This is a genomic window from Nocardiopsis coralli (genome assembly GCF_014892575.1).
GTDB lineage: Bacteria > Actinomycetota > Actinomycetes > Streptosporangiales > Streptosporangiaceae > Nocardiopsis > Nocardiopsis coralli.
On record NZ_JADBGI010000001.1, the window covers coordinates 55,799 to 436,447 of the forward strand.

Consider the following 380,649-nt stretch of genomic DNA (forward strand, 5'->3'; position numbering starts at 1 on the left):
AGGCTGGAAGCAGCTCATGGCCGGGCTGAACCTCGAGCGCATGATGCTCGCCGCGCTCATGCTGGGCACGGCCCGCCGAGCCTTCGACGACACCGTGGACTACGTGCGCCAACGTGAGCAGTTCGGCCGTCCGATCGGTTCCTTCCAAGCGCTCAAGCACCGCATCGCGGACATGGCCACGGAGCTCGAGTGCGCCCGCTTGCTGCTGGACGACGTCGCCGAGACCATCGACGCCGAACCGGGCCGGGTGTTCCCCCGCGAGGCGTCCATGGCCAAGCTCAAGTGCACCGAACTGGCCAAGCACGTCACGCTCGAGGGCATGCAGATGCTGGGCGGCTACGGGTACGCGACGGAGTACGGGATGGAGTCCCTGCTCCGCTCGACGGTGGTTTCCACGGTCTACGGCGGCACGAGCGAGATCCAGCGGGACATCATCGGCAAGACGTACGGGCTGTGAGGCAGGGATGCTGACCACACGGTTCTGCGAGACCTTCGGGGTCGAACACCCGATCGCCCAGGGCGGCATGCAGTGGGTAGGGCGCGCGGAGCTCGTCTCCGCGGTGGCGGAGGCGGGCGCCCTCGGGTTCCTGACCGCCCTGACCCAGCCGACGCCCGAGGCCCTGGCGGCGGAGATCCAGCGGTGCCGGGAGATGACCGACAAGCCCTTCGGCGTCAACCTCACGATCCTGCCGTCCATCGATCCTCCCCCTTACGACGAGTACCGGCGCGCGATCGTCGAGAGCGGCGTCGGCATCGTGGAGACGGCCGGTTTCAACCCTGCCGAGCACATGCCGGAGTTCCGCGCCGCCGGCGTCAAGGTGCTCCACAAGTGCACCAGTGTCCGGCACGCCATGAAGGCCGAGCAGATCGGCGTCGACGGGGTGAGCATCGACGGTTTCGAATGCGCCGGCCACCCGGGCGAGGACGACGTGCCCGGGCTGGTCCTGGTGCCGGCCGCGGCCCGGAGGCTGTCGATCCCGATGATCGCCTCCGGCGGGTTCGTGGACGGGCGCGGTCTGACGGCCGCACTCGCCCTGGGGGCCGATGGCGTGAACATGGGAACCCGGTTCCTGTGCACCGCCGAGTCGCCCGTGCACGAGAAGGTCAAGGAACAGATCGTGGCCGGGACCGAGCTGGACACCGAGCTGATCTTCCGTCCGCTGCGCAACACCGCGCGGGTCGCGAGCAATGCGGTGAGCAGGAAGGTCGTCGAGATCCTCGACGGAGGAGGCGCCTTCCCCGATGTACGGGACCTGGTCTCCGGCGCCAGGGGCCGCAAGGTGTTCGAGGACGGCGATCTCGACGCCGGCATCTGGAGCGCAGGACTGGCCCAAGGGCTCATCGACGACGTCCCCACGGTCAGGGAAGCGGTCGACCGTATCGTCGCCGAGGCCGAGGAACTGATCGCGCGGCGGCTGCCCGGCATGTACTCGGAGACGGGCGCCGGCGTCTCCCGTGAGGGGGCAGGACAGGCGGTGTGAGCGGACCGGCGCACCGAGAGTGCCCGGCACCTGGAACTGGTGCCGGGCACACGACTGTGTGCACGGCGGAGGGACGTTCGACGGCTCTCCGGTGTTCTGCCGGGCCCGGCCGACCTGAGGGGACACCTGTGCCGACCGGCCGGACCCGCAGTGCCCCACCCGCTCCGGTTCTGAGCGGGTGGGGCGTGGTGCGACCGACGGGAGGGGTCCCTGGGAAACAGGGGAAGGACATCGGCCGCACCGGATCAGGGGGCCTGTCGCGGGGGTGGCGGTGTGGCTCAGTACAGCGAAGCGATCAGGTCCGCGTAACGCTCCTCGACGACCCTGCGCTTCAGACTGAGTTTGGGCGTCAACTCGCCGGTCTCAGCCGTCCACGGGCCGGCCAGCACACGATGGGCCTTCACCTGCTCCGCGCGGGCAAGGTCTCCGTTCGCCCGTGCGACGGCCCCGTCGAGTTCCTCGAGCACGTCGGGGTGGAGCGAGAGCTCGTCCAGGTCCTGGGCGGCGATCCCCTTCGCCCGTGCCCACGCCGGGGCGGCGTCCTCGTCGAGCACGAGCAGTGCGGTGATGTAGGGGCGGGCGTCACCGATCGCGACCGCTTGGGCGATGAGGGGGTGGGAGCGGAGGGCGGACTCGATCTTGGTGGGGGCGACGTTCTTGCCTCCCGACGTGATGATGATTTCCTTCTTACGATCGGTGATGGAGACCAGGCCCCGTGCGTCCACCCTGCCGATGTCGCCGGTCGGGAACCAGCCGCCCTCGTCCGTCGCGGGCACGATCCGGCCCTCGCCGTCCATGTATCCGGGGAAGACCACGGGGCCGCGCACGAGGAGTTCGCCGTCGGGGGCCGTGGTGACCTCCATACCGGGCCCGGGGCCTCCGACCGCGCCGAGTTCGAACGCTTCCGGGGTACTCACCGTTGCGGCCCCGGTGGTCTCGCTCAGGCCCCAGACCTCGTAGACGGTCAGCCCGAGGCCGGCGAGGAATTCGAGGACCGATGCGGGGATGGGCGCCGCGCCGCTGAAGGCCCGGTGGCACTCGTCGAGGCCGATCGCGCCCCGGATGGGCCGAAGCACCTCCCGGTCCAGGAGCTCGTTCTGTTCGGCCAGCTCATCGGGGATCTCTCGGCCCTCGGAGCGCAGCCGGAAGAGGTGCAGGGCGCTCTCGCGGGCGCGGTCCACGGCCGCGGCGGCTTCGGCCGGCAGCTGGTCCAGTTTCGCCCCCAAGCCGGCGGCCAGTTTCTCCCACACCCGGGGAACCCCGAAGAAGCCGTTGGGCCGCACCGACCGGAGAGCCGGGAGCAGCTGTGTCTGATCGGCGCAGATCGTCACGTGCCCTGCGTTGCAGATCGGCATGTAGATGCCGAGCACACGTTCGGCGACGTGCGCCAACGGGAGGTAGGCCAACGACCGGGGATGGTCGGGCACGCTGACCAGCTGGTCCTGCATGACGGACTCGTAGATCACGTTGCGGTGGGACAGCACCACGCCCTTGGGATCGCCGGTGGTGCCCGAGGTGTAGACGAGGGTGAGCGGCCGGTCGGCGGTGACGGCGTCGACCTGTGCCTCGAAGTCCGCACCGCCCGCTTCGGCCACGCTGTCGCCGCGCAGCCCTGCGTAGCTGACGAAACGCCGGTTCTCGGGACGGACCAGGGTGTGGTCGAGCACGACGACGGCTCGCAGGTGCGGCATCTCGTCCAGGACGGGCTGCCAGCGCCGCAGCTGTTCCCGGCCTTCGAGGACGACCACGGTGGCACCGCTGTGGTGCGCGATGTAGCGGATCTGTTCGGTGCTCAGTGTCTCGTACGTGGTGCACGGGAGCGCACCGAGGTGAATGGCGGCCAGGTCGACGACCCAGTGTTCGGGTCGCGCGGACATCGCGATCAGGAGCCGCTCGTGCTGTCGCAGGCCGGCCAGGAACAGACCCCGGGTGAGTGCCGCGACCTCGTTGCGCAGGCGGGACCAGGTCCAGGTCGTCGCGTCCGGCCCGGGGCCGCTGGTGAGGGCCGGGTGGTCGGGGAATCGCTGGGCGTTGCGGCGCAGCAGGAGGGGGATCGTCTGCCCCTCGGCGGCTCGGCGGACCTGTCTGGCGGTGGTCACGGCACGTTCCCTTCGTCGTGGGCCGCAAGGGCATGTGTGAATGGCACCACAGTGCAGTCCTGTTGCCTTACTGTCAATAGCCCTTCGTGAAAGTTCGCGAGGGCTCGAGATCACAGCTGAGATGAGCACATGATTGCTATTGACATTAGGACAACAAGAGCGAACATGGGTGGGGCCGGATGCGCGCCGGTGCCCCGATGGAGGGCGCTCGGGCCGACGAACCCGGCCACCGGAGGAAAGGACGCCCCCTCGTGACGACCGAGGCATTCATCTACGACGCGATCCGCACCCCGAGAGGCCGGGGGAAGAAAGGGTCGCTACACCAGGTCAAACCCGTCTCCCTCGTGACCGGACTGATCGAACAGCTCCGGCAGCGCAACCCGTCACTGGACGCCGAGCGGATCGACGACATCGTGCTCGGCGTGGTCTCGCCCGTGGGCGACCAGGGCATGGACCTCGCCAAGACCGCCGCGCTGGCCTCCGGCCTGCCCGACCACGTTGCCGGGGTGCAGGTCAACCGGTTCTGCGCCTCCGGGCTCGAGGCCGTGAACACGGCCGCCCAGAAGGTGCGTTCCGGTTGGGAGCAGCTGGTGCTCGCCGGCGGGGTGGAATCCATGTCGAGGGTCCCGATGGGCAGTGACGGCGGACCGATGAGCGACGACCCCGCGACCAACTACGACACGTACTTCGTCCCCCAGGGGATCGGGGCCGACCTGATCGCCACCATCGAGGGTTTCTCCCGCGAGGACGTGGACGCCTACGCGGCGGCCTCGCAGGAGCGGGCGGCGCGCGCATGGTCGGGCGGCTACTTCGAGAAGTCCGTGGTCCCGGTCCGCGACCGCAACGGTGTCCTCCTGCTCTCCCAGGACGAGCACATGCGGCCCGGCACCACAGTGGAGAGGCTCGGCTCGCTGAAACCCTCGTTCTCAGGCATCGGCGACATGGGCGGCTTCGACGCCGTGGCGCTGCAGAAGTACCACTGGGTCGAGCGCATCGACCACGTGCACACACCGGGCAACTCGTCGGGGATCGTGGACGGCGCCGCGCTGACCGTGATCGGATCCGAACAGGTGGGGGCGGATCTCGGTCTGCAACCCCGGGCTCGGATCGTGAGCAGTGTGGTCAGCGGTGCGGACCCGACGATCATGCTCACCGGCCCCGCCCCGGCCACCCGCAAGGCCCTCGACGTCGCCGGGCTGACCCTGGACGACATCGACCTGTTCGAGATCAACGAAGCCTTCGCGGCCGTGGTGCTCAAGTACAGCAGGGAACTGGATATCCCCCGGGAGAAGGTCAACGTCAACGGTGGTGCCATCGCCATGGGGCACCCGCTCGGCGCGACCGGGGCCATGCTCGTCGGAACCGCGGTGGACGAACTCGAACGCCGGTCCGCGCGCCGGGCCGTCATCAGCCTGTGTGTGGGCGGCGGCATGGGCATCGCCACGGTCATCGAACGCGTCTGACCCCCTCACCTGCCTCCACGAGTCGGAAGGAACACCACGGACGATGACCGACACGAACATGTTCGCCTGGGACCAGGGCGCCGACGGCGTCGTCGTCCTGACGATGGACGACCCGGACCATCCGGTCAACACCATGAACAGCACCTACGTCAGCTCGATGGCCGCCACCGTCGACCGGTTGGAGCGGGACAGGGAGACGATCACCGGTGTCGTCCTCACCTCGGCCAAGAAGAGTTTCTTCGCCGGCGGCGACGTCGACTCCATGAGCCGGGCCGGGCCGGAGGACGCCGAAGAACTCACCGAGCTGTGCGCCGCGATGAAGGCCCAGTTGCGCCGGTTGGAGACGCTCGGGCGTCCCGTGGCCGCGGCCATCAACGGCACGGCCCTGGGCGGCGGGTTCGAGGTCGCACTCGCCTGCCATCACCGCATCGCGCTCGACACCGGCGACAGCCGGATCGGATTGCCCGAGGCGACCCTGGGCCTGCTGCCGGGCATCGGAGGGGTCAGCCGGACCATCCGGCTCCTGGGGCTGGAGAGGGGACTGACCGACGTCCTCCTCCGAGGGCAGCGGTACCGGCCTGCCGAGGCGCTGGCCAAGGGCCTGGTGCACGGACTCGCCGAGACACCGCAGGAACTGATCGCCCAGGCGCGCGCATGGGTCCTCGCCAACCCGGGGTCGGCGCAGCCCTGGGACCGCGAGGGCTACCGGATGCCCGGCGGCGCACCGACCCGCCCCGAGGTCAGAGCCACGCTGCCCGCCTATCCCTCGAACCTGCGCAAGCAGCTCAAGGGCGCGAACATGCCCGCGCCCCGCAACATCCTCGCCGCAGCCGTCGAAGGCGCCCAGCTGGACTTCGAGACCGCCCAGAGGGTCGAGACGGGCTACCTGGTGGAGCTCATGGCCGGTCAGGTCTCGAAGAACATGATGCAGGCGTTCTTCTACGACATGCAGCACATCAACGGCGGAGGCAACCGCCCGCAGGGCCACGAGCAGTACCGGCCGCACACGGTCGGCGTGCTCGGTGCCGGCATGATGGGGGCCGGGATCGCCTACTCGTGTGCCCGCGCCGGGCTGCGGGTCGTGCTCAAGGATGTCGACCGACAGGCCGCGGAACAGGGCAAGCGGTACTCCCAGGAGCTCGTCGCCACGAAGGTCTCCCGAGGTCGGATGACTCAGGAGCAGGGCGCCGAACTCCTCGCACGCATCCTCCCGACCACCGAGGCCGCCGAGCTGAGCGGCTGTGACCTGGTGATCGAAGCGGTCTTCGAGGACCCGGGCCTGAAGCAGAAGGTGTTCGCCGAGGTCGAGTCGGTCGTCGCGCCGGACGCCGTCCTGGCGTCGAACACCTCGACCTTGCCGATCACCGGTCTGGCCGAAGACCTGAGGCGACCGGAGGACTTCATCGGGCTGCACTTCTTCTCCCCCGTGGACAAGATGCCGCTGCTCGAGATCATCACCGGGGAGCGCACCAGCGAGGCCACGCTGGCCAAGGCCGTCGACGTCGCCCGGCGCATCGGAAAGACACCCATCGTGGTCAACGACGGTCGCGGTTTCTTCACCAGCCGTGTGATCAGCAAGTTCGTCGACGAAGCGGTCGCGATGCTCGGCGAAGGGCTGGATCCCGCCTCCATCGAGCAGGCGGGCGCGCAGGCCGGCTACCCCGCCCCGCCCCTGCAACTCATGGACGAGCTGACCCTGACCCTGCCCAGGAAGATCCGGGAGGAGACCAAGGCCGCGGTCCTGGCCGAGGGCGGACCGTGGCGGGCGCACGGGGCCGAGGCGGTCGTGGACCGGATGATCGACGAGTTCTCCCGGGGCGGGCGCTCGGCCGGGGCGGGCTTCTACGACTACAGCGACGGCCGCCGTGTCGGCCTGTGGCCCGGCCTGCGCGAACACTTCACCGTCCGGGGGCAGAGCATCCCGTTCGCGGACATGAAGGAACGGATGCTGTTCGCCGAGGCCATCGACACGGTCCGCTGCCTGGACGAAGGGGTGCTGCGGTCGGTTCCCGACGCCAACATCGGTTCGCTGCTGGGTATCGGTTTTCCGCCGTGGACCGGGGGCGCGCTGCAGTACATCAACGGCTACCCGGGAGGGCTCCGCGGCTTCGCCGACCGGGCGGAGCAGCTCGCCGCCTCCTACGGGGAGAGGTTCGAAGCGCCCGCTTCCCTGTTGGCCAAGGCCGACGAGGGCGAGCGCTACGAGTGAGCCGGCGCCGCAGGCCCACGGGGCGGCCGACATCGTGTGCACGGGTCGGCCGCCCCACTCGTCCGGCGAGTTCCGTCAGGGGCGGTTCCGGGGTCAACGCCCCCTCTGCCCCGCGGGCTCGAGCATGGGCACCAGGAACTGCTCGGCCACCGCACGGAGCTCCGCCTCGTCGTCCAGGTCGACCAAGTGGCTGGGGATGATCAGGAATGAGGCGGACACACGGACCATCAGTTCGGCCACGCGCTCGACCTCCACCTCCCGTGAAATCGTGTTTGCTTGCTGCTCGAGGCGCAGTTGCCCGGCCACGAAGGCTCGAACGGTCGCCAGGGTGCGCCCGTTGTCGCTGATCATGGACGGTGCCACCGCATCGGGTTCGGCCTCCAGGAGACCGCCGATCAGTGGGTGGCCCCGGATGGCCCTGAGCGAACTCACGAACCCGCGCACCACCCGTTCGGAGACCGTCTGCGCCTCTTGGATGTCCACGAGGAACCGGTCGAAGTAACGGCGGAATTCACGTCGCACCACGCTTTCGACCAGGACGTCCTTGGTGGCGAAGCGCCGGTACACGGTGATTCTCGAGACGCCGGCCCGGCGGCCCACGTCCTCCATGGTGGAACGGCGGATACCCATCCGGCAGAACTGTTCGTGGGCCGCGTCGAGGACACGTTCGGTGGTCGCGTCGTCGTCCTCGGCGCGGCCGACAGCCTCGGCGTACGCGCGTTCCAGGATCGATTCCGATTCTGAGGGCGCCATGAGAGCAGAGAATACAGGTTCCACAGTCACCGTTCCTTGTCAGGAGCTGTCGTCGGGCCCGGGTTGCACGCCCGACGGCACGGACGACCCGGCGGCCGTTGCGATCTCGGACCTTCCGGGTCAGTGGGCGGCACCGGCAGGATGGCGGCCCCGCACGGGGTTGTGTGAATTTCTTCAATCACGGGTCTGGCGTTCCGCATTCTCCTGTGTTTCGCTGATGAAACACAGAATCAGGTTGTGTATCACAATATCACCAGCCTGGATCTCGAGAGAGGAGTCCGAGCATGGCCCATTTCAGTAGGCGTCAGGCTCTGATAGCCGGTGGCGCGTTCGGCGCGCTCGTGGCAGCAGCACCCGCCCAGGCACGCTCGCTCGTCGGATGGAACTGGTCCCCCGGCGACTCGGTGGCCGGCACCGGGGCCGGCCTCGACCCGCACGAGGTGTGGGACGCGGCGGCAGATCCGCTCCTGAAGTCCCTCCTGGACCGCGGTGCCGTCCCCGGGGTCAACGACCTGCTGTGGGACTGGGAGACCAACGAACAGCCCCTCCCCGACGGGCTCCCCTCGGACCTGCGCGACTTCATGGAGGACGCGCGCCGGCTCCCGTCGTGGGCGGACCACGACAAGCTCGAGCTCGCTGCCGAGTTCAACAAGAGCCACGGCATCTACCTCAACCTGGCCAACGGCCCGGGCGGGGGCATGCTCGCCGCCGCGATCCCCCAGGAAGCCCGTGCCGTCTATTACTCCAACGGCGGCGCGGACATGGAGTCCCGGGTGGCCAAGACGAGCATCTTCGGGTTCTCCGTCGGCTCGCTCGACGCGTTCCGGCCCGAGGGCACATGCGTGGTCGAGTGCTTGAAGACCCGTCTGGTGCACGCCGCCGTGCGGCACCTGCTGCCGCAGTCCGAGCACTGGCGCGAGTCGGCGGACGAGGACATCCCGATCAACCAGGAAGACATGCTGGTCACCTGGCACACCCTGCCGACCTTCGCGATGCGCAGCATGGAGGACTGGGAGGTCCCTGTCACCGATGACGAGGCCGAGGCCTACCTTCACGTGTGGCAGGTGACCGCGGCCATGATCGGGATCTCCGAGGAATACATCCCGGCCACGTGGCAGGCGGCCTACGAGCAGTCGGACGAAATCATGGCCCGGAACATGGGGCCCACCGACGAGGGCATCTGGATCGCCGACACCCTGCTCTCCCAGCTCTCCAACCGGTTCCACGAGGCCACCCGCCCGATGGTCAACTCCCTGGCCCGGTTCCTGATCGGGGACGAGACCGCCGACTGGATCGAGATCCCGCGCGAGGAGCGGTGGGACGACCTGGTGCCCCGGGCGTGGTCGTCCCTCGTCCAGTTCCGCAACGGCGTGATCGGCCTTCCGGCGGTGCCCCAGCTCGCGTGGACCATCGACGAACTCCTGCGCCAGTACGTCCTGCACGACCTCACTGGCGGGGAGGAGACCAAGATCGAGATCCCCACCTCGAACCGCCCCGACTACTGACCCCGGGCACCCGAACAACGCTGCCGCATGCAGTACCCCCTACCCCCTCATACCCCCTCATCCCCCGGGCTCCGGTGATCCGGCCGGCCCGGTGAAGGAGACACAGATGAAGGACGTCAGCAGACGAACCATCCTCGCCTCGGGCGGAGCGCTCGGCGCGTTCGCCATGATGTCACCTGCCTACGCGCGCGCCATGACCGACTGGAACTGGCCGGCGAGCCGATCCGTCGCCGGTGCCGGTACCGGGATCGACCCGTTGCAGGTGTGGGACCCCAAAGCCGACCCGGTGGTGGCCTCACTCCTCGAGGACGGGGTGGTCCCCGAGGTCAACGAACTGCTGCGCGAGTGGACCCGCAACGACCAGCCCCTGCCCGACGGCCTGCCCTCGGAGCTCAAGGACTTCATGGAAGAGGCCCGGCAGCTTCCCTCCTGGGCCGACGAGGACAAACTGGCCGCTGCCGTGGACTTCAACGAGAAGCGCGGTCTCTACACCGGCGTCCTGTACGGGATGGCCAGCGGGATGATGGCCACCGTGATCCCGCAGGAGGCCCTGGCGGTCTACTACTCCAAGGGGGGCTCGGACATGAAGCCCCGCATCTCCAAAACCGCCAAGCTCGGCTACGACATCGGCACCACGAACGCCTACCAACCGGACGGCGAGATGATCGTGACCGCGGTCAAGACCCGGCTCGTGCATGCTGCGGTCCGCCATCTGCTGCCCCAGTCCCAGCACTGGTCCGAGGTCGCCCCGGAGGAGATCCCCATCAGCCAGGCCGATGTCATGGTCACGTGGCACAGCCTGGCCACGACCGTGATGCAGAAGATCAGGGAGTGGGAGATCCCGGTCGAGGACGCGGAGTCCGAAGGCTACCTGCACGTGTGGCAGGTGACCGCGAGCATGCTCGGGGTCGACGACGAGTACATCCCGGCGTCGTGGGACGCCGCGGACGAACAGGCCGAACAGGTCCTCGACCCGATCCTCGCCCCGACTCGTGAAGGCGTCGCCCTGGCCGAGCTCCTCCTGCAGTTGCCCGAGGAGGTCGACCGGGGGATCCTCAGCAGGCCGCTCATCGGTGCATTCACCCGGTACGTCCTCGGTGACCAGATCGCCGAGTGGCTGGAGATCCCCGAGGAGCCCTTCTGGGACAGTGCGCTCAACACCTTCTGGGAACCGTTCATCGCCGTACGCGAGGGTGTGCTCGACAGGTTCCCCGGAAGCAGCACGCTCTACTGGCAGTTCGACGAACTCCTGCGCCAGGCGATGCTGCTCTTCCTCTCCGAGGCGGAGCCGATCAGCATCGAGATCCCCACGCACAACAACCCGGACTACTGATCCGGCACCCGGTCCGGACCGGACCTCCCAGGACCGGCCGCTGATGGCCGTGCACGCTCCCTTCGATCGCACCCCAAGGTGTCCCGTGGATCTGCGCCACGTCCGAGCGGAGGCACACCCGGTGATCGGGACCGCACGGCGACAGGAGCGGCCGAGGTCCGCGGCGCGGTCGTTCCGTGCCGCGGGCCGGCCGTCCTCGCCGACGTCGCACCGTCGAACGTGCGGCGCCGGCGAGGGCACCCACCTGGTCACGGCCGCAATGGCCGACGACACACCGCAGCAGGGCCGCACAACAGCGGCGAACGGACCGAGGGATGACGGGAACGATTCGATGAGCACCGACGGAGAAGCCCCTGTGTCCGAACCCGGCGGACACGTCGTCGGACGACGGAGATTCTTCGGGTACGTGCTGGCCGGGGCCACCTTGGTCACCGCGGCAGGCCCGATTCCGGCCACAGCTGCCTGGGCGGAGGAGGCCCAGAACGAGTCCCTGTCCGGGTCGGTCGATCTCAACGACGTGATGACGCTGGCTGCGAGACCGACCTCGAACCTGATCAAGGTCGAGGTGCACGAGGACAGCACGGTCTCCTTCGCCCTTCCGCGCGCCGAGACCGGCCAGGGCATCACCACCTCGACCGCGATGCTGATCGCCGAGGAGCTGGACGTGCCGGTGTCCCAGGTGCGGGTCACCTTGGCCGACGCCAGACCGGAACTGGTGTTCAATCAGCTCACCGGGGCCTCGAACACGACCATCTCGACCTACACCCCGGTCCGGACCGCCGCCGCGATCGCGCGCCGGCGCTTGTTGGAAGCGGCAGCGGACGAGTTCGGGGCCGACCTCGACGACCTCGTCCTGCGGGAAGGGGTGATCAGCGACGGCTCCGGGCACAGCGCACAGATCGGCTCCCTCGTCGAGAAAGCCGCGAGCGAGAATACCGAAGAGGTCAGCGTGGACCTCAAGACGAGCGAGGACTTCAGCGTCATCGGGGAACCCCAGAACCGCATCGACGCGGTCGAAGCGGTGACGGGGCGCAAGAAGTTCACCCTGGACCTCGATGTGGACGATGCACTACCGACCATGGTGTGCCGTGCCCCGACGATCAACGGCACGCCCGAGTCGGTCGTCAACACCGACGAGGTCCTGCAGATGCCCGGTGTCACCGACGTCGCCACCATCTCGACCGGGGTGGCCGTGAGGGCCGAGACCTTCGGGCAGTGCATCGACGCCGTGCGCGCCCTCGAGGTGTCCTGGGAGCCGGGAAGCGTCGACGGGCTCTCCGACGAGGACGTGCTCCAGGAGCTGCAGGAGGCCGAGCTTCCGATGGTGCCCGCTCCGCCGGGCAGTTCGACCGTGGACGAGACCTTCACCTTCTACTTCCGCAACAACAGCGCCTTGGAACCCAACTGCGCGATCGCCGACGTGCGCTCCGACAGCGCGGAGATCTGGTCGGGGCTGAAAGCACCGATCGTCGCCCGCGGCGCGATCGCCGAGAAGATCGGCCTCAGGCCCAGCGCCGTCACCGTGCACGTGCCCGAGAGCGGCGGTTCCTTCGGGCGCAAGCTGTTCTTCGACGCCGCTGTCGAGGCCGCCGAGGCGTCCAAGGAGATCGGCAAGCCCGTCAAGCTCATGTGGCACCGCGCCGACGACACCCGGCAGGGCCGCACCCAGCCCATGGCCACGTCCCGAGTGCGTATCTCCCACGACGGTGACCGGGTCCTGCGCTACGACCAGCGGCACACGAGTGTCGCCACCGATCTGAGCCACGGGTTCGGCGACGTCGTCACCGCCATGGCGGCGGAGATTCCGGGCCTCGACGGCACGTTCGCCCAGGTGTTCTTCCAACTATCCCAAGCCAGGTCGTACGACTTCGGCCACGAGAGCCGGCTGCTCAACGAGGTGAACCGGGGCTTCAATACCGGCAGCATGCGCAACGTCTACTCACCGAACGTGGTCTGTGCCCGGGAGCTCATGGTCGACCGCCTCGCGCAGGAGTTGGACCGCGACCCTTACGAGTTCCGGCGTGAACTCCTGACCGACGAACGGGCCCGGGCCGCGCTGGACAGGGTCGCCGAGGTCGGCGAGTGGGGACGGGAGATGCCCTCCGACACCGCCCAGGGCATCGCCTTCATGCACGAGTACAAATCGGAGTGCGCGGTCCTGGCCGAGATCGACTGCCGCCAGGAGACCATCGACCGGGAGGTTCGCGACGGTGTGACCGGCCCCCGCGTGACCAAGGTGGTCCTGGCCGTCGACGTGGGTCTGGCGGTCAACCCCCGCGGTTTGGAGGCCCAGATGCAGGGCTGCGTCATGGACGGCATCGCACTCGCGATGACGTCCAGCCTGCATCTGGAGGACGGGCACTTCCTCGAGGCCAGCTGGGACAACTACTTCTACACACGCCAGTGGAACACCCCGCCGGAGATCGAGGTCGTCATCATGCCGGCGAGTGGGGAACCGGGAGGCGCCGGAGAGTTGGGCGTTGCTCCGGTGAAGGCCGCTGTGGCGTGCGCGTACGGCCGCGCGGTCGGGGCCATGCCCACGAGCTTTCCCATCAACCACGGGGACCTGTCCTTCGAGCCGAGACCGAACGTTCCCCCCGTCCCCGAGCCGCCCTCCGACGGCTTGGACAACGCCGAGTGAAGCGAGGAGCCCCCATGCCCGAGCACACGTTCCGACTCAACGGCGAGCAGGTCACCGTCGACGTCGCCGACGACGTCCGGCTGCTGTGGGTCCTGCGCGACGTCCTTGGTGTGACCGGCCCGAAGTACGGTTGCGGCATCAGCGTCTGCCAGGCCTGTGTGAGCCATGTCAACGGCAAGGCGGTCACGCCGTGCACCGTTCCGGTCGGGGATCTCGACGCATCCGACGAGGTCACCACCATCGAAGGGTTGCCCGACACGGTGGGCGAAGAACTGCACCCGATGCAGGAGGCCTGGCTGGAACAGGACGTCTCCCAATGCGGCTACTGCCAACCCGGACAGATCATGGCCGCCGTGGCGCTGGTGCGGCGTTCCGCAGAAGAAGGGCGCGACATCACCGACGACGACCTGGACGGGATCCGCAACATCTGCCGCTGCGGTACCTACCTGCGGATCCGCGAGGCGATCAGGGCCGGGGCCGCCCACATGTGAGCGGAGCGGCCGCCCCACCTGGAGGCCGGGCTGCCGACGACCCCGCGGAGGTGACGGTCCTGAGGAGTGTCACCTCCGCTACGACACCGAGCCGGGTTCGCCCTGCGGCTCCTGGCGGAGGGGGCCGCGCGGTCACGGACCTCCGGTGACGGCGCCTTCCGGAACCATGTCCGATGCACCCGTCGAGACCGGTGCCGACCAGAGCCCCGTGACGGCATCGGTCAGCCCGGCCGCGGCCCGATGCCAGGAACCCCGGGACGTGGGCCGCCCGTTCGCCAGGGCGTCCTCACGTTCGGCGATCATGTGGATCATCAGCTGGCGGGTCATGTCCTGACGCTCGAGGCGGATCTCCTCCGGTAGGTCGGGCAGGCAGCGGTGCACCTCTTCGACGGCGCGCGTCAGCGACGGTGAGTTCAGCGATTCCCGGGCCACTGCCTCGCGGTGCGAAGGGTCGCTCATCACCTGCGCGCTGAACCGTGCGAACCAACTGGGCACACCCAGGTCGGCCAGGTGCAGGGCGAAGGGCTCGACCATGCAGGCCACCCAGTCCCTGGTCGCGGTGGAGCCCTCGGCCTGCTCGACCATTCGGAGGCGGATGCTCTCGATCTGTTCCGTGTGCGCGCGCACGATCGCGCGGATCAGCCCGGACCTGGAACCGAAGTGGTAGCTGACCGCGGTGTTGTTGCCCTGCCCCGCGGCCAGTCCGATCTGGCGGTTGGAGACGTTGGCGACCCCGTGTTCGGCGAACAGCTGCTCTGCTGCGGCCAGGATGCTCTGCTGTGTCGCAACAGCGCGGTCCGACCTCGTCCCCCTGCCACTCATGGCTTCCACCTTATCGGCCCGGCTTCCGGCCCGGGGCCTGCGATCGCCTACCAGGTCACGGGCAGCTCGTGGATGCCGTAGATGACCGCGTCGTGCTTGAAGGGAACCTGTTCCACGTCGATGGCGGAGCGCAGGGTGGGGATGCGGCGGAACAGGGTCGGGTAGATGACCTGGAGTTCCATCCGGGCCAAGGGCTGACCGACGCAGTGGTGGGTCCCGGCGCCGAAGGCCAGGTGCGGCCGGGCGTTGCGTGTGATGTCGAAGGTGTCGGGGTCGGGGAACGCCCGGGGGTCGCGGTTGGCGAGCTCGCTGAGCAGGATGACGCCTTCGCCCGCCCGGATGGTCCGGCCCGCGATCTCGATGTCCTCCAGCGCTGTCCGGCGCCGCCCCAGGTGCACGATCGACAGGTACCGGAGCAGCTCCTCGACGGCGCCGGCGACCACCTCCGGGTCCTGGGTGTCGCGCACGGTGGCGAGCTGTCGGGGGTGCTCCAGCAGGAGGAGCGTGCCCAGGGAGATCATGTTGGCCGTGGTCTCGTGCCCGCCCAGGAGCAGGAGCACCCCCATCGCGGTCGCATCTCCGCGGGTGATCTCTCCGTTCTCCACGCGCTCACCGAGCGTGGAGAGCAGGTCGTCGCCGGGCTCGGCGATCTTCTTGCCGAGCAGGGTGTCGAGGTACTCGGTGAGGGCAGCGTGCGCCTTGCCCCGGGCTTCGGCGCCGGCGGTCGCGGAGACGATCGCCTTGCTGTTGGTCTGGAAGAACTGGTGGTCCTCGTAGGGCACCCCGAGCATTTCGGAGATGACCAGTGAGGGGATGGGCAGTGCCAGGGCTTCGACGAGGTCCGCGGGTCGGGGGCCCTCCAGCATGGCGTCGATGAAGTCGTCCGTCATCCTCTGCACGACGGGACGCAGCGCCTCGATCCGTTTGACGGTGAAGGCCCCGCTGACCATGCGGCGCAGGCGTGCGTGTTCAGGGTCGTCCATGCCGACGAAGCTCATCCCGCCTCCCCCCTTGCGCACCTTCCGGGGGTCGACGGGGCTGGGGAAACCCGGGTGGGAGAAGTCGGCGCTGAGGCGACGGTCGGCGAGCAGGGTCCTCTGTTCCGCGTGGCTGGTCACCACCCACGGGGTGCTGTCGCCCCAGGACCGGACCCTGGTGAGGGGGCCGAGTCCGGAGAGCGCCTGCATGTCGGGCGAGACCCCGAAGGGGCAGGCGGCCGAGCGGGGGTCGGGGAATTCGGGGGTGGCGGCGGAGGCGGTGGCCCCGCTCCCCGCCTCCTGGTCGACGTCGGTCCTCATGGCACCTGTCCCCCTTCTGTACGGCTCGCCGGGACAGGCCGTGCCCCGCAGGGGCAGTGAATACCCTGTGAGCGAATTAAGTCAAGCGCATGACTTAGTTTCGCGGCATCGCTGCCACTGCGGACCCGTGACCTTCCGACGGCGGCCGAGGAACGGGCCCGGCCCCTGGTCAGGGCTGGTGCAAGGCCTGGCGAACGTGCCCGGCCAGGAGCGAGTACACGTGCGCGGTGACGTCCGGGCTGCGGTCCATGATGTCGTAGCCGTGGTCCACACCGGGCACGTCATGGTGTTCGCGCAACACCCCGGCCCCCTCGAGAGCGCGGGCGTAACGCACGGCCTCGTCGCGCAGCGCGTCGAACTCGGCCGTGACCACGACCGCCGGAGCCAGCCCGCCGAGGTTCTCGGAGTTGGGTCCCCACGCCGGGGAGACCAGCGGGTTCTTGCGTGTGGCGGCGTCCGGGGCGTAACTGAGGCCGAACACCCGATTCATCCAGGGCGGCGGCACCTTGCTGTGCTCCCCGCCCGGCTTCCGACCCATGGGCGTGACCATGTCGAGCACCGGATAGTGCAGGACCTGCAAGGCCAGTGCGGGACCGCCCTCGTCCCGGGACATGCGGGCGACCGCGGCGCTCAACGAACCGCCCGCGCTCTGCCCGCCGATGCTCAGACGGGACCCGTCCCATTCCCGGGCCGGATCGGCCGCCCACGCGGCGACGTCGTGGACCTGCTCCAGCGACACGGGGAACGGGTACTGCGGGGCGGTGTCGTAGTCGACGTTGAGCACGACCACGTCGGCGTGGGTCATCAGGTACCGGCACCAGGCGTCGTCCTGTCGCGGGTGGCGGATCACGAAACCGCCACCGTGCACGTTGACGTGCACCGGTGTGGACGCGGTCGCGCCGGACGGCCGGTAGACGGTGACGCGCACGGGGCCGTGGCGGGTGGGCACGGTGACGTCGTGGACGTCGGCGGGCAGGTCCGAGAACGTGCGCTTGGACGCGGGCGCGTGGCGGCTGAGCGAGCTCATCACGCGGCCGGTGGCCCGAGCGGCGATCTTGTACAGGTTGGGCATGGGACCATTGTGGAACCACGTCCGGGCGGGCATCCAGCGGGTTCGACGCCGGGCCGAAGCGCCTCGGTACGACCGGGGTGCAGATCCGCCGTTCTCCACCCAGTAGGGCGCGCGTTCGTCGGCCTTGACCTCCATGACCGCGTACGTCGGGTTGATGATGCAGCGGCTCTGGGATTCCACGCGCAGGTCGAAATCGCGGTCGCGACCGCGCACGCGGCACGCCTGCCCGGTGAGAGACACACCGCAGGCCGCGTCCGACGTGGGGCATGCTTCCCCCATCTCGCGTGGCCCTGCCGCCCGCCCGGCCCTGGCCGCCCGTGCACGGGCGGCGGCGCTCGCGCGCGCGTCGAGCGCAGCCCGCCGGCGCCGCGTACGACCGACCCTGGTCGAGCACATGTTTGGCGCCGGCGCCACGAGGCTAGTGGGACCCCACATGCGCTCTCGGCGGCCCGCACGGGGGCGGGTGCCGCCGAGAACCCTGCCGGTCGGCCCGGGTGGCTCGTGCTCCATCCGTGGGCCGACCGCGCCCGGAGGTACCGATGGGCGAACAACGGCGCAGCCGCAACCCTTTCAACGGACTCGTGGACGTGATCAGTGAAATGAACCGGATGGCCGACCGATCCCACGGAGTGGACACCAGACATCAGGAGAAGGCGCATACACACGCCAACGCCTGGACCCCGGCCGTGGACATCGCCGCCGTGGGCGATCAACTGGTGATCTGTGCGGACCTGGCCGGGGTGAAGGAGGACGACCTCGACATCACCTACAGCCCTCCGGAGCTGACCATCGCTGGGCAGCGGCGCACAGACCTCGGTCAGAACCAGCAGGCGGTCCACCACACCCGGGAGCTGAGTCGGGGCCGATTCCGCCGCACCTTCACCCTGCCCCAGGGGATCAGCCGCGAGGACGTGGACCTGACCCTGGCCGAAGGGCTCCTGACCATCACGGTGAACGGCTACGGCCAAGCAGGCGACCGGCGTCGGCTCGCCGTCAACAGTCGGCGACCGCGCACCTGAGACACACCACTCACGAGCCGCAGGCGTCCGCGTCCTGCCCGCAGAGTGTCGGCCCTGTCCATCCGTGCAGCAGCCAGGGCCATGCCGCAGGAGGCCCGGACCACAACGACCGACCTCGAAAGAGAGGAACAAGTGCAGTACCACGAGTTCATCGCCCAGGTCAGCCAAGACCCGTCCATCACCGACAACGAGCACGCCGAGGCAGCCATCACCGCGACTCTGCAGGTCCTGGGCCGGCGCCTGGCCGGCGGGGAGCCGTCGGACCTGGCTGCTCAGCTGCCGGTCGGCTTCAAAGACCTGTTGGCGGAGCACACCGGTGCGGCCGAGGCCTTCGACGTGGATGAGTTCCTGCGCCGTATCGCCCAGCGCGAGGGCCGTGGCTGCGGCCCCGAACAGGCACGCGAGCACGCCAGGGCCGTAATGGGCACGATCGCAGGTTCCATCAGCGCCGGCGAGGTCAACAACCTTCGCTCGCAACTGCCGGCCGGATACGCGTTTCTGCTGGACTGAAGGCTCACGGCAGGGCCCGGGAGAGGGAACCACACGAAGGGCGGTGGGGCACGGGCAGACCTGTTCCGGGCACCCTCAGGAGGCCCCGGGCCTGCGGTACGGGGCACGTCGGCGTCGGCACCCGTGGCCGCCGGTGTCCCGATGCGTGCACTTGTGTGAGGTCAGGGACGATAGTCCCACCCTCGCAGGGGACTTCGCCCCCTCTTGGCCACAGGGGGTGATGACCCCTTACACTCAGCGATCAAACATGCTGGAATCCTGCTGTGCCCACCGGTAGCGACCCGAGGCACAGCGGACCGCCCCCGTGTACAGGGGGAGGCCATGGACGGTCCGCACGGGGCCGGCGCCCGCTTCGTGCTTGGTGGGGCGTCGGCCCCTTTCCCCGAACGGGGGTCGGTGCCCGTGCCACTGACGCCGACGCCGAAACCGACCCTCTCAGGACCGATCGCCGCTGCCGGTGCGCGACGCACGCACCCCCGGCGCCCTCGACACGCTCGGCCCCGGCCGACCATTCGCGGGCAGGCGCGCTCGCGCCCGCGTCGAGGTCGCGTTCGGGTATCCCCTCTACTTCATGCTCCGCCGCCGCTTCCGGGTCGATACGCCGTCAGCGCTCATGCTCGAGGTCGCGGTACTCGTCCCCGCCAGTGCGGTGTTCGTACTGCGCCCGGAGCCGTTCTGGGCCTTCCTCGACCATCCCGAGAACTGGCTCGGGGCGGGGCTGCTCGGCTTGCTGACAGCGGCCGGTTTCACCGCTCACACCATCGCGCAGCGCTCCTTGCCTATGAGCCTGTTCGGCCTACTGGCCCACCTGGAACCGATCTTGCTGGTCGTGGCCTCGGTTCTGGTCCTCGGAGAATCCCTGGGCCCGGACGATGCCCTCACCTACGGCGCGATCGCGCCGGCGATCATGGTGCTCGTGTTCGAGGGCCTACGCACGCACCGTGTTTCGCGGCTGAAGCCTTCCGGACCACCCGCGGGAGTGTGACGCCGCCGGCGGTCACCCCACCTGGGCCGCAGAAAAGGGCCCACCGGACGGTGGACCCTTCGATGACCTGCTGTTTCTGTGTCGGGACGGCGGGATTTGAACCCACGACCCCTTGACCCCCAGGCAAGGTGAGCCCGGCCGGGAGAGGTCGAGAAGGGTCACTCAGGAACATGAACACCCTGGCCAGAGCACATCGTCTGGCCAGCAGAGGACGGGAACGGTCGTAGAGGGGCGCCCGCGGGCGCCCCTCTTTCAACCCCACCTCTACCCCACCAGGCTGGCCCCTCCAGATCCGAGCAGCAGAGCCCTCGACCGATGCAGGGACCCGCGTTCCGAACCTCGCCTGAACCGCAGCTGTCCCCAGGCACGGACCCTCCGGATGGGCCGCAGCGATGCGCAAAGTCGCGGCCGATCGAGGAGACAGCCACGAAATACCTCTTGGCAAGAACCATCGCACATGGAATCTGCGTACGCATATGCGGGGCCTTGCGTGAGCAACAAACACACGTTCATACGCACTTGTGCAAGGTGCTCATGTACTGCCAATCAAAGATGACTTCATGACTCTTCACCTTTCCAAGAAAGGGGTTGAGTCGAGATGAACACCCCGATCACCGTTGCCCGCAGTGCCTTCGAGACTCTGACGACGCATCACGGCCCGACCGTGTTGGAGATATCGGCGCTGGATGGCAGGCGAAACATCGGTCTGAATTGGCTGGCACAACGGATCCCGCACCTGGAGCAGGGCCTCTCCGACAAAGTGTGGCAGGCGGTGATCGAACGCGTGCGAAGCGAGGAACCGGATTGGGTGACGGTGGGAGTAGGTCTGGCCTCGAAACCACTGTGGTCTGTGGTCAACAGGGTCGGCCGCGGGCGCCCCTTCAGTGAGCGCCGCGAGGAGTTGGAAGCCGAGCTTGTAGCATCCTGGATCACCCAGCTCCATGAGGTGGACACGAGCAGTACAAACCTGTTGGATCACATGTGGGCAGACGCTTTTAAAGCTGGACAGCGGTGGCGCTACCGTACAGGGCGTGACTTTTATCAGCTCACCGGGATCACGAGCGGCGCAGCTCACGCACCTGTAGGCGGGAGCCCAGAGATCGCCCTTGCCGAAGCAGTGGAGGCGACTTCGATGACTTCTACCGACGCCGAGCTGATTTCGGCCACACGAATCGGAGGGCGTTCCCTTCGAGAGACCGCGCGACAACTTCAGCTGCCTTACAGCACAGCCAAACGCCGGCGGCGGAAGGCCGAGAACACCATCTCCGAACTGCTGACACAGGAGACCCGCAGCTGACCCTCAGCCTCGAGCAGCAGGCCACGACCGCCTTTTCGGTCAAGGCTCGGACGTGGCCATGCCCGCAGTCAGGCGGTCACGGCGGGCCACCTCACTGCTCGGCGCGGTAGGAGCGCGTTCCACGGCAGGCACGCGGCAGGCACCCCGGCACCGGTCCTTCCTGTTCCGGGGAGATGTCGGCACCGCCCAAGGGGCGGCACGAATGGTGGAGGTAACCGGTATCAGCGAGTGGCATGCCGGTCGCTGCCGTCTCGGTGGTGTGGTGCCGCACCGCCGTATCGAGGGCAACGGCTTCGCGCCAGGCGTCGGGGTCGGTTTCGCGCAGTTCGGCCCAGTCGGCGTCGGAGCGCTCCGGACAGCCCAAGCACGCCAAGCCTCGGGTGCCGATGCCGTGGTGGTGGTTGAACCACACGCAGTCCCGGTCGCGCCAGCCCAGGTCGAAGAGCGGGTAGTTCAGACGCAACAAGCGGGGCCACGCGTGTTGCGGGGGCACGCGTGATGCGTACTCGGCGCCCAGACCCAGGACCACGTCCACCCGCCCGTGCTCCTGCTGGTCGACCCATGTGCGCAGGTGGTCGGTCAGAGCCAACAACTGGGTGCCGGAGCAGGCGTTGGGCAGGCGTCCCGTGGTGCCGTAGCGGTCGAGGGTGAAGAGCGGCAGCGGACTCGGGCTCTGGCTCCAGGCGCGTTCGGCGATGTCGGTGGCGTCGGCTCGGATGAGTTCGGCGCCGGCCTGCTGGCACAGCGTGTGGACGTGCTTGAGGTAGCGCTCGGTCGAGGCGGGGTAGAGGCCGGTGTCGGCGTAGAGGACGTGGTCAATCGGGTCCAGTACGTGGTGGGCGGCCAGCAGGAGCACGGTGGTGGCTCCGGGGCTGCCGTCCAGGAGCAGGACGCGTTCCGTTCGGTGTGTGGGCATGGGTGTGGTCGTCGATCTCGGTCATCGAACGCCTCACCCCTCCAGGGGAACGGGAAGGCGTTTTGCGCTCACCCCGGATTGGATGCGTACGCACAACCCGAGTGCGTACGCCAGACGGTCTCCCGGCGATTCGCGAGGCCGCCGGCGTGCGTGCGTTCCCGGTACGCACCGGGTGCGCAGGCGATCAGCGTGCTCATGTTCTGCGCAGGGCGTGTGTCGTGCTGGGAGCTCCCCGATGCGTAAGGGAGCGATCATGACGACTGCACCGTTCGACTGGAATGCCCCGTTCGCCTCCATCGACTACGCCTTTGAGCTGCTCATGAGCGGCCCCGGCCAGCCGGTCCTGACCTCGGCCGGGGGCGAGCTCACGGCCGGGCAGGTGGTGAGGGCCTTGCGCCGGTCTTCTCCCGAGACCACTGATGCTGTGTGGCGGTGCGTGCTGATGCAGGTGCGTTCGGGCCATGCGGCATGGACGGTGGTGGCCGCTGTCGCGATGGCGCCGCGGATGATCGCGGCCAGCCGCCGATACGCGCAGATGCCCGGGCACGAGAGCGCCGACATCGACGCCGAACTGCTCGCATGCCTGCTCGAGCAGTTCCACACCCTCGACACAGGCCAAGAGCACATCGGTCAGCGGTTGTGGCAAGCGCTGGCCAACACTGCATGCCGCCATGCCTACCGCAGGCGTGCCGAGGTGGACCAGGTGGCCCGGGCACTGCCGGATCCAGCGTCCTGCCCTACGGGCCGGGGCCCGGTCACGGTGCTGGCCGAGGCGGTGGCCGTCGGCCTGGTCACCGAGGAGCAGTCGGAGCTGGTCGCCCGCACCCGGTTGGAAGGCACGAGCCTCAAGCGCGTGGCCAACCAGATGGGACTGTCCTACATGACCGCTCGGCGGCGCCGGGTCGCTGCGGAGGACGCCCTGGCCGGGGCCCTGGTCACGGCCGAGTTCGAGACCGGGTGAGCGCAAAACGGCATCTCGTTCCCCTGGAGGGGTGAGGAGAGAACTCTCCTCACCCGGTGGAACCACGCAGGGGCCGGGGCGGGGTGGTCATCGAATGCCGCCCCGTTCCCACCCTGATCGGAAGGAGGAGTCGGCACCCCGTCCCGGCCCGTCTCGGGTGGTTCTCCACTGGGTTGTCACGACGTATTCGAGGTGACGCTCATGTCGGTACGCACGCAGGAAACCCATCCGCTTCTTCGTGTCCTGGTGGTACTGGCTATTGCCTACGCCGCCCTGGTCACGTCGGCGGAGCTGTGGCCGGCGCTGGCGTCCGAGGCCGAGGAGCCGGGTGTGGACGATCTGGACCAGGTCATCACCAACATCCGCAACTGGCTCGTGGGGTTGTTGGTCGCGCTGGCGACGCTGTTCTTGACGATCGGCGGGGTGCGCTACCTGCTGGCCGGTGGGGACCCCGGCGAGGTCGGAAAAGCCAAGGACACGCTCAAGTACGCCGCCATGGGCTATGGGATCGCGATCCTCGCCCCGATCCTAGTGGAGATTCTGCGCGGCTTCCTGGGGATGGAGTGAGCCCGGCGCTGCGCAGGCTCCTCATGGGCGCCGGGATAGCGGCAACAGCGCTTGCAGGTCCGGTTGCCGCGCTCGAGAGCGGCACCGGCACCGCCGTTGCCGCGGCCAAGGCGGCACCCATGGCGGCACCGGCCGATGCTCCCCGGCACCTGCCAGCCGAACCCACGTCCGAGGACGAGGAGTACACCCCCAACCCGGGGCCCGGCCCCGCCGTGCCCCCCGACGACGAAGACCAAGAAGAAGAGCCCTCTCCCGAACCCTCCCCCGAGCCAGAACCAGAGCCAGAGCCCGAGGAGGAGACGCCCCCTCAACCCGGGCCCGGACCCGATGACCCTCCCGAGGACGAAGACGAACAGGAGCCTTCTCCCGAACTGCCATCCGAAACCGGGGGCGAGGGCGGCTACGACTGCGCTCCGATGGACGTACCGTGCATGATCTTCAGCTGGTTCAACCAGGTCATCACGGACTTTCTCAACAACGGGCTCATGGTCTCGGGCATGAGCATGATGCTGACCACCCCGTCCTCCACCGGAATCCAGTCGGTGTGGGAAACCTCCGCCGGCATCGTCAACACCAGTTTCGTGCTGATCGTGACCGTGGCCGGGGTGCTGGTGATGGGCCACCAGACGGTGCAGACCTCGAGCGGCATCAAGGAAATCCTGCCGCGGCTCGTGCTGGCGTTCATCGCTGTCAACGCCTCGTGGTTCATCTGCCAGCAGCTCGGACAGCTCGGAAACTCCATCAGCATGGCGATCCTGGGCAACTCCGCTGACGGCGAGAGTGTCACCTTGGCCATGGCCCGGTTCCTGGACAGTCCTTTCCAGGAAGGGTTCATCACGATCGCGTTCATGCTGATGTCCACGCTGGCGGGCGTGATCTTCGTGTTCAGCGTGGTCATCCGGCTCATGCTCTGGGTGCTGCTCACCGCAGCCGCGCCCTTGGCGCTGGCCGCCCACGCGCTGCCCCAGACCGAGGGACTGGCCCGGCTGTGGTGGCGTGCGATCGGAGCCCTGCTGATCATGCAGGTCGGCCAAGCGCTGGTGATGCGCATCGTGATGACGCTCTTCCTGCAACGCGAAGGCCTCAACAGCTTCGATCCCGACGGTTCGGGGGGCGCCGGGATCGAGCTGATGGTGCTGTTCGCCAGCCTCTACGTGTTGATCCGGGTGCCGGCCTGGGCCGGTAAGCAGATCTTCAACCCGTCAGCCTCGCCGCTGGTCAAGGTCGCCAAGATCGCCACCAGCCTCCTGCTCTTCAAAGGGATGGGGCTCGGCAAGGCCGCAGCCGGAGCAAAGGCCGGCAAGGCGATGTCGGGCGCCAAGTCCGGCGCCGCGGGGCAACGGGCCGCTGCCACCCGCCCACCATCAGGGGCGGCACCGAGCACGCCGAAAACGCCGCGCTGGCACCAATCGGCACTGCCCGGCATGCGCCCGGGGTCATCGGCAGGCTCGGGGCGGGCCACGGACTCGCAGCAGCCCGTGCCCGGGATCGATTCGCAGATCGACCCGGAGAAGCAGCAGCGTGTGCGCGAGCGCCGCCGCTGGGTGCAACCCACGCTGCCCTCCGGTGAGCCGGCCCGGCCGCCGCACCACCGCCAAGAGGCCCTACCCGGGATGGAGAGCACCCCCCGCGGGCACCAGGACCCTCTCCCAGGGATGTCGCGTCCCTCTCAGGCACGCCGGGAAGCCCTGTTCGAGCCCACCCCGCGCATGCGCCACGCGCCCGAACAACGCCGCAGCGGCTTCCAGCAGCGCCAGCAACAGGCCGAACGCCGTCGTCGTGCGGCGCGCCAGGCCGCCGCACAACAACACGCACGCGGCCGCCGCCGGACCCCGCCGCGCCACCGAGGCGGCAACGAAGGAGGAGGGTTCTAGATGTCGCGCATACGCATGCCGGCCGATGTGGAACGCGAGGACCAAGTGCTCGCAGGCCTGACGGTGCGCCAACTGCTGATCATCGGCGTGCCGGGCCTGGCGATCTGGGCGGGGATCAGCGCCCTGAGCGGCACGGTGCCCATGCCGGTCTTGATCGTGGCCGGGGTTCCTCTGATCGGGGCCGCAGTCGCTGCAGCCCTGGTGCGCCGGGACGGGCTGAGCCTGGACCAGCTCGTGTGGGCTGCGGTGGGGTTCGTACGCGCACCGAAGCGCCGCGCCACCCACACCTCGCAACCGGCTCCCCTTCCGTCATGGGTCAACGCCCACACCCCACCCCTGCCCGCCCCGCTCCAACTTCCGCTGGAGCGAATCGGCGATGACGGCACCCTCGACCTCGGCGAATACGGCACCGCCGTGGTCCTGGACTGCTCAACAGTCAACTTCTCCCTGCGCACCGAGACCGAGCAGGACGCGCTCGTGGGCGGGTTCGGGTCCTTCCTGAACTCCTTGAGCCCCACGAACCCGGTCCAGATCCTGGTGCGGGCCGAATCGGTCCGGCTGGACCCGGTCATTGCCGCGGTCGATGCCGCCGCCCCCACGTTGCCGCACCCGGCCTTGCAGAATGCCGCGACCGCGCACGCGGACTTCCTGTCCGACCTGGCTCGCACTCGCGATCTGCTCTACCGGCAGGTGCTGCTCGTGCTGCGCCAGCCCGCGGCACACGGGCGCAGCGGAGCGGCAACCGTGCGCCGCCGTGCCGAGGACGCGGCACGCGCACTAGCGGCCGCCGGCAGCAGCGCCCACGTCCTGGACGGTCCGGCCGTTGCCGCGGTACTGGCCTCGGCTGCTGCCCCGACCGGGCGCCCACCACCGCCGGAAGGACTGGCCCCACCCGAGGCCGTCATTACCGCACCACCACCCCAGGGAGAGGAGGAGCATGTTCACGCGTAAAAAGAAGACCACCAACAGGGCCGAGGGTGAGCCCGCACAGGCACCGGTGGAGACCGACGTTCAGGTCGGAGCGCACCAGATCCGCATCGGCGACAGCTACGCCGCCACCTTGGTGATCGTGGGCTATCCCGCCGAGGTGGGCTTGGGGTGGTTGGAGCCGCTGCTGGCCTACCCCGGCCGTGTCGATGTGAGCCTGCACGTTGAACCTGTCGCACCGAAAACGGCCTCGGACAAGCTACGGCGGCAGATGGCCAAGTTCGAAGCCTCCTCGCGCAAGGGCGCCGAACAAGGACGCCTCGAGGATTTCGAGACCGAGGCCGCAACCGAGGACGCCCGCGAGATGGCCGCCGCCCTGGCCCGCGGCGAATCCAAGCTCTACCGGGTGGGTCTGTACCTGACCGTGCACGCGGCCAGCCAGGAGGAGCTGGTCGAGGAGGTCGACCATGTGCAGTCGCTGACCTCCTCGATGCTCATCGAAGCCCGCCCGGCCTCCTACCGCCAGCTCCACGGGTGGGTGAGCTGCCTGCCCCTGGGCGTGGACCTGCTCGGCCAGCGCCGCAGCATGGACACCCCCGCCGTCTCCTCCGGCTACCCCTTCGCCTCCCCCGACCTGGCGGTGGAGACCTCTCCGACCGCCGTGCTCTACGGACTCAACTCCGATTCCTCCGGGGTGGTGCTGTGGGACCGCTGGAGCCTGGACTCCTACAACTCGGTGATCCTGGCCCGGTCCGGCGCCGGGAAATCATACTTCTGCAAGCTCGACCTGCTACGCAGCATGTACGCGGGCATCACCGCTGCGGTGATCGACCCCGAGGACGAGTACGCGCGCCTGACCCAGGCCGTGGGCGGCACCCTCATCCAACTCGGCGCACCCGGGGTCCATCTCAACCCCCTTGACCTGGCCCTGGACGCCTCCGCTTCGCGCGACGCGCTCTCCCGACGTGCCCTGTTCCTGCACACCCTGCTGGGGGTCATGCTCGGCGGCCCCCTCGCCCCGCGCCAGCGTGCCGCCCTGGACCGGGCCGTGATCACCACCTACCGGGCTGCGGGCATCACCGCCGATGAGCGCACCTGGAACCGGCCCGCGCCACTGCTGGCCGACCTGGCCACCGCCCTGAGCGAGCAGGACGACGAACACGGAAAGGAAATGGCCGTCCAACTGGAGCCGTTCACCACCGGCACCTACAACGAACTGTTCCGCGCCCCCACCACCAGCCGTCCCACCGGACACCTGGTCAGCTGGTCGCTCCGGTCCCTGCCGGACGAGCTCAGAGCCGTGGGCACGCTCCTGGCGCTGGACTCCATCTGGCGAGGCGTCACCGACGCCGCCCCCGACCACCCCCGCATGGTGCTCATCGACGAGGCCTGGCTCCTCATGGCCCAGAGCGAGGGAGCCAAGTTCCTGTTCCGGATGGCCAAAGCCGCCAGGAAGAGATGGGCCGGGCTGACCATCGCCACTCAGGACGCCGGCGACGTGCTCGACTCCGACCTGGGACAGGCCGTGGTCGCCAACAGCGCCACCCAGGTACTCATGCGCCAGTCACCGCAGGCCATCGACCGCATCGCCGAGGCCTTCTCCCTGTCGGAGGGGGAGAAGCAGCGGCTGCTGTCCGCATCCCCCGGGGACGCGCTGCTGTGCAGCGGCGACATGCGCGTGGCTTTCCGTGCGCTGGCCAGCGAGGCCGAACACCAACTGGTCACGACCAACCCCGCCGAATTCACCCAGGCGCCCCCGGGCAATCACGCGCCCGCACCCGAGCTGCACCTGGACAACGCCGCCGAGGAGGACTTCCTGTGACCGAGCGGCTCACCCGCCTCGACGAGATCCCCACCGCCCTCGCCGACCTGCTCCTCGCCTTCCTGCTCGCCCACGGCATCATCCTCGCCGTCGCTGTCCCGCTGGCCGTGGTCGCCCTGGTGGGACTGCGCCATCTCGTGAGTTGGGCGCGCCAGGCCAAGTGGCGGCGCCACGCCCGCCTGGTGGAGATCCTGCCCCCGCCCCACAGCGACCTCTCCGGAGCCGAGGACCTGTGGCGCCAGATGCTGGGCACCCTGCGCCCCTGGTGGAAACGGGCCCTGTTGGGCCAGCCGCACCTGGTGTGGGAGTACGCCATGAGCGTGCACGGGCTGCGCATCCGCATCTGGGTGCCCGCCCCACTGCCACCCGGCATGGTCGAACGCGCCGTCACCTCCGCCTGGCCGGGAGCCTCCGTGACCACCCGCCCCGTACCGGACCGGCCTGCCGATGTGCGCGCCCACGCCGGCTCGGTGCGGCTGGCCCGGCCCGACCACTACCCGATCGAAACGAAATTCGAAGAGGACCCCCTGAGGGCGCTGATCGGAGCAGCCGGTGACCTCGTCGGCGACGACGAGGTGTTGGTCCAGGTGGGCGTGCGGCCCATCACCGGTCGGCGGCTACGCCGCGCCAACCAAGCCGCGCGCTCGCTGCGCTACGACTACTCCCCCACCAGCAACACGTTCGATGCCCTCACCCCCGGCAGCCACCGCTCCGCCCACCTGATGGCACTGCGGCCCGAGGCCGGGCGCGAGATCCAAGCGATCCTGAACAAGAGCACGCAGCCGCGGTTGGAAACGCAGGTGCGCTACCTCGTCTCTTCCCCCGGCGGCGAGGGGGTGGACCGTCAACGACGTCGGGGGCGCGCCCACGCCCTGGCTGCCGCCTACGCAGTTTTCAGCGGCCACAACTACTACCAACGCCACCGGGTCTGGGCCTGGCCCCAGTGGCGCTTTCATGCGCGCACCATGGGTTCCGGTGACCTGCTCACCGCACGCGAACTCGCCGCCATCGCCCACCTTCCACTCGATGACACGGTGCCCGGCCTGCAGCGCGCCCCCGCACGTCCTGTGCCTCCGCCGCCCCAGGTCTCGGTCGATGCTCCCGAGTCTCGGCTGTTGGGGACCGCCGAGCACAGTGAACGGCGCACCGTGGCCCAACGCACCGCCGACGCGCGCCAACACACCCACATCATCGGCGGCACCGGCGTCGGCAAGTCCACGCTCCTGTTCGGGATGGCCTTGGACGACATCACCAAGGGCCACGGCTGCGTCATCATCGAACCCAAAGGCGAATCGGACCTTCTGCTGTCCCGTATCCCTGAGTCGGCGATGGACCGTGTCATCCTCATCGACCCCGACGACCACGCCGCACCCCCGAGCTTGAACGTACTGGGTGGCCGTGATCCCGTCCGGGTGGCCGACATGGTCACCGGAATCTTCGCCCGGATCTACCGCGAGTCCTGGGGGCCGCGCACCGATGACATTCTCCGCTCGTGCTGCCTGACGCTGGCGTCCACCCCGCAGGCGAGCCTGGCGAACGTGCCCCGGTTGTTGGAGAACGCCAGTTTTCGCCGCCGCACGACCGCCCACCTTGATGAGGGCTCGCCCTTGAGCGGGTTCTGGCGCTGGTACGACGGACTCTCCGACCAAGCGAAATCGCACGCCACAGCACCCCTTCTCAACAAGCTCCGGGCTGTGCTGCTCCGAGATTTCGCCCGCGACCTGCTAGCCGCACGCCCCCGTCAGGCCCTGGACCTGCCTGCCCTGCTCGACCGCGACGCGGTAGTCATCGCCCGACTGCCCAAGGGTGTTGTCGGCGAAGACACGGCCTCACTGCTGGGATCCCTGGTGTTGGCCCAGACCTGGGACGCCGTTCTCGCCCGGGCACACCAGCGCGAAACCCACCGCCGCGACCTGGGGATCTTCCTCGACGAGGCTCAGAATTTCTTGACGCTGCCGTTCGGGCTCGGGGACATGTTGGCCGAAGCCCGCGCCTACCGTGCCGGCCTGGTGATCGCCCACCAGGACCTCGCCCAACTCCCCCGCGACCTGCGCGAAGCCACCAGCGCCAACGCCCGCAGCAAGATCTACTTCGACGTCTCCCCGGAGGATGCGCGGGACCTGGTGCGCCACGTCCAGCCCGAGATCAGCGAGCACGACCTCTCCCACCTGGCCCAGTTCCAGGCAGCCTCTCGACTGGTGACCAACGGAGCCCTGTCCCCGGCTTTCACCCTGCGCACCAGGCCCCTGCCGCCCCCGGTCCAAGGGCGGGCCACGGCCGTGCGCAAGGCCGCCCGCGCCAACCAGACCCGCTCTCAGTGATCCGCTCTCATCTGGAGGTTCATTCGTGTCTGTCGTCCTGCGTCCCGACCACCATGCCCCCGTCCGCCCGCGCAGCTCCGCCGAAACCATTAAAGCGCTCGCCCGCAGGCTCACCGACCGCGACCGGCGCATGATGCGTCTGGTCTGGCGACACCGTGTGTTGACCACTGATCAGCTCACGACCCTGGGCTGGAACAGCTACAACACCGCGAAACAGAGGTTGGCCACCCTGCACCGGCTGCGGGCCCTGGACAGGATCCGCCCCTGGAACCCCTACGGTGGCTCCCCCTGGCACTACGTGCTCGACACCCCTGGTGCGGAGATCCTGGCCGCCGACGAAGGTATGACGCTGGCCGAGTTCGGCTACCGGCGCGACCGCATCCTGGCCGGCGCAACCAGTTCTCAGCTCTCCCACACGCTGGGCACCAACCAAGTCTTCGTGGACCTGTACGCCCGCACCCGTGAGGAGGCCCGTGGCGCCCACCTGACCTGGTGGACCGGGCGCGAGTGCGCCCAGGAATGGGGCGACATCGTGCGCCCCGACGGTGCCGGCACCTGGACCGTCAGCAACCGTTCCACGCGCTTCTTCGTGGAGTATGACAACGGCACCGAACGCCTCCGCCGTCTACGCGAGAAGGTCGACGCGTACCACGAACTGGCCCTGACCGCGCAGGTTCAAGGGGTGGTGCTGTTCTGCCTGCCTTCGCACAAGCGTGAGGCCCACCTGCGTCGCACGCTGGGATCGGCCACGCCGGTGCCCGTGGCCACAGCGGTCCACGGCGACCACCCGGCAGGCCAGGTGTGGACACGCTTGGACGATGCGCACCTGCGGCCCCGTCACCTGTTCGAGCTGGGTGAACAGGAGGAGGTCCACCAGCCGAGCCTGTTCGGGTGGGAGGACGCCTGTGGCTAGCCTCGGCTGCGGGCTCGCCTTGGGAGCCGGCGTCGTGGTCGTGCCCGCGGTGCTGGTCTCGGTGGCCGTCGTCTCCATCAACTCGTCCGGCACGACCGACGCCCCCGACCAGGTCGAGGGAATCGACGACACCTTGTTGGACGCTTACAGGCACGGACCCCAGATTCTGGAAGGTGAGGAGTACAGCCAGTGCACCGGGATGCGCTGGTCGATCCTCGCCGGCATCGGCGCCGTGGAGTCCGACCACGGCGCCACCGTCGAGATCTCCCCGGACGGCTCCACAAATCCCCCGTTCGTCGGCCCCCGCCTCGACGGTAGTGGGGTCGGCGGCAACATCACCCCTCACTACGACACCGACGATGGCGAGTGGGACGGCGACGACGAATATGACGCAGCGGTCGGGGTGACCCAGCACGTGCCCGCCAACTGGGACCGATACGGCGTCGACGCCACCGGCAGCGGCGAAGCGGACCCGCACAACGTCTACGACAGCGTCGCCTCGACCGCGGTAGAACTGTGCCAGAGCGCCCAGGGCGAAGACGTCGATTTCGACGACCGCGTCGACCTCGAAGCGGCACTGTTCCGGTACAACCCAGCTGACTGGTACGTGGACGATGTCATGTCCGAGATCGACAGCTACGAGGCCCTGGCCCTGGCCGAGGGTTCAGAGGAGGGCGGCAGTGAGGCCGGGCAGCGGGCTGTGGAGTGGGCTCTGGACCAGCTCGGCGTGCCCTACGTCTGGGGCGGTAACGGGCCCCAGGATGGCGGATTCGACTGCTCAGGTCTCACTCAACAAGCGTGGTCAGCGGCGGGGGTCGACATCCCCCGGGTGACCACCGACCAACTCGCCGAGGGCGACCCGGTCGGGATGGACGAGCTCGAGCCCGGCGACCTCTTGTTCTACAACAGGGGACCTGATCCCCAACCCGGTCACGTGACCATGTACGCCGGAGACGGCGAAATGATCAACGCCCCTGCCACCGGCAAAGTCGTACGTCTGGACCCCATCGACATGGAGTACTACGCCGAGGCTTTCGCAGGAGCGGTCCGCCCCGTGCATTAGGGAGTTGGGGAACGGGTCACCGTTGCCGGACCCCTTTTCGACATGCGTGTGGACCCCGAACTGCTGGAGGACCTCGACACGGCCCGGGCCGAGGAAAAGGGGATCCGGCACCAGAAGGAAAAACTGCCTAGCGCCTCCCCCCTGCGGGTCCGGTGCGGGTTCAGGGCGCCAAGCAGGCCCGTGTGACACGAACATACAACTCACGCGGCCCGACGACGTCGGGCCGCGTGAGCGCGTGCATGATGAGCCCGTTCGCGCAGTCAGCCGGGGATGGTGGACAGGAAGGCCCGGACCTCGTCGACGAACCTGTCGTGCGCCTCCAACTGGGCCCAGTGCCCGCAATCCGGGACCATGACCAGCCGGGCGTTCGGCATCAGCTCCGCCGCCTGCCGCGACCCCTCGGGCGGCACCATCGGGTCCAGTGCACCGTGGAAGAAGAGTGCGGGAGCCGTGATGTCCGCGACCACGGGCAGCAGGTTGTTGCGCATCTCGTGAGGACCGAGGGTGGCCTGGTTGTAGCGCTGGTAACCGCGTGAGGCGCCGGGGCGGCGCGCCTCACGGCGAAACTCCGCCACGACCTCGGGAGGCATCGTCGACACGTCGTGCACGACCGCGCGCAACGCCGCCCCGACGAACCGGTTGGCCAGAGCCGCGGCGGGAAAGAGGAGCGCGTCGGGCAACCGCGCGGACCACCACGCCGCCTTGTGAGTGAACCGGTTCCCGACCCGCTTCATCAGCCCGCCGGGGGCGATCAGTACCAGCCCTTCGATCAGGTCGGGGTGGCGCAACGCCAAATTCAACACCACGTCACCGCCCATGGACACACCCGCGACCACGGCCCGCTCCACCCCGAGCTCGGCCATGACACGGGCGAGAAAATCGGCCTGGGCCGCTGGGCCGCCCAGCGGATCGATCCCCACCGTGCCCCCGAAGCCGGGCAGTTCGGGCGCGATCACGCGGTGGTCGGAGCCGAACGACGCGAACATCCGGTACCAGGAGATCGCGGCGTTGTCGTTACCGCCGCCGTGCACCAACAGGAACGGCGGAGCATCGGCCGGGCCGCCGAGGAGAACACGCACCCGGCCTCCGGCCAGGTCCAGGTACTCGACGCGGGAGTCGGGAGGCAGGAAGGTCATGACCGGTTCCAGAGTTCTTCGAGGTTGTCGGCGAGGCGCCCGAAGCAGACCTTGCCGGGTGTGGTGTCGGTGACGTCCTCGTCAGCTGCGCGCGCGACCAGCTCACCCATTCCCAGGATGAGCGCGTCGAGATCCTCGTGCGGGGCGGTCTGGGCCAAGCCCACGTTCCAGACTGCCAGGTTGGCGGCCAGGGCCTCGGGTGCCAGGTCGCCCCGGACCATGCCCGCGTCCCGCATCCGCTGTACGAAGTCCACGCTGACCGGAAGCCGGGCCCGGTACAGGGCCCCGTGGTCGCTGGGGCGCCGCCCCGCCCGGACGTCACCCCTATACAGCGCACGTAGGAGCGGCCGAGTGTGCAGGGCGGTGAGGGAGTGGACGAAGAGGCGGGACAGTAGACCGCCGCGCGGGTCGGCGGCCACCTCGGCCCGGGTGGTGGCCAGGGCCAGCCGCAACTCGCGCCCGATCACGGCACGGGACAGCGCTTCCTTGCTGTCGAAGCGTAGGTAGAGGACACCTTTGGCGACCCCCGCGCGTGCCGACACGTCGTCCATGGTCGTGCGTTTCGATCCGTGCTCCGCGAGGGCTTCGGCGGCCGCGTCGAGGATGACCTCGGTGTCCACGCTGGGGCGGGCCATGTTCTGTCCTTAATGACTAGATTTGTTTATTTAGTCATTATAAGTCAAGGGGTCGACCGGTCAAGGGTTGGAGGGTGCGCCTTCACGAGCGCGGGCAGCGCGTACGCACGAGGGCCATCAACAAGTTCAAGGAATGGAGGGGGCTGGCCACCCGGTACGACAAGACACCCGAGAGCTATCTCGCGGGCCCCACCTGCGCGGGGCGCTGCTGTGGTTGCGCAGCCAACCCGCCACATCATGATCACCGGCCGCTGGGCCGGCCCCGAGAATCTCCGCATCGAACGGTGGCAGCACGATCGGGGCACGGGCTCCGCTGACCGCCGGGGTCCGGGCTTCACCGATGCTGACTCCGTCGAGGACCGGGAAATCATGGACGACGCCGGCCGGTTCCTGTGTTCACGGGCTGGGTGCGCAACCCCCTACACGTGTGCAAGGTCCGTGTCCTTAGTGATCGACGTTGCCCAGAGGGTCGCGGGCGGGAGGCGGTGCACTACCGTGGGTCCTGGTCGCTCTCTTTGCTGGTTACTTAGGTGCGACCAGGGGGTGGCCGGACCGAGTCCGACCACCCCTTTTCGTGTGTCCGCCGGCAGGGCGGAGAGGACTGCAACGGCACTTACAGGGTCAGGTCGGGAACATTCACGGCGCGCGCCCGGTGCTGCACCTGTACCCAGTCCGGCTCCGGCCGGTCCCAGTCCACAAGCGCCACGAGGCGGTGAACGAGCGCTCGCCCGGCCTCGGCGTTGGGGTGCCAGGACGTGGCCACGAACATCCCCGTCACCGTGAGTACGTAGGCCCACTCGATGAAGACCGGGCCACAGCCCTCCGGGCCCCCAGGGCACGCGCAGGTGAGAGCGTGCGCGCTTTCCTTTCGCGCGCCATGGCAGTAGCAGAGGGGGTAGGCGTCGTGCTCGGGGTCGCCCAGGCCCCGGAATCCGGCGTGCTCGAAGTCTTCTCGCTCGAACGGACGCGGCGTGTAGGGGCGCACGAGGTTAGACCACCCGGCGGGGTGCTCGTGGACGAGTACCTGCGCCATGAGGGTCGCGTCACGGTCGAAGGTGTCATGGTAGAGCCGGAACAGCTCCTGGCCCAGACCCATGGGGTAGGAGTCGAAGTGGTGGTAGCGCCCCCACCAGCCCTTGCGGTGGGGGTTGGGGACAGCGATGGCTCCGCGTGTGCTCACCCGTCTCACGCCCCTTTCAGTTGCTCGACCAGGTGCGCGGCGTCGTAGAGCTGGGTGGCCACCTCCCGAGCACGTTCCGCTGGTAGAGGGATGAGGTGGGCCAGTGGCTGTCCTGGTGGGCAGAGCCAGACCATGACCTGGGTGGCGTCGGGTTGCAGGCAAGCGCCCACAGCGCCGGCGCTGGATAGCCTCGACATGACCGTGCCTCCTGTTGATCGATCTCATCGGTTGGGACTGCAGTGGTGCGGTGAGGGGGCCGGCCTGTTGCCTCAGGTCGGCCCCGACCCTTGCCAGGGGGTCAACGACCCCCGTGGCGCTGGTGCAGTGGTGCTCATTCCGGGGTGTGGGCGGTGCGCAAGAACTCCACCCAGCCCCCGTGATCGCCCATCCACAGCTGTGCGCGCACGGTCTGCTCGGGCAGGTCCAAGTGCGGAGCAGCCGTGAACGCGGGCTCATAGTCGGGCGGGACGGAGCCTTGGAGGGTGAACGTCAGTCGCCCGGGCAGGTCGACGTGGTTGACGTAGCGCACGTAGTAGGCGTTCCTACGCTCCGCGCTGGCCAGCTCACGGCTGATCTCGTATTCGTCGACCAGCGCCTCCAGCACGCATTCCCTTTTCATAGGTGCGCCGTCCTGGTTGCGGCACCAGGTGATGAAGGTGTCCGCGGCGGTCCGTGCCTTGTCATCGTCGGAGTGCAAACGCGTGGGGCCGCCGCGCCCTTCGTTGGCGATCACGCCGAGCTTGTTGCTGTTGTTGCACAGCACAGCCGACCAGGCCACGCCGCTACCGACGTCGACCGCCTTGAAGCTCTGGACACGGATGCGGCCTGTGGGAACCTGGATTCCGGTGTGGGGCAGGGTGATCACGGTGCTTCTCCTTCGTGCGAGGGTGAGCCCTCTAGTGAGGGGCTCGGGGTCTAGTTGTCGCTGCACCAGACGGCGACGTTGCCCGCGGCCAATTCCCAGCCGGCGAAGAACGCACGATCGGTCGCCATCGCCGTTTCCAAGCGTTCGGCGACCGCATCGGTGACCTCGTCAGCCGAGTCGGCCACGGTGAGCAGCTGGACCAGAGCGCCGGTCTCGTAGGGGTTCACGTCGCAGCTGATGACCGTCACCCGTGGGTGCCCGGTAAGCGTGGTCAGAGCTGCAGTGAAGTGCGTGTAGACGGTGAACTGCTCGTCATTGGTCAGGGGCATGTCCGCACCCGCGGGGAGTGCGAACACGTCCACGGTCAACAGCGCCACGGTTCCTCCGTTCTCGTGGCGGAGACAGCGCGTGTGCGCCCGGTGTGCGGTGGTCAGGCCGCGGCCTGCTCGGCGTGCTCGATCAGGTGGGCGGTGATCTGGTCCGCCACGGCCATGACCCGGGCCGCTGCGGCGTGGGCCACGTCGCTGTCATCGGCCCACCCAGCGACGTAGGGCACGGAGTAGTCCAAGGTCTCCAGCCCCATCACGGAACCGACCACGCACGCCACAGACTCGGCTTCGACCTCCGCGCGTTGACGGCTGAGTCCCTCCCGGGTGGAGTGTTCGCACAGGATGTGGGCGAGTTCGTGGGTCAACGTCTTGACCGCTTGGGCAGGGTCGACGTCGCCACGCACGCGCACGGTGCGGGTCGGGTAATGGACGTAGCCGTACGCCTCACCGCAGTCACCGTGTTCCACGGTGTAGCCGCGGGTGGTGACCATCGCGGCGACCTGATCCCACAGCTGGTCGGGAGCCAACCCCCGGAGCTCTTGGGGCACCACGCCGTCCGGTTCAGGCGCGGGGCCACCCTCGGTTTGGGAGACGTCGAACACCGTGGTCACGGTGAACCCACGCACTTCGTAGCGCCGGCATCCGTCTTCCCTCTCCGGTTCGGATTCCTCGTCTTCGGCGCGGTAGCGCATCGGCGCGAGAATGCGGATCCCGCGTTCTCCCTTGCACACAGGGCGGCCGGCGTTGAGCCAGGCGCCGAACGCGCGCACGTCGCGCGCATTCGGGCACTGTTGGAGGATCCGCATCACGTTGTTGGCTGAGTAGTGGCGCAGCCACGCCCGTGAGCTGATCAGCGCGCGCCAACCCTCGCTGGTGGTCAGCTTCTCCACGGCGCTGTTCAGGTGCTCGTGGGCCTGTTCGAGGCGTGCGCGGCGCTGCTGTGGTGTGAGCGTGGACTTGCGAGGGGACATGGGTGTACCTCCCGTCGTCTCCTGTGCGGGCTCAACCGTGGTCAGTAGGCACACGTGTGGCCGGGTCGGTGAGCAGGGTTGAGCCTGAGCGGCGTGCCCGGGTTGTTGGGCGCCCCTGACGCGTTGTGTGGTGGGTCCGGTCGCTGTGCAGTGCGCAGCGACCAGACCGGCCGACTAGGTCGAGATCCGTTGCGGCATGACCAGGTGACGGAACTCGGCGTGATCACTCAGACCGTCAGGGGTGTCGGTGATCAGCACGGGCTTGTCGTAGGCGCGGATGTGCAGGGTGAGGGTGTCGCCGCGAAAGCTTTCGACCGCGTCGGTGAAGAACTTCGGGTTCACTGCGATGGTGACCGCGCCGGGGCCAGTGACGGTGGCGGGCATCTCGCGTGTGCGTACCTGGTGTGCCTCACACCCCAGGTGGGGGGCGACGCTGACCGTGTTGGTATCCACGGCCAGGGTGACCGGGTGTGCCTTGTGCCCCTTGGCGGACAGCACCGCAGCCGCGCGCTGAATCTGCGTGAGCAGTTCAGCCCGGTCCACGGTGACCGTGGTTGGCGCCTCGGTGGGCAAGTGGTCGCTGTACTTGACGAACTCACCACCGTTGTGCAGGCGCGTGATGATCGTGACCGGGCCGCTTTCCAACGAGACCAGGTCCCCGGCCTTACCCGACCCGTATCCGACTCGCACGTGCGTGCCGCGCAGTTGGGGCAGGAGCGTGCCCAGGCTCGCGCCGTCGATCAGCGCGCCACTCTCCGGGGCCGTGTCGGTGTGGATCTTCCCCGGAACGTGCCCGACGGCCAACCGATAGCGGTCGGTGGCCGCAAACTTCAACCCGCCCTGGGTGATGTCGATCTTCATGCCGGTGAGCATGGGAAGCGTGTCATCGCCGCTCGCGGCGCGCAGCACGCGCCTGGTTTCGTGGGCGAACTGTGCCCCGTCGATGCTGGCGAAGGCCGGTGGTGTCGCGGGCAGACTCGGGTAGTCGTCCACGGGAAACAGCTCCATGGGGATGGTGCTGCCGGCCAGTTCGACCGCGGCGTACTGGTCATCCTCGTTGCGCACGGTCACCGGCAAACCGTCTGCCGCACGCTTTCCCAGACCCTTGACCAGTGCCTTGAGGAGTTTGGACAGTTCGCTGTGTGAGACCAGCACGCGCCCGGGTGAGTCGACCGCGTCGGGGATGCGGACGGTGACGCTGGTGGCGTAGTCGTAGCCGCTCACCCAGAGGTCGGGGCCGTTGCTCTCCAACAGCACACCCGCCATGCAGGGCACCGCGGGTCGCTTCGGGACCGCCGCGCCCACGGTGGACAGCGCCTCCACCAGTTCGGCGCGCGTGAGGGTGAACGCGGCCATGGCCGCTGTGGGGTGGTCGGTAGTGTTGTGTGTCCTTTCCAGAACCTCAGTCATGGTTCCCCCTAAGGAAACTGAGAGCGCGTTTCGAGCCGAGGGTTCCTGACCCCGGTGGCAGGCCACAGACTGCTTTTGCTGCGACCCACCAGCGCGGCCAGACCTAGAACGGATCCGTGCGCATTCCGCCGCGCGGACCGACCGTGATGCGCCATTCCGGTTCCGGAGCGACGTCGCCCCACCCCTTGAGGTCGTTGGGAACGACGCGATACAGGTCGATGTATGCGTCATCACTCGCGGGAAGGATTTCGTTTCTCCCTTCCCTCACGTGGGTTGCCACCATGCCGTCATGGCAGACCGGATAGGACGAATCACAGCGCCCGGACCCGTTGACGCGTTCACTCAGCTTGTGCGCTGCTTCGGCGCGTGAGGCGAACGCTTCGGCCTCGCTTGCGACGTCGCCGAAAGAACAGGCCGGACCGTCGTGGAAAAATCCGACGTAGAGAACTCGCATGAGGGTTTCCCCTTTCACGTTGACTACTTCGAGACCGAGAGTGGGCAGCACGCACAGCGCAGTCGTGCGCACTGCCGGACATTCGGCCTAGAGCCAAACGCGACAGAGTTCCTGATGCCTGGTGGTAGTCACCGAATAGCCAACGTCGGGAATGATCGGCTCTCCGTTGACACTGACCCATGCAATAGGGGTGTTGTAGGAGTAGACGACGTAGGAGATACCGGGGTTTTCCCGGTCCGACTGGTAGGCGTCGACCCATTCCTTGGGCAAGCGACCAGTGCGATTGGGGGTGTAGTCGTAGGCGGCCATGGCGCCGTGGGATTGGAATGCTTTCCGCACCGTCAGCAGACCGAAGGGGCCGGCCACGTCGTGTCGAATCGACACGGTAGACATATCATCAACTCCCTTTGCTGGTTATCTACCATAATACCCAATCCGGCGCCACAGATAAACCATTCAAGGGGAGTTATTGGGAGTTTTTCGAGCACGTACAACGTCGCAACGAGGAGAGAAATATCAGCACAAACCAGGAGGCTGGATAAGCTTAGAATAACCACTGCACAAGCAGAGACATTGCACGTCAGCTTAAATATTATAGCTGACCCTGACTTCTGCAGCTGGGGTCATCATTTCAAGCATTCACCCTGCTGGCCACACAGGAAAATTCTCCCGCTGCCTGACCCGAACAATTTGTTAGAAGTGCTTCCAGCACTAGTACGGTGGAACGCCGACTACCTCCGCAACTCTATGGCCAGGGGTTTTATATTCACCAGGGGTCGCCGGCCAGCGTGGCGGGGCGCGTGACTAGGGGTGGGGCTAGGTTAACGGCAAGGGTGGAGAGAGAACTAAAATTCCTCTAGTAAAGATAATCCTGGTGGCGTCAACCCCGCTCCATGAACCTTCTTACCGCCCGCCCAAATATGCACCGGTCACTCCCAAGCAAAAGTCGAAACCCGCACCAACAAGCAGCGGAGCCCGCTAGAAGATCAGGGACTCTCACATCTCTGTTTTCCAAGGGACTCCGTTGCGCCAGTCTGCCACGCCCTCTCCTGCCTCTGCCGGCCTTGTCGGCAAGATCGCCGCTCTGGAGGACCCCCGCTCGCCGCGGGGCCGCCGCCGGTACGAACGCTCTGTGCCGGGCGCTCAGTTCAGCTCTCCGTCGCGGTGGCATCCCACGCCTCCCGCAACTGCCCCTCCCCGGGGAGGCGATCCGGGTCGACATGGACCTCCTCCGCGGTTCCTGTGGCAGTGGAGCTGACCGTCACCTCTCGCACGTCCTTGTACGACCCGGACTCGGGTGTGGTCTTGAGCGTGATCTGGCCGGTGTCGGGCCACGGGATGGAACGTGCCACGTCGATGGCGTCCGCCAGATCGGAGCCCTCGGACAAGGAGTGGCCGATAGGCATCTCCACCCAGACCCGCACATCGGGACCCTGGCTTCGGTCATCACGCGTCCAGCGCACGACGTACCGTTCCGCCCGGGCCTGCGCGATCGAGGGCGCCAGGTCCTCGAGGTCAGAACGCGTTCCCCAAAAGAGAACACCCTCGTCGACCCGGACCCTCGCCTCCTGTGGCAGACCGGCCGACTGCAGAGCCTCTGCGAGGCCGGGCAGCTGCGACGGATCCGCGGCTCGACCTGCGGCTGCCGACACGTCGATTTGGGTGAGACCGTGGTCGAGGCTCTGTACCGCCCAGCCGTCGTCCTCGATGTCGCCCGCCATCTCCAAGGCGGCGCCGGGGTCCGCGTCACCGACGAAGAGTCTGCGTTGATCGGAGGTCTCGAGCGTGACACGCGGTGATTCAGGGTCCAGGATGCGTGCTGCGGACTGCGAATCCTGGGCGAGCGGACCGAGATCGAGGAACGGGATGGTCGTCCGGATTTCCAGAGAGGTTTCCTCGAGAAGGACAGAGGTGATATCCGGGCCCCACTCGCCCAATGACTCCAGGACCTCTCGATGGTTCGTCTGCAGCCGGTGGATGGAGATCACGTTCCAGCCGTCCTCACCTTCAACCTCCACGTCCTCGACACGGAGATTCTCCTCCTCAATCAGTGTCAGCCAATCGAGGATGCTCACCAAAGGTGGTTCGGTCGCGTCAACGAAGACGATGCTCTGATCGTCGAGTATGGCCCGGCCGTCCAGCAGCGTGCTGAGCGCGACGAGGGCTTGCGCGACATCGCCGGTCTCGGCCCTGTGACGAGAGCCCACCTTCACCTCTGCAGTCCCCAGAGAGACTCGGGCGGCGGGCATCACCTCGTCGTCGATTACCTCCTCGGTCGCCTCAAGGATCGTCTCGATCTCGGCCTCTCCCGTTGACGAAGCGATCTCCACCCGGAGCACTTCTTCGGATGCGGACCTCTCCGGCTCGGCGGACTCCACGCCGGTCAGGTCGCCGATGTCGCGGGCGATGCGGAAACCGCCGGATCGCGTCCACAGTCCCAGTCCGACGGCCAGGGCCAAAACAAGAGCGACGCAGATCCCGATGGTCCAACGTCGTCTTCGTGGGTGGTGCTTCGCGGTGTCTGTCGTCATTCCTGCTCCGGTTCTCCCAGGACTGCCGGCCAGGTAAGTCCGCCCCGGTCCTCGTACCAGTTCACCGCGGCGGAGCTTCGTTTCAGGCGGAGGAGCGAAGGGGCTGTGACGTCTGCGAAGGTGTGGACGGTTCGGTAGTCACCTCGAACAGCCTATCCATCGATCCTTCGAAGGCATCGAAGGTGGCTCTGACCAGGTATTGGTGAATCATCGGCGGATCGACGTGCTCCATCATGTGCGGGATGTGAGCTTTGGTGCGGACGCTTCCCGGGTGCGGACCGGGCACGGACCTCAGAACATGGCGATGCTGCGCAACCTCGCAATCCCGCTCCTGGCGGGGTTGGGTTGCGCGAGCATTCCCCAGGCCGTGCGTTGGGTGTCCTACGAGGCCTTCACTCGCCCACTCGGACTCCTCCAACTCCCCTGAACAGGGAGAACGCATCCCTCAGCCGACTTTGCAACAGCCCCGCGACTCCGCTTCCCGGGGTTCAGTTCCCTGAGCGGGCGTGTCCGGTCTGTAGTCGACTCAGAGCGTGCTTGGCCTTTTCAGAATGGGGGTCGGCGTCCAGCGCCTGATGCAGTAGGCCGGCCGCCTGGTCCGGCTCAGCATGCCTGGCGCAGGTGGTGATGGTGTCGACGACTTGGGAGCGCAGGTGGGCGCGGGCTTCTTCGGCCCAAAGGTAGTCGGCGTCGGCGACCAGGCCTGGCCCTGCCATAGAGGCGGCGGTCGAGGCCAGGGTGGCGTCGCGCTGTTGGGCGGCTTCGCTCAGGAGGTCGCGCACGCGCCACAGGTCGCAGGTGACCAGGTCGGGGTTGAGGCGGTAGCGGTCTTCGTCATGGACGATGACGAGCGTGGCGTGTTCTTCGAGGTGCTCTCGGCAGGCGGAGCGCGCGGCGCTGACGGCGTCGTGGAAGCGGCGCACAGCGCGATGGGGTGCGGTCTCGGGCCACATGTGCTCGATGGCGGCTTCCAGGCGTGTGCCGTCGGGGTGGTGGACGGCGAGGTAGGCGAGGACTTCGTAGGCGGCCCGGCGGCCGGGTTTGACCTGGTGTCCGCATGCGGCGAGGGTGATCCGCTCGCCGAGCACCGTCAGAGCTACAGCGCCCGCCGGTGGGTCCCCGTTCCCGCTCGATGGGGCAGGCGTCGAGCTCGGACCGTCGCCGGACGTGCCAGGACGGTCGGCGTCAGCGTCCCCGGCGGGTGTGTCCTCTCCCTCTGCTTCGCTCGGGCCCTCGTCCTTGGCCGGGTCGGGCTCAGCTGTCTCTGGCGGGCGGGTTTGAGTGTTCAGGGCCTCGTGCAGGGGCTGGGCGAGGGTGGGGTGCCAGGTGTGTCCGCTGACGTCTTGCAGGGGCGTCTCGGCGTAGGTGATGGTGCCGGCCTCGTCGAGGGTCAGGGTGGGGCCGTCGGTGTCGGGCCAGGGGCCGAGCAGGACCGCGTGCAGTGGGGCGTGGGGGGTGTGGGCGAGCAGGGTGGTGATCTCGGCGGCCACGTCGGGCTCGGCGGGGGCCAGGACGACGAACTGGGGGCCGGCGGCAAGGGCGGTCTCGTCGTCTTCACCGGCGTCGTCGGCGATGCGGTGGCGGGCCAGGAGCTGCATCTGCAGCAGGGTCAGGGCGTCCTCGGTGGTGTCGGTAACCATGACGGGGCTGTGTTCGGCCACGTTGGGCAGGCGCCAGGGCGTGTGCAGGAGTTCGGCCAGAGTGCTGCGGGGCACGACCACGGTCAGGGCGGAATCGCTCTCGTCCAGGGCGCGGGTGAGCAGGGTGCGTGCGGCACCGTGCGCTCCGGGTCCGGTAATGCCCAGGCCGGGAACCTGGGCCAGATCGATCAGGGCCAGGTCCTGGCCGGTAGGAGCGGCCGGCGGAGTGCCATCACCGCGGCTGGAATCGATCCCGGCACCGTGCTGGTGGTGTTCCTCGCTCTCGGCGGCGCCGACCTCCGCGTCGTCCCGGCCGTCGTCCGTCTCAGCCGCTGTGGTCTCTTCATCGGTGGTGAGGGTTGCGTCGCGTCGGCGTTCGAGGCCCATACCGGCCAGGGTTCCGGCGCCGGCAGCGGTCATGGCCACGATCAGGCCGCCGGGCAGTGACAGCCCCACGGCGGAGCCCTGCTGCTGTTCGGCCTCTTCGTCTTGGCCGGGTTCCTCTTCATGAACGGGTGGGGTTTCGGGCTCGGGTTCGGGCGGCGCGATCAGCACGTCGTAGGAGATCTCGACCCGGCGCTGCTCGGCATCGTCAGCTTCCTCCAGCAGCGAGCGGTCACCCTCGGCTTGGGTTTCGATGACCACGTCCTGGTCCAGGTGCTCACGCAGTGCGTGCGCAACCGCCTCCGCGCGGTGTTGCGAGAGCTCGAGGTTGTAGTCGGCGTCCCCGGCCGAGTCGGTGTGACCGGTGACCACCACCGGCAGTTCGGGCGCGCCGTGCTTGCCGATGAGCTCAGCCGTGGCGGCCACGTCCTCCGTCATGCCGTCGGTCAGTTCTGCTGAGTCGTAGCCGAAGTCGTCCACCGTGCGGTTGCGCTCAACCACGTTCCCCTGCTCTTCGGGGACCTCTTCGGCATCGGGGGCCTCGACCTCGGTGCTCTCGGGTGCGGCGGGCGCGGTCGCAGCCGGTGCAGGGGCGGCGTGGGCGAGCGCGGGTGCGGTGATCGTGCCCAGGGTGGTGGCGGCCAGCAGTTGCAGCGGGCGCAGACCGCGCAGGTACACCGGGCGCCGGCGCAGGTGGGCGGCGATCTCGAGTCCCAGGACGGCGAGGTAGAGGCCCCAGATGCCCCACAGGGCCACGATGAGCGCTGCGGTGCCGAGCCCGTTGGGCAGGCGCAGGCTGGACAGGTGGACCTGCCAGGACAGGGCCGACAGGTCCGGGGCGGGCCAGGTCAGGGTGGTGGCCAGAACAGGGAGGGCGAGCAGGAGCAGGGCGCTGGTGGCCAGGGCGGCGGCGCGGCGGGTGCGGTGGGAACTCACGAGGGTGACCTCACGGGGCGTCGGTGGTGAGGGGTGTGGCGCTGGCGGTGCCGGAGGCGGTGCGCTCGGGCAGCGGCAGCAGGGCGAAGGAGGCGGTGGTGTGGGCGGTGACGGTGACGGCTTCGCCCTGGACCGTGGCGGTGCCGTCCATCCCGGCCCCGTCCAGGTGGTCTTCGGCGGCTGCAGCGGCCTGCTCCGGTTGAAGGGTCACGGTTCCGTCGGCTCGGTAGAGGGCCAGGTCGATCTGCTGGGCGCCGACCCGGGCGGCTTCTTGGGCGGTGTGCAGGGCCGAGGAACGTTGGGCCAGGGCGGAGCCGACGTCGAAGACGAACGCGGCCAGGAGCAGGAGGGCGCCGGCCATGACGACGGAGAAGGCGGTGGCCTGGCCCTCATCGCCGAACTTGCTGGGCTTCATGGGGTGCTCCGGTAGGTGTCGACCACCGAGGTCGCATCGCCCTCGACCGTGGTGGTGCCGGGAAGGCCCAGGCCGGTCAGTTGCGACAGGTCGGCGGTGCAGCTCACGGTTGCGGTGACCGTGGCTCCGGGGGCCAGCCCGGCGGTGTCCAGCGCGAGGTCGTAGTCGGCGCAGGCCACGTCGTGCGTACGCAGAGCCTCCTCTACCGCGGTCTCGGCTGCGGTGTGCGCGGCGGCGGGGGTGCGCTCCAGGGTCGCGGCCCGTGCGGCGGCATGAGCAGCGGTGTCCGAGCCCATGCGCGCGGCCACGACGTGGTGAGCGAGCAGGGCCAGCAGGGCGAGCAGGACCAGTGCGGGCACCATGATCGCGAACTCGGCCGTAGCCGAGCCCCCATCGTCGCCGGGGCGCCGGTGTGCGGCGCGTGGGTTCATGGCTCCTCCGTTGCGCGTTCGACGGGCCCGGTGACCTGGGAGGAGACGGGCCAGTCCAGGCCGGGCAGCACGGTGGGCACCGTTGCGCTCACCTCGACGCGGGCCTGGGCGTCGGTGCGCTCGACGCTGATGGTGAGCTCCTGCAGCAGCTCCCCCTGGAGCTGGCCGGCCACCTCCTGGGCACGTGCGTGGCCCTGTTCTTCGGTGCCCTCGAGCACGCGGGTCTGGGCGTGGCCGTGGTCGGCGATGGTCTGGGTGAGGTGATCGGCGTGGGCCCACAGCCCCACCTGCACCAGCAGCGCCAACAGAAGCAGCATCACGGGGGTGGCCACGACCAGTTCGGTGCTGCCGGCGTCGCCCTCTACTCGCCGGTGGGAGCGCATGGTCAGCCCAGGGTGATGGAGCCGGCCCAGTCCAGGACCGTCTCCGAGATCAACGCCAGGGCGCCCAGGGCGAGCACCACGAGGGTGGCGGTCACGGCGACGGCCTCGGTGGAGTACCCGTCATCGGACGATCTGCGTCGGGGGTGCTGACCTCTCGAGTGCATCGTGGCTCCTTTCGCGGAGGGGGTTCACACGCTGGTCAGAATGAGGCTCACGGCCGGGTAGCCGATCAGGAGCAGGAACCCGGCGAACATCAAGACCACGGGCAACGACATGCGTTCGGTGGCCGCATGGGCCTCGGCCTCCAGATCGGCCAGGTGCTGGCCACGCAAGGTTGAGGCTTTGGCGGCCAGGCTGGCGCGCACCCGGGCCCCGTCGGCCCCGGCCAGGCGCAGGCTCGCGGCCAGGTCGGTGGCGGCCGGCACCTGGTAGCGCTCCCCCAGTTCCTGCAGGGCGCTCCAGGTGGGTTCACGGCGCAGGGTGGCGGTGTGCAGGCTGGTGCGCAGGGCGCGCATGGCCCAGGTGTCGGTGGTCCGGGTGGCCTCGTGCAGGGCCCCTTGGACCCCGGCGCCGCCGGCCAGGGAGATGACGACCAGATCGCACACCGCGGCGATGGTGTGGCGCATCTGTTCGCTGCGTTCGCGGGCCTGGTCGCGGGCTTCCAGGTCAGGGCCCATCCACAGTAGGAGCGCGAACACGAACCAGGCGCCCAGGGCCCAGGTGGGCCTCAGCGACAGTCCGGACACGGTCAGCATCGCCCCGGCCGCGGGCGGCACCACAAGTGCGAGGCCGAGCATGGCGGCCTTCTGGGCAAGGTAGTCCTCGACCGGCTTCTCGCACGCGCTCAGATGCTGACGGGTGCGGCGGGTGGGCAGGCCGAGCCCGGCCAGGACCGGAACGCCGGGCCTGCCCAGCATGCGCGACCATCCACCACTCGGTGCGGTTGGGGCGTCATCGATTGGGAGCGGTGGCGCGGGATCGCTGAGTCGCTCGGCGAGGGAGGGCTGCGTCAAGCGCGGCCACAGCGCCGCGACCAGGCCGCCGGCCACCAGCAATCCGCCCAGGGCGGCAACGGCGAGGGGGATGCTCATTAGAGGACCATCCTTAGTGCAGCCCTTTTGGGTAGGGTTGTGACCTCTCGGTCCCGGTGGGTGCATGGCCAGTAGTGCGAGCTGTTCAACGGCCAGCATGAGTTCCGCCAGCCCCGCCGGGCCGAGGCCGTCTGATCGGCTTCAGGGACACGCCCCGCAGAGGGCCGATTAATGAGCTCCCGGCAGACGACCTCACCACCGGGCAGGTGCTCCACCAGCAACTCTGGAGTACGACGCACGTGTTCATCGGATGGGACTGGGCCACCGAAACCCATGACGTGACCGTCATGGACCACACCGGCCAACGCATCGACCGGTGGGAGTTCTCCCACACCGAAGAAGGCATCGCCACGACCCTGGCCCGGCTGCGCAGCCACGGCCCCCCGGCCGAGATGCCAGTGGCGATCGAGACCACCCGCGGCCTGTCCGTGGACCGCCTGCTGGCCGCCGGACACCCCGTGGTGCCCGTGCACCCCAACGCCTTCCACGCCATGCGAGCACGCTGGGGCGCTTCCAAGGCCAAGACCGACGCCGGCGACAGCTTCAAACTCGCCGACTACCTGCGCACCGACGGCCACATGCTGCCCCGCCTGGAGCCCACCGAGCAGGCCACCCTGGACCTGCAAGCCCTCACACGTACCCGCGCTGACCACGTCGAGGCAAAGGTCGCCGCCGTCAACCAACTCGCCGCCCTGCTGGACGAGCACTGGCCCGGCGGCAAAGCGGTCTTCGCCAACCTGGACAGCGACATCGCGCTGTCCTTCCTTGGACGCCACCCCACCCCGTCCTCGGCCGCCAAACTCACCGCCGGACGCCTTCAGGCCTGGTGCAAGCGACGCGGCTACTCCGGCAGGAAGCCTGGCACCGTTCTCATCGAACGGTTGCGAGCCGCCCCGACAGCGGCCTCCCGCCCCAGCGAGACCATCGTTGAGCAGCTGGTCCTGATCCAGGTCCAGCTGGTCCAGGGCCTGCGGGAAACCATCCGTGAGCTGGACAAGGCCGTCGCCGAAGCGGTCGCCGCCCACCCCTACGCGCCGTTGTTCGCACCCATGCCGCGCATCGGCACGATCAACCTCGGCCAGATCATCGGCGAGGTCGGCCCGCTCCTGGAGCGTGCACGAACGTGCGAGCAGCTCATCGCGGAGACGGGCGTGGTCCCGGTCACCCGAGCTTCGGGCAAGTCGCGGGCGGTGGCCTTCCGGTTCGCGACCAACCGGCGGGCACGCTTGGCCCTGACCCAGTTCGCCGACCACAGCCGACACGGCAGCGCATGGGCCGCCAAGATCTACAACGACGCCCGTGCCCGCCAGAAGCGGCATCCGCACGCTACCCGGATCTTGGCCCGGTCCTGGTTGCGGGTGGTGTGGGCCTGTTGGCGTGATGGCACCGTCTACGCCCCTGCCGCTCACCAGGCCAACGGCAAGATCGTTACCACCTCGGAGGTGCCTTTGGCGGCATAGGGGTTGACTCAGGAAACTCATGCAGGCACCTCCCCACCGGTGCGGGTACGCGTGCGGGCCAGGGCGCGAGGGCCCAGATCGGTTCGCGCCAGCCGGGACAGCCACACCAGCCCCACCGCCCACAGCACGCCGATCACCGCCAGGACCACCTGTCCGAACACGGTGTCGAAGGGGTCCAGGTAGTCGGCGTTGACGACCGTCAGGCCCACGGCCAGTGCCAGGGTGGTGCCGGCGATGATGCGGGCCGAGGTGCGCACCCGGGCGCGGGTGGCGGCCACGCGCACGAGCATGGCGGCCTGGTCGCGGGCTGATCGGGCCAAGCTCGACAATAGGGCGCCCAGGTCGGCGGCTTGGCGGGTGGCGGCGGTGGACAGGGCCGCGGTGACCAGGTCCGCGGTGGGCACGTCCACCTGTTCGGCGAACTCGGCCAGCGCCTGCTCGGGCGGGGTGCCCTGTTGCAGAGCGTCCGCCAGGCGGGACACATCGGCGCGGATCAGGGGCGGGGCGGTGGGCACGGTGGACACAATGGCCTGGTGCAGCCCGGCTGCGCCTTCCATGAGGTCGCGCAGCTGCTCGGTCCAGGCGGCCACGGCCTCGACCCGGGCGACCTGCGCGGCATGAGCCCGGTCCGGACCCAGCAGAGCGGGCAGCCACCACACCCCGGCTCCGGCGAGCACCCCGCCCACGGGCCACCCGGTCAGAACCCAGCAGAGCAGCCCCGCGGCCACCGCACCGAGAAGGTGGGGCGCGCTCGTCCGGTGCAGGTGCAGCCGCCCGGACAGGGAACGGGTGCGGTTTCGAGCGCGTTCGGCCCCCACCAGCAGAGCCAGGGCCAGCCCAGCGCCCGCGCTCAGGCCGCCCAACCCGCCCAGGAGGAGAACAGGGGTGGTCATGGCCGGTGTCCGTTCCACGCCACCTCACCCATGAGCAGGGCCGGGTCGAAACCGTGCTCTTGGAGCGCGTGGGCGGTGTGTGGGCTGGGCGGGGCGCCGCCAGACCCGTCGTTGCGGTAGATCTCGTTGGAGAGCACCTGCGACCCATCAGAGCCCACGACTTCGCGCACGCTGGTCACCCGGCGCTGGCCCTGTGGGGTGGCGTCCAGGTGCACGACCAGGTGCACGGCCGAACCCACCAGAAGAGAGGTGGCCTCGAGCGGCAGGCGCTCGGAGCTCAAAGCGGCGTAGGCACCGAACTTCGCGAACGCGCCTTGCGAGCTCGCGGCGTGCAGGGTGGTCAGGCTCCCGTCGTTGCCCTGGCTCATCGCGGTGAGCAGCGGCACCGTCTCGGACCCGCGGGTTTCACCGACGATGACCCGGTCCGGGGACATACGCAGCGCCGCCCGCACCAGGTCCGCCACGGTGACCTCACCCTTTCCTTCGGTGTTGGCCGGGCGGGCGTGCAAGGCCACCGCATCCGGGTGGGCTTGCACGTCGCGTTCTAGGGCGAGCTCGGGCACGTCCTCGATGGTCACCACCCGCTCCTGCGCAGGGATCTCGGCGGCCAGGGCGCGCAGCAGGGTGGTCTTGCCGGCGCCGGTGCCGCCGGAGATGACCAGGTTGCGCCGGGCCCGCACCGCCGCCGAGAGCAGTTTCTCCACCACCGGCTCCAGGGTGCCCAGACGGCGCAGCTCGCCCAGGCCGGTGGTGCGGTAGCGGTGGCGGCGGATAGAGACCGCCGGCTGGTGGGACACATCCAGCACCGCATTCAGGCGGGACCCGTCGGACAGGGGCATGTCCAGGATCGGGGCAGCCGCGTCGAAGCGCCGCTCCCCCGCCGGGGAACCCGCGGCAATGCGGCGAACGAGGGAGGCGAGTTCGTCGGGGGTGTCCACGATCGGGTCCAGCTGGGCACGGGTGCCGTCGGCGTAGCGCACCCACACGTCGGTTCCGGTCAAGTTGATGTTCTCGATCTCGGGGTCCTGGAGGAGCTCTTCCAGCGGTCCCAGCCCGCAGACCCGGGCCACCACGCGGCGCTGGATGGCCTGCTCGGAATCCGCATCCAGCACCCCGTGGCCCTGCGACAGGGCCCGCCCGGCCCGCTCATCCAGTACCACGCGGGCCAAACGGCGGGCGCGGAAGCGCTCCTGATCCGGGGTGCTGTCGCTGTCGGCCTCACTCTCCAGGCGCCGGGTGACCTGGGCGGCAACCTCGCGCACCGTTTCCTCGAACTGCTCCTGGTTGGTCACCGCACCTCCTCGACCTGGCCGGTCTCTGCTGGTTGCGTACGCGAGTGCAGGGTCGCGGCCAAGCTGCGCGCGGCCCGGATGAGGGGGCGGCGGTGGATGCGGGCAGCATCGCCCTGGCCCGTCAGGAACCGGGCTGCCTTGTCATCCCGGGGCAGGCGCGCCCACACCGGCAACCCCACGACCTCGCTGATTTCAGCTTCACTGCCACGGCCGCCAACCACGGCCAACCCCACATGAGGGCCCGCGCGGAACATCCAGCCGGCGCTCTCCTTGACCCGCTTGAGCTGGGCGATGTCACCGGAGCAGACCAGGACTGCGAGGTCGGACGCTGCCAGGAGGCCGGCTGACGGTCCCTGCGGCCTTACCCGGCCCAGATCCACGATGCTCGTCCCCTCGCGCAGCGCCTTCGGGTTCTGCGACAGCAGCTCCAAGGCCGCGCTCGTGCGGTCAGCAGAAGACGGGGCCACGCACACACGTGCTCCGCCGGGCAGGACCTGGGTGGCACTGGTCAGGTCGGGGCGGTCGTGGTCCTGGCCGCTGCGGCTGGAGGCGGCCAGATCGACCACTCCGGGCCAGGGCGGCAGATGCCACCAGGGGGCCACGTCCCCGCCCGAGGCGTCCGCCTCCACAATCGGCACCGGCGCAGGGTCAGGCCACACACCGGCCAACGCCAACGACAAGGTGGTCACACCGGGGGCTCCGGACAGGGAGAACACCGCGATCATCACGGGGCCTCACCCGCCTGCGCGGTGTGCACCAGCGACACCTCGTCCTCGGCAGCCGCGCGGGCCACCTGGGCGGCGTAGGTCGACTCCACCACGAGGTCGACGGAAACCCCGCCCGCGGCTGCTTCGTCGGTGAGCCCCTCCAGGGCCTGGACACGGGCGGGGATGGACTGGTCGGAGCCCTCACCGGTCAGCACAACGGTCACTTCCGCACCCGGCCGGAGAGAGGAGGGCGCTCGGCCCGGTTCGAGTTGGAGGCCGACCGTTGCCTCGTCGGATCCGAGCTGCTCGCCCTCGCCTCCCAGCACCTCTGCGGAGAGCAGGCCTCCTTCGGTGACCGGGCTGGTGACCGTCGTCCCGACCGCCTGCTCCGGTTCACCGAGGGTCGGCAGGCCTTCGAGCCCGGCCGCCTCGACCACCTGCACATCCTCGGCCCCCACTTGGTGGCCGGCAGGCAGATCGGCAGCGGCCACCAGGACGGGAGTGCGCTGGTCCACCTGCTCCAGTGCCACGACCGACAGGGCCGCCCCGGCCGCCATGAGCGCTGCGGCCAGAAGCATCGCGCGCCACCGGCGCGACCGCGCCTTCAGCCTGAGCGGGTGGGCCTTCTCATCGGGGGCCTCGGTACGCTCCTGTGTCGCTGTCATCTCGCGCACCTCATCCTGTTCACGTGACCACCCCGGAGGACTCGATGACCTCGACCTGCTGGGAGGTCTCGGTGGTCAGCGACCGCAGGCTGCCTCCCTCGCCGTCGTCGCTCTCCCACGAGGTCTCCCACCTGACCTGAGCGCTGACCTGCACCTGGCCGGTCGAGGTGTAGGTGTGGCCGCAGTCGGGCGAGGACTCTTCCGGATCATGCGTGGACGCATCGAAGGGGGTTCCGGGGCCTTCGCAGTCCACCGTGGTGCCATCGCCCATCTGCCAGGAGACCGACGAGGGGGCAGCAGTGACGCTGACCTCTCCCCCGGGCACACTCGCACTCGCGCTCTGCTGGGCCCACTGGTCGCCGTCGATCCACATCCACACCGGAACGTGCACCAGCACCGGCCCATCAGGACTGGGCGACATCGCAAGCTCCGGTTCCTCCAGCTCGAGGGAGGCGCGGGCCTCGTGGGCGACTTCGACCAGGTCGACCCCATCGTCCTCGTCCTCATCGCCGCCGACATAGGCCGTGCACCGCATCGAAGACGCGTCCCCCTCACAAGGGGGCGGCTCGTCGGAGGAGGCTTCGCCGCCGCCCTCACCCGAGTCCCCACCGGGATCCGGCGCTTCGCCCGGAAGCTCCTCGGTCGACTCGGCCTCCGCATCGCACCCGGCGCCACCACCCGCACCGCACTCCACATGACCGAAGAAGTCTTCAGCCGAGGCAGGCGTCGCCATAAAGAGAGACATGACCGTGGCAAGAGCGGCAGTGAACCCCCTCAGCATGAGCCCTGCTCCCAAATGCGCAGCTCTGAAACCCGCCATGCAAGACCATCGTCTGTGACGGTGGCATCGATTTGCCGCGTGCCCGCGGACGCGTCATCCGAGGGTGAGCTTTCGCTCCCAGTCCACTCCGCCCCGTCAGCACAGTCGATCAACTCGACTGTTTCCGGATTCTCCTGAGGTTCCCGCTCGACAACTTCGGGATTCAGGTCTGGCTCGCCCTCGAACGCACCGTCGTCCTCTGCACTCTCTAAACCGTGGCGCATCAACGCGAGGGCATCCCCGGAAGCGTAGTTCTCCAGCTCATCCGGGTCCGGGTTGCCGTCATGAGAGGCCTCGACGACGATCTCCCACATGCCTTCGTACGCCTCGAGCGCAGACTGCTCGGCAGCTTCCTCCGGGGAAGGGGGTTCAGAGGGCTCCTCAGGGGCGGGAGCTGGTTCTTCCTCCGCGGTGCAAGCCGTGCCCGCGGCCATCATGGCCAGCAGAAGCACCCCTGCCGCACCTAGCCTCATCAGTCCTCCGCAGTATCCGGGGTAACCCTCACGCGGAGTGCCGAGGCTAGTACTGACAGCCCTTCAAACCAATATTACGCAAGCCGGAACTCAATCCCGATAGGTATCCCTCACCCACAGGTAAGGGCCTGCTCTGAGAGCAGGCCCGTTCGTTTCGGGTCCGGGACATGCACGTGCGCCGATCTACTCCAGGGCGGGGCAGCCAGGCATCCCATGAACACCACAGCGCGAGCACATCAGCTAAGAGGTCATCTCATTTGGATTCTCTGTAGCCTGGGCCCATGTCGATGGTCGAGCGGCTGGTGCCGGACGGGTTGTGGGAGCTGTTCCAGAAGGTGGTGCCCCAGGCGCCCACCAGACCCCAGGGCGGGGGCCGGCGCAGATACGGCGACCGTGAGGTGCTGGCCGCGATCATCTTCGTGGCCACCACCGGCTGCACCTGGGCCCAGCTCCCACCGGCCTTCGGCCCTTCCGGGCCCACCGCCCACCGCCGTTTCACCGAGTGGAGCCGGGCCCGCGTGTGGGCCAAGCTGCACCGTCTGGTGCTGGACGAACTCGGCTCCCGCGGCGAGCTGGACTGGTCGCGGTGCGCGATCGACTCGGTCAACATGCGCGCCCTCAAAGGGGGGACCTGACCGGCCCGAATCCTGTCGACCGGGGCAAGAAGCGGGCGAAGATCCACCTGATCACCGATCGTGGCGGATTGCCGCTTTCCATGGCCGTCTCGGGTGCGAACCTGCACGACAGCCAGGCCCTGCAACCCTTGGTACGAGGGATAGCGCCGGTGCGTTCGCCTCGCGGGCCCAGGCGGCGCAAACCGGCCAAGCTCCACGGCGACAAGGGATACGACTACGACCACCTGCGCCGATGGCTCCAAAGGCGCGGGGTCGTCCATCGTCTGGCCCGCAAGGGGGTGGATTCTTCGCAGCGGTTGGGCCGGCATCGGTGGCAGGTCGAGCGCACCATGGCCTGGTTGGCCGGATGCCGCCGCCTGCACCGCCGCTACGAACGCACAGGCGCGCACTTCCTGGCTTTCGTCGGTATCGCTTGCACCCTGATTTGCTACCGCAGACTCGCCAAATGAGATGGTCTCTAAGGCGCTACCGGGGACGCAGGTGTTCTCGGCCTATGGCAGGAGCGCGTCGAACCACGTTCCGCTATTCCCCCGTTCCGGCCACACGCACACCCCAGGCGGCCGGCTGGCTAATATCGCCCTATGCCCACACCCCTTCCTAAGGGACCACGCCGACGATGGACTTGGTCTCCAGGTACTCGCTGATGCCGAACTCGGCCCACTCGCGGCCGTTGCCGGACTGCTTGTAGCCGCCCCAGGCGGTGTTGAAGTCGAAGGCGGCGTCGTTGATGAGTACGTAGCCGGTGCGCATCTGCTCGGCGACCGCGCGGGCCCCCTCCGGATCGGCGCTGGTGATGTACCCGCACAGGCCGAACGGGGAATCGTTGGCGATGCGCAGCGCCTCGTCGACGGTGTCGTAGGCGATGACGGACAGCACGGGGCCGAAGATCTCTTCGCGGGCGATGGTCATGTCGTTGGTGACGTCGGCGAAGACGGTGGGCTTGACGAAGTGACCGCCCGCGAGCTCGTCTGGGAGGGCGGGCTTGCCCGGGCCGCCGGTGACCAACCGGGTTCCGGCGTCGATGCCTTGGCCGATGTAGTCCTGGACGGTGTCCCACTGCTCGGCCGACACGACCGGCCCCAGGAACGTCTCCTCGGCGCGCGGGTCGCCAACCTTGAGTTCGTTGACGCGCGCGGTCAGCAGGCTGAGGAACTCCTCCAGCCGCTCGCGCGGCACCAAAGTGCGCGACGATGCGCCGCAGATCTGTCCGCTGTTGCCGATGCCGTAGAACACGGCCGTCTCGACCGCCATGTTCAGATCGGCGTCGGGCAGCACGATCTGGGCCGATTTGCCACCGAGCTCGGTCACGAGCCGCTTGGCAGTAGGGGCTGCGGCACCAGCCACCCCTTCGGCGACCGGGCCGGAGCCGGTGAAGGAGACCATGTCGACCTCCGGGTGAGAGTTGAGCACGTCACCGAGGTCCGACCCGCGGCCCAAGACGACGTTGACCACGCCTGCTGGCACTCCGGCGGTGTCGAGGATCTCGGCCAGCAGGAGCGCCGTGCGCGCGCTCAGCTGAGCCGGCTTGAGGACCACGGTGCAGCCCGCCGCGATCGCCGACGCCACCTTCCCGGCCGGCTGGAGGGCTGGGAAGTTCCACGGGGTGATCAGCGTGCACACGCCGATCGACTCGCGCCGCACCCAGGTGCTGCCCCGCCGGGCAACGAACTCGATCCGCCCCAGGGCCTCCGCGGCGTGCTGAAACTGCGGCTGGGCCGCCTGCACGTGCAGCGTGCGCGATATCTGGATCGGGGAGCCGAGGTCGGCGGTGACGGCTTCGGCCATGTCCTCGGCGCGGCGGGCGTACTCGGCCCCGATCGCCTCCAGTAACTCGCCCCGTTCAGCGACCGAAGTGGTGCTGAATGCCGGGAAGGCCCCGCGCGCGGCGCGGATGGCCCGTTCGGCGTCCGCCACGCCGCCGAGGGTAACGCGGCCACTCGGCCTGCCGGTGGCGGGGTCGATCAGGTCTTGGACGGTGCCGTCGACCGGTTCGGTCCACTGACCGTCGATGTAGAGATGCTGCGCCTCGAACATGGCGGGCTCCTGTCCTAAAAGTTGCGTCTGGCGCGATCGAGCAAAGGGGTGTGCGGGGAAGGGCGCGAGGGGAAGGGAATCTCGCGCTGGCCACGCTGTCCCGGCCCGCCGACGTCGGCGGGCCGGGACAGCCGCGCTTGATCCCCGGTAGTCAGGCGTTCTGCGGAGTGAACACGCCGCGGAAGCGCATCCTGCCCGTGGAGAGCCGGTCGAAGGCCTCGTTGGCCTGGTCGAGAGTGAAGGTCTCGGTGATCGGCTTGACCTTGCCCTTGCCGGCAAAGTCCAAGACCTCGCTCAGGTAGTGCTGGCCTCCGTGAGTGGACCCGATAACCTGCTGGCGCATCATGTGGAACGGCACGCCCTCCGACGAGATCTCGAACGGCTGGGTGAAGTCCAGCCCGCTCAGGACGACCCGCCCGCTTGGCCGCAGACCAGCCATCGCCTCTTCAGCGGCGTCGAAGGCATTGGTGGTGACCAACAGGACGTCCGTCCCGCCCAGGTCGGCCAGCTCCCGGCCGCTCGAGAGCACGTGATCGGCCCCCAGCTCATTGGCCAGGTTGTGCTTGTCGGGCGAATGCGTGATCGCGATGGTCTCGAAGCCTGATGCCTTGGCCAGCTGAATGGCGACGTGTCCCAGTCCGCCGATGCCGATGACGGCGATCCGCTCGCCCGGCTGCAGGTTGGCGTCGCGAATGCCGCTCCACGTGGTGTAGCCGGCGCACATCATCGGGGCCGCGTCGACGTAGTCGAGCTCATCGGGCAGCAGCACCGTGCCCTCAGCGGCGACCGCGATGTACTCCGCGTGACCGCCCTGTGCGGCGAAGCCGGTGGTGCGCGCGCTGGGACAGTTCATCGCGGTCTGGCCGGTCAGTGGCAGGTATTGGCGGCAGTAGTCACAGCGACCACAGGCCTGCTGCACCCAGGTGGTGCCGACCCGGTCACCGACCTCGCGGCCGTGCACGCCGGCCCCAACCTCGACGATCTCGCCGACGACCTCGTGGCCCGGGGTCTGGGGGTAGATATCCCCGCCAGCGCCCTGGGTGGCCCACACGTCCGTGTAGCACATCCCCGATGCGTGGACTTTGACCAGCACCTGCCCCGGCTCGGCCGTGGGTGTTGGGACCTCCTGGACCTGCCAGGGCTCGTTCGCTCCCGTCATCACGATTGCCTTCATGGCGCACCCCCTGTCTCGGGCCCGGCGTGCCGAACCAAAGATTGTAACTATCTGGTTCGTTACACAGTAGGTCGCAGTACATCGTCCGTCAAGAACTGGATGGTTACTTACCTTCGATACATTTGAGGCATGCCACCCGACGCGAGCGCCACCAAGGCCCGCATCCTCGACGCAGCCTTGTTCGAATTCGCCCAGTACGGCCTCGCCGGCGCGCGGGTCGACCGGATCGCCGACTCGGCGTCGGCGAACAAGCGCTCTATCTACTCCCACTTCGGCAACAAGGAGGAACTCTTCGACATCGTCGTCGCCTACGCCCTCCGAGATCTGGTCGCCGCCGTCCCCTTCACCGCCGATGACCTCGGCGACTACGCGGGACGCATGTTCGACTACCTCCTCGAGCATCCGCAGACGCTGCGTCTGACGGTCTGGGCACAGCTCGAGCGATCCGACGTGGGGAGCGAGGAGATCGAGGAGTACCGCCCCAAGGTCGCCGCGATCGCCGCGGCGCAGGAGGCCGGGGTGATCGGCAACACCTGCGACGCCGCCGACATGCTGGCGTTCACCGTCTCGACCGCGACGTCGTGGGCGAACGCCTCGCCGGCCCTCCGGGGCCTCGCGGCCGAGCCCGACGGCTCAGCTGCACGGATCGCCAGCCACCGGTCCGCGCTCGTCGCCGCAGTGCGCGCCATCGCGGGTTGAGTTGCACAGTCCGGGCCTCGAGCGCTACCAACGAGCATTCGTTTCGGGATAGGACAGCGCCGCCGAGAGCCGCGGCGACGAAAGGAACCGTTGCGCCGCGCAATGCCGTGTGACCCTTCGACGCCTAATAAGGCCCCGTTCCAGGAGCCAACGATTCAAGGAGTTCATCACCGACCTGCGTGGGCAACTGGCGGGGCGGCTTCACGCCATATCCTGGGGGAACCATTCTCGTTGGCGGGCTCGCCACATGCGTGGCGCTGTGGCCTTTGGCAGTGACAGTCTGGCACCTGCTCGAGCTCACTTCCGGCCAGGTCGGGCGCGTAGCCTTAGCGGAATGGGTGCTGGGCTGTTGGCCGCGGGGATCGTCGGAGTGCATTGGACGCGCGCCTCTCCGGTGAGACTGTTCTGGCTGATCCTGGCCGCCTGGACCGTCGCCGCGAGCGCAATCGCGGCCATGACCGGGCTGGCCTGGCTGGTGCTGGATACCCCCAGTGGCAACCGCCCGAAGAACTGACTCCCAGGAACCTGGACGCGATCGCCACCCGGGCCTTCGCGATCGTGACCGGCCTGGGCGGTGTGGCTCTGCTGGTGATCTCCTACCGACGCCAGCGCACCACCGAGTACGGCGAAGAACGCGAAGCAAGCAAGCTTCACCGACACCTCCGACAGCGCTAGCGAAAAACTCGGCAGCGCCGCCGTACGCCTCGCCGGGGTGCACGCCCTGGCACGCTTGGCTGACGAAGCCCCCAAAGACCGGGACGACCTGGTCCAGATGGTCATCGACGTGCTGTGCGCCTACCTGCGCGTGCCCTACACACCCGCACCCGGACCGCTGCCGGACCACGCCACAGCCGAGCAGGCCCAATCCCACGACGAGCGCGATCTGGACTTCGCCGCTCTGCGGGAGGTTCGTCACACCATCATCCGCATCATCGGCAACCGCCTACGCGAGGAGCCTCGTTGGCGCGGAAAGAACTACGACTTCACTGGCACCGTCTTCGATGGCGGTGACTTCTCGAGGGCTCACTTCACCGGTGGGACGGTCTCCTTCCTCGGCGCCCACTTCACCGACGGGGCCGACACCGGCGGAAAGGTGTCCTTCTCCGACGCCCTCTTCACCGGCGCGGAGGTGTCCTTCTCCAACGCCCACTTCACCGTCGGGTCCATGCCCTTCCTCCGCGGGCTCGTGAACTTCTCGTCGGCTTCAGGCACGTGCCCCTCGGGGCTGCTGCAAGCGGCAAAAGAGGGAGATTTCAGCGCAGTTGTCTTGCCTAAGCAGTGGCAGCCAACTGCCGATGAAGGTGATGGGCAGGAGAGGGGCCAGCCACCTGCTAATGAAGAGCCTGGCCACTGACCCCGCTCCCCGCTGTCATCTTCACGCCCGTCAGCATAATCCCGGGATAGGGACAAAACCCACGGTCCGTGTTCCCCTGAGTCCGGAGCGGAGCACGGACCGCTTTGGTCCATGCTAGGCCGCCCCTTCAGCCCTTCCAGTCCAGGACCCTGGTCACTACGTATGCACTCAAGGAAGCGAACGTAGCTCCGCACCTCCGGCGCTCCAGCTCCACCTGCGCGGCCGCCAGGAGAGCGGCCTGGTACCGGGCCAACGACTCGGTACCGGCAGAAAAGCCCGTGCGGACGAGGCGAACGTGCAAGCACTCCCCACCCGCCTGTGCTGAGTGTTCCAGCCCGACGACGAAGGTGTTCGCACGCCGACGCTGGGCGAGAGCCGGCGGGAGCGCGTACGTGTAACGGCAGAGCGACGAAGCTCCTCCCCGGCCGTCGGATCGCGCTTCGAGCGTCACGTGGCCCCAGTCCTCATCGGCCACGGTCACCGTCGCTCTCCTGGAGTGGACCCACCGATCGAAGCTCTCGCGGTCATCAACCGTGCAGATCTCGGCCATGGCCATCACTCCCTTCCCTTCAGCTCAAGGACCGGGCGTTTCGGCGATCGCTGAACGAAGGGCCGCACACGTCGCGACCGAGTGCGCTGCGCTAGGTTGGACACTGTCAACAGCTCCTTCTGTTGGCCGTGCCCCGGGCGGCCCAAACCGCCGCGGGGCTCACGTGTGGCCAGAATGAGCGCGGTTACAGCGCAAGCACAGGGAATGTGGCATTGGGAAGTAGAACGAATAGACCTATGGCTCTCTGAAATAATCTGTGTTTCCCTGAAGGCATGACTGACCGCCTGCCAGAGATGAACGCTCGTTTCGGTCGGGAGCTCAGCCGCCAGCGCAGGGTGAGCGGCTACACCCAGGCTCGATTGGCCAAGCAGGTCGGCGTGAGCCAGGGGCACATCGGCAATATCGAACGGGGCGAGCGCACACCCGATCTGCGGCTAATCTCAGACCTGGACAGGAACCTCTCCGCCAACGGCCGTCTCAGCACGTTCTGGGCCCAACTCAGCGGTGATGGGGAGCCGGTGTGGCTCGGAGATCTCGGCGAGATGGAGCGTCAAGCCGCCTCAATCATGGAGGTCAAGACGGACCTGTTCCCCTCACTTCTCCAGGTCGAGAGCTACGCCTTGGCCGCGGTGAGAACCTTCTCCCCTTGGGTAACGCCGGACGAAGCGGAGTCGAGCGTGCAGGCCCGCATGGCTCGAGCACGTCACTTCGCTGCATCCAGTTCGATGTACCGAGCGGTGCTCGATGCAACGGCTTTGACCCGTCGCCCTGGCAACGACCCTGCTCTGATGACGGAGCAGCTCACTCACGTGGTGCAGATGATCGAAACCGGACGGGTATCACTCCAGGTCGTCACCCAAGGCTGGCATGCCGGACTCGTCGGATCCTTCAAGCTGATAGCTTCCGCATCGGCCTCGGAGGTGGTCTACGTGGAGTCGGCCTATGCGGGTCGTATGGTGGACGACCCACAGGCGGTGCACCGCTTCCGAGTCCTGTTCAGTGACGTGCAGGCCGTAGCGCTCTCCCCACAAGAGTCGCTGCGGGTCCTGCAAGAGGAGTTGGCGAGGGTGAATCACCATGATTGACACGGAGTGGGGCAAGTCCTCATACAGCGGTGGCGCCCATCAGGACTGCGTGGAGTGCCGAAGAGACGGCGGCATCGTCCAGGTACGTGACACTCAGAACCATGCCCCGGAACTCCTGGCCTTCCCCTCCGAGGAGTGGGCAGCTTTCATTACGGGCGTCGCCAGAGACCACGAGCCGGAGTAGTTCGAGCGCCTCCGTTCTCGGGGGTCGTCGGGGACTCCACCTGTTCGTCGAGAAGAACACCACGTAGCGTGCTTGCGTGTCTGACCTGAACGAAGCCCACGCCCTCGAACTCGCCGCAACCTTCGCTTCTTCTCGAGCGCAATCACCTCATCAAGCACGCGTCCTGGGCCCTGTCGGCGAGAACGCCACGGTGCACTTGCCCGAGGAGGGGGTGGTCCTGCGCATCAGCGACGGCTCACAGCAACGCGCTCAACACGAGCTGGACATTTCTCACTGGTTGGCCGCCAATGGTGTCAACGTGGTCCGGGCGCACTCTTCGCGCCCGGAGATCGTGCAAGGCCGCGCCATCACTGTGTGGGGGTACTTGTCCGACCTGGAACCTGGTTCGCCGGCCGCGATCGGAGCGGCTCTGCGTTCCTTGCACCAAGTGCCCGAGCCTGTGGTACCGGCGTTACCGAAGCTGCGTCCGCTCTCCGGAGTGGAGAGCTACCTTTCCCAGTCGGCACTGCACCAAGAGGAGCAGGACTACTTGCTCGGACAGGTGCAGCAGGTGCTTCGGCGGATAGGAGAGGTGAGCCCCGCCCTTCCACCGGGCCCGGTCCATGGCGACGCGCATCGGAAGAACATTCAGCAGTCGAGCGACCGACCCCCGGTGTTGTTGGACCTCGAGCGCGTGAGCGTCGGGCCGCGCGAGTGGGACGTGATCGTGCCGGCGGTCTATTGGCGGGTCGGGTGGTACAGCGACGACGAGTACAAGCAGTTCGTGCAGGCGTACGGGTGGGACATCCGGGAGTGGTCCGGTTTCGAGGTACTCGCGACTGCGCGAGAGCTGCGGATGATCTGCTGGCTCAGCTCTCGTACGGGGCGGGAGCCTCACCTTCTGACCGAAGCACGACGGAGGATCTCCTCCCTGGAGGATCCATCAGCACGCCATGCGTGGTCTCCGGGGGGTTGATCATGCCTGGGCCACAGGTGCCTCGGAGAGGAATTCGTCGAACTCGCGGACATGGCGCGACGAAGCGTAGGGGGCCAGGTCCGACCGGAGCCGGGTGATGTATGCGCGTACACGTGCGGACCGTAGATGCCCAGCATCGGTGATGGCCGCACGAGCCAGCGCGCATGCAGCTTCCGGGTCTGGACAGGCCATACGAAGATGTGCACTCGCACTGACGAGCGCAGCAAAGGTACGGCTTCGGCGGAGAGATTCCGGTGCCAGCTTCACGGAAAGTTGAGCATGATCGATTGCCGTGGCGCCGTAGCCCAGGTCGTGGAAGCAGTGTGCGAACTCGTCGGCAACCTCTGAACCATCGAAGTAGCCCATCCAACTCGGATCCTCGGGGCCGATGTGGTGGAAGGCCTGCTCCATCTCGTGTAGCGCGCGAGTAGCGCCCGAGGCATCACCGAGTGTCGCCCGTCCGCGTGCCTCCATCGCCGCGAGCATGGCACGGACGGCCGGGGTTGCGCTGTCGGCCGTCCCGGCCTGAGCAGTGCGAGCCAGGTCAACGGCGCTGTGAGCCTCGCCGAGGAGATTCGCCTGGTGGCTCAGGAGCGCCAGTGCCTTGGCTCCCATCGCACGATCGCCTGCCGCGTGGGCCAGCGCCATCGACTGCATGAAGTAGTGGCGCGCCAATGCGTGGAGCCCTGCGTCGTAACCCGTGGCTCCCACCTTCGCGGTCAAGCGGGCGCTAGCGGCGTAGAGCCGTCGGCCCGTATCCGGTGCATAGTTACCGCGGAGCAGAGGACCGACTTCGCTGTGTAGGTATTGCACGGCCGCGGTGCGGGCATGCCCGCCACCGAATTCGTGGTCCAAGGCCGTGAACATGTCACAGGTGCGCTCGATTGCGTCCACATGGGCGTGGCTCACTTCCCGCCCGTCCGCTGCGCGCGCTTCGGGAATGGGGCTCGGTCGGTCGATGAGCCAGCGCAAGGAGGCGGTAGTCAGCTGCTCTGATGACAAGGGTGACAGGTTCGTGTGTGACGAGCCGCCGAGGTCGCGTCGCCACAGGATTTGCGCGTGACGAACCGCCTCAACGGGAGTACCGGGAAATTCGTCGTGGTCGATTACTGTCGGAGAACATCTTTGCGGTTCGCGTTGACCGACTCGGGCGCCGAGGCCCGACAGTGCCGCGTCGATGCGACCCTGGTGTTGGTAGCGGGTATGCCCTGAGAGCAGCTTGCTGACGGTGCCTTGCGTCATTCCGGCCATATGCGCGAGCGCGGTCTGGGGCAGGCTCGTGTGCTTGCGCAGCGCCCTGAGGAGCTCGCCCACGTCGCGGTCGACAACGGCCCTCCGCACTTCGGGCATACCCCAGACGTGCTCGGGGACGCAGGCACAATGAACGCGCGTGCCGGTTCGAGGAAGCCCGCAGTGGCCACATAGATCAGTGCTCATGAGGAGGCCCTTGTCCCCTGCTGCTGGGAGCGAAGAGCGGCGAGCGCGGGGATGGCCTGGATCTTCTCCTCAGGCATGGTGGACCAGTGGATACTCGAGGGCCGACGCCGCGGCGGACAAGTGATCGTGCGGGTGGGGGTGATGATCAGGTCCACGGACACGTCATGACCGCTTTCCGGGATGGGTTCGTCCAGGACCTGGAGGTCGTGGACCGTGGTCACGATGAGGGTGTCGTCGGTGACCAGCCCGGCGTGGGCGAGCAGCGCCATCTCGATGTCGGAGTAACCGGCGCCCTTTCCGATGCGCACGCCGTCAGTGCTCGCTGCGACGCTGCCGCACAGGATGACATCGACCGACCGCATCAGCTCAGGGCGGGTGCGGGGTGCGTGCTCGGCCGCGCCGCGCCCGGTGACCGCTTCATCCGGGCTCACTCCGCCCAGGTCCGCGGGGTCGACCAGGTAGAAGGGGTCGTGCCCGGCGATCTTGGGCACGGCCATGTACAGCAGACGGCCCTCGTTGACCGCGGATGTGCGCACTTCGTGCTGGGCCTTGTCGGGGTTGGCCTTGACCACCCCGGCGCCTCGCCACCTCGGGTGTTCCGAGAGGCGGGAGGCTGCTTCGCCGGCTCCGGTGAAGTTCGGGATCTTCCCGGTCACCGGACCCGTCCGCCCGATGCCTGCCTCGTCGAGACGTTCCCACACCCGGCGGCGCAGCGCGTTCTTCTCGTCGATGATGTCGGTGTTCATGGCCTCATCCAGTGAGTAGGTCGATGACGCGGTCCTGGAGGTCGTCGACTGCGGGCTCGCAGCGGTAGGGGCGCAGCTCGCGCATGGCGGCGGCGATAAGAGTAGTGGCCCCTCCGGCGCGCGTGGCGCGAACGGTGTCCATCGCCTGGTGCAGGGCGTTCACGGCACCGTCGAGCTCGCGTTGGCGGGCGTGAGTGAGCGCGAGGTTGGCGCACACCAGTCCCTGCGATTTGGGGCGGTCGGCGAGCAGGGGCACGGCCTCTTCGAGCAGGTGTTGAGCGCGTTGGTACCGGCCGAGGGCGAGGTGGGCTGATCCGGCGATGCGGTCGCGGCGCCCGATCCAGGACTGGGCGTCCAGGTCGGGGTCCTGGTGAGCGAGGTTGTCAGCTTCCGCCAGGTGGCGGTCGGTGTCGTAGGGCGCGTCGAGCCGGGCGTGGGCTTCGGCCACGTGCAGGGCCGCCACGGCGCGGGTGGGAGCATCGCGGGCTGCGGACATGGCATGGCGTGCGGCGACCAGTGCCTGGTGTGGGTCGGGTCGGGGCCCGTAGAGGGGGATGAATGCCTTGCGCAGGAGCGCGTCAGCCTGAACTTCGTGGTCGCCCACGGCCTGGGCGAGTGTGGCGGCCTCGTCGAGGTAGGTGATCGCGCCGGAGCCGTCCCTACGTTGGGAGGCATCCCAGATGAGCTGTCCCATCAGGCGCGCCGAGTGTGCACGCACCCCGATCACGGCCGGGTCCGGCCCATCGGGTTCGAGGAGGCGGCCATGGATCTGCCCGGCGCGGGCCAGCAGCACGGTGGAGGAGTGGCGGGCGTATCCCGAGTCGAGCAAGGCCAGGTCGGAGGCGCATTGCTCCAGGTCGAGGGTCGTGGAGGGGGTGTTCGTCGGGGCTTGCCCGTCGGCGCCGAGTCCGGCCAGGGCCGCGTCGATCCGTTCACGGCCCCGGAGAGGCTGGGACCCGGTGAGCAGCTTGGAGACCTTCGACTGCGACAGGCCGCTCATGCACGCCAAGGCCATCTGCGACAAGGGTGTGTGTTCACGGAGAACACCGAGCAGGCGGCCGACGTCTTGGGAATCCACCGCGGCTCGGGTCTCGGCCAGGGCCCACACGCGCTCAGGCACGCAGGCACAACGCGTCCTCGTGCCGGTCCGGGGCCGGCCGCAGTTGCCGCACCGGGGCCGGACGCTCACCGGAGGCACCCGGAATCAGCGCAGCAACAGCGAGAACGGGTGGGGCGGACAGTGACGTGGGGGGTCATATGGCCACCGTAGCGCGACGTGATCGCCGTACACCATTTCACCCAGGAAATCTATTCCTGCAGGAATGAATGTTATTCCGTCAGGAATAGAAACCGCCCCTACCGGGCGGCCAGGGTTGGAGCTATGAGTTCGCAGACCCCCCATGCGGGCAGAGCCGACGCGCTCCACACACAGGTGCAGGATTTCGCCCACGAGCACGCAGCTGAGGTCGTCGTGGTCTCCTTCGACGGCCGGCTGGTCTCGCTCGGAGGCGCGCTCGACGAGGAGACCGCTGAACGGTTCGCCGGCACGGCCTACGGCATTGCCGTGACCGCGCGATGGGCGGACCACGAGCTGGAGCGGCGGGGCGTCGACACGATCGTCGTGCGTTTCGGTGACGGGTTCTGGGTGGTCTCACCGGTGCACGGTGCGGGCTGGCTCGCCGTGGGCGCGCACAAGAAGCAGAACGCGGGCCAGCTCTCCTACCGGACGGCCCGGCTCGCTGATCGGGTCCACCCTCTTCTGCCCGAGCACGGCGAGCTCCTGGAACTGCCCAGCCCACTCTCGGGAGCCGTGAAGTGACCCGTCCTCACCCATACAGGCCTGCTCGCGACCTCGCACCGGTGTTGAGCGACCACACGCTCGTTCGCGCCACCGGGACCGTTCCGGCACCGACCTGTCCTGTGGCCGCGCACTCACGCGAGGTCTGGCTTGAGATCTCGGTCTCCACTCGGGGTTCACTCACTCTGCTGGAGATCGCCGTTCGCCTGGGCCTGACGCGTGGTGCCGCCAGGGTGGCGGTGAATGCACTACTGCAGGCTGGCGCGGCTCGCATCAGTCGGGGTCTGGGCGCCGGGACCGCCGAGCGCATCCGCGACCAGTTCGCCCCGACCCCCTACGACCCGGCGCTGACCTCGGTCAAGATCCTCGTGCTGGGTCAGCATCGGGAACGGCGCACATTCGTCGAGACCTTGAACCCGGCGAGCCTGGTGACGGTGCGTGAGCAGGTCCTTCCGCACACCCCTGGGCAGGTCGAGCTGTCCATGGCCACGCTCCCGCTGCCTCAGACCGAGCTATGCCTGTTGAGTGTTTCCGTGCCTGAACGTTGGCAGTTGCTCTGGGACGAGGCAGCACGCGAGGCCATCGCAGCCCTGGTCGTCACCACCCCCGGCGCCTGGGGCCAGGAGACTCCGCGCCTGAGGTTCGCCCGGTCCCACTGCCTGCCGGTGCAGGTGGTCGTGGACCACCGGAATGGCCCCGGCCCCGACCTGGACGCCCTGACCGGCCAACTCGGCCTGCCCCAGGAACAGGTCACTTTGTGCGACGTGCACCACCGCGCCGCCGTGTTCGGCGCGGTGCGCGACGTCGTCCACCAGTCCTGCCGCACCCCCGCCCCTTCTTCCCCTGTCGTGCCCGCGGAGATGCCATGACCAAGATCCTCATCGTGGGAGCCAGCCCCGCCGGGCTCCTACTCGCCCACGGCCTGCTCGACCATTCCTACGACGTCACCCTGATCAACGCCGCCAGCAGCCACGACATCCGTTACAGTCACCGTCCGGCGATCACGCACTTCACCCTGCCCACGGCTCTGGCGCACGAGCAGGTGAGCGGCCTTGCCATGTGGGAGCACCTGGCCCCACGCATCAGCGGGGCGCGAGTGCACCTGCACCCGCCGGGCGCATCGGCGATGACGGTGGAATCGGCCTTTGCGACCTACGGGGTATCCGTGGACCGGCGGGTCAAGAGCGCCGACTGGCTGGAGTTCGCCGAGGACCGCGGCGCGAAAGTGGTGATCAGCGGGATCACCATCAGTGACCTCGAGTTCTTCTGGCGCATGTACGACCTGGTCATCTTGGCCACCGGCCACGGGGAACTCAGCGCGCTCTTCGCCCCCGCTTCCAACGCTCCTGTGCCCGCCCGCCGTGCCGTGGCCCAGGCCATCCTGACGGGGGTGGCCGAGACCGAGGCCGCCGACCGGCACGTGGTCGGCCCGCCACCTGGGGCGCCCCCGGGCTACCTGCCTGAGCCGGTGGTCAGCGACCACGCGGAGGTGGCCTCTTCCCCCGAAATCCGGGCGATCCTCTCGCCCGTCCTGGTCGACTCGGGCCCGCAACACGTGCTTCAGCTCATGGGCTCGTCCGGCGGGCCGATGGATGCCTGGCCCGAGCGCCCCGGCCGGGACGACATCTGGCGCCGGATGGCCGAACTGACCCGCCAGCACGCGCCCGCGCTCTTCGAGCGGATCGAAGACGCCGGCCCCGTTCCCGAGCAGCAGGACGTAAGCCTGCACTCCTACGCCCCGCACGTACGCAACCCCGTCGGGCACCTGCCCTCAGGCGGACTCGTGCTGGGGATGGCCGAGGCCGTGATCGCCACCGACGACCCGGTGGCAGCCCAGGCACAGAACATGGCGATCGCCAGCGCCTCCCACTACCTCTCCCGCATCCTCGCCCACACGGGCGCGTTCAGCCCGGCGTGGATGACCGAGACATTCGAGGGCCTGTGGCAAGGCACCCCCTGCCCTGAGTTCCCCTTCGCCGGCATGGGACGAGCCATTACCGGCCTCAGCGAGGTCCTCGACCTCATCTGGGCACCAGAGGCCCCGCCCCACCTGGCCGAGGTCCTGGGCGCGGCTACCCACGACCAGAGGGTGGCCGACCGGTTCGTCGGCGGTCTCGACGATCCCCGCAGCTACGCCTGGCTCCAGGATCCCCACACCGCCAAGGACTACCTCTCCTCCCTCACCCGCCCCTGACCTGCCCCCACCCCCTTGGAGCATGGCCATGTCACAATGCCCCACCACACCCTCGTCGATGGCACGTTGGTGGAACCGGCGCGCGATCCGCGACTGGTACGACCCACTCGTCGTGCACGGCACCTACAAGCTGCTGTGGCGGTGCCACGTCCGCCACGTCACCGGCCTGTACCTCAACGCCATCTGCGACAACGACACCGTGTTGGAGATCGGCCCCGCCAACGGCGCCCACCTGGACCGCGCCGACCGACAGGGGCTGAATCTCCACCTGCTCGACGTCTTCCCCGGATCGCTCCGCGCCGCCTCCGAGCGCTTGGAACGCTACGCCCCCGTCCCCCATCTGGCCGATGCGCTTGAGCCGTTCCCGCTGGCCGAGGACTCGGTGGATGCGGTGGTGATGTCGATGGTGCTGCACTGCCTGCCCGGGCGCAGCATTGCCGACAAGGAGCCAGTGTTCGATCACATCGCCGACGTACTCCGCCCCGGCGGGACGTTCGCGGGCGCCACGGTCCTGGCCGAGGGGATCCCGCACACCCGCCGCAGCCGCATCGGCCTCAACGTTCTGAACAAGATCGGCTTGTTCTCCTGCTACCAGGACTCCCTGACCGACCTGCAGCACGCGCTCGCTCGATTCGACCGGGTGAAAATCTCCCGGGTCGGGTCGGTGGCCCTGTGGCAGGGGGTAGGCCGATGACAAGCCGCCCCTCCCCCAGCTCGGTGGCCCTGACCGGCATCGGGGCCCGCCTACCCGCAGGTGCCGACCGGCAGGACCTGCGTGGTCCGACCGCAGTGTGGGAGGCGCTCCGGAACGGTGTCCCGGCCACGAGCCGCTACCCCGAGGCCCGCTGGAAGAGCATGGTCGGGCGCCTGCACTCCCAGGACCGCGCCGAAGAGCCCTGGCCGGTCGCCCACTTGGATCTGCCCGAACACGGCAGCCTCGATATGGGCGCGTTCGGTCTGCCCGCTGGAGAGGGCGCCCACCTCTCGCCCACCCAGGGCCTCATCCTGCAGGTAGTGGTCGAGGCCGTCGCCGATGCCGGTCTGGCCCCGTCGGCGTTGGCCGGGCCGGAAACCGGGTTGTACGTGGGCACGGCCTCGCCCGACGAAGCGCTCCACACCTTCACCGACCATGCCCAACCGCGGCTGGTGGACATCGCCGCCGGCGGGGCAGGCATGCTCGCCACCCCCGTCAGCCGCGCGTTCGACACTCAGGGGCCGTTGACCTCTTTCGACACGAGCTGTTCCGCCTCGGCGTATGCGCTGGACGCTGCGCGGCGCGACATCCGGTCAGGCCGGGTGGAGGCGGCGATCGTCATCGGCGCCAACACCGCTGCCAACCCCGTCATCACCCGCGCGTTCGTCGAGGGCGGGGTCTTGGCCGGGGACGGTCTGTGCCGCCCGTTCGACGTTGACGCCCACGGGTACGTGCGTGGCGAAGCGGTCGTAGCGGTTGTGCTGCGCCGTTTCGAGAGCGCCCGGGCCGGGGCCGACCGCGTCTACGCCCTCATCGAACACACCGCTGTCGGCGCCGATGGGCGTTCGGCGGGCACGGGCATGCCGCGCTCCAGCGCCCAAGCGGCCCTGCTGGAACGCGCCTACGCTGAGGCACGCGTTCCCCTGAGCTCGGTGGGTTACGTGCTCGCGCACGGCACCGGAACCACCGCCGGCGACCGGGCCGAGACCCAAGCACTGGCCAAGGCCTTCGGCCGCAGCACAGAGCAACCCTTGGCTGTGGGATCGGTCAAAGGGCTGTGGGGACACTCGGAGGCCGCTTCCGGGCTCACGAGCGTCATCGCCGCCGCCTTGAGCCTGCACCACGCGACGGTGCCCCGGACCACGGGGCACACGCGCGCTCCGGGTCGGGTGGAACAGCAAGGGCTGCGCGTTCCCACACGCGCCGGGGCCCTACCCGGTTCCCACGTCGGGGTGTCCTCCTTCGGCTTCAGCGGCGCCCTCGCACACGCGATCCTGCGACGCGCTCCGAAGAGGAAGCGCTTTTCCACGGGTCAGCAGAGCCCTGCTTCCTCCGGTGCTGCCGTGGTAGCGCTGGCCGAGCACACCCCCGAACGGCTGCATGCTCTGGCCGGCATCTGGGCCCGGGCCGTGGAGCGCGACCAGCCCTGCCCGGGCCAGGTGGCCGACCACGCCGCCCGGCGCCGCGACCACCCCACGAGAGCCCGCGCAGCCATCACCGCCACCACCACACCCGAGATCACCAGCGCCCTGCAGGCGCTGGCCGAAAGGCGCCCACACCCGAACCTGTCAGGCCCAGTCGAACCTAGTCATCAGCCCCGGGTGGTGTGGGTCTTCGGCGGCCACGGCACCGCCTTCCCCGAGATGGGCCGCGACCTCTACCTCACCGACGGTCTGTTTGCCCACTTCGTCGACCAGGCCCGCGCCGCGCTGGAGGTGCACGGCCCGGACCTGTGGCACCCGGTCAAACAACCCGCGGTCGGGTTGGCAGCCACCCATCAGGCCACGTGGGTGATGCAGACCGCGATGGCCCGCACGCTCCAGGAGCGGTGGGGCCTGTACCCGGACGCGGTGGTTGGCCACTCGCTCGGCGAAACCGCCGCAGCCCACACCGCAGGCATCCTCTCCCTGACGGAGGCCGCGCGTCTGGTCAGCACCCGATCCCGCCTGCTGCACCAGGTCGCGCACCGGGGCGGCATGGTCGCCGCCCGCGTTCACGCCCACACGGCCCGAGACCTGGCCCGACGCCACCGCGTGGAGGTCGCCTGCCACAACGGGCCCACCCACTACGTGTTCGCCGGCTCCCACGACGACCTGGTCGGACTGGTAGAAGAGCTGGACCACCTCGCCGCAGCACCCAAGCGGCTCCCCGGCGCTCCCCCGGCGCACAGCCGCCTCGTCGCCCCGCTCATGCAGGACCTGACGTATGAACTCCGAGGACGGATCCGCCCCGGAGCCGGCCACATCGACTTCGTCTCGACCGTCGAGGCAGAGCGGCTTCAAGGCTCGGCCCTGACCGCGCAGTACTGGGGCCGGCAGCTACGCCGCCCGGTGCGGCTCGAACAAGCCCTCCTGTCCGCAGCACGCAGTAGTCCGACCCTGGTGGTGGAGGTTTCACCACGCCCGGTCCTCGGCCCGGCCATGACGGACACGCGAGCCCGCCACCACCTCGAGATGAGGGTGACCGCGGCCTCGGACCCGGCCAACGAGGTAGGCGGTCTGGCGGGAGCGGCAGCCAGCGCCTACATCCGCGGCCTGCCCGTGCAGTGGCCCTCCCAGCCGCACCCACCCTTGGACCTGCCGCTCGCGCGGTGGACCGAGGCCCCCGTGGCCGCGAGCTGGTTCGAGCGCCTCCAGACCATGGAGGGCTCGGATCAGGATCAAGCGGTGCTCGACGTGGTGCATGAGCACGTGGCCGACCTGGCCGCCGTCGATGTGGGCCAGCACGACCGGGAGCGTCCTCTGCCGGAGCTGGGGCTCAACTCGCTGCACCTTCTCCAGTTGCGCGCGCGTCTACTCGGTTCCCTGCCCGGCAACCCCCAGGAGCTGCCCGAGCACGAACCGACCATCCGCTCCATCGCCACAGCACTGCTCACCCTGGTGGTGGCACCTCTTTGACCACAGACCGGGCGCCGCTTCCCCTCGTTCCAGCGGCGCCCTGCCGGTCGGCGGATCGCTTGGGGAAGCAGCACGCCGCCGACCGGCCCTTTCTCTCCACCACGACCTCGGACGATGACCATGGCCTCTCACCTCGCAACCCGAGCCACCCTGCTGACCGTGCGCCAACCCAGTGGAATGAGCTTCGACGACGTACTCACCCACACCGGAATCTCCTCCCGGACCCTGACTAGCCTGGTGGAACACGACCGGATCCGCCGCTCCCGGGACCAGCCCGCGTTGTTCTCTACACCGAGCGTGCTGGAACACATGTTCGCAGGCCCTCCGCGCACGGTCTTCGACCTGCTTAACGAGGCAGCACGGAACGGTCAGCACCTGATCGGCAAGGATGCGGCCCGAGCCCACGAACACGCCTGTAGCCGAGCGCACCTGGACGGCATGCCCACACGGATCGTGCGCCGCACCAGCGCTCCCCCTGAGCCGAACACCGCGTGGGGCTGCTGGTACCGGGGCGACCGGGCAGGAGCCGGGGAGCACCTGACGGTCCAGCAAGGCATCTGGGCCCGGCGCGAGAAAACGGCGGCTCTCAGCCCGCCCCGGTGGCGCCGCACCCACGTGCTCTGGATCAGCCCGGCGCCCCTGTCGCCGTGGGGCCGTTACCTGGCCGAAGAGATGGAGAGCCGTGTCAGGGCCGGTCAACGCGTCAAGGCGGTGCCGACCGACACGGTGCGGCCTCTGGAAACCACCTGCTCCCTGCCGGAGGTGGACGTCTACGCCTCGGGCACGATCCTGATCCGCCAATTCACCGGTGTCGGGGCAGATGCCGGCCTCATCTACCTCTACGACCAGCGCTTGGCTCGTGCCCTCATCCGTGTGGTCCGCGCCCTCATGGGCAGCGGCGAACCGCTGCGCACCTTCATACCGCGCGCGCTGCGCGGTACTCCCCACCGGCTGCCCTCGACCCATATGGGCAACGGCATGCCACCCAAGGACCAGTTCGGCCATACCGATCCACGACTCGGGAGGAACCACTGATGGCCACCGACCTGTCATCGCACGTCCTCGATCCCCAACAGTGGGGGATGAAGGCGGCCCGATTGAGCGAAGTGGCGCTCCTCGGCCTGCCGGTGCCCCCAGGGCTGTGCCTGAACCCCACCGACCTCACCTCGTCCCCAGACGAACCCGCCCGAGCACTCAACACGTGGATCGAGCTCTACCGCCCCCAGCGAGTCGTAGTGCGCACCAGCGCGGGCGAAGACCTGCTCCATACAGCACATGCCGGCCGCACCGTCTCGCTTCTCAACTGTCCGGCCGACCCCGCTGCTCTGCTCCAGGCCATCACGCATGAGCTGTTGCCACTCGGCCCCGAAGCCCCTGTCGAGGACGGCAGCATCCTGGTTCAACAGCAGGTGGAAGCCCCGCTGTACGGGGTGGCCTTCTACGGTGCGAGGCATCTGTCAGTCGAGGCCTCCTCCGCCCCTGACGGGATCACCTCCGGCACCAGACCGACTGTGCGTGCTGGAGCGACCGACCGCCACATCACGGCGCGTTGGGAGCAGGACATGCTGCCGAACCTGGCGCTGGTACGCAGGCTCGGATCCCTGTGTTCACAGTTGAGCGAGCACTTCGGCTTCGAGGTGGATGTGGAGTGGGCATGGACCGGGGCGACCGTGGTCGTGCTTCAGGTCCGGCCGGTCACGCGTCCCCTCGCGGGGTGGGCAGCATGAGCGCTCAGGGCAAGAGCGAGGCTGTCGCGACACTCCGGCGCCACGGGCTGCTCCGAGTGCCCGTCCACGTTTTCGACGAAGCGCGCAGAGTCTCCGCCGGGGAACTGGAGCAGCTCTTCGGTGAAGCCACGCGGCTGGTCGCCCGCGGGGCTTCTACCTACGAAGAGCGCAACCTGCCCCGCCTGATCGGAGCCACACCCGGCGAGGTCCATGCATGGGCTCGTCGGCTACCCGCGCACCTGTCCTTGGTGATCCAGCCCTACGAACACGTGTCGTGCTCCGTGGAGCTGGCCGTATACACCGACAGGACGGTCGCCGAGCTCGTTCCCGGAATCTGGGAGTTGGACAACCGGCTCACCCCCCTGGTCCTGCATCTCTACCCCGAGCGCTCCGCAATCGATGCGCCGGAGAGCGGGCTGCAGCCGGCTCGCTTCCACTCCCCCGCCATCGGCCACTACGAGCAGTCGACACGTGTGGACGACTGGCAGCTGGCCACCGTGGCCCAATGGATCCGCGAGCACAGAAGTGCACTCGATGCGCTCTGCCAACAGCACGGTGGGCCGTTCGGTATGAAGCTGCAGTACTCCTCCCGGTACGGCCTCAGCCCGCAGAACCTGCGCAGCACTGTTCCTGCACTCTCGGCGTGGGACGCACCCACCGAGGCACCACCCTTGAACACCATCGTTTCCACCGCGGTCGACATCCCACCCGGGCCGCTCTTGCTGGACGTCTCCGTCGCCCGCGAAGAACACCAACACCTGTCCGAGTTCGTCGAGCGCCTGACTCGGTCCGGCACCCGGGAGGTCTACTTGGCTTCGGGGCTGCTGTCCCACTTGGCCATCAACCTTCGCGAGGCCGGGCTGACGGTGCGAGGTGCCCATGGGTGAGTTCTGGACCCTGGAAGGCATCGACGGCGCGGGCAAGAGCCACCTGCTCACCCAGTTGGCCGACCGGCACCCGAACGCAACCCTCGTGCGCAAGGACGCCCGCCCCCCGAGTAGTTCTCCGTGGGCGGAGGAACGCCTGACGACGATGCACCATCTCACCTGGAGCTACGACCACGCCGAACCCGTGTGGACCTATCCGAGCCGGTACTGGGTACACACCTTGGCCGCTTGGTACGAGCTCTTCCACGTCACGCATGTCGCCCCCGCGGTCACCCAGGGCCGGACGGTGGTCGTCGATGGTTGGCACTTCAAGCACCTGGCCCGTATGACGCTCTCCGGCGACGCGGCCCTGATCTCCTTGGCCGAGCGGGTCTTCTCCGCCCTCCCCCAGCCGGACCGGGTGATCTGGCTCCCCACGTCCACAGCGGTCGCCGCGCAGCGCAGAAGCGGCAACGCGAAACCCTCCGAACACGGGGCCTTCCTAACGAACCAGGCCACCACCAGCCCAGGGTCGTTCGCCGATTACCAGAGCCGCACGGCCCGACTCATGGCCGACCTGCTGCACGAGCACAGAGCCCCCGTGCGCACCCTCGCGGCCGACGACCCCACCGCAGAACTGGTGGACCTGCTCTCCGAGGAGCCCAGACCATGACCATCACCGCGCGCCGAGCCGTCGCACCGTCCGAACACACCATGGGTGAGCGGTTGGCCGACTACGTGCTGCCCAAGATTCCCACCGAACGCCTCACCGCCGCTCACGGCAGGGCGTGGGTCTACCCGAACCGCGGCTTGTCGTTCCTGCAGGGCGGAGAAAAACGCCAGGGCAAACGGTTCAACTGGCGCCGCCCCTACTTCACCCAGGTGGGCGAGGTCCTGCACTGCGTCGCCCCGCCCGGCCACGACTACATCCACCACTACGCCGAACTACTGCGCAGCGCCTGCCTGCTGTCCGGGCTCCCCGAGGAGCGCGTGGACCTCGAGCTGCCGGCCGAAGGCCACGGACGCGCGTTCGTCGACCACTGGCTCCCCGCGGAACTGCCCACCGCCGATCTGGTCGTCCTGGGGTATGTCGAAGCCCTGTGGAAGAACCAGGGTGAGTGGACCCACCGCCCCGGCTTCGGGTGGCGCGCTGTCCGTGTCGGCGGGGCGACGGTGCTCATGCTGGGCTGCGAATTCAGCTTCTGGGGCGACCTGGCCGGCGACCTCGTCTCGGTCCTGGCCCAACGCACACGCACCTCCGGTGTGCTCTACGTCGGCAAACTCGGTGGCCTGCACCCCGACATGGTGCCCAACACGCTCGTGGTCACCGGAACCACGACACGCCTGCGCGACCGACCTCTGGCGTGGAACAGCTTCCTCGACCTCACGTCGGCGCCGCCCAGTGTGCGCCCGGGTGTCCGCCACGCCACTCTCTCCAGCGTCATGGACGAAACCCGCACCTGGCTGGACACCCACCGCCTCGACACCGACGTCGTCGACCCCGAGATCGGACACATGGCCCAGGCCGCCACCGAGGCCGGGATCGGCTTCTCCTACCTGCACATCGTCACCGACAACCTCAACGGCACCCACGCCCACGGCCTCTACGCCGAACGCAGCACACCCGTGGCCACCCGGCGCCAACGGTGCCTGCACGACATCGAAACCGTCCTGAACCGGAGCCTGACATGAACCTCGACGCCCCCGTGACCCTGCTCGGCCTGGACTGGAGCGAGCCCGACGTCCCGCGACTGCGCATCACCGGCCCCGGAGAAGAAGCAGGCAGCCGGCTCGTGCCCCTGCTGGGCGAGCACACCTTCCAGGTCGAGGACGAACGGAAGCACTGCGTCGGGTGGTTCGACCTGACCGGGCCGCAGGCGACCCACCGCGTGTGCGAGCGGGCCCAGACCCTCGAGCGCGGCCGCCAGTGCAGTCGTTGCCAGTACTCCGAGGGTTTCCTCGCCGCGCACCAGGCCCACTCTGACCCGGCTGCCCTGCCCGAGAACATCCGTGAGTACCTGCAGCAGCCGCACTGGCTCTACCTGGACATCTTTGCCGACGGAACCGCCAAGGTCGGTACCGCGGCCGAGTCACGCAGGCGCAGCCGCCTGGCCGAACAGGGCCCGGCCGCGGCCCTCTACGTCGCACGTACCGACGACGGCATCGCCGTGCGAGCACTGGAGACGGCCGTCTCCGAACGTTTCCACCTCACCCAACAGGTGCGTTCCACGCGCAAGGTCCGAGGCCTACAGAACAAGATCGACCCGACCGCCCTCACCGAGGAACTGGGCGCGCTCTCGGCCCAGGTGACCTCCTACCTCGCCGACATCACCGCCGACCGAAGCGCAGCGCAGGTGTTCTCCGATCCCGAAGCCTGGGTTCGCCCCGCGTGCGCGGGCACCGTACTGGAGGCCGCCCCCGTGCTCGCCTACCCGGACCAGCTGACCACGGGCAGCCACCGGATCCACATCCACGGCGCCAGCGGCCCCGTGGCCCTGCTCAGCACCGACCCCACCCCCGGCGCCGCCCGCTACTGCGCCGACCTGAGCACCTTGGTCGGGCGGCGCCTGCACCCCGCATCCGAGACGGCACCGACCGTGTCCCCGACGCTTTTCTGAACGGAGAAAGGCCGATGAGCACCACCTTCGACGACATCTGCACCTTCTGCCACGAGCTCAACGGACAGGCCAGTTCCAACCTCTTCTTCGACCTCGGTCTGGCTCGTTCACGGTCGGACTACATCCTTCACGAGAGCAACCATTTCGTCGTTATGCCCTGTATCGGAGCGTTGACGGACTGGTACCTGCTGATCGTGTCCAAACGCCACACCCTGTCGGTCGGATGGCTCGACGAGGCCGAACGGGCCGACCTGCGCTCCCTCATCAACGAGGTCACCGAGCTCGTGCGCCGGCGTACGGGCCTGCGAAGCCTCGTCTTCGAACACGGCAGCCTGGACTTCCGCAACAAGGGCGGAGCCTGCTACGACCACACGCACGTCCACGTCGTAGCCACCGACCGCGACCACCAAGCCTTCCTCGATCAGATCCCCCCACCCGTTGCAATGCACGAGTGTCCGGACTGGGTAGCCTCAGCACACCAGCTGGTCCAGGAGCACCAGCGTTCCTACCTGGCACTGGGCACACCCCGCCAGGACTGGATCGGCCAAGCTACCGGCGCACCGTCCCAGTTCTTCCGACGGTGCCTGACCACGTGGATAGGCACCGAGAAGAGCGCCTGGGACTGGCTCGTCTTCCCCCAAGCAGAACGGGTCCAACGCATGATCACCGACTTCGCCAGGGCGTGATCCACTCCGGGCAAGCAGGTGGGTACCCCGCTCGTTTCAACACGTGAGGTACCCACCTGCGCGCCGGTGCTGACACGGCCTCGTCACACGAGCGATGAGGGCCTCACTGAGGCACCCTGCTGTACCAGGCCAGCGCGTTGCTATCCCTCGCAGAGGCGATGAGGACACGCGAGGAGGCCACGGTCAGTCCGACCTCCTCGGGTCGTTACCCATCACAGGGGTGATGAGGCCAAGTGCACGGTCATGCCGTACTGGCAGGCGCACGCGCTGCTACCCCCCCGTAGGGGGCGATGAGGCCCCAGCGACGAGCGGTTCTCCACCCCGGAGATGCTGTTGCTACCCCTCGAAGGGGCGATGCGCTTCTAATGTGCAGTTTCGCACTTGGCCGACTCATGAACGTGAACCGGGCCACGGTCTCGTGCTGGACACAGGTCTTGGACCTGTGCTCCGCGCTGACCCTGCACGAGCAGATCACCGACCCCGACGCCGGCAAGGTCAGAGCCCGCCCTGGCCCACTTGCGTGTTTCCACCCGGCCGAAGCACCCAGCGAGGCGGTCGAACAGTTCGTCCAACCCTGCGCGCCACGCTGAAACGTCGTGTGTTGAGACATCATCCACCACGACCACAGACTAGTACACAACGAATTACGAATCTCGTGCTAGCTCCGGCGGGTGTGGGCCAGCAACAGACGGTCGAGGCCGAAGGCGGCACACGCACTGTGCGCGTATTCTCCGTTCGGCCTTCGGATTCCGAAGGCCGAACCAAAATGCACTTCATGGTGGTTGAAGGACGCCACTGCCTGGCTGTACCCCGGGTGAACCTCGGCCAGGAGTTCCCATTTGAGCTTCTTGTCCGTCTGCTCGTTGGTCAGCAGCCGCCCCGGACGACCGAAGAAGGGGTCGGAGGCGACTTGCGACCCAGTGTCGATACCAAACCCGCCAAGGAACTCCTGGGACTCCCACAACAGCGAATCCCTCCAGGAACGACACTCCTCCTCCCCACCGACCATGACAATCTCGTACATGCGGAAACTACGCAGCCGCCCCGGTTCCACTTCGCCCTCGTTGCGAAAGCAGTAACCGTCCACTGTGTGGAAAACGGATTCGTCCACCATGGAGTCGGCGATGCGGGGATAGACGTGGTGACAGGCGGCTGAGGTTAGCATCAGCCCATGTTCGGCCCTGTCCGACGGTGTGGCGACCCCGCCGACCAGGTGGGGGAAGAGTTTTGGATACCCGGTGTGGTCAAGGACCGATTCGGGGATCAGCGGTGGGACGTTCAGGCGGGTGGGACCGAACCGGGAGGCGATCCGTTCCAGACCGGCGACGATCTTCTCTAGGACGTCCAACTGCTCACCGTCATAGACACGCACACCAGACTTCTCATAAGCGGAATGACGCATACTGTTCCTGCCCTTCGTTGGTATGGGTGGTCGGGCTCCATCGCTCAGGGATTCCTGACGGCCGCGTCCAGGTCGAGGAGAACATCGTCGGGAAACGCCTCCACGAGCGTGATCGACGGGACGCGGCCCATCGAGAGGAAAGACGTTCTCGACGTCCACGCACTTCCCTCCCCCTCCAACGGGGTTCCCGTCCGGACGCCAGAGAGCTGGCGGAAAATGCCGACGCGGTGCTTGTTCAGCAGTACGCCCAAAGGTGTACGTGAAGAGAGGAGTTCCTCGCCCACAGCCGCCGGAACCGCGTCGAGACAGATAACGGACCGAGCGCGCACGTACGTACGGGCGCTGTGCTCCCCCGCCAGATCCACGTCACGCACAAGAACCGGTCCCTCCGTCCGCGAGAGAGGCCCCCGAGGCGCGTCCTCCCCCGGCACCACTTGCTGCGCCAGTCGACCGACGACGATCCGCTCTCCGACGAAGTGTTGGAGCAGCAGTGTCAGCGTGCCGTCGTTCAGCAGGACAGCACGCCCCACGGGGCCGAATCTGACAACTTGGGGGTGGTGAAGAAAACCGTTCTCATTCTCTGTTTGCATCGGAAAGGATCTTTCCTGTCACTGATCGCGGAATCTCGGGCACCAAGTCGATTCGACGTGGAACCTGGTGCGCGGTCAGGTGCTCTCGGCACCAGCCCACCAGTTCTCCGACAGGTACCGGACTCCTCAGCACGACACGGGCCACGGGCACCTGTCCGTAGGCGTCGTGCTCCTCCGGGAGTACCTGGACCTCCTCGACGGCCGGATGGCTTCCGAGGACGGACTCGACCTCGGTCGGGCTCACCTTCTCCCCACCGACGTTGATGACACTCGACCGACGACCGACTATGCGCAGACCCGGGCTTGTGGACCGTACGAGGTCACCGGTGCGGTACCAGCCTTCGTCCAGGTCCAGGGGTCGAAACCCGTCCGGCCCGAGTCGGCCTGTGGCGAGCGAATCCGTTCCCAGAAGGAGTTCCTCGCCTTCGGCCACCCGTTCCAGGCGGGTCCGCACGCCGGGCAGCGGTTGTCCCACGAGCGCGGTGTCCACCAGGGCTGGAGCCAGGGTCACAGCCCCAGCCTCCGATGAGCCGTAGCAGTTGAGAAGGGTGAAGGAGGCTCTCTTTCGCAGAGTATCCGCCGTGCCTTCGGACAGCGGGGCTCCGGCCGACACCGCGCGCTGCAGGGTGGGCAGGGAGAGGCCCGGGGCCGCAGCGAGCAACCGGTAGTGAGCCGGCAGGGCGATCAGGGTACGGGCTCGGTGCGCGCCCACCTCGCGCGCCAGTTGCGACGGCACGGAGCGTACGGGGATGTGGCGAGTCGGGGTACCGGTCACCAGCGCCGCCACGAGGCCGTAGTTGAAGCCGTACACGTGGAAGAGGGGCGCGCAGACGGCGACCGGATTCTCCGCTCCGTAGCTCAGGAACTCCGCGACACGCCGACCGTCGGCGAGTACGGCCCCTATGCTCCTAACGACGCCGGTGGGGGCGCCGACTGACCCTGAGGTGTAGAAGACGTGTGCGCGTTCCGGAAGGTTGGGTGGTGCTCCTCCCCCGGCTACGGGGACGTGCCGCAGGGAGAGGTCTTCGAAGACGTCCTGGACCTTCGCTTCGGATGACGGTACGTCCGTGATGATCTCCCCGGTGGCCGGGTGCGTCGTCTCCGGATCCTCATGGATGACGGGTGTCCCCACCAGGTCGCATGCGAGAAGCACGACGGCTGTGGCCACGGGGTGGTGAACACGTAGGTTCACCACCCCGTCCGGAAGCCTGCGGGCATACCGCTCGGCAGCGCCGAGAAGGTCCTGGAACGTCCATGTGCCACCACGTGCGGTGATAGCGGTGGAACGACGGTCGCCCACACTGCTCACTGCGTCGAACAGAACGGCCTGGGTCATAGTGCCCTCTCTGAGACGATCGGAAGTTCTCCGAGTGACGCTGCCCGGACAACCCCGGGTCCTGGCACCAGAGCCGTGTCTCCCACGACGTAGGTCCTGACTCTGGCCTCTGATCCCTGCTCGGCGTCTGCGTGGCCATCACCGACATAGACCGCGCGCTCACGGTCAGCGCCTAGAACCTGGATCGTCGCCAGGAGTCCGCTCGGGTCGGGTTTGGGCAACTCGACGTCTTCCCTCGACGTGATGAGCGGGACGTCCAGCCCCACCGCATCCAGGAGCAATTGTGCTTCGACCCGTGACCTGCCCGTGCAGACCCCCAGGACGACACCGGCCCCCTTCAGAGCCAGTACCAGATCGAGGGCGCCAGGCATGGCGCGCACCGTCCACAGCAAACGGGTGAAGGAGGCTCGATAGGCTGCGAACCCTAGGGACGATAGGTCGTCCCCCACCAACGTGGCAAGGGTGTCCAGGTCAGTCGACCTTTGACAGTCCGCACAACGCTCAATACTGGGTACAGGCAATCCGACGGTATGCGCGGCGTAGCGCAGACTCGCCAGGTGGGCTCTTCCCGAGTCGACAAGGGTGCCGTCGAGGTCGAAGACGACCGCTGACGGTTGCATGCTCATGGGGTGACCAGCCCCACCTTTGCCGCCGCCGGGGTATCGGCGCACACCGCGAGGACCGCGTTGATCATCCCCAGAGCGACCGCAGCACCCGAGGCCATGCCTAACCGCATTCCCAGATCGAGTAGGGGCCGGAGCTCGAGCTCGTCCAGCACGAACTGGTGGCCCGGCTCCGCCGAGCGGTGGGCGGCGACCAGGTAGCCTGCCACAGCGGGGCACAGACGGGTGGCGAGCACAGCGGCAACCCCGGTGATGAAGCCGTCCAGCACGATGATGCGTCCAGCTCGGGCAGCGCCGAGGATCACTCCGATATTGCCGCAGATTTCGAAGCCGCCGAGCGCTGCGAGCAGGCGGAGCGGATCGTCCGGATAGTTCACTGTCCTCTGCAGCGCGACCTCGACCAGGCGCGACTTGCGCTCCACCGTCGCGGGACTGGCTCCGACTCCGGAGCCGACGACCGAGGTGCCGGACAGTCCAAGCAGTCGGGCCGTCAGCGCGGCGGCCGACGTGGTGTTGCCTACCCCGATCTCTCCTACCCCCACCGCCGAGCAGTCCTGGAGGAGCCGTTCCTCCGCGAAGGCGACCCCGTTGAGGATGGAGGCACGAGCCTGCTCCACAGACATCGCATCCCGTCTGGACAGATCCTCCGTCCCGTTGGCCACTTTGTACTCGCGGGTTCTTACCGTGTCCGCCAGTCCGAAGTCCGCCGCCTCCACCCGGGCCGGTACGTGGGCGGCCAAATGATTGATAGGAGCGTCACCAGAGGTGATGAGGGAGAACACCGAGGACGTCGTGCCGTACGAAAAACGAGAGATCTCGTTTCGGGCCACGCCGTGGTCCGCGGCAGTCACACTGAGCACCGCTGGCAGGGGTCCGGTATCCGCGTCGTTCAGGACCACGGCCACCTGCTCGGCGAGGGTGTCCAGGGCACCAAGGCTGCGCGGCGGCCGTGCCCGGGTCAGCTGACGCATCTGCCAAAGACGTGATGTGTGCCCTGGCTGAGGAGGAATCCGCGAACAAAGGTCGGCGATGGCGTCAGACACGTCCGGCCACTCCCGTCATGGCCTCGAGCAGAGCGGACAGGTTTTCGGCGAAGCGTTCGGCCGTGAAGTGCTCCCGTACCCGTGTTCTGGCCGCCTCGCCTCGAGCCCTCGCGGTCCGCCGATCAGTGAGGGCCAGTTCGATCCTTGCGCGGAGGTCCTCCGGGTCGATGGTGCGATCTCCGAGCGGTCCGGAGACCGGAACTCGGAAACCGTATTCGTCGGTTGGAACCAACTCGTTGATCGAGTCCACGGAGGACACGACCACGGGTCTGGCGAACGCCATCATTTCCGCGCATACGTAGCAGAACGACTCCCACAGGCTGGGGACCACGGCGACGTCGGCCGCCGCCATCCAGGCCAACGCGTCCCGGCGGGCGACGTCCCCGACGAAGGTGACCCTGCCCCGAACACCGAGACCGAGGGCCGACCGCCGCAATCTCTCCTCCTGAGGACCTACCCCCACAAGCACCAAGTGAGAGGGGGTGGCGGTCTCGGACAGCGCCCGAAGGAGCAGGGAAAACCCCTTGACCGGTACGAGACGTCCGCAGGCCACGATGAGCGCCTTCTGCCGAGCGTCAGAGGGCAAGGAGGATCGTACGTCCCCGGGCCGAGCACTTCCGGAGATCTCGTCGATCTCCTCGAAGTCCACGCCCAGGTGCACAACGCTGCAGGGCCGGTCGAGGTCCGGGTAGTGTCCCTCAACGGCCTTTCGCAAGGCGTTGCTGATAAACACCGTGTGGTCGCTTCCGCGGATCGCCTTCTCCTCCAGGGCGAGCAGGTGAGATGCTCGGGCCGAGACTCCGTTGGTGACCTGGTGCGCACCGTCGTCGTAGGGCGTGATACCGCGAAAGTCTTGAAGGAGGATATTGAGGAGCGGAACGGCGTAGCGCCGCGCCATCGCTGCTGCCTCCGGATAGCAGAACAGGTCCGGGAAGACCACGACGTCGGGAGGACCGTACTCCCTCACCGCCTCCTCTGCAGCGGTGAACAGACCACGGTGAGTCTTCATACTCTCGTCTCGCAGACCGGTGTGCTCGTCGTACACCCTCGGCACACCCGACCGGTACACCTTGACCGCACCGTCGTGCTCTCGCACGGAGGCGAGGGCTCCAGCACCAGTGGAAGCGACGGAGACCCGCCATCCCTTGCGGGTCAGCCCTCTCGCCACATCACGCGCGACTGTGCTCGTCCCTCCGACAGAGACGGGTGGATACTCGCGGGAGAAGACCACGGCGTGTGAACCGTTCATGAGTGTGCTCCGATCGTGCTCTGTGCCAGGAATTCCTCGACCTGTCGGGACGTGGCCATTTCAGGAGCGCTCCCGGAAAAGACATCGCGATGCCAGGAGACGATGGACACGGCCATCTCCTCCACATCGAAACGATGTCGCCACTCCAGCGCACGCCGGGCCGTGGAACCGTCCAAGCGGAGTACCCTCTCCTCACCTGAAATGGCCTCCTGCCCCACCGGAGCCAAAGGTGTTCCCCCGCCGGCTCGCCAAGCGGAGGCGAGGGCCTCGGCCATACGTCCCACCGGAGCGCCGCCATCGGGAGGAGCGAAGTTCAGCGACCGCCCACTCGGCACCCGCCCGTCGGCCAGACGTGTGAGGAGCCGCAGCAGTCCTTCACACACGTCCAGGACGTGTTGCCAAGGACGGACGGCGGATGGGTCGCGCAGACGCGGATGTTCACCGGCGCTCAGAGCAGCGACGTAATCCGTCACCAGGCGACGGGATCCGTGGTCCCCTCCTCCCACGACGTTGCCGAAACGGACTGAGGCGACACGGGTGCCTTCCCCTGAATTCGGGAAATAGCGTCCATAGGCCTCGAAGACCTGCTCCGCCACCGCCTTCGACACGCTGTAGGGGCACCCCCCTCCTAACTCGTCCCCCTCCTTGTAGGGCCGCTCGCCACCGTAGTTCCGGTAACACTTGTCCGACGTCACCAGAACCAGGACCAACGGCGGGTATCGGCGCGCGGCGTCGAGCACATTGATAGTTCCGCCGACGTTGCTCTCCAGGGTCCCTCTGGGGTCACTGATGCCTACGTGGACGAGGGGCTGGGCGGCCAGGTGTAGTACCGCGTCGAACCTGCGGGCTCCCATCGCCTGCTCCACAGCCTGGTAGTCGCGCACGTCTCCTACGATCTGTGACACTCCGAAGCTTCCGAGCCACCGGCCCCGTTCACGGGTCGGTTCGTCCTCATTAAGGGAGAAGCCGGTGACTTCGGCGCCCAGCCGGGTCAGGAGCACGCACACCCAGGAGCCGACGAACCCGCTGTGGCCGGTCACGAGTACCGACCGGCCGCGCCAGTGACCGCTCAGGCTGCCATCAACCACGGGTACCCCTTCCTAGAGATGAACTCCTCCGCCTCCGAGAAGTCCTTGTACGTGTCGAAAGGCAGCCAGAGGCCGTCGTGCTCGACCGCGCTGACCTCACCCGCCGAAGCCAGCAACACGATGGTGTCCCGCTCGAGGTCGTCCCTGGTTCCCACCCTGTCAAGGAAGTCAGGTGCACAGACAAAGTAGCCGGCGGAGACGTGCCCCGGCAGGAGCGGCTTCTCCTCGAAACGGGTCACAGCGCCACGAGGACCGATGGTGAGCTGCCCGAAGCGGGAATGCACCCGTGTGGCCGCGAGGGTGACCATCGCGTCTGATGACAGGTGGGTTCGCAGAAGACGGTCGAGGTCGAGATCGCTGAGCACGTCGGCGTACCCAAGGAGGAAGTGCCGGTCTCCGATGTGGGGGCGGGCCTCCAGGAGTCGGACGGATTTGGGCGCATCGGCCTCGCTCTCCACGAACACCAAGCGGGGAGACTTCTCTCGTGTCGCGTCGGCTACGACCGGCACGGCGAACGCGTCGAGGACGACTTTCTTGATCTCGTCCGCCCCGTAGCCCAGGCACAGAATGAACTCCTCCACGCCAAAGGTGCGGTAGTAGTCGATGATGTGGAGTAGGAGTGCCCGGCCGTCCGGTAGCGGGCGGAGGGGCTTGGGTCGCTCCTCGCTCTCCGAGCGCAGCCTTAGTCCCAGTCCTCCGCACAGGAGGACCACCGGAGGTCGCTGCCTCATGCGGGATCTCCCTTGCTCACGATGACGTCACCGAGCACCAACAAGTCCATACGGGTATTGAGGAAGCAGCGCACCGCATCGGCAGGGGTCTCGACGATCGGCTCGTCCCGGTCGTTGAACGAAGTGTTGAGCAGGACCGGTACCCCTGTCAGATCGCGGAACGCGGAGAGGAGCTCGCACAGGCGGGGGTTAAGCGACCAGGAAGCGGTCTGGAGCCGCGCGGTTCCGTCCACGTGTGTGACGGCCGGTATGACCGAACGCTTGTCCTCGAGCACCTGGGGAACCATCAGCATGTAGTACGCGTTGACGTCGGAGTCGAAGTACTCGGTCTGGTGTTTCTCCAGGACTACCGGCGCGAAGGGACGGAATGCCTCACGGTGCTTGACCTTCGCGTTAATAAGGTCTTTCATCCCGGCATGGCGGGGATCGCCGAGGATGCTGCGGTTGCCCAGTGCCCGTGGCCCAGACTCGGACCGACCCTGGAACCAGCCAACCACGGCGCCACCGGCGATCTCCCCAGCGACCCGCTGGTACACGTCATCGGGGCGGACGCTTCTCAGGGGGGCAGGGGCCTCATGGATCGCCCTGTCGATCTCCTCGTCCGAGTACTCGCAGCCGAGGTAGGGGGAGAACGGACGGTCGGCAGGAATCCATTTTCGATCGCCCAGGGCGTGATAGCCGTGCAGGGCCGCGCCGAGGCCCGTACCAGCGTCACCGGCTGCGGGAACGACGTGCACCCGCTTGAACGGTGTCCGCTGCAGGATCTTGAAGTTCGCGACACTGTTCAAGGCCACTCCGCCGGCCAGGCAGAGGTCGTCTGAACCGGTCCGTGCGTGCAGCCAGTCGGCGAGTTGCACGAGGATGTGCTCAACGTGGTGCTGGACAGCGTGGGCGAAGTCCGCCCGCACCTGATCTCGTTCCGAGGGTCCTGCGGCATGGCCCAGTTCCTTGCTGACCAGTTCGCGCAGGCGGATCTGCTGCTCTGTGGACTGCTGGAATCCCCCTTCTGTGACCCGGTAGAGGCCTTCGAACGCCGTGATGTACCGGGGGCTGCCGTACGGGGCCAGCCCCATTGTCTTTCCCGGTTCACCCATGCCGCCCGGGCCGATGAAGCCGATCAACTTGGACACGGTCTCGTACATCCAACCGACCGAGTCCTCATAGGGGTCATCCGAACGGTTCTCCCTACGGGTGATTCTCCCGTGCCTACCACCGATGTATTCCAGCCCGTCCGGTCCCCCTGTGTAATGGGAGACCGTCTCCCCGTACAGGAGCCCGTCCTTCTCGATCGTGCTCCCGACCCCGTCGACGACCATGACTGACGCCTGTTCGAACGGTGATGTGTAGAAGGTGCTGGCAGCGTGCGCCAGGTGGTGTCCCATCCATTCGACCCTGTCGCGATAGCGCAGGGTGTAGACGGGGTTGATGAAGTCGTTGGCCACGACGACGTCGACGTCGTCGATGGTGATTCCCGCGTCGGAGAGGACATAGTCCGCCGCGGCACACTGCTGAAGCCGGGGCCCCAGCCCAAAGGCAATCTTCACCCTGCTCAGACGCTCCTCTTCGACGGAGGAGACGACTTGTCCGTCCTCCACCAGGCAGGCACTGAAGTCGTGGTGGGAGCCGCCCAATCCGAGTACACGCATGTGTCCGTCCCTTCGGTGGGCTGCTTTATCCACGGTGGTCGAGAACGTAGTCGACCATCTTCTTGACGGAGCTGAACCTCTCCACCGTCAGTTCCTCGTCGGGGATCGTGATGTTGAACTCCGATTCCAGCCACACCAAGCTCTCCAGGATGCCCAGGGAATCGAAGCCCGCGAACTCACGCAGGTCCTTGTCCTCGGACACCTCCTGGTCGCGCAGTTCGGGGATGGTCGTGGCGAGGTGCTTCGACACCGACTCGGAGATCTGCTTGCGGTCGTTCATTGCGTACCCTTCGTGAGCTGTTCGCGGGGGGTTCCGTCCGCTGAGAGGACGGGGTCGAGGTATTCGTGGTAGAGGGAGGAGGCACGGCCGGACGGGAGGAGGCCCATCCAGGGTTTGGCCGGGGAGGCGTAGTGGAGGACACGCGCGCCGACCTCCGCGTCGAGCAGCCGTCCCATGGGCATGAGGTCCTCCGCGGTGTACCTGACCCAGGGGGTCCGGTTGAGAGCGGAGAAGGGGAAAGCGTTCCACTCGGCGGGAAAGCGCTCCCAACGGTCGTCAGCTGCCCAGTTCAAGGCGTCCTGGTCCCAGAGCCGAATGTGCTGGGGGTATTCTTCGACAAAAACGAACCCCCGCTCGAAGAAGCCTTCTTCGCGGCTGCGGTCCAGGTCGATAAGCATGAGACCGGAATTGAAGTACTCGCGGTCACCAGGGATGCCCAGCTCTACCCAGCCCGGCATCGCCTTGCCGAATCGGTAAGCCGGATTGACGGGATCACGTACGGCGCCGATGCACGATCCACGCAGATCGGTGTCCAGGACCTCCCGGAGGTCACCCAGCACCAGGAGGTCGGAGTCGAGGTAGAGCACACGTCCCACCTCAGGCAGGACCCGGGGTAGCAGCATGCGCAGATAATTCGCGTGCGCGCCACCGAAGGCGACGGGGTACTCCATGACCGGCAGGTGGACGTGATGGAACCGAACGCAGATCCCCAACCTGGCAGCGTGGCCGGTCAGGCGACGCAGGGACGCCCCTGATAGTCCGGTGTGCAGGACCCTAACATCAAGCGCGGGGACCAGGTCGGGGGCGCAGTCCCGGAGAGACTGCCACGCCACCGTCAGCGGGAGGCAGTAGTTCTCGTCGACGGCGAAGGCGACAGTCGTGGTCGATGGGCGTGCGAAGGAGTTCATGGAGGCCCCACCCCCTTCTCATTCATGGCTGACCGTGTGCTCATGCCTTGAGCACCGGTCCCTGCGCTCTGTCTTGGCCTTCCTCACGGCGCACAGAAACCGCCCACCTGACGATGCGCTCCAAGCCGTCCTCCAACATCACCTCCGGTTCCCATCCCAGCTGCCGCCGGGCGCGGGTGATGTCGGGGACCCGTCGGCTCGGGTCATTGACCGAGCGGTCGATGAAGTCGACCGGAGAGTCGGACCCGCACACGTCGCGCACGCGCCGAGCAAGGTCAAGGACGGTGATCTCCTCTGGGTTCCCGAGGTTGACCGGACCAGTACCGCCACGGTGAAGCATGCGCGCGATCCCCTCCACCAGATCGTCCACGTAGCACAGAGATCTGGTCTGGGTTCCATCGCCGGCCACGGTGAGCGGAGCGCGCTCCAAGCTCTGCCTGACGAAGGTCGGTACGGCTCGGCCGTCGTAGGGGCGCATACGCGGCCCGTAGGTGTTGAAGATGCGAACGATGGATGTCGCGACGCCGCGTTCTCGACGGTAGGCCATGGTCAGTGCTTCGGAGAATCGTTTCGCCTCGTCATAGACGGATCGCGGGCCAGTCGGACTGACATGCCCCACGTATCCCTCGTGCTGCGGGTGCACCTGCGGATCCCCGTACACCTCGCTGGTGGAGGCGAGCAAGAAGCGGGCTCCCGTCCTGTACGCCAGATCGAGCGCGTTGCGGGTGCCGACGGAACCTACCTCCAAGGTCTGCAGAGGAAGACGCAGGTAGTCGACAGGGCTGGCCGGTGAGGCCAGGTGAAGGATCGCGTCTACCTCGCCGGAGACCTGCAGGACCCGCACCATGTCGTGTTCGAGAAAGTGGAACTTCGGTTCGTTCTCCAGGCACTCGAGGTTCTCCCGGTCTCCGGTACTCAGGTTGTCCGCGCAGAGCACCTCGTATCCGTCGGCAACCAGTCGTTCGCACAGGTGCGACCCGATGAACCCAGCTCCACCGGTAACGATCACGCGCGAGCCGCTCATTCGACCCCCATGAGAGCGGAGGATCGTTCGGCCGATGTCAGGCGGGCGACCACCGGAGCGAACACCTCGGCCTGGTTCGCTGGAATGACCCAATAGGTGATCCCGAACCGTTCCCGACGTTCGAGAAGGGTGTCGCAGATCTGTTCCACGGAACCGACAACGGCCAGCGGGGATTCCAGGGCCTCCTCGGGCGGGAGGCCGAACATAGGTGACAGGACCCTTCGTGCATACCGGTCGCGCTGTTCGGTGACCGCAGCTGCGAAGGCCAGGCACTGGAGTTCCGGTGGTGAAACGCAGGCAGCTGTGAGTTCTCGGATTAGTCGTACACGTTCGTCGAAGCGATCCGCTGTCGCCGAGGCTCCGAAGCGCGTGTCCTTGCCCCCGGAGGACAGGACCGCCCCGATGTTGATGATCGAGGCGTGGCGCGCCGCCACCCCGAGTACGCGTTCCCCGCCGCCACCGATGGTCAGGGGCGCTTTGTCCTGGACAGGCTGCGGCCTTCCGACTGCTCCGTCGATTTGCAGGTGACGTCCGCGGAGACTCGCCGCAGACTCCTCCCACAGCCGAGTGAAGACCTCGGCGCTCTCCTCGAGCAAGTCGATGCGTTCACGGGGCGGTGCCATCTTCACACCCGCGCGAAGGTAGTCCTGGACGTACCAGCCCGCTCCTAGGCCAACCTCCGTCCTACCGCCGGACACAATATCCAGCGTCGCCATCTCTTTGTAGAGGAGGGGTACTGACCTCAGCCCGGCCGCGAGCATCAGGGTGCCCAGACGCAGGTGCGAGGTGTGCTCCGCGGCGACAGCCAGAGAGACCAGTGGTCCCCAGTCCTTGTCCTGATGGTCGGGGAAGAGCAGCGAGGAATAACCGAGCGACTCGACCAGCCGCGCCGTGCGGCGCCAACCCTGGGCGTCGACCGCGCCAGCTGCGAGAACGCCAAAGCGGAAGGGGCGCGGCCCGGGTGGAACATTTGGCATGGTGTGGTCCTTCAGAAAGAAGTGAGGGGGTCTGGAGTCATGACTGTTCGGTCAACCTCGAGTAGGCGCTCGGGTGCCTGGTGCCCGGCCCCCAGATCTGAGCGGACCGGTACTTCCGTAGCAGCCGCAGGTCCAGGTCGGCCAGGACCAGGCCCGGCCGGTGATCGGCCTCCACTAGACGATGGTCACGCGGCCTACCGTCGCGGAACGCCATTCCGTCGAAAACGCAGGACCGGCCGTTCATCCGTGGAGCCGGGTAGTTCGCCATGGCGTGGACGGCCATGTTCTCGAATGCCCTCGCCCGGTACTGGCCCACGCGGTCGTCACAGAGCAGGCATGCGTTGGGGGTCACGACCAGCTCGGCTCCTCCGAGTGCAAGGCTCCTGGCCGACTCGGGGAACTCCCTGTCGAAGCAGATCATCATGCCCACGTCGACATGCTCTGTGCCGGTGTCCAGGCGCACCACGTCGAATTCCTCACCAGCCGTAAGCCCGGCTTCCCAGGTGAAATCGCAGGTGTGCACCTTGTTGTAGGTGAGCAGGTCGCGACCCCGGCGATCGATGAGGGTGGCCGCGTTGCCCAGGCCGTTCACGCCATCCCGGAGATACGTGACCACGACGGCCATGTCGTTCTCACGCGCGGCCCCGCGGAACGCCTCCAACCACTGCGAGCCGGGGCCGATCGCAAGGTTCTCCCAAACGAAGCGCGCGTCCGGGGCCCGAGGCGGCGTCCCGTAGCCGGTACTCCACATCTCGGGGAAGACCAGCAGGTCCGCGCCCTCCGCCGCGGCCTCACGGCAGATGTCCAAGCCTCGGTGAAGATTGCTGTCAGGGTCGTTCACGACTGCGCGATACTGCGCCAGAGCGATCCTCATATGTGCTCGCCACGGCGGGGGTCCGGAACAACGGAGGAGAGTCCGGGCGGGTTCGGGACGCGAACGCGCCGTCCGGTCCGGGCGGAATCGATGGCCGCGTGCACCATGGCGAGGGTGCCGAGGTTGTTCGAGCACTCCCCCCAGGGCGTTCTACCCGTGCGAAGGGCGCGGATGAAATCCGCGAGAACCCCCCTAATACCGTCCCCGGACCGGCTCGGTTCCGGGAGCACGACGTGCTCGGGTGCGGACGGGGAGAGCCGTACCGGTGGTCCCTCCCCGTCCCACAGGGCACTACCGTGCGCTCCGCTGACACGCCACTCGCCGTCCCACGAAGTCATGTCACCGGGAGCGGACCAACTCCCGTTGTAGACGAACCGGCCACCACCGTCCATCTCGAACACACAGGTAGCCGACCCTCCGGAGGAATACCGACTCCATGACGGACCGTACTCCTCGCAGTACACATGGGTGGCCTGCTTCCCCGTAAGGTAACGCACGGCGTCGACCGTGTGGACCATCATGTCCACGAGCAGCGGGTGGGCCATCTCCGTTCGGAACCCGTCGAAGGCCTCGTCTCGCAGGAAGTTCACCACAATGACGGCCGGAGGTCCGATGGCACGGACATGAGCGCGCAGTGAGGACAGGTGGGGCTCGTAGGTACGACTCTGCGCCACCATGAACAGTTGACGGGCGTCACGGGCGAGCACAACCAGCTCCTCGGCTTCCTCCAGGGAGGCGGCCATCGGCTTCTCGCCCAGTACCGGAAGGCCAGCCCCCAGGGCTCGGGCGGTGACAGGGAAATGGGCATCCGGGGGGGTCACATTGACCACCCCGTCGACGCGGCCGATCTGCGGGGTTCGCAGTAGTGCGTCCAGGGACTCAGCCACAGGAACCTCGCCGGCCCGAGTTCGGATCACCGACCACCGCGCCCTCTTGACCTCGGTGTCAACCACCCCCGCCAGCTCGGTCTCGTCCGAGGCCAGTACGGCTCGCATCCATTCGAGACCCATGGCCCCGGATCCGACGACCACCATACGAAGGACGGGCCCTTCAACGGTCCGGAACTCGGTCTCCACGCTACCTCTTTCCACTGGGCCAGCTCCACGCCCGCCATTCGATGGAGGCGGACGACAGGCACCGGAACACAACTGACCAATCGGTTACTGATGAACACCCCATCGAAGATTCCGAGGCCAGCGAATACGTCTTCATCATCGAAAAAATAGCGAACAACTTATCTGCGGCCATGAGGGCGAAACAACAGGCCCCATGGCCCATAGCAGAAGGAAGTATTCAATGATTCAGCAAAGAGTGTCAAGACCCTACAAGTCACCTTAAGTCGCGGGGACGGGTGCAACCTGGAAAGCAAATCCTGAACCATCCACCAGACCCCGACACGGGGAAGACTACAGCTTACGAACACAAAAAGAGCCACGCAAGCCGGACAGTCGGATGCACAGAACTCGGAGAACTACCTGTTCAGGCATCCGAGAGCTGCGGATCGCCGACTCGGACGTGGCCACAAGCGGCCATCGGGTTTCCCCCAGCCCGCCCTGGGGCAAGCGCGCGACATCCTCGAAAACCTGTTGTTGCTTCGGTTCGATAGACAGATTCCCGCTTTCGGGTATTTTGTCATCGAACGAGGAGATTGCAGTGCCCAAGACCCGCCCCGCGGGTCGGGCCAGACGGCCGGAGATGGTGTGGATGAGGTCGTTCAGCCGGTGGGGCCGGCGCTGGGCCGCTACGCTGATGTCAGCGGCCACCGCCGGGGTTTTCGTTGTCTTCCCAACCATCGATGATCACGCGGTGGCCGTCTGTGTGTCCGGCGAATGCGCAGATCAAGGGCTGTCGTGCTGCCATCTCCGGCAAACGGTTCCAGGTCAGGGCAACCGGATCTACAACTGGAGCACAAGGAGCCACGGGTCGACCAAGGAGTTGTGGACACACCGGATGGCACTCACGGAGACAAACCCCAACAAGAGTCATAACAGCCATGTGAAAACTGTGAAACTCCTGATGGGGCACTCCCAGAGCAACTAGATCCACCACATGGACTTGACACTAAACCGGATCCTGAGCTAGGTTCCAGATCGCTGATTCATTGCGGCGTGGGCATGTTCCGCCTGCTTTCTTTTAAGGGTTCCGACAGTCACATGAAGAAATCCATTTCTCAGAGAAGACCCGCCGCAAGAAAGGCTGGTGCCTAAGGTGCAGTTGCCCGAGTCCAGAGAGGAACGCCCTGGGAAGAGCAACCCGATGACCTTACTCAGAGCACGGAGGGAATGGGTTTTCTTCGCCACCCTGTGGCGGTCCCATCCAGGGCTGACAGCCGTGTGGTGGGCACTGACCCTGTTCCGGGGAATTCTTCCCGCGGGTTTCGTCGTGGCGATCGGAGCGCTCGTCGGAGCCGTCGTCGACGGTGCTCCGCTGACGGCACCGCTGCTCCTGATCGGTGTCGTCTTCGCCCTCATGCAGCTCCTGGCGCCCCTGCACAACCAGATTGGCTCAATGCTGGGCGAGCACGTCTCTAACCGGCTGCACGATCGCCTGCTCGTCGCCGCGGGCACCCCCGAGGGCATCACGCACCTGGAGAACCGCGCGCACATGGACGAGATGACCGCGGCGCGGGACTTCGACCTCGGGATGATCGGCCCTCCCCTGCACCTGTCCATGAGCATCATCGCGGGCGGCCTGGTGACGGCGATCTCGGGCCTGGCACAGGCCGCGGTCCTGGCCGCCTACGCCTGGTGGGCGCCGCTCCTGGTGGGCGGCGCCTGGCTCTCCACCCACTGGCTGCTCCGTGAGAGCTCCCAGTGGGACCGCAACACAGGGGAGGTCCTGGACGCCCAGCGCCGTGCCGAGTACTCCTACCGGCTGGCGGTCGACTCCCCCGCCGCCAAGGAGATCCGGCTCTTCGGCCTGGCGAGCTGGGTGACCGACCGTTTCGCCGCGGACCGTCGGGCCCTCGTCGAACTGCGCTGGCACGCTACCCGGCTGCGGCAGAAGCCGATGCGCTGGGCAGTGGCGGTCCTGACGACCTCGGGAGGACTGCTCTTCTGGTCCCTGGGACGGGATGCAGCCACGGGCGCCGTCGACCTGGGCCAGGTGAGTACCTTCGCCTACGCGGCGGTGGGAGCCAGCGCGCTGGCCTTCGGCGGCCTGAACTGGGCCCTGTCCCTGGCCTCCGACGGGGTCGCGTCGGTGCTGCGCGTGGAGGCGACGATGGCCTCCAGCGGCGCGGCCCGCAGCGTGGTCTCCGGACGCACAACGGCCGAGGGAATGCCCGCGGCCGAAATCAGATTCCGTGACGTCACCTTCACCTATCCCAGCATGTCGAGGCCGGTCCTGGACGGGCTCGACCTCACCGTCCCCGCCGGGAGCTCGCTGGCCGTGGTCGGGGGCAACGGCGCCGGGAAGTCGACCCTGGTCAAGCTCCTGTGCCGCCTCTACGACCCGGTCTCGGGGAGGATCGAGGTCGACGGCACGGACCTGCGAGAACTGGACCTGGAATCCTGGCGCCGCCGGACCAGCGCGATCTTCCAGGACTTCATCCGCTACGAGCTCTCCCTCAAGGACAACGTCGCACCACTGGACGCCACCGACGAAGAAGTCCGCCAGGCCTTGGACACCGCGGGCGCCGCCGACCTGCGCGACCTCGACCGGATCCTCTCCCCTGGCTACGAGAACGGCACCGACCTGTCCGGCGGGCAGTGGCAGCGTGTCGCCCTGGCTCGAGTCCTGCACGCCGTGAACCGAGGAGCCGGAGTGGTCGTCCTGGACGAGCCCACCGCCCAGCTGGACGTACGCGGCGAGGCCGAGGTCTTCGACCGCGTGCTGGAGGCCACCCGGGGGTGCACGACCGTCCTCATCTCCCACCGCTTCTCCACGGTCCGCCGCGCCGACCGGATCTGCGTCATCGATCAGGGCAGGGTCGTGGAACTCGGGAGCCACGACGAACTCATGGCCCTCGGAGGCACCTACAAACGCCTCTTCGAACTCCAGGCCACCCGGTTCAACGAAGAACGGAACGGAGCCGACCGTGCCAGCTGAGGACCACCCACTCCCCTCTTCCTGGCGGGGCATGGTCCGCACACTGCGCCTGGGCTGGACCGCCTCTCCTAGGCTCATCGCCGTCGCGTTCGCCACGACGGTCGGCGCCGCCCTGCCCGACGCCCTGATCGCCGTCGTCCTGGCGCTACTCGCGGACGCGGTCCTCTCCGGAAACCAGGCCGGCGTGGTCACCGCAGCTATACTCCTGGGCGCGCTGGCGGTCACCAGCTGGCTGCTGCGCCTGCTGAGCGAGCGGGCCAACCGGCGCTTCGCCGACCGCGCCGCGGTGTTCATGGAAGCGCACGTGGTCCAGCTCCAGAGCGGCATCCCCTCCCTGGAGCACCACGAACGCCCCTCCTACGTCAACCGTGTCCAGCTCGTGCGCGATCACGCGGACACCCTGAGTGAGGTCTACCAGTACCTGTTCCAGGCGGTCGGCGCCGTCCTGCGCCTGATCCTGACCATCTCCCTGCTGATGACCGTCCACCCCCTGCTGGGACTGCTCGGGCTGTTCGCCGTGCCCATCGCCCTGGTCTCCCACTGGCGCGGAGGGGCCGAACACACACTGGAGGAGAGACTCGGACACCACGCACGCCTGGCACGGCACTTTTTCCTGCTGGGGACGGACGCCTCCCCCGGACGTGAACTGCGTGTCGCCCGCGGCAGGGACCGGGTCCGCCAGGGACGCCAGCAGGCATGGGCCGCACGCCACCGTGCCATGTCCCGGGCCCGCTGGACGACCACCGCGTGGCAATCGATCGCGCTCGCCGTCTTCAGCAGCGCGTTCGTCGGCTCCGTCGCCGCGGTGGCGCTGAACGGCGGCTCTGCCGCACAGGTCGTGCTCCTGCTCACCGCCGGAAGCCGCCTGGCCCAGTACCTCAGCGAGACACTCGGCCAGGTCCACTTCCTGCGCACCATCTGGTTGGAGGGAGGCTGCCGCCTGTTGTGGCTGGAGGAGTTGTCCTCCATGGCAGCCAAGCAGAGCCCGGCCCCCCCGCCTGAGGAGATGCGCTCCGGCATCACCCTGGACAGGGTCTCCTTCACCTACCCCGGGACGGACCGGAAGGTGCTGGACGACGTGACGCTCCGCCTGCCCGCGGGAGCCGTGGTGGCCATGGTCGGTGAGAACGGAGCGGGCAAGTCCACGCTGGTCAAGCTCCTGGCGAAGATGTACGAACCCGACACCGGGCGGATCCTGGTCGACGATGCCGCCCTCGCCGACATGCCGGCCGACGCCTGGCGCGAAAGACTCTCGGGCGCCTTCCAGGACTTCGCCCGCTTCGAATACCCGCTGCGGCTGTCCATCGGACTGGGCGACCTGGCCAGGGCCGAGGACGCCGGTGCGGTCGAGCGGGCGGTTGAACGGGCCGACGCACGCGCGCTGGTGGACCGGCTCGACCAGGGGCTGGACACCCAGCTCGGCAACACCTGGGCCGAGGGAGCCGAACTCTCCGAAGGACAGTGGCAGAAGGTCGCCCTCGCCCGCGGTTACATGCGCGACCAGCCCTTGATCCTGCTTCTGGACGAGCCCGCCTCCGCTCTGGACGCCGAGACAGAGCACCTGTTGTTCGAACAGTACGCCGAGCGCTCCAGAGCCCTCAGAAACCGGGGCCGCGTCACGCTCCTGGTCTCGCACCGCTTCTCCACCGTGCGCATGGCCGACCTGATCATCGTCCTGGACGGGACCCGGGTCCGTGAACAGGGCAGCCACGAGGAACTCCTCGCGCTGGGCGGCCGCTACGCCGAACTGTACGAGATCCAGGCCCGCGCCTACCGAACCGTGAGGTGATCACTCTGTCTCCCTCGTCCCCCCTGTGGGAACTCCTGGGAAGGCCCAGCGGCTTCGGGGCTCCCGAGCGCACTGCCACACATGCCCAGGGGACTCGTGTCCTCTTCGCCGACGGTCACTGGCGCTTGTGCGCGACCAGCGGGTTGTGGAACGCCAACCTGGGTTACGGAAATCGACGCATCGCCGATGCGGTGGGGAAGGCCCTGATCGACCACTCCTACCTGAGCCTCTTCCGAAGCGCTCACACTCCCGCGATCAACGCGGCCCGGGCACTCCTCGGAGTCTGTGGGGAGGAGCACTACGCACAGGTCCTCTTCACCACGTCGGGCGGTTCCGCCAATGACGCGGCCATGAAGTTGGCCAGGCAGTACTGGGCCCTCCAACGACAGTTCCGCCGCCGAGTCGTCGTGGGACTCCACGGCAGCTACCACGGTCTCACCTACGGCAGCCACGGCCTGACCGGAGAATCGCTCGCCCAGAGCTACTACAGCGTGGACCAGCGTTGGATTCGTCACGTCGGCCACCAGGACGCGGGACAACTGACCGAACTGTTGGCCACCGAGGGTGAATCGGTGGCGGCGATCGTCGTCGAACCGGTCCTGGGCACAGGTGCGTACCCGTTGTCCCAGCAGATGGTCGCGGACCTGCTGCGCTTGCGACGCGAACACGGTTTCCTCCTCGTGGCCGATGAGGTCGCCACCGGGTTCGGTCGGACCGGCCCCTACTTCGCCAGTCAGGAGTGGCCCGAGTCCCCCGACATCCTTTTGGCCTCCAAGGGGTTGACCAACGGTACGTGCGCGGCGGCGGCGGTCGTGGTCTCGGCAGGGGTCCAATCGGTGTTCGCACGGGCCGACGCCCAGTTGGTGCACGCGGAGACACAGGCGGGTTCCCCCTCTACGTGCGCGGCGATCGTGACGTCGATCGAGGAGGTGCAACGACTCGACGCGCTCCAGAACGGGAAACGAGTGTCTGCGGGGCTGGACTCGGTCCTCGGCTCCATCACCAACCACCCCCTCGTGCGTTCCAGCGGAGGCACAGGATGCTTCCGGTCTATCAGGCTGCACACGTCGGACGAGGTTACTCCGACCGCCGTCGTGGACAGTATCCGCAGGGCTGGCGCCCTCGTCAGCCCCGGCCCCGGCTGCGTCCAACTGGCTCCCGCCCTCGTTTACGGACCAGATGATCTGGAGGAACTGGAGCGCGCCCTATGGGACGGACTGAACAGAACCGCGGAAGAATCCTCCTGACGGGAAGTGGTCCTTACGATGACCGAGAATGCGTACGCCCCGCGTTTTCCCGAGGTACGGGAGAACCCCTACGACCCACCCAGCTCCTACCGTCTGGGACGGGGCGGCCCGTACCGGACTGCGCTCTCCTACGGAGGCCATGCCTGGATGGTGACGGACCTCGAGACGGCCAGGGCAGTCCTGGCGGACGTGCGCTTCAGCTCCGACTCGACCAACCCCGACTACCCCAACCTCCCTCTTTCATCCAAGCACCGTGTACCAGGGCACTTCCTGTCCATGGACCCACCCGATCACACCGCCATGCGCAGGATGGTCACGTCCGACTTCAGCGCGACTCGCGTCCGACGGCTGCGGCCCAAGGTGGACACCGTCGTCTCGGACCTCATCAACACCCTGGTCGGAGGTGGGGCATCGTCCGGCGACCTGACGGCCACGGTCGCCGTACCACTCCCCGGAGCAGGAACAGCGGAGATGTTCGGGGTACCGGAAGATCAGAGGTCCGTCTTCATGGACTGCGCTCGCAGGCTCCAGATCCAGGACGCGACGACGGCGCGTCGAGTTGCGATCAGCGGACGGACGAACCGCCTGCTTACGAAGATGATCGAGGCGAAAGCGGACGCACCTGGCAACGACATCCTCTCCCGACTCGCCAGACTCCGTGCGGGCGGCGCCCTGACGACGGAGCAGGCGGTCGGCATCGCCAACCTCATCCTCGTGGCCGGGTTGGAAACGGTGGCCGGGTTGTTCTCCCTGACGATGCTCTCCCTCCTCCGGGACGAGAGTCAGCGCCGTCTGATCAGTGAATCCCCCCGGCGGTGGGCCGGCCCGGCTGTTAACGAGTCACTGCGCTACTGGACTGTGATCGAACAAGGCGTGGCCCGAGTGTGTACGGACGAGGTGGAGATCGGAGGGCAACTGATCCGCAAAGGCGATGCAGTCATCGTCCACCTGCCCACGGTCAACCGTGACCCGTCCGTCTTCCCCTGCCCCGACGAGTTCGACATGACGAGGAACCCACAGGGACACCTGGCTTTCGGTCACGGCGTACACCACTGCCTTGGGAGTTCCGTGGCGCAGCTACAAACGGAACTGGCCGTCACCGCCCTCTTCGAGCGACTCCCCCAACTCCGCCTCATCCAACCGGAGGGCCCCTTCGAGTTCTTGGACGACATGTTGGTCTACGGCCTGCGAGAGCTACAGGTCACATGGTCCTGACATTCCTCTACCGGGGTTCAGGCCGTAGGTGGTCATCCCTCACAACACACAAGGATCGCGTATGAACAGCGCACAGATTCCGGTCATCGACTTGGGGCACTAAGAGGGCGGAGGGCCCGGCAGAGCGGAGGCGGCCGACGAGATCCGCGCTGCTTGCGAAGACATCGGGTTCTTCACCGCCAGGGCACGGCGGTCCCACGTCCTCCGGGAGAGGTTCACCCGCTAGTGCGAGACGCGAGCAACTGATGCGGACAACGGCGAGAGACGGATGATCACGAGAACAGCACAGATGTACGAGGACCTGGCGGACGACTTCGACCAGGCCGTTCCCTTCTACGCCTCCTTCGGGCGCGCCATGGTGAATGCAATCGACCCGAGAAGCGATTCCGCTCTCCTCGACCTCGCCGCGGGACGAGGAGCCGTGTCCCGTCCGGCTCTGGAACGCGGGTGCTCGGTGACGGCCGTGGACGCGGCTCCGTCGATGGTCGCCCACCTCCGACGGGATCTTCCCGAAGTACGTGCTCACGTCATGGACGTGCACGAACTCGCATTCGGTGACGCGTCGTTCGACGTCGTCACAGCGGGGTTCGCCCTCGACCTCCTCGACTCCCCGATCACGGTGTTGAGGGAGGCACACCGAGTACTCAGGGCAGGTGGTCTGGTGGCCTTCACACTCCCCGGGGGCAGCCATGACTCCGGCGACCTGTCGTTCTGCAACCGTCTGTACGCGAAGTACTCCGGTTACCTACCGGCCTTCGAACAGCCCCTCGTGCACACCTTAGACGCCGCCTCCGACCTCCGAAGCGCCGGCTTCACCGAGGTCTCCGTCGAGGAGATCACGGTCGAGGTCAAGATACCCGACTCCGAGTCAGCGTGGGCCTTCCTTACCAAGAACGGGACCGGAGAACTGATCCTGTCCCTTCCCCCCGCCCAGCGCGACGAGTTCCGAAAGAAAGTGGACGATGCCTTCGCCCGTCTCGATCGGACGGCCGTGCTGAAAAGGACCGTCCGCCTGTGGAGTGGACGCAGGTGACCGCGGTGTCTACCGCGGTGTCTGGGGACAGGGACAGGAGGGGTCGGCAGTGGAGCACGTGACGAAAAATCCGACAGCCTTGAACGCGGTGGTCGATCGCGTCCGCCGGGTACCGGACCGCTACCGGGAGTTCAGGGTGTCACCCGAGCGGGCCGAGTGGTCGCATCGGCTGGGCCGGAAACTCCTCGACGAACTGACCGATGCCGGTCTCCCCTATCGTGGCTCGTCCCGCGACCGCCGCTACGACGACCGCGATCTGAGCAACATCTCGCTAGACCTGCGTCTGTCCTCCGCGCGATACCTAGCGATGCGGGGATGGGCGGGATCATTGAAGTCGCCGCCGTCTGATGACGACCTCCACGAGGTGGAGATCACCGGCCGCCCCCCGGAAACAGCCCCGGATTCCCCTCGGTTCTCCCCCTCGGAACTGTTGAGGAGCCTTCCCACTTTCTCGGAAGTCGGCAACGGCCGGTATCGCCTGCGGCTCGCCCCAGACCGTAGGGAAAGCCCGTTATGCGACGCGGTCGGCGAACTCTTCGCCCCGGTTGCGGACCTCTGGTTCCACGTGCTTCCGGACAAGCTCCGAGAGGACCTGGGCTTCCTGCGTGAGACGGGCCTGGCGGACTGCAACCTCGCCGCCAAGTTCGTCGTGGAAAGGGCCGAAGCGCACGGGATGAGGGCCAGGCGGGCTTTCGGGTTCTTCCTAGCCGTCCCGTACTCCATCGACCACGTATGGACGGAAGTTCACGTCGACGACGCCTGGTACAGCTTCGACCCCCATCTTCTCAACACCCTGGTCGAGCTGGGTCTGCTCAGCGGACGGGAATGGCCGATGCGGCGGTCGATCGGGCAGAGCACTCGCAGCCTCGCCTTCGCGGAGGACCCTCTGGTGACAGTGGCGGGGGCCGGTGTCGAGCTATCCATGCCAACCCGCGTGGTGTCCGCTCACGAGATCACGCCCCCTCCCCGACGCCAGGACGGAGCCACGGATCCGACGCCTCGGGCATCCGATGCTCCGTCCGACGATTCGCTCCCCAAGACAGTCGACGAAGGTATCGAACACCAACTCCAGCTTGTGGCGTCCACATATTTGCGGACCCTTCCACACGATGTGGACCTGAACGCCGACCTCATGGAGATCGGCTTTGACTCCATCGCCCTGATCAATCTCATCAGGGACATCGACGAACGCTTCGGGGTCAAGATGGATCCAGACATCGTGCTCGACGGCCCCACTCTCAAGTCCATAAGGGACCACTTGCTCACGATCAGTCAGGAGGATGCGTAATCATGTCGAGCCATGGATCGACGGACTGGGTTAAAGCCCTCGAACACGTGTCCCCGACCCCGGACGGGCATCAGAAGTGGGTCGACGCTGGTTACGCGCGCGAAATCCTGCGCTGCTCGAATGAGGAGATCACACGGCTTCGCTCCTCGGGTATCCAAACCCGGGGAGACGCGTTCGACCTGTCCGACCTGTGGAATGTAGGCCTTTATTCAGGCACCGGGGCGAGCCGACCAGAGTTGGAGATGACATTCTTCGGCCTGGTTGTGTCCCCGCGGCGGGACTGGATCATCGAAACTGAGTACTCGATCGCTCTGGAAGCTGCTTGCCCTCACGGGAATGAGTGCGTCGGCGGTCGTTGGGAACCACCCCAGCTAATGAGGGCCCAATGGCACGATAATGAGACTGCAGCCGGATGGGTAAAGTGGACGGGTGAGATCACGATCTCCGGCCACCCGGACACCGTTCGCGACCCGCAGGCAAAAAAGATCTGGGATACATTCGTCACCGACCACTCGTTCCACTACCCCTTCATGCGTGGGGAACAGACTCCGGCACTCACACGGAGTAGGAGAGTAGGAAATTGCGTCTCCCTGTCAGCGGCACTCCACGAAGAACTGACCGGTCATGGACTCTCATCCAGGATCCGGGACGGCTTCCTGTTCTCAGGACGGAAAGCACGGATACACAGGTGGGTGGAATTCAAGGAGGACGACCGAGACTGGAAGCCGCTGGACCCCTCGATGGCCATCCTCGCCTCCCGGTTCTTCACCCCGGAGTACGCGCGATTCTGCGAAGGATCCTCGCTAAACCTCCTGGCCAGGGTCGCACCCGGAGACACATTCCATGTGCACCATTGGTGCACGGAGGATCGAATAGACCTCGTGCCCACGGTCACAATTCGCAAGAACTAGAAAGCTGAGCATTGAAGCGCCTCTTGGCGGCGCCAGGGCCGTATCGATCATGGCTCAACACCTATCTCCCGAGAATATCACGAGGCGCCATCGGACACCCCGCGGGCGAAGACACCACTTGAAGTTTTATTCCGTAGCGCTTATTCTTGCCCTTTTCGATGTGCGCGACGCAGGCACTGTTTGAGGCAATGTCGCTTAGCTTAAGTTGATCTTGGTTGGTCGGATACTGGACCGGTAGGTTTCCGCTCATGACCTCAACCTCTCCGGCTGCACCCAGGTGGCCGATACCGGTGCTGCGGTGTTGTGGCGGGTCAAGGACAGCCTGGAGTTGCCGGTGGGTGAGTTCTTGCCCGATGGGTCCTACACCTGGTTGGTGCTGGCTCCCCGTCTTGGCAAGCCCCGGCGTGCCCGGTTGGTCCAGGCCCTGCGTGATGGTGATTCCATCCACGCGGACCAGGCCCGTCGGGTGCGGGTGGTGGAGTATCAGGTCCCTGGTTCGGCAGGTAAAGGTGGGGAGGGATCTGCTTGGTCACCACGCTGGGCGATGACCGGGTGATGCCGGCCGGGAGGTTGGCGCAGGCCTATCAGCAGCGGTGGGGGAGCGAGGTGGCCAACGCCGAGCTGAAGAGTTCGCTTCGTGGTCCCGGTCGGGTGTTGCGTTCACGCAGCCCGGAGATGGTCCGCCAGGAGAGCTATGGGTATCTGCTCACCTATCGTGCGTTGTGCGTGTTGATCTGTAGCACGGCGACCGAGGCCGATATCGACCCGGATCGGGTCAATATCACACCCACGGTGCGTATGCTTTGCCGTCGGATTGGTGGTCCGGCGATTTTCCCCTGAACAGCCCGATGGTTTCGGGTCGGGTATATCGGGAGATCACGACTAAGAGGAACCTGATTCCGCGGCGTGGATATCGGAGCTATCCCCGGGTGGTCAAGCGAGCCCGCTATAATGGTTACCGGGCCAAAGATGCCTCTGAGTCGAGGTTGGGCGTCCTGACGTTACGAAGGTGTGGCTGGTCAACCATTCCGAACCTGGGGTGGCTGCGTGATGATCAACTTACGCTAAGCGTCATTGCTGTTCGAGGGTGGGACCTGCTCGGCGAGGAGCTCCGTGATATCGCGCACATATCGCCAAACGGTCGTGGTGCCGACACAAAAACCAGCTGCGAGCTGGTGCAACGCTTCGCTCTTGGACAGGTGAACCAGCACGAGAAAAGCCGGGGGCGGGGGCCTTGGTCCTGCGCCACCGGAAACCGGTGTTGTTGCAATGAGCGCGGATGGCTCTGGCCACCAGGTTCAACATACGAGATGATAAGGGCAGCGCGGCGGGGTAGATCTACATCAAGGATCTGGTTTTCGGGTGTTTCTTAGTCGAAAACGGTTGAAAACATTGACTCCGATGCCGACCATCTGCTATCGTATTCTAAGTAATCAGCGTCCGCTGATACAAAACCACAGAGGAATGCGAGAATACCATGACTGGCATCTTTTAATATATAGCACTGGGCGCCGGAAATTCCCGGCGCCCAGGTTCTATTTTGGGAGTAAATTTGAGACATTCACACCCACTCACACTAAGTCAGCTTTCATTCTACTATGAATATTTTTTTGTTCCCCCTGAAAAGAAGTGGCAGGCAAATCTCTTCGATATATGGAAGATTCCTTCTGGCAAATCACTAAAAGAGGTTTCGAATGCCTTGCGCGAGCTTATTGACAAACACGACACATTTCGAACAGTCTTCGATTTCTCAGATCCTACGAACCCGGCGCAGATTTTAGAGAGAAATACTGGAGGGGTTTTTCGAGTACTAGATTCATCCACTAACAACATCAGTGATGATATTTTCTTCACAGTGAGCAGATTTGCACGAGAGCCGTTTAACATAGAGGCTCAGCAGCCATGGAGAATCTGTGTCATTAAATCGGATGGCAGCCCTTCCCATGTTGTCGTTGCAATGCACCACATAGCTGTCGATGCATTTTCTTGGAATCTCCTTTTTCAAGATTTTTTAGATATTATAGAAGGCAAAAAATCTTCGATATATAAGTCTCCTGTCGAACTTGCAGAGGAACAACATTCACAGTCCTGGGAGAATAGACTTGGCAAGTCTCGGCGTTACATCGAGCGCGCCCTGTCCGCTAATCACCAGAAAGATATTTCCCCTGTGATTGGGGAGTCTCGCCATACAGTTCTCACATCACTGAAGTCCCACCGGGCCGCCAGGGCCATCCGCGAAATCTCAAATTCAGAGAATACTTCTGAATCAAGTATTATTTCTGCATTCTACTCAAGGTGCATATCAAATTTCTTCGCTCAGGAAAATATTCTCCTCAGGTCGGCTTCTTCTAATAGATTCAGCGATGAGGCCCGTTCCGTAATAGGAATAATGAACCAGTGGGTGCCAATCCCCCTGGAGCCGCAAGGGGAGAACTGCACAAGCTTTCTGAGAACAATTAATGCCCGATCTATTCGAGCATACCAAAATGGGATTTTTGACCCGATGCATTTTAGGGGTAAATCGGGAAATCCTTCTCTCCTGTACTCCAATCTTGGATACTTCTTTAACTATTTAAACTCGGGCGCCCCCAAATTAGGAAATGAAATTGAAGACTGGATCGATCCACTAGTCGAAAGCTATATTCCCACCAACACTTCTGGGGCTCCCTTCTACCTGGTTGCCGGAAGTGGGGATTACCTGAATCTGATCCTAAGATCCAAGCTAGAAAGTTTCTCTAGTAGCGATGCGCATTATTTTTTGAAGTCAATGGAAAGAGATATCATAGAATACACTTAAGAGCTCGACTCATTTGGTGAATCTACGGAAGACAGGTCAGCGTGCAGGCGATGTCTGCGAACGCGGAGAAGACGAGTGGATTTGCGCTCGTAGCGGTTGTGGAGTCCGTGATATTCGGCTGGCCAAGACATGGTGCGCTCCACCTGCCATCGGTAACGGCCCAACCGTTGGGAGGCCTCTAGGGCCAGGCGGTGGGCAATTCCCCGCGTTCGCCGAGCCATCGGCGCAGGTGGTTGTAGTCGCCTAGCCTTTGTCTCCGTGGAGCTTGCCTGGGTTGCTGCTCCTGCAGCATCATCTGGATCTGATCGGCAGTATCGCGCGAATCAGCAGTTGCAAAGCTTGGCTGTCGTGCAGATTCGCACCCGAGATCGCGATGGAGATCATAAGTCCGGTCCGATCGATGATCAGGTGGAACTTGGACTCTTTCTTGCCCCGATCGACAGGATTTGGAGCCGTCAGGCCCCCTGCGAGTGCACGTATGTTGACCGACTCGATCGCATACCGCGATCAGTCCAGTTCACCACGGGAGCCGAGTACGTCCAGGACCAGGTGGTGCAGCTACGCCTGCACGCGGGTTCGGTTCTACTCGGTGAAACGTCGGTGCTTGCTGGGGCCAGGGGGCCGACCACCGGTGAGAGATCGGCCCACGTGTAGCCGATGCTGACCACGAAGATGGAAGATGATTGCGGCCAACACCTCACGATCCCCGTGTCCGCGCCGCCCAACAGCTTCAGGCGAGGTAGGCGCTTCGGGGCCCCACCCGTTGGAACAGCTCCCACAGGCCGTACAGCACCAACCGCTCAACCATCGACAATGGGACAGGTTACCGAGAATCCAAATGAGATTAGCTCTCAGGGAATGCGAGGGATCACCATGCTAACCTTCGCTATTTCTAGGACAGCAGCCTCTGATGAGTGGGCAGATCCGACACTGAGGACAAAGAAGCGGGATCGTTTCGTGGATACTGCGTCACAACAGGCACTCTAGAGCATAGTCGCCCGGGCGCGGGAAGCGGCAACAAGCCTGGATGAGAACTACGTAGTGGAGGAGGCGGGTTGGTGCGAATTCCCCTTGCGCTAGAGAAACTCCCCTATAACAGTTACGTCGGCCTGAGCGTGGTCGGCTTCGAACATCCCCGCACGTTGTTCGCGCTGGCCAAGTGGTTACGACAGGCTGAAAGCTACACACATGAGAGTGAAACCCCAATAGAGACATCCAACGGAATACCTTAGCACGAAGAGAATGGAGCGAGGATGCCCAATCCCTGGGATGAGACGTTTGAGAATCTGATACGTAAGGCGCTGAGAACTCATCCAGCAAACGCGGAGATCAACGAAAGTCTAGACCTGTTCTCCGCAGGTCTAGACTCTATGGCACAGATCGAACTCATGCTCGCCGTGGAGGAGCACTATGACATCATAATCCCCGACGAGATGCTGGTGAAAGAGACATTCTCTACGCCCGCCCAATTGTGGAAGGTCACTAAATCCGCCCCGAGAAACACCTCATGAGGTACCAGAAATTACGAGAGAGGATTCGAGTTCGCTCATATAAATCGAATGAATCAAAAGCCTCGAAAAAGTTTTGTCTGACCCGGATTGCAGAGGTTTTGCAAGGTCGCCTGATGTCTGCTTCAGTGCGGAATTCGAGGTTGCGGTAGGAGCCGTCCTTGCGGGCGGCCCCCGCGCAGATATCAGCATGCGGAACTACCGCACTGAGCTCCTACCTCGAATAAGAGCGTCGAACCGAAACTCGGGAAAAAGATGAATAACGCGAGCAGGCGTCAACCACCGATACACGAGACGGCTCATCCGCACCCAATTGAGATTGAATCACCCTGGGTTTTTTGGAGGCTTTGGCATGTACCGGTTTTGGTGGAGCCGTGTTTCCGGATTCTCAGCGCGTGTTTGTGAGGTGCCTTGCTGATTCCGGACAGGTGTTGGACCGCTTCTTTCATGCGGCCAGCCGCATCTCCTGATGCGCCGCGTAGATTTCCGCTGGCGTGTTGTACCCGAGCGCGGAGTGAAGACGCCTGCGATTATACCAAAGTTCAATGTAACGAGTGATGTCGCGCCGCGCCCGCTTCCGGGTGGCATACACCACCCTGCTCACCCGTTCGTTCTTCAGTGTCCCGAAAAATGATTCGGCCATGGCGTTGTCAAAGCAGATTCCGGTGCGGCCGACCGATCTTTGGATCCCCTGCCCGGCAAGGAAGTCACCGAAGCTCTTCGAAGTGTAATTACTGCCGCGGTCGGAGTGGAAGATCGCCCCATCGGATACCTTGCCGTTCCGCTGCGCGTTCTGCAGGGCCTGGATGATGAGCGGCGTCCGGTAGTGGTCGTCCATAGCGTACCCGACGACTTCCTTCGTGCAGCAATCAAGAACGGTCGCCAGATAAAGCCACCCTTCCCACGTGGGAATGTAGGTGATGTCGCCGACGAGCTTGTGGCCGGGGCGGGCAGCGGTGAAGTCGCGCTGGACCAGGTCTGGGATCTCGGTGCTCCCGACCGGGTCGGTCAAAGAAACCCGCACCGGACGCGGCTGGCAGCCCTCCAGGCCCATCTCGCCCATGAGCAGGCGCACCAGCTCGGGGCCGGCCTGCACGTCCCACCGCTGCAGCTGGGCGTGCACACGCCGGTACCCATAGATTCCATCGGAGTCGTCGAAAGCCTTCTGAACGAGGAGCTTGAGGTGCTCTCGACGCTTGGCAGTCGCCGATTCCGGGCGGCTTCTCCACTCGTAAAAACCCGAACGGGAGACGTGGAGCATGGCACACATGAATGTAACGGGGTAGGCGTACTCCACCTCACCGGTTCTCTGAGTCTCCATGAACTCGTACTTGGAGACTACCGGTGATCCTTCGCGAAGTACGCTGCGGCTTTTTCAGGAAAGAGTTCTCTCGTTCCAGTTCGGCATTGCGCCGTTCAAGCTCACGCAGGCGCGCCCGGTCACTCGCATCGAGGTCGGTCGTTTCGCTGCTGTGTTCGTCTTTGTAGCGTCGGACCCAGTTCCGGAGCGTCTCGTTGCTGATTCCAAGCTCTCTCGCTACTTGAACGATCGGCCGTTGCGTTTCGATCACCAGGCGTGCCGCTTCCTCACGGAACTCCGGTGAGTAGTTGCTCTTCCTGCCCACGTTTCCCCTCGTTTCCTTACGAGACCATCGTATTGGGTCCCTGTCCGGAAACCTCGGGGCACCTCACCCAACTGTCAGCGGCTGACCAGGCTGAACAGCGCTAGCGCCACGGCCCCAGGACCCCGGTCACCGCCGCTACAGCGATCCGCAACGGAATCCATACTGTGTGCAAGCGTGCGATCAGCAGGAGACCGATGACCGCCACCGACGCGATCCGGCTGGCAACCAGGGACCACATTCCGGCTGTCGCATCGTTCTGGGCCGCACCTCCCTCGAACTTTACGTAGGTGTCCGATGCGGGCACCTCGAGCAGTCTGGCCACCTTCCTCCTCCAAGGCGAGCCTTCCAGGAATTCAACCTCGGCGATCAGCACGTGCTCGAGTTCTGCCCGCAACGCCACCAGGGCATCGACCACGAGAAGTGCACCTAAGTGCTTCATTTCGGGCGAGTCATTGCACACCCTACGAAACTCCGCATATACACCAATCCACTAATAAGCCTCCCAACCTCACCCCCAGGTCGGCACGCTCCCCTTCACAAGCTCTACGTGCTAACTTTCTCTTGCATAAAGCTCTGTCGTGGTCACTAAATGGAGTGAGACGGAGGTCTCGTTGTGCTGTCCACCGAAGAACGCCTGTGCCGTAGAGACAAGGTTGTCACTGCCGCGATCCGCGCCGGGTACGCCTGGGCCGCATTCGACGCGGAAAAAGATGCCTGGCAGGAACTCGCGCGCATGGCAGGTGTGGTGATGAACGCCTGCGGCCCAGCCCAGGGGCCCCGTACCTCCAGCACGCTGATCTCATCCCTGTCCCGCCCTCTGCGCCAGATGGCACCCGGCCTCTTCGAAGACGACCCCGTCGGCGATCTGACGGTGTGTAGTCCCGACACGAGCGACGATGGCGTCCAACTCAGCGATGACGTCTTCGAGTACGGATGCGAGCACATCGTCGACCTTCTGGAGGGCGAGGCCGGCTACCGGCACAACGGCTGGATGCCCTCGTGGGCCTGGATGCGTGCCGAAATGGTGGAGAACCGAGCATTCCAGACCCTTGACCAAGGCACCACCGACCAGGAGTACACAGCCCACCGCCGCTTTGTCATCGAGAACCCCGCCGGCGTTCGTCAGCGCCTGGCTGCGGATTTCTCCGATGTGCGGGGCGACAAGCGTCAGGTGCGTTACGGCCTGATTCCACCGGAGCGCACGTTTGAAGGGGCATTCTGGTGGCCGTGCCCGGTGTGCCGGTGGCCCATGCGTGTCCAGGACACGGAGGTTCACTGTCAGTACGCGCCACACAACGCGTTCTACTACATCCGCGCCGCACGTCAGCGCGGAACACCCATGCTGCAGCCCCGTGATGGCGCCGTCCCTCGCCAACCAAAAACCCAGCGCTTTCGATCGGAGGGGCCCGACCAAACGGTGTGCGTCGAGGAAGGGGTATGGCGCTACATCGTGGTGCCCGGCATCAGCGAGGTCCGACTCTTCGATCGGCTGGCACGGCTGGACTCCCGTGGAGTTGAAGTCGACCTGTGGCCGAGTAAGGACACCTACGACCTCACCGTGCGTATCCCGGCCCTGGGGTGGATGAAGCATCTGGACCTCAAGGACGTCACTCACGCGAAACATCTGGCCGAGCGCATCGCAGCGAAGCCTCCCGCAGCACCGACCCTCGTGATCCCGGACCACCGCGGGGAAGCTCAGCGTCGCAAACTCGACGATCTGTTGAACCCAAGACACCGCTACGAGGTGATCATGGCTGACGATGTCCTCAAGGAGGTCCGGCGCCGATTGCGGAAGGTGAAGAACGCATGAGCGTCGATGGTTTCGAAGAAAACTCCGGTGACCACCGCATCGTGCCCCGCGTATTGGCCAGCGCTTGCGCCCTGGCGGAGGCACACTTCCCGCCCCCAACGGTCGCGAAAGCGCACTTTCTGGTCAGCGGTGAGCTCCATGCCTGGGACCGGTACCACCGGCTGCCGGAAGAAGACCTCCGTCGCCTGGGTCGGCTGCTGCGTCATCGTGACAACCCCTTGGGTCACGAGAAGACAGTCGAGGACGAGCTGGAGCGTTTCATCAACGGGGACGGCAGCCTGTGCCAATACGCTCTCGACGACCAAGGCCGTCTGCTTCCTCTGCACGGGATGGACCCCCGAGCGTGTGCGGACGAACTGCTCGACGAGATTGACCGAATCCGGGCGGGCTCGGCGAGCCTGCGCCCGGTTGCGGGGCCCGGGCACTACGTCTCCACCGTGCGAGTGCCCCAGGCTGGAGATCAGGTGCCACCCGTGGTCACAGCACATTTGTCGCTGGAGGAACACCACACCGCAGACGCGATCGCCCCGCCCCGCGTGGTCACGACCCCCGCGACCGAAGTCGAGATCAAACTCCGCGAGATCGAGGAACTGGCAGCGGACCATGACAGAGCCTCCGGTGGCGGACACCGGGTCTCGACGCTGTCCGAACTGTTCCAGGGCCTTCGTGGAAGGAAAGCGACAAGTCCCGTCGACGTACTGCAGGTGCGGTCGGGTGAGGTGTCTGTGTTCAACGCTCCTACCGGTTCCGGGAAGAGCGTGATGATGCGTGTACTCGGGTCCTGGGCGGTCCGAGAAGACATTCCTGTGGCTCTCATTGCTCCTCGCAACAGCAACGTGGTCAAGCTGGCGCACGAAATCGAACAGGACCTGCACGGCCAGGGCATAAACCCTGATGGCCTCGTTGTCCCACTCATGTCGCCCAATTCACAGATGCGTGAACTCCAACGCATCATGGAGGAAGAGCCCGACAGGGATCTGAGGCTGTGGGCCCAGGAAAAGTTCGGCTACGGCTGTGCGCTCCCCTCAGCGACTTCGACCGAACACGAGGTCGACACGTGGGACATGGGCCAGGAGCCGTGCACGAGCCTCGCTCCGGCTGAATCGATGCACGGGGCCGCGCGCCGTCGCAAGAACCCGCCTCCCGCGCAGGTCTGCCCGTTCCAGGTCACGTGCGGCAAGTTCGAACAGCAGCGTCAAGCCTGCACGGCGAAGGTCATCGTGACCACGCACGCCAACTTCTATCGAGGGCGCATACACATCCCCGTTCAGGTGGACGATCAGCCCGTCACGGACACGTTGGCCGTCGAAGAACTCGTGATGCGCCGTTGCCCGTTGACCGTCGTCGACGAGATCGACGACTTCCAGTCCCATGTGCTGGGCAGTGAGGGACGAGGTCTGACGCTGGCATGGGGAAATCACCGCGAAGACCGTCCCCTTCTGGCAGCGGACACCGAGCACATCGATGCCTTTGGCCGCCTGCCTGGCCGGCTCTCCCAAGGGCTGCGCAACACGATCTCCAGCACTCGATGGCTTTCGGAGACCTACATCACCGCGCTCGCCGACGGCACTCTCGGTCCTAGTGAACGGCGCAAGAATCGCCGCAAGAACCGGCCCACCGAGAAGCGTTGGATCATGCCTCAACGGTGGGACACCTGGCTCGCCACACAACTACACGCATACATGGCCGATGATCCTGCGCTCCTAGTCACGAGCGAGCAGGACAGCGACGCGTATTCGCCGCATCGCACGTTGTTCCGTGATCTCGTTGACGAGCGGAAGGCTCTCGACGGCCTGCCCGAGCACCTTCGTTCGTTGGGTCATCTGTTGCGGCAGGTCGTCCACCCGCGGCAACCATCCGGTGACACCCACATGATCCGCCGAGGGATCGATGAGCTCCTGAATCCGTGGGTGACCGAGCAGCGACTCCGAGCTGAAGTCACTGACCGATTGTTGCGGCGCGCCTTCCTCGGCCCCCTGCAGCGGACGATGTACCAGTTTGTGCACAGCGCTCCAGCTTTCGCCCGAGCCGGCATGGAATCGGTTCGACTAATCGCCGATGTTCTGGGCCCTTACAGTGCCTGGCGCGCCATCCCGCATGGACCGCTCGGCCGTTTGATGTTCGCCTTCACTGAAGACATCCACCACAGCAGGACCGGAGACACCAAACTCAGCGTGGCCGCGTTCGGGGGCGACCCCCACAACTACGTGACCACCCTGGGAAGTGTCACCGCCTATGCGCGTTGCGGGCGAAGTCGAGCGGTGTTGGGGCTCTCAGCAACCGCTTACGCTCCGGGAGCACATCGCCACCACGTTCACGTCGAGCCCACCTGGTGGGTTCCGGACCAGAGCCCGGGCACCGTGGACGTCGAAAATGTGCCCGTCCCTGGACCCGACGGGGAGATGTCCCGCGTCTCTGGCAAGTCCGGCAAGGCGCGGATCGAAGCGACGCTCTCCATGGGAGAGCGTCTGTGGCCGCTCCTGCGCAATGAATTGGACGTCCTCGAGCAGTCGGGAACCTGGGGCACTCAAGACCGGCTCCTGCTTGCCTCCACCTCCTACGACAGCTGCCGCCATCTGGCTGAAGGACTGGTGCGGGGAGGTGCCAAACCCGGATCTTTGGCCGTGGCCATCCGTCCGGCTGAGTACGCAGCCACATACGGAGACTCCACCTCGAGCCCGGAGTGGGCCGTCCAAGAACTTCCCGGGGACCGCTTGGAGGACTTCCCGAACCTGCCGGGCGCGAAAATCCTCATCGCCCCGCTGGGACGGGCCGAGCGCGGACTCAACATCCTGGCCCCGAACACAGGCGTCTCAGCGATCGGCTCCATTTGGGTTGCCATCCGGCCGATTCCGTTGGTCGACGACCCGGATGAACTGCTTGCCTTTCTCGGATCCCACTGCCTGGCGGACGCACGCACCAGCCCTACCCCCTGGTTGGAGTTGGAGAGACGCAAGAATGTCGCTGGTCACTACTTCGAAGAACTGGTCACCAATGAACGCTATTTCCGCTCCTTGCCCGATGTGACCAAGAGAGCCATCGCCGCTGAACTCGTCATTTCGCTCATCCAGCTGGTCGGCCGAGCCCGACGCGGGGGCACCCCTGGACGCATCAAGCTCGTGGACCACGCATTCGTCAATGCCAACGGCAGATCAGACTTGCCGTCCCTGATCCGAGACCTGCGTACCGAATGGGCGAGAAGCGGCGCCCTGCACCTCATGCAGAATCTCTACGGAACTACACTCGACGCTTTCTTCTCTTTCGCCGATAACCACTGAAAGACCTGCCCATGCTCACGACACTGGCATATCTTTTCCCCCACAGCGGCTTGGGATCTGTAACCGCCTACCCCCTCAGTCGGGAGTTCTCCGCCGCGTGGCAGCGACTCCCCGGATACCAAGACACGGAGAACGGGTCGAAGAAACGCTTCAAGCGACCTCCCTACGCCGGCCTGGCCTCTGCACTGAGCGCGGTCACCGGCCAACCCGTAGTATTGATGCCCGACACTTACCACAACGTCGACATAGACGACATCACTCCGATGGTTGCGATCACCACCGATCCCATCGATCCTCGACTCTTGACCAGCGCCGTGCGCACGTGGGAGCGCTTGGTACGGAAAGGCGACGACACGAACACTCTGGCCCCACTCTTGAACGAGGCCGACATCGAGCGCTACGAACTCGCCTCGTTCGTTCGCGGGTCGAAAGAGGGCAAGCCCATTGCTCCCGGTTGGTTCTACCGCGTCGCCACGTGGTCTTTCGCCCAGCGTCTCGCACGAAAACCCCTGACACTCAGCAGCGGCGGAAAGTCGGTCAACCTCGCCTGGCGTATGGACACCCAAGGCAGCCTGTGGTCATGGGACCTGCCCATCCGCAACGAGACCCTGCGCCCCAAGCGCGTGGGGTACGCGATGCACAAGTTGGACTTTCGCATCATCACACTGCCCGGGGAATCGCAGTTCGCCATCCACGTCATCCCGACGTTCACACGGCTCGCTACACACTGGGCAAAGACCCGTACTGTGCTGCTCGACCGTGGCAAACAGGCTCTGCTCCGTCTCCCTGTCGGGCACCGCCCCCTGGACACGCCGGACGAGGACGGGAGTACGTGGCGCGCCTACCCACGCAACTTCACCGCCGAGATCGTCCAAGAGTGCGGGCTCGAACTGATCAACCTCCCCAGCAACTCGGATCTCCGGATGCTGGGAGGAACCGGCCGGGTCCTCCTGCCAGGCCCACAGGAATATCCGATCGGCAAGGGCGTCGGGACACGTTTCGTCACTGCTCTGTCCGACCACATCATGGACACCGTCAAACGTCCCCGCATCTCTCCTGTGGAGTACACGCCCGATTCCAAAAAGAAACTGACTCGCCCTGTCACCGGACAGCTGCAAACAAAGGACCTGGAATACGCTATCCACGCTACCGGGCACGACAGGCTCCGCATCCTTGTTCTCTACAGCGAGGGTTCTACTCGTAAACGAATAATTGCTGCTCTCGCCCGATACACATCGTCCCCACGCCGGCCCGTGGAATGCACCGATCGTACTGACTACCGGCTCCACGGAAACCTCTACGTCCACTTCCGCCGCGTGCCAGCGATCGACTCACCGAAATCCATCGCGTGGAACGAAGAACTGGCCCCGCTCCGCACGTTGTTCCGCGACGACATGCTCACCGGGGCACTGGTCGAGACCGTGTGGATCCCCAAGCCCACCAAGAAACAGCGTGAGGGAAAAACCGCTCCCCACGACCACAAACGCGAGCTGAGGCGCTACCTCTACAACGAAGGGATCGTCTCCCAGTTCCTCAACCGAAAGAACCCACCAGATTCCAAGAAAACCCCTCACACAGAAGCGAGCGATTCCACCACAGACCTTCCCGGCGAGGACAAGGAGATCCAGGAGGAGAAAGACCATCCTGCCATCAACGCCTCGCGTGACTTGTTCTTTCGACTCGGCGCCATCGACCACCGGCTTCCTGCCGCCACACCGGTGAAGGAAGGCGCGATCCTCGTGGGCATCCATCTACGGCAGCAGCGCAAGAGCACGCGGAGCCCTCGAGGCGCAGCTCAGACACAGATGGTCGAAGTCCTAACCGCCGTACACACCAGCACGGACCCGGAGTCTCCGTGGAGAACGACCACCTACTCCCCTGCGACCAACGACTGGCTCCCCCAAGCCGAGGCCGAGGCTGCCTTCGGCCGGGGAACCATCGGCCTAGAGGGCCACGCACGGCACGACGAAGGCGCCCGGAAGGTACGCGATCACGTAGAGGCAGCTCTACGCGCTCTGCCAACGGCTCGCCCCTTGATCATCTTCGTTGACGCCGAAGCATGCCGCACCATCTGGCCCGGTTTGCAACACCAGGCTCTCGGCCAAGGTGCGCTCCCTGGAGACTCGCTGCGACGGAACAACCGGTCGATCGCGGTGGTCTCGGTGAACACTTCGTACGGCGAAGTTCCCACCCCTGTCGAGAACACAGCTCGCAACCGAGCGAAGCTCAAGAGGCCGGCCAAGCCCCAGGACTACCTCTATCGCCGAACCTCCAGCACAGGGGTCACCACCTGGTACATCGCGCAAGCCTCACGGACCTACGACGGATTCGGAGGCGAGGGCCGCGCAGGAGGGCTCCATACTCGTGCCACTCTGCCCGAGTCGGACCGACGTCTACACCTGAAGAAGGACTGGCACAGCTTCACCGCTGTGCAGTTCCTGGTCGCAGCCTGCGGGGGCCGCCCTGAGGAGGAACTCGCGACCCTCACCGCACAGTTGTGTCACCAGTCCGCGGCTTGGGACTGGCGTACCCGTCACCCGTACCCGCTCCATGTCGCCGCTGCGGTGGACCGGGCCCACCCCGAGTATCGAGGTCCATCTCTCGACGAAATCAAGTCCGACGAAAAGAGCGCCCCGTAAAGGCAGCAAGGAACACACTGACCTACGGATCTGCAAAATGGCGGAGTGCGCTCACACAACCCTGCATTTCCTCACCGAATCCGAACCGTCGAACGTGACGGTTTCCGCCCTCGCCACAAGCCGCAAGCGCACATTCCACCGATCAGCCTACGCGCGAGAGCCACCCGAGAGCGATTGCTGTAAGGCACTCCCGGAGGACCTCGGGCGCCTCAGGCATCTCCGCCCGGGTAAGGGGCGAGGCTTGTAGTAGCCTCGCCCCACAGATCCGCTACAACCGCACAACGCAGATGGAAGCAGAACCCGCCAGGGCGAATGCGAAGGCGATGATGACGAGGCGGCGTGTCTTTCCGTCGTCCTCGATGGCTTTCTCTACGAGACCAATGATCTTACATGCAATGAGGACGATATAGACACTCATAAGTAGAGCTCCTTGGACACCAGTACCAAGGGCTCCTGCTCAGAGCCATTCAGCGCGAGGAGTGATCGGCCGCTCACGCCCAACCGGCGGCAACCCGTCTATTGCAGCTCAAGGTATGCACTCAGGTAAGCTATGTCAAGGCCTTTGTACCGCTGGGCCTTGGAGAGGCCCTGCACGGCATCGGCCAACTTGTTGACACGCTTCTCAGTGAATTGTTCGTCCCGGCCACAGCGGGGGCACCGGATTCGCAGCTTCCTGCGCCCCTCCCCTCCCTCGAAGAACACGGTCGCACGCTCCGTTGTCGTCCAATGATCCCCGGTACGACGCTGATTCCTCCCATATTGGTGCACGGATCGGCGCCGACTTTCTGGCATCGTCGGCTTGAGCACACGATCAGTGCCTGGAGCCAGGTTGCGGTAACGCTCCTCCATCTCACGAAACTGTTCATCAGTTGGGGAGTTCCTCTTGTCGATGAGCATCGCGACCTCTATGGAGGGGTGTGGTTTGTTCTTACCACCTCCGCAGTTGAGTCGGAGGTAGTTCGCGTTGTGGTGAATCTGCCGTCGCCTACTCATGATTGCCTCTCAAAGTTCTCTCACTCGGAGCCGGAAGCGACCCCTACCGATAGAACCTGACAGGTGTGACATTTTCGCGCTGGAACGCCCGGAAGCTCTGTCTCTCCGCTGACCCTGTCGAACCGATCGACGGGTACGGAGCCGCTCACACGCGACCTCCCCTTGGGCGACGAAGCAGCGAAGCCCTTACGGGCTGCTGGCGCCCAACAGCCCGTCGGTGGCCTGGAGCGCGAGGTAAGTGTCCTCTCCTGCTGCTTCGAGGAGGTCTTCCTCGCCCGTCGCGACTCGGGGATCCGCCCCGAGCAGCTCGCGCCAGGAACGGTTCCGGGCCGAGTCATAGGCTTGACATGCTTCCTCTCGCAGGCGGCCCACGCTCTCCTGCCGCATGATCTGGACTCGTCGCTCCCAGGCTGCGAGCTCAGCTCGAAGATCCTCGGAGTCGCGTTCCTCGGGCACCCTGTCGGGTAGTCCGTCAGGACCAAAACGCAGAGGTTCCAGGATCCCGCCCACAGTGTCACGGATGACCCCGGCCAGCTCGCTGTGCATCTTCGCGCACGCGCCGAACAAGGCACGGGAGAGACCGCCCCCGAACACCGCTCCCGGACACGGCAGCGGTCAACATGTCCTCCGCGTCCTCCCGTGCGGAAAGGTCCCCAGTGGTCTGCGGGGGTTGGCCCCTGACCCGGGAACGCAGCTCCCGGGTGGCGGGGTCCTGCTCGAGAAGGGTCAAGCCACTGCGTCGATCTGCCGCCGCGAGGGCTCTATGCCGTGCAACGGGAACCACCGAGAGCTGCTCCTGGCCGACGCTGATGAGGTGGAAGTAGACCAGCATCCAGGAACGTGTCAGCTCTCCCACAGCGCGCGCGGCGGCCGCGCCCCCGTCATCATTCGGGCTCACCGGGGGCGACGCAAGGTACTGCGGCCATTCCTCGGGCCCACCGGCACCGACGTTGTCGAGCGTGACGAAGACTTCCTCCTCGACACTGCTGCCGCACAACATCAGGCGGTGGGGCACCTCCTGGACAAGCGCGCCGCCAGCCAGAAGCTGGTCCCGGCCCCGGCGCAGCTGCGGGAGCCCGATGCTGCGCGCCCCCTTGGCCTCGACGAGCCAGAGGCGTTTCTCGTCGGGGTGGAAGCCATGAAGGTCGGGCCTGGACCCGGCCGAGCTCCATCCGGCCGACCCCGCAGGTTCGGCGGACTCCCCGTGGGTGGTCATGCCCAGCCCCATCAGGCTTCGGCAACCCCACTCGGCCATGGTCATGCCCAACCGGTAAGCGAAAGCGCCCTGAGCGCTGGGCTCTGCACCTTGTGTGTAGGCCAGACTCGGAACCAGGCGTGGCCTGGTGCCTCCGTCGGCCTGCTGGAACTCCTCGCGACTCAGGTAGGCCGTCAGTGGGGTGGTCCGGGCCAGCAGTTCGTGGACCGCCCGTTCCGGATGGTGCACGAGCCAGGGGATCAAGTCTCGTCCCACGGTGACCGCTGACTCGAGAATCTCCCGCCACGTCGTGTCGACCATGTACTCGCCGGCGCCAGGGACACCGCCGGGCGTGGGCCATGCCTCGGTGGACTTGCGCCAGCGCAGGTACTGCCGCCGGGCGGGCGCGTGCCGTACGACCACAGGGATTCGGAGAACATCCCGGGGCGTGAGGATCGGACCATCGGTGTGTTCGGGGGAAACCATGAGGAACATGGTCTCACCTGGGAGTACGTTCACCTCGTGGGGTCAGCGTATCCCCGGTCAGTTCGACGAGCGCTCCGTTCCCTCGTCCTCTTCTGCAGTCTGCTCATAGCTTGCGAACGCAGTGCGCACGCGCTGCGCGGCAGTGCGAAACACACGCGTGAGCAACTCATACGCACCGACCAGCGCGAAGGTGAGCCAGACATGGAAATGCGCGACCACACCGCTGCGGACACTGCGCCTTTGGCCGCCACAGATACGGCTGAACCGATGATCGACAGCATCCGAGGCAACAGTCCTCCCTTGGCGCGGCCGCGGCGAGTATCGATCGGGACGCACCCCTACGAATCGCTTGCCACCGTCTGAGCCAAATCCGCCTTCCTGATCGCAACCAGTAGACGAGGGCGCAATCGCGAGGAGGGAGCGAATCTTGGACGAGAAGGTCGCCTACTCGGTCGACGAGGCAGCACAGGCACTCAGCCTCGGCCGCACCACCGTCAAGCAGCTCATCGCCACCGGAGACCTGCCCTCCGTGCGGGTGGGTCGCCGCAGGCTCATCCCCCGCTCCGCCCTGGAAACCTACGTCCACCGGCTTCTCCAGGACCAGGAGCCCGCCTAGGCTGTACGGGACCGTTCCCGGGAAAGACGAGGAGTGGTGCCCCGAACCCCACGCAAACCCACCAGAGCCGCGCTGTCCGACCGGTCCGACGTCTCGGTCTACTTCGACCGGGTCAAGAAGCTCTGGCGTGCGGAGATCCGCATGCGCCAGGACCCGCACACGGGGCGTTGGCAGGTCAAGAAGGTAAGCAGCAAGAACAAGAACACCTTCTACGCCAAGCTGTCCACGATCCTCGAGGAACTGGATCAGGGGGTCGACTCCCCCGCCTACTACACCGTCGCCGACTGCGTGGCGGAGTTCCTGCGGGACCAGCTCTCGGACGTGGGCGCCAACACCCGAGACAACTACACACGGGTGATCAACACCCACATCACCCCCTACCTCGGTCGGCACCGGTTGGCCGAGCTGCGGGTGGCCGATGTGCTCGCCTGGCTACGCGGCCGCAAACCGCACTTGTCCTCGCGAACGCTGCGGTTGGTGCTCAGCCTGCTGGAACGAGCCATCCGCTACGCACAAGTGCAAGAGATGGTCTCGCGCAATGTCGCCGAGCTCGCTCGCCTCGATCAAAGGGGCCGGCTCCGGGGCGACCAGCCAGGTCGGCCCTCCAAGTCCATGACCTTGGACCAGGCCGTGGCGGTACTCAAAGCCGCGCAGGGCACACGGTGGTACGCCTACTTGGTGCTCGCCATCGTCACCGGCACCCGCACCGAGGAGATGCGGGCTTTGACGTGGGAGCAGATCACCACCGACGGCGAGGTTCCCACGATCCATGTGTGGGCCTCGGTTCGCGAAGATGGCGACACCAAGACCCGTAGGTCCAGGCGGTCGTTGGAACTGCCCGATCTGGCTCTCAAAGCCGTCAATGCCCATCGGGCCATGCAGGCGCACGAACGCCTGGTCGCTGGCGAATTGTGGCAAGACAACAACCTCGTGTTCTGCACACGCAAGGGCACACCGTTGGACCGGCACAACGTCCTACGGGAGCTGCGCACCATCATGAGAAAGGCGGGATTGAACGACAAGGAATGGACCGCGCGAGAACTGCGGCACACTTTTGTGTCCCTGCTGTCCGACCACGACGTGAGCATCGAGGAGATCTCACTGCTGGTCGGCCACAACGGGACCGACACCACCGAGCGCGTCTACCGACGGCAGCTCCGGCCGGTGCGCCGCTCCGCAGCGACAGCGATGAACGAGATCCTGCACGACCTGGGCTGAGCACCCACTGGCCCCGGTTCTACCCCACTTTTACCCCACCTGGGCAGCAAAAAAGGGCCCACCGGATGATGGACCCTTCGATGACCTGCTGCTTCTGTGTCGGGACGGCGGGATTTGAACCCACGACCCCTTGACCCCCAGTCAAGTGCGCTACCAAACTGCGCCACGTCCCGTGTGCCGAGCGCGCCCCTGGCGTCGCCGACGCAGGAGACCTTACCGCATTCCGGCGCCGGACCGGGCATCGGGACGTGCGCGCTCCAGCTCGGCGAGGGCCCGGCGGGCGATGGTGCGCCCGGCCCGGTTCGCGCCGATGGTGCTGGCCTGGGGCCCGTAGCCGGCGAGGAACAGGCGGGTTTCGCGCACCGCACGCCCGTCCTGCACCTGCAGCCCACCGCCGGGCTCGCGCAGCCGCAGCGGCGCCAGGTGGGTGAGTTCGGCGCGGAACCCGGTGGCCCAGATAATGGCGTCCACGGGTTCGAAAGTGCCGTCGTCCCAGCTCACGCCGTCGGGCTGGACGGAACTGAACATGGGGCGCGACACCAGCAGGCCCCGGTCGCGCGCGGCCAGGTTCTCCGGGGTGGCGGGCAGCCCGGTGCCGGCGACGATGCTGGGGAGGCGCTCTCCGGCGCGTGCGGCCTCGTCGGCCTGCCGTACCGCCCGGCGTCCGGCGTCGGGCACGTCCGCGAAGGTGACGGGCCGCCGTGTGACCCACAGGGTGTCGGAGGCCACGCCCTCGAGCTCGCGCAGGAACCCGACGGCCGAGGTGCCGCCGCCCACGACGAGCACCCTGCGGCCGGCGAAGTCCTCGGCGGCCCGGTACTCGGGTGTGGAGATCTGGACCCCGGCGAAGTCGGCGGCGCCGGGAACGTGCGGGCGGAAGGGGCGCGCCCACGTCCCGGTGGCGTTGACGAGCACGGTGGTGCGCACGGTCCCGCGGTCGGTCTCCACCTCGAAGGGGTCGCCGCCCCCGCCGGAGACCCGGTGGACGTGCACGGGACGCTGCACCTCCAGCTCGAAGTGGCGCTCGTAGCGGTCGTAGTACTCGCGCACGACGTCGCGGGCGGGGCGCGCGGGGTCGGCGGTGGCGAAGCTGACGCCGAGTTCGTCCATGCCTGGCAGGTCGTGGACCTTGTGGGCGCGGTCCAGGCGCAGCGCTTCCCAGCGGAACTGCCAGGCCCCGCCGGTGTCGGGCCCGCGGTCGAGCACGAGCAGGTCGGCTCCGGGGACGAGCCCGAGGCGGCGCAGGTGCCAGGCGGCCGAGAGCCCGGCCTGGCCGGCCCCGACGACGGTGACGCCGACGGACTCGGGCAGCCTCGCCCCGGTCGCGGCAGTGGTCATGGGCCCTCCCTCGTGTCGCCGGCTGCGCTCCCCCGGTGACAACAACGCGGGGCCCGCGCTTTTTCCGTGGGTCACTGCGTGGTGCGTCTCGCCCGTGTGCCGCGCCAGGGCCCGGCGACAGGGGGGCTCCGGGGAGGGGCAGGCCCCGGAGTCCGGGAACGGGTCAGACGCCCGGGACGAAGAGGTCGGGCCGGTGGCGCCGCACCTCGTTGAGCAGGGGGTTGCTCCCGTCGGCGGGTCCGGCCGCGGGGAAGGAGATCGCGACGAGCTCGGCCCCGGTCCCCGGGTGGCGCGGCTGCCCGGAGAGGGCGGCGCCCGCCCCGCCGACCTGGGCCGGCACGATGCGTTCACCCCACCCGATGATCCCGTGGGACTGCACGTTCTGGACCCGGACGTCGAACGGGCCCATCTCGACGCTGCGCGCCGACAGGGTGTTGTCGACGGTCGGTCCCACCTGGGTCAGGTCCTGCCAGCGCAGCCGCACCTGGAACCCCAGGTGGTCCCGGAGCTCCACGCCCACCGGGGAGACGATGACGTGGGTGCGGGTGACCATGCGGTGCACCTTGGCCAGGGGCACACACGCCAGCCCCGCGGTGGCCAGGAGCCCGACGAGGGTCCCGCCGATCATGCCGGTCCCTTCGGCGGCGCTCTCGAAGGGGATCGAGCCGAGGATCAGCGCGAGCACGAAGAAGCCCACGAGAGCAGGGGCGAAGGCGAGGGTGCGCCGCAGGTACATGCCGGCGCTCGCGTCGGGGGCCAGCCACCGGGTGCCGGGTTCGCCGGGCAGCGGCCATCCCGGGGCGCGTGTCCAGCCGTGGTCCAGGCCCGGGACGGCGACGTGGTCCCGGGGTTGCGGAGGTCCGTGGTGCGCAGGCGGTCGGTGTGCCTGGTGCGGCGGCCACTGCTGGGGTGGCCCCGGGTACGGCGGCCCCTGGTGGGGCGGGTGCGGGTGGTGGTGCCCGCCGGGTTGCTGCGGCTGGTGAGGTCCGCCCGGTTGCTGCGGCCACGTCATCGGCGCGCTCCGGTCGCCGCGGGCTCTCGGGTGATCGCGGACATCGTGTCCCCCTGTGGTGTCGGTGGTGGTCCGGGACGGCGCCCGGGGACGTGGCTCAGGGGGATGGCGGCCGCCCCGCACACATCGGTGCGGGCGGCACGCGGGACCACGTCGGAGGGCGGGGGCGGGGCCTTCGGGGGCGGCCGTCACGGCGTTCATCATCGCACCGGGCGCCGCACCGGTGATCGCCCGGGGCGCGGACCGGCCGGGCTCGGCACCGGGTTCCGCCCACGCAGAAAGGGAGCGGCTGTCACAATGTGGGTCATGTCCAACCACACTCCCCCGCCGGCACCCCCTGCCCCCGGTCCCCAGCAGCCTCCCCCGCCCGCGCAGCCCTCGCAGAAGCGCCGCCTGCGCCCCGGTTACCTCGCAGCGCTCGCCTCCCTGGCCGTTGCCCTGGTGATGGTCGTGGTCGTTGCGGCCGTCGGCACCCGCATCGGCCACCCCGAACCGGACTTCGCCGTCGACGTCACCGGCGGAGGCCTCATCGAGGTGGAGGTCGAGGAGGGCGATCCGCTCGGCGAGATGGTCCTGATCACCGCCGACCACGACGGAACCTGCATCCAGGGCGCACCGGAGTCGGGCCTGGAGACCGGCCGGTTCATCGGTGGAGGGCTCGACGTCTACGGGCCCGACGAGATGGTTGCCCGGTCCGTGTTCCTTCTCGACGAGCCCGGCACCCACGTCTTCGAGTGCGGCGAGGAGGTCGAGGGCGGCCTCGCCCCGGCGGCCACGACCGTCGACGCGGCCGAGACCCGGCAGCAGATCTGGGCCGTGACCGCGCTCGGCGTGCCCACCGTGGCCGTCCTGCTCGCCGCGGGCCTGGCGCTGGGCACGTTCCTGCGCAGCCGCAAGGAGAACGCACCCGGCCCGCCCCCGCCCGGAAAGCCCCGCCCCTGACCGCACGCTCACCGCTCCCCCGGGCCCGGCCGCACGGCCGGGCCCTTCTCATGCAAGAGGCCCCGACCACACCCCGTCCCCGACCGGGCAAGAACGGTCAAGCGCCGGGACCGCCCCGCGCCACATACTGGTGCCATGAGCGAGGCGGACAGCGGACGCGATCGGCTCCGCGAACTCCTGGACGCGGTCCTGGACGACGACAACGCCACCCTGGCCGACATGGCCGACCGGGCCTTCAGCTCACCGTTCCACTTCACCCGCACCCTGTCTCGGCAGGCGGGGGAGTCGCCGGTGGCGCTGCGCCGCAGGGTGCTGTTGGAACGCGCGGCGTGGCAGATCGCCCGCGGCACGAGCGTCACCGACGCGGCCTTCGGCGCGGGTTACGGGTCGTTGGAGGGGTTCACCCGGGCCTTCACCCGCACGTTCGGCCGCCCGCCGAGCGCGACGGGCCCTGGCAGCGCCACGTGGGTGCCGGCACCCAACGGGATCCACTTCCACCCGCCGGTCAATCTGTGGGTGGAGCAGAACCCGAGGAGGGACACGGGCATGGACGTGACCGCGCTCCAGGTGCACCACGACGTGGACGACGCCGCGGCGCTGATCGAGCGGGCCTTGGAGCTCCCGGACGAGCTGTACCGCCGCGAGTGGTTCCCCGGCCTGACCGTCCTGGAGTGGGACGGACCGGAGGGGTCTATCGCGGCGTGCCTGCACCGCCTCGTCATGGCCAAGGAGTGCTGGCTGGCCTCCATCGAGGGCGCCGAACTGCCGCCCCCGGGCGGTGACGGCCCCGAGGAGCTGCGGGAACGCCACACCCGGGCCGCCCGGCGCTGGGTGGCGACCGCCGCCGACATCGAACGCCGTGGTGCCTGGGGCGACCGGATCGTCGACGCGATCTGCGACCCGCCGGAGAGCTTCCTGCTGGGCGGGATCGTCGCGCACGTGCTCACCTACTCCGCGCACCGCCGCCTCCTGGTGCGGCACATGCTGCGTGCGTGCGGGGTGGGGGCCGACCACGGCGATCCGCTCGAGTGGCTGCAGGTCCGCAACGAAGGTAACGAACGAGGAGAGACATGAGCACCGTGTACATGACGGCCACGAGCGTGGACGGTTTCATCGCCGACGAGAACCTGTCCCTGGACTGGCTGTTCTCGGTCGACGGCGGCGAGGCGATGAAGGAGACGGAGGAGTTCATCAACTCGGCCGGGGCGATCCTGATGGGCGCGACCACCTACGAGTGGGTCATGCGCAACGAGAAGCCGGAGAAATGGCCCTACGCCGCCCCCACGTGGGTGCTCACCCACCGGGAGCTGCCGCACGTCGAGGGGGACGTGCGCTTCGCCTCGGCCGACACCGACGACGAGCTCCGCGAGCTGCACCGGACCCTGGTGGAGACCGCCCACGGGCGCGACGTGTGGCTGGTCGGCGGGGGACAGATCGCCGCGGACCTGGCCCGCCTGGGCCTGCTGGACGTCGTGGAGGTCTCCCTGGCCCCGGTCATGCTGGGCGGCGGCGCTCCCCTGCTCGCGGGGCGGGTGGACCTGCGTCCGGTGAAGATCGCCCGCGCGGGTGACTTCGCCTGGCTGCGCTACGAGGTGATCAAGGGCTGAGCCCGCCCGGGGGCCCGTCCCCGCATGCGCGCCCGCCCGCGTCCTCCCGTTCGCCCGCGCGCAGGCGGGCGTCGGCCTCGGCGAGCTCGTCCTCGGTGAAGACGGCGATCCCGTGCTCGGTGAGCAGGTGCGCGGTGACGCCGCTGCCGGGGACCTTGGTGCCGCTGAACGTGCCGTCGTAGATCTGCCGGAGCCCGCACGAGGGGCTGGACTCCTTGAGCACGGCCACCTCCGCCCCCGTGGAGCGCGCGGTGGCCAGGGCGGCACGGGCCCCGTCGACGAAGTGCCCGGTGACGTCGCGGCCGTCGGGGGTGAGGATGCGGGCGCGTCCGGCCAGGACGTCGGCGGCTCCGGCCCCGGGTTCGATCTCGGCGGGCGGACGGGGCACGGGCAGTCCGCCGGCGATCTCCGGGCAGTGCCGGACGATGCGGCCCTCGGCTCGCCACCGCTCGACCGTGTCGTCGGAGACCTCCTTGGCGCGCCCGTCGAAGCGCACCCTGCTGCCGAGCAGGCAGGCGCTGACTAGGACCTTGCGCACGCCGCCCCCTTTCCTCGACACCGGCTTCCTCCACGTTAGCGGGCCTCCCCCGGCAGCGAACCACGGAAGATCGTCACTAAAAGCGCATGTTCGACCCCTCTGAGTAATACTGGGGTGGTTCCACTGAGGGGGAGACGTGAGCGAGAAAGATCCCGGGACGGCCCCGTCCCTGAAGACCAGCCACCGGACGACCCGCAAGGCCGTCACGGCGGCCGCGATCGGCAACGCCACCGAGTGGTACGACTTCGGTGTCTACAGTTACCTCGCGGTCACCATCGGCCTGGTGTTCTACCCGTCGCAGTCCGGCGGCGTGCAACTCATCGCGACGTTCACCACGTTCGCCGCGGCCTTCCTCGTCCGTCCGCTGGGCGGCATGTTCTTCGGGCCGCTCGGCGACCGGATCGGCCGCAAGCAGGTCCTGGCCACCACCATGCTCCTCATGGCGGTGAGCACCTTCTCCATCGGGCTCATCCCGTCAGCGGAGGCCATCGGGATCGCCGCGCCGATCCTGCTGCTGTTCGCCCGCATGCTGCAGGGGTTCTCGACCGGTGGCGAGTACGGCGGTGCGACCACGTTCATCGCCGAGTACGCACCCGACAAACGCCGCGGGTTCCTGGCCTCCTGGCTGGAGTTCGGAACAGTGTCCGGTTACGTCGGCGGCGCCTCGGTCGTCACGGGGATGACGCTGCTCATCGGCAGCGACGCGATGCTCGACTGGGGATGGCGCATCCCGTTCCTGCTCGCCCTGCCGCTGGGCGCCATCGGTCTGTACCTGCGGCTCAAGCTCGACGAGACCCCGGTCTTCCAGGACAACACCGAAGGCTTCGCCAAGGACACGTCGGGGCAGAGGCGCAAGGGGCAGTTCCGCGCCACGATCCTCGACCAGTGGCACCCGATCCTGCTGTGCATCGGCCTGGTCCTGGCCTTCAACGTCAACAACTACATGGTCACGGCCTACATGCCGACCTACCTGGACGCCGAGCTGGGGTACTCCGAGACCACGGGCCTGGTCCTGACGCTGGGGGCCATGGTCCTGATGCTGGTGAGCGTGACCTTCTTCGGCCGGCTCAGCGACCGGGTGGGACGCCGCCCCGTCCTGGCCTCGGGGAGCCTGTTCGCGATCGTGCTGGCCCTGCCTGCGTTCTGGCTCATGCAACAGGGCAACACCACGGCGGTCGCCTTCGGTGTGGTGCTGCTGGCGATCACCCTGGTGCACTTCTCCGGCACCGTCCCGTCGACACTGCCGGCGTTCTTCCCGACCGCGGTGCGCTACGGCGCGCTGGCGATCAGCTTCAACATCTCCGTGGCGCTGTTCGGCGGGACCACCCCGCTGGTCGCCGAGTCGCTGATCCAGGCCACCCAGAACCTGTACGCCCCGGCGCTGCTCATCATGGTGGCCGGTGTGGTGGGGCTGGTCGTGGTCTGGCAGATGCGGGAGAGCGCGGGTGAACCGCTGCCCGGCGCGAGCCCGATGCCCACACCCGACCGCAACGAGGGGCGCGGCCTGCCGTACCCGCGCAGAACCGGTGAGAGCGGGGACCACGTTCCGCCGAGCAACGTGCGCCGCCTGCCCTCCGACTGACCCCACCCACGCACAAGGGGCGCCCCGGAAACGGATCCCGGGGCGCCCCTCACGTGTGTGCCGGCACCGGCTCAGCGGCGCCCACCCCGCGGCTTGCGGTCGTTGCGCTGGCTGCCCTTGGAGGCGCGCAGCTGCGTACCCGAGGCGTTCTTCTTCTCGCGGATCCGCATGCTGATGTGCACCGGGGAGCCCTCGAACCCGAAGTCCTCACGCAGCCGGCGCTCGATGAAGCGCCGGTAGTTGTCCTCCAGGAACCCGGTCGTGAACAGGATGAAGTGCGGCGGGCGCGCACCGGCCTGCGTCGCGAACAGGATCTTGGGCTGCTTGCCGCCGCGCACCGGCGGGGGCGTGGCCGCGACCAGCTCCTTGATCCAGTTGTTGAGCTGCCCGGTGGAGATGCGCTGGTTCCAACCGGCCAGGCTGGTCTCGATCGCCGGGACCAGCTTCTCCATGTGGCGCCCGGTGAGCGCGGACACGTTCACCCGCGGGGCCCAGGAAACACGGGAGAGCTGGCGGTCGATCTCCTTCTCCAGGTAGTAACGGCGCTCGTCGTCGAGCACGTCCCACTTGTTGAAGGCCAGCACCAGGCCGCGCCCGGCCTCCACGACCTGCTCGACCACGCGGATGTCCTGCTCGGCCAGCGGCTCGCTGACGTCCATGAGCACGACCGCGACCTCGGCGCGCTCCAGCGCCTGGCCGGTGCGCATCGTCGCGTAGTAGTCGGCGCCCTGCAGGGCCCGGTAGCGGCGGCGGATACCGGCGGTGTCGATGAACTTCCAGGTCTTCCCGCCCAGGTCGATGAGCTCGTCCACGGAGTCGCGGGTGGTGCCGGCCACCGAGTCCACGACGACGCGGTCCTCCTCGGCGACCCGGTTGAGCAGGCTGGACTTGCCCACGTTGGGGCGGCCGACCAGCGCGATGCGGGGCGGCCCCGCCTCCTCGTCCTGGTCGATGACGGGCTCGGGCTTCTCGGGGAAGGCCTCAACGACGGCGTCGAGCAGGTCGCCCGTGCCGCGGCCGTGCAGGGCGCTGATGGTGTAGGGCTCGCCCACACCCAGGTTCCACAGCTCGAGGGCGTCGGACTCCTGCATCTGCCCGTCGACCTTGTTCGCGGCCAGGACGACCGGCTTGTTGGTCTTGCGCAGCACACGGGTGACGGCGGCGTCGGCGTCGGTGATGCCCACGGTCGCGTCGACGACGAACAGGACCACGTCGGCGGTCTGGGCGGCGTACTCGGCCTGGCGGGCGACCATGGCGGCCAGCCCGCTGACACTGGTCTCCCACCCGCCGGTGTCGACGAGGGTGAAGGGGATGTCCTGCCACTCCGCGTCGTAGGCGACCCGGTCGCGGGTCACGCCGGGCACGTCCTCGACCACGGCCTCACGGCGGCGGATGATGCGGTTGACCAGGCTGGACTTGCCCACGTTGGGGCGGCCGACCACGGCGACGACGGGGACCGGGGTCTCCTCCTCGCCCTCTGGTGCGTCGACCACGTCGGTCACGTCGAACTCACTCATGTACTGCTCCCGGTACTCGGTCCCCACGCGCCCAGGATGCGTGCCGCGAGGACAATGGAAAACTGCGCGTGCCCGGAGGAAGGCTCCGGGCACGATCGTGCGGGGCGCCCGAACAGACGCCCCGCGGCCACGGGGAACAACCCCGTCAGGTGCTGTTGTGTTCCCCGCACGGATGCGGGGTCGCCGACCGGGTGATCGGTCGGCGGTGGTGCTACTCGGCGGTGACGGCGGCGCGCGCCTCGTCAGCCAGCCCGACGACCAGCGCGATGACCTGGTCCAGGTCCAGGCCGGTGGTGTCGAGCTCGGTGGCGTCGGCGGTCTGCGTCAGCGGCGAGTCCTTGCGGCTGGAGTCCAGCGCGTCGCGGCGGGCCAGGTCGGCCTGGGTGCCGGCCACGTCGGAGGTGCGCACCTCCTTGCTGCGGCGCGAGGCGCGAGCCTCGGCCGAAGCGGTCAGGAACAGCTTCACCGGGGCGTCGGGGGCGACCACGGTCGTGATGTCGCGGCCCTCCACGACGATGCCCTCGCTCTCGGCGCGGGCGGCGGCGATGATCTCGCGCTGGGTGCGCACCAGGCGCTCGCGGGCCTCGGGCACGGCCGAGACGGCGCTGACGTTGCCGGTGACGTCCTTGCCGCGGATCTCGGCGGCCACGTCGCGGCCGTCCACGGCGACGGAGGGTGCACCCGGGTCGGTGCCCATGGTCAGCTCGGGGCGGTCGACGACCGCGGCCACGGCGGCGGCGTCGGCCACGTCCACGCCCTGGTCCAGCATCCACCAGGTCAGGGCCCGGTACATCGCCCCGGTGTCCAGGTACCGCAGGTCGCGCGCCTTGGCCACACCGCGGGAGGTGCTCGACTTGCCCGACCCGGAGGGACCGTCGATCGCGATGACGATGCCCTCGGTGTTGCCCTGCGCGTTCACTGCTGTCGACTCCCGGTCGCCGGAGGTGTAAAACGGATCCGCCACAGCGTACCCCCGACCCGGCGGCACTCCGGACGTTCCGGTCACCGCCCCGGGTGCACCGACCACCCGGCCGCCGACAGGGCCCGCACGAGGGTGTCCTCGGCCTCGGGGAGCACCGACAGCGACACCGTGCCCATGGGGAGCCCGGGGGTGTGCTCGATACGCACGTCCTCGATGTTGACGCCGGCCTCGCCCGCCGCGACGAAGAGACGGCCCAGCACGCCCGGCTCGTCGGAGACGACCACGGGCAGGACCGCCCAGGCCGGACGCCGGACCGCGCCGTGCTTGCCGGGCAGGCGCCCCTGTCCGGTGCGGCCGCGTTCGAGCACGTCGCGCACGGGCGCCAGATCCGCGTCGGGCCCCTGTGCCTGTTCGAGGGAGTGTGCGGTGGCGGTGAGGTCCTCGGCGATCCCGCGCAGCACGCCCGCCACGGGTGCGGCGTTGTGGCTCAGGATCGCGGTCCACATGCCGGGGTCGCCGCCGGCCACCCGGGTGACGTCGCGCACGCCCTGCCCGGCCAGCGCCAGCGCGGACGCGTCGCCCTCCAACAACCGTGCGGCCATGGCGGAGGCGGCCATGTGCGGGGCGTGGGAGACCAGGGCCACGGCACGGTCGTGCGCGGCAGGGTCGAGCACCAGCGGGTCGGCCCCGCACAGGCGCGAGACCTGCGAGACGGCGGCCACGGCGCCCGCGTCGGCCTTGCCGGTGGGGCACAGCGCCCAGGAGCGGCCCAGGAAGAGGTCGGAGCGGGCCGCGCCGGGACCGCTCTTCTCCCGGCCTCCCATGGGGTGGCCGGGCACGAACGTGGCCAGGTCGCAGCCCAGCCGCTCGGCACCGGCGACCACGCTGGACTTGACGCTGGCGGCGTCGGTGTAGACCTGCGCCAGCCCCCGGTCCTGGGCCTTCTTCAGTACCTCGGGCACGACCTCCGGGGGCGCGGCCACAACGGCCACGTCCGCCGGAACCGCGGGGGTGTTCTCCTCCAGGGGGCGCCCCGCGCCCAGGTCGGCGGCCATGCGCAGGGAGGCCGGGTCGGGGTCGGACAGGGCCACGTCCACCCCGCGCGAACGCAGGGCCAGCGCGATCGACGTGCCGATGAGGCCCGTCCCGAGCACCACGACACGTTCCACGTCCGGCCGTCCCCCGTGGTCTGTGGTCACCGTCTCCTCCAGTGCTGCACGTTCTGCCCGGCCCGCCCCGGGTGTCCTCCCAGCTTAGGGCCCCGCTCGGGGGCTACTGAGCGATGTCCAGGCGCAGGGCCTGGGCTCCGCGCAGGTACACGTGCTGGACCTCGGACCGGGGCAGGTCGGTGTCCACGTGCGCCATGAGCCGCACCACACGGGGCAGGGCGTGCGGCACGTCGATCTCGGTGGCGCACATGAGCGGCACGTCGGAGAAACCCACCTTGCGCGCGGCCAGAGCAGGGAACTCGCTGTTGATGTCGGGGGTGGCGGTGAACAGCACGCTGATCACGTCGTCGGTGGTCAGCCCGTTGCGCCGCATCACCTCCGCGACGAGCTCGGCCGTGGCCTCCAACACCTGCTCGCGTTCGTCCGCGTCGACCTGAACCGCACCCCGGATGGCACGTACCGCCACGTTCGATCCCGCCTTTTGTGTCGCTGTGGATGAGGGTCCGCCGCCCGGAACGAGCAACGGCGGCCACGGCCGGAGGGAACCGGGCCGTGACCGCCGTCAACTGTATCTACAGGCCCGCGGCCCGGTAGAGCTCGCTCACCTCTCGTGAGGTCAGCGCGCGCATCGTGCCCAGTTTGAGGGCGTTGAGGTCGATCGGACCGACCTGGGTGCGCGCCAGGTCCGAGACCGGGTGGCCGACCTCCTCCATGAGGCGGCGCACGATGTGCTTGCGCCCCTCGTGCAGGCGGATCTCCACCATGGACTTGGGTTCGGCGTCGTCGACCACGCGGAAGGAGTCGACCTCCACGGGCCCGTCGTCGAGCTCCACGCCCTTGCGGACGCGCTTGGCCACGCGGTGGGGCACCGGGCCGGGCACCTTCGCGATGTAGGTCTTGACGACCTTGTACCGCGGGTGGGTGAGCCGGTTGGCGAGGTCCCCGTCGTTGGTCAGCAGGATCAGACCCTCGGTCTCGGTGTCCAGCCGGCCCACGTGGAAGATGCGCTCGGAGGTCTGACCGGTGTAGTCGGCCAGGGTCGGGCGCCCCTGCGGGTCCCACATGGTGCTGACCACGCCCCGCGGCTTGTTGAGGGCGAAGTACAGCTTGTCGGGCGCGGTGACCACACGCATGTCGTCCACACGGATCTCGGACTTCTCCGGGTCCACGCGGGCGCCGAAGCGCCGGACGACCTCGCCGTCGACGCTGACGCGTCCTGCGGCGATCATGTCCTCGCTGGCGCGGCGGCTGGCCACACCGGCGGCGGCGAGGGCCTTCTGGAGCCGGATGCCGCCGGGGACGTCGCTGTAGGTGTCGCGGTCCTTGTCGCGGCGGTCCTCGTCACTGGGGTCGTAGTCCTTGCGCAGGGCACGCAGGCGCTCCTGCGCGGCGCGGGACAGCTGGGCCTCGTTGCGGACCCGGTCGCCCTGGTTCGAGCGCTGCTTGGGGCCGCCCGCGGGCTGGTTGCGGCGGTCGGGACCCTTGTGCGGGGGACGGCTGCCACGACGGTCGTCACGGTTGCCCCGGCGGTCGTCGCGGCCGCGGAAGTCACGGTCGCCACCCCGGCGGTCGCGGTCGCCGCGGTGTCCGCGGTCGTCCCGGTTACCGCCCCGGTCGCGGTCGTCACGGCGGCGGTCGCCGCCCCGGTCGTCCCGGTTCCCGCCTCGGCGGTCCCGGTCGTCGCGCCGGTCACCGCGGAAGTCCCGGTCGTCCCGGTTGCCACGGCGGTCGTCGCGCCGGTCACCCCGGTCGCGCCCGCGGAAGTCCCGGTCGTCCCGGTCGCGGTGGTCCCGCCGTCCGTCGCGGCCCCCGCCACGGCGGTCGTCCCGGCCGCCCCGGGGATCGCGGTCGTCACGGCGCCGGTCGTCCCGGCCGCCGCGGAAGTCTCTGTCGTCACGGCCGCGGAAGTCGCGCCCCCGGCCGTGGTTGCGGCCCTTGGGGCCGCGGTCGTCTCTGTGGTCGCCGCGCTCACCGCGCGGGGCGTTGTCAGTAGTCACCGGTGTCGTCTAGACCTTCGATGTCGTCGGGGAGGAACGGGGCGAGGTCGGGCAGCTCGTCGAGGCCGCGCAGTCCAAGCCGTTCCAGGAAGTAGGTCGTGGTCCGATACAGCAGGGCGCCGGACTCTGGATCGTGTCCGGTTTCCTCGATCAGTCCCCTCAGTACGAGGGTACGCATCACGCCGTCGCAGTTGACACCGCGCACGGCAGAGACCCTGCCGCGTGAGACCGGTTGGCGGTAGGCCACCACGGCCAACGTCTCCAGTGCGGCCTGTGTCAGCCGCACCTCCTGGCCTTCCTTGAGGAAGTGCTCCACGACGTCGGCGCACTCGGGCCGGGTGTAGAAACGCCACCCGTCGGCCACCGCTCGCAGGTCGAAACCACGGCCCTGCTCGGTGTATTCCCGCGACAGCGACTCCAGTGCGCGGGTCACCTCGTCGACGGGTGCGTCGACGCCCTTGGCGAGGTCGTACTCGGAGACGGGCTGGTCGACCACCATGAGCACCGCCTCCAGGTCGCGGTACAGATCGGGGCGCCCGGAGAGATCTCCCACATCGGCTCCGGCGGTGTGCTCGGCGGTCATGCGGACTCCCCCGTCTGCTCGGTCCCGGTCTCGTCGTACTCGCTGTCGACCACGACCTCGCCCTCTCCCCCGGTCCAGGTGACGGAGAGCTCCCCGAGCGGGTCGGGCTGGTCGAAGGCCACGTTGGCGGCCCGGTACAGCTCCAGCAGGGACAGGAACCGGGCGACGACCTCGAAGGTACCGTCGCACTCGACCGTCAGTTCCGCGAACGTGAGGGTGCCGTGCTCGCGCAGGGCGGCCACGACCATCTCCCCCTGTTCTTTGACCGAGGTCTTGGTCTGGTGGATGTGCGTGACCGGGACGCTCGGTGGTTCCTCGGGGGTGAAGACCTTGCCGGCCAGCGCCGCGAACTCCTGCGGGCCGAGCTTGAACAGCACCTCGGGGCGCAGCGCCGCGAACTGCTCCTCCAGCGGCACCGCACGCGCGTATCGGCGGCCCTGGGCGGCCATCCGGTCGCGCATCAGCGCGGCGACCTCCTTGTAGGCGCGGTACTGCAGCAGGCGCGCGAACAGCAGGTCGCGGGCCTCCAGCAGCGCCAGGTCGGCCTCGTCCTCGACGTCGCCGCGCGGCAGCAGCCGGGCCGCCTTGAGGTCGAGCAGGGTCGCCGCGACCAGCAGGAAGTTGCTGGCCTGGTCGAGGTCCCAGCCCTCCTCGTGCGCGCGGATGTGCGCGATGAACTCGTCGGTGACCTTCGACAGCGACACCTCGGTGATGTCCAGCTTGTGCTTGGAGATCAGCCCGAGGAGCAGGTCGAAGGGGCCCTCGAAGTTGTCCAGGTGCACCTGGAAGGCGTTCTCGTCGACCTCCTCGGCCGCGTACTCCTCAACCGCCATACCGGCCACCCGACCGCCCCCGCGTCTCGTCACTCATACGAACAAGGGTGCCACCCGCCTGAAGCGGCGGACGGCACCCTCCTGGATTCGTCGTTCGGCACCTGCCCCTCCCCTCCCCCGGCGGCGGGGCGGGCGCCCTTATTCTTCGGTCAACCGACGCACCAGCTTGCTGGAGGCACCGTTCTCCTCGAAATCGGCGAGCAGGACGGCGACCGCCTCGCGCACGAGCCGGCCCCGGTCGGCGCTGAGCCCGTGCTCGGCCCGCAGGGACAGTCGTGTCTGTTCCAGGGCCAACAGCTCCGGGCTGGAGATGTAGACGGTGATCTTCTCGTCATGGCGCTGCCGCCCGCTGGGCTTGGGCGCGCGGGAGATCTCCGCGGCCTTGCCCTTTCCCCGTCGCGGGGCGGGCGGTGTGCCGCTGTCGTCCCCGTTGCGCTGCCTGGGTGCTTCGTACTGGCTGTCGGTCTCCGTGTCCGGCGTGTCCTCGGAACCTGCGGAGCGGAAGAACATCTCGTCCGCGCCGGGAAGGTTCACGCGCCGTGACCGCTGAGAGGCCACCTAGCCAGCACCTCCTTGGCCAGGTCCCGATAGGCGTTGGCCCCGGCCGAGGACGAGTCGAACCTGGTGATGGGTTCGCCCGCCACGGTGGCGTCCGGAAAGCGCACGGTCCGGTTGATGACCGTGCCGTAGACCTTGTCGCCGAACCCGTCGATGATCGTCGACAACACCTCACGGGCGTGCAGCGTGCGCGGGTCGTACATGGTGCCCAGGAACCCGTCGATGACCAGTTCCTCGTTGAGGCGTTCCTGCACCTTCTGGATGGTGTCCATGAGCAGCGCCACCCCGCGCAGCGCGAAGAACTCGCACTCCAGCGGGACCACGACGCCGTCGGCCGCGGTGAGCGCGTTGACGGTGAGCAGGCCGAGCGAGGGCTGGCAGTCGATGAGCACGACGTCGTAGTCGTCGATCACCGGGCGCAGGGCGCGGGCGAGCATCTGCTCGCGCGCGACCTCGCCGACCAGCTGGACCTCGGCGGCCGACAGGTCGATGTTGCTCGGGATGAGGTCCAGGCCCTCGACGTCGGTCTTGAGCAGGACGTCCTCGACCGACACGTCGCGCTGCATGAGCAGGTTGTAGACGGTGAGGTCGAGTTCGCGCGGGTCCAGTCGGCCGAGCCCGACCGAGAGCGCGCCCTGCGGGTCGAAGTCGACCAGCAGCACACGTCTGCCGTACTCGGCGATGGCCGCCCCGAGGTTGATGGTGGTGGTGGTCTTACCGACCCCACCCTTTTGGTTACACAGTGCTACAATCCGTGCCGGACCGTGCTCATGGACCGGCGCCGGCTCCGGAAAGTCCTGTGCTTCAGGTCTTGCGGTGTGCAGATCGGCCCCCGTGTCGCGTGTCGTTCCCCAGGGGTTGGTCACCGGGTCGGCGAGCTCCCCCTCGCCGACGGGTGCGGTGTTCGCATCCACGTCGTTCTCCGCCCAGTTCACAACCCTTGACCTCCCCCACGGACCGCCCGGGCCGCAGAGTGCTCCTCTGGGCCGGGGCCGCCGTCGGAAACTCAATATGTCGACAGCAAGGTACCTCTGTGCCGCGACTCTAGAACGACGACACGACGCACTTCAACATGATCCTGTGAGGATCCCCGCCACGGCCGGACCGCCCTGGAGGCCGTCCGTACCGTCATTTCTCGTAGGGAAAGAGTACACACTGGGCGCGGGTGCCTCACCCGGTTCTCCGGCCCCGACCCCTCTCACCGAGCAGCCGTGTACCGGGCCCTGGGGTGGCTGACCGCATACACCTCGCGGAGGTGATCGACGGTGACCAGGGTGTACACCTGTGTGGTCGTCACCGAACTGTGTCCCAGGAGCTCCTGGACGACGCGGATGTCGGCTCCCCCGTCGAGCAGATGTGTGGCGAAGGAGTGCCGCAGCGTGTGCGGGGAGACCCCCTCGACACCGGCGCGTCCGGCCACCGCCCCCAGCACGCCCCAGCCGCCCTGGCGGGTCAGGCGCCCGCCCCGGGCGTTGAGGAACAGCGCGGGTCCGCCCTTGCCGGACCGCCCCAGCGACGGGCGCACCCGCACCAGGTAGGCCTGCAGGGCCCGGCTCGCGTAGGACCCCAGCGGCACCAGGCGCTCGTGCCCGCCCTTGCCGCGGAACCGCACCAGCCCGACCCCGCCGTCACCGGACTCCACCGCCTCGGCGACGTCGTCCACGTCCAGCCCGACCGTCTCGGAGATGCGCGCACCCGTGCCGTAGAGCACCTCCAGCAGCGCCCGGTCGCGCAGGGCGAGCAGATCGGCCCGCGCATCGGAGGCGGGCGCGGCCGCCGGGCCCGCGGCCTCCAGGATGCGTTCGACCGCCTCCAACGGCACCGCCTTGGGCAGGCGCATCGGCGGCACGGGCGGTGCGACCTCCGCGGCCGCATCGGTGGCGCACCACCCCTCGCGCAGGGCGAAGGCGTGCAGGCCCCGCACGGCGGCCAGGGCCCGACCGGCCGAGGCCGCGCCCAGCGCGCGGTGCTCCTCATCGCCCTCGCGCAGCGCCGTGAGGAAGGCCCGCACCTGCGCGGGCCCCACCCCCGCCGGACCCGTGACGCCGTCGTCGGCGAGGAAGGCGTCGTAGCGGCGCAGGTCGCGCCGGTAGGCCAGCAGGGTGTTGTCGGCCAGCGCACGTTCGGCGGCCAGGTGGTCCAGGTAGGCGCCGCACAGCCGGGCCAGGGGTCCCCCGTCGGAGCCGCTCACCGCTCGGACACGTCCGGCAGGTCCGCGAAACCGTTGCGGGCCGCGGTGTGCGCGGCCAGGATCCCGAACATGGTGATCCCGTTGCGCACCTGCCCGCCCATCACCAGGCCGACCGCCTCCTCCAGGGGGACCCAGGCGGCCACGAGGTCGGCCTCCTCGTGCCGGCGCACGAACCCGTTCTCCTCCTCAGGCACCACCGACAACCCGCGTGCCAGGAACAGGTGCACGACCTCGTCGGACACACCGGGGCTGGCCAGCATCGACGGGAGCTCGTTCCAGGTGCGGGCGCGCAGCCCGGCCTCTTCCACGAGCTCGCGGCGGGCCGTGGCCACCGGCGGCTCGCCCTCCACGTCCAGCATCCCCGCGGGCAGCTCCCACAGCTTGTGCCGGACCGCGTGCCGGTACTGGCGCTGCAGCAGGACCCGCCCCTGCTCGTCCAGGGCCACCACCGTGGCGGCCCCGGGGTGGCGAAGGTAGTCGCGTGCGGCCGCGACGGTGCCCCCGTCGGGGCCGTCGGGCATCTCCACCCGGTCGGTGGTCAGGGTGAACACCGGGCCGCTGTAGCGCTCCTGCGAGCTCTCCACCGGCCACGACGCGGGGACGTCCGCGACCTGCGCGGACGTCCCCGGATCCTGCTGCCCGGTCGGGTGGGTGTCAGTGCCCATGTGTGCCTCTCATCGACGACCGCCCCCACCCGACCGACGGGCTCAGCCCTCCTTGTGCCGCAGGGCCGCGCTGATCAGACCCTTGAACACCGGGTTGGCCTTGGTCGGACGGGAGCGCAGCTCCGGGTGCGCCTGGGTGGCCACGAAGAACGGGTGCGCCTCCCGGGGCAGCTCCACATACTCCACCAGCTTGCCATCGGGCGAGAGCCCGGAGAACACCATCCCGGCGTCCTCGAGCTTGCCGCGGTAGGCGTTGTTGACCTCGAACCGGTGGCGGTGGCGCTCGGAGGCCTGCGCCTCGTTGTCGTAGAGCTCGCGCACCAGTGTGCCCTCGCCCAGGGACGCCGGGTACATGCCCAGGCGCATGGTGCCGCCCATGTCGCGCTCACCGGCCACGACGTCGGTCTGGTCGGCCATGGTCGCGATGACCGGCTCGGAGGCCTTGTCGTCGAACTCGATGCTGTTGGCGCCCTCCAGGCCGAGCACGTTGCGCGCGTACTCGATGACCATCGCCTGCAGGCCCAGGCAGATGCCCAGCAGCGGGATCCCGTTCTCGCGCGCGTAGCGGATCGCGCCGAGCTTGCCCTCGATGCCGCGCACGCCGAACCCGCCGGGGATCAGCACACCGTCGGCGCCGTCGAGCTCCGCGGCCGCACCGGAAGGGCTGGCGCAGTTGTCGCTGGCCACCCACCGGAGGTTGACGTGGGTGTTGGTGGCGAACCCGCCGGCGCGCAGGGCCTCACTGACCGACAGGTAGGCGTCGGGCAGGTCGATGTACTTGCCGACCAGCGCGATGGTGACCTCGTGGTCGGGCTGGTGGACGCGGCGCAGCAGCTCGTCCCACTCGGTCCAGTCGACGTCGCGGAACGGCATGCCCAGGCGGCGCACGACGTAGGCGTCCAGGCCCTCGCGGTGCAGGACCTTGGGGATGTCGTAGATCGAGGGGGCGTCGGGGGTGGAGACCACACCGGCCTCGTCCACGTCGCACATGAGGCTGATCTTGGACTTCAGGCTCTGGGTGATGGGCCGGTCCGAGCGGCACACGATCGCGTCGGGCTGGATACCGATGCTGCGCAGCTGCGCGACCGAGTGCTGGGTCGGCTTGGTCTTCATCTCGCCGGAGGGGCCCAGGAACGGGATGAGCGAGACGTGGAGGAAGAAGCAGTTGTCCCGGCCGATCTCGTGCCGGATCTGCCGGACGGCCTCGAGGAAGGGCTGCGACTCGATGTCGCCGACGGTGCCGCCGATCTCGGTGATGACGATGTCGGCGTCACCGGAGTCCATGGCGTAGATGCTGGCCTTGATCTCGTTGGTGATGTGCGGGATGACCTGCACGGTGTCACCGAGGTAGGCGCCCTGGCGCTCCTTGGCGATGACGCTGGAGTAGATCTGCCCGGTCGTCACGTTGGCCGAGGCGGACAGCTCGGTGTCCAGGAACCGCTCGTAGTGGCCGACGTCCAGGTCGGTCTCGGCCCCGTCGTCGGTGACGAAGACCTCTCCGTGCTGGAAGGGGTTCATCGTCCCGGGGTCGACGTTGAGGTAGGGGTCGAGCTTCTGCATGGTGACCCGCAGCCCACGCGACTTGAGGAGCCGCCCCAAGCTGGAGGCGGTCAGACCCTTGCCCAGACTGGAGGCGACGCCGCCAGTAACGAAAATGTGCTTGGTACTCGCGGCGGATGCCAAAGTGTTGCTCCCGTGGGTTGAGTGGCTACGGCGGGCTCGGGTCGCACTGAGCGGCCGTGCGGTGGTCCGGTTCCGAGCTGCTGGACTGCGCTCGGGCCGCCGGACTCCACGGGGCACCAGGATAACAGGCCCCGATCGGTCCACACGCGGCAACGTCGGATCCCGACCGGCTGTTCCCACCCCTCGACCTGCCGAATCGCCGCACTCAGGGGCCGCCGGGCCCGATGTCGGGTGGGCCACAAACCTTTCCCCGGGCCGGCGAACGCACGCTCAGGACGGGAAGGCGCCCGCCCGGCCCAGATAGGCCGGCGGGGTCTTGTCGAGCCGCTCGCCCATCCACTCGGCCACCCCGATCGCACCCGACAGGCTCACCCCGGTGCGCAGCCCGCTGCGGTGCAGCATGTACAGCAGGTCCTCGGTGCCGATGTTGCCGGTGGCCGCGGGCGCGAAGGGGCAGCCGCCGAAACCGCCGAGGCTGGAGTCCAGCACCCGCACACCAGCGTCCACCGCCGCCAGGGCGTTCGCGTAACCGGTGTTGCGGGTGTTGTGGAAGTGGCAGCGCAGGGTGCGCCCGCCGGCGACCCGCGCCGTACGCTCCAGCAGGTCGGTGACCTGGCGCGGCACCCCCACCCCGATGGTGTCGGCCAGCGCGATCTCCACCGCCGAGGTCCCGGCTATGCGGCGCACCACCTCCACCACCTGCTCGGCGGGCACCTCCCCGTCGAAGGGGCAGCCGAACGCGGTCGAGACGGTCACGCTCAGCGGGATACCGGTGCCCTCCAGCGCACGGTCGATGCCCTCCAGGGTCTCCAGCATCGCCTCGACGGTCGTGCCCTGGTTGCGCACGCTGAACCCGTCGGTGGCCGGAACGGCGACGTTGACCTCGCCGACCCCCGCTTCCACGGCCCGGTCCAGACCCTTGCGGTTGAGCACCAGCCCGATCGACGCGGCCCGGGCCGGACCCGACAGGGACGCCATGATCTCCTCGGCCCCCGCCATCTGCGGGACCCGCTTCGGGTTGACGAAACTCACGGCCTCGATGCGTTCCACCCCGGCCGCAACGGCCCGCTCCACCAGTTCCACACGTTCGTGCACCGGTAGCGTGCGGTCCTCGTTCTGGAGCCCGTCGCGCGGGCCCACCTCGACGATCTGCACCCGCTCGCCGCCCTCGGGGCCACGGTCCGTCGCGGTCATCGCACCTCACCTCTCCTGCCGCTCGCTCGGCCGCGGCCAGCGTAGCGACCGGCACGTGAGGCGGGCCACACCGGGGCCGCGGCGGGGCGGCGGTGGCTCAGCGCAGCGCCAGGGCGGGACGGACCTCCCACGTCGTCCACACCGGCCGGTACCCCATCCGATGCCAGAACGGGCCCGAGAGCGGGTTCATCGCCGCGTAGTTCAGCACCGACACCGACACCCCGTAGGAATCCAACGCCTGGTGCGCCTGCCCCACCAGAGCGGTACCGATCCCGCTGCCGCGCTCGTCGGCGGCCACCACCCCGTACCCGATGTGCGCGATCGGACGGGCACGCACCAACGACTTAGCCCACCGGGAACGCTCCGGCGGCGACACCCAGATCAACCCCACCGCACGGCCCCGGCGCTCGGCCAACCAGATCCACGACCGCGACCGGTTCAGCGCCCGCGCCGCCACCCGGCGGGTCTGCTCGGCGGTGTCGGGCTGCAGGAACACCCCGCCGAAGTTCTGCTCGTAGCGGTGCTCCTCCATGAGCAGCGCCACCACCTGGGCCAGGTCACCCCGGTCGGCCAGGCGGATCGTCACGTCGTGCGGCGGCAGCGACGGCGGAACCCCGCGCCGGCGCGGACGCGCGGCCAGCACGGTGTAGGGCTGCAGACCGTGGCGCTGCAGCGGGATGATGCCCGCCACGTCCCGGGCCGGCCAGCTCACCAGCGCGGCCGACTCCGAACCGGTCCCGGTCGGCAGGTCCTCGAGCTGGTCGCGCCAGCTGGTCAACAGGGAGTCCAACGCACGGCCGGGATCGGGGCCGCCCACCACGGGCGTCAGCCAGTGCTGGTCGGGCACGCCCCAGATACGGCCGACCTCACCCGGCTGGTACCAGGTGTAGTGCATGCTCCCCGCGGCGACGGTACGGCTGTCCTCGTCGCTGACGGTCAACAGGGGATAGGAGTCGGGGGCGAAACCGACGGGCTCGGGCAGCAGGGGGTCGGCCTCGCGCCAGCGCTGGGCGGCCGAGCGCACCAGCGGGTCGAGTCCGATGTCGCCACCGGGCGTCCCCTCATGCCGCACGCGCGCGACATATCCGCTCATCCACCCCTCCCCTTCGGCGGGTCTGCTCCGTCGAGTGCGCGGTGCGGGATGTGCCTCGAACCACGCACAGGGACCGAACCACCGTAACCGATACCCGGTGTCACTCGGGCGTCGGGGCGATCACCCGACAGGAACGGATCCTTCGCGGTGGCAGGGGTTGTGGCTTCTCAGGGACCTCAGCCGCCTCAGGCCGCGGCGGACCCTCCCTGGTTGACGGTGGTGTCCCGGCCGCGGTTGATGACCTCGGGCTCCCCGGAGGTGTAGGAGACGGTGTTGTCCACACCGACCAGCACGATCTTCTCGGCCGACCCGACCTCGACGTTCGACCCGCGCCCGGTGGCCCGCACCAGCCCGCAGGGGCCGTCCAGCACCACCTCGGCGTCGTCGGCGGTCACTACGACCTCGCGGTCGGCGCAGCGCCCGTGCACCTGGCTGCCGTCGTCGACGATGACCAGCACGTCGTCCTGGACGACGTTGCCCTCGGCCTGGTCGGGCTCGTGGCGCGGGACGTCGCCCCCGCCCTGGTCGGCGGAGCCGCCGTCCCCGCCGTCGGAGGCCGAGGGCCCCGCCTCGCACCCGGCCATCAGCAGGGCGAGCAGCACGGCACCACCCACGGTGGCCAGGGGTCCGACCCGCATCCGCTTCCTCCAGGTCCGCAGGGCAACGACGGTTCGCGCCGGGGTTCAGCGCGCAGCCAAGGGTATGTCACGCTGCGGTAAACACGCGACCCCATCGTTGTCCGAACGTGCCCGGGGTGAGACACGGGCCCCGGGATCAGCTGATCCCGGCCTCGTCCATGCCGCGCAACTCACGCTTGAGTTCACCGATCTCGTCGCGCAACCGGGCCGCCATCTCGAACTGCAGGTCGGTGGCGGCCTGGTGCATCTGCGTCGAGAGCTGGTCGATGAGCCCGGCCAGTTCGGCGCGCGGCATGTTCGACACGTCCGCGGAACGCTCCCCGACACCGGGCACAGGCGCCTTCGTTCCCGCTCCTGCGCCGCGATAACCCGTCGCCATGAGTTCTTCGGTGTCGACGTCCTCACGGTTGAGGGAGTCGAGGATGTCGGCGATCTCCTTGCGCAGCGGCGTCGGGTCGATCCCGTGTTCCTCGTTGTAGGCCAGCTGCTTGGCACGGCGCCGGTTGGTCTCGTCGATCGCCGCCCGCATGGAGTCGGTGACGTTGTCCGCGTACATGTGCACCTGGCCGTCGACGTTGCGCGCCGCACGCCCGATCGTCTGGATCAGGGAGGTCTCCGAACGCAGGAACCCCTCCTTGTCCGCGTCCAGGATCGCCACCAGCGACACCTCGGGAAGGTCCAGGCCCTCCCGCAGCAGGTTGATGCCGACCAGCACGTCGTACTCGCCCACGCGCAGCTCGCGCAGCAGCTCGACCCGGCGCAGGGTGTCGACCTCGCTGTGCAGGTACCGCACCCGGATCCCGAGCTCGGCGAAGTAGTCGGTGAGGTCCTCGGCCATCTTCTTGGTCAGCGTCGTGACCAGCACACGTTCCCGGCGCTGGGCGCGTTCCTGGATCTCGTGCACCAGGTCGTCGATCTGGCCCTCGGTGGGCTTGACCCGCACCTCGGGGTCGACCAGCCCGGTCGGGCGGATGACCTGCTCCACGACCTCGCCGCCGCCCTGGCGCAGCTCGTACCGGCCCGGGGTCGCCGACAGGTACACCGACTGGCCGATGCGCTCGGTGAACTCCTCCCACTTGAGCGGGCGGTTGTCCATCGCCGAGGGCAGACGGAACCCGTGGTCGACCAGGGTGCGCTTGCGCGCGGCGTCGCCCTCGTACATCGCACCGACCTGCGGGACGGTCACGTGCGACTCGTCCAGCACCAGCAGGAAGTCCTCGGGGAAGTAGTCCAGGAGGGTGTTGGGGGCGCTGCCCGGCTCACGGCCGTCGAAGTGGCGCGAGTAGTTCTCGATGCCCGAGCACGTGCCCAGCTGCTCGATCATCTCCAGGTCGTGGGTGGTGCGCATGCGCAGCCGCTGCGCCTCCAGGAGCTTGCCCTGGCTCTCGAACTCGGACAGGCGCTCGCCCAGCTCCGCCTCGATCCCGGCGACCGCCTTGCGGGTGCGCTCCTCGCCGGCCACGTAGTGCGAGGCGGGGAAGATGAAGGTGTGCGGGCTCTCGTCCAGCACCTCACCGGTCAACGGGTGCAGCGTCATGATGCGCTCGACCTCGTCACCGAACATCTCGATGCGGATCGCGAGCTCCTCGTAGACCGGGATGATCTCGATGGTGTCCCCGCGCACCCGGAACGTGCCGCGGGTGAAGGCGGTGTCGTTGCGCGAGTACTGCATGTCCACCAGCCGGCGCAGCAGGTCGTCGCGGTCGACCTCCATGCCGACCTTGATCTCGGCCATCCGGTCGACGTACTCCTGCGGGGTGCCCAGACCGTAGATGCACGAGACCGAAGCGACCACGATGGTGTCCCGCCGGGTCAGCAGCGAGTTCGTGGCCGAGTGCCGCAGCCGCTCGACCTCGTCGTTGATCGAGGAGTCCTTCTCGATGTAGGTATCGCTCTGGGGGACGTAGGCCTCGGGCTGGTAGTAGTCGTAGTAGGAGACGAAGTACTCGACCGCGTTGTTGGGGAGCATCTGCCGCAGCTCGTTGGCGAACTGCGCCGCCAGCGTCTTGTTCGGCTGCATCACCAGGGTCGGGCGCTGCAACTGCTCCACGGTCCAGGCCACCGTCGCGGTCTTACCGGTACCGGTGGCGCCCAGCAGCACGGTGTGTTCCTCGCCCGAACGCACCCGCTCGCTGATCTGCTCGATCGCCGCGGGTTGGTCGCCCGCCGGCGTCATGTCCGAGACGACCTCGAACGGGTCCTCGGTGCGTTTGATGTCGCTGACCGGTCGCACTTGGCCTCCCATCGGAACCTCGCGGCCGCCCGCCCGGCAGCGGCCCTCATCCGTCAACGCTACCGACCGCCTCCGACAATCCCGGCGTCCGCGCAGAGCCGAACCCGGCGGCGGCCCGGCGTGCCGCCCAGCGCTCCGAGCGCCCGGGCGACCGACCGGGGCCGAAGCGGCGCAGAACGGATCCGGGTTCCGGGCCGTCCCACCCTGTGCCGAGCCCCACAGACCGGGAAGAGAGCCGCCGTGCCTGCCCCCTCCTCCCCCTCCGTCCCCCGCCGCCGCACCACCTGGATCGTGGTCACCCTGGCGCTGGCCGTGTCCGCGTCGGTGATCGGCCTCGCCGTGGCCGCGCTCCTGCCGTCCCCGGAACGGTCCCACGAACCGGGGGCCGACGGACCGGCCCTGGAAGAACAACTGGACGCACTCACCAACGGGCCCGACGAACTCGCCCTGCTGGACGCCCCCGGGTGGGAACCGGCCTCCGTCCGCACGGACGGTGCGCTCACCGTGGTGTACGAGAACGAGCAGGGCGACGGGGTCACGGTCCGGACCCTGCCCGTGGACGGCGACGCCGACGGACTGCTGTGGGACCACTGTTCGGGCGACCGCTGTGCGGAGCGGGAGGGGGACGCGGTCCTGCGTCCCCTGGAGGCCGGCGTGCGTGAGCCCGGCGAGGTCCGGATCCTGCTCAGCCCCGACACCGTCGTCTCGGTCTCGGTACGCAAGGAGAGCGTCTCCGGCGAGCTGCAGATGCACACCCTGCCCGACATCGACGACGAGGAACTGTACGGGATCGCCCGGCAGGCCCAAACCGCCGACCGCACCGAGGCGGAGGAGACGATCCGCGAGGCCCGGGGTGACCGCAGTACCTGAACCTGCCCCCGGGAGGGAAGGGTCGTGCCGGTCCGTCGCGGGTACCCGCTCGAACCGGAAGGATCACTGCGCGCGGGCGGACAGCTCCCGCCACAGCTCGGCCACACGGGCCCGCAGCTCGTCGCGCGTCCCGGCGTTGTCGACCACCAGGTCGGCCGCGGCCAGACGGGTGTCCCGGTCGGCCTGCGCACGGATCCGGGCCCGCACCTGCTCGCGCGGCATCCCCCGGTTCAGGGACACACGCTCCACCCGCACCTCGTCGGGGGCGTCCACGACCACGACCACGTCGTACAGGGACCCCAGGCCGTTCTCCACCAGCAGGGGCACGTCGTAGACCACGACCTTGGTGTCGGCCGCCAGCGCCTCCTCCATGAGCTGCCCGCTGCGTTCACCGACCCGGGGGTGCACGATCGCGTTCAGCGCGGCCAGACGGTCGGCGTCGGCGAAGACGATCTCGCCGAGCGCGGCCCGGTCGAGGCTGCCGTCCGCGGCCAGGACCCTGTCCCCGAACTCCGCGACGACCTCGGACAGGCCGGGGGTGCCCGGCTCGACGACCTCACGGGCGATGGCGTCGGCGTCGATCACCGTCGCACCGTAGGAGGCGAGTTCGGCCGAGACCGCGCTCTTGCCCGAGCCGATCCCGCCTGTGAGTCCCACTTTGAGCATGACAAGACCCTAGGGCATGGGCTTCCGGCGATTCGGACGGGCCCGACGGGGTGATGGTGTGACCTCGGTCGCCCTGCGCGGGCGCTCAGAGCTCCTTGCGCATGTGCACCATCACCAGGTGGTCGGCGATGCGTTCACGGGAGGTCTCGGCGAGCCCGAGGCTGCGGTACAGGCGCATCTGTGCGGGGTCGTGCGCGCCGGCGGACAGGGTCAGGGAGGTCGGGGCGGGGTCGTGGGCACGGGCCCGCTCCTCGGCCTCCTCCAGGAGCCTGCGGGCGATCCCGAGGCCCCGCAGGTCGGGCGCGACGGCCAGTCGGCTGAGTACCGCCCCGGGGCCGAGGAACCGCAGGCGCACCGACCCGGCCATGCGGGCACCGGCCACGGCGCACAGCACGAGGGTGTCGGGATCGCCCAGCAGGGTGCGCACCCGGTCCAGGCTCTCGGTCAGCGGCAGGGTGAAGGGGTCGCCGAAGGCCTGGGCCTCGTCGACGAAGGCGGCGCGTTGGAGGGTGAAGAGTTCCCCCGCGTCGTCGGGCCCGGCGGGGCGCAGGGTCAGGTCGGGGGTGGTCGCGGGTGTGCTCATGCCTTCGAGGCTAGTGGGGAGGGTGTCGCGCGGCCCGTGTTGCGCGCCCGTGCGTCGGGGCGCGGACACGACGAAGGGCCGCCCCCGTGTGGGGACGGCCCTTCGTGGCGTCTTCAACAGACCCCCGCGGGGACCTGTTCAGGCGTCACCGCCCGAGTGCGATCAGGCCTCGCCGCCGGCGAGCTTCTCGCGCAGGGCAGCCAGGGCCTCGTCGGAGGCCAGGGCGCCGCTGGAGGAGGTCTCCTGGGCGGCGGGCTGGCTGTTGCCACCGCCACCACCGGTGTACTCTTCCTCTTCCTCGACGGCCGGGGCGTTGGCGGCGTCGGCCTCGGCCGCACGCGCCTCCTCGACCTGCTTGCGGTGCGCCTCGAAGCGGGCCTGCGCCTCGGCGTAGTTGCGCTCCCACTCGTCGCGCTGGGCCTCGAAGCCCTCGAGCCACTCGCCGCTCTCGGGGTCGAAGCCCTCGGGGTACTTGTAGTTGCCCTGCTCGTCGTAGTCGGCGGCCATGCCGTACAGGGTCGGGTCGAAGTCCACCTGGTCGGGCGAGACGGCCTCGTTGGCCTGCTTCAGCGAGAGGCTGATGCGGCGGCGGTCGAGGTCGATGTCGATGATCTTGACGAAGATCTCGGTGCCGACCTGGACGACCTGCTCGGGCACCTCGACGTGGCGCTCGGCCAGCTCGGAGATGTGGACCAGGCCCTCGATGCCCTCCTCGACGCGCACGAACGCACCGAACGGAACCAGCTTGGTGACCTTGCCGGGAACGACCTGGCCGATCTGGTGCGTGCGGGCGAACTGCTGCCAGGGGTCCTCCTGCGTCGCCTTGAGCGACAGGGAGACGCGCTCGCGCTCCATGTCCACGTCGAGAACCTCGACGGTGACCTCCTGGCCGACCTCGACAACCTCGCTCGGGTGATCGATGTGCTTCCAGGAGAGCTCGGAGACGTGGACCAGACCGTCGACGCCACCCAGGTCCACGAAGGCACCGAAGTTGACGATCGAGGAGACGACGCCCTTGCGGATCTGGCCCTTCTGGAGGGTGTTGAGGAAGGTCTGGCGGACCTCGGACTGGGTCTGCTCGAGCCAGGCGCGGCGGGACAGGACCACATTGTTGCGGTTCTTGTCCAGCTCGATGATCTTGGCCTCGAGCTCACGGCCCACGTAGGGCTGCAGGTCGCGGACGCGGCGCATCTCGACCAGGGATGCCGGCAGGAAGCCGCGGAGACCGATGTCGAGGATGAGACCGCCCTTGACGACCTCGATGACGGTGCCGGTGACGACGCCGTCCTCCTCCTTGATCTTCTCGATCGTGCCCCAGGCGCGCTCGTACTGGGCGCGCTTCTTGGACAGGATCAGGCGGCCTTCCTTGTCCTCCTTCTGGAGAACGAGGGCTTCGACCTGGTCGCCGACGGCGACGACCTCGCTCGGGTCGACGTCGTGCTTGATCGAGAGCTCGCGTGAAGGAATCACACCCTCGGTCTTGTAGCCGATGTCGAGCAAGACCTCGTCTCGATCGACCTTCACGATGGTGCCCTCAACGATGTCGCCGTCGTTGAAGTACTTGATGGTCTCGTCGATCGCCGCGAGGAAGGCTTCCTCGGACCCGATGTCGTTGACCGCTACCTGGGGTGTCGAGGTGGCCTCGGTGCTGCTCGTCATGTGTGGGTGGACTCCGGATACGGACAGGATCAGAAAATGGGCACGCGGTGGGTCCGGTGTGCCCGTCGATCCGTCATTCCAGAAAGTAAGGAGCAGGGCCACATACGGAACGAGCCGATCCGTGGCCGCCAGCCGCCGGGTCCAGGAGTGGTGACCGAACGGTGCAGCCCCTCCGTCCCCACGTCCGGGAGACGGTGACGCACGCACGAACCCACAACGCTTCCGTCAGAATATGAGATGTGGGTGTCCTGGTCAATCGGAACCCCGGGCCGCCAACCCGGCGAAGGCCGCAATGGCCGCAACTTACCGGAGCCCGAGCGGCGAGTTCAAGCGCTCCACGTGCCGATCCCCCGGCGAAACGGGCGTTCCGGGCACCTGCGGCCGCCGAGTGAACGGGTTACGGACACCCGGAGTCCGAAAACTGAACGGACCCAAAGCGACCGACATCACGTCCGGGCCCTCACTCCCCCGTCGGACGCGACCGGTTCCGCTTGAGCTCGCCCCGCCGGCGCTTGTCGTCCACCCGCCGGCGCCGGGCCGACCTGCTCGGTTTGGAACGCCGCCGCACACGGGGCGGCGGGGCCGTGGCCTCGGCCAACAGCTCCGCCATCCGCTCCAGGGCTTCCTCGCGGTTGCGCACCTGCGAACGGTGGTCCTGTGCGCTCACGCTCAGGACCCCGCCGCTCAGACGCCCGGCCAACCGCTCCAGGGCCCGTTCGCGCCGCGTGTGCCCCAGCCCGCCGCAGACCGACAGGTCCACCGACAGCGTCACCCTCGTCGCCGAGGTGTTGACGTGCTGGCCGCCCGGCCCCGAGGAGCGGCTGAAGCGCCACTGCAGGTCGGAGGCGGGCACGGTCACCGATCCGAAGGTCAGGTCCTTCTCCCCCGGGTTGGTACTCACCGCTGCCCGCCTCCTCCATAGTTGCGCGCGCCTGCGCGCGGGGCGCCTAGTGCGCCGCGTCGTGCCAGTTGGGTCCGCCGCCGACCGAGACCGCCAGCGGCACGCGCAGATCATAGGCCGAGCCCATCTCGTGCGTCACGAGCTTTTCGACCTCCTCGCGCTCGCCCGGGGCGACCTCCACCACGAGTTCGTCGTGGACCTGCAGCAGCACCCGCGAAGCCAGGTCCGAGGCGGACAGGGCCGCGTCGACCTTGAGCATGGCGACCTTGATGATGTCGGCCGCCGACCCCTGGATGGGCGCGTTCAGGGCCATGCGCTCGGCCATCTCACGGCGTTGGCGGTTGTCGCTGGTCAGGTCCGGCAGGTAACGGCGCCGGCCCAGGGTCGTCTCGGTGTACCCGTCCCTGCGAGCCTGCTCCACGACCGCCTGCAGGTAGTCGCGCACCCCGCCGAACTCGGCGAAGTAGTCGTCCATGAGGCGGCGGGCCTCGTCGGGCTGGATGTCCAGCTGCTGGGACAGCCCGTAGGCGCTCAGACCGTAGGCGAGCCCGTAGCTCATCGCCTTGATCTTGGAACGGGCCTCCCCGTCGACCTCCTCCACGCCGATCCCGAAGACCTGCGCGGCCATCTGGGCGTGGAAGTCGTAGCCGCTGTTGAAGGCGTCGATGAGCGCCTGCTCGCCCGACAGGTGCGCCATGATGCGCAGCTCGATCTGGCTGTAGTCGGCCGTCATCAGCTCTTGGTAACCCTCGCCGACCACGAACGCGCGGCGGATGCGGCGGCCCACGTCGGTGCGCACCGGGATGTTCTGCAGGTTCGGGTCCGTGGAGCTGAGCCGGCCGGTCGCCGCCACCGTCTGGTTGAAGGTGGTGTGGATCCGCCCGTCGTCGGCCACCGTCTTGATGAGCCCCTCGACCGTGGTCCGCAGCTTGGTCTGGTCCCGGTGGCGCAGCAGCAGGGCCGGGAGCTCGTGGTCGGTCTGCGTGGCCAGCCACGCCAGCGCCGACGCGTCGGTGGTGTAGCCGGTCTTGATCTTCTTGGTCCGCGGCAGGCCGAGGTCCTCGAAGAGCACCTTCTGCAGCTGCTTGGGCGAGCCGAGGTTGAACGCCTCGACACCGTCCTTCTTCACCACCTCGTGGGCCTGCTCCTCGGCCTGGCGGGCGGCAGCCGCGAACTCGGCCTGCAGCTCCTCCAGGTAGGGCAGGTCCGCGGCGATCCCGGCCCGCTCCATCTTGGCGAGCACGTCCACCAGAGGCAGTTCCAGGTCGGTGAGCAGCTGGGAACCCCCGCGCTTGTCGAGCTCGGCCACCAGCACCGCGGCCAGGTCGCGGGTGGCGGCGGCCCGCACCGCGAGCGCGTGCTGGGGGCCCTCGTCGGAGCCCTCCACGTCGAGGGTGAGCTGGGTCTGCCCGGTGCTCTCCTCCTCCAGCTCCCGGCCCAGGTAGCGCCGGACCAGGTCGGGCAGGTCGAACCGGCGCTGCCCGGGCTGGGCCAGGTAGGCGGCCAGCGCGGTGTCGCACCGCGTCCCGGCCAGGTCCCACCCGTGGGCGCCCAGGGCCAGCAGCGCACCCTTGTACTCGTGCACGACCTTGGGGCGGTCGGGGTCGGCGAGGAAGGCCGCCAGTGCCTCGGTGTCGGCCGCGTCCAGGGCAGTGGGGTCGACGGCTGCTGCGGCTCCGCTGGGCACGCTGATCGCGAGCGCGTCCACGCGGCCGGTGCCCCGCCCCCAGGTCGCCTCCAGGGCCAACCCGGCCGGCGCCGCCGTGGTCAGGGCCTCCGGCGCGGCGTGCTCGGCCAGCCAGGCCGTGAGCCCGCCGGTCCCGGGCACGGTCAGGTCGACCTCGAAGCCCTCGGCGGCCCCGGACTCGCCCTGTGCGGCGGCCTCGTCGACGTTGATGACGCCGTAGAGGCGCTCGCGCAGGTTGGAGGCGAACTCCAGGTTGTCGAAGAGCGCGTCGACGCCCGCACGGTCGGCCTCGCCCAGGGTCAGGTCGCCCACCCCGGTCTCGAGCTCGACGTCGTTCGCCAGGAGGTTGAGCCGCATGTTGCGCAGGACGTCGTCGAGGTGGTCGCGGAAGTTCTGCCCCGCCTTGCCGGTGAGCTCGTCGGCGTGGGCCACGAGCTCGTCCAGGGACCCGAACTTGGTGATCCACTTCGCGGCCGTCTTGGGGCCCACCCCCGGCACGCCGGGCAGGTTGTCGGCCTTCTCCCCCACCAGCGCGGCCAGGTCGCGGTAGCGCTCGGGCGGGACCCCGTACTTGTCCTCGACCGCCTCGGGGGTCATGCGCTTGAGGTCGGACAGGCTGCGTCCCGGGTACAGCACCGTGCAGTCGCCGGTGACCAGCTGGAAGGCGTCGCGGTCGCCGGAGGCGATGAGGACCTCCATGCCGGCCTCGCCCCCCTGGTGCGCCAGGGTCGCGATGACGTCGTCGGCCTCGTACCCGGGCGCCGACAGGTTGGCCACACCGATCAGGCGCATGAGGTCCTGGGTGAGGGGCACCTGGGCGGGGAACTCGGGCGGGGTCTCCGAACGCCCTCCCTTGTAACCCTCGTACTCCTCGTCCCGGAACGTGGGGCCGGACAGGTCCCAGGCCACCGCGACGTGGGTGGGCTCCTCCTCACGCAAGAGCTTGACCAGCATCGACGCAAAACCGTAGATGGCGTTGGTCGACTGGCCCGTGCTCGTGCCGAAGTTCTCCACCGGAAGGGCGAAGAAGGCGCGGAAGGCCATGGAGTGGCCGTCCAGGAGCAGCAGTCTGGGGCGCCGGCCCCCGCTGTCGGAGGCGGTCGGGGCCGTACCGGCCCGGTTCGTCTGATCGGGGGTCTCTCGCTTGGTCACCACACAAGGAATCCTAGGATGCTCCGCAGACAGTCCGCGGCCTCTTGGCAGGGCCGCGCCACGAGGACCCCCCGGACGGGGGCCGCCGCCACCCGCCCGGGCCGGGGCCTCTCCCACGGATCGGAAGGCACGACATGACGACCAACCCCGAGGACATGCGCTCGCTCATCGATTCGGGCGCCCTGACCGGGGGCCTGGGCGAGCGCATGGGCATGGAGATCAGCGAGGCCACGGCCGAGCGGGTCGTGGGCCGCATGCCCGTCGAGGGCAACCGCCAGCCCTACGGCCTGCTGCACGGCGGCGCCTCCTGCGTGCTGGCGGAGTCGCTCGGCTCGATCGGTTCGATGGTGCACGCCCAGCAGTTCGGCCGCATCGCCGTGGGCATCGAGATCAACGCCACCCACCACCGGTCGGCCACCGAGGGCCACGTGACCGGTGTGGCCACCCCGGTGCACCTCGGGCGCACCCTGGCGACCTGGGACATCACCATCACGGACGACCAGGGCCGCAAGGTGTGCACCTCCCGGCTGACCTGCATGCTGCGGGAGGCTCCCGAGGGGGTCTGAGGCCTCCCGTGCTCTCGACGAAGGGCCCCGCCGGAGAGCCGCTCCCCGGCGGGGCCCTTCTGCGCGCGCACGCCTCTGTGCGCACACACGCCCGGGGGCGGTGCGCGCACACGCCCGTGGACCACCCGACGACAAGCCACGCTTCACGGCCGACCGAAGCCCGGCTCAACACACGGACCGCGCCGAAACACGGACGCACCACCCGCCAGCAGGGATGACCACAGCTTCATAACGCCTCGGAGGCGAGTCGGCACCAAGTCTCGTTTTTCACTTCTCGCCACAGAGCTTCCATGTTTAAGCTCCGCTAACGCTCCTGCTTAAGTCATGCCACACATGTCGGACATCAGGACGAACGCGCAAAGATCGGTCCGGCCGCAGACCACGGCCGGTCCCTCGCCGGTTGAACGGAGTGACCACGATCATGGCAAGCAAGAAGGCCCTCGGCCTGACTGCCGCCACCGCGGCCCTTGTACTGGGGCTCTCCGCGTGCGGCAACGGCGACACCGGGGACGGCGGAGAAGCCGGTGAAGAGTTCAACTTCGGCATCCTCTACCCCCAGACCGGCAGCCTGGCCTTCCTCGGCCCGCCCCAGCTCGCCGCAGCCGAGTACGCCATCGAGGACATCAACACCGCAGGCGGCATCCTCGGCACCGACGTCCCCGACATCAGCGAGGCCGACGAAGCAGGCGACGCCGGACAGGCCAACGACGCCGCCAACAACCTCGTCGCCGACGAGGTCAACGCCGTCATCGGCGCCGCGGCCTCCGGCATGACCCAGGCCGTCTACGACTCCGTCACCGGCGCAGAGATCGTCCAGTGCTCGGGCTCCAGCACCGCACCCGAACTCAGCGACATCGACGACGGCGGCTACTTCTACCGGACCGCACCCAGCGACCTCATGGCCGGCCCCGTCATGGCCGAACAGATGGTCGACGACGGCCACGTCAGCATGTCCGTCATCGCCCGCGCCGACGACTACGGCTCCGGCTACCTCGACGCCGTCGAGAGCGAACTCGAGGCCCTCGGCGCCGACGTCGTCCACACCGACACGTTCGACCCCGACGCCACCAACTTCGACTCGGTGGTCAACGGCGCCAACAACGCCGACGCCGACGCCGTCGCCCTCATCTCCTTCGAAGAGGGCGCCCAGGTCATCGCCGAACTCCTCGAAGCAGGCTTCGACGGCGAAGAGCTCTACGTCACCGACGGCCTCAACGACCCCGACCTCGGCGAGACCGTCAACGAGGACGACCCCGAGGTCATCAACGGCATGACCGGTGTCGCCCCCGGCGCCGACAACCCCGAGTTCAACGAAGGCCTGCGCGAGTTCGAGCCCGACCTCGACGTCTTCCAGTTCGCCCCGCAGGTCTACGACTGCGTCACCGCCATCGCCCTGGCCGCCGAATCCGCCCAGAGCACCGACCCCACCGAGTACGTCGACCACCTCGGTGAGATCAGCCGCCCCGAAGGCACCGAGTGCACCAGCTTCGAAGAGTGCCGCGACCTCCTCCAGGACGGCGAGGAGATCGACTACCAGGGCACCAGCGGCAACATCGACTTCGACGACAACGGCGACCCCACCGCCGCCACCTTCGAGGTCTTCCACTGGGACGAGGACGGCCACGGCACCCTCGACTTCGTCGACTACGCCGAAGAGGACTAACTCCTCAGACAGCGAAGGAGAAGAAGCATCCCCCGGGCACGGCCGCACACGAGTGGTCGTGCCCTTCGTTATCCGACGCACGAGAAAGACGGTCCATGGCACCACGCACACCCCTGCGCATCGGCGCAGCCACCGCGGCCCTCGTCCTCGGCCTCACCGCCTGCGGAGACGGCGACAACGGCGGAGGCGGAACGGCAGACGCCGGCGACGAATTCACCTTCGGCATCATCTACCCCCAGACCGGCCCCCTCGCCTTCCTCGGCCCCCCACAGGAAGCAGCCGCCTCCTACGCCATCGAGGACATCAACAACGCCGGCGGCATCCTCGGCACCGACGTCCCCGCACTCAACGAGGCCGACGAAGCAGGCGACGCCGGACAGGCCAACGACGCCGCCAACAACCTCGTCGCCGACGAGGTCAACGCCGTCATCGGCGCAGGCGCCTCCGCCATGACCCAAGCCATCTACGACACCATCACCGGCGCAGGCATCGTCCAGTGCTCCGGAGCCAACACCGCCCCGGAACTCAGCGACATCGACGACGGCGGCTACTACTTCCGCACCGCACCCAGCGACCTCATGGCCGGCCCCGTCCTCGCCCAACGCATGGTCGAGGACGGCCACGTCAGCACCGCCATCGTCGCCCGCGCCGACGACTACGGCTCCGGCTACCTCGACGCCGTCGAGAGCGAACTCGAAGGCCTCGGCGCCGACGTCGTCCACACCGACACCTACGACCCCGACGCCACCAACTTCGACACCGTCGTCAACGGCGTCAACGGATCCGACGCCGACGCCGTCGCCCTCATCTCCTTCGAAGAGGGCGCCCAACTCATGGCCGAACTCCTCGAAGCCGGCATCGACGGCGACCAGCTCTACCTCACCGACGGCCTCAACGACCCCGACCTCGGCACCACCGTCAACGAGAACGACCCCGACGTCATCAACGGCACCACCGGCGTCACCCCTGGCGCCGACGCCCCCGAGTTCGACGAAGGACTCCGCGACTTCGACCCCGACCTCGACGTCCTGCAGTTCGCACCCCAGAAGTACGACTGCGTCACCACCATCGCCCTGGCCGCCGAATCCGCCCAGAGCACCGACCCCGGCGAATACGTCGAGCACATCTCCGACGTCACCCGACCGCCCGGCACCGAATGCACCAGCTTCGAAGAGTGCCGCGACCTCCTCGACGACGGCGACGACATCGACTACCAAGGCGTGAGCGGCAACATCGACCTCGACGACAACGGCGACCCCACCACCGCCACCTTCGAGGTCTTCCACTTCGACGACGACGGTTACGGTATCGACGACTACGTCGACTACGCGTACGACGACTGACCCGCACCCGCGTACCATCCACCCGCGGCCCCCGGAAAGCGGAACGCGCCCCCGCCGTGGCGCGCCCGACCACCCCGGGGGCCGACCCCATCCCCCCGCCCGACACCACCCACGGCGCCCCGGCGCGCAACACCCGAACGGACCACCACGACCATGACCACAGCCAGAGCCAGAGCCCTGACCCTGCCCGCAGTCCTCACCGCCCTCACCCTCACCCTCACCGCCTGCGGCAACGGCGACGGCACCGACCAACCCACCACCGACGAGAACGCCCTCAACCTCGGCATCCTCTACCCCCAGACCGGCAACCTCGCCTACCTCGGCCCGCCCCAGCTCGCCGCCACCGAATACGCCATCTCCGAGATCAACGACGCCGGCGGCGTCCTCGGAACCGACGTCCCCGACCCCATGACCGCCGACGAAGCCGGCGAAGAAGGCCGCGCCAACGACTCCGCCGGCACCCTCGTCGCCGACGGCGCCGACGCCGTCATCGGCGCCGCAGCCTCCGGCATGACCCAAGCCGTCCACCAGACCATCACCGGCGCCGGCATCGCCCAGTGCTCCGGCTCCAGCACCGCCCCCGACCTCAGCGACATCGACGACGGCGGTCACTTCCACCGCACCGCACCCAGCGACCTCATGGCCGGCCCCGTCCTCGCCCAGGAGATCCTCGACGACGGCCACCAGAACGTCGCCGTCGTCGCCCGCGCCGACGACTACGGCTCCGGCTACCTCCAGGCCGTCCAGAACGAACTCCGCTCCAACGGCGCCCAGGTCCCCATCGCCGAGACCTACGACCCCGACACCACCAACTTCGGCGCCGTCATCGAAGCCGTCAACGAACGCAACGTCGACGCCGTCGCCCTCATCTCCTTCGAGGAAGGCACCCAGATCCTCGCCTCCCTCCTCGAATCCGGCCTCGACGGCGACCAGGTCTACGTCACCGACGGCCTCAACGACCCCGACCTCGGCGCCACCGTCAGCGAGAACGCCGACCTCGTCACCGGCGTCACCGGCGTCGCCCCCAGCGCCGACAACCCCGAGTTCAACGAAGGCATCAGCGGCTTCGACGACGACCTGCAGATCTTCCAGTTCGCACCCCAGGTCTACGACTGCGTCAACCTCATCGCCCTGGCCGCCGAATCCGCCGACAGCACCGACCCCGCCGACTACACCCCCCACATCGTCGAGGTCAGCCGCCCCGACGGCACCGAATGCACCGGCTTCGAAGAGTGCCGCGACCTCCTCGACGGCGGCGAGGACATCGACTACCAGGGCGCCAGCGGCGACATCGACCTCGACGACAACGGCGACCCCAGCGCCGCCACCTTCGAGATCTTCGAATTCGGCGCCGACGGCTACGACATCCGCGAATACGTCGACTACACCGACGACCGGAACTGAAACCGCGCACAACCCCCGAACACGACGAAGGGCGGGGACGGCCACCACCGGCCGTCCCCGCCCTCGAACGTTCTCAACGGGGCACGATCACCCCTTCGCCAACGTCCCCAAGTACAACTCGATGACGTTCGGATCCTCCAACAGATCAGCACCAGAACCCGAATAGGCGTTACGCCCCTGGTCCAGCACATAACCCCGGTCACAGATCTGCAGGCAACGGCGCGCATTCTGCTCCACCATCACCACCGAGACACCCGTCTCGTTGACCTCCTTGACCCGCTGGAACACATCCTCCTGGAAGATCGGCGACAACCCCGCCGTCGGCTCGTCCAGCAACAACACCGACGGATCCATCATCAGAGCCCGGCCCATCGCCACCATCTGGCGCTCACCGCCCGACAACGAACCCGCCTTCGCACGCCGCCGATCCGCCAACAACGGGAACAGGTCCGACACGAAACCGAAACGCTCCGCAAAACTCCGAGGACGCAAGAACGCCCCCATCTGCAGATTCTCCTCGATCGTCAACGACGGGAACACGTTCTGCGTCTGAGGCACATACCCCACACCACGCTCCACCAGACTGTGCGCCGGCAGACCCGCGATACTCGACGCCCGCAGCGTCACATCACCCTCACGCACCGGGATCAGACCGAAGACCGTCTTGATCAACGTCGACTTCCCCGCACCGTTCGGACCGATGATCGCCACGACCTCGCCCTCCGACAAGGTCAGCGTGCACCCGTTCAAGATGTTCACACCCGGCACATAACCGGCCACCACATCCTTGGCCAGAAGCAGATAATCCTCAGGACCACCCACCTCCAACGCCTCGGCCCGCGCCTGCTCCAGGACCTCCTCACGCTGCTCCTGAGCCACAGCCGCGTTCTCGACCTCGACAGGGACCTCCTCGGCCGGCAGCCTGCCGTTCTCACCGTTGTCAGCCATCGTCGCCCTCCCGGGACTCGGCCGCCTCGTCGTCCTGGGCACCCAGGTAGGCGTCGATCACCTGCTTGTCGGACTTGATGTCGGAAGGACGCCCCTCCGCGATCACCCGACCCTGCGCCAACACCACGATCCAATCGCTGATGCCCATGATCACGTCCATGTCGTGCTCCACGAACAGGACCGTGCGCCCCTCGTCCCGCAACGACGTGATGTGACTCAACAACGACTGCACCAACGCCGGGTTCACACCCGCCATCGGCTCGTCCAACATGATCATGCTCGGCTCGGTCATCAACGACCGCGCCATCTCCAACAACTTGCGCTGACCACCCGAGAGCGACCCCGCCATGTCATCGCGCTTGTCGACCAGCCGGAACCGCTCCAAAAGCTCCAACGCACGCTCGGTGTTGGCCCGCTCCTGACGCGCCCAACCCGGCCGCCACAACGCACCGGCCATCCGCTCACCGAACTGCCCCTGAGCACCCAGCAGCATGTTGTCCAACACCGACATCCGCGTCAGCGCCTTCGTCAACTGGAACGTCCGCACCATCCCCGAACGCGCCACCTGATGGCCCCGCCGACCATTGATCGCCGCGCCCTCGAAGGACCAACGCCCCTCGTCCACACGGTCGAACCCCGTCAACAGGTTGAACAACGTCGACTTGCCCGCACCGTTCGGACCGATCAACGCCGTGATCGTCCCCCGCTGCACCTCCAGATGGCCCACATCCACGGCCTTCAGACCACCGAACGAACGGCGCACCCCGTTGGCCACCAGGATCGGATCGGGCTTGGCCACACCCGGAACCGGCTCCACACCCGCCATACGGTCCTCGGCACCGGACACCGTCGTCTCGTCACTTGACATTGATCAGCATCTCCTTGCGATCGCCGATGAGACCCTGCGGCCGGAAGACGATCAGCACCACCAACAGCAGACCCACGAAAGCCAACTGGATCGCACCGAAGTCCGGACCGGACAGGAACGGCAGATAACCCTCACTGCCCAACGCACGCAACAACCCGTCCGTGAAGTTCATCAAGAACCAGAACACCACCGAACCGATGACCGGACCCAGAACACGGCCCGCACCACCCAACAGCAGAATCGCCCACAGGAAGAACGTCACCTGCGGCTTGAACTGGTCCGGGTTGATCGCCGCCTGATGCACCGCCATCATCGCGCCGGCCAGAGCACCGATCATGCCCCCCAGCACCAACACCTGCATCTTGTACGCGAACACGTTCTTGCCGAGGCTGCGCACCGCGTCCTCGTCCTCACGGATGCCCTTGATGACACGCCCCCACGGGCTGTGCATCAACATCCACGTCAACAACGCGAACAACCCCACCAGACCCCAGGTCACAACCATGACCCACAGGTGGTTACCGCTGAAATTGAACACCCCGAAGCCGTACCGATCAGCAGCCTCGAACGGATTCACCGACCGGAAACCCGAGGACAGGTTCTGCAACCCGTACACACCATTGGTCAACGGCTCGGCGAAACCCGCCCGATAGACCAACCGCAACACCTCGGCCGTCGCGATCGTACTGATCGCCAGATAATCCGCACGCAACCGCAGCGTCGGAATACCCAACAACAACGCCAACACCACAGCGCACGCCAGGCCCACGACGAACCCGACCAACACCGGCAGATCGAACACACCCACACTGATACCGACGCCGTAAGCGCCCACCAGCATGAACCCGACCTGACCGAAGTTCAGCAGACCCGTGTAACCGAAATGCAGATTCAGGCCGATCGCAGCCAACGCATAGATCGCCGCGACCGGACCCACCGCGGTTCGGGCGGACTCGGCGAGGATCGTCAGAATATCCATCGTCTACCTCTCCTAGCCGACCCGTTCGCGCCGACCGAGCAGACCCTGCGGCCTGACCAGCAGCATCAGGATCATCAACGCCAGCGCCCAGGCCTCCATCAACTGGGCCGGGAACCACAGGGTGGACAACATCGCCACCAGACCGACGGCAAGACCGCCGACCATCGCCCCGTACGCCGTGCCCAGACCACCGAGGATCACGGCGGCGAACATCAGCAGCAGCAGGCGGAAGCCCATCTCGTAGTCGACGACCTGGTTCAGGCCGAAGAGCACACCGCCCAGCGACGCCAGACCACCGCCCAGGAACCACACGTAGAGCGTCACCCGGTCCACGTCGATACCGGACGACTCCGCCAGATCACGGTTGTCCGAGACCGCACGCATCGCCTTGCCGACCCGCGTGAACTGCAACAGGCACGCCACCAGCACCAGCACCGCCACCGCGACACCCATGATCACGAGGTCGCGCGGCGGCAACGACACCGGACCGAAGTGCACCATCTCCTGCACCTGGTAACCCGAGTACCGCGTCCGGTTCGCGCTGAACAGCACCAGGATCACGTGCCGCAGCACCAGCGCCAGACCGATCGAGACGATGAACATCTGGATCAACGCCACGTTCCTGCGCCGCAACGGGCGCCACAGATAGCGCTCCATCGTCCCGCCCAGGACCGCACCCATGGCCACGGCGATCCCCGCCGAGGCCCACAACGGCACCTGCCACTCGATCGAATCGCCGGCCACGCCCATCGCCGTGGCCACCGCGATACCGCCGAAGACCGCCGACCACTGGGCCACGATCAACGGCACCGCCCGGACCTTGCCCTCGAGCAGCGCACCCAGCAGGATCGCACCGCCCAGACCGGCGAAGATCGCCAACAGCGAGTTGCCCAACCCGGCCGCGCCGGTGCTGAAGAGCAGCGCCATCATCGCGCCGAAGGTCACCATGTCGCCGTGCGCGAAGTTGATGAGCTTGGTCGTGCCGAAGATCAGCGAGAGGCCGATCGCCGAGACCGCGATGACCAGGCCGAAGAGCACACCCGCCGCGGTCAGCTGGGCGAAGCGGTCGCCGAAGCCGCCGGAGACGCCCTCGACCTCGATGCCCTCCTCGTCGGCGGCCGCGTCCTCGTCCTCCTCGGCCGCGTCGTCCTCCGGCGAGGGCGAGGACTCCTCCTGTTGGTCCTCCCCCGCCTCGACCAGGGCGAGGATCAGGGTCTGGTTGTCGCCCGACTCGACCTCGACCGTGCCGTCGGTCACGAGCGGCGTCTCGCGCAGTTCGTACTCGCCGGGCACGGACGCCTGGTCGACCTCGAGGTGGTAGGTGCCCGGTCCGGGCACCTCCACCTCCCAATTTCCATCAGGGTCGGTCTCGTCCGCTCCGACCTCGTCGTCACCGTCGGAAACCGTGATGCGGATGCCTTCGACACCCTGTGAACGGTCGTCCGGTTGCCCGATCTGGCCTGTGAGCGATTCACCGCCCTGTTCGTCCGCCGTCGCCGCCGGCCCCGGGATCACCACGAAGGCGGTGATCAGGGCGAGCAGCACGGTCACGAGGCGTGTGCGCACGCACGCTCCTTGCGCGTCTGGGGGAAGGCGCCCCGAATAGGGGCATCCGGGCGCCTTGGTCCTTGCTGTTCGGTGCCGCGAGTTTAGCCCGGTTCAGCTCGGACCTTCAGCCCCACTTAAGCCACGTGACCCAACCGTCATCCCATTGTGTGCAAACGAGACAGAACCGTCACCCGGCCCGGCTGGATTCTGAACACCTGTCTCGCCGTTGCCCGGGAGGACCTGACGAACTGTGCTCCTGCGCACGCCCTGAGCGACCGAACGTCACCTCTGAGACGGCCCTCCGACCGCCCCCGGACACGACGGAGGGGCCGCCCCGACGGATCGGGACGGCCCCTCGAACAGGTCGTGCGCGGGTCTTCGGTCAGGACTGCTTGCCGCCGAGCGCCTCCACCACGGTCTCGGCGACCTTGCGCATGGTCAGCCGCTTGTCCATGGAGTTCTTCTGGATCCAGCGGAAGGCCTCGGGCTCGCTCATGCCGTGTCGGCTCTGCAGCAGTCCCTTGGCCTGCTCGACCAGCTTCCGGGTCTCCAGCCTCTCCTGGAGGCTGCCGACCTCGGCCTCCAGAGCCGCCAGCTCGGCGTACCTGGAGGTGGCCATCTCGATGGCCGGCACCAGATCGGTCTTGTTGAACGGCTTGACCAGGTAGGCCATCGCCCCGGCCTCCCGGGCCCGCTCCACCAGCTCGCGCTGGGAGAAGGCCGTCAGGATCACCACGGGGGCGATGCGTTCGCCCGCGATGGTCTCGGCGGCCGAGAGGCCGTCGAGCACCGGCATCTTGATGTCGGTGATCACCAGGTCGGGCTCGACCTCCCGGGCAAGCCGGATAGCGGCCTCGCCGTCACCGGCCTCGCCGACGACGGTGTAGCCGTCCTCTTCCAGCATCTCCTTGAGGTCCAGGCGGATCAGGGCCTCGTCTTCCGCGATCACCACACGGCTCTGCGTCCTCGTCACGCATTCGAGGTTACCGAGATCCGCTAGTATGCTGTGCGTCGGCCCCGGCAAAGCGCGGCAATCGTGACTACACTGTTGGCCGCACAGCGCCGGACCGGAAACTGGATCAATTTCAGAGAATCGCTTGACAAAGAAATCCAGCCCTGGTATTCCAACGGCAGAGAAAATGAGCTCAAACCTCATACAGTGTGGGTTCGAGTCCCACCCAGGGCACAGCAGGCCACCCGATCGGGTGGCCTTTTTGCTGTTCAGGGCACCCATGGCCCGAAAATGTCCGAAGCGTGAGCAAGTATGCACCGCATGTACTCACGCAAGATCGTCGACAAGGCTCTCGCACTACACACCGAGGGCTGGACCCAGCAACGCATAGCTTCTACCTGCGGGGTGTCACAACGGGCAGTCAGCCACTGGATCAACAGCCGCAGGCGCAACCTCGCGACGGAGCTCAAGCGCATCGGCTACTGCCCGCGATGCTCGACGGCCATGATCCATGAAGAGGCCTACGCCTACCTCCTGGGCGCCTATCTCGGGGACGGCCACATCACGGAGTTCAAGCGCAAGCCGGGCCTGTTCGTGCTGTGGATCACCTACGACAGCGCATACCCGCAGTTGGTCACGTACTGCCACGCAGCGATGGGGGCCGTGTTCCCGGTCAAGCCGTTCACCGTCCAACGCAAGGGCTGTACCGCCATCAAGGCGTACTCCAAGCACTGGGCGTGCATCTTCCCCCAGCACGGACCCGGCAAGAAGCACGAACGCACCATCGCCCTCGAACCCTGGCAGCAGAGCATCGTCGACGCGCACCCCGAAGCCCTGGTGCGAGGGCTCATCCACTCCGACGGATGCCGGCTCATCAACCGCGTGCGTAAGAAGCTGGGTTCCGGCGATGTGACGCACTACAAGTACTACGAGTATCCGCGGTACCAGTTCGTCAACACCTCGTCGGGCATCGTCGACATCCTCCTCCGTGCGCTGGACAGGCTGAACATCGATTGGAAACTCCACGTGAGCAAGCGGGAACCGGTGTATCAGGACGCCTACATCGTTTCCATCTCACGCAAGGAGGCGGTGGCACGGATGGACAGCTTCATCGGAGCCAAGTGCTGAGACCCCTCCCCACCCACAACAGGAGCACAGCCACAGCCACCTTCCGGGGTGGCCTTTTTGCTGTTCAGAGCACCTCTCGCCAGAAAATGTCCGAAGCGTGAGCGATCATGCACAGCATGTATGCACCACATGTCAGGCGCCATGCCCTCGCCCTCCTCGACTCCGGAATCTCCCAGACCGATGTGAGCCGACAGACCGGCATCAACCGCACCACGCTCCGCGAGTGGTCCCAGGACCGCTCCTTGGCCGACAAGTATCTGGGCACCGACCTGTGCCCCCGGTGCGAGCCGGTGCCCCGGCCTCCCACGCCCGCGCACGCCTACAGCTACCTGCTCGGGCTCTACCTCGGCGACGGGTGCCTGAGCCCGGCCGGCGACCCGCGCAAGAAGATCTGGCGGCTCCGTATCGCCTGCGACGACAAGTGGCCGGGCCTCCAGCGCGAGTGCGCGGACGCGATCGCTGCGGTGCGTCCGGACCACAAGGTGGGGCGGGTGCAGGCGGTGGGGTGCACGATGATCTGCGGTCAGTGGAAGCACTGGCCGTGTGTGTTCCCCCAGCACGGGCCCGGGAAGAAACACGAGCGCCTCATCGCACTGGAGCCCTGGCAGCAGGTGATCGTTGAGGAGCATTCGGAGCGGTTCGTGCGGGGCCTCATGCACTCGGACGGTTCTCGGGTGCTCAACCGGATCCCGAAGAAGGACGGTCGGGGGTTCCACGCATATCCGCGGTACCTCTTCGCGAACACGTCGCGGGACATCGTCGGTCTCTTCACGGATGCGCTGGACCGTCTCGGAATCCCGTGGAAGGCGCACGTCAAGCGCCAACCGTCCGTTCTGTCCCAGCGGGCGATCTCGATCTCGCGCAAGGACGCCGTGGCCAGGATGGACACCTTCGTGGGGCCCAAGTACTGACGCGTCTCCCCCGCTCACGCGCGGGCCCACGCTCCCCTGCGGGCCCGCGCGCTCGTGAAGAGGAGGGCCGAAACCTTCGCGATTACGGGTCCGCTTCCACCCCGAATAGGTCTTTTGTCATTTAATGCGGACGCACATGGACGGAACCGGTTACATCACGGCCACAACCTGAACACAACCCGTGAGTTCGGTCGCGTAGGAGAGCCGGCGTCGTCGATCCTTGAGGGCGTAACCGACACAGAGCACGTGAGAGGAGCGACGGGTGCTGACCGTGGTCGCCGGGGTCGTCGGCGCACTGGTGATTGGCGCCTGGGTCGTGGTCGCCTGGGGTTCGCGCCGCCGCCAGCCCTGGTTGTGGACACCCGTTGCGTTCTTGGTGGTGCTCCTGGTCGCGCTGGGTCTGCCGGGGTGGTCGTTCCTTCCGGCGGCGGTGTTGGCGGCCGGTTCCTTCGCGGAGTTGGTGATCGGTACGCGCGAGTCCCCCTCGGTGCGCACGAAGGACCCCGAGGCCCCGTTGAGCACGCAGCGTTGGGCCGCGGCGGTGGCCGCGCCGTTCCGGGTGGCGTTGGCCGAGCCCTGGGACGTGGTTGCGCGCCCGTCGTTGAGGCGCCGGTACCGGCGGGTGCTGGAGGAGCAGTGGGGTGTGACGGGCCTGGAGTCGTTGCGCGCGACGGTGGAGGGTCTGCACGAGGAGCTGCACCAGGGTCCGACGTTGGATCTGGTGGTGGATCTGCGTACGGGGACGGCGAAGTCGCGTCTTCCCCGTGAGCAGGGTGGTGCGGACACGGGTACGCACGTGTTGCTGAGTGATGAGCAGGTGCGCCGTCTGCGTTCGGTGGTGGGCGCGGGCGAGGGCCGCGAGACCGTGATCATCGGTGCGTACCAGTGGTGGAAGTCGGTGCACGTGATCCGGTTGGTGTGCGGTGGCGCGAGTCTGGATTGGTTGAGTCCGGCGGAGACGCAGACGATGTTGCGTCGGGTGGCGTCGGATCTGCAGCGACGTTATTCGTCGTGGACGCAGTTGGCGGCGGCGTTCCATGCGGGGTATCTGCTGTGGCCGAGCAAGGGGATGTTGGGCGAGTACTCGGGTGAGGACCGGATCTGGACGGCGTTGGGGTTGTTGACCGAGGATCCGTCGAGTCCGTGGAACTTGTTGCCGTGGGACATGCCGTTGGAGCGGGTGTTGCCGGAGCAAGGTGGCAAGGGTGCTTCGGCGGGTGATGAGGTGCGGGCCTCGGAGTGAGGGCGGGCGTTGCCGCGCCCCGGGTGTCGCATCCGGGCCCGGCCGGGGTCGGGCGCGTGGTGCGCCGTTCCCGGGCCGGCCCCGATGCGACACGTCCCTCCGCTGTGGTGCGGTCGGGCTCTGTTTCTAGGGGTTCAGGGCAACGGCGTCCCCGAGGCGGTGGACGCGCAGAGAGTTGGTGGAGCCGGTGGTTCCGGGCGGGCTCCCTGCGACGATGACGATCTTGTCGCCGCGGTTGTAGTCGGTGTGTTGCAGGAGTTCGTGTTCGACCTGGCGGACCATGTCGTCGGTGTTGTCGACCCAGGGGACGAGGTTGGTCTCGGTGCCCCAGGTGAGTGAGAGGCGTCCGCGGGTGAGGCCTTCGGTGGTGAAGGCCATGAGCGGGATGGGTGAGCGGTAGCGGGCGAGGCGTCGTGCGGTCTCGCCGGACATGGTGAAGGCGACGAGTGCGCGTGCGCCGACGGTCGCGCCGATCTCGGCGGCGGCGCGGGCGATGGCGCCGCCGGTGGTCTCGGGGACGCGGTTGAGCATGTGGGAGGCCCGGAGGGACTCCTGTTCGGCTGCTCCGACGATGCGGGCCATGGTTTCGACGGTGTCGACGGGGTATTGGCCGATGCTGGTTTCGCCGGAGAGCATGACGGCGTCGGCGCCGTCGAGGACGGCGTTGGCGACGTCGGAGGCTTCGGCGCGGGTGGGTCGGGGCGCCGAGATCATGGATTCGAGCATCTGCGTGGCGACGATGACGGGTTTGGCCTTGTCGCGGCAGCGTTCGATGGCGCGTTTCTGCACCATGGGGACGTTTTCGAGGGGGAGTTCGACGCCGAGGTCGCCGCGGGCGACCATGACGCCGTCGAAGACCTCGATGATGTCGTGGAGGCGTTCGACGGCCTGGGGTTTTTCGATCTTGGCGATGAGGGGGACGGTGACGCCCTCTTCGTCCATGATGCGGTGGCATTCTTCGGCGTCGGCGGGGCTGCGTACGAAGGAGAGGGCGACGATGTCGACGCCTTGGCGCAGGGCCCAGCGGAGGTCCGCTTCGTCCTTGTCGGTGAGGGCGGGGACGCTGACGGCGACTCCGGGGAGGTTGAGTCCCTTGTGGTTGGAGACGGGTCCGCCGAAGATGACGCGTGTGTGGACGTCTGTGCTGGTGGTTTTGGTGCATTCGAGGACGACGCGGCCGTCGTCGATGAGGACGCGGTCGCCGGGGCGGACGTCTCCGGGGAGTCCTTTGTAGGTGGTGGAGACGCGGTGTCGGTCGCCGGGGACGTCTTCGGTGGTGATGGTGAACTCGTCGCCCTCGTCGAGTTCGATGGGTCCGTCGGGGAAGGTGCCGACGCGGATCTTGGGGCCTTGGAGGTCGGCGAGGACGCCGACGGGGCGGCGTTCGGCCTCGGCGGCTGCGCGGAGGTTGGCGAGGCCGGCGAGGTGGTCGTCGTGGGTTCCGTGGCTGAGGTTGATGCGGGCGACGTCCAGTCCTGCTTGGACGAGCTGTCGGAGGGTGTCCGGGCTCGAGGTTGCGGGACCGAGGGTCGCGACGATTTTGGCTCGACGTGTCACATGTAACACTCTAGAGCGTTCTGTGGGTGGAGTGGTCTAAACCAGGTTGCGATGGGATGTCCTCTCGTCTGCGAGAAGACGTCTCGGGGGTGTGCACGAATGCACACATGGGATGTTTGCCCACGTGTGCGGGGCTTCGCGGTTCTGTGGTGTGGGTGCCCGTTCCGCCGGTCCGGTATGTGAAGTGTTGGCGTTCTCACCCGGCGGGTGGTGCGGAACGGGCGGTGGTTCAGTCGGTGGGGTCTTCGCGGCGGGGCCGGGGCAGGTCGACCTGGATGCGGCCGTAGGCGCGGAGGATGCGCAGGCGTTGGATGGTGCGCATGCCTTCGCGTTCGATGGTGGCGGCGGTGTCCCAGTGGTCCCAGCAGGCGTCCCATCCGCCGTCGGGTCGCTGGTCGTGTTCGAAGGCTTCGAGGTTGCGTTCGATCTCGGAGTCGGTGAAGAGCGGCCGGGCGATGTGGTCGGGGTGGCAGGCCAGGTCCAGGGGTGTGTGGACGTGGCCGGTGGCGCTCGGGTGGACGTCGATGACGGCGCGGATCTTGGTGGAGAGCCGGCCGAGGGCTTCCATGGCGCGTTGCCGGTCGGGGACGTACTGGAGGAAGCTGCAGATGCCGATGGCCTCGTGGGGGTCGGTCCATTTGAGGCCGTCGATCTTCTTCCAGCAGTAGGCGGTGGCGGTGTCGCGCCAGGGGTGGGTGACGCGGTGTTTGTGGAGGAGGCCGGTGATCATGGCGGTGGTGTCGAGCCGGCTGGTGAAGTCGTCGGTGTGTTGGTACCAGGGTGCGGCTTCGGTGTGGCGGACGCCGGGCAGGACGGCGGGGAGTCCGCCGTCGGCGTTGGCGTTGGCGTTGAGGTAGCGGCAGACGCCTGCGGCGAGGGGTTGGGAGAGCGGGCCGAGTTCGTCGAGCAGGCGTAGGGCGAGTTCGACGGAGACGGGTTGGCTGGCGTGGCCGCGCAGGTCCGGGTCGAGTCCGTTGCCGTATCCGCCGTCGATGTTGCGGTAGGCGGCGAGTGCGGATCGCACGTGTTCGGCGGATCCGGCCTGGAAGAGGAAGTCGAATCGGTGTCGGTCGAGCAGCCGCGCGTTGCGCATGGTGAAGTGCTCCGCGGCGCGGAAGGAGTCCCAGGTCACAACGGTCATGGTCCGACGGTACGTGTGGGTGCGGCGGGGGTGAACGGCTCGCCGGGAATCCATGCGCGGTTTTTACGCGCGTGGTTCGTGGTCGTCGGCGGTGTGGGGTGTGGGTGGGGGTCTGTGGCGGCGGCGCAGGTGGATGAGGATGAGGCCGATCCAGGAGATGGCGACGCTGGTGCTGACCATGAGTTCGAAGACGATCATCTGCCCTTCGGGGTAGACGATGCCGCCGAGGTAGTTGTCGATGAAGCCGGTGTCGCCGAAGCCTTGTTGTCCGGCGTTGAGGCGGGCCCAGTCCTCGACGTGGGTGAGGGGGCAGACCCAGCCGATGGCGGCGATGCCGAGGGCGTAGCCGGCGATGGGGAGGTGGAGCCAGAGGGTGCGTGGCCAGCGCCAGGCGAGGAATCCGCCGAACGTCACGTAGACGAGGAAGGCGAAGTGGAGGAGCATGGCTCCTTCGCCGATCACCCGATAGGCCATGTTTTCAGCTTAGACGGGTATCGGGGCCGCCCCAAGGGGGTCGGCCCCGATACGTGTGTGGGTTCAGGGACGGTCAGCGGGCCGGCGTTCAGGGGTGTGTCTGCGGCGCAGCCACACCTGGGCGAACAGGCCGGCCCAGGAGACGGCGACACTCACACCGGCGAGGACTTTTGCGGTGAGCGCGTGCTCCTGGGGGTAGATCACGCCGGTGAGGTAGTGGTCGATGAAGCCCACGTCTCCCGTGCCGCTCTGGCCGGCGTTGACGCGTCCCCAGTTCTCGACGTGGGTGAGGGGGCACTCCCACCCGACGGTGTTGATGCTCAGGGCGTAGCCGGCGACGGGTAGGTGAATCCAGAAGGTGCGCGGCCACCGCCAGGTGACGAAACCGCCCAGGACCACGTAGACGACGTAGGCGAAGTGAAGGATCATCGCTGTTTCGCCGACCAACTGGTAGAACATCGTCCGGTTCCCTCGGTGGGAAGGGCCGTGAACTACTACTATCCCAGCCCTGACCTGCCCGGACAAGGATCCAGGGTGTGTGGACGTACCGCAGCGCCGGGCGCGGGGTGCCCCTGCGCCCGGCGCTGCGGTGCAGCGTGACCCGTCAGACGAGCGGGCGCTCGGTGGGCGGGATGGCGACGGGCAGGTGGGTGTGCTCGTTGAGGTGGCGGTCGACGCCGGCGGCTGCGGAGCGGCCTTCGGCGATGGCCCAGACGATGAGGGACTGGCCGCGGCCCATGTCGCCGGCGCAGTAGACGCCGTCGACGGTGGTGCGGTAGTCGGAGTCGCGGACGACGTTGCCGCGGCCGTCGAGTTCGACGCCGAGGTCCTCGATGAGTCCGGCCTTCTCGGGGCCGACGAAGCCCATGGCGAGGGTGACGAGTTCGGCGGGGATCTCGCGTTCGGTGCCCTCGACGGGTTCGAAGCCCTTGTCGGTGCGCTTGACCTCGACGAGTTGGATGGCGCGGACGTTGCCGTCGTCGTCGCCGAGGAATTCGACGGTGTTGACGGAGTAGACGCGCTTGCCGCCTTCTTCGTGGGCGCTGGTGACCTTGTAGAGGTTGGGCATGGTGGGCCAGGGCTGGCTGTCGGGCCGCGTGGTGGGCGGCTTGGGCATGATCTCCAGCTGGGTGACCGATGCGGCGCCCTGGCGGTGGGCGGTGCCGACGCAGTCGGCGCCGGTGTCGCCGCCGCCGATGACGACGACGTGCTTGCCCTGTGCGGTGATGGGCGGGGTGTCGAGGTCGCCTTCCTGGACCTTGTTGGCCCAGGGGAGGTACTCCATGGCCTGGTGGATGCCGCCGAGTTCGCGTCCCTCGGCGGGGAGGTTGCGGGCTGCGGTGGCTCCGCCGGTGAGGACGACGGCGTCGTGGTCGGCCTTGAGCTGGTCGGCGGTGATGTCGACGCCGACGTTGACGCCGGTGCGGAAGGTGGTGCCTTCTGCGCTCATCTGGGCGAGGCGCCGGTCGATGTGGCGCTTCTCCATCTTGAACTCGGGGATGCCGTAGCGCAGGAGTCCGCCGATGCGGTCGGCGCGTTCGTAGACGGTGACGTCGTGGCCGGCGCGGGTGAGTTGCTGTGCGGCGGCCAGGCCGGCGGGGCCGGAGCCGATGACGGCGACGGTCTTGCCGGTGCGCTGGGTGGGGGGCAGGGGCTTGACCCAGCCTTCTTCCCAGGCGCGGTCGATGATGGAGACCTCGACGTTCTTGATGGTGACGGCGGGCTGGTTGATGCCGAGCACGCAGGCGGATTCGCAGGGTGCGGGGCAGAGCCGGCCGGTGAATTCGGGGAAGTTGTTGGTGGCGTGGAGGCGTTCGATGGCCTCGGACCAGTCGTGGGTGTGGACGAGGTGGTTCCACTCGGGGATGAGGTTCCCGAGGGGGCAGCCGTTGTGGCAGAAGGGGATGCCGCAGTCCATGCAGCGGGAGGCCTGCTTGGTGACGGTGCCTCGGTCGAAGTCCTCCTGGACCTCCCGCCAGTCCTGGATGCGCACGTCCACGGGGCGGTTCTGGGGCAGTTCGCGGTCGGTGATCTTCAGGAAGCCCTTGGGGTCACCCATGGTGCTCCTCCTTTCGTGGTTCGTGGACGCTCTAGGACTGCGCGGAGGCCATGACGGCCTCGTCGACGTCGCGTCCTTCGCGTTCGGCCTCGGCCTGGGCGGTCAGGACCCGCTTGTAGTCGCGGGGCATGACCTTGCCGATGCGGGCCAGGCCGGCCTCGCCTGCGTCGAGGAGGCGCTGGGCGACGGTGGATCCGGTTTCGTCGCGGTGGCGGGTGAGGGTGGTGGTGAGGAAGTCGCGGTCCTCGTCGGTGAGTTCTTCGATCTCGACCATTTCGCCGTTGACGCGTTCGGGGTCGAGGTCGAGGACGTAGGCGATGCCTCCGGACATGCCGGCGGCGAAGTTGCGGCCGGTGCGTCCGAGGACGACGGCGCGTCCGCCGGTCATGTATTCGCAGCCGTGGTCGCCGATGCCTTCGACGACGGCGGTGGCTCCGGAGTTGCGGACGCAGAAGCGTTCGCCGACGATCCCGCGGAGGTGGATCTGGCCGGAGGTGGCGCCGTAGCCGATGACGTTGCCGGCGATGATGTGTTCTTCGGCGGCGAGGGTGGAGGTGTCGGCGGGGCGGACGGTGATGCGGCCGCCGGAGAGGCCCTTGCCGACGTAGTCGTTGGCGTCGCCGGACAGGCGCATGGTGACGCCCTTGGGCACGAACGCGCCGAAGGACTGGCCCGCGGATCCGGTGAAGCTGATGTCGATGGTGTCGTCGGGCAGGCCGTGGGCGCCGTGGCGCTTGGTGACCTCGTGTCCGAGCATGGTGCCGACGGTGCGGTTGACGTTGCGGACGGGCAGTTCGAGCTTGACGGGCCGTCCGAAGTCGATGGCGCCTTCGGCGAGCTGGATGAGGGTGTTGTCGAGGGCCTTCTCGAGTCCGTGGTCCTGGCCGCGGACCTGGCGGCGGTGGTCGCCGTCCCAGGGTTGGACGGCGGCGAGCACGGGTTCGAGGTCCAGGCCCTGGGCCTTCCAGTGGTCGACGGCGTCGGCGGTCTCGAGGTTCTCGACGGCGCCGATGGCTTCGTCGAGGCTGCGGTAGCCGAGCTCGGCGAGGTACTCGCGGACCTCCTGTGCGATGAACTCGAAGAAGTTCACGACGTGGTCGGCCTGGCCGGAGTAGCGCTCGCGCAGGGTCGGGTTCTGGGTGGCGACGCCGACGGGGCAGGTGTCGAGGTGGCAGACGCGCATCATGACGCAGCCGGAGACGATGAGGGGTGCGGTCGCGAAGCCGTATTCCTCGGCACCGAGGAGGGCGGCGATGACGACGTCGCGGCCGGTCTTCATCTGGCCGTCGGTCTGGACGACGATGCGGTCGCGCAGGCCGTTGAGCAGGAGGGTCTGCTGGGTCTCGGCGAGGCCGATCTCCCAGGGGGTTCCTGCGTGCTTGAGGGAGGTGAGCGGCGAGGCGCCGGTGCCTCCGTCGTGGCCGGAGACGAGGACGACGTCGGCGTGGGCCTTGGAGACGCCCGCGGCGACGGTGCCGACGCCCGCTTCGGAGACCAGCTTGACGTGGACCCGTGCTGAGGGGTTCGCGTTCTTGAGGTCGTGGATGAGCTGGGCGAGGTCCTCGATGGAGTAGATGTCGTGGTGGGGCGGCGGGGAGATGAGCCCGACGCCGGGTGTGGAGTGCCGGGTGTCGGCGACCCACGGGTAGACCTTGTGGCCGGGGAGCTGGCCGCCTTCGCCGGGCTTGGCGCCCTGGGCCATCTTGATCTGGATGTCGTCGGCGTTGCTGAGGTAGTGGGAGGTGACGCCGAAGCGGCCGGAGGCGACCTGCTTGATGGCGCTGCGGCGGAGGTCGCCGTTGGCGTCGGGTGTGAAGCGGTCGGGGTCCTCGCCGCCTTCGCCGGTGTTGGACTTGCCGCCGAGGCGGTTCATGGCGATGGCGAGGGTCTCGTGTGCTTCGGCGGAGATGGAGCCGTAGGACATGGCGCCGGTGGAGAAGCGCTTGACGATCTCCGAGACGGGCTCGACCTCGTCGATGGGCACGGCCGGTCGGGTTCCGTCCTTGAAGCGCAGGAGCCCGCGGAGGGTCATGAGCTTCTCGGCCTGGTCGTCGACCTTGTTGGTGTACTCCTTGAAGATCTCGTAGGAGCGGGTCTTCGTGGAGTGCTGGAGCTTGAAGACGGTCTCGGGGTTGAAGAGGTGGGGTTCGCCCTCGCGGCGCCACTGGTACTCGCCGCCGACCTCGAGGCGGCGGTGTGCGCCGGCGTTGACGGCGTGGGCGCGGCGGTGGCGGATGGCGACCTCTTCGGCGAGGACGTCGAAGCCGACGCCGCCGAGGCGGGAGGTGGTGCCGGTGAAGCAGCGGTCGATGACCTCGGGGCCGAGCCCGATGGCTTCGAAGATCTGCGCGCCGGTGTAGGAGCCGACGGTGGAGACGCCGATCTTGGACATGACCTTGAGGACACCCTTGGCGTAGGCCTTGAGGGTGTTGCGGACGGCCTGGTCGGCTTCGACGCCGCCGAGCTGGCCGCTCTCGACCATGCCGCGGACGGTCTCCAGGGCGAGGTAGGGGTTGACGGCGGAGGCGCCGTAGCCCAGGAGGAGCGCGACGTGGTGGCATTCGCGCACGTCGGCGGCTTCGATGAGGAGTCCGACCTCGGTGCGGGTCTTCTCACGCACGAGGTGGTGGTGGACGGACCCGGTGAGCAGCAGCGACGGGATGGGGGCGCGGTCGGGGCCGGCGCCGCGGTCGCTGAGCACGAGGATGCGGGCGCCGTCGGTGATGGCGCGGTCGGCTTCGGCGCTGATCTCGTCGAGTCGTTCGGCGAGGGCGCGGCCGCCTCCGTCGACGGGGTAGGTGCCGTCGACGGTGTGGGTGCGCAGCGCGGGGTTGCCGTGTCCGGCGGCGACGATGGCGGCGAGTTCGGCCTGGTCGACGACGGGTGTGGGCAGGGAGAGGCGCTGGGTGTCGCCCGGGTCGGCGGAGAGGAGGTTGCCTTCGGCGCCGAGGAGGGTGCCGACGCTGGTGACCATCTCTTCGCGGATGGCGTCGAGCGGCGGGTTGGTGACCTGGGCGAAGTGCTGGGTGAAGTAGTCGAAGATCTGCCGGGAGCGGTCGGAGAGCGCCGCGACCGGGGTGTCGGTGCCCATGGAGCCGATGGGTTCGGCGCCGGTGCGGGCCATCGGCGTGAGGATGATGCGGAGTTCTTCCTCCGTGTAGCCGAAGGTCTGCTGGGCGAGGTTGAGCTCCTCCACCTGGGCGGGTTCTGCGGCGGGCAGGTCGGCGAGGCGGGTGATGCCGTTGTCGACCCATTCCCGGTAGGGGTGCTGGGCGGCGAGTTCGGCCTTGATCTCCTCGTCCTCGATGATGCGGCCCTGCTCGGTGTCGACCACGAAGATGCGGCCGGGCTGGAGGCGGCCCTTGCGGACGACGGTGGCGGGGTCGATGTCGAGGACGCCGGCTTCGGAGGCCAGGACGACGAGGCCGTCGTCGGTGACCCAGTAGCGGCCGGGGCGCAGGCCGTTGCGGTCCAGGACGGAGCCGACGACGGTGCCGTCGGTGAAGGAGACGGACGCGGGGCCGTCCCAGGGCTCCATGAGGGTGGAGTGGTACTCGTAGAAGGCCCGGACGGCCGGGTCCATCTCGGTGTGGTTCTCCCAGGGCTCCGGGATCATCATGAGGACGGCGTGGGGCAGGGACCGGCCGCCCAGGTGGAGCAGTTCGAGGGCGTCGTCGAAGGAGGCGGTGTCGGAGTCCTCGGGGTCGACGATCGGGAAGAGGCGGTCGAGGTCGCCGGGGATGAGGTCGCTGGCGAGCTTGGCCTCGCGCGAGCGCATCATGTTGCGGTTGCCCTTGACGGTGTTGATCTCGCCGTTGTGGGCGACGTACCGGAAGGGGTGGGCGAGCGGCCAGGACGGGAAGGTGTTGGTGGAGAACCGGGAGTGGACCAGGGCCAGGCCGGAGGTGTAGCGCCGGTCGGACAGGTCGGGGAAGAACGGCTCGAGCTGGGGCGTGGTGAGCATGCCCTTGTAGGCGATGGTGCGCGGGGACAGGCTCGGGAAGTAGACGCCGGTCTCGTGTTCGGCGCGCTTGCGGACGCAGTAGGCGTAGCGCTCGAGGGCGATGCCGGTGAGGCCTTCGGTGGGGGTGCCGGGGGTGCCGGTGACGAAGATCTGCGCGAAGTGCGGCATGACCTCGCGGGCGGCGGGTCCGGCGTAGTTGGGCTCGACGGGGACGTCGCGCCAGCCGAGGAGGGTGAGTCCTTCGTCGGCGACGATGGCGTCGATGGTGGCGACGGCGGTGGCGCGGTCGTTGTCGTCGACGGGCAGGAAGCCGATGCCGGTGGCGTAGGCGCCGGCGTCGGGGAGGGTGAAGTCGCAGACCTCGGTGTACAGGTCGTGGGGGACCTGGGTGAGGATGCCTGCGCCGTCGCCGTCGTCGGGGTCGGCCCCGGAGGCGCCTCGGTGGTCGAGGTTGCGGAGGACGGTGAGCGCCTTCTCCACGATCTCGTGGCCGCGTCGGCCGTTGAGGTCGGCGACGAACCCGACGCCGCAGGCGTCGTGCTCGAAGGCGGGGTCGTACAGGCCCTGAGTGGTGGATTCTGCGTTCGTTGGGACGGTCGAACGCCGCACCTGACCAGCAGGCATGTGCCCTCCTGTCGTCTCTGCGTCGGCTTCGTGAAAAGCGCATCCGGGACGACGTTGGCCCTGCTGCGTGGGTTCTGTTGTGGCTCCACGTGCGGGCGTGGAGGGGTCACCGCGGTGCGGTGGTGGTGCCCGTCGGTCGACTCGCCCGTCGTGCCACCTGGGGGGCCGGTCACGTCCTCGTGGGGCCGGTGGTGACGGGTCGCCGCTGCGGGCGGGTTCTTTTGTACATGGTGGTCGTGCTGCGACGCGAATCGCAGGTCTAGACCAGATGGCGCCACAGTGCGCCGTGTGCCCTTCCGCTCCCGGGTGGGTGCGGGTGTTCCGCTCGGTGCGGGCCGAGGCGGATCCGGCCTTGCGATTTGTTCCACGTGGGAACCTCGCTAAACCTCCCAAAGCGACCAGAACCCGGAGGGGGTTCTCCGGAAGGCCGTTCCGGGCACGGCGGGCACGCGTGGGCCGAGGACACACATTACCCGGGCGTTAACGGCCTTCCCAAGGGGGTGGGCGCTCTCTCCCGCGTGATCTGCCCCTCACGTGTGTGTTACCTGCCTGACCTGCGTTACCTCTGCCGGTACGGGGCCGTGGGACGATCGGTGCCATGGCAGCAGAGCACACCCCGTCCCCCGCGCGGGGCACCGACGATCCCACGTACGACCCCGGAGCGGGACAGGCGGAGCCGCCCAGCGGGGCCGGTTCCGAACGGGTCCGGGCCCTGCTCCGCGAGCGCGGGGTGGACGCGCCCCGGGCCCAACGGGTCGTGGACCTGTTGGCGGACGGGCGGGTGTGGCGGCCCAACGAGCTGGTGCGGGACTCCGCGGTGGCGCACGCGGTGGTCGCGGAGCTGGTGCGCGCTCTGGTGGAGGCCGGCGAGGCCGTGGAGGAAGACCCCGGGGTGCGGCTGGTGCGTCCGGCCGAGCACGCGGGGGCGCCGGCACCGGCGGTGGCCGACCCGGTGGCGCACCTGGCGGTCGGCCGCGCCGGTGTGCTGTCCGAGCTGGAGCGGGCCGTGGCCGAGGGGCCCGCCTCCGACCTGGACCTGGACCACGTGGCGGCGACCGCGGAGACGGCCCTGCGGCGGGCGCTGTTCCTGACCACCCGGTTCGACCTGGTGGGGCGCACGGTGTTGTGCGTGGGCGACCACGACCTGACGTCGATCGCGTTGGCGCTGGTGGAGCCGCGGGCCCGTGCGGTGGTGGTGGACCTGGACGAGCGGGTACTGGCCCACATCGGGGCGCTGGCCGAGCGCCTGGGGGCCGACGTCACCACGTACGCCGCGGACCTGCGCCTGGGCCTGCCCCCGGCGTTGCGCGGCACGGCCGACGTGGTCTTCACCGACCCGCCCTACACCCCCGACGGGGTGGAACTGTTCGTGCGCCGCGGGTTGGAGGGCATGGCCGATCCGAGGCGGGGCCGTGTGCTGGTGGCCTACGGGGTGAGCGAGACCACGCCGCGGTTGGCGGCGGCCACCCAGGCGCGGCTGCTGCGTCTGGACCTGGTGGTGGAGGCGCTGTGGCCGGACTTCAACCGGTACCACGGCGCGGAGTCGATCGGCGCGGCCTCGGACCTGTACGTGCTGCGGCCGTTGTCGCGGTCGGTCCCCTCCCCCGGCGGCGAGGACGCCCGGGTCTACAGCCAGGGCGCCAACGCCCGCGAGGCGCGGGTGGGTTCGGAGCCGGAGCGGGCCGCGGCGGTGCTGGAGCGGGCCGGCGAGGGCTCGGAGGCCGGGGAGCCGCTGTTGGTGGGGTTCTGGCCGCAGGGGTTCGAGGGTGCGGGCCGGGTGCGGCTGTCGACGTGGATGGAGGCCCCGGGTGCGGTGCACGCGCACGCGGTGGTGGACCTGACCGGCGGGTGGGAGCGCCTGGCCGCGCGTGCGGCGTTGGCGGCGCCTGCGGGAACACGGGTCGTGGACGTGCTGGTGCCGTCGTCGTCGGCGTGGGTGCGCGACCGGTCGGGGCAGGAGGCGTTCCGGGCCCTGGTCGAGCCGCGGTTCGGGGTGCGGTTCCTGCGCGGGTTCGGTGCCGGTGACCTGACGAGCCTGCGGCTGATCGCGCGGTCGCCGGAGGCCGGTGCCGACCCGGCGGAGGCGCTGGCGGCCCATGTGCAGGGGCGCGCGCACGGGACCCTGACGTCGACGCTGCGTGCCGGGTTGGTCGAGGTGTCGGCGGCGGTGGGGTCGCCGGTGAACAAGCGCACCGCGCGGCACACGGTGGCCCGCGCACCGGGGTGGGTGCGCGGGCACACGGTGGTGGATCTTCCGGAGCAGCGGCTGCGGGAGCTGCGAGAGGTCTGCGCGGACCTGTGGGCGCAGCTCGGTTGAGGCGTTCCGGGGCCCGGGGCGCTGTGCCGCACGGGCCCCGGGTGTGGCGTCACTGCCCGCACCGCCCCCGGCGTGGGGTCACTGGCCGCCGGGCTCCTGCACGGGGGGCTCCTCGAGCGGGGGCTCCTCCGGGGGCGGGTCCTCGACGGGCGGCTGGGGGTCCTCCGCCCCACCGCCGGGTGCGCCTTCCTCGACGCCGCCGGTGCCGCCGCCCTCCTGGCCGGTGTCGGTGGGGTCGCGCAGTTCCACCAGGCGCCGGTAGAGGGGGTCGCGGAAGTTGGCCAGGGCCACGAGCGGGCTGGACAGGGTCACGCGGTCGTCCACGGACTCGGAGTCGTCGGGCTGGACCCAGACCACGACCAGGTAGTGGCCGCTGATGATGGCGTCGGCGGCGCTGTAGCCCTCGCCGAGGCGGTCGAAGGGCTCCTCGCCGGAGGGGGCGAGCACGAAGCCGGGGTCGTCGGGCTCCTCGTCGCCACTGGTCTCGGGCAGTTCCATGGCCGCGGCGACGTCCTGGCTGGCCTCGGTGTCGGCCAGGTTGAACACCGCGGCGACACCGAAGTAACCGTCGGCGACGTAGGTGGCGCGGCCGGCCTGGGTGCAGTCGGCGCCGGCGAGGGCGTCCTCGACCTGTGAGCCCCAGACCGCCTCGGTGCAGTCCTCGGTCAGGTCGGAGTCGCGCAGGGTGAAGTCGATGCTCTGGCTGGAGATCTCCTCGTTGCTGCGTTCGAACAGCTCGCCCTCGTTGAGGGGGCGCTGGTCGTCCTCGCGCGAGTTCAGGACCCGGTTCATCTCGCTGCTGTCGCTCAGGCGCAGGTCGTAGAGGACGGGGCGGGTCTCCGGGGCGGCCTCGGCGGCGTCGTCTCCCCCGCCGCGTTGCACCACGAGCACCACGCCGAGCGCGATGAGGGCGAGGGCGAGCGCTCCGACCACAATCTTCAGGGCCGGGCTCGTGCGCCCCTGGCCCTTCCGGCGGCTGCCGCCCCGGCGGCGGCCCTCGCGGGGCTCGGCCTGTTCCGGGTCGGACTCGCTGTTCTTCCTCCGGCGCCCGGGACCGGGCTCCGACGGTTCAGAAGGGGACACCCGATTGGACCTTTCCTCGGATTCTCGGGCCGCCGCGGCACGGGGGTGCGGGGCGGGCCCGGGTTCGCTCAGGACTGGGCGCGGGGTCGGCCCCCGGCCTCGGACGACCCTCGCGGGCGGGTCGATCTGCCCGTGATCCTATCGGGGCGGTGGAGGGCCCCGGACAGCCGCGGTGCGCCCGGGGCGGGCGGGGCCTGCGCACGGACGCGCCCCCGCCGCGCACAACACGAGGCCCCCGGGGAGCGGTGTGCTCTCCGGGGGCCTCGACGCGGGGCGGGCGGGGATCACTCCTCGCCCTCGCCCTCCTCGTCCTGGCTGCCGCCGTTGCGGACGACCTCGTCGTAGATGAACTGGACGGAGTTCATCGAGGCCACGTTCACGGTGGCCAGGTCGGAGTCCTCGCCCGGGTCCTGTCCGTCCTCGCGGGCGCTCCAGAACACGGCCACGTAGTGGCCCATGACCTGGGTGGTGGCCTGGCTGTAGCCCTCGTGGAGCCCGGAGACGTCCTCGCCGGTCTGGGGCAGGACGAAGCCGGCCTCGGTCTCGGCGTTGGCCGGGTCCAGGGCGGCGGCGACCTCTTCGGCACCGTCGCTGTCGGCCACGTCGAAGAGTGTGACCTGGGCGACGTACTCCTGGTCGCTGTCGGTGTAGAGCGCGGAGGCGGCGTTGACGCACTCGGCGTCCAGGAGGCTCTGGGCCAGGTCGCCGCCCCACACCATGGAGGTGCAGGAGTCGTTGACCGTGGTCTGCTGGGCCTCGAGGGAGACGCCGTTGAGCTCGAGCTCGTCGGCCCCGCCGAAGGCGGAGTCCTCCGTCATCGGCTCCGTGTCGGGGTCGCGTTCGTTGATCGCGCCGAACGTCTCCTCGCGGTTGGGCTCGGACAGGTAGAGCTCGGGTGTGAGGGTGGTGTGGCCCTCGGGCGGCTCCACGATGCTGTCCTCGGTCTCGGCGACCATGCCGCTGCCGTCGTTGCTGACGAACTGGTAGGTCAGCAGCCCCAGCAGCATGATCAGGGCGAGCCCGAACGCGGTGAGGAGAGCGACGAGCACGGCGGTGCCGCGCTTGCGCCTGCTCTGCTCGGCGAGTGTGTACACGATCTGGTTGGGCCTCTCGCCCAGGACCGAGACACGTTTGATCGCGTTCGCGGAGAAGGACGAGACCTTGCTCGGGCCCTTGTCCTCGCGCTTGGCGCGGCGTCCGCGGCCGCGCCCCTGGGAGGATGCTTCCTCCCCTTCGTCTTCGTGGTACTCGTCGCCGGAGGCCGCACGAGTGTGGGTGTGACCGTACTCGGCGGAGAAGTCCTCCTCCGGGTCGTAGTCGTATTCGTCGGCGTAGTCCTCGTCGGGGCCGTACTCGTCGTCATTCACCGACTCGGCGGCCTCGTCGCGACGGGATTCTCCGCGCCGGCCTCGGCGACCGAACCCGGACTCAGCTCTGCTCACGGTCCATCTCAATCGTCAACCCGTGGTGTGTTCGGAAACGACACAGGCGGCTGCCGGGGGGCGCCGCGGGTACTGCGGCTGCCCTCCGCCGGCCTGTGCTCTATTCGGGCCTCGCCCCGGAGTCCGTTCCCGTGTCGTCGGCGTCGTCCTCGGTCGAGCCCTCGCTACTGGATCGCTCAGGGCTGGGGTGATATTCCGTCCCCTCCTGGCCGGAACCGCGGGTGTCGGTGTCCCGGTCGGGGAGGTCGCTGAGGTCGGTGGCGCTGTAGACGGTGCTGTCGCCGGTTTCTTCGTCGTTGTCGAGGGCGCTGTAGACGGTGCCTTCGTCGTGTGTCTCACCGGGGTCGGTGGTGCCGAACACCTGGGTCCCGGCGTCCTGGCCGGGCACGACGGCGGTGGAGAAGCGGTCGAGGCGGCGGCCGGCCCAGACGAAGTAGGCGAGGGCGCCGACGAGCACGACGAGGGAGACCCAGTTGTTCAGGCGCATGCCCAGGATGTCGTTGGCCGGGTCCACGCGCAGCGCCTCGATCCAGAAGCGGCCCACGCAGTAACCGGCGATGTACAGGGCGAAGAGGCGCCCGCCCTGGAGTTCGCGTTCGAAGCGCCGGCCCAGGAACGCCAGCAGGACGGCCAGGCCCAGGCACCAGAGGGACTCGTAGAGGAACGTGGGGTGGTAGGTGCTGACACCTTCGACCATGCCGGGGCGCAGGGCCCCGTTGTCCAGGGGTGTGATCTCCAGGGCCCAGGGCACGTCGGTGGGTGCGCCGAAGAGCTCCTGGTTGAAGTAGTTGCCCCAGCGGCCGATGCCCTGGGCGAGGGGGATGGTGGGGGCGATGGCGAAGGCGAGCTTGGACATGGACAGGCCGCGCTTGCGGGCGACCAGCCACACACCGAGGGCGCCCATGGGGATGGCGCCCCAGATGCCGAGTCCGCCCTCCCAGATGTAGAGGGCGCGGATGGGCTCCTGCCCGTCCACGAAGTAGAGCTGGTAGTCGCTGATGACGTGGTAGAGGCGTCCGCCCACCAGGCCCAGGAGCACGGCCCACACGGCCATGTCCATGATGGTGCCCTTCTCGCCGCCCATGGCGGCCCACCGGCGCTCGCTCCAGAAGACCGCGGCGACGACGCCGGCGAGGATGCACAGGGCGTAGAAGTGGATCTCGAGGGGGCCCAGGGGGATCGAGTTGACCTCGGGGCTGGGGATGGCCGCGAGGGCGCGGCCGTGCTCGGCCGCGCCCTCAGAAGCTGTCGACGGCAATGTCACTGCTCTGCTCTCGGGTTCGCCCCGCGTGCGGGGGTCTGGTCTGGGGTCTCTACTCCGCACCACCCCCGTCGTCGGTGTCGTCGGCGGGCTCGCTCTCGACCTGGCCGGGGCCGGCGGCTTCGACGGTGTCGGTCAGTCCGCGGACGGTCATGGCGTCGTCGTTGTCGAGGAGCTCGCCGTTGACGTAGACGGAGGGTGTTCCACGGAAGGCGTTCTCACCGCTGTAGCGAGTGTAGGCCGTTCCGGTGGCGTCGATGATCTCGCCAGTGTAGGTGCCGTCGAGGAAGGAGGTGTCGTGGCCGTTGTCCTCTCCCCAGGCGAGCAGGTCGGGCAGGACCATGGTGCCCAGGTTCTCCTGTCCGATCTCCTCCTCGGCGGCGGACATGAGGGCGGGGACGAACTCCTCGGTGAACTCGGTGATGACGGCGTCCTCCTGCTCGAGGCGTTCGCCGAAGGCGGCCTGCTGTTCGTCGGTGACGCCGAGGTCGCCGAACCAGCCCTCGAGCTCGTCGATGGAGTAGCCCTCTTCGTTGCTGTTGGGCTGGTTCTCGAAGAGGACGTCGTTGTACTCGACGAAGACTCCGTGGTCGGCCGAGGCCCGGCCGGCGACGGCGGCACGCAGTGAGTTGCTGCTGGTGGGGGCGGGCTGCTGGGCGAAGATGCTGACGATGTGGTACTGCACCGTCGCCTCGCCCTCGGCGGCCATCTCCTTGAGGGTGTCGCCGTTGAGGCCCTCGAACTGTTTGCAGGCGGGGCACTGGTAGTCGGCGTAGACCTCGACGACGGGGGCCTCGGCGCCTTCATCTCCTGTTACGACACTGCCGTCGCCCATGACGACGCTGCCGTCGTCCTGGAGGGTCTGCTGGGCGAGTTCGCCTTCGTAGTCGTCGCCCCGGTCGGAGCTGAGCACGACGTATCCGATGCCGACGACGAGGAGGACGACGGCGGCGGCCGCACCGACCACGAGGAGGGTCTTGTTGCGTTGGGCGGCCTTCTTCTCCTTCTCCCGCTGCTCCTTGATGCGTTCGCGGGCGCGCTTGCGCGCTTCACTCCCCATGCTTCTCCCCTGGGTCTTGTCTGTCGGAGGTGGTCGGCCGCGCCGTCAGCGGAAGAGTCCGAGGGCGCGGTCGAGGGCGAAGGGCGACCGGGGCCAGATCGCGATGAACGCGCCCAGGGCCGTGAAGCCGAGGTCGCGTGCGATGGAGATCCCGTAGGTGGTCTCTCCGGGGTCGACCTGTCCTCCGCCGCCGAAGCAGCCGCAGTCGATGCTGAGCCCCCGGGCCATCGCGGAGAGGATCCCGGCGATGAAGGCGACCATGAGCAGGGCGCTGACGATCCCGGTGTAGCGGGTGGCCAGGCCGATCAGGAGCAGCAGGGCGAGGGCGAGCTCGAACAGCGGCAGTGTGTAGCCGATGAGTTCGGCGATCTCGGGCGGGAACAGTTCGTAGGCCTCGACCGCCTCGACCGAGAGGGCCGGGGGGTACTTGGTGACGGCTGCGGTGATGAGGACCGCGGCGAGGCCGACCCTGCAGGCGAGGGTGAGCCAGGGCTGCACGGTTTCCCACCGCGACCGTCCGGGTCCGGGGGCGGCGGGGGATTCCTCTGCTGCGTCGATCATGTGGGCCTTCAGGGTCAGGGGGTCGTCCGTCCGTCGTGCACCGGTGCGCACCTGTTCGAGCACACAGGGTGATGAGACCCAAGCGTACTGTGTGTGGTGCACTGTCGGCACACGGCCGCGAGATCTGCCGGGCACGGGCGGGGCGTGCCGCACCGACGGTGTCCATCACACCATCCACGGTGCCCCGGTGAGCGCGCCCGGGGCCCCTGAACGGCGGGCTCTCACCCGATTCTCACGCTCTTAACCCGGGCCTTGACCGGCACGTACGGCGGGTGGGCCGCCCCGGGGAGGGACGGCCCACCGGCCAGTGCCGGAGGGTCCGCTCGGGCCGGCGGAGGCCCTGCGGGAAGAGGACGCCGGTCCCCCGGGGCCTACCGGGAGCGCACGCCCGCGGCGAGCTCCTGGGCGAAGGACTCCACGGCCGAGAGCCCGGTCTCCAGGTCCGGGGCGTCCAGCACACGCTGGCAGAACCCGGCGCCGACGATGACACCGTCGGCGTAGGCGGCCACTTCGGCGGCCTGGGCGGAGGTGGAGATGCCCAGGCCCACGCAGATCGGCAGCCGCGACTCGGTGGTGACGGCGCGGGTGCGGCGCACCAGTTCCTCGGCGGTGCCGGCGACCTGGGCGCGGGTGCCGGTGACCCCCATGAGGGAGGCGGCGTAGACGAACCCGCTGCTGGCCTCGGTGGTCAGGGCCAGGCGGCGGTCGGTGGAGGACGGCGCGACCAGGTGGATGCGGTCCAGGCCGGTGGCCTCGGAGGCGGCGCGCCACTCGGCGGACTCCTCCGGGATGAGGTCGGGGGTGATCACGCCCGCTCCCCCGGCCTTGGCGAGCGCGGCGGCGAAGCGGTCCACGCCGTAGCGCTCGATGGGGTTCCAGTAGGACATGACCAGGGCGGCGACACCGGTGGCGGCCGTGGCCTCCACGACGCGGAAGACGTCGTCGGTGGTGGTGCCGGCCTCCAGGGCGCGGTCGGCGGCGCGCTGGATGGTGGGGCCGTCCATCATCGGGTCGGAGTAGGGCAGGCCGACCTCGATGACGTCGCAGCCGCCGCGGACCATGGCCTCGATGACCTTGATCGAGGAGTCGATGTCGGGGAACCCGGCGGGCATGTAGCCGATGAGTGCGGCCCGGTTCTCCTCGCGGGCGCGGGCGAGGGTGGTCTGCAGTGTCGTGGCACCCATCAGGTGTGGTCCTCCGAGTCGACGAGGCCGAAGTAGGTGGCGGCGGTGTTGACGTCCTTGTCGCCGCGTCCGGACAGGTTCACCAGGATGACGCCGTCGGGGCCGAGGCGCTCGCCGAGCTTGCGGGCTCCGGCGAGGGCGTGTGCGGTCTCGATGGCCGGGATGATGCCTTCGGTGCGGCAGAGCAGCCGGAAGGCTTCCATGGCCTCGGCGTCGGTGACGGGTTCGTAGACGGCCCGGCCGGTCTGGGCGAGGTGGGCGTGTTCGGGGCCCACGGCGGGGTAGTCCAGGCCGGCGGAGATGGAGTGGCTCTCGCGGGTCTGGCCGTACTCGTCCTGGAGGACGAAGGTGCGGGCGCCGTGGAAGACGCCGGGGCTGCCCGCGGTGATGGAGGCGGCGGTGCGTTCGGTCTCGGCGCCGTCTCCCCCGGCCTCGAAGCCGTACAGGGCGACGTCCTCGTCGGGGATGAACGCGGCGAAGATCGCCATGGCGTTGGACCCGCCGCCCACGCAGGCGGCGACGGCGTCGGGCAGGCGGCCCACGCGTTCCTGGACCTGTTCGCGGGCCTCGGCGCCGACGACGAAGTGCAGGTCGCGGACGAGCTTGGGGAACGGGTGGGGTCCGGCGACGGTCCCGAAGAGGTAGTGGGTGTGCTCGACGTTGGCGACCCAGTCGCGGAAGGCCTCGTTGATGGCGTCCTTGAGGGTGCGGCTGCCGATGGTGACCGGGACGACCTCGGCGCCGAGCATGCGCATGCGGGCGACGTTGAGGGCCTGGCGTTCGGTGTCCTGTTCGCCCATGTAGATGACGCAGTCCAGGCCCATGAGGGCGCAGGCGGTGGCGGTGGCCACGCCGTGCTGTCCGGCGCCGGTCTCGGCGATGACGCGGGTCTTGCCCATGCGCTTGGTGAGCAGGGCCTGGCCGAGCACGTTGTTGATCTTGTGGGAGCCGGTGTGGTTGAGGTCCTCGCGCTTGAGGAGGATGCGGGCTCCGCCGGCGTGCTCGGAGAAGTTGCGCGCGTCGGTGAGCGGGCTGGGCCGGCCGGTGTAGTCGCGCAGCAGGGCGTCGAGTTCGGCGTGGAACTGCGGGTCCTTGCGGGCCTTGTCCCACTCGGCGTCGACCTCGTCGAGGGCGGCGACGAGGGCCTCCGGGGCGAAGCGGCCCCCGAAGCGGCCGTAGTGCCCGAGGTCGTCGGGCACGGGTCCGTCGTGGCTCATGGTCTGGAATTCTCCTGAGGCTGTGGCCGGTGGCGGCGGCCGCCCTGGTCGGGCCGCGGCCCGCGCACCGACCGTGGTGGGCACCGCCTGGCCTCGGCGGTGCGTGGAAGGTGGGGGACGACGGTGCGGGCCGTGGCCCGGCCGTGTTCCCCGCGGGTCAGGTGCGGGGCGTGTTCCGCTGCGGGTCGGCGGGGTCTCCGCCGGCCGGTCTCACGCGTGGGTGCGCGCGCGGAACACGCCCCCGGGCCATCGGCGGCCCGGGTGGCCGGTGTGGTGCGCTCGCGTGGGTGCCACGTGGCTCAGCTCCGGTCGCGCAGGGCGGGGTGGGCCCCGGCGGTGACCAGGTCGGCGACGGCCTCGCGCGGGTTGCGTCCGCGCACGAGGCTCTCGCCCACGAGTACGGCGCCGGCGCCTGCACCGGCGTAGGCGAGCAGGTCGTGGGGGCCGCGGACCCCGGACTCGGCGATTCTGACGACCTCGTTGGGGATGAGCGGTGCCAGGCGCGAGAAGGTGTCGCGGTCGACGTCGAGGGTCTTGAGGTTGCGTGCGTTGACGCCGACGACGGTGGCGCCCGCGTCGAGGGCGCGGGAGACCTCTTCTTCGTCGTGGACCTCGACCAGCGGCATGAGGTCGAGGGAGCGTGCGCGCTCGACCAGGGAGACCAGGGCCTCCTGGGGCAGGGCGGCGACGATGAGCAGGACCGCGGAGGCGCCGTAGACGCGGGCTTCCCAGAGCTGGTAGGAGCTGACGACGAAGTCCTTGCGCAGCAGCGGGGTGTCCACGGACCTGCGTACGGAGGCGAGGTCGTCGAGGCTGCCCTTGAAGCGGCGCTGTTCGGTGAGGACGCTGATGAGGGTGGCGCCCCCGGCCTCGTAGTCGCGGGCGAGCTCGGCGGGGTCGGTGATCTCCGCGAGGGGCCCCTTGGAGGGGCTGGCGCGTTTGACCTCGGCGATGACGTGGACGCCTGGGCGGCGCAGGGCGGCCTCGACGTCGACGGGGGTGGGCGCGGTCTCCGCCCGGGCCTTGAGATCGTCCAAGGGCAGGGCCGCCTGTCGTTCCGCCAGGTCGGCGCGTACCCCGTCGAGGATCTCGTCGAGCACGCTCACCAGTTACCCCGCTCCCTCGTGGTTGGTTCCGGCCACGCGTGACGGTGCCCGTTCGGGCACGGTTCCCCCGCGTGATGTGGCCGCACACCGTGTCGCACGGTGTCGGTGGCCATCGTATCGACCCTGTCGGGCCGGGGTGTCCGCACCCCCGCCGACACGGCCGGTGTTGCGGTGGAAAGGGTCACAGGAGGCTGTCGGGCGCGTTCAGCTCGGCAGGGGCGGGGTCCCTGCGGCCAGGACGGAGAACCAGGGCAGGTTGCGCAGGATCCAGAAGGCGACGATCCCGGCCAGGACGGCGATCATCGCCCAGGTGGGCACGTGGGGTTCGGGGCGCAGGGGTGGCCCGTTCCTGCGCAGGGTCCCGACGAGCCAGCGTGCGTACACCAGCAGCAGGAACGGGAGCACGAGCACGGTGAGGGGGTTCATGCTCGCGGCGGCGACGAGGTCCCCGTGGGTGAGCAGGGCCAGGGCGCGGGTGGTGCCACAGCCGGGGCACTGGAGCCCGGTGAGGAACAGGAACGGGCAGGTGGGGTAAGGGGTGTCGTCCTGCGAGGGGTCGAACAGGTGCAGGACCACGGCGCCGGCCAGCCCCAGGACGCCGAGTCCGACCGGCCAGACCCACGGGGGTACGCGGGAGACGAACCGGTCCAGGCGCCCCGGCGGTCGGGTGGGGGCGGGTCCGGCTGCGTCGGGTGCGTGTCGTGGCTCCACACCCCCAGGGTAGGGCGTGCGGGCGCGGCCGGTCGGGCCGGGTGCGGGAGCGCCGAGGGGTGCGGGACACAGAAGGGCCCCGCTCCCCTGGCGGACAGGGTGCGGGGCCCGGAAGCGCCGGCCGCCGGTGGCCGGAACCGGCCTACTTGGAGGCGGCGAGCTCGCGGGTGGCCTCCCACTCCTCACGGGTGGGCGGCACCGGGCGGTCCTCCTTGCGGCCGAGGCCGGCCTTCTTCATCACACCGGCGATCACGGCGAAGACGACGCTGGCACCCAGGGCGATCGCGGTCCACAGGACCAGTCCGCCGCCCATCATGATGGCCACGGCGGCCACGGTCCAGGCGACGATCCAGGTCACGGTGAGGAACCAGGCCGAGACGGTGTTCCCGTGGTCGTCGTGGTGTTCTTCAGCGGCCATCGGGCCCCTCCTTCGGTTGGGCCGGCCCGGTGGCCGGCTGTGCGGGTGCTGGGTCGCTCCCGGTGTCGGCGGCGCGTCCGGCGTCCTTCGCGGGCACACCGTCGCCATCGGGGGCGTCAAGGGTGGGATCGTCTCCGGCGTCCAGAGATTTCCACAGGTCGGACGGGGTGGTCGCCTGACTCGGACGCGGAACGGCGCCCCGATCGTACCGGTTGCCCATGCCGGGCCAGGCAGGGGCACGGACGGTCGCCACGATCCCGGCCACGGCCAGGAGCGCGGCCCCGGCGGCGGCCAGGAGCGGCCCGGCGGCCTGGGTGTCGGGCTCGCCGACCAGCTGTGCCGTCCCGGCCACGTCGGTGGCGTGGGTGGCGACGGCGTCGGCGAGGGCCTGGGTGCGGGTGCTGGTCCACACCGCGACGAGGGCGAGTACGCCCCCCGCGGCGACGGCGGCGCCGATGACCCGTCGGGACCAGCCGCGTGCGGCGTAGAGTCCGGCGATCGCGGCGAGGCCGGCCCAGGCGATCCCGCTGGGTACGCCGGTCAGGTCGGATCCGGTGGCTTCGACGGGCACCGACTGGACGGGGCCCGGGGCTTCGAGCACGGCGTCGACCCAGACCTGGCCGCCGGAGGCCAGCATCATCGCGGCTGCGGCGGCCATGGCGAGGGCCGTCAGGCCGAACTCGCGGCCCGCGCGTTTGGTCGAGGAGGTCACATCAGCCGCCCGGCGTCGAAGCACGTGTGGTCACCGGTGTGACAGGCCGCCCCGGTCTGGTCGACCCGGACGAGGAGGGTGTCGCCGTCACAGTCCAGTGCAACGGAGACGACCCGCTGGGTGTTCCCCGACGTGGCACCTTTCACCCAGTACTCGCCGCGGCTGCGCGACCAGTAGGTGGCGGCGCCGGTGGTAAGGGTGCGGTGGAGCGCTTCGTCGTCCATCCAGGCGAGCATGAGCACCTCCCCGGAGTCGTGCTGCTGCACGATCGCGGGGAGGAGGCCGTTCGCGTCGCGCTTGAGCCGCGCGGCGATGTCCGGGGAGAGGCTGGTGACGCTCATGTTTCCCAGGTTAGGGGCGCTCCGCAGCGGGCCGTCACCGGGTCGGGGATCTAGGGCCTGCTTGGCGAACACCGGCCCTCACCGTCACCCGCCGCCGCCCTCAAACGACGCCTACGGCGCAGTAGCTGGCCGAAGCGACGGAAGGCGTCCACCAAACAGACCCTGGGGCACGGGAGGACGGGCCGGCGGGGACCCGCTACCGTTGGGCGGTCCGACCACCTGTGCTGTGTCCTGGGAGTGCCGTGTCCGCAGAGTCACTGTCGGCGGAGCTGGCGGGCAAGCCCGCCGCCCTGACCCGTCTGGCCGAGAAGTTCCCGCGCTGGGACCCGTATGCGGCGTTGCCGGCGCTGTTGGAGGACGAGCCGGTGCAGGTGCGCCTGGTGGGCGCGGGTGCGGCCCGGCACGCGTGTGAGGCGGCCGCTGCGCGGTTGCGGCGTGCGGGTATCGGTGCGCACGCGGACTTCTCGTCCTCGGCCGAGCAGCCGCCGGCGGGTGAGGAGACGCTGGTGGTGGGGGTGAGCCTGGGCGGCGGGCAGCGGGAATTGGCGACGGTGCTGGACCGGTACGTGGCGCGTTCCCCGGTGATCGTCCTGGCCCCGGACGCGGACACCCCGGTGGCGCGTTACGCGGACCTGTTGGTGCCGTTGCGGACCGGCGATGCGGCGGTTTCGGGGCTGGGGTGCAGTGCGTACCAGCACGCGCTGGCGCTGCTGTTGCTGTTGGGGCACAGGTTGGGTGCGCCGGTCGGGGGCAGCGGGAACTTCCCGGGGCTGTTGCGGCGTGTGGCCAACGCCACGCAGTCGTTGTTGCGGGGTTCGCGGGAGTGGCTCCCGGAGGCGGCGCGGGTGTTGGACTCCCCCGACGGGCTGAACCTGGTGGCGCCGGCCGAGCGCCTGGCGTCGGCGGGCCAGGGTGTGCGGGTACTGCGCCAGGGTCCGGTGCTGCGGGCGTATGCGGCCGAGACCGGCGAGTGGTCGCACAGCGAGCGGTATCTGGCTGCGGTCACGGACTACCGGGCGGTGCTGTTCGCGGGGTCGGCCTACGACGAGCGTTTCGCGGAGCACCTGTTGCAGTTGCGGGGTGCGTTCGTGGCGGTGGGCCCCACCCCGGGGCGCGAGCGCCTGCCCGGGGCGTCGCTGACGGTGCGGTATCCGGGCGACTCGGACCCGGACGTGAGCCTGCTCACCGAGCCGCTGGTCGCGGAGCTGCTGGCCGCCCACCGGTGGCACCACCGGCCCTGAGGCGAGCCCGGCCTGGGCCCGGGCGCAGCACCGTGCAACCACCGGACCGGCCCGCCCCAGGCGCGGACGTGTGCCGTGCACACGCAGGCATCACCGGTCGCGAGGCACGGCATCGCAGTCCTGTGCGAAACACACACGGCCCGGTTCCCCGGGGCACGCCCAGGGCACGAGCGGATTCCACGAACGTGCGCGGAGCACATGACCTGGCCCGCCCGGGCACCACCCCTCCAGCCCTGGCAGGGGTGTGTGCGAGCATGCGAACCGACCTGCAGCGAGCACGGAGCCACGCACCCCTGGACCACACCGGCAGCCGCACACCCCTGGACGGCATGCGCACACCGCAGTCGTGTGCAGAGCACACGCGGACTGTCCGCCACGGGCACTCAGCGCGCAAAGCCGTAGCAGGCACGCGCTGCGCGCGAGCGGGGTCGGCGGGCGTGCACGGAGCACACCGGCCTCACTCATGGGTGGCGCGCGTCCACGAACCGCTCCACGCCTCACACCCGCTGACAGGCATGTATGGGCACCCGCGACCTCGACCGGGCGCACGGCACCGTGCCGACGCACGAACGTGCGCGGAGCGCACCGAGCAGTCCGCCCGCGGGCGGGCGTGGGCCCGCCCGCGGCGCCGACCGGAATCAGGCGGAGGAGCGTACCCAGGAGGCGTGCAGGTCGGCGTAGACGCCGCGTTCGGCGACGAGCTCGGCGTGCGATCCGCTCTGCACGATCTGTCCGGCGTCGAAGACCAGCACACGGTCGGCGGCCTCGGCGGTGGAGAGCCGGTGTGCGATGGCCACGGACGTGCGCCCGCGGGTGAGCCGGTCCAGGGCGCGCTGGATCCGCATCTCGGTGTGCGGGTCCACGGCCGAGGTCGCCTCGTCCAGCACGAGCAGGTCGGGGTCGGCGATGTAGGCGCGCACGAGCGCGACGAGCTGGCGTTCGCCGGCCGACATGGATTCACCGCGCTGGCCGACGGGTGTGTCGAGGCCGTGGGCGAGGCTGTCCAACCATTCGCGGAGCCCGAGTTCGGTGACGGCCGCCTCGAGTTCGGCGTCGGTGCTCTCGGGGCGCGCGAAGCGGATGTTGTCGCCCAGGGAGCTGTCGAACAGGAACCCTTCCTGCGGGACCATGACGACGCGGCGCCGCAGCGACGAGAACGAGACCTCGCGCAGGTCGGTGCCGTCGAGGCGCACGCTGCCCTCGTCGGGGTCCATGAGGCGGGTCAGGAGCTTGACGAAGGTGGTCTTTCCGGACCCGGTCTCCCCCACGACCGCGATCCGGGTCCCGGGCTCGAGCTGCACGTCGATGTGGTCGAGCACGACCGGGCCCTCGGGGTAGGAGTAGGTGACCCCGTCGAAGTCGACGCGCACGGCCCCGCGCGGCAGGACCTTGCCCGCCTCGCCCGGGTCGGCGATGTCGGGTGCGGTGTCGAGCACGCCGAGCACGCGGCGCCACCCGGCGATGGCGTTCTGGGCCTCGTTGAAGATCTCGGTGGCCATCATCATGGGCTGCACGAACAGCGTCATGAGGAACAGGAACGCGATGAGCTGCCCGGCGGTGATCCCCCCGTCGATACCGATCCACACCCCGACCAGGACGACGGCGGTGTTGCCCAGGGCGGCGACCATCTCCGCGAAGGGTGAGACGGCCATGGAGAGCCGCTGGGCCTTGACCTGCGCGGCGCGGGTGGCGAGCACGCTGTCGTCGATGCGCTGGGCGGTGCGGCGTTCGGTGCCGTGGGCGCGGATGACGGCGGCGCCCATGACGGTCTCGCCGACGGCTCCGAGCATGTCGCCGGTGCGCTCGCGCACCTTGAGGTAGGCCTTGGACAGCAGCTTCTGCAGCCAGCGCACGCCGAACAGCAGCGGCAGGAAGCAGATCCACACCACGATGGTCAGCTGCCAGGAGTAGACCGCCATGAGGGTGGTGGCGATGACGAGCTGGCCGCCGCTGACGATGAGCAGCAGCCCGCCCCACTGCATGAACATCGAGATCTGGTCGACGTCGGCGGTGACGCGCGAGACGAGGGCGCCCTTGCGTTCGCTGTTCTGCGTGAGCACGGACAGGTCGTGCACGTGCCGGAAGGCCTTGCGGCGCAGCGTGGCCAGCCCGGACTCGGTGGCCCGGTACAGGCGCAGGTTCATCAGGTACGAACAGACCATCGTGGCCACGAGCAGGACGGCGCACACGCCGACCATGCGGGTGACGAAGCCCAGGTCGGGCCCTCCGGCCCCGGAGATCCCGTTGTCGATGATCTGTTGCACGGCGATGGGCACGATGACCTTGCCGAGCGTGGCGACGGCGGCGAAGAGCAGCGTGAGCCACAGGCCCTTGGTGAACTCCGGGGAGAGCTTGATGCCGCGTTTGATGGTGCCCAGGGCGCCGTCGCGGCTGCGGGTGAGGCCGACGGAGCGGTCGGTGCCTCCCCCGGGCTGCGGGTCGGCGCCGGTGCCGGTTCCGGTGCGTTCGTCGTCGCGGGACCGGGTGGGTGCGCTCATCGGTCGTCCTCCTCGCGGGCTCGGCCGCCGCGCGGGGCGGGGTTCGGGTTGGGCTCGGCCGGTCCGGGTTCCTCGGGCACGGGCTCGTTCTCGCTCTCGCCGGCGCGTTCGTAGGCGGTGACCAGGCGGGCGTAACCGGGCGAGGTCTGCAGGAGTTCGCTGTGGGTGCCGCGCCCGCGGACCCGGCCGCCCTCCATGTAGACGACCTCGTCGGCGAGCTCGATGGTGGCGCGGCGGTAGGCGACCACGAGGACGGTCGCGGCGTCGTCGCGTTCGCGGAGCCCGGCGAGGATCTGCGCCTCGACCTGCGGGTCCACGGCGGAGGTGGCGTCGTCCATGATGAGCAGGCGCGGGCGGCGCACGACGGCGCGGGCCAGGGCGAGGCGTTGGCGTTGGCCGCCGGAGAGCGTGGTGCCCTTCTCGCCGAGGCGGGCGTCGAGGCCGCCGTCGAGTTCGGCGATGAAGCCGTCGGCGCGGGCCAGGCGCAGGGCTGCCCAGACCTGTTCGTCGTCGATGCCGGCGGCGCCGAGGGTGATGTTGTCGCGGACGGTGTCCTCGAAGACGAAGGTGCCCTGCGGGACGAGCGCGGCGTGGGTGGGGATCTGGTCGCGGGCCAGGTCGCGCACGTCGGTCCCGTCGTAGGAGACGGTTCCGTCGTCGGGGTCGACCAGGCGCATGAGCACGGTGGTCAGGGTGGACTTGCCGGATCCGGTGGGTCCGACGACGGCGACGGTGCGGCCGGGGGCGATGTCGAGGTCGAACCCGTCGAGCACGGTGGTGCGGGCCTCGGGTGTGCCGTCGTCCATGAGGTCGCGGTGGTCGGAGTCGTAGGAGTCGGCGTAGGTGAAGGTCAGGTCGCGCACGCTGAGGGCGATCCCGGCGGGCCCGTCGTCGAGGGTGCGGTCGCCGTACTCCATGGCGCCCTCGGAGCGCAGGACGGACTGCACGCGGTCCCAGCCCACGACGCTGCGGGGAAGGTCGCCCAGGAGCCAGCCGAAGGAGCGGATGGGCAGGGCCAGGAGGGTGAACAGGAACGCGATCTGCACGAGGTCGCCGGGTTCGATGGCGCCGGTGCTCAGGCGCCACATGCCGATGAGCAGGACCGCGAGCACGCCGAGGTTGGGCAGCGCCTCCATGAAGGGGTCGAACATCGCGCGCAGGCGTCCGACGCGGATGAGGGCGTCGCGCAGGCGGTGGGTGGCGTCGGTGAAGCGTTCGGTCTCGGTGTCCTCGCGGCCGAGGGTCTTGACGACGAGGGCGCCGTCGAAGGATTCGTGGGCCACACCGCTGACCTCGGCGCGCAGGGCCTGGGCGTGCGAGGCCAGGGGTGAGACGCGGCGTTGGAAGGCGACGTTGGCGGCGGCCAGGACGGGGAAGACGACGAAGGCGACGAGCGCGAGGACGGGGTCGGTGACGAGCATCGCCACGGCGGAGATGGCGAGCATGAAGATGCTGCCCACGACCATGGGCAGGGGCGCCAGGGGCTGCCAGGTGGCCTCGACGTCGGCGTTGGCGTTGGACAGCAGCTGTCCGGTGGGGTGGCGGTGGTGCCAGGACAGCGGGAGTTCGAGGTACTTGCGTGCGACGGAGCGCCGGTAGCGGGCCTGCATGCGGAACTGCATGAGGCCGGCGAGGAGGCGGCGGATGGCGAGCCCGATGGCCTTTCCGAGGCCGACCGCCATGAGCAGGGCCGCGGCGGCCAGGAGGGCGGCCGCGGTGGTGGACCCCTCGGCGAACGCGGGCAGGATCGTGTGGTCGGTGATGTGGCCGAGCACGGAGGCGGAACCGACGTTGACGGCCGAGTGCAGCATGGCGCCGAAGACGGCGAGCCCGAAGATCCAGGGTTCGGCCCGCACGGCGTGCCCGATGACCCGCATGCCTCTGCTGAAGACGCCCCGGTGGGTGCCGTCGCTGCTCCGGGTGCGGGCGGCGGTGGGGGTGCCGTCCTCCCCGGGTGGTGCGGCCCCTCCCGCGGGTGCGGTGCGGGTCGTGGTCGTGCCCTGGGCCATGCGCCCCCCGTTCTGCGCGCTGTGTGACGGCCCGTTCGGGCCCGAACAGCCGCACTCCGTGCTCTCGCCGGGTGTGGGAGGCACGGAGTGGGCGTGATGCGGTGCCGAGTATGTCCGTCGGCACCGACAAGGTTCCACCGGTTTGTTTCAGCGCCGTGAACGCCGGGCCTATTCCGGTGACCGGGGCGGGTCGGGTGTGAGCCGGGAGGCATGTGTGGCCGGTCGGCACGCCGGGTGACGCCGGGGCTCGGTGCGCTGCCCGCCGGGTCTGCGCGCACGAGAAGGCCCGGACCGCCGGGCGGGCGGGTCCGGGCCGTGGTGGCCACGGTGGGGCGCGGTGCACTGCGCCCCGGTGCGGCAGGGTCAGCGGTCGTAGTCGTCGTAGGTGACCAGTGCCCGCCAGGTGATCGGTCCGACGATGCCGTCGGCGGCGATGTCGAAGTACTCCTGCGCCTCGGTGACGGCACCCGCGGTGAGGTCGGTGTATTCCCCGTCGACCTCGTGGTGGGCGTAGAACTTGGCGTTGAGCAGGAACTGGATCGCCTTGACGGCGTCGCCGCTGCTGCTGCCCACGCCCCACTCACCGAAGACCTCGCCGCTCAGTGCGGCCCAGGTGTCCTGGTCGAGCCTGCCGGTGTCCTCCAGTCCCCGGCTGTTCTGGAAGGCCGAGACCGAGGCCTCCATCTTGCCGTCGAACTCGCTGGGTGCGTCCTCGCTCAGGTGCGGGTCGAACCCGACCTCCTGGAGCAGGTACTTGGCGGCGGCGATGTCGGGGTGCTGGTCCCCGAGCCCGTATTCGGGCCAGTCCTGGGCCTCGATGTCGGCGATCACGTCGTCGGACGTGTTCTCGAGGTCCTCGGCCGAGACGCTGGAGCTCAGTGCCACGGTGGCCATCAGGGCCAGTGCCCCCGTCATCATCAGCGCCATGAGGCGCCCGAGTGCGGTCCTGGCTGTCGCGTGCATGGAGGGTTCTCCTTCCCCCGTCGGTGTCCCTCTTGCACGTGTGTGATGCGGGGGTAGCTTCACCCGTTGACAAATCAGCGCCTAATGCCTCCCAAAGGACATAAGTGCATGTCTGCAGAGGTTTTGTGCGTGTGTTGTGTGAACCGGCAGGGGGTCTCGCGCGTGGTCCCACCTGCACACACGACGGCGCCCGGGCCGCATGTGGTCCGGGCGCCGCGTGTGTGGCGTGACTGCGTCAGGGTTTCGGGTCAGGGACGGTCGTCGCTGCAGTCCAGCTGCGCGGCGGCCGCCCTCGGGTCGGCGACGAAGCCCATCGGCGGCTGGTCCGGAACCTCGGCCGCGGACACGTCGCGCGCGGCGTCCTGGTCCCAGTCCTGGTCGGTGATGAGGGCCCGCCAGGTGATCCGGCCGACGAGGCCGTCCGGGTCCATGCCGTAGGACTCCTGGGCATCGCAGACCGCGTAGAACGTCTCCGGGCCGTACCAGCCGTCGTTGTCGATGTCGGCACCGTGCTTCACCTGGAGGATCTCCTGGATTCCGAGCACGCCCCAGGTGCGGCCGTTGTCGGGGCCGTCGCCGGGCACGTACTCGTTGCCGTAGGTCTGCTCACGCAGCAGGAGCCAGGTCTCGTCGTCGAGGTCCCCGGTCTCCGGCAGGTACTGGGAGTGGTCGGCCTGGTACTCCTCGACCTGCTCCAGGAGCTCGTCCGTGAACTCCGAGGTCTCCACCTCGCTCTTGTACTCGAGCTGGCCGAGCGCGCGGTAGGCGGCGCGGATGTCGATGTGGACGTCGCCGTGTTCGTAGAAGGGCCAGGGCTGCGCCTCGATCTGCGCGATGACCTCGGACGAGGTGCGCTCGAGGTCGTCGGCCCCGGCAGCCGGCGCCGTCGCGACGGAAGCGGTGAAGGCCATGAGGCCGGCCCCGGCGACGGCGATGGTCCTGCCGAGGAGCCCGGTGTGCGTGCGTGCGGACATAACGGGAGATCTCCCAGTCGTTGGGTGAGCAAGACGGTGATCACTCTCACACGAATCACAACTCGATCAACGCAACGCCACGGGAGGCTCACACAAAGTCATCGTCGGGTATCGCCCGGAAGGACCGGAGCCTCAGCTCTTGTCCCCCGGGCGACCGCACGGGCCTCCGTCAGCGCACCGGGTACCCGGCCTCGCGCAGACTGTCCTTGACCTCGCCGATGGTGAACTCGCCGAAGTGGAAGACCGTGGCCGCCAGCAGCGCGTCGGCCCCCGCCTCGACCGCGGGCAGGAAGTGCTCGACCTTGCCGGCCCCGCCGGAGGCGATGATGGGCACCTCGACCTCGGCCCGCACCGCACGGATGAGCTCCAGGTCGAACCCGGCCTTGGTCCCGTCGGCGTCCATGGAGTTGAGCAGGATCTCCCCCGCCCCCAGCCGCGCGGCCTCGGCGCACCATTCCAGGGCGTCGATCCCGGTGCCCTTGCGCCCGCCGTGGGTGGTGACCTCGAACCCGCTCGGGGTGGGGTCACCCCCCTCGGGGACCCGGCGCACGTCGGCCGAGAGCACCAGGACCTGGCGGCCGAAGCGTTCGGCGATCTCCTCGATGAGCTCGGGGCGGGCGATCGCGGCGGTGTTGACGCCCACCTTGTCCGCGCCGGCCCGCAGGAGGCGGTCGACGTCCTCGGGGGTGCGCACGCCCCCGCCCACGGTGAGCGGGATGAAGACCTGGTCGGCGGTGCGCCGCACGACGTCGTAGGTGGTCTCGCGGTCACCGCTGGAGGCGGTCACGTCCAAGAAGGTCAGCTCGTCGGCGCCGCCGCCGTCGTAGGTCCCGGCCAGCTCGACCGGGTCCCCGGCGTCGCGCAGGTTCTCGAAGTTGACGCCCTTGACCACCCGCCCGGCATCCACGTCCAGGCAGGGGATGACACGGATCGCCAGGCTCATCGCTTCACCTCTTCGACCAGGGCCAGCGCGTCCTCCAGGGTGAAGGCGCCCTCGTACAGCGCGGTGCCCATGATGGCGCCCTCGACGCCCTCGGGGACCAGGCCGGCGATGGCGCGCAGGTCCTCCAGGCTGGAGACGCCGCCGCTGGCCACGACGGGCTTGTCGGTGTTCTCGCAGACGGTGCGCAGCAGGTCCAGGTTGGGGCCCTTGAGGGTGCCGTCCTTGTTGACGTCGGTGACCACGTACCGCTGGCAGCCCTGTTCCTCCAGGCGGGCCAGGGTCTCGAAGAGGTCGCCGCCGTCGCGGGTCCACCCGCGCGCGGCCAGGGTGGTGCCGCGCACGTCGAGGCCGATGGCGACCTGGTCACCGTGCTCGGCGATGATCTTGGCGCACCACTCGGGGTGCTCCAGGGCGGCCGTGCCGATGTTGACGCGCTCGCAGCCGGTGGCCAGCGCCGCGGCCAGGGACTCGTCGTCGCGGATCCCGCCGGACATCTCGACCTTGACGTCGAGGCGGCCCACGATGTCGCGGAGCAGGTCGCGGTTGTGGCCGCGGCCGAAGGCGGCGTCCAGGTCGACCAGGTGGATCCACTCGGCGCCGGCCTCCTGCCAGGCGTTCGCGGCGGCGTAGGGGTCGCCGTACTGCCCGCCGGAGCCGGCCTTGCCCTGGACGAGCTGGACGGCCTGGCCGCCGGAGACGTCCACGGCGGGCAGGAGTTCGAGTGCGGGGGCGGTGGTGCCGGACATGGGACCTTCTCGTGGCTCGGTTCGCGGTCGGTTTCGTTCGGGGGCGCCCGGATCAGGGCAGGGACGCCACCCAGTTGGAGAGCAGGCGTGCGCCGGCGTCCCCGGACTTCTCGGGGTGGAACTGCGTGGCGCTGAGCGGGCCGTTCTCGACGGCGGCCACGAAGGGTTCCCCGTGTTCGGACCAGATGACCTTCGGTGCGGGCACCCGCGGGTTGAGCGGCACCATGTCCCAGGTGCGCACCGCGTAGGAGTGCACGAAGTAGAAGCGCTCACCGTCGTCGATGCCGTCGAAGAGGACGCTGTCGGAGGGCGCCTTCACGGTGTTCCAGCCCATGTGCGGCAGGATCGGCGCGTGCAGGCGTTCGACCGTGCCGGGCCACTCGCCGCAGCCCTCCGTGGCACGGTCCTCCTCCAGGGGGTCGGGCTGTTCGACGCCGCGGTCGAAGAGCACCTGCATGCCCACGCAGATACCGAGGACGGGGCGTCCGCCGGCCACGCGGCGGCCGATGATGCGGTCGCCGCCGGCCTCGCGGAGGCTGGCCATGCAGGCGCTGAAGGAGCCGACGCCGGGCACGACCAGGCCGTCGGCCTCGAGCGCCTGCTGGGGGTCGGAGGTGACGGTGACCTCGGCCCCGGTGCGCTCCATGGCCCGCTGGGCCGAGCGCAGGTTCCCGGATCCGTAGTCGAGGACGACCACTCGAGAGGTCATCGGGTTCCTTTCTGGCGGTGGGATCCTGAGGCGGCCGGGGGCGCCCCTGGATCAGAAGTATCCGAGGCGGGCGGCGCCGGCGAGGGCGGCCATGAGCACGCACGCGCCGATCATGGCCGCCAGGACCCGGTTGAACCTCCACGTCGCGTAGGCGCCGCCCGCGAGGAAGCCGGCGAGCACGACGAGGGCGATGCCCCACAGGTCCGTGTCCATCTACAGGACACCCTTCGTGGACGGGACACCGCTGACGCGCGGGTCGTCCTCGGTCGCGGTACGCAGGGCGCGAGCGAGGGCCTTGAACTGGGCCTCCACGATGTGGTGGGCGTTGCGGCCGTAGGGCACGTGGATGTGCAGGGCGACCCGGGCCTGGGCGACGAAGGACTCGAAGATGTGCCGGGTCATGGTGGTGTCGTAGTCGCGGCCGATGACGGGCGCCATGCCCTCGGGCTCGGAGTGCACCAGGTAGGGGCGGCCGGAGACGTCGACGGTGACCTCGGCGAGTGCCTCGTCGAGCGGCACCTTCGCGTCGGCGAAGCGGCGGATGCCGGCGCGGTCGCCGAGGGCCTCGCGGAAGGCGGCTCCCAGGGCCAGGGAGGTGTCCTCCATGGTGTGGTGGGAGTCGATGTGCAGGTCGCCGTCGGTGCGCACGGTGAGGTCGAACAGGCCGTGCTTGGCGAGCTGGTCGAGCATGTGGTCGAAGAACCCGACGCCGGTGGAGACGTCGCTGACGCCGGTGCCGTCGAGGTCCACCTCGACCAGGACCTTCGTTTCCTTGGTGGTGCGTTCCACGCGTCCGGTGCGGCTCATGGTGTTTCCCTCGGTGGTGGTGTGGGGCCGTGCGGTTCAGCGGCGGCCGGTGGCGCGCAGCAGGGCGGCGCGGAAGGCGGCGGTCTCCTGGGCGGTGCCCACGGTCACGCGCAGCCAGCCGTCGGGGCCGGTCTCGCGGATGAGGACCTGCTGTTCGAGGAGGGCCTGCCACACCTGGTGGCGGTCCTCGAAGCGGCCGAACATCACGAAGTTGGCGTCGGAGTCGGCGACGCCGAAGCCCTCCTCGCGCAGCCAGTCGACCAGGGCGTCGCGTTCGGCGCGCAGGTCGGCGACGGCCCCGAGGAGTTCGTCGGCGTGGGCGAGCGCGGTGACGGCGACGGCCTGGGTCACGGCGGACAGGTGGTAGGGCAGGCGGACGAGCTGGAGCGCCTCGACCACGGCGGGGTGGGCGGCCAGGTAACCGACGCGGGCGCCGGCGAGCGCGAAGGCCTTGGACATGGTGCGCGAGACGATCACGCGCGGGTGCTCGTCCAACAGCGTGAGGGCGCTGGGTGTTCCTTCGCGGCGGAACTCGGCGTAGGCCTCGTCGACGACCACGACGCCGGGGGCGGCCTCGGCGATGCGGCGCACGTCGTCCACGTCGAGCGCGGTGCCGGTGGGGTTGTTGGGCGAGGTCAGGAACACGACACTGGGGCGGTGCTCGGCGATCGCCTCCAACGCGGTGTCGACGTCGATGCCGAAGTCGTCGCCGCGCGGGACCGACACCCATTCGGTGTTGGTGCCGCGGGTGATGATCGGGTGCATCGAGTACGAGGGCTCGAAGCCCAGGGCGACGCGCCCGGGCCCGCCGAAGGCCTGCAGGATCTGCTGGAGGATCTCGTTGGAGCCGTTGGCCGCCCACACCTGTTCGGCGGTGATGCCGTGGCCGAGGTAGTCGGCGAGGGCGCTGCGCAGGGCGGTGGCGTCGCGGTCCGGGTAGCGGTTCAGCGACAGGGCCGCCTCGGAGACCGCGTCGGCGAGCGCCTTGGCCAGTTCCGGTGAGGGCGCGTGCGGGTTCTCGTTGGTGTTGAGGACCACGGGCACGTCGAGCTGCGGTGCCCCGTAGGGCGAGCTCCCGCGCAGGTCGTCGCGGAGCGGCAGGTCGTTCAGGGTGAAGCTCACGGGTTCACGCTCATGGGTGTCGTGGACTGCGGGGCGGTCTTGGTGCCGACCCGCGGTGTCCGGTGCGTCCTGGGTCTTACTGGCCGGCGTCCGGGCGGTCGCCGGCGCGTGCGGTGACGGCCTCGCCGTGCGCGGGCAGGTCCTCGGCGTCGGCGAGGGCGACGACATGGTGGGCGACGTCGGCCAGGGCCGAGCGGTCGTAGTCGACGATGTGGACCCCGCGCAGGAAGGTCTGCACGCTCAGGCCGCCGCTGTGGCAGGCGCAGCCGCCGGTGGGCAGCACGTGGTTGGAGCCTGCCGCGTAGTCGCCGAGGGAGACCGGGGAGAAGTCGCCGACGAAGATCGCGCCGGCGTTGCGCACGCGCGCGGCGATCTCGCCCGCGTCGGCGGTCATGATCTCCAGGTGCTCGGCGGCGTAGGCGTCGACCACGCCCAGGCCCTGGTCGATGTCGTCGACCAGGACGATGCCGGACTGGGGGCCGCCGAGGGCCTCGCGGATGCGGTCGCTGTGGCGGGTGGCGGGCACGCGCACGGCGAGGCGTTCCTCGACGCGGTCGGCGAGGTCCGGGTCGTCGGTGACCAGGACGGAGGCGGCGACGACGTCGTGCTCTGCCTGGCTGATGAGGTCGGCGGCGACGTAGTCGGCGTTCGCGGTGGAGTCGGCCAGGATCGCGATCTCGGTGGGGCCGGCCTCGGCGTCGATACCGATGGTGCCCTTGAGGTGGCGCTTGGCGGCGGCGACCCAGATGTTTCCGGGGCCGGTGACCATGTCGGCGCGGGCGCACTCGCCGGCGCCGTGGGCGAACATCGCCACGGCCTGGGCACCGCCGACGGCGTAGACCTCGTCGATGCCGAGCAGGGCGCAGGCGGCGAGGATGGTCGGGTGCGGCAGGCCGCCGAAGTCCTTCTGCGGCGGTGAGGTCACGGCCAGGGAGCGAACCCCGGCCTCCTGGGCGGGCACGACGTTCATGACGACGCTGGAGGGGTAGACGGCGCGGCCGCCGGGGACGTAGAGGCCGACCCGGTCGACGGGGATCCATTTCTCGGTGACCAGTCCGCCGGGCACCACGCGGGTGGTGTGGTCGGCGCGGCGCTGGTCGCGGTGGACCTTGCGGGCGCGGTCGATGGACTCCTCGAGGGCGGCGCGCACGGCCGGGTCGAGCTCGTCCAGGGCCTTGTCGAGGGCGTCCTTGGGCACGCGGATGTCGGTGAGCCGGACGCCGTCGAAGCGTTCGGTGAGTTCGATCAGCGCATCGACCCCGCGATGCTCGACGTCCTCGCAGAGGGGACGTACGCGTTCGACGGCGGCCGCCACGTCGATTTCGGCGCGCGGGAGCGCACGACGGGGGTCGTCCTGGGTACCTCGGAGGTCGATTCGACTGATCACGGGAACCAGTCTAGGCCCCGTATCCCATTCGGGGCGCCGGGGTGTCCGGATGTTGGACACCACACACGCCCCGACCCGCACGGACCAGGCCTGGCAGGGCGGTTCGGAACATAGGGGGAAACATGGCCCGGATAAGCGTCACCTAACTTTGGGACACCTAACCTAAATAAGCTTGTGAAAGGCTTGCCTAACAAATTGACCGACCGTTTTTTGCGTTTTTCAAAATGGCGGGGATGCGTTATGGTCGAGGCATGACTTCGAACAAGCACGGCGATAGCGGCCTTTCCAAGTTCTACCGGCTCCTGGTGGACCAGATCCGGCACGAGTTCACCGCTTCGCACCAGTACGTGGCGGTCGCGGCCTGGTTCGACGACCAGGACCTGCCCCAGCTGGCCAAGTTCTTCTACCAGCAGTCGCTGGAGGAGCGCGACCACGCCATGATGATCGTGCGCTTCCTCCTCGACAAGGAGATCGACTTCACTCTTCCGGGGGTGGACGCGATCGAGACCGATTTCTCCACTCCGCGGGATCTTGCGGCTCTTGCTCTGCGCAACGAGCGCGAGGTCAGCGACCAGTTCCAGCTTCTGGCCAAGGTCGCCCGGGACGAGGAGAACTACACGGGCGAGCAGTTCCTGCAGTGGTTCATCCAGGAGCAGGTCGAGGAGGTCGCGACGATGTCGACGCTCCTCAACGTCATCGACCGCGCCGACGGCAACCTGTTCGACGTGGAGACCTTCGTGGCCCGCGACATGGTCTCCGACGACAACGGCAGCCAGTCCGCGCCGAGCACGGCCGGGCCGGCGACCTCCTGACCGTTCAGGACGGCTTGCCCGGCACACGCCGGGACGGGCGCCCCGCGCATCGACCGCGCGGGGCGCTTTCGTGCGGGTACGGGGAAAACGCCCATGGCGCGTCGGGCACGGGATCACCGTCGGCGGCATACTGGAGGACATGCCCGTGGCACTTCCGCTCTTCCCGCTGAACACCGTGCTGTTCCCCGGTATGTCCCTTCCCCTGCACGTCTTCGAACCCCGATACCGGCGGCTCGTCACCGAGGTGGTCGACCGTGAGAGCGAGGCGGGCGGCGAGTCCGAGCGCGGCCCGCGCCGTTTCGGGGTCGTGTGGATCGAGCTGGGGCACGAGGTCACCGGCGAGTCCGGCCAGGGCGCGGGGGGTGCCGACGCGGGCGCCCCGCGCGAGGACACCTCGACGGCGTTGCCCCGGATCAGCGCGACGGGATGCACGGCGCTGGTGCGGGACCTGCGCACCTACGAGGACGGGCGCTACGACCTGGTGATCGAGGGCGGGGCGCGGTTCACGGTCGACGACGTCGCGCAGGTGGACGCTTCGTCGCCCGAGGAGTACTCCAGCGCCTCGGTGTCGTTGCTGCCCGAGCCGATGGGGCCGGACGCCGAGGAACACGCCGAGCGGGTGCGCGAGCTCTTCGACACCTACGCCCAGCGGCTGGCGGAGATTGGGATGACACCCGACCACACGCGCGAACTGCCCAAGGACCCGATCGCGCTGTCGTACACGGTGGCCTCGACGGTGGTGCTTGACCAGCCGGAGAAGCAGCGGTTGCTGGAGGCCGAGGACGCGGCGACCCGGTTGGCGGTGCTGGCGCGGTTCCTGCGGCGGGAGAACCGGATCGTGGCGGCGCCGACGCTGCACAACCTTCCGGCCGGACCGTTCCTGAGCCACGGTGTCTCCTACAACTGACCAGGGCTTTCCTGCGGCCGAACCGGCCGGAGCGCACGTGTGAGCGGCCGCAATGCCCTACCCTGCTGCCCGGTCCGTACACGCTGCCGGTGACGCGTGCGGGCCGGTCCCCGACGGTCCAGATCAGAACCAGGACAGCACATGAGCGCTCAAGCCACGCCCGCTACCGTGGCGGCCGGACGCACGAAGACGACCTACACCCTGCACCCCTACGAACCCGGACCGATCGAGGGCGGTTCGTACGGCACCGACGCCGCCGATGCGATCGGTGTTCCGAGGGAGCACGTGTTCAAGACCCTGATCGCCGAGGTGGACGGGGTGTTCACGGTCGGTGTGGTGCCGGTCAGCGCCTCTTTGGACCTGAAGGCGCTGGCCGCTGCGGTGGGCGGCAAACGGGCGTCGATGGCCGAGCCGGGCCGGGCGGAGAAGATCACCGGTTACGTGCGGGGCGGCATCAGCCCGTTGGGGCAGCGCAAACGGCTGCGCACGGTGATCGACTCGTCGGTGAACGCTCTGGTGGCGGTCTACGTCTCCGCGGGGCGCCGGGGCCTGCAGATGGAGTTGCGCCCGCGCGACCTGATCCGGTTGACGGAGGCGACGACCGCGCCGATCAGCGGGGCCTGACCGGGCCCGCGCAAGAGGCCTCCGACCTGAGGCGATTGTGGGGAAGATCCGGGTTCGTGCACCTCAGAACCCCGATGTCGTACTTGGTGTCCCCTGTACTCTCTGTTGCCCGACCACTTACTTGAGGGTAGCTTTGTGACATGGGTAACAACTCATCCCCCTACTCCTCCTTGCCCGACATGTTCGTCTCCCGCGTCGCCGCCTCCGGGGGACGGGAGGCCTACCGCTACCCCGTCCCCGACCCCTCGGGCGGCCCGGAGACCTGGCAGAGCCTCACCTGGTCCCAGACGCGCGACAGGGTCCGCGACATCGCCCTGGGCCTGCACTCCCTCGGGGTGACCTCGCAGGCGCGGTGTGCGATCGCGTCCGGCACCCGTATCGAGTGGATCCTGGCCGACCTGGCGATCCTGTGCGCGGGCGGTGCGTCCACGACCATCTACCCGACCTCGACGGCGCCCGACTGCGCCTACATCGTCTCCGACTCCGGGAGCATGGTCGCTTTCGCCGAGGACGACGAGCAGGTCGCCAAGTTGCGCGAGCAGCGGCCGCAGATGCCCGGGCTGTCCAAGGTGGTGGCCTTCGAGGGCGACGCCGGCGGGGACGACGACTGGGTGATGAGCCTGGCCGAACTGGAGAAGGCCGGGTCGCAGCTCGCCCAGGAGCAGCCCGACCTGTTCGACCGGCTGGTCTCCTCGGTGCAGCCCGAACACCTGGCCACCCTCATCTACACGTCGGGGACCACCGGGCGCCCCAAGGGTGTGCGCCTGGACCACGCCAACTGGCTCTACGAGGCCTACGCCCTCAAGGACCTCAACGAGGAACTGCGCGGGCAGGGCTGGGACCTCATCGGCGAGGACGACCTGCAGTACCTGTGGCTGCCGCTGGCGCACGCCTTCGGCAAGGTCATGGAGGTCTCCCAGCTGCACATCGGTTACACCACCGCCGTGGACGGCCGGGTCGACCGGATCGTGGACAACCTCTCGGTCGTGCGCCCCACGTTCATGGCGGCGGCCCCGCGCATCTTCGAGAAGGTCTACAACCGGGTCGTGATGCAGGCCAAGGAGGGAGGTGCCGCCAAGTACCGGATCTTCCGCTGGGCCGCGGGCGTGGCCGACAAGGTCTCCCGCGTCAAGGAGGAGGGGCGCGAACCCGCCGGGATGCTGGCCGCCCAGCACCGGCTCGCGCACAAGCTGGTCTTCGCCAAGCTCCACGACCGGTTCGGTGAGCAGCTGCGCTTCTTCGTCTCCGGCAGCGCTCCCCTGGCCCCCGACATCGGCCGGTTCTTCTACGGCGCCGGGATCACGATCCTGGAGGGGTACGGGCTGACCGAGACCAGCGCGGGTGCGTTCCTGACCCGCCCGGGCGACGTGCGGTTCGGGTACGTGGGACTGCCGCTGCCCGGGACCGAGGTGCGTATCGCCGAGGACGGCGAGGTCATGCTGCGCGGCCCGGGCGTCATGCGCGGTTACCACAACCTCTCCGGCGCGACCGAGGCGGTCCTGACCGAGGAGGGCTGGTTCGCGACCGGCGACATCGGCGAGCTCGAGCACGGGCGCCTGCGCATCACCGACCGCAAGAAGGAGCTCATCAAGACCTCCGGCGGCAAGTACGTGGCGCCCCAGGCCATCGAGAGCCGGTTCAAGGCCCTGTGCCCGTACGTGGCCAACATGATCGTGCACGGTGACAGCCGCCCGTACTGCGTGGCCCTGGTGGCCCTGGACGAGGAGGCGATCACCGCGTGGGCGAAGGAGAACGGTCTCGGCCACCTGGACTACCCGGCCCTGACCAAGGACCCGCGGGTGCGTTCCCTGGTGCAGGAGGCCGTCGACGCGCTCAACCGGGACCTGCCGCGGCACGAGACGGTCAAGAAGTTCGACGTCCTGCCGAGCGAGCTGTCGGTGGAGGAGGGTGAGATCACGCCGAGCCTGAAGATGCGGCGGCGGGCGATCGAGTCCAAGTACCAGCAGATCCTGGACGGCATGTACGGCGACAGCGTGCACCGGCTGTGACCGGCGCGGCGCGGGGCCGGCGTTCAGGGGGCGCGCCCGCCCTCCGGCGGTGCGTCCTCGGGGCCGGACCCGTGCTGTTCGGCGCCCCCGGGCTCGGCGGTGGTTCCGCCCGCGCCGGGGCCCGCGGTGCCGGGCTCGCCGACCGGCAGGGGTTCGAGCTGTTCCAGGGGTGCGGCCTCGGGTGAGCCGGGAAGGTCGCGGCGCACCATGCTGACGGCGTCCAGCAGGGCGTACTGCAGGACGAAGACGAAGGGCCAGGCCACCAGGAACGCGGTCGCGTCCAGCTGCAGGGCCACGGTCACCGACTCCCCCGGCGAGGCCTCGGCGACCCCTTGCTGCAGGGAGCGGTCCAGGCTCGTGCCCACCCAGAGCGTCGACAGGGATCCGGCGGCCGAACCGAGCACGCCGGCCAGGAGCGCGGGCAGGCGCAGGTCCTGCACACGCCGCCGGGCGAGCGGGAACTGGACCATGTAGGCCGCGTAGCCGGTGACGAGCCCGGCGATCGCGGTCATGAGGAGGAAGTAGCCCTCACCGGCGAAGACGTCCTCGGTGGTTCCGGTGAAGACCTCGCCGTCACCCAGCGAGGTGCCCTCGGGGCGCGGTGCCAGGCCCCACCACAACAGTCCGAGCAGGGCCCCTGCCACGGCGATCGCGGCGAAGATCACGAGGGCGACCACCAGCGCACGCGCCGGCGCCCCTCTGCCCTCCAGGCTCTGGTCCGTCATCTGCGCAGGTGCTCCTCACCCCGTCGTCGCCCCGAAAACCGGTGGATACCCGGCACGGCCGGTAGGAGAATACCGGCATGGACGACCACCACACGCCCTTGACGGTGCCCCCGACCCCGCGTGCTGATCCTCCCACGGCCGCGGACGAGCGCACGATGCTGACCTCGTGGTTGGACCGGCACCGTGCCACTGTACGCACCAAGTGTGCGGGGCTGGATCCACGGCTGGCCCCGGTGGCACCGCTGGCGACCTCGCCGCTGATGTCGGTGGCCGGGGTGGTCGCCCACCTGCGTCGGGTGGAGCACTTCTGGTTCGAGGCCGTGATGCTGGGCGTGCCGGACCGGGGCCCGTCCACGCCCGAGGACCCGGACGCCGACTGGCGCAGCGGGGCGGGTGTGGCCCTGGCCGACCTGTTGGAGGCCTACGAACGCCAGTGCCTGCGTTCGCGGGAGATCACCGCGCGGCTGGAGCTGGGCAGTTCTTCGCGGACGGAGGACCCGCACGGGCGCCGCACGACCCTGCGCTGGGTGCTGGTGCACATGCTCGAGGAGACGGCCCGGCACAACGGCCACCTGGACCTGCTGCGGGAGAGCGCCGACGGAACCACCGGCACCTGAGCCTTCGCCGGAACGCAACGAAGGGCGTCGTACGTCCCACCACCGCGGCCGACCCGGCGCGGCACAGGCGCGGGCGCGTGAGCGCAAACACCGCCGAGCGATGTCGCCCCGGCGCCGCGACCGCCTCCTCGACTCCGCCCCCGCCGAAGTCCCCTCCGAGCAGCGGGAACCACGCTGGGCGGCGCCCGGCGTGCCCCGGCCACGCCCGCGCCACGCGTGACCAGGACGCACCGAAGGACCCCGCCCATGTCCTCGGAAGCCTGAGTGGCCGAACGCCCCGGAGCTTGTGCATTGCTGGCCCGGAGCACGGTCGGCGCGTGCTCGGCGTTCGGATGACCAGGTCTCACCCAAGGACGCCGCACGCCCGCCGGCACGCTCTGGCCGGAGCCCATACGCGTGCGCGCGTATGGGCACGAACACCGTCGAGCGACCGGCGGCCGCCCCCGGTCTCGCCGAAAGCACTGCCGCATGCCGGCGCCCCGGCCACGCCCGAGCCGCGCGTGACCAGGTCCGAAGGCCGAACACGCGTGCGCGCATGAGCGACCGTCGAGCGATGTCGCGTCGCTCCCCGCCGGGCGGCACCCCGGCCTCAACCGTCACCGCCGCCCTCGATGGTCGCCTGACGGCGCAAGTTCCGCCCGAGCGACGGAAGCGTCCTCCCGACAGACCCGCGGCCAAGCGCGACCGCGAGGGACACGTGACCTGGACGCGCCTGAGGAAGTCGTGGGCGGACGCTGCCCGGTGGCAGCACGAGGGCCCGGGACGGTGGTGTCTCCGTCCCGGGCCCCCTGTACGGACCGGTCAGCCTCGCGGCTGTTCGCCGTCGTCACCGTCGCCGGTGCCGGCATCCGCGTCGGCGTCGCCGTCCGGGCCCTGGGCGCTCTCCGAGGCCGGGACGTCCTCCTCGGCCAGGATCAGGTAGAGCTTGCGCCGGGTCTCCGACAGCAGACGCTTGGCGCGTTCCACCTGTTCGGCGCTGCCGGCCTGGGCGACCTGCGCGGCAGCCGCGGCCAGCTGGAACGCCAGCGCGCCGACCTCCTCGTGCTGCGAACGCACGTCGGCGTAGGCGTCGGCCCCGGCCTCCCACGGCGGGGTGAGGTCGGATCCGCGTTCCTCCAGGTAGGCCACGCCTTCGTCCGTGAGCTGGAAGGGACGTCGGCGCCCCTCCCCCGCGGTCTGTTCGATCAGACCCTCGTCCTCCAGCTGCTGCAGCATCGGATAAACCGACCCCGAGCTGGGCCTCCAGGCGCCGCCGCTGCGTTCGCGGCCCTCGCGGATGATCTCGTAACCGCTGCGCGGTTCCTCCGCCAGGAGCAGGAGGATGCCGGTGCGCACGTCACCGCGCTTGGCGCGGGACCCGCCACGCCGACGGCCGTGCCGTCCGCCGCCCGGACCGCCTTCGTGGCCGAAGAAGCCCCCGAACGGGCCGCCGGGGCCGAAGGGCCCGCCGGGCCCCATCGGGCCCCCCGGACCGAACGGTCCACCGGGACCCCCGCCCCACGGCCCGTGCGGGGGCGGCGGCCCGGGTGGCGTCTGCCGCCCGGGCGGTTCCGCCCCTTGGGCCGGGTGGGTGTGCTGTTCCCACGGCCCGCGCTGACCTCGGAACTCTCCACGCGGGTCGGGGCCCGCCCCGAAACCTGCGCTCCATCGGTCCCATCGTGTTTCTCGTGCGGCCCGACGGCGGTCGGACCGGTCGCCCCAGGACCAGGGGCCGGGAAGTGCCATGGCGCTCATGGTGTTCTCCTCTTCGATAGTCCAAGACAGCCCTTCACTGTCTCGATAGCTCAAAGATATATCTCTAACTATCGCTAGGCAAGAGTCGAGACAGAAAAAGCCCCCGTGTGCCATGACACACGGGGGCGGCGCCGGGGCCGGGGAGGGTCAGTACTCGACCGCGTAGGCCCCCAGCAGGCTCTTCACCTCACCGTTGAACTCCGGCGAGATGTTGACGGAGTAGCGGTCCAGTGCGTAGATGCGCGACTTGACCGGGTTGTCGACCCGGATCCGCACCGGGGTCTCCCCCTTGTGCGTGCCCAGCACCTGCTGCAGGTCCCCGACCATCTCGGGCGTGATGCGGTCCTCCGAGATGGTGAGGAGCACGGGCGGTTCGCCGTCCGAGACGTGGGAGATGTCCAGGATCGACATCTCGGAGGCGAACATCGACCACGAACCGTCGCGCTCATTGAGGCGCCCCTTGACGGTGATCGCGGTGTCCTCCCACAGCGCCTCGGAGTACAGCGGATACGTCTTGGGGAAGAACAGCACCTCCATCGAGGCGTCCAGGTCCTCCACCGTGCAGATCGCCCACTGGTTCCCGGCCTTGTTGACCCGCTTGTCCACACCGGAGATCAGCCCGGCGATCCGCACCTCACCGCGTTCGCGCGCCAGGTCGCCCCCCACGATCTGGGAGATGGAGTGCTCGCGCGACCGGGCCAGGATGCGTTCGGCCCCGGCCAGGGGGTGGCTGGACACGTACAGCCCCAGCATCTCGCGTTCGAACCCGAGCTTGGTCTTGCGGTCCCACTCCTCGTCGCCCCAGGCGATGTTGAGGCCGATGGGCGCCTCGTCCCCCCCGTCACCGCCGCCGAACAGGTCGAACTGCCCGTGTGCCTCCTGCTTCTTGGAGCTGATCATGCCCTCGACCGCGGTCTCGTGGTGGCGGTAGAGCTCCCGCCGGGGCTGGCCAAGCGAGTCGAACGCGCCGGCCTTGATCAGGGACTCGATCACACGCTTGTTGCACGCGGCAAGCTCGATCTTGGACAAGAAGTCGGTGAAGGAGGAGTACTTGCCCTTCTCGTCCCGCGTCTTCGTGATCGAGTTGACGACGTTGGTGCCCACGTTGCGCACCGCGCCCATGCCGAAGCGGATGTCGTTGCCCACCGGGGTGAAGCGCAGACCGGAGTCGTTGACGTCCGGCGGCAGCACCTTGATCCCCTGCGAGCGGCACTCGGAGAGGTAGACCGCCATCTTGTCCTTGTCACCCGAGACCGAGGTGAGCAGCGCCGCCATGTAGGCCGCCGGATAGTTGGCCTTGAGGTAGGCGGTCCAGTACGCGACGAGGGCGTATCCGGCCGCGTGCGACTTGTTGAACGCATAACCCGCGAAGGGCAGCATGACGTCCCACAGGGCCTGGACCGACTCGCGGGAGAAGCCCTTCTCCATCATGCCGGGGAAGAACTTGGCCTCCTCCTTCTCCAGGGCCTCGATCTTCTTCTTACCCATCGCCCGGCGCATGAGGTCGGCCCCGCCCAGCGTGTAACCGGCCAGCTGCTGGGCGATGGCCATGATCTGCTCCTGGTACACGATCAGGTGGAAGGTCTCACCCAGGATCGGGTCCAGCGCGTCGTACAGCTCGGGGTGGATCGCCGAGATCTCCTGGCGGCCGTTCGAGCGGTCGGCGTAGTCGTTGTGGGCGTTGGCCGCCATCGGCCCGGGCCGGTACAGCGAGATGACGGCGGTGATGTCACCGAAGCTCTTCGGTTCCATGCGGCGCAGGAGGTTGCGCATGGCACCGCCGTCGAGCTGGAACACACCCAGGGTGTCGCCGCGCGCGAGGAGCTTGTAGGCGTTCGGGTCGTCGAGCGGCACCTGGGACAGGTCCAGGTCGACCCCTTCGGCCTCCTTGATGCTCTTGATCGCGTCGTCGATGATCGTCAGGTTGCGCAGGCCCAGGAAGTCCATCTTGAGCAACCCCATGTCCTCGCACTGGGGATAGGGGAAGCCCGTGATGATGGCGCCGTCGGTGTCGCGCTTGTGCAGCGGGATCACGTCGAGCAGCGGGTCGCGGGACAGGATCACGCCGGCCGCGTGCACACCCGTTCCGCGCGTCAGGCCCTCGATACCGCGGGCGGTCTCCATGACCTGGGCGACCTGCTGGTCGTTGTCGATCAGGTTGCGCAGCTCGGCCGCCTCGCTGTAGCGGTCGTGCTCGTCGTTGAAGACCGCGTCCAGCGGGATCTCGTTGCCGCCGACCGGCGCCGGGAACGCCTTGGTGATCGTGTCGCCGGTGGAGTAGGGCATGCCCAGGATGCGGGTGGAGTCCTTCACCGCAGCCTTGGCCTTGATCGTGCCGAAGGTGAGGATCTGCGCGACACGCTCCTCGCCGTACAGGCGGGTGACGTACTCGATCATCTCCCCGCGACGGCGCTCGTCGAAGTCCAGGTCGATGTCGGGCATGGAGACGCGTTCGGGGTTGAGGAACCGCTCGAACAGCAGGCCGTGCTCCAGCGGGTCCAGGTCGGTGATGCCCAGCACGTAGGCGATCATCGAACCGGCCGCCGACCCGCGACCCGGGCCCAGGGCGATGCCGTTGCGGCGCGCGTACTGGCAGATGTCGGCCACGACCAGGAAGTAGGCCGGGAACCCCATCTCGTTGATGATGTTGAGCTCGTGCTGGACCCGGTGCCGGGCGTCCTCGGTGGGGCCGTCGGGGTAACGGTGGTGGAGGTTGCGTTCGACCTCCTTGGCGAGCCAGGAGGACTCGGTCTCCCCGTCCGGGATGGGGAAGGCCGGCATGAGGTCGCGGTGGGCGAAGACGTTGTCGTAGGCGTCCGGGGCGATGCGCTCGGCCACCTCGAGGGTGTTCATGCACCCGCGCGCCCACTCGTCGAAGTTGAGGATCGACCGCATCTCGTCGGCGGTCTTGAGGTAGTAACCCGACCCGTTGAACCGGAACCGCGAGGGGTCGTCCAGGTTCTTGCCGACACCGACGGCCAGCAGCGCGTCGTGCGCCGAGGACTGCGACTCGTACACGTAGTGGGAGTCGTTGGTGACCAGGGGCGGGATGTCGAGCTTCTTGCCCACCCGCAGCAGGCCGTCGCGCACCTGCTTCTCGATGTCCACGCCGTGGTCCATCAGCTCCAGGTACACGTTCTGCTTGCCGAAGATCTCCTGGAGCGTGCCGGCGTAGGCGACCGCCTCGTCCTCCTGGCCCAGCCGCAGCCGGGTCTGCACACCGCCGGACGGGCAGCCGGTCGAGACGATGACGCCCTCGCTGTGCTGCTGCATGAGCTCGAGGTCCATGCGGGGCTTCATGTAGTAGCCCTCCATGGACGCCAGCGAGCTCATCTTGAACAGGTTGCGCAGACCCGTCTCGTTCTCGGCCAGCATCGTCATGTGCAGGTAGCGGCCGCCGCCGGAGATGTCCTTGCCGCCCTCGGCCGAGGCGTCGTCGGACCCGCTGGCCCGGCCCCAGAAGACACGTTTCTTGTGGAAGCGCGATTCCGGTGCCACGTAGGCCTCGATGCCGATGATCGGCTTGACCCCGGTCCCCTGGGACTGCTGGAAGAACTCGTAGGCGCCGAACATGTTGCCGTGGTCGGTCATCGCCACCGCGGGCATGCCCAGCCGGGCCGCTTCCTGGTACAGCGGTTTGAGCTTGGCCGCCCCGTCGAGCATCGAGTACTCGGTGTGGACGTGCAGGTGAGCGAAGGAATCGGCCATGGCGCGGCTGCCCCCGGGAGGAATCGGTGAAGGAGTGGTGCGTGTAGACCTCCGAGCCTACGCCTTGCGCGGGGCCCCGCGTGTGCCTCCGGCCGAACCTGTGGACAACCGCGGCACGGATCACGCGGGGGCCGACCGCGGGTCCGTGTCCGGGCAGCGCCGCGTTCCAACAAAACAGACGTATGGGGTCGGAGCGTTCTCTACGCTTGGGCAGCGAAGCAGTGTGGGCCACGGACCGCGGGCGGATTCCCGTGCCTGCGGACACGCGACCGCGACCGGGAGGACCATCCCCCATGCACCCACGTTCCGGCGGCTCCGCGGCGACCCTCGTGCTGGCCTCCGCGGGGGTACGGTCGGCACCCTCGCGCGCGGCCCCGTCCTCGGTCCCGCCACCGCCGCCGGAGGGCACGGTGCGGTTCGCGACCTTCAACGCCGCGCTGAGCCGGCCGGAACCGGGCGCCCTCCTGGCCGACCTCGCCGCCCCCGGGAACCGGCAGGTCCGCAACGTCGCCGAGATCGTGCAACGGGTGCGCCCGGACGTGCTGCTGGTCAACGAGTTCGACCACGACCCCCACCGGCTGGGCCCGCGCCTGTTCCAGGACCACCACCTGGCCCGGGGCGTACGCGGGGCCCGCGGCATCGACTACCCGTACGTGTACACCGGCCCGGTCAACACCGGGGTCGCCTCCGGGGCCGACCTGGACGGCAACGGCAAGGTGGTGACACGGCCGGGGACCCTGGAGCACGCGGGGGACGCGTTCGGTTTCGGCCTGTTCCCGGGCCAGTACGGGATGGTGGTGTTCTCCCGGCTGCCGCTGCTGACCGACCGGGTGCGCACGTTCCGCCGGTTCCGTTGGGTGGACCTGCCCGGCGCCATGCTGCCCAACGACCCCGTCACCGGGCGCCCGTTCCACGACGCGGCGGCGCGTGAGGTGATGCGCCTGTCGTCCAAGGCGCACTGGGACATCCCGGTGGAGGCCGGGGGCAGGCGGCCGGTGCACCTGTTGGCCTCGCACCCGACCCCGCCGGCCTTCGACGGCCCCGAGCGGCGCAACGTGCTGCGCAACCACGACGAGATCCGGTTCTGGGTCGATTACCTGTCGGGGTCGGCCGGCCACATCTACGACGACGTGGGCGGCCGGGGCGGGCTGCCGCCGCGGGCGCCGTTCGTGGTGGCCGGCGACCTCAACGCCGACCCGGACGCCGGGGCGGGCCATCCGAAGGCGATCCGGCAGTTGTTGGAGCACCCCTCGGTACAGGACCCGGTGCCCTCGAGCCGGGGCGGTCTGGGAGCTGCGGCGCTGGACCCGTCGGCACCGGAGCCCGAGGGCCACCTGCGGGCCGATTACGTGCTGCCCAGCGACGACCTGCGGGTGCGCGGCTCGGGGGTGTTCTGGCCGGCCGCCGACGATCCGCTGTACCGGCTGACCGGCGACCGGCCGTTCCCCAGCTCTGACCACCGCCTGGTGTGGGTGGACGTGGACGTGCGCGGGTGAGGGCCGCGGGGCTCAGGTGTGCTCGCCGCGGGTGCCGTCCCGGGCTTCCTCCTGGGCGGCCGTGAGCCCGGTGGTGATGACGGCGTCCATGACGGTGGCCAGACGGTCGGCGCCCAGGCGGGGTGCGTGTTCGGCCATGCGCTCGACGAGGGCGCGTTCGCGTTCGGTGTCGCGGCCGGCGAAGTAACCGACGGGCTTGAGCCGCTGGACCTCGGCGGCCACGAGGGCCCGGCGTTCGAGGAGCTCGGCGAGTTCGGCGTCCATGCGGTCGATGCGTCCGCGCAGGTGGTGGATGCTCTCGGCGGGCGTGGTGCGGTCTGCGGCTCGGTGCACGGTGTCCTCCCTGTGGGCTGCTTGCGCGGCCGCCGGCCCTCGGGAATGTGCGCCGGGGCGTCGGCCGCCTGGAAAGCGAAAGAGCACCGGGTGGTACCCGATGCTCTGTTGCCGACGATCCCCGGTTGCGCTCACGCGTGAGCGGCCGACGGGACCGTCGGCCTGCTAAACACGTAAGCGCTGTGGTTCACGGGATGCATCCTAGCAGGGTGGCCGCGGCCGCCCTCACCCCTCGTCCATGGGGATGCGGATCATGAGCGCCTCGGCCTCGGCGGTGACCTGGCCGTGGGCGCGGATCTGCCCGGTGACGTAGACCTTGCGGCGCTCGGTGCTGCGGACCCGGGCGCTGATCTCCAGCGGGGTGAACAGCGGGGTGGGCTGCCGGTAGTTCACCTCGAGCTTGGCGGTCATGCCGGGGCTGGTCTCGACGGCGGAGGCGCTGCCGACGGCCTGGTCGAGCAGGGCGGCGATCCATCCGCCGTGCACGAGCCCGGGGGGACCCTGGTAGGTGGTGTTGAGGGTGACGGTGCCCTGCACGCCGCCCTCGACGTGCTCCAGGTCCAGGGGCGGTGCGGCGGGGTTGGTGGTCCCGGCGACGACGTTGGTGATGGTGCCGAACTCGTCGGTTCCGTCTCCCATGGTGCGGCGGACCATGGTTCCGACCTCGCGGCGGGCGGCGTTGAGCCTGTCGTTGAGGGCACGGACCGCGGCGTCGGCCTCGGCGAGGGTGGCGGAGTCGGCCTCGGTGTTGGAGACGGCGTCCACGAGGTTCCGGACGCCGTCGACGAGGGAGCGCAGTTCGTCGGGGATCTGGTCCTGCTCGACCACGGGCAGGCCGTAGGCGCGGGGGTCGGGGCGCTCGGCGACCGGCTGCGTGTTGACCGTCATGTGTTCCTCGTAGGGGTCGGTGGGTGCTGGTCGGGCTGGGGGCACCAACCACGAACCGAATCCTACTCGGTAGTATTCCGATCGCCCGTGCGCCACTCCTCACAAGGCGCGGAGACCCACGCCACCCTGTCCGAGGTCAGCGCAGGTCACGCTCCATGTGCAGGTGCGGGATCCCGGCGTCGAGGAACTCCTCGCCGTGCGCCGTGTAACCGAGCGCCTCGTAGAAACCCAGGGCCTGGGTCTGGGCGTGCAGCTCCACCGACCGCAGGCCGCGTTCGCGGGCGCGCTCCTCCACGGCGAGCACGAGGGCCTTGCCGGTGCCCGTGCCGCGTGCGCGGGGCAGGACGGCCAGGCGCCCCAGGAGCCCCACGCCCTCCTGCTCGACGACCATGCGGACGGTTCCCACGGGGACGCCGTCGTGCAGGGCGAGGAGGTGGTCGGCCTCGGTGTCGCGGAGGTCCCACTCCTCCTCCACGGGCACGTTCTGCTCGGCGACGAACACGGCGCCGCGGATGACGAAGACGGCCGCGAGGTCGTGCTCGCCCGCGGCCAGGCGGATCTGCTGGGACGTGGCGGCCCCGGCTTCGGAAAGGCTCATGCTCGCAGCCTAGAAGGTCCGCGGGGCGCCCGGTCCCACCAGGGACCCTCGGACGGCCGCCTCCTACCCTGGAGGTATGGACCTGCCGCAGCACGTGCACCCCGAGCTCGCCGAGCCGGGGCGCGAGCGTGCGCGTTACTGGCGGTTCCCCGGCCTGCCCGGGACCGAGCTGCTGACCGCCCGTTTCGTCACGACCTCGTTCACCCGGCACAGCCACGAGACCTACACCTTCGGCGTGATCACCGGGGGCGTGGAGGAGTGGTCGCACGCGCGCGGGCGTTCGCGGGTGGGCCCCGGCGGTCTCGCGGTGGTGGAACCGGGCGAGGTGCACACCGGCCATGCCGGGGTGCCCCAGGGGTGGGCCTACCGGGTCTTCTACCCGTCGGTGGAGGTGGTCTCGGGGATCGCCCGTGAACTGGGCATGCAGGGCACACCTGCGTTCACCGGGTCGGGGATCCACGCCCCGGCCGTCGCGCGCCTGCTGGCCAGGGCGCATCTGGAGGCGGAGGCCGGGGACACCCTGGCCGCCTCGTCGCTGACCCGGCAGGGCATCGCGCTGCTGCTGAGCGAGCACGGACGCGAGCGCACCCGCGAGGGCCGGGCGCACCGCGCGCGACCGGAGGTGGATCGGGCGCGGCAGGAGTTGGTCACGCGCCTGGTCGACCCGCCCTCGCTGGAGGAGCTGGCGGCGGCCACGGGGTTGTCACCGTTCGCGCTGACACGGGCGTTCCGGTCGGTGTACGGGCTACCGCCGCACGCCTACCTGAACCAGACGCGGGTGGGCCGGGCGCGGGAGCTGCTGCGTGCGGGGCGGCGGCCGGGCGAGGTGGCCGCCGAGGTGGGTTTCGCCGACCAGTCGCACCTGACGCGGCACTTCCGCCGGCACCTCGGGGTTCCGCCGGCCGCCTACCGCCGCGACGTCGCGGGGCCCTGACACCGGGCGCCCGGGAGGGTGCAAGAACGTTCAAGACCTGTGCCGGAGCGGCGTCCTAGCGTCGGTTCCCATGACAGTCTTCTCCGTTCTGAGGACACCGGCCGTGCGCGACAGCGTCGGGATCGGTGTGGCGGTGGGGGCCGCCGGGCTCGCGTTCGGCACCACCGCCGTGACCGCGGGCCTCTCCCCCGTGCAGGCCGTGTTCACGAGCCTGTTCGTCTTCACCGGGGCGTCCCAGTTCGCCCTGGTCGGGGTGGTCGCCGGGGGCGGCAGCCTCGTGGCGGGTGTCCTGGGCGCCCTGCTCCTCGGGGCGCGCAACACCCTGTACGGCCTGCGCCTGGCCGACGTGCTCGGATGGCACGGAGCGCGCCGGACGGTGGCCGCGCACGGGGTCATCGACGAGACGACGGCGGTGACCCTGGCCCAGCCGGACCGGGCCTCGGCCCGTCTGGCCTTCACGACGAGTTACACGGTCCTGGGCACGTTCTGGGTGGTGACCACTCTGGTGGGGGCGGCCGCCACCGACCGGGTGCACGACATCGACGCGCTGGGCCTGGACGTGGTCGGCCCGGCTGTGTTCCTGGGCCTGTTGTGGCCGCGTCTGCGGGAGGGCGGTCCGCGCGCCTGGCTGGTGTCAGGGTTGGGTGCGGGTGCGGCCCTCGCGGCGACCCCGTTCCTCCCTCCGGGGGTGCCCGTGCTGCTGGCGGCCTGTGCGGCGTGTGTGGCGCTGATCGGCCCCGCGCAGTCAGGTTCTCCGATCCCGGCCGACACGGAGTCCGGGGACGTGGGCCCCGGCGACGGTGAGGAGGCCCGCCGATGATGCTGTGGATCGCTCTGGTCGCCACGGCGGCCGGCTGTTACCTGCTCAAGTACGCCGGGTTGGCCGCGCCCCGGTCGGTGTTGGACAACCCGTGGGTGCAGCGGTTCGCCGTGGCCGTGCCGCTGGCGCTGCTGGCGGCCCTGGTCGCGGTGGAGGCGCTGGGCGACGGGCAGTCCCTGGTCTGGGACGGGGCCCGGATGGCGGGGCTGGGCGCGGCGGTGTGCGCGCTGGTGCTGCGGGCCCCGTTCCTGGTGGTGATCGTGGCGGCGGCCGCGACGACGGCGGGGCTGCGCGCGCTGGGGCTGGGCTGAACCACGGCTGTCCACAAGCGGCCTGCGGTGTTCTTGACCACCCCGGGCGGTGGTGCCAGAGTCGGCCGCACGAGCCCGGTCTCCCACCGGTGCGCGCCCGCCCCTCCACAAGAGGGCGCGGGCCCGCGAGTGGACCTTGCGACGATGGAAGGACCCGCCCATGGCCACCACCCCCTCCCCCACGACCACCGCAGCGCAGGCGGTCGTGGCGGTCCTGGCCGGCGCCGGAATCCGGCGCTGTTACACCGTTCCCGGCGAGAGTTTCCTGGAGTTGGCCGACGCGATCGACCGGCACGAGCACATGGACCTGGTCTCGACCCGGCACGAGAACGGCGCCGGGTTCATGGCCGAGGCCGAGGGCAAGCTGACCGGGGTCCCGGCGGTGGCGGCGGCCACGCGCGGGCCGGGCGCCTCCAACCTCGCGGTGGGGGTGCACACCGCCCACCAGGACTCCACCCCGATGATCGTGTTCCTGGGGCAGGCCGAGACCGACCGCTTGGGGCGCGAGGCCTTCCAGGAGGTGGACCTGACGGCGTTCTACGCGCCCATCACCAAGTGGTCGACGACCGTGCACCGGGCCGACCGGTTGGCCGAGGTGACGGCGGAGGCGGTGCGGGTGGCCACGAGCGGGCGGCCCGGGCCGGTGGCGATCGCGGTCCCGGGCGACCTGTTCGGCGAGCGGGTGCCCGTGCCCCCGGAGCGTTCAGGGTACGAGCCGCCACGCCCTCCGCTGTCCGAGCACGACCGGGACCGGTTGGCGACCTGGCTGACCCGGGCGGTGCGTCCGGTGATCGTGGCCGGCGGCGGGGCGCGCGGGGCGCGTGAGCAGCTGGTGCGGGTGGCCGAGCACTTCAGCACGGGCGTGTACTCGTCGTGGCGGCGCCAGGACGTCTTCCCCAACGACCACCCGCTCTACCTGGGCCACCTCGGGCTGGGCAGTGCCCCCTCGACCTTGGAGGCGCTGCGCGAGTCGGACGCGGTGCTGGTGGTGGGGTCGCGGTTGAGCGAGACGACCACGCAGGGGTACCGGCTTCCGGCCCCGGGGACGCGGGTCGCGCAGATCGACGCCGACCCCCGCCAGGTGGGGGCGGGGACCGACCTGTGGTTGGGCACGGTCGCCGACTCGGGCGAGGCGCTGTCCTCGCTGGCGGCCTCGCGGCTGCCCTCCTCGTTCCGGGACTGGAGCGCGGCGCGGCGGGTGTGGGTGGAGAGCACCCGGCCGCCGCGGTCGGTGGAGCAGCACACCGGCCCGGGCCTGCACCCGTGGAGTGTCATCGAGGGGATGCGCGAAACGCTGCCGGAGGAGACCCTGCTGACCAACGACGCCGGCAACTTCGCGGCGTTCCTGCACCGCGGCTGGTGGTACCGGGCCCCTGAGACGCAGTTGGCGCCCACGAGCGGGGCGATGGGGTACGCGGTTCCGGCGGCGGTGGCGGCGAAGCTGGCCCGGCCCGAGCGCACGGTGGTGGCGGTGGTCGGCGACGGCGGCGTGACCATGACCGGTCAGGAACTGGAGACCGCGGTGCGGGTGGGCGCCCCGATCACGGTGGTGGTGTTCCAGAACGGCCTGTACGGCACGATCGCGATGCACCAGGCGCGTGAGCTCGGGCGGATGGCGGGCACGAGCATCAGCGGCCCGTTGGACCTGGCCGGGTTCGCGCGCTCGCTGGGTGCGCGCGGGGCGACGGTGGACTCCCACGAGGGCTTGGTCAAGGCGTTGTCGGAGGCGGTGCAGGCCGAGGGGCCGACCCTGGTGGACGTGCGCACCGACCCCGATGTGATCAGCCCGTCGGCCACGCTGTCGGACCTCCTGCCGAGCTAGTTTCCCCCCGTTCCAGGGGCCCGGGCGCGCACGCTCGGGCCCTTTGTCGTGCATCGGCGCAGTTCAGGGAGGATTGCCCTTTAACCCACTTAATAAGTAGGGTTTATAGGGAATGGAACACGGGGCCGGACCCCACCGGACCCGCTCCCCGAAGGAGACCGCCATCCCGAAGCGACCTACCTCCCTGACCCACAGCACCGCGCTGGCACTCGCCCTCCTCCTCACCACCGCCGCGTGCTCCACCGAGGACGAAGGGCCCCGGCTCGGCCTCGACCAGCCCCTGCCCGAAGAGATCCCCGACGGCACGACCCTGGCCATCGGCGACCCCAAGACCCAGCGCGCCCTGGAACTGTCCGGCGAGATCGACGACCTGCCCTTCGAGGCCGAGTGGGCCAACATGGACGGCGGGCCGCAGACCACCGAGGCCTTCCGGGCCGACGCCCTGGACGTGGGCGCCGTTGCCGACATCCCGCCCCTGCATGCCCGCTGGACCGACCTGGACGTGCGCGTGATCGCGGCCGCCGAACGCCAGGACCCGCTCGACCATCCCCTCTACGAGATCGGCATCGCACCCGGCGCCGACGTCGACGAGCTCTCCGACATCGAAGGGCTCCGAGTCGCCTACAGCCCCGGCCAGGCCCAGGGCGCCCTGGTGCTGCGCCTGCTCGACTCGGTCGGGCTCGGCCAGGACGACGTGGAACTGGTGGAGATGACCAGCGTCGACGACACCTACGTGCAGACGCTGGGCAGCGACGAGGTCGACGTCGCCCCGCTCGGGGGTGTACAGATCCGCCGCTACGAAGAGCTCTACGGCCAGGACGGCGGAACCACGCTCCAGCACGGCCTGCGCGACGACCCCTGGCACCTGTACGCACCCGAGGAGGTCCTGGAGGATCCGGCCAAGGCCGCGGCCCTGCACGCCCTCGTTCAGGCCTGGGCCCGGTCGACGCAGTGGATCAGCGAGAACCCCGGGGAATGGGCGCAAGGTTACTACGTCGAGCACGAGGGCCTGAGCGCCGACGACGCCGCCTACCTGGTCGAACGCGACGGGCAGGCGGTCGTTCCCACCGACTGGGACGACACCATCGAGCGCCACCAGCAAACCGCCGACCTGCTCTCCCGCGAACAGGACTGGCCCGAGGTCGACGTGCGCGAGGACGTCTACGACCTGCGGTACGAATCGGCCGCGTCCGAGGCCCTGGGCGGTGACCGGTGAGCGCGCCGGCGGCCGGGACCGCAGGCCCGGACGTCCTGCCCCCGCGCTCCGCCCGCGGACGCCGCCTGGGGCCGGGGCCGCGCGTGCCCGGGCTGCTCGCCCTGGGCCCGTTGCTGCTGCTGGCCGTGTGGTTCCTGGGTTCGGCCACCGGGTTCATCGACGAACGCACCCTGTCCGCGCCCTGGACCGTGGTCGCCACCGCAGGGGACCTCGTCGCCGACGGAACCCTGCCCGACCACCTCGCCGCGTCCGCGCAACGCGCCCTGCTCGGCCTGGTGTCGGGGATCGCGGTCGGCCTGGCCCTCGCGCTCGTCTCCGGGCTGAGCCGCCTGGGCGAGGGCGTGGTCGACGGCCCGATGCACGTCAACCGCGCCGTGCCCAACCTGGCGCTGCTGCCGCTGCTCATTCTGTGGTTCGGCATCGGTGAAGAGATGAAGGTCATCACCATCGCCCTGGCCGTGGTCGTGCCGATCTACGTGCACACCCACAACGGGCTGCGGGCCATCGACCGGCGCTACGTGGAACTGGCCGAGACCCTCGGCACGTCGCGGACGGCCTTCCTCGCGCGTGTGGTGCTGCCCGGGGCCCTGCCCGGTTTCCTGCTGGGGCTGCGTTTCGCCGTGACCGCGGCCTGGCTGTCCCTGGTCGTGGTGGAGCAGGTCAACGCCACCAGCGGCCTCGGCTACATGATGACGCTCGCCGGGACCTACGGACAGACCGACGTCATCGTCGTCGGCCTGGTCGTCTACGCGGTCCTGGGCCTGCTCATGGACGGACTCGTACGACTCGTGCAGAGGAGGGCGCTGGCATGGCGCCGGACACTGGAGGACTGACCCTCGACACCGCCCCGAAGCCGTCCCCCGCGGCCGATGCCTCCCCCGGCGACGGGCCCGCGGTACGGGTCCGCGGGCTGACGCGCGGCTTCGGTGGCCGTGTCGTCCTGGACGGGATCGACCTCGACATCCGCCGGGGCGAGTTCGTGGCCCTGCTGGGACGCAGCGGCTCGGGCAAGAGCACCCTGCTGCGCGCCGTGGCCGGGCTCGACCACGGCGTCGCGGGCCGCGGAAGTATGGACACACCCGAGCACGTGTCCATGGTCTTCCAGGACTCCCGGCTCCTGCCGTGGCAGCGGGTCCTGGCCAACGTCGTGCTCTCCCTGCCCGGGCCGAACGCAAGGGAACGCGGCCGGGCGGCACTGGCCGAGGCCGGTCTGGAGGGGCGCGAGCGCGCCTGGCCCCACGAGCTCTCCGGCGGTGAGCAGCAGCGCGCCGCGCTGGCCCGCTCGCTGGTGCGCGAACCCGAGCTGTTGCTGGCCGACGAGCCCTTCGGCGCCCTGGACGCCCTCACCCGGATGCGCATGCAGGCGCTGCTGCTGCGCCTGGTGGAGGCCCACCGCCCTGCCGTCCTTCTGGTCACGCACAGCGTCGACGAGGCCATCACCCTGGCCGACCGGGTCGTGGTGCTGGCCGACGGGACCGTGGGCGCCGACGTGCCCGTGGACCTGTCCGGTCCCCGCGAGAGCGCCTCCCCCGCCTTCGCGGACCTGCGCCGCCGGCTGCTGTCCGAACTCGGTGTCACCGACGCCCCCGACGAGGAGGCCCCCGCATGAGCGAACCCGCCCCCCGACAGCTGCACCTGAACCTGTTCATCTACCCCGGAGGCCACCACGAGGCGGCCTGGCGCCACCCCGACACCCCGCGGGACCGCCTACTGGACCTGGGCTTCTACCAGGACCTGGCCCGCCGGGCCGAGGACGCGGCCTTCGACGCCGTCTTCCTCGCCGACGGGCCCTCCCTTGCGGCCAACGTGCGCTACGCGTCCCGGTTCCGGTTGGAGCCCTTCACCTTCCTGTCCGGGCTGGCCGCGGTGACCGAACGCATCGGCCTGGTGGCCACCGCCTCGACCACCTACACCGAGCCGTACAACCTCGCCCGCCTGTTCGCCTCCCTCGACCACCTGAGCGGGGGCCGGGCGGGCTGGAACATCGTCACCACCGGCGACCCGGGCGCGGCCGCCAACTTCGGTCTCGACAGCCACCCCGTGCACGCCGAGCGGTACGCCCGCGCGCACGAGTTCGTCGACGTGGTCACTGCCCTGTGGGACAGCTGGGAGGACGGTGCGCTGGTCGCCGACCCGGGCACGGGCGTCTTCGCCGACACCGACCTCATCCACCCGATCGGGCACAGCGGGGAGCACTTCGACGTGGCCGGGCCGCTCAACGTCCCGCGCTCGCCCCAGGGCCGGCCGGTCTACGTGCAGGCCGGGTCCTCCCAGGACGGGCGGGCCTTCGCGGCGCGGCACGCGGAGGCGGTCTTCACCGCCCACCAGACCCTGGCCGACGCGCAGGCCTTCTACACCGACATCCGGGAACGGGCCCGTGCGCTGGGACGGGACCCCGACCACGTCAAGGTCCTGCCGGGGATCAGTCCGTTCGTGGGCTCCACCGAGCGTGAGGCCCGGGAGCTGGAGGAACGCTTCAACGCGCTGACCCAGCCCGAGTACTCCCTGGGCCAGCTGGAACGCATGACCGGGCTGGACCTGGCCGGGCACGACCTCGACGCGCCCTTCCCCGCCCACCTGATCGGGCCGGAGCAGCGCGCCGACGCCCGCAGCCGCCTCCAGGTGGTGCTGGGCATCGTCGACCGCGAGCGCCCCACCCTGCGCGGGCTGCTGCACCGGCTGGCGGGGGCGCGCGGCCACCACGTTCTCGCGGGAACACCCGAGCGGATCGCGGACACGATCCAGACGTGGTTCGAGCAGGGCGCGGCCGACGGGTTCAACGTGATGCCGCCCCACCTGCCCGGCGGCTTCGACGCCTTCGTGGACCACGTGGTGCCCCTGCTGCGCGACCGGGGGTTGTTCCGGGAGAAGTACACGGGCACGACCCTGCGCGAGCACTACGGTCTCCCCCGCCCGGACAGCGGTTCTGCCCCGCCGGTGGCCCAGGACCGCGCGATCCTGGGCCACGTGCACCCCTGACACGGCCCCGGACCGACAGAAATGGGCCCCGGACGATCGTTCGTCCGGGGCCCGCTGCGGCGCGGAGGCGTTGATGTCGGAGGAGGGCGTGCCCTCCCGACGCGTCAGTCCTCGCGGAGCTGGTCGACGGCCTGCGCGAGGTCGTCGGGGTAGGGGCTGGAGAATTCGACCGGGCGTCCCTCGGTGGGGTGGTCGAAGCCCAACCGCACCGCGTGCAGCCACTGGCGCTTCACCCCGAGGCGCTCGGCCAGCGTGGGGTCGGCCCCGTAGAGCATGTCGCCCACGCACGGGTGACGCAGCGCGGCCATGTGCACGCGGATCTGGTGCGTGCGCCCGGTCTCGAGCTTGACCTCCAGCAGGCTCGCGGCCCGGAAGGCCTCCTCGGTGTCGTAGTGCGTCACCGATTCCCGCCCGCCGCTGACCACGGCCCAGCGCCCGTCGCCGGCGGGGTGGCGCCCGATGGGGGCGTCCACGGTGCCGCGGAGCGGGTCGGGGTGGCCCTGGACCAGTGTGTGGTAACGCTTGTCGACCGTGCGCTCCTTGAAGGCGCGCTTGAGGACGCTGTAGGCGAGCTCGCTCTTGGCCACGACCATCAGGCCGGTGGTGTTGGCGTCCAGCCGGTGCACGATGCCCTGGCGTTCGGCGGCGCCGCTCGTGGCCAGCTGCACACCGGACGCCAGGAGCCCTTCCAGGACACTGGGCCCGGTCCAGCCGACCGTGGGGTGGGCGACGACACCGATGGGCTTGTCCACCACGATGATGTCGGTGTCCTCGTGCACGATCGTCATGCCCGGGACGGCCTCGGCCCGCGGGACCGGGGCGCTGGGCGGCGGCGGGAGCGTGATCTGGAGCCAGGCGCCGGCCTGGACACGGTCGGACTTGCCGGCCTCGGAACCGTCGACGAACACGTCGCCTGCGGTGATGATCTCGGCCGCCCGGGTGCGCGAGAGCCCGAACATGCGGGCGATCGCAGCGTCGAGCCGGTCGCCCTCCAGGCCGTCGGGCACGGGCAGGCTGCGGGTGTCGCTCACTGGGCCCTCCCCTCACCGGTTCCGTCGCCGGGCTCGCCGCGCTCGGCGTCGTCCTCGGCACCGTCACCGGTGTCGTCGTCGTTGCGGTGCTCGACCTGCTCGGGTCGGGCGGCAGCGGCGGTCGCGCCGTCCTTGCCCTCCTCCGAGGCGAGGGTGCCGTCCAGGTTGATGCCCTTGAAGGTCAGCACCACCACCAGGAACGCACCGACCACCACGCAGGAGTCCGCGACGTTGAACACGGGCCAGTTCGGCACGCTGATGAAGTCGACGACGGCGCCCTCGAAGGGGCCCGGCGGGCGGAAGAACCGGTCGACGAGGTTGCCGGCGGCGCCGCCCATCATCAGGCCGAGAGTCACACCCCACCACACGCTGCGCACGCGCCACCCGATGTAGCCGATGCCCAGCACGACGACGGTGGAGATGACGGTGAACACCCACGTGTAACCGGTGCCCAACGAAAAAGCGGCCCCGGTGTTGAACACCAGGGTGAACTGGAGGAAGCTGCCGATCACGTCGACGAACTCACCACGGCTGAGGGCGGACAGCGCCCATTCCTTGGTGAGGAAGTCGACGACGAGCGCGGTGAGGGCCACCCCCGCGAGCAGTACGTACCTGCGGGGTCTCCCGGAAGCCTCTTCGTTGGTGGTCATGTTGTTGTCCCCGGAGGGCTCTACCTCAGTCAGCGACGCTCCTCGCGCTGTTTGCAGGTGACGCACAGGGTGGCGCGGGGGAACGCCTGAAGGCGGGCCTTCCCGATCGCCTGGCCGCACGACTCGCAGACCCCGTAGGTTCCCGCGTCCATCCGTTCGATCGCCTTCTCGCTCTGCGCGAGCAGGTCACGAGTATTGTAGGCCAACGCCAGATCGTGCTCGCGCTGGAAGGCCTTGGCCCCGGTGTCCGCGGTGTCGTCCCCCGCGCCCTCGACGGGGTCGGTGAGGCGTTCGGTGAGTTCGCTCTCGTTCTGCGCCAGTTCCTCGCGCTGGGAGGCGATCTCCGCCTCGAGCTGGTGGCGCACCTCGGCGAGCTCCTCGGACGTCCAGGGGTCCTCGCCGGGTCGCACCGGAAGGTCTGCGGCTTCGGTGGCCTTCATGGTGGGTTCCTTCCCCGTCGGTTCGCGGACCGGTTCCCTCCCCGCCTCGCGGTGGGTCCCCCGGGGAGTCGGCCCGACTGGTGCGGCGAAGCCTAGGCAAAGAACGGACACGAGGCAACGATCCGGTCAGACCGGTGCGGCGCCCGCAGGCCCCGCACCGTGGTGGTCCCGGCCCGTTTCACTCCACCGTCGCGAACCCCCCGTAGTCCTCGGCGAGCAGGCCCAGGTGGGTCTCGTCGAAGACCGCGGGGCCGCCGTGCGGGCCGGTGTGCACCTCGATGACCCAGTCCACGTCCTCGGCATCGTCCTCGCCGGCGAGCATGTCCCGGTGCACCGTGCAGGGTTCGTACCCCTGCTCCTGGAGCTGTTCGGCCAGCTCATCGGCGTCCTCGCGTTCGGTCAGCGTCACCATGACGGCGCCTCGGCCCACGGCCATGTCTCTTCCTCCCCTGGAAACAGCGGGATGCGCGTTGCCCCGCTGCGATATCCTGAACGTGAACGGTGTCGATGGGGAGAGTAACGCTGGCACCGACCGGTTGGAGCACGGCCCCCGCGGCCGGCCCGCCCAGCGACCCGGGGACGGTGGGAGCCCGGGGGTACGGCCAGCGCGAAGATCACCCCGGAGCCGCCGGAGGAACAGGGCGCGCGGCGCCCCCAGTAGAACCGGCACCGGCGTAACGAAGTGGGAACCGCGGCCCCGCCGCGGCTCCAAGGAGGGTGGTACCGCGGGGTCCGCCTCGTCCCTCCGTCAGGCCCTTCCTGATGGAGAGAGGTTACGACGGTGACCGAGCACCCCCGGCCCGACGATCCCCGCGCGCTCCCGCAGTTGCCCGCGCAGATCGACCTTCCTGCGACCGAGCGCGAGATCCTCGACCGGTGGTCGAAGGAGAACGTCTTCGAGCGCTCGCTGGAACAGACCCGCGGCAAGCCGTCCTGGGTCTTCTACGAGGGCCCCCCGACCGCGAACGGTGTGCCCGGTGTGCACCACGTCGAGGCGCGCGCGTTCAAGGACGTCTTCCCCCGGTTCCGCACGATGCGCGGCTACCACGTCGACCGCAAGGCCGGCTGGGACTGCCACGGCCTGCCCGTCGAGGTCGCCGTGGAGAAGGAACTCGGCCTGAGCGGCAAGAAGGACATCGAAGAGTTCGGCATCGCCGAGTTCAACGCCCGCTGCCGCGAGTCGGTCATGCGCAACGTCGGCGCGTTCACGGCCATGACCGAGCGCATGGGGTACTGGGTCAACACCGACGACGCCTACCGCACCATGGACGCCCAGTACGTGGAGTCGGTCTGGTGGGCCCTCAAGCAGATCTGGGAGAAGGAGCTGCTGGTGCGGGACTACCGCATCAGCCCCTACTGCCCGCGCTGCGGCACCACGCTCTCCGACCACGAGCTGGCGCAGGGCTACGAGACGGTGACCGACCCGTCGGTGTACGTGCGGTTCCCGGTGACCTCGGGCCCGCTCGCCTCGCCCGAGCACCCGACCTCGCTGCTGGTGTGGACCACGACCCCGTGGACCCTGGTCTCCAACACCGCCGTGGCCGTCCACCCGGACGTGGAGTACGTGGTCGCCACCGACGGCAACGAGCGCCTGGTCGTGGCCCGCCCGCTGTTCGAGAAGGTGCTCGGCGAGGGCTGGGAGCTCACCGGGGAGCGCTTCGAGGGCGACGAGATGGAGCGCTGGACCTACCAGCGCCCGTTCGAGCTGGTGCCCTTCGACGAGCCGGCGCACTACGTCGTGCTCGCCGACTACGTGACCGTCGAGGACGGTACCGGTCTGGTGCACCAGTCGCCCGCCTTCGGTGGCGACGACATGGTGGTCTGCCGCTCCTACGGCCTGCCGGTGGTCAACCCGGTGCGGCCCGACGGCACCTTCGAGGCCGACCTCGACCTGATCGGGGGCGAGTTCTTCAAGACCGCCGACAAAACCCTGGTGCGCGACCTCAAGCAGCGCGGGCTGCTCTTCCGCCACCAGCAGTACGAGCACTCCTACCCGCACTGCTGGCGCTGCCACACGCCGCTGCTCTACTACGCGGTCCCCTCCTGGTACATCCGCACGACGGCGATCAAGGACCAGCTCCTGGAGCAGAACCAGGCCACGAACTGGGTTCCGGAGAACGTCAAGGAGGGCCGCTTCGGCGAGTGGCTGCGCGGCAACGTCGACTGGGCTCTCTCCCGCAACCGGTACTGGGGCACGCCGCTGCCGATCTGGGAGTTCCCGGACGGGCGCCAGATCTGCGTGGGTTCGTTGGAGGAACTGAGCGAGCTCAGCGGCCAGGACCTGTCGAACCTGGACCCGCACCGGCCCTACGTCGACGACATCGTCATCCCGGACCCCGACGCCGACCCGTCGCTGCCCGAGGAGGAACGGGTCGCCCGCCGGGTGCCCGAGGTCATCGACGCCTGGTTCGACTCCGGTTCCATGCCGTTCGCGCAGTGGGGCGCCCCGCACCGGGAGAAGGAGACCTTCGAGGCCAACTTCCCCGCGCAGTACATCTCCGAGGCCATCGACCAGACCCGCGGGTGGTTCTACTCGCTGCTGGCCGTGAGCACACTCGTGTTCGGCCGGAACTCGTTCGAGAACGTGGTCGTGCTCGGCCACATCCTCGCCGAGGACGGCCGCAAGATGAGCAAGCACCTGGGCAACGTGCTGGAGCCGATCCCGGTGATGGACCGCCACGGCGCGGACGCGCTGCGCTGGTTCATGCTGGCCAGCGGTTCGCCGTGGACGGCCCGCCGTGTGGGGCACACGGTGCTGGAGGAGATCGTCCGCAAGGTCCTGCTGACCTACTACAACACGGTCTCCTTCTTCACCCTGTACGCGAACGCCGGTGAGGGCTGGGACCACACGAAGCTGGCCGACGCCCCGGCGCCGCAGGACCGCCCGCTGCTCGACCGGTGGCTGCTCTCCGAGCTCAACGAGGTCGTCCGCGACGTCACCGAGGCGATGGACAACTTCGACACCACGGGTGCGGGCCGACGGCTGACCGCGTTCGTCGACGACATCTCGAACTGGTACGTGCGCCGCTCGCGCCGCCGGTTCTGGGGCGGTCCTTCGACCCCCGAGGGTGCGTCGGCCTTCGCGACGCTGTTCGAGGCGCTGGAGACGGTCACGCTGCTGATGGCCCCGATCGTGCCGTTCCTGACCGAGCACGTGTGGTCGGCGCTGCGCCGTCCGGGTGCGGCCGACTCGGTGCACTTGGCTTCGTGGCCGGAGTACCGCGAGGACCTGACCGACCCGGAGCTGGCCCGCGACATGGCGCTGACGCGCCGCCTGGTGGAGCTGGGCCGGTCGGCCCGCGTCGACCAGGCCGTGCGCACCCGGCAACCGCTGGGACGCGCGCTGGTGGGGGCCGAGGGCTTCGCGGGGCTGCCCGAGCAGCTGCGCGCGCAGGTCGCCGAGGAGCTGAACGTGCAGTCCCTGGAGTCGCTGTCCACGGTCGGCGGCGACCTGGTCGACTACACGGTCAAGCCGAACTTCCGTGCGCTGGGCAAGCGGTTCGCCAAGCGCACGCCGCTGGTGGCCAAGGGCATCCAGGCCGCCGACCCGGCCGCCCTGGTCGAGCAGGTGCGCGGCACCGGCTGGGCCCAGGTGGAGGTCGAGGGCGAGCACGTGGAGGTCAGCGCCGACGAGGTGCTGGTGACCGAGCAGCCGCGTGAGGGCTGGGCGGTGGCCTCGGAGTCGGGGGCGACCGTCGCCCTGGACCTGGAGCTCACACCCGAGCTGCGCCGCGCGGGCCTGGCCCGGGAGATGGTGCGGATGCTCCAGGAGGCGCGCAAGCGCAGCGGCCTGGACGTCTCCGACCGGATCCACGTGCGCTGGTCGGCCTCGGACGAGGCCGCGCGTGCCCTGGAGGAGCACAGCGAGACCATCGCCGGGGAGGTCCTCGCGGACGTCTTCGCCGCCGGTGAGGTCGACGGTGACCTGTTCACCACGAGCTCCGAGGAGTTCGGCGTGAGCTTCGGGTTCCGCAAGGCCTGACGTATCCGCGAAAGGGACGGGGCCGCGGCCCCGTCCCTTTCCTGTGTCACCGGTCCGGGGTCGGCCTCGGAAGCGCTCTGAGGGCCCGGCAGGGAGTTGCACGGGCCCCGGGTGGTCAGCGGGAGGGGCCGGGCTCCTCGGCGCCGACGGTGTCCGTCTCGCGCTCGGGGGTCTCGTGGTCGCTGTCCACGATGACCGCGTAGGCGACGGCGTGCTCGCCCTCGTCGCCGGTCTCCTCTGCGGCCTCCTCGGCCTCGGAGCCGTCGGAGGGGTCGCTGTCCGTGCCCTCGTCCTCGTCCTGTTCGTCGACGGGGACCTCGTCCGCGGTGGTCTCTCCGGCGTCGTCCTGGGCCGCGGGGGACTCGGAGGTCTCGGAGACGCCGTCCTCCGAGGGATCGGCGTCCTCTGTCTCTTCGGCTTCCTCCGGGCGGTCCTCGTCCGCGGCGTTCTCCGGGAAGTCCCCGTCCGCGGGCTCCCCGTCCTCGTCACTCTCGACGTCGGTTTCGGCGTCGGCGGAGGTCTCGGAGGTCTCCTCCACGGGCTCGGTCGCCTCGTCGGGGGTCTCGTCAGCCGCGTCCTCGTCGGGCTCGGGGTCGGGCACGACCGCCTCGGCCTCGTCATCAGCAGGGTCGGCCGACTCGTCGGTGGCCTCGGCTGTGACGGTCTCGTCGTCGGCGTCGGAGGCGGCTTCGGCGGTGTCCTCGTCGGCAGAGGTGTCGTCCTCTGCGGGGTCTCCCCCGTCGTCCTCGGAACCGTGCGCTTCGGCCGGCTCGGGCTCGGCGGGGTCCGCGCCGACGGCCTCGTCGTGGTCGGAGTCTTCTTCGTCGCCCCCGGAGGTGACGGTCGCCTCGTCCTCGGTCTCGGAGGGTTCCTCGGCATCGGCCGCGGCGGTGTCCTCGACGGGCTCACTGCCGGCCCCGTCCTGGACCGTTTCGTCGTCGGCGGTGTGCGCCGTCGCGGGAGCCTCGTCGGGCTCGACCTGCTCGGGCTCGGGGATCTCGTCCTCGTCGGCACCGGACCCGGGTCCGGTGTCCTCGACGGGATCGGAAGTTCGGGGGGCGGGGCCGCTCTCCTCCTGCTCGGCGTCCGTCGCGCGGACACTGGCGGAGAAGGGGACCTCCTCGTCGTCGAAGGCCGAGGTACCCGCCGGTTCGGCAGGGGCGGGGGTCGTCTCCTCGGCGGGGGGTTCGGTCGGGGCAGGAACGTGCGCCGAGCCGTGCTCGGAACCTTCCTCCTCGGGGCCGGTCCCTGACACGTAGGCATCCCGCACCGGCTCGTTCGCCGGTGCGGGCACGCGCCTGGTGTCCTCCGGTTCGGTCGTTGCAGGCTCGGAACCCACGGCGGTGGCCCCCGTCGCGAGGGCACCTGCCTCCGTCACGGGGACGGACGACTTCCCCAAACCGTCCGTCCCGGAGATGTCGGTTTCCGGTCTGGTCGTGCCGTACCTCTGCTGCACGAGAGCGCCGATCAAGAGGAGGACGCTCGTGGCGCCGAGTCCCAGTGAGATGAACACCAGGACGGTCTCGGCGAACACCAGGGCGGACAGCATGACGACGATCGCCGCCAGGACCGCCACGGTCGCAAGGATGCTGAGGATCACGGGTCGACCAAGGCCTTTACACGTGTCGTACCGGAGTCTTCACTTGTTCGGAGCCGAACGGACCGCTGTGGTCACGGCCGTCGGTGCTGGTGTCAGCGCCGCTCGTGCGGGGCTTCACCGGGGTGGTAACCGCCGTGCTGGGCCGGCTCGGGCTGACCGAACGGGTTGGCACCGGGGTTGGGCTGCTGCTGCATGCCCGGGTTGGCGCCGGACTGCGGACCCATCGTCTGGAAGCCACCCGTGGTGTTCGGGTTGATGTCGGCCGACTTGGCCTTCTCTTCCTCGTTCTTGAGCTCGTTGAGCTGCCGCTCGAAGTAGTCCTTCAGACGGCTGCGGTACTCGCGCTCGAAGTCCTTGAGCACGTTGACCTTGTGCTCGAGCTCCTCGCGCTGCTGCACGAGGCTGCCCATGACCTGGCGGTGGCGCTCCTGGGCGTCGCGGTCCAGGTTCTCGGAGCGGGCGCGGGCCTCGCCGATGATCTGGTCGGCCTGGCGGCGGGCCTTGCCGAGGATGTCCTCGGACTCGTGGCGGGCGCGGCCGAGCGTCTCGTCGGCCTCGCGGCGCGCGTCGGAGATCGCCTGGTCGGCCGTCTGCTGGGCCAGGGCCAGGATGCGGGAGGCGGTGTCCATGTTCTCCTCGCCACCCATGGCGAGGTTGGCACCGGTCATCCCGGCGGGCATCTGGGGAACGGGGGCCTGGGAAGCCTGCTGGGGCTCGGCGGCCTGGGCCTGAGCCTGGGGCTGCGGGGCGGCGGGCTCGGGCTGAGGGGCCGGCTCGGGGGCGGCCTGCTGCTGCTCCTGGGGCTGCTGGAAGTCCTGCATGCCGGCGTTGGGCACCTGGCCCCGCAGGCACTCGGCCAGCTTGCCGCGCAGCTCCTCGTTCTCCTGGATGAGGCGGTCGAGCTCGGACTCGACCTCGTCGAGGAAGGCGTCGACCTCTTCCTCGTCGTAGCCCGGTCGGAGCCGGGTGGTACTGAACTGCTTGTTCCGCACATCGGCGGGTGTCAGCGGCATGTTCGTCTCCTTGGCGCGCTTGGAGTCTGTCCGTAGGGACGCTACCTGATCGTGACCTTACGGCAATCCAGATCATGACCAAGACCACATAACGGAACCCGAGGCTGCTGATTCACCCTCGGGTCAGGTCCCTAAGCGACTTGCAGTGCCCCGATGAAGCTCATGAGGATCCACACGATGATGAAGAGGACCAGGACACTCAGGTCGAGTGCGATGCTCCCCAACCGCACCGGCTTGATGAACCTGCGGAGGAACTTCAGGGGTGGGTCGGTGATCGTGTATACGACCTCTGCGAGCACGAGCACGAACCCGGTGGGGCGCCACGTCCTGGAGAAGGACTGAACCATCTCCAAGACCACTCTCGCGATCAGCACGAACACGAACAGCTGGAGCGCGATGAGCAGCACGGACAGGACGATACTCACGGTCGTTCCTCGACCCAATCTCTGGACAAATGTGATGGTCTAGCTCTGATTGAAGAACCCTCGCTCAGCGATCCGCGCCTTGTCTTCGGCGGTCACCTCGACGTTGGCCGGGGACAGCAGGAACACCTTGTTGGTCACGCGTTCGATACTGCCATGCAGACCGAAGATCAGACCAGCCGCGAAGTCGACGAGACGCTTGGCGTCGCTGTCGACCATCTCGGTCAGGTTCATGATCACCGGAGTGCCTTCCCGGAAGTGTTCTCCGATCGTACGCGCCTCGTTGTAGGTGCGCGGATGGAGCGTTGTGATTCGAGCGAGGTCTGCCATCGAGGCGGTCGTGGTCGCTCCACCGCGTCGGTCACCCGTTCCCAGGTAGTCGCCGGTGTCGGTCACGTCCTCGCCTCGTGTTCCCTCTTCTCGCGGAACGACTGCGTCACGGTCACGCTGCTCGTCCACGACCTCGTCGAAATCGTCGAACTCATCATATTCGTCCGCATAGCGGTGATCGTAACGGTCGTCCTCCACGAGGCCGAGGTAGACCGCCATCTTGCGCATCGCGCCGGCCATCCCATGTCCTCCGTCGTCCCCGCGGTCTTCACCGCACCCGACATCCTCTGTACTCGCCCGCCAACCCCTGCTGGGTGGGCCGTTCGCTCATCAGGGCGAACTCCGCAGACGGGCTCCAAGGTCCATGTGGGGACATTACCCCACGATCGGTTACCGGGCTCCGAGCAACGCCGTACCGATCCGTAGGTGTGTTGCTCCTCGCTCCACCGCGGCCTCGAGATCACCACTCATACCCGCAGAGATCACCGTGGCCCGAGGGTAACGATCACGCAACCGGCAGGCCACCTCGTAAAGGCGTGCGAAGGCAGCCGAGGGGTCACCGCCCAGGGGCGCGACCGCCATGACACCGCCGATCGAGAGCGCGTCCTGCTCCTCGATACGGTCGGCGAGCTCGAGCGTGTCGGAGGGGGCCACACCGCCGCGGGGCCCGATGATGCCGGGGCGGGACTCCTCGTCGAGGTCGACCTGGACCAGGCACGTGAGCTCGCGTCCGGCCTCCGCGGCGCTCTTGCCCAGCGCGCGGGCGAGCTTGGCGCGGTCCACCGAGTGCACGTAGTCGGCGTAGCGGGCCACGGAGCGCGCCTTGTTGCTCTGGAGCTGCCCAACGAAGTGCCAGGTCAGGTCGAGGTCGGCGGTGGCCTCGGCCTTGGGTGCGGCCTCCTGGTCACGGTTCTCGCCCACGTCGGTCACGCCGAGCGAGGCGAGAATGCGCACATCACTGGCGGGGTGGGTCTTGGTCACCGCGATCAGGGACACCTCCTCCGGGCTGCGTCCGGCAGCGGTGCAGGCGGCCTCGATCCTGGACCGTGCGTCCAGGAGGTTGGCGCGGACCTGCTCGACGCGCTCGGGGTCGGTCTGTGACACGGTCTCGGTACCTCTTCTCGGGTCGGTAGTACGGCGCCGCGGCCCTTCGACTGACATGGCAGCGCGAGGTCCCGGCCCCGGGCACCGGGACCGGGCTCCGGTCGGCTCAGCTGCGCCAGACGAAGGAGGCGAAGCGCCCGGTGGGGGCTCCGCGGCGGTGGGAGAACAGCTCGGGGCTCTCGAGGGTGCAGCGTCCGTCGGCCTCCAGGCGGCCGATACCGGCCCCGCGCAGCTGGGCGGTCACGGCGGCGAGCATGTCGACCCCGGTGGTGCCCTGCCGGGTCGTGGAGGCCGCTTCGGGGGCCAGGCGGGCGGTCTCGGCCTGCATCTCCGCCGGCACCTCGTAGCAGGAACCACAGATCGTGGGGCCGAGGAAGACACTGATGCGGTCGAGCCGGGCTCCCTGCCGCACCATCTCCTCGACCAGGCGCACCGCGACCCCTCCGGCTGTTCCCAGCCTTCCGGAGTGGGCGGCGCCGAGCACGCCCGCCTCTCCGTCGGCGGCCAGGACCGGGAGGCAGTCCGCCGCCAACGAGCCCAGGACCAGGTCGGGGCGGGTCGTCACGACGGCGTCGCAGGTCCCGACCCCGCCGGGGGCGTCGGCGACCAGGACGTCGCAGCTGTGCACCTGGTTCATCCACACGACCCGGTCGGCGTCGAACCCGAGCCCGGCAGCGGCGGTGCGGCGGTTGGCCAGGACGGCCTCGCGCTCGTCCCCCGAACCCAGGCCCATGTTGAGCGAGTCGTAAGGGGCGGTGCTCACACCGCCGGCGCGCTCGGTGACGGCGGCCCGGACTCCGTGGCCGAGATCGACGACGTTTCCCATCGGTGTGCCTGCGGTCCTTCCCTGACCGGGGGACTGAGGCACCCCCGGGACGGTGAACGGCCCCGCCATGTCGGGCGGGGCCGGTTGACACGTCGATGGTATCCGGGCGTCGGAGAGCTACTTCAGGAACTCCGGCACGTCCAGGTCGTCGGGGTCGTCGAAGATGACCCGACGCCGGGGCGTGGAGGACTCCCTGCGCTCGGCGGCGCTGTCGGCGACCGCGTGGATGTGGCCGGACTGCTCCTCGTGCCGGTCGGAGGCCTCGTCCGCGGATTCCTCCACCGGCTCGGGCTCCCTCTCCTCACGCGGGGCGGGCCCACCGTGGGAGAGCGGGGCCTCGTAGGGCTCCCGGGCCGGGGTCTCGGGCTCGGAGGCCGGTTCGGGCTCCGGGGTGCGGTTCCACGGCGCTACCGGGGTCTCCGGCTCGGGCTCCGGTTCCGGCTCGGGCGCGACCGGGGTCTGCTGGACCGGGCGGCTCGGCTCGGTCCGGACCGGCTCGGTGGGCCGGGTGGCCTGAGCGTTGCGCTCCGGCTGGACGGACTGCGCGGGCCGGGCCGTCGGGCGTTCGTGTGCACGCTCGGGCTCGGGCGCCGGGGCGGCCTCGCTCCGTTCGGTGCGGGCGGTCCCGGAGATCCAGGGCGTGCTGGTGGCCGACGTCCCGCTCGCGCCCGCGGTGGGCCGGCTCGCCGCGGAGGACGGCTCCCCCCGACCGGACGTGATGCCCGCCTTGGGGGCGTCGGCCTCAGGAGGGTCCACCGGCTTGTGCTCCCGCACGACCGGCCCGGTGACCTCGGGTTCGTCGAAGCCCGCGGCGATCACCGTCACCCGGACCTCGTCGCCCAGGGCGTCGTCGATGACCGCGCCGAAGATGATGTTGGCCTCGGGCGCCGCGGAGTTGGCGACCAGCTGTGCGGCCTCGTTGATCTCGAACAGGCCCAGATCGGACCCGCCCTGGATGGAGAGCAGGACGCCGTGCGCCCCGTCGATACTGGCTTCGAGCAGGGGTGAGGAGATCGCCATCTCTGCGGCCGCGACCGCACGATCGTCCCCCCGTGCCGATCCGATCCCCATGAGCGCGGACCCTGCTCCGGACATCACCGACTTGACGTCGGCGAAGTCGAGGTTGATCAGGCCGGGCGTCGTGATGAGGTCGGTGATGCCCTGGACACCCGAGAGCAGGACCTGGTCGGCCGCCTTGAAGGCGTCCAGCACACTGACCTGGCGGTCGGAGATCGACAGGAGCCGGTCGTTCGGGATGACGATCAGGGTGTCGACCTCCTCCCTGAGCATCGCGATGCCGGACTCGGCCTGGGTGGCCCGGCGCTTGCCCTCGAAACCGAAGGGCCGGGTGACCACGCCGATGGTCAGGGCTCCGAGGGAGCGGGCGATGTTGGCCACGACCGGGGCTCCCCCGGTCCCGGTGCCGCCGCCCTCCCCGGCGGTCACGAAGACCATGTCGGCGCCCTTGAGGACTTCTTCGATCTCCTCACGGTGGTCCTCGGCCGCCTTGCGCCCCACGTCGGGGTTGGCTCCGGCTCCGAGGCCGCGGGTGAGTTCACGTCCGACGTCGAGTTTGACGTCGGCATCGCTCATCAACAGCGCCTGGGCATCAGTATTGATCGCGATGAACTCGACGCCCTTGAGCCCCTCTTCGATCATTCGGTTGACGGCGTTGACACCGCCGCCGCCGATGCCGACGACTTTGATGACCGCGAGGTAGTTCTGCGGTGCTGCCACGACGAGGGGCCTTTCCGCTCGCAATGTGCCTGTCCGGCACCGTGTCCGACGGGTGTACCGCCGGGAGGTCGGGCCGGTCCGGCATCCGGTTCTACAGTGTGCGTTCGGGTTCCCGGGACCGTGGGCCTCTGCCCGCGGAAGACTCCGGGTTCCCGGGGCCTTCGGATCCGGTCCGGCACCACCGTTCGGTGATGTGGTCCACCCTGTGATGGAACGGAACGTTTCCCAAGTACCCCGACAAGCGTGTCTTGCTGCTCAGTTGACCGTGGTTGTGTCCCCGACAGTAAGCGGGCCGCCGACCACGGGCAACCGATCACGGCATCAGCCTAACTGCGCATAACACGAGGAAGCCAAGCGCCGACCCGGCGCGTCGCGTCCCGAATGTCCAACACCACGAATGGTGTGGACGGTGCCCCGACCGAACACGGGCGACCGTTCCCCCGTGTCCCCCTTTTCCCGGAGCGTCCGTTTTCTTGGGCCCGGAGTGGTTCGGCCTTCACTTGACGATGGCGAGGTCGGGGTTGGAGACGTCGTAGACCTGTCCGTCCTGCGGGGGGTGTTCGCCCATGAGGACCCGGAGGACGTCGCTCTTGTCCTCGGTGTCGGAGGCGTCTCCCCATTCCACGGTGGAGCCGTCGGCGAGCTGGACCGTGATCTCCCCGCCCTCGGAGGCGTCGATGAGCTGCATCTGCGCGAGGAGGGAGTCGGGGGCGGTCTCGACGATGTCGGAGGCGGCGCGCACCCCGGCGTTGCCCTCGACCTCGCCGGTCACGCGCACGAGCGGTTGGGCCCCGGGGCGGGCGTCGGAGTCCTCGATGCGGACCCCGTCGCCGTCGATGAGCCGGTACCCCTCCCCCACGCGTACGGCGAGCACGGGTTGGCGCTCGGTCACCTCGACGCGCAGGGTGGCGGGCCAGCTGCGGGCGACCTCCACCTCCTCGACCAGGTCGAGGTCGGCGACGCGGCCCTCGGCCGCGCCCAGGTCGACGCGGATCAGGGGGGTGCCGGTGTCCACGCCCGCGGCCTGGACGGCCTCCTGTTCGGGAACGCGTTCCAGCCCCTCGACGGAGACGTCGCGTACCACGAGCAGGCGCGATCCGAGCAGGACCCACGCGACCACGCACACGAGGCCGACCACGAGCAGGGCGACGAAGGCGAGCTTCCAGGGGTCGGACCCTCCGGCAGCGGTGTCCTCCGGTCCGGTGCCTGTGCCGTCGCCTCCGGCCTGGGCCTTGGTGGAACCGTCGGCCGCGGCGGCCTTCTTGCCCTTGCGGTCCTTCTTCTTGCCACGGGCGCCGGGCTTTTTCGGCCCGTCCCCCGCGGAGGAGCCCTTCCCGGCCTTGGCCGCCTTCTCGGGCTCGGTCTCCTTCGGCTCGGTGCCCACTCTCCACACTCCCGTCGTCCACACACGCCTTGCCCGACCACCCCACCACGCGAGCGGCCGAGGGGGTGCGCTGACGGGGCCGGGCGCGCCCCCGCCCGCAGTGGTGGGGACGCGCCCGGTGCACGGGTCAGGCCGGGGTGGCTTCCCCGGGCTCGGCGCTCGCGGCCAGGGCCTCGACGATGTGCGGGCCCAGCTCGGTGACGTCGCCGGCGCCCATGGTCAGCACGATGTCGCCCGGTCGCGCGAGCTCCGCGGCCTTGCGGACCACGGCTTCGCGCCCGGGCACGTACCACACGCCGTCCCGGTCGATGCGGGACGTGATGAGCTCGCCGGTCACGTCGGGGTCGTGGTCCTCGCGGGCTGCGTAGACCTCCATGACCACGACCTCGTCGGCCAGGTCGAGGGCGGCGGCGAACTCGTCGGCGAAGAACCGGGTGCGGCTGTACAGGTGCGGTTGGAACACCGCCACGACTCGGCCGCCGGCCAGTTCCGGGGACTCCTCGCCGAACGACTCCAGGGCCGCACGGGTGGCGTGCAGGTCGGCCTCGATCTCGGTGGGGTGATGGGCGTAACTGTCGTAGACACCCACCCCGGCGCCCTCGCCCTTGAGCTCGAAGCGGCGGGCGGCACCGGCGAAGTCGGCGATGCCCTCGACCGCGATCTCCAGGTCGTGGCCGAGCTCGTCGGCCACCGCCACGGCCGCGGCGGCGTTGAGCACGTTGTGGCGGCCCGGCACGGCGAGCTGTCCGACGATGGGCTCGTTGTCGGCCGTGTGCAGGGTGAACTCGGTGGTGAACCCGCGGGCCCGGATGCCGGAGACCCGGTAGTCGGCCTCGGGGGCCTCGCCGTAGGTCAGCACCCGCTTGCCGCGCTCGCGGCCCAGTTCGGCCACACGGCGTGCGCCCGGGTCGTCGATGCCCACGATCAGGGTGCGCTCGACGCGGTCGACGAACGAGGCGAAGTTGGCGTGGATCTCGTCCAGGCCGCTGTAGTTGTCGAGGTGGTCGGCCTCGACGTTGGTGACCACGGCGATCTTCGGCGAGAGCATGAGGAAGGAGCCGTCGCTCTCGTCGGCCTCCACCGCGATGGGGCCGCCGATCCCGGCGTCCGCGCCGAGGCCGGTGGTGACGAGCTTGCCCCCGATGACGTACCCGGGCTCGGCGCCCAGGTGCTGCAGGACCACGGTGACCATCGAGGTGGTGGTGGTCTTGCCGTGGGTGCCCGAGACCGCGATGCCCTCGCGGCCCAGGAGGAGCGCTCCGAGGGCGGCGGCGCGCGGCAGGATGCGCAGGCCGCGGCGCTGGGCCTCGACGAGCTCGGGGTTGTCCTCCCGGATGGCGGAGGAGATCACCAGGGTGTCGGCGGGTCCCAGGTTCTCGGCGGCGTGGCCCACGTGGACGTCGGCGCCCATCTGCTCGAGCTCGCGCAGGGTGTCGCTGTCGCGCGCGTCGCTGCCGGAGACCTCGGCGCCCGACTGCAGCAGCACACGGGCGATGCCGGACATCCCGGCCCCGCCCAGGCCGATGAAGTGGGTCCGGCCCAGCTTGTCGACGGGGACCGGGTCGGTCGGCCGGACCAGGCTCATCGTGCGTCCTTCCCGTCGTCCTGGAACTCCTCGTCGAAGTCGTCCTCGGAGACGTGCATCTCGGGTGTGGGCTTGTCACCGCGGGCGATGGCCATCACCTCGCGGGCCAGCTCCATGTCGGCGTCGCGGCGCCCCATACGGGCGGCGGCCTCGGACATGGAGACGATCCGGTCGGTGTCGGTGAGCATGGGGATCAGTTCGCCGGTGATCCAGTCGGTGGACAGGTCGGCGTTGTCGATCATGACACCGCCGCCGGCCTGGACGATGGGCTCGGCGTTGAGGCGCTGCTCACCGTTGCCGATCGCCAGGGGCACGAAGGCACCGGGCAGGCCCACGGCGGTGAGCTCGGCGCAGGTCATCGCGCCGGAGCGGCACATGGCGACGTCGGCGGCGGCGTAGGCCATGTCCATGCGGTCGACGTAGGGCACGGCGACGTAGGGAACGCCGTCCTGGGTGAGGTCCTGGGGTTCGTCGGCGTTCTTGGGGCCGACCACGTGCAGGACCTGGACCCCGGCGCGCGCGAACGCCGGGACCGCGGAGAAGGCGGTCTCGTTGATGCGCTGGGCGCCCTGGGAGCCGCCGAAGATGAGCAGGGTGGGCAGGTCGGGGCGCAGGCCGAAGTAGGCGCGGGCCTTGTCTCCCATGGCCAGGCGGTCCAGGGAGGAGATCTGCTCGCGCAGCGGGATCCCGACGAAACGGCCGTTACGGATCTGCGTGTGCGGGTGCCCGGTGTAGACGTGCGGGGACAGGCGCGCGCCGAGCCGGTTGGCGAGCCCGGGCAGCGGGTTGGCCTCGTGCACGACCATGGGGATGCGCCGGCGGCGCGCGGCCAGGTACCCGGGGGTGGCCACGTAGCCGCCGAAACCGACGATGACGTCGGCCTGGATGCGGTCGAGCTGTTCACCTGCGGCGCTGAGCGCTCCGGCGAGCTTGCCGGGCACGGTCAGGAGCCTGGGGGTGAGTTTGCGGGGCAGGGGCACCGCGGGGATCAGACCGAGCTCGTAGCCGCGCATGGGCACGAGGCGGTTCTCCAGTCCCCGCTCGGTCCCCAGGCACAGGATCTCCGTGTTGGGGTCGATGCGCCGCAGCGCGTCCGCAAGGGAGAGCGCGGGCTCGATATGCCCGGCCGTGCCGCCTCCGGCGAGGGCTACCCTCATCGTCGCCTATTCCTCCTTGGCCGGTCACCCGCCGGGACCGGTCCGCTGCTGTGCTTGACCGTTGTCTTGGTTCCACGCGTGCCCGGCCTGCGCGGGGCCCGAGTGGTTCGCCCGGACGCCGCCGCCGCGGCCCGTTCGTCCGTGGGGGCGGACGTCTTGTCCAGACCCAGCCAGCTTAGAGCCCTTTGGACCCGACTCGGTCCGCGGGCGGCCAGGGCCCGGGCCGCCTGGGGTTCGGAGCGGGCCAGCCCGAGCAGGATCCCGAGGGCGATCATGGTCGGGATCAGCGAGGATCCACCGTAGGAGACCAGCGGGAGCGGGATGCCCGTGACCGGGACGAGGCCGATGACGGCGGCGATGTTGATCATGGACTGGCCGATGACCCACGTCACGATGGCGGCGGCGGCCAGGCGGGCGAAGGGGTCCTTGACGCGCATGGCCACCCGGAGCCCGGCGTAACCCAGAACACCGAAGACGCCCAGGACCACGACGGTTCCGAGCAGGCCGAACTCCTCGCCGATGATGGCGAAGATGAAGTCGGACTCGGCGAAGGGCAGGAACCCCCACTTCTCGCGGCTGGCCCCGATCCCCACACCGAGCAGGCCGCCGGTGCCGAGGGCGTAGAGCCCGTGCAGGGATTGGTATCCGTCGCCGCCGGGGTCGGCCTCGGGGTCGAGGAAGGCGGTCACACGCTCGATCCGGAAGGGTTCGATGGCGATGACGATCGCGGCCAGCGCCATGACCAGTCCGAACATGGCCACGAAGAGCTTGCCGGGCGCACCGGCCACCCACAGCAGCGCGAGGAAGATGAGCAGCAGCACGAGGCTGGTGGACAGGTCGGAGCCGAGCAGCACGAGCATGGTCAGCAGACCGCACCCGGGCAGCAGCGGGATGAGCAGGTGCCGCCACTCGGTGAGCTCGCGCAGTTCGTCCTTGCGGGCGAGGATGTTGGCGCCCCACAGGGCGAAGGCGAGCTTGGCGGGCTCGGAGGGCTGGATGCGGAACTCGCCGACCTCCAGCCAGCGCATGGCACCGTTGACCTCGGTGCCGTGGAAGACGGTGAGCAGCAGCAGCGCCACCGACACGATCATCGCCGGGTAGCCGATGAGCCGGAAGATCCACACGGGGGTCTGGGCGGCCAGCAGCATCAGCGGGAGCCCCACCGCCGCCGAGGCGAGCTGGCGCTGGAACATCGAGAAGGCCGACCCGGTCTCGGTGATGGAGTCGACCATCGTCGAGGACAGCACCATGACCAGCCCCAGGCCGATGAGCAGCAGGCTCGAGGCCAGGATCAGGTAGTAGGAGGTCAGGGGCCGGCTGAGCGAACGGGTCCACTCATGCCACAGCGGGCGTTCCCGCCCGCTGTCCTTGCCCTGCTTCTTCTTGTTCGGTGCCCCGGTCCGCCCCGGGGCCGCCGCCGTCGTTGCCATCCCGCACCCTCCGCACGATTCGCGCCTCAATAGTGGCGTACCGGCGGGTCGGGAACCGTGGACATTTCCCGCGTGTTGGCCATCTTCGGCGGCGGTGGGAGTGGTAGTGCGCACAGCTCCGGGGCCCGCACGCCGGAGGGTGACGGGCGGGCCCCGAACGGTCACTCAGAGCAGTCGCTTGACCGCCTCGGTGAACAGGTCACCGCGTTCGTGGTAGTTGACGAACATGTCCATGGACGCGGCGGCCGGGGCGAGCAGGACGGTGTCGCCCTCCCCCGCCAGCGCAGCGGCCTCGGCGACCACGGCGTCCATGACCCCGTGCTCGGCCGGGGCGTCCTCGGCCGGGCCGGCGACCTCGACCACGGGCAGATCGGGCAGGCGCGCTGCCAGGGCCTCGCGGATCTGCGCCCGGTCGGCGCCCACGAGCACAGCGGCGCGCAGGCGTTGGGCGGCCTCGGCGACCAGGCCGTCGACCTCGGCCCCCTTGAGCAGCCCGCCGGCGACCCACACCACGGAGTCGAAGGCGCGCAGGGAGGCCAGGGCGGCGTGCGGGTTGGTGGCCTTGGAGTCGTCGACGTAGTCCACGCCCCCGACCGAGGCCACGTGGGAGATGCGGTGCGGCTCGGGCTCGAAGGCCCGCAGGCCGGCGCGCACGGACCCCGGTTCCACCCCGATGGAACGGGCGAGGGCCGCCGCGGCCAGGGCGTTGGCGACGTTGTGCGGGGCGGCCGGGCGCACGTCGGCCAGGGAGGCCAGCTCCTCGGCACCGCGCACGGGGTCGGGCACGAACGCCCGGTCGACCAGCAGGTCCTCGACGACGCCGAGCTCACCGGGGCGGGGGGTGTCCAGGCGCAGTCCGATCGCGGGGGTGTGCGGGTCGCCCTCCTCCTCGGCCAGACGCACCGACCACTCGTCGGCGGTGTTGACCACGCGGGTGGTGCCGCGCGCGAAGACACGGCCCTTGGCCCGGGCGTACGGGTCGAGGCCGCCGTGCCAGTCGAGGTGGTCGGGGGCGACGTTGAGCACGACCGCGGCGTGCGGGCGCACGGTGTTGGACCAGTGCAGTTGGAAGCTGGAGAGCTCCACCGCGAGCACGTCGTGCACCTGGCCCTGCTCGTCGGGCAGGACCGCGTCGATGATCGGGGTTCCGACGTTGCCCACGGCCAGGGCGTTGCGCCCGTCGGCGTGCAGCATCGCCTCGAGCATGCGCACGGTCGTGGTCTTGCCGTTGGTGCCGGTCACCGCCAGCCACACCTGGTGGGCGGGGCGCAGGCGCCAGGCGAGTTCGACGTCGCCGATGACCTCGACGCCGGTCTCCACGGCCCGCACGAGCAGGGGCGAATCGGGGCGCCATCCCGGGGAGGTGACGACCAGGTCGCAGTCCTCGGGCAGCGGGGTGGAGCCGAGCACGACCTCGGCGCCGTCCGCCGTGAGCTGCTCGGACAGGGCCCGGGTGGTGTCGTCGTCGCGGCCGTCCACCACGGTGACGTGCGCGCCGCGAGAGAGCAGGGCACGGGCCACCGGGGGCCCGGACACTCCCAGGCCGGCCACGCACACCCGGCGCCCGGCCAGGTCTGCGCCGGGGCGGTCGTTCGGGGTCTCGGGGATCTCGTTCGCCATGCTCTTACCTCGGCATCCATTCCAGGTAGAAGAGTCCGATGGCCGTGGCCACGAACAGGCCCTGGATGATCCAGAAACGGATCACGATGGTCGTCTCGGCCCAGCCCTTGAGCTCGAAGTGGTGCTGCAGGGGCGCCATGCGGAAGATGCGTTTGCCGGTGAAGCGGAACGAGGTGATCTGCACCATCACCGACAGGGTGATGATGACGAAAAGACCGCCGATGAGCAGCAGCAGGAGCTGGGTGCGGGTGGTGATGGCCAGACCCACGATGAGGCCGCCCAGCGCCAGGGAACCGGTGTCGCCCATGAAGATCTTGGCCGGCGGGGCGTTGAACCACAGGAAGGCGATGCACGCGCCCAGTACCGCGGCGGCCACCACGGCCAGGTCGAGGGGGTCGCGGACCTGGTAGCAGTTGGCGGTGAGCGCTTCCACGCAGGACTGGCGCAGCTGCCAGTTGCCGATGAAGATGTAGGCGACCAGCGACAGGATGACCGCGCCGGTGGCCAGGCCGTCCAGCCCGTCGGTGAGGTTGACGGCGTTGGAGAAGCCCACGATGAGGAACAGCGCCCACAGCACGAACAGGCCGATCATCAGCGGCGGCCCGAAGTCGCGAAGGAAGGACAGCTGGGGGGCGGCGGGGGTGTAGCCGTAGCCGTTGGGGAACTGGGTGACGCCGTAGGCGAAACCGATGCCGACGACGGCCTGTCCGACCATCTTGGCGCCGCTGCGCAGACCGAGGCTGCGGCGCTTGTAGATCTTGATGAAGTCGTCGAGGAAGCCGACGCAGCCCATCCCGACGAACAGGAACATCACCAGGAGGCCGGAGACGGTCGGGCCGGCCCCGGTTCCCGTCAGGACCATCGCCGCGTGAGCGACGAAGTACCCGATGACGGCGCCGAGGATGATGACCATGCCGCCCATCGTGGGCGTGCCCTGTTTGGTCTTGTGGCCCTCGGGCCCGTCGTCGCGGACCTCCTGTCCGAACTTGAACCGGTACAGGAGGTTGATCAGCCACGGCATGAGCGCCATGGAGACGATCAGCGACAGCGCCGCCGCCAGGGAGATGCCGATCACTGGGCATCCTCCTCGGTGATGAGGTCGACAACCTTTTCGAGCGCTGCCACGCGCGATCCCTTCACGATGATGACGTCTCCTGCACGCATCCGTTCACGCAGCGCGGCGGCGGCCGCCTCGGCGTCGGGAACCCGGATGCTCTCACCCTGCCAGTTCCCGTCGGCGGCGGCGCGCTCGGCCCCGGCGGCGATGCCCCGGGCCTGATCGCCGACGACGATCAGGTGCGCCACACCGGTCTCGGCGGCCAGGGCCCCGATGCGTTCGTGCGCCTGGTCGCCGTCCTCGCCCAGTTCGGCCATGTGGGCGAGCACAGCGATGGAGCGGCGGCCCTCGGCCAGGGCTCCCAGGGTGGTGAGCGCCGCCCGCATGGACTCGGGGTTGGCGTTGTAGGCGTCGTTGACGAAGGTCGTGCCCCCGTGCTCGGTGACCTCCATGCGCCACCGGCTGACGGGGGTGGCCTCCCCGAGTGCGCGTGCGATCTCGTCGATGTCCATCCCGAGCTCGGCGGCGGCCGCGGCGGTGGCCAGTGCGTTGTGGACCTGGTGGGCGCCCACGAGCGAGAGGGTCACCTGCGCGCTGCGCCCGCCCAGGTTGAGGGTGAAGGCGGGGGCGCCGGTCCGGCCCAGGACGACGTCGGTGGCGCGCACGTCGGCGTCCTCGCCGGTGCCGTAGAGCACCACGCGCGCGGACGTGCGGGAGGCCATGGCGCGTACGCGCGGGTCGTCGGCGTTGAGTACCGCGACCCCGCCCCGGCCGGGGGTGTCGCTGCCCGGCGGCAGGGACTCGACGAGCTCGCCCTTGGCCTTGGCGATGGCTTCGCGGTCGCCGAACTCGCCCATGTGGGCACTGCCGACGTTGAGGACGACGCCGATGCGGGGTGGCGCGACCTTGCACAGATGGGCGATGTGGCCGATGCCACGGGCCGCGACCTCGAGCACCAGGTTCCGGGTGCCCTCGTCGGCCCGCAGGACGGTCAGCGGGTGGCCGATCTCGTTGTTGAACGACCCGGCCGGCGCGACGGTCGGCCCGGTGTGGTCCACGACCTGCGCGATGAGGTCCTTGGTGGTGGTCTTGCCGGAGGATCCGGTGACCCCGACGATCTGGGCCGCTTCGGATCCCCGCTCGGGGTCGCCGAGCTGCCGCGCCACGTAGGAGGCCAGGCGGGCCAGGGCCGCGACGACCTCGTCGTCACCGCCGTCCACCAGCAGGTGGGGCTCGTCGATCGGTCGCGAGGCCAGTACCGCGACGGCTCCGGCCCCGACCGCCGTGGCGGCGAAGTCGTGGCCGTCCACGCGCTCGCCGCCCAGGGCCACGAACAGGGCGCCCGGGGCGACCTGTCGGGAGTCGATGACGACGGGACCGTCGACGACGGTGTCGGGGCGCGCTGATCCGCCGAGAGCGGTCTGGGTGATCTCAGCGATCCGATCGAGCGTGAGCGCGATCAAATCCACTCCTCATGTCAGGCCCGGTCCACGACGCCTCGAGGGCGGATGGCCACCCGGCCGGAGTTTCAGGTCAGGGGATGGGCACCGCGGATGCCGTGTGCGACGCGCCGGGCCTCACCACGACGGCGGCCCGTGCCGCGTGCGTGGGCGCCCCAGTGGGCGGCACGTGTCGGGCTGCGATTGCCGGACCTACCTTAGAACATGTTGGGGTGTTCGAGGTCCTCACGGGGCCCGTGTGAAGCAATGTGCTCCACTTCGTGACCGCATTCGGGGGTCCGGCGCACGATCCGTGCGCCACGGTACGGGGTACGGGCCGGGCCCGCACCCCGAGCGGGGGTGCTCCCGCGCGTGAGTGTCGCGCGGGTCAGGGTGTGCGGTGGATGTCTCGCAGGGCGTCGCCGAGGCGCTCGCGGGCGCTGACCCGCAGGCGGTCCTCGATGGCCCCGCGCAGCACCTCGCGGTCGTCGAAGGGCAGGACCTCACCCTTGACGTACTGGCCGGTCTCATGGCCCTTGCCGGCCACGACCACGGTGTCGCCGGGTTCGGCACGGGCCACGGCAAGGCCGATCGCGGCGGCGCGGTCGAACTCCACGGTGACGCGGGCGCGCTGGTCCTCCGGGACCTTCGTCACCCCCTCGAGCATCGCGGTGGCGATGGAGACCGGGTCCTCGGTACGGGGGTTGTCGTTGGTGACCACGAGCTCGTCGGCCAGGCGGGCCGCGGCCTCGCCCATGAGGGGGCGTTTGGCCCGGTCGCGGTCCCCGCCGCAGCCCACGACCATGTGGACGCGCCCCTCGGTGGTCTCGCGCAGCGCCGTCAGGACCGCCTCGATCGCACCCGGTTTGTGGGAGTAGTCGACGATGGCGGTGAAGTCTTGCAGGTGGGCGGTGTTGCCCTGCGCCACGACGGGTTCCATGCGGCCGGGCACCCCCGGTGCGGCGGCCACACCCTCGATGGCGGTCTCCAGCGGGACGCCGGCCTCGACGAGCCCGACGATCGCCGCCATGGCGTTGGAGATGTTGAAGGGGCCGGGCAGGGCGACCGACGCCTTGGCCTCCATCCCGCCCGGTCCGACGATCCGGAAGGTGCTGCCGGTGTTGCCCATGTGCACGTCGACGGCGCGCCAGTCGGGGTTCATCGCGGTGGAGGGGTCGGCGTCGGTGAAGCCCTCCACGCCGAAGGTGGTGACCGGGACGCGGCCGTCCCCGGCGACCATGTCGACCAGGGCGCGGCCGAAGCGGTCGTCGGCGTTGACCACGGCGATGTCGCAGTAATCGGGGCTGAAGAGACGGGCCTTGGTCTCGAAGTAGTCGCGCAGGTCGGGGTGGAAGTCCAGGTGGTCCTGCGACAGGTTCGTGAAGACCGCGACGTCGTAACGGGTTCCGCCGACCCGGCCCAGGGCCAGGGCGTGGCTGGAGACCTCCATGGCGGCGGAGGTGACCCCGCGCTCGCGCATGAGGGCGAAGAGGCCGTGCAGGTCCGTGGCCTCGGGGGTGGTGAGGGAGGACTGGACGCGCTCGTCGCCGACCCTCATCTCCACGGTTCCGACCAGGCCGGTGCTCATGCCGGCGGCGCGCAGCCCGGACTCGACCAGGTAGGTGACCGTGGTCTTACCGCTGGTTCCGGTGGTCCCGACCAGGAGGAGGTCGCCGGCCGGGTCGCCGAAGACCCAGGAGGCGGCGCGGCCGAGCGCGGCGCGGGCATCGGGGACCACCAGGACGGGGATCCCGGTGGCGGCGGCTCTGTCGGCCCCGGCCCGGTCGGTCATGATCGCCGCGGCGCCCGCGCGGGCGACCTGGTCGGCGAAGTCGGCGCCGTGGGCGCGCGTTCCGGGCAGGGCCGCGTACAGGACGCCGGGCCCGGCCTGGCGGGAGTCGTGGGTGATGCCGCGTACGTGCACTTCCCTGCTGGGCGCCTCCTCGGGGGTGTCGGGGCGCAGGTCCGGGCGCAGGAGAGTGGTGTCCGGCCCGAGCAGCGTCGCGAGGGCGGACAGCGGACGGAGTTGAGTGTGTTCAGGTCGCATTACCGGTGGCACGTGTGGAGGGTAACGGGTGTCGGGGACCGCTCGGTAATTTCCACGCTGGCTGCGGTGGCACTCGTGCGAGCGGCGGTGAGTCCCAGGTTACCGGGGGTGCGGGACCCCGTCCCGGGTTCCGGGGAAGGTCGGCTGGAAGCAGGGGTCGGGCGGCCGGTGACGGAGGGCCGTGGGAACGGGGACGGAGGGCCTAGCGTGGAAGGACGGAGGGGGTGATCTGTGTGGGCAGGACGGGCACGTCCGCGAGGCCCTTGGTCCTGGACGGCGGTCTGGCGACCCGGTTGGAGTCCTACGGCTGTGACCTGGGCGACGCGCTGTGGTCGGCGCGGCTGTTGGTGGAGGACCCCGCGGTGATCCGGCGCGCGCACCGGGACTTCTTCGAGGCGGGCGCGGACGTGGCGATCGCCGCCGGGTACCAGGCGAACGTTCCGGCGTTGACGGCCCGCGGGCTGGCCCGGTCGGAGGCCGTGCGGGTGGTGGCGAGCTCGGTGGAGATGGCACGGGCCGAGCGCGACGCCCACGGGTCGGGGCTGGTCGCGGCGGGCGTGGGGCCGTACGGGGCGTTCCTGGCGGACGGCTCGGAGTACACCGGTTCCTACGGGCTCGACGAGGAGGGCCTGTACCGGTGGCACCGGGAACGCTGGCACGTGCTGGCCGACTCGGGTGCGGACCTGATGGCGTGCGAGACCGTGCCGTCCCTGCCCGAGGTGCGGGCGCTGCGGCGGTTGCTGGCGGAGACGCCGGGCGTGCGGGCGTGGGTGAGCCTGACGTGCCGTGACGATTCCCGCATCAGCGACGGCACCCCGCTGCGGGACGTGGTGGCCGAGCTGGCGCCCGCGTACGCGGAGGGTTCCCTCGTGGCCGTGGGCGTGAACTGTGTGGCCCCGAGCAAGGTGCCCGCCCTCGTACGCACGGTCGCCGAGGCGGGTGTGGACGCGGTGGCCTACCCCAACTCCGGTGAGCTGTGGGACGCGGTGTCGCGCCAGTGGACGGGCACGAGCGAGCCCGCCGATTTCGGGGCCGCCGCGGTGGAGTGGTGGCGCGCGGGCGCGGTGCTCGTCGGAGGGTGCTGCCGGACCGGGCCCGAGCACATCGCCGAGGTCCGTGCCCACGTGGACCGCGCCGTCGCCTGAACCCGTCCCGTCGGCGCCACCGACTCGGTCGGCGCGGACGCATGGACCGAAGCATGAGCTCGACGCCGGGCGTCGGCACAGCCGACGCACGCACAGAGCCCCGATGCCCCCGATGCGGAAGAGGCAAGAACCGAAGGTACGGGAGGCCGGCGCAGCCGACGAGTACAAGCACCCGACGCACGTCGACGTTCAAGGTCCGTCTCGTGGGCCGGACCGGAAGCCCAAAAGGCCAGAACCCACGGCGACCGTCCCCCACGCGCGCGAAGCGCGAGCCCGTACTCCTCACAGTGCCCGAGAGAAGCGACCGGTGACGGGTTCTGACTCGGTCGGCGCGATCGCATGGACCGGAGCATGAGCTCGACGCCGGGCGTCGGCACTGCCGACGAGCACGCCGAGCCGAGTGCCATGATCCGACACGCGTCGACGTTCAAGGTCCGGCTCGTGGGCCGGGCCGGAAGCGCAAGGGGCCAGATCCCACGGCGACCGTCCCCCCACGCGCGCGAAGCGCGAGCGCGTGCGCCTCACGGCGCCCGAGAGGGGCGGCCGGTGCCTGTGCCGTGTGCCGACTCGGTCAGCGCCGACACGTGGCCCGGAGCGTGCGCTCGACATCGAGTGTCGGCGCAGCCGACGGACGGACTGAGCCGGGCCGGGCCGGGCGGACGCACAGGTCGAACGCACCGCCCTGGTCCGGGGACGCGCCGACGGGCCCCTCTCGTGGGGAGGGTCCATCAGAACCGGTCGGCACGACTCCCTGTCAGCAGACGAGTACACCCTGACGCACACACAGGGCCCCGATGCGCCGGTACGACGCAAGAACCGAAGGCACGGGAGGTCGGCGCAGCCGACGGCCGAGCCGGGTGAGCACAGACCTCCGGCACGAGACTCGGCCCGCGGACGGGGACCCATGCCCCGCACAACAACAGCACGGTACGCCGCGCCGGGCGGGGGCGCGTCTCCCCCGCCCGGCGCGGGCTCAGCCCTCGTCCTCCAGCAGGCGGATGTTGGGCGGGTCCTCGTCCGTCGGCGGCACACGTTCGGACTTGAGCGCGAAGCTCATGATGTCGTTGAAGACCGGCCCGGCCGCCTCGCCGCCGTAGTAGGCGCTCTGCGGGTTGTGCAGCACGACCTGCACGACGATCTCGGGGTCGTCGGCCGGGGCGAAGCCCGCGAAGGTCGCGGTGTACCCGCCGTCGTCGTAGGTCCCGGTCTCGGGGTTGATCCGGTTCGCGGTACCGGTCTTGCCCGCCACGCGGTACCCGTCGATGCGGGCCTGCGGCGCCGTGCCCTCGTCCGAGGTGACCGCCTCCAGCATCAGCGCCAGCTCATCGGCCGTGTCCTCGCTGAGCACCCGGGTGCTCTCGCGCTCCTCGGCCGCGGTGAACTCCCCCTCGGGGTCGACGGTCCCGGCGATGACCGTGGGATCGACGCGCTCGCCGCCGTTGGCGATGGTCGCGTAGACCGAGGCCATCTGCGCCGCGTTGACCGACAGGCCGTGGCCGATGGAGACCGACGGCAGCTGGGTGCCCCACCAGTCGTCGGGGTCGGTCAGCACACCGGTCTCCTCCCCCGGCAGGTCCAGCCCGGTGGGCTGGCCCAGCCCGAAGGCGTCCATGTAGGTGTGCAGGTTCTGCGCCCCGACCTCGTCGGCGACCTTGATGGTGCCCACGTTGCTGGACTGCGCCATGATCCCGTTGACCGTGAGCCGCTGGGTGCCGTTGTTCTCGGCGTTGCGGAACGTCTGGTCGTAGTACTGCAGCGAGTACGGAACGGTGAAGACGCTCTCGGGGGTCGTCGCCCCTTCCTCCAGCGCCGAACCGACGGTGATGACCTTGTTGGTACTGCCGGGTTCGAACGTCTCGGCAACCGCCCCGTTCGACCAGTCCTCCGCGGTGGTCTCGCCCACGTCGTCCTGGGAGTAGGTCGGGTAGTCGGCCATCGCCAGCACCTCCCCGTCGGGACGGGTCACGATGGCGCTGCCGCCCTCGGCGTCCAGGGCCTCGACCTGTTCGGCCAGGGTCTGGGCGGTGTGCCACTGGATGTCGCGGTCCAGGGTCAGGCGCACGTCCTGGCCGGGCTCGGGCTCGCGCACCAGGCCTCCGGCCATGGGGATCTGCGTGCCGTCGTTGGCGACCTCGACCTGGCGCTTGCCGGCCTCACCGGCGAGCGTCTCGTCCAGGTAGCCCTCGAGCCCCTCCAGGCCGTGGCCCTCCGCGCCGACGAACCCGACCAGGTCGGCCGCGCCCGTCTCGTCGGGGTAGACACGCTCGTAGTCGACCTCGGCGCCCACACCGGACAGCCCCAGGTCCCGGAACTCGTACCAGTCCTCGGGACGCACCCCGTCGGTCACGACCTGGTACCGGCTGGGTGCCGCGTCGACCTTCGCCGCGACCTCGTCGGCCTCCAGGTCGAAGCGTTCGGTCAGCTCCGAGACGACCCGGTCGCGCTCGTCCGGGTCGATGTCCTCGGGGTCGACGAAGACCGTGCGCACCTCGACCGACAACGCGAACGGGTTCCCGCCGGCATCGGTGATCTGCCCGCGCAGGGTGGGCACGTCGATGGTCTGCAGGCGCAGCTCGGAGGCGGCCGCGGCGTACTCCTCCGCGTCGAACCCCTGGATCTGGGTCAACCGCCCGGCGAAGAGCACCATGATCACCACGATGAGCACACCGGTGATCTTCAGGCGCTTCTTCGGGTCGCCCCGCCGGAACGTACGGCGCAGCAGCGGCGGCGGGGGCGGCGGGGCCGACGCCCGCGCGGACCTGGCCTTGCGCACGTCGCGCGCGCCCGAGCGGGCGGCACCGGTCCGGCCGGTACCACCCGAACGGGTCCCACCGTCGGGGCGGCGGGGTTCGCGCTGGGGGCGCTTGTTGGGACGCGAGCCCGAACGGCTCGTCGCTCCCGGCCTGCGGGGATCACGCGGGCGCCGGTCGCGGGACGAACTCACTCGGCGCCTCCCTGCCCGCCGATGACCTCACCGTTGTCCGGGTCGAGGAAGAGCGGGGCCTCCCCCTGCTCCATGCCCATGTCCTCGGCCTCCTCCGCGATCCTGTCGGTGTTCTCCAGGTGGGCGACCTCGTCCTGGAGCTGCTGTTCCTGGTACGAGAGCTCCTGGTTCTGCGACTGCAGGCTCGTGATGGCGTAGGCCTCCTGGGCCACGACGCTGCGCAGCACCAACAGGCTCATCAGCGCCGCACCCAACAGGCACAGCACGAGCAGGACGAAGGGGATGCGCGGGGCCCGCGACCGGTGCGCAGCGCTCCCCCCGGACGACGGTTTCGGCGCCGGACGCGCGGGTTCGGCCTTGCTCGGCGCTGCGCTGCCCCGGCCCTCGCGCGTGGGACTGCGGCGCGTGGTCGTCGTGCTCATCTGCTCTCCCTGCTACCGCGAAGGTCCGCGCACCCGTTCGGCGGCACGGAGCCGAGCCGAGCGGGCACGCGGGTTCTGTTCGTTCTCTTCGTCCGTCGGTAGTTCCGCCCCACGGGTCAGGAGGCGGAGTTCCGGTTGCCGGTCCGGGAGGGGTACGGGCAGGTCGGCGGGGGTGGTGTCCTTGGCCAGGTCGGCGAGCGCGCGCTTGGTCCTGCGGTCCTCCAGCGAGTGGTAGGACAGCACGGCGATGCGGCCGCCCACCGCCAACCGCGAGAGCGCGGCGGGGAGGGCGTCCTCGAGGATGGACAGCTCGGCGTTGACCTCGATACGCAGCCCCTGGAAGGTGCGCTTGGCCGGGTGGCCGCCGGTGCGCCGGGTCGCGGCGGGGATCGCCTCGCGGACCAGTTCGGCGAGCTCGCTGGTGGAGTCCAGGGGCCCCTTGGCGCGGCGGCGCTCGATGGCGCGGGCGATGCGGGAGGCGAAGCGCTCCTCCCCGTGCACACGCAGCACGCGGGTGAGCTCGGCGACCGGGTACGTGTTGACCACGTCGGCGGCGGTGAGCTCCTGGGTGCGGTCCATGCGCATGTCGAGGGGCGCGTCGTGCGCGTAGGCGAAACCGCGGTCGGTCTCGTCCAGCTGCGGCGAGGACACACCCAGGTCGAGCAGGACCGCCTGCGCCTGGCCCACCCCGGCCTCGTCCAGCGCACCGGGGATGTCGGAGTAGACCGTGTGCACGAAGTGGGTGCGGTCGGCGTAGGGCTCCAGGCGCCGGGCGCTGCGTTCGAGGGCGCTGGTGTCGCGGTCCACCCCGACCAGGCGCATCTCGGGGCAGGCCTTGAGCAGGGCCTCGGAGTGTCCGCCCAGGCCGAGGGTGCCGTCGACGAGGACGGCTCCCGGTTCGGTGAGGGCGGGGGCGAGCAGTTCGACGATGCGGTCGAGCATGACCGGAACGTGGAGGGGGTCGAGCCCTTCCCGGGCCGCGCGGACGCGGTCGGCCAGGTCGGCGCCCAGGGTGCTGCCGTCTGTGCTGTGCTGCTGCGCGTCGTCCCCGTCGGGACGATCGTCGCTTCGGGTCTCCCCCATGCGGTGGTGTTCCTCCACGCTCCGTGCCGTCTTCCCCGTCGTCGGCTCCCCGCGGGCGGGGCGCCGGTGTGTTCGCGTGGCCCGACCGAACCCGGCCGGGCCCACCGAGCACGGCCGCCATTGTCCACCTTCCGGTGGTCTGGCGCTCACGACCTGGCACCGGGGAAGTCGCGCCAGCTCGTGTGTGCCGTGCTCGGCGAGGCCCGGCCGGCCTCGGCTCGCAAGGGAGTCGACGTGGGGCCGTGTGTTCGGCGGATGGTTCCCGCCGGCCTCACAGCACCCCGGGCAGCACCTCCTCCGACAGACGGGCGAAGGCCGGTTCCTGCTCGGCCTCGTAGTCGGCCCAGGCCTGGGAGGACCAGATCTCCAGGCGTGTGTTGGCCCCGATGACCACGCAGTCGCGCTCCAGCCCCGCGTAGGCGCGGAGTTGGGGCGGGATGGTGACCCGGCCCTGCTTGTCGCACGACTCGTCCGAGGCACTGGCGAAGAGGATCCTGCTGTAGTCGCGCACCGCCTTGTCGGTGACCGGCGCCGTGCGCAGCGCTTGGGTCAGGCGGGCGAATTCCACGACGGGGAAGACGTAGAGGCAGTGTTCCTGGCCCTTCGTGATCACCAACCCCCCGGACAGTTCGTCGCGGTACTTCGCCGGAAGGAACAGGCGCCCCTTCGGGTCGAGGCGAGGCGTGTGGGTCCCGAGGAACATCACGCTCACCTCCTCGCCCCTGGTGGTGTGGGGGAGCCTCCTCCCCCACGTCGCTCCACCTTACTCCACTCCACCCCACGGTCAACAGTTCCGGTCGGGCGGGAACGCCGAGAGTTTCGGGGTTTTCGCAGTTCATGGCGGTGGAGCGCGGTGGGGGGCGCGAGCGTTCGTGCGGATGCACACGCACGGGACGGACAGCGGGGCACGGGAGGCACACGGAGGGGATCCGGCCGCGTTCGGTGGGCTTCGTCCCTCTCGGGCCACAACGGCGGCCAATTCCGGCAATCGCGGTTTGCAATCGTCCGGATTCGGCCTAGCCTCGGTTCGCAAGCACCGGCCGCCCGCCAGGCGGGGCCACAGGGAGCGGGAGGGGTCTCGTGTCACTCGGCACACAGCACGACGGCCAGGGGGGTGGCGTCCGCGCTGAGGTCGGCGGGGTCGTCGCCGCAGCGGGGCGCATCCGGAGCGCCATCGAGACGGTCATCGAAGGAAAACCCGATGTCCTGCGCATCACACTGACGGTGCTTCTCGCGGAGGGGCACCTGCTCATCGAGGACGTCCCGGGTGTGGGCAAGACGATGCTCGCCAAGGCCCTGGGACGCGCCGTGGACTGCTCGGTCCAGCGGGTGCAGTTCACCCCCGACCTGCTTCCCAGCGACATCACCGGCGTGAGCGTCTACCACCAGGACCGCCACGAGTTCGAGTTCAACCCGGGCCCGGTCTTCGCCAACATCGTGCTCGGCGACGAGATCAACCGCGCCTCGCCCAAGACGCAGTCGGCGCTCCTGGAGTGCATGGAGGAGCGGCAGGTCAGCGTGGACGGGCAGACCCGGGCGCTGGAGCGGCCGTTCATGGTCGTGGCCACGCAGAACCCCGGTGAGATGGAGGGCACCTACGCCCTGCCCGAGGCGCAGCGGGACCGGTTCATGGCGCGTGTCTCGGTGGGGTACCCGGCTCCGCAGGACGAGCTGGACATGATCGACTCCCACAGCGCGGACTCGCCCCTGGACGCGCTCGCGCCGGTGGCCGACGCCGCCCAGCTGCGCGAGCTCGCCGACCGGGTGCGCCAGGTGCACGTGGCGCCCGGGATGCGCCGCTACGTCGTGGACCTGGTCAACGCCACCCGCACCGCCCCCGAGCTCCACCTGGGCGCCTCGCCCCGCGCCACCCTGCACCTGGTGCGTGCCGCGCGTGCCCACGCGGCCCTCGACGGCCGCCACTACGTGGTCCCCGACGACGTGCAGGCGCTGGCCGTCCCGGTGCTGGCCCACCGGCTGCTGCCCGGCGCGGAGGCGCGGATGGAACGCCTGAGCCCGGAGCAGATCGTGTCCCGGATCGTGGCCCGCCTGCCGGTCCCCGGCCCCCAGTAACCCCGGGGCGCCCGCGCCGGCGCCCCTTCCCCGTCCCCGAGAGAGGGTCCATGCGCCCGCGACGAACCCTCACCGCACGAGGCGTCTGCATGCTGGTCTTCGGCCTGGCCGCCCTCGTGGCGGGCCTGGTCGTCGGGCAGTTCGAACTCGTGGGGGTCGGTGTGTTCCTGCTCGCCGTGCCCCCGTTGTCCGCCCTGACCGTGCTCGGCGCCGGCTCCCGGGTGGTGCACAGCCGCCTGGTGCGCCCGCCGCACGTGCAGGCCGGGCAGAGCTCCCGTGTGCTGGTGCGGGTGGGCAACTCCTCGTCCGTGTGGCCGGTGCCGTCGGTGTCGTTGGCCGACACGGTGCCGGTGCGGCTGGGTGAGGAGCCCCGTTTCGACGTGGGCCACCTGGGTGCGCGGGCGGTGCGCGACGTGGGGTACCTGGTGCAGCCGCAGGTGCGCGGGCGGTACCCGATCGGGCCGCTGCGGGTGGTCATCGGCGATCCGCTGGGATGCGTGCGCGTGTCCCGGGAGGTCGACGCACCCGTGTCCCTGCTGGTCACCCCGCGGGCCCTGCCGCTGGGCCCGGCGGAGGTGCGGGGAGGTCCGCAGGGCGAGCACACCCCGCTGCGTTCGGCTGCGGGGGTCGGCGAGCAGGACCCGATCCCGCGCGAGTACCAGCACGGCGACGAGCTGCGGCGGGTGCACTGGCGGTCGACCGCCAAGCACGGCGAGCTCATGGTGCGCCGCGACGAGCAGCACCGGCGCGAGCACAGTGTCCTGCTGGTGGACACACGCGCGGGCGCGCACCGGGGCGAGCAGGCCGAATCGTCGTTGGAGACCGCGGTGACCGCCGCGGCGTCGGTGGCCGTGCGCTGCCTCGAGGACGGCCACGACCTGGACCTCTACGGGGCGGACGGCCCCCTGCCGGTCTCCGGGGTCTCGGGGGTGCTCGACGGGCTGGCCGTGGCCGAGGCCTCCGACGGACCCCATCTGCTGCCGGCGGTCTCCGCGCTGGCCTCGCGGCGCGGTCCTTCCCCCGGTCTGATCACCGCGGTGCTCGGAGCGATCGGGCCCGAAGACGCGGACACGCTCGCCCGCACCGGACACGAGGCCCGCAAGGTGGCGGTGCTGTGCACCGGAGCGGCCTGGCCCTCGGCCGAGGCGCTGCACGGTGTCGAACGTGTGCTGGCCGCGGGCGGCTGGCACGTGCTGCTGCTGTCCCACCCCGACCGACTCCCCCAGCTGTGGCGCGCGGCCGGTGAGGCACCCCTCGCCGTCGCGGCGCCGCGTGTGTTCACGGAGGGCCCGCTGTGAGAGCGCTCATGCCACTGGTCACGTTGTTGTGCCTGGTCACGGCCTTGCCCCTGTTGGCCCCGTTGCTGAGTGGGGACGGGTGGTGGGTGCCGGCGCTGGTGCTGATGGCGGCGGCCTCCGCGGTCTCCGCCCTGTACCGACTGAGCGGGTGGAACGCCGCGCCGGTGCCGCTGTTGCAGGCGTTGCTGGTGTTCCTGCTGTTGACGCCGTTGTTCGCCGCGCACACCGCGCCGCTGGGGGTGATCCCGAACGGGGAGTCGGTGGGCTACCTGGTGCAGCTCTTCACGCAGGGCACGGCCACCATCAACGACAGTTCCGTGCCGGTCTCGGCCAATGCGGGGATCACGCTCATCATCGCCCTGACCTTCGTGGTCTTCGTGATGGTGGCGGACTTCCTCGCGGTCACGGCGCGGTGCGCGGGCATGGTCGGCGGCCTGCTGCTGACGCTCATGGCCGTGCCCCTGGTCGTGGATCCGGCCGGTCTGGAACTGTGGCAGGCGCTGTGGTGCGCGGCCGGTTACGTGGCGCTGCTTGCGGCGGACACCTGGACGCGCCGGCGTGCGTGGGGCACGCCCGTTCCGTCGCCCGCGCCCGGCGACCGGGTGCTGGCGGGTGTGCGCAGGGCCGGGACCGCCGCGTTGGCCGGGGCCGCGGCGGTGCTCATGGCGGTGACGCTGCCCCTGGCCGTGCCGTCGCTGCGCACGGACGCGTTCTACGACCTGGCCGACGGGAGCCACCCCGGGTTCGGCGAGGACATGGTGACCACGACGCACCCGCTCGTGTCGATGCGGCGGGAGCTCGGATCGGACTCCGACAGCACCGTGTTGACCTACCGGACCGACGCCGAGGAACCCGACTACCTGCGCACCTACGTGCTGGACCGGTTCGACGGCGAGAACTGGACGATGGACCCCGTCGACGCCACCGACGACAACACGGCCGGCGGTGACCTGCCGCTGCCCACGGGGTGGTCGTCGGAGGCGTCGGGGCCGACCACGACCACGCAGGTGTCGATGAGCTCGTCGACGCCCCGGCCGGACTTCCTGCCCCTGCCGTACTGGGCGCGGTCGGTGGACGTGAGCGGGCAGTGGCACGTGGACCCCGACACCCACACGGTCTTCACCACCGGGAACCCGCCCACGGGGCTGAGCTTCACCGTGGAGAGCAACGCCGACGACCCCACCGCGGAGGAGCTGGCCGACGCCGGGAGGCCGCGCTCGCTGGCCTCGGGCCACCTCGACGTGCCCGAGGACGTGGACCCTCAGGTGCAGGAGCTGACCGACCGGGTGACGGAGGACGCCGGTTCCCCTTACGAGGCGGCGGTGGCGCTCCAGGACCACTTCGACGACTTCACGTACTCGCTGCAGCCCCCGGCGGTGCCGGAGGGAAACGACCCGCTGGCGCACTTCCTGTTCGAGGACCGGATCGGCTACTGCGAGCAGTTCGCGGGGGCCATGGCGCTCATGGCGCGCCAAGCCGACATCCCGGCGCGGGTGGCGGTCGGTTACACGCAGGGCGAGCGCACCAACGGCGACCGGTGGGTGGTCTCGTCCGCGGACGCCCACGCGTGGCCGGAGCTGTACTTCGAGGGCGCGGGCTGGGTGCGGTTCGAGCCCACGCCCTCCGGCGGGAGCGGGCAGGGGTCGGCCTCGGTACCCGAGCACGCCGATCCTTCCGGGGAGGGCGGGCAGGACGAGGGTTCCCCGTCACCGTCGCCCTCGCCGTCCCCCAGCGAGTCGCCTTCGCCGACCGACGGCCCCGGTGCGGAGGAGACGCAGGGGCCGGACGAGGAGAGCGCGGCGCCCGATCCCGAGGAGGACCCGGGTTCCGAGGCGGCCGGCGGTGGATCGGGGTCCGAGGGAGGCCCGGCCCTGTCGTGGCTGCCCTACGTCGGCGGTTTCCTGGTGGCGCTGGCCCTGCTGGCGCTACCCGCTCTGGCCCGGTCGTGGGTGCGTGCCGCACGGCGTTCGGCGCTGGCCGGTGCCCCGGCGTCCGCTGCGCACGCGGCCTGGCGCGAGGTGCGCGACACCCACGTGGACCTCGGGCTCGCGTGGGACCTGTCGGAGAGCCCGCGTGCGACGGCCGGGCGGACGCAGTTGCCGGAGGAGGCCCGGTGGGCGCTGTGGCGCCTGGCGTTGGCCGAGGAGGCGGCGCGGTACGCACCCGACCCCGTGGCCGGCGGGCAGCTGCGGGAGGACCTGCGGACGGTGCGCTCGGCTTTGTGCGCCTCGGTGGGCCGCGGTGCCCGGATGCGGGCCGTGTTGCTGCCGCGCTCGCTGGCGCCGTGGCACCGTCCCCGGCCGGAGCCGCTGCCCGCGACCTGACACCGGAGGTCCGGGGCGGCTCGCGGTGCGGGGCCGGGTCGGGTTCCGGACCTGGGCCGTGCGGCAGGAGCAGCGACTTCCGCGAGCGGTGGCGGGGCACGGTCTCGGCCTCTGGAAGACGTGAGAGGCGCCCACTGGGCACGAGGGCCCCGGTCAGGTGCACACCGACCGGGGCCGGGGAACAGGCGTTTCCGCTCCGCGCCGGACACTCACCAGCGTTCGCGTCCGACGCGGAGCGTCCCGTGGGTGGGGCAAGCGAACTCGCACGGCAGGCACGTGGAGTCGCGTCCGCGACGAGGGGATCCTTGGGTTCCCACGAAGGACATGCTCGGGGCCGGTGTGGGCAAAGCGCGCCCCTGCGGGGGCGCTCCGACGCGTGGTGCACGGGCCCTGGCTGGACGGGGTGGACCGAGGCACTCGTGTCCGAGGCACGGCGATCCTTGGGATCCCCGAGGGACACCTGCGGGACGGTGTGGGCAAAGCACGTCCCTGCGGGGGCGCGGGCCTGGCGAACGACGTACGAGCCGTAACGGACGAAGACTCTCCCGTCCGAGACGGCGGCAATGCGAGGGGCACATGGGGTGGGCCGACAGCACTGTGCCCCGCCAGAGGGCGAGAACGTGGGTTCTCGTCCGCGGACGGGGCACTGCAGCGCTCTGGGTGTGGAGGCGGGACCGTGCCGGAAGACCGTGCCGGGTACCGGAGGGCGAGAGCTGCTCCAGCTACTCGTCACCCTCCTGACGACGGCGCCACCGCTCCTCGAAGCGGTTCATCATCCCGGGACGGCCGCCACCGCCGCCCTTGCGCTTCTGCTTGCCCTCGGGTTCCTCGGCCACCATCGCGGCCTCACCGCCCCCTCCGGCGGCCCTGCGCCAAGCGCTGGCGCCGTACAGGAAGGACGCCAGCATGAGGACGAACCCCAGGACGCTGACACCGACCTGCAGGACGATCTCCCCCAGGAGAAGACCGGTCAGCAGCAGGACGACCCCGACGACGAACCCGAGGCCGGCCTTGACGATCCGGCGCTTGTAATGGACCGCGGGGTTCGTGTGTCGAACTGAGTTCGCGAACTTCGGATCCTCGGCATACAGCGCCCGCTCGATCTGGTCGAGCATGCGCTGCTCGTGTTCAGAGAGCGGCACGGCGCCTCCCTACGACAGTCCCCGCTCGGGGGGACGGGTACTGATGAACAGTCTCTAGATCAGTGATATGCCCAGAATACGATGTGCTAGCGCATGGTGGAAAGAAAAGCTGCGTGTGTACCTGACCCACCACGATCACGGTACCCGCGCCCTGTTTCGCAAACACCGGCTGCCATGCCTCTCTTCTACCTGCCTTACCGGTCCCACCCTGAGAACGCTTCGGAAGGCCCGGAAGTTGCCGCATCATACGTCGTTTTCGTCACGCTTGGCCAACACGGCCGACTGTATCGCGCCCGGACCGAACCGGTTCGCCACCCGGTCCATCACCCGTTCGACGTCCCGCCAGCCCGTTTCCTCCTCCCCGAGGGCCAACTGGCGGTGGGCCCGCTCGGCGGCCTCCACCCCTTCGACCCTCACTCCGATCAAACGCAACCGGGTCCGCTCCATTCCCGCGGCGTCGTAGAGCTCGCGGGCCACGGTGTTGATCTCCCGCGCCACGTCGGTGCTCTCCTGAAGCGTCCTGGAGCGGTTGATGGTCGTGAAATCCGCGCGGCGCAGTTTCACACTCACCGTGCGTCCCACGAGACCCGCCGCCCTCATCCGGCGGGCCACTTTCTCCGAGAGCCTCAGGAACTCGCGGTGGATCTCCTCGGCGTCGGACACGTCGCGGTCGAAGGTCTCCTCGGCCCCGACGCTCTTGTCGGGCGTCTCGGGCGTCACGGCGCTCGGGTCCTCACCGCGGGCCAGCTCCGCCAGGCGGGTGCCGGCCTTGTCGCCCAGTTCCAGGCGCAGCAGGTCGGTCTCGACACGTCCCAGGTCGCCGACGGTGCGCAGCCCCAACCGGGTGAGGGCCTGCTCGGTCTTCTCCCCCACCCCGGGCAGCGCGCCCACCGGCAAGGGGTCGAGGAACCCGTGCACGTGCTCGGTGGGCACCAGCAGCAGACCGTCGGGCTTGCAATGGGTGGAGCCGAGCTTGGCGGTGAACCGGTTCGCGGCCACACCCACCGAGCAGGTGAGCCGCTGTTCCCGGCGCACCCGCTCCCGGATGGCCGCGGCGATGCGCACCGGGCCGCCCAGGCGCCGCTGGGCCCCGGACACGTCCAGGAAGGCCTCGTCCAGCGACAGGGGCTGCACCAGCGGCGTGACGGACCTCAAGATGTCCATCACCGCTTCGGAGGCCTCCTTGTAAGCGCTGCCGTCGGGCGGGAAGACCAGCGCCTCCGGGCACAGGCGCATCGCACGCACCATCGGCATCGCCGAGTGCACGCCGCGCTCCCGGGCCAGGTAGTCGGCGGAGGAGACGACCCCGCGCGGGCCGGTCCCGCCGACGATGACGGGAACGCCCCGCGCTTCGGGGTTGCGGAGGCGTTCGACGCTCGCGAAGAACGCGTCCATGTCGATGTGCAGGATGTGGCAGTCGGCGTCCGGACCTGAACCGTCCGGGGGGAAGTCCGCGCCCAGCGGCACGATGCCCTCCGCGGAGACCCTGCCCCGCAGTGCGGCACCGCGCTCGAGTTGACGTCGGCTCATGACCTCAGATTACGCTCGTCGGCGCGGATGTCCCACCCGGACCTCGGCCGCCCGCGCTCCACCATCGCCCCGTGTCCGGCCGTTCCCGGTCAGTCCCGGGAGGCGATGACGTGCAGCTGGGTGGCGATCCCCACGAGTTCGGGGTGCTGGGCCACCGCACGCTCCAGCTCGACCAGGTGCTGGCCGGTCTGGGCGTCGCCCTCCCAGGCCTGGCCCGGAAGGACGTCGGCGAACACCCGAACACCGCGCACGCTCGTGGGGTGCAGGCCGGAGTCGGTGAGCAGCTGCTGCAGCTGGCCGCGCGTGAAGCGGCGCGGCATCGGGTCGCTCTCGCCCCACCGGCCGTCGGCGTCGGTGAGCAGGTGGTGGGCCTCGGCGACGTGTCCGGCGAGGACCCGGTGCAGGGCCCCCGCGACCGCGTTGGTGGCCAGGACACTGACGGCGCCGCCCGAACGGGTGATGCCGACGACGTCGTGCAGCGCGGCCGCGGGCTCGTCCACGTACTCGAGGACGTTGTGCACCAGCACCAGGTCGGCGCTGCCCTCCTCGAAGAGCGAGGCCAGGTCGCGGGTCTCCCCCTGCACACCGCGCACGGCCACTCCGCTCTCGGCCGCGCGGCGCTCCAGCGCGGCCAGGGAGTCGGGGTTGGGCTCGACGACCGTGACCCGGTGGCCGAGTTCGGCGAGGGGGACGGCCGCGCCGCCGGTGCCGCCACCGGCGTCGACGATCTCCAGGGGGCCGTCGCCCAGGTGGGACAACAACTCCTGCAGGGCTTCCCACACCACTGCGGTCCGGGCCGCGTTGGCCGCCCGGGCCGGACCGGTCGTCCCGCCCGCGGTCGTGCCGGCCTTGTCCGTCACCTGGTTCCCCTCACTGGTTGGGCTCGTCCGCCGTCCGCTGCGGGAGGCTCAGAGCGCGAGCGTCGACTTGTTCTCCATGAGCCGCGACAGGAGCCCGCTGATGAAGCTGGGCGAGTCGTCGGTGGAGAGTTCCTTGGCCACACCGACCGCCTCGGCGATGGCCACCCCGTCCGGGATGCCGTCGTCCCACAGCAGCTCGTAGGCGCCCATCCGCAGGATGTTGCGGTCCACGACCGGCATGCGCTCCAGGGTCCAGCCGATGGCGTAGGTGTCGAGCAGCTCGTCGATGCGGGTGCGCCGCTCGTCGATGGACCGGGCCAGACTCTGGGTGAACTCGTTGATGGGCGGCTCGGGCTGGGCCCGGCGGCGTGCGATGACGTCGTCGACCGAGATGCCGCGCACCTCGGACTCGTAGAGGACCTCGACCGCGCGCCGCCGTGCCTTGCGCCGTGCTCCGCTCATCAGTTGACTCGCCCGAGGTAGTCGCCGTTGCGGGTGTCGACCTTGACGGACTCGCCGGTGGTGATGAACAGCGGGACCTGGATGGTGGCACCGGTCTGCACGGTGGCGGGCTTGGTGCCGCCGGTGGAGCGGTCGCCCTGCACACCGGGGTCGGTCTCGGTGATCTCGAGCTCCACGGCCGGGGGCAGCTCGATGTAGAGCGGGTTGCCCTCGTAGGTGGCGACGGTGACCTTGGTGTTCTCCAGGAGGAAGTTCTGGTCGTCGCCGACGACGGTGTCCGGGACCGGGATCTGGTCGTAGGTGGAGGTGTCCATGAAGATGAAGGCCTCACCGTCGTTGTAGAGGTACTCCATCTCGCTGCGGTCGACGTTGGCGAACTCGACCTTGGCGCCGGCGTTGAAGGTCTTGTCGACGATCTTGCCGGTCATGACGTTCTTCAGCTTGGTGCGGACGAACGCGCCGCCCTTGCCCGGCTTGACGTGCTGGAACTCCAGGACGTTCCAGAGAACGCCGTGGTCGAGCTTCAGGGTCGTGCCGTTCTTGATGTCGTTCGTCGAGGCCACTTCGGTCGTCTCTCCAAGGGGTGTGACACGTAGGGACCGGACGGGTGCCCGGTCGGTGGTCGGCGGGGCGGGCGCGTCGGTGTTCCCCGTGCGCAACTCGCCCAACTCCAGTCTAGGGCCTGTTCGGCGGGCGCCGTCCGTTGCTGCGCGGCTCGGGAGGGCGACAGGTGGCAGCCGCGCCGCAGAGGTCGTTCGAGGGTGGTGGCCGCCAGGGTCAGCCGGCGGACGTGACGGCGCGGTAGGCCTCACCGAGCAGCTCGGGTGAGGGGCCGCTGAGGATCACCGGTTCGGCGAGGCCGTCCAGGACCACGAACCGCAGGGTGTTGCCGCGGGTCTTCTTGTCCACGCTCATGGTCGCCAGCAGGTCGGACCAGGCGGCGCGGTCGTAGGAGACGGGCAACCCCACCGAGGACAGCAGGGTGCGGTGGCGGCGGACGAGGCCCTCGTCGATGCGTCCGTCCAGGCGGGCGAGTTCGGCGACGAAGACCATCCCGACGGACACGGCGTACCCGTGCCGGAAGGTGTAGTTCTCCGCGCGTTCGATCGCGTGGCCGAGCGTGTGCCCGTAGTTGAGGATCTCACGCCGCCCGCTCTCGCGAAGGTCGCCGGAGACCACCTCGGCCTTGACCCGGATCGCCCGTTCGATGAGCTCGCGCGTGTGCAGGCCGTCGGGCGAGCAGGCGCCCTCGGGGTCGGCCTCGACGAGGTCGCAGATGGCGGGGTCGTCGATGAACCCGGCCTTGATGATCTCGGCCAGGCCGCCGATGTAGTCGGCGCGGGGCAGGGTGCGCAGGGTCTCCAGGTCGCAGAGCACACCGGCGGGAGGGTGGAACGCGCCCACGAGGTTCTTGCCCTCGGGGGTGTTGATGCCGGTCTTGCCCCCGACGGCGGCGTCGACCATGCCGAGCAGGGTGGTGGGCACGAGGATCGAGCGGACCCCGCGCAGCCAGGAGGCGGCGACGAAACCGGCGAGGTCGGTGGCGGCTCCCCCGCCCAGACCCACGACCGCGTCGCCGCGGGTGAAGTTCTCCCCGCCCAGGCGCGACCACAGGTCCGCGGCCACGGCGACGGTCTTGGCGGCCTCTCCGTCGGGCACGGGCATCGGGAAGACCCGGTGTCCGGCCTCGTTCAGGGCGGCGGCCACACGCTCGGCGAGGCCGGTCAGTCCCTCGGGGTGGATGAGGGCGACCTTCTCGGCGGAGCCCACCAGGCCGGGGAGCTCGGAGAGGACCCCGGTTCCGACCACGACGTCGTAGCGTTCGCCGGTCGCGCCGACTCCGATGCGGGTGGCGGTCACTTCTCGGCCTTTCCGGCGTTGTCGAGGGTGGGCACGATCTCGTCGACGATCTCCTCCGGGTGGTAGCCGGTGGTGGCCACCGTGACCGTCGCCAGGCCCTCGTAGATCGGCAGGCGCTCGTCGAGGAGCCTGCGGAGCTTGGTGCGGGGGTTGCCGGAGAGCAGGGGGCGGGCCACGTCCATGCCCACGCGCTTGGCGGCCTCGCCGAACTCCACCTGGAGGTAGACCACGTGGTGGTCGGCCAGGTCGGCGCGGGTGTCCTCGTCCAGGACCGAGCCGCCACCGACGGCGATCACGCCTTCCCAGGAACGCAGGGCCTCGGCGACGATCTCGCGCTCGAGCGCGCGGAACTGGGTCTCGCCGTCCTCGACGAAGATGTCGCCGACGGGTTTGCCGGCGCGCTTCTCGATCTCGGTGTCGGTGCACAGCAGGTCCGCGCCGATGCGGCGGGCCAGGGCCTCGCCGACGGTGGACTTGCCCGAGCCCGGGGAGCCGATGAGCACCGCGATCGCTCTTGCCACGCTTCTGCCTCACTGAGATGGGGTCGGGGCCGGTCCCGCGGGAGCGGCCGTGCGGTCAGCCGACGGGGACGGACGCGACCCGAGGGGCGCGTCCGCGGGCCCCCATCCTATGCCCACGCGCGCAGGTGGCCCGGCCGGTCCGGGGTGCTCTGCGCATCAGTTGTGGGACCTCGGACGGGTGCGGAGAACGCCGAGGAGGCGGCCCGCGTCAGTGGGCGAGCACGTCGACGGTGCGCCCGTCCGGGTCGGTGAGCAGGTGGCGGCCCGGGGTGAGGGGCGGGTCGGCCGCTGCCCCCTCGACGTCCAGGCCGATCCGGGCCCGGCCGGTGGGGCGCCCGCCGGCCGGATACAGCTCGACCACCGTCTCCCCCAGCTCGGCGGCGTAGTGGTCCGGGCCGGTGCCGTGCTTTTCGGGGACCAGGGGCAGGCCCAGGGCGGCGTAGAAGGCGCGGCACTCCTCCAGGTGTTCGGAGTACAGGACCACGAGGGAGAGGCGGGCGTGGGACACGGGTGCTCCGGGGGGGGAGGCGGGCCGGCCCGGGGCACGGGCCGGCCCGGGGTGTCAGCGGATCTCGAGCGAGTCCAGGTACGACCGGGCGTTGCGCGCGGTCTCGGCCAGGGAGTCGCCGCCGAACTTCTCGACGACGAACTCGGCCAGGACCAGGGCGACCATCGCCTCGGCGACCACACCCGCGGCGGGCACCGCGGTGACGTCGCTGCGCTGGTGGTGGGCCTGGGTGGGCTCGCCGGTCTCGGTGTCGATGGTGTCGAGGGCGCGCGGAACGGTCGCGATGGGCTTCATCGCGGCGCGCACACGCAGGGCGTCGCCGGTGGACATGCCGCCCTCGACGCCCCCGGCGCGGTTGGTGCGGCGTCGGACGCCGTCCGGTCCGGGCTCGATCTCGTCGTGGGCCTGCGAGCCGCGGCGGGCGGCGGTGCGGAACCCGTCACCGACCTCGACGCCCTTGATGGCCTGGATGCCCATGAGCGCCCCGGCCAGACGCGAGTCCAGACGGCGGTCCCAGTGCACGTGGCTGCCCAGGCCGGGCGGGAGGCCGTAGGCGAGCACCTCGACCACACCGCCGAGGGTGTCCCCGGCCTTCTTGGTGTCGTCGATCTCCTCGATCATCCGGGCGCTGGTGTCGGCGTCGAAGCAGCGCACCGGGTCCTCGTCGATGGCCGCGAGGTCCTCGGGGTGCGGCTCGGGCGCGTCCTCGGGCACGGCGACCGGACCCATGGACACGACGTGGCTGAGCAGCTCCACGCCCAGGGCCTGCTTGAGGAAACTGCGGGCGACCTCGCCGACGGCCACGCGCGCGGCGGTCTCGCGGGCGCTGGCGCGTTCCAGGATCGGCCGGGACTCGTCGTGCCCGTACTTCTGCATCCCGACGAGGTCCGCGTGCCCGGGGCGGGGGCGGGTCAGCGGCGCGTTGCGCGCCATCCCGTCCAGCTCCTCCTGGGGAACGGGGTCGGGAGACATCACCTTCTCCCACTTGGGCCACTCGGTGTTGCCCACCTCGATCGCGACCGGTCCGCCCTGCGTGCGGCCGTGCCGGATGCCTCCGATGACGGAGACCTGGTCTTTCTCGAACTTCATCCGGGCACCCCGGCCGTACCCGGCGCGGCGTCGGAGCAGCGCGGCGGCGATGTCGTCAGAGGTGACGGACACACCGGCCGGAAGGCCCTCCAGAATCGCGACGAGTGCCGGCCCGTGGGACTCCCCCGCGGTCAGCCAACGCAACATGGCAATGATCCTCCCACGGATCGGGCGCCGTCGTGGAACGCGGCCCCTGCTCAGGGCAGCAGGGGTGCGCCGACCAGGACGGTGAGGAAGGTGCTGCCGAGCATGAAGGGGCCGAGGGGGAAGGGCTGTCTTCGGGTGAGGCGGCGCAGGGCGAGCAGGGCCATCCCGACGACGGAGAACGCGGCGAAGGCCCAGAAAGCCGCGGCCAGAGCGCCCACGGCCCCGGCGGCCCACCCCGTGTAGAGGCCGGTGATGCCCGCGAGTTTGACGTCGCCGAACCCGAGTCCGGAGGGCTGCACGCGCCAGAGCAGCCAGTACAGGACCGTGATGAGGACCATGCTCACGAGGGCCTCGGCGCCGCGTTGCAGCTCGTCCCCGGAGGGCTGCACGCCGGTCCCCGCGGGCCAGAGCACGGCGGCGGCGAGCAGGACCGCGGCCACCGGGTACGCGGTTCCCACGACGGGGTCGGGCAGACGGAGGACACGCAGGTCGACCACGGACAGCGGGACACCGAAAGCGACGAGCCAGAGCACGGGCGGCAGGTCCGGGAGCGCCCACTGCTGCTGCACGGCCGCGCCCGCGGCCAGGGCGAAGAGGATCCCGGTGACGGCCGGGACGGCGGGGTGGGTCGGGACGGTCGCGCGGCAGCTCGGGCAGGCGCCGCTCCACCAGGACCCGGGGCCGGCGAGGGCGGGCAGGAACGCGGGGAAGGGCAGGTCGGTGAGGCAGTGCGGGCACCGCGGCGGGGGCGGCCCCTCGTCCTCGGGCAGCGGGGACTCGGAGCGTTCCGGACGGGGGCCGTCGCCGGCCATCGCGGAGCGGGGCGCGGCGGGTTCGGGGTGGGCGGGCGTGGGACGGCCGGGGCCGAAGAGGGGCACCAGGCGCCCGCAGACCCGGCCGGTGAGGACCCCGAGCACACCGAACACGACGCCGACCGCGACCGTCGTAGTGTCCGGGACGAGGGTGAGCTCGGAGGGGAGAAGCATGTTGGGAAGCTACCCCGTGGAGGGCTCGGCGAACAGGACCTCATCGCGGGTTGTGGACAACCGTGGCACCGGAACACGCGCGATGCGCGGCACGGGGCCGGGGTCAGGCGTCGGCGGCGGGCGGGTCCTCGCGGCGGGCGCGCACCACGGCGCTGAGCTCGATGCCGCCGGGCAGTGCGGGGCCGAGCTCGTCGCGCAGGCGTTCGGCCATGCGCTGCAGGGCGGCGTCGTCGCGCTCCTCGAGCTCGAGGCGGATCCCGATCTCCGCGTTGTCGCTGGTGTGGATCCGGACGCGCTCGACACCGAACTCGGTGTGCGTGACGCGGTAGATCAGAGCCAACACCTGCGGGTCGTCCTGGGGCTCGGGCACCACACCGTGTTCGGCGAGCACCGTCAGGAACCGGCCCTGGACGGTGTAGGGCACCGGTCCGGCCACGTCCAGTACGAGCGCGTCCGCGTTCTCGTCGAGCACGGCCTGGCACGCGTCCTGCGTGGTGAACGGAACGGGGCGTGCGTCCGGGCGCCAGCGCCGCACCGCGTCGACGGAGGTGAAGGCGAGCAGTCCGCGCCGTCCGTCCCGGCCGGTCATGACGGGGACGGCCACCTCGGAGTTCTTGTCCTTGGTGAGCCCGCCCGCGCCCTGCTCGGTCTCGGTCGCGTCGGCGACCACGGGCACGAGGACGCGGGAGGCCCCGAGCGCGGTCAGGACCTGCCGGTCCCCGACCGTTCCCTCGGAGTGCTCGCGCAGGCGCGCTTCGACCTCGGGGTCGGCGCTGCCGTCGTCGTCGCGGAAGTTCTGGGCGCCCAGGATGGATGGTCTGCTCACGGGGCCCGACTCTACCGTCGACGGCCGCCGCCGGTGGGGCGGTACGGCAAACCGGCGGACGCACGCGGGGCCCACGGGTGACAGGTGCGCGCGGGCGGGCACGGCCGCCCCTCGCGCGCGGGCGCGGGAACGGAACGGACGCCGGGAACACGGGCTCAGCCCGAGGACGAGACCTCGTCGCCGCCGAGGGCGTGAAGAATGCCGCGCAACTGTGTGACCTGCTCGGGCGTGAGGCGGTCGAAGAGCAGGTCGCGGACGCGGTCGGCGTGCGCGGGGGCGGCCCGGGCCAGGGCCATGAGGCCGGGTTCGGTGAGCACGGCCCAGTACCCCCGCCGGTCGTCGTCGCAGTGCTCCCGGTACACGTAACCGTCGCGTTCGAGGCGGGCGACCTGGTGGGACAGGCGGCTCTTGGACACGATGACGCTGTCGGCCAGGTGGCGCATGCGCATGCGCATGTACGGCGCCTCGGACAGGTGCACGAGGATCCCGTACTCGATGAGGCTCAGGTCGCTGCGTTCGCGCAGGTCGTGTTCGAGCTCGTCGTAGATCCAGGCGTTGGTCTGCAGGAACGCACGCCAGACCTGCTGTTCACCGGCGTCGAGCCGTCCATTGCCCATGCCTCCGATACTACGGCGACCAGGGGCCTCCGGTGCTGGATCCGTGCGGATCGATGCACGGATCGTGATCGGGGCGTGGCGTTGAGCGATGACCGCGCTCCCGTGGCTTCTTGTGTGTGCCGAGCACCACAGAGTTTTCCTTCCAAGGAAGATACTTCTGAGGTACCTTGTTACTGAGCAGCAAACGAGGCCGGACCCTCTGGCCCCGGACGACCCCACAGGGAGCAGAACCATGGCGGCACAGGAACTGAAGCCCGGCACCTGGACCATCGACGGCGCCCACTCGATCGTCGGCTTCTCGGTCCGGCACATGATGGTCAGCAAGGTGCGCGGCCGTTTCGAGACGTTCGAGGCGACCCTGACCGTGCCCGAGGACCCCGCCCAGGCCTCGGTCACCGCGACCATCGACGCCGGCTCGATCAACACCGACAACGGTGATCGCGACAACCACATCCGTTCGGCCGACTTCTTCGACGTCGACACCCACCCGCAGTTCACCTTCCGCTCCACCGGGGTGGAGGCCAAGGGTGAGGACTTCGTGCTCAAGGGCGACCTCACCATCAAGGGCAACACCCGCCCCATCGAGCTGGACCTCGAGTTCAACGGCTCCACGGTCGACCCCTACGGCCTGGACCGCGCGGGTTTCGCGGGCTCGACGCAGATCAGCCGCAAGGAGTTCGGGGTCGACATCGAGATGCCGATGGACGGCGGCGGCGTGGTCGTCGGCGACCGCATCAGCATCCAGATCGACGCCGAGTTCACCCGCCTGGCCGACTGAGCACGGCGCATCACCCGCAGCCGCTGCGCACCGGGCTCGGATATCGTCGACGGGGGAGGGCACACACGCCCTCCCCCGTTTTTCGTGTCCGCGTTCCCGTCTCCCAGGCCAGGAGGAACCGTGTCCCCGAACCCCTTCTCCCCCGACGTCGTCGACGCCGTCACCGCCCACATGAACGACGACCACCCCGAGGACACGCTCCTCATCTGCCGCGGCCTGGGCGGCGAGCCCGACGCCACCTCCGCACGGATGACCGGCCTCGACGGGCAGGGCGGCGACTACACCGTCACCGTCGGATCCACCGAGCGGCAGGTACGTGTTCCCTGGTCGGAGCCGCTGACCGAACGGCCGCAGATCCGCGCCGAGGTCGTCGACCTGTACCGGCGCGCCTGCCGCGAGCTCGGCCTCACCCCGCGCGGCGAACACTGATCCCCACCGGGACCGCCGTCACGGGAACCGGGCGCCGCCCTCCGGAGTCCTACCGCACACGGGAGAAGGACCCCGGTCCCGCCCCGGCCGGGCCCGTGAGGGCAGCGTCCGCGGGCGCCGCCCGTGGAGACCGACGGCGGCACGGGACGGCCTAATGTGGGCGTCACCCCCTTCTCCCCCGGACCCGACACGACCACGAAGCGAAGGGTGGACCGACCCTCCATGGGCACGCCCGACCCCGACGAGAACGCACCGACCCGGCACTTCGGACCGACCCCTCCCACGACCCGGATCCCGGCGCGCACCGCTGCCACACGCTGGGTCACACGTGTGTTCCGGCCCGGTGCCAGGGGCGGCGGGGGCGAGGAGGCCACCACGGTCGTGCCTCCGGGCGGGAACGAGAACCCTCCGGGCGGGAACGAGGACGCGACCACCGTCGTGCCCCCGGGCGGCGGGGACGACCGCACCGACGTGATCGCACCCGGTTCCGACCGCACCAGTGTCCTGCCCGGTGCCGGCACGGGGTCCGGCCACGCGCCCCGTACAGCACAGGCGCCCGCGCGGCGCCCGTCGGGGGGCGGAACCCGCGGCGGGCCCGAGCGCCGGTGGTGGCAGAAGCTGCTGGGCCCGTTCCTGACGTGGTTCACCCACCTGGTCTCACGCGTGGTCGTGGGGCCCGCGAGCGACCTCGACTACGCCGTCCCCGCCGACCTGCGCAAGCGGTACCAGATCCTCAACCGGATCGGTTCCGGCGGTGAGGCCGTCGTCTACCTGGCCGAACCCGTCGACGAACCGGGGCGCCGACTCGCGCTCAAGGTCTACCGGCCGGGCCACGACATCAACCGGGAACTGCTGGACCGGCTGCGCGCCCGCGGCACGTCGTCGCAGCACACCCCGGCGATCCAGGGGTACGGCAGCGCCACCAGCTCCTGGGGCGAGGACCTGGCCTGGGAGGCCCAGGAGTACTTCGACCGGGGGTCCCTGCGCGAGGTCATCGACCAGGCTCCCCTCGAGGAGGAACAGGCCCGCGCGGTCGTGGCGGCCGTGGCCGAGTGCCTGCACCACTGGCAGCACGAGCTGCAGCACAACCACACCGACGTCAAGCCCGAGAACCTGCTCGTGCGGTCGATGGACCCGCCGGTGCTCGCCCTGACCGACTTCGGCGGGGCCGTGCGCGCCACGATGAGCCGTGTGTACGGCGGCGTGGCCGTCACCGAGGACTACGCAGCACCCGAGGTCATCGAAGGGCGCCGCGAGGCCCCGGCCGCCTGGTGGTCGCTGGGGGTCATGGCGCACGAACTGGTCGCCGGGCGGCGGCCGGAACGGGGCGGGAACTGGCTGACCGCCCGCAACACCGAGGTCGACATCTCCGCGATCACCGACGAGCGGTGGCGGCTGCTGGCGCGCGGGCTGCTCACGCCAGCCCCGGCCGCACGGTGGGGGCACGACGAGGTCGCCGCGTGGTTGGCCGGGGAGCGCCCCAACATCAGGACGGTGCGGCGCCAGAGACCGATCTCCTTCGCCGGGACCAACCACGAGGACCCGCCGAGCCTGGCCTTCGACCTGCTGGACCGCTCCGAGACCGGGGCGATGTGGCTGCGCACCCACTGGCACGAACTGCGCGCGTGGCTGGACCGCGAGGTCAACGACTACACCTTCGACCGGGCGTACCTGACCGGGCTGGACACCTACCCCGAGAGCGCGCACGTGGCGATCAGCGCCCTGGCCGCGCGGTACGTGCCCGGGATGCCGCCGCGGTTCCGGGGGCACGAGATCAGCGCGGACGGGCTGCTGACGCTGGCCTCGGGGGACGCGAGCCGGCACGCGGTGGTGCGTGAGGCGGTCGAGTCCGGGGCCGTGGGCCTGGGTTCCCAGCACTGGTGCCCGCACCCGGAGTGCCGATCCGGTGGCTCCGGCCGGTGTGCGCTGCTGGAGCAGGTGCAGCACCAGGTTCCGCTCGTCATGCGGCGGGTGCGGGAGACCGTCGACCGCGCCGCCGACGGGGGCCCGGACGCTCCCCGGCGGCCGGAGCAGCACGAGATCGACACGGCCTGGGCGCGCGCGGTGGAACTCGTGCTCGACCCGGAGGTGGCGTCCGGGCACCGCTCGTTGCTGCGGCGGCAGTCCTGGCACCCCTCGCAGCGCAGCGCCGCACCGCACGCGCCGTGGTGGGCCGAGCAACGTCGCCTGGCGTTGCGGGAGTCCGGGGACCCTGTTGCCACGCGGGCCGCGGTGGTCGCATCGCTGCTGCTGATGCCCGAAGCGGTGCGCGTGGGCGCCCAGGTGCAGGAACGCGAACGCGCCGACGGCCGCGCCCGGCGCCAGGACCGGTGGGCGGCGCTGGCCGGGTCGGCGCGCGAACGCTGGGCGGGGGCCAGGAACGGGCTGTCGGAGGCGCGCCAGAGGCGGGCCGAGGCGGCGACCGCGCCCGAGCAGAACGACGGCACGACCGTGGATCCGACCCGCCCGCAGGAGCCGGCGAGCGGTAAGGAGGGCCGCCGGCTGGTGCGGGAGGAACGGCGCCGGAAGAAGGCCGGGCGGCAGGTCGAGCGCACCATGCACCAGATCGAGCGGGCCCAGTCGGCGGGGCGGTGCCGCAAGTTCGCGGTCCCCGCCGCGCTGCTGGGGCTGGTGGACGGCCTGGGACGGGCCCTGCGCCCGGGTGACGGGTTCTTCCCCGACAGCGAGCCGATCCTCAACGCGTACACGGGGCTGCTGGACCTGAGCAACAGTGCGCTGATCTCGTGGCTCGCGCAGATCAGTGGGACGGTCACCGGGGTGCTGCCCGGTGGCGCGGGTGCGGCGTGGTGGCTGCCGGTGGCGCTGTCGCTGGCGCTGCTGTGGATGGTGCGGGTCGCCGGTCGGTACACGGCCAAGGCGCGGCGGCGGCTGGCGGCGTTCCGGATGGCGGCCGTGGGGTCGGTGCTCATGGTGGTCGTGCTGTTGTCGTCGGGGTTGGTCGCGCTCGGTTCGGGTGTGCTGATCCCCCTGGACTGGCTGCTGGGCTGACGCGCGGGGGCCGGCCGGCGGGCTCGGCGGAACGCGTTCCGGGCGGGCCCCGGCTGGGCTATGATCGCCCGGTTCGGCGGGGCGCCGGACGAACCGACCCGTGGGAGGCAGCCACGTGCCCGAGGTCCTCGAGCTCCGACACGGCGATCACCGCGCGACGGTCCACACGACCGGGGCGGCCCTGGGCTCGCTCACGCGGGAGGGCCGGGACCTGGTGTGGCCCTACGAGCGGCGTCCTGAGGCGTTCCAGGGGCAGGTCCTTGCGCCGTGGCCCAACCGGGTCGGCGGTGCGCGGTACCGGTTCGAGGGGGACGAGTACCGGTTGGCGGTCACCGAGCCCGGGACCGGGGCGGCCCTCCACGGACTGGTGCACGACGTGGTGTGGGAACCCCTTGCGGTGGCCGGGCACGAGGTCCGGCTGGGGACGGACCTGCGGGGCGGCGAGGGGTATCCGTTCCCGCTGCGCCTGGAGATCGGCTACCGGCTGGATGAGGCCGGGCTGACCGTCACCACCGAGGCCGCCAACACGGGCACGGACACCGCACCGTTCGGGTTGGGGTTCCACCCGTACCTGACGCTGGGTGCTCCCCTGCGGGACCTGGCGGCGCGGGACGCGGCACACCTGTCGGTCCCGGCCCGCACGTACCAGCCGGCCGACGACCGACTGCTCCCGGTCGGGGACCCCGTTCCGGTCGAGGGCGGTGTGTTCGACCTGCGCCCGCCGGGGCGTGCGATGGGCGGAACCGTGCTCGACACGGCCTTCACCGGGCTGGAACGGGACGGGGACGGGCGTGCGTGGGTGTGGCTGTCCGGTCCCGACCACCGCGTGGGTCTGTGGTGCGACCGCAGTTTCGGGTGGCTCCAGCTCTTCAGCGCCGACACCCTGGACGGCGGCGACCGGCGCGCCCACCTGGCCGTGGAACCCATGACCTGCCCGCCCGACGCGTTCAACAGCGGCACCGGGCTGATCCGCCTCGCGCCGGGCGAGCGCACGCGGCACACGTTCGGGATCACCTCGGCCGGGTTCGGGACCCCGTCCTGACCGCGGGCCCGGGTCCCGCCTGCGCAGGTCAGGCCGGGCGGGCGACCACCGCGAACGACGGGTCGTGCTCCTGGGGCGGGTGTCCGGTGAGGTCGCCGAGCACCTCGTCGAGCACCAGCCCGGACCCGGCCAGCTCACGTGCGAGCTCCTCGGGCGTGAAGTACGTGATCCAGTTGTAGAACGTGCGCCGCCCGCCGGGGTCCACGATGTCGTAGCGGTCCAGGCTCACACGCTCGGCCTCGTAGCGCAGGGTGCTCCAGAACCCGTAGTAGGGGTCCGGCGACCAGAACCCGCCCATGAGGTCCGGGGCGAACGTGCGCTGCTCGGTGACGGTGTCGAAGGCCGCCGCGGAGTCGACGTCGAAACAGAACGCTCCCCCGTCGGCCAGGTGGGCGCGCACGACCCGCAGGAGCCGGGCGCGGTCGGCCGGGGCGAGCGCGCAGTAGTCGCGCATGACCATGACGACGAGGTCGAAGCGTTCCCCGAGGTCGAGCTCGAGGTAGTCCGCGCACAGGTGGCGGGTGGACAGGCCCTGCTCGTGCGCGTGCCCGCGTGCGTGTTCGATCGAGCGGGGTGCGAGGTCGACGCCCACGACCTCGGCCCCGGCGGCGGCCAGGCGGTTGGTGTAGAGCCCGGGTCCGCAGCCGAGGTCGAGCACCGAGCGGCCGGGGCCCGCACCGAACCGGGCGGCCATCCAGGCCACGGCCTCCTCGATGTAGGCGGCGCGGTTGGAGGCTGCGTCCACGTCGGGGTCGAGGTGGTTGGCGAGCATGCGTTCGGACACGTGCGGGTCGGTCCACAGGTCCGCGGTGGTCAGGCGGGAGTGCGGCTCGGGGCGGGCGTCGATGTCGGCGAGCTGGTCGAACAGGGTCACGGTCCTCCTCGGACGGTTCGGAACCCGCACACGCTAGCGGGGCGCCGTCGATCCCCGCCACGGGTTTTTCCAGTTCGCGCAGGCTTCGGGGGGACGCCCCGGCCCGCGCCGGAGGCGCGGGCTTCGCGTGGTGGCCGGGCACTGCCCGGCAGGCGCTGCCGGAAACCGGCGCACCGGGAACAGGTCTCCTGCCCCGGACAGAAGTATCCGGGAGGCACACATGCGCTGCGCCGGAGGCGCATGCCGGGGCTCGCGCCGAACGTGCTGCGCCCGACGGGGCGCTGCCGACTCAGCCCGCCGACACCACACCGGGGTCACGCCCGAGGGTCAGCCGTGTCAGCGGGTCACATCGGGCGGTGTGCCGAAGGCACAGCCTGCGGGGTGACGGGGTCAGGTCTGTTCGAGGAGGCCGGTGAGGCGCTCGAGGTCCTCGGGGGTGTCGATGTCGTCGGGCCTGGAGACGTCCTGGCACTCCACCGGCGTGACCAGGTGCGAGTAGGTGCGCAGGAACGGCCGTGCGCCCACGTCCTCGACAGCGAGCGCGTACACGGTCGACCAGTGCTCGCGCCCCAGCATCACGGGGTTGCGCTGGTTGCCGCGGTAGGTGGCCACGGCGGCGCGTGCGCCCTCCCCGCGGGTGTCCAACAGGCGCCGGACCGCGCCGGAGGTGATGAGCGGCTGGTCGGCGAGGGCGATGAGCACGGCGTCGACGGTCGGCGGCAGGGCGTCGAGCCCGGCGCGCACCGACGAACCCATCCCGGAGCTCCAATCGGGGTTGCGCACCGTGGTCACACCGTCGATCTCGGTCTCGGCGGCGCCCAGCACCACCATGACGGGGTCGCACCCGCCCTCACGCAGCGTCCGTACCCCGCGGTCGACGAGGCGTTCGCCCCCGAACTCGACCAGCGCCTTGGGCCGCCCCAACCGGCTTCCCGAGCCGGCTGCCAGGAGCAGTCCGGCCACCTGTCCCGTCCCGTCGGGCTGTCCGCCGTGCGCGTACCCAGTACCCATGGGCCGATCATGCCACGCGGGAGGGCAGGTCATGGGGCGGCTCCGGCAGAGTCGTGCGCTGCGTTCGCGGCGGAAACGCAGCGCACCGCTCTCACCAGCGACGACGTCACCGAACGGTTTTCGGACCGTCCAGGGCGCTGACCGAATCCGGCCGCAACAGCTCCGACGGCTCGATGTCCCGGTGGATGGGCCCGTCGGTCTCCCGCAGCGCACGCCCGCTGCCGCCCCACCGGGTCTGGATCAGCTCGGCGGCGATGGACACGGCGGTCTCCTCCGGGGTCCGGGCCCCCAGGTCCAGGCCGATCGGGGAATGCAGCCGGGTCAGGGCCCGCTCCCCCACGCCCGCCTCGCGGAGCCGCTCCAACCGGTCCTCGTGCGTGCGCCGCGACCCCATGGCGCCGATGTAGCCGGCGCGGGTACGCAGCGCCGCCTCCAGGACGGGGACGTCGAACTTGGGGTCGTGGGTGAGCACGCACACGACGGTGCGCTCGTCCACCTGGTCGGCGATCTCGTCGAGGTACACGTGCGGCCACTTCACGACGACCTCCTCGGCGGTGGGGAAACGCCGCGCGGTCGCGAAGACCGGGCGCGCGTCGCACACCGTCACGCGGTACCCGAGGTAGGAGCCCAGGTCCGCGACGGCCGCCGCGAAGTCGATCGCCCCGAAGACCAGCATGCGCGGCGCGGGCGCGTAGGAGGCCACGAACACCTCCAGCTCGTCCCCGCGGCGCTGGCCGTCGGCCCCGTAGCGCAGCACGCCCGTCGTCCCCTGGGCGAGCATCCCCCGCACGTCGTCGTCGAGCGCGTCGGCCAGCCGGTCCCCGCCAGGCCCCAGGTCGCCCTCGGCGTGTCCGGGCCAGACGACGCGGCGCCGTCCCACCCGGTCGGCCTCGGAGGGATCGGAGACCACCGTGGCCACCGCGACGGGCTGGTGCTCGTCGATGGCGCCCAGGACGGAGCCGAGCTGCGGGAAGGAGGCACGGTCCAGCGGCTCGACGAACATGTGCAGCGTCCCGCCGCAGGTCAGGCCCGCGCTGAAGGCGTCCTCGTCGCTGACCCCGTAGGTTCGGCGCACGGGCACCCCGGTGCGCACGGCCTCGAGCGCCTCCTCGTACACGGCGCCCTCCACGCACCCGCCCGAGACGCTGCCGGTCACCTCACCGGAGGCACTGACGACCATGGCCGCGCCGGGGCCTCTGGGCGCGCTCTTGTACGTGTCGATGACCGTGGCCAACGCGAACGTCTCCCCCGACGCGTAGAGCTCGGACACGGTCGTACGGACGTCGCGCACGCGGCACCTCATTCCACATCAGGTCAAGTGGCTCCTGGTACCAATTTATGTGGCCCACACGACACGAAGGGAGTCACTGTTCCATCAAGAACAGGTGACTCCCCGTGCGGAATGTTCGTCGTTGTCTACGAAAGACCGGGTTCCTCGCCCTCGCCGCGGCTCTGCAGCATCGCGCGGAAGTCCTCCACGGCCTGCCGCGCGGGCTCGCCGTCGGTGCTCTGGATCCCCATGACCGGAAGGCTGGTGCCGTCGGACAGGTCCACGCACGGCCAGGGCTCGCCCTCGGGCATCTGGATGTCGAGGATCTCCTGCCAGGACAGCACGTGGGTGCGGATCCCGTTGACGACCAGGACCCGGTCCTCCTCGGCGATGAGCCGGGGCCGGGCCAGCAGGTGCAGTCCGGCCGCGATGACAAAACCGAACCCGATCAGCATCACGCGGTCGAGGGGCCGCCAGTCGATGGGCAGGATCACGGCCAGCACGGCGAAGGTGGCCACGATCAACAGACCGAGGCCGTAGGCGACCATCCGCACCGTGCGCGGGCGCCACATGCGCGGCACCTCGGGTGTGCTCGCTGCCTCGTCCACCGCTTCTTCCCTCGTCCGCACCGACTCGTCCCTCTCTCCTGTGGCCCCGCGCCCCGTGTGTTCAGGGCTCAGCGGCGCAGACCGCGCAGGGAGACGGCGGTCTCCAGCGCTGCCGCGGCGGCCTCCGCACCCTTGTCCTCCACACTGCCGGGGAGGCCGGCGCGGTCCCGCGCCTGTTCAAGGGTGTCACAGGTGAGGACACCGTTACCCACGGGGGTGGATTCGCGCAGAGCCACCTCGGTGAGGCCGTGCGTGACCGACTGGCACACGTAGTCGAAGTGCGGGGTCCCGCCGCGGATGACGGCGCCCAGCGCGACGACGGCGTCGTGCTTGCGGGCCAGTTCCTGGGCGACCACGGGGAGCTCGACGGCGCCGGCGACGTGCACGACGACCGGGTCGGCCGCGCCCGAGTCCTTCACCACACCCAGCGCGTTGGCCAGCATGGGTTCGACGATCGGTGCGTTCCACTTGGTGGCCACGATGCCCACCGACAGCCCGGAGGCGTCGATGTCGTTGTGCTCTGGGCGTCCTTCGCCGCTCATGGTGACTCCTGTTGTTGCGGGGCGGGAACTACTGGGCGACGCCGGTCAGGTCGTGACCCATGCGGTCGCGCTTGGTACGCAGGTAGGCGATGTTGTGGTCGGTGACGAAGGTCGGCATGGCCACCCGCTCGTCCACGGCCACACCGTGCTCTTCGAGGGCCTCGGCCTTGTCGGGGTTGTTGCTGAGCAGGCGCACGGAGGAGATACCGAGGTCCTGGAGGATCTCGGCCCCGGCCCCGAACTCGCGGGCGTCGGCGGGCAGGCCCAGGCGCAGGTTGGCGTCGACGGTGTCGGCGCCGGCGTCCTGGAGGCTGTAGGCGCGCAGCTTGTGCAGCAGGCCGATGCCGCGGCCCTCGTGCCCGCCGAGGTAGACCACCGCGCCGCGGCCGCGGGCGGCGATGTCGGCCATGGCCGCCTCGAGCTGGGCGCCGCAGTCGCAGCGGTGGGAGCCGAAGGCGTCCCCGGTCAGGCACTCGGAGTGCAGGCGCACGGTGACGTCGGTGCCATCGCCGATCTCACCCATGACCAGGGCCACGTGCTCGGCGCCGTCGGCCGCGCCGGTGTAACCGACCGCGCGCCACTCGCCGTGCTGGTTGGGCATGCGCGTCTCGACGGTGCGGGTGACCAGGGGCGGGTGGGCCTGCTCGTCGGTGAGCCGCTCCCCCATCGCCTCTCGGTGGGCGGCGAGCTGCTCGACGGAGACGAGGGTGAGGCCGTGCTCGTCGGCGAACTCGCGCAGGCGGGGCAGGCGGGCCATGGTTCCGTCGTCGTTGACGACCTCGGCGAGCACCCCGGCGGGACGGAGCCCGGCCAGGCGCGCGAAGTCGACGGAGGCCTCGGTGTGGCCGCGGCGGGCCAGAACACCGCCGGAACGGGCGCGCAGCGGGAGGATGTGGCCGGGGCGCACGAAGTCGCCGGGGGTGCTGCCGGTGGCGGCGAGGAGGTTGATGGTGTGCGCGCGGTCGGCGGCCGAGATCCCCGTGGTGACGTTCTCGCGGGCGTCGACGGTGACGGTGTAGGCGGTGCGCAGGCTCTCCTCGTTGCGCGCCGTCATCAGCGGCAGGTCGAGGCGGTCGAGGTCCTGGCCCTCCATCGGAACGCACACCACCCCGGAGGTGTAGCGGATCATGAATGCGAGCAGCTCGGGGGTGGCCAGCTCGGCGGAGAAGATGATGTCGCCCTCGTTCTCCCGTTCCTCGTCGTCGACCACCACGATGGCCCGCCCCGCCGCGAAGTCGGCGATGGCGTCCTCGATGTTGTCGAGGGCGACGTTCGGCTCGGAGTCGGCGGCGGCCGGGGTGGTGTCGGTGACGGTCATGCCCGCTCCCTGAAGGTCCGTGGTCTGTGGGTGGTGGATGGCGGGGTGGCGGCCACCGGTGGCCCGCCCCCGCGGTGAGCTGTGGGTCAGGCGCCCGCGCGGGCGGAGGTGACGGCGGCGATGCGCTCGACGTACTTGGCCACGACGTCGACCTCGAGGTTGACGACGGTGCCGGCCTCGGCCGCGCCCAGGGTGGTGGCCTCCAGAGTGGCGGGGATCAGGCTGACCTCGAAGTACTCCTCGTCGGCGCCGGGTGCGCTGACGGCGGAGACGGTGAGGCTGGTGCCGTCCACGGCCACCGAGCCCTTCTCGACCACGTACGGGGAGAGCTGCGGCGGCAGTCCGAAACGTAGAACGTCCCACTTCTCGCCGGGATTCCGGGACAGCAGCCGGGCGGTGCCGTCGACGTGGCCCTGGACGATGTGCCCGCCCAGCCGGGCGTCGGCGCGGGTGGCGCGCTCGAGGTTGACGGCGGAGCCGGGGGCGAGGGCGCCGAGGGAGGAGCGCTCCAGGGACTCCTTCATGACGTCGGCGGTGAAGGTGCCGTCGTCGAGGCCGACCACGGTCAGGCACACGCCGTTGACCGAGATGGAGTCGCCGTGGGAGGCGTCGGAGGAGGCGAGGGGGCCGCGCACCGTGAGGAGGACGGCCTCACCCGAGGCGCCGGCGGGGTCGATCGACAGGACCTCGCCGATTTCTTCGATGATTCCGGTGAACACGTCCGGCTTCCCTTCACCTCGACGGGCTCCGGGGCGGACGTGGAAGGTGCCTTCCACCGTAGGAACGGGTGTTCACGGGTCGCCGGGGGTCCGGCGCGCGTCACACCCGCCCACGCGCGCTGCCTCCCATCCGGACTCTCACCGTCGGTACCGGAATTCCACCGGTTCAACCGGCCGATGGCTTCGGCCGGGTCGCGGACTGTCACCGCCGGTTCGGACTTTCACCGACCCCGGAGCACGCGTAAACGACTTTGTGTCTTCGTGCCCGAATCCTATCGCTTGCGGAAGCCGAGCGCATAGCCGGGGTGCGGTAAGTCACAGGCGGCGGTCGGGGGCGGGATCGCCGCCCTCACCGCGGTCCGGTGTTCCGTCGCCGGTGTCGTCGCCGGTCGGGGCCGGGTCGGCGTCCGGGCCGGGTTCGGGGCCCGTACCGGGACCGGTGTCGGCGCCGGGCTCGGGACCGCCCTCCGGCTCGGGCTCGGGGCGCTGGGCGAGCCCGCCGTCCAGGAACATGCGCGGGGCCGCGAAGGTCGCCCAGAACGCGATCGCCGCGTAGAGCAGGTAGGTGGGCACCGCCTCGGCCAACCCGGAGAGTTCGCGCAGGAAGAGGTCGGCGACGATCTGCACGACGAGCACGACCGAGATCCCCAGCACGAACCGCGCCGCCCGCTGGACGAGGGTGCCGCGGGCGCTGTACCAACCGCGGTCGGCGAGCAGGGTCAGCCCGACCGCTCCGCCGAAGAACGCGCCCGCGACGAGGAAGAGGCCGGTGAGGCTGTCGCCGACCGGGTCCTGGGGCAGCCGTCCGATGACGTCGGTCTGGGGCGCGCTCCAGGGGCCGCGCACGGCGAGGGCCCACAGCGCCGCGACCGCGCACGGCACGAGGGAGGCGGCCAGGGCGTAGAGGGCGGCGGTGCGCAGGGCGAGCGAGCGCCACCAGCGCAGCACCGGGCGTTCCCAACGGAAGAAGGCCCACAGGATCGCCACACCCAGGAGCACACCGACGACCACGTCGCTGAAGAAGTGCACACCCAGGTAGATCCGCGAGAAACAGATGACCGCGATCAGCCCCACCGCGCCCCAGAACCAGGCGCGGCGGCCTGACCTGATCCCGAGATAGCCGTAGAGCACCGTGGAACCCTGCGCATGGCCGGACGGCAGCCCGAAGGTGGCTTCGGTGGCGTACCCGACGACCAGCCCCGAGTGCCAGTAGGGACGCGATCCGTACAACAGGGTCTTGAGGAACGCGTTGACCACACCCGAGGCGATGACCAGCACGAACAGGCGCGCACCGACGCCTGCGTGCACACTCCAGAAGACCAGGGCCAGCACCGCGATCACCACGGTCTCCGACCCCAGTTCGGTGACGGCCAGGAGTGGATAGGAGAGCCACTCCCCCAGTCTCTGCAGCCACTGGATGGCGTCGGCCTCGGCGCCCCACACCGTGTCCATGGCGAGGGGACGGCTCGTCCAAGCGTTCACACCGCACTCCACGGGTCCGCGCCTGGCTACGCGCTCACGCCGCGCCGCTCCCCCGGGCGCCTGGGCGCAGGGGAAGACGGAGCCGCGACCAAGCGAAATCAACGACTACCGAGCGGTAGCCTAAGGGCGCGGCGCCTGTGTGACCAGTGCCACAGGTCAGCCGCGCCGCGATCGTTATCCGCGTCCGCCCGCCTTGACCGCCTGCGCCCGCAGGGCGTCGATCGCGCCGGCCGGGTCCTGGGCCCCGTAGACCGCAGAACCGGCCACGAAGACGTCGGCGCCGGCCTCGGCCGCACGCTCGATGGTCTCGTCGCTGACCCCGCCGTCGACCTGCAGCCACACCGAGGACTCCCGGCTGTCGAGGATCTCGCGGGCACGGCGGATCTTGGGCAGCACCACGTCGAGGAACTTCTGTCCGCCGAACCCGGGCTCGACCGTCATGAGCAGGAGCATGTCCATCTCACCCACGAGGTCGGCGTAGGGCTCCACCGGTTCGGCGGGGTTGAGCGCCAGGCCTGCGCGGGCGCCCTGTTTGCGGATCTCGCGCAGGGTGCGCACGGGGGCGTTGGCGGCCTTGGCGTGGATGGTGACGCTGCCCGCGCCCGCCTCCGCGTACCCGGGCGCCCACGAGTCGGGGTCCTCGATCATCAGGTGGCAGTCCAGGGGCGTGTCCGCCGCCTTGTACAGGGACTCCACGATCGGGAGGCCGAGCGTGAGGTTGGGGACGAAATGGTTGTCCATGACGTCGACGTGCAGCCAGTCGGCGTTCGGGGAGACCGCCGCGGCCTCGTCGGCCAGGTGCGCGAAATCGGCGCTGAGAATGCTGGGAGAGATCTGAATTGCCACGTCAGCGAGTCTAGCCAGAGCTGCGCGCTCGAGTGTGGGCGGCCACCCGCGCGGGCAGAGCCCCCGACACCGGACCCGCCCGGCCGCGCGCCGGGCCCCACGCGGAGGAGGCGGCCTTGCTCGACCGGGACGAACTGCAGGACTTCCTCGAGGCCTACGGGCGCGAACTGGTCTCGGGCGACCTCGACGGGGTCGCCGCGCGTTACACCTATCCGGTCTGCGTGGTCGGGGAGAACGCGAACCTGAGCCTGTCCGCCCCGGGTGAGCTGAAGGCGACGCTGACCGGGGCCGCACGGCGCTACCGGGAACGGGGCGTGACGGAGCTGGCGCTGGAGCTGCGCGGGGTCGAGGAACTCAGCGAGCACCTGGTCTGGGTCGACGTGCGGCGGGTCGCCCGGGCCGCGGACGGCAGCGAGGTCCTGGCCGAGGGCCGGCGCTACCTGCTCCGGGTGGCGGGCGGGTCCTGCATGATCTGCGTCGTCGTGCCCACGGGACCGGCCTGAGCGGACCGACCCGCCGTCACGCCTCGTCGCGGCGCAGCAGGGCGAGGAACATCGCGTCGGTTCCGTGCACGTGCGGCCAGAACTGCGCGTACATGCCGTCCGGACCTGCGGCCAGGTCGGGCACCTCGTCCAGGTAATCGGCGGCGCGCAGCAGGGTGAGGTCCCCGCGTTCGTCCAGCACGCCGCGGACCACGGCGTCGGTCTCGTCCAGGTGGGGCGAGCACGTCACGTACGCCACGACCCCGCCGGGGCGCACGGCCTCCACGGCGCTGGTGAGCAGGTCGTGCTGGAGCGGCGCGAGCTCCTTCGCGGTCTCGGGGGTGCGGCGCCAGCGCGACTCGGGCCGGCGGCGCAGCGCACCCAGGCCGGTGCAGGGGGCGTCGACCAGGACCCGGTCGAACGCACCCGGACGCCAGGCGGGGGCGGTACCGTCCGCGGCCACCACACGTCCGGCGTCGCGCGGGGCGCGGTGCACGGCGGTGGCGACCAGCCCGGCGCGGGCGGGCTGGACCTCGGACGCCAGCAGGCGGGCCTCGCGGCGCCCCGCGATGGAGGCGAGCAGCCCCGCCTTCCCGCCGGGGCCGGCGCACATGTCGAGCCAGGTGGCGTCCCGGCCGTGGGCGTCGACCCGGGACAGCGCCAGGGCGACCAGTTGGCTGGCCTCGTCCTGGACCGCGGCCCGGTTCTGGCGCACCTCGCGGATCAGCGCCGGGTCGCCCTCCTTGAGGTGGGCGGCGAAGGGCGAGTAGGTGCCCTCCTCGGCGCCTTGGGCCACCAGGTCGGAGACGGTGGAGCGGCCCGGCTTGGCCACGAGCGTGACCCGCGGGCGTTCGTTGTGCGCGCGCAGCAGGCGTTCGGTCTGCGGAAGTCCGGAGGGCGCGCGCTCGCCGAGGGCCCGGGCGAGCTCCTTGACGATCCAGCGCGGGTGGCTGTGCACCACCGACAGGTACCCGCTGGGGTCGCGCTCGCGGTCGGGCGCGATGACCTCGATCCATCCCTGCAGGTCACGCGCGCTGACCCGGCGCAGTACGGCGTTGACGAACCGGGCGCGGTGCTGGCCCACGACCTTGCGGGCGAGGTTGACGGTGGCGCTGACCGCGGCGTGCGGGGGGATCTTCGTGGACAGCAGCTGGTGGGCGCCCAACCGCAGCAGGGGCAGTGCCTCGGCGTCGACGGAGGACAGGCTGCGGTCGACGCAGTTCTCCAGGACGGCGTCGTAGGTGCCCTGCAGGCGCAGGGTTCCGTAGGTGAGCTCGGTGGCCAGTGCGGCGTCGCGGCCGCTGATCCCGCGTTCGTTGAGCAGCGCGGGCAGCAGGAGGTTGGCGTAGGCGTCGCGCTGGCCGACCGCGCGCAACACGTCGTAGGCGACCCGGCGGGCGGGGTCGCGGGGCTGGGGCGGCCCGGAACCGTTCTGGGCGCCGCCCTGTGCGGGCTTCTTCCCCTTGCGGGGGCGGCGGTTGCGGGGCTGCTCGCTCAACGTGTGTTCTGCCTCAACGAATCCGGGGACGTGTCGCGCGGCCGGGCGCCGCAAGGATCGAGCCTACGGCAGCTCAACGGCCCAGGCGGTCATCTTCGGTGGGACGCACACCACGCGCCCAGTCGACCGCGGCCATGGCCTTCTTGCCCTGGGGCTGGACCTGTCCGAGCTCGACCGGGTGGGTGCTGGTGCCGGCGAGCACACGCTTCTTCTCCACGTGGAGCTCCCCGGGTTCGAGCGCGGGGGTGTCGGCGTCGGTGATCGGTCGCACGGGGCCGGTCTTGAGGCGGGTTCCGCGGAACGTGGTCCAGGCGCCGGGGGCGGGGGTGCAGGCGCGCGCGACGCGGTCCACCCGCCTGGCGGGGGCGGTGAAGTCGAGCTCGGCGTCGAGGGGGGTGAGCTTGGCGGCGTAGGAGACGTCGGCCTCGGGCTGGGGCACGGCCTCGAGCGCGCCGGCCTCGATGCCGTCGAGGGTCTGCACGAGGAGCTCGGCGCCGGAGACCGACAGGCGTTCCAGGAGTTCACCGCTGGTGTCGGTGGGCCGGACGGTCTCGGCGAGGGTCCCGAAGACCGGGCCGGCGTCGAGTTCCTGCACGATGCGGAAGGTCGAGGCGCCGGTGACGTCGTCGCCGTGCAGCAGCGCGTGCTGGACGGGGGCCGCGCCGCGCCAGGCGGGGAGCAGGGAGAAGTGGAGGTTGACCCACCCGTGCCGGGGGATGTCGAGCGCGGGCTGGGGCAGGAGGGCGCCGTAGGCCACGACGGGGCAGCAGTCCGGTGCGATCTCGGCGAGGCGTTCCAGGAACTCCGGGTCCTTGGCCTTGGCGGGCTTGAGGACCTCGATGCCCTCGGCCTCGGCGACCTCGGCGACGGGGCTCGCGGAGACCTTGCGGCCGCGGCCGGAACGCGCGTCGGGGCGGGTGACGACCGCGGCGACCTCGTGGCCGGAGTCCAGGAGGGCCCGCAGCGACGGCACGGCCACCTCGGGTGTTCCGGCAAAGACGAGCTTCATCTGTGGTGTCCCCTCCACCCGCGTCCTGCGTCTGTCGGTGTCCAGTTCTACCAGCGTTGCCGGGGGCCGTGCCCTCCTCGGAGTCCGGGGAACGTCGGTCCCTTCTGATAGACCAGAAGGGATATGACAGCGCACCCGGATCCGCCCGCCGAGGCCCTCTTCGACCTCCCCGAGCCCGCGAGCACACCCGCGGCCCAGGCGAAGGCGCGTACGGGGAAGCGGCCCAAGGCCAAGCGCCCGGCCGAACACCTCCCGGTCGCGCGCGTGGTCGTCGACACCCCGCTGCCGCACCTGGACCGGACCTTCGACTACCGGGTGCCCGAGAACCTGGACGAGAAGGCCGTGCCCGGGTGCCGTGTGCGGGTGCACTTCAACCACCGGAAGCTGGACGGGTTCCTGCTGGAGCGGGTCGAGCGCTCGGAGTTCACCGGGCGGCTGGCGTACCTGGACTCGGTGGTCTCGCCCGAGCCGGTGCTCACCCCGCAGGTCCTGGACCTGGCGCGCGCGGTGGCCGACCGGTACGCGGGCACGCTCAACGACGTGTTGCGCCTGGCGATCCCCCCGCGCCACGGACGTGTGGAGAAGGAGACGGCCGCGGAGGTCGAGGCCCCCCGACCGGAGGCCGGGGCCGAGCACCCCGCGAGCTCCGGGCCCCAGGGGGACCTGGCCGACACAGGAGCCGGCGCCGCACAGGCCATGGGCGATGCCGGGTCCGAAGGGCCGGGCACCAGCCGGGCCGGCGCCGGCGCCGCGCACCCCGCAGAGGCCGAGTGCCCCGCAGGATCGGATCGGGAAGAGGACCTGGCCGACACGGGGGCGAGCCCCACTCGCCCGGAGGCCGGGGCCGAAGGCCCCGCAGAGCACGGTACCGACCGGTCCATGGCCGTGACGGGGGCCGCCACCCAGCACCCCGACGAGCAGAACCCGCAGGTCGGGGGCGGCGCCCCCGGCGCACCGGGGGCGCCGTTCGAGGTGGGGCCGTGGGCGGGCTACCCCGAGGGGCCCTCGTTCCTGCAGGCCCTGCGCGAGGGGCGCCCCGCGCGTGCGGTGTGGAACGCCCTGCCCGGGCCCGACTGGGCGCGCGCGATCGCCGTGGCCGCCCGCGCCGCCGAGGCCGCCGGGCGCGGAACGGTCGTGGTCGTGCCCGACGCCAGGGACGTCGCGTCGGTGGACACCGCGCTCTCCGAGGAGCTCGGCGGCGACCGGCACGTGGCCCTCACCGCGGAGCTGGGCCCGGCCGAGCGCTACCGCCGCTGGTTGATGGTGCTGCGTGGCCAGGTGCGCGTGGTCGTGGGCACACGCGGGGCCGTCTTCGCGCCCGTGTCCGACCTGGGCCTGGTGGTCCTGTGGGACGACGGCGACGACGTGCACGCCGACCAGCACGCCCCCTACCCGCACGCCCGCACCGTCCTGTCGATGCGCGCGCACCGCGAGGGCGCGGGGGCGCTCATCGGCGGGTTCACCCGCACCACCGACGCGCAGATGCTGGTGGAGGCGGGGTGGGCGCACCCGTTGACCGCCGACCGCACCACGCTGCGGCGGCACGCACCCGTGATCAAGGCCGCCGGCGACGACCGGGAACTGGCCCGGGACGAGGCCGCCCGCTCGGCGCGCATGCCGAGCCTGGCGCTGCGCACGGCCCGGGAGGCGGCACGCACGGGCCCCGTGCTCTTCCAGGTTCCGCGCCGCGGTTACCTCAACACCCTGGCGTGCGCGAGCTGCCGCGAACCGGCCCGCTGCGACCACTGCCGAGGGCCCCTGGCCGTGCGCGGCTCGCACGCGATGCCCTCGTGCGGGTGGTGCGGCCGGGTGTCGGGCGGCTGGTCCTGCCCGGAGTGCTCGGGCACGCGCATGCGCGCGGTGGTCGTGGGTGCGCGCCGCACCGCCGAGGAGCTCGGCCGGGCGTTCCCGTCGCTGTCCGTGCGCACGTCCGGGCGCGAGGAGGTCCTCACCCGGGTCCGGGACCGCCCCTCGATCGTGGTGGCCACCCCGGGCGCCGAGCCCGAGGCCGAGAACGGTTACGCCGCGGCGGTCCTGCTCGACGGGTGGGCGCTGCTCAACCGCATGGACCTGCGTGCGTCGGAGGAGGCCCTGCGCCGGTGGTTCAACGCCTCCGCACTGGTGCGCCCCGAGGGCCACGTCGTGGTCTCGGCCGACGCCGGGATGCCCGTCGTGCAGTCCCTCGTGCGCTGGGACCCTGGCGGGTACGCCGAACGGGAACTCGCCGAGCGCAGGGAACTGGGTTTCCCGCCCGCGGTGTCCATGGCGTCGGTCACCGGCGGCCCCGAGCACGTGCGCGAGCTGCTGGACCAGGTGGAGCTCCCGGAGGAGGCCGACCTCCTGGGTCCGGTCCCGGTCGACACCCCCGGCCCGGACGGCTCGGGCGACTCACAGACGCGGGAACGTGCGCTGTTGCGGGTGCCCCGGAACCGGATCGGTGCGCTCACCCACGCCCTCAAGGTCGCGGCCGCGGCGCGCAGTGCCCGCGGTGACGAGCACCTGGCGCAGGTCAGGGTGGACCCGCTGCACGTGGTCTGAGCCGCTGCCCATGGCACCGGGCCCCTTCGAACTGGGCCACAATACGTTCGTGGGCCCGGGAGTACTGCGCCGAAGGCGTCCGTTGAGGGCGGTGGCGGGTGACGGATGGGCCCGGCAGGGACGCCCGTGTCCCGCCCACGGCAACACGACGGTTCTGGAGGGGCCATGCCCGCAGCGCGCCACACCCCGGCCTCAGGGGTGTCCCGGCGCAACCTCCTGCTCGCCGGCCTCGGGTCCCCTCTGCTGGCCTCATGCCACGCGGGCCACACCGCCGTCGCCGATCCGGAACAGAGCGCGGCCGACGAGGTGGTCCTGGCGCTGACGGGGGCGCCGACCAGCCTCGACTTCACCCGCAACGACGGGGTCGCCATCCCCCTGGTGCTCATGGGCAACGTCTACGAGGGCCTGGTGCGCATCGACGGGTCGGGCGAGGTGGTCCCCCTGCTCGCCGAGGACTGGACGGTCTCCGACGACCTGCGGGTGTACACCTTCGCGCTGCGCCGCGGGGTCGCCTTCTCCAACGGCACCCCGTTCGACGCCCACAGCGCGGTCTTCAGCATCGAACGGGTGCGGTCGGACGAGTGGACCAACGGGTTGTCGGCCGGCATGGACGTGGTCGCGTCGGCCACCGCCGAGGACAGCCACACCCTGCGGGTCGAGCTGTCGGAGCCGAGCAACCAGTGGCTGTGGTCCATGGGCACCCTGATCGGCGCGATGATGACCGAGGACGGCGTCGGCGACCTCGCGACCGCCCCGGTCGGCACGGGGCCGTTCACGGTGGAGCGCTGGTCGCAGGGCCGGTCGCTGCGGCTGGCGGCCAACGACACGTACTGGGGCGACCCGCCGGCCTCGACCTCGGTGGCGATCCAGTACTTCGCCGACACCACCGCGAGCACCAACGCCCTGCAGGCCGGCGAGGTCGACGCGGTCTACGACATGCAGTCCCCCGAGCTCACCGAGGTCCTGGAGGAGGACGGGCGCCTGGTCATCGAGACCGGGGACACCAGCGGCCAGATCCTGCTCGCCCTGAACAACCGCGTCGCTCCTTTCGACGACGTGCGGGTCAGGCGGGCGGTGATGTACGCCGTCGACCGCCGGGCCGTGATCGACACCGCGTGGGGCGGGTTCGGCGTCGACACCGGCGGTGCGCCCGCGCCGCCGACCGACCCGTGGTTCGTGGAGTCCTCCCGGTACCCGCACGACCCTGCCGAGGCCCGGCGCCTGCTGCGCGAGGCCGGCCAGGAGGACCTGCACGTCACGTTCAAGGTGCCCACGCGTCCCTACGCCCAGCAGATCAGCGAGATCGTCGTCTCCCAGTTGCGCGAGGTGGGCATCACCGCGGAGATCCGGTCGGTGGAGTTCCCGGCGGTCTGGCTCGACGAGGTCTTCGGGCGGCACGACTACCAGATGAGCGTCATCGTGCACGCGGAGGCGCGCGACCTCCCGGTGCTGTTCGGCAACCCCGACTACTACCTGGGTTTCGACGACGAGGAGACCCGCGAGCTCCTGGCCCGCGCCGACCGCGAGGCGCCGGGACGGCAGGAGGACCTGATGCGGGCCGCCGTGGAACGCATCGTCGACCGGGCCGCCTCGGACACGCTCTTCATCTTCCCGAACATCGTCGTGCGCCACCGCGAGCTGCAGGGTCTGCCCGCCGACCGCCCCACCGACGAACTGCTCCTGGCCGGGGTCGGCCGACAGGAGGGCCCCACATGATCAGGGCCGTCGGAGGGCGGGCGCTGCGTTTCGTGCTCACCCTCGCCGCCACGTCGGTGCTCGTCTTCGCCTTCATGCGCGTCCTGCCGGGCGACCCGGCCGAGGTCGCGCTGGGCACCGGGGCCTCGGAGGAGGCGCTGGAACGGACGCGCGCCGAGTTCGGCCTCGACCGCCCGCTCGCGGTGCAGTACTGGGACTGGATCTCGGGGATCCCGCTGGGCGACTTCGGCGTCTCCTTCGTCACCGGCGAGGACATCAGCCCCGTGGTGCTGGACCGGCTGAGCGTGAGCCTGATCCTCGTGGTCTCGGCGATGGTCGTGGCCGTGGCGGTCGCGGTGCCCCTGGGTTCCTGGGCCGCGGTGAGGCACCGGCGGGCCGACGGGATCGCCGTCAGCGCCCTGAGCCAGGTCGGGGTCGCGGTGCCCAACTTCCTCGCGGGCATGCTGCTGGTGGCCGCCTTCGCCCTGGGACTGGGGTGGCTGCCGGCCAACAGCTGGATGCCCCCGGCCTACGACCCGGTCCAGTTCCTCTCGCACCTGGTCCTGCCGGTGGCGGCGCTGGCGGCGGTGCAGGCGGCCGTCATGACCCGCTACGTGCGCACGTCGGTCCTGGAGATCATGGGCCAGGACTGGATGCGCACAGCGCGGGCCAAGGGTCTCTCCCGTTTCCGGGCGCTGGTGCGGCACGGTCTGCGCAACGCGGCGCTGCCGGTGCTGACGGTCACCGGGATCCAGCTGACGACCCTGGTCGTGGGGGCGGTGGTCATCGAGCAGGTCTTCGTGATCCCCGGGATCGGCTCGGAGCTGATCGAGGCGGTCGCCGCCCGCGACCTGCTGACCGTGCAGTCGGTCGTGATGCTGCTGGCGATGGCCACCCTGACCGTGAACTTCGTGGTGGACCTGCTGTACCTGATCCTCGACCCGCGCACCGCGGTCCGGACGTGAGGAGACCATGAGCGAGGCGGACACCGGGACCCAGGGTTCCCCGACCGGCCCCGAACACGTCGACGCGGCGGCGGCCGGAACGGCGCGGCGCCGCCGCGGCCCGCTGCACCTGCTGCCCGCGACCGGGCTCATCGGCCTGGTGATCGTCGCGGGCATCGTGGCGGTCGCGCTCGTGTCCCTGGTCTGGACGCCGCACGATCCCCTGCAGGCCGCACCGGAACAGCGGCTGAGCGGGTCGACGCCTCAACACCCGCTGGGCACCGACCGCTACGGGCGCGACGTCGCGTCGATCCTCATGGCAGGGGCACAGATCACGCTGCTGGTGGGTTGTGTGGCCGTCGCGATCGCCGTGCTCATCGGCACGCCCCTGGGTGTGCTGGCCGGGATGCGGCGGGGCTGGACCGAGGAGCTGGTCATGCGCGGCTCCGACGTCGTCCTGGCCTTCCCGGCGCTGCTGCTGGCGATCATGGCGAGCGCGGTCATGGGCGCGAGCACGTGGTCGGCGATGGCCGCCATCGGCCTGGCCTCGGTGCCGGGGTTCGCCCGTGTGGCGCGGGCCGGAACGCTCCAGGTGATGTCCTCCGACTTCATCCTGGCCGCGCGTGTGGCCGCACAGCCCGGGGCCCGGATCGCGCGCCGGCACGTCCTGCCCAACATCGTCGGCCTGGTGGTGGTCCAGGCGTCGGTGACCTTCGCGTTGGCGATCCTGGCCGAGGCCGCGCTGAGTTTCCTGGGGCTGGGCACCCCGCCGCCGGAACCGTCCTGGGGACGCATGCTGCAGAGCGCGCAGGACCACCTGGCCGTCGCGCCCCACCTGGCCGTGTGGCCGGGGCTGGCGATCGCGCTGGCGGTGCTCGGGTTCAACCTGTTGGGCGACGGCCTCCGGGACGTGCTCGACCCGCGGACGAGAGGACGCCGATGACCGCCGCCGAGACCCGGGAGGCCGGCACCGGAGCGGACGGGCCCCTGGTGCGGGTCTCCGGCCTGCGTGTGGACTCCGGTCCCACCCCGCTGGTGCACCCGCTCGACCTGACCATCGGCGCCGGGGAGCGCGTGGGTCTCATCGGGGAGTCCGGGTCGGGCAAGTCGCTGACCGCGCTCTCGCTCATCGGGCTGCTGCCGGACGAGCTGGACCACGGCGGCAGCATCGCCCTGCGCGGCGCCTCCGACGACCTGCTCGCGGCGCCCGAACGCGAGCTGTGCGGGCTGCGCGGTCGGCGGGTGTCGATGGTCTTCCAGGAGCCCATGACCGCCCTGAACCCGCTGATGCACGTGGGCAGGCAGGTCGGCGAGGTGCTCACTCAGCACCGCACCCTGACCGGCCGCCGGGCGGTGCGTGCGCGCGTGCTCGAGCTGCTGGAGTCGGTGCACCTGTCCGACCCCGAGCGGGTCCTCAAGGCCTACCCGCACCAGCTCTCCGGGGGCCAGCGCCAGCGGGTCATGATCGCGATGGCCTTCGCCAACGACCCGGACCTTCTGATCTGCGACGAGCCGACCACCGCGCTGGACGTGACGGTGCAGCGCCAGGTGCTCGACCTGGTGGACGAGGCCGTGCGCAGCCGCGGCACCAGCCTGCTGTTCGTCTCGCACGACCTGGCCGTGGTGGCCGAGGCCTGCGACCGGGTGCTGGTCATGCAGGACGGCCGGGTGGTGGAGTCCGGTCCGGTGCCGTCCGTGCTCACGGCCCCGCAGCACCCGTACACCGCGCGGCTGCTGCGGGCGTCGCGGCTGGAACCGGCGTCCGGGAGGTCGGCCCGGAGCACGGACGGGGGGACCCCGGGTCCGTCGGCGGCCGCCCCGGACACGCACGACGCAACGCCGGGCGGACCGGCACACGGCCCCGCGTCCGACCCCGTCGTGCGCGTGCGCGACCTGCACCGCACCTACCGTTCGGGGCGCCGTACCGTGCACGCCCTGCGCGGCGTCGACCTGGAGGTGCACGGGGGCGAGCGCCTCGGCATCGTGGGCGAGTCCGGGTCCGGCAAGACGACCCTGCTCAAGATCCTGTCCGGCCTCGACCGGCCCACCTCCGGGGCCGCGTCGGTCTGCGGCGTCGACGTCACCCGGCCCACACGCCGTGCGCTGCGACCGCTGCGGGAAGGGCTGCAGACCGTCTTCCAGGACCCGATGGGTTCCCTGGACCCGCGCATGTCGGTGCGCGAGATCGTCGAGGAGCCCCTGATCGGCCGCCGCGACACCCGCACGCGCAAGCACCGGCACGAGCTGGTCGCCGAGTCGCTGCGCGCCGTGGGGCTGGAGCCGGAGGCGGCCGAACGCCACCCCCACCAGTTCTCCGGCGGGCAGCGCCAGCGCATCTCCATCGCGCGGTCCCTGGTCACCGACCCGGACGTGCTGATCGCCGACGAGCCCGTCAGCGCCCTCGACGTGAGCGTCCGCGCGCAGGTCCTCGCCCTGCTCAACCGGCTCGTCGAAGAACGCGGGCTGACGCTGGTGATGGTCTCGCACGACCTGGGCGTGGTCCGCCACCTGTGTGACCGGATCGTGGTGATGCGCGACGGCAGGGTCGTGGAGTCGGGCCCCGCCGACCGGGTCTACGACGACCCGGAGGACGGGTACACGCGGGCCCTGCACGAGGCGACGCCGTCCCTCGACCGGGTCCTGGCCCGCAAGCGCGGCCAGGGGCGGTAACGGTCGCGGGCCCTCAGCCCCGTGCCTGGTAGAGGTCGCGCATGAGGGCCACCTCCGCACCGTGGTGGATGATCTCGCGCTGCAGGTGCAGCACGAGCACCACCATCGGCATGTCGGCCCACTGCGCCGCCTCGGCCCCGCCGACGGGTGCGGCGAAGTCCTCCTCGCCGAGCTCGTGCATGTTCTCGAACCAGGTGCGGAACGCCATGCGCAGGCGCTGCTTGGCCTCGTCGGCGGTCCCCGGCCAGTCGATGGTGTCCCGGCTCAGGGTGCGGTCTCCGAAGTGCCAGTTGATGCGCGTCTCGAGCACGTCGACGACGATGTGGCCCAGCCGCCAGGCGATGGTGGTGACCGGCGGCGGTTCGGGTTCGGGGACGCCGCTGTCGGGCGCGTGCCGGCCGTCGGGCAGGCGGCGCACGTTCCATGCTCCGGGTGCGGGTTCCCAGTAGAACTCGGCGTCGGTGAGGCCCTCCAGGCGGGGCCACAGCGAGAAGTCCCAGTAGAACTCGCCCTGTGCCAGGATCTCGGCGGGCCAGTTCAGCGCCGTCGGTGTCGGTGTGGTCATGCCCCTACTTCCCCCGGGGGTGTGTCAGTTGCTGCGTGTACGTGCGAGTCCGCCGAGGATGCCGGTCCCTTCCATCGCCACGTCCTCGTCCGGGTAGGGCCACCAGCGCAGGTCGGCCACGCCCGGTTCGAGGGGGACGAAGGGGGCGAAGGCGGCCTCGGCGTCCCGTTTCGGTGCCTCGGTGGCCAGGGCCAGGTACCCGCCGCCGTGCATGAGGTAGTGCAGCCGGTCGAGGGCGGGGGGAGGCGCCTCGGCCGAGAAGGGACGGGTCATCAGAACAGCGACGGGCCCGTCGAGATCGACGAGCCCGCAGGTGGTGAGTCGGCACAGGGAGGAGTCGGAGCTCTCGGAGCCGGACAGGACGGGGTTGTCCGGGGAGGAGAGCATCCCGACGGTCCCGTGGGGGGCGATGTGCACGACGGTGTTGTCGGGGTGGGCCTGGCGTATGCGCTCGGCGGTTCCGGGGACGGGACAGCCCCAGTCGACGAACTGGCGCACGCCGCGGTCGGTGCTCAGGTAGTCGATGACACGTCCGAGGAAGGCCTGGTGCTCGCGGGCGTGCGGGACCACGGGGCGTTCCGGGACGGGGGTCCGGCGGCGGCCTCCCAGCTGCACGACGTGGCCGCGCGAGGGCGGGACACGGGGCGACGGCCCTTGGCCGCCGAGCACGCCCGGGGGAGGCGCCTGGTGTCGTCGCGCGTGCGTCATCTCGTCCCCCAGCCGGTTCGCTCGCGGGAGGCAGGGGCGAGACCGCGGGGGCCGGTCGGGCCCCGACGGCACCGCGCCATGCCATTAGGGCCCGATGCTACAGGTTGCGTACGTGATACCCAGCACACCGAAGGGCGAAATGTGACCTTCTGAGTACTATCTGATGACCTGCGGTGTACAGATTCTCGGGATCGGGGCCCGGGACCGTCCGGCCCCGGGCCCCACTCGTGCGCAGCGGCGGCCCGCACGGGTCTCAGCGCTCCGTGTCGACCCAGGCTTCGAGGCGGCCGTCGATCTCCACGTACTCCCAGCGCGGACCGTGCTCGGCCAGTTCGGCCAGCGCACCCACGAGCCGGTCCACGTGCTCGCCGGTGGTCCCGACGCCGAGGCTGGCCCGCACCGCCTGCGTGTGGCCCTCGGGAAGCAGATGACGGGTGAGGGGGTGGGCGCAGAAGAGTCCGTCGCGCACCCCGATGCCGTGCTCGGCCGCCAGCGCCGCGGCTACCAGGTCGGCCGGGATCCCCTCCACGGTGAAGGACACGATGCCCACCCGCGGGTGCTCGGGCCCCCACAGGGTCAGCTCCTCCACGCCGTCGATCTCGGCGATGCCCGCGCGCAACCGCTCGAGCAGCACCGTCTCGCTCACGTGCCGGCGCTCCAGCACCTCCGGGGTGAAGGTCTCGCAGGCCGCGGCCAGGGCGATCGCGCCGAGCACGTTGGGGCTTCCGGCCTCGTGGCGGGCGGGCAGGTCGTTCCAGACCACGTCATGGGTGTCCACGTGGGCGCTGGCCCCTCCCCCGGACAGGTAGGGCGCGGCCTCGGCCAGCCAGTCGGCGCGCCCGGCCAGCACCCCGCTGCCGAACGGGGCGTAGAGCTTGTGCGCGGACAGCGCCACGTAGTCGGCCCCGGTCTCCTCCAGGGAGAAGGGCAGGTGCGGCACGTACTGAGCGGCGTCGACGACCACACGCGCCCCCTCGTCGTGGGCCGCGCGCACCAGCTCGCGCACCGGCCAGATCTCGCCGGTGACGTTGGAGGCCGCGGTCACGCACAGCAGCACCGGGCCCTCGGGCGCCTCGGCCAGCGCCGTGCGCACCGCCTCGACGGCCGCCTCCGGGGAACCGGCCAGGGGCAGGCGCTGCACCCGGGCGGCGCGGGAGGCGGGGTGCTCCCACGGCAGCAGGCTCGCGTGGTGCTCGGACTCGGGCACGATCACGGTGCAGCCCTCCGGCAGCGACCGCGCCAGCAGGTTGAGGGCGTCGGTGGTTCCGCGCACGAACACCACCGCGTCCTCGGGTTCGGTGCGCACGCCCAGGAACCGGCCGACACTGCGGCGGGCGCGCTCGTAGGCCTCGGTGGTCACTCGGGAGTGGTGGCCGGCACCGCGGTGCACACTCGCGTAGAAGGGCAGCGCCTCCGACAGCGCCTCGGCCACCGTGCTCAGGCAGGGTGTGCTCGCGGCGTGGTCGAAGTTGGCGTGCTCGACGCGCTCGCCGTTGGCAAGCGGGACACCGGACTCGTCGACGACGACGGAGAACTCGGGCTCGCGGCGGTCGGCGATGGACGCGACGGGGAAGGGACGGACAGCACTCATGGGGCACCTCGCTCGTGGGTCGGGGGACCCACCGGGCGCCGGAGCTACCGGGCTCCAGGGGTCCGCGCTTGTCCGGCACGGTTGTGCCGGGACCTGGTCATCACCCGGGGCACCCCACCGCGGAAGGAGGGTTGCCGACCAGCCAGCCGGGGCTTGTCGCTGGTACTCGTGACCTGCGAGGGACTGTAACACCAACCGAGAGCGTTCGCCACGGGTCCGCCGTGGTTGTGCACTGAGGCACACCCCCGCTTGACACGCGCCACCGCCGCTGCGCCATACTGATCCCACTGCCTGCCCTCACGTCGCGGGCGCCCGGTTCCCCCGGCCGTCCTCCAGACGCGAGACTCCAGCGCGACGGAGTTTTCGTGTGCCCGCGAACGAGAGGTGACCGTGTTGTACGGCGACGACCGTATCCAGCAGATCTTCCGCAACCCGCGTGTGGTCCTGGTGTCGGGTTATGCCCGGCTCCCCGACTCGGTGGCGAGCCATTCCCAGTACCAGCGCCTCGGCGTCATCCTCGCCGTGGACTCCGCCGACGGCCGCATCGTCGCCGCGGACACCACGCTGCTGACCGACCTGGCCAAGGACTTCTTCCGCGCCCTGGTCGAGGGCGCTTCGGTCACCGACGACATCGCCGAGCTCATCCACCGCGTGCAGACGCGTTACGCCGGCCAGTCGGGCGCCGCTCTCACCACGGCCCTGCGCCGCTGCCTGGAGACCTACTCCCAGCTCAAGAACGAGCACCAGCTTCCCGACGGCAACGCCTGAGCACCGCCGTCCCCGATTTCCGGGGAACACCTGCCCGCCGAAGGAAGGAACCCATGCGAGCCCGCAACCCTCTCCCCGCCCCGGGGGTGACCCGGTGAGCACACCCGACCCCGCCGCACGCCCGGCCCCGCTGCCCCTGGAGGGCGTGCGGATCGCCGACCTGTCCCGTGTGCTGGCCGGCCCCTACGCGACGATGCTCCTGGCCGACATGGGCGCCGAGGTCGTCAAGGTCGAGCAGCCCGGACGCGGAGACGACACCCGCTCCTGGGGCCCGCCCCACGCCGGCGGGGACGAGGACACCCCCGGCGAGGCCGCCTACTTCCTGTCCGTGAACCGCAACAAGCGCAGCCTGGCCGTGGACCTCAAGGACCCCGAGGGCCTCGCCGCGGTCCAGGAACTGTGCTCGCGCTCGGACGTGGTCATCCAGAACTTCCGACCGGGTGTGGCCGACCGCCTGGGCCTGGGTTACGAGAAGGTCGCCGGCGCCAACCCCGCCGTCGTGTACTGCTCGGTGAGCGGGTTCGGCCCCGAGCACGAGCCGAACACCCGCCCCGGTTTCGACATCGTCGTGCAGGCCGAGAGCGGGCTCATGGCCACCACCGGACCCGCGGAGGGGCCGGCGAGCAAGGTGGGTGTGGCCCTGACCGACGTGCTGACCGGGCTCAACGCGGCCGTGGGGATCCTGGGCGCGCTCATGCGGGCCCGCGTCACCGGACAGGGGGAGAACATCAGCGCCTCCCTCGTCAACTCGACGCTGTCCGGCCTGGTCAACCTCACCCAGCAGGCCCTGGTCACCGGCGAGGAACCCCGCCGGGTCGGCAACGCCCACACCACGATCGTGCCGTACCAGACCTTCCCCACCGCGGACTCCGAGATCGTCGTGGCCGCCGGGAACGACGCCCTCTACCAGCGCCTGTGCACGGCCCTGGACCGCCCCGACCTGGCCGGGGACGAGCGCTACGCGACCAACCCCGGACGCGTCGCCCACCGCGAGGAGCTCGTGTCGGAGCTGTCGGCGACCCTGCGCGAACGGCCCGCCGACCACTGGATGGACGTCCTGGTCGAGGCGGGCGTTCCGGTCGGGCGTGTGCGCGGGGTGCTGGACGCCCTGCGCACCGGCCAGGCCAACGGCGACGACGTGCTCCGGACGGTCGAGCACCCCACCGCGGGGCTGATCGAACAGGTCCGGGCCGGTTTCCGCCTGGAGAACTCGCCTCCCCCGCTGACCGCACCCCCGCTGCTGGGCCAGCACTCGGCCGCCGTGCTCGCCGAACTGGGCCTGACCGGGGAGCAGGTGGAGGCGATGGTCGAGCGCGGCGCCGCGCAACAACCCGACCTTCCCTGACGGCCCCGAGGGCCGCACCGGCCCTCCACGTACTGCACGCTCCACCACACACCGCCCGAACCACCACGAAGGGACCCCGCACATGAGTCAGAACCGCAAGCCCGCAGCCCCGGACCCGCACGACTTCCTCGACGTGGACGGCGGGCTCGACGAGACCGAACGCGACGTGCGCGACGCCGTGCGCGACTTCTCCCGCAAGGAGCTCACCCCGCACGTGGCCGACTGGTTCGAGGCCGGGACCATCCCCGACCCCCGCGGCCTGGCCAAGGCCTTCGGCGACCTCGGTGTGCTGGGCATGCACCTGGAGGGTTACGGCTGCGGCGGTTCCAGCGCGGTCGCCTACGGCCTGGCCTGCCGCGAGCTGGAGGCCGTCGACTCCGGTCTGCGCAGCTTCGTGTCGGTGCAGGGGTCGCTCGCCATGGCCGCGATCCACAAGTTCGGGTCCGAGGAGCACAAGAACACCTGGCTGCCGCGTATGGCCGCGGGCGAGGCGATCGGCTGCTTCGGCCTGACCGAGCCGGACTCCGGTTCCGACCCGGGTTCGATGCGCACGCGGGCGCGCAAGGACGGCTCCGACTGGGTCCTCAACGGCACCAAGATGTGGATCACCAACGGTTCGGTGGCGGACGTGGCCGTGGTCTGGGCCGGCACCGACGACGGTGTGCGCGGCTTCGTCGTGCCCACCGACACCCCCGGTTTCAGCGCCAACGTCATCCACAAGAAGCTGTCCCTGCGTGCGTCGATCACCTCCGAGCTCGTGCTGGAGGACGTGCGCCTGCCCGCCGACGCCCTGCTTCCCGAGTCCCGCGGGCTGGGTTCGCCGCTGTCCTGCCTCAACGAGGCCCGCTACGGCATCGTCTGGGGCGCGGCGGGTGCGGCCCGGGCCTGCTACGAGGCGGCCCTGGAGTACTCGCTGACCCGCGAGCAGTTCGGCAAGCCGCTGGGCGGGTTCCAGCTCACCCAGCGCAAGCTCGCCGACATGGTCGTGGACGTCAACCACGCCGCGATGACGTCGCTGCGGTTGGGCAGGCTCAAGGACGAGGGGCGCGCCCACCACAACCACGTGAGCTTCGGCAAGTTCGCGAACGTGGCCGCCGCGCAGCGGGTGGCGAGCAGCGCGCGCGGCCTGCACGGGGCCAACGGCATCACGCTGGAGTACCCGGTCATGCGGCACATGGTGAACCTGGAGACGGTGGCCACCTACGAGGGCACCGAGGACATCCACGCCCTCAGCCTGGGCCAGGCCGTGACGGGGATCTCCGCCTTCCGGTGAAGCGGGCGGCCCCCTCGGGTGCCGCCGCGCGGCGGCACCCACCACAATGGGAGGCATCCGACCGAGGGAGTTGCCGACATGGGGAACGAGCCGACGAAGCGGTTCGAGATGACACGGCTGCGGCGGACCGCCAACGCGGCCGTCAGCGGCTTCGTCAAGTACGGCGTGGGCCCGGACGAGCTGCACCTGCTCACCACGCGCGGGCGCAGGTCGGGTTTCCTGCGCAGCGTCCCGCTCAGCGTGCTGGACAGCGAGCAGGGCCGCTTCCTGGTCTCGCCCTACGGTGAGACCGACTGGGTCCGCAACCTGCGCAAGGACGGGTTCGCGACCCTGCGTCGGGGCGGCTGGATCGAGCTGGTCAGCGTGCGCGAGGTAGAGCCCCGACTGGCGGCACCGCTGCTCAAGGAGTACCTGGACCACCCGCGATCGGTGGTCGTGGCCCCCTTCTTCGACGCCTCCCCCGAATCCCCGGTGGAGGCCTTCGGGGCCGAGGCCGAGCGCCACCCCGTCTTCCGGGTCGTGCGGTCCACGAGCATCCGCATCTGACCGGCGCGGCGGCGGCCCGCCCGCGGCCGTGCGGCCGCGGGGCGGAGGCTGCTAGTTGCGCACGCGGTAGACGTCGTAGACGCCGTCGACCCCGCGCACCGAACGCAGGACACTGCCCAGGTGTGCGGGGTCGGCCATCTCGAAGGTGAAGCGGCTCTGGGCGACCCGGTCGCGGCTGGTCTGCACGGTCGCCGACAGGATGTTCACGTGCTGGTCCGAGAGCACCCGGGTGATGTCGGACAGCAGGCGGGAGCGGTCCAGGGCCTCCACGTGCAGGGCCACGAGGAACATGGAGTCCTCGGTGGGCGACCACTGCACGTCGACCTTGCGGTCGTCCTCGAGCGTCTTGGCGTTGGCGCAGTCGGTGCGGTGCACCGAGACGCCGCTGCCGCGGGTCACGAACCCGACGATCTCGTCACCGGGCACGGGCGTACAACACTTGGACAGGCGCGCCCACACGTCGGCGTCGCCCTGGACGACCACGCCCGGGTTGCCGGTGCGGCTCTGCGGCACCCGCGCGGCCTGGGAGGGCAGGGCCTGTTCGGCGATGTCCTCCTCGTGGCTGTCCAGACCGCCCATGGCGTCGACGAGCTTGGAGACCACGCTCTGGGCGCTGACCTGGCGCTCGCCGACGGCAGCGTAGAGGGAGTCCACGTCCTGGTAGCGCAGGTCGCTCGCCAGCGCGATGATGGCCTCTCCGCTGAACAGGCGCTTGACGGGAAGCTCCTGCTTGCGCATGACCTTGGCGATCTCGTCCTTGCCCTGCTCGATCGCGGCCTCACGGCGTTCCTTGGTGAACCAGTGCCGGATCTTGTTGCGGGCTCGGGCGCTCTTGACGAAGTTGAGCCAGTCGCGGCTGGGCCCGGAGCTGGGGTCCTTCGAGGTGAGGATCTCGACGGTCTCGCCGTTGTGGAGCTCGTTCTCCAGCGGCACGAGGCGGCCGTTGATGCGGGCGCCGACGGTGCGGTGGCCGACCTCGGTGTGCACGGCGTAGGCGAAGTCGACGGCGGTGGCGCCCTGGGGCAGGGAGATGACGTCGCCCTGCGGGGTGAAGACGAAGACCTCCTGCACCGACAGGTCGAAGCGCAGCGACTCCAGGAACTCGCCCGGGTCCTTGGTCTCCTGCTGCCAGTCGATGAGCTGGCGCAGCCACTGCATGTCGGTGGTGCCCTTGGCCTTGGGCTCGCCGCCGGAGCCGCGGTCCTCCTTGTACTTCCAGTGCGCGGCGATGCCGTACTCGGCGCGGCGGTGCATGGCTCGGGTACGGATCTGGAGCTCGACCGGGTTGCCGGAAGGACCGATGACCGTCGTGTGCAACGACTGGTACATGTTGAACTTCGGCATCGCGATGTAGTCCTTGAACCGCCCGGGCACGGGGTTCCACCTCGCGTGGATGGTCCCCAGGGCCGCGTAGCAGTCGCGGACGCTGTCCACCAGGACCCGCACGGCGATGAGGTCGTAGATGTCGTCGAAGCCCACGTTGCGGGCGATCATCTTCTGGTAGATCGAGTAGTAGTGCTTGGGGCGCCCGCGCACGGTGGCCTTGAGCTTGGACTCGCGCAGGTCGGCCGAGACCGCCTCGATGACCTCCTGGAGGTACACGTCGCGGCGGGGGGCGCGTTCGGAGACCAGGCGCGCGATCTCGTCGAAGCGCTTGGGGTAGAGGGTGGCGAAGGCCAGGTCCTCCAGCTCCCACTTGATGGTGTTCATGCCCAGCCGGTGGGCCAGCGGGGCGAAGATCTCGAGGGTCTCGCGGGCCTTCTTCTCGCGTTTGGCCTTCTTCGGCAGGTAGCGCAGGGTGCGCATGTTGTGCAGGCGGTCGCACAGTTTGATGACCAGCACCCGGATGTCGCGGGCCATGGCCACGACCATCTTGCGCACCGTCTCGGCCTGGGTGGCCTCGCCGTACTTGACCTTGTCGAGCTTGGTCACGCCGTCCACGAGCTCGGCGATCTCGTCACCGAAGTCGGACCGGAGCTCGTCGAGGGAGTACTCGGTGTCCTCGACCGTGTCGTGCAGCAGGGCGGCGGCCAGGGTGGCCTCCTGCATGCCGAGCTCGGCGAGGATCGTGGCGACGGCGAGCGGATGGGTGATGTAGGGGTCACCGCTCTTGCGCTGCTGGTGGCGGTGGTAGTACGCCGCGACCTCGTAGGCGCGCTCGATCAGCCGTACGTCCACTTTGGGGTGGGTCGCCCGCACGGTCTTGATCAGTGGTTCGAGCACCGGGTTCATCGTCACTCCCCGCTGTGCGCCGAGCCGTGCGAGTTTCCTGCGGACCCGCACGGTCGAGGGCGTCGTGGCCGGCGGAGCCTGTGGGGTCGCCCCGTGCTCCGTGCCGGATGCACCGGAGGGCGCCGCATCGTTCGCGGCGCCCTCCGGGCTCTGCTGTTGGTCGGTGGTCGGCGCATGGGACCGTTCGGAGCGGTCCTGGTGGCCGGGTGCTGCCTGGTCGCCCTGCTGCTGGCTCGCGGATACCGCCCCGGTCGAGACCACTTCGCTCGGCATGCCTACCTCCCGCGGATCCGCCCGGTCGGAGCGCGGAGAGGTGTCCCGCCGGCTCCCCCGGTGCACGTGCGTGTCATCAGGGCCAGTCGCTGACGTGACCGCCACGGTGTCTCCCCACCCAGTCTAGGGACCTCGGCCGTCGCTGCGGGAGGCCACCCGAGTGGGTCCGGTGCCGACCCCCGTGCGACCACTTCGAGTGAGGGTGATCACACTGCTGGTGACGTCGGGTACTGGCACTCGTCAACGGTGACGGACCCCGGCGCATTCCCGGGCAGGTGCCGATCGCCGACGCGCGCCGGGTCAGACCGAGAGGAGAACGTGGGGCTCCACGTCGGGCATCTTCTCGCGCCCGCGGAGCGCTCCGAGCTCCATCAGGACGGAGAATCCCACGACCGTACCACCCGCCCTATGCACCAGGTCCACCGCGGCCCTGCCGGTCCCGCCGGTGGCGAGGACGTCGTCGACGATGAGCACACGGCTGCCCGGGGCGATGGCGTCGGAGTGGATCTCGACGGCCGCGGTGCCGTACTCAAGATCATAGGACTGCTCGATGGTCGCCGCAGGCAGTTTCCCGGCTTTGCGTGCCGGCACGAAGCCCGCACCGAGCTCGAGGGCGACCGGCGCCCCGAGGATGAACCCGCGCGCCTCCAGCCCCACGACGTGGTCGACGCCCAGCTCGCGGTAGGGGTCGGCCAGTGCCTCGACACCCGCGCGCAGTGCGGAGGCGTCGTTGAGGAGCGGGGTGATGTCCTTGAACAGGATCCCGGGCTCGGGGTGATCCGGGATGTCCCGGATACGCGAGAGGAGCTGCTCGGTCACGGCCGAGCGCTCGGCGCCGGTGGTGGTCTCGTGCGACATGGACGGTGGTGCCTTCTGCTGGAGAACATGGCGGCACCGGCCCCGGGTCGTCGGGGCCGGTGCCGTGAGACGTGGACGCCCCCTGCAGCCGGCGGGCCACAGGGGTCGAGTGCCGTGGAGACGGGTCCCGGGAAGGGGGATCGGACACAGGTCGGCCCGGCGCCGACGCGGGAACCCGCCGAGGGCGTGGACCGGCGGCGGAACGTGTCCGCCGGGCGGGTCCTAGCCCTTGGGCTTGTCGTCGTCGCCGAAGTCGGGGCGGTCCTCCACCGGGGTGTCGTCCACCTGAGGACTGTTGATCTGGGCGATGCCGGCCTTGAGCATCCGGATACGGGTGCCGGGGGCGATCTCCAGAAGAATGTCCTCGTCGTGGACCTCCACGACGGTGCCGAAGATACCGGCCTTGGTCATGACCTCGGTGCCGGGGCCGAGGGAGCTCTGCATCTGCTGCTCTTCCTGCCGGCGCTTCTGGTTCGGGCGCCAGAACAGCAGCCAGAAGACCAGAAGGATGAGGCCGAACATGATGAAGGTGCTCATCAGGCTGCCGCCTTCGGGGGCGGCGTCGGCGAGAATGTACATGCCCTCCTGCACGGGGCGTCCTTCCTGAAGTCTGCTCTTGGCCGACGGTGGGTTGGACACCGCTTCGACCATGGTCCACCGGGCGGGTCGGGACGGGACCCGGCACTGCGCCCAGCATCTACAACGCGCGAGGACGCGTCGGCGTTCCAACGGGTGTCGAAGAGCACCGAAGGCGAGGACTCGCCCCCGCTGTTCGCGTTCGCACCAGCTTAGGCGGCGACCGCGACCTGCGCTCCGCGGCGGTGGCCCGAGTGGTCAACGATTCGGTACCGACCCACCCGCGTCCGTCTCATTGTGCCCGGATCGGTGGCATCTGTCAGTACCTGCGACCGGACGGTGAGCGGGCCCCTTCAGGGGGTGACCGAGGCCCCGGTCCCTGTGTCGGCCTCTACCCCGGCACCGAAGGCGGCGTCCGGAGGCGGGGTCAGCCCCATGTGGTTCCAGGCCAGGGGCGTGGCCACCCGCCCGCGCGGGGTACGGGCCAGGAAACCGGACCTGACCAGGAACGGCTCGGCCACGGCCTCCACCGTCTCGGACTCCTCCCCCACCGCGACCGCGAGCGTGGACAGCCCCACCGGGCCACCGCGGAACTTGGTCATGAGGGAGTCGAGGATCGCGCGGTCCAGGCGGTCCAGCCCGGAGGCGTCGACCTCGTACAGGTCCAGGGCCGCGCGGGCGGTGTCGAGGGTCAGGGTCCCGTCGCCGCGGACCTCGGCGTAGTCGCGCACGCGGCGCAGGAGGCGGTTGGCGATACGGGGGGTACCGCGCGAGCGCCGGGCGATCTCGGCGCCGGCCTCGGCGTCCATGGGTGCGTCGAGCAGACCGGAGGAGCGGTGCAGGATGCGCTCGAGCTCCTCGGGGTCGTAGAAGTCCATCTGCGCGGTGAACCCGAAGCGGTCGCGCAGCGGGGCCGGCAGCAGGCCCGCCCGGGTGGTGGCGCCGACCAGGGTGAACGGGGCGATGTCGAGCGGGATCGCGGTGGCGCCGGGGCCCTTGCCGACCATGACGTCGACGCGGAAGTCCTCCATGGCCACGTACAGCATCTCCTCGGCGGGACGGGCCATGCGGTGGATCTCGTCCAGGAACAGCACCTCGCCCTCCTGGAGGGTGGAGAGCACCGCGGCCAGGTCGCCGGAGCGTTCGATGGCCGGGCCGGAGGTGATGCGCAGCGGCGCGTTCAGTTCGCCGGCGATGATCATGGCCAGGGTGGTCTTGCCGAGCCCGGGCGGGCCCGACATGAGCACGTGGTCGGGGGCGCTGCCACGGCGCTGTGCGCTGTGCAGGACGAGGGAGAGCTGTTCGCGCACCCGTTCCTGGCCGACGAAGTCGTCGAGCGTGCGGGGGCGCAGGGCACGCTCGGCCTGCTGCTCCTCCGTGCCGGCCTCGGGCGAGACCGCGTCGCGCTCGTGGGAACCCGGGTCGGGCTCGTACATGGCGTGCTTCCTCCTGGTTCCGGGGGCCGCGGGCTCAGGCGCGGCTGAGCTTGCGCAGGGCGCTGCGCAGCAGGACGGTCACGTCGGTGGTCTCCTCGGCCTCGGCGGACACGGCGGTGGCGGCCTGTTCGGCGTCCTTGGCCGACCATCCCAGGTTGACCAGGCCGGTGACGACCTGCCCGCGCCAGGCGCCGTCGGGGGTGGAGGCCCCGGCCGGCTCGGCACCGGGCAGGGTCCCGTCGGTGAGCACGGGCGACTCCAGCTTGCCCGCGAGCTCGAGCACGATGCGCTGGGCGCCCTTCTTGCCGATGCCGGGGACCCTGGTGAGCGCGGCGGTGTCCTCGGTGGCCACGGCCTGGCGCAGCCCGTCGGGGCTGTGCGCGGCGAGCATGGACATGGCCAGGCGCGGGCCGACGCCGGAAGCGGTCTGGAGCTGCTCGAACATGTGCCGTTCGTCGTCGTCGGCGAACCCGAACAGCGTCATGGAGTCCTCGCGGACCACGAGGCTGGTGGAGACGGTGCCCTCCTCGCCCACGCGGAGCCCGGACAGGGCCGCGGGCGAGCAGTGGACGGACATGCCGACCCCGCCGACGTCGATAACGGCGCTGCCCGCGCCGCGTGCGGCCACCCGGCCGGTGAGGAACGCGATCATCTGCTGCGGGACACCCGGGGGCGCCCCTCTCCTTCCTGGGAGCACGGTCTTCCTGCAGGCACGGCCTTCTGGGGAGCACGGCGCGTTGCCGGGGTCGGGGGTCGTGCTGCGCCGCGCGGTTTCGAACGTCCGTTCGCACCATGCTAACCGTCCGCGGGCGGACGCGGATCGCGGCACACGGCGCGGCGGCCGGGGACACGTTGCCGGGGCCCGCGCGGGGCGGACCGACCCCGCTCCGCCGCAATGAATGTATCACATTTGATTAATCACCATTGACCACAATGGCCGGGGAACGGCCATAGACTCCGTGGGGGAAATCCGATTCCCCGTCCATTCTTTTCCCTTGTGCTTCGAGCGCAGTTCTTGCATGCATTCTTCGTTGTCTGTGCAATCGACCGGAGGCCACCCATGATCGAACAGACCTCGACGCACGACCGGCGGAGCGGACCACCGCCCCAGTACAACCCGGACCGGTGCGCGCGTGCCTTCACCACGGCGCGGACGCGGGTCGTCGGCGAGATCGACAGCACGCTGGGGCAGGTCGACCCGGAGGAGGCGGCCCGGTTCGTCCGCGAGGTCCTGGCCGCGCGCCGGATCTCCGTCCTGGCCGCCGGACGCTCGCGGTTGTCGGTGGAGGCCTTCGCCATGCGTCTGATGCACATGGGCTTCGACGCCCACGTGGCCCAGGACGTGACCGCACCCGCGGTCGGGCCCGGCGATCTCGTGCTTGCGTGCAGCGGGTCGGGCGCCACCCCCGGTGTCGTGCGCATGGCGCGCAACGGGGCGGACTCCGACTGCCGCGTGGTCACGGTGACCGGCAACCCCGGTTCCGAGTTGGCCGGCCTGAGCGATTTTGTGGTCGACCTGACCGAATACGGGGCCGACCGTGCTCCGCGTTCTTCCGAGCAGTTCGTCGGGACGCTGTTCGAACAGAGCGCATATCTGTTCTTCGACTGCTCGGTGATCGCTCTCGAATCCCTCGGATATGCGACGAAGGAAGAAATGGTACGGCGCCACACGAACCTCGAATAGAGAATCTCGGGACAAGGAGACCGGACATGTCCGCACGTGTTCCGTTCCCGGGTCGGCCGCGGGACCCGCTTCCCGCCCCGATCACGGGCACCAACACCAAATCGCTCGTGGGCCTGGCCGACCTCGCGGGATGGAAGGCCGCGTCCGCCCTCGACCCCGGGCTGTTGTCCGACGCCGGGTTCTTCATGCTCCTGCCCGCCCCGCTCCTTGCACCCGCACACGATGCGCTGGCCGGGACCGGGGTCACCGTGGGCGCCCAGGACTGCTGGTGGGACGAGACGGCGCCCACTGGTGAGATCGCCCCGTCCCTGCTCGGCGAGATCGGCTGCGCCTACGCCATGGTGGGCCACCCCGAACGCAGGGGACTCGGCGAGGACGACGGGGCGGTCTCGGCCAAGGCGCGCGCCTGCGCCCTGTCAGGGCTGGTACCGGTCCTCTGCGTCGGCGAGGACAGGTACATGCCCGCGCCACGGGCGGCCGTGCACACCCGCGCCCAGCTCGACGCCGTGCTCGACGTGTGCCCGGACGACGCCCCGCTGGTGGTGATGTACGAACCCGCGTGGACGGTCGGTGCCCCGGAACCGGCGTCCCCCGACCACGTGGGGGCCGTCGCCGAGGGCCTGGCCGACGCGTTGCACGCCCGGAGCGGGCCCGGGCGGCTCATGTACGCCGGGGCGGTGGCCCCCGGAACGGTCGGCGACCTGATGGCCGCCGGCCCCCTGGACGGGGTGGGGCTGGGCCGCAGCGCCCACACCCGGGACGAACGCTCGAAGGTGCTGCGCGAAGTGCTCGAGGCGTGGCACGGGAAGGAGGCGGCATGGGACGCCCCGTGACGTTGGCGACGGTGCAGTGGACCGACCTGGAACTGCCGCGGATGTGCGCTCTGGCCTCGGAGTGGGGGTTCGACGGCCTGGAACTGGCCTGCCACCCCAACCACCTGGACGTGTTCCGGTACGCGGAGGAACCGGGTTATGCGGAGGAGGTCCGGGCGCTGCTGGAGTTCCACGGACTGCGGGTGTACGCGGTCTCCGCGCACATGCTCGGCCAGGCGGTCTGCGACCCCGTCGAACCCCGGCACAGGGCGATCCTCCCCGACCGGGTGTGGGGCGACGGGGACCCCGACGGCGTACGCACGCGCGCCGCGCACGCAGTGGGCCTGAGCGCCCGGGCGGCGGCCGGGCTCGGGGCGGGCACCGTCGTGGGGTTCACGGGATCGCCCGTGTGGCACGCGTTCATGCTCTTCCCGCCGCTGAGCCAGGCCGAGATCGACGAGGGCTACGAGGGGTTCGCACGCCGCTGGCACCCGGTCCTCGACGAGTTCGAGGAGACCGGGGTGCGCTTCGCCCTGGAGGTCCACCCGACCGAGGTGGCCTACGACCACTGGACCACGGAGCGCACGCTGGACGCGATCGGGCACCGTGCCTCCTTCGGGCTCAACCTGGACCCGAGCCACTTCGTGTGGCAGGGCGTGGACCCGGCCGCCTTCGCACGCCACTTCCACGAGCGCCTCTTCCACGTCGACCTGAAGGACGTGCGCCGCAACCTGGACGGGCGCAACGGGATCATCGGGTCGCACCTGCCCTTCGGGGACCCGCGCCGGGGCTGGGACTTCGTGTCGGTGGGCCACGGGGAGGTCGACTTCGAAGGGCTCGTGCGGTCCCTGAACGCGATCGGATACCAGGGGCCCTACTCGGTGGAGTGGGAGGACAGCGGGATGGACCGCATGGTGGGTGCGCCCGACGCCCTGTGGCGGGTGCGCGAGCTGACGCGGATCACCCCGGCGCAGACCTCGTTCGACGCTGCGTTCGCGACCTGAGAGGGGAACCCACGTGCACACGGTGATCTTCGACTACGCCGAGGTCCTCGCCCACACGCGGGCGCCGGACGTGGCCGACCGGTTCCTCGACCTCGCGGAGGTCGGGGAGGAGCGGTTCTGGCACGCCTGGTGGCGCCACCGGTGGGCGTACAACCTGGGCGGGAGCGCCGATGAGTTCTGGTCGGCGGTCTCCGAGGAGCTGGGGGCCGGTTGGGACGACGCCACGCGGCACCAACTGTGGGCCACCGACATGGCGGGCTGCCTGCGTCCCCTGCCCGAGACGTTGCGGGTGGTGCAGGAGCTCGCCGACCGGGGCGTGCGCCTGGCTCTGTTGTCGGACGCACCGGCCGACCTGGCCGAGCTGTTGCGGCGGTCGCCCGCCCTGGCGCCGTTCGAGTCCCTGTACTTCAGCTGCGACCTGGGGGTGTGCAAACCCGACCCGAACGCCTTCGAGCAGGTCCTGGCCGACCTGGGCGCTCCGGCGGAGGGGACCTGGTTCATCGACGACCGGGGCTCCAACGTGGATGCGGCCCGTGCGTTGGGGCTGCGGGGGCACCGGTTCGAGGACGCCGACGCCCTCCGGTCGGACCTGGACCCGGTCCTGGCAGGGTGAGCGGCGCGCCCCGCGGCGCCGCGGGGCGCTCGGAGCAGTACTCCGCGGCTTGCCGCGGGCTCGACCACAGCGAAGGAACAGGAACGCCGACACACAGCACGGGCTCGGGAACGGGGCCGGGCCAGAACTCAGGCGCGCGAAGCGCGCCCTCAACGGGCCCAGACGCTGCGAACCACTCGGACGCGCGGAATGAGCCCAGGCACCGGGCACGGAGCCGGAGGCTCCTACGGCCCTGGCCGGGTGAGCGGCCGGTTCAGGCCCGCCGGGCCCGGCGGGCCAGCTCGACCTTGCGCGCGAAGTCCTGCTGGGCCTGGGCGACCCGGGCCTTGGCCCCGCCCCGCCAGATGTGGCAGATGGCCAGGGCGACCGCGTCCGCGGCGTCGGCGGGCTTGGGCGGTGCGTCGAGGCGGAGGATGCGCGCCACCATGGTGCCCATCTGCTTCTTGTCGGCGCGGCCGCTGCCGGTGATGGCGGCCTTGGCCTCGCTGGGTGTGTGCAGCACCACGGGCAGGCCGCGGCGGGCGGCGCACACCAGCGCGATCCCGCTGGCCTGTGCGGTGCCCATGACCGTGCTCAGGTTGTGCTGGGCGAAGACCCGCTCGACCGCCACGGCGTCCGGTCGGTGTTCGTCGAGCCAGGCGTCGATGCCGCGTTCGATCGCCACGAGCCGGTCGGGAAGGTCCTGGTCGGCGGCGGTACGCACCGTGTCGGCGCCGAGCAGCGACAGCGGGCGGCCGATGGCCCCCTCGACGGCCCCGACACCGCACCGGGTCAGTCCGGGGTCGATCCCCACCACGCGCACAGGCCCCACCCTTCTCGCACCTCTGTTCGCCCGCCACCCTAACGCGGCGCGTGTCGGTGCGGGCGCGGGCACGGGAGGCCGCCAGCATGGGGCCATGAGCTCACTCGACGACCCGCGCGTACGGGACTTCCTCCAGCACGGCACACGCACCGCCAAGGTCGCCTACACCAGCGGCGACGGCCGTCCTCTGGTCGCACCCGTCTGGTTCGTGCTCGACGGCCCCGACCTGGTCTTCAACACGGGCGTGGAGAGCGCGAAGGGCCGCTCGTTCGCGCGCGACCCGCGGCTGGCCCTGTCCGTGGACCTGGAGGAGCCCCCGTTCGGGTTCGTGCAGGTCCAGGGTGAGGCACAGCTGACGGAGGACCCGGCCGAGCTGCTGCGCACCGCCACCGAGATCGCCGCCCGCTACATGGGACGCGACCGCGCCGAGGAGTTCGGCCGGCGCAACGGGGTCCCCGGCGAGATGGTGGTGCGGGTGCGCCCGACCAAGGTCATCGCCGAGATGGACATGGTCGCCTGACCACTCCCCCGGTCCGCCGCCGCCCCGTCAGGCGGGCGCGCCGGTGGCGTGCTCGACGAAGGCGCGGGCGGCGGCGGTGAGCGGACCCTTGCGGCTGATCAGCGACACGTGCAGGTGGTCGGTGGGGTCCAGGTCCAGGGCCAGCGCCCCGGAGCGTTCGGCCAGCCCCCGCCAGGCGTCGGTGACCACCGCGTACCCGGCCCCGTCCAGCACCAGCGGCAGCAGCGAGACCCGGTGCTCGGTCTCCACCGCGATGCGGGCGTCCAACCCCTGGTCGAGCAGCCGGTCGACGAAGCGGCGCATCCCCGATCCCCGGTGTCCGACGATGAGCCGGTGCCCCGCCAGGTCGGCGACGGGCACCGCTTCCCCGGGCGGGAAGGGCCCGTCGGCCGGGGCGAGCAGCACGAACGCCTGCCTGGTGAGCGGATGCACCCGCACCTCGGTCTCGGCGGCCGGACCGTCGGTGGCCACGACCCCCAGCTCGCAGGCGCCGGTGCGGACCATCTGCACGGCGTCCCGGTCGGTGAGCGCGCCCCTCAGTGAGACCGAGACACCCGGATGCCGCTCGGTGAAACCCGCGATGAGCCCGGTCAGGGGTTCGATGGCCTGCGTCCCCAGGGTCGCCAGGTCCACGCGTCCGGTGTGCAGGCCCTGAACCGACTCCACGGCCGAACGGGCCAGGTCGAGGCCGCGCACCGCCTCGCGTGCGGGCGCGACGAGGGCGCGTCCGGCCTCGGTGAGCACGACCCGGCGACCGATGCGGTGGAACAGGTCGCTGCGCAGGTCGCGTTCGAGTGTGCGCAACGACTGCGAGAGCGAGGGCTGGGACAGGTGCAGGGCCGCGGCCGCACGGCCCACCCCGCCGTGGTCGACGACGGCGAGGAAGTACTCCAGTTGCCGCACGTCCACCCGGTCGCTCCCCTCGTGCCGCCGATGCCCCGGACCTCCTCATAAGTCCGGCCTATCAACGTTATCGGGAACCGGTCTTGGACACCGCCCGCCCCGGCCTGCTGTGATCGTGCACTGCCCCGCCCCCCGTGATCCCGCCCCATCCCCAGCACGAGCCAGGAGAGAACATGAAGCGCTACCGCATCGCCGAGATCCCCGGGGACGGGATCGGCGCAGAGGTCCTCGCCCCCGCGACCGCTGCGGTGGACCGGGTCGCCCGGCACCACGGGTTCGCCGTGGAGTACGACGAGTTCGACTGGTCGTGCGAGCGCTACGCCCACACCGGCGCGATGATGCCCGAGGACGGCCTGGACCGGATCCGCCACCACGACGCGATCCTGCTCGGCGCGGTCGGCTGGCCCGGGGTGCCCGACCACGTGTCCCTGTGGGGGCTGCTCATCCCGATCCGGCGCGAGTTCCACCAGTACGTGAACCTGCGGCCCATCACGGTGCTCGAGGGTGTGCCCAGCCCGGTGACCGCCGCCCGTCCGGGTGAGGTCGACTTCGTGGTGGTGCGCGAGAACAACGAGGGTGAGTACTCGGCGGACGGCGGGCGCTACGACCGGGGCACGGCCGACGAGCGCGCCGTACAGGAGTCGGTCTTCACTCGCACGGGTGTTGAGCGGGTGCTCTCCTACGCCTTCGACCTGGCCGAACGGAGGGGAGGGCGCCTGACCTCGGCGACCAAGTCCAACGGGATCGTGCACACGATGCCGTTCTGGGACGAGCTGGTGGCCGAGCGCGCCGCCTCCCACTCCGGTGTGGCCTGGGACCAGGAGCACATCGACGCGCTCGCGGCCAAGGTCGTGCTCGACCCGGCCCGTTTCGACGTGATCGTGGGCTCGAACCTGTTCGGCGACATCCTCAGCGACCTGGCCGCCGCGGTCGCGGGCGGGATCGGCATCGCACCCTCGGCCAACCTGAACCCGGAGCGCGAGTACCCGTCGATGTTCGAACCGGTGCACGGCTCTGCCCCCGACATCGCCGGCAAGGGGCTCGCCAACCCGCTGGGCGCGCTGTGGTCGGCGTCGATGATGCTGGACCACCTGGGCGAGGCCGAGGCCGGCGGTCAGCTGCTGGCGGCCGCGCGCGAGGTGCTGGCCGAAGGCACCGTGCGCACCGGTGACCTGGGCGGGAGCGCCTCCACCGACGAGTTCGCCGCCGAGGTCCTGCGCCGGCTGCCCTGACCGCGCGCTCTCCGGTGCCCGCGCGGCTCCCCCGGACAGCACGGAGCCCGCCGGTCCGCCCCTCGGGGGGGGCACCGGCGGGCTCGGGAAGCTCCTACATACCGCCCCGGCTGCGGATGGCGGAGAGGTCCTCGCTGATCCGGAAGAGCACGATGAGCGTCTCCATGATGATGCGCGAGAAGAGCACACCCATGGCGCCGCCGATCAGGGAGAAGACCAGCGTCATGAAACCGCCGAAGCCCTCGTCCACGGCCATCAGGCCGAAGGCGCTGATGATGCCGGTGAGCGTGCCGAAGGCGATGGCCACGAGCCACAGGATCCAGAAGACCGGGATGACCCGGCTCGTGACGAAGTTCTTGAAGGAGAAGTCGAAGAGCGACCCGAAGAAACCCGCCCGCGGGGCGGACTGCTGCGGGGGCATGCCACCCGGTCCGCCGGGGCCCGGCTGGTAACCGTAGCCGCCCTGGTAGGGCTGCTGGTGGCCGTAGTACTGCGACGGGTCGTAGGGCTGTTCCGGGGGGTTGCTCATGGGCTGGTCCTCGTCAACTGTCGTGGATGGGGGTCCACACGGGGGAACGCCGCGTGTGGTCGGCAGTTGAGTACTCTACCGACTCGGCGTGCACCCCGGGTGACGCGGCCCCGGTGAGCGCCCCTGCCGGACCGGGTGGAGCCCCCGCGGCCGGGGACACCACCCGTGGGCATCACAGCTCGGCCAGGACCTCGGCCGGGAAGTCGGCGTTGGTGAAGACGTTCTGCACGTCGTCGGCGTCCTCGAGAGCGTCCACGACCCGCAGAACCTTCCTGCCGGTCTCGGCGTCGACGGGGACCTCGACGCTGGGGAGCCAGTTGGTGTCGGCGGAGTCGTACTCGATCCCCGCCTCCTGCAGGGCCTTGCGCACGTCGACCACGTCGCTCGCCTCGGAGATGACCTCGAAGGACTCACCGAGGTCGCGGACCTCCTCGCCACCGGCCTCCACCACGGCGAGGGTGATGTCGTCCTCGCTGGTGTTCTCCTTGGGGACGATGACGACGCCCTTGCGGGTGAACAGGTACGACACGGAACCGGCGTCGCCCATGCTGCCGCCGTTGCGCGTGACGGCCGTGCGCACGTCGGAGGCGGCGCGGTTGCGGTTGTCGGTCAGGCACTCGACGAGCATCGCGACACCGCCGGGGGCGTAACCCTCGTACATGATGGTCTGCCACTCGGCGCCGCCGGCCTCCTCGCCGGAACCGCGCTTGCGGGCACGCTCGATGTTGTCGGCCGGCACCGAGTTCTTGCGCGCCTTCTGCATGGCGTCGTAGAGCGTCGGGTTGCCCTCCGGGTCCCCGCCACCGGTCCGGGCTGCCACCTCGATGTTCTTGACCAGCTTGGCGAAGAGCTTGCCGCGCTTGGCGTCGATGACGGCTTTCTTGTGCTTGGTGGTGGCCCACTTGGAGTGGCCGCTCATGAGAGTCCTTTCGCGATGTCGACGAAGAGCCGGTGCACGCGCGCGTCGCCGGTGAGTTCGGGGTGGAAGGACGTCGCCATCAGGCCGCCCTGTCGTACGGCGACGATCCTACCGGGCCCTTCCTCGGCGGGGAGGCGACCGAGCACGGTGACGGCCGTACCGACCGATTCGACCCAGGGGGCCCGGATGAAGACCGCGTCGAAGGGGTCCTCACCGATGCCGTCGAGGCGGACCGCGGTCTCGAAGGAGTCCGACTGTCGCCCGAACGCGTTGCGGCGCACCGTCATGTCGATGCCGCCGACGGTGGTCTGGTCGGCCGCGCCCCCGAGAACACGGTCGGACAGCATGATCATTCCCGCGCAGGTGCCCAGAACCGGCATGCCTGCGGCGATCCGCGCCCGCAGCGGCTCGACCAGACCGTACCTGACGGCGAGTTTGCCCATGGTCGTCGATTCGCCGCCGGGCACGACCAGCGCGTCGACGGCCTCCAGGTGCTCGGGGGCGAGCACCTTGGCGGTGCGCGCCCCCAACCCGTCCAGCACGTCGCGGTGCTCGGCGGTGTCGCCCTGGAGTGCGAGGACCCCGATGGTGGGCGGTGTCACTGCGCTGCCCCCACCGTCACCAGCCGCGGCCGGCGTAGCGCTCGGCCTCGGGCAGCTCGTCGACGTTGATCCCGACCATGGCGTCGCCCAGGCCGCGGGAGACGCGGGCGATGACGGAGGGGTCCTCGTAGTGGAGGGTGGCCTGCACGATGGCGTCGGCGCGCTTGGCCGGGTCGCCGGACTTGAAGATGCCGGACCCGACGAAGACGCTCTCCGCGCCGAGTTGGCGCATGAGGGCGGCGTCGGCGGGGGTGGCCACACCGCCGGCGGAGAACAGCGGCACGGGCAGGCGGCCGGCGCGGGCGACCTCGGCGACCAGGTCGTGCGGGGCGCGGAGCTCCTTGGCGGCACCGAAGAGCTCGGCGGCGTCGAGGGTGCCCAGGCGCTTGATGTCGGAGACCAGCGACCGCATGTGGCGGGTGGCCTCGACGACGTTGCCGGTCCCGGCCTCGCCCTTGGACCGGATCATGGCCGCGCCCTCGGCGATGCGGCGCAGGGCCTCGCCGAGGTTGGTGGCGCCGCAGACGAAGGGCACGGTGAAGGCCCACTTGTCGATGTGGTGGGCCTCGTCGGCGGGGGTGAGGACCTCGGACTCGTCGACGAAGTCGACACCGAGGGACTCCAGGACCTGGGCCTCGACGAAGTGCCCGATGCGGGCCTTGGCCATGACCGGGATGGACACGGCGGACGTGATGCCGTCGATCATGTCGGGGTCGGACATACGGGCGACGCCGCCGTCCTTGCGGATGTCGGCGGGGACGCGCTCGAGCGCCATGACGGCCACGGCACCGGCGTCCTCGGCGATGCGGGCCTGTTCGGGGGTGACGACGTCCATGATGACGCCGTTCTTGAGCTGTTCGGCCATGCCCCGCTTGACACGCTGGGTACCGACGGCGTTGTCGGCCGTGCTGCTTGCGTTGTTGACCACGGTGGTGGGATCCCGTCTCTTCGTCGACAGTGGGCCCGGGCTGCGGGTACACGGGCGTACCTCGTGTCCCGGTCCCGGGTCTACCAGCGCCCCACATTAGTCACCCCGTTCGCCCGGAGTGTCCTCGGGATCGGTGTTTATGCCGGTAACACTGCTCCCACCCACATCCGGGCCGGTGGATGCCCCTCCGTCGTCCCCGGCGCAGGGTGCCGCCGGCGCCCGTCGTTCGGGCGGTCTACGGCCGCCCGGTGCGGGGCGGGTGGTCGTCCATCTCGAAGAAGTCCGGCAGGGCGGCGCTGCCCGCCAGGCGCAGGCCGCGCACCAGGCGCGACCGGCGGGCCCTTCGGGTGTCGGCGACGGCGTCGTTGTGGAACGTGCGGGCCAGGTGCACGCCCTTGGCGGACCCGGTGATCTCACGCAGGAAGGGGGCCGCCGCCTCCGGAAGCCCGGTGCGTTCCAGTTCCCGCCGCAGTGCGATCGAGAGGCGGCTCTCCAGGAACTCGCGTTCGTGGGCCCCCGCCCGGCGCGCGGCGGTGGCGGCCGCGGCCAGGTCCCGGGCGGCATCCGGGTCGAGCACGTCGGCGGCGGCGAGGTCGAGCACCGCGGCGCCCCGGCGCAGCAGCGCGGCGTCCAACGCGGCCCAGGAGGTCTCGACCCGGTGGTGGAGCCGGTCCAGGCGTGTGGCACGCCAGGACAGGTAGAACCCGGCCAGCACCAGGACCAGGACGATCGCGGCCGCCACGCCCACGAGGGCGGCGTCCCCGCTCAGAAGCGCTCACCCCGTCCGCCCGCGCGCCCGTAGGGCCCGCGCCGCCCCCGCACGGACCCCGGTCGCCCACGGCGGGGGTTTCCGGGCCTGGGCCCCGCTCCCCGCCTCAGCAGCGCGGCCGGGCTGGGACCGGACGAGGTACGCACCCCGTCCTGCTCCCCCGACCCGTCGCCGTGCAGCACGGTCTCGTACACACGCACCACGTCGGCGGCCACGGTTCCCCAGTCGTAGGGCAGGACCGCCTCGCGTGCGGCCTCGGCCAGGTGCGCGCGGCGCCCGGGGTCGGCCAGCAGCCCGTCGGCCGCGCGTGCGAGATCGGCGGCGTCGCCGGTGGTGAACAGCTCTCCGGCCCGTCCCCCGTCGAGCACGGCCTCGAACGCGGGCAGGTCGCTCGCGGCGATCGTGGCCCCGGCCGCCATGGCCTCGGTCAGGACCATGCCAAAGCTCTCCCCGCCCAGGTTGGGCGCGCAGAACACGTCCGCGGAGTGGTAGGCGCGCACCCGGTCGGCGTCGTCCAACCGGCCGGTGAACACCACCCGCGCGCGCAGCTCCTCGGGCACCGCCTCCAGCGCCGGACCGGGGTCCCCTGGACCCGCGACCAGCACCCGGAGCCCGGGGTGGTCGGGGGCCAGCAGCACGAAGGCCTCCAGGAGCGTGGCCAGACCCTTGCGCGGTTCGTCGACACGGCCGAGGAACCCCAGCGCCCCGCCCTCGCCGGGCCACCCCGGAAGCGGTTCGGCCCCGGCGAAGGCCGCCGTGTCCACCCCGTTCGGGATGAGCACGGCGTCGCCCCCCACGTGCTCGACCAGGGTCCGGCGGGCGGCCGTGGAGACGGCGATGCGCCCGTGGATCTTCTCCAGGGCCGACCGCAGCGCCCCCGAGCTCGCCGCCATCGCCCGCGAGCGCGGGTTGGCGGTGTGGAAGGTGGCGACCATCGGCCCCTCCGCCGACCAGCAGGCCAGCAGGGACGTGCTCGGCGCGGAGGGTTCGTGGATGTGCAGCACGTCGAAGTCCCCGGTGGCGATCCAGCGCCGCACCCGGCGTGCGGTGCGCGGACCGAAGCTCAGCCGGGCCACCGACCCGTTGTAGGGCACCGGTACCGGACGCCCGGCCGGAACCAGGTACTCGGGCAGGTCCGCGTCGGGGTCCCCGACCGGCGCGAGCACCGACACGTGGTGCCCCATACCGGTCAGCGCCCGCGCGAGGTCCCCCACGTGCTGCTGCACGCCGCCGGGCACGTCCCAGGCGTAGGGGCACACCAGCCCGACCCGCAGGCTCACCCCGGCCGCCCTGTGCGCTCGGCGCCCTGCGCGCGCTCGTGTTCCAGCGTGCGGACGATGGTGCTGTACTCCTGCTCCCGGCGCCGTGCCCGGTCCTCGTCGTGGTCGGCGGCGAAGACGGCCTGCAGCATGTGCCAGTCCTCGGGGTGCTCGGCGATGGCGCCCTCGAAGACCTTCCCCAGGGCCTGGGTGGTGTCGTGGATGCGGTGCGCGCGTGAGGGCCCGGGCGCGACCGGGACCTCCTCGTGCACACGGATGTTCCAGTACGGGCCGTCGTACCAGAGGGAGACCGGCATGAGCGCGGCACCGGTGTTGAGCGCCAGCGCCGCGGGGCCGGAGGGCATGCGCGCCTTCTCCCCGAACAGGTCGACCTCCAGACCGGTGCCGTTGATGTCGCGGTCGGCGAGCAGGCACACGAGCCCGCCCTCGCGCAGGCGCCGGGCGAGGGTGCCCACGGTCCCGGAACCGCCGGTCAGCGGCAGCACCTCCATGCCCAGGGACTCCCGGTAGGCGGTGAAGCGCCGGAACAGGGACTCCGGCCGCAGCCGCTGGGCGACGGTGGTCAGCGGGGCGCCCTGCATGGTGATCCAGGCGCCGGCGTGGTCCCAGTTGCCCATGTGCGGCAGGGCGGCGATGACCCCGCGGCCCGCGTCGAGGTTCTCCTGCAGCACGTCGACGCCGGTGGCGCGGGTGTGGGAGAGCACGTACTCGCGGTCCATGGCGGGCAGGCGGAACATCTCGTAGAAGTAGCGCATGTAGGAGCGCATCCCGGCCTTGGACAGCGCCCGCAGCTGCGCGTCGGTGCCGTCGGGGCCGAGCAGGCGGCGCAAATTGCGTTCCAGCCCCCGGGTGCCCTCGTCGTGGGCACGCCAGGACCGGTCGGCCAGCTGCCGGAAGACCGCGCGGCCCACGCGGTCCGGCGAGCGGCGCAGCACCGCCCAGCCCGCGGCGTAGGCCAGGTCGGCCGTGCGTTCGTCCACCTCGTGCTCCCCGTCGTCCTCGGTGTCCCCGGCGTGCGCGGTGCTCAGGCCCCGCGCGCGGCGTCGCCCTGGCTGCCGTGTCCCTGACCGTCCCGGTCGCCCAGGCGCGCGCGGGTCTCCACGAGCCGCTGCAGGATCGTCAGCAGGCTCATGCCGGCGAGCAGCCAGAGCCCGCCCGCGAGCACGTAGGGCACCCCCAGACCGCCGAGGCCGGCCGCCACCAGGATCACGACCAGGCGTTCGGTGCGTTCGGCCACGCCCACGTCGCAGTTGACTCCAAGCCCCTCGGCCCGTGCCTTGACGTAGGAGACCATGAACCCGCTGATCATGCAGAACAGGGTGAGCCCGGCGAGCACGGGGTCGTCGCCCTCGGCGATGAACCACCACATGAGCCCGGCGAAGATGGCGGCGTCGGCGACGCGGTCGAGGCTGGAGTCGAGGAAGGCGCCGAACTCGCTCGCGGTGTCCTTGGCCCGGGCGACCGCTCCGTCGAGCATGTCGAAGAGCGCGAAGACGGTGATGACCACCGAGCCGGCGTAGAGGTGCCCGCGCGGATAGAAGTACAGGGCGCTCGCGATGACACCCGTGGCGCCGATGAGGGTGACGATGTTCGGCGTGAGGCCGATGCGGGCCAGACTCCGGCCGAGCGGAGCGGTGACCCGGGAGACCATGGGGCGAAGGATTCTCAGCATGTCTTCTTGTGATCGTAGGGCGGAAGCGGTCCCTGGACGGGGAACCGGACCCGGTGGGGGTGGCGGGGCGTCTACCGCGGCGGCCAGTGCTCGGCCAGTTTCGCCCGCGTCTGCTCGAGCATCTCGGGCAGCACCTTGGTGTGTCCGATGACCGGCATGAAGTTGGTGTCGCCGCCCCAGCGGGGCACGATGTGCTGGTGCAGGTGGGCGGCGATACCCGCTCCGGCCACCGTACCGAGGTTCATACCGACGTTGAAGCCGTGCGGGCTGTAGGCGGCGGTGAGCGCGTGGATGCCGGCCTGTGTGAGCTCGGCGAGCTCCCCGGTCTCCTCCGGGGTCAGCGCGGTGTACTCGGAGACGTGGCGGTAGGGGCACACGAGCAGGTGGCCGCTGTTGTACGGGTAGAGGTTGAGCACCGCGTAGGTGTGCTCACCGCGGGCCACGAGGAGCCCCTCGGGGTCGCTGAGGCCGGGTGCGCGGCAGAACGGGCAGCCGTCGTCGGCGCCTGGGCCGGAAGGTTTGCCCTCGCCCTTGATGTAGGCCATGCGGTGGGGTGTCCACAGGCGGTCCCAGCCGTCGGGCTGTCCGGTGCCCGGCCCGGGCGGGTGCTGGGCCTGTTCGGGGTCGTTGTCGCCGCGCATCGTGGGTCCGTCTCTGGTCGGCCGTCCGGCTTCACGTTCCTCTCACGAACCAGCATAGGAGCGCGCGGACGCGGACCGCACCGGGCGGGGCCGTGCGCGGCGGCCCCGCCCGGTGCTTCCGTCACAGCTCCAGGAGCGTGCGCAGGTGGCGCGGGGGCGGGGAGCCGTGGGCGAGCATGAGGTCGTGGCGTTCGCGCTCGCTCAGCTCCGGGCGGGTCTCGGCCAGGTCGCGGGCGATGGCGGCCATCTCGGTGTACCCGACGTAGTAGGTGGACAGCTGGGCGCTGGTGAGCTGGGCCCGGCGCCACTTGCCGACGGCCTCGCCCTCCTCCTGGTGGCCGCGCTCGGTCAGCAGCGCGAGCGCCTCCTCCTCGGTGAGGTCGCCGGTGTGCATGCGCACGTCGAGGATCGCGTTGAGGATCATGCGCAGGCGGGTCTTGAGGCGCACCAGGCGCAGGGCGAGGTCCTGGCGCCGCCCCTCGGCACTGTCGGTCCCGCTCCAGCCGTGGCCGGCCATGACCTCCTCGGCGTGCACCGCCCAGCCCTCGACGAAGGTGCCGCTCATGAGGAGCTTGCCGACGCGGGTGGCGCCGTCGTGGCGGGCGGCGTGGGCGAGCTGCAGGGCGTGGCCGGGCATGCCCTCGTGGACCATGAGGTTGCGGAGCATGGCGCCGTTGTACTCGCGCAGGAACGAGTCCCGTCGCTCGGCGGGCCAGTCGTCCGGCGGCGGCGAGACGGCGATGAAGGTCGGCTGCGCGTGTGCGTCCGGGTCCAGGGGCCCCGGCGGCCGGCAGTAGGCCACGGCCACGCCGCGGCGCGACTCGGGCATGGGCACCACCTGGACGGGGTCGTCGTACACGGTGGCGATGCCGGCCTCGCGGGTACGGCGGTACAGGTGCTCCAGGGCCTGTTCACCGGTGGAGCGCAGGTCCTGCGAGGTGACCGGGTGGTCGTCGGCCAGGGCGGACAGTACCTCGGCGACCTGTCCGGGCCTGCGGGGCTGCCCCTCGTACTCGGCGGCGGCCTCGGCCATCGCCTCCTCGGTGGCCAGCAGGTCGCTCTCGGCCCGCACGAGCAGGGCCTCCGGGGACAGTTCGGAGTCCAGGGTGTACCAGAGCTGGGCGGCGAAGGAGCGGGCGCCCAGGCGGGGGTCGGCGTCGGCGAACCCGAGCTCGGTGCGCAACCAGGACTCGTGCTCCTCCACGGCCTCCAGCGCCCGGCCGGCGGCCTCCTTCAGCGCGGGCCCGCCCTCGCTGTCGCCCTCGGCCAGGGCCGGGACGTCCCGGGTGAGCAGCTCGCGGTCCCCCGCCAGCTGGGCCAGGGCGGTCTCCACGTGCACACGCGGCATCCCGGGCCCCTCCGTCAGGCGGGTGCGTGCGGTGGCGAGGTACCCGGGCAGGGCGGAGCAGCGCGAGGCGAGGGCGGCCAGGCGTTCGGTCAGCGGCAGCAGCTCGCGTTCGACGAGGGGGAGCAGGGCCTCGCCGGGCGCGTACACGAGGGGGTTCCAGGTGTGGGGCCGCAGTTCGGCCGTGTGCCACAGGTCCGCGCTCACCTTGGTGCGCAGGACCTCCAGGTCGACCAGGTCGCCCGGGGGCAGCAGATCGGGGTCGATCTCGTCGAGGGAACCGAGGGCGTCGGTGAGCATGGCGGTACGCCGCACGTCGCCTTCGGCGGAGTGGTCCGTCAACCGGTGGGCGCCGCGGGTGTCCCCCTCGTCGAGGGCCCACTCGGGGGAGGCCTCGAGGAGGGCGTCCACCACGCGTTCGGCGACGTCGCGGAAGCGCAGGGTCATGGCTCGGGCATCGTCCGGGGAAGAGCTCATGCTTCCCATGATGCCAGGACCTGCACTTCCGTCGCCGGGCGTGCGAGAACCGGGCCGTCTCCCTCTCGGGACCCGGCCCGGTCCCCGTGTCGGCACGCTACGAGGAGACCGTCCCCGTCAGCGCCAGGAGGTCTGTCCGCCGGTGGAGGTGGGCTGTCCGGCGGCGCCCTCGGGTTCCCCGATGCTGATGGCGTGCTCGACGAGGGTGATGAGCGTCGACTTGGTCGAGGCCCGGTCCCGGGCGTCGACCTGGACGATGGGGATCTCGGGGCTGAGCGTGAGCGCGTCCCGGACCTCGTCGGCCGCGTGGGGGTAGTAGCCGTCGAACCCGTTGATCGCCACGATGAAGGGCAGTCGCGCCTCCTCGAAGTAGTCGATCGCGGGGAAACAGTCCGCGAGACGGCGGGTGTCGACCAGCACGACCGCACCGATGGCGCCCTTGACCAGGTCGTCCCACATGAACCAGAACCGGTGCTGGCCGGGGGTGCCGAACAGGTACAGGATCAGGTCCGAGTCGAGGGAGACACGGCCGAAGTCCATGGCGACGGTGGTGGTCTGCTTGTCCGGCGTCTTGGCCAGATCATCCACACCGACACTGGCGCTGGTCATGACCGCTTCGGTGGTCAGCGGCACGATCTCGGAGACGGAGCCAACGAATGTCGTCTTCCCGACACCGAAGCCCCCGGCGACGACGATCTTGACCGACGTCATCGCGTTCCCCCCAGCACCGCCTTCCTCGGCTGGGCTAGAGCTTGCGAAGTCCACTGAGCACCCTTTCAAGCAGGTTGGTGTTGGGACGGGCGTCGTTGTTGAGCGAGGTCCTGACCTGGACCAGTCCCTGCTCGGACATGTCCGCCACAAGCACCCGTGCCACGCCGAGCGGCATACGCAGCAGCGCGGAGATCTCCGCGATGGAGCGCCACTCGCGGCACAGGTCGCTGATCGCCTGCCACTCGGGCGTCAGCGTCCCAGACTCGTCACGGGCCGTCGGTGTCGCCGAGATCAGTGCTTCCAGGGGAAGCTGCGACTTCGGCTTGGTACGGCCCTTGGTGACCGCGTAGGGGCGCACCAGCGAACTGGGGGCACCGGCCTGCGCGGATCGTTGATCGTACTGTTGTTGGATTGGTCGGGGAACATCTCCGCCGCTCGGGCCAGACGGCACTCCCCCGCTCGTGGGGGGATTGCTCGGCTGCTGCCCGAACCACGAGGCGCTCCCGGCATCTCTACTGTGAGGTGCCACCACTTCCTCCTGTCGGTGGTGGTGGATCAGTGGATTCCCGAGGTGCGCGCCGTTGGTGTCAGCGCCCGCCCCGCCCGCTCGACGAGCAGGGTCATCTCGTACGCGACCAGACCCAGGTCACTCTCCGCGGCCGCGAGGACCGCGAGGCAGGAGCCGTCGCTGATGGCCATGATGAGCATCAGCCCCCGCTCCATCTCGACGACGGTCTGGGCCACCGCTCCACCCTCGAACACCCGGGCCGCGCCTTGCGTGAGGCTCGACAGGCCGGAGGCGATCGCCGCCAGCTGATCGGCCCGGTCCGCCGGGAAGCCCGAGGAGGACGCCAACGGAAGGCCGTCAGAGGAGACGACGATCGCGTGGGCGACATCAGGTACCCGGTCGGCAAAGTCAGTGATCAACCAGTTGAGTTCATTGACCTGTCGACTCATCTGATCTCCTGTCCAAGTTCGCCGGCTGGTCTCTTCGGCACTGCTACCGCCGGCACGGCATGTGACAGCACTGCCCCTGCGAACAGCCCGACCCCTCCCGCGGGGGGACCGGGAGTCTGGTGTTCCGTTCTCGTAGAGCGACTGGTGTTGAGCGTCCGAGAAACTCGGTCGATGCTATTGCATCCCGCTTCCGGGAATAAGGGGGACCCCGGCCCACCTGTAGCCACAGACGTCACTCCTGGGGCCCCTCACCGATCTGGTTGCGGCCTTCCCGGACCCCTCGTTGGAACCCGGAGAAGCGGTTGCGGACCCGGTCGGCGCTCCGCGTGGGCACCTGCCGGACGTTCTCCGGCTTCGGTGCGGTGCCCGGGACCAGGTTTGCCTTGGGAACGCGTTTTGGCAAGCCCGAGGTCGTCAGACCCCCGGCGAGCGGCTCGGCCGCGGTGCGTGCGGCCTTCCAGCCGCGGTCGGCCGCGGAGTTCCACTCCTGCTCCGATTCCGGACCGCCGGCCCCCTCCTGGGGCTGCGCGGACGCGGTCTCGGGGCGCTGTTCCCGTGCGGCCGGGTCGACCTGCCGCAAGGGCCCGGTCTCGGTGGCGTCGACGGTGGGGCCGCCGGTGCGCCGCTTGAACCAGTTGGACTCGATGGCGTCGAAGATCGGCAGCGAGTCGGCGCCCTCCCCGCCCGGGCTGGGCGGGACGACGGTGCTGTCGGCGCCCTGGTTCCCGCCGTAGCGCCGCGAGAGGTAGGCCGTGGAGCCGTACCCGTCGCGGGCGCCCTGGTCGGCCTGGGGGGTCTCAGGGGCGGGCTGCTGGTACTGCGAGGCGGTGTCCCACCCGGAGACGGCCGGGAAGCTGTCGGTCGCGGGACCGGGGTCCTGGTGGGACCCGAAGTCCTGCTGACCGGTGCTGTAGGACCCGGTGTCGTAGGAACCCGTGTTGTAGGAACCGGTGTCGTGGGAGCCGGAGCCGGCGTCCTGCTGCCCGGCGGAGCTGGTGCGCCCGCCGAAGGCGTCGTAGGTGTTGCCGTCGGAGCCGAACGCCCCGGCCTCCTCGACCCGGCGGAACGTGCCGGTGTCGACGCCGTGCCCGTTGCGGCCGCGTCGCGGGGACGGGTCGAACAGGCTGCCGCCGGAGCTCTCCTGCGCGCTCTCCTCGTCCTCGGCACCCTGGTCGTAGGGGTCGACGACGTTCTGGTCCTGGCCCGGGGTGACGGCGCTGGTGGCGCCGCTGCCGCGGGTGGTCTCCCGGACCGGGCCGGAACCGGTGTCGTCCGGGGCGTTGCCGCCGGTGTTCCACAGGTCCTGGCCGCTGGGCGGGTGCTCGTCGGCCCGGTTGGCGCCGGGGCGGCGCTTGGGCAGACCGCTGAGGTCGCTCGACCCCTCGCCCGCGCCCTGGTCCTGCCAGGGGTCGCCGGGCTCGTCGGCGGCCGGGGTGGCCGCGAAGGCGGCCTCGGCCTCGGCGAAGGTGTCCGGCGCGCCCGCGGTCAGCTCGGGGCGGGCGTCGCCGCCGCCGAGGGCGCCCTGGTCGTCGACCGGGGTGATGAGCAGGTCGGCCGGGAACAGCACGCTGGCCATGGTGCCGCCGCCGTGGGCCTCGCTGAGCTCGAGGCGGATGCCGTGGCGGTGCGCCAGGCGCGAGACCACGAACAGGCCCATGCGGCGCGAGACGGCCACGTCGATGACCGGCGGGGCGTTCAGGCGGGCGTTGACCGCGGCGAGGTCCTCGGGCGCCATGCCGATGCCGCTGTCGGTGACGTCGACACGCACGGAGCCGTCGTCGAGGGTCTTGGCGCTGACCAGGACCTCGGTGTCGTGCGGCGAGAAGGACGTGGCGTTCTCCACCAGCTCGGCGACCAGGTGGATGACGTCGTTGACCGGGCGCCCCAGCACGGAGATGTGGGAGGGGGCGCGCACGTTCACGCGCTCGTACTGCTCGACCTCGGAGACGGCACCGCGCAGGACGTCGACCAGCGGAACGGGCTGGGCCCACTTGCGGGTGTTGTCCTGGCCGGACAGCACGAGGAGGTTCTCGTTGTTGCGGCGCATGCGGGTGGCCAGGTGGTCGAGCTGGAACAGGTCCGACAGGCGGTCGGCGTCCTGCTCGGACTGCTCCAGGCCGTCGATGAGGCGCAGCTGCCGCTCGACCAGGGTCTGGCTCCGGCGGGAGAGGTTGACGAACATCGCGTTGACGTTGCTGCGCAGGGCCGCCTCGTCGGAGGCCAGCGTCAGGGCCACGCGGTGGACGTCGTCGAAGGCGCGGGCGACCTCGCCGATCTCGTCCTTGCTGTCGACCTCGATCGGTTCGACCTTGACGGTGTCGGGGGCGCTGCCGGCCTCCTGCATCCGGGTGATGGACTCGGGCAGGTCGCGTTCGGCGACGCGGCGGGCGCCGTCCTCCAGGGTGCGCAGCGGGCGCACCAGGGAGCGGACCACCAGCGAGGTGAGCACGAAGACCGCGAGGAGCAGGCCGGCGACCACGACGATGTCGATGAGGGCGCGGGCCATGGCGGCGTCGCGCAGGCTCTCGGAGTCGGCGGCCACGCCTTCGGCGATCTCCTCCTCGACCGCCTGGAGCCGGTCCAGGGCGGTGTTGGCGATCTCCTGGTAGTCCTCGGGACCGTCGTTGGCGGTCACACCGGTGAGGTTGTCACCGCGGTCGGCGCGGTACATCACGCGCATGCGCATGGTCGAGACCTGGCTGACCTCGAGACCGGTGAAGTTCTCGTCGAAGACCGCGCGCTGTTCGGGTGAGGCCGCCTGGGTGAAGTTGGCGATCTCGTTCTCGTAGCGGGCGCGGCTGGAGTCGATGGCCTCGGAGATACCACCGGTCATGGAGTTGCGCGCCAGGGAGTGCGCCATGAGCGCGGACTCGTAGGAGAGCTGGTCGCGCGCGTTGGACAGCGAGGCCAGGGCCCGCACGCTCTCGCGCAGGTCGGTGTCCTCGGTCTCGTCGGCGATGGTCTGGTTGAAGTCGGCCATCGCCCGCGTGATGGTGCGGTACTTGGTCACGACGGGCAGCACCGTGATGCGGGTGCTGTCGACCTCGTTGCGCAGCGAGTCGAGGGTGTCGAGCTGGCTGTGCATGGCCTGGAGGCGGTTCTCGGCCAGCTCGCCGTCGACCTCGCCCATCTCGTCGAGGCGGGCGTTGAGCGTGTTGAGGAGGTCGCGGGACGCGTCGCGCTCGTCCTCCATCTCCTGGCGCAGTTCCGTGGACCGCTGTTGCGGGTCGGCGTCGTCGGAGATGTAGACCGCGCTGGCGGTGCGCTCGAGGCCGAGCTGGTTGGCCAGCTGCACGGTGAGGACACCGACCTCGGCGCGGTCCACGATGTGGTCGTGGGTCACCGTGGCGACCGAACCCTCGTAGACCCGCAGTCCGCCGAGCACCAGGGCGACGGCAGTGGGGATGACGATGAGGGCCACGAGTCGCGAGCGCACCCGCCAGTTACGTGGCCGCCACCATTGGGCTGGACGCCGCGGGGCATCGACGGTTTCGGCCTGCGCTGCCTCGCTCTTCGCGCCGGCCCCGTTCTTCGTCGCTCGTGTCGACACGGACCCTCGCAACCTTTCGTGTCACCGCTTGGGCACGGCTGTGGAACACCGGGAGCTACCTACCGCTCGGGCCGAGGCCGGCCTCGAGAGCATCGGTATCGACCACGTGGCCCACCGGACCGGAGAGCGGTGTGGAATGTGGGGAGATGTGAAGACTGTCCACCGGACTCGCCTGGGGGAGAGGAGCACCGCACCGTGTAGGGCTATCGGTGCTGATGCGATGGATAGCGTACCAATGGGCGCGATCGCCTCGCTTCGGCCCTGATGTGGCCTCGGTGCACGACCGTCCTCGACGCCTGGCGGTCATCATGCCCTGTTTGGCGGCATTATGACCAATCAGCCTGGTCAGGGTGCGAGTCCGAAACCCCTCAGGCCCATAGGTAACTTTTTGGACACACCGAGTACTTCGCCCAGAGGGCCCGGCGTGCATGACATCGTGACAAGACGTATACGCAGGTCCCAACCGGGGAGCAAAGATGCGTCCAACGTCATGCCCATTCCCGACTACGGAACGTGACACAATCGCTGCTCACGGTGGCGCCTTCGGGTCGCGCGGCCGCCGTACACGTCAACCCTTTTCGGTCACCACCTTGCTCCCCCTCGGCCTGGCCGCGACCCTGGCCCTCTCCACCGCAACGCCCACCGTCGCCGCCGAGGAGCCCGAGCCCTCCCCCGGCAGCGCCGCGGAGGCCGAGGCCGACCTCTCCGACGTGCGCGTGGAACTGGCCGGACTGCGCACCGAGCTCGAGGAGGCCAGGGAACGGGCGAGCGGGCTCATCGAGGACTACCTGACCGAGCAGGAGCGCCTGGAGGCCGCGTCCGAACGCCGCGAGAGCGCCGAGGAGCAGGCCGAGGCCGCCACCGAACGCACCGAGGAGACACGTGTGGCAGCCGCCCGCCAGGCCGCGGCCGCCTACAAGGGCAGCGACCTGAGCTCGCTGCACGCCTGGACCGGTCCGCGCGGCCCCGCCGAGGCGCTCGAACGCGGCGCCTACCTGAACCTGCTCGGCGAGCACCAGTCCGACGAACTCGACCGTGCCGAGGCCGCCCGGGTGGCCTCGGAGACCCTCGCCTCGGCCGCCTCCAGCGCCGAGACCGCACAGGAGGAGGCGGCGGAGGAGGCCGACCGCGCGCGCGAACAGGCCGAGGAGGCCGTGGCCGAACAGGAGGAACGCACCCAGGAGCTCATGGCCGAGCAGAGCAGCCTGGAGGAGCGCCTGCCCCACGAGGCCGGCCCCGGCGCGGCACGGGAGGGCGCCCTGCGCGATGCCCGCGACGCGCAGGGCTCCGGCGGCGGGAACGTCTCACAGGTCAGTGACGACGACAGCGCGTGTGAACCGGCCGAGGCGGCCGACCACGACAACGGCCAGATCCCCGACGCCGCCCTGTGCCCGCTCCCCCAGTCCGGGGAGAAACTGCGCGCCGACGCCGCCGAGGCCTTCATGGAGCTCGACGGGGCCTTCGAGGAGCGGTTCGGCCGTGCGCTGTGTGTGACCGACTCCTACCGCCCGTACCACGAGCAGGTCCGCCTGTTCCAGGAGATGGCTCCGGGCATGGCCGCCCAGCCCGGGACCAGCCAGCACGGGCTCGGCGTGGCCGTGGACCTGTGCGGCGGGGTGGAACAGCTCGGCACGGTCGAGCACCAGTGGATGCTCGAGAACGCCGGGAACCACGACTGGGAGAACCCCGAGTGGGCCCGCGACGGGTTCGAGCCCTGGCACTGGGAGTACACGGGCTGACCCCGCCCCCTCAGGCCTGGGCGCCGACCCGGACCTCGAACTCCCCCAGCGGCCCGAGCTCCACGTAGAGCTCGTCGTCCTCGGCCAGGGGCGGGGTGGACAGCGGCAGCAGAGCGCGCACCCGCCCCGGGCCGGAGACGAGCCACTCCTCCCCCGTTCCGACCGTCGTACGGGCGACCTCGTCGTCGGCGACGAAGACCCCGACCTCGACCGGTGCACCCGCCAGTTCGTCGGCGGTGGTCAGCACCGGACCCAGACTCAGCTGCACCGGCAGCCCGTCGTCGTCGGTCCACAGGCACGCGGGTGTGAAGGCGGCGGCGCCGTCCTCGGCCCCTGCCACGGCGGCCACCCCCGCGTGCGCCGCGCGGGCGGTGCGCAGCACGGGGTCGTCGACCCCGGTCACCAGTTCCGGAGGGATCTCCCAGAGGCGCTCGCCGGCCCGGACCGGGACCAGGGCGGTGGGGCGCACGGGCGCGGCCATGCGCGCCTCCAGTTCGACGATGATCTCGATCGGTGTGTCGACGGCACGGGAGTGGGCCCGCGCCAGCTCCTGCGGCCCCGCGGCCATGAGCTCGGCCAGCCCGCGGTGGTCGGGGCTGCCGAGGACGTCGCCGTCGTCGAGGGCCCCGGCACGTTCGCCGCCCCCGCTCGGGGACAGGTAGGTCACCCAGCGCATCGTGTCTCCTCGTTCCCCGTCGTAGGTCTCGAATCAGCCTTGCACAGCCCGTGAACAGGGGTCCAACCGGGTCGGCCCCGGCTCATCCCGACCCGCGCACGACCAGGTGGGTGTCCAGGACCACGTTCGCGGTCTCCTCGGTGCGGGGGATCGCGACGTCGGTGAGCAGGGTCGCCATCTCGCGCCCCATGCGCACGGTCGGCTGGTGCACGGTGGTGAGGGGCGGGTCGCTGTGCTGGGCCATGGGGGTGTCGTCGAAGCCGACCAGGGCGAGGTCGCCGGGCACGCTCAGGCCGCGCCCGCGCAGGACCCGCATGGCGCCCAGGGCCATCATGTCCGAGGCCACGAAGACCGCGTCGGGTTCGGCACCGGAGTCGAGGAGGCGTTCCATGGCCACGGCCCCGCCGTCCACGCTGAAGTCGCCCTCCTGGACGAGGACGTCGTCGTCGGACAGCCCTTCCTCCTCCACGACCTCCCGGTAACCGCGGAGCCGTTCCACCCCGGCGTTCATGTCCATCGGGCCGCTGACGGTGGCGATGCGGCGGTGCCCGGTCGAGTGCAGGCGCCGGGTGGCCTCGCGTGCGCCCCCGGCGTTGTCGACCTCGACGTAGTAGGGGGCGGTGAGCTCGCCCGCGTGCGGGAGCCCGCCCTGGACCACGGGCACGCCGGCGTCGGTGAGCCGCGACGGCAGCGGGTCGTCGCGGTGCAGGGACACCAGGAGCACACCGTCGACGTGGAAACCGGCGAGGTAGTCGCCCACCCGCTGGTGCTCGGCCTCGCTGCGCGCGGTGGTGAGCATCAGCTGCAGGTCGCGTTCGTGGAGCACGGAGCTGACGCCGCGGATGATGTCGGCGAAGAAGGGATCGGCGAACAGGCGGTCACGGGGTTCGGAGACCACGAGGGCGATGGTGTCGGTGCGCCGGGTCACCAGGGTCCGGGCGGCGTGGTTGGGGCTGTAGCCCAGCTCGGTGATCGCGGTGTGCACGGCGTCCCGGGTGCGCGGACTCACCTGGGCCGAACCGTTGATCACACGCGAGACGGTGCCGCGCCCCACTCCGGCGCGTTCGGCCACCATCTCCAGGGTCGGGCGCTGCCGACCGCCGTTCTTGGCCACTTGGGCTTCCTCTCCACACGTGGACGGACGGGACCGCCCCGGTGCGGTGACCGGGGCGGTCTCGGGTGCTGTGACGGGGCGTGCCGCGCGAGGGGTGCGCGGCGCCGGATCACCGATCGGGGAAACGTCCGGTGCGGGCGAGCTCGGCGTACCAGAGGCCGCTGTCCTTGACCACGCGTTCCTGGGTCGCGTAGTCGACGTGTACGAGCCCGAACCTGCGGGAGTATCCCCACGCCCACTCGAAATTATCCAGAAGCGACCAGGCGAAATAACCGCGGAGGGGCACCCCGGCGTCCAGGGCCTCGCGGGCCGCCCTCAGGTGGGCCTCGTAGTAGTCGCGGCGGTCGGGGTCGTGCACCCTGCCGTCGGCGGTGACGGTGTCCTCGAACGCGCACCCGTTCTCGGTGACGTAGAGGTCGGTGTCCCCGCTCTCCCCGGCCAGGCGGACGAGCACGTCGTAGAGGCCGCTGGGGTCGATCTCCCAGCCCATGTGGGTGACGGGCAGGCCCTGGGAGACGTGCACCTCCTCGGGGTCGGCGCCGAGCCAGGCCCCGCCCTGCCCGCTGACCAGGGCGGGGTCGAGGCCCTCGGCGGAGCCGGCGACGGTCTCGGGTGAGTAGAAGTTGACGCCGAGGAAGTCCAGCGGCGCGGAGATCGTGTCCAGGTCCCCGTCGTGCACGAAGGAGAAGTCGCTGATGCCCGACAGGTCGCGCACGACGTCGGCCGGGTAGCGCCCCTTGAGGACCGGGTCGGTGAACAGGCGGTTGCGCACGCCGTCGGCCCTGCGGGCGGCGCGCACGTCCTCGGCCCGTGCACCGTGGGGGCGGATCACGGCCTGGTTGTGCGCCAGGCCGACCCGCGCGGGGTGCCCGGTCGACCGCAGGGCCTCGGCGGCCAGCCCGTGGCCGAGCAGCAGGTGGTGCGTGGCGGCCAGGGCGGCGGGGGCGTCGCGCCGGCCGGGTGCGTGCACCCCGTCGAGGTGGCCGAGGAAGGCCGCGCACCAGGGTTCGTTGACGGTCATCCAGTGGGAGACCCGGTCACCGAGGGCCTCCCCCACGGTACGTGCGTACTCGGCGAAGCGGTGGGCGGTCTCGCGCGCGGGCCAGCCGCCCGCGTCCTCCAGGGCCTGGGGCAGGTCCCAGTGGTAGAGGGTCGCCCAGGGTTGGATGCCGGCCTCCAGGAGGGTGTCCACGAGCCGGTCGTAGAAGTCGAGCCCGGCCCGGTTGGGCTTTCCGCTCCCCTCCGGGAACACACGGGGCCAGGCGACGGAGAACCGGTAGGCGCCCAGGTTCAGGTCGCGCATGAGGGCGATGTCGTCGGCGTAGCGGTGGTAATGGTCGTCGGCCGGGTCGCCGGTGTCGCCGCCCAGGACGTTGCCCGGGGTCTCGGCGAAGGTGTCCCAGATGCTGCGGCCCCGGCCGTCGGCCGTGGTCGCGCCCTCGATCTGGAAGGACGCGGTGGCCGCGCCCCAGAGGAAACCGTCGGGGAATGCGCTGCTGTCGTTCACTGCGTCGGAGCACCTTCCGTGGTGGGGGGGGGATTGGGAGCGCTCCCAACCAAAGAAGCAGACCACTCCCCCGGTGTCAACAGAGTCAGGGGGTTGTGGACGGCGACGGTCAGGGGCGGGGCGTGGTGGCCGGGCGGGCCGGCCACCACGGGCGCTCACTCGGCGGTCTCACCGACCGGGACGACGACGCCGTCCCAGGTCTCCTCCATGTACTCGCGCACCTCGGGCCGGTGCAACAGCTCGTCGAGCGTGCGCACGTCCTCGGAGTCGAGGTCCTCCGACCGTACGACCAGGCCGTTCGCGTACTCGTTGTCCTCGCTGTCCTCCCAGGCCAGGACATTCGCGTTGGCCGGCAGATCGGCCTCGAGCGCGTAGTTGCCGTTGACGACGGCGGCGTCGAGGTCCTCCAGCGAACGCGGGAGCTGGGCCGCCTCCACCGGGGTGATCTCCACGTCGAGGTCGCTGCCGGTGATGTCGCCCTCGCCGGGGACCTGGCCGGCGTCCTCGTCCAGTTCCACGACGCCCTCGGCCGCCAGCAGATCCAGGGCGCGGCCCAGGTTGGAGGCGTCGTTGGGCACCCCGACCTCGGCGCCCTGGGGCAGGTCGTCCAGGGACTCCTCACCCGCGGAGTACAGGCCCAGCGCTTCCAGGTGCACGTCGGCGACGTACTCCAGGTCGGCGTCGGGGTTGCCCTCCAGATAGGTCTCCAGGAAGGGCACGGTCTGGTAGTAGTTCGCGTCCAGCTCGCCCTCGGTGAGCGCGGCGTTGGGCTGGTTGTAGTCGGTGTACTCCTGGATGTCGAGGGACAGGCCCTCCTCCTCGGCCAGGTTCTCGTCGACGAACTCCAGGATCTCCGCGTGCGGCAGGGGCGTGGCCCCCACACGCAGCGTCGTCAGGTCACCGCCCTCGTCCTCGCGCTCGCTGGGGCTCCCGCACGCGGCCAGAACCACCGCGCCGGCCGCGGCGACCGCCGCCCCCCGCACCGGACGTGACCGGATGCTCCCTGTCATGGCCTTCTCCCTCCGATGGACGAAACACACACGTGAGGGGGTGCGGGGGGCGGATCGGGCTCAGCGGCGCGACAGGCGGCGCACCACCAGGTCGCCCAGGCTCTGCACGACCTGGACGATGATCACCAGCAGGATGACCGTCGCCCACAGATACTGGTCGTTGAACCGTTGGTACCCCTCGCGGATGGCCAGATCACCCAGACCACCGCCACCGATCGCACCGGCCATGGCCGAGTAGGAGATCAGCGTGACCACGGTCATCACCAGACCGGCGATGAGGCCGGCCATGGCCTCGGGCAGCATCACCTTGCCGACGATCGTGGTCTTGCGGGTGCCCATGGCGTGCGCGGCCTCGATCACGCCCCGGTCCACCTCGCGCAGGGAGGTCTCCACCAGGCGGGCGAAGAAGGGGATGGCACCGATGCTCAGCGGCACGATCGCCGCCGTCGGGCCCAGTGTGGTGCCCACCAGGAGCCGGGTCAGTGCCAGGACCGCCACCATCAGGACGATGAAGGGCAGCGAACGCCCGATGTTGACGATGGTGCTGAGCACGGCGCGCACGGCCGGCGCCGGCGTGAGCCCGCCCCGGTCGGTGGTCACCAGCAGCACACCCAGCGGCAGCCCGAAGAGCACGCTGAACACGGTCGCCCACCACACCATGTAGATGGTGTCCTGGGTGCTCAACCACAGTTCCGGCCACATGGCGGGCCACTCGCGCACGAAGTCCACGATCGGGTTGGCGTCGGCCGTGGAGGCGAGGAGCAGGAGATCGGCGGGGTTGGTCATCACTGTCCGGCCTCCTCGACCAGCAGGCCCTGCTGGGTCAGGTAGTCGATCGCCTCGTTGCGGCGGCTGCCGAGCAGGTCCACGCTCAGGCGGCCCACGGAGTGCCCGGCGACCTCTTCCACGCCGCCGCCGAGGATGTTGACGTCGACGTCGAAACGGCGGGTGAGCTCCGACATGAACGGCTGGTCGAACGAGCGCGGGTAGGTCACCACGACCGTGTCCGGACCGCCGTTGTCGGGCAGCGGGAAGAGCGAACGCGCCAGCAGGGAACCGGGCGTGCCGATGAGGTCCAGCACGCGGCCCGACTCCAGGAACTCGCCGTCGGCCATGATCGCCGCCGAGTCGCAGATGCGCTTGATGACGTCCATCTCGTGGGTGATGAGCAGGATCGTCAGCCCCAGCTCGTCGCGCAGACGGCGCAACAGGGACAGGATCGACTCGGTGGTCTCGGGGTCCAGCGCCGAGGTCGCCTCGTCGCTGAGCAGGACCTTGGGGTCTGAGGCCAGGGCCCGGGCGATACCCACGCGCTGCTTCTGGCCGCCGGAGAGCTGGGAGGGGTAGGCCTTGGCCTTGTCGCCCAGGCCAACCAGTTCCAGGAGCTCGCCGACCTTGGCGTTGCGCTGGGCCCGGCCGACACCGGAGACCTCCAGCGGGAAGGCCACGTTGCCGGCGACCGTGCGCGAGGACAGCAGCGCGAAGTGCTGGTGGACCATACCGATGCGGCGGCGGGCCGCGCGCAGGCCGGAGCCGTGCAGCGACGTGAGCTGCTCGCCGTCGACCTCCACCGTCCCGTGGTCGGGGCGCTCCAGGAGGTTCACCGAGCGCAGGAGCGTGCTCTTACCCGCTCCGCTCTGGCCCACCACCCCGTAGATCTCGCCGGAACGTACGTGCAGGTCGACACCGTTCAGAGCGGTGACCTGCCTCTTCTTCAACCTGTAGACCTTCTGCAGGCCCACTGCGTCAATCACGGATTTCCCATCGACGTCTCAGCGGTGGTGTCTCGGCCCCGGTCCAGGGGGTCGCGGGGACGGGACTCACAGCGTGGGGATGACGCCCACCCCCGAGCGTACGGAGCGGCCAGGAGGCGGCGTCGGCGGCGCGCCGGGCACACGGCCGCGGTGGGCGCGTGGCGGCGCGGATGGCTGTGGAGCCGGAGAACGAGTCCCTGCCCGTGTGCGGGCGGACTCGGGTACACCCGGGCCGGGAGGCCCGGGGCTCGTCAGGACGGGACGCGACAACAGCCGCCGGAGCGCACGGGGTGCGCCTGGGCGGCATGGGATGCGGTGGTGACGTACCTGAGAGCCTTCACGGTTCCAGACAACCACGAACACACTGGTCGCTTCACCAGATTCGGTACGAGCTCACGCGTTATTTGGGACACATTGCGCACATATGTCTCCCACGGGTTAGGGTGCTTTCTCCCGCGCGGTCCGGCCGATTGCCTACACTCGGGTGCATCCCGCGCCCCTCGCCCCGTGCGCGACACGGGGCGAGCAGACGACCCGCCCGGCGAGGCCCGTACGGATCCCCCCGGTGACGACACGGCCCGCCCAGCGGGGCGCGGGGACGACCCGACGCCGCACCCGCACCACCCCTGCCCGCCGGGGGTCCGGTCGGGCACAAGGAGCGACCACACCGTGCAGTCCGACGACCTCGACCGAGCGTTCGGTTCCCGGGCCGCCCACCCGGACGGGGACCCCTACGCCGATTTCTGGGCGCCCGATCCTCCCACCTGGTCCTGGGGTGAACTGGCCTCGGCCCTGCGCGGGCCGCGGCGCCCCGGGCGTGTGCGAGCAGGGGCGCTCGGCGTGGTGATGGGCACGGTCCTGGTCACCGCCCCGCAGACCCCGGCCTCGGCCGCGCTGCCCATGGACACCGAGGACATGGACTCGCTGCGGGACCGTTCCGACTCGCTGGCGGAGGAGTACGACGGCGAGCTCCGTGACATGGAAGGCGTCATGGACGAGGCCGAGCGCGCCGAGGAGCGTTCCGAGGGCACCCGCGAGGAGGTCGCGGAGGCCGAGGAGCAGGTGCGCTCGCTGGCCGTGGCGACCTACACCGCGGGCGGCATCGATCCGGCGCTGTCGCTGTTCGTGGAGGCCGACCCGGACGTGATCATGGACCGCGCAGTGGTGATCGACTACCTGTCCGGCTCCAACCAGGACAAGATCGACGAGCTCGAGCAGGCGCTGGGCCGGGACCGGGTCGCGCAGGAGAACGCCGAGGAGCGCCTGGCCGAGGCCGAGGAGGACCTCGAGGAGCTGGAGGAACAGCGCGACGAGGTCCACCGGCTCATCGCCGACCACCCGAACCAGCCCATGGAGCCGCCGGACAACATCACCCCGCGCACGGAGCAGATGCGCGACCTCGGCATCGAGGAGTTCGGCCGCGGCAACGACGTGGGCGGTGTGGGCTGCTTCCGCGAGGAGGGCGGCTGGGTCGTCGGCGAGCACCCCAAGGGGCGTGCCTGCGACTTCATGCTCAGCAACGACGGCCAGATGCCCAGCCAGGAGCAGATCGACCGCGGCTGGGAGATCGCCGAGTGGGCGCGGGACAACGCCGACGACCTCGGTGTCATGTACGTGATCTACCGGCAGCAGATCTGGGACGTGCGGCGCGGCGACACCGGCTGGCGCGACATGGCCGACCGGGGCAGCATCACCGAGAACCACTTCGACCACGTGCACATCTCGATGTTCTGACCCTGGCGGCGGGCTCCCGTGGCCGCATCCGGCCACGGACCCGGGAACCGATGACGCTACCCGCGTGTAGTGCGACCGACGGTGAGGACCGCGCCGTCCGCCGTCTCGCCGGTCGAGATCCGGCCTCCGGGCAGGCCCTGGCGCATTACCGCACCTCCGGAACGCGTGCAGCCGAATCGCCGTCACGATCACGTCACGCGGCCTCTGCCATTCAGGACCAACGGCACAAACGGGCCACGAATACCCCATTCGACCTGCCCCGGCGCCCCGCCGCCCGTCCCGCGGCGTTAGGATGCTGTGCGTCCCGAGCCACCCTCCCCCGATCCCGATCCGCGGTGGATCCGCCGGTCAGCGGGGTGCTCTCGGGGACCGGGCCCCGCCCCCGTGCCACCGCCGGCCCACACACGCCCCGCGGTGCACTCCCCCGGCCCGCTTCCCCCACACCGGTCTCTCGCCCGCGGCGGTGGAGGGCGCGGAAACCCGTGGAACCAACGGGCGGACCCATACATCCCACACAAGACGGCGAGACAGTCATCACCGGTCAGCGATACCGGGCGAGGGGAGCCATGAGCGATAACGGACCTCACAACCAGCCACCGCAGAACCCCTACGGCGGTGGTGAGTACGGTGAGGGGCAGCCGCCCTACGGCCCGCCCCCGGGTGGTGACCCCAGCGGTGGGCAGCCCCCCGTCCAGGGCCAGCCCGGCGGTATGCCCGGACAGCCCGGGTACGGAACCGGTGGCCAGCCCGGATACGGCACGGGCGGACAGCCCGGGTACGGTCCCGGCGGGCAGCCCGGCTACGGACCCCAGCAGGGCCAGCCGATGTACGGCGGCGGACAGCCCCCTTACCCCGGCGGTCCTGGAGGCCCTGGAGGCCCTGGAGGTCCCGGTGCTCCGATGGGCCCCGGCGGCCCCGGACAGCCCCCGCAGCAGCCCCAGGGCGGTGGCGGCGGCAGCAAGGCCAGCCTCTGGGTCGTGCTCGGCGGCGGCGCGGTCATCATCGTGCTCGTGGTCGCGGTGATCGTCACCCTCATCAACAACAACTCCGGCGGCGACCTGGGCCCCGAGGACCCGGAGCCGACCACCGAGGCGACGGACGAGACCACCGACGAGCCCACGACGGACGACGAGCCGGGCGGCGGCGATACCGCGGCCGGCGAACCGCCCTACAGCGTGCCCTCCGAGCCCTGCGAGGCCATCACCGCTGACGTGGAGACCAACTTCCTCCTCACCGAGGAGGGCTACAAGTCGGTCCAGGACAACACCTCGCGGTGCGTCAGCAGCATGGCCGACGCCCCCGAGGGCAACGACTCCGAGGGGTACGGCAGCTTCTCGGTCGCCTACTCGCTGCCCTTCAGCAACGAGGAGTCCGACGCCGAGGCCGCCGTCGAGTACGAGCGTGCGATCGAGGACGCCACCGGCGCGGCCGAGCACACGCTCTTCCTGGACGAGGTCATGGAGGAGGGCGAGGTCGACCTGGGCGACGAGGCCTACTTCGTCGTCAACGGCTACGACTTCGCCGACAAGGACATCCCCGTGGCCACGCTCGTGGTGCGTTCGGCCAACCTCAACATCCGCATCGAGTACCAGATCCACGGCTCCTACGACGACGAGCCGGAGCTGGAGGACTTCACGGTGCCGGACGACATCGAGGACATCATGGTCGCCGCCGGCGAGGACGCCCTCGCCCAGGTCGGCAACTGACCCGGGACACCACCGGTGACGGAAGGGGGCCGCGGCACCGCCGCGGCCCCCTCGTGTCGTTCAGGTCCCCGCACCCCGGACGCGGGGCCCGGTGAACCCGATCAGCTCAGGTCGGCCCGCACGCGGCGCGCGGCCTCGACCATGTTGCGCAGGGACTCCTCGACCTCGGCGTAACCGCGGGTCTTGAGGCCGCAGTCGGGGTTGACCCACAGGTGGCCGGCGTCGATGTGCTCGACGGCCAGGCGCAGCGACGCCTCGACCTCGTCGGCGGAGGGCACCCGCGGGGAGTGGATGTCGTACACACCCGGGCCGATGGAACGGCGGTAGCCGCGCTCGCCCAGGTCCTGCACGAGCTCCATGCGGGAGCGGGCCGCCTCGACGCTGGTGACGTCCGCGTCGAGGGCCTCGATGCCGCCCACGACCGTGCCGAACTCCGAGTAGCACATGTGCGTGTGGATCGTCGTGCTCGGCGCGACCCCGGACGTGGCCAGGCGGAAGGACTCCACCGCCCAGTCCAGGTAGGCCTGGCGCTGCTCCTCGCGCAGCGGCAGGAGCTCGCGCAGCGCCGCCTCGTCCACCTGGATGTGGCGGATCCCGGCGCGCTCCAGGTCGGCGACCTCGTCGCGCAGGGCCAGCCCCACCTGACGGGCGGTCTCACCCAGCGGCTGGTCGGTGCGCACGAAGGACCAGGCCAGCATCGTCACCGGGCCGGTGAGCATGCCCTTGACCGGCTTGTCGGTGCGCGACTGCGCGTAGGTGATCCAGTCCACCGTCATGGGCTCGGGGCGGGAGACGTCCCCGAAGAGGATGGGCGGACGCACGCAGCGCGACCCGTAGGACTGCACCCACCCGTGCTGGGTGGTCGCGTAGCCCTCGAGCTGCTCGGCGAAGTACTGGACCATGTCGTTGCGCTCGGGCTCGCCGTGCACGAGCACGTCCAGGCCGATGTCCTCCTGCAGCGCGATGACCCGGTCGATCTCCTTGCGCAGGAGGGCGTTGTACTCGTCGGTGGGCAGCTCACTGCGGCGGTGCGCGGCACGGGCCTTGCGCAGCTCGGGCGTCTGGGGGAACGAACCGATGGTCGTCGTGGTGAGCGTGTTCGGCGACGAGGCGTCCCGGTCCTCGGGGCGCCGGGTGGCGTCCGGGCCCAGGGCCTCCAGGCGCGCACGCACGCGGGTGTCGGTGAAGGAGGGGATCTCCGCCCCACTGCCCGCCTGCTCGGCGTCGCCGCCCTGCGACAGCGCACGGCCCAGCAGCGCGGTCTCGCCCGCCTTCTGCTTGGCGAAGGCCAGCGCACCGCGCAGCTTCGGGTCTATCTCGGTCTCGGCGTCCAGGTCGACGGGGACGTGCAGCAGCGAGCAGGACGTACTGACCGTGAGCTCGTCGGTCAGGCCGAGCAGCGTGCCCAGGGTGGCCAGGGTGGCCGGCACGTCGGTGCGCCAGATGTTGCGGCCGTCGACCACGCCGGCGACCAGGCGGGTGGAGCCCAGTCCGGAGACCTTCACGAGGTCGTCCACGCCCTCGTCGTCGGTGACCAGGTCCAGGCCGACCGCCTCGACCGGGGAGGCCTTCAGCACGCGCAGCGCGTCCGCGCCGACGGAACCGAAGTAGGACGAGACCAGCAGCGACGGGCGCTCCTTGAGCCCGCCGAGACGGGCGTAGGCGCGCTCGAGCTCGGACAGGCGGGCGCGGCCCTCGTCCGTGGCCAGGATCGGCTCGTCGAGCTGGACCTCGGTCGCACCCGCGGCGGCCAGGTCACCCAGCAGCTGGGCGTAGGCGTCCACGAGCTGGTCGAGCAGCTCGAGCGGCTGCCATCCCTCGGGGGCCTCCTCGGCCGTCTTGGCCAGGAGCAGGAACGTGAGGGGGCCGACGAGCACCGGACGGGTCCGGTGTCCGGCCTCGAGCGCCTCGCGGAACTCGGCGACGGGCTTGTCGCCGACCAGGCGCGGGCGCACCTTGGGGGACAGTTCCGGCACGAGGTAGTGGTAGTTCGTGTCGAACCACTTGGTCATCTCCAGCGGCGGGGTGCCCTGCTCGCCGCGGGCCAGAGCGAAGTAGCGGCGCAGGAACTCCTCCCGGTCCCCCGCGGCGGCGGGCGACTCGAACCGCGACGGCACCAGGTCGAACAGGACCGCGGTGTCCAGAACGCCGTCGTACAGGGAGAAGGAGTTGGAGGGCAGGTCGTCCACCCCGGCGTCCCGGAGCTGGGTGAGCACGGCGGCGCGCAGGTCGGCCGAAACGGTGTCCAGTTCCTGGGCGCTCACCTTGCCGGCCCAGTAGCCCTCGGTGGCGCGCTTGAGTTCACGGTCGGGCCCGATCCTCGGGTAGCCGTGCACGGTCGAGCGGACCGAAGCTCCGGAGGAGGAGGTGGTATCGGTGGTCATGGAAGCTTCTCTCCCTCGTCGAAAGCCGGGTACCAGCCTCGAGGAAGCAACAGCGGACCTGCGGGTACGCCGAATGCCCCCCGTCAAGGGGGCATGTACCCACCGTCCGTCGGCCCTCCCTCGGGGCACGGGACCACCGGCGGCGCGTCTGCACCGCCGGGTGGAGGCAGGTCTTCGGACTCGTGGGCGTCTCCGGTGCTGTGCACCGGCCGGCCTAATGGCCGCCGCTTCCCGGTTCGCGCCCTGTCGGGCGTTTCCCCAGTGCTGATGGCGACTGTCGTTCCCACTCACCGCTGCGGGGCAGTCCCGGATTCTCACCGGGTTCCCTCTTGCGACACACGCCTTTCCCGAAATATCGGCTCTGCCGACGTGGGAGCAGCGTGTGTACCATCCACACCTGCGAGTATAGGGAAGGCCCTGACAACCCCTGAACCCCGGTGTGTGCAAGGACTTTCGAAAGGGCCCTGACCACCCTTTTCAGGTCCGACCCCGCACACCCCGGTCATTGAGCGTGGCGCACGGGAGGCGTGTCCCCCTCGACCTGGCGCACGCAGGACGTAGAACGTGGAGTTTGACTGGTGAACAAGCGGTCCCTTCCGACCATGGCCCCCGACCGCCCTCTCGTCACCGTCGCGCTGGCCCTCGCGCTCCTGCTGGGACTCATCCTCATGGCGACCCGGCCCCCCGGCCTGCTCACCGCGGACACCGCCCAGAGCGCACACGAGCTCCCCGGCGAGGAGGAGGACCTTCCACCGGCCGACGGCGAACCGGACGGGCAGACGGTCGTCGACCCCGGTGCGGTCGAGGGGCTCCAGGAGCAGGAGCTGTCCTACGACGGTCCGGTGAGCACCTCGGTGACCTACCCGGCGCTGGACGGCGCGGAGCCGCTGGCCGAGTACCTGGAGGAGGAGCTGTCCACGGAGGTCGCCGCGTTCGACGACGCCAACCCCGGCGCCGATTCCTACGAGGCCGAGTGGAACCTGACCGCGGCCCGGGAGGGCCTGGTCGGGGTGCGGGTCACCGCCACCGAGAGCGACTCCGAGGGCGAGCGCGAGTCCTACGCCACCTACTGGTACGACGCCGAGCAGGGGCAGGTGCACGAGTCCGCGCACCTGTTCGACGACCAGGAGGCCCTGTCGGCGCTGAACACGCTCGTTCACGACGAGGTGGGCTCCGACGAGGTCTCGGGCCTGTACCCGCTCTCGGCCCTGTACGACTCGGTCGGGTTCAACCCCGACGGTGACCTGGTCGTGGAGTTCGACGCCGGCCAGGTGGCGCCCGCCGGGCAGGGCCGGGTGCACGCGGTCCTGGACCACTCCGAGGTCGAGCCGCTGCTGTCGGACCTGGGCACGCGCGTGCACGGGGCCGCGACGGTGGGTGTGGACACCTTCGAGGTCGCCGACGCCCCCGAGGGTGGAGACGACCCCTCCCCCGGCGCCGCGCCCGGCACCGTCGACCCGGTGGACGAGAGCGTGGACTGCACCGATTCCGAGACCACGTGCGTGGCGCTGACCTACGACGACGGTCCCGGCGGCGGCACACCGGACCTGCTGGACACGCTCGACGAGTACGACGCGCGCGCGACCTTCTTCGTGACCGGGCACCCGGTGCAGGAGCACCCCGAGACCCTGCGCCGCACCTACGCCGAGGGGCACGAGCTCGCCAACCACACGCTCACGCACCCGGACCTGACCGGGGCCGGAGCGGACGAGGCCCGGCGCGACCTCGGCGCCACGCAGGCCCTGGTGCTGCGCGAGACCGGGTACGAGATGGACCTCATGCGTCCGCCCTACGGAGCGACCGACGGCGGTGTGGCGTCGGTGACCGAGGAGATGGGGCTGGCCCAGATCCTGTGGAGCGTGGACACCAACGACTGGCGCGACCGCGACGCCGACAAGGTGGCCGACGCGGCGTTGGACGGGGCCGAGGACGGCGCGATCATCCTCATGCACGACATCCACGCCACGACGATCACGGCCTCGGCGGAGATCGTGCGCGAGCTGGACTCGCGCGGGGTCGAGATGGTCACCGTGACCCAGCTCCTCGGGGAGACGGAGCCCGGCGAGGAGTACGTCGACGGCCTCCCCGAGGAGGAGGACGAGGACTCCGGTGAGGACTCCGATGACGGTGCCGACAGCGGGGACGCCTGAGGCGCGCGTGCGGGCCGCCCGGGTGAGCTGACCACATGTGGACAGCGCCCGGGGCGGCCGGGGCCGGTCCACTATGTTGCTCGCAGCAGCCGCGCGAGCGCCCGCTCCGAGGGATGAGGAGTCCGGTTTTGTCGTCGACCAGAGCCCACCAGAACGAGGCCGTTCCCGACCCCGGACGCGGGCCGGGGCGGACCTGGCTGCCCGGCGCGGCCGCAGTGGCGTTGTTGCTGCCCCTGGCCGGCTGCGACACCGACGGCGCGGGTGCGGCCGAGCCCGACGCCATGGCGGTCCTGGTCGACGGCACCGGGGAGGAGGCCGGTTCGGCCGACCACGAGGGTGTGACCGTGCGGACGGGTGACGCCGGGTCCTTCGACGACCATCCGTACATGCCCGAGGGCGTGGAGATCTCCGTGGCCTACCCCGAGTTCGAGGGGGCCGAGCCGTTCTCGGAAGGGCTGGCCGAGCGGGTCGACGACGACGTGGCCGACTTCCGTGCGGGGACGCGCGACCCGGTGGCGTTGTCGGTGGACTGGCAGATCACCGCCGCGGACTCCGGGGTGCTGGGCGTGCGGCTGGTGCGCAGCGAGGAGGACATGCACGGCCTGCGCGAGGGTTACAGCACCCACTGGTACGACGCCGAGGCCGGGCACACGGCGTGGTCGACGGAGCTGCTGGCCGACCAGGAGGCGTTGGAGACCGTCAACGGCCTGGTGCGCGAACAGTTGGCCGAGGACGGCGACGTGGACACCGAGGCCCTGCAGCCGGTGCTGGGCCTGTACGACTCGATGGGCTTCAACGACGACGGCGACCTGGTCGTGGAGTTCGACCACGGGCACCTCTCCCCCGCCGAGGAGGGGCACGTGCCCTCCGCCGAGCCGGGGCGCAAGAGCGCGGTTCTGGACTCCGAGGAGATCGACCCGTTGCTGTCCGACCTGGGGCAGCGCGCACGGGAGGCGTCGCTGTCGGAGGAGGAGCAGCTGACCGTGGCCGACGCCGACCCCGATCCGGAGGAACCGGGGCCCGTGCCGGGTGTGGTGAGCGCCGAGGACACCGACGTGGACTGTTACGAGGACGGCACGCGCTGCGTCGCGCTGACCTTCGACGACGGGCCGCACGAGCAGACACCGGAGCTGCTGGACCTGCTCGCCGACGAGGACGTGACGGCCTCGTTCTTCCTCAACGGGAACCCGGCGCTGTCGCAGCCGGGGACGATCCGGCGCATCTACGCCGAGGGGCACGAGCTCGCCAGCCACAACGACCTGCACGAGGACATGCCGGAGGAGTTCACCGAGGCGGAGCTGCCGGCGCAGGTCGCCGCGGTGAGTGCGATGGTGCGGCGCCAGACCGGGCACTCGGTGGAGCTGTTCCGGCCGCCCTTCGGCGCTTCCTCGGACGCGGTGCTGGAGGAGATCGGCGAGCAGGGCATGGCCGAGATCCTGTGGAACGTGGACAGCGAGGACTGGCAGGACGTGCCCGCCGGGGAGGTCGTCGACAACGTGGTCGCCGGGGCGGAGCCGAACACCATCGTGCTGCTGCACGACCCGCTGGAGGCCACCTTGGAGGCGGCCCCGCAGATCATCGAGGAGCTCCGGGCGCTCGACTACGAGTTCGTCTCCGTCTCGCAGGCACTCGGAGGCGCCGAGCCCGGCGAGAGCTACCCGCCCGGCGGCCTGGGCGCCTCCCCCGCCCCGTAGACCCGCCCGGCGGCCACCGGGCCCAGGCGGACGGTCGGCGGCGCAGTGCCCGGTACTGCGCCGCCCAGCGGTGTGTCCGCGCACGTGCCCTGGACACACCGGGGCGCAGGGGACGACACCGCAGTGGACGGCACGCGGACTGCGTGCTGTTGGCACCGGGGGGTCCGGCCGGTCATGGGACCGGGAACGCGCACGGCCCCCGCACGCGGCGCGTGCGGGGCCTCGGTGGTGAGTGGCTCAGTGCACCGGTTCTGCGGTGGGCCGGGCGGTGCTGTCGACGTCCGCGCCGACGGCGTCGCCGACCGACCGGTACCCGGCCGAGCGCGTCAGCGCGGCCAGGCCCCGGTGCACGCGGCGCGGCCACAGCGGGCCACCGTAGATCAGGCCGGTGTATCCCTGCACGAGGGTGGCCCCGGCGCGGATCCGGGCCCAGGCGTCGTCGGCGGTCTCGATCCCGCCGACGGCGACGAGGGTGAGGCGCTCCCCGGCACGCTCGCGCAGGCGGCGCAGCACCTCCAGGGAGCGTTCCTTGAGCGGGGCGCCGGACAGCCCGCCCGGGCCGAGCTCGTCCACCGTCTCGGCGTCGGTGGCCAGCCCCTCGCGGGAGATCGTCGTGTTGGTCGCGATGACACCGGCGAGGTTCTCCGACAGCGCGAGGTCGGCGACGGCGTCGACGTCCTCGTCGGCGAGGTCCGGTGCGATCTTGACCAGCAGCGGCAGGTCGGCGTGGCCGGACTCGGCCAGGGCCTCGCGCACCGACCGCAGCAGCGGGCGCAGGCGTTCCACGCTCTGCAGGTCGCGCAGGCCCGGGGTGTTGGGCGAGCTGACGTTGACGACCATGTAGTCCGCGTACTCGGCCAGCCGGTGGGCGCTGAGCGCGTAGTCGGCGGGGGCCTCCTCCTCCGGCGTGACCTTGGTCTTGCCGATGTTGACGCCCAGCAGCGGGCGCGGGCCCTCCATGTGGTGCAGGCGCTCGGCCACCAGCGCCGAACCCTCGTTGTTGAAGCCCATGCGGTTGAGGATCGCGCGGTCCTCGACCAGGCGGAACAGGCGCGGCTTCGGGTTCCCGGGCTGCGGGTGGGCGGTGACGGTCCCGATCTCCACGAACCCGAACCCGAGCGCGGCCAGCCCCTGCGGGCTCTCCCCGTTCTTGTCGAAGCCGGCGGCCAGCCCCAGCGGGCCGGGGAACTCCCGGCCGAACGCGTGCACGGTCAGCTCGGGCTCACGGGGGCCCAGGAACCGGTGCATCGCGGGGGCGACCCCGGGGACGGCGGCGGCCGCGCGCACGGCGGCGAAGCTCAGGTGGTGGACGGTCTCCGCGTCCATGTGGCGCAGGGCCGAGCGGAAGAGAATCTGGTAGAACACGCTCATCCGTTTCCGTCGCCCTCGCGCTCGGCGAGGAAGCGTTCGAGTTCGGCACCGAGTTCATCGGCGGTGGGAAGCCCCGACTCGTCGTCGGCCAGGGGGAGGACCGTGCGGTCCCCGGGGTCGTCGCCCCGCGAGCTCATCATGGCGTCGTAGCGGCGCTCGTACTCGGTCACGACACGCTGCACCTCCTCCGACTCCGCGACGCGCTCGGCGATCTCCACGTCGTGGGCGCCGGCGGACTCCTCGAGCTCGTCGGTGGGCAGGGCCAGTCCGGTCGCGCCCGCCACGAACTCCGTGGCCGCCACGGACGCGCGCGGGTACTGCGTCTGCGCCAGGTAGCTGGGCACGTGGACGGCGTAACCCACGAAGTCGCGGCCGGCCTGCCCGAGGCGGAACTCCAGCAGCGCGCTCACGCTCGCGGGCACGTCGAAGGTGCTGCCCTCCAACGGGCTGTTGTGGCCCGTCACCAGTTCCTCGCGGGTGCCGTGCGGGGTGACGCTGATCGGGCGGGTGTGCGGCACCGCCGTGGGGATCCCGCTCACGCTCACCGACAGGGTGATGCCGAAGTGCTCCACGAGCTGCTGGACCGCGGCGCAGAAGCCCTCCCACTCCAGGTCCGGCTCGGGCCCGTGCAGCACCAGGAACGGCTGCCGGTCGAGGTCCTGGTAGAGGGAGAGGGCGATCCTGTGCGGGGTGTAATCGGTCCAGGCGTTCTCGACGAAGGTCATCTTCGGACGCCGGGTCCGGTGGTCGACGAGGCGGTCGACGTCGAAGACCGCGATCTCCTCGCCGCTGAGGGAGTCGAACAGCGCCTTGGACATCTGGGTTCCGGTCTGCCCTGCGTCGACGAAACCGTCCAGGCAGACCAGCATCGCCAGACCCTGAACGTCGTCGAAGCCGGGATGGATCTCGTACAGATCTGCTGGGTCGCGCACCGGGAACTCGTCTCCACATCTGGTCGGAGGGGCAGGGGGGAGGACCGCCGCGGGCGGACCGGGGGCCTTCGGGCATTCCTGCCCTGCTCGTCCACAATACCGACCCCGTGTCCCGGTACGCGTCGTCGCGGCTGCGCCCTGCGGACGCCGGAAGCGGGCCCGCACCGGCTGCGGGGTCGGGGGCCCGGTCGCGGGCCCCGGGTGTGGGAACGCCGGTGCCCGGCCCGCTTGTTCCCGCCCGCGCGTACGCACGCCCCCGCGCGCACGGAACACGTGCACACGGGGGCGCGGGGGTGTACCGGCGCGGGCGGGGCCGTGGTCAGCGCATCCCGGACACCTTCAGCGCACGCAACCGGTTGAGGACCGCGGCGACCTCGGCCCGGCGCGGCAGTGTGTAGTCCCCGCCGAAGTCCGAGCCGAGCAGGGTCACACCGTGCTCGGCGAGCTCGGCGTCGAGGGAGTCGAGAGCCTCGCGCAGGGTGCGCTTGCCGTCCAGGTGGCCGCCCTTGACCAGCCGGCTCAGGGCCAGGCCGGCGCCGATGATCTGCCCGGGGTCGACGAACTGCTCGACGCCGCGCACGTCCACGTCGCTCTCGCCGAACGTGAGCACGTCCATGTCGCGGCGCTTGATGCGGCTGCGGCCCTTGTTCCCGCTGTCGTCGACCGAACGCGGGTCGACCACGCGGGCGCGCGGCAGGTGGAAGTCGGCGTCGGTGCGCTCGTGGGCGAGCTCGCGGGCCTGCTCGGTGACGTCGTGCGGGTGGTAGGCGTCGAGCATGATCACCTGGTCGGCGACGTCGAAGTAGTCGCCGCTGCCGCCCATGACCAGGACGGTGGAGACCTTGTGGTCCCGGTTGAGCGGGCGCACCAGGTCGATGAAGGGGACCAGGGGTTCGCGGTCGCCGTGCACCAGGCGCTGCATCCGCTCGTCCCGGATCATCAGGTTGGTGGCGGTGGAGTCCTCGTCGACGAGCAGCGTGCTCGCCCCGGTCTCCACGGCCTCGCAGATGTTGGCGGCCTGGGACGTCGAGCCCGAGGCGTTCTCGGTGCGGAAGTCGCTGGTGTCGGCCCCGGTGGGCAGGTTGCGCACGAACGGGCTGACGTCGGTGCGCTCGACCCCGCGGCCCTCCTCCGCCCGGATCTTGACGGCGTCGTCGCGGGTGACCACGAGCTCGCGACCGTCGCCGGGGACGTGGTCGTACACGCCGCGCTCCAGGGCGTGCAGGAGCGTGGACTTGCCGTGGAACCCGCCGCCGACGATGAGGGTGATGCCCTCGGGCACGCCCATACCGCTCACGGTGCCGCGGTGGGGCAGGTCGACGCTCACCCTCAGGGACCCCGGGGAGTCGAAGGGCACGGCGCCGTCGGTCATCGGCTCGTCGCTGATGCCGCTGCGCCGGGGCAGGATCGCACCGTCGGCGACGAAGGAGACCAGGCCGCGCCCGGCCAGGGCGTCGCGCAGGGCGACGGTGTCGGCGACGCTGTCGGCGAAGGCGACCGCGTCCTTCTGGTCGATCTCGTCCCAGTCGAGGTCGTCGACGAGGTCGGGCAGGGTGCGGCAGAGCTCGCGCTCGGCGGTGCGGCCGTCGATGCGGCGGCCGTGACCGGGCATGTTGAGACCGATGCGCAGGTCGATGCCGCCGCCCTCGGTGACCTGCAGAGAGGAGCGTGCGATGACCTCCTGGCCGCCGGTGTCGATCTTGAGCAGCGACCCGCGCAGGACCTTGCGAGCACGGCGACCGAGGTAATCGGCGGTGGCCCGGCGCCGCACCGGGTCCTTCCAGGCGCTCTCGGGGATGCCGGCGTCGGGGCGCAGCACGCGGATGCGCGACGGCGGTGCGAACGGGTCCGCCTGCACCCTCTGCACGGTCAGCGTGAAGTCGCCGAAGTCCCAGTCGCCCTTGAGGGACTTGTAGCGCCCGTAGGAGGCGCCGTCCATCTTGAGCAGTTCCTGCGACAGGCGCGCGTCATCGCGGACACCGCGGATCGGCTCGGGATCGGGCCTGCGGCCCTTGCCCCCTCCGCCGCCGTGCCGGCGTCCGCCGCCGTCCCGTCCCGCCATCGGTTCCCCCTCGGTTCGGATGTCTGTCCCGCCCAGGTTAGGACCTCGTCGGGCCCGGTGCAGAACGCCTGTGGACCGCCCCCGGGGAGGGCGGACCGGTCCCGGCATTGGGGAGGCGGGACCGGTCCGCGCCCGGCCCCGGTCGACCCGTGGCAGGGGCCTCGGCGGGGGTCGCGGCGGCCTCCCCGGGAGGGGGAGGAGAGGCTCCGCGACCGCGCGCAACCGGGCGCGCGCTGCTGCACGGGTGGGACCGGGGCCGGTCCCGTGCACCGAGCTCTTGGAGATCACACACGCGAGCTGCCCTGCCGTCCGGAAGACGCACGGCCCGGGACGACCCGTACCCCTGGGGAAGGGGATGACCGGGTCCCGTGTGCTCTCCCCTCGAGGGGAGGTTGGTGCACGCGTTCTGTTCTACCGGAACCCCGGGGACCGCGTGGCGAAAACGGGGAAAGAACGCTCCCTCTGCGCTGTACACGGTTCTCCGGAGCCCGGAGCCGGCCGTCCCCGGGGGAGCTGGGGACGGCCGACCACGGTGCAGCGCCTTCCCGAAGGGGGCTGGGAAGGCGCTCGGCAACCTTTTTACCGGAGCCGCGCCCGACATGAAGGGGAAACCGGGAATCCTTGTGCACCCGGTTCCCGACGGCCCGCGGAACGCTCAGCGCAGCGCGGCCCGGAGCGCGGCGTCGTGCTCGTCGGCCGGCGGGTCGGAGGGGTCGCCGACGAAGACCGCGACGATCTGGCCGCCGTTCTTCCGCACGTCGTCCAGCACCTCGTGCCAGTGGTGGAGGTTGGGGTGGTCCAGCTCGGTGCACGCGGCGGCGGGGCTGAGCTCCTCCACGGCCGTCTCCAGCTGTTCGACCGACATCGGGTAGGAGAACGTGCCGCGGGTGTGGCCGGTGACCCGGGCCAGGACGATCGCGGGGAGGTAGTTGCCGTTCTGGTTCACGCGGGCGAACGCGGTGACCCCGTCGCGGTGCACGCCGAGCCCGTAGGCGGCGGGGCGGCGCCAGTCGGGGTGGCTCTCCTCCATCCGCTCCCGGGCGGCGACGATCTCCTCCTTGGTGGCCCACTCTTCCATCGGGGCCTCCTCTCTAAAGTTCGAGGTGGCCGGTGGCCACGGTCACGGCGTCGCCGCCGATGAGGATCCGGTCTCCGCGCAGGCGCAGGTGCAGGTCCCCGCCGCGGCGGGAGGCCTGGTGCGCCAGGAACTCCGTGCGCCCGAGGCGTTCGGCCCAGAAGGGGGCGATCACGGTGTGGGCCGAACCGGTGACGGGGTCCTCCGGAACGCCCACGCCCGGGGCGAAGAACCGGGAGACGAGGTCGTGTTCCCCGTCTCCGCGGGCGGTCACGATGACCCCGCGCACGGGCAGGTCGCGCATCGCCCCGAGGTCGGGGGCGAGCGAGCGCACGGTCTCCTCGTCGGCGAGCTCCACCAGCAGGTCGTTGGTACCTCCGCGGCCGGTCCACAGGGGGCGGGCACCGAGCGCCTCGGCGAGCCCTTCGGGGGCCGGCGCGGGGGTCGCGGGGCGTGCGGGGAAGTCCGTCCACAGACGCCCGTCGTGGTGCTCGACGGTCAGGACCCCGCTGCGGGTGGTGAACCGGTAGGGGGCGGGCTCACCGAGCTCGGCCAGGGCGTGGGACGTGGCCAGGGTCGCGTGGCCGCACAGGTCGACCTCGGTGACGGGGGTGAACCAGCGCAGCTCGAACTCGGCCTCCGGGCCGTCGACGCGGCGCGCGAAGGCGGTCTCGGAGAGGTTGAACTCGGCCGCGATCCCCTGCGCCCAGGCCTCGGGGTAGGGGTCCTCGAGGACGAGGACGGCGGCGGGGTTGCCCGCAAGGGGCCGGTCGGTGAACGCGTCGACCACGCGGTACTCAGGCATGCCCACAAGGGTAGGCATTTCAGGGGAGCGGTCCTTCCAGGTGCGGCTCGTCGAGGATGAACATGGTCTGGGTGCTCTTGACCTCGGGGATGCGCTGGAGGCGTTCCAGGACGAAGGTGCGCAGCGCTGCGGCGTCGGTCACCCGCACCAGGAGCAGCAGGTCGACGTCGCCGGAGACGAGGGCGGCGTGGTCGACCTCGGGGATGTCGCGCAGGTAGTGCCGGAACCTCTCCCAGGAGTGCTGTTCGATGCGCACGGACACGTACGCCGACAGTGCGGTTCCGTACTTCTCGGGGTCGACCACGGCGGTGAACCCGCGGATCACCCCCTGGTTGCGCAGGCGCTCGAGGCGGGAGTAGGCGTTGGCACGGGAGATGTGGGCACGCTCGGCGACGGCTCTGATGGACATGCGCCCGTCGGCCCGGAGGAGATCGATGATGCGCCGGTCGGTGTCGTCCAGGCGTACGGCCATGTGTCTTACCTCATACCGTCCGCAAGGTGGACGCTGTGGAAATTCGGGGGCGGGGGCGGACGTACCGAACAGTTCGTCCAGTGTTGGGGCAACGATCTCGACAGTATGGGGTTATTCACCTCATATTCAAGACATGGAGTTCCTCGCCGGGGACTCCCGACCCCCGGCCCGCTCCCCCTCGGTGCCGGGTCGGCCGGGGTCCGAGGCGCGGACACGAGGGGACGCGGATCAACGGCGATCGGCGTCCCGTCCGCTCTCACACCGGTGTCCACCGCGGGCGGCCCGGCGGCACGGGGCAGGGTTCCCCCCGCCCTGCCGGGCCAGGACACGACGGAGGGGCCGTGGTCACCATCGACCACGGCCCCTTCTTTCGGGCCTGTTCGGTGTTCGCCGACCGGGCCCTCACCCATTTCCTGTGCCCGTCGGCCCACAGGAGGCCGCCCCCGCCGCTCTCACGGGAGGGACACCCCGCTTCCCGGGCGGACCCGGGAAGCGGTGACGGATCAGTCGTCGTTGTTGCCGCGGAGCCGGTCCATCCAGGACTCGTGGCCGTGCTTGCCCTCGCCGTCGGCCATGAGGCCCTTGCCGTCGGTGTCGGCGGCGCCCGCGTGGGCACCGGCCGGGCGGCGGAACCAGGCGAAGCCCACGGCGAGCAGGATCGCGGGGATGATCGCCAGGATCAGGATCCCGCCACCCGCCAGGTCGCCGTCGGCACCGGTGAGCTGGAAGCCGGAGACGTCGTTGGCCGCGGTCTCTGCCGTGACACCGGACTCCTCCTCTTCCTTCTCGTCTTCGGCTTCGGCCTTTTCGGCGGCCTCGGCCTCGGCTGCGGCCTCCTGCTCGGCGGCTTCCTGCTCGGCGGCCTCTTCCTCGGCCTGGGCCTGGGCGGCCGCCTCCTCTTCCTCCTGCTGGGAGGTCTCGTCCTCGAGCTTCTCCTCGGGGATCTCGGAGACGGCGTCCTCACACTTGTTCTCGGGCTGCTGGAACGGGTGCGGCGCGCCCTCCTCGCCGTCACCGTCGCCCCACTCGGTGATGTAGTACTCGACGTCGTAGAGGTGGCCGTTGCCGCCGCTGACGACGTAGTTCTCCTCGTCCCAGGTCTGACCGGTCAGTTCCGCGAAGGTCTGGCCGTCGAGGTCCAGGAGGATGTCGCAGTCGTTGGAGGGGTGGCCCGGGCCGCGGTCGCCGATGAAGAACTCGGCGGTCTGGCCCTCGTACTCGATGTACCCCTCGGTACCCAGCGGCCAGCTGGGGCTGGAGAAGAGCCCCTTCTGCATCGGCTCGCCGCCCGCGGGGAGCCCGGTGTCGCCCCCGATGCCGGAACCGTCGTCCCAGAAGTAGGTGGCGTCGACTTTGCCGTGCTGGATGGGAGTGTCGTTCTCGTTGCTCATGAAGTGAAAGCCAGGTGGTCGACGACAGGGCCGAGAAGACCATGGACACAGCACACCCAGGGCAGGTTCCGTTCAAGGATGCGTGGAGAGCACCTGGGGCATGCGGTGCGGTGTCCGGGATCCCCGCGTCGCTGGCTGCTGACGGCGGGCGGGAGCGGGACGTGATCGTGTCGGCGGTTCCGACTGTCCTCCGGCTCAGGCGCGTGGGATGCGCGAGGCCGACCCCCGTGGGTCTCAACTCCCTTGCGGCGCTCCGGCCGTTCAAGGGCTCGGCATCGGTTCATCAATGATCAATAACGAACCGATCACGAGGGACCCTAACCCACCCGTTTCGTAAAGTGTGCCAGGCTTCCGAGTAAAATGACGGGGCGTGCTTCTGCATGCACCGTGGGAGATGGTGACATCCACCCCCAGAAACAACGGAACCCCCTGTTCGGAGGGGGGTTCCGTTCATCCTGGGCATCCGCCCGAGAGTGCATTTCGTGGCGCTCGTCATAACGTCCGAAAATCCTTGACGGGGGACTCGGAAGGACCCGGAAGCCGATCACGGCCGGGTATTCCCTTCACTCGGCCGAATCACGGCCACACGCGCCACACACGCCCCTCCCGACACCGAAGAAGACCAAGGGAACGCAAAAAACAGCGGGCCGCCGCGCGGTCAGGTCACCTGCGAACGGGCACGGAAGCGCTCCTGGCGCCACACACCGTTGCGCACGACCTCGACCAGAGCCCGGGAGGCGTCGAAGACCTCGGTGTACGACAGGTACAGGGGCGTGAAACCGAACCGCATGACGTCGGGCGCACGGAAGTCCCCGATGACACCCCGTTCGATCAGCGCCTGGACGATCGCGTACCCCGCGCCCTCCTCCGGTTCCACGAGCGAGACCTGGCTGCCGCGCCGGCCGTGCTCGGCTGGGGTGAGTGAGGCCAGGCCCGCCTCGGCCGCCCCGGCCAGGAACAGGTCCGTCATGGCCAGGCTCTTGGTGCGCACCTCGGCGAGGTCGGCCTTGCCCCACACCTCAAGGCTCGCCTCCAGCGCGGCGTCGGCCACCAGGGGCTGCGATCCGCTGAGGAACCGGGAGACGCCGGGCGCGGGCTCGTAACCGGGGGCGAAGTCGAACGGCCGCGCGTGCCCGTGCCAACCGCTCAGTGGCTGCTCGGCGCGGGCGTGGTGGCGCCGCGCGGCGTACAGGAACGCGGGCGCGCCGGGGCCGGCGTTGAGGTACTTGTAGGTGCACCCGACCGCGAAGTCGGCCCCGCTGCCCGACAGGTCGACCGGGACGGCGCCGGCACTGTGGCAGAGGTCCCAGACCACGAGCGCACCGTGCTCGTGGGCCAGGCGGGTGAGGGCGGGCATGTCCCGCAGGACCCCGGTCCGGTAGTCGACGTGGCTGAGCAGGAGCACCGCGACGTCGCCCCGGGCGAGCTCGGCGGCCAGTTCCGGCCCGTCGGGGTCGACCCGGCGCTGGGTCCCCCCGGTCAGGCCCACGGCGCCCTCGGTGATGTAGAGGTCGGTCGGGAAGTTGCCCGACTCCCCCAGCACCACGTCGCGGTCGGACATGCGCAGCGCGGCCACGACGGTCTTGAACAGGTTGGTCGAGGTTCCGTCGCCGACCACGACCTCGTCGGTGTCCGCGCCGACCAGGGGCGCGAGCATGGCGCCCAGGGTGCGGGGCTTGTCCCACCATCCGGCGTCGTTCCAGCTGCGGACCAGGCCCTGGCCCCACTCGCGTTCGACGGTGTCGGTCACTCGGGCGGGGGTGGAACGGGGCAGGGCGCCCAGGGAGTTGCCGTCGAGGTAGATCACGCCCTCGGGCAGGACGAACTCGTCGCGCATGGGGGCCAGCGGGTCGGCGGCGTCGAGTGCGGCGCACTCCTCGCGGGTGGTGGGTGTCATCGGTCCTGTCTCTTCGTGGCGGTCGGGTCGGGTTCGGTTCAGGCGTGCCGGGGCAACGGTCCGTGGCGGTGGGTCCGGGGTCGGCGGCATCCCCTCGGCCGAGGGGACCCGGGGGTTCCGGACGGCCTCAGAGAGTGTCGCGCAGGCGCCACAGCTCGGGGAAGACGTCCTTCTCGGCGTTGCGGGCCAGCCAGGTCAGGCCGTTGGACCCGCCGCTGCCGGGTTTGCCGCCCATGGTGCGCTTGACCGCCATGAGGTGGCGGTGGCGCCACCGAGTGACCCGTTCGGCCACGTCCATGAGCGCCTCGGCGAGCAGCAACAGTTCGTTGCCGTCGCGTTCGTCGGCGTAGACCCGTGCCCAGGCCTCGGTGACCGCCGGGTCCTCCTCGTAGGGCTGGGTCCAGTCGCGTTCCACGGCGCTGTCGGGCACGGGGAACCCGCGGCGGGCCAGCAGGCGCAGGGCGGCGTCGTAGAGCCCGGGGTGTTCCAGGACCGTGTGCAGCTGTTCGGCCACCTTCGGCATGCCCTTGTGCGGGCGCACCATGGGTCCGGACTTGTTGCCGAGCAGGAACTCCAGGTGGCGGTAGGTGTAGGACTGGAAACCCGAGGCCTCCCCGAAGGCGTCGCGGAACCGGTTGAACTGCGCGGGGGTCATGTCGGCGAGCAGGTCCCAGGAGCCGGTGAGCACGTCCTGGGCGTTGCGGGAGCGGCGCAGCCAAGCCAGCGCGCCGGGCACGTCATCGGCCTCCAGGGCGTCGCGTGCGGCCTCCCACTGCTCGGCCACGAGCGTGAACAGCAACTCCATGACCTGCGTGGTGAGGATGAACGCGGACTCGGCCGGCTCCTCGGTACGCGGGCGTTTGAGGCCGAGCAGGGTGTCGACGCCCACGTAGTCCACGTACGGGGTGGGGCGGTCGAAGTCCAGGACGGGGGCGCCCTCCTCGCCACGGCGGCCCCGCTCCCCTGCGGCGGTCTCCTCCCACTGCGGGGAGTACGGGCACTGCTGTGCGGTGATGGCCATGGCGGACCCCTCGTCGGCGGATGAACGGCTGAGGACACATGATCGAACACCCGGCCCCGCTCACGGAATGGGCATGACCTTCGCGATCAGCCGGTTCGCCTAGGATTTGCGATGCGAAGAGCTCATCGACCTTGGGAAAACAAAGTATGGCCGCATCACTGCACACACCGCTGGACGGTGTCGACCGGCGGATCCTCGCCGAGCTCCAGGGCGACGGGCGGCTCTCCTTCAACGAACTGTCCCGGCGGGTGAACCTGTCGGCGCCCGCCGTGGCCGAGCGGGTGCGGCGCCTGACCGACCGCGGGGTCATCACCGGTTACCACGCACACGTGGACCCCGCGGCCGCCGGGCTCCCGGTCACCGCCCTGGTGCGGATGGAGTGCTTCGGCGCGCACTGCCTGCTGCGCGAGCGCTCGTCCCTGGAGCTCCCGGAGATCCTGCAAGTGCACCGCGTCACCGGCGACGACTGCTGCGTGCTGCTCATCGCGGTGCGTTCGATGGAGCACTTCGAGGAGGTCATCGACCGGTTGGCCGAGCACGGACGCCCCTCGAGCACCATGGTCCTGTCCAGCCCGGTGCCGTGGCGCCCCGTCGACGTCCCGGAGCCCTCATGAGCATCATCGTCGACACCCCGCTGTGGCCCGGGCCGCGCGGGTGGCTGTTCGCCCACCTGGCCAGCGACCGCTCCTACGAAGAACTGCACACCTTCGCCCGGCACCTCGGGCTGGACCCGCGCGCCTTCGACCGCGACCACTACGACCTCCCCGAACACCTGCACACGCGCGCCCTGGAGTTGGGCGCCGAGCACGTGTCCCCGCGCGAGCTGGTGACCCGGCTGCGGGCGGCGGGGCTCCGCCGGCCCAAGGGTGCGCTCAGGCCTCCCGTCGAGCGGCCTCGGTGAGGCGGTCGATCTCGGCGCGCATGTTGAGGCGGGCCCGGCCCTCCCAGTGCGTGCGCCCGAACCGGGTGTGGAACAGGTCGGAGCGGTCCAGCAGCGAACGCAGGACCCGCAGGCGCCCGGCACGGAAGACCCGGTCGTTCAGGTGCCCGTACTCGGCCCGCACCGCCGCGGTGTACTCCAGGTAGCCGTCGGGTTCGGCGGCCAGGACCGACAGGTCGGCGTCGCAGAGCACCGCCCCGTCGGGATCGCCTTCCTCGGGCAGGTGGGTGGCGGTCAGTTCGACCAGGCGCACGACCTCGGCCACGTCCCCGCGCTCACAACCCATGAGCGTGAGGAGGCGGTCGGCGACCAGGGCGCTCTCGTCCTCGTCGGTCCCGGGCCGCTTCTCGTACACGGCGTCGTGGAACCACACGGCGTACCGGACCCGGTCGGGGTGCGCGGCCTCCTGCTCGAGGATCTCGACCGCGCGCAGGGTGCTCCACAGGTGGGTGAGCGTGTGGTAGCGGCGGTGCGGTTCGCTCCAACGGCCGAGGAGCTCCTCACCCACCGCACGTGCCTCGGGTCTGGTGCCTGCGAGGCGCGCCCAGGAGGCCCGGAGGAGCACCACGTCCTCGTGCTCAGGCGGCCCGTCGGACCTGCGTGAACGGTGGGAGCTGACCATGCCCCCAGTGTTCCCCACTCGCGCCCGTTTTTCGAGGCGGACCTATCATGGGACGGTTCTCCTCCCCGATCGTCCGCACCGGCCGCTGCCCGCCGTCGTCCGGGAGGATCACCGGACCCACGACGAGGACGAGGAGCGTATGTCACCCCTGGAGACCCTGCGGCGCATGAACCGGATCGCGGGGTGGCCGCTGCTGACGGCCACGTTCCTGGCACGGCTTCCGGTGTCGATGTCGCTCATCGGGATGCTGACCCTGGTCACCGTGCAGACCGGGAGTGTTGCGGCCGCGGGTCTGCTCAGCGGGGTCTTCGCCATGGGCCAGGCCGCCGGGGGACCGGTCATCGCACGCTTCGCCGACCGGTACGGGCAACGCCGCCCGGTCCTGGTGATGTCACTGGTGGACGCGGTTCTCATGGCCGTGTTGGTCTCCACGGTCAACGCCGGGGCCGCCCTGCCGGTGCTCGTGGTCCTGGCGGTCCTGGCCGGGGCCTGCCTGCCACAGGTGGGACCGATGGCCCGGACCCGCTGGGTCGGGCTGATCGGGAAGGGACCGGACCGCGGGGCCGAACGCGAGCGGTCGGTCGGCGCGGCGATGTCCGTGGAGGGTGTGCTCGACGAGACCTCGTTCGTGCTCGGCCCGGCCCTGGTCGGTGTGCTCACGGTGACACTGTCGCCGTCGGCGAGCGTGCTGGGCGCGGCGGTACTCATCGGGGTCTTCGGGGCGGTCTTCGCCCTGCACCCCACCGCACCGCCCGGGAGCGCTCCGTCCGCGGGCGGGGGCGGCCGGGTCCTCACCCCCGCTCTCGTGGTGCTGGCGGTGCCGATGTTCGCGCAGGGGCTGTTCTTCGGCGGGATGTCGACGGGTGTGACGGCCTTCGCGGCCGCCTCGGGCCACGGCGACCTGTCGGGGCTGATGTACGCGGTGATGGGCACCAGCAGCGCGGTGGCCGGGCTGCTCATGGCCTCGGTCCCGCTCACCTTCACGCTGACCGCGCGTGTGCGCTGGGCCGGTGCGGCGCTGCTCGTCCTGACCCTGCCCCTGTACCTGCCGCACTCGGCGGCGACGCTGGCGGTGGCGATGTTCGCGCTGGGGTGGGCGATCGGCCCGCACATCGTGAGCCTGTTCGGGCTGGTCGAGCGGTCCTCTCCGCCCGCCCGGATGTCGCAGGCGATGTCGGTGGTGCTCAGCTGCCTGATCCTGGGGCAGTCCCTGGGATCGATGACGGCCGGATCGCTCGCCGACCAGTTCGGCCACCAGGGCGCCTTCGCACTGGCAAGCCTGGGCGGGCTGGTCTCGGTGGCCACCACGGTGCTGGTGCTGCGCGCCCGCTGGTACCGGCGCGCGGAGACCGGGGCGGAGGCCGTGACAGGCGTCGGCCCCGCCGGGTGACCGGGTTCCGGGCGGGGCCGGTCCGGCCGGTGGCGGGGCCGCGGGTCGGGGCGCGGGTCAGTTGGCGTCGGACTCCACGAGCTCGAAGCGCACGTCGCGGTCGGAGAGCTCCTCCACCGCCGAGGCCGGAAGCCGGTCGTCGGTGATGATGAGGTCGAACTCCTCCAGGCTCGCGACCCGGAACGTGCCGAACTTGCCGTACTTGGTGCTGTCGACGACCAGGACGCTCTTGGAGGCGATGCGCAGCAGTTCCTGCTTGGCGACCACCTTGGCCTCCGACGGGGTCGTGGACCCGCGCTCGGAGTCCCAGGAACTGCTCGCGATGAAGGCCAGGTCGACGTTGACCTGGCGCAGGAACTCGGCGGTGAAGCGGCCCACCGAGGAGTGGTCGGAGTGCGAGACGAGACCGCCCGTGTGGATGAGCTCGATGCCCGGGTACTCCATCAGGTGGCCGACGACGTTGAAGTCGCTGGTGATGACGGTCAGTCCCACCTTGTCGGTCAGCAGCGGCACCATCTGCAGGGTCGTGGTGCCCGCGTCCAGGTAGATGGTGAAGTTCTCCCGCACGAGGTCGGCGGCGGCGCGGGCGATGTTGCGCTTGGCCGGCACCTCGAGCTGGGCCTTGGCCAGGTAGGAGGGTTCGCTCTTGAGCCGGGCCGCCAGGCGCACCCCGCCGGTCACCGACAAGACCTTGCCGTCGTTCTCCAGCGCCTGGATGTCGCGCCGCACCGTCATGTGGGACACGGACAGCATCGAGGTGAGCTCGTTGATACTCAGCACGTGCCGCTCCTGGAGGAGCTTGAGGATGTGCTCTCGTCGCTGATCCGGGATCATCGTTCGCCTCACGGTCGGGGGCCGGCCACGGGTGCCGTGTTCTCACGACACCACTTAACAGAGTTTCCCAGCTCGGCATCACCGGACCGAGCACTGGGGACGTGAGTCGCCTCGCACCCGGTGGTCGCCCGGGCCACGTCCAGGAGCGGTCCGGAAGCTTCCCGACCTGGGGCCGCGCGGCCGTTCTTCCTGTTTGCACCACGTGCGGGCGCGCTTTTTGCGACCCTTGTGAACATGACGCTGTCCATCGCACTGCGCGGAGACACCGCACGACACCCGGGCAACACGCTTCCGGCCCTGCGTTCAGCGTTGCGCGCCGGAACCGACCTGGTCAAGATCGACGTCCACCTGACCCGCGACGGCTACCCGGTCCTGGTGGACGAACACCTGGTGGCCGCCCCCGGGAGCGCACCGCGCCCCGTGGAGGAGATGTCCCTGGTGGAGCTGGCCGTGGCCCGCCGGGACGTGGACAGCCGGGTCCCCACGCTCATGGAGGTCCTGGCCGAGTTCCGCGCCCGGGACGTGCCCAACCTGCTCGTGGAGGCCACGGCGCCCCAGGCCGCGCTGGCCGCCGACACACTGTTGCGCGAGCGGGGTTTCGCCGACCAGCTGGTCTTCACCGGACCCTACGAGGCCCTGGACGCCCTGCGCGGGCGCAGCGGCCGGGCGCGGCTGCTCATGTTGCGCGATCAGCCCGGCCTTCCGCCCGACGACGTTCTACGCACCGTGCGTCCCGATTTTCTCGGAACCCACCATTCTCTCCTCACCAGAGAAGTCATCGCCGAAATGCGAGGTTTCGGGTTCGGCGTGGCCGCGTGGTCGGCCAACGAGTTCCCGGACATGGCCCGCCTGGTGGGAATGGGTGTGGACGCCGTGGCGACCGAACGTGTGGTCGACCTGGTCTCGCTGACGCGCGGGAACCGCGAGGAGGCCGCGGCGGAACCGGCCTGACCTCGTGCGGAACACGGGCGTTCGACGGAGCCCTGCCGCCCGCGCAACCCCGCCGCACTCGGACTCCCCCGCTTCCACCCAAGTGACCAACTTTCCCACCAGCGCGTTTTTCTTCGGTGAGTTCTGCTGTTCCGCCCGAATTCGCGACCGTTCGGGACTATCCTCGGAAACGATTCCCGCCACGCGAAAGACATGACCCTCGCGCCACCCCGCCCCGACGGCGCCCCGAGCGATGAGACAGCCACCCATGACCGCCGACACCTCCCCCGACGTCCTCCGAACCACCGGCCCCGTCCTCGACTGTGCGGCCCGCCTGTTCGCAGAGCACGGTCCGCGCTCTCTCACCATGTCCACCCTGGCCCACCGGATCGCCGACGAGACCGGCGCCGACACGGACTCGCTCCACCGGGCCTTCCCGACGCGCCTCGACCTCGCGCACGCCGTCGTGCTGCGCTCGACCCGGGAGCGGGTCGAGGGCCAGCTCCGCGCCGACCGGACCTCCGAGCCCGCCCACGAACGGGTGTGCTCGCTGGTGCGCCACCACGTGCACACCTCCTGGAAGCACCGGGCCGCGGTCGAGCTCGCCCGGGACCTGATGCCGGCGCTGCGCGCGGTCAGCCCCGGGCGCTACCGGCAGATCGCCCAGATGCACCGGGACTACCGCCTGCACGTGCGCGACATCATCAGCGCCGGGGTCGGCGAGGGCAGCTTCCACGTGGAGTCCGTGGAGGCCGCCACCCGCTCCGTCCTGGACACCTGCGACTCGCTGGAGTGGTACGCGCCCGACGACGACCTCAGCCTCGACGGCCTCACCGGGGTCTACATCGACCTCGTCCTGCACCACCAGCTCGGCCACCCGCGCTGATCCGCGGCCGGAAGGCGTTCCGGCCGGGGCCGCGCGTGTGGGCCCTCAGCCGATCAGCTGGGCCAGCTCCACCGACTCCGCCAGCGCTTCCATGCCCGCGTCCCCGGGGTGGATGTGGTCCCCGGAGTCGTACTCGGGGAACAGCCGGCCCGGTTCGTCCGGGTCGCGCAGCACCTCGTCGAAGTCCCACACCGCCTCGAAGACGGAGTCCGGGTCGCCGGCCTGCTCGCGCAGCCACGAGTTCACGTACTGGCGGCCCTGCTCCACTTCCTCGGTGCAGCGCATCTCGCCGCCGCACGGCCCCAGGGTCGCGACGAACACCCGCATCCCGTACTCGCGTGCCTGCACCGCGACCGCGCTCAGGCCCTCCACGACCTCGGCAGGGCCCGTGCCCCACCGCAGGTCGTTGATGCCGGCCCACACCACGAGGGTGTCCGCCCCGGCCTGGGAGAACGCGTCCCTGGGTGCGCGGTGCGCCAGGGCCACACCCGTGGAGTTGGTCGAGACGCCCTCACCCGGGTACCCGTCGCGCACGACGTGGTTTCCGGCCACACCCGCGTTGAGCACGCCCGGGTTGGTCAGGCCGGGCTGGGCGTCCAGGCGGCGGCTGAGCTCGTCCGGCCAGCGCGCGTGTGCGTCGCGTGTGGTGCGTGCGCCGTCGGTGATGGAGTCGCCCAGGGTGACGATCGCGCCGGGGCCGTCCAACACCTCCACGCCGGTCAGGAACGGCCACTGGTACAGGTGCTCGGTGAAGGGCTCCCCCGACGTCTCCTGCGTCTGGTCCCCCTCGCCGGCCGTCGTGGCGTAGTTGGTGTCGCTCGCCGCGAAGTGCACCGGCGCCGCCGTGACCTCCTCGGGCAGGTAGAGGCTCACGGCGATGTCGCTGTGCGGGGGCAGGGTGATCTCCACCGGGTCGCTGTACACCTGGCCGCCGGCGGGGATGTTCACCTCGCTCTCGCCACCGAACTCCAGCGGGACCGTGGCGCCCTCCACCCCGGGCCCCTCGTCCTCGCGCAGGGCGATGGAGGCCGCGCCGATGCTCACCGACTCGTGGGCGAAGGTGTTCTCCAGGCGGACCCGGACGTCGGAGCCGCCCGCCGTGGTGCGAGCGGACAGGCGCACCGTCTGGTCCTCCCAGGGGCCGACCTCGACGTAACTGGAGGCCGACCGGGTCCACGTGCCCGTCCACGGGTGGTCGGCCGGGCGCCCGCCCATCGCGAAGACGTGCATGCGCGCGGCCTGGTCGTGCACGCGCGGGAGAACCACGTGGTCGACCTCGCGGTGGGGGTCCGCCGGAACCGAGCGTGCGTACAGGCGCACCGCACCGACCGGGCTGGGTTCGGCCTGCCCCTCGGCGTTGGCGTAGGGCAGGTTGACCGCGGCGTCACCGGCCGGCCCCTCGGTCCAGTCGGGCACGGACAGGTCGAAGGTGTCCTCGCCGCCGTCGGCGTAGACGATCCGTCCCTGGCCCTGTGCCCCGGTGGGGTCGCCGTCGGTGCGCGTCGCGGTGGCCAACAGGGTCAGGCTGCTGTAGGCGCCCGGAACGACCGAGACCCGCTGCCCGTCGGAGAGCAGGTGGTCGGGCCGTCCGGGACCGTAGTCGGGCAGCCGCATCTCCGTTCCGTGCACGGTGACCGGAACCCCCGGCCGCCACCCGGCCGCGGCCAGCGTCTCCGCGGACAGGGCGTTGCCCACGCCGTCGATGTCGCCGGTGGGGCTGCCGTCCCGGGAGATGCCGAACTCGTCGAGGTGGTCCTCGAAGGGGTGGGACCGGGGCAGAGCCGCCTCGGCTTCCTCCTCGGGCAACACCGCGCTGTCACGTGTGACGGTCACGAGCAGACCGACCATGAGCACGAGGGCGAGCGCCCCCGCCAGGACCTTGAGGGGACGGTCCTCCCACGCCTGTCGCAACGGGCCGGGCAGTACCGGCCGACGCGTCTCGCCGCTCACCAATCACTTCCCCCGGATGTCGGGTGGTCCGCCCCCAGGTCGGACGCACACGGGAGAGCGGTGGTTGCCGAGACGTGGAGCACCCCGCCCGGCGGCCATTCTAGAGCGACCGAAACCCGGGACGCGGGCACTTGCGGGGGTTCGCTCCACCCCGGCGCGCCGTGTGCTCCGGTTCCGATCGGGCATGGGGAGGTTCCCGTCCCCTTCAGGGAAGGAGTCGCCATCCTCGACCCGGCCTCCGTGTTCATGCTCCTGGTGCTGGCGGTCCTGGTGCTGGGACTGCTCTTCTGTCTCGCCATGGGGGTGCGGTGGAACCGGCGCCACGGCCATCACCCCTGGGGCACGAACCCCTACGACGAGGACGCCGTGTGGTGGATGACCCCCGACCGCACGCGCGCGGCCGAACGGGCCATCGCACGCGGGGAGACGGTGCAGGACCCCGACGCGGCCCGGGACGTGTGTGCTCGCGCGCGTGCGCGTACGGTCCAGCTGCGCAACCCGTGGACCCCGCCGCTGCTCCCGGCGGTCATCGTGCTGAACGCTCTGTCGCTCGTGTACCACACGGCGAGCATCGTGTTCGGGATCGGGACCGTGCCGCTGGCCGTGTACGCGGCCGTGATCCTGGGGACCGTGGCCGTGGTGGTCCTGCTGAGCGTCCGGTGGCGTGCCCGGCGGCTGCACCTGGCCCGGAACGCGTACCTGGCGCACCGCGGCCCCGCCGACGAGACGAGGGAGCCCCCGCTCCCCGAGGAGCCTACGCCATAGCCGCCCGAGGCCGACAAATCTCCCGGTTCCCGGCCCCACGGGCAGGCAGCGCCCCTCCGGGTCCTTCGGACACGGAAGGACAACCGCACGAAAGGCACAGAAATTCGACGATGATCGTAGTAAGCGGATTCCGTGCACGCGCCACCGGAGAGGGCACGCAAAAGGTGGTACCCGAAATGCACGAACAAGGCGCCGAAGTTCTCTCCTTCGGGGGGTTTCGCCTGTTCAAGGGGGGTAGGCCGGGCGGGGCTCGAACCCGCGACCCAGGGATTATGAGTCCCATGCTCTGACCGACTGAGCTACCGGCCCGCCGTGGAAGGCGAAGTCATCCTAACAGGGTGCGTCCGCCGTTTCCTCGCCGTAAATCCGTTGTGGGGACGGGCCCGGCCGGGCGCACCGTGCCTCGCGGAGGGACCTCGGTCACCGGCCGCACACGGGGGCGGTCTAGGGTGGTGAGGTGCGGCGCACGCCTGGTCGGACCCCAGCGGCACGGCACGGACGCCGCGTCGAACCCGTTGGTAACATCGCGGGTCGCACAACGTCGTCAGGAGATCCACTTCATGTCCAACGCACCCGTCAACGTCACCGTCACCGGCGCTGCCGGCCAGATCGGCTACGCCCTGCTCTTCCGGATCGCCTCCGGCCAGCTCCTCGGCGCCGACACCCCGGTCAAGCTGCGCCTGCTGGAGATCCCGCAGGGCGTCAAGGCCGCCGAGGGCACCGCGATGGAGCTGGACGACTGCGCCTTCCCGCTGCTGCAGGGCATCGACATCTTCGACGACCCCAACAAGGCCTTCGAGGGCGCCAACGTCGGCCTGCTCGTGGGCGCCCGCCCGCGCGGCCCGGGCATGGAGCGCGGTGACCTCCTCGAGGCCAACGGCGGCATCTTCAAGCCCCAGGGCGAGGCCATCAACGCCGGCGCCGCGGACGACATCCGCATCCTGGCGGTGGGCAACCCCGCCAACACCAACGCCCTCATCGCGCAGAACCACGCCCCCGACGTCCCGGCCGAGCGCTTCACCGCCATGACGCGCCTGGACCACAACCGTGCGCTGACCCAGCTCGCCAAGAAGCTGAACGTGTCGATCAACGACATCAAGAAGCTCACGATCTGGGGCAACCACTCCGCCACCCAGTACCCCGACATCTTCAACGCCGAGGTCGGCGGGAAGAACGCCGCCCAGGCCGTCAACGACCAGACCTGGCTCGAGGACGACTTCATCCCGACCGTCGCCAAGCGCGGCGCCGCGATCATCGAGGCCCGGGGCGCGTCCTCGGCCGCCTCCGCCGCCAACGCCGCCATCGACCACGTGTACGACTGGGTCAACGGCACCCCCGAGGGCGACTGGACCTCCGCGGCCATCCCGTCCGACGGCTCCTACGGCGTGCCCGAGGGCCTCATCTCCTCCTTCCCGGCCGTGTCCAAGAACGGCAAGTGGGAGATCGTGCAGGGCCTGGAGATCGGCGAGTTCTCCCGCGGCCGCATCGACGCCTCCGTCAAGGAGCTCTCCGAGGAGCGCGACACCGTCCGCAAGCTCGGCCTGGTCAAGTAACCGGTCGCACACGGACCGCACTCACACGGTGCACCACCGGCGGGCACGTCCCCTCACGCAGGGGGCGTGCCCGCGGTTGTGTCCGGCCCCGTCCCCGAGGGGGTGGCGGAGCAGGCAGTATGGAGAGTGTGAGTCTCATTGATGCGCTTCCGGCCGAACCAGAACCCGATTCCCTCTTCGAGGCGTTCGCCTCGTGGGCCGAAGAGCGGGGCCTCACCCTCTACCCCCACCAGGAGGAGGCCCTCATCGAGGTCGTCTCCGGGTCCAACGTCATCCTGAACACCCCGACCGGCTCGGGCAAGAGCATGGTCGCCACCGGCGCCCTGTTCGCCGCGCTGGCCCGGGACGAGTGCGCGTTCTACACCGCACCCATCAAGGCGCTGGTCTCGGAGAAGTTCTTCGACCTCTGCAAGATCTTCGGCACCGACAACGTCGGCATGATGACCGGCGACGCCAGCGTCAACTCCGATGCGCCCATCGTGTGCTGCACGGCGGAGGTCCTGGCGCAGATCGCCCTGGCCGAGGGCAAGGACGCCGACATCAACACCGTCGTCATGGACGAGTTCCACTTCTACGCCGAGCCGGAGCGCGGCTGGGCGTGGCAGGTGCCGCTGCTGGAGATGCCCCAGGCGCAGTTCCTGCTGATGTCGGCCACGCTCGGCGACGTGAGCCGGTTCGAGGACGACCTCACCGCGCGCACCGGGCGTACGACCTCCGTGGTCGCCTCGGCCGAGCGCCCCGTCCCGCTGTACTACGACTACCGGTCCACCCCGCTGCACGAGACGCTCGAGGAGCTGTTGGGCAACGGCGGGGCGCCGGTCTACATCGTGCACTTCACCCAGGCACAGGCGGTCGAGCGCGCCCAGTCGCTGACCAGCATCAACATGTGCACCAAGGAGGAGAAGGCCCGGATCGCCGAGGAGATCGGCGCGTTCCGTTTCACGACGAAGTTCGGGCGGAACCTGTCGCGGTACGTACGCCACGGCATCGGGGTGCACCACGCGGGCATGCTGCCCAAGTACCGCCGCCTGGTGGAGCGCCTGGCGCAGGCCGGGCTCCTCAAGGTGATCTGCGGCACCGACACCCTGGGTGTGGGCGTGAACGTGCCCATCCGGACGGTGCTGTTCACCGCCCTGAGCAAGTACGACGGCGTGCGGGTACGCCGACTGCGGGCGCGTGAGTTCCACCAGATCGCGGGCCGCGCGGGCAGGGCCGGTTTCGACACGGTCGGGAACGTGGTCGTGCAGGCGCCCGAGCACGTCATCGAGAACGAGAAGGCACTGGCCAAGGCGGGTGACGACGCCAAGAAGCGCCGCAAGGTCGTGCGCAAGAAGGCCCCGGACGGGTTCGTGGCCTGGGACGAGGCGACCTTCGGCAAGCTGGTGGAGGCCGAGCCGGAACCGCTGAACTCCCGGTTCAAGGTCAGCAACGCGATGCTGCTCAGTGTCATCGCCCGACCCGGCAACTGCTTCACCGCGATGAAGCACTTGCTCACCCAGAACCACGACGACCGGAAGACGCAGCGCCGCCATATCAGCGAGGCGATCGCGATCTACCGCTCGCTCCTGGACGGCGGCATCGTCGAGACGCTGGAGGAGCCGGACGAACTGGGCCGCACCGCCCGGCTGACCGTGGACCTGCAGGCCGACTTCGCGCTCAACCAGCCGCTGTCGACCTTCGCCCTGGCGGCCCTGGAGCTGTTGGACGCCGAGTCGCCGACCTACTCGCTGGACGTGCTCAGCGTCGTGGAGTCCACGCTCGACGACCCGCGCCAGATCCTGGGCGCCCAGCTCAACAAGGCCCGCGGCGAGGCGGTCGCGCAGATGAAGGCCGACGGGATCGAGTACGAGGAGCGCATGGAGCGGCTGGAGGAGGTCGAGTACCCCAAGCCGCTCGTGGAGCTGCTGGACCACGCCTACGAGGTCTACCGCACCGGCCACCCGTGGGTGGGCGATCACCCGCTGCGCCCCAAGTCGGTGGTGCGCGACATGTTCGAGCGGGCGATGACCTTCACCGAGTTCGTGGGCCACTACGAGCTGGCGCGGTCGGAGGGCCTGGTCCTGCGGTACCTGGCCGGGGCGTACAAGGCGCTGAACCAGACGGTGCCCGACGACGCCAAGACCGAGGAGCTGCGCGACCTCATCGAGTGGTTGGGCGAGCTGGTGCGCCAGGTCGACTCGAGCCTGCTCGACGAGTGGGAGCAGCTCACCAACCCCGAACCGGAGGCGGCCGGCGACGCGGAGCGCACCGAGCAGGCCGAGGAGCGGGTGCGCCCGGTCACCGCGAACACCCGCGCCTTCCGCATCATGGTGCGCAACGAGATGTTCCGGCGGGTGGAGCTGGCCGCGCGTGACGCCCACCGTGAACTGGCCAAGCTCGACCCGGAGGGCGAGTGGGACGCCGAGGCCTGGGAGGACGCGCTGGACGCCTACTTCGAGGACCACGACGTCATCGGCATCGGCCCGGACGCACGCAGTCCGCAGCTGCTCCGCATCGAGGAGGGCGAGGGCACGTGGAAGGTGCGCCAGGTCCTGGCCGACCCAGCGGGCGACCACGACTGGGGCATCGACGCGGAGGTGGACCTGGCCGCCTCCGACGCCGAGGGCCGTGCGGTCGTGCACGTGCTGGACCTGAACCGGCTCTGAGGGTGCAACGGGGTGTGGCCGGGGCTGACCCGGCCGGCCCCGGCACACCCCGCGGCGCTCGGGCTCCGGTAGATCATCGTGTGTGACGATTGCCACGCAATTTCCTACTGAACAAGTAGAAATAATAGGGTTATGGTCGGAGCACCCCCGGGGCCACCCGTTCCGGGGGCAGCGAGCAGCATCCACGGAGCACGACGAGGCCCACGGTCCCGGAGGTAGGCAGATGGCACCCGACGTACGACTGCTGGAGCGAGGCCCCACCGAGGCGGTCGCCGACCCTGCCGGCGTACCCCTGCGACCGCTGCGTGCCGGCGGTTCCGAACAGATGCGGGTGCTGGGCGTGGTGCCGCTGCAGGACCAGGACAAGCTCATGGTCGTGGTCGGACACCTCGTCGACGCCGGGGCCCGTGCCGCAGGGGTCACGGAGGCGCCCGTCCCCGAGCACCTGGGCGACGAGGCGCTGTCGGTGGACCTGCGCAGCAGGACCGTCCGGGTGCGGGGCGAGCAGGTCGACCTGTGCTACCAGGAGTTCGAGCTCCTGGCCCTGATGGCGGCCAGCCCGGGCCGGGTCTTCACGCGCAGGGAACTGGCCCAGGAGGTCTGGGGCGCCGACGTCAGCATCGGCTCGCGCACCGTCGACGTCCACGTGCACCGCATCCGGCGCAAGCTCGGGTCGCTGCGCACGCGGGTGGGCACGGTGCGGCGCGTGGGATACACCTACCGCGAGCTCTGAGCCCGCTCACGCCCCGGGACACCTGGGCGTCGGCCCCAGGCCCCCTGCTGTCCCGACCGGCTGTCGGGGCGACTCAGGCCGCACCCAGCAGGTGCGCGTTGACGGCGCGCACCCCCTCGGCCAGGTCGGGGCGCTCGACGACGGTACGACCGGCCGTGCGCAGGCGTTCGGCCCCGTCGCAGTCGACGAACACGGCCGGTTCCCTCCAGGCGAGGACCACCCGTGGGATCGGGGTGTCCAGGATCAGGCTGCTGCACGAACGCGGGCGCGAGGCCCGGGAACTGCACGGTTCGAGCGAGGAGTAGAGCGTGGCACCGGCCAGGCGGGGGTCGTCGGCGTCGATCGCCCGCAGCGCCACCTCCTCGGCGTGGTCGTGGGGGTCGTCCCGCCGCGAGTACCCCTCGCCGAGCACCGTGCCGTCCTCGGCGACCACGACGGCGCCCACGGAGAAGGCGGTCTCCGACGGCGGGCAGTGCTCGGAGAGCTCGACGGTTCGCAGCAGCCAGTGCGCGTCGGCCGCGCCCTCCCCCGGCGCGGGACCGCGGGCGCTCACGCGCGCCCCTTCAGGCAGTAGCGCAGCACGGCCACGCCGCCGAGGGAACGCGCCTCGACCAGGCTCATGGGCGTCTCGGGGCTGTAGGGGTAGGCGCCCGGCATGACGAAGCGGGGCGCGTCCTCGTCCCCGATGAAGAAGGGCGCCACGGCCAGGCGCAGTTCGTCGGCCAGGCCGGAGGTCAGGAACATCGTGTGCACGTGGCCGCCGCCCTCGACGACGAGCCGCTCCACGCCTCGGGCGGCCAGGTCGGCCAGGACGGCCTCGGCGGTGGGCGGGTCCCCGGCGTCGACCGCCTCGGCAGGCGGGTCCTGGGAGGGGCGTGCGGCGAGGCGCTCCTCGGCCAGGGCGAGGCCGTCACCCCCGGTGTAGACGAGCGCCCCCGCGTCACCGGTGGAGAACAGGCGTGCCGTGGGGTCGATGTCGCCGGTGCGGGTGATGACGGCCTTGAGCAGGTTCTCGGTGCGTCCCTGGCCCCGGCGGCGCTCGCGCAGCATCGGCGAGCGCACGAGCAGGCGCGGGTCGTCGGCCCGCAGGGTCCCTGCGCCGACGAGGATCGCGTCGCAGCCGGCGCGCAGTTCGTCGACCTCGGCGAAGTCCGCCTCGTTGGACAGGCGCAGCCGCTCGGGGCCGGTGTCGTCGATGCGGCCGTCGACCGAGGTCGCGCAGCTCAGGATGGTGTAGGGACGCTCCATGCCCCCAGGCTAGCGGCGCCCCCGGGACCTGGGCGCACACGTGTGCGCGTGTGGCGCGGGACCGTTTTCGAAGGGCGCTTTCCGGGGTGGCCTCCTGCCTTTTTCCGGAACCCCGGAGCCATTACCAGCGACTCCTCGGCATCGGCGCCCAATTACTTTTACGTCGAGCATTTTCCTGTTACTGGTATCGGGGACCGGGACCCGGGGGCGAAGGTCCCCCGACGATCGCCCCGCGGCGCCGCCGGCGACCGCCCGCCGCTCCCAGGATCCCTGATCCGCCGGGCTCCGAGGGTCTTTGGCCAGCAATCACCACATACAGGACATTCGGCATATAAGACTTAGGACGCCCAAGGCACACCCAATGCACACGGTGCACCACGTCGAGGACAGAACTCCGTGGGATTTTTACCTGCAATCTCTCCACTTCTGTTAACAACCTCGACCGCGAGGAATAGAATCCAGTGGTCGACCATGCTTCCCCACCTCATGACAAGAGGACGGCGATGTCACGTTTCACCTCCCCCGATTTCCTCAAAGCCACAGGGGGGAACCGCACACGGGCCGAACCACCGCCCCTGGTGGACCTCAGCCGGCCCACCCTGGCCCGGCTCACGTCCTTCCAGCTCGGGGGCAAGGACCACTTCGACGTCGACCGTGAGCTGGCCCTGCGGGCCGACCGCGCCGCACACGGCTTCAAGGACCTCGTCGAGGGCGAACGCGCCTTCCTCCAGCGCGCCGTACGCCACCTGGCCCGCGAACACGGCATCGACCAGTTCCTGCAGTTCGGCGCCGGACTCCCCACCCCCGGCGACCCCCACCAGATCGCGCTCGAACACGTGCCCGGCGCCCGGGTCCTCTACGCCAGCGACGACCCCGCGGTCGTCGCCCACAACCGGGCCATGCTCACCGACGGCGAGACCACGACCGTCGTGCACGGTTCCCCCGCCCGCCCCGAGGAACTCCTGCGCGACCCGGAACTGCGCCGCTTCCTCGACCTCGAGCGCCCCGTCGGGCTGCTGCTGTCCGGGGCCCTGTCCCACGTGCACGACAGCGACGACCCCGCCGGCTGCACCGCGGCCCTGCGCGAGGCCCTCGCCCCCGGCAGCCACCTGGTCCTGAGCCACTTCTGCCGCCCCGACCCGGGCTCCCACCCCAGGGACGCGCTCCGCGCCCAGCAGCTCGAACGCACCTTCCTGGACCAGCTCGGCACCGGACGCTGGCGCACGCGCGCCGAGATCGAGGGCTTCTTCGACGGGTGGCGCCTGCGCGAGCCCGGGCTCATCGACGTGCAGTACTGGCGGCCGCTTCCGTCCTCGCCGCCGGTGCACGGCAGTTACCAGATGCCCGCACGCAACCGCCGGCTGCTGGTCGGCGGGGTGGCCTCGCTCTGACCGCACGCCCCACACCGTCCTGACGCGCACCGCATCCAGGGCCGGGTGGGGCGGCCGTGTGCCCTGTGTGCGCACACGAAAAAGGGCCCTTCCCTCGGGAAGGACCCTCGCGCGCTCCCACGACTGGGCTCGAACCAGTGACCTATCGGTTAACAGCCGATTGCTCTGCCAACTGAGCTACGCGGGATGGAATTATCGCCTCTGCCGGCCCTCGCGGCCCCGCTCGGGCTGTTCCCAGCCTAGCGCCTCCGCGGGGGTGTTCGCGACACCGGTTCCGATGCCGCCCGCGGTGGGCGCCCGGCCGGAGGCCTCACGGGCGGACCCGGTCGACCTCAACGGGAGCTCCCGCGACTGGGCTCGAACCAGTGACCTATCGGTTAACAGCCGATTGCTCTGCCAACTGAGCTACGTGGGATGGAATTATCGCCTCTGCCGGACCTCGCGGCCCCGCTCGGGCTGTTCCCAGCCTAGCGCCTCCGCGGGGGTGTTCGCGACACCGTTTCCGATGCCGCCCCCGGTGGGCGCCCGGCCGGAGGCCTCACGGGCGGACCCGGTCGACCTCAACGGGAGCTCCCGCGACTGGGCTCGAACCAGTGACCTATCGGTTAACAGCCGATTGCTCTGCCAACTGAGCTACGCGGGATGGCTTGTGCGCCCCGGCCTGCTGCTGCGGACCGCGGCGACACCTCCTAGCCTAGCGCGGTTCCGGAGTGCTCGTGACGGTGTCGGCAGTGTGGCCCCCGACACGACCGGGTAACGTCTGTCCACGGATCACGCCCATCGCCGACGAGGCCTGTAAAGAGGGACCCATGCGTTACCGGANCGGGATGGCTTGTGCGCCCCGGCCTGCTGCTGCGGACCGCGGCGACACCTCCTAGCCTAGCGCGGTTCCGGAGTGCTCGTGACGGTGTCGGCAGTGTGGCCCCCGACACGACCGGGTAACGTCTGTCCACGGATCACGCCCATCGCCGACGAGGCCTGTAAAGAGGGACCCATGCGTTACCGGATCACATTCGCCGCCGGACTCGCCATCGGATACGTCCTGGGCGCGAAGGCGGGCAGGGCACGCTACGAACAGCTCGCCCGTACCGCGCGCAAGGTCGCCGACAGCCCGGTCGTCCAGGAGGTCGCCGGGGTGGTCGGGGCGCAGGTCGGCAACGCGGGCCGCACCGTCTACGACAAGGCGGTCGAGCGCATGCCGGTCACATCCGTGCGCGACTTCCTGGCCCGCCCCACCGACGAGGAGCTCGAGCTCGTCCGGTGGGAGACCCACATGGCCAACGGCTCCGCCCCCAACGGCAACAGTGTCCAGGGCGGCAAGGGTGTCCCGGGTGAGGGCGCCGAGGGCCGGGAGGACTGAGTGCCCCTGTTCGGCCGGGGAACCCCCGAGTCCGTACGCTCCCGGCTCGTTCGGGGCGAGCGTGTGCTCGCGCACGCGCCCGTGTCCGAGCGCGCCGGGGGCGACCGGACGCTCACCGCCACCACACACGCGCTGTACCTGCCCGACGGCCACCGGGTCGTGTGGTCCGACATCGACCGCGCCGACTGGAACACCGACGCGATGACCTTCGTTGAGGAGGGCGCGGGCCGCCGGAGCGTCCCCCTGCGTTCGCCCGACTCCCCCGGCGGCGCCGTCGACTACCGACGTCTCGCCGAGACCGTGTCGGAGCGGGTCACCTCCACGATCCTCATCAACAGCTTTGTGCCCTACCCCGAGGAGGGGTCCTCCTCGGGTTTCCGTCTCGTGGCACGGCGCAGCCCCGGCGGCACGGACGTGCACTGGCGGGTGCACCTGAGTGAGGGCCTGGACGCCGACGACGCCCGCCTCTCCGATGCCGTCTCCCGCTCCCTGGCCGCCCTGCGCGAGCAGATGGGGGTGTGAGCCGCGGGCCGGCCCACACCCCCGTGCACGGCCGCCTCAGCGCGCGTCGAGGCCCCGTGCGAGCACCTGCGCCAGGTGCAGTGATCCGCGCCCGGTGCCCTGCTCGATCTGGGTCCGGCAGCTGTAACCGTCTGCCAGCACCAGGGTGTCGGCGTCGGCCTCGCGCACCCGCGGCAGAAGTTCGCGCTCGCCGATGGCGCTGGAGACCTCGTAGTGGCCCTCGGTGAACCCGAAGTCGCCGGCCAGCCCGCAGCACCCGGAGTCCAGGACCTCCCCGTCCACACCGGCGCGGGCGATGAGGTCGCGGTCGTCGTCGAAGCCCATCACCGCGTGCTGGTGGCAGTGGACCTGGGCCAGCGCCGAGGCCGGCACACGCGGCGGCTGCCAGTCGGGGGCGTGGCGGTTGAGGAACGAGGCGAGCGTGTGCACCGAGGAAGCGACCTCCTCGCTCTCCGGTCCGGGCAGGAGTTCCACGAGGTCGTGCTTGAGCGCGGCCGTGCAGCTGGGCTCGAGCCCGACCACCGGCACCCCCTCGGCCACGTACGGGGCCAGTGCGTCGACCGCGCGCCGCATCACGGTGCGCGCCACGTCCAGTTGTCCGGTGGAGACCCAGGTCAGACCGCAGCACACCTGGCCCTCGGGCAGCACCACCCTGAAGCCGGCGTCCTCCAACACCCGCACCGCCGCCGCGGGCACCTGGGGGTGCATGTAGTTGCCGAAGGTGTCGGGCCACAGCACCACACGGGGCCCCTCCGTGCGGGCCTCGCCCCGCGCCGCACGGCGCCGGAAGGCCCGCGTGAAGGAGGTGCGGGCGAAGGCGGGAAGGTCGCGCTCGCCCGCCACCCCCGCGGCCTTCTTAGCCAGGGTGGACAGCCCCGGCAGGCGGGCGGCGCGGTTGACCTGGGCGGGCGCGGCCGCTGCCAGGCGGGCCCAGACCGGAAGCCATCCCATCGAGTAGTGCGCGGGCGGGCGCACGCGGCCGCGGTAGTGCTGGTGCAGGAACTCCGCCTTGTAGGTGGCCATGTCCACGTTGACGGGGCAGTCGCTCAGGCAGCCCTTGCACGACAGGCACAGGTCGAGGCTCTCGCGCACCCCCTCCGAGCGCCAGCCGTCGTCGACGAGTTCGCCGTTGGCCATCTCGAACAGCAGGTGCGCGCGCCCGCGGGTGGAATGCTTCTCGTCCTGGGTGACCTGGTAACTGGGGCACATCACGCCGGGGCCGTCCTGGCGGCGGCACTTGCCGATGCCCGAGCAACGGCGCAGGGCGGCCTCGAAGTCACCGCCGTCCTCGGGGTAGGCCATCGTGACGTCGTCGAGCAGCGGCAGGCGGCGGCGGTGGTCGGTCGAGACGCGGATGTCGGAGTCCAGCGGGAGCGGGTCGACGATGATGCCGGGGTTCATGAGGCCGTCGGGGTCGAAGGCGCTCTTGAACTCCCCGAAGGCGCGCACGAGCGAAGCCGGGTACATGCGTTCCAGGAGTTCGGAACGGGCCTGGCCGTCGCCGTGCTCACCGGAGAGCGAACCGCCGTGCCTGACGACGGTCTCGGCGGCCTCCTCCATGAAGGCGCGGTACTCGCGGCGGCCTTCTTCGGTGGTGAGCTCGAAGTCGATGCGCACGTGCAGGCAGCCGTCGCCGAAGTGGCCGTAGACCACGCCGAAGCGGCCGTGGCGTTCCATGAGCGCCTCGAAGTCGCGCAGGTACCCGCCCAGGTTCTCCGGCGGGACCGCGGCGTCCTCCCACCCCGACCAGGCGTCGCGGCCGTCGGGGGTGCGCTGGGTGATGCCGGCGCCCTCCTCCCTGATGCGCCACAGGGCCTTCTGGTGGCCGGGGTCCGTCACCACGACCGAGTCCTGGGGACGGGAGTGCTCGGGCAGGGCTGCGAGCATGCCCTCGGCCGCGGCGGTGGCGGCCCCGGGGTCGTCGCCGGCGATCTCCACGAGCATCCACGCCCCGCCGTCGGGCAGAGGGACGCGCGCGGAGGCGCCGTGGCGGTCGAGGGCGGCCACCATCCGGTCGTTGATGCCCTCGACGGTGAGCGGGGCGTGCTCGAGCAGGGCCGGGACGGCGTCGGCGGCCGAGGGTGCGTCTGGGTATCCGACCACCGCCAGCGCGCGGGCCGGCGGGGACTCCACGAGCCGCACGGTCGCCCCGAGCACGAACACACACGTGCCCTCGGTGCCGACGAGGGCGGCGGCCAGGTGTCGGCCCTTCTCCGGCAGGAGTCGGTCGAGGGCGTAACCGGAGACGCGGCGGCGGAACTGGGGCATGTCGGTGCGCAGTTCGGCGCGGTGGCGTTCGACGAGCGCGGCCAGGGAGGCGTAGACCTTGCCCTCGCGTCCGGGGCGGCGGGCGAGCGCGGCGAAGTCCTCGTCGGTGTCGCTGGAGCCGACCGTCATGCGGGTGCCGTCGGCGAGGAGCACGTCGAGGGAGACGATGTTGTCCGCGGTGGTGCCCCAGGCCACCGAGTGGGAGCCGCACGCGTTGTTGCCGACCATGCCGCCGATGGTGCACCGGCTGTGCGTGGAGGGGTCGGGGGCGAACGTGAGTCCGTGGCGGGCGGTGGCCTTGCGCAGGTCGTCGAGGATCACCCCGGGCTGGACGGTGGCGGTGCGGGCCTGCGGGTCGATCCCCTCGATGGCACGCAGGTGGCGTGAGGTGTCCACGACCACGCCGGTACCGATCGCGTTGCCGGCGATGGAGGTGCCGCCGCCGCGGGGCACCACCGGTACCCCGTGCTCGGCACAGGTGCGCACGGCCGCGACACAGTCCTCCACCGTCTCGGGGAGGACGACGGCCAGGGGGACGCGTCGGTAGTTGGAGGCGTCGGAGGTGTAGAGGGCGCGGGTCCCGGCGTCGAAGGAGACGGTGCCCCGCACCCGGCTCTCGAGGGCGTCGCGCAGCTCAGCGGTGCCCGAACGGGAGGTCGTGCTCAAGGTGTCGGCCATGCGCACAGCGTGACGGGCGCGGTCACGGCGCCGCAACCCTGCCGCGCGCCCGGGGATCTTGCTACCAGAGCCGGGTTCAGCGCCGATAT

General features: G+C 70.0%; 338 protein-coding genes, 6 tRNA genes, 2 pseudogenes and 3 riboswitches (1 of these 349 running past the window's edge). Of the genes and pseudogenes, 128 read left to right on the plus strand and 218 right to left on the minus strand.

Annotated features, from left to right (window positions below):
* Together IDM40_RS00255 and IDM40_RS00260 are read left to right on the plus strand one after the other, a co-directional pair.
* A protein-coding gene (locus tag IDM40_RS00255; RefSeq protein WP_193119809.1) for an acyl-CoA dehydrogenase family protein crosses the window boundary here: on the plus strand, positions 1–457 show its end. The gene continues 686 nt to the left of window position 1, outside the view; 457 of the gene's 1,143 nt are visible here — the last part of the coding sequence; its start codon lies off the left edge, out of view; the stop codon is at positions 455–457.
* A 7-nt stretch (positions 458–464) separates the two neighbouring features.
* The gene (locus IDM40_RS00260) at positions 465–1,481 is read left to right on the plus strand and encodes an NAD(P)H-dependent flavin oxidoreductase (protein WP_193119810.1); all 1,017 of its coding nucleotides are present in this window, start codon (positions 465–467) and stop codon (positions 1,479–1,481) included.
* A 278-nt stretch (positions 1,482–1,759) separates the two neighbouring features.
* Here the strand turns inward: IDM40_RS00260 and IDM40_RS00265 are convergent, their stop codons facing one another.
* Positions 1,760–3,580 (minus strand): AMP-dependent synthetase/ligase, encoded by a 1,821-nt coding sequence (locus IDM40_RS00265; RefSeq protein ID WP_193119811.1) that lies wholly within the window; start codon positions 3,578–3,580, stop codon positions 1,760–1,762.
* A 251-nt stretch (positions 3,581–3,831) separates the two neighbouring features.
* Between IDM40_RS00265 and IDM40_RS00270 the strand changes: the two genes are divergently transcribed.
* Entirely contained in the window at positions 3,832–5,043 is a 1,212-nt protein-coding gene (locus IDM40_RS00270) for an acetyl-CoA C-acetyltransferase (RefSeq protein ID WP_193119812.1), read from the plus strand.
* 43 nt (positions 5,044–5,086) lie between these two features.
* On the plus strand, positions 5,087–7,252 hold the full coding sequence (locus IDM40_RS00275; protein ID WP_193119813.1) for a 3-hydroxyacyl-CoA dehydrogenase NAD-binding domain-containing protein: 2,166 nt from the start codon (positions 5,087–5,089) through the stop codon (positions 7,250–7,252).
* A gap of 93 nt (positions 7,253–7,345) precedes the next feature.
* Here IDM40_RS00275 and IDM40_RS00280 read toward each other — a convergent pair whose 3' ends face one another.
* Positions 7,346–8,005, minus strand: coding sequence for a TetR/AcrR family transcriptional regulator (locus IDM40_RS00280; RefSeq protein WP_193119814.1), 660 nt, complete (start codon positions 8,003–8,005; stop codon positions 7,346–7,348).
* Between the two features lie 284 nt (positions 8,006–8,289).
* Between IDM40_RS00280 and IDM40_RS00285 the strand changes: the two genes are divergently transcribed.
* The 4 genes from IDM40_RS00285 (at position 8,290) to IDM40_RS00300 (ending at position 13,975) form a co-directional block, all read left to right on the plus strand.
* Positions 8,290–9,510: an oxygenase MpaB family protein gene (locus tag IDM40_RS00285; RefSeq protein ID WP_193119815.1), complete on the plus strand. Its 1,221-nt coding sequence runs from the start codon at positions 8,290–8,292 to the stop codon at positions 9,508–9,510.
* Between the two features lie 106 nt (positions 9,511–9,616).
* Positions 9,617–10,843 (plus strand): oxygenase MpaB family protein, encoded by a 1,227-nt coding sequence (locus IDM40_RS00290; protein WP_193119816.1) that lies wholly within the window; start codon positions 9,617–9,619, stop codon positions 10,841–10,843.
* Between the two features lie 331 nt (positions 10,844–11,174).
* Positions 11,175–13,484 (plus strand): xanthine dehydrogenase family protein molybdopterin-binding subunit, encoded by a 2,310-nt coding sequence (locus tag IDM40_RS00295; RefSeq protein ID WP_193119817.1) that lies wholly within the window; start codon positions 11,175–11,177, stop codon positions 13,482–13,484.
* A 14-nt stretch (positions 13,485–13,498) separates the two neighbouring features.
* Positions 13,499–13,975: a (2Fe-2S)-binding protein gene (locus IDM40_RS00300; RefSeq protein WP_193119818.1), complete on the plus strand. Its 477-nt coding sequence runs from the start codon at positions 13,499–13,501 to the stop codon at positions 13,973–13,975.
* A gap of 132 nt (positions 13,976–14,107) precedes the next feature.
* Here the strand turns inward: IDM40_RS00300 and IDM40_RS00305 are convergent, their stop codons facing one another.
* From IDM40_RS00305 to IDM40_RS00315, 3 genes are all read right to left on the minus strand, one after another.
* Positions 14,108–14,797, minus strand: a complete 690-nt coding sequence (locus IDM40_RS00305) for a TetR/AcrR family transcriptional regulator (protein ID WP_193119819.1) — start codon at positions 14,795–14,797, stop codon at positions 14,108–14,110.
* 47 nt (positions 14,798–14,844) lie between these two features.
* Positions 14,845–16,095 carry a cytochrome P450 gene (locus IDM40_RS00310; protein ID WP_193119820.1) on the minus strand — a complete coding sequence of 417 codons (1,251 nt, stop codon included), beginning with the start codon at positions 16,093–16,095 and terminating at the stop codon, positions 14,845–14,847.
* A 169-nt stretch (positions 16,096–16,264) separates the two neighbouring features.
* Positions 16,265–17,167, minus strand: coding sequence for an alpha/beta hydrolase (locus IDM40_RS00315; RefSeq protein WP_216630155.1), 903 nt, complete (start codon positions 17,165–17,167; stop codon positions 16,265–16,267).
* 608 nt (positions 17,168–17,775) lie between these two features.
* On the opposite strand from IDM40_RS00315, the gene IDM40_RS00320 reads away from it, so the two are divergent.
* The 4 genes from IDM40_RS00320 (at position 17,776) to IDM40_RS00335 (ending at position 20,978) form a co-directional block, all read left to right on the plus strand.
* Positions 17,776–18,186, plus strand: coding sequence for an Hsp20/alpha crystallin family protein (locus IDM40_RS00320; protein ID WP_193119821.1), 411 nt, complete (start codon positions 17,776–17,778; stop codon positions 18,184–18,186).
* Positions 18,187–18,318: 132 nt separating this feature from the next.
* Complete coding sequence (locus IDM40_RS00325; protein ID WP_216630156.1) at positions 18,319–18,696, plus strand: DUF2267 domain-containing protein; 378 nt, start codon at positions 18,319–18,321, stop codon at positions 18,694–18,696.
* 457 nt (positions 18,697–19,153) lie between these two features.
* Positions 19,154–19,681, plus strand: coding sequence for an EamA family transporter (locus IDM40_RS00330; protein WP_193119822.1), 528 nt, complete (start codon positions 19,154–19,156; stop codon positions 19,679–19,681).
* Positions 19,682–20,279: 598 nt separating this feature from the next.
* A complete protein-coding gene (locus IDM40_RS00335; RefSeq protein WP_193119823.1) occupies positions 20,280–20,978 on the plus strand; it encodes an RNA polymerase sigma factor in 699 nt (232 codons plus the stop codon).
* A gap of 91 nt (positions 20,979–21,069) precedes the next feature.
* Here the strand turns inward: IDM40_RS00335 and IDM40_RS00340 are convergent, their stop codons facing one another.
* Positions 21,070–21,894, minus strand: coding sequence for a hypothetical protein (locus IDM40_RS00340; protein WP_193119824.1), 825 nt, complete (start codon positions 21,892–21,894; stop codon positions 21,070–21,072).
* Between the two features lie 253 nt (positions 21,895–22,147).
* Here IDM40_RS00340 and IDM40_RS00345 point away from each other — a divergent pair, with 253 nt between their 5' ends.
* From IDM40_RS00345 to IDM40_RS00380, 8 genes are all read left to right on the plus strand, one after another.
* Entirely contained in the window at positions 22,148–22,855 is a 708-nt protein-coding gene (locus IDM40_RS00345) for an RNA polymerase sigma factor (protein ID WP_193119825.1), read from the plus strand.
* A 201-nt stretch (positions 22,856–23,056) separates the two neighbouring features.
* Complete coding sequence (locus IDM40_RS00350; RefSeq protein WP_235997169.1) at positions 23,057–23,422, plus strand: pilin; 366 nt, start codon at positions 23,057–23,059, stop codon at positions 23,420–23,422.
* Positions 23,419–25,296 (plus strand): hypothetical protein, encoded by a 1,878-nt coding sequence (locus tag IDM40_RS00355; protein WP_193119826.1) that lies wholly within the window; start codon positions 23,419–23,421, stop codon positions 25,294–25,296. Before IDM40_RS00350 ends, IDM40_RS00355 begins: the two co-directional genes overlap by 4 nt.
* Positions 25,297–26,247 carry a PrgI family protein gene (locus IDM40_RS00360; RefSeq protein WP_235997170.1) on the plus strand — a complete coding sequence of 317 codons (951 nt, stop codon included), beginning with the start codon at positions 25,297–25,299 and terminating at the stop codon, positions 26,245–26,247. It begins immediately after the preceding gene.
* Positions 26,234–28,045 carry a VirB4 family type IV secretion system protein gene (locus tag IDM40_RS00365; protein ID WP_193119827.1) on the plus strand — a complete coding sequence of 604 codons (1,812 nt, stop codon included), beginning with the start codon at positions 26,234–26,236 and terminating at the stop codon, positions 28,043–28,045. The genes IDM40_RS00360 and IDM40_RS00365 overlap by 14 nt, the downstream gene beginning before the upstream one ends.
* On the plus strand, positions 28,042–30,366 hold the full coding sequence (locus IDM40_RS00370; protein WP_328806898.1) for a type IV secretory system conjugative DNA transfer family protein: 2,325 nt from the start codon (positions 28,042–28,044) through the stop codon (positions 30,364–30,366). Before IDM40_RS00365 ends, IDM40_RS00370 begins: the two co-directional genes overlap by 4 nt.
* 25 nt (positions 30,367–30,391) lie before the next feature.
* On the plus strand, positions 30,392–31,279 hold the full coding sequence (locus tag IDM40_RS00375; protein ID WP_328806899.1) for a replication-relaxation family protein: 888 nt from the start codon (positions 30,392–30,394) through the stop codon (positions 31,277–31,279).
* Positions 31,272–32,342, plus strand: coding sequence for a C40 family peptidase (locus IDM40_RS00380; protein ID WP_328806900.1), 1,071 nt, complete (start codon positions 31,272–31,274; stop codon positions 32,340–32,342). The genes IDM40_RS00375 and IDM40_RS00380 overlap by 8 nt, the downstream gene beginning before the upstream one ends.
* 260 nt (positions 32,343–32,602) lie before the next feature.
* Here IDM40_RS00380 and IDM40_RS00385 read toward each other — a convergent pair whose 3' ends face one another.
* Positions 32,603–33,478: an alpha/beta fold hydrolase gene (locus IDM40_RS00385; RefSeq protein WP_193119829.1), complete on the minus strand. Its 876-nt coding sequence runs from the start codon at positions 33,476–33,478 to the stop codon at positions 32,603–32,605.
* A complete protein-coding gene (locus tag IDM40_RS00390) occupies positions 33,475–34,113 on the minus strand; it encodes a TetR/AcrR family transcriptional regulator (protein WP_216630157.1) in 639 nt (212 codons plus the stop codon). Before IDM40_RS00390 ends, IDM40_RS00385 begins: the two co-directional genes overlap by 4 nt.
* 110 nt (positions 34,114–34,223) lie before the next feature.
* On the opposite strand from IDM40_RS00390, the pseudogene IDM40_RS00395 reads away from it, so the two are divergent.
* Positions 34,224–34,354, plus strand: a pseudogene (locus tag IDM40_RS00395) (IS5/IS1182 family transposase); the annotation flags it as partial.
* 372 nt (positions 34,355–34,726) lie between these two features.
* Here the strand turns inward: IDM40_RS00395 and IDM40_RS00400 are convergent.
* From IDM40_RS00400 to IDM40_RS00470, 15 genes are all read right to left on the minus strand, one after another.
* On the minus strand, positions 34,727–35,293 hold the full coding sequence (locus tag IDM40_RS00400) for a hypothetical protein (RefSeq protein WP_193119830.1): 567 nt from the start codon (positions 35,291–35,293) through the stop codon (positions 34,727–34,729).
* 5 nt (positions 35,294–35,298) lie between these two features.
* The gene (locus tag IDM40_RS00405) at positions 35,299–35,490 is read right to left on the minus strand and encodes a hypothetical protein (protein WP_193119831.1); all 192 of its coding nucleotides are present in this window, start codon (positions 35,488–35,490) and stop codon (positions 35,299–35,301) included.
* Positions 35,491–35,624: 134 nt separating this feature from the next.
* The gene (locus IDM40_RS00410) at positions 35,625–36,158 is read right to left on the minus strand and encodes a hypothetical protein (RefSeq protein WP_193119832.1); all 534 of its coding nucleotides are present in this window, start codon (positions 36,156–36,158) and stop codon (positions 35,625–35,627) included.
* Positions 36,159–36,208: 50 nt separating this feature from the next.
* The gene (locus IDM40_RS00415) at positions 36,209–36,535 is read right to left on the minus strand and encodes a hypothetical protein (protein ID WP_193119833.1); all 327 of its coding nucleotides are present in this window, start codon (positions 36,533–36,535) and stop codon (positions 36,209–36,211) included.
* A gap of 53 nt (positions 36,536–36,588) precedes the next feature.
* Positions 36,589–37,458 carry an ArdC-like ssDNA-binding domain-containing protein gene (locus IDM40_RS00420; RefSeq protein WP_235997171.1) on the minus strand — a complete coding sequence of 290 codons (870 nt, stop codon included), beginning with the start codon at positions 37,456–37,458 and terminating at the stop codon, positions 36,589–36,591.
* Positions 37,459–37,632: 174 nt separating this feature from the next.
* Complete coding sequence (gene dnaN / locus IDM40_RS00425) at positions 37,633–38,868, minus strand: DNA polymerase III subunit beta (RefSeq protein ID WP_193119834.1); 1,236 nt, start codon at positions 38,866–38,868, stop codon at positions 37,633–37,635.
* A gap of 103 nt (positions 38,869–38,971) precedes the next feature.
* On the minus strand, positions 38,972–39,394 hold the full coding sequence (locus tag IDM40_RS00430; protein ID WP_193119835.1) for a hypothetical protein: 423 nt from the start codon (positions 39,392–39,394) through the stop codon (positions 38,972–38,974).
* Between the two features lie 15 nt (positions 39,395–39,409).
* Positions 39,410–39,715 carry a hypothetical protein gene (locus IDM40_RS00435; protein ID WP_193119836.1) on the minus strand — a complete coding sequence of 102 codons (306 nt, stop codon included), beginning with the start codon at positions 39,713–39,715 and terminating at the stop codon, positions 39,410–39,412.
* Between the two features lie 755 nt (positions 39,716–40,470).
* Positions 40,471–41,853 carry a hypothetical protein gene (locus IDM40_RS00440; RefSeq protein WP_193119837.1) on the minus strand — a complete coding sequence of 461 codons (1,383 nt, stop codon included), beginning with the start codon at positions 41,851–41,853 and terminating at the stop codon, positions 40,471–40,473.
* A 488-nt stretch (positions 41,854–42,341) separates the two neighbouring features.
* Positions 42,342–44,813, minus strand: a complete 2,472-nt coding sequence (locus tag IDM40_RS00445; RefSeq protein WP_193119838.1) for an OmpA family protein — start codon at positions 44,811–44,813, stop codon at positions 42,342–42,344.
* 10 nt (positions 44,814–44,823) lie between these two features.
* Positions 44,824–45,228 carry a pilus assembly protein TadG-related protein gene (locus IDM40_RS00450; protein ID WP_193119839.1) on the minus strand — a complete coding sequence of 135 codons (405 nt, stop codon included), beginning with the start codon at positions 45,226–45,228 and terminating at the stop codon, positions 44,824–44,826.
* On the minus strand, positions 45,225–45,659 hold the full coding sequence (locus IDM40_RS00455; RefSeq protein WP_193119840.1) for a TadE/TadG family type IV pilus assembly protein: 435 nt from the start codon (positions 45,657–45,659) through the stop codon (positions 45,225–45,227). Before IDM40_RS00455 ends, IDM40_RS00450 begins: the two co-directional genes overlap by 4 nt.
* A complete protein-coding gene (locus IDM40_RS00460) occupies positions 45,656–46,042 on the minus strand; it encodes a TadE/TadG family type IV pilus assembly protein (RefSeq protein WP_193119841.1) in 387 nt (128 codons plus the stop codon). Before IDM40_RS00460 ends, IDM40_RS00455 begins: the two co-directional genes overlap by 4 nt.
* Positions 46,043–46,044: 2 nt before the next feature.
* Positions 46,045–46,206, minus strand: coding sequence for a hypothetical protein (locus tag IDM40_RS00465; protein WP_193119842.1), 162 nt, complete (start codon positions 46,204–46,206; stop codon positions 46,045–46,047).
* 24 nt (positions 46,207–46,230) lie between these two features.
* Positions 46,231–47,133: a type II secretion system F family protein gene (locus IDM40_RS00470; RefSeq protein ID WP_193119843.1), complete on the minus strand. Its 903-nt coding sequence runs from the start codon at positions 47,131–47,133 to the stop codon at positions 46,231–46,233.
* A 239-nt stretch (positions 47,134–47,372) separates the two neighbouring features.
* Here IDM40_RS00470 and IDM40_RS00475 point away from each other — a divergent pair, with 239 nt between their 5' ends.
* Positions 47,373–48,593: an IS110 family RNA-guided transposase gene (locus IDM40_RS00475; RefSeq protein WP_193119844.1), complete on the plus strand. Its 1,221-nt coding sequence runs from the start codon at positions 47,373–47,375 to the stop codon at positions 48,591–48,593.
* Positions 48,594–48,610: 17 nt separating this feature from the next.
* On the opposite strand, the gene IDM40_RS00480 is transcribed toward IDM40_RS00475, so the two are convergent.
* The 6 genes from IDM40_RS00480 to IDM40_RS00505 form a co-directional block, all read right to left on the minus strand.
* Positions 48,611–49,486, minus strand: a complete 876-nt coding sequence (locus IDM40_RS00480) for a type II secretion system F family protein (RefSeq protein WP_193119845.1) — start codon at positions 49,484–49,486, stop codon at positions 48,611–48,613.
* Positions 49,483–50,778: a CpaF family protein gene (locus IDM40_RS00485; protein WP_193119846.1), complete on the minus strand. Its 1,296-nt coding sequence runs from the start codon at positions 50,776–50,778 to the stop codon at positions 49,483–49,485. The genes IDM40_RS00480 and IDM40_RS00485 overlap by 4 nt, the downstream gene beginning before the upstream one ends.
* A complete protein-coding gene (locus IDM40_RS00490) occupies positions 50,775–51,416 on the minus strand; it encodes a hypothetical protein (protein ID WP_328806901.1) in 642 nt (213 codons plus the stop codon). The genes IDM40_RS00485 and IDM40_RS00490 overlap by 4 nt, the downstream gene beginning before the upstream one ends.
* Before the next feature lie 86 nt (positions 51,417–51,502).
* Positions 51,503–52,150, minus strand: a complete 648-nt coding sequence (locus tag IDM40_RS00495) for an SAF domain-containing protein (protein ID WP_235997172.1) — start codon at positions 52,148–52,150, stop codon at positions 51,503–51,505.
* A gap of 19 nt (positions 52,151–52,169) precedes the next feature.
* Positions 52,170–52,685 carry a hypothetical protein gene (locus IDM40_RS00500; protein ID WP_235997173.1) on the minus strand — a complete coding sequence of 172 codons (516 nt, stop codon included), beginning with the start codon at positions 52,683–52,685 and terminating at the stop codon, positions 52,170–52,172.
* Positions 52,686–52,924: 239 nt separating this feature from the next.
* Complete coding sequence (locus tag IDM40_RS00505; protein WP_193119848.1) at positions 52,925–53,422, minus strand: hypothetical protein; 498 nt, start codon at positions 53,420–53,422, stop codon at positions 52,925–52,927.
* Positions 53,423–53,724: 302 nt separating this feature from the next.
* On the opposite strand from IDM40_RS00505, the gene IDM40_RS00510 reads away from it, so the two are divergent.
* Positions 53,725–54,527 (plus strand): IS5 family transposase gene (locus tag IDM40_RS00510; protein WP_193119849.1). Its coding sequence is split into 2 segments (ribosomal slippage): positions 53,725–54,067 and positions 54,067–54,527, totalling 804 coding nucleotides; the frame shifts between segments, so codons are not numbered across the junction.
* Between the two features lie 148 nt (positions 54,528–54,675).
* Here the strand turns inward: IDM40_RS00510 and IDM40_RS00515 are convergent.
* Entirely contained in the window at positions 54,676–56,112 is a 1,437-nt protein-coding gene (locus IDM40_RS00515) for an aldehyde dehydrogenase family protein (protein ID WP_193119850.1), read from the minus strand.
* Positions 56,113–56,263: 151 nt separating this feature from the next.
* Positions 56,264–57,286, minus strand: a complete 1,023-nt coding sequence (locus tag IDM40_RS00520) for an alcohol dehydrogenase catalytic domain-containing protein (protein WP_193119851.1) — start codon at positions 57,284–57,286, stop codon at positions 56,264–56,266.
* 129 nt (positions 57,287–57,415) lie between these two features.
* Here IDM40_RS00520 and IDM40_RS00525 point away from each other — a divergent pair, with 129 nt between their 5' ends.
* The 3 genes from IDM40_RS00525 (at position 57,416) to IDM40_RS00535 (ending at position 59,339) form a co-directional block, all read left to right on the plus strand.
* Positions 57,416–57,985: a TetR family transcriptional regulator gene (locus tag IDM40_RS00525; protein ID WP_193119852.1), complete on the plus strand. Its 570-nt coding sequence runs from the start codon at positions 57,416–57,418 to the stop codon at positions 57,983–57,985.
* 334 nt (positions 57,986–58,319) lie between these two features.
* Positions 58,320–58,499, plus strand: a complete 180-nt coding sequence (locus IDM40_RS00530; RefSeq protein WP_193119853.1) for a hypothetical protein — start codon at positions 58,320–58,322, stop codon at positions 58,497–58,499.
* Between the two features lie 216 nt (positions 58,500–58,715).
* A complete protein-coding gene (locus IDM40_RS00535) occupies positions 58,716–59,339 on the plus strand; it encodes a pentapeptide repeat-containing protein (protein WP_193119854.1) in 624 nt (207 codons plus the stop codon).
* A gap of 127 nt (positions 59,340–59,466) precedes the next feature.
* Here the strand turns inward: IDM40_RS00535 and IDM40_RS00540 are convergent, their stop codons facing one another.
* The gene (locus tag IDM40_RS00540; protein ID WP_193119855.1) at positions 59,467–59,889 is read right to left on the minus strand and encodes a hypothetical protein; all 423 of its coding nucleotides are present in this window, start codon (positions 59,887–59,889) and stop codon (positions 59,467–59,469) included.
* A 272-nt stretch (positions 59,890–60,161) separates the two neighbouring features.
* Here IDM40_RS00540 and IDM40_RS00545 point away from each other — a divergent pair, with 272 nt between their 5' ends.
* The 3 genes from IDM40_RS00545 (at position 60,162) to IDM40_RS00555 (ending at position 62,113) form a co-directional block, all read left to right on the plus strand.
* A complete protein-coding gene (locus IDM40_RS00545; RefSeq protein WP_193119856.1) occupies positions 60,162–60,974 on the plus strand; it encodes a helix-turn-helix domain-containing protein in 813 nt (270 codons plus the stop codon).
* Entirely contained in the window at positions 60,967–61,158 is a 192-nt protein-coding gene (locus tag IDM40_RS00550) for a DUF397 domain-containing protein (protein WP_193119857.1), read from the plus strand. Before IDM40_RS00545 ends, IDM40_RS00550 begins: the two co-directional genes overlap by 8 nt.
* 76 nt (positions 61,159–61,234) lie before the next feature.
* Positions 61,235–62,113, plus strand: a complete 879-nt coding sequence (locus IDM40_RS00555; protein WP_193119858.1) for a phosphotransferase enzyme family protein — start codon at positions 61,235–61,237, stop codon at positions 62,111–62,113.
* Here IDM40_RS00555 and IDM40_RS00560 read toward each other — a convergent pair whose 3' ends face one another.
* From IDM40_RS00560 to IDM40_RS00570, 3 genes are all read right to left on the minus strand, one after another.
* A complete protein-coding gene (locus tag IDM40_RS00560) occupies positions 62,114–63,427 on the minus strand; it encodes a helix-turn-helix domain-containing protein (protein WP_193119859.1) in 1,314 nt (437 codons plus the stop codon).
* Between the two features lie 119 nt (positions 63,428–63,546).
* Positions 63,547–64,296 (minus strand): 5-formyltetrahydrofolate cyclo-ligase, encoded by a 750-nt coding sequence (locus tag IDM40_RS00565; protein ID WP_193119860.1) that lies wholly within the window; start codon positions 64,294–64,296, stop codon positions 63,547–63,549.
* Positions 64,297–64,300: 4 nt separating this feature from the next.
* A complete protein-coding gene (locus tag IDM40_RS00570; RefSeq protein WP_193119861.1) occupies positions 64,301–65,416 on the minus strand; it encodes a helix-turn-helix domain-containing protein in 1,116 nt (371 codons plus the stop codon).
* A 261-nt stretch (positions 65,417–65,677) separates the two neighbouring features.
* Here IDM40_RS00570 and IDM40_RS00575 point away from each other — a divergent pair, with 261 nt between their 5' ends.
* From IDM40_RS00575 to IDM40_RS00635, 13 genes are all read left to right on the plus strand, one after another.
* Positions 65,678–66,115, plus strand: a complete 438-nt coding sequence (locus tag IDM40_RS00575) for a roadblock/LC7 domain-containing protein (protein WP_193119862.1) — start codon at positions 65,678–65,680, stop codon at positions 66,113–66,115.
* A gap of 218 nt (positions 66,116–66,333) precedes the next feature.
* The gene (locus IDM40_RS00580; protein WP_193119863.1) at positions 66,334–66,963 is read left to right on the plus strand and encodes a hypothetical protein; all 630 of its coding nucleotides are present in this window, start codon (positions 66,334–66,336) and stop codon (positions 66,961–66,963) included.
* Positions 66,960–68,288 carry a styrene monooxygenase/indole monooxygenase family protein gene (locus IDM40_RS00585; RefSeq protein ID WP_193119864.1) on the plus strand — a complete coding sequence of 443 codons (1,329 nt, stop codon included), beginning with the start codon at positions 66,960–66,962 and terminating at the stop codon, positions 68,286–68,288. The genes IDM40_RS00580 and IDM40_RS00585 overlap by 4 nt, the downstream gene beginning before the upstream one ends.
* Positions 68,289–68,346: 58 nt before the next feature.
* On the plus strand, positions 68,347–68,982 hold the full coding sequence (locus IDM40_RS00590) for a class I SAM-dependent methyltransferase (protein WP_235997174.1): 636 nt from the start codon (positions 68,347–68,349) through the stop codon (positions 68,980–68,982).
* Positions 68,979–71,879, plus strand: a complete 2,901-nt coding sequence (locus tag IDM40_RS00595; RefSeq protein WP_193119866.1) for a type I polyketide synthase — start codon at positions 68,979–68,981, stop codon at positions 71,877–71,879. The genes IDM40_RS00590 and IDM40_RS00595 overlap by 4 nt, the downstream gene beginning before the upstream one ends.
* A gap of 120 nt (positions 71,880–71,999) precedes the next feature.
* The gene (locus IDM40_RS00600; RefSeq protein ID WP_193119867.1) at positions 72,000–72,914 is read left to right on the plus strand and encodes a DUF6879 family protein; all 915 of its coding nucleotides are present in this window, start codon (positions 72,000–72,002) and stop codon (positions 72,912–72,914) included.
* Entirely contained in the window at positions 72,914–73,606 is a 693-nt protein-coding gene (locus IDM40_RS00605; protein WP_193119868.1) for a pyruvate phosphate dikinase, read from the plus strand. Before IDM40_RS00600 ends, IDM40_RS00605 begins: the two co-directional genes overlap by 1 nt.
* On the plus strand, positions 73,603–74,493 hold the full coding sequence (locus IDM40_RS00610; protein WP_193119869.1) for a hypothetical protein: 891 nt from the start codon (positions 73,603–73,605) through the stop codon (positions 74,491–74,493). The genes IDM40_RS00605 and IDM40_RS00610 overlap by 4 nt, the downstream gene beginning before the upstream one ends.
* Entirely contained in the window at positions 74,486–75,145 is a 660-nt protein-coding gene (locus tag IDM40_RS00615) for an AAA family ATPase (protein WP_193119870.1), read from the plus strand. The genes IDM40_RS00610 and IDM40_RS00615 overlap by 8 nt, the downstream gene beginning before the upstream one ends.
* Complete coding sequence (locus IDM40_RS00620; RefSeq protein WP_193119871.1) at positions 75,142–76,164, plus strand: hypothetical protein; 1,023 nt, start codon at positions 75,142–75,144, stop codon at positions 76,162–76,164. Before IDM40_RS00615 ends, IDM40_RS00620 begins: the two co-directional genes overlap by 4 nt.
* A complete protein-coding gene (locus IDM40_RS00625; RefSeq protein ID WP_193119872.1) occupies positions 76,161–77,090 on the plus strand; it encodes a DUF2797 domain-containing protein in 930 nt (309 codons plus the stop codon). The genes IDM40_RS00620 and IDM40_RS00625 overlap by 4 nt, the downstream gene beginning before the upstream one ends.
* A 14-nt stretch (positions 77,091–77,104) precedes the next feature.
* Positions 77,105–77,776, plus strand: coding sequence for an HIT family protein (locus IDM40_RS00630; RefSeq protein WP_193119873.1), 672 nt, complete (start codon positions 77,105–77,107; stop codon positions 77,774–77,776).
* Between the two features lie 392 nt (positions 77,777–78,168).
* Entirely contained in the window at positions 78,169–78,366 is a 198-nt protein-coding gene (locus IDM40_RS00635; RefSeq protein ID WP_193119874.1) for a hypothetical protein, read from the plus strand.
* Positions 78,367–78,434: 68 nt separating this feature from the next.
* On the opposite strand, the gene IDM40_RS00640 is transcribed toward IDM40_RS00635, so the two are convergent.
* From IDM40_RS00640 to IDM40_RS00710, 15 genes are all read right to left on the minus strand, one after another.
* A complete protein-coding gene (locus IDM40_RS00640) occupies positions 78,435–79,148 on the minus strand; it encodes a class-II aminoacyl-tRNA synthetase family protein (RefSeq protein ID WP_193119875.1) in 714 nt (237 codons plus the stop codon).
* 74 nt (positions 79,149–79,222) lie between these two features.
* A complete protein-coding gene (locus tag IDM40_RS00645) occupies positions 79,223–79,708 on the minus strand; it encodes a chorismate--pyruvate lyase family protein (protein WP_193119876.1) in 486 nt (161 codons plus the stop codon).
* A 43-nt stretch (positions 79,709–79,751) separates the two neighbouring features.
* Entirely contained in the window at positions 79,752–81,104 is a 1,353-nt protein-coding gene (locus tag IDM40_RS00650) for a class I adenylate-forming enzyme family protein (RefSeq protein ID WP_193119877.1), read from the minus strand.
* Positions 81,101–81,730, minus strand: a complete 630-nt coding sequence (locus tag IDM40_RS00655; RefSeq protein WP_193119878.1) for an HAD family hydrolase — start codon at positions 81,728–81,730, stop codon at positions 81,101–81,103. The genes IDM40_RS00650 and IDM40_RS00655 overlap by 4 nt, the downstream gene beginning before the upstream one ends.
* Positions 81,727–82,698, minus strand: coding sequence for a nicotinate-nucleotide--dimethylbenzimidazole phosphoribosyltransferase (locus IDM40_RS00660; protein WP_193119879.1), 972 nt, complete (start codon positions 82,696–82,698; stop codon positions 81,727–81,729). Before IDM40_RS00660 ends, IDM40_RS00655 begins: the two co-directional genes overlap by 4 nt.
* A gap of 64 nt (positions 82,699–82,762) precedes the next feature.
* Positions 82,763–84,019: a glycosyltransferase family 4 protein gene (locus IDM40_RS00665; protein WP_193119880.1), complete on the minus strand. Its 1,257-nt coding sequence runs from the start codon at positions 84,017–84,019 to the stop codon at positions 82,763–82,765.
* Entirely contained in the window at positions 84,016–85,107 is a 1,092-nt protein-coding gene (rfbG, locus tag IDM40_RS00670) for a CDP-glucose 4,6-dehydratase (protein WP_193119881.1), read from the minus strand. Before rfbG ends, IDM40_RS00665 begins: the two co-directional genes overlap by 4 nt.
* The gene (locus IDM40_RS00675; RefSeq protein ID WP_193119882.1) at positions 85,089–85,838 is read right to left on the minus strand and encodes a sugar phosphate nucleotidyltransferase; all 750 of its coding nucleotides are present in this window, start codon (positions 85,836–85,838) and stop codon (positions 85,089–85,091) included. Before IDM40_RS00675 ends, rfbG begins: the two co-directional genes overlap by 19 nt.
* Entirely contained in the window at positions 85,835–87,484 is a 1,650-nt protein-coding gene (locus IDM40_RS00680) for a carbamoyltransferase family protein (protein ID WP_193119883.1), read from the minus strand. The genes IDM40_RS00675 and IDM40_RS00680 overlap by 4 nt, the downstream gene beginning before the upstream one ends.
* Positions 87,485–87,509: 25 nt before the next feature.
* Positions 87,510–87,764, minus strand: a complete 255-nt coding sequence (locus IDM40_RS00685) for a phosphopantetheine-binding protein (RefSeq protein WP_193119884.1) — start codon at positions 87,762–87,764, stop codon at positions 87,510–87,512.
* The gene (locus IDM40_RS00690; RefSeq protein ID WP_193119885.1) at positions 87,761–88,672 is read right to left on the minus strand and encodes a glycosyltransferase family 8 protein; all 912 of its coding nucleotides are present in this window, start codon (positions 88,670–88,672) and stop codon (positions 87,761–87,763) included. Before IDM40_RS00690 ends, IDM40_RS00685 begins: the two co-directional genes overlap by 4 nt.
* A gap of 40 nt (positions 88,673–88,712) precedes the next feature.
* Positions 88,713–89,696: a GDP-mannose 4,6-dehydratase gene (locus IDM40_RS00695; RefSeq protein WP_193119886.1), complete on the minus strand. Its 984-nt coding sequence runs from the start codon at positions 89,694–89,696 to the stop codon at positions 88,713–88,715.
* The gene (locus IDM40_RS00700; RefSeq protein WP_193119887.1) at positions 89,693–90,673 is read right to left on the minus strand and encodes a TIGR03621 family F420-dependent LLM class oxidoreductase; all 981 of its coding nucleotides are present in this window, start codon (positions 90,671–90,673) and stop codon (positions 89,693–89,695) included. The genes IDM40_RS00695 and IDM40_RS00700 overlap by 4 nt, the downstream gene beginning before the upstream one ends.
* Positions 90,674–90,710: 37 nt before the next feature.
* Positions 90,711–91,547, minus strand: a complete 837-nt coding sequence (locus IDM40_RS00705) for a carbon-nitrogen hydrolase family protein (protein WP_235997178.1) — start codon at positions 91,545–91,547, stop codon at positions 90,711–90,713.
* Positions 91,544–92,623, minus strand: coding sequence for a Gfo/Idh/MocA family protein (locus tag IDM40_RS00710; RefSeq protein WP_193119889.1), 1,080 nt, complete (start codon positions 92,621–92,623; stop codon positions 91,544–91,546). The genes IDM40_RS00705 and IDM40_RS00710 overlap by 4 nt, the downstream gene beginning before the upstream one ends.
* 1,306 nt (positions 92,624–93,929) lie before the next feature.
* Between IDM40_RS00710 and IDM40_RS00715 the strand changes: the two genes are divergently transcribed.
* The 8 genes from IDM40_RS00715 to IDM40_RS00750 all read left to right on the plus strand — a co-directional run bounded on the left by IDM40_RS00715 (position 93,930) and on the right by IDM40_RS00750 (position 103,920).
* The gene (locus IDM40_RS00715; RefSeq protein WP_328806902.1) at positions 93,930–95,597 is read left to right on the plus strand and encodes an ABC transporter ATP-binding protein; all 1,668 of its coding nucleotides are present in this window, start codon (positions 93,930–93,932) and stop codon (positions 95,595–95,597) included.
* 31 nt (positions 95,598–95,628) lie between these two features.
* Positions 95,629–97,386 carry an ABC transporter ATP-binding protein gene (locus IDM40_RS00720; protein ID WP_216630159.1) on the plus strand — a complete coding sequence of 586 codons (1,758 nt, stop codon included), beginning with the start codon at positions 95,629–95,631 and terminating at the stop codon, positions 97,384–97,386.
* Complete coding sequence (gene mpaD, locus IDM40_RS00725; RefSeq protein WP_216630160.1) at positions 97,383–98,633, plus strand: daptide-type RiPP biosynthesis aminotransferase; 1,251 nt, start codon at positions 97,383–97,385, stop codon at positions 98,631–98,633. The genes IDM40_RS00720 and mpaD overlap by 4 nt, the downstream gene beginning before the upstream one ends.
* Positions 98,634–98,651: 18 nt before the next feature.
* Entirely contained in the window at positions 98,652–99,848 is a 1,197-nt protein-coding gene (locus IDM40_RS00730) for a cytochrome P450 (RefSeq protein ID WP_193119892.1), read from the plus strand.
* A 289-nt stretch (positions 99,849–100,137) separates the two neighbouring features.
* Positions 100,138–100,881 carry a class I SAM-dependent methyltransferase gene (locus IDM40_RS00735; protein ID WP_193119893.1) on the plus strand — a complete coding sequence of 248 codons (744 nt, stop codon included), beginning with the start codon at positions 100,138–100,140 and terminating at the stop codon, positions 100,879–100,881.
* A gap of 49 nt (positions 100,882–100,930) precedes the next feature.
* Positions 100,931–102,169 (plus strand): phosphopantetheine-binding protein, encoded by a 1,239-nt coding sequence (locus IDM40_RS28755; protein ID WP_193119894.1) that lies wholly within the window; start codon positions 100,931–100,933, stop codon positions 102,167–102,169.
* Positions 102,170–102,171: 2 nt separating this feature from the next.
* Positions 102,172–103,080 carry a transglutaminase domain-containing protein gene (locus IDM40_RS00745; RefSeq protein ID WP_193119895.1) on the plus strand — a complete coding sequence of 303 codons (909 nt, stop codon included), beginning with the start codon at positions 102,172–102,174 and terminating at the stop codon, positions 103,078–103,080.
* A 525-nt stretch (positions 103,081–103,605) separates the two neighbouring features.
* Positions 103,606–103,920 carry a hypothetical protein gene (locus IDM40_RS00750; protein WP_193119896.1) on the plus strand — a complete coding sequence of 105 codons (315 nt, stop codon included), beginning with the start codon at positions 103,606–103,608 and terminating at the stop codon, positions 103,918–103,920.
* 224 nt (positions 103,921–104,144) lie between these two features.
* Here IDM40_RS00750 and IDM40_RS00755 read toward each other — a convergent pair whose 3' ends face one another.
* Positions 104,145–104,291 (minus strand): transposase family protein, encoded by a 147-nt coding sequence (locus IDM40_RS00755; RefSeq protein WP_193119897.1) that lies wholly within the window; start codon positions 104,289–104,291, stop codon positions 104,145–104,147.
* A 341-nt stretch (positions 104,292–104,632) separates the two neighbouring features.
* Between IDM40_RS00755 and IDM40_RS00760 the strand changes: the two genes are divergently transcribed.
* Positions 104,633–105,877 (plus strand): condensation domain-containing protein, encoded by a 1,245-nt coding sequence (locus IDM40_RS00760; protein WP_193119898.1) that lies wholly within the window; start codon positions 104,633–104,635, stop codon positions 105,875–105,877.
* A 9-nt stretch (positions 105,878–105,886) separates the two neighbouring features.
* Here IDM40_RS00760 and IDM40_RS00765 read toward each other — a convergent pair.
* Positions 105,887–106,691, minus strand: a pseudogene (locus IDM40_RS00765) (IS5 family transposase).
* 439 nt (positions 106,692–107,130) lie between these two features.
* On the opposite strand from IDM40_RS00765, the gene IDM40_RS00770 reads away from it, so the two are divergent.
* On the plus strand, positions 107,131–107,388 hold the full coding sequence (locus IDM40_RS00770) for a phosphopantetheine-binding protein (RefSeq protein ID WP_193119899.1): 258 nt from the start codon (positions 107,131–107,133) through the stop codon (positions 107,386–107,388).
* A gap of 442 nt (positions 107,389–107,830) precedes the next feature.
* Here the strand turns inward: IDM40_RS00770 and IDM40_RS00775 are convergent.
* Positions 107,831–109,010, minus strand: a protein-coding gene (locus IDM40_RS00775; protein ID WP_193119900.1) for an IS3 family transposase whose coding sequence is annotated in 2 segments (ribosomal slippage) — positions 107,831–108,746 and positions 108,745–109,010 — 1,182 coding nt in all. Because the reading frame shifts where the segments join, the coding sequence is not laid out codon by codon here.
* Between the two features lie 100 nt (positions 109,011–109,110).
* Positions 109,111–109,425 (minus strand): hypothetical protein, encoded by a 315-nt coding sequence (locus tag IDM40_RS00780; RefSeq protein WP_193119901.1) that lies wholly within the window; start codon positions 109,423–109,425, stop codon positions 109,111–109,113.
* Positions 109,426–109,623: 198 nt separating this feature from the next.
* On the opposite strand from IDM40_RS00780, the gene IDM40_RS00785 reads away from it, so the two are divergent.
* The 3 genes from IDM40_RS00785 to IDM40_RS00795 are packed head-to-tail and all read left to right on the plus strand — an operon-like array spanning position 109,624 to position 116,737.
* On the plus strand, positions 109,624–110,820 hold the full coding sequence (locus tag IDM40_RS00785; RefSeq protein ID WP_193119902.1) for a restriction endonuclease-related protein: 1,197 nt from the start codon (positions 109,624–109,626) through the stop codon (positions 110,818–110,820).
* On the plus strand, positions 110,817–114,098 hold the full coding sequence (locus tag IDM40_RS00790) for a hypothetical protein (protein WP_193119903.1): 3,282 nt from the start codon (positions 110,817–110,819) through the stop codon (positions 114,096–114,098). The genes IDM40_RS00785 and IDM40_RS00790 overlap by 4 nt, the downstream gene beginning before the upstream one ends.
* 11 nt (positions 114,099–114,109) lie before the next feature.
* Positions 114,110–116,737 carry an RNaseH domain-containing protein gene (locus IDM40_RS00795; RefSeq protein WP_193119904.1) on the plus strand — a complete coding sequence of 876 codons (2,628 nt, stop codon included), beginning with the start codon at positions 114,110–114,112 and terminating at the stop codon, positions 116,735–116,737.
* A 268-nt stretch (positions 116,738–117,005) separates the two neighbouring features.
* Here the strand turns inward: IDM40_RS00795 and IDM40_RS00800 are convergent, their stop codons facing one another.
* From IDM40_RS00800 to IDM40_RS00810, 3 genes are all read right to left on the minus strand, one after another.
* Complete coding sequence (locus tag IDM40_RS00800; protein ID WP_193119905.1) at positions 117,006–117,155, minus strand: hypothetical protein; 150 nt, start codon at positions 117,153–117,155, stop codon at positions 117,006–117,008.
* A gap of 1,089 nt (positions 117,156–118,244) precedes the next feature.
* Complete coding sequence (locus IDM40_RS00805; RefSeq protein ID WP_193119906.1) at positions 118,245–119,420, minus strand: hypothetical protein; 1,176 nt, start codon at positions 119,418–119,420, stop codon at positions 118,245–118,247.
* 48 nt (positions 119,421–119,468) lie between these two features.
* The gene (locus tag IDM40_RS00810) at positions 119,469–119,630 is read right to left on the minus strand and encodes a hypothetical protein (RefSeq protein WP_193119907.1); all 162 of its coding nucleotides are present in this window, start codon (positions 119,628–119,630) and stop codon (positions 119,469–119,471) included.
* Positions 119,631–119,838: 208 nt separating this feature from the next.
* On the opposite strand from IDM40_RS00810, the gene IDM40_RS00815 reads away from it, so the two are divergent.
* Positions 119,839–120,027, plus strand: coding sequence for a helix-turn-helix domain-containing protein (locus IDM40_RS00815; RefSeq protein ID WP_193119908.1), 189 nt, complete (start codon positions 119,839–119,841; stop codon positions 120,025–120,027).
* A gap of 36 nt (positions 120,028–120,063) precedes the next feature.
* Positions 120,064–121,245, plus strand: a complete 1,182-nt coding sequence (locus tag IDM40_RS00820; RefSeq protein ID WP_193119909.1) for a site-specific integrase — start codon at positions 120,064–120,066, stop codon at positions 121,243–121,245.
* Positions 121,246–121,344: 99 nt separating this feature from the next.
* On the opposite strand, the gene IDM40_RS00825 is transcribed toward IDM40_RS00820, so the two are convergent.
* The 3 genes from IDM40_RS00825 to IDM40_RS00835 all read right to left on the minus strand — a co-directional run bounded on the left by IDM40_RS00825 (position 121,345) and on the right by IDM40_RS00835 (position 123,595).
* A tRNA-Pro gene (locus tag IDM40_RS00825) sits at positions 121,345–121,418 on the minus strand.
* Between the two features lie 40 nt (positions 121,419–121,458).
* Positions 121,459–122,583 carry an NAD(P)-binding domain-containing protein gene (locus IDM40_RS00830; RefSeq protein ID WP_193119910.1) on the minus strand — a complete coding sequence of 375 codons (1,125 nt, stop codon included), beginning with the start codon at positions 122,581–122,583 and terminating at the stop codon, positions 121,459–121,461.
* A gap of 163 nt (positions 122,584–122,746) precedes the next feature.
* On the minus strand, positions 122,747–123,595 hold the full coding sequence (locus IDM40_RS00835; RefSeq protein ID WP_235997182.1) for a hypothetical protein: 849 nt from the start codon (positions 123,593–123,595) through the stop codon (positions 122,747–122,749).
* 306 nt (positions 123,596–123,901) lie between these two features.
* Between IDM40_RS00835 and IDM40_RS00840 the strand changes: the two genes are divergently transcribed.
* The 3 genes from IDM40_RS00840 (at position 123,902) to IDM40_RS00850 (ending at position 126,144) form a co-directional block, all read left to right on the plus strand.
* Entirely contained in the window at positions 123,902–124,537 is a 636-nt protein-coding gene (locus IDM40_RS00840; protein ID WP_235997184.1) for a hypothetical protein, read from the plus strand.
* A 135-nt stretch (positions 124,538–124,672) separates the two neighbouring features.
* Positions 124,673–125,611, plus strand: coding sequence for a helix-turn-helix transcriptional regulator (locus IDM40_RS00845; protein ID WP_193119911.1), 939 nt, complete (start codon positions 124,673–124,675; stop codon positions 125,609–125,611).
* On the plus strand, positions 125,608–126,144 hold the full coding sequence (locus IDM40_RS00850; RefSeq protein WP_193119912.1) for a dihydrofolate reductase family protein: 537 nt from the start codon (positions 125,608–125,610) through the stop codon (positions 126,142–126,144). Before IDM40_RS00845 ends, IDM40_RS00850 begins: the two co-directional genes overlap by 4 nt.
* On the opposite strand, the gene IDM40_RS00855 is transcribed toward IDM40_RS00850, so the two are convergent.
* Entirely contained in the window at positions 126,134–126,682 is a 549-nt protein-coding gene (locus tag IDM40_RS00855) for a DUF523 domain-containing protein (RefSeq protein WP_193119913.1), read from the minus strand. The genes IDM40_RS00850 and IDM40_RS00855 overlap by 11 nt on opposite strands.
* 136 nt (positions 126,683–126,818) lie before the next feature.
* Here IDM40_RS00855 and IDM40_RS00860 point away from each other — a divergent pair, with 136 nt between their 5' ends.
* On the plus strand, positions 126,819–128,264 hold the full coding sequence (locus IDM40_RS00860) for an MFS transporter (RefSeq protein WP_193119914.1): 1,446 nt from the start codon (positions 126,819–126,821) through the stop codon (positions 128,262–128,264).
* A 71-nt stretch (positions 128,265–128,335) separates the two neighbouring features.
* Here the strand turns inward: IDM40_RS00860 and der are convergent, their stop codons facing one another.
* The 16 genes from der to uvrB form a co-directional block, all read right to left on the minus strand.
* Positions 128,336–129,781, minus strand: coding sequence for a ribosome biogenesis GTPase Der (gene der, locus IDM40_RS00865; protein ID WP_193119915.1), 1,446 nt, complete (start codon positions 129,779–129,781; stop codon positions 128,336–128,338).
* Positions 129,782–129,992: 211 nt separating this feature from the next.
* On the minus strand, positions 129,993–130,700 hold the full coding sequence (gene cmk, locus IDM40_RS00870) for a (d)CMP kinase (RefSeq protein ID WP_193120123.1): 708 nt from the start codon (positions 130,698–130,700) through the stop codon (positions 129,993–129,995).
* Positions 130,701–130,783: 83 nt separating this feature from the next.
* On the minus strand, positions 130,784–131,902 hold the full coding sequence (locus IDM40_RS00875) for a prephenate dehydrogenase (protein ID WP_328806903.1): 1,119 nt from the start codon (positions 131,900–131,902) through the stop codon (positions 130,784–130,786).
* A gap of 73 nt (positions 131,903–131,975) precedes the next feature.
* Positions 131,976–132,338, minus strand: a complete 363-nt coding sequence (aroH, locus tag IDM40_RS00880; RefSeq protein WP_193119916.1) for a chorismate mutase — start codon at positions 132,336–132,338, stop codon at positions 131,976–131,978.
* 106 nt (positions 132,339–132,444) lie between these two features.
* Positions 132,445–133,869 (minus strand): pseudouridine synthase, encoded by a 1,425-nt coding sequence (locus IDM40_RS28530; RefSeq protein WP_193119917.1) that lies wholly within the window; start codon positions 133,867–133,869, stop codon positions 132,445–132,447.
* Entirely contained in the window at positions 133,859–134,452 is a 594-nt protein-coding gene (scpB, locus tag IDM40_RS00890) for an SMC-Scp complex subunit ScpB (RefSeq protein ID WP_193119918.1), read from the minus strand. Before scpB ends, IDM40_RS28530 begins: the two co-directional genes overlap by 11 nt.
* Positions 134,449–135,285: a segregation and condensation protein A gene (locus IDM40_RS00895; RefSeq protein WP_193119919.1), complete on the minus strand. Its 837-nt coding sequence runs from the start codon at positions 135,283–135,285 to the stop codon at positions 134,449–134,451. Before IDM40_RS00895 ends, scpB begins: the two co-directional genes overlap by 4 nt.
* 138 nt (positions 135,286–135,423) lie before the next feature.
* Positions 135,424–135,819 carry a hypothetical protein gene (locus IDM40_RS00900; protein WP_328806904.1) on the minus strand — a complete coding sequence of 132 codons (396 nt, stop codon included), beginning with the start codon at positions 135,817–135,819 and terminating at the stop codon, positions 135,424–135,426.
* On the minus strand, positions 135,816–136,778 hold the full coding sequence (locus IDM40_RS00905; protein WP_193119920.1) for a ParA family protein: 963 nt from the start codon (positions 136,776–136,778) through the stop codon (positions 135,816–135,818). Before IDM40_RS00905 ends, IDM40_RS00900 begins: the two co-directional genes overlap by 4 nt.
* Before the next feature lie 263 nt (positions 136,779–137,041).
* Positions 137,042–138,034 (minus strand): tyrosine recombinase, encoded by a 993-nt coding sequence (locus IDM40_RS00910; protein ID WP_193119921.1) that lies wholly within the window; start codon positions 138,032–138,034, stop codon positions 137,042–137,044.
* Entirely contained in the window at positions 138,031–138,699 is a 669-nt protein-coding gene (locus IDM40_RS00915) for an NUDIX domain-containing protein (RefSeq protein ID WP_193119922.1), read from the minus strand. Before IDM40_RS00915 ends, IDM40_RS00910 begins: the two co-directional genes overlap by 4 nt.
* A 42-nt stretch (positions 138,700–138,741) precedes the next feature.
* Positions 138,742–140,382: a CTP synthase gene (locus tag IDM40_RS00920; protein ID WP_193119923.1), complete on the minus strand. Its 1,641-nt coding sequence runs from the start codon at positions 140,380–140,382 to the stop codon at positions 138,742–138,744.
* 270 nt (positions 140,383–140,652) lie between these two features.
* On the minus strand, positions 140,653–141,576 hold the full coding sequence (locus IDM40_RS00925; RefSeq protein ID WP_193119924.1) for a hydroxymethylglutaryl-CoA lyase: 924 nt from the start codon (positions 141,574–141,576) through the stop codon (positions 140,653–140,655).
* 97 nt (positions 141,577–141,673) lie between these two features.
* Positions 141,674–142,669: a GNAT family N-acetyltransferase gene (locus IDM40_RS00930; RefSeq protein ID WP_193119925.1), complete on the minus strand. Its 996-nt coding sequence runs from the start codon at positions 142,667–142,669 to the stop codon at positions 141,674–141,676.
* 185 nt (positions 142,670–142,854) lie between these two features.
* Entirely contained in the window at positions 142,855–143,307 is a 453-nt protein-coding gene (locus IDM40_RS00935) for a DUF3060 domain-containing protein (protein WP_193119926.1), read from the minus strand.
* Positions 143,308–143,443: 136 nt separating this feature from the next.
* A complete protein-coding gene (uvrB, locus tag IDM40_RS00940) occupies positions 143,444–145,540 on the minus strand; it encodes an excinuclease ABC subunit UvrB (protein WP_328806905.1) in 2,097 nt (698 codons plus the stop codon).
* A gap of 240 nt (positions 145,541–145,780) precedes the next feature.
* On the opposite strand from uvrB, the gene IDM40_RS00945 reads away from it, so the two are divergent.
* Positions 145,781–146,410: a hypothetical protein gene (locus IDM40_RS00945; protein ID WP_193119928.1), complete on the plus strand. Its 630-nt coding sequence runs from the start codon at positions 145,781–145,783 to the stop codon at positions 146,408–146,410.
* A gap of 63 nt (positions 146,411–146,473) precedes the next feature.
* On the opposite strand, the gene coaE is transcribed toward IDM40_RS00945, so the two are convergent.
* From coaE to polA, 5 genes are all read right to left on the minus strand, one after another.
* Positions 146,474–147,076: a dephospho-CoA kinase gene (coaE, locus tag IDM40_RS00950; protein ID WP_193119929.1), complete on the minus strand. Its 603-nt coding sequence runs from the start codon at positions 147,074–147,076 to the stop codon at positions 146,474–146,476.
* An 85-nt stretch (positions 147,077–147,161) separates the two neighbouring features.
* Positions 147,162–147,659, minus strand: coding sequence for a GNAT family N-acetyltransferase (locus IDM40_RS00955; protein WP_193119930.1), 498 nt, complete (start codon positions 147,657–147,659; stop codon positions 147,162–147,164).
* 162 nt (positions 147,660–147,821) lie between these two features.
* Positions 147,822–149,318 carry a 30S ribosomal protein S1 gene (rpsA, locus tag IDM40_RS00960; protein ID WP_193119931.1) on the minus strand — a complete coding sequence of 499 codons (1,497 nt, stop codon included), beginning with the start codon at positions 149,316–149,318 and terminating at the stop codon, positions 147,822–147,824.
* Between the two features lie 460 nt (positions 149,319–149,778).
* The gene (gene arfB / locus IDM40_RS00965) at positions 149,779–150,219 is read right to left on the minus strand and encodes an alternative ribosome rescue aminoacyl-tRNA hydrolase ArfB (protein WP_193119932.1); all 441 of its coding nucleotides are present in this window, start codon (positions 150,217–150,219) and stop codon (positions 149,779–149,781) included.
* A gap of 46 nt (positions 150,220–150,265) precedes the next feature.
* Positions 150,266–153,061 (minus strand): DNA polymerase I, encoded by a 2,796-nt coding sequence (gene polA / locus IDM40_RS00970; RefSeq protein ID WP_193119933.1) that lies wholly within the window; start codon positions 153,059–153,061, stop codon positions 150,266–150,268.
* Positions 153,062–153,192: 131 nt separating this feature from the next.
* Between polA and IDM40_RS00975 the strand changes: the two genes are divergently transcribed.
* The 4 genes from IDM40_RS00975 (at position 153,193) to IDM40_RS00990 (ending at position 158,034) form a co-directional block, all read left to right on the plus strand.
* On the plus strand, positions 153,193–153,624 hold the full coding sequence (locus IDM40_RS00975) for a PaaI family thioesterase (protein ID WP_193119934.1): 432 nt from the start codon (positions 153,193–153,195) through the stop codon (positions 153,622–153,624).
* Positions 153,625–154,045: 421 nt separating this feature from the next.
* Positions 154,046–155,287, plus strand: coding sequence for an ABC transporter substrate-binding protein (locus tag IDM40_RS00980; protein ID WP_193119935.1), 1,242 nt, complete (start codon positions 154,046–154,048; stop codon positions 155,285–155,287).
* A 95-nt stretch (positions 155,288–155,382) separates the two neighbouring features.
* Positions 155,383–156,630, plus strand: coding sequence for an ABC transporter substrate-binding protein (locus tag IDM40_RS00985; protein WP_193119936.1), 1,248 nt, complete (start codon positions 155,383–155,385; stop codon positions 156,628–156,630).
* Positions 156,631–156,783: 153 nt separating this feature from the next.
* Positions 156,784–158,034 carry an ABC transporter substrate-binding protein gene (locus IDM40_RS00990; protein WP_193119937.1) on the plus strand — a complete coding sequence of 417 codons (1,251 nt, stop codon included), beginning with the start codon at positions 156,784–156,786 and terminating at the stop codon, positions 158,032–158,034.
* Between the two features lie 87 nt (positions 158,035–158,121).
* Here the strand turns inward: IDM40_RS00990 and IDM40_RS00995 are convergent, their stop codons facing one another.
* The 5 genes from IDM40_RS00995 to IDM40_RS01015 form a co-directional block, all read right to left on the minus strand.
* On the minus strand, positions 158,122–158,982 hold the full coding sequence (locus IDM40_RS00995) for an ABC transporter ATP-binding protein (protein ID WP_193119938.1): 861 nt from the start codon (positions 158,980–158,982) through the stop codon (positions 158,122–158,124).
* Complete coding sequence (locus IDM40_RS01000; RefSeq protein ID WP_193119939.1) at positions 158,975–159,850, minus strand: ABC transporter ATP-binding protein; 876 nt, start codon at positions 159,848–159,850, stop codon at positions 158,975–158,977. Before IDM40_RS01000 ends, IDM40_RS00995 begins: the two co-directional genes overlap by 8 nt.
* The gene (locus tag IDM40_RS01005) at positions 159,840–160,829 is read right to left on the minus strand and encodes a branched-chain amino acid ABC transporter permease (protein ID WP_193119940.1); all 990 of its coding nucleotides are present in this window, start codon (positions 160,827–160,829) and stop codon (positions 159,840–159,842) included. Before IDM40_RS01005 ends, IDM40_RS01000 begins: the two co-directional genes overlap by 11 nt.
* A gap of 12 nt (positions 160,830–160,841) precedes the next feature.
* The gene (locus tag IDM40_RS01010; RefSeq protein ID WP_193119941.1) at positions 160,842–162,395 is read right to left on the minus strand and encodes a branched-chain amino acid ABC transporter permease; all 1,554 of its coding nucleotides are present in this window, start codon (positions 162,393–162,395) and stop codon (positions 160,842–160,844) included.
* 364 nt (positions 162,396–162,759) lie between these two features.
* Positions 162,760–163,329 carry an ANTAR domain-containing response regulator gene (locus IDM40_RS01015; protein WP_193120126.1) on the minus strand — a complete coding sequence of 190 codons (570 nt, stop codon included), beginning with the start codon at positions 163,327–163,329 and terminating at the stop codon, positions 162,760–162,762.
* A gap of 161 nt (positions 163,330–163,490) precedes the next feature.
* Between IDM40_RS01015 and IDM40_RS01020 the strand changes: the two genes are divergently transcribed.
* The 4 genes from IDM40_RS01020 to IDM40_RS01035 all read left to right on the plus strand — a co-directional run bounded on the left by IDM40_RS01020 (position 163,491) and on the right by IDM40_RS01035 (position 166,611).
* A tRNA-Leu gene (locus IDM40_RS01020) sits at positions 163,491–163,563 on the plus strand.
* Between the two features lie 87 nt (positions 163,564–163,650).
* Complete coding sequence (locus tag IDM40_RS01025) at positions 163,651–164,457, plus strand: helix-turn-helix domain-containing protein (protein ID WP_193119942.1); 807 nt, start codon at positions 163,651–163,653, stop codon at positions 164,455–164,457.
* Between the two features lie 116 nt (positions 164,458–164,573).
* Entirely contained in the window at positions 164,574–165,368 is a 795-nt protein-coding gene (locus IDM40_RS01030) for a helix-turn-helix domain-containing protein (RefSeq protein ID WP_193119943.1), read from the plus strand.
* Between the two features lie 262 nt (positions 165,369–165,630).
* Positions 165,631–166,611 (plus strand): DUF1266 domain-containing protein, encoded by a 981-nt coding sequence (locus IDM40_RS01035; protein WP_193119944.1) that lies wholly within the window; start codon positions 165,631–165,633, stop codon positions 166,609–166,611.
* A 126-nt stretch (positions 166,612–166,737) separates the two neighbouring features.
* On the opposite strand, the gene pyk is transcribed toward IDM40_RS01035, so the two are convergent.
* The 6 genes from pyk to gltB all read right to left on the minus strand — a co-directional run bounded on the left by pyk (position 166,738) and on the right by gltB (position 176,430).
* Positions 166,738–168,168 carry a pyruvate kinase gene (pyk, locus tag IDM40_RS01040; RefSeq protein WP_193119945.1) on the minus strand — a complete coding sequence of 477 codons (1,431 nt, stop codon included), beginning with the start codon at positions 168,166–168,168 and terminating at the stop codon, positions 166,738–166,740.
* Positions 168,169–168,397: 229 nt separating this feature from the next.
* Complete coding sequence (locus tag IDM40_RS01045) at positions 168,398–169,300, minus strand: prenyltransferase (protein WP_193120127.1); 903 nt, start codon at positions 169,298–169,300, stop codon at positions 168,398–168,400.
* A 72-nt stretch (positions 169,301–169,372) separates the two neighbouring features.
* Positions 169,373–169,783 (minus strand): DUF2784 domain-containing protein, encoded by a 411-nt coding sequence (locus IDM40_RS01050; protein ID WP_193119946.1) that lies wholly within the window; start codon positions 169,781–169,783, stop codon positions 169,373–169,375.
* Between the two features lie 63 nt (positions 169,784–169,846).
* On the minus strand, positions 169,847–170,242 hold the full coding sequence (locus IDM40_RS01055) for a DUF2784 domain-containing protein (RefSeq protein WP_193119947.1): 396 nt from the start codon (positions 170,240–170,242) through the stop codon (positions 169,847–169,849).
* Between the two features lie 145 nt (positions 170,243–170,387).
* Positions 170,388–171,842: a glutamate synthase subunit beta gene (locus IDM40_RS01060; RefSeq protein ID WP_193119948.1), complete on the minus strand. Its 1,455-nt coding sequence runs from the start codon at positions 171,840–171,842 to the stop codon at positions 170,388–170,390.
* 31 nt (positions 171,843–171,873) lie between these two features.
* Positions 171,874–176,430: a glutamate synthase large subunit gene (gltB, locus tag IDM40_RS01065; RefSeq protein WP_193119949.1), complete on the minus strand. Its 4,557-nt coding sequence runs from the start codon at positions 176,428–176,430 to the stop codon at positions 171,874–171,876.
* Positions 176,431–177,028: 598 nt separating this feature from the next.
* Between gltB and IDM40_RS01070 the strand changes: the two genes are divergently transcribed.
* Positions 177,029–178,747, plus strand: coding sequence for a bis-aminopropyl spermidine synthase family protein (locus IDM40_RS01070; protein ID WP_193119950.1), 1,719 nt, complete (start codon positions 177,029–177,031; stop codon positions 178,745–178,747).
* Positions 178,748–178,825: 78 nt separating this feature from the next.
* Here the strand turns inward: IDM40_RS01070 and IDM40_RS01075 are convergent, their stop codons facing one another.
* The 12 genes from IDM40_RS01075 to hisI form a co-directional block, all read right to left on the minus strand.
* Positions 178,826–179,830, minus strand: coding sequence for a hypothetical protein (locus IDM40_RS01075; RefSeq protein WP_193119951.1), 1,005 nt, complete (start codon positions 179,828–179,830; stop codon positions 178,826–178,828).
* Positions 179,831–180,114: 284 nt separating this feature from the next.
* Entirely contained in the window at positions 180,115–181,272 is a 1,158-nt protein-coding gene (locus IDM40_RS01080) for a hypothetical protein (protein ID WP_193119952.1), read from the minus strand.
* A gap of 100 nt (positions 181,273–181,372) precedes the next feature.
* Entirely contained in the window at positions 181,373–182,530 is a 1,158-nt protein-coding gene (gene lgt, locus IDM40_RS01085) for a prolipoprotein diacylglyceryl transferase (RefSeq protein WP_193119953.1), read from the minus strand.
* Between the two features lie 55 nt (positions 182,531–182,585).
* Entirely contained in the window at positions 182,586–183,593 is a 1,008-nt protein-coding gene (locus tag IDM40_RS01090; protein WP_193119954.1) for a DsbA family protein, read from the minus strand.
* A gap of 45 nt (positions 183,594–183,638) precedes the next feature.
* Positions 183,639–184,154 (minus strand): MauE/DoxX family redox-associated membrane protein, encoded by a 516-nt coding sequence (locus tag IDM40_RS01095; RefSeq protein WP_193119955.1) that lies wholly within the window; start codon positions 184,152–184,154, stop codon positions 183,639–183,641.
* 371 nt (positions 184,155–184,525) lie between these two features.
* Positions 184,526–185,338, minus strand: a complete 813-nt coding sequence (gene trpA, locus IDM40_RS01100; RefSeq protein ID WP_193119956.1) for a tryptophan synthase subunit alpha — start codon at positions 185,336–185,338, stop codon at positions 184,526–184,528.
* Positions 185,338–186,555, minus strand: a complete 1,218-nt coding sequence (trpB, locus tag IDM40_RS01105; RefSeq protein ID WP_193119957.1) for a tryptophan synthase subunit beta — start codon at positions 186,553–186,555, stop codon at positions 185,338–185,340. The genes trpA and trpB overlap by 1 nt, the downstream gene beginning before the upstream one ends.
* Positions 186,556–186,854: 299 nt before the next feature.
* The gene (gene trpC, locus IDM40_RS01110) at positions 186,855–187,661 is read right to left on the minus strand and encodes an indole-3-glycerol phosphate synthase TrpC (RefSeq protein WP_193119958.1); all 807 of its coding nucleotides are present in this window, start codon (positions 187,659–187,661) and stop codon (positions 186,855–186,857) included.
* Positions 187,662–187,865: 204 nt separating this feature from the next.
* The gene (locus IDM40_RS01115; RefSeq protein WP_193119959.1) at positions 187,866–188,372 is read right to left on the minus strand and encodes a DUF2752 domain-containing protein; all 507 of its coding nucleotides are present in this window, start codon (positions 188,370–188,372) and stop codon (positions 187,866–187,868) included.
* A 142-nt stretch (positions 188,373–188,514) separates the two neighbouring features.
* Positions 188,515–188,790 (minus strand): HGxxPAAW family protein, encoded by a 276-nt coding sequence (locus IDM40_RS01120; protein ID WP_193119960.1) that lies wholly within the window; start codon positions 188,788–188,790, stop codon positions 188,515–188,517.
* Positions 188,780–189,448: a Trp biosynthesis-associated membrane protein gene (locus IDM40_RS01125; protein WP_216630198.1), complete on the minus strand. Its 669-nt coding sequence runs from the start codon at positions 189,446–189,448 to the stop codon at positions 188,780–188,782. The genes IDM40_RS01120 and IDM40_RS01125 overlap by 11 nt, the downstream gene beginning before the upstream one ends.
* Positions 189,449–189,498: 50 nt before the next feature.
* Entirely contained in the window at positions 189,499–189,843 is a 345-nt protein-coding gene (hisI, locus tag IDM40_RS01130; protein ID WP_193119962.1) for a phosphoribosyl-AMP cyclohydrolase, read from the minus strand.
* A gap of 242 nt (positions 189,844–190,085) precedes the next feature.
* On the opposite strand from hisI, the gene IDM40_RS01135 reads away from it, so the two are divergent.
* Complete coding sequence (locus IDM40_RS01135) at positions 190,086–191,084, plus strand: SIS domain-containing protein (RefSeq protein ID WP_193119963.1); 999 nt, start codon at positions 190,086–190,088, stop codon at positions 191,082–191,084.
* Positions 191,085–191,722: 638 nt separating this feature from the next.
* On the opposite strand, the gene IDM40_RS01140 is transcribed toward IDM40_RS01135, so the two are convergent.
* From IDM40_RS01140 to hisD, 11 genes are all read right to left on the minus strand, one after another.
* Entirely contained in the window at positions 191,723–193,582 is a 1,860-nt protein-coding gene (locus IDM40_RS01140) for an ABC transporter ATP-binding protein (RefSeq protein ID WP_193119964.1), read from the minus strand.
* Complete coding sequence (locus IDM40_RS01145; protein ID WP_193119965.1) at positions 193,579–195,591, minus strand: ABC transporter ATP-binding protein; 2,013 nt, start codon at positions 195,589–195,591, stop codon at positions 193,579–193,581. The genes IDM40_RS01140 and IDM40_RS01145 overlap by 4 nt, the downstream gene beginning before the upstream one ends.
* Before the next feature lie 363 nt (positions 195,592–195,954).
* Positions 195,955–196,554, minus strand: a complete 600-nt coding sequence (locus IDM40_RS01150; protein ID WP_193119966.1) for a peptidoglycan-binding domain-containing protein — start codon at positions 196,552–196,554, stop codon at positions 195,955–195,957.
* A 248-nt stretch (positions 196,555–196,802) separates the two neighbouring features.
* Positions 196,803–197,528 (minus strand): peptidoglycan-binding domain-containing protein, encoded by a 726-nt coding sequence (locus IDM40_RS01155; protein WP_193119967.1) that lies wholly within the window; start codon positions 197,526–197,528, stop codon positions 196,803–196,805.
* 169 nt (positions 197,529–197,697) lie between these two features.
* Complete coding sequence (gene hisF / locus IDM40_RS01160) at positions 197,698–198,471, minus strand: imidazole glycerol phosphate synthase subunit HisF (protein WP_193119968.1); 774 nt, start codon at positions 198,469–198,471, stop codon at positions 197,698–197,700.
* Positions 198,468–199,217 (minus strand): bifunctional 1-(5-phosphoribosyl)-5-((5-phosphoribosylamino)methylideneamino)imidazole-4-carboxamide isomerase/phosphoribosylanthranilate isomerase PriA, encoded by a 750-nt coding sequence (gene priA, locus IDM40_RS01165; RefSeq protein WP_193119969.1) that lies wholly within the window; start codon positions 199,215–199,217, stop codon positions 198,468–198,470. Before priA ends, hisF begins: the two co-directional genes overlap by 4 nt.
* Positions 199,218–199,269: 52 nt before the next feature.
* Positions 199,270–199,926, minus strand: a complete 657-nt coding sequence (hisH, locus tag IDM40_RS01170; protein ID WP_193119970.1) for an imidazole glycerol phosphate synthase subunit HisH — start codon at positions 199,924–199,926, stop codon at positions 199,270–199,272.
* Positions 199,927–199,977: 51 nt separating this feature from the next.
* Positions 199,978–200,139 (minus strand): hypothetical protein, encoded by a 162-nt coding sequence (locus IDM40_RS01175; RefSeq protein WP_193119971.1) that lies wholly within the window; start codon positions 200,137–200,139, stop codon positions 199,978–199,980.
* Positions 200,140–200,733 (minus strand): imidazoleglycerol-phosphate dehydratase HisB, encoded by a 594-nt coding sequence (gene hisB, locus IDM40_RS01180; RefSeq protein WP_017615859.1) that lies wholly within the window; start codon positions 200,731–200,733, stop codon positions 200,140–200,142.
* 36 nt (positions 200,734–200,769) lie between these two features.
* The gene (locus IDM40_RS01185) at positions 200,770–201,855 is read right to left on the minus strand and encodes a histidinol-phosphate transaminase (protein WP_193119972.1); all 1,086 of its coding nucleotides are present in this window, start codon (positions 201,853–201,855) and stop codon (positions 200,770–200,772) included.
* Between the two features lie 76 nt (positions 201,856–201,931).
* On the minus strand, positions 201,932–203,242 hold the full coding sequence (hisD, locus tag IDM40_RS01190) for a histidinol dehydrogenase (RefSeq protein WP_193119973.1): 1,311 nt from the start codon (positions 203,240–203,242) through the stop codon (positions 201,932–201,934).
* Positions 203,243–203,493: 251 nt separating this feature from the next.
* Here hisD and IDM40_RS01195 point away from each other — a divergent pair, with 251 nt between their 5' ends.
* The 4 genes from IDM40_RS01195 (at position 203,494) to IDM40_RS01210 (ending at position 207,594) form a co-directional block, all read left to right on the plus strand.
* A complete protein-coding gene (locus IDM40_RS01195; RefSeq protein WP_193119974.1) occupies positions 203,494–204,054 on the plus strand; it encodes a ferritin in 561 nt (186 codons plus the stop codon).
* Between the two features lie 139 nt (positions 204,055–204,193).
* Positions 204,194–204,961, plus strand: coding sequence for an LON peptidase substrate-binding domain-containing protein (locus IDM40_RS01200; protein ID WP_193119975.1), 768 nt, complete (start codon positions 204,194–204,196; stop codon positions 204,959–204,961).
* Positions 204,962–205,102: 141 nt separating this feature from the next.
* On the plus strand, positions 205,103–205,585 hold the full coding sequence (gene ybaK / locus IDM40_RS01205) for a Cys-tRNA(Pro) deacylase (RefSeq protein WP_216630165.1): 483 nt from the start codon (positions 205,103–205,105) through the stop codon (positions 205,583–205,585).
* A gap of 140 nt (positions 205,586–205,725) precedes the next feature.
* A complete protein-coding gene (locus IDM40_RS01210) occupies positions 205,726–207,594 on the plus strand; it encodes an AMP-dependent synthetase/ligase (protein ID WP_193119976.1) in 1,869 nt (622 codons plus the stop codon).
* A 23-nt stretch (positions 207,595–207,617) separates the two neighbouring features.
* On the opposite strand, the gene IDM40_RS01215 is transcribed toward IDM40_RS01210, so the two are convergent.
* Entirely contained in the window at positions 207,618–208,319 is a 702-nt protein-coding gene (locus IDM40_RS01215) for a hypothetical protein (RefSeq protein WP_193119977.1), read from the minus strand.
* Between the two features lie 77 nt (positions 208,320–208,396).
* Between IDM40_RS01215 and IDM40_RS01220 the strand changes: the two genes are divergently transcribed.
* Positions 208,397–208,936, plus strand: coding sequence for a DinB family protein (locus IDM40_RS01220; RefSeq protein ID WP_193119978.1), 540 nt, complete (start codon positions 208,397–208,399; stop codon positions 208,934–208,936).
* 801 nt (positions 208,937–209,737) lie between these two features.
* Here IDM40_RS01220 and IDM40_RS01225 read toward each other — a convergent pair.
* Entirely contained in the window at positions 209,738–210,670 is a 933-nt protein-coding gene (locus tag IDM40_RS01225) for a PadR family transcriptional regulator (RefSeq protein WP_193119979.1), read from the minus strand.
* Positions 210,671–210,817: 147 nt separating this feature from the next.
* A complete protein-coding gene (dnaE, locus tag IDM40_RS01230) occupies positions 210,818–214,378 on the minus strand; it encodes a DNA polymerase III subunit alpha (RefSeq protein WP_193119980.1) in 3,561 nt (1,186 codons plus the stop codon).
* A gap of 293 nt (positions 214,379–214,671) precedes the next feature.
* On the opposite strand from dnaE, the gene IDM40_RS01235 reads away from it, so the two are divergent.
* On the plus strand, positions 214,672–215,874 hold the full coding sequence (locus IDM40_RS01235) for an endonuclease/exonuclease/phosphatase family protein (RefSeq protein WP_193119981.1): 1,203 nt from the start codon (positions 214,672–214,674) through the stop codon (positions 215,872–215,874).
* A 12-nt stretch (positions 215,875–215,886) separates the two neighbouring features.
* Here the strand turns inward: IDM40_RS01235 and IDM40_RS01240 are convergent, their stop codons facing one another.
* The 3 genes from IDM40_RS01240 to IDM40_RS01250 all read right to left on the minus strand — a co-directional run bounded on the left by IDM40_RS01240 (position 215,887) and on the right by IDM40_RS01250 (position 217,693).
* Positions 215,887–216,207: a chorismate mutase gene (locus IDM40_RS01240; protein WP_193119982.1), complete on the minus strand. Its 321-nt coding sequence runs from the start codon at positions 216,205–216,207 to the stop codon at positions 215,887–215,889.
* 225 nt (positions 216,208–216,432) lie between these two features.
* A complete protein-coding gene (locus tag IDM40_RS01245; protein ID WP_193119983.1) occupies positions 216,433–217,095 on the minus strand; it encodes a PaaI family thioesterase in 663 nt (220 codons plus the stop codon).
* A gap of 136 nt (positions 217,096–217,231) precedes the next feature.
* The gene (locus tag IDM40_RS01250; protein ID WP_193119984.1) at positions 217,232–217,693 is read right to left on the minus strand and encodes a GNAT family N-acetyltransferase; all 462 of its coding nucleotides are present in this window, start codon (positions 217,691–217,693) and stop codon (positions 217,232–217,234) included.
* A gap of 76 nt (positions 217,694–217,769) precedes the next feature.
* On the opposite strand from IDM40_RS01250, the gene IDM40_RS01255 reads away from it, so the two are divergent.
* From IDM40_RS01255 to IDM40_RS01290, 8 genes are all read left to right on the plus strand, one after another.
* Positions 217,770–218,627 carry a helix-turn-helix transcriptional regulator gene (locus IDM40_RS01255; RefSeq protein ID WP_193119985.1) on the plus strand — a complete coding sequence of 286 codons (858 nt, stop codon included), beginning with the start codon at positions 217,770–217,772 and terminating at the stop codon, positions 218,625–218,627.
* Between the two features lie 70 nt (positions 218,628–218,697).
* Positions 218,698–219,447 (plus strand): AzlC family ABC transporter permease, encoded by a 750-nt coding sequence (locus tag IDM40_RS01260; RefSeq protein WP_193119986.1) that lies wholly within the window; start codon positions 218,698–218,700, stop codon positions 219,445–219,447.
* Complete coding sequence (locus tag IDM40_RS01265) at positions 219,444–219,758, plus strand: AzlD domain-containing protein (protein ID WP_193119987.1); 315 nt, start codon at positions 219,444–219,446, stop codon at positions 219,756–219,758. Before IDM40_RS01260 ends, IDM40_RS01265 begins: the two co-directional genes overlap by 4 nt.
* A 160-nt stretch (positions 219,759–219,918) precedes the next feature.
* Positions 219,919–221,580 carry a thiamine pyrophosphate-dependent enzyme gene (locus tag IDM40_RS01270; RefSeq protein ID WP_193119988.1) on the plus strand — a complete coding sequence of 554 codons (1,662 nt, stop codon included), beginning with the start codon at positions 219,919–219,921 and terminating at the stop codon, positions 221,578–221,580.
* A 112-nt stretch (positions 221,581–221,692) separates the two neighbouring features.
* Positions 221,693–222,796 (plus strand): ABC transporter substrate-binding protein, encoded by a 1,104-nt coding sequence (locus tag IDM40_RS01275; protein WP_235997186.1) that lies wholly within the window; start codon positions 221,693–221,695, stop codon positions 222,794–222,796.
* Positions 222,793–223,629: an ABC transporter permease gene (locus tag IDM40_RS01280; RefSeq protein ID WP_193119989.1), complete on the plus strand. Its 837-nt coding sequence runs from the start codon at positions 222,793–222,795 to the stop codon at positions 223,627–223,629. Before IDM40_RS01275 ends, IDM40_RS01280 begins: the two co-directional genes overlap by 4 nt.
* Positions 223,605–224,405: an ABC transporter ATP-binding protein gene (locus IDM40_RS01285; protein WP_193119990.1), complete on the plus strand. Its 801-nt coding sequence runs from the start codon at positions 223,605–223,607 to the stop codon at positions 224,403–224,405. Before IDM40_RS01280 ends, IDM40_RS01285 begins: the two co-directional genes overlap by 25 nt.
* Positions 224,402–225,775, plus strand: a complete 1,374-nt coding sequence (locus tag IDM40_RS01290) for an LLM class flavin-dependent oxidoreductase (protein WP_193119991.1) — start codon at positions 224,402–224,404, stop codon at positions 225,773–225,775. The genes IDM40_RS01285 and IDM40_RS01290 overlap by 4 nt, the downstream gene beginning before the upstream one ends.
* 104 nt (positions 225,776–225,879) lie before the next feature.
* On the opposite strand, the gene IDM40_RS01295 is transcribed toward IDM40_RS01290, so the two are convergent.
* From IDM40_RS01295 to IDM40_RS01310, 4 genes are all read right to left on the minus strand, one after another.
* Positions 225,880–226,806, minus strand: a complete 927-nt coding sequence (locus IDM40_RS01295) for an RluA family pseudouridine synthase (RefSeq protein ID WP_193119992.1) — start codon at positions 226,804–226,806, stop codon at positions 225,880–225,882.
* A complete protein-coding gene (gene lspA / locus IDM40_RS01300; protein WP_193119993.1) occupies positions 226,803–227,456 on the minus strand; it encodes a signal peptidase II in 654 nt (217 codons plus the stop codon). Before lspA ends, IDM40_RS01295 begins: the two co-directional genes overlap by 4 nt.
* A 29-nt stretch (positions 227,457–227,485) precedes the next feature.
* Positions 227,486–227,896, minus strand: a complete 411-nt coding sequence (locus tag IDM40_RS01305; protein WP_193119994.1) for a TraR/DksA family transcriptional regulator — start codon at positions 227,894–227,896, stop codon at positions 227,486–227,488.
* 178 nt (positions 227,897–228,074) lie between these two features.
* A complete protein-coding gene (locus IDM40_RS01310; RefSeq protein ID WP_193119995.1) occupies positions 228,075–228,332 on the minus strand; it encodes a hypothetical protein in 258 nt (85 codons plus the stop codon).
* Positions 228,333–228,677: 345 nt separating this feature from the next.
* Here IDM40_RS01310 and ileS point away from each other — a divergent pair, with 345 nt between their 5' ends.
* Positions 228,678–231,878, plus strand: a complete 3,201-nt coding sequence (gene ileS / locus IDM40_RS01315) for an isoleucine--tRNA ligase (protein ID WP_193119996.1) — start codon at positions 228,678–228,680, stop codon at positions 231,876–231,878.
* Positions 231,879–231,993: 115 nt separating this feature from the next.
* On the opposite strand, the gene IDM40_RS01320 is transcribed toward ileS, so the two are convergent.
* The 15 genes from IDM40_RS01320 to IDM40_RS01390 form a co-directional block, all read right to left on the minus strand.
* The gene (locus tag IDM40_RS01320) at positions 231,994–233,478 is read right to left on the minus strand and encodes a hypothetical protein (RefSeq protein ID WP_193119997.1); all 1,485 of its coding nucleotides are present in this window, start codon (positions 233,476–233,478) and stop codon (positions 231,994–231,996) included.
* Between the two features lie 92 nt (positions 233,479–233,570).
* Positions 233,571–234,491 carry a DivIVA domain-containing protein gene (locus IDM40_RS01325; protein WP_193119998.1) on the minus strand — a complete coding sequence of 307 codons (921 nt, stop codon included), beginning with the start codon at positions 234,489–234,491 and terminating at the stop codon, positions 233,571–233,573.
* Positions 234,492–234,622: 131 nt separating this feature from the next.
* Positions 234,623–234,916, minus strand: coding sequence for a YggT family protein (locus tag IDM40_RS01330; RefSeq protein ID WP_193119999.1), 294 nt, complete (start codon positions 234,914–234,916; stop codon positions 234,623–234,625).
* Positions 234,917–234,955: 39 nt separating this feature from the next.
* Positions 234,956–235,483, minus strand: a complete 528-nt coding sequence (locus IDM40_RS01335; protein ID WP_193120000.1) for a cell division protein SepF — start codon at positions 235,481–235,483, stop codon at positions 234,956–234,958.
* Positions 235,484–235,633: 150 nt separating this feature from the next.
* Entirely contained in the window at positions 235,634–236,347 is a 714-nt protein-coding gene (locus IDM40_RS01340) for a YggS family pyridoxal phosphate-dependent enzyme (protein ID WP_193120001.1), read from the minus strand.
* Between the two features lie 106 nt (positions 236,348–236,453).
* A complete protein-coding gene (gene pgeF, locus IDM40_RS01345) occupies positions 236,454–237,173 on the minus strand; it encodes a peptidoglycan editing factor PgeF (protein ID WP_193120002.1) in 720 nt (239 codons plus the stop codon).
* Positions 237,174–237,290: 117 nt separating this feature from the next.
* Complete coding sequence (gene ftsZ, locus IDM40_RS01350; protein WP_193120003.1) at positions 237,291–238,910, minus strand: cell division protein FtsZ; 1,620 nt, start codon at positions 238,908–238,910, stop codon at positions 237,291–237,293.
* A 496-nt stretch (positions 238,911–239,406) separates the two neighbouring features.
* Positions 239,407–240,294 (minus strand): cell division protein FtsQ/DivIB, encoded by an 888-nt coding sequence (locus IDM40_RS01355; protein WP_328806906.1) that lies wholly within the window; start codon positions 240,292–240,294, stop codon positions 239,407–239,409.
* 127 nt (positions 240,295–240,421) lie between these two features.
* Positions 240,422–241,879, minus strand: coding sequence for a UDP-N-acetylmuramate--L-alanine ligase (gene murC, locus IDM40_RS01360; protein ID WP_193120004.1), 1,458 nt, complete (start codon positions 241,877–241,879; stop codon positions 240,422–240,424).
* The gene (murG, locus tag IDM40_RS01365) at positions 241,876–243,036 is read right to left on the minus strand and encodes an undecaprenyldiphospho-muramoylpentapeptide beta-N-acetylglucosaminyltransferase (RefSeq protein ID WP_193120005.1); all 1,161 of its coding nucleotides are present in this window, start codon (positions 243,034–243,036) and stop codon (positions 241,876–241,878) included. Before murG ends, murC begins: the two co-directional genes overlap by 4 nt.
* Complete coding sequence (ftsW, locus tag IDM40_RS01370; RefSeq protein WP_193120006.1) at positions 243,033–244,466, minus strand: putative lipid II flippase FtsW; 1,434 nt, start codon at positions 244,464–244,466, stop codon at positions 243,033–243,035. The genes murG and ftsW overlap by 4 nt, the downstream gene beginning before the upstream one ends.
* Positions 244,467–244,631: 165 nt before the next feature.
* The gene (murD, locus tag IDM40_RS01375; RefSeq protein WP_193120007.1) at positions 244,632–246,086 is read right to left on the minus strand and encodes a UDP-N-acetylmuramoyl-L-alanine--D-glutamate ligase; all 1,455 of its coding nucleotides are present in this window, start codon (positions 246,084–246,086) and stop codon (positions 244,632–244,634) included.
* Between the two features lie 4 nt (positions 246,087–246,090).
* Positions 246,091–247,161 carry a phospho-N-acetylmuramoyl-pentapeptide-transferase gene (gene mraY / locus IDM40_RS01380; protein WP_193120008.1) on the minus strand — a complete coding sequence of 357 codons (1,071 nt, stop codon included), beginning with the start codon at positions 247,159–247,161 and terminating at the stop codon, positions 246,091–246,093.
* On the minus strand, positions 247,158–248,606 hold the full coding sequence (locus IDM40_RS01385) for a UDP-N-acetylmuramoyl-tripeptide--D-alanyl-D-alanine ligase (RefSeq protein ID WP_193120009.1): 1,449 nt from the start codon (positions 248,604–248,606) through the stop codon (positions 247,158–247,160). Before IDM40_RS01385 ends, mraY begins: the two co-directional genes overlap by 4 nt.
* Positions 248,607–248,970: 364 nt before the next feature.
* Entirely contained in the window at positions 248,971–250,629 is a 1,659-nt protein-coding gene (locus IDM40_RS01390) for a UDP-N-acetylmuramoyl-L-alanyl-D-glutamate--2,6-diaminopimelate ligase (RefSeq protein ID WP_193120010.1), read from the minus strand.
* Positions 250,630–250,853: 224 nt separating this feature from the next.
* On the opposite strand from IDM40_RS01390, the gene mmuM reads away from it, so the two are divergent.
* Positions 250,854–251,774 carry a homocysteine S-methyltransferase gene (mmuM, locus tag IDM40_RS01395; RefSeq protein ID WP_193120011.1) on the plus strand — a complete coding sequence of 307 codons (921 nt, stop codon included), beginning with the start codon at positions 250,854–250,856 and terminating at the stop codon, positions 251,772–251,774.
* Positions 251,775–252,747: 973 nt separating this feature from the next.
* Here mmuM and IDM40_RS01400 read toward each other — a convergent pair.
* From IDM40_RS01400 to mraZ, 4 genes are all read right to left on the minus strand, one after another.
* Positions 252,748–254,718, minus strand: a complete 1,971-nt coding sequence (locus IDM40_RS01400) for a peptidoglycan D,D-transpeptidase FtsI family protein (RefSeq protein ID WP_193120012.1) — start codon at positions 254,716–254,718, stop codon at positions 252,748–252,750.
* Positions 254,715–255,140 (minus strand): FtsB/FtsL family cell division protein, encoded by a 426-nt coding sequence (locus IDM40_RS01405; protein WP_193120013.1) that lies wholly within the window; start codon positions 255,138–255,140, stop codon positions 254,715–254,717. The genes IDM40_RS01400 and IDM40_RS01405 overlap by 4 nt, the downstream gene beginning before the upstream one ends.
* A 12-nt stretch (positions 255,141–255,152) precedes the next feature.
* Positions 255,153–256,223 carry a 16S rRNA (cytosine(1402)-N(4))-methyltransferase RsmH gene (gene rsmH / locus IDM40_RS01410; RefSeq protein WP_193120014.1) on the minus strand — a complete coding sequence of 357 codons (1,071 nt, stop codon included), beginning with the start codon at positions 256,221–256,223 and terminating at the stop codon, positions 255,153–255,155.
* A 271-nt stretch (positions 256,224–256,494) separates the two neighbouring features.
* A complete protein-coding gene (mraZ, locus tag IDM40_RS01415; RefSeq protein WP_193120015.1) occupies positions 256,495–256,926 on the minus strand; it encodes a division/cell wall cluster transcriptional repressor MraZ in 432 nt (143 codons plus the stop codon).
* A gap of 377 nt (positions 256,927–257,303) precedes the next feature.
* On the opposite strand from mraZ, the gene IDM40_RS01420 reads away from it, so the two are divergent.
* From IDM40_RS01420 to IDM40_RS01430, 3 genes are read left to right on the plus strand one after another with little or no spacing between them, the layout of a single operon-like run.
* Positions 257,304–258,296 carry an AAA family ATPase gene (locus IDM40_RS01420; protein ID WP_193120016.1) on the plus strand — a complete coding sequence of 331 codons (993 nt, stop codon included), beginning with the start codon at positions 257,304–257,306 and terminating at the stop codon, positions 258,294–258,296.
* A gap of 50 nt (positions 258,297–258,346) precedes the next feature.
* Positions 258,347–259,594, plus strand: a complete 1,248-nt coding sequence (locus tag IDM40_RS01425; protein ID WP_235997187.1) for a DUF58 domain-containing protein — start codon at positions 258,347–258,349, stop codon at positions 259,592–259,594.
* Between the two features lie 8 nt (positions 259,595–259,602).
* On the plus strand, positions 259,603–261,918 hold the full coding sequence (locus IDM40_RS01430) for a transglutaminase family protein (protein ID WP_193120132.1): 2,316 nt from the start codon (positions 259,603–259,605) through the stop codon (positions 261,916–261,918).
* A 722-nt stretch (positions 261,919–262,640) separates the two neighbouring features.
* Here the strand turns inward: IDM40_RS01430 and IDM40_RS01435 are convergent.
* The 12 genes from IDM40_RS01435 to IDM40_RS01490 all read right to left on the minus strand — a co-directional run bounded on the left by IDM40_RS01435 (position 262,641) and on the right by IDM40_RS01490 (position 272,466).
* Positions 262,641–263,060, minus strand: coding sequence for a DUF3040 domain-containing protein (locus tag IDM40_RS01435; RefSeq protein WP_193120017.1), 420 nt, complete (start codon positions 263,058–263,060; stop codon positions 262,641–262,643).
* A gap of 243 nt (positions 263,061–263,303) precedes the next feature.
* The gene (gene dinB / locus IDM40_RS01440) at positions 263,304–264,590 is read right to left on the minus strand and encodes a DNA polymerase IV (protein WP_193120018.1); all 1,287 of its coding nucleotides are present in this window, start codon (positions 264,588–264,590) and stop codon (positions 263,304–263,306) included.
* Positions 264,591–264,679: 89 nt separating this feature from the next.
* Positions 264,680–265,450 carry a methyltransferase domain-containing protein gene (locus IDM40_RS01445; protein WP_193120019.1) on the minus strand — a complete coding sequence of 257 codons (771 nt, stop codon included), beginning with the start codon at positions 265,448–265,450 and terminating at the stop codon, positions 264,680–264,682.
* A gap of 48 nt (positions 265,451–265,498) precedes the next feature.
* Positions 265,499–265,912, minus strand: a complete 414-nt coding sequence (nusB, locus tag IDM40_RS01450; protein WP_193120020.1) for a transcription antitermination factor NusB — start codon at positions 265,910–265,912, stop codon at positions 265,499–265,501.
* A complete protein-coding gene (gene efp, locus IDM40_RS01455) occupies positions 265,912–266,475 on the minus strand; it encodes an elongation factor P (RefSeq protein WP_193120021.1) in 564 nt (187 codons plus the stop codon). The genes nusB and efp overlap by 1 nt, the downstream gene beginning before the upstream one ends.
* Before the next feature lie 214 nt (positions 266,476–266,689).
* The gene (gene aroB / locus IDM40_RS01460; protein ID WP_193120022.1) at positions 266,690–267,772 is read right to left on the minus strand and encodes a 3-dehydroquinate synthase; all 1,083 of its coding nucleotides are present in this window, start codon (positions 267,770–267,772) and stop codon (positions 266,690–266,692) included.
* Entirely contained in the window at positions 267,769–268,275 is a 507-nt protein-coding gene (locus tag IDM40_RS01465; RefSeq protein WP_193120133.1) for a shikimate kinase, read from the minus strand. Before IDM40_RS01465 ends, aroB begins: the two co-directional genes overlap by 4 nt.
* A 226-nt stretch (positions 268,276–268,501) precedes the next feature.
* Positions 268,502–268,801: a VOC family protein gene (locus IDM40_RS01470; RefSeq protein WP_193120023.1), complete on the minus strand. Its 300-nt coding sequence runs from the start codon at positions 268,799–268,801 to the stop codon at positions 268,502–268,504.
* A gap of 54 nt (positions 268,802–268,855) precedes the next feature.
* Positions 268,856–270,037, minus strand: coding sequence for a chorismate synthase (aroC, locus tag IDM40_RS01475; protein WP_193120024.1), 1,182 nt, complete (start codon positions 270,035–270,037; stop codon positions 268,856–268,858).
* 50 nt (positions 270,038–270,087) lie between these two features.
* The gene (locus IDM40_RS01480; protein WP_193120025.1) at positions 270,088–271,023 is read right to left on the minus strand and encodes a prepilin peptidase; all 936 of its coding nucleotides are present in this window, start codon (positions 271,021–271,023) and stop codon (positions 270,088–270,090) included.
* 103 nt (positions 271,024–271,126) lie between these two features.
* Positions 271,127–271,849: an SseB family protein gene (locus IDM40_RS01485; protein WP_193120026.1), complete on the minus strand. Its 723-nt coding sequence runs from the start codon at positions 271,847–271,849 to the stop codon at positions 271,127–271,129.
* A gap of 155 nt (positions 271,850–272,004) precedes the next feature.
* A complete protein-coding gene (locus IDM40_RS01490) occupies positions 272,005–272,466 on the minus strand; it encodes a MarR family winged helix-turn-helix transcriptional regulator (protein WP_193120027.1) in 462 nt (153 codons plus the stop codon).
* A 232-nt stretch (positions 272,467–272,698) separates the two neighbouring features.
* On the opposite strand from IDM40_RS01490, the gene IDM40_RS01495 reads away from it, so the two are divergent.
* From IDM40_RS01495 to IDM40_RS01510, 4 genes are all read left to right on the plus strand, one after another.
* Entirely contained in the window at positions 272,699–273,244 is a 546-nt protein-coding gene (locus tag IDM40_RS01495; RefSeq protein ID WP_193120028.1) for a YceI family protein, read from the plus strand.
* Between the two features lie 120 nt (positions 273,245–273,364).
* Positions 273,365–273,673, plus strand: a complete 309-nt coding sequence (locus IDM40_RS01500; RefSeq protein WP_193120029.1) for a DUF2470 domain-containing protein — start codon at positions 273,365–273,367, stop codon at positions 273,671–273,673.
* Positions 273,674–273,895: 222 nt separating this feature from the next.
* On the plus strand, positions 273,896–276,682 hold the full coding sequence (locus IDM40_RS01505) for a protein kinase domain-containing protein (RefSeq protein WP_193120134.1): 2,787 nt from the start codon (positions 273,896–273,898) through the stop codon (positions 276,680–276,682).
* 100 nt (positions 276,683–276,782) lie between these two features.
* The gene (locus IDM40_RS01510; protein ID WP_328806907.1) at positions 276,783–277,724 is read left to right on the plus strand and encodes an aldose 1-epimerase family protein; all 942 of its coding nucleotides are present in this window, start codon (positions 276,783–276,785) and stop codon (positions 277,722–277,724) included.
* Between the two features lie 28 nt (positions 277,725–277,752).
* Here the strand turns inward: IDM40_RS01510 and IDM40_RS01515 are convergent, their stop codons facing one another.
* The 9 genes from IDM40_RS01515 to rpe all read right to left on the minus strand — a co-directional run bounded on the left by IDM40_RS01515 (position 277,753) and on the right by rpe (position 286,394).
* Positions 277,753–278,598 (minus strand): SAM-dependent methyltransferase, encoded by an 846-nt coding sequence (locus IDM40_RS01515; RefSeq protein ID WP_328806908.1) that lies wholly within the window; start codon positions 278,596–278,598, stop codon positions 277,753–277,755.
* Between the two features lie 390 nt (positions 278,599–278,988).
* Positions 278,989–279,561 (minus strand): nucleotidyltransferase family protein, encoded by a 573-nt coding sequence (locus tag IDM40_RS01520; protein WP_193120137.1) that lies wholly within the window; start codon positions 279,559–279,561, stop codon positions 278,989–278,991.
* A gap of 154 nt (positions 279,562–279,715) precedes the next feature.
* On the minus strand, positions 279,716–280,900 hold the full coding sequence (locus IDM40_RS01525) for an XdhC family protein (RefSeq protein ID WP_193120030.1): 1,185 nt from the start codon (positions 280,898–280,900) through the stop codon (positions 279,716–279,718).
* A 125-nt stretch (positions 280,901–281,025) separates the two neighbouring features.
* Positions 281,026–281,487: a PH domain-containing protein gene (locus IDM40_RS01530; RefSeq protein WP_193120031.1), complete on the minus strand. Its 462-nt coding sequence runs from the start codon at positions 281,485–281,487 to the stop codon at positions 281,026–281,028.
* A gap of 68 nt (positions 281,488–281,555) precedes the next feature.
* On the minus strand, positions 281,556–282,029 hold the full coding sequence (gene ribH, locus IDM40_RS01535) for a 6,7-dimethyl-8-ribityllumazine synthase (RefSeq protein WP_193120032.1): 474 nt from the start codon (positions 282,027–282,029) through the stop codon (positions 281,556–281,558).
* A 28-nt stretch (positions 282,030–282,057) separates the two neighbouring features.
* Positions 282,058–283,347 carry a bifunctional 3,4-dihydroxy-2-butanone-4-phosphate synthase/GTP cyclohydrolase II gene (locus IDM40_RS01540; protein ID WP_193120033.1) on the minus strand — a complete coding sequence of 430 codons (1,290 nt, stop codon included), beginning with the start codon at positions 283,345–283,347 and terminating at the stop codon, positions 282,058–282,060.
* 86 nt (positions 283,348–283,433) lie between these two features.
* A complete protein-coding gene (locus IDM40_RS01545; RefSeq protein ID WP_193120034.1) occupies positions 283,434–284,066 on the minus strand; it encodes a riboflavin synthase in 633 nt (210 codons plus the stop codon).
* Between the two features lie 112 nt (positions 284,067–284,178).
* Positions 284,179–284,309: riboswitch (FMN riboswitch) on the minus strand.
* Positions 284,310–284,381: 72 nt separating this feature from the next.
* Positions 284,382–285,548 (minus strand): phosphatase PAP2 family protein, encoded by a 1,167-nt coding sequence (locus tag IDM40_RS01550; RefSeq protein ID WP_328806909.1) that lies wholly within the window; start codon positions 285,546–285,548, stop codon positions 284,382–284,384.
* A gap of 174 nt (positions 285,549–285,722) precedes the next feature.
* Complete coding sequence (gene rpe / locus IDM40_RS01555) at positions 285,723–286,394, minus strand: ribulose-phosphate 3-epimerase (protein ID WP_193120035.1); 672 nt, start codon at positions 286,392–286,394, stop codon at positions 285,723–285,725.
* Positions 286,395–286,510: 116 nt separating this feature from the next.
* On the opposite strand from rpe, the gene IDM40_RS01560 reads away from it, so the two are divergent.
* Entirely contained in the window at positions 286,511–286,897 is a 387-nt protein-coding gene (locus tag IDM40_RS01560) for a hypothetical protein (RefSeq protein WP_193120036.1), read from the plus strand.
* A gap of 16 nt (positions 286,898–286,913) precedes the next feature.
* Here the strand turns inward: IDM40_RS01560 and IDM40_RS01565 are convergent, their stop codons facing one another.
* Together IDM40_RS01565 and fmt are read right to left on the minus strand one after the other, a co-directional pair.
* Entirely contained in the window at positions 286,914–288,374 is a 1,461-nt protein-coding gene (locus tag IDM40_RS01565; RefSeq protein ID WP_193120037.1) for an RsmB/NOP family class I SAM-dependent RNA methyltransferase, read from the minus strand.
* 73 nt (positions 288,375–288,447) lie between these two features.
* Positions 288,448–289,383 carry a methionyl-tRNA formyltransferase gene (fmt, locus tag IDM40_RS01570; RefSeq protein WP_193120038.1) on the minus strand — a complete coding sequence of 312 codons (936 nt, stop codon included), beginning with the start codon at positions 289,381–289,383 and terminating at the stop codon, positions 288,448–288,450.
* Between the two features lie 123 nt (positions 289,384–289,506).
* On the opposite strand from fmt, the gene IDM40_RS01575 reads away from it, so the two are divergent.
* The 5 genes from IDM40_RS01575 to IDM40_RS01595 all read left to right on the plus strand — a co-directional run bounded on the left by IDM40_RS01575 (position 289,507) and on the right by IDM40_RS01595 (position 297,230).
* On the plus strand, positions 289,507–291,921 hold the full coding sequence (locus tag IDM40_RS01575) for a primosomal protein N' (protein ID WP_193120039.1): 2,415 nt from the start codon (positions 289,507–289,509) through the stop codon (positions 291,919–291,921).
* Positions 291,922–292,086: 165 nt separating this feature from the next.
* Entirely contained in the window at positions 292,087–293,637 is a 1,551-nt protein-coding gene (locus IDM40_RS01580; protein WP_193120040.1) for an ABC transporter substrate-binding protein, read from the plus strand.
* Positions 293,634–294,581: an ABC transporter permease gene (locus tag IDM40_RS01585; protein ID WP_193120041.1), complete on the plus strand. Its 948-nt coding sequence runs from the start codon at positions 293,634–293,636 to the stop codon at positions 294,579–294,581. The genes IDM40_RS01580 and IDM40_RS01585 overlap by 4 nt, the downstream gene beginning before the upstream one ends.
* Before the next feature lie 7 nt (positions 294,582–294,588).
* Entirely contained in the window at positions 294,589–295,503 is a 915-nt protein-coding gene (locus IDM40_RS01590) for an ABC transporter permease (protein WP_216630171.1), read from the plus strand.
* A complete protein-coding gene (locus IDM40_RS01595; RefSeq protein ID WP_193120042.1) occupies positions 295,500–297,230 on the plus strand; it encodes a dipeptide ABC transporter ATP-binding protein in 1,731 nt (576 codons plus the stop codon). Before IDM40_RS01590 ends, IDM40_RS01595 begins: the two co-directional genes overlap by 4 nt.
* Positions 297,231–297,243: 13 nt before the next feature.
* Here IDM40_RS01595 and IDM40_RS01600 read toward each other — a convergent pair whose 3' ends face one another.
* The 3 genes from IDM40_RS01600 to IDM40_RS01610 form a co-directional block, all read right to left on the minus strand.
* Positions 297,244–297,795, minus strand: coding sequence for a DinB family protein (locus IDM40_RS01600; RefSeq protein ID WP_193120043.1), 552 nt, complete (start codon positions 297,793–297,795; stop codon positions 297,244–297,246).
* 24 nt (positions 297,796–297,819) lie between these two features.
* Complete coding sequence (locus tag IDM40_RS01605) at positions 297,820–298,503, minus strand: class I SAM-dependent methyltransferase (protein ID WP_193120044.1); 684 nt, start codon at positions 298,501–298,503, stop codon at positions 297,820–297,822.
* Between the two features lie 253 nt (positions 298,504–298,756).
* Complete coding sequence (locus tag IDM40_RS01610) at positions 298,757–300,094, minus strand: aminotransferase class V-fold PLP-dependent enzyme (RefSeq protein ID WP_193120045.1); 1,338 nt, start codon at positions 300,092–300,094, stop codon at positions 298,757–298,759.
* 59 nt (positions 300,095–300,153) lie between these two features.
* A riboswitch (SAM riboswitch) is annotated at positions 300,154–300,268 on the minus strand.
* 219 nt (positions 300,269–300,487) lie between these two features.
* On the opposite strand from IDM40_RS01610, the gene IDM40_RS01615 reads away from it, so the two are divergent.
* From IDM40_RS01615 to IDM40_RS01630, 4 genes are all read left to right on the plus strand, one after another.
* On the plus strand, positions 300,488–300,862 hold the full coding sequence (locus IDM40_RS01615) for a DUF3870 domain-containing protein (RefSeq protein ID WP_193120046.1): 375 nt from the start codon (positions 300,488–300,490) through the stop codon (positions 300,860–300,862).
* Between the two features lie 94 nt (positions 300,863–300,956).
* Complete coding sequence (locus IDM40_RS01620) at positions 300,957–302,207, plus strand: CaiB/BaiF CoA transferase family protein (protein WP_193120047.1); 1,251 nt, start codon at positions 300,957–300,959, stop codon at positions 302,205–302,207.
* Positions 302,208–302,289: 82 nt separating this feature from the next.
* Positions 302,290–303,480 carry an acyl-CoA dehydrogenase family protein gene (locus IDM40_RS01625; RefSeq protein WP_193120048.1) on the plus strand — a complete coding sequence of 397 codons (1,191 nt, stop codon included), beginning with the start codon at positions 302,290–302,292 and terminating at the stop codon, positions 303,478–303,480.
* A 78-nt stretch (positions 303,481–303,558) separates the two neighbouring features.
* Positions 303,559–304,026 carry a nitroreductase/quinone reductase family protein gene (locus tag IDM40_RS01630; RefSeq protein WP_193120049.1) on the plus strand — a complete coding sequence of 156 codons (468 nt, stop codon included), beginning with the start codon at positions 303,559–303,561 and terminating at the stop codon, positions 304,024–304,026.
* Between the two features lie 51 nt (positions 304,027–304,077).
* On the opposite strand, the gene IDM40_RS01635 is transcribed toward IDM40_RS01630, so the two are convergent.
* From IDM40_RS01635 to ruvA, 5 genes are all read right to left on the minus strand, one after another.
* Positions 304,078–306,258, minus strand: a complete 2,181-nt coding sequence (locus tag IDM40_RS01635) for a RelA/SpoT family protein (RefSeq protein WP_193120140.1) — start codon at positions 306,256–306,258, stop codon at positions 304,078–304,080.
* A gap of 573 nt (positions 306,259–306,831) precedes the next feature.
* The gene (locus IDM40_RS01640; RefSeq protein WP_193120050.1) at positions 306,832–307,389 is read right to left on the minus strand and encodes an adenine phosphoribosyltransferase; all 558 of its coding nucleotides are present in this window, start codon (positions 307,387–307,389) and stop codon (positions 306,832–306,834) included.
* A gap of 222 nt (positions 307,390–307,611) precedes the next feature.
* Positions 307,612–307,968, minus strand: a complete 357-nt coding sequence (gene yajC, locus IDM40_RS01645) for a preprotein translocase subunit YajC (protein WP_193120141.1) — start codon at positions 307,966–307,968, stop codon at positions 307,612–307,614.
* A gap of 350 nt (positions 307,969–308,318) precedes the next feature.
* Positions 308,319–309,401 carry a Holliday junction branch migration DNA helicase RuvB gene (gene ruvB, locus IDM40_RS01650; protein WP_193120051.1) on the minus strand — a complete coding sequence of 361 codons (1,083 nt, stop codon included), beginning with the start codon at positions 309,399–309,401 and terminating at the stop codon, positions 308,319–308,321.
* A gap of 34 nt (positions 309,402–309,435) precedes the next feature.
* A complete protein-coding gene (gene ruvA / locus IDM40_RS01655; RefSeq protein WP_193120052.1) occupies positions 309,436–310,053 on the minus strand; it encodes a Holliday junction branch migration protein RuvA in 618 nt (205 codons plus the stop codon).
* 408 nt (positions 310,054–310,461) lie between these two features.
* Here ruvA and hxlB point away from each other — a divergent pair, with 408 nt between their 5' ends.
* Genes hxlB through IDM40_RS27945 form a run of 4 tightly spaced genes read left to right on the plus strand, consistent with a single transcriptional unit; the run spans position 310,462 to position 313,514 of the window.
* On the plus strand, positions 310,462–311,085 hold the full coding sequence (gene hxlB / locus IDM40_RS01660; protein ID WP_193120053.1) for a 6-phospho-3-hexuloisomerase: 624 nt from the start codon (positions 310,462–310,464) through the stop codon (positions 311,083–311,085).
* A gap of 26 nt (positions 311,086–311,111) precedes the next feature.
* On the plus strand, positions 311,112–311,918 hold the full coding sequence (locus tag IDM40_RS01665; protein WP_193120054.1) for a triose-phosphate isomerase: 807 nt from the start codon (positions 311,112–311,114) through the stop codon (positions 311,916–311,918).
* Positions 311,903–312,901 carry a sugar phosphate isomerase/epimerase family protein gene (locus IDM40_RS01670; RefSeq protein WP_193120055.1) on the plus strand — a complete coding sequence of 333 codons (999 nt, stop codon included), beginning with the start codon at positions 311,903–311,905 and terminating at the stop codon, positions 312,899–312,901. The genes IDM40_RS01665 and IDM40_RS01670 overlap by 16 nt, the downstream gene beginning before the upstream one ends.
* A gap of 13 nt (positions 312,902–312,914) precedes the next feature.
* Positions 312,915–313,514, plus strand: a complete 600-nt coding sequence (locus tag IDM40_RS27945; RefSeq protein WP_193120056.1) for an HAD family hydrolase — start codon at positions 312,915–312,917, stop codon at positions 313,512–313,514.
* 253 nt (positions 313,515–313,767) lie between these two features.
* Here the strand turns inward: IDM40_RS27945 and ruvC are convergent, their stop codons facing one another.
* Positions 313,768–314,316, minus strand: coding sequence for a crossover junction endodeoxyribonuclease RuvC (gene ruvC / locus IDM40_RS01680; RefSeq protein ID WP_193120142.1), 549 nt, complete (start codon positions 314,314–314,316; stop codon positions 313,768–313,770).
* A 94-nt stretch (positions 314,317–314,410) separates the two neighbouring features.
* Here ruvC and IDM40_RS01685 point away from each other — a divergent pair, with 94 nt between their 5' ends.
* Positions 314,411–314,836: a PPOX class F420-dependent oxidoreductase gene (locus IDM40_RS01685; RefSeq protein WP_193120057.1), complete on the plus strand. Its 426-nt coding sequence runs from the start codon at positions 314,411–314,413 to the stop codon at positions 314,834–314,836.
* A gap of 27 nt (positions 314,837–314,863) precedes the next feature.
* Here the strand turns inward: IDM40_RS01685 and IDM40_RS01690 are convergent, their stop codons facing one another.
* Complete coding sequence (locus tag IDM40_RS01690; protein ID WP_193120058.1) at positions 314,864–315,745, minus strand: LysR family transcriptional regulator; 882 nt, start codon at positions 315,743–315,745, stop codon at positions 314,864–314,866.
* Positions 315,746–315,912: 167 nt separating this feature from the next.
* Between IDM40_RS01690 and IDM40_RS01695 the strand changes: the two genes are divergently transcribed.
* Entirely contained in the window at positions 315,913–316,971 is a 1,059-nt protein-coding gene (locus tag IDM40_RS01695) for a tartrate dehydrogenase (protein ID WP_193120059.1), read from the plus strand.
* A gap of 94 nt (positions 316,972–317,065) precedes the next feature.
* Here IDM40_RS01695 and IDM40_RS01700 read toward each other — a convergent pair whose 3' ends face one another.
* From IDM40_RS01700 to IDM40_RS01765, 14 genes are all read right to left on the minus strand, one after another.
* Entirely contained in the window at positions 317,066–317,500 is a 435-nt protein-coding gene (locus IDM40_RS01700) for a DUF4282 domain-containing protein (RefSeq protein WP_193120060.1), read from the minus strand.
* Between the two features lie 172 nt (positions 317,501–317,672).
* Entirely contained in the window at positions 317,673–318,419 is a 747-nt protein-coding gene (locus IDM40_RS01705) for a YebC/PmpR family DNA-binding transcriptional regulator (protein WP_193120061.1), read from the minus strand.
* Positions 318,416–319,021: a pyridoxal 5'-phosphate synthase glutaminase subunit PdxT gene (pdxT, locus tag IDM40_RS01710; protein WP_193120062.1), complete on the minus strand. Its 606-nt coding sequence runs from the start codon at positions 319,019–319,021 to the stop codon at positions 318,416–318,418. Before pdxT ends, IDM40_RS01705 begins: the two co-directional genes overlap by 4 nt.
* A gap of 16 nt (positions 319,022–319,037) precedes the next feature.
* Positions 319,038–319,949, minus strand: a complete 912-nt coding sequence (pdxS, locus tag IDM40_RS01715; protein ID WP_193120063.1) for a pyridoxal 5'-phosphate synthase lyase subunit PdxS — start codon at positions 319,947–319,949, stop codon at positions 319,038–319,040.
* Between the two features lie 235 nt (positions 319,950–320,184).
* Complete coding sequence (locus tag IDM40_RS01720) at positions 320,185–320,697, minus strand: hypothetical protein (RefSeq protein ID WP_193120064.1); 513 nt, start codon at positions 320,695–320,697, stop codon at positions 320,185–320,187.
* Positions 320,698–320,714: 17 nt separating this feature from the next.
* Positions 320,715–321,998, minus strand: coding sequence for a glycosyltransferase family 4 protein (locus tag IDM40_RS01725; RefSeq protein ID WP_193120065.1), 1,284 nt, complete (start codon positions 321,996–321,998; stop codon positions 320,715–320,717).
* Positions 321,995–322,978 (minus strand): phosphatidylinositol mannoside acyltransferase, encoded by a 984-nt coding sequence (locus IDM40_RS01730; RefSeq protein WP_193120066.1) that lies wholly within the window; start codon positions 322,976–322,978, stop codon positions 321,995–321,997. The genes IDM40_RS01725 and IDM40_RS01730 overlap by 4 nt, the downstream gene beginning before the upstream one ends.
* A 44-nt stretch (positions 322,979–323,022) precedes the next feature.
* Entirely contained in the window at positions 323,023–323,649 is a 627-nt protein-coding gene (pgsA, locus tag IDM40_RS01735; protein ID WP_193120143.1) for a phosphatidylinositol phosphate synthase, read from the minus strand.
* A 92-nt stretch (positions 323,650–323,741) separates the two neighbouring features.
* Positions 323,742–324,311 carry an HIT family protein gene (locus tag IDM40_RS01740; RefSeq protein WP_193120067.1) on the minus strand — a complete coding sequence of 190 codons (570 nt, stop codon included), beginning with the start codon at positions 324,309–324,311 and terminating at the stop codon, positions 323,742–323,744.
* 121 nt (positions 324,312–324,432) lie between these two features.
* Positions 324,433–326,103: a DUF885 domain-containing protein gene (locus tag IDM40_RS01745; RefSeq protein ID WP_193120144.1), complete on the minus strand. Its 1,671-nt coding sequence runs from the start codon at positions 326,101–326,103 to the stop codon at positions 324,433–324,435.
* Between the two features lie 147 nt (positions 326,104–326,250).
* Positions 326,251–326,844: a GTP-binding protein gene (locus IDM40_RS01750; RefSeq protein ID WP_193120068.1), complete on the minus strand. Its 594-nt coding sequence runs from the start codon at positions 326,842–326,844 to the stop codon at positions 326,251–326,253.
* Between the two features lie 34 nt (positions 326,845–326,878).
* Positions 326,879–327,376 carry a DUF742 domain-containing protein gene (locus IDM40_RS27950; RefSeq protein ID WP_328806910.1) on the minus strand — a complete coding sequence of 166 codons (498 nt, stop codon included), beginning with the start codon at positions 327,374–327,376 and terminating at the stop codon, positions 326,879–326,881.
* Positions 327,377–327,399: 23 nt separating this feature from the next.
* Positions 327,400–327,801, minus strand: coding sequence for a roadblock/LC7 domain-containing protein (locus IDM40_RS01760; protein WP_193120070.1), 402 nt, complete (start codon positions 327,799–327,801; stop codon positions 327,400–327,402).
* Positions 327,802–328,033: 232 nt separating this feature from the next.
* Positions 328,034–331,237, minus strand: a complete 3,204-nt coding sequence (locus IDM40_RS01765) for a sensor histidine kinase (RefSeq protein ID WP_193120071.1) — start codon at positions 331,235–331,237, stop codon at positions 328,034–328,036.
* A gap of 704 nt (positions 331,238–331,941) precedes the next feature.
* Here IDM40_RS01765 and IDM40_RS01770 point away from each other — a divergent pair.
* Complete coding sequence (locus IDM40_RS01770; RefSeq protein WP_193120072.1) at positions 331,942–333,090, plus strand: M15 family metallopeptidase; 1,149 nt, start codon at positions 331,942–331,944, stop codon at positions 333,088–333,090.
* 10 nt (positions 333,091–333,100) lie between these two features.
* On the opposite strand, the gene IDM40_RS01775 is transcribed toward IDM40_RS01770, so the two are convergent.
* The 6 genes from IDM40_RS01775 to IDM40_RS01800 all read right to left on the minus strand — a co-directional run bounded on the left by IDM40_RS01775 (position 333,101) and on the right by IDM40_RS01800 (position 339,139).
* Positions 333,101–333,766, minus strand: a complete 666-nt coding sequence (locus IDM40_RS01775) for a hypothetical protein (RefSeq protein ID WP_193120073.1) — start codon at positions 333,764–333,766, stop codon at positions 333,101–333,103.
* 82 nt (positions 333,767–333,848) lie between these two features.
* Entirely contained in the window at positions 333,849–334,880 is a 1,032-nt protein-coding gene (locus IDM40_RS01780) for a LacI family DNA-binding transcriptional regulator (RefSeq protein ID WP_193120074.1), read from the minus strand.
* A 109-nt stretch (positions 334,881–334,989) separates the two neighbouring features.
* Complete coding sequence (locus IDM40_RS01785; protein ID WP_193120075.1) at positions 334,990–336,387, minus strand: GH1 family beta-glucosidase; 1,398 nt, start codon at positions 336,385–336,387, stop codon at positions 334,990–334,992.
* Between the two features lie 155 nt (positions 336,388–336,542).
* Positions 336,543–337,397, minus strand: coding sequence for a MetQ/NlpA family ABC transporter substrate-binding protein (locus IDM40_RS01790; RefSeq protein ID WP_193120076.1), 855 nt, complete (start codon positions 337,395–337,397; stop codon positions 336,543–336,545).
* 60 nt (positions 337,398–337,457) lie between these two features.
* Positions 337,458–338,183 carry a methionine ABC transporter permease gene (locus IDM40_RS01795; RefSeq protein ID WP_193120077.1) on the minus strand — a complete coding sequence of 242 codons (726 nt, stop codon included), beginning with the start codon at positions 338,181–338,183 and terminating at the stop codon, positions 337,458–337,460.
* Positions 338,183–339,139 carry a methionine ABC transporter ATP-binding protein gene (locus IDM40_RS01800; RefSeq protein ID WP_193120145.1) on the minus strand — a complete coding sequence of 319 codons (957 nt, stop codon included), beginning with the start codon at positions 339,137–339,139 and terminating at the stop codon, positions 338,183–338,185. Before IDM40_RS01800 ends, IDM40_RS01795 begins: the two co-directional genes overlap by 1 nt.
* Before the next feature lie 681 nt (positions 339,140–339,820).
* Here IDM40_RS01800 and IDM40_RS01805 point away from each other — a divergent pair.
* Complete coding sequence (locus tag IDM40_RS01805; protein ID WP_193120078.1) at positions 339,821–340,885, plus strand: hypothetical protein; 1,065 nt, start codon at positions 339,821–339,823, stop codon at positions 340,883–340,885.
* 566 nt (positions 340,886–341,451) lie between these two features.
* Positions 341,452–342,591: a hypothetical protein gene (locus tag IDM40_RS01810; RefSeq protein WP_193120079.1), complete on the plus strand. Its 1,140-nt coding sequence runs from the start codon at positions 341,452–341,454 to the stop codon at positions 342,589–342,591.
* Between the two features lie 101 nt (positions 342,592–342,692).
* Here IDM40_RS01810 and metE read toward each other — a convergent pair whose 3' ends face one another.
* Positions 342,693–344,975 (minus strand): 5-methyltetrahydropteroyltriglutamate--homocysteine S-methyltransferase, encoded by a 2,283-nt coding sequence (gene metE, locus IDM40_RS01815; RefSeq protein ID WP_193120080.1) that lies wholly within the window; start codon positions 344,973–344,975, stop codon positions 342,693–342,695.
* A gap of 148 nt (positions 344,976–345,123) precedes the next feature.
* Positions 345,124–345,336, minus strand: a riboswitch (cobalamin riboswitch).
* Between the two features lie 241 nt (positions 345,337–345,577).
* Between metE and IDM40_RS01820 the strand changes: the two genes are divergently transcribed.
* A complete protein-coding gene (locus IDM40_RS01820; protein ID WP_193120146.1) occupies positions 345,578–347,125 on the plus strand; it encodes a polysaccharide deacetylase family protein in 1,548 nt (515 codons plus the stop codon).
* Positions 347,126–347,253: 128 nt separating this feature from the next.
* A complete protein-coding gene (locus IDM40_RS01825; RefSeq protein ID WP_193120081.1) occupies positions 347,254–348,819 on the plus strand; it encodes a polysaccharide deacetylase family protein in 1,566 nt (521 codons plus the stop codon).
* Positions 348,820–349,056: 237 nt separating this feature from the next.
* Here the strand turns inward: IDM40_RS01825 and IDM40_RS01830 are convergent, their stop codons facing one another.
* From IDM40_RS01830 to IDM40_RS01870, 9 genes are all read right to left on the minus strand, one after another.
* Positions 349,057–350,190: a quinone-dependent dihydroorotate dehydrogenase gene (locus tag IDM40_RS01830; protein ID WP_193120082.1), complete on the minus strand. Its 1,134-nt coding sequence runs from the start codon at positions 350,188–350,190 to the stop codon at positions 349,057–349,059.
* Positions 350,187–351,122 (minus strand): proteasome assembly chaperone family protein, encoded by a 936-nt coding sequence (locus IDM40_RS01835; protein WP_193120083.1) that lies wholly within the window; start codon positions 351,120–351,122, stop codon positions 350,187–350,189. The genes IDM40_RS01830 and IDM40_RS01835 overlap by 4 nt, the downstream gene beginning before the upstream one ends.
* A gap of 319 nt (positions 351,123–351,441) precedes the next feature.
* Positions 351,442–353,184 carry an ABC-ATPase domain-containing protein gene (locus IDM40_RS01840; protein ID WP_193120084.1) on the minus strand — a complete coding sequence of 581 codons (1,743 nt, stop codon included), beginning with the start codon at positions 353,182–353,184 and terminating at the stop codon, positions 351,442–351,444.
* Between the two features lie 655 nt (positions 353,185–353,839).
* On the minus strand, positions 353,840–354,262 hold the full coding sequence (locus IDM40_RS01845; RefSeq protein WP_193120085.1) for a hypothetical protein: 423 nt from the start codon (positions 354,260–354,262) through the stop codon (positions 353,840–353,842).
* Between the two features lie 13 nt (positions 354,263–354,275).
* On the minus strand, positions 354,276–355,064 hold the full coding sequence (locus IDM40_RS01850; protein ID WP_193120086.1) for a PhzF family phenazine biosynthesis protein: 789 nt from the start codon (positions 355,062–355,064) through the stop codon (positions 354,276–354,278).
* Positions 355,065–355,083: 19 nt separating this feature from the next.
* The gene (locus tag IDM40_RS01855) at positions 355,084–355,536 is read right to left on the minus strand and encodes an Lrp/AsnC family transcriptional regulator (RefSeq protein ID WP_193120087.1); all 453 of its coding nucleotides are present in this window, start codon (positions 355,534–355,536) and stop codon (positions 355,084–355,086) included.
* Between the two features lie 503 nt (positions 355,537–356,039).
* Entirely contained in the window at positions 356,040–356,927 is an 888-nt protein-coding gene (locus IDM40_RS01860) for a hypothetical protein (RefSeq protein ID WP_193120088.1), read from the minus strand.
* A gap of 658 nt (positions 356,928–357,585) precedes the next feature.
* Positions 357,586–358,824, minus strand: coding sequence for a kynureninase (gene kynU, locus IDM40_RS01865; RefSeq protein ID WP_193120089.1), 1,239 nt, complete (start codon positions 358,822–358,824; stop codon positions 357,586–357,588).
* 127 nt (positions 358,825–358,951) lie between these two features.
* Complete coding sequence (locus IDM40_RS01870; RefSeq protein ID WP_193120090.1) at positions 358,952–359,845, minus strand: tryptophan 2,3-dioxygenase; 894 nt, start codon at positions 359,843–359,845, stop codon at positions 358,952–358,954.
* A 146-nt stretch (positions 359,846–359,991) separates the two neighbouring features.
* Here IDM40_RS01870 and IDM40_RS01875 point away from each other — a divergent pair, with 146 nt between their 5' ends.
* Positions 359,992–360,459: an Lrp/AsnC family transcriptional regulator gene (locus tag IDM40_RS01875; protein ID WP_193120091.1), complete on the plus strand. Its 468-nt coding sequence runs from the start codon at positions 359,992–359,994 to the stop codon at positions 360,457–360,459.
* On the plus strand, positions 360,456–360,746 hold the full coding sequence (locus IDM40_RS01880; protein ID WP_193120092.1) for a DUF4031 domain-containing protein: 291 nt from the start codon (positions 360,456–360,458) through the stop codon (positions 360,744–360,746). Before IDM40_RS01875 ends, IDM40_RS01880 begins: the two co-directional genes overlap by 4 nt.
* On the opposite strand, the gene IDM40_RS01885 is transcribed toward IDM40_RS01880, so the two are convergent.
* Complete coding sequence (locus IDM40_RS01885; protein WP_193120093.1) at positions 360,718–361,407, minus strand: HD domain-containing protein; 690 nt, start codon at positions 361,405–361,407, stop codon at positions 360,718–360,720. The two genes, IDM40_RS01880 and IDM40_RS01885, sit on opposite strands and share 29 nt — an antisense overlap.
* 139 nt (positions 361,408–361,546) lie before the next feature.
* Here IDM40_RS01885 and IDM40_RS01890 point away from each other — a divergent pair, with 139 nt between their 5' ends.
* Positions 361,547–362,797 (plus strand): MFS transporter, encoded by a 1,251-nt coding sequence (locus IDM40_RS01890; RefSeq protein WP_193120094.1) that lies wholly within the window; start codon positions 361,547–361,549, stop codon positions 362,795–362,797.
* A 57-nt stretch (positions 362,798–362,854) separates the two neighbouring features.
* Here the strand turns inward: IDM40_RS01890 and IDM40_RS01895 are convergent, their stop codons facing one another.
* Positions 362,855–363,631 carry a DeoR/GlpR family DNA-binding transcription regulator gene (locus IDM40_RS01895; protein ID WP_193120095.1) on the minus strand — a complete coding sequence of 259 codons (777 nt, stop codon included), beginning with the start codon at positions 363,629–363,631 and terminating at the stop codon, positions 362,855–362,857.
* A 234-nt stretch (positions 363,632–363,865) separates the two neighbouring features.
* On the opposite strand from IDM40_RS01895, the gene IDM40_RS01900 reads away from it, so the two are divergent.
* Together IDM40_RS01900 and IDM40_RS01905 are read left to right on the plus strand one after the other, a co-directional pair.
* Positions 363,866–364,582, plus strand: a complete 717-nt coding sequence (locus IDM40_RS01900) for a glycerophosphodiester phosphodiesterase (RefSeq protein WP_193120096.1) — start codon at positions 363,866–363,868, stop codon at positions 364,580–364,582.
* Between the two features lie 247 nt (positions 364,583–364,829).
* Entirely contained in the window at positions 364,830–365,447 is a 618-nt protein-coding gene (locus IDM40_RS01905) for a TetR/AcrR family transcriptional regulator (protein ID WP_193120097.1), read from the plus strand.
* 45 nt (positions 365,448–365,492) lie between these two features.
* On the opposite strand, the gene IDM40_RS01910 is transcribed toward IDM40_RS01905, so the two are convergent.
* Positions 365,493–367,397, minus strand: a complete 1,905-nt coding sequence (locus IDM40_RS01910; protein ID WP_193120098.1) for a GDSL-type esterase/lipase family protein — start codon at positions 367,395–367,397, stop codon at positions 365,493–365,495.
* A 240-nt stretch (positions 367,398–367,637) separates the two neighbouring features.
* Between IDM40_RS01910 and IDM40_RS01915 the strand changes: the two genes are divergently transcribed.
* Entirely contained in the window at positions 367,638–368,162 is a 525-nt protein-coding gene (locus IDM40_RS01915) for a hypothetical protein (protein WP_193120099.1), read from the plus strand.
* Positions 368,163–368,397: 235 nt separating this feature from the next.
* Here the strand turns inward: IDM40_RS01915 and IDM40_RS01920 are convergent.
* Positions 368,398–368,471, minus strand: a tRNA-Ile gene (locus IDM40_RS01920).
* Between the two features lie 251 nt (positions 368,472–368,722).
* On the opposite strand from IDM40_RS01920, the gene IDM40_RS01925 reads away from it, so the two are divergent.
* The 3 genes from IDM40_RS01925 (at position 368,723) to IDM40_RS01935 (ending at position 373,093) form a co-directional block, all read left to right on the plus strand.
* A complete protein-coding gene (locus IDM40_RS01925; RefSeq protein ID WP_193120100.1) occupies positions 368,723–369,715 on the plus strand; it encodes a malate dehydrogenase in 993 nt (330 codons plus the stop codon).
* A 119-nt stretch (positions 369,716–369,834) separates the two neighbouring features.
* Positions 369,835–372,360 (plus strand): DEAD/DEAH box helicase, encoded by a 2,526-nt coding sequence (locus tag IDM40_RS01930; RefSeq protein WP_193120101.1) that lies wholly within the window; start codon positions 369,835–369,837, stop codon positions 372,358–372,360.
* 223 nt (positions 372,361–372,583) lie between these two features.
* Positions 372,584–373,093 (plus strand): winged helix-turn-helix domain-containing protein, encoded by a 510-nt coding sequence (locus IDM40_RS01935; RefSeq protein WP_193120102.1) that lies wholly within the window; start codon positions 372,584–372,586, stop codon positions 373,091–373,093.
* A gap of 73 nt (positions 373,094–373,166) precedes the next feature.
* On the opposite strand, the gene IDM40_RS01940 is transcribed toward IDM40_RS01935, so the two are convergent.
* Both IDM40_RS01940 and IDM40_RS01945 read right to left on the minus strand, forming a co-directional pair.
* Positions 373,167–373,646 carry a deaminase gene (locus tag IDM40_RS01940; RefSeq protein WP_193120103.1) on the minus strand — a complete coding sequence of 160 codons (480 nt, stop codon included), beginning with the start codon at positions 373,644–373,646 and terminating at the stop codon, positions 373,167–373,169.
* Positions 373,643–374,341: a RibD family protein gene (locus IDM40_RS01945; RefSeq protein ID WP_193120104.1), complete on the minus strand. Its 699-nt coding sequence runs from the start codon at positions 374,339–374,341 to the stop codon at positions 373,643–373,645. The genes IDM40_RS01940 and IDM40_RS01945 overlap by 4 nt, the downstream gene beginning before the upstream one ends.
* A 503-nt stretch (positions 374,342–374,844) precedes the next feature.
* On the opposite strand from IDM40_RS01945, the gene IDM40_RS01950 reads away from it, so the two are divergent.
* Positions 374,845–375,732 carry an SAM-dependent methyltransferase gene (locus IDM40_RS01950; RefSeq protein WP_193120105.1) on the plus strand — a complete coding sequence of 296 codons (888 nt, stop codon included), beginning with the start codon at positions 374,845–374,847 and terminating at the stop codon, positions 375,730–375,732.
* Between the two features lie 114 nt (positions 375,733–375,846).
* Here the strand turns inward: IDM40_RS01950 and IDM40_RS01955 are convergent.
* The 3 genes from IDM40_RS01955 to IDM40_RS01965 all read right to left on the minus strand — a co-directional run bounded on the left by IDM40_RS01955 (position 375,847) and on the right by IDM40_RS01965 (position 376,375).
* Positions 375,847–375,919, minus strand: a tRNA-Asn gene (locus tag IDM40_RS01955).
* Positions 375,920–376,074: 155 nt separating this feature from the next.
* Positions 376,075–376,147, minus strand: a tRNA-Asn gene (locus IDM40_RS01960).
* A 155-nt stretch (positions 376,148–376,302) separates the two neighbouring features.
* Positions 376,303–376,375: transfer RNA gene (locus tag IDM40_RS01965), tRNA-Asn, on the minus strand.
* 351 nt (positions 376,376–376,726) lie between these two features.
* On the opposite strand from IDM40_RS01965, the gene IDM40_RS01970 reads away from it, so the two are divergent.
* Both IDM40_RS01970 and IDM40_RS01975 read left to right on the plus strand, forming a co-directional pair.
* Positions 376,727–377,092, plus strand: a complete 366-nt coding sequence (locus IDM40_RS01970) for a hypothetical protein (protein WP_193120106.1) — start codon at positions 376,727–376,729, stop codon at positions 377,090–377,092.
* Positions 377,093–377,614, plus strand: coding sequence for a hypothetical protein (locus IDM40_RS01975; protein ID WP_193120107.1), 522 nt, complete (start codon positions 377,093–377,095; stop codon positions 377,612–377,614).
* Positions 377,615–377,650: 36 nt separating this feature from the next.
* Here the strand turns inward: IDM40_RS01975 and IDM40_RS01980 are convergent, their stop codons facing one another.
* Positions 377,651–380,560, minus strand: a complete 2,910-nt coding sequence (locus IDM40_RS01980; protein ID WP_193120108.1) for an FAD-binding and (Fe-S)-binding domain-containing protein — start codon at positions 380,558–380,560, stop codon at positions 377,651–377,653.
* Positions 380,561–380,649: the final 89 nt, after the last annotated feature.

Bases quoted from the DNA above. Each gene is read 5' to 3' on its own strand.
- lspA (WP_193119993.1), bottom strand. From the start codon at position 227,456: ATGACCACCAACGAAGAGGCTTCCGGGAGACCCCGCAGGTACGTACTG.
- IDM40_RS01635 (WP_193120140.1), bottom strand. From the start codon at position 306,258: ATGAACCCGGTGCTCGAACCACTGATCAAGACCGTGCGGGCGACCCAC.
- IDM40_RS01685 (WP_193120057.1), top strand. From the start codon at position 314,411: ATGAGCTCACTCGACGACCCGCGCGTACGGGACTTCCTCCAGCACGGC.
- IDM40_RS01425 (WP_235997187.1), top strand. From the start codon at position 258,347: ATGCGCCCGCGACGAACCCTCACCGCACGAGGCGTCTGCATGCTGGTC.
- IDM40_RS01595 (WP_193120042.1), top strand. From the start codon at position 295,500: ATGACCGCCGCCGAGACCCGGGAGGCCGGCACCGGAGCGGACGGGCCC.
- IDM40_RS00620 (WP_193119871.1), top strand. From the start codon at position 75,142: ATGACCATCACCGCGCGCCGAGCCGTCGCACCGTCCGAACACACCATG.
- IDM40_RS01760 (WP_193120070.1), bottom strand. From the start codon at position 327,801: ATGAGTCGACAGGTCAATGAACTCAACTGGTTGATCACTGACTTTGCC.
- IDM40_RS01925 (WP_193120100.1), top strand. From the start codon at position 368,723: ATGTCCAACGCACCCGTCAACGTCACCGTCACCGGCGCTGCCGGCCAG.
- IDM40_RS00680 (WP_193119883.1), bottom strand. From the start codon at position 87,484: ATGCGTGTACTCGGATTGGGCGGCTCCCACCACGACTTCAGTGCCTGC.
- IDM40_RS00700 (WP_193119887.1), bottom strand. From the start codon at position 90,673: ATGCCAAATGTTCCACCCGGGCCGCGCCCCTTCCGCTTTGGCGTTCTC.
- IDM40_RS00655 (WP_193119878.1), bottom strand. From the start codon at position 81,730: ATGAGCATGCAACCGTCAGCGGTCGTCTTCGACCTCGACGGCACCCTT.
- IDM40_RS00405 (WP_193119831.1), bottom strand. From the start codon at position 35,490: ATGTCGAGGCTATCCAGCGCCGGCGCTGTGGGCGCTTGCCTGCAACCC.
- IDM40_RS00830 (WP_193119910.1), bottom strand. From the start codon at position 122,583: ATGACCACTGCCGCGACCGGGGCGAGGCTGCCCGAGTCCGTCGGCGTC.
- dinB (WP_193120018.1), bottom strand. From the start codon at position 264,590: ATGAGCCGACGTCAACTCGAGCGCGGTGCCGCACTGCGGGGCAGGGTC.
- IDM40_RS00935 (WP_193119926.1), bottom strand. From the start codon at position 143,307: ATGCGGGTCGGACCCCTGGCCACCGTGGGTGGTGCCGTGCTGCTCGCC.
- IDM40_RS00290 (WP_193119816.1), top strand. From the start codon at position 9,617: ATGAAGGACGTCAGCAGACGAACCATCCTCGCCTCGGGCGGAGCGCTC.
- IDM40_RS01580 (WP_193120040.1), top strand. From the start codon at position 292,087: ATGCCCGCAGCGCGCCACACCCCGGCCTCAGGGGTGTCCCGGCGCAAC.
- IDM40_RS01945 (WP_193120104.1), bottom strand. From the start codon at position 374,341: ATGGAGCGTCCCTACACCATCCTGAGCTGCGCGACCTCGGTCGACGGC.
- IDM40_RS01695 (WP_193120059.1), top strand. From the start codon at position 315,913: ATGAAGCGCTACCGCATCGCCGAGATCCCCGGGGACGGGATCGGCGCA.
- IDM40_RS00770 (WP_193119899.1), top strand. From the start codon at position 107,131: ATGCCCAATCCCTGGGATGAGACGTTTGAGAATCTGATACGTAAGGCG.
- IDM40_RS00665 (WP_193119880.1), bottom strand. From the start codon at position 84,019: ATGAACGGTTCACACGCCGTGGTCTTCTCCCGCGAGTATCCACCCGTC.
- kynU (WP_193120089.1), bottom strand. From the start codon at position 358,824: ATGACACCCACCACCCGCGAGGAGTGCGCCGCACTCGACGCCGCCGAC.
- IDM40_RS01665 (WP_193120054.1), top strand. From the start codon at position 311,112: ATGTCCGCACGTGTTCCGTTCCCGGGTCGGCCGCGGGACCCGCTTCCC.
- IDM40_RS00540 (WP_193119855.1), bottom strand. From the start codon at position 59,889: ATGGCCGAGATCTGCACGGTTGATGACCGCGAGAGCTTCGATCGGTGG.
- IDM40_RS00840 (WP_235997184.1), top strand. From the start codon at position 123,902: ATGTCCAACCACACTCCCCCGCCGGCACCCCCTGCCCCCGGTCCCCAG.
- IDM40_RS00360 (WP_235997170.1), top strand. From the start codon at position 25,297: ATGTCGCGCATACGCATGCCGGCCGATGTGGAACGCGAGGACCAAGTG.
- IDM40_RS01875 (WP_193120091.1), top strand. From the start codon at position 359,992: ATGGCCGCATCACTGCACACACCGCTGGACGGTGTCGACCGGCGGATC.
- IDM40_RS01880 (WP_193120092.1), top strand. From the start codon at position 360,456: ATGAGCATCATCGTCGACACCCCGCTGTGGCCCGGGCCGCGCGGGTGG.
- IDM40_RS00835 (WP_235997182.1), bottom strand. From the start codon at position 123,595: ATGACGTGGCCGCAGCAACCGGGCGGACCTCACCAGCCGCAGCAACCC.
- ftsW (WP_193120006.1), bottom strand. From the start codon at position 244,466: ATGGCAACGACGGCGGCGGCCCCGGGGCGGACCGGGGCACCGAACAAG.
- gltB (WP_193119949.1), bottom strand. From the start codon at position 176,430: ATGCCTGCTGGTCAGGTGCGGCGTTCGACCGTCCCAACGAACGCAGAA.
- IDM40_RS01855 (WP_193120087.1), bottom strand. From the start codon at position 355,536: ATGGCCGTACGCCTGGACGACACCGACCGGCGCATCATCGATCTCCTC.
- IDM40_RS01265 (WP_193119987.1), top strand. From the start codon at position 219,444: ATGATGCTGTGGATCGCTCTGGTCGCCACGGCGGCCGGCTGTTACCTG.
- fmt (WP_193120038.1), bottom strand. From the start codon at position 289,383: ATGAAGCTCGTCTTTGCCGGAACACCCGAGGTGGCCGTGCCGTCGCTG.
- IDM40_RS00465 (WP_193119842.1), bottom strand. From the start codon at position 46,206: ATGCACTCGAGAGGTCAGCACCCCCGACGCAGATCGTCCGATGACGGG.
- IDM40_RS01215 (WP_193119977.1), bottom strand. From the start codon at position 208,319: ATGACGGACCAGAGCCTGGAGGGCAGAGGGGCGCCGGCGCGTGCGCTG.
- IDM40_RS01750 (WP_193120068.1), bottom strand. From the start codon at position 326,844: ATGACGTCGGTCAAGATCGTCGTCGCCGGGGGCTTCGGTGTCGGGAAG.
- IDM40_RS00260 (WP_193119810.1), top strand. From the start codon at position 465: ATGCTGACCACACGGTTCTGCGAGACCTTCGGGGTCGAACACCCGATC.
- IDM40_RS00470 (WP_193119843.1), bottom strand. From the start codon at position 47,133: ATGAGCATCCCCCTCGCCGTTGCCGCCCTGGGCGGATTGCTGGTGGCC.
- IDM40_RS01495 (WP_193120028.1), top strand. From the start codon at position 272,699: ATGGCGGCACAGGAACTGAAGCCCGGCACCTGGACCATCGACGGCGCC.
- aroC (WP_193120024.1), bottom strand. From the start codon at position 270,037: ATGTTGCGTTGGCTGACCGCGGGGGAGTCCCACGGGCCGGCACTCGTC.
- IDM40_RS01390 (WP_193120010.1), bottom strand. From the start codon at position 250,629: ATGCGACCTGAACACACTCAACTCCGTCCGCTGTCCGCCCTCGCGACG.
- IDM40_RS00305 (WP_193119819.1), bottom strand. From the start codon at position 14,797: ATGAGTGGCAGGGGGACGAGGTCGGACCGCGCTGTTGCGACACAGCAG.
- IDM40_RS01055 (WP_193119947.1), bottom strand. From the start codon at position 170,242: ATGTTCTACCAGTTGGTCGGCGAAACAGCGATGATCCTTCACTTCGCC.
- IDM40_RS00745 (WP_193119895.1), top strand. From the start codon at position 102,172: ATGTCGAGCCATGGATCGACGGACTGGGTTAAAGCCCTCGAACACGTG.
- IDM40_RS00340 (WP_193119824.1), bottom strand. From the start codon at position 21,894: ATGCCCACACACCGAACGGAACGCGTCCTGCTCCTGGACGGCAGCCCC.
- IDM40_RS00335 (WP_193119823.1), top strand. From the start codon at position 20,280: ATGAACACCCCGATCACCGTTGCCCGCAGTGCCTTCGAGACTCTGACG.
- IDM40_RS00660 (WP_193119879.1), bottom strand. From the start codon at position 82,698: ATGCGTCAGCTGACCCGGGCACGGCCGCCGCGCAGCCTTGGTGCCCTG.
- murC (WP_193120004.1), bottom strand. From the start codon at position 241,879: ATGAGCCTGGTCCGGCCGACCGACCCGGTCCCCGTCGACAAGCTGGGC.
- hisI (WP_193119962.1), bottom strand. From the start codon at position 189,843: ATGAGCGTCACCAGCCTCTCCCCGGACATCGCCGCGCGGCTCAAGCGC.
- nusB (WP_193120020.1), bottom strand. From the start codon at position 265,912: ATGAGCGGAGCACGGCGCAAGGCACGGCGGCGCGCGGTCGAGGTCCTC.
- IDM40_RS01740 (WP_193120067.1), bottom strand. From the start codon at position 324,311: ATGCGCGGCGACAACGACCCCGAACAGGCCCAGCACCCGCCCGGGCCG.
- IDM40_RS00975 (WP_193119934.1), top strand. From the start codon at position 153,193: ATGACGACCAACCCCGAGGACATGCGCTCGCTCATCGATTCGGGCGCC.
- IDM40_RS00455 (WP_193119840.1), bottom strand. From the start codon at position 45,659: ATGAACCCACGCGCCGCACACCGGCGCCCCGGCGACGATGGGGGCTCG.
- IDM40_RS00695 (WP_193119886.1), bottom strand. From the start codon at position 89,696: ATGAGCGGCTCGCGCGTGATCGTTACCGGTGGAGCTGGGTTCATCGGG.
- IDM40_RS00705 (WP_235997178.1), bottom strand. From the start codon at position 91,547: ATGAGGATCGCTCTGGCGCAGTATCGCGCAGTCGTGAACGACCCTGAC.
- ribH (WP_193120032.1), bottom strand. From the start codon at position 282,029: ATGAGCGGCGAAGGACGCCCAGAGCACAACGACATCGACGCCTCCGGG.
- IDM40_RS00315 (WP_216630155.1), bottom strand. From the start codon at position 17,167: ATGCCCAACCTGTACAAGATCGCCGCTCGGGCCACCGGCCGCGTGATG.
- IDM40_RS01290 (WP_193119991.1), top strand. From the start codon at position 224,402: ATGAGCGAACCCGCCCCCCGACAGCTGCACCTGAACCTGTTCATCTAC.
- IDM40_RS00585 (WP_193119864.1), top strand. From the start codon at position 66,960: ATGACCAAGATCCTCATCGTGGGAGCCAGCCCCGCCGGGCTCCTACTC.
- mraZ (WP_193120015.1), bottom strand. From the start codon at position 256,926: ATGTTCCTCGGGACCCACACGCCTCGCCTCGACCCGAAGGGGCGCCTG.
- yajC (WP_193120141.1), bottom strand. From the start codon at position 307,968: ATGTACATTCTCGCCGACGCCGCCCCCGAAGGCGGCAGCCTGATGAGC.
- IDM40_RS00525 (WP_193119852.1), top strand. From the start codon at position 57,416: ATGCCACCCGACGCGAGCGCCACCAAGGCCCGCATCCTCGACGCAGCC.
- IDM40_RS00915 (WP_193119922.1), bottom strand. From the start codon at position 138,699: ATGGGCACTGACACCCACCCGACCGGGCAGCAGGATCCGGGGACGTCC.
- hisF (WP_193119968.1), bottom strand. From the start codon at position 198,471: ATGAGCCTGGCGATCCGTGTCATCCCCTGCCTGGACGTGGATGCCGGG.
- ruvA (WP_193120052.1), bottom strand. From the start codon at position 310,053: ATGATCGCGTTCCTCACCGGCCGGGTGGCCGCACGCGGCGCGGGCAGC.
- scpB (WP_193119918.1), bottom strand. From the start codon at position 134,452: ATGACCGCCGAGCACACCGCCGGAGCCGATGTGGGAGATCTCTCCGGG.
- IDM40_RS00480 (WP_193119845.1), bottom strand. From the start codon at position 49,486: ATGACCACCCCTGTTCTCCTCCTGGGCGGGTTGGGCGGCCTGAGCGCG.
- IDM40_RS00275 (WP_193119813.1), top strand. From the start codon at position 5,087: ATGACCGACACGAACATGTTCGCCTGGGACCAGGGCGCCGACGGCGTC.
- IDM40_RS00650 (WP_193119877.1), bottom strand. From the start codon at position 81,104: ATGACCCAGGCCGTTCTGTTCGACGCAGTGAGCAGTGTGGGCGACCGT.
- IDM40_RS00295 (WP_193119817.1), top strand. From the start codon at position 11,175: ATGAGCACCGACGGAGAAGCCCCTGTGTCCGAACCCGGCGGACACGTC.
- IDM40_RS00440 (WP_193119837.1), bottom strand. From the start codon at position 41,853: ATGACGACAGACACCGCGAAGCACCACCCACGAAGACGACGTTGGACC.
- IDM40_RS00930 (WP_193119925.1), bottom strand. From the start codon at position 142,669: ATGAGCGGATATGTCGCGCGCGTGCGGCATGAGGGGACGCCCGGTGGC.
- IDM40_RS00520 (WP_193119851.1), bottom strand. From the start codon at position 57,286: ATGAAGGCAATCGTGATGACGGGAGCGAACGAGCCCTGGCAGGTCCAG.
- IDM40_RS01885 (WP_193120093.1), bottom strand. From the start codon at position 361,407: ATGGTCAGCTCCCACCGTTCACGCAGGTCCGACGGGCCGCCTGAGCAC.
- IDM40_RS01120 (WP_193119960.1), bottom strand. From the start codon at position 188,790: ATGGCCGCTGAAGAACACCACGACGACCACGGGAACACCGTCTCGGCC.
- IDM40_RS01490 (WP_193120027.1), bottom strand. From the start codon at position 272,466: ATGGGCAATGGACGGCTCGACGCCGGTGAACAGCAGGTCTGGCGTGCG.
- IDM40_RS00575 (WP_193119862.1), top strand. From the start codon at position 65,678: ATGAGTTCGCAGACCCCCCATGCGGGCAGAGCCGACGCGCTCCACACA.
- IDM40_RS01220 (WP_193119978.1), top strand. From the start codon at position 208,397: ATGGACGACCACCACACGCCCTTGACGGTGCCCCCGACCCCGCGTGCT.
- IDM40_RS01260 (WP_193119986.1), top strand. From the start codon at position 218,698: ATGACAGTCTTCTCCGTTCTGAGGACACCGGCCGTGCGCGACAGCGTC.
- IDM40_RS00320 (WP_193119821.1), top strand. From the start codon at position 17,776: ATGGCCGACCGATCCCACGGAGTGGACACCAGACATCAGGAGAAGGCG.
- IDM40_RS01145 (WP_193119965.1), bottom strand. From the start codon at position 195,591: ATGGCCCAGGGCACGACCACGACCCGCACCGCACCCGCGGGAGGGGCC.
- IDM40_RS01255 (WP_193119985.1), top strand. From the start codon at position 217,770: ATGGACCTGCCGCAGCACGTGCACCCCGAGCTCGCCGAGCCGGGGCGC.
- IDM40_RS00990 (WP_193119937.1), top strand. From the start codon at position 156,784: ATGACCACAGCCAGAGCCAGAGCCCTGACCCTGCCCGCAGTCCTCACC.
- IDM40_RS01430 (WP_193120132.1), top strand. From the start codon at position 259,603: ATGCCACTGGTCACGTTGTTGTGCCTGGTCACGGCCTTGCCCCTGTTG.
- IDM40_RS01860 (WP_193120088.1), bottom strand. From the start codon at position 356,927: ATGAGCAACGAGAACGACACTCCCATCCAGCACGGCAAAGTCGACGCC.
- IDM40_RS01840 (WP_193120084.1), bottom strand. From the start codon at position 353,184: ATGGCGGGACGGGACGGCGGCGGACGCCGGCACGGCGGCGGAGGGGGC.
- IDM40_RS00925 (WP_193119924.1), bottom strand. From the start codon at position 141,576: ATGACCGCGACGGACCGTGGCCCCGAGGGCGGCGAGCGGGTGCAGATC.
- IDM40_RS01845 (WP_193120085.1), bottom strand. From the start codon at position 354,262: ATGGAAGAGTGGGCCACCAAGGAGGAGATCGTCGCCGCCCGGGAGCGG.
- IDM40_RS01175 (WP_193119971.1), bottom strand. From the start codon at position 200,139: ATGGACACGGACCTGTGGGGCATCGCCCTCGTCGTGCTCGCCGGCTTC.
- IDM40_RS00450 (WP_193119839.1), bottom strand. From the start codon at position 45,228: ATGAAGCCCAGCAAGTTCGGCGATGAGGGCCAGGCCACCGCCTTCTCC.
- murD (WP_193120007.1), bottom strand. From the start codon at position 246,086: ATGGCGAACGAGATCCCCGAGACCCCGAACGACCGCCCCGGCGCAGAC.
- IDM40_RS00790 (WP_193119903.1), top strand. From the start codon at position 110,817: ATGAGCGTCGATGGTTTCGAAGAAAACTCCGGTGACCACCGCATCGTG.
- IDM40_RS01820 (WP_193120146.1), top strand. From the start codon at position 345,578: ATGGCCCCCGACCGCCCTCTCGTCACCGTCGCGCTGGCCCTCGCGCTC.
- IDM40_RS01590 (WP_216630171.1), top strand. From the start codon at position 294,589: ATGAGCGAGGCGGACACCGGGACCCAGGGTTCCCCGACCGGCCCCGAA.
- IDM40_RS01090 (WP_193119954.1), bottom strand. From the start codon at position 183,593: ATGGGGAGTGAAGCGCGCAAGCGCGCCCGCGAACGCATCAAGGAGCAG.
- IDM40_RS00300 (WP_193119818.1), top strand. From the start codon at position 13,499: ATGCCCGAGCACACGTTCCGACTCAACGGCGAGCAGGTCACCGTCGAC.
- pgeF (WP_193120002.1), bottom strand. From the start codon at position 237,173: ATGGGAAACGTCGTCGATCTCGGCCACGGAGTCCGGGCCGCCGTCACC.
- IDM40_RS01745 (WP_193120144.1), bottom strand. From the start codon at position 326,103: ATGACCCTGCGCTTCCGCGACGTCGCCGAACGCGTGGTGGACGCCCTC.
- IDM40_RS01585 (WP_193120041.1), top strand. From the start codon at position 293,634: ATGATCAGGGCCGTCGGAGGGCGGGCGCTGCGTTTCGTGCTCACCCTC.
- priA (WP_193119969.1), bottom strand. From the start codon at position 199,217: ATGTCCGGCACCACCGCCCCCGCACTCGAACTCCTGCCCGCCGTGGAC.
- IDM40_RS01195 (WP_193119974.1), top strand. From the start codon at position 203,494: ATGACTTCGAACAAGCACGGCGATAGCGGCCTTTCCAAGTTCTACCGG.
- hisB (WP_017615859.1), bottom strand. From the start codon at position 200,733: ATGAGCCGCACCGGACGCGTGGAACGCACCACCAAGGAAACGAAGGTC.
- IDM40_RS01200 (WP_193119975.1), top strand. From the start codon at position 204,194: ATGCCCGTGGCACTTCCGCTCTTCCCGCTGAACACCGTGCTGTTCCCC.
- IDM40_RS01225 (WP_193119979.1), bottom strand. From the start codon at position 210,670: ATGAGCGCCATGGCACTTCCCGGCCCCTGGTCCTGGGGCGACCGGTCC.
- IDM40_RS00345 (WP_193119825.1), top strand. From the start codon at position 22,148: ATGACGACTGCACCGTTCGACTGGAATGCCCCGTTCGCCTCCATCGAC.
- IDM40_RS01005 (WP_193119940.1), bottom strand. From the start codon at position 160,829: ATGGATATTCTGACGATCCTCGCCGAGTCCGCCCGAACCGCGGTGGGT.
- IDM40_RS01930 (WP_193120101.1), top strand. From the start codon at position 369,835: ATGGAGAGTGTGAGTCTCATTGATGCGCTTCCGGCCGAACCAGAACCC.
- IDM40_RS01275 (WP_235997186.1), top strand. From the start codon at position 221,693: ATGGAACACGGGGCCGGACCCCACCGGACCCGCTCCCCGAAGGAGACC.
- IDM40_RS01670 (WP_193120055.1), top strand. From the start codon at position 311,903: ATGGGACGCCCCGTGACGTTGGCGACGGTGCAGTGGACCGACCTGGAA.
- IDM40_RS01285 (WP_193119990.1), top strand. From the start codon at position 223,605: ATGGCGCCGGACACTGGAGGACTGACCCTCGACACCGCCCCGAAGCCG.
- IDM40_RS00895 (WP_193119919.1), bottom strand. From the start codon at position 135,285: ATGGCGGTTGAGGAGTACGCGGCCGAGGAGGTCGACGAGAACGCCTTC.
- IDM40_RS00625 (WP_193119872.1), top strand. From the start codon at position 76,161: ATGAACCTCGACGCCCCCGTGACCCTGCTCGGCCTGGACTGGAGCGAG.
- ruvB (WP_193120051.1), bottom strand. From the start codon at position 309,401: ATGTACGAGCCCGACCCGGGTTCCCACGAGCGCGACGCGGTCTCGCCC.
- IDM40_RS01630 (WP_193120049.1), top strand. From the start codon at position 303,559: ATGGGGAACGAGCCGACGAAGCGGTTCGAGATGACACGGCTGCGGCGG.
- IDM40_RS00365 (WP_193119827.1), top strand. From the start codon at position 26,234: ATGTTCACGCGTAAAAAGAAGACCACCAACAGGGCCGAGGGTGAGCCC.
- IDM40_RS00545 (WP_193119856.1), top strand. From the start codon at position 60,162: ATGACTGACCGCCTGCCAGAGATGAACGCTCGTTTCGGTCGGGAGCTC.
- IDM40_RS00735 (WP_193119893.1), top strand. From the start codon at position 100,138: ATGTACGAGGACCTGGCGGACGACTTCGACCAGGCCGTTCCCTTCTAC.
- IDM40_RS00730 (WP_193119892.1), top strand. From the start codon at position 98,652: ATGACCGAGAATGCGTACGCCCCGCGTTTTCCCGAGGTACGGGAGAAC.
- IDM40_RS00675 (WP_193119882.1), bottom strand. From the start codon at position 85,838: ATGAGGCAGCGACCTCCGGTGGTCCTCCTGTGCGGAGGACTGGGACTA.
- IDM40_RS00800 (WP_193119905.1), bottom strand. From the start codon at position 117,155: ATGAGTGTCTATATCGTCCTCATTGCATGTAAGATCATTGGTCTCGTA.
- IDM40_RS00565 (WP_193119860.1), bottom strand. From the start codon at position 64,296: ATGAACACCGACATCATCGACGAGAAGAACGCGCTGCGCCGCCGGGTG.
- IDM40_RS01070 (WP_193119950.1), top strand. From the start codon at position 177,029: ATGGCAGCAGAGCACACCCCGTCCCCCGCGCGGGGCACCGACGATCCC.
- IDM40_RS00690 (WP_193119885.1), bottom strand. From the start codon at position 88,672: ATGAACTCCTTCGCACGCCCATCGACCACGACTGTCGCCTTCGCCGTC.
- dnaE (WP_193119980.1), bottom strand. From the start codon at position 214,378: ATGGCCGATTCCTTCGCTCACCTGCACGTCCACACCGAGTACTCGATG.
- IDM40_RS01150 (WP_193119966.1), bottom strand. From the start codon at position 196,554: ATGCACGCGACAGCCAGGACCGCACTCGGGCGCCTCATGGCGCTGATG.
- IDM40_RS01950 (WP_193120105.1), top strand. From the start codon at position 374,845: ATGTCACGTTTCACCTCCCCCGATTTCCTCAAAGCCACAGGGGGGAAC.
- metE (WP_193120080.1), bottom strand. From the start codon at position 344,975: ATGACCACCGATACCACCTCCTCCTCCGGAGCTTCGGTCCGCTCGACC.
- IDM40_RS00390 (WP_216630157.1), bottom strand. From the start codon at position 34,113: ATGGCCCGCCCCAGCGTGGACACCGAGGTCATCCTCGACGCGGCCGCC.
- IDM40_RS01050 (WP_193119946.1), bottom strand. From the start codon at position 169,783: ATGGCCTATCGGGTGATCGGCGAAGGAGCCATGCTCCTCCACTTCGCC.
- IDM40_RS01505 (WP_193120134.1), top strand. From the start codon at position 273,896: ATGGGCACGCCCGACCCCGACGAGAACGCACCGACCCGGCACTTCGGA.
- hisH (WP_193119970.1), bottom strand. From the start codon at position 199,926: ATGACCTCTCGAGTGGTCGTCCTCGACTACGGATCCGGGAACCTGCGC.
- IDM40_RS01210 (WP_193119976.1), top strand. From the start codon at position 205,726: ATGGGTAACAACTCATCCCCCTACTCCTCCTTGCCCGACATGTTCGTC.
- IDM40_RS00350 (WP_235997169.1), top strand. From the start codon at position 23,057: ATGTCGGTACGCACGCAGGAAACCCATCCGCTTCTTCGTGTCCTGGTG.
- IDM40_RS01830 (WP_193120082.1), bottom strand. From the start codon at position 350,190: ATGAGCGTGTTCTACCAGATTCTCTTCCGCTCGGCCCTGCGCCACATG.
- IDM40_RS00630 (WP_193119873.1), top strand. From the start codon at position 77,105: ATGAGCACCACCTTCGACGACATCTGCACCTTCTGCCACGAGCTCAAC.
- IDM40_RS00495 (WP_235997172.1), bottom strand. From the start codon at position 52,150: ATGACAGCGACACAGGAGCGTACCGAGGCCCCCGATGAGAAGGCCCAC.
- IDM40_RS00720 (WP_216630159.1), top strand. From the start codon at position 95,629: ATGGTCCGCACACTGCGCCTGGGCTGGACCGCCTCTCCTAGGCTCATC.
- IDM40_RS01095 (WP_193119955.1), bottom strand. From the start codon at position 184,154: ATGATCGACGCAGCAGAGGAATCCCCCGCCGCCCCCGGACCCGGACGG.
- IDM40_RS01140 (WP_193119964.1), bottom strand. From the start codon at position 193,582: ATGAGCGCACCCACCCGGTCCCGCGACGACGAACGCACCGGAACCGGC.
- IDM40_RS01575 (WP_193120039.1), top strand. From the start codon at position 289,507: ATGACAGCGCACCCGGATCCGCCCGCCGAGGCCCTCTTCGACCTCCCC.
- IDM40_RS00610 (WP_193119869.1), top strand. From the start codon at position 73,603: ATGAGCGCTCAGGGCAAGAGCGAGGCTGTCGCGACACTCCGGCGCCAC.
- trpB (WP_193119957.1), bottom strand. From the start codon at position 186,555: ATGAGCCACGACGGACCCGTGCCCGACGACCTCGGGCACTACGGCCGC.
- IDM40_RS01335 (WP_193120000.1), bottom strand. From the start codon at position 235,483: ATGGCCGGCGCGATGCGCAAGATGGCGGTCTACCTCGGCCTCGTGGAG.
- IDM40_RS01305 (WP_193119994.1), bottom strand. From the start codon at position 227,896: ATGAAGGCCACCGAAGCCGCAGACCTTCCGGTGCGACCCGGCGAGGAC.
- ybaK (WP_216630165.1), top strand. From the start codon at position 205,103: ATGAGCGCTCAAGCCACGCCCGCTACCGTGGCGGCCGGACGCACGAAG.
- IDM40_RS01890 (WP_193120094.1), top strand. From the start codon at position 361,547: ATGTCACCCCTGGAGACCCTGCGGCGCATGAACCGGATCGCGGGGTGG.
- IDM40_RS00995 (WP_193119938.1), bottom strand. From the start codon at position 158,982: ATGGCTGACAACGGTGAGAACGGCAGGCTGCCGGCCGAGGAGGTCCCT.
- IDM40_RS01405 (WP_193120013.1), bottom strand. From the start codon at position 255,140: ATGAGCACGACGACCACGCGCCGCAGTCCCACGCGCGAGGGCCGGGGC.
- IDM40_RS00420 (WP_235997171.1), bottom strand. From the start codon at position 37,458: ATGTCCCCTCGCAAGTCCACGCTCACACCACAGCAGCGCCGCGCACGC.
- IDM40_RS00635 (WP_193119874.1), top strand. From the start codon at position 78,169: ATGAACGTGAACCGGGCCACGGTCTCGTGCTGGACACAGGTCTTGGAC.
- IDM40_RS00550 (WP_193119857.1), top strand. From the start codon at position 60,967: ATGATTGACACGGAGTGGGGCAAGTCCTCATACAGCGGTGGCGCCCAT.
- IDM40_RS00805 (WP_193119906.1), bottom strand. From the start codon at position 119,420: ATGTTCCTCATGGTTTCCCCCGAACACACCGATGGTCCGATCCTCACG.
- murG (WP_193120005.1), bottom strand. From the start codon at position 243,036: ATGAGGGTAGCCCTCGCCGGAGGCGGCACGGCCGGGCATATCGAGCCC.
- IDM40_RS00515 (WP_193119850.1), bottom strand. From the start codon at position 56,112: ATGTTCGAGGCGCAGCATCTCTACATCGACGGTCAGTGGACCGAACCG.
- IDM40_RS01030 (WP_193119943.1), top strand. From the start codon at position 164,574: ATGTATGCACCACATGTCAGGCGCCATGCCCTCGCCCTCCTCGACTCC.
- IDM40_RS01600 (WP_193120043.1), bottom strand. From the start codon at position 297,795: ATGACCACACCGACACCGACGGCGCTGAACTGGCCCGCCGAGATCCTG.
- IDM40_RS01625 (WP_193120048.1), top strand. From the start codon at position 302,290: ATGAGTCAGAACCGCAAGCCCGCAGCCCCGGACCCGCACGACTTCCTC.
- IDM40_RS01025 (WP_193119942.1), top strand. From the start codon at position 163,651: ATGTACTCACGCAAGATCGTCGACAAGGCTCTCGCACTACACACCGAG.
- IDM40_RS00530 (WP_193119853.1), top strand. From the start codon at position 58,320: ATGGGTGCTGGGCTGTTGGCCGCGGGGATCGTCGGAGTGCATTGGACG.
- trpA (WP_193119956.1), bottom strand. From the start codon at position 185,338: ATGGGTGCCACGACACTGCAGACCACCCTCGCCCGCGCCCGCGAGGAG.
- IDM40_RS01540 (WP_193120033.1), bottom strand. From the start codon at position 283,347: ATGACCGTCACCGACACCACCCCGGCCGCCGCCGACTCCGAGCCGAAC.
- IDM40_RS01245 (WP_193119983.1), bottom strand. From the start codon at position 217,095: ATGACGGTCAACACGCAGCCGGTCGCCGAGCGCCCCGACCCCCGCGCC.
- IDM40_RS01810 (WP_193120079.1), top strand. From the start codon at position 341,452: ATGAGCGATAACGGACCTCACAACCAGCCACCGCAGAACCCCTACGGC.
- IDM40_RS00600 (WP_193119867.1), top strand. From the start codon at position 72,000: ATGGCCTCTCACCTCGCAACCCGAGCCACCCTGCTGACCGTGCGCCAA.
- dnaN (WP_193119834.1), bottom strand. From the start codon at position 38,868: ATGACTGAGGTTCTGGAAAGGACACACAACACTACCGACCACCCCACA.
- IDM40_RS01640 (WP_193120050.1), bottom strand. From the start codon at position 307,389: ATGTCGCACGAGACCACCACCGGCGCCGAGCGCTCGGCCGTGACCGAG.
- IDM40_RS01155 (WP_193119967.1), bottom strand. From the start codon at position 197,528: ATGTCCGCACGCACGCACACCGGGCTCCTCGGCAGGACCATCGCCGTC.
- IDM40_RS01700 (WP_193120060.1), bottom strand. From the start codon at position 317,500: ATGAGCAACCCCCCGGAACAGCCCTACGACCCGTCGCAGTACTACGGC.
- IDM40_RS01980 (WP_193120108.1), bottom strand. From the start codon at position 380,560: ATGGCCGACACCTTGAGCACGACCTCCCGTTCGGGCACCGCTGAGCTG.
- rpsA (WP_193119931.1), bottom strand. From the start codon at position 149,318: ATGACGAGCAGCACCGAGGCCACCTCGACACCCCAGGTAGCGGTCAAC.
- IDM40_RS00605 (WP_193119868.1), top strand. From the start codon at position 72,914: ATGGCCACCGACCTGTCATCGCACGTCCTCGATCCCCAACAGTGGGGG.
- rsmH (WP_193120014.1), bottom strand. From the start codon at position 256,223: ATGGGGGAGACCCGAAGCGACGATCGTCCCGACGGGGACGACGCGCAG.
- IDM40_RS01775 (WP_193120073.1), bottom strand. From the start codon at position 333,766: ATGCGCTGGGTGACCTACCTGTCCCCGAGCGGGGGCGGCGAACGTGCC.
- IDM40_RS00685 (WP_193119884.1), bottom strand. From the start codon at position 87,764: ATGAACGACCGCAAGCAGATCTCCGAGTCGGTGTCGAAGCACCTCGCC.
- IDM40_RS00985 (WP_193119936.1), top strand. From the start codon at position 155,383: ATGGCACCACGCACACCCCTGCGCATCGGCGCAGCCACCGCGGCCCTC.
- IDM40_RS00980 (WP_193119935.1), top strand. From the start codon at position 154,046: ATGGCAAGCAAGAAGGCCCTCGGCCTGACTGCCGCCACCGCGGCCCTT.
- IDM40_RS00285 (WP_193119815.1), top strand. From the start codon at position 8,290: ATGGCCCATTTCAGTAGGCGTCAGGCTCTGATAGCCGGTGGCGCGTTC.
- IDM40_RS01705 (WP_193120061.1), bottom strand. From the start codon at position 318,419: ATGAGCGGCCACTCCAAGTGGGCCACCACCAAGCACAAGAAAGCCGTC.
- coaE (WP_193119929.1), bottom strand. From the start codon at position 147,076: ATGCTCAAAGTGGGACTCACAGGCGGGATCGGCTCGGGCAAGAGCGCG.
- IDM40_RS01325 (WP_193119998.1), bottom strand. From the start codon at position 234,491: ATGCCGCTGACACCCGCCGATGTGCGGAACAAGCAGTTCAGTACCACC.
- IDM40_RS01870 (WP_193120090.1), bottom strand. From the start codon at position 359,845: ATGGCCATCACCGCACAGCAGTGCCCGTACTCCCCGCAGTGGGAGGAG.
- der (WP_193119915.1), bottom strand. From the start codon at position 129,781: ATGAGTGAGTTCGACGTGACCGACGTGGTCGACGCACCAGAGGGCGAG.
- IDM40_RS01935 (WP_193120102.1), top strand. From the start codon at position 372,584: ATGGCACCCGACGTACGACTGCTGGAGCGAGGCCCCACCGAGGCGGTC.
- IDM40_RS01790 (WP_193120076.1), bottom strand. From the start codon at position 337,397: ATGACAGGGAGCATCCGGTCACGTCCGGTGCGGGGGGCGGCGGTCGCC.
- IDM40_RS01905 (WP_193120097.1), top strand. From the start codon at position 364,830: ATGACCGCCGACACCTCCCCCGACGTCCTCCGAACCACCGGCCCCGTC.
- IDM40_RS01970 (WP_193120106.1), top strand. From the start codon at position 376,727: ATGCGTTACCGGATCACATTCGCCGCCGGACTCGCCATCGGATACGTC.
- IDM40_RS01610 (WP_193120045.1), bottom strand. From the start codon at position 300,094: ATGAGTGCTGTCCGTCCCTTCCCCGTCGCGTCCATCGCCGACCGCCGC.
- IDM40_RS00595 (WP_193119866.1), top strand. From the start codon at position 68,979: ATGACAAGCCGCCCCTCCCCCAGCTCGGTGGCCCTGACCGGCATCGGG.
- hxlB (WP_193120053.1), top strand. From the start codon at position 310,462: ATGATCGAACAGACCTCGACGCACGACCGGCGGAGCGGACCACCGCCC.
- IDM40_RS01795 (WP_193120077.1), bottom strand. From the start codon at position 338,183: ATGACCAACCCCGCCGATCTCCTGCTCCTCGCCTCCACGGCCGACGCC.
- IDM40_RS01310 (WP_193119995.1), bottom strand. From the start codon at position 228,332: ATGGCCGTGGGCCGAGGCGCCGTCATGGTGACGCTGACCGAACGCGAG.
- IDM40_RS01060 (WP_193119948.1), bottom strand. From the start codon at position 171,842: ATGGGTGACCCCAAGGGCTTCCTGAAGATCACCGACCGCGAACTGCCC.
- IDM40_RS01000 (WP_193119939.1), bottom strand. From the start codon at position 159,850: ATGTCAAGTGACGAGACGACGGTGTCCGGTGCCGAGGACCGTATGGCG.
- pgsA (WP_193120143.1), bottom strand. From the start codon at position 323,649: ATGGTCTCCCGGGTCACCGCTCCGCTCGGCCGGAGTCTGGCCCGCATC.
- IDM40_RS01850 (WP_193120086.1), bottom strand. From the start codon at position 355,064: ATGCCTGAGTACCGCGTGGTCGACGCGTTCACCGACCGGCCCCTTGCG.
- IDM40_RS00795 (WP_193119904.1), top strand. From the start codon at position 114,110: ATGCTCACGACACTGGCATATCTTTTCCCCCACAGCGGCTTGGGATCT.
- IDM40_RS01605 (WP_193120044.1), bottom strand. From the start codon at position 298,503: ATGACGCACGCGCGACGACACCAGGCGCCTCCCCCGGGCGTGCTCGGC.
- IDM40_RS00435 (WP_193119836.1), bottom strand. From the start codon at position 39,715: ATGTCTACCGTGTCGATTCGACACGACGTGGCCGGCCCCTTCGGTCTG.
- IDM40_RS00280 (WP_193119814.1), bottom strand. From the start codon at position 8,005: ATGGCGCCCTCAGAATCGGAATCGATCCTGGAACGCGCGTACGCCGAG.
- IDM40_RS00590 (WP_235997174.1), top strand. From the start codon at position 68,347: ATGGCACGTTGGTGGAACCGGCGCGCGATCCGCGACTGGTACGACCCA.
- IDM40_RS01235 (WP_193119981.1), top strand. From the start codon at position 214,672: ATGCACCCACGTTCCGGCGGCTCCGCGGCGACCCTCGTGCTGGCCTCC.
- IDM40_RS01895 (WP_193120095.1), bottom strand. From the start codon at position 363,631: ATGATCCCGGATCAGCGACGAGAGCACATCCTCAAGCTCCTCCAGGAG.
- IDM40_RS01270 (WP_193119988.1), top strand. From the start codon at position 219,919: ATGGCCACCACCCCCTCCCCCACGACCACCGCAGCGCAGGCGGTCGTG.
- IDM40_RS01250 (WP_193119984.1), bottom strand. From the start codon at position 217,693: ATGAGCCTTTCCGAAGCCGGGGCCGCCACGTCCCAGCAGATCCGCCTG.
- IDM40_RS01900 (WP_193120096.1), top strand. From the start codon at position 363,866: ATGACGCTGTCCATCGCACTGCGCGGAGACACCGCACGACACCCGGGC.
- IDM40_RS00500 (WP_235997173.1), bottom strand. From the start codon at position 52,685: ATGCGGTGCACGGCCTATGTCGGCGGCGATGAGGACGAGGACGATGGG.
- IDM40_RS00385 (WP_193119829.1), bottom strand. From the start codon at position 33,478: ATGACCTTCCTGCCTCCCGACTCCCGCGTCGAGTACCTGGACCTGGCC.
- IDM40_RS00310 (WP_193119820.1), bottom strand. From the start codon at position 16,095: ATGAGGACCGACGTCGACCAGGAGGCGGGGAGCGGGGCCACCGCCTCC.
- IDM40_RS00845 (WP_193119911.1), top strand. From the start codon at position 124,673: ATGAGCGAGGCGGACAGCGGACGCGATCGGCTCCGCGAACTCCTGGAC.
- IDM40_RS00615 (WP_193119870.1), top strand. From the start codon at position 74,486: ATGGGTGAGTTCTGGACCCTGGAAGGCATCGACGGCGCGGGCAAGAGC.
- IDM40_RS00955 (WP_193119930.1), bottom strand. From the start codon at position 147,659: ATGAGCACACCCGCGACCACCCCCGACCTGACCCTGCGCCCCGCCGGG.
- IDM40_RS01125 (WP_216630198.1), bottom strand. From the start codon at position 189,448: ATGGCCGCCGCAGCCGCGATGATGCTGGCCTCCGGCGGCCAGGTCTGG.
- IDM40_RS01480 (WP_193120025.1), bottom strand. From the start codon at position 271,023: ATGCTTCTCCCCTCCGAGCTCACCCTCGTCCCGGACACTACGACGGTC.
- IDM40_RS00460 (WP_193119841.1), bottom strand. From the start codon at position 46,042: ATGCGCTCCCACCGGCGAGTAGAGGGCGACGCCGGCAGCACCGAACTG.
- IDM40_RS00850 (WP_193119912.1), top strand. From the start codon at position 125,608: ATGAGCACCGTGTACATGACGGCCACGAGCGTGGACGGTTTCATCGCC.